This is a genomic window from Brevibacillus fortis (genome assembly GCF_046196545.1).
Lineage (GTDB): Bacteria > Bacillota > Bacilli > Brevibacillales > Brevibacillaceae > Brevibacillus > Brevibacillus fortis_A.
In genome coordinates this window covers 2,783,061-3,244,433 of record NZ_CP176370.1, presented here as the reverse complement: position 1 = coordinate 3,244,433, position 461,373 = coordinate 2,783,061, and the positions used below count along the sequence as shown (strand labels likewise).

At 46.7% G+C, this 461,373-nt stretch carries 323 protein-coding genes, 10 pseudogenes, 1 riboswitch and 1 other annotated feature (2 of these 335 running past the window's edge); of the genes and pseudogenes, 61 read left to right on the top strand and 272 right to left on the bottom strand.

What is annotated here, in order from left to right; genetic code table 11:
* Positions 1 to 394: the 5' portion of an agmatine/peptidylarginine deiminase gene (locus ACKKE8_RS16115; RefSeq protein ID WP_409179137.1), read on the bottom strand. It extends 623 nt beyond the left edge of the window; 394 of the gene's 1,017 nt are visible here — the first part of the coding sequence; its start codon is at positions 392 to 394; its stop codon lies beyond the left edge, outside the window.
* A 206-nt stretch (positions 395 to 600) separates the two neighbouring features.
* Between ACKKE8_RS16115 and ACKKE8_RS16110 the strand changes: the two genes are divergently transcribed.
* Both ACKKE8_RS16110 and ACKKE8_RS16105 read left to right on the top strand, forming a co-directional pair.
* Positions 601 to 921, top strand: a complete 321-nt coding sequence (locus tag ACKKE8_RS16110) for a MerR family transcriptional regulator (protein WP_409179023.1) — start codon at positions 601 to 603, stop codon at positions 919 to 921.
* A 354-nt stretch (positions 922 to 1,275) separates the two neighbouring features.
* Positions 1,276 to 1,902 carry a GNAT family N-acetyltransferase gene (locus ACKKE8_RS16105; protein ID WP_409179022.1) on the top strand — a complete coding sequence of 209 codons (627 nt, stop codon included), beginning with the start codon at positions 1,276 to 1,278 and terminating at the stop codon, positions 1,900 to 1,902.
* Between the two features lie 750 nt (positions 1,903 to 2,652).
* Here ACKKE8_RS16105 and ACKKE8_RS16100 read toward each other — a convergent pair.
* The 4 genes from ACKKE8_RS16100 to ACKKE8_RS16085 all read right to left on the bottom strand — a co-directional run bounded on the left by ACKKE8_RS16100 (position 2,653) and on the right by ACKKE8_RS16085 (position 6,584).
* Complete coding sequence (locus ACKKE8_RS16100) at positions 2,653 to 3,171, bottom strand: GrpB family protein (RefSeq protein WP_409179021.1); 519 nt, start codon at positions 3,169 to 3,171, stop codon at positions 2,653 to 2,655.
* A gap of 607 nt (positions 3,172 to 3,778) precedes the next feature.
* Positions 3,779 to 4,759, bottom strand: a complete 981-nt coding sequence (locus ACKKE8_RS16095) for an NADPH:quinone reductase (protein WP_409179020.1) — start codon at positions 4,757 to 4,759, stop codon at positions 3,779 to 3,781.
* Between the two features lie 290 nt (positions 4,760 to 5,049).
* Positions 5,050 to 5,985, bottom strand: coding sequence for a GNAT family N-acetyltransferase (locus ACKKE8_RS16090; protein WP_409179019.1), 936 nt, complete (start codon positions 5,983 to 5,985; stop codon positions 5,050 to 5,052).
* Between the two features lie 128 nt (positions 5,986 to 6,113).
* Positions 6,114 to 6,584, bottom strand: a complete 471-nt coding sequence (locus ACKKE8_RS16085; RefSeq protein ID WP_409179018.1) for a hypothetical protein — start codon at positions 6,582 to 6,584, stop codon at positions 6,114 to 6,116.
* A gap of 1,796 nt (positions 6,585 to 8,380) precedes the next feature.
* Here ACKKE8_RS16085 and ACKKE8_RS16080 point away from each other — a divergent pair.
* A protein-coding gene (locus ACKKE8_RS16080; protein WP_409174429.1) for an IS3 family transposase occupies positions 8,381 to 9,570 on the top strand; the annotation gives its coding sequence in 2 pieces (ribosomal slippage) (positions 8,381 to 8,669 and positions 8,669 to 9,570; 1,191 coding nt in all).
* A gap of 112 nt (positions 9,571 to 9,682) precedes the next feature.
* On the opposite strand, the gene sigJ is transcribed toward ACKKE8_RS16080, so the two are convergent.
* The 4 genes from sigJ to ACKKE8_RS16060 all read right to left on the bottom strand — a co-directional run bounded on the left by sigJ (position 9,683) and on the right by ACKKE8_RS16060 (position 13,139).
* Complete coding sequence (sigJ, locus tag ACKKE8_RS16075; RefSeq protein ID WP_409179017.1) at positions 9,683 to 10,564, bottom strand: RNA polymerase sigma factor SigJ; 882 nt, start codon at positions 10,562 to 10,564, stop codon at positions 9,683 to 9,685.
* A gap of 1 nt (position 10,565) precedes the next feature.
* The gene (locus tag ACKKE8_RS16070) at positions 10,566 to 11,867 is read right to left on the bottom strand and encodes a phytoene desaturase family protein (protein WP_409179016.1); all 1,302 of its coding nucleotides are present in this window, start codon (positions 11,865 to 11,867) and stop codon (positions 10,566 to 10,568) included.
* Between the two features lie 104 nt (positions 11,868 to 11,971).
* On the bottom strand, positions 11,972 to 12,355 hold the full coding sequence (locus ACKKE8_RS16065) for a hypothetical protein (RefSeq protein WP_409179015.1): 384 nt from the start codon (positions 12,353 to 12,355) through the stop codon (positions 11,972 to 11,974).
* A 580-nt stretch (positions 12,356 to 12,935) separates the two neighbouring features.
* Positions 12,936 to 13,139: a hypothetical protein gene (locus tag ACKKE8_RS16060; RefSeq protein WP_409179014.1), complete on the bottom strand. Its 204-nt coding sequence runs from the start codon at positions 13,137 to 13,139 to the stop codon at positions 12,936 to 12,938.
* A 311-nt stretch (positions 13,140 to 13,450) separates the two neighbouring features.
* Here ACKKE8_RS16060 and ACKKE8_RS16055 point away from each other — a divergent pair, with 311 nt between their 5' ends.
* Both ACKKE8_RS16055 and ACKKE8_RS16050 read left to right on the top strand, forming a co-directional pair.
* A complete protein-coding gene (locus ACKKE8_RS16055; protein WP_409179013.1) occupies positions 13,451 to 13,594 on the top strand; it encodes a hypothetical protein in 144 nt (47 codons plus the stop codon).
* A gap of 126 nt (positions 13,595 to 13,720) precedes the next feature.
* Entirely contained in the window at positions 13,721 to 13,930 is a 210-nt protein-coding gene (locus ACKKE8_RS16050) for a hypothetical protein (RefSeq protein WP_409179012.1), read from the top strand.
* Positions 13,931 to 14,358: 428 nt separating this feature from the next.
* Here ACKKE8_RS16050 and ACKKE8_RS16045 read toward each other — a convergent pair whose 3' ends face one another.
* The 10 genes from ACKKE8_RS16045 to ACKKE8_RS16000 all read right to left on the bottom strand — a co-directional run bounded on the left by ACKKE8_RS16045 (position 14,359) and on the right by ACKKE8_RS16000 (position 23,102).
* Positions 14,359 to 14,460 carry an acyl-CoA dehydrogenase family protein gene (locus ACKKE8_RS16045; protein WP_409179011.1) on the bottom strand — a complete coding sequence of 34 codons (102 nt, stop codon included), beginning with the start codon at positions 14,458 to 14,460 and terminating at the stop codon, positions 14,359 to 14,361.
* Between the two features lie 65 nt (positions 14,461 to 14,525).
* Positions 14,526 to 15,314: a 2-keto-4-pentenoate hydratase gene (locus ACKKE8_RS16040; RefSeq protein ID WP_409179010.1), complete on the bottom strand. Its 789-nt coding sequence runs from the start codon at positions 15,312 to 15,314 to the stop codon at positions 14,526 to 14,528.
* Between the two features lie 12 nt (positions 15,315 to 15,326).
* Positions 15,327 to 16,349 carry a 4-hydroxy-2-oxovalerate aldolase gene (gene dmpG / locus ACKKE8_RS16035; protein ID WP_409179009.1) on the bottom strand — a complete coding sequence of 341 codons (1,023 nt, stop codon included), beginning with the start codon at positions 16,347 to 16,349 and terminating at the stop codon, positions 15,327 to 15,329.
* A gap of 25 nt (positions 16,350 to 16,374) precedes the next feature.
* A complete protein-coding gene (locus ACKKE8_RS16030) occupies positions 16,375 to 17,262 on the bottom strand; it encodes an acetaldehyde dehydrogenase (acetylating) (protein WP_409179008.1) in 888 nt (295 codons plus the stop codon).
* A gap of 22 nt (positions 17,263 to 17,284) precedes the next feature.
* Positions 17,285 to 18,070: a 2-keto-4-pentenoate hydratase gene (locus ACKKE8_RS16025; RefSeq protein WP_409179007.1), complete on the bottom strand. Its 786-nt coding sequence runs from the start codon at positions 18,068 to 18,070 to the stop codon at positions 17,285 to 17,287.
* A gap of 32 nt (positions 18,071 to 18,102) precedes the next feature.
* On the bottom strand, positions 18,103 to 19,569 hold the full coding sequence (locus tag ACKKE8_RS16020; protein WP_409179006.1) for an aldehyde dehydrogenase: 1,467 nt from the start codon (positions 19,567 to 19,569) through the stop codon (positions 18,103 to 18,105).
* Positions 19,570 to 19,579: 10 nt separating this feature from the next.
* Positions 19,580 to 20,041 (bottom strand): RidA family protein, encoded by a 462-nt coding sequence (locus ACKKE8_RS16015; protein ID WP_409179005.1) that lies wholly within the window; start codon positions 20,039 to 20,041, stop codon positions 19,580 to 19,582.
* On the bottom strand, positions 20,038 to 21,042 hold the full coding sequence (locus ACKKE8_RS16010) for an amidohydrolase family protein (protein ID WP_409179136.1): 1,005 nt from the start codon (positions 21,040 to 21,042) through the stop codon (positions 20,038 to 20,040). Before ACKKE8_RS16010 ends, ACKKE8_RS16015 begins: the two co-directional genes overlap by 4 nt.
* A complete protein-coding gene (locus ACKKE8_RS16005; protein ID WP_409179004.1) occupies positions 21,033 to 21,569 on the bottom strand; it encodes a 3-hydroxyanthranilate 3,4-dioxygenase in 537 nt (178 codons plus the stop codon). Before ACKKE8_RS16005 ends, ACKKE8_RS16010 begins: the two co-directional genes overlap by 10 nt.
* A 45-nt stretch (positions 21,570 to 21,614) precedes the next feature.
* A complete protein-coding gene (locus ACKKE8_RS16000; RefSeq protein WP_409179003.1) occupies positions 21,615 to 23,102 on the bottom strand; it encodes a 4-hydroxyphenylacetate 3-hydroxylase family protein in 1,488 nt (495 codons plus the stop codon).
* 331 nt (positions 23,103 to 23,433) lie between these two features.
* Here ACKKE8_RS16000 and ACKKE8_RS15995 point away from each other — a divergent pair, with 331 nt between their 5' ends.
* Complete coding sequence (locus ACKKE8_RS15995) at positions 23,434 to 24,081, top strand: Crp/Fnr family transcriptional regulator (protein WP_409179135.1); 648 nt, start codon at positions 23,434 to 23,436, stop codon at positions 24,079 to 24,081.
* A 26-nt stretch (positions 24,082 to 24,107) separates the two neighbouring features.
* Positions 24,108 to 24,740: a Crp/Fnr family transcriptional regulator gene (locus ACKKE8_RS15990; protein WP_409179002.1), complete on the top strand. Its 633-nt coding sequence runs from the start codon at positions 24,108 to 24,110 to the stop codon at positions 24,738 to 24,740.
* A 63-nt stretch (positions 24,741 to 24,803) separates the two neighbouring features.
* Here the strand turns inward: ACKKE8_RS15990 and ACKKE8_RS15985 are convergent, their stop codons facing one another.
* The 17 genes from ACKKE8_RS15985 to ACKKE8_RS15905 all read right to left on the bottom strand — a co-directional run bounded on the left by ACKKE8_RS15985 (position 24,804) and on the right by ACKKE8_RS15905 (position 105,827).
* Positions 24,804 to 26,759: a GTP-binding protein gene (locus ACKKE8_RS15985; protein ID WP_409179001.1), complete on the bottom strand. Its 1,956-nt coding sequence runs from the start codon at positions 26,757 to 26,759 to the stop codon at positions 24,804 to 24,806.
* Between the two features lie 512 nt (positions 26,760 to 27,271).
* Positions 27,272 to 27,739 carry a DUF4358 domain-containing protein gene (locus tag ACKKE8_RS15980; protein ID WP_409179000.1) on the bottom strand — a complete coding sequence of 156 codons (468 nt, stop codon included), beginning with the start codon at positions 27,737 to 27,739 and terminating at the stop codon, positions 27,272 to 27,274.
* A 5-nt stretch (positions 27,740 to 27,744) separates the two neighbouring features.
* On the bottom strand, positions 27,745 to 28,884 hold the full coding sequence (locus ACKKE8_RS15975) for a DHHW family protein (protein ID WP_409178999.1): 1,140 nt from the start codon (positions 28,882 to 28,884) through the stop codon (positions 27,745 to 27,747).
* Between the two features lie 14 nt (positions 28,885 to 28,898).
* On the bottom strand, positions 28,899 to 30,305 hold the full coding sequence (locus ACKKE8_RS15970) for an MBOAT family O-acyltransferase (protein ID WP_409178998.1): 1,407 nt from the start codon (positions 30,303 to 30,305) through the stop codon (positions 28,899 to 28,901).
* Between the two features lie 21 nt (positions 30,306 to 30,326).
* A complete protein-coding gene (locus ACKKE8_RS15965; RefSeq protein ID WP_409178997.1) occupies positions 30,327 to 31,019 on the bottom strand; it encodes a GDSL-type esterase/lipase family protein in 693 nt (230 codons plus the stop codon).
* A gap of 113 nt (positions 31,020 to 31,132) precedes the next feature.
* Complete coding sequence (locus ACKKE8_RS15960) at positions 31,133 to 32,953, bottom strand: sensor histidine kinase (protein WP_409178996.1); 1,821 nt, start codon at positions 32,951 to 32,953, stop codon at positions 31,133 to 31,135.
* A complete protein-coding gene (locus ACKKE8_RS15955) occupies positions 32,950 to 33,624 on the bottom strand; it encodes a response regulator transcription factor (RefSeq protein WP_409178995.1) in 675 nt (224 codons plus the stop codon). Before ACKKE8_RS15955 ends, ACKKE8_RS15960 begins: the two co-directional genes overlap by 4 nt.
* A gap of 226 nt (positions 33,625 to 33,850) precedes the next feature.
* Entirely contained in the window at positions 33,851 to 34,075 is a 225-nt protein-coding gene (locus tag ACKKE8_RS15950; protein WP_409178994.1) for a hypothetical protein, read from the bottom strand.
* Between the two features lie 3 nt (positions 34,076 to 34,078).
* Complete coding sequence (locus ACKKE8_RS15945) at positions 34,079 to 34,396, bottom strand: heavy metal-binding domain-containing protein (RefSeq protein ID WP_007729137.1); 318 nt, start codon at positions 34,394 to 34,396, stop codon at positions 34,079 to 34,081.
* A gap of 9 nt (positions 34,397 to 34,405) precedes the next feature.
* A complete protein-coding gene (locus ACKKE8_RS15940; protein ID WP_409178993.1) occupies positions 34,406 to 35,173 on the bottom strand; it encodes a type II CAAX prenyl endopeptidase Rce1 family protein in 768 nt (255 codons plus the stop codon).
* Positions 35,174 to 35,188: 15 nt separating this feature from the next.
* On the bottom strand, positions 35,189 to 35,974 hold the full coding sequence (locus ACKKE8_RS15935) for an ABC transporter permease (RefSeq protein ID WP_409178992.1): 786 nt from the start codon (positions 35,972 to 35,974) through the stop codon (positions 35,189 to 35,191).
* On the bottom strand, positions 35,974 to 36,891 hold the full coding sequence (locus ACKKE8_RS15930; RefSeq protein ID WP_409178991.1) for an ATP-binding cassette domain-containing protein: 918 nt from the start codon (positions 36,889 to 36,891) through the stop codon (positions 35,974 to 35,976). Before ACKKE8_RS15930 ends, ACKKE8_RS15935 begins: the two co-directional genes overlap by 1 nt.
* A gap of 32 nt (positions 36,892 to 36,923) precedes the next feature.
* Positions 36,924 to 37,118: a PLD nuclease N-terminal domain-containing protein gene (locus ACKKE8_RS15925; protein WP_409178990.1), complete on the bottom strand. Its 195-nt coding sequence runs from the start codon at positions 37,116 to 37,118 to the stop codon at positions 36,924 to 36,926.
* A gap of 104 nt (positions 37,119 to 37,222) precedes the next feature.
* Positions 37,223 to 52,477, bottom strand: coding sequence for a linear gramicidin non-ribosomal peptide synthetase LgrD (gene lgrD / locus ACKKE8_RS15920; RefSeq protein ID WP_409178989.1), 15,255 nt, complete (start codon positions 52,475 to 52,477; stop codon positions 37,223 to 37,225).
* A gap of 74 nt (positions 52,478 to 52,551) precedes the next feature.
* Positions 52,552 to 75,759, bottom strand: a complete 23,208-nt coding sequence (gene lgrC / locus ACKKE8_RS15915; protein ID WP_409178988.1) for a linear gramicidin non-ribosomal peptide synthetase LgrC — start codon at positions 75,757 to 75,759, stop codon at positions 52,552 to 52,554.
* A gap of 4 nt (positions 75,760 to 75,763) precedes the next feature.
* Positions 75,764 to 98,995, bottom strand: a complete 23,232-nt coding sequence (gene lgrB / locus ACKKE8_RS15910) for a linear gramicidin non-ribosomal peptide synthetase LgrB (protein WP_409178987.1) — start codon at positions 98,993 to 98,995, stop codon at positions 75,764 to 75,766.
* A gap of 4 nt (positions 98,996 to 98,999) precedes the next feature.
* Positions 99,000 to 105,827: an amino acid adenylation domain-containing protein gene (locus ACKKE8_RS15905; protein ID WP_409178986.1), complete on the bottom strand. Its 6,828-nt coding sequence runs from the start codon at positions 105,825 to 105,827 to the stop codon at positions 99,000 to 99,002.
* A gap of 448 nt (positions 105,828 to 106,275) precedes the next feature.
* Between ACKKE8_RS15905 and ACKKE8_RS15900 the strand changes: the two genes are divergently transcribed.
* Positions 106,276 to 107,211, top strand: a complete 936-nt coding sequence (locus tag ACKKE8_RS15900; RefSeq protein ID WP_409178985.1) for an ABC transporter ATP-binding protein — start codon at positions 106,276 to 106,278, stop codon at positions 107,209 to 107,211.
* Position 107,212: 1 nt separating this feature from the next.
* A complete protein-coding gene (locus tag ACKKE8_RS15895) occupies positions 107,213 to 107,977 on the top strand; it encodes an ABC transporter permease (RefSeq protein WP_409178984.1) in 765 nt (254 codons plus the stop codon).
* A gap of 84 nt (positions 107,978 to 108,061) precedes the next feature.
* On the opposite strand, the gene ACKKE8_RS15890 is transcribed toward ACKKE8_RS15895, so the two are convergent.
* From ACKKE8_RS15890 to ACKKE8_RS15750, 29 genes and pseudogenes are all read right to left on the bottom strand, one after another.
* Positions 108,062 to 109,606: an aldo/keto reductase gene (locus ACKKE8_RS15890; RefSeq protein ID WP_409178983.1), complete on the bottom strand. Its 1,545-nt coding sequence runs from the start codon at positions 109,604 to 109,606 to the stop codon at positions 108,062 to 108,064.
* On the bottom strand, positions 109,603 to 110,385 hold the full coding sequence (lgrE, locus tag ACKKE8_RS15885; RefSeq protein WP_409178982.1) for a linear gramicidin aldoreductase LgrE: 783 nt from the start codon (positions 110,383 to 110,385) through the stop codon (positions 109,603 to 109,605). The genes ACKKE8_RS15890 and lgrE overlap by 4 nt, the downstream gene beginning before the upstream one ends.
* 21 nt (positions 110,386 to 110,406) lie before the next feature.
* Positions 110,407 to 111,741 carry an efflux RND transporter periplasmic adaptor subunit gene (locus ACKKE8_RS15880; RefSeq protein ID WP_409178981.1) on the bottom strand — a complete coding sequence of 445 codons (1,335 nt, stop codon included), beginning with the start codon at positions 111,739 to 111,741 and terminating at the stop codon, positions 110,407 to 110,409.
* 24 nt (positions 111,742 to 111,765) lie between these two features.
* Positions 111,766 to 114,885: an efflux RND transporter permease subunit gene (locus ACKKE8_RS15875; RefSeq protein ID WP_409178980.1), complete on the bottom strand. Its 3,120-nt coding sequence runs from the start codon at positions 114,883 to 114,885 to the stop codon at positions 111,766 to 111,768.
* A gap of 238 nt (positions 114,886 to 115,123) precedes the next feature.
* Positions 115,124 to 115,879, bottom strand: coding sequence for a CPBP family intramembrane glutamic endopeptidase (locus ACKKE8_RS15870; protein ID WP_409178979.1), 756 nt, complete (start codon positions 115,877 to 115,879; stop codon positions 115,124 to 115,126).
* A 1-nt stretch (position 115,880) separates the two neighbouring features.
* Entirely contained in the window at positions 115,881 to 116,504 is a 624-nt protein-coding gene (locus ACKKE8_RS15865; protein WP_409178978.1) for an SdpI family protein, read from the bottom strand.
* Between the two features lie 16 nt (positions 116,505 to 116,520).
* Positions 116,521 to 116,778, bottom strand: coding sequence for an autorepressor SdpR family transcription factor (locus ACKKE8_RS15860; protein WP_007729097.1), 258 nt, complete (start codon positions 116,776 to 116,778; stop codon positions 116,521 to 116,523).
* A 509-nt stretch (positions 116,779 to 117,287) separates the two neighbouring features.
* Positions 117,288 to 117,758 carry a hypothetical protein gene (locus tag ACKKE8_RS15855; protein WP_409178977.1) on the bottom strand — a complete coding sequence of 157 codons (471 nt, stop codon included), beginning with the start codon at positions 117,756 to 117,758 and terminating at the stop codon, positions 117,288 to 117,290.
* Between the two features lie 179 nt (positions 117,759 to 117,937).
* Positions 117,938 to 118,549, bottom strand: a complete 612-nt coding sequence (locus ACKKE8_RS15850) for a DUF4304 domain-containing protein (RefSeq protein ID WP_409179134.1) — start codon at positions 118,547 to 118,549, stop codon at positions 117,938 to 117,940.
* A gap of 50 nt (positions 118,550 to 118,599) precedes the next feature.
* Positions 118,600 to 118,989, bottom strand: a pseudogene (locus ACKKE8_RS15845) (iron chaperone).
* Positions 118,990 to 119,168: 179 nt separating this feature from the next.
* The gene (locus tag ACKKE8_RS15840; protein WP_409178976.1) at positions 119,169 to 119,567 is read right to left on the bottom strand and encodes an SRPBCC family protein; all 399 of its coding nucleotides are present in this window, start codon (positions 119,565 to 119,567) and stop codon (positions 119,169 to 119,171) included.
* On the bottom strand, positions 119,564 to 119,893 hold the full coding sequence (locus ACKKE8_RS15835; protein WP_409178975.1) for an ArsR/SmtB family transcription factor: 330 nt from the start codon (positions 119,891 to 119,893) through the stop codon (positions 119,564 to 119,566). The genes ACKKE8_RS15840 and ACKKE8_RS15835 overlap by 4 nt, the downstream gene beginning before the upstream one ends.
* 955 nt (positions 119,894 to 120,848) lie before the next feature.
* A complete protein-coding gene (locus ACKKE8_RS15830; RefSeq protein WP_409178974.1) occupies positions 120,849 to 122,285 on the bottom strand; it encodes a sensor histidine kinase in 1,437 nt (478 codons plus the stop codon).
* Entirely contained in the window at positions 122,286 to 122,939 is a 654-nt protein-coding gene (locus ACKKE8_RS15825; protein WP_409178973.1) for a response regulator transcription factor, read from the bottom strand.
* Between the two features lie 87 nt (positions 122,940 to 123,026).
* Positions 123,027 to 123,821 (bottom strand): hypothetical protein, encoded by a 795-nt coding sequence (locus tag ACKKE8_RS15820; protein WP_409178972.1) that lies wholly within the window; start codon positions 123,819 to 123,821, stop codon positions 123,027 to 123,029.
* A 367-nt stretch (positions 123,822 to 124,188) separates the two neighbouring features.
* Positions 124,189 to 126,372, bottom strand: a complete 2,184-nt coding sequence (katG, locus tag ACKKE8_RS15815; protein ID WP_409178971.1) for a catalase/peroxidase HPI — start codon at positions 126,370 to 126,372, stop codon at positions 124,189 to 124,191.
* A 313-nt stretch (positions 126,373 to 126,685) separates the two neighbouring features.
* Positions 126,686 to 127,438: a GNAT family N-acetyltransferase gene (locus ACKKE8_RS15810; protein ID WP_409178970.1), complete on the bottom strand. Its 753-nt coding sequence runs from the start codon at positions 127,436 to 127,438 to the stop codon at positions 126,686 to 126,688.
* Positions 127,439 to 127,464: 26 nt separating this feature from the next.
* The gene (locus ACKKE8_RS15805; protein ID WP_409179133.1) at positions 127,465 to 127,800 is read right to left on the bottom strand and encodes a MerR family transcriptional regulator; all 336 of its coding nucleotides are present in this window, start codon (positions 127,798 to 127,800) and stop codon (positions 127,465 to 127,467) included.
* Positions 127,800 to 128,396, bottom strand: a complete 597-nt coding sequence (locus ACKKE8_RS15800) for a class I SAM-dependent methyltransferase (RefSeq protein ID WP_409178969.1) — start codon at positions 128,394 to 128,396, stop codon at positions 127,800 to 127,802. Before ACKKE8_RS15800 ends, ACKKE8_RS15805 begins: the two co-directional genes overlap by 1 nt.
* A gap of 136 nt (positions 128,397 to 128,532) precedes the next feature.
* Positions 128,533 to 129,360 (bottom strand): annotated as a pseudogene (locus tag ACKKE8_RS15795) (agmatine/peptidylarginine deiminase).
* Positions 129,361 to 129,529: 169 nt separating this feature from the next.
* Positions 129,530 to 129,646, bottom strand: a pseudogene (locus ACKKE8_RS15790) (GrpB family protein); the annotation flags it as partial.
* A gap of 7 nt (positions 129,647 to 129,653) precedes the next feature.
* Complete coding sequence (locus ACKKE8_RS15785; protein ID WP_409178968.1) at positions 129,654 to 130,712, bottom strand: NAD(P)/FAD-dependent oxidoreductase; 1,059 nt, start codon at positions 130,710 to 130,712, stop codon at positions 129,654 to 129,656.
* A gap of 69 nt (positions 130,713 to 130,781) precedes the next feature.
* Complete coding sequence (gene pepT, locus ACKKE8_RS15780) at positions 130,782 to 132,014, bottom strand: peptidase T (RefSeq protein WP_409178967.1); 1,233 nt, start codon at positions 132,012 to 132,014, stop codon at positions 130,782 to 130,784.
* Positions 132,015 to 132,303: 289 nt separating this feature from the next.
* The gene (locus tag ACKKE8_RS15775; RefSeq protein WP_409178966.1) at positions 132,304 to 132,858 is read right to left on the bottom strand and encodes a dihydrofolate reductase family protein; all 555 of its coding nucleotides are present in this window, start codon (positions 132,856 to 132,858) and stop codon (positions 132,304 to 132,306) included.
* Positions 132,859 to 133,072: 214 nt separating this feature from the next.
* Entirely contained in the window at positions 133,073 to 135,325 is a 2,253-nt protein-coding gene (locus ACKKE8_RS15770; RefSeq protein WP_409178965.1) for an ATP-binding cassette domain-containing protein, read from the bottom strand.
* Positions 135,326 to 135,428: 103 nt separating this feature from the next.
* The gene (gene glp / locus ACKKE8_RS15765) at positions 135,429 to 136,691 is read right to left on the bottom strand and encodes a gephyrin-like molybdotransferase Glp (RefSeq protein WP_409178964.1); all 1,263 of its coding nucleotides are present in this window, start codon (positions 136,689 to 136,691) and stop codon (positions 135,429 to 135,431) included.
* A gap of 10 nt (positions 136,692 to 136,701) precedes the next feature.
* Positions 136,702 to 137,709: a GTP 3',8-cyclase MoaA gene (moaA, locus tag ACKKE8_RS15760; RefSeq protein ID WP_409178963.1), complete on the bottom strand. Its 1,008-nt coding sequence runs from the start codon at positions 137,707 to 137,709 to the stop codon at positions 136,702 to 136,704.
* A gap of 233 nt (positions 137,710 to 137,942) precedes the next feature.
* Positions 137,943 to 140,606 (bottom strand): IPT/TIG domain-containing protein, encoded by a 2,664-nt coding sequence (locus ACKKE8_RS15755; RefSeq protein WP_409178962.1) that lies wholly within the window; start codon positions 140,604 to 140,606, stop codon positions 137,943 to 137,945.
* Between the two features lie 69 nt (positions 140,607 to 140,675).
* Positions 140,676 to 141,101, bottom strand: coding sequence for a VOC family protein (locus ACKKE8_RS15750; RefSeq protein ID WP_409178961.1), 426 nt, complete (start codon positions 141,099 to 141,101; stop codon positions 140,676 to 140,678).
* Positions 141,102 to 141,288: 187 nt separating this feature from the next.
* Here ACKKE8_RS15750 and ACKKE8_RS15745 point away from each other — a divergent pair, with 187 nt between their 5' ends.
* Positions 141,289 to 143,346 carry a LuxR C-terminal-related transcriptional regulator gene (locus tag ACKKE8_RS15745; RefSeq protein ID WP_409178960.1) on the top strand — a complete coding sequence of 686 codons (2,058 nt, stop codon included), beginning with the start codon at positions 141,289 to 141,291 and terminating at the stop codon, positions 143,344 to 143,346.
* Between the two features lie 84 nt (positions 143,347 to 143,430).
* Here ACKKE8_RS15745 and ACKKE8_RS15740 read toward each other — a convergent pair whose 3' ends face one another.
* The 6 genes from ACKKE8_RS15740 to ACKKE8_RS15715 all read right to left on the bottom strand — a co-directional run bounded on the left by ACKKE8_RS15740 (position 143,431) and on the right by ACKKE8_RS15715 (position 149,551).
* A complete protein-coding gene (locus ACKKE8_RS15740) occupies positions 143,431 to 144,516 on the bottom strand; it encodes a serine hydrolase domain-containing protein (protein WP_409178959.1) in 1,086 nt (361 codons plus the stop codon).
* Between the two features lie 23 nt (positions 144,517 to 144,539).
* Positions 144,540 to 145,970, bottom strand: a complete 1,431-nt coding sequence (locus ACKKE8_RS15735) for a serine hydrolase domain-containing protein (RefSeq protein ID WP_409178958.1) — start codon at positions 145,968 to 145,970, stop codon at positions 144,540 to 144,542.
* 28 nt (positions 145,971 to 145,998) lie between these two features.
* Positions 145,999 to 147,618 carry an ABC transporter substrate-binding protein gene (locus tag ACKKE8_RS15730; protein ID WP_409178957.1) on the bottom strand — a complete coding sequence of 540 codons (1,620 nt, stop codon included), beginning with the start codon at positions 147,616 to 147,618 and terminating at the stop codon, positions 145,999 to 146,001.
* Positions 147,619 to 147,715: 97 nt separating this feature from the next.
* Positions 147,716 to 148,732 (bottom strand): MerR family transcriptional regulator, encoded by a 1,017-nt coding sequence (locus ACKKE8_RS15725; RefSeq protein ID WP_409178956.1) that lies wholly within the window; start codon positions 148,730 to 148,732, stop codon positions 147,716 to 147,718.
* A gap of 166 nt (positions 148,733 to 148,898) precedes the next feature.
* Positions 148,899 to 149,372: a PLP-dependent cysteine synthase family protein gene (locus ACKKE8_RS15720; protein ID WP_409179132.1), complete on the bottom strand. Its 474-nt coding sequence runs from the start codon at positions 149,370 to 149,372 to the stop codon at positions 148,899 to 148,901.
* Positions 149,312 to 149,551, bottom strand: a complete 240-nt coding sequence (locus ACKKE8_RS15715; protein ID WP_409178955.1) for a pyridoxal-phosphate dependent enzyme — start codon at positions 149,549 to 149,551, stop codon at positions 149,312 to 149,314. The genes ACKKE8_RS15720 and ACKKE8_RS15715 overlap by 61 nt, the downstream gene beginning before the upstream one ends.
* Positions 149,552 to 149,678: 127 nt before the next feature.
* Here ACKKE8_RS15715 and ACKKE8_RS15710 point away from each other — a divergent pair, with 127 nt between their 5' ends.
* Complete coding sequence (locus ACKKE8_RS15710; RefSeq protein WP_409178954.1) at positions 149,679 to 150,236, top strand: helix-turn-helix domain-containing protein; 558 nt, start codon at positions 149,679 to 149,681, stop codon at positions 150,234 to 150,236.
* A gap of 64 nt (positions 150,237 to 150,300) precedes the next feature.
* On the opposite strand, the gene ACKKE8_RS15705 is transcribed toward ACKKE8_RS15710, so the two are convergent.
* The 25 genes from ACKKE8_RS15705 to ACKKE8_RS15585 all read right to left on the bottom strand — a co-directional run bounded on the left by ACKKE8_RS15705 (position 150,301) and on the right by ACKKE8_RS15585 (position 177,554).
* A protein-coding gene (locus ACKKE8_RS15705; protein WP_409174781.1) for an IS3 family transposase occupies positions 150,301 to 151,472 on the bottom strand; the annotation gives its coding sequence in 2 pieces (ribosomal slippage) (positions 150,301 to 151,199 and positions 151,199 to 151,472; 1,173 coding nt in all).
* A gap of 126 nt (positions 151,473 to 151,598) precedes the next feature.
* On the bottom strand, positions 151,599 to 152,531 hold the full coding sequence (locus ACKKE8_RS15700) for a D-alanine--D-alanine ligase (protein WP_409178953.1): 933 nt from the start codon (positions 152,529 to 152,531) through the stop codon (positions 151,599 to 151,601).
* Positions 152,532 to 152,577: 46 nt separating this feature from the next.
* Positions 152,578 to 154,068: a PLP-dependent aminotransferase family protein gene (locus ACKKE8_RS15695; RefSeq protein ID WP_409178952.1), complete on the bottom strand. Its 1,491-nt coding sequence runs from the start codon at positions 154,066 to 154,068 to the stop codon at positions 152,578 to 152,580.
* Positions 154,069 to 154,267: 199 nt separating this feature from the next.
* Complete coding sequence (locus ACKKE8_RS15690) at positions 154,268 to 154,516, bottom strand: aspartyl-phosphate phosphatase Spo0E family protein (RefSeq protein ID WP_409178951.1); 249 nt, start codon at positions 154,514 to 154,516, stop codon at positions 154,268 to 154,270.
* 196 nt (positions 154,517 to 154,712) lie between these two features.
* On the bottom strand, positions 154,713 to 155,963 hold the full coding sequence (locus ACKKE8_RS15685) for an aminopeptidase P family protein (RefSeq protein WP_409179131.1): 1,251 nt from the start codon (positions 155,961 to 155,963) through the stop codon (positions 154,713 to 154,715).
* 363 nt (positions 155,964 to 156,326) lie between these two features.
* Complete coding sequence (locus ACKKE8_RS15680) at positions 156,327 to 157,958, bottom strand: peptide ABC transporter substrate-binding protein (protein WP_409178950.1); 1,632 nt, start codon at positions 157,956 to 157,958, stop codon at positions 156,327 to 156,329.
* Between the two features lie 27 nt (positions 157,959 to 157,985).
* The gene (locus tag ACKKE8_RS15675) at positions 157,986 to 158,942 is read right to left on the bottom strand and encodes an ABC transporter ATP-binding protein (RefSeq protein WP_409178949.1); all 957 of its coding nucleotides are present in this window, start codon (positions 158,940 to 158,942) and stop codon (positions 157,986 to 157,988) included.
* Positions 158,935 to 159,957 (bottom strand): ABC transporter ATP-binding protein, encoded by a 1,023-nt coding sequence (locus tag ACKKE8_RS15670; RefSeq protein WP_409178948.1) that lies wholly within the window; start codon positions 159,955 to 159,957, stop codon positions 158,935 to 158,937. Before ACKKE8_RS15670 ends, ACKKE8_RS15675 begins: the two co-directional genes overlap by 8 nt.
* Positions 159,958 to 159,970: 13 nt before the next feature.
* Positions 159,971 to 160,918 carry an ABC transporter permease gene (locus ACKKE8_RS15665; protein WP_409178947.1) on the bottom strand — a complete coding sequence of 316 codons (948 nt, stop codon included), beginning with the start codon at positions 160,916 to 160,918 and terminating at the stop codon, positions 159,971 to 159,973.
* Positions 160,919 to 160,922: 4 nt separating this feature from the next.
* Positions 160,923 to 161,855 carry an ABC transporter permease gene (locus tag ACKKE8_RS15660; RefSeq protein WP_409178946.1) on the bottom strand — a complete coding sequence of 311 codons (933 nt, stop codon included), beginning with the start codon at positions 161,853 to 161,855 and terminating at the stop codon, positions 160,923 to 160,925.
* A gap of 109 nt (positions 161,856 to 161,964) precedes the next feature.
* Positions 161,965 to 162,069: riboswitch (SAM riboswitch) on the bottom strand.
* A 101-nt stretch (positions 162,070 to 162,170) separates the two neighbouring features.
* Positions 162,171 to 162,953 carry a sulfite exporter TauE/SafE family protein gene (locus ACKKE8_RS15655; RefSeq protein WP_409178945.1) on the bottom strand — a complete coding sequence of 261 codons (783 nt, stop codon included), beginning with the start codon at positions 162,951 to 162,953 and terminating at the stop codon, positions 162,171 to 162,173.
* Between the two features lie 31 nt (positions 162,954 to 162,984).
* Positions 162,985 to 164,403 (bottom strand): MBL fold metallo-hydrolase, encoded by a 1,419-nt coding sequence (locus ACKKE8_RS15650; RefSeq protein WP_409178944.1) that lies wholly within the window; start codon positions 164,401 to 164,403, stop codon positions 162,985 to 162,987.
* Between the two features lie 26 nt (positions 164,404 to 164,429).
* Positions 164,430 to 165,005: a DUF1641 domain-containing protein gene (locus ACKKE8_RS15645; protein ID WP_409178943.1), complete on the bottom strand. Its 576-nt coding sequence runs from the start codon at positions 165,003 to 165,005 to the stop codon at positions 164,430 to 164,432.
* A 34-nt stretch (positions 165,006 to 165,039) separates the two neighbouring features.
* Positions 165,040 to 166,239, bottom strand: coding sequence for an FAD/NAD(P)-binding oxidoreductase (locus tag ACKKE8_RS15640; RefSeq protein WP_409179130.1), 1,200 nt, complete (start codon positions 166,237 to 166,239; stop codon positions 165,040 to 165,042).
* A gap of 133 nt (positions 166,240 to 166,372) precedes the next feature.
* Complete coding sequence (locus ACKKE8_RS15635; protein ID WP_409178942.1) at positions 166,373 to 167,017, bottom strand: response regulator; 645 nt, start codon at positions 167,015 to 167,017, stop codon at positions 166,373 to 166,375.
* Positions 167,014 to 168,090 carry a PAS domain-containing sensor histidine kinase gene (locus ACKKE8_RS15630; RefSeq protein ID WP_409178941.1) on the bottom strand — a complete coding sequence of 359 codons (1,077 nt, stop codon included), beginning with the start codon at positions 168,088 to 168,090 and terminating at the stop codon, positions 167,014 to 167,016. Before ACKKE8_RS15630 ends, ACKKE8_RS15635 begins: the two co-directional genes overlap by 4 nt.
* Before the next feature lie 160 nt (positions 168,091 to 168,250).
* Positions 168,251 to 169,438: a staphylopine family metallophore export MFS transporter CntE gene (gene cntE / locus ACKKE8_RS15625; RefSeq protein ID WP_409178940.1), complete on the bottom strand. Its 1,188-nt coding sequence runs from the start codon at positions 169,436 to 169,438 to the stop codon at positions 168,251 to 168,253.
* A gap of 50 nt (positions 169,439 to 169,488) precedes the next feature.
* Positions 169,489 to 170,232: an ABC transporter ATP-binding protein gene (locus ACKKE8_RS15620; RefSeq protein WP_409178939.1), complete on the bottom strand. Its 744-nt coding sequence runs from the start codon at positions 170,230 to 170,232 to the stop codon at positions 169,489 to 169,491.
* Entirely contained in the window at positions 170,219 to 171,040 is an 822-nt protein-coding gene (cntD, locus tag ACKKE8_RS15615) for a staphylopine uptake ABC transporter ATP-binding protein CntD (protein ID WP_409179129.1), read from the bottom strand. Before cntD ends, ACKKE8_RS15620 begins: the two co-directional genes overlap by 14 nt.
* 7 nt (positions 171,041 to 171,047) lie before the next feature.
* Entirely contained in the window at positions 171,048 to 171,941 is an 894-nt protein-coding gene (cntC, locus tag ACKKE8_RS15610; protein WP_409178938.1) for a staphylopine uptake ABC transporter permease subunit CntC, read from the bottom strand.
* Entirely contained in the window at positions 171,942 to 172,874 is a 933-nt protein-coding gene (opp1B, locus tag ACKKE8_RS15605; protein ID WP_409178937.1) for a nickel/cobalt ABC transporter permease, read from the bottom strand.
* 20 nt (positions 172,875 to 172,894) lie between these two features.
* Complete coding sequence (gene cntA, locus ACKKE8_RS15600; protein ID WP_409178936.1) at positions 172,895 to 174,502, bottom strand: staphylopine-dependent metal ABC transporter substrate-binding lipoprotein; 1,608 nt, start codon at positions 174,500 to 174,502, stop codon at positions 172,895 to 172,897.
* Between the two features lie 24 nt (positions 174,503 to 174,526).
* Positions 174,527 to 175,843, bottom strand: a complete 1,317-nt coding sequence (locus ACKKE8_RS15595; RefSeq protein WP_409178935.1) for an opine metallophore biosynthesis dehydrogenase — start codon at positions 175,841 to 175,843, stop codon at positions 174,527 to 174,529.
* Between the two features lie 24 nt (positions 175,844 to 175,867).
* Entirely contained in the window at positions 175,868 to 176,674 is an 807-nt protein-coding gene (locus ACKKE8_RS15590) for a class I SAM-dependent methyltransferase (RefSeq protein ID WP_409178934.1), read from the bottom strand.
* A gap of 34 nt (positions 176,675 to 176,708) precedes the next feature.
* Complete coding sequence (locus ACKKE8_RS15585; protein ID WP_409179128.1) at positions 176,709 to 177,554, bottom strand: diaminopimelate epimerase; 846 nt, start codon at positions 177,552 to 177,554, stop codon at positions 176,709 to 176,711.
* 314 nt (positions 177,555 to 177,868) lie between these two features.
* Between ACKKE8_RS15585 and ACKKE8_RS15580 the strand changes: the two genes are divergently transcribed.
* Positions 177,869 to 179,086: an MFS transporter gene (locus ACKKE8_RS15580; RefSeq protein ID WP_409178933.1), complete on the top strand. Its 1,218-nt coding sequence runs from the start codon at positions 177,869 to 177,871 to the stop codon at positions 179,084 to 179,086.
* 25 nt (positions 179,087 to 179,111) lie between these two features.
* Here ACKKE8_RS15580 and ACKKE8_RS15575 read toward each other — a convergent pair whose 3' ends face one another.
* From ACKKE8_RS15575 to ACKKE8_RS15560, 4 genes are all read right to left on the bottom strand, one after another.
* On the bottom strand, positions 179,112 to 179,744 hold the full coding sequence (locus tag ACKKE8_RS15575; RefSeq protein WP_409179127.1) for a YczE/YyaS/YitT family protein: 633 nt from the start codon (positions 179,742 to 179,744) through the stop codon (positions 179,112 to 179,114).
* Positions 179,745 to 179,851: 107 nt separating this feature from the next.
* On the bottom strand, positions 179,852 to 181,672 hold the full coding sequence (locus ACKKE8_RS15570; protein ID WP_409178932.1) for a PAS domain S-box protein: 1,821 nt from the start codon (positions 181,670 to 181,672) through the stop codon (positions 179,852 to 179,854).
* A gap of 233 nt (positions 181,673 to 181,905) precedes the next feature.
* A complete protein-coding gene (locus ACKKE8_RS15565) occupies positions 181,906 to 182,475 on the bottom strand; it encodes a cupin domain-containing protein (RefSeq protein ID WP_409178931.1) in 570 nt (189 codons plus the stop codon).
* Positions 182,476 to 182,618: 143 nt separating this feature from the next.
* On the bottom strand, positions 182,619 to 183,305 hold the full coding sequence (locus ACKKE8_RS15560; protein ID WP_409178930.1) for an MOSC domain-containing protein: 687 nt from the start codon (positions 183,303 to 183,305) through the stop codon (positions 182,619 to 182,621).
* Positions 183,306 to 183,432: 127 nt separating this feature from the next.
* Between ACKKE8_RS15560 and ACKKE8_RS15555 the strand changes: the two genes are divergently transcribed.
* Positions 183,433 to 184,329 carry a LysR family transcriptional regulator gene (locus tag ACKKE8_RS15555; RefSeq protein ID WP_409178929.1) on the top strand — a complete coding sequence of 299 codons (897 nt, stop codon included), beginning with the start codon at positions 183,433 to 183,435 and terminating at the stop codon, positions 184,327 to 184,329.
* A gap of 88 nt (positions 184,330 to 184,417) precedes the next feature.
* Here the strand turns inward: ACKKE8_RS15555 and ACKKE8_RS15550 are convergent, their stop codons facing one another.
* From ACKKE8_RS15550 to ACKKE8_RS15530, 5 genes are all read right to left on the bottom strand, one after another.
* Positions 184,418 to 185,032 carry a MarR family winged helix-turn-helix transcriptional regulator gene (locus ACKKE8_RS15550; protein WP_409178928.1) on the bottom strand — a complete coding sequence of 205 codons (615 nt, stop codon included), beginning with the start codon at positions 185,030 to 185,032 and terminating at the stop codon, positions 184,418 to 184,420.
* 110 nt (positions 185,033 to 185,142) lie between these two features.
* Positions 185,143 to 185,382, bottom strand: a complete 240-nt coding sequence (locus ACKKE8_RS15545) for a glutaredoxin family protein (protein ID WP_409178927.1) — start codon at positions 185,380 to 185,382, stop codon at positions 185,143 to 185,145.
* 101 nt (positions 185,383 to 185,483) lie between these two features.
* Positions 185,484 to 185,927: a hypothetical protein gene (locus ACKKE8_RS15540; RefSeq protein ID WP_409178926.1), complete on the bottom strand. Its 444-nt coding sequence runs from the start codon at positions 185,925 to 185,927 to the stop codon at positions 185,484 to 185,486.
* Positions 185,928 to 186,089: 162 nt separating this feature from the next.
* Positions 186,090 to 187,454: an ATP-binding protein gene (locus ACKKE8_RS15535; protein ID WP_409178925.1), complete on the bottom strand. Its 1,365-nt coding sequence runs from the start codon at positions 187,452 to 187,454 to the stop codon at positions 186,090 to 186,092.
* 11 nt (positions 187,455 to 187,465) lie between these two features.
* Positions 187,466 to 188,152 (bottom strand): response regulator transcription factor, encoded by a 687-nt coding sequence (locus ACKKE8_RS15530; RefSeq protein ID WP_409178924.1) that lies wholly within the window; start codon positions 188,150 to 188,152, stop codon positions 187,466 to 187,468.
* A gap of 147 nt (positions 188,153 to 188,299) precedes the next feature.
* Between ACKKE8_RS15530 and ACKKE8_RS15525 the strand changes: the two genes are divergently transcribed.
* Positions 188,300 to 189,025 (top strand): C40 family peptidase, encoded by a 726-nt coding sequence (locus tag ACKKE8_RS15525; protein ID WP_409178923.1) that lies wholly within the window; start codon positions 188,300 to 188,302, stop codon positions 189,023 to 189,025.
* A gap of 26 nt (positions 189,026 to 189,051) precedes the next feature.
* Here ACKKE8_RS15525 and ACKKE8_RS15520 read toward each other — a convergent pair whose 3' ends face one another.
* Positions 189,052 to 189,192 (bottom strand): hypothetical protein, encoded by a 141-nt coding sequence (locus tag ACKKE8_RS15520; protein ID WP_409178922.1) that lies wholly within the window; start codon positions 189,190 to 189,192, stop codon positions 189,052 to 189,054.
* Positions 189,193 to 189,315: 123 nt separating this feature from the next.
* On the opposite strand from ACKKE8_RS15520, the gene ACKKE8_RS15515 reads away from it, so the two are divergent.
* Entirely contained in the window at positions 189,316 to 189,978 is a 663-nt protein-coding gene (locus tag ACKKE8_RS15515) for an S-layer homology domain-containing protein (protein ID WP_409178921.1), read from the top strand.
* Positions 189,979 to 190,032: 54 nt separating this feature from the next.
* On the opposite strand, the gene ACKKE8_RS15510 is transcribed toward ACKKE8_RS15515, so the two are convergent.
* The 15 genes from ACKKE8_RS15510 to ACKKE8_RS15440 all read right to left on the bottom strand — a co-directional run bounded on the left by ACKKE8_RS15510 (position 190,033) and on the right by ACKKE8_RS15440 (position 238,961).
* Positions 190,033 to 190,869 carry a M55 family metallopeptidase gene (locus tag ACKKE8_RS15510; protein ID WP_409178920.1) on the bottom strand — a complete coding sequence of 279 codons (837 nt, stop codon included), beginning with the start codon at positions 190,867 to 190,869 and terminating at the stop codon, positions 190,033 to 190,035.
* Positions 190,870 to 190,893: 24 nt separating this feature from the next.
* Positions 190,894 to 192,315 carry a serine hydrolase domain-containing protein gene (locus ACKKE8_RS15505; RefSeq protein WP_409178919.1) on the bottom strand — a complete coding sequence of 474 codons (1,422 nt, stop codon included), beginning with the start codon at positions 192,313 to 192,315 and terminating at the stop codon, positions 190,894 to 190,896.
* Between the two features lie 392 nt (positions 192,316 to 192,707).
* A complete protein-coding gene (locus ACKKE8_RS15500; RefSeq protein ID WP_409178918.1) occupies positions 192,708 to 193,820 on the bottom strand; it encodes an NADH:flavin oxidoreductase in 1,113 nt (370 codons plus the stop codon).
* Between the two features lie 337 nt (positions 193,821 to 194,157).
* Positions 194,158 to 194,622 carry a MarR family winged helix-turn-helix transcriptional regulator gene (locus ACKKE8_RS15495; protein ID WP_409178917.1) on the bottom strand — a complete coding sequence of 155 codons (465 nt, stop codon included), beginning with the start codon at positions 194,620 to 194,622 and terminating at the stop codon, positions 194,158 to 194,160.
* Positions 194,623 to 194,797: 175 nt separating this feature from the next.
* Positions 194,798 to 196,384, bottom strand: a complete 1,587-nt coding sequence (locus ACKKE8_RS15490) for a proprotein convertase P-domain-containing protein (protein WP_409178916.1) — start codon at positions 196,382 to 196,384, stop codon at positions 194,798 to 194,800.
* A gap of 51 nt (positions 196,385 to 196,435) precedes the next feature.
* Complete coding sequence (locus tag ACKKE8_RS15485) at positions 196,436 to 197,164, bottom strand: thioesterase II family protein (RefSeq protein WP_409178915.1); 729 nt, start codon at positions 197,162 to 197,164, stop codon at positions 196,436 to 196,438.
* Between the two features lie 30 nt (positions 197,165 to 197,194).
* Positions 197,195 to 197,902, bottom strand: coding sequence for a 4'-phosphopantetheinyl transferase family protein (locus tag ACKKE8_RS15480; protein ID WP_409178914.1), 708 nt, complete (start codon positions 197,900 to 197,902; stop codon positions 197,195 to 197,197).
* Positions 197,899 to 199,698, bottom strand: a complete 1,800-nt coding sequence (locus ACKKE8_RS15475) for an ABC transporter ATP-binding protein (RefSeq protein WP_409178913.1) — start codon at positions 199,696 to 199,698, stop codon at positions 197,899 to 197,901. The genes ACKKE8_RS15480 and ACKKE8_RS15475 overlap by 4 nt, the downstream gene beginning before the upstream one ends.
* Before the next feature lie 2 nt (positions 199,699 to 199,700).
* The gene (locus ACKKE8_RS15470; RefSeq protein ID WP_409178912.1) at positions 199,701 to 201,482 is read right to left on the bottom strand and encodes an ABC transporter ATP-binding protein; all 1,782 of its coding nucleotides are present in this window, start codon (positions 201,480 to 201,482) and stop codon (positions 199,701 to 199,703) included.
* An 83-nt stretch (positions 201,483 to 201,565) separates the two neighbouring features.
* On the bottom strand, positions 201,566 to 221,029 hold the full coding sequence (gene tycC / locus ACKKE8_RS15465; protein WP_409178911.1) for a tyrocidine non-ribosomal peptide synthetase TycC: 19,464 nt from the start codon (positions 221,027 to 221,029) through the stop codon (positions 201,566 to 201,568).
* Positions 221,030 to 221,133: 104 nt separating this feature from the next.
* On the bottom strand, positions 221,134 to 231,903 hold the full coding sequence (tycB, locus tag ACKKE8_RS15460; RefSeq protein WP_409178910.1) for a tyrocidine non-ribosomal peptide synthetase TycB: 10,770 nt from the start codon (positions 231,901 to 231,903) through the stop codon (positions 221,134 to 221,136).
* A gap of 95 nt (positions 231,904 to 231,998) precedes the next feature.
* On the bottom strand, positions 231,999 to 235,277 hold the full coding sequence (tycA, locus tag ACKKE8_RS15455; RefSeq protein WP_409178909.1) for a tyrocidine non-ribosomal peptide synthetase TycA: 3,279 nt from the start codon (positions 235,275 to 235,277) through the stop codon (positions 231,999 to 232,001).
* A 664-nt stretch (positions 235,278 to 235,941) separates the two neighbouring features.
* Positions 235,942 to 237,090, bottom strand: coding sequence for an AI-2E family transporter (locus tag ACKKE8_RS15450; RefSeq protein WP_409178908.1), 1,149 nt, complete (start codon positions 237,088 to 237,090; stop codon positions 235,942 to 235,944).
* A 260-nt stretch (positions 237,091 to 237,350) separates the two neighbouring features.
* Positions 237,351 to 238,541, bottom strand: a complete 1,191-nt coding sequence (locus ACKKE8_RS15445) for an MFS transporter (RefSeq protein ID WP_409178907.1) — start codon at positions 238,539 to 238,541, stop codon at positions 237,351 to 237,353.
* Positions 238,542 to 238,544: 3 nt separating this feature from the next.
* Positions 238,545 to 238,961 (bottom strand): MarR family winged helix-turn-helix transcriptional regulator, encoded by a 417-nt coding sequence (locus ACKKE8_RS15440; RefSeq protein WP_409178906.1) that lies wholly within the window; start codon positions 238,959 to 238,961, stop codon positions 238,545 to 238,547.
* A 74-nt stretch (positions 238,962 to 239,035) separates the two neighbouring features.
* Between ACKKE8_RS15440 and ACKKE8_RS15435 the strand changes: the two genes are divergently transcribed.
* Entirely contained in the window at positions 239,036 to 241,222 is a 2,187-nt protein-coding gene (locus ACKKE8_RS15435; protein ID WP_409178905.1) for a hypothetical protein, read from the top strand.
* Between the two features lie 72 nt (positions 241,223 to 241,294).
* Here ACKKE8_RS15435 and tyrS read toward each other — a convergent pair whose 3' ends face one another.
* The 9 genes from tyrS to ACKKE8_RS15390 form a co-directional block, all read right to left on the bottom strand.
* On the bottom strand, positions 241,295 to 242,557 hold the full coding sequence (tyrS, locus tag ACKKE8_RS15430) for a tyrosine--tRNA ligase (RefSeq protein ID WP_409179126.1): 1,263 nt from the start codon (positions 242,555 to 242,557) through the stop codon (positions 241,295 to 241,297).
* A gap of 62 nt (positions 242,558 to 242,619) precedes the next feature.
* Positions 242,620 to 242,849, bottom strand: a binding site (T-box leader).
* 167 nt (positions 242,850 to 243,016) lie between these two features.
* Complete coding sequence (locus tag ACKKE8_RS15425; RefSeq protein ID WP_409178904.1) at positions 243,017 to 243,151, bottom strand: hypothetical protein; 135 nt, start codon at positions 243,149 to 243,151, stop codon at positions 243,017 to 243,019.
* A gap of 3 nt (positions 243,152 to 243,154) precedes the next feature.
* Positions 243,155 to 243,331 (bottom strand): ATP-binding cassette domain-containing protein, encoded by a 177-nt coding sequence (locus tag ACKKE8_RS15420; protein WP_409178903.1) that lies wholly within the window; start codon positions 243,329 to 243,331, stop codon positions 243,155 to 243,157.
* Positions 243,332 to 243,645: 314 nt separating this feature from the next.
* On the bottom strand, positions 243,646 to 245,310 hold the full coding sequence (locus ACKKE8_RS15415) for a DUF6138 family protein (protein ID WP_409178902.1): 1,665 nt from the start codon (positions 245,308 to 245,310) through the stop codon (positions 243,646 to 243,648).
* 38 nt (positions 245,311 to 245,348) lie between these two features.
* Positions 245,349 to 246,410 (bottom strand): suppressor of fused domain protein, encoded by a 1,062-nt coding sequence (locus ACKKE8_RS15410; RefSeq protein WP_409179125.1) that lies wholly within the window; start codon positions 246,408 to 246,410, stop codon positions 245,349 to 245,351.
* A 150-nt stretch (positions 246,411 to 246,560) separates the two neighbouring features.
* On the bottom strand, positions 246,561 to 247,199 hold the full coding sequence (locus tag ACKKE8_RS15405; protein WP_409178901.1) for an RNA ligase family protein: 639 nt from the start codon (positions 247,197 to 247,199) through the stop codon (positions 246,561 to 246,563).
* A 14-nt stretch (positions 247,200 to 247,213) separates the two neighbouring features.
* The gene (locus ACKKE8_RS15400) at positions 247,214 to 248,176 is read right to left on the bottom strand and encodes an AAA family ATPase (protein ID WP_409178900.1); all 963 of its coding nucleotides are present in this window, start codon (positions 248,174 to 248,176) and stop codon (positions 247,214 to 247,216) included.
* A gap of 110 nt (positions 248,177 to 248,286) precedes the next feature.
* Positions 248,287 to 249,105 (bottom strand): hypothetical protein, encoded by an 819-nt coding sequence (locus ACKKE8_RS15395; protein WP_409178899.1) that lies wholly within the window; start codon positions 249,103 to 249,105, stop codon positions 248,287 to 248,289.
* 107 nt (positions 249,106 to 249,212) lie between these two features.
* Positions 249,213 to 250,688, bottom strand: coding sequence for a protein adenylyltransferase SelO (locus tag ACKKE8_RS15390; RefSeq protein ID WP_409178898.1), 1,476 nt, complete (start codon positions 250,686 to 250,688; stop codon positions 249,213 to 249,215).
* A 475-nt stretch (positions 250,689 to 251,163) separates the two neighbouring features.
* Here ACKKE8_RS15390 and ACKKE8_RS15385 point away from each other — a divergent pair, with 475 nt between their 5' ends.
* The 3 genes from ACKKE8_RS15385 (at position 251,164) to ACKKE8_RS15375 (ending at position 253,156) form a co-directional block, all read left to right on the top strand.
* Entirely contained in the window at positions 251,164 to 251,583 is a 420-nt protein-coding gene (locus ACKKE8_RS15385) for an SRPBCC family protein (protein WP_409178897.1), read from the top strand.
* Entirely contained in the window at positions 251,584 to 251,955 is a 372-nt protein-coding gene (locus ACKKE8_RS15380) for an ArsR/SmtB family transcription factor (protein WP_409178896.1), read from the top strand.
* Positions 251,956 to 252,190: 235 nt separating this feature from the next.
* The gene (locus ACKKE8_RS15375; protein WP_409178895.1) at positions 252,191 to 253,156 is read left to right on the top strand and encodes a DHH family phosphoesterase; all 966 of its coding nucleotides are present in this window, start codon (positions 252,191 to 252,193) and stop codon (positions 253,154 to 253,156) included.
* Positions 253,157 to 253,217: 61 nt separating this feature from the next.
* On the opposite strand, the gene ACKKE8_RS15370 is transcribed toward ACKKE8_RS15375, so the two are convergent.
* Positions 253,218 to 254,696, bottom strand: a complete 1,479-nt coding sequence (locus ACKKE8_RS15370) for an Lsa family ABC-F type ribosomal protection protein (protein ID WP_409178894.1) — start codon at positions 254,694 to 254,696, stop codon at positions 253,218 to 253,220.
* A 441-nt stretch (positions 254,697 to 255,137) separates the two neighbouring features.
* Here ACKKE8_RS15370 and ACKKE8_RS15365 point away from each other — a divergent pair, with 441 nt between their 5' ends.
* Positions 255,138 to 255,731 carry a hypothetical protein gene (locus tag ACKKE8_RS15365; RefSeq protein ID WP_409178893.1) on the top strand — a complete coding sequence of 198 codons (594 nt, stop codon included), beginning with the start codon at positions 255,138 to 255,140 and terminating at the stop codon, positions 255,729 to 255,731.
* Between the two features lie 112 nt (positions 255,732 to 255,843).
* On the opposite strand, the gene ACKKE8_RS15360 is transcribed toward ACKKE8_RS15365, so the two are convergent.
* Entirely contained in the window at positions 255,844 to 256,692 is an 849-nt protein-coding gene (locus ACKKE8_RS15360; RefSeq protein WP_409178892.1) for a VOC family protein, read from the bottom strand.
* A 359-nt stretch (positions 256,693 to 257,051) separates the two neighbouring features.
* On the opposite strand from ACKKE8_RS15360, the gene ACKKE8_RS15355 reads away from it, so the two are divergent.
* From ACKKE8_RS15355 to ACKKE8_RS15345, 3 genes are all read left to right on the top strand, one after another.
* On the top strand, positions 257,052 to 258,245 hold the full coding sequence (locus tag ACKKE8_RS15355; protein WP_409178891.1) for an MFS transporter: 1,194 nt from the start codon (positions 257,052 to 257,054) through the stop codon (positions 258,243 to 258,245).
* Positions 258,238 to 259,626 (top strand): M14 family zinc carboxypeptidase, encoded by a 1,389-nt coding sequence (locus ACKKE8_RS15350; protein ID WP_409178890.1) that lies wholly within the window; start codon positions 258,238 to 258,240, stop codon positions 259,624 to 259,626. Before ACKKE8_RS15355 ends, ACKKE8_RS15350 begins: the two co-directional genes overlap by 8 nt.
* Positions 259,627 to 259,757: 131 nt before the next feature.
* On the top strand, positions 259,758 to 260,228 hold the full coding sequence (locus ACKKE8_RS15345) for a GbsR/MarR family transcriptional regulator (protein WP_409178889.1): 471 nt from the start codon (positions 259,758 to 259,760) through the stop codon (positions 260,226 to 260,228).
* Positions 260,229 to 260,320: 92 nt separating this feature from the next.
* Here ACKKE8_RS15345 and ACKKE8_RS15340 read toward each other — a convergent pair whose 3' ends face one another.
* Both ACKKE8_RS15340 and ACKKE8_RS15335 read right to left on the bottom strand, forming a co-directional pair.
* Complete coding sequence (locus ACKKE8_RS15340) at positions 260,321 to 260,815, bottom strand: DUF1541 domain-containing protein (RefSeq protein WP_409178888.1); 495 nt, start codon at positions 260,813 to 260,815, stop codon at positions 260,321 to 260,323.
* Between the two features lie 87 nt (positions 260,816 to 260,902).
* Positions 260,903 to 261,181: pseudogene (locus ACKKE8_RS15335) on the bottom strand (MarR family winged helix-turn-helix transcriptional regulator); the annotation flags it as partial.
* 26 nt (positions 261,182 to 261,207) lie between these two features.
* Between ACKKE8_RS15335 and ACKKE8_RS15330 the strand changes: the two are divergent.
* Positions 261,208 to 261,749 (top strand): annotated as a pseudogene (locus ACKKE8_RS15330) (MFS transporter); the annotation flags it as partial.
* Positions 261,750 to 262,046: 297 nt separating this feature from the next.
* Here the strand turns inward: ACKKE8_RS15330 and ACKKE8_RS15325 are convergent.
* Positions 262,047 to 262,229: pseudogene (locus ACKKE8_RS15325) on the bottom strand (winged helix-turn-helix transcriptional regulator); the annotation flags it as partial.
* Here ACKKE8_RS15325 and ACKKE8_RS15320 point away from each other — a divergent pair.
* Positions 262,214 to 262,681 (top strand): annotated as a pseudogene (locus ACKKE8_RS15320) (NAD(P)H oxidoreductase); the annotation flags it as partial. The pseudogenes ACKKE8_RS15325 and ACKKE8_RS15320 sit on opposite strands and share 16 nt — an antisense overlap.
* Before the next feature lie 74 nt (positions 262,682 to 262,755).
* Here the strand turns inward: ACKKE8_RS15320 and ACKKE8_RS15315 are convergent.
* The 5 genes from ACKKE8_RS15315 to pdhA all read right to left on the bottom strand — a co-directional run bounded on the left by ACKKE8_RS15315 (position 262,756) and on the right by pdhA (position 268,020).
* Positions 262,756 to 263,106 carry a VOC family protein gene (locus ACKKE8_RS15315; protein ID WP_409178887.1) on the bottom strand — a complete coding sequence of 117 codons (351 nt, stop codon included), beginning with the start codon at positions 263,104 to 263,106 and terminating at the stop codon, positions 262,756 to 262,758.
* Positions 263,107 to 263,237: 131 nt separating this feature from the next.
* Positions 263,238 to 264,683 (bottom strand): dihydrolipoyl dehydrogenase, encoded by a 1,446-nt coding sequence (gene lpdA, locus ACKKE8_RS15310; protein WP_409178886.1) that lies wholly within the window; start codon positions 264,681 to 264,683, stop codon positions 263,238 to 263,240.
* The gene (locus ACKKE8_RS15305) at positions 264,684 to 265,955 is read right to left on the bottom strand and encodes a dihydrolipoamide acetyltransferase family protein (RefSeq protein WP_409178885.1); all 1,272 of its coding nucleotides are present in this window, start codon (positions 265,953 to 265,955) and stop codon (positions 264,684 to 264,686) included.
* A gap of 17 nt (positions 265,956 to 265,972) precedes the next feature.
* A complete protein-coding gene (locus ACKKE8_RS15300; protein ID WP_409178884.1) occupies positions 265,973 to 266,956 on the bottom strand; it encodes an alpha-ketoacid dehydrogenase subunit beta in 984 nt (327 codons plus the stop codon).
* Positions 266,953 to 268,020 carry a pyruvate dehydrogenase (acetyl-transferring) E1 component subunit alpha gene (gene pdhA / locus ACKKE8_RS15295; protein WP_409179124.1) on the bottom strand — a complete coding sequence of 356 codons (1,068 nt, stop codon included), beginning with the start codon at positions 268,018 to 268,020 and terminating at the stop codon, positions 266,953 to 266,955. Before pdhA ends, ACKKE8_RS15300 begins: the two co-directional genes overlap by 4 nt.
* A 232-nt stretch (positions 268,021 to 268,252) precedes the next feature.
* On the opposite strand from pdhA, the gene ACKKE8_RS15290 reads away from it, so the two are divergent.
* On the top strand, positions 268,253 to 269,662 hold the full coding sequence (locus ACKKE8_RS15290; protein WP_409178883.1) for a sigma-54 interaction domain-containing protein: 1,410 nt from the start codon (positions 268,253 to 268,255) through the stop codon (positions 269,660 to 269,662).
* A 79-nt stretch (positions 269,663 to 269,741) separates the two neighbouring features.
* Here ACKKE8_RS15290 and ACKKE8_RS15285 read toward each other — a convergent pair whose 3' ends face one another.
* From ACKKE8_RS15285 to ACKKE8_RS15255, 7 genes are all read right to left on the bottom strand, one after another.
* Positions 269,742 to 270,233 (bottom strand): SRPBCC family protein, encoded by a 492-nt coding sequence (locus ACKKE8_RS15285; RefSeq protein ID WP_409178882.1) that lies wholly within the window; start codon positions 270,231 to 270,233, stop codon positions 269,742 to 269,744.
* A 20-nt stretch (positions 270,234 to 270,253) separates the two neighbouring features.
* Positions 270,254 to 271,081, bottom strand: a complete 828-nt coding sequence (locus ACKKE8_RS15280; RefSeq protein ID WP_017248389.1) for a carbohydrate ABC transporter permease — start codon at positions 271,079 to 271,081, stop codon at positions 270,254 to 270,256.
* A gap of 12 nt (positions 271,082 to 271,093) precedes the next feature.
* Entirely contained in the window at positions 271,094 to 272,404 is a 1,311-nt protein-coding gene (locus ACKKE8_RS15275; protein WP_409179123.1) for a carbohydrate ABC transporter permease, read from the bottom strand.
* A gap of 108 nt (positions 272,405 to 272,512) precedes the next feature.
* Positions 272,513 to 273,856, bottom strand: a complete 1,344-nt coding sequence (locus tag ACKKE8_RS15270) for an ABC transporter substrate-binding protein (protein ID WP_409178881.1) — start codon at positions 273,854 to 273,856, stop codon at positions 272,513 to 272,515.
* A gap of 33 nt (positions 273,857 to 273,889) precedes the next feature.
* The gene (locus ACKKE8_RS15265; RefSeq protein ID WP_409178880.1) at positions 273,890 to 274,948 is read right to left on the bottom strand and encodes a Gfo/Idh/MocA family protein; all 1,059 of its coding nucleotides are present in this window, start codon (positions 274,946 to 274,948) and stop codon (positions 273,890 to 273,892) included.
* An 11-nt stretch (positions 274,949 to 274,959) separates the two neighbouring features.
* Complete coding sequence (locus ACKKE8_RS15260; protein WP_409178879.1) at positions 274,960 to 275,928, bottom strand: sugar phosphate isomerase/epimerase family protein; 969 nt, start codon at positions 275,926 to 275,928, stop codon at positions 274,960 to 274,962.
* Between the two features lie 64 nt (positions 275,929 to 275,992).
* Positions 275,993 to 276,979, bottom strand: a complete 987-nt coding sequence (locus ACKKE8_RS15255; protein WP_081603434.1) for a substrate-binding domain-containing protein — start codon at positions 276,977 to 276,979, stop codon at positions 275,993 to 275,995.
* A 201-nt stretch (positions 276,980 to 277,180) separates the two neighbouring features.
* Between ACKKE8_RS15255 and ACKKE8_RS15250 the strand changes: the two genes are divergently transcribed.
* Positions 277,181 to 278,077 (top strand): NAD-dependent epimerase/dehydratase family protein, encoded by an 897-nt coding sequence (locus ACKKE8_RS15250; protein WP_409178878.1) that lies wholly within the window; start codon positions 277,181 to 277,183, stop codon positions 278,075 to 278,077.
* Between the two features lie 12 nt (positions 278,078 to 278,089).
* On the opposite strand, the gene ACKKE8_RS15245 is transcribed toward ACKKE8_RS15250, so the two are convergent.
* The 7 genes from ACKKE8_RS15245 to ACKKE8_RS15215 form a co-directional block, all read right to left on the bottom strand.
* A complete protein-coding gene (locus tag ACKKE8_RS15245) occupies positions 278,090 to 278,578 on the bottom strand; it encodes a MarR family winged helix-turn-helix transcriptional regulator (protein ID WP_409178877.1) in 489 nt (162 codons plus the stop codon).
* 147 nt (positions 278,579 to 278,725) lie between these two features.
* The gene (glyA, locus tag ACKKE8_RS15240; RefSeq protein WP_409178876.1) at positions 278,726 to 280,063 is read right to left on the bottom strand and encodes a serine hydroxymethyltransferase; all 1,338 of its coding nucleotides are present in this window, start codon (positions 280,061 to 280,063) and stop codon (positions 278,726 to 278,728) included.
* Positions 280,064 to 280,074: 11 nt separating this feature from the next.
* Positions 280,075 to 280,737, bottom strand: a complete 663-nt coding sequence (locus ACKKE8_RS15235) for a GntR family transcriptional regulator (RefSeq protein ID WP_409178875.1) — start codon at positions 280,735 to 280,737, stop codon at positions 280,075 to 280,077.
* 172 nt (positions 280,738 to 280,909) lie between these two features.
* Positions 280,910 to 281,509 (bottom strand): TetR/AcrR family transcriptional regulator, encoded by a 600-nt coding sequence (locus ACKKE8_RS15230; protein WP_409178874.1) that lies wholly within the window; start codon positions 281,507 to 281,509, stop codon positions 280,910 to 280,912.
* An 8-nt stretch (positions 281,510 to 281,517) separates the two neighbouring features.
* Positions 281,518 to 282,270 (bottom strand): alpha/beta fold hydrolase, encoded by a 753-nt coding sequence (locus ACKKE8_RS15225; RefSeq protein WP_409178873.1) that lies wholly within the window; start codon positions 282,268 to 282,270, stop codon positions 281,518 to 281,520.
* 154 nt (positions 282,271 to 282,424) lie between these two features.
* Entirely contained in the window at positions 282,425 to 283,357 is a 933-nt protein-coding gene (locus tag ACKKE8_RS15220) for a response regulator (RefSeq protein WP_409178872.1), read from the bottom strand.
* 4 nt (positions 283,358 to 283,361) lie between these two features.
* Positions 283,362 to 284,672, bottom strand: coding sequence for an ATP-binding protein (locus ACKKE8_RS15215; RefSeq protein WP_409178871.1), 1,311 nt, complete (start codon positions 284,670 to 284,672; stop codon positions 283,362 to 283,364).
* A gap of 217 nt (positions 284,673 to 284,889) precedes the next feature.
* Here ACKKE8_RS15215 and ACKKE8_RS15210 point away from each other — a divergent pair, with 217 nt between their 5' ends.
* Complete coding sequence (locus tag ACKKE8_RS15210; RefSeq protein ID WP_409178870.1) at positions 284,890 to 285,867, top strand: glutaminase; 978 nt, start codon at positions 284,890 to 284,892, stop codon at positions 285,865 to 285,867.
* Between the two features lie 43 nt (positions 285,868 to 285,910).
* Positions 285,911 to 287,323, top strand: coding sequence for an alanine/glycine:cation symporter family protein (locus ACKKE8_RS15205; RefSeq protein ID WP_409178869.1), 1,413 nt, complete (start codon positions 285,911 to 285,913; stop codon positions 287,321 to 287,323).
* A gap of 53 nt (positions 287,324 to 287,376) precedes the next feature.
* Here the strand turns inward: ACKKE8_RS15205 and ACKKE8_RS15200 are convergent, their stop codons facing one another.
* Entirely contained in the window at positions 287,377 to 289,962 is a 2,586-nt protein-coding gene (locus tag ACKKE8_RS15200; RefSeq protein WP_409178868.1) for a metallophosphoesterase, read from the bottom strand.
* Positions 289,963 to 289,964: 2 nt separating this feature from the next.
* Positions 289,965 to 291,230, bottom strand: a complete 1,266-nt coding sequence (locus ACKKE8_RS15195; protein WP_409178867.1) for a class I SAM-dependent methyltransferase — start codon at positions 291,228 to 291,230, stop codon at positions 289,965 to 289,967.
* A 177-nt stretch (positions 291,231 to 291,407) separates the two neighbouring features.
* Here ACKKE8_RS15195 and ACKKE8_RS15190 point away from each other — a divergent pair, with 177 nt between their 5' ends.
* The gene (locus tag ACKKE8_RS15190; RefSeq protein ID WP_409178866.1) at positions 291,408 to 292,112 is read left to right on the top strand and encodes a TioE family transcriptional regulator; all 705 of its coding nucleotides are present in this window, start codon (positions 291,408 to 291,410) and stop codon (positions 292,110 to 292,112) included.
* 53 nt (positions 292,113 to 292,165) lie between these two features.
* Here ACKKE8_RS15190 and gnd read toward each other — a convergent pair whose 3' ends face one another.
* A complete protein-coding gene (gene gnd, locus ACKKE8_RS15185; protein ID WP_409178865.1) occupies positions 292,166 to 293,062 on the bottom strand; it encodes a phosphogluconate dehydrogenase (NAD(+)-dependent, decarboxylating) in 897 nt (298 codons plus the stop codon).
* A 171-nt stretch (positions 293,063 to 293,233) separates the two neighbouring features.
* Here gnd and ACKKE8_RS15180 point away from each other — a divergent pair, with 171 nt between their 5' ends.
* The gene (locus tag ACKKE8_RS15180) at positions 293,234 to 294,100 is read left to right on the top strand and encodes a MurR/RpiR family transcriptional regulator (RefSeq protein WP_409178864.1); all 867 of its coding nucleotides are present in this window, start codon (positions 293,234 to 293,236) and stop codon (positions 294,098 to 294,100) included.
* A gap of 102 nt (positions 294,101 to 294,202) precedes the next feature.
* On the opposite strand, the gene ACKKE8_RS15175 is transcribed toward ACKKE8_RS15180, so the two are convergent.
* Positions 294,203 to 294,625 (bottom strand): VOC family protein, encoded by a 423-nt coding sequence (locus tag ACKKE8_RS15175; RefSeq protein WP_409178863.1) that lies wholly within the window; start codon positions 294,623 to 294,625, stop codon positions 294,203 to 294,205.
* 183 nt (positions 294,626 to 294,808) lie between these two features.
* Here ACKKE8_RS15175 and ACKKE8_RS15170 point away from each other — a divergent pair, with 183 nt between their 5' ends.
* Positions 294,809 to 295,021, top strand: a complete 213-nt coding sequence (locus ACKKE8_RS15170) for a glycine zipper domain-containing protein (protein WP_409179122.1) — start codon at positions 294,809 to 294,811, stop codon at positions 295,019 to 295,021.
* A gap of 96 nt (positions 295,022 to 295,117) precedes the next feature.
* On the opposite strand, the gene ACKKE8_RS15165 is transcribed toward ACKKE8_RS15170, so the two are convergent.
* A complete protein-coding gene (locus ACKKE8_RS15165; RefSeq protein ID WP_409178862.1) occupies positions 295,118 to 297,076 on the bottom strand; it encodes a hypothetical protein in 1,959 nt (652 codons plus the stop codon).
* A gap of 105 nt (positions 297,077 to 297,181) precedes the next feature.
* Positions 297,182 to 301,795, bottom strand: coding sequence for a glutamate synthase large subunit (gene gltB, locus ACKKE8_RS15160; RefSeq protein WP_409178861.1), 4,614 nt, complete (start codon positions 301,793 to 301,795; stop codon positions 297,182 to 297,184).
* A gap of 124 nt (positions 301,796 to 301,919) precedes the next feature.
* Between gltB and ACKKE8_RS15155 the strand changes: the two genes are divergently transcribed.
* Together ACKKE8_RS15155 and ACKKE8_RS15150 are read left to right on the top strand one after the other, a co-directional pair.
* Positions 301,920 to 302,822: a LysR family transcriptional regulator gene (locus ACKKE8_RS15155; RefSeq protein ID WP_409178860.1), complete on the top strand. Its 903-nt coding sequence runs from the start codon at positions 301,920 to 301,922 to the stop codon at positions 302,820 to 302,822.
* A gap of 88 nt (positions 302,823 to 302,910) precedes the next feature.
* Positions 302,911 to 303,348 (top strand): VOC family protein, encoded by a 438-nt coding sequence (locus ACKKE8_RS15150; protein ID WP_409178859.1) that lies wholly within the window; start codon positions 302,911 to 302,913, stop codon positions 303,346 to 303,348.
* Positions 303,349 to 303,397: 49 nt separating this feature from the next.
* Here the strand turns inward: ACKKE8_RS15150 and ACKKE8_RS15145 are convergent.
* The 6 genes and pseudogenes from ACKKE8_RS15145 to ACKKE8_RS15120 form a co-directional block, all read right to left on the bottom strand.
* Positions 303,398 to 303,559, bottom strand: a pseudogene (locus tag ACKKE8_RS15145) (GNAT family N-acetyltransferase); the annotation flags it as partial.
* A gap of 236 nt (positions 303,560 to 303,795) precedes the next feature.
* Complete coding sequence (locus tag ACKKE8_RS15140; protein ID WP_409178858.1) at positions 303,796 to 304,254, bottom strand: VOC family protein; 459 nt, start codon at positions 304,252 to 304,254, stop codon at positions 303,796 to 303,798.
* A 77-nt stretch (positions 304,255 to 304,331) separates the two neighbouring features.
* On the bottom strand, positions 304,332 to 305,123 hold the full coding sequence (locus ACKKE8_RS15135) for an SDR family NAD(P)-dependent oxidoreductase (RefSeq protein ID WP_409178857.1): 792 nt from the start codon (positions 305,121 to 305,123) through the stop codon (positions 304,332 to 304,334).
* Positions 305,124 to 305,306: 183 nt separating this feature from the next.
* A complete protein-coding gene (locus tag ACKKE8_RS15130) occupies positions 305,307 to 306,332 on the bottom strand; it encodes an AraC family transcriptional regulator ligand-binding domain-containing protein (RefSeq protein ID WP_409178856.1) in 1,026 nt (341 codons plus the stop codon).
* A 141-nt stretch (positions 306,333 to 306,473) separates the two neighbouring features.
* Positions 306,474 to 307,454 carry an ABC transporter substrate-binding protein gene (locus tag ACKKE8_RS15125; RefSeq protein ID WP_409178855.1) on the bottom strand — a complete coding sequence of 327 codons (981 nt, stop codon included), beginning with the start codon at positions 307,452 to 307,454 and terminating at the stop codon, positions 306,474 to 306,476.
* A gap of 145 nt (positions 307,455 to 307,599) precedes the next feature.
* Positions 307,600 to 308,577 (bottom strand): helix-turn-helix transcriptional regulator, encoded by a 978-nt coding sequence (locus tag ACKKE8_RS15120; RefSeq protein ID WP_409178854.1) that lies wholly within the window; start codon positions 308,575 to 308,577, stop codon positions 307,600 to 307,602.
* 126 nt (positions 308,578 to 308,703) lie between these two features.
* Here ACKKE8_RS15120 and ACKKE8_RS15115 point away from each other — a divergent pair, with 126 nt between their 5' ends.
* Positions 308,704 to 309,534 (top strand): hypothetical protein, encoded by an 831-nt coding sequence (locus tag ACKKE8_RS15115; RefSeq protein ID WP_409178853.1) that lies wholly within the window; start codon positions 308,704 to 308,706, stop codon positions 309,532 to 309,534.
* A gap of 41 nt (positions 309,535 to 309,575) precedes the next feature.
* Here the strand turns inward: ACKKE8_RS15115 and ybaK are convergent, their stop codons facing one another.
* The 15 genes from ybaK to ACKKE8_RS15040 all read right to left on the bottom strand — a co-directional run bounded on the left by ybaK (position 309,576) and on the right by ACKKE8_RS15040 (position 328,635).
* On the bottom strand, positions 309,576 to 310,055 hold the full coding sequence (gene ybaK, locus ACKKE8_RS15110) for a Cys-tRNA(Pro) deacylase (RefSeq protein ID WP_409178852.1): 480 nt from the start codon (positions 310,053 to 310,055) through the stop codon (positions 309,576 to 309,578).
* Positions 310,056 to 310,178: 123 nt separating this feature from the next.
* Positions 310,179 to 311,756 (bottom strand): ABC transporter substrate-binding protein, encoded by a 1,578-nt coding sequence (locus ACKKE8_RS15105; RefSeq protein WP_409178851.1) that lies wholly within the window; start codon positions 311,754 to 311,756, stop codon positions 310,179 to 310,181.
* Between the two features lie 280 nt (positions 311,757 to 312,036).
* The gene (locus ACKKE8_RS15100; protein WP_409178850.1) at positions 312,037 to 312,345 is read right to left on the bottom strand and encodes a GNAT family N-acetyltransferase; all 309 of its coding nucleotides are present in this window, start codon (positions 312,343 to 312,345) and stop codon (positions 312,037 to 312,039) included.
* 75 nt (positions 312,346 to 312,420) lie between these two features.
* On the bottom strand, positions 312,421 to 312,711 hold the full coding sequence (locus ACKKE8_RS15095) for a hypothetical protein (protein ID WP_409178849.1): 291 nt from the start codon (positions 312,709 to 312,711) through the stop codon (positions 312,421 to 312,423).
* A 24-nt stretch (positions 312,712 to 312,735) separates the two neighbouring features.
* Positions 312,736 to 314,394, bottom strand: coding sequence for a hypothetical protein (locus ACKKE8_RS15090; protein ID WP_409178848.1), 1,659 nt, complete (start codon positions 314,392 to 314,394; stop codon positions 312,736 to 312,738).
* Between the two features lie 2 nt (positions 314,395 to 314,396).
* The gene (locus tag ACKKE8_RS15085; protein ID WP_409178847.1) at positions 314,397 to 317,864 is read right to left on the bottom strand and encodes a DUF4132 domain-containing protein; all 3,468 of its coding nucleotides are present in this window, start codon (positions 317,862 to 317,864) and stop codon (positions 314,397 to 314,399) included.
* Positions 317,865 to 317,883: 19 nt separating this feature from the next.
* The gene (locus ACKKE8_RS15080) at positions 317,884 to 319,023 is read right to left on the bottom strand and encodes a VWA domain-containing protein (protein ID WP_409178846.1); all 1,140 of its coding nucleotides are present in this window, start codon (positions 319,021 to 319,023) and stop codon (positions 317,884 to 317,886) included.
* The gene (locus tag ACKKE8_RS15075; protein ID WP_409178845.1) at positions 319,008 to 321,410 is read right to left on the bottom strand and encodes a DUF5682 family protein; all 2,403 of its coding nucleotides are present in this window, start codon (positions 321,408 to 321,410) and stop codon (positions 319,008 to 319,010) included. Before ACKKE8_RS15075 ends, ACKKE8_RS15080 begins: the two co-directional genes overlap by 16 nt.
* Positions 321,371 to 322,471, bottom strand: a complete 1,101-nt coding sequence (locus ACKKE8_RS15070) for an ATP-binding protein (protein ID WP_409178844.1) — start codon at positions 322,469 to 322,471, stop codon at positions 321,371 to 321,373. Before ACKKE8_RS15070 ends, ACKKE8_RS15075 begins: the two co-directional genes overlap by 40 nt.
* Positions 322,472 to 322,670: 199 nt before the next feature.
* Entirely contained in the window at positions 322,671 to 323,531 is an 861-nt protein-coding gene (gene kynA / locus ACKKE8_RS15065) for a tryptophan 2,3-dioxygenase (RefSeq protein WP_409178843.1), read from the bottom strand.
* Between the two features lie 78 nt (positions 323,532 to 323,609).
* Positions 323,610 to 324,605, bottom strand: coding sequence for an aliphatic sulfonate ABC transporter substrate-binding protein (locus ACKKE8_RS15060; protein WP_409178842.1), 996 nt, complete (start codon positions 324,603 to 324,605; stop codon positions 323,610 to 323,612).
* Between the two features lie 30 nt (positions 324,606 to 324,635).
* Positions 324,636 to 325,391, bottom strand: a complete 756-nt coding sequence (locus tag ACKKE8_RS15055) for an ABC transporter permease (RefSeq protein ID WP_020477521.1) — start codon at positions 325,389 to 325,391, stop codon at positions 324,636 to 324,638.
* Positions 325,324 to 326,166: an ABC transporter ATP-binding protein gene (locus tag ACKKE8_RS15050; RefSeq protein WP_409178841.1), complete on the bottom strand. Its 843-nt coding sequence runs from the start codon at positions 326,164 to 326,166 to the stop codon at positions 325,324 to 325,326. Before ACKKE8_RS15050 ends, ACKKE8_RS15055 begins: the two co-directional genes overlap by 68 nt.
* Before the next feature lie 188 nt (positions 326,167 to 326,354).
* Complete coding sequence (locus tag ACKKE8_RS15045; RefSeq protein ID WP_409178840.1) at positions 326,355 to 327,839, bottom strand: amidohydrolase family protein; 1,485 nt, start codon at positions 327,837 to 327,839, stop codon at positions 326,355 to 326,357.
* Between the two features lie 184 nt (positions 327,840 to 328,023).
* Entirely contained in the window at positions 328,024 to 328,635 is a 612-nt protein-coding gene (locus ACKKE8_RS15040; RefSeq protein ID WP_409178839.1) for a DedA family protein, read from the bottom strand.
* A gap of 254 nt (positions 328,636 to 328,889) precedes the next feature.
* Here ACKKE8_RS15040 and ACKKE8_RS15035 point away from each other — a divergent pair, with 254 nt between their 5' ends.
* Positions 328,890 to 329,717: a hypothetical protein gene (locus ACKKE8_RS15035; RefSeq protein WP_409178838.1), complete on the top strand. Its 828-nt coding sequence runs from the start codon at positions 328,890 to 328,892 to the stop codon at positions 329,715 to 329,717.
* Positions 329,718 to 329,784: 67 nt separating this feature from the next.
* Here the strand turns inward: ACKKE8_RS15035 and ACKKE8_RS15030 are convergent.
* Together ACKKE8_RS15030 and ACKKE8_RS15025 are read right to left on the bottom strand one after the other, a co-directional pair.
* A protein-coding gene (locus ACKKE8_RS15030; RefSeq protein ID WP_409174429.1) for an IS3 family transposase occupies positions 329,785 to 330,974 on the bottom strand; the annotation gives its coding sequence in 2 pieces (ribosomal slippage) (positions 329,785 to 330,686 and positions 330,686 to 330,974; 1,191 coding nt in all).
* 115 nt (positions 330,975 to 331,089) lie between these two features.
* Entirely contained in the window at positions 331,090 to 331,602 is a 513-nt protein-coding gene (locus tag ACKKE8_RS15025; RefSeq protein ID WP_409178837.1) for a GNAT family N-acetyltransferase, read from the bottom strand.
* A 175-nt stretch (positions 331,603 to 331,777) separates the two neighbouring features.
* On the opposite strand from ACKKE8_RS15025, the gene ACKKE8_RS15020 reads away from it, so the two are divergent.
* Positions 331,778 to 333,523, top strand: a complete 1,746-nt coding sequence (locus tag ACKKE8_RS15020) for a cysteine desulfurase-like protein (protein ID WP_409178836.1) — start codon at positions 331,778 to 331,780, stop codon at positions 333,521 to 333,523.
* A gap of 41 nt (positions 333,524 to 333,564) precedes the next feature.
* Here ACKKE8_RS15020 and ACKKE8_RS15015 read toward each other — a convergent pair whose 3' ends face one another.
* The 5 genes from ACKKE8_RS15015 to cyoE all read right to left on the bottom strand — a co-directional run bounded on the left by ACKKE8_RS15015 (position 333,565) and on the right by cyoE (position 340,588).
* Entirely contained in the window at positions 333,565 to 335,172 is a 1,608-nt protein-coding gene (locus ACKKE8_RS15015; RefSeq protein ID WP_409178835.1) for a SagB family peptide dehydrogenase, read from the bottom strand.
* 22 nt (positions 335,173 to 335,194) lie between these two features.
* Positions 335,195 to 337,135 carry a TOMM precursor leader peptide-binding protein gene (locus ACKKE8_RS15010; RefSeq protein ID WP_409178834.1) on the bottom strand — a complete coding sequence of 647 codons (1,941 nt, stop codon included), beginning with the start codon at positions 337,133 to 337,135 and terminating at the stop codon, positions 335,195 to 335,197.
* Entirely contained in the window at positions 337,125 to 339,074 is a 1,950-nt protein-coding gene (locus ACKKE8_RS15005; RefSeq protein WP_409178833.1) for a putative thiazole-containing bacteriocin maturation protein, read from the bottom strand. The genes ACKKE8_RS15010 and ACKKE8_RS15005 overlap by 11 nt, the downstream gene beginning before the upstream one ends.
* 158 nt (positions 339,075 to 339,232) lie before the next feature.
* Positions 339,233 to 339,490 carry a heterocycloanthracin/sonorensin family bacteriocin gene (locus ACKKE8_RS15000; RefSeq protein ID WP_409178832.1) on the bottom strand — a complete coding sequence of 86 codons (258 nt, stop codon included), beginning with the start codon at positions 339,488 to 339,490 and terminating at the stop codon, positions 339,233 to 339,235.
* A gap of 180 nt (positions 339,491 to 339,670) precedes the next feature.
* Positions 339,671 to 340,588: a heme o synthase gene (gene cyoE / locus ACKKE8_RS14995; protein WP_409178831.1), complete on the bottom strand. Its 918-nt coding sequence runs from the start codon at positions 340,586 to 340,588 to the stop codon at positions 339,671 to 339,673.
* Between the two features lie 179 nt (positions 340,589 to 340,767).
* Here cyoE and ACKKE8_RS14990 point away from each other — a divergent pair, with 179 nt between their 5' ends.
* Complete coding sequence (locus tag ACKKE8_RS14990) at positions 340,768 to 341,367, top strand: TetR/AcrR family transcriptional regulator (RefSeq protein ID WP_409178830.1); 600 nt, start codon at positions 340,768 to 340,770, stop codon at positions 341,365 to 341,367.
* Positions 341,368 to 341,380: 13 nt separating this feature from the next.
* Here ACKKE8_RS14990 and ACKKE8_RS14985 read toward each other — a convergent pair whose 3' ends face one another.
* From ACKKE8_RS14985 to ACKKE8_RS14970, 4 genes are read right to left on the bottom strand one after another with little or no spacing between them, the layout of a single operon-like run.
* A complete protein-coding gene (locus ACKKE8_RS14985) occupies positions 341,381 to 342,577 on the bottom strand; it encodes an MFS transporter (RefSeq protein WP_409178829.1) in 1,197 nt (398 codons plus the stop codon).
* A 23-nt stretch (positions 342,578 to 342,600) separates the two neighbouring features.
* Entirely contained in the window at positions 342,601 to 342,975 is a 375-nt protein-coding gene (locus ACKKE8_RS14980) for a hypothetical protein (RefSeq protein WP_409178828.1), read from the bottom strand.
* Between the two features lie 25 nt (positions 342,976 to 343,000).
* Complete coding sequence (locus tag ACKKE8_RS14975; protein WP_409178827.1) at positions 343,001 to 343,336, bottom strand: hypothetical protein; 336 nt, start codon at positions 343,334 to 343,336, stop codon at positions 343,001 to 343,003.
* Positions 343,337 to 343,346: 10 nt separating this feature from the next.
* Positions 343,347 to 344,291, bottom strand: coding sequence for a helix-turn-helix transcriptional regulator (locus ACKKE8_RS14970; RefSeq protein ID WP_409178826.1), 945 nt, complete (start codon positions 344,289 to 344,291; stop codon positions 343,347 to 343,349).
* Between the two features lie 114 nt (positions 344,292 to 344,405).
* On the opposite strand from ACKKE8_RS14970, the gene ACKKE8_RS14965 reads away from it, so the two are divergent.
* On the top strand, positions 344,406 to 345,221 hold the full coding sequence (locus ACKKE8_RS14965) for an alpha/beta fold hydrolase (protein ID WP_409178825.1): 816 nt from the start codon (positions 344,406 to 344,408) through the stop codon (positions 345,219 to 345,221).
* Positions 345,222 to 345,289: 68 nt separating this feature from the next.
* Here the strand turns inward: ACKKE8_RS14965 and accC are convergent, their stop codons facing one another.
* The 19 genes from accC to ACKKE8_RS14870 form a co-directional block, all read right to left on the bottom strand.
* On the bottom strand, positions 345,290 to 346,636 hold the full coding sequence (gene accC, locus ACKKE8_RS14960) for an acetyl-CoA carboxylase biotin carboxylase subunit (RefSeq protein ID WP_409178824.1): 1,347 nt from the start codon (positions 346,634 to 346,636) through the stop codon (positions 345,290 to 345,292).
* Between the two features lie 17 nt (positions 346,637 to 346,653).
* The gene (locus ACKKE8_RS14955; protein WP_409178823.1) at positions 346,654 to 347,100 is read right to left on the bottom strand and encodes an acetyl-CoA carboxylase biotin carboxyl carrier protein; all 447 of its coding nucleotides are present in this window, start codon (positions 347,098 to 347,100) and stop codon (positions 346,654 to 346,656) included.
* A gap of 145 nt (positions 347,101 to 347,245) precedes the next feature.
* The gene (locus tag ACKKE8_RS14950) at positions 347,246 to 348,811 is read right to left on the bottom strand and encodes an acyl-CoA carboxylase subunit beta (protein WP_409178822.1); all 1,566 of its coding nucleotides are present in this window, start codon (positions 348,809 to 348,811) and stop codon (positions 347,246 to 347,248) included.
* Positions 348,812 to 348,815: 4 nt separating this feature from the next.
* Positions 348,816 to 349,868, bottom strand: a complete 1,053-nt coding sequence (gene meaB, locus ACKKE8_RS14945) for a methylmalonyl Co-A mutase-associated GTPase MeaB (protein WP_409178821.1) — start codon at positions 349,866 to 349,868, stop codon at positions 348,816 to 348,818.
* Positions 349,865 to 352,036, bottom strand: coding sequence for a methylmalonyl-CoA mutase (gene scpA, locus ACKKE8_RS14940; protein WP_409178820.1), 2,172 nt, complete (start codon positions 352,034 to 352,036; stop codon positions 349,865 to 349,867). The genes meaB and scpA overlap by 4 nt, the downstream gene beginning before the upstream one ends.
* Complete coding sequence (locus tag ACKKE8_RS14935; RefSeq protein ID WP_409178819.1) at positions 352,036 to 354,159, bottom strand: methylmalonyl-CoA mutase family protein; 2,124 nt, start codon at positions 354,157 to 354,159, stop codon at positions 352,036 to 352,038. The genes scpA and ACKKE8_RS14935 overlap by 1 nt, the downstream gene beginning before the upstream one ends.
* Before the next feature lie 31 nt (positions 354,160 to 354,190).
* Positions 354,191 to 354,706 (bottom strand): acetyl-CoA carboxylase biotin carboxyl carrier protein, encoded by a 516-nt coding sequence (accB, locus tag ACKKE8_RS14930; protein WP_409178818.1) that lies wholly within the window; start codon positions 354,704 to 354,706, stop codon positions 354,191 to 354,193.
* Between the two features lie 239 nt (positions 354,707 to 354,945).
* Complete coding sequence (locus tag ACKKE8_RS14925) at positions 354,946 to 355,593, bottom strand: TetR/AcrR family transcriptional regulator (RefSeq protein WP_409178817.1); 648 nt, start codon at positions 355,591 to 355,593, stop codon at positions 354,946 to 354,948.
* 80 nt (positions 355,594 to 355,673) lie between these two features.
* Positions 355,674 to 356,573 carry a D-alanyl-D-alanine carboxypeptidase family protein gene (locus ACKKE8_RS14920; protein WP_409178816.1) on the bottom strand — a complete coding sequence of 300 codons (900 nt, stop codon included), beginning with the start codon at positions 356,571 to 356,573 and terminating at the stop codon, positions 355,674 to 355,676.
* Between the two features lie 96 nt (positions 356,574 to 356,669).
* A complete protein-coding gene (locus tag ACKKE8_RS14915; protein WP_409178815.1) occupies positions 356,670 to 358,247 on the bottom strand; it encodes a glutathione ABC transporter substrate-binding protein in 1,578 nt (525 codons plus the stop codon).
* A gap of 96 nt (positions 358,248 to 358,343) precedes the next feature.
* The gene (msrA, locus tag ACKKE8_RS14910; RefSeq protein WP_409178814.1) at positions 358,344 to 359,315 is read right to left on the bottom strand and encodes a peptide-methionine (S)-S-oxide reductase MsrA; all 972 of its coding nucleotides are present in this window, start codon (positions 359,313 to 359,315) and stop codon (positions 358,344 to 358,346) included.
* A 174-nt stretch (positions 359,316 to 359,489) separates the two neighbouring features.
* Positions 359,490 to 360,869, bottom strand: coding sequence for a M20/M25/M40 family metallo-hydrolase (locus ACKKE8_RS14905; protein ID WP_409178813.1), 1,380 nt, complete (start codon positions 360,867 to 360,869; stop codon positions 359,490 to 359,492).
* Positions 360,870 to 360,881: 12 nt separating this feature from the next.
* Positions 360,882 to 362,897, bottom strand: coding sequence for a S9 family peptidase (locus tag ACKKE8_RS14900; RefSeq protein WP_409178812.1), 2,016 nt, complete (start codon positions 362,895 to 362,897; stop codon positions 360,882 to 360,884).
* Between the two features lie 5 nt (positions 362,898 to 362,902).
* Positions 362,903 to 364,705, bottom strand: a complete 1,803-nt coding sequence (locus ACKKE8_RS14895; RefSeq protein ID WP_409178811.1) for a S9 family peptidase — start codon at positions 364,703 to 364,705, stop codon at positions 362,903 to 362,905.
* A gap of 80 nt (positions 364,706 to 364,785) precedes the next feature.
* Positions 364,786 to 366,414: a peptide ABC transporter substrate-binding protein gene (locus ACKKE8_RS14890; RefSeq protein ID WP_409178810.1), complete on the bottom strand. Its 1,629-nt coding sequence runs from the start codon at positions 366,412 to 366,414 to the stop codon at positions 364,786 to 364,788.
* A gap of 36 nt (positions 366,415 to 366,450) precedes the next feature.
* Positions 366,451 to 367,398 (bottom strand): ABC transporter ATP-binding protein, encoded by a 948-nt coding sequence (locus ACKKE8_RS14885; RefSeq protein ID WP_144615848.1) that lies wholly within the window; start codon positions 367,396 to 367,398, stop codon positions 366,451 to 366,453.
* Entirely contained in the window at positions 367,399 to 368,418 is a 1,020-nt protein-coding gene (locus ACKKE8_RS14880; RefSeq protein ID WP_409178809.1) for an ABC transporter ATP-binding protein, read from the bottom strand.
* A gap of 28 nt (positions 368,419 to 368,446) precedes the next feature.
* Positions 368,447 to 369,391, bottom strand: a complete 945-nt coding sequence (locus ACKKE8_RS14875) for an ABC transporter permease (protein ID WP_409178808.1) — start codon at positions 369,389 to 369,391, stop codon at positions 368,447 to 368,449.
* Between the two features lie 3 nt (positions 369,392 to 369,394).
* Entirely contained in the window at positions 369,395 to 370,327 is a 933-nt protein-coding gene (locus ACKKE8_RS14870; RefSeq protein ID WP_409178807.1) for an ABC transporter permease, read from the bottom strand.
* Between the two features lie 396 nt (positions 370,328 to 370,723).
* Here ACKKE8_RS14870 and ACKKE8_RS14865 point away from each other — a divergent pair, with 396 nt between their 5' ends.
* Together ACKKE8_RS14865 and ACKKE8_RS14860 are read left to right on the top strand one after the other, a co-directional pair.
* The gene (locus ACKKE8_RS14865) at positions 370,724 to 372,034 is read left to right on the top strand and encodes a hypothetical protein (protein ID WP_409178806.1); all 1,311 of its coding nucleotides are present in this window, start codon (positions 370,724 to 370,726) and stop codon (positions 372,032 to 372,034) included.
* Positions 372,035 to 372,164: 130 nt separating this feature from the next.
* Positions 372,165 to 373,112 carry an alpha/beta hydrolase gene (locus ACKKE8_RS14860; protein WP_409178805.1) on the top strand — a complete coding sequence of 316 codons (948 nt, stop codon included), beginning with the start codon at positions 372,165 to 372,167 and terminating at the stop codon, positions 373,110 to 373,112.
* A 95-nt stretch (positions 373,113 to 373,207) separates the two neighbouring features.
* On the opposite strand, the gene ACKKE8_RS14855 is transcribed toward ACKKE8_RS14860, so the two are convergent.
* The 3 genes from ACKKE8_RS14855 to ACKKE8_RS14845 all read right to left on the bottom strand — a co-directional run bounded on the left by ACKKE8_RS14855 (position 373,208) and on the right by ACKKE8_RS14845 (position 377,485).
* Positions 373,208 to 374,095: a DMT family transporter gene (locus ACKKE8_RS14855; protein WP_409178804.1), complete on the bottom strand. Its 888-nt coding sequence runs from the start codon at positions 374,093 to 374,095 to the stop codon at positions 373,208 to 373,210.
* Positions 374,096 to 374,268: 173 nt separating this feature from the next.
* Positions 374,269 to 376,338: an acyltransferase family protein gene (locus ACKKE8_RS14850; protein ID WP_409178803.1), complete on the bottom strand. Its 2,070-nt coding sequence runs from the start codon at positions 376,336 to 376,338 to the stop codon at positions 374,269 to 374,271.
* Positions 376,339 to 377,014: 676 nt separating this feature from the next.
* Complete coding sequence (locus ACKKE8_RS14845) at positions 377,015 to 377,485, bottom strand: hypothetical protein (RefSeq protein ID WP_409178802.1); 471 nt, start codon at positions 377,483 to 377,485, stop codon at positions 377,015 to 377,017.
* A 220-nt stretch (positions 377,486 to 377,705) separates the two neighbouring features.
* Between ACKKE8_RS14845 and ACKKE8_RS14840 the strand changes: the two genes are divergently transcribed.
* Positions 377,706 to 379,322: a multicopper oxidase family protein gene (locus ACKKE8_RS14840; protein WP_409178801.1), complete on the top strand. Its 1,617-nt coding sequence runs from the start codon at positions 377,706 to 377,708 to the stop codon at positions 379,320 to 379,322.
* A 43-nt stretch (positions 379,323 to 379,365) separates the two neighbouring features.
* On the opposite strand, the gene ACKKE8_RS14835 is transcribed toward ACKKE8_RS14840, so the two are convergent.
* Positions 379,366 to 381,330 carry an ATP-dependent DNA helicase gene (locus ACKKE8_RS14835; protein ID WP_409178800.1) on the bottom strand — a complete coding sequence of 655 codons (1,965 nt, stop codon included), beginning with the start codon at positions 381,328 to 381,330 and terminating at the stop codon, positions 379,366 to 379,368.
* Positions 381,331 to 381,499: 169 nt separating this feature from the next.
* On the opposite strand from ACKKE8_RS14835, the gene ACKKE8_RS14830 reads away from it, so the two are divergent.
* On the top strand, positions 381,500 to 381,859 hold the full coding sequence (locus ACKKE8_RS14830; protein WP_007726864.1) for a Lin0512 family protein: 360 nt from the start codon (positions 381,500 to 381,502) through the stop codon (positions 381,857 to 381,859).
* Here the strand turns inward: ACKKE8_RS14830 and ACKKE8_RS14825 are convergent.
* Both ACKKE8_RS14825 and pepF read right to left on the bottom strand, forming a co-directional pair.
* The gene (locus ACKKE8_RS14825) at positions 381,856 to 382,185 is read right to left on the bottom strand and encodes an MGMT family protein (protein ID WP_409178799.1); all 330 of its coding nucleotides are present in this window, start codon (positions 382,183 to 382,185) and stop codon (positions 381,856 to 381,858) included. The two genes, ACKKE8_RS14830 and ACKKE8_RS14825, sit on opposite strands and share 4 nt — an antisense overlap.
* A gap of 80 nt (positions 382,186 to 382,265) precedes the next feature.
* Complete coding sequence (pepF, locus tag ACKKE8_RS14820; protein WP_409178798.1) at positions 382,266 to 384,065, bottom strand: oligoendopeptidase F; 1,800 nt, start codon at positions 384,063 to 384,065, stop codon at positions 382,266 to 382,268.
* Positions 384,066 to 384,312: 247 nt separating this feature from the next.
* On the opposite strand from pepF, the gene ACKKE8_RS14815 reads away from it, so the two are divergent.
* Positions 384,313 to 385,539: an aminopeptidase gene (locus ACKKE8_RS14815; RefSeq protein WP_409178797.1), complete on the top strand. Its 1,227-nt coding sequence runs from the start codon at positions 384,313 to 384,315 to the stop codon at positions 385,537 to 385,539.
* A gap of 106 nt (positions 385,540 to 385,645) precedes the next feature.
* Here ACKKE8_RS14815 and cdaS read toward each other — a convergent pair whose 3' ends face one another.
* Positions 385,646 to 386,260 (bottom strand): sporulation-specific diadenylate cyclase CdaS, encoded by a 615-nt coding sequence (cdaS, locus tag ACKKE8_RS14810; RefSeq protein ID WP_007726860.1) that lies wholly within the window; start codon positions 386,258 to 386,260, stop codon positions 385,646 to 385,648.
* A gap of 154 nt (positions 386,261 to 386,414) precedes the next feature.
* On the opposite strand from cdaS, the gene ACKKE8_RS14805 reads away from it, so the two are divergent.
* The 3 genes from ACKKE8_RS14805 to ACKKE8_RS14795 all read left to right on the top strand — a co-directional run bounded on the left by ACKKE8_RS14805 (position 386,415) and on the right by ACKKE8_RS14795 (position 390,139).
* The gene (locus ACKKE8_RS14805; RefSeq protein ID WP_409178796.1) at positions 386,415 to 387,890 is read left to right on the top strand and encodes a spore germination protein; all 1,476 of its coding nucleotides are present in this window, start codon (positions 386,415 to 386,417) and stop codon (positions 387,888 to 387,890) included.
* A 23-nt stretch (positions 387,891 to 387,913) separates the two neighbouring features.
* Positions 387,914 to 388,933 carry a Ger(x)C family spore germination protein gene (locus ACKKE8_RS14800; RefSeq protein ID WP_409178795.1) on the top strand — a complete coding sequence of 340 codons (1,020 nt, stop codon included), beginning with the start codon at positions 387,914 to 387,916 and terminating at the stop codon, positions 388,931 to 388,933.
* A 72-nt stretch (positions 388,934 to 389,005) separates the two neighbouring features.
* The gene (locus ACKKE8_RS14795; RefSeq protein ID WP_409178794.1) at positions 389,006 to 390,139 is read left to right on the top strand and encodes a GerAB/ArcD/ProY family transporter; all 1,134 of its coding nucleotides are present in this window, start codon (positions 389,006 to 389,008) and stop codon (positions 390,137 to 390,139) included.
* 4 nt (positions 390,140 to 390,143) lie between these two features.
* On the opposite strand, the gene ACKKE8_RS14790 is transcribed toward ACKKE8_RS14795, so the two are convergent.
* From ACKKE8_RS14790 to ACKKE8_RS14730, 13 genes are all read right to left on the bottom strand, one after another.
* Positions 390,144 to 390,908: a LamB/YcsF family protein gene (locus ACKKE8_RS14790; protein ID WP_409178793.1), complete on the bottom strand. Its 765-nt coding sequence runs from the start codon at positions 390,906 to 390,908 to the stop codon at positions 390,144 to 390,146.
* A gap of 4 nt (positions 390,909 to 390,912) precedes the next feature.
* A complete protein-coding gene (locus ACKKE8_RS14785) occupies positions 390,913 to 391,920 on the bottom strand; it encodes a biotin-dependent carboxyltransferase family protein (protein ID WP_409178792.1) in 1,008 nt (335 codons plus the stop codon).
* Entirely contained in the window at positions 391,921 to 392,670 is a 750-nt protein-coding gene (gene pxpB / locus ACKKE8_RS14780; RefSeq protein WP_409179121.1) for a 5-oxoprolinase subunit PxpB, read from the bottom strand.
* Positions 392,671 to 392,701: 31 nt separating this feature from the next.
* Positions 392,702 to 393,349, bottom strand: a complete 648-nt coding sequence (gene pcp, locus ACKKE8_RS14775; protein ID WP_409178791.1) for a pyroglutamyl-peptidase I — start codon at positions 393,347 to 393,349, stop codon at positions 392,702 to 392,704.
* Positions 393,321 to 396,521 carry a M14 family metallopeptidase gene (locus ACKKE8_RS14770; protein ID WP_409178790.1) on the bottom strand — a complete coding sequence of 1,067 codons (3,201 nt, stop codon included), beginning with the start codon at positions 396,519 to 396,521 and terminating at the stop codon, positions 393,321 to 393,323. The genes pcp and ACKKE8_RS14770 overlap by 29 nt, the downstream gene beginning before the upstream one ends.
* 12 nt (positions 396,522 to 396,533) lie before the next feature.
* Positions 396,534 to 397,445, bottom strand: a complete 912-nt coding sequence (locus tag ACKKE8_RS14765; protein WP_409178789.1) for an ABC transporter permease — start codon at positions 397,443 to 397,445, stop codon at positions 396,534 to 396,536.
* On the bottom strand, positions 397,442 to 398,377 hold the full coding sequence (nikB, locus tag ACKKE8_RS14760) for a nickel ABC transporter permease (protein ID WP_048032782.1): 936 nt from the start codon (positions 398,375 to 398,377) through the stop codon (positions 397,442 to 397,444). The genes ACKKE8_RS14765 and nikB overlap by 4 nt, the downstream gene beginning before the upstream one ends.
* A gap of 70 nt (positions 398,378 to 398,447) precedes the next feature.
* Complete coding sequence (locus ACKKE8_RS14755; RefSeq protein WP_409178788.1) at positions 398,448 to 400,028, bottom strand: ABC transporter substrate-binding protein; 1,581 nt, start codon at positions 400,026 to 400,028, stop codon at positions 398,448 to 398,450.
* Positions 400,029 to 400,096: 68 nt separating this feature from the next.
* Positions 400,097 to 401,083 carry an ABC transporter ATP-binding protein gene (locus ACKKE8_RS14750; protein ID WP_409178787.1) on the bottom strand — a complete coding sequence of 329 codons (987 nt, stop codon included), beginning with the start codon at positions 401,081 to 401,083 and terminating at the stop codon, positions 400,097 to 400,099.
* 20 nt (positions 401,084 to 401,103) lie between these two features.
* A complete protein-coding gene (locus ACKKE8_RS14745) occupies positions 401,104 to 402,057 on the bottom strand; it encodes an ABC transporter ATP-binding protein (RefSeq protein ID WP_409178786.1) in 954 nt (317 codons plus the stop codon).
* A complete protein-coding gene (locus tag ACKKE8_RS14740; protein ID WP_409178785.1) occupies positions 402,057 to 402,848 on the bottom strand; it encodes an IclR family transcriptional regulator in 792 nt (263 codons plus the stop codon). Before ACKKE8_RS14740 ends, ACKKE8_RS14745 begins: the two co-directional genes overlap by 1 nt.
* Before the next feature lie 159 nt (positions 402,849 to 403,007).
* Entirely contained in the window at positions 403,008 to 403,892 is an 885-nt protein-coding gene (locus ACKKE8_RS14735) for a YitT family protein (protein WP_409179120.1), read from the bottom strand.
* A 101-nt stretch (positions 403,893 to 403,993) separates the two neighbouring features.
* Positions 403,994 to 404,848 (bottom strand): DMT family transporter, encoded by an 855-nt coding sequence (locus tag ACKKE8_RS14730; protein WP_409178784.1) that lies wholly within the window; start codon positions 404,846 to 404,848, stop codon positions 403,994 to 403,996.
* A gap of 205 nt (positions 404,849 to 405,053) precedes the next feature.
* Here ACKKE8_RS14730 and ACKKE8_RS14725 point away from each other — a divergent pair, with 205 nt between their 5' ends.
* From ACKKE8_RS14725 to ACKKE8_RS14715, 3 genes are read left to right on the top strand one after another with little or no spacing between them, the layout of a single operon-like run.
* Positions 405,054 to 406,658: an SWIM zinc finger domain-containing protein gene (locus tag ACKKE8_RS14725; RefSeq protein ID WP_409178783.1), complete on the top strand. Its 1,605-nt coding sequence runs from the start codon at positions 405,054 to 405,056 to the stop codon at positions 406,656 to 406,658.
* Positions 406,655 to 409,513: a DEAD/DEAH box helicase gene (locus ACKKE8_RS14720; protein ID WP_409178782.1), complete on the top strand. Its 2,859-nt coding sequence runs from the start codon at positions 406,655 to 406,657 to the stop codon at positions 409,511 to 409,513. The genes ACKKE8_RS14725 and ACKKE8_RS14720 overlap by 4 nt, the downstream gene beginning before the upstream one ends.
* 7 nt (positions 409,514 to 409,520) lie before the next feature.
* Positions 409,521 to 409,658, top strand: coding sequence for a hypothetical protein (locus ACKKE8_RS14715; protein WP_409178781.1), 138 nt, complete (start codon positions 409,521 to 409,523; stop codon positions 409,656 to 409,658).
* A 27-nt stretch (positions 409,659 to 409,685) separates the two neighbouring features.
* Here ACKKE8_RS14715 and ACKKE8_RS14710 read toward each other — a convergent pair whose 3' ends face one another.
* The 11 genes and pseudogenes from ACKKE8_RS14710 to ACKKE8_RS14660 form a co-directional block, all read right to left on the bottom strand.
* Positions 409,686 to 411,644 (bottom strand): EAL domain-containing protein, encoded by a 1,959-nt coding sequence (locus ACKKE8_RS14710; RefSeq protein WP_409178780.1) that lies wholly within the window; start codon positions 411,642 to 411,644, stop codon positions 409,686 to 409,688.
* 122 nt (positions 411,645 to 411,766) lie between these two features.
* Positions 411,767 to 412,549: a Fe-S oxidoreductase gene (locus ACKKE8_RS14705; protein WP_409179119.1), complete on the bottom strand. Its 783-nt coding sequence runs from the start codon at positions 412,547 to 412,549 to the stop codon at positions 411,767 to 411,769.
* A 24-nt stretch (positions 412,550 to 412,573) separates the two neighbouring features.
* Positions 412,574 to 414,319, bottom strand: a complete 1,746-nt coding sequence (locus ACKKE8_RS14700; RefSeq protein ID WP_409178779.1) for an ABC transporter ATP-binding protein — start codon at positions 414,317 to 414,319, stop codon at positions 412,574 to 412,576.
* Positions 414,320 to 414,514: 195 nt separating this feature from the next.
* Positions 414,515 to 414,991 (bottom strand): annotated as a pseudogene (locus ACKKE8_RS14695) (P1 family peptidase); the annotation flags it as partial.
* A 299-nt stretch (positions 414,992 to 415,290) separates the two neighbouring features.
* Positions 415,291 to 415,611, bottom strand: coding sequence for a hypothetical protein (locus ACKKE8_RS14690; RefSeq protein ID WP_409178778.1), 321 nt, complete (start codon positions 415,609 to 415,611; stop codon positions 415,291 to 415,293).
* A gap of 65 nt (positions 415,612 to 415,676) precedes the next feature.
* Positions 415,677 to 416,774, bottom strand: a complete 1,098-nt coding sequence (locus tag ACKKE8_RS14685) for a C39 family peptidase (protein WP_409178777.1) — start codon at positions 416,772 to 416,774, stop codon at positions 415,677 to 415,679.
* A gap of 286 nt (positions 416,775 to 417,060) precedes the next feature.
* The gene (locus tag ACKKE8_RS14680; RefSeq protein WP_409178776.1) at positions 417,061 to 417,414 is read right to left on the bottom strand and encodes a DUF5412 family protein; all 354 of its coding nucleotides are present in this window, start codon (positions 417,412 to 417,414) and stop codon (positions 417,061 to 417,063) included.
* Between the two features lie 672 nt (positions 417,415 to 418,086).
* Complete coding sequence (locus ACKKE8_RS14675) at positions 418,087 to 418,653, bottom strand: hypothetical protein (protein ID WP_409178775.1); 567 nt, start codon at positions 418,651 to 418,653, stop codon at positions 418,087 to 418,089.
* A 54-nt stretch (positions 418,654 to 418,707) separates the two neighbouring features.
* The gene (locus ACKKE8_RS14670) at positions 418,708 to 420,039 is read right to left on the bottom strand and encodes a S1 family peptidase (RefSeq protein ID WP_409178774.1); all 1,332 of its coding nucleotides are present in this window, start codon (positions 420,037 to 420,039) and stop codon (positions 418,708 to 418,710) included.
* Between the two features lie 279 nt (positions 420,040 to 420,318).
* Positions 420,319 to 421,332, bottom strand: a complete 1,014-nt coding sequence (locus tag ACKKE8_RS14665; protein ID WP_409178773.1) for a hypothetical protein — start codon at positions 421,330 to 421,332, stop codon at positions 420,319 to 420,321.
* Positions 421,325 to 422,677: a DNA sulfur modification protein DndB gene (locus ACKKE8_RS14660; RefSeq protein WP_409178772.1), complete on the bottom strand. Its 1,353-nt coding sequence runs from the start codon at positions 422,675 to 422,677 to the stop codon at positions 421,325 to 421,327. The genes ACKKE8_RS14665 and ACKKE8_RS14660 overlap by 8 nt, the downstream gene beginning before the upstream one ends.
* Before the next feature lie 564 nt (positions 422,678 to 423,241).
* On the opposite strand from ACKKE8_RS14660, the gene ACKKE8_RS14655 reads away from it, so the two are divergent.
* Positions 423,242 to 424,696, top strand: a complete 1,455-nt coding sequence (locus ACKKE8_RS14655; protein WP_409178771.1) for a SulP family inorganic anion transporter — start codon at positions 423,242 to 423,244, stop codon at positions 424,694 to 424,696.
* A 214-nt stretch (positions 424,697 to 424,910) separates the two neighbouring features.
* A complete protein-coding gene (locus tag ACKKE8_RS14650; RefSeq protein WP_409178770.1) occupies positions 424,911 to 426,140 on the top strand; it encodes an MFS transporter in 1,230 nt (409 codons plus the stop codon).
* 440 nt (positions 426,141 to 426,580) lie between these two features.
* On the opposite strand, the gene ACKKE8_RS14645 is transcribed toward ACKKE8_RS14650, so the two are convergent.
* The 13 genes and pseudogenes from ACKKE8_RS14645 to ACKKE8_RS14585 form a co-directional block, all read right to left on the bottom strand.
* On the bottom strand, positions 426,581 to 426,988 hold the full coding sequence (locus ACKKE8_RS14645) for an alcohol dehydrogenase catalytic domain-containing protein (RefSeq protein ID WP_409178769.1): 408 nt from the start codon (positions 426,986 to 426,988) through the stop codon (positions 426,581 to 426,583).
* A gap of 14 nt (positions 426,989 to 427,002) precedes the next feature.
* A pseudogene (locus ACKKE8_RS14640) lies at positions 427,003 to 427,143 on the bottom strand (winged helix-turn-helix transcriptional regulator); the annotation flags it as partial.
* 6 nt (positions 427,144 to 427,149) lie between these two features.
* Complete coding sequence (locus ACKKE8_RS14635) at positions 427,150 to 428,361, bottom strand: MFS transporter (protein ID WP_409178768.1); 1,212 nt, start codon at positions 428,359 to 428,361, stop codon at positions 427,150 to 427,152.
* Between the two features lie 216 nt (positions 428,362 to 428,577).
* The gene (locus ACKKE8_RS14630; protein WP_409178767.1) at positions 428,578 to 429,204 is read right to left on the bottom strand and encodes a LysE family translocator; all 627 of its coding nucleotides are present in this window, start codon (positions 429,202 to 429,204) and stop codon (positions 428,578 to 428,580) included.
* An 80-nt stretch (positions 429,205 to 429,284) separates the two neighbouring features.
* Entirely contained in the window at positions 429,285 to 430,631 is a 1,347-nt protein-coding gene (locus ACKKE8_RS14625) for a sensor histidine kinase (protein ID WP_409178766.1), read from the bottom strand.
* A gap of 7 nt (positions 430,632 to 430,638) precedes the next feature.
* Entirely contained in the window at positions 430,639 to 431,328 is a 690-nt protein-coding gene (locus ACKKE8_RS14620; protein WP_409178765.1) for a response regulator transcription factor, read from the bottom strand.
* Between the two features lie 11 nt (positions 431,329 to 431,339).
* Positions 431,340 to 431,924, bottom strand: a complete 585-nt coding sequence (locus tag ACKKE8_RS14615; protein WP_409178764.1) for a TVP38/TMEM64 family protein — start codon at positions 431,922 to 431,924, stop codon at positions 431,340 to 431,342.
* Between the two features lie 124 nt (positions 431,925 to 432,048).
* Positions 432,049 to 432,543, bottom strand: a complete 495-nt coding sequence (locus ACKKE8_RS14610; protein WP_409178763.1) for a GyrI-like domain-containing protein — start codon at positions 432,541 to 432,543, stop codon at positions 432,049 to 432,051.
* A gap of 82 nt (positions 432,544 to 432,625) precedes the next feature.
* Entirely contained in the window at positions 432,626 to 433,555 is a 930-nt protein-coding gene (locus ACKKE8_RS14605) for a helix-turn-helix transcriptional regulator (protein ID WP_409178762.1), read from the bottom strand.
* A gap of 387 nt (positions 433,556 to 433,942) precedes the next feature.
* Positions 433,943 to 434,152, bottom strand: a complete 210-nt coding sequence (locus ACKKE8_RS14600) for a hypothetical protein (RefSeq protein WP_409178761.1) — start codon at positions 434,150 to 434,152, stop codon at positions 433,943 to 433,945.
* Positions 434,153 to 434,228: 76 nt separating this feature from the next.
* Positions 434,229 to 435,062 (bottom strand): ethanolamine ammonia-lyase subunit EutC, encoded by an 834-nt coding sequence (gene eutC / locus ACKKE8_RS14595; RefSeq protein ID WP_409178760.1) that lies wholly within the window; start codon positions 435,060 to 435,062, stop codon positions 434,229 to 434,231.
* Between the two features lie 20 nt (positions 435,063 to 435,082).
* Positions 435,083 to 436,444 carry an ethanolamine ammonia-lyase subunit EutB gene (locus ACKKE8_RS14590; protein WP_409178759.1) on the bottom strand — a complete coding sequence of 454 codons (1,362 nt, stop codon included), beginning with the start codon at positions 436,442 to 436,444 and terminating at the stop codon, positions 435,083 to 435,085.
* Between the two features lie 138 nt (positions 436,445 to 436,582).
* Positions 436,583 to 436,957 (bottom strand): response regulator, encoded by a 375-nt coding sequence (locus ACKKE8_RS14585; protein ID WP_007727358.1) that lies wholly within the window; start codon positions 436,955 to 436,957, stop codon positions 436,583 to 436,585.
* 322 nt (positions 436,958 to 437,279) lie between these two features.
* Here ACKKE8_RS14585 and ACKKE8_RS14580 point away from each other — a divergent pair, with 322 nt between their 5' ends.
* Positions 437,280 to 438,347, top strand: a complete 1,068-nt coding sequence (locus ACKKE8_RS14580; RefSeq protein WP_409178758.1) for a bifunctional transcriptional activator/DNA repair enzyme AdaA — start codon at positions 437,280 to 437,282, stop codon at positions 438,345 to 438,347.
* 48 nt (positions 438,348 to 438,395) lie between these two features.
* Positions 438,396 to 439,859: an MFS transporter gene (locus ACKKE8_RS14575; RefSeq protein ID WP_409178757.1), complete on the top strand. Its 1,464-nt coding sequence runs from the start codon at positions 438,396 to 438,398 to the stop codon at positions 439,857 to 439,859.
* A gap of 113 nt (positions 439,860 to 439,972) precedes the next feature.
* Here the strand turns inward: ACKKE8_RS14575 and ACKKE8_RS14570 are convergent, their stop codons facing one another.
* Entirely contained in the window at positions 439,973 to 440,413 is a 441-nt protein-coding gene (locus ACKKE8_RS14570; protein WP_056493098.1) for an Rrf2 family transcriptional regulator, read from the bottom strand.
* 155 nt (positions 440,414 to 440,568) lie between these two features.
* Between ACKKE8_RS14570 and ACKKE8_RS14565 the strand changes: the two genes are divergently transcribed.
* Entirely contained in the window at positions 440,569 to 441,858 is a 1,290-nt protein-coding gene (locus ACKKE8_RS14565; protein ID WP_409178756.1) for an acyl-CoA thioesterase/bile acid-CoA:amino acid N-acyltransferase family protein, read from the top strand.
* Between the two features lie 71 nt (positions 441,859 to 441,929).
* Positions 441,930 to 442,268, top strand: coding sequence for a histidine triad nucleotide-binding protein (locus ACKKE8_RS14560; RefSeq protein WP_409178755.1), 339 nt, complete (start codon positions 441,930 to 441,932; stop codon positions 442,266 to 442,268).
* A 13-nt stretch (positions 442,269 to 442,281) separates the two neighbouring features.
* Here ACKKE8_RS14560 and ACKKE8_RS14555 read toward each other — a convergent pair whose 3' ends face one another.
* The gene (locus ACKKE8_RS14555) at positions 442,282 to 443,256 is read right to left on the bottom strand and encodes a YpdA family putative bacillithiol disulfide reductase (RefSeq protein WP_409178754.1); all 975 of its coding nucleotides are present in this window, start codon (positions 443,254 to 443,256) and stop codon (positions 442,282 to 442,284) included.
* 151 nt (positions 443,257 to 443,407) lie between these two features.
* Here ACKKE8_RS14555 and ACKKE8_RS14550 point away from each other — a divergent pair, with 151 nt between their 5' ends.
* Positions 443,408 to 445,009: a glycosyl hydrolase family 18 protein gene (locus tag ACKKE8_RS14550; protein ID WP_409178753.1), complete on the top strand. Its 1,602-nt coding sequence runs from the start codon at positions 443,408 to 443,410 to the stop codon at positions 445,007 to 445,009.
* A 76-nt stretch (positions 445,010 to 445,085) separates the two neighbouring features.
* On the opposite strand, the gene ACKKE8_RS14545 is transcribed toward ACKKE8_RS14550, so the two are convergent.
* The 3 genes from ACKKE8_RS14545 to ACKKE8_RS14535 form a co-directional block, all read right to left on the bottom strand.
* A complete protein-coding gene (locus ACKKE8_RS14545) occupies positions 445,086 to 445,250 on the bottom strand; it encodes a hypothetical protein (protein WP_012686282.1) in 165 nt (54 codons plus the stop codon).
* A 175-nt stretch (positions 445,251 to 445,425) separates the two neighbouring features.
* Positions 445,426 to 446,457, bottom strand: coding sequence for a Cfr family 23S rRNA (adenine(2503)-C(8))-methyltransferase (locus ACKKE8_RS14540; RefSeq protein ID WP_409178752.1), 1,032 nt, complete (start codon positions 446,455 to 446,457; stop codon positions 445,426 to 445,428).
* Between the two features lie 238 nt (positions 446,458 to 446,695).
* A complete protein-coding gene (locus ACKKE8_RS14535) occupies positions 446,696 to 448,192 on the bottom strand; it encodes an Lsa family ABC-F type ribosomal protection protein (RefSeq protein WP_409178751.1) in 1,497 nt (498 codons plus the stop codon).
* Positions 448,193 to 448,613: 421 nt separating this feature from the next.
* Between ACKKE8_RS14535 and ACKKE8_RS14530 the strand changes: the two genes are divergently transcribed.
* The 3 genes from ACKKE8_RS14530 to ACKKE8_RS14520 all read left to right on the top strand — a co-directional run bounded on the left by ACKKE8_RS14530 (position 448,614) and on the right by ACKKE8_RS14520 (position 449,911).
* On the top strand, positions 448,614 to 448,982 hold the full coding sequence (locus ACKKE8_RS14530) for a hypothetical protein (RefSeq protein ID WP_409178750.1): 369 nt from the start codon (positions 448,614 to 448,616) through the stop codon (positions 448,980 to 448,982).
* A 53-nt stretch (positions 448,983 to 449,035) separates the two neighbouring features.
* The gene (locus ACKKE8_RS14525) at positions 449,036 to 449,263 is read left to right on the top strand and encodes a YozQ family protein (protein ID WP_409178749.1); all 228 of its coding nucleotides are present in this window, start codon (positions 449,036 to 449,038) and stop codon (positions 449,261 to 449,263) included.
* Positions 449,264 to 449,356: 93 nt separating this feature from the next.
* On the top strand, positions 449,357 to 449,911 hold the full coding sequence (locus ACKKE8_RS14520) for a spore coat protein (RefSeq protein ID WP_409178748.1): 555 nt from the start codon (positions 449,357 to 449,359) through the stop codon (positions 449,909 to 449,911).
* 99 nt (positions 449,912 to 450,010) lie between these two features.
* On the opposite strand, the gene ACKKE8_RS14515 is transcribed toward ACKKE8_RS14520, so the two are convergent.
* The 5 genes from ACKKE8_RS14515 to ACKKE8_RS14495 form a co-directional block, all read right to left on the bottom strand.
* The gene (locus ACKKE8_RS14515; RefSeq protein WP_409178747.1) at positions 450,011 to 450,178 is read right to left on the bottom strand and encodes a hypothetical protein; all 168 of its coding nucleotides are present in this window, start codon (positions 450,176 to 450,178) and stop codon (positions 450,011 to 450,013) included.
* A gap of 35 nt (positions 450,179 to 450,213) precedes the next feature.
* Positions 450,214 to 450,549 (bottom strand): hypothetical protein, encoded by a 336-nt coding sequence (locus ACKKE8_RS14510; RefSeq protein WP_409178746.1) that lies wholly within the window; start codon positions 450,547 to 450,549, stop codon positions 450,214 to 450,216.
* A 133-nt stretch (positions 450,550 to 450,682) separates the two neighbouring features.
* Positions 450,683 to 451,645, bottom strand: a complete 963-nt coding sequence (locus ACKKE8_RS14505) for an L-threonine 3-dehydrogenase (RefSeq protein ID WP_409178745.1) — start codon at positions 451,643 to 451,645, stop codon at positions 450,683 to 450,685.
* Positions 451,642 to 452,835 (bottom strand): glycine C-acetyltransferase, encoded by a 1,194-nt coding sequence (locus ACKKE8_RS14500; protein WP_390296243.1) that lies wholly within the window; start codon positions 452,833 to 452,835, stop codon positions 451,642 to 451,644. The genes ACKKE8_RS14505 and ACKKE8_RS14500 overlap by 4 nt, the downstream gene beginning before the upstream one ends.
* A gap of 294 nt (positions 452,836 to 453,129) precedes the next feature.
* A complete protein-coding gene (locus ACKKE8_RS14495; protein WP_409178744.1) occupies positions 453,130 to 453,507 on the bottom strand; it encodes a (2Fe-2S) ferredoxin domain-containing protein in 378 nt (125 codons plus the stop codon).
* A gap of 146 nt (positions 453,508 to 453,653) precedes the next feature.
* On the opposite strand from ACKKE8_RS14495, the gene xerS reads away from it, so the two are divergent.
* Positions 453,654 to 454,766, top strand: coding sequence for a tyrosine recombinase XerS (xerS, locus tag ACKKE8_RS14490; RefSeq protein ID WP_409178743.1), 1,113 nt, complete (start codon positions 453,654 to 453,656; stop codon positions 454,764 to 454,766).
* Between the two features lie 144 nt (positions 454,767 to 454,910).
* On the opposite strand, the gene ACKKE8_RS14485 is transcribed toward xerS, so the two are convergent.
* From ACKKE8_RS14485 to ACKKE8_RS14455, 7 genes are all read right to left on the bottom strand, one after another.
* Positions 454,911 to 455,726 (bottom strand): transglycosylase domain-containing protein, encoded by an 816-nt coding sequence (locus tag ACKKE8_RS14485; RefSeq protein ID WP_409178742.1) that lies wholly within the window; start codon positions 455,724 to 455,726, stop codon positions 454,911 to 454,913.
* 105 nt (positions 455,727 to 455,831) lie between these two features.
* Complete coding sequence (locus ACKKE8_RS14480; protein WP_409178741.1) at positions 455,832 to 457,415, bottom strand: acyl-CoA synthetase; 1,584 nt, start codon at positions 457,413 to 457,415, stop codon at positions 455,832 to 455,834.
* A gap of 136 nt (positions 457,416 to 457,551) precedes the next feature.
* Complete coding sequence (locus ACKKE8_RS14475; RefSeq protein WP_409178740.1) at positions 457,552 to 458,550, bottom strand: branched-chain amino acid ABC transporter permease; 999 nt, start codon at positions 458,548 to 458,550, stop codon at positions 457,552 to 457,554.
* Positions 458,551 to 458,557: 7 nt separating this feature from the next.
* Positions 458,558 to 459,418, bottom strand: a complete 861-nt coding sequence (locus ACKKE8_RS14470; RefSeq protein ID WP_409178739.1) for a branched-chain amino acid ABC transporter permease — start codon at positions 459,416 to 459,418, stop codon at positions 458,558 to 458,560.
* Between the two features lie 27 nt (positions 459,419 to 459,445).
* Positions 459,446 to 460,147, bottom strand: a complete 702-nt coding sequence (locus ACKKE8_RS14465; protein WP_409178738.1) for an ABC transporter ATP-binding protein — start codon at positions 460,145 to 460,147, stop codon at positions 459,446 to 459,448.
* A complete protein-coding gene (locus ACKKE8_RS14460; RefSeq protein ID WP_409178737.1) occupies positions 460,131 to 460,901 on the bottom strand; it encodes an ABC transporter ATP-binding protein in 771 nt (256 codons plus the stop codon). The genes ACKKE8_RS14465 and ACKKE8_RS14460 overlap by 17 nt, the downstream gene beginning before the upstream one ends.
* 12 nt (positions 460,902 to 460,913) lie before the next feature.
* Positions 460,914 to 461,373, bottom strand: partial view of a substrate-binding domain-containing protein gene (locus ACKKE8_RS14455; protein ID WP_409179118.1) — the 3' end only. The gene runs 710 nt beyond the window's last position; the window shows 460 of its 1,170 coding nt (coding positions 711-1,170); its start codon lies beyond the right edge, outside the window; it ends in the stop codon at positions 460,914 to 460,916.

The window sequence follows — 461,373 nt, the reverse complement described above, 5'->3', positions numbered from 1 at the left end:
TATGGTTCTCGCTTATTTTGATGGGAACCTTCGCGTCGTTTTCAAAAGGATATTTATTTCCCCAACCATTGAAATTCCAATGGGTTAGGAAAAGATTACCTTTATCATCTTTCACAAAAATCGGACCATGATCTCTTACCCAAACGTCATCGGTTTCTTGAATCAAAAAATCAATTTTATCCATATTCACCTCTGCTTCATTCAACTTCCTTTGTACATGCTTTCTTTCTTTTTCATTACAGACAACAATATGCACATTTTCTCCATAGTGAAGCTCCTTTGCCATCGTTACCCAAATATCATCGAGTTTCGCTCTGTATCTTTCTCCTCTATTCGTTCCATCATGGGGCCATTGGAGCCACGTTCCCTCGTGTTTTTCCCATTCTGCCGGCATTAAAAAGGCAAAGTTTTCTCTACTTCCCACTAAGTTTCACTCCTCCTCCGAATGTAAAACTCATTCTAAACCTTAACAATGTGTCAAGGTCAAGGACAGATCGGCATCTTGTAAAAGAGCCTTTCTTTGAATGTACCTCTTGACCTTAGTTCTGACCAAAGGTGTATCGTTGAGATATTCCATCACATCCCTAAGGAGTAACATTTATGAAGAGTGAAATCACCATTAGCGAATTAGCTAAGCTTTTGAACGTGTCTGTTCATCAGATTCGTTATTTTGAAGAGAAAGGAGTTCTTCTACCTGCTTACGGAGATAACAATCAGTACAAGATGTACAGCATGGATCAAGTGTACCAGCTAGCACATATTCTGTTGCTTCGCAAATTGGGAGTGCCTGTCCAGTCGATTAAAGAATGCATGACTTCCTATTCTGCTGATCAATACGCGCAGCTACTCAATCATTCTCTGAGAGAAATAAATAAAGAGTTGCTTCGCTTTCAAGAGCTTCAGAAATTCATAAAAAAATGAAGCTAACCGCCAAACTGCTGGCTGTGTCCCGATTTGTCCGAATCGGACATCCATTTTATAGTGGATGGTTCTAGTACCATTACCTTGTACACGGAGTGGTAAGTGCCTGGCGATTTTTCATTGCCAAGCGTCAAATATCGTATCTTTCTACCCAGCGGTTAGTTCATAAGATGATGAGCTTGAACAAGTCATTGAACAGCTTTATGCCTATGCCGCAGCACAGTCTCATGTTATTCAGGGACTCTTGATCCTTATTGAAAGATCCTATTTATCCCTATTAAGTCAAAGGCAGCTGCACTATGAGCTACAAACTTCGATAGAATAGACCCAAAATTCTGAAAGGATGAATCAAACATGACGGAAGCCCCGCTAACGATTGAACCAATGCACGCAAAGTACAATGAACAGGTCAGCCAATTACTCGTCCATGGGTTTCGTGGGAAATTTCAAACCCTCACAAATATGAATAATGAGGAACTTGCACTCTTTTTCAAAAAGCTTTTTGACCAGTTCCCTAATGAACCGGCAACTCAAAGAATGGTAGCCATACAAGAGGGAATAGTCGTAGGAACGATGTCTATCAAATGGCAAAACGGTTCTTACCTGAAGGAACAGCGGAAGCTGCATTCGTGGACGAACTTTCGCATGTTCGGGAAGTGGAACCTCTTTATAATGGTTCTCGGATTATATTTCTTAGAGCATAAGCCACAGAAGGGAGAATGCTATATAGCAGACGTTGTTGTCCATCCAGATCATCAAGGTAAGGGAATTGGAAACTTGCTATTGGGGTGGGCACAAAATTTTGTGCAAACGGAGCCAAGTCTAGATACGTTAAGCTTGTACGTCGCTGGAAAAAACCCACGGGCAGAGCAACTTTACAAGCGATTATCGTTCCATACTCAGTTGCGAGAAAAAAGTTTTCTATCACATATTTTATTCAATGAGAAGAAATGGAGTTATATGGTGAAGAGGTTGAAGTGACTGGGCTTGCACCAAAGTGTCCTATATAGCGATGAAGTCTTTACTGTTGCTATCAACCCTGACCTGAGGGAAGTCAGTCAGGTCAGGGTGCTGGAATCCTCCGACAGAATGAGACCTGTTCACTGGCCGATAAGGTAGGTCTTTCTCAACAACAAGACTCGTCTCTGCCGACCTTTCGCCGGAAATTATATGAAGCGGGAGTCACTCTGCATGGCGCAGATTACCTTTTTTATTATTCAGAAGCCGATAAGAACGTATTACTGCAAGAAAACCTCGAAGGTGACTTGCGTTAGTTAACCGGGCAAACGAGGCGGTTTACTCCGAGTTCGAGTCCTCCGCCTCGGAACAAGACTTGGATGACGCTTATGTGGAACTGTATCACTGGGCGGACTTCGGATCTTTTGGGCAAAATCGCCTGGTCAGCGCCGCCAGTATGTATCCCTGAGAGGAGGATGCACAAATTGCGGATCTCGGCGTACTGACACTGCCGTCCTTAGTGGTATGCTCCATCTGCAAATCGCTTTTGATCAGGGATACAAACCCGAGTACAGATGTCAGCTCGATAACGGTGTGAATACTTATGCCGAATCGTATCGTGGGTCATCAAAAGCGATACAACAAAAAGCCACAAAAATCAATAGAAGCTAGTGTTATCCCATATAAAACTTTACTCGATAATGAAGTATGGGGTTCGATGATTTGTGTGAAAAATGAAAGATAAAATAAAGTAATTTTCAGTATCTTGTAATTTCAACGAATTGTCCAATGCCATTTGAGCGCTTCCTTTTCAATTCTTGTAACAAAATCGTCTTTACCGTCACCGTAGCTTTCAATGTCGTTTGGATATTCTTCAGCTAATTTGCTTTTTAATGCTCCATATTCTTTGCATATTTCCGGGTTTTCACAAAGATAATCTCTGAAAGATAAATGCCTTTCGATTTCTTGAACATAATCGTACTGGAAAGCATGAATTTGATGAGTGCGATCATCTCCACCTTTACGGAAGTACCTCCTCCCATTAATTCCGAACTCACCCATCACTTCATAGCCAAGGTTTTCAAATTGGTCAGAGTAAGTATCCAATTTACCGATATCGTTGACAACGAGTAAAATGTCAATGATCGGCTTTGCTTTTAAATTCGGAACGGAGGTACTCCCGATATGGAAGCTGTTCACCAGATCATCATGAAGAATTTCCTTAATTTCTTGTTCTTCTTTTAGATACTCGGTTTTCCAATTTGGATCGTATTCTACAACTGTGACTTTCATTTCTTTCCCTCCTCGTTTGTTTAACATTTCGACTTTATTGCGACCCTTTTAGGGTATTAGCTCATCATATGAAAGTGGGGAAATTGAGTCAATCAATTTTTACCAACCAAAAGTTAACCAATAACACTTTATAATCTCAGGAATATAGTGTCCGCAAGACCGATTGCTACCCGAACGATTGCAAAAGGCATCTTGCCAGGATGATTCAGTAGCACGTGTATAGAGATAGTAAAGTTTTAGACTGAAGAATAAAGTTTAAGACTCTTAGGCCTATTACGCTAATGGGCGGAACACTTAAGAACTCATGAATAACCAAAAAAGAGAATCCATGGAAGACGGTATTCCCTTCTTTGGTTTTTGTGTACATTCTTAAATGAACGCTGCTATTTCTTCGCTTTGTTGAATGGAAAGGTGCCAAAATGCTCTTATCTTCATCCACCTAGAAAAGAACCAATTGCTCCGCCGATTTTGATGAATGAGATATTCCCAACCACCTCATAGCATAGATGTCTCCCAGAATCGCAGAAGAAAGTGCAGCACAGCCATCCCAAACCGGGTATGGACAAGAGGCAAGGCATTATGATAAAAAGTTACTCTAACCTACTATTTAATCAATAGATAGGAGTATCTTACCATGTGCTTTCTTATTTACTATTTGCTCATGTGCTTTTCCGATATCCTCTAAGGCGAATACATCTCCGATTTCCGGATCTATAATACCGGATTCAAGGAAAGACCCAACAGCATGTAAACTCTCCTGATATTCATCAGGTGGCGCATTCCAAAGAGCCAACCCTAGTATATCTGCTTCTTTCATCATGGCCAATCTCGGATTGAATTCCAGGCTGCCTCGGCTACCAACCACAACGATACGGCCATAGGGTGCGATTACCTTCAGATCAGTTTCTAAATTCACATTTGCTAAAAACTCAATGATAGCATCAGGCCCTTTTCCATTTGTCAAAGACAGTATTGTTTGAATGGAATCCTCTGTTATGTGATCGAGTACATGTGTGGCTCCTGAAGCTTTTACCAGAGCCTTTCCCTCTTCTGTACTTGCCGTTCCAATTACCGTAGCTCCGAAACCTTTGGCCATTTGAACGGTCAACAAGCCTACACCACCACTTGCGCCGTGCACCAAAACGTTCTCACCTGGCTTGATCTTTGCCCTCTGAAACAATGCTCGATAAGCAGTTAACGCTGGAATGCCGAGAGACGCACCTTTCATATATGAGATGGAATCAGGCAATCTATGGACAGCATTCGCATCACAAACCATCTTTTGTGCATAAGTGCCGGTATTTCTCTTTGCAAGCAATGCAGCTACAAACACGCGGTCTCCTATTTTGAAATGCTTTACGCCCTCGCCTATTGAATCTATAACTCCCGCTCCATCAAAACCGGGTGTGAACGGCAATTCCGGCACATAAAAAGAATACGTACCTGTACGGATATAGGTTTCATTTGGGTTGACACCCGCAGCAAACAGTCTAACACGTACTTCGTTAGTAGCTGGGATAGGTTCGTCTACTTCAGTGCATTTCAAGACCTCAGGTCCACCGAAATTTGACATTTGAATAGCTTTCATCTGTCTTCCTCCGTTTCATTTCCTCAATCTCCTTATATAAAGGCAAATGAGTCAATTTAGTTCCTCTGTGATCGTCGTATTCAATGCAACGTTGATTTGGTAACCAGAAGTGGAAGCAAAACCTCGTTTCCGATTTTTTAACTAGTAGTTCATCAAGTGTAATACGAATGGCTTAACCCAGTACAGTGACATCAACTAAACCTCTGTCTATCACTTCTTTTGCCTTGGACTCGGACAGCAGCTTTAAATGATCTTGTCAATATTCCTTGTTCTGATAATGCTCTTCCTATTTATAATATTTGCGTTTCTTCGGACAGATCTAAGTCCCATCGTTCTTCTATTAACATGGTTCCAGTCCATTCTTCATTTGGTTTCTCAGCTGATAATGTAAAGTTGTATTTTTGGTATAGATGACGAGCTGCAACAAGTATATTTACAGTCCATAAGAAAATATGTTGATAACTCTGGTCTTTACAGAAGTTGATGGCAGTCTCTATCAGTTTTTTTCCAATGCCCATCCCTTGATATTTTTCATCTAAAACAAACCATCGCAGTTGGGCTACTGTATCAGAAAATTTAGTAATGCCAATCGAACCGATGATTTCACCATTTACTTCAGCAACCCATAGCTCCCCTCCGTCGGCATCAATCATAAATTCCGCTAAACCTTTCATAACGTAATATTCAAATATTCTGCCAAACTGATATGTCTGATGATATGACCTTCCATGAAGGTGTGCGATGTATCCTGCATCACCTGGTTGAAATGGCCGAATGGAGACTTGTGAATCTGAAGAACATTCGGTGTAAATGGATTCGATTGTTTCCATGGCTAAGACTAGTTTAAACAAATCATCTTTTGATAAATGTTTAATCATGTTATTTACTCCGCGACATGCATTTTCAACCAAGTCCTTGTAAATGTCCTCTCCATCTTTTGTTAAAAAGAGAGAATATTGGCGTTTATCCTCTGTTGACTTTTTTTTGTTAATTATTTTTTCATCCTCTAACCGTTGGACAATTCGGCTCATATAGCCTCGGTCGATCCCAAGTTTTTCTCTAACTTCAGTTGCCGTACAACCATTTCTTTGTTGGATTTCTGTTAAAACTCGTGCCTCTGTTAATGAAAAAGCTTGATTATATATCTCTTGATCAATTTTACCTAGAACATTTGCATAAAACCTATTGAATTTACGAATTTTATCAACATATTGAAACGTTTCCAAATGTAATCCTCCTGATATTCTAGAATTAATTATAGAATAATAAATTTAGTTGACTAAGTCAACTAAATACCGAGGTTTCCTAAGGTTATTTTTTGCGGAAGCTGTTAAATCGTCCTCGAACGGCAAAGCTACAGAATACTACTCTTATAACCGACAACAAAAATGACTCTTTCTAAAAAAAGGAATATCAGATTCTTTACATTGCCTATTACCCCGTCAAGCACTTCATCGATACGGTAGACTGGAAAACCTGAAATATTGTCCGCTAAATTGAACTTAAATCCGTCATTTTCTAAATGCTTATTAATGAAATCAATGTACTCATCCTGCTCTTCCTGTTGTCTCACCAATGGATGTACGACCTGTTCTAAGAATTTAATAAACACTTCATCGAGCGCAATCATTAGTTCCAAATACTTCTCGTATAAATAGACTTCATCCCAGTCAGAGTTGTTGATCATATGTTGCCATATATCACCTGATGCTGTCATAAAGCGGGAATCAGATGAAGGCATGCTGTCCAAATTCCATACCCTATTCAAGAAGTCGACTAAATCGTACTTACCTGGGATATTATTTTTAGCATGGAGTTCATCCATGATATTTCGCCTTGTTATCTCACTGATTTTATAAAGTCCAGTTGGATTAAGTTGAAGGACTACCTTTGACAATGAGTTCGCTTTTAAGCCATAGTCGTTTATTATCCGTTTGGCTAAGTCCAGGAGGAACAATTGATCCTTGCCTTTAAGTCTTTTTTGAACGTAAACCCTTCTACTGTGAAACGCCTCAGACTCATCTCCGCTTTCCAAACCGTGTGCAAACTGTCGGTATGTCGTATGCCTTTTCCTCTCGCAGTACCTGAATTATCGCATCAATAAGTTCATTAATACTCGCCATTGAATATCCCCATTTCAAATAAAACGTATCATGATAATCCGCAGGAACTGGAGAAGTTGTGCAAAGAGTACTCCGTGTTATTATCTAGTTATTCTGATATCAAATATAGGATAGTAATTCTTCAGGGAGAAACAAAACGTAACTGCCTTAGAGGAAGATTGTAAGAGCGGTCAAGTGGAATAGATAATCAAGAGTTTTTGTATAAGGAGAGTTGCTTAATTATGTTGTTCACACCTGAACATTTAGAAAGTTTACTAAGCAGTTTAAACCAAACATGGTTCCAAAACGAATTAGCTACCCTTTACAGCAACTCCCGAACTGAAATGAACATCCGAGATAAGTTTAACCTCCTCTTTGCTAAAGCCCTTGCAGACAATGAGCATTACTTTATCCAGCGTGAATGGCAAAGAAGAGACTTAGCAATAATCCGGTATTAAGATTATCAAACTGAGCCGGTTGCTTTGTTTGAGTTCAAGGCAAGGCACGCTTGGTTCATCGCCAGTAACGAGCGTGGGAAAAATAATGGTGAAAGTGGCTACGAAAAAACATTCTAAGGGGATTATGGAGTGAAAAATGGTGTATTGCAGGATATTTACAAACAGGCTCCTTATTCTAAAAAGATCCCTTGCTATAGTAATTCCTAAGGACGCAACCCATAACTCCCCCGGACGCACCAATAATTATCGGACCGATTCAATAACTCTGTTTTTCCCATTCCAGAATATATATTATGTAAACTGATAAAAAGAGCAGAAATCGTGACGCAAACAAGTACACTAAATTAAGATCTTGGTATATCTATTTTGTGTCACAGTTTAATTAATGTTTATGACACGGGCGCATTAATAATTGTCTGGCGATACAAACATACTAATCGAGTCTGATTTTAGTCGTTTATTGCGTATAAATCTCATGCAATGTCTTAAATTTACATAGACCACCAAATGTCGAGGCACACCAATCTACTTAGCATACTTTATAAGGTAATTATTCAAAAATAGCGCCTCTAGGTGCATGTTCCTTTTCTAGTGAATGATTCGTTTACATTTCAGTTCATGAAATGTATTTTCATGTACTGATTTATAAAAACGAAAGAATCCACTTTTGGTGGATTCCTCTTTTGCTAATAAAAGTTGACCATTTAGGTAGCATTTTATTTCCTGAACCAATGCTCGTTCCTTGCTACGCAAGTCCTTGACGATTTCTACTTATTCAAGTATTATGCACTCTTTCGTTTCATTGTTCGAATCTTCACTCCCTCATTTGCATGCTGAAATGGTTTTTATTTACAGATAGATTAAATCCTATTCTACTCCATGAAGGCTTGACATTTTAAGCGACGGGACCTATGACGTCGTACCACGACATCCTCTTTAGTTATTAGGAATTGGGGCGGGAGCTGGCCCCGCGCCTTGATATTATCCCCTTTGAGTAGACAGTGTAAAAAGCCCGCCCACCTAACGGTGGGTGGTACACTCTACTTGGAGGGGATTTTCTCATGGCTAAAAAAGGTCAAATATTCAAGCGTTATTCCGAGGAGTTTAAGCTGAGAGCAGTAAACATGTATCAACAGGGAGAGATGGGTTATAAAGCAATAGCTAAGGAATTAGGGATACCTAGTAAAACACAAGTTCTACAATGGGTTCGAAAGAAGAATAAAGGCGAAGGTTTTGTGGATCAAAGAGGAAAGAATGGTTCTAGTGACACCCCATTTGTTGGTCGTCCAAGAACCAAGTTTGCTACTGTGGAAGAAGAAAGGGACTATCTAAAGGCGCAGGTAGAATACCTAAAAAAGCGCAATCCCAATCTGCATCTGGGGGGAAGGTATGGAAAATAACTCGCTTTACGATCATAAACGAGCTGCGTAAAAAATATCCACTAACGTGGTTGGTAGAAATTGCGCAAGTGTCACGGTCGGGTTTTTACAAATGGCTTAGCACCAAAGGAAAGCCGTCAGCAAGAAATGAGTTAGATCAGATTCTGAAAAAGCATATGATGGCGATTCATTTGGAGCATCCATACTATGGTTATCCACGAATGCAGATAGCATTAAAGAAGAAGGGATTGAATGCGAATCATAAGCGAATATACCGCCTGATGAAAGAATTAAACCTTCAATCCATCATCAGGAGGAAGCGCCGCTATTTTGGTAAAGCACCTTCGATTGTATATCCCAACTTACTTAACCGTAAGTTTAGAGCGGACAAGCCCAATGAGGTATTTGTAACAGATATTACGTATGTTGCACTTCATAACCGTTACTATTACCTTTCGGTCATTCAGGACCTTTTTAACAACGAAGTTGTTGCCTGGAAAGTTTCCAAGCGAAATGATTTACAACTTGTGTTAGACACTGTGGGGCAGCTAAACGAAGAAAGAGACGTGCTGAAAGCAACCCTACATTCAGATCAGGGCTTCCAATACACGTCTCGACAGTACAATAAGCGAATAAAGGAACTTGGCATAAGTGGCAGCCACTCTCGCAAAGGAAACTGCCTTGATAACGCCTGCATCGAATCCTTTTTCTCGCATCTCAAAACTGAGACATTGTACTTTACTGAGTGTAAGACAGAAGAAGATCTCTTTCAAGCCATTGAAAAATACATTTGGTTTTATAACCATGAACGGTTCCAGAAAAAATTAAACCAGTGTGCCCCGGTTGAATACCGAAACACACTGGCTGCTTAGGCTTTTTTAATTGTGTCTACTTGACAGGGGTAAGACCACCTTCAGTTAGAGGAGGTTTTTTTCATTTTTTCTTTGGCTTTCTCAATATCTTCCTTCTTCAATGGTGCACCAATTAATTGCTGACAAAACGTGTGAGATTTTTTAGCTTATCGGGATTTAAAACAGCATACATGTTCACAATATGATTGTCTTGAATATCAAAAGAAATCGTAGCAAAGAGTTGCTCGCCTGCATAAAACACCAATCCGGGCTGTGTATTAATTTCGCGAAGCTTAAAAGAGAAATCGACAGGGAACTCCGGGAAAATACCGATAAAGAAACGGGCGATTCGATCATGGCCAAACAGCGGTCGCAAGGGGGCTTTCACTTTGCCTCCCCCATCCATATAGAGAATCGTGTCCGAAGTTAGGACTTCGAGCAGTATTTTCATATCCCCACTCAATAGGGCTTGTGCGAACTGTTCAATCAGATGAGTTGTATCCGGCTCCATGCCGACGTTAAATGGAGGAATGTCGCCCAAGCTCCTTTTGGCACGACGGAAAATTTGCCTGCAGTTCGTGCTGCTTTTGTCCACGATCTTCGCTATTTCCTCATATTCGTATTGAAGTACTTCGCGCAACAGGAATACAACCCGCTCGGTCCATGAAAGCTGATGGATCAAGAACAAGTATGCCATCGAAATGGTTTCTTTCCGTATATATCCTTCCAATGGGTCGATTTGTCCGTTGCCATCACTCATAATCGGTTGCGGAAGCCAAGGTCCTACGTATGCCTCACGGTGTTTGCTTTGCGCCCGTAACCGATCTATGCATCGGTTGCTTACACTCCTGAATAAATATGACTTTGCATCCTTAACCAGATCGGATGGAACCTTTTCTATCGAAAGAAACGTTTCTTGAACGATATCTTCGGCATCCATCATACTTCCCATCATACGATAGGCAAGAGAAATGAGCGAAGGTCTCAAACTTTTATACAGATCTTCCACTTCCACCCTATGCATGCCTCCTCGCCCTGTTGTATTCACGAAGGACTTCCCCGGAAGCTCGCTTTGCACTGGCAAAAACTGCATCAACTAACACTTCTCCTTGACCCGTCCAATCTCCGGAGACGTACAATCCATCCACTTCCGGGACAGAAGGACCATAGCGTTTGCCGATTCGATCAATGGAATCAAAATCATGGGTAACCGTAATTTTTGGCAAAAACTGCCTTGCAACAAGTTCCTTTTGCCAGCCCGGTTGGATGAAGTCTAAAGCCCGCTCCAAATGACTTTCATCGTTTTTGGGATTATCAGAGCCAAAGCCGATATCCTTGCACACATGAATAATCGCGGAGCCATCCTCACTTGCTTCGGAAATGACAGATGGGGTACTTATAAAAATCGGTTGGTCCAAGAAAAAGGTGAAATGGCGCTTGGGATCATCTGAGTAGGGCAGTTTGCGCAGCGCGACATCCAGGCAAGCAGCATAGATTGGTTTCGCCCGATCCCGCCACTCCTTGAGCGATGTTTGCTCCGCATTTTTAACGAGCTTGAAGGTTTCGCCCGGCCCAGCCGCGACAAGAACAAATGAGATTTCCAACGTTTCGCCATCATTGAAACGGATTTGCCTTACTCTACCGTCATGCTCAATCTCAGATGCATTTTTTCCGTAGAGAATTGTAACACCTGCTCGGATGGCCTCCTGCCGAAGACTTTCAACCAGTTGACCCCAACCTCTATCTACATAGATTACTTGATTGCCTTTAAATACAAGTTGCAGCCTTCTGACTCCAGGAGCAGCCAAGAGAAGGTCAGGATAAGGCACAAACGTATTGGTTCTACAGACGGCGTAAATGAGGTGTCGTATCATCGGATCTCTTATTTCCTTTTCCGCCCATTCCCGAAAACTAATCGGTGGTAAAGTCTTTGTATCGATTTTAGCTAGTCGTGTCACAAATTGAACGATTTCCAACTTGGCGGAAGCAGATAACAATTTGGATGTAACAATCGCGAAAGGATTTCCAGGTAGTTGGTAAAGCTTGTTATTCCACACCATGCCACCTTTTGCAGGCACGCTCGCTCCTTTGATCGGGATTCCCAGTTCGTTTAATACCTCCTCAGCAGCCCCCCCTTTATAGAGTGCATGAAGACCCAAACTTAGCATAGCACCATTCTTTTTAACCGTAACGGAACGACCGCCCAACTGATTTGATTTTTCTAACAGAACTACGGATAACCCGGCTTTTGCTAAATAAATCGAACCTGTTAATCCGGAAAGCCCTCCACCGATTACCGCTACATCATATTTTCTCATGCCCATTCTCCCCTCCTTTATTTATAAATAAGACGAATGGGAGGGATGGTTTTGTGACAAATATCGCGTTGGTCGGCGACCTTAGGGACCTGATGAAAGTCGGTTCAATCTCCGGATCCGTTGACACCGAAGGCGATTAAGCCGAGTGCAACCGCGTAGAGCATCCAGGCCGGATGACGACCGCGCGTTGCCCAAAGTGCGATAAAAGCGCCATACAGGTAAGAGCTGCCAACGAGCAGGCCAATCACGATCCTTACGTCCCGACCGAACCAGATGGAAGCTATCAAGGCGAGACCGCCGATAAACCAGTTGAACGTGCTAAACTGCAAGAGCCGCGGCATGATCCATCTGATTCCTGCGTCGGGTAATAAAGACTCCGAATTCGCCAACGGTCTGACCATGAGCCGTTGGGTCAGAATACCATGAACCAGCGCCACACCGCTTCCGATAATTCCAGCCACTACTAAGGCTACATCATGCCAATTCATGTCCATACACCTCCCTAGAAATTATGGCAAAAGGTTTGGCCGGGGTTAATTCCCCTGTGTTTGGGACGACAGTTAAAATGATTGTCTTTTTCATGAATTATGCCGCTCCTCTTCTGCAAGGATTTACCAACTCGTCTTGGCGACGCCACCTTTACCCGTGTAGATGATGATTCTCATGTCTACTCCTCCTTTAGTACGAATTCGTAGTAAATATGTAAAAAGAATGGGTCACTCCTCGATCTTGATCTTCACCGGACAGCACCGGCAGCTCCTTTTAGTATGAATTCGTAATATTCCAAACCAAATTTAATACGTTTTCGTAGTAATTGTCAAGAAGAACGAGCCGGTGTCAAATCGGAAAGGGAATTCATGTACTTCGGCTCTCTATGGTCGGGAATGTGAAAAGTACCAGATATAGAGATTTCCAGGAATATTTGTTTTAGGAAGATACATGGAATCCAACGAAGAACGGAATGAGCCATACCAGCATCATCTGCAAAGAGCTCGTGCTAATCAATTAAAAAATCCCGCTCCTGTCGAAGAAACGGGTTCATTTCTACTTTTCTTTCTCACTGAACTGTTAGTAATCAAGAAATGATTGTAAAGAGTCATCGAGCAAGCTTTCGCGTTTAGGATCTTCATTCACATCGCTATCAACCTCAAGATTGCCACTATTAATGGCTTCAGTATCCTCTGTTTGTTCGGTAATGAAGGGTGTGTCCATATTTTGTTTCGTAGTAAAGAGATTGATTTGCGAATGTTCGCTTTGTGTTCCTTTATCCATGCTCTTCTCCTTTATCCAGTTTTCTTCTGAGGAAAATTTCTCACGCTAGACACGTTAAGTTTATTTTGTCATACCTGGGACTCCGCTATTCTTACCATAATAGTGAACACTCCAGATCTGGCTGAATTATTTCCTGGCAAAAAACGGGAGCGTTATCTACATATAACCGAATTCATTTTTACTTGTTTGGGAAATGTAAGTTTGGAATGGTTGTACCTGTCTTCTCGATTCGTTTCATGAATGAAGGCATCCCTGAACATCCTATAGGACGGGGGGAAATTCCTCTACACTATGTAAAGTAGGGTGATAAGATGCTTGACAAAGATCTTCTGGTTGAAAGACTGGAAGCAGAGGGGTTTGCCAAAAGCGCAAGGAAAGTGAAGAGTGAACCCGAAAATAAAGACGTTAAGATGAAAAAGGAGATCCCTGGTGTAGGCAAAAACCCAGAAAACTAATCGACAAGAGTCGAATCAAACTACCGCTTACCTCATCATCAGGCGCTCAGAGTGAGCGCTTTTTCATTGTTACCCGGTATAAATACATAAGGAATTTACAACATTACTGATGAAGGAGGGATTGAGATGACTCAATTCGATGTTGGTTTGATTCACAGACTTGCTGACCAAATGGAGGGCCTATCTTCCAATATCAAAAAGCATGTAAACTCGCCCGATGAGCTGAGCGATGACTTACAGCAGTTGACGAGTATCCTTAACAGTTTTCAAACGCTCACCCAAGCGTCTAAAAATAGTGGGTCCTATCCAATTGCTACGGAGAACGATGTAAGATAGTGTTTTTGGTTATTGTACTAGTGCCGGTTTCACCTTTTTTCATGGTGAAAACCGGCTGTTTTGTCTGACTGGTGGTTACTGAAGGATATGTCGCTTTTGCAAGATTAAGTTTTGTCGGCGGTTCAAACGGAATCGTTTTAACCATCTGTACAAAGAAGCTCTAGCAGAAATGTATTTTTCTTATTTCATAGGATCCGCTTGAACGGTAACTTCGGTTCCTGGTTTAATCGGCTTTAGGCCTGGATTTACAAGCAGTTGTTTTCTCATGAGACTATCATTCTCCCATACATTTTTCTTGCTGAAACCTTTCTCTTTATACCTTAAAGGGGTTTTTTTGATACAATGTGCCTCCTATCCTGAAAATAAAACGGGTACTCGATTAGAGCACCCGTTTTGGATGGACCTATAATGCTAGCCTTATAAGAGCTTTACAAGCCGAGGTTTTTCGCGATAATATTTTCCATTATTTCTGTCGTACCGCCATAAATGGGCATGACCGCAACATCGCGATAACGACGGGCAATTGGCAATCGGATATTCTGGTTTTTGTTGAAAGGCTTCCAGTATCGAAGTCGGCTCAGATGCCCCTCCCTGCCTATTTCGTTTTCACCACAAACTCAATGCTTCCGAGGTCACCCCATTTGGCGCTTACGACATCCCCTTCCCGTAGCTGGTGGGAACCGGTAATGCCCCCGGACAAAATCAAATCTCCCTTGTGCAGCTTGCGCCCTTCGCGAGCAAGCATGTTCGCCAGCATCGCGACCGAGCGGGCTGGATGACCGAGAACTGCCGCACCAGCCCCCAAGTCTTTGAGCTCGCCATTGATCGAAAGAGTAACACCTACCAAATCGAGTTCAAGTTCATCAGGCTTTCTCCATGTCGATCCGATAAACACACGGGAAGACGAAGCATTGTCGGCAATGACATCCGGCAAGGTAAACTGGAACTGCGCATATCTGCTGTCGATAATCTCCAGTGCGGGAACCACATAGTCAGTGGATGCCAGGACATGAGCCTCAGTGATGCCGGGTCCTTCCAAATCCTCACGCAAAACAAAGGCGATTTCCGCTTCCACCTTGGGATGAATCAATTCATTGATCGGCAGAATGCCGTCCTCGATATTCATATAATCAAAAATGTAGCCCCGTATCGGTTCGTGCACATTCATCTGCTTCATTTTTGCCTGACTGGTCAAACCCATTTTAGCGGCAAAGATTCGATGTCCCTGCTCAAGCTTGAGGGAGACCAGCTCATTTTGAATACGATATCCATCTTCCACAGTCAGCTCGGGGTATTCAGCCGTCAGTTTCACGACCTCCTCCCCATTCAACTCCGCATCCACCAGCTTTTGAGCCAACCTTTTGTACAATAGTTCCGTTTGCACGCTGATCACCCCCTATCTGATTTTGGTAGAGCTGTTCAGTTGGGCGATTTCCGCTGCGACATCCACGATCATGTCTTCTTGTCCCCCCACGGCCTTTCGTCTTCCCAGCTCGATCAAAATATCCCGGGAGTCGATGCCGAATTTCCTGGCTGCACGCTCGGCATGAAGCCGGAAGCTGGAATAGACACCCGCGTATCCGAGAACCAGAGCGTCTCTGGTAATTTCCTGTGGTACTTGAAGAATCGGGGCCACGATTTCCTCTGCCAGATCCATCATTTTGTACAGGTCGACGCCCGTCTGAATGCCCATTCGATCCAGTACAGCAAGGAGAACCTCGGTTTGTGTATTGCCCGCACCTGCACCCAAGCACCGAACACTGCCGTCAATCCAGGTGGCACCCTCTTGAATGGCGACGAGCGTATTGGCCATGGCTAAAGACAAATTGTTGTGTGCATGGAAGCCAACAGGAATATTCAGACATTGCTTCAAGGCCCGGACTCGTTCCCCTGCTTGATCAGGTAGCAGAGCGCCAGCAGAATCGACGATGTACACGACATCAGCTCCATAGCTTTGCATGAGTCCAGCTTGCTCCGCCAGTTTTTCCGGAGCAGCCATATGCGACATCATCAAAAAGCCAACTGTCGTCAAGCCAAGCTCTTTCGCCCGATAAATATGCTGAGATGAGACGTCCGCTTCGGTCGCATGTGTGGCGATTCGTGCCATGCCTACCCCTAGCCCTGCAGCCGTCTTCAAATCTTTGATCGTGCCGATTCCCGGCAGCAAGAGCACGCCCACTTTCGCTTGTTTACAAACGGAAACGGCAGCCTCGATCAGCTCCAGTTCATGGGTCCTCGACAGACCATACTGCAGGGACGATCCGGCCAATCCATCTCCATGGGAGACTTCGATATGCGGTACGTTCGCTTCATCTAATGCGCGCGCCACCTCGACTACTTGCTCCACCGTAAACTGGTGATTGATCGCATGGCTCCCATCTCGAAGCGCTACCTCGGTAATCACAATATCACGACTCATATGCGGTTCCTCCTTTCATTCGTGGCTATATACCGGTGCCGATACCGACAGCATGCTTGGCATATTCCTCTGCTACCTTCACCGCTGTCGCCGTCATGATATCCAGATTGCCAGAATAAGCAGGGAGGTAGTCACCCGCGCCTTCCACTTCCAAACAAACGGTGATTTTGTTTTCATCAAAGATCGGTTCTGAGCGCAGGCGGTAACCAGGAACGTATGATTGAATATAGGCAACGGTTTGGTGGATAGCCTTCACGATCGCCTGTCGGTCCGCACCTTCCTCCACTATTGCATAGATTGTATCTCTCATCAGGATCGGCGGCTCCGCCGGATTCAGGATGATGATCGCCTTGCCTTTCTTCGCTCCGCCGATTGCTTCGATACCATGTGCGGTCGTCTCCGTAAATTCGTCGATGTTGGAACGTGTGCCAGGTCCTGTGCTTTTACTGGATATAGTGGCTACGATCTCTGCGTAGCTGACCGGACTCACACTCCCTATCGCATGAATGATCGGAATAGTAGCCTGGCCGCCGCATGTGATCAGATTGATGTTCTTTTCATTCAAATGCGCACCGAGATTCACAGATGGTACCACATAGGGCCCCACAGCAGCAGGCGTTAGATCGATGGCGAGCTTTCCTGCCTCCCTGAGCGCCTTGGCATGACGAATATGTGCTTTGGCTGAAGTAGCGTCAAAGACAATATCTGCAAGATTCGCACCGCTTTCCAAAAACGGTTGTAATCCGCCGTCAAATACGTAGTATCCCGCTGCCTTTGCTCTACGCAGACCATCCGAATCAGGATCGATTCCAATCATGGACGTCAGTTCAAGAATTGGCGACCTTCCAAGCTTGATCATCAGGTCTGTCCCGATGTTCCCCGAGCCCAGTATTGCTACTTTTACTTTCTTCATACATGCATTCCTTTCCTATTTTTTACCTGCCAAACCTGACTCCTACTGAACCAAGTCCAGCAATCCGTGTGTGAAATACATCGCCAGGCTTAGCTTCAACCGCTGCTGATAACGCACCAGACAAGATGATTTCTCCTGCTTTGAGTGTAATCCCTAATTCGTACAGCTTGTTCGCTAACCACGCCACACAGGATGCGGGATTGCCCATTGCGGCGGCACCAACACCGGTATTGACCAGCTCCTGATTTTTATAAAACGCCATTCCTACCAGAGGAAGGTCCAGATCTTGCGGTTTCACGGGATGTCCGCCCAGCACATAGAAGCCCGAGGATGCATTGTCCGCAACTGTGTCTTCTAGTTTGATTTGCCAGTTGGCTATACGGCTGTCCACGATTTCCAAAGCAGGCACTACATATTCCGTTGCCATCAAGACGTCATAGATTGTTACATGTGGCCCTTCCAGATCGCGCTTCAGCAGAAAGGCAATTTCTGCTTCTACCTTTGGCGAAAGGACATGCTCGAAAGGCAGTTCTCCGTTGTTTTCCACGACCATGTCGTCCAATAGATGTCCATAGTCTGGCTGTTCCACGCCAAGCAGTGTCTGCATGGCACGAGAGGTCAGGCCGATTTTCTTCCCTGTAATCCTCGCGCCTTCTTTCACTTTTCGCTCAATCGTCTTCAATTGAACATGGTATGCCTCTATTTCGCTGATTTGCGGATCCAGTAAAGTGAGTGGCGCTACTCCCACCCCTTCACGACTCGCCGCCGCTAAATGATCGGCGTATCGCGTGATTTTTTCTATGTCCACACGGCTCCCTCCCTGATTTGCTGTCCTTCTCGCTAGAATTTCATAGTGATTGTCTTGACCTCGGAGTAGAATTCGAAGCTGTGACGCCCGCCTTCGCGGCCAATCCCGCTGTCCTTGGCACCGCCAAACGGAGTTCGCAAGTCACGCACATACCAGCAATTGATCCATAAAAGACCTGACTGTACTCGATCAGCCACGCGATGCGCGCGCCGTAGGTCGTTGGTCCAAACCACTCCTGCCAAGCCGTAAGACGAATCATTGGCGATCCGAATAGCGTCCTCTTCTGTACGGAATGGAATGATCACGATGACCGGACCGAAAATCTCTTCCTGGGCCACCCTCATTTTGTTGTCTACATCATAGAGAACGGTTGGCTCTAGGAAATTGCCGTCACCCAGCCCACTGATCCGTTTTCCGCCGTAACCGAGCTTGGCTCCTTCTTCCAGTCCAATCTGGATGTAGTGCTCCACGGTCTCCAAGTGACTACGGGACACCAACGCTCCCATATCCGTTTCTGGCTCCAGAGGATTTCCCACCTTGATCCTTTGAACTGCCGCCACAAATTTATCCAGAAACTGATCATATACGCTTTCTTGCACCAACAAACGCGATCCTGCCAGACAAATCTCGCCCTGGTTGCGGAATATGGCCTCGACCGACCCTTTTACCGCTTCATCAAGATCGGCATCTTCAAACACGATATTGGCTGATTTGCCTCCCAATTCGAGCGATACTGGAATCAGATGCGAAGCGGCATTCTGCATGACGGTCTTGCCGGTGTTAGATTCTCCCACAAAAGATATCCGGCGCACATGGGGATGAGTCGTCATCGCAGTCCCGACAGTCCCGCCCGGACCAGTGATGATGTTGAGCACGCCAGGAGGTAGACCAGCTTCATTGGCAATCTCACCGAGCATCACCGCCGAGAGAGGCGTGTACGAGGCTGGCTTTACTACGACCGTATTTCCCGCCGCTAAAGCCGCCGATGCTTTCCAGGTCATCTGCATGAAGGGTAGGTTCCATGGAATAATCAGACTTGTCACACCTGCCGGAGCATATTTGACGTAGGACATAAAATGGCGCATTTCATAATGCTCATGGACCATGTATTTGGCCATTTCGGCAAAGAAACGCAAATTGGCCGCCGCCCTCGGAATATCGAAGCCCCGGCTTTCTTTGATCGGCTTGCCGACGTCGAGCGTCTCCACCAAAGCGAGTTCATCCACACGCTCCATCACAAGGTCAGCCATTTTGCAGAGAATCTTGGCGCGCTCATCTACAGACATCTCACTCCAAACGCCTGAAGCAAACGTACGCTGCGCCACGTCGATCGCCCTTTTTACATCCTGCTCACTTGCATTGGCCACAAAAGCCAGCTTGAGATTTGTCGCCGGGTTGATCGTATCGAAGGTTTCACCGGAAACAGCGTCCACGTAATCTCCGTCTATGAAAAGCTTGGCGCCTTTTAGCACCTGGTTTTCCTTGGCAGTCTGACTCATGGGAATCCTCCTAATTCTCGATTTCCAAGATCATCTCTACTTCTACGGCGTTATTTAGCGGGAGCTGGGCCATCCCTACAGCGGACCGCCCATGCCAGCCTTTCTCGCCGAATAGCTCCACTAACAAATCGGATGCCCCATTCATGACTTTCGGATGATCTATGAAAGCTGGATCGCTGTTAACGAATCCGAGTATTTTGACCACTCGTTTGACTCTCCCCAGTTCCCCTAGCTCATGCTTGGCAACAGCGAGCAGATTGAGCATACACTGCCTGGCAGCCAGGTAGCCTTCCTCTATCGTGACATCCAGTCCCAGCTTCCCTCGATATTCGTTCGTCCCTTGGCCTGCCAGAAAGAGGAGATTGCCCGCTTGGACACAACCAACATAATTACCGGCCGGCTGTCTCGGTTCGGGCAGGTCTAGGCCCATAGCCTGTAGACGTTGTTCCGGCGTTTCAGTCTGGTGCTTCACAGTCCGTTCATCTCCTTTATGTTCAGGAAGCGAAGCGCGTTTTCGCCCAGCAACGCCCGCTTCTGTCCGTCAGTCAGCTCCAACGTATGATCGATGACATCCCCGGGAGGTGTTTCACGAAGCAGGAAGGGATAATCCGATCCCATCATGATTCTGTCTTCGCCAAAGCGCTTCATCATGTATTGGATGTTCAATGGGTCGTACGTCAAGGAATCAAAGTAGAATTGTTTCGCGTACACACTAGGCGGTTGATCCGTCAGACGCAGATGCGGCCATACTTTCCAGCCTTGGTCCAGCCTGGGTAGAATATAAGGAAAAGAGCCGCCGCCATGGGCAAAGCAGATTTTCAGGCGCGGAAACTTCTCGATCACGCCTCCCAAGATAAGACTTGCTGCGGCAAGCGCTGTCTCGCTTGGCATCCCGACGGTGTACATCAGGTTGTGCCGCGGCATCCGTTCTCTGCCCAGCGTCTCCCATGGATGTACGAAGAGTGGCACATCCCATGTCTGACACATTTCAAAAAAAGGAATCAGTGCCGGGTCGTCCAGATTGTTGCCATTTACGTTGGTACCGATTTCGATCCCTCTCAGGCCGAGCTCGTGCATGCAGCGATCCATTTCCCGAATGGCTGCCTCGGTGTCTTGCAATGGAACTGTACCCAATCCGATGAAATGATTCGGATGTTGGTTGACCGTCTCCGCGATAAAATCGTTTTGAATCCGCGCCATCACTTCCGCTTCGGCTGCCGGGGCCCAGTAGGAAAACGTGACCGGAATGGGTGACAACACCTGCATATCCACGCCTTCTTGCTGCATGTCATGAATCCGTTTTTGGGGATCCCACACCTGATCCGTCACTTCGCGAAATACTTTTCCCCCGACCATGATATTTGCCCCGCATGTACAAGTGCGGTGCAGAATTGGCCAGCGTTCTCCATGAAAGCGCTCTGCCAGGTTGGGAATATCCTCTGGAATGATGTGGGTATGGAAGTCTACTCGCATTTCCACTCACTCGCTTCCGGAGACATGACGTGGCTGCATTTTTGGCATGTCCGCAGCTCCAGATTGCTATTGAATCCATCGATCGCCTCTTTTACCTGCACCTCTATGTTTGTCAGTTGAATCCGTACGCGATGCATTTCGTGGTCGCAGTTTTCGCAGAACCAAGCAAAGTCCTCCAGTTCGCCCTCATCTCTGTTGCGCTCAATCACGAGTCCGATCGTATCCGCGATCCGGTGTGGGGAATGCGGGACATTCGCAGGAAGAAGGAACATTTCGCCTTCTCTGACCGTAATGATCTCACGCTTCCCATCCTGATTCATGATCTCTACGAAGCAATCACCCTTGAGCTGATAAAAAACTTCCTCGGATGGATCAATGTGAAAATCCCGCCGCTTATTCGGCCCTCCCACTACCATGACCATTAGTTCTGCATCTTTCCAAATCACCTTGTTATTCACTGGTGGTTTGAGCTGATCAATGTGATCCTCGATAAACTTCCACAAATGGATAGGTGCCAATTTACGCATGCTCTATTCCCTCCTTTGTTTTTTTATCTCTTAGCGATTCCTTGTTTAAAGAACCTGCTCCGTCTGCGATGTCGATTTGGCAGCAAAAACGCTGAGCGCGTCATCCACCATCGTGCATGCATGAGACTTCTTATAATTGTTGTAAAAAATCGCTAATTTGCGCACTGGATCACCGGTATAGTACCGCTCGTATTGCAGCAAACGCTGTCCGAAGGCTTCCCCGCACAGATCCCAAGCGAGCTTGAACAGGCGAACCCGATCTGTACCGGAGATACCCTGGCGTCCGGCATAAAACTTATCCATATCCTCCACCAACTCGGGATGCTCCATATCACTGTCAGTCGGGGACATGAGCAATCCACCTGCTCCAATAATTTGGATGACTTCAATCGCACGCGGGTACAGCTTCGGAAGCAGTCCGCGAATGGTTTCGAGCTGAACGTAACCCGGCATGAGCTCGCCCGACGGCAAGGTCTCGTAATCCAGCTCAGCTGTCCTCAGGAGCGCTCTGACCGATTCCAGCGATTGCGCCAGTTCCCCGAGATTGTTTTGGACATTCGGATAGACGTCTACCCCGATGGAGTCTGCCAGCCGCATGGCAACTTCCGTGGCAAATTGGAGCTTCAAAAGTCCTCTCACCCCTGTCTGGTGCGCCGGCTGCTGTCCGATGCCTGTCTTTGGATAAAGCAGGTTGGCTGCTTCTACATTGTTGTACAGAAATAAGCGCTCCCAAGGTACGAGTACGTCATGAAAGACAAGCAGAGCATCCATTTCTTCGAAGCGCGATGCCAAAGGATGGTCATAAACGGAACGTTTTCCATCCTGCATGGGCTCCCTGCAAATGATACGAAGGCCAGGGGTGTCAATTGGAATGGCAAATGCCAAGGCGTAACGCTCATCTCCTGGCTTGAACCCAGGGAACGAATAAATGATGACTTCATCCGTGATCGGCGCCAGTGTTGCGAGCATTTTCGCTCCTTTGACAATCAGCCCTTCCGGCGTCTCCTCTACTGCCCCCAAATGGGTGTGCACATCGTTTTGTTCGTGCGAAGACTTGCTGCGGTCATTTTGCGGATTGATAATCGCATGCGTTAAAAACAGGTCTTGGTCGCGAACATACTTGTAATAATTTTTCACGTTTTCCGCCCACTGCGGATTGTACCTTTCCAAGAAAGATGCATTGCTGTATAGCGACGTCAAGACGATATTGAGAAAATCCGGCGTTCTTCCCATCAAGCCAAAAGTGGCTTCCGCATAAGCTTCGTACAAAGCTCGTTTCGCCTGCAATTCCTCAGGGGTCTTTGCAACGAGAAAGGCGTTGTTCACACGCTCTCCGGTCTCCTGACAAATATGGGTAATCTTCTCTTGGTACTTCTCGTCATGCTGCATATCATACAGTTTGGCTATTTCATGAATCGGCTGTCGAAAAACAGCTTCCTCACATACATTTGTCACCTTTCTGCCTTGTAGCCAAATCTCCGGTTGCCGTGATCTCAAGCCCCGAATGTATTGGTCACCTGTACGGATTCCCACCACAATTCCTCCTTGTTGTTTTTGGTTGCGTCGTTTTTGTTCTTAAACCGCATTATAATGTCTGTCTTTTCTGACAAATGTAACCTACTTAACATCACGGATGAAAAATATAAGATGCCGCTCACCTGATTCATGGGAAACGGAGGATATGTAAACGAATTAACATCCATTCTGTTTTTCTTTCAAATGCCCGTCATTTTCACGTTGAAATATTGGTAAGGAGCTTTTTATTTTCATATAATCAAGAGTAGTAAGTTCAGAAAATTGAGACTTAATCTTGGGTAAATGATTGGAAGAGGCAAGATCATTGATGAGGAAAGGAGCGGTGATGATGGTATCCCCTTTTGAAACGGATTTGAAATGGGAAACCCTTTTAGAATACGGCACCCGTCAATTCGTGAAAGGAAAAACAGCTATCTATAAGCAAGAGACGATGGGAGAAGGTTTTTATTATCTTCATAAGGGATTAGTCAAGATTGTGACCTCTACCTTCAAGGGGAAGGATCGCCTGGTGAACATCGTAGTCCCTGGTCAAATCATGGGACTTCAAACGATGGATCAACAACCTCATTTCACCACGGCTATTGCTGTAAAGAATGCAGTCGTCTACCATTTCTCCTGTTTGCAATTCCTCGAAATGCTGCAGGTACGCCCTGAACTCTTGTCTCTTTTCACCCAAACAATCAATCAAAAAATGCGGATTCTTCTAACGGCCATCAACATGAAGGCACTGACTTCAGAAGAGCAAATTGCTCGTCTCCTGCTCAACATTTGCGAAGACTTTAAAAACCACGAGGTTCCCCTCACTCAACAAGAGCTTGCTGAATGTGCTGGCCTCACCCGTATCACTGTCTACAAGATCCTGAAGGCATGGAAGGAACATGGCATCATTGAAATCAAAAACCGATCCTTTGTCGTCAAACGCCCAGATATGCTGAAGCCTCCACAACTCACGGCACACACTGCTCGCACAGTGTAAGCATATTAATGTGAAAGGTGGTCACAATGGCCTGTCTCCGCTATCAGTGGACCCCGTACCTCATGTATGGCAAGAAGATCGAAATGGGAAAACATACAACGATCTACCGTCAAGGCGATGTGGGAACTGGATTTTATTATCTAGACAAAGGGAGCGTAAAGATCACCCTCTTATCTGAGAACGGGCATGAGCGGTCTATCGATTACATTCCCACAGGTGGGTTGTTCGGGGAACACGGCGCCTATAACGGCTCATACCTGACATCAGCCATAACTACTTCTCCTTCCGTCATTTACTTTTTCTCCGACGAGGACTTATCTCGCGTATGCCAAGACCACCCACAGTCGGCGGTGATCTTCACCCATTCACAAATCTATAAGCTCCGTCTCCTGGCTGAAATCATCGCGTTCACTGACAGTCCAATTGAGCTTGCGATGGCTAATTATCTGCTCAAGCTGATAGCTGTGCACGGAAATAATCATATCCCGATCGATCAGATGTCTTTTGCACGCTATATTGATACGTCTCGCATTACGGTGAACAAAACTTTGCAAAAATGGCGACAGCAAGGCTTGATTGAGCTATCTGAGCGGAGTGCTATTCGAGTTGTGGATATAGAGGGATTGCGTGGGATTTATTCTCGCCTCCAAGGTAAATAGGGGCGAAGCCTAATCAGGCTCGCCCCTATGCATTGATATAACATTTTACCTGTTCGGTTCTGCTTAGAGCAGATGCATCTTGGCTTCTGCCTCGTCCCACGGCACCGAGTAGCCTGCCCCCTTGGCGCAAAAGATCGAGGAGGAAGTATAAGCCGGATCTGCATCCTTTTCATAGCTTTTCCTTTCCATCACTTCCTCCGCGTTATGGCAGCCGTCGTATCCGCCAAATACACAGCGGATGCTGCCTCGTCCATGTGTGAAAGAAGCGAAATCGGTGCTGTAATTCATGAATGTTGCTACGGGGACTCTTCCCGTAATGACCGCATGCGTATCCGACATTTGTGGTGGCTCGAATGAGCCTGAGGCGCGCTGAATATCGGAAAGTACCCTCCCCATCTCGTTCATTCCCACCTTTATTTTGAAGTCATAATAAGGTTCTAACAGCATATTCTCCGCTTTCTCCAACCCCTGCCGCAGAGCGCGGAAGGTGGCCTCACGAAAGTCGCCCCCATGCGTATGTTCGTTATGCGCACGGCCTCTTAGGAGCGTAATTTTCATGTCGGTGACCGGCATGCCTGTCAATAGCCCATGATGCTCCCGTTCGTAGAGATGAGACCGAACCAGATTCTGGTAGTTAAAATTCAGTTCATCAGGATGACATTCGCTAGTGAAGTGGATTCCGCTGCCTCGCTCTCCCGGTTCAAGCAGGAGGTGCACTTCCGCGTAATGCCTGAGCGGCTCGAAGTGTCCATACCCCGTTACAGCAGACTGTATCGTTTCTTTATACAAGATTTCCGGTTGGCCGAAAGAGACAACGAAACCGAAGCGTTCCTTCACAACCTGCTCCAGTACTTCTAATTGGATCAGACCCATGACGCGAATGTGAATCTCTTGCAAACTCTCTTCCCAAACCACATTCAGAGACGGGTCCTCCGCATTCAGAATGCGAAACGCACTGAGCACTTGCTGCACGTGAAGCGAACCCTCAAACTGTACTTTCGACTGTAGTGTCGGCTCAGTCTCATAAGCAAACTTGTCTGAGTAGAGCCCCACCCCTTGTCCAGCTTCGGCCTCGGACAAGCCGACGACCGCGAACAAATCACCGGCAGCTACTTGGTCTACCGATTGTGATTTCCTGCCATTAAACAGTAAGATTTGTGTAGTCTTCTCTTCGTATCGAAGTCCACCGCTCTCATAGCTAAGCAGCTCCCGTACCTTCAGCTTGCCACTCAGCGCTTTGACGAACGTTAGCCTCACCCCGTTTGCTGCGTGTCGAATTTTATAAATACGTCCTCCGAACGGAGCCGTCTCGTCATAAGACGCAATCGTCAATAAGGACAGTTGATTCAGGAATTCTACAACGCCATCATCCTGTAGTGCCGACCCGTAGGTACAAGGGAAAAGATGACCTTCTCGTATCATCTCCTGCAAGGCACCCAGCCAGAATTCTTGATCGTCCCTTTCCTCTAAAAATGCTTCCAGCAGTGAGTCGTTCCGCTCTGTCATCATTTCCCGTAGCCCTTCGCTGACAATTCCGTTGGCGAAGTTGTCCTTGATGCAACAGACATCCCCAGTCAACTGACTGCGTATCTCCTCTTCCGTCCTGCTGGCATCCGCGCCGATCCGATCTGTTTTATTGATGAAGAAAAATGTCGGTATCCGATGTTTGCGCAACAACTGCCAGACTGTCTCGGTATGACCCTGAACACCTTCTACCGCACTGACAATCACGATCGCGTAATCCATTACCCCGATCGCCCGCTCCATCTCGGTAGAAAAATCGACGTGTCCAGGCGTGTCGATCAAATAATAAACGTCGCCCTTATGGTGCATAACCGCCTGATCGGCGAACACGGTAATGCCTCTTTTCCTCTCGATATCGTGGCTGTCCAAAAAGGCATCTTGATGATCCACCCGGCCCCGCGACCGGATGCTGTTCGTATGGTATAGCAACTGTTCGGCGAAAGTAGTCTTGCCCGCATCCACATGGGCAAACAAGCCGATCGTTAGACGCTTCATGTTATCCCTCTTCCATAGCTACTCGACTGCCATTTCTTTTCTCATTAAAACATAAGAATGGAGGAGAAGAATAGTTGACTAACGCTTTCTTGTAAATTGCCGTATCCATTAGCACATTTTCAATTACTACAGGCTCGTATCAGTTGCCAAGCTTCCCCCATTTGCATGCTCTATACCATGCAGAGAGAAGCGAGGTGATTAATATGACTGACGTGGTAGTAATCCTATTCAGACGTATCAGGGTGAATGGCGTACGGAGGCGAATTATTCGCGACGTTAGCATCATTGGAAGTGCCGCACCATGCAACCAATTTTTAATGATTGGTAGACGTGTGGGTCCTGCTGCACGTTGTCTTTTGAATAACGGGTTCCAACGTGTGTTATCAAGAGATAATGTTTTGGTGTTTATCCGAGTAAGATAAATGGGTCCGTATGAAAACGGTAGCTAATAGGGTTACCGTTTTCTTTTATACTCATTTGCATACCATGCCAAACGGATTTGTTATCGTGTTTTACTTCAGAGCTTCGTCAAACACAGATTCTATTTGATCAACCTCTTTCGACACCGCAAATAAAACAAACTGCCCGTTCGTCTTCAAAACATGCTTTTCAATGAGAAAATACTCCTCTGGGCGATAGTCTTTCAATTTGATTGTTTGTGCCTCGATCCGTTGTTGTATTTTCTCTTTTACATTTTCGGTGTCGCTTGCGTCTTTGACTTTGATTACAGCCAGTTCATCCGCTTTCACATTGGATGAAGCCGTGTACAGGATGAAATTCTCCACTTTTTCTGCCTCGATCTGATACAACTTTTGCAGTTTCTCCAAGTCCCCTTGCTTCATATCCTGAAAACTTACCGTTTGCTGAATTCTTTCTCCCAGTTCTGGGGCCGAAAGTTCTTCGATAGTCCCGCCGTCACATCCGGCCAATATTCCCATTCCGATAGCAAACATAAGCAGTACAGACAAAAATCGCTTCATTACATTCACTCCATGATGTTTAGAATAGAGGTGTCTTCAAAAAACGTTTTGACATTGTAAAGGAATAGCATGTCATGAAACTGCCGATCTTGTATGAGCTTTGTTACGGATTCCTCATAATAACGAAGGTCAACGACATCAATCTCTGCGAAGTGTTCGGCCAAAAAGGGAATCAGGCTATTGGCGTACGAATCTTTTACGATCAGCAGCTTCTTCCCGTCCGGATGGTCCGTTATGATGCGGACCAGTGCATGGTTGCTGTTCAGGAATACCGCATACTTATCCTTTTTAGCCAGATTGTCCAACTGGTACAAAGAATTCGCGGTACGGCCTTCGTCCACGTACTCCACCTTCTTTTTGCTTTCTTCTTTCGGTAGATAAAGATCGATACGATCAGGTTGCAGATGACGGAAGCCGCTCTTCGAATAGAGCGATCCGTAGAATGCATCCGTCACCTGTCGGATGTTGAACGCAGCTTCGTCTTTTGGAACAATCCCCATCTGCTTGCACAACACCCGATAAGCATAATAAGCGCCTTTGCTCGTCCAATGATGATCGGTTTTATAAAAAATGGCTTCTTCGCGTCCGGCATAAAGCACGGGATAGACATCAACGAAGCGAATATCAGGTTGAAGCGATTGCCGAACTCGATTCAGAGTAGCATGTTCGTCGCCAATTGGTGCGTAGGTGGGCAGTTTATCGCGAAGCAACGCGGCGGCGGTCGGTACCAGCATGATGTACTTGCGAAGGTCGGGCGTTGTCTGGTGAATCGAATGGATGGCCTGAACTCTGTCATTCACCTCGGCGTTCAGCGGCGGCGAGAAATGTTGAATCAGGTACCCATCCTTGCCCAGATAAACACCGTTGCTGTCCTTTTTGCCCATAACACGATCCGCATCCGTTTTTAGCCCGATCCAAACGTCCCGGAAAGCAAATTGATCGGTGATATAAGTCTCGTAATCAGAAGTGAACTTCCCCGACAGTAGTGATCGCAGTGAAAAAGTCGGCCTGCTCTCGAGCACCCTGTTTTCCGATTCCGAAAATGCCTGATCAGGGGTCAGTATGTTCAATACGGCCACCATGAGGATAAACAGCAAGAACAAGAAGCCCGTCACAGCTCGCGTCCGTTTGTCATATCCGGTCAAACCGCTCCCTCCCCTCAAAACCGAAAATATAAGAATGGATTGTAATCCTCAAAGACCAAATAAGCTGACGACAAAACCAAACTGATGATAGAAAGTGCCAAAGCAGCGATCATGCCTACCGAATTCCATCGAGCTTTCATCTGCTCCAATCCTTTCCGGGGCAGCGGTGTCGCGCACAAGGCCAACAGAACGAGCAATCCCCCATACGTCGTCAGGTCGTAGAACGCCTGGCGATCCACCCATTCGTGCGCCCCGACACCAAACATCACACAGATGAACAACCACGCGGAAGGCAAATGTTCGAATTCAAAAAGGACCCACCCGACAACGACAATCAGCAGCGTGTAGAGATGTCCTGCCCAGTTCGGCCAACGATTTAGCCACTTCAGCAAAAACAGCTTCTCAAACGCAACGAAACAGCCGAAATACAAGCCCCATACGATAAAGTTCCAGCTCGCCCCATGCCACAGACCAGTTAAGAACCATACGATGAAGAGGTTACGGAACTGCTTGCCCAAGCCCATCCGATTGCCGCCGAGCGGAATATAAACGTACTCCCGGAACCAGGAACCGAGGGTAATATGCCATCTGCGCCAAAATTCCGAAACGCTTCTTGAAATATACGGATGCTTGAAGTTTTCTGGCAGGTCGAAACCGAACATTTTGCCGAGCCCGCGCGCCATATCCGAATATCCGCTGAAATCGAAATAAATTTGAAACGTAAACGCCAGGATGCCGAGCCACGCGGAAAGGACAGTCAAGTCCTCCATCGGCGTCGACTTCACGTTGGTCCATAGCAGTCCGATATTGTTGGCTAGCAGCACTTTCTTGGCCAATCCCCGGATGAACCATTCCGCCCCTTCTCCGAACCGCTCCAGCGTCACTTTACGAAAGACCAGTTGTTCCGCGATATCTCCATATTTGACGATCGGACCTGCGACCAGTTGGGGAAACATCGTGACGTAAGTGCCAAAAGCGACGAAATTTCGCTGTGCCGGCACCCTACCGAGGTATACATCCACTACATAGGACATCGTTTGGAACGTATAGAAGGAAATACCGACGGGCAGTGGCAGATCAGCCACTTGTAGATGCTGACCGAATAGCTCGTTCACATTCTGAACGACAAACCCGGCATATTTGAAGAAACAAAGAATCGCCAGACTGCCGCAGACAGAGCCGAACAACACTGCTCTGGCGATCGGCTTGCGGTGACTGTATTTGTCGATCACGAGCCCGTTGATATAATCAAATACGGTCGTAAAAATCATGATGATGATATATACCGGTTCGCCCCATGCATAAAAGATGAGGCTCGTTGCGAACAGAACAGCATTTCTAAGCTTCTTAGGCGACACATAATAAACGAGCAGCACGGCGGGCAAAAATTGAAACAGGAAAATCAGACTGCTGAATACCAACGTTCGTTTCCTCCCGCGCCGCTATTTTGCGATCTTCTGACGACCCAGCTCATCTTTTACGTAATCGAGCAGGATCGGATAAAACTCAGCTTGGAAATGAATGCCGTCCGCATCGTACATGTTAGGATGATCGGCCACAATGGACGACACATCAATGTATCCGACTTGAACCTTGCTTGCCAGCTCCTTCAGTCCCTCATTGTAGTCGCCAATATTTTGATAACGGAGCTCCGCTTTTTCTGCCTCTGCTGTAACAGGGGTAACGGATAATATCGTGATGGACGCTTCTGGAAGCCTTACTTTGATGCGATCGATCAATTGGGCGTAATACGACAACGAATATTTCTTGGGATTGTCGGTCGGCCATAAAATGTCGTCTGAACCCAGCTGGATAAAAACATGCTCGGGCTTTCGTTTGACCAATTCGTCCACATCTTGCAGCGCGAACTCAGCCGTTTTCCCTGCACCTGCCAGCACGTTCTCCTCTTTCAGCACGTCATGGTAAGACAATCCCTCCGTAATCGAATCTCCGAGAAAAACGCTTTTTTGATACAGTGATGCATTTGAGGTTTGTTCCGGAGTGGAGATGTCCCCGGCCTGACCGGAAATCTCGGAAGCGGGTGGTTGTCCAGTGGTGCCGCATGCCGCAACCGATAAGGCGACCATTACGAGTAATGTAATACCTAGTACTTTCCTCTCTCTTTTCATTTTCATCTTTCTCCTTTCTTCTTGATCAAGGTAAAGAGTAAGCGTCGGAGATCAAGATCAGATGCAGATCGTGTGCAGATTGGGTAGAAATGCAATAAAAAAAGTGCAGAACCGAAGTTCTACACTTTCTTTTTCTTTAATTCAAAAGAGAACAAGACGCCTTCCTCCGTGTTCATTACCCCATAAAACGCCCCATGCAATTTTAGTATCTGCTTGGAGATCGCCAGGCCCAATCCGGTTCCTCCGGTCGAACGGTTGCGGGAATGCTCGCCGCGGTAGAAACGATCCCATATCTTCTCCAACTGCTCGGCCGGAATATGGATGCCTATGTTTTCGATGCCAATCTTGACGGTATCCTCCCCTTCAACCATCGAGATGACAATATCCTCTCGTTCCGGCGTGTAGCGTATGGCGTTTGTCAGGAAATTCACGATCACCTGCTCGATTCGATGCTGATTGGCGATGACTTCGACTGGGACTAACCGGCTGTGCAACTGCAACTGCTTACCGGCGAGGTCCGGCTCCAACTTTACGCAGATTTGCTCCAGTAGCACATCAATCCGAAACGAATCCATTTGCATTCTATACGTACCGGATTCATATTTTGCCAATTCCAGCATATCCGCAACCAGCAGGTTCATCTTCTTCACTTCATCTTCCATCGCAGCAAAATAGTAGTCCCGCCTCGGGCTGTCCGCCTTATCCTTCAAAATGTAAAGGCAGCTTTCCATGACGCTGAGCGGAGTTTTCAGCTCATGCGACACGCCCGCTATAAATTCTTTACGCGTCTGCTCCAGCCGCTTTTCTTTCTCAATATCCTGCTCCAGCTGGACAATATGGGCATGCAGCATATCCGAAAGCCGATTAATATTTCGCGACAGGCTGCCGATTTCATCCTCTGTCTTAATCGGAATTTTTTCAGAGAAGTCCAGCTTGGCCATTTTTTGTGTCATGTCGTTCATGCGGAGCAAAGGAGCTGCTATTCTGCGGGAATAATAGAAGGAGGCGAGCAGAACGAGCAGCAAGGTACCAGCAATGATGTAGCCGTAATAACTTCTCATAACCTCCGTAGCTTCGTTTACAGGCTGGAGCGATGTCATGGCGAACAGATAGGTGGGATTCCCTGTTTGATCAATCACGCGCTCTACGAATATTTTGTAATCCATATCGTTCTCTTTGTAGTCTGTTATGGTGCTTGTTTGCTCCGCATACTCCCCGTATAGCAGATCCGCTTGAAAAGCTTTCACTCGTTCAAGAAATAAGCGGTTCGTATAGCGGGATACATCCGCGCCTTGGGGTATCCGTACCTGTGTGATGGTTCCGTGCACCAGAACGCTGGGATAACGCTCATGGTATTCGGTGGGACTCTTGAATCTCGGGACGACCTCATACTCTTTTTTGACGAGTGGCTGATTCTCCAGTCGATTTTCCTCTCTGAGATTGGAGACACTCCTCCCGATCCGCTGCGGAAACCATTGATTATCGATCATGATCCCTTCCAAGGCAATCTGTTGCCCCGGTTTAACAAAGGTTTCTAAGAAGGGGTTATCGGTGCTTACATCCTGTACATCCATGACCGTGTACAGCGGAACGACCATCGATTTGCCAGAAAGATCAGGGGTGGCGTCCGAGCGCTCCAAACGGACCTCCATCTCGAAATCGTCCGTGTATTTCAAATGGCCTCTATCATCCAATTGAGCAAACCAGGCATTCGTCTTTTGATAAAACTCCTGTTCCTTCCTGACTTCATCCTGGGAAGCCCCTGCATAAGTCAACTCGTTTTGCCGATAGGATTGAAGGGCTTCCTTCACCTTCTCTACCTTTTGATGCACATAAAACTGCTCGAAAAATACGGTTTGTCCGATAAAAATACTCGCGATCACAAACAGGCATAATCCTGTCGTGAGCAGAAACAGCTTGAGTACAATGCTTGTTCTCATGGTCGGTCCTCGAATTTATAACCGGAACGAACAATAGTGACGATATGCTTCGCATGCTCTCCCAGCTTGGAACGCAAATTCCGAATATGGCTGCTGAGCGTACGATCCTCGCCGACAAAGTCGTAACCCCAGATTTTTGTAATGAGCTGTTCTCTGGTGAGGATGATGCCTTTGTTTTTCATCAAGTAGGCCAAAATTTCGAATTCCGTGTGCGTCAGGCTATAGTTCTTTCCCTCAATCGAAACGGTTCGAGACGGCAAGTGAATCATAATCCCGCCGCCGGACAACATATCACCCGGTTCGTGTATTTGCCGGTTTTCCAGTAACCGTTTGGCGCGTGCCAGCAGGATGGGAGGACTGCACGGTTTCACCACATAATCGTCCGCCCCGAGCTCGAATCCTAGCAACGTATCATCCTCATCCCCACGAGCTGTTAACATTAGAATGGGGACGTTGGAAACTTTGCGAATGCGTCTGCATACTGACCACCCGTCCAATTCCGGCAGCATAATGTCCAAAATGATCAAATGCACTTCATGCTCTTGAAATAACGTCAGTGCCTTACTCCCGTCCCCCGCTTCCAGCACTTCGTATCCTTCGTCCATCAAGTATTCCTTCATAATCTCCCGCAAAACCTGCTGGTCTTCCACAATCAATATCGTTTTCGTCATGCTAATGACCTCTCGTCCTCTATCTCTCCAAAGATATTTTTTAGAATGTTATCATGACTTTGGGGTCGTCACAATATGCGTCAAATCGACAACCATTTCCGAGACTAAGTTTACATTCAGCCGTGTGGTTGCTGATGCTGGGCGCACAACAAAAGCCAAATCTTGTCATCTAACAAGATTTGGCTCGTTTCTACTATAAATCTACTATTACAGTCTTCCTCATCGCTTATTTTTCAACTTTGTAATAGCGATCCCCGGTCTTCGGATTGAAGTATACACGACGCTTTTCCTGCGTTACCGGATCGATCGTCACTTCATTCGTCGACTCAAATCCGGGCGGGACGATTTCTCCGTGGTCTTGGTGCAGTCGCTTGTCCTTGATTTTCGAAATGATTAGCAAGGTGATGAAAAGCAAAATCTGAAACACAATGTAATAAACGACATAAATCATTCATTACACCTTTTCAACGACAACTGCTGTACCGTACGCGACAACTTCACCCATATTTCCCATATTTCCAGAGTCATAACGGCACATTACCACAGCGTTAGCTCCCATGGCCGTTGCGTTTTTAATCATGCGGTCAAGCGCCTGTTTGCGGGCGTCCTCCAGGAGCACCGTGTATTCCTTGATTTCTCCGCCAACTACTGAACGAAGACCTGCCATGATGTCTCCCCCAATTCCGCGTGCTCGAACGATCAAGCCGAATGTCGTTCCTTTTACTTCAACGACACGATATCCTGGAATGTTTTCTGTTGTTACTACTATCATATGCTTCTCCTACTTTCTATTTCTATTTTTATTTTTGAAGATCACATGTAGCACGATGTCAGCGCTAAAATGACTAATGATCGCAGCTTCTAAACCGTATCGCCAATATAGGAAGCCAAACAAGATGCCCAAGATACCGTTTAGCAACAGCGTCCATACAGTGACCACGTTGCCTTTTCCGTACGTCATGTAATTGGTTGGGAGATGGGATACAGCGAAAACAATGGCGGCGACAAAGATGCCAAGCCAATAAGAAATTCCCATCCATCCCATCTTCTGTGCCAAAAATACGACAACAGTCATAACCCCAAGACGCATGAGCACTTCTTCGCAAACCCCTCCGTAAAAAGACGAGAGAAAGCCGAAGAACCGAGATGAAATCGGTTCTTTACCCATTATTGTGGTCATGTGTTGTTGAAAGAAAGAACGATCCACCCATTTTACCATGAGACCTACCGCAATACCTGAACCAATAGATACGGCCCAAAACGACCAGATGGAAAAAGGCAGCTCCGCTCCAGACTCCCAGTGATCGAGAATCCAGAGTCGAAGACCAGTGGAAGGCCTGAGCCATAAGCCTATCGCAGTCGCCAGAGCCAGAAATACACAACTCTGAATGATCATAATCGCAACCATGACGGAAGTAGGCGGGACTTTTTTACCAGGATAGATGGCGGCTTGCAGCTGTACATGTTGGCGAATCGTGTTGGATTGAATCGGTATAGTGCATAGCGCGCACAGTACACTAACCAACCAGATCAGCCAAAAATGTTCCATTTCTACGCCTCCTCTCTAGATTTCTGATCGTTCTAAAAAGTACCAGCCCATAAAGAAAAACACGATGTTGAGTGTAAAAACACCTGCGAGGCCCGGTAAACCTGTGATGACTGCTTGCCCCAGAGTTGAGTTTTCTTGAATGATCATCATCGCCGCATTGGACAATCCACCAGGAGATACCATATCCAAAAACTTACCGAGAAATTGTGGAACAGTAAAGATCAGGATATTGAATACCAGCGAGGCTCCACCGGCACCAACAGCATTATTAAAAAAGCTGGAGGCGCACAGAGTTGTTGTGACAACAAGGAATAGATTCGGTATGTACATCAACGTACCTATCCATACATGGGTCCAATCTAGTTGTCCGAAAAGGATCTCTGTATAGTAGGCGGTTATCCCCATCCCGATCAGCATGCTTGCAATTGTCAACGTGTAGTAGGTAATGGCTTTGGCGAGATAGTATTTGGCTCGACTGATTGGCTTGACGAAAACCATGGATGCTACCCCAGAGGCTTTCTCTCCGGCAATGGATCCCATGACGATAAGGATTAACACAAACGTACCGAGTGAGCTGAATTTGCTAATCGCCGTCGAGAGTACTTCCGGAGCAGATGGGGTTGGAATTTTGATGACTGCCCCTTCCGGCAGCCCAGTGGAATTGGCCAAAATATCCGGGAGCATTTTCATCGTAATCGGCTGTGTAATCATTAGAGCAATAAACACAATCGGGACGATGAGAATCTTGTAGGTTTTGACCAATTCATTAAATTCTTTTCTGATCATTGGGTGGGAAGTCATCAGTCATTCACAACCTTTAGGAAAATATCTTCGAGGGTCGATGCGGACAAGCGATAATACTCCAGTGTCCCGCCAGATTCCAGAAGAATGTGAGGCAGGAGTGCCTTGGCTTTTTCCATGTCATCGGTAAGAACTTTGTAAATACCGCCGTCTAGTTTCCATTCCCTGATCCAGGTTAGCCCATTCAAGACATCGGTTAAATCGATGTCTTGTTGATCAAGCTTGAACTCAATCAGTGGCTCCACATGGTCTGCTCGTAGCTGATCCAAACTTGTCGACAGCACCACCGTACCGTCCTTGATGATGACGATATGGTCTGCGATTCTTTCGATGTCATCCAAAATGTGAGTCGACATGAAGACAGTCATATGTTGCTTCAACTTTTCGATTAGCAATAAGACGTCATATCTGCCCATGGGGTCGAGCGCGGAAACTGGCTCGTCCAAGACGAGTAGCTTGGGGTTGTGGATGAGCGCCTGGGCAATCCCCAGACGCTGTTTCATCCCTCCGCTATAACCGCTTATTGGGCGGTTCCTCGCCTCATTGATTCCGCATAACTCCAAGAGTTCATCGGTCCGCTGCGTAATAGTGCGCTTGTCCAATCCATAAAGTCTACCTACCCAATGCATCCACTCTGTCGCTGTCATGTAGTTGTAAAAGGCTGGGATTTGTGGACAATACCCTACTTCACTTGTGACTTTATTGCGGTCGGTCACGACGTCGTAGCCTACTACTCTCACTTTTCCTTTGGTCGGTGCAGCCAATCCGGTAAGGATGCGGATAGTCGTCGTTTTCCCGGCACCATTCCCCCCAAGAAAACCGACACAACCGATGCCATCGACGGAAAAGGTTACGTTCTTTAACGCTTTATGGTCTTTATATTCCTTTGTGAGGCCTTCACATTCAATAACTCGCAAAGAATGTCAACCCTTTCCTCGGTTCTCTTGAGCTAGTCTTTTCTGCCTACAAAGAAATACACGATCGGACCCAAGGTGTTTATAAAGATAATGCCGAGAGCCCACGGCCATTTTTTTCCACCTGCAACTCGGTACGCTTCACGTCGAGCCAAGTCGATTAATGCAATAACTGCTAAGATCAATTGAATAGCAATAATAGGTCCAAGTAGCTGAATGTCAAATGGCATGGATAAAACCTCCAATTTTTATAGTTATTATAAAGTTTATCATTATTTTGATTATTTTCCCACCCGCCACCATGAAATGAGGTGACGGATGGGCTTTAATTTTTTTATTGTAAAGCTTGTTCCGGTAATTTTAGTTGGCCGCTTCTGATAAAGTAATCAAGGACTCTACCAAAAACATCCTCGTCGATTTCCGCGCATTCAATGTCGTTTTGGCGCAGCAAACGAGTCGTTTTATTGCCTACATAGACTACACTTCCTCTGCTAGTGTGGCCGTCTGTGAACAGGTTGCCGAGTGGAGCGGCTGAATTGGCCTCATTGCCTTTTTCTTTCGCATCTTCTTGCACCGCTTCAATCCACTCATCCATGGTGACTCGTTCCAAAACAAATCCTCTGTTTTCAATCGCTGAAATCAGGTCTTCGTAATCGGTTGCGTTCGGGTTAAGCAAGTGGAAGTTTTCGCTCAAGCTCTGCTCGGTCATGGAGAGATGAACGATTCCTTTACTTGCAAAATCAACTGGCATCATGTCCAGATCGCCGCTCATGTCAGGAGCTTTGCCCAAATCGATAATCCCTGCTGCAATTCTCCACATCAGGTCGTCCTTCTGGCATGCTCCTGTTTCGCTATCCCCAGTCATCCGTCCGCAACGGTATATCGCTGCTGGAATGCCGCGTTCGCGCGCGAGATTGACGAGATGCTCGGCTACCCACTTGCTCTGTGTATAACCGGAAGTGAGGACGCGACTGTTCTCTGGCATGTCCTCTTCGCGGAAGGCCATGGATTCTTCCGTTTCGTCGGATGCAAACGTGAAAATCGTTGAGACGAAATGCACAGGCTTGGTCTTTTTGGCTACAGCAAGGCGGAGGATTTCCTCAGTCCCTTTTACGTTTGCTTTCTTCAGAGCTGCGTACGGATAGACAAAGTTAACGAGAGCACCGTTGTGGTAGAGCACATCCACTTTTTCCGCCAGCTCGAAAAACTGATCGTCGGACAAATTGAGTCGTGGCTGTGCCAAATCACCAATTACAGGAATGATCCGATGCGCCTGCTCCTCATTCCATAACTCGTATAGCTCTAATGTTTTGCGTAGTCGTGCCATTCCTTCCTCTTCGTCAGAAGCTCGAACGAGGCAGTAAATGTCAGCGTTTGTCATCTGTAGGAGGTCACGCAACAAGAAAGCACCAAGGAAACCAGTGGCTCCTGTCAACAATGCCGCTTGGAACTGGCTTGGATCACCTACGTACGGATGTTCAGGCTGAATCGCTGGATCGAGTACGACTTCATCCTTGAGATCCTTTGCGTCGATGTCATGGGAAACAGCGGAAAGACCGTGTTTGAGAATTTCCTCGATGGTCTTGGCCATACCCGCAATCGTCGGGGTCTCGAACAGGATTCGCAGCGGTACCTCAAGCTGTAGCTCTTCGCGAATCTTGAAGATAAGCTGGGTAGCGAGCAATGAGTGACCGCCAACCTCAAAGAAGTTGTCATGCACGCCGATTTTGTCCATTTCCAGTACAGCGACCCAGTGTGTATGCAACATGATCTCGACTGGCGTTTGCGGCGCTACGTATTCGACGCCTGATTCAGAGCGGTCGTATTCCGGCTTCGGTAGCGCTTTGCGATCCAGTTTACCGTTTGGCGTCTTCGGTAAGCTCTCCATGATCATAAAGTGTTGCGGGATCATATAGGCTGGAAGCTTGTCGGTCAGGAAGTGATTCAGGTCATTAGACGTACTTGTGTGATTCTCTTCGAACACGATGTACGCTACCAGACGTTTGTCTCCTTCTCTGTCTTCACGAGCAACCAGCACGACTTCCTTGACATCAGGGTGGCGTCTCAGAACAGATTCGATTTCGCCCAGCTCGATGCGGTAGCCGCGGATTTTAACCTGGTAATCAACACGTCCCATAAACTGAAGATTCCCATCTGGCAAGTAGCGTACGAGATCTCCAGTCCGGTACATTCTCTCTCCTGGCTCACGGAACGGATTTTGCACAAAGCGTTCCATGGTCAGATCGGCGCGGTGGAGATAGCCGCGTGCTAAGCCTGATCCACTGAGGTACAATTCTCCCGGCACGCCTACCGGAACTGGTTTGCGATGGCTATCTAATACAAATACTTGTGTATTGAACTGCGGTCGTCCGATCAGTGGTTCGTTGATGGCTCCTTTTTTCACAATGGAGTGAGTAGAGTAAACGGTGTCCTCTGTCGGTCCGTAGAGATTAAAGACTTTTTCTACGTTTTCAAAGGTGTACAATTCTTGCGCCAGCTTGTTAGAAAGTGGTTCACCGCATAGGTTTATGACGCGCACCGACGCTGGAATACCGTTCATACGCACAAGCTCCATCGCTGCTGACGGTACGGTATTGATCAATGTCACCTGATTGGCTGCTGGCAAGGCTGGCAATTGTAATGCATTTTCCGCCATGATAACTTTGCCACCCATGGTCAATGTTGCGAACATTTCGTAGACAGACAAGTCAAAGCAGATTGACGTAGAGAACAGTACGCCGCTCATCTCCTCTGGAGTGAATGTGTCGTGTGCCCACGATAGGAAGTAGATGACACTACGATGTTCGAGTGCCACACCTTTTGGATTGCCTGTAGAACCTGACGTGTAGATGACATAGATCAAATTGTCGGAAGTCCCCAGCTTGGTCAGGTTCTCCTCGCTTTCGTCGGCAACTGCTTCCCAATCATTATCGAGGCAAATCACTTTGGCATGGTGCTCAGGCAGAGTTGGCAGCAGATTTTCTTGCGTTAATAGGACTGGAACCTGTGAGTGTTCGATGATGTAGGCAATGCGGTCTGCCGGATAGCTTGGGTCGATTGGCACATAGGCGCCGCCAGCTTTCATAATGGCCAAAAGTCCAATAATCATCTCGGTTGTCCGTTGTGCGCATACACCGACGAGCACTTCGGGTCCTACTCCTTGCTTGCGTAAATAATGCGCCAGCTTGTTCGCTTGTCTGTTCAACTCCCTATAGGTAATCGTTTGATCTCCTACAATGAGAGCGATGTTGTCCGGTACTTTCGCCACCATGTCCTCAATCATTTCATAAACGCATTTTTCTTTCGAGTACGGCGCTTCTGTACGATTCCATTCGGTGATGAGGCGTTGCTCTTCTTCCTCACGCATGAGCGGTAGCAAGGTGATTGGCTGATCCGGGTTGGCAATGATTTCTTCCAGAAGCTTGTGGAAATGATCAACCATTCGAACGATCGTACTGTGATCAAACAACGCCTTGTTGTACTCCAAGGTAGCGATGAGACCGTCTGATGTCTCCAGCATGGTCACCGTCAAATCGAACTTCGAGGTGACGGCCTCCGCGCCGACGTCGTAGCTGCTTATCTGAATATCAGTAACAGGATCTACCTGCATCGGGATGTTTTGCAAAATAAACATCACCTGGAATAGTGGCGAGTAGCTCATGCTACGCTCCAGCTGCAGTTCATCTAACAATTTTTCAAACGGAACGTCTTGGTGTGCATAAGCTCCCAGAGCTGTTTCACGAACGCGTGCAAGCAATTCGCGGAAACTTGGCTGACCTGACATATCTGTGCGTAAAACGAGTGTATTGATGAAGTAACCGATCAACTGCTCCGTCTCTTGTTTGTTACGTCCCGCAATCGGAGTTCCGACAAGAATATCTTCTTGATTCGTATAGCGGTACAACAGAGTTTGGAAGGCTGCAACCAATGTCATGAAGAGTGTAGTCGTTTCTTTTCCGCTCAGATTACGCAATTCTTCCAAGAGGTCGGCTCCAAACTGAATGGAGAGCTTCTCTCCTTCGTATGTCTGTACAGGTGGGCGCGGTCGATCGGTTGGCAGTTGCAGTAATGGTTCTGAGCCCTTGAGTTTTTCTCTCCAGTACTCGAGCTGTCCATCAAGAACCTCTCCACTTAACCATTCACGCTGCCAGACGGCAAAATCTGCATATTGGATCGGCAATTCCGGAAGTGGCGATGCCACTCCTTGACTAAACGCTTTGTAATTGGTCATTAATTCGCTCATCAAAATTCCCATCGACCAACCGTCTGCCGCAATGTGGTGCATCACGAACAGGAACACAAAGTCTTTTTCGTCGAGCTGAACCAGATTTGCACGGAGCAACGGACCTTTGGTCAGGTCAAATGGCTCGAGTGTGGCCTCTTCGGCAAGGCGTTTCACTTCTGCTTCCTGTTCAGCAGGGGCCATAGCCCGCAGATCGGTTTGGTTCATTACCCAATCGTCCTCTGGGTGAATCACTTGAACAGGTCGTCCGTCACGAACCTCAAAGCGAGTACGCAAGCTTTCGTGACGCTGTATGATGCCTTTCAAGCTTTCTTCCCACGCGAATATGTTGAGATCTCCTTGGATACGTAGGAAGGATGGAATATTGTTTACCGAGCTTCCTTGCGTGAACTGCTCCAGGAACCACAAACGCTGCTGGGTAAATGACAATGGGAGCGGTTCTTTGCGAGATACTTTCACAATCGGTGGAGCCATCTTGATGGATGTTTGCTTGGTGAGCAAAACCAGCTGTTCACTTAGCCCTTCGACTGTTGGGTATTCAAACAACGTACGAATTTGCAGCTCTACCCCAAAGATTTCCCGCAGGCGAGAAACTGTCTGCGTTGCGAGCAGGGAGTGTCCGCCTAATTCGAAAAAGTTGTCATGTACGCCCACTTTCTCTATGGAGAGGATTTCAGCAAAGACGTTGGCGACCATTTCTTCCACTGGGGTACGTGGAGCGACATATACGGCTGTAAGCTGGCCCCAATCTGGCGTAGGTAATGCTTTGCGGTCAATTTTTCCGTTGACCGTAAGTCGAATTTCCGGAAGCCACATGAAATGCGTCGGGATCATGTACTCGGGAAGTTTCTCTTTGAGCCAGAGCTTGATTTCGTCTATAGACGTCTCCTGCTCCAAAGCATTGGTCAGATACGCTACCAATCGTTTGTCACCAGGTCTAGCTTCTCGCGCAATGACGACTGCTTCTTTGATTGCTGCATGTTGTCTCAATGCCTCTGCAATTTCGCCTAACTCGATACGGAACCCACGGATTTTAACCTGATCGTCGACACGGCCGATGTAGTCCACGTTGCCATCTGGCAAATAACGAACGAGGTCGCCTGTTCGATAGAGTCGTTCTCCCGGTTGACCGAATGGATTCGGAATAAAACGCTCTGCTGTAAGCTCTGGACGATTCCAATAACCACGCGAAAGACTCTCGCCACCAATGTACAGCTCTCCTGGAACACCGATAGGGACTGGCTGAAGGTTTCGATCTAACACGTACAGCTTGGTATTCGGGAATGGACGACCAATAGTCAGCGCATTGTCAGCATCCGTTAAAAGAGCGATGACCGTACCAACTGTTGCTTCCGTCGGTCCGTAGCAGTTATAAAATTTTCGTCCTTTTGCATAGTGGGCAACCAATTCACGGCTGCATGCGTCTCCTCCCACCTCAAGGCAGACCAGATCCGGGTACTCTTCAACAGGTAATGATGCGAGTACCGAAGATGCCATCGATACCTTGCTGATGCGACGTTCACGAAGGGTGCGAACGAGGTCTGGGCCTGGTAACAAAGACTCACGATCTTCGATGACTAACGTTCCTCCAGAGAGCAGAGCCTGTAGAATCTCGGAAATGGAAACGTCGAAGCCAAATGACGTAAATTGCAGGACACGGCTGGATTCGTTTATGTCGAAGTAATTCATGTAAGCCTGCACCATATTCATCACACTGCGATGCTCAACCGCTACCCCTTTCGGCAATCCAGTGGTACCGGATGTGTAGATGAGATAGGCGAGATTGGTTGATACTGCACCGCTTTGTGCGTTTTCTACGGACATCTGCTCGTAGCACAGAGCTTCATCCAGGCAGATGACGCTCGCTTTCGACTTTGTGAATGGCTCTGCAAGTCTCGCTTGTGTCAGTACGACAGTTGCTTGTGAATCTTCCAGCATGAAGGCCATTCTTTCTTCGGGATGAGCTGGATCAACCGGTACATAGGCTGCTCCCGCTTTTAACACACCAAGAATGCCAATGATCATTTCCATGGAGCGCTCCACGCAGATGGCAACAGTCGTATCAGGCTGCACTCCTTTTCCGAGAAGCAGATGCGCTAACTGGTTGGCTCTTTGGTTCAGTTCCGCATAAGTCAAGGCTTGTTGTTTATACTCAAGTGCAATATTTTCAGGAGTTTTCGCGACTTGTTGTTCAAATGCCTGATGGATGCAAAGATCTCGTGGATACTCCTTCTCCGTGCGATTCCAATCGATGAGTACCTGCTCGCGCTCGATCTCATCAATCAACGTCACGTCACTCAGATGCATTTCCGGAGACTTGCTCATAGTGAACATGAGTTGGGTAATTTGGTTCAAGACCCGGTCGATCATCGTGTCATCAAAACGGTTTTGTTCATACTTGAGCTTGATTGCCACTTGTTTGCCTGGTGCTGCCACCAAGGTAAGTGGATAATTCGTTTGTTCGACAGCTGCTACGTCGTGAATTTCCAAAGAAACACTGGACGAAGCTGTATTGGACTCGTCTGTTTCTTGCCCTGCTGCTTGTACAGCCGGATAGTTCTCAAATACGAGTATCGATTCAAACAGGGCAGATCCACGCGGCAGTTCGCTCCATCCTTGGATGTCGAACAGCGGGGTGTATTCATATTGGCGTATCTCTAACTGTTTGTGCTGCAAGTCTCTCAGCCACTCTAGCACGGTGCCGTTTGTCTGCAATGATATCCGAACAGGTAAGGTATTGATGAAGGAGCCTACGATCGTCTCAACATTGGAGAGGTCTGCCGGACGACCTGAGCCTGTCGCACCAAAAATGACTTCCTCTTCCCCGCTGTAGCTTCCCAGAATCCAGCCCCACGCCGCTTGTACCAAGGTATTGAGTGTTAACTGGTGTTCGCGTACGAATTTTTGCAAGTGCTCGCTTGTTTCCTCTGATAGGAGGATGCTCTTCTCTTCGTACTGCTTCGGTCCCGCGGCGACTACTGTTTTGCTCATTCCCAAGGTGGTTGGTTCGTGGAAGCCTTTTAGCTGGTTGACCCAGAATCGCTTGGCTTCCTGCATATCCTGACGTTTCAACCAAGCAATGTACTGGGAAAACGGCTGAGGATGTCCAAGCTTGACTTCTTGTCCTTCGCTGATCGAGGCATAATAGGCAAACAGTTCATTCAGTACCAAAGGAACGCTCCAACCATCAAGTAGAACGTGATGGAAGCTCCACACGAAGCGATACGTTTCTTCTCCTGTTCGGAAGACAACCCATCGTGACAAAGGTACATGTGTAATATCGAAGCTTCGTCTACGGTCTTCCTCTAGAAAAGCGGTAAACATCTCATCCTGTACATCCGAATGCAAATGGCGCCAATCTTCCTGACGGAGAGTTACGTTCACCTCTTTGCGAACAATTTGGTGTGATTGATTCAAACCTTCCCAGACGAAGTGCGTTCTTAGAATGGAATGGCGGTCCATCACTTTTTGCCATGCTTGCTCGAATACCGGTACATTCAGGTTCTTAAAATGAATGGCAAATTGTACGACGTAATCCCCGCTGTCGCTCGCATACAGTGAGTGGAACAGCATTCCCTGTTGGAGCGGAGAAAGTGTATAGATATCCTCGATATGTCGGTCAGAACCGATGTGTTTGTCGATGTTCTTCTGATCCAATTCTGCCAGAGGAAAATCGGATGGTGAGTAACCGCCAGCTTCCTCTGTCGCACAATGGGCAATAATCTCACGAAGCGCATCCATAAAGTCCTTCGCGACTGCTGTAATCGTGCTCTCTAGATGAATCTTCTCACTGTATCGCCAGGTCACATGCAGTTGTTCCCCTGCAACGACACTATTTACATCGATCAGGTGGTGTCGCCCAGCGGCCGGGCTAAGGTTGGAACCGCTGGACTCAGGTGCCCAGCCAAATAAGGAATCGCCATCGACAATCTGATCGATTTTGCCCATGTAGTTGAACAGCACTTGTGCTTGAATGTGGGAAATTTCATCGACAATATTCTGATCCGCATTCAGGTAACGAAGAACGCCGTAACCAAGCCCTTTGTTTGGGATCGCACGCAGTTCTTCTTTGGTCGTCAAAAGTGCTTTTCCTACGGAGAATGTTTCGTCCCACTGAAGGTGCACTGGATACATGCTGGTGAACCAGCCGATGGTACGGGACAGATCGATTCTCTCTGACAATTCTTCACGGCCATGCCCTTCTACGTTTACGAACACAGATCGATTACCCGTCCACCGACTAAGTGACTTCGCCAAAGCGGTCAGCAGGACGTCATTGATCTGAGTGCGGTATGCCTGCGGTACGTTTTGCAAGAGTGCTTTGGTTTCTTCGCTGGTCAATGTAAAGCTCACGGACTTTGTCGTTGCTTCTGTGTTTTCCCCATCATCTGTCACGTCCACAGGTAGTTGGGCTGAATCGACAGAGGATTTGGTCATCCAGTATCTTTTTTCGTTTTCCAAAGCATCTGAATTCGCGTAGCGCTCCAGTTCATCCGCCCATTCTTTGTAGGATGTCGTTTTCGCTGGTAGTTTCACCTCTTGCCCTGCGGCAATTTGTTGGTATGCGTTTTGCAAGTCCTCGAGAATGATGCGCCACGATACCCCGTCTATGACTAAGTGATGGGCGACGATCAACAGACGATTGGGTTGGTCTTGACCCAAATCGAAATAAATGGACTGAACCACATGCCCTTCAAACAAATTCAGACTTGCCTGCGTCTCATCTGCAATCTTTTCGATGGTCTTGAATTGTTCATCCGGTGTAAGGTGGGACAGATTTTCAATCCGGAACGGAATCGTATCCCTTGGCGCATCCATCTCTTGCTTCCAGCCGAACTCTGTCTGTGTATAGCGCATGCGTAAAGCATCATGCTGAATGAGTAAGTGCCCTACCGCTTGTTTCAGTGCTTCCTGATCAATGCCCGCCTGGATGGAGAGCAGCACGGATTGATTCCAGTGATGTCTGTTCTTCAACGGAAGCTGGAAGAACCACTTTTGAATCGGCAAGAGTGGCAATTCGCCGATAATAGGACCTTGCTCAGCAAGGATCGCTTCTTTTTCCTCTACGACCTCTGCTAATTCAGCGATGGTTTGGTACTCGAATAATTGCTTCGGAGTGAGCCTTAGACCTGATTGATTGGCCCGTGACACAATCTGGATACTGAGAATCGAATCACCGCCAAGCTCGAAGAAATTATCGTGTATGCCAATTTGGTCAATACCGAGAACTTCCTTCCATATAGCGGCAAGCTGTTGCTCCTTCTCCGTAGTTGGTGTGACAAATTTTCCTTCCAACTCAGGACGATTGAAATCAGGTGCAGGCAAATTTTTACGATCTACCTTTCCGTTTGGTGTGAGCGGCAGATAATCTAACGGGATGAAAAATGCAGGAACCATGTAATCAGGCAGTACTTCCTTTAGCGCTTTGCGGATGTCACTTGTGACAATCTCCGTGTCCTCTTCTAAAACCAGGTAGGAAGTAAGACGCTTCGTTCCTTGTTGATCCGTGCAGACAGTGACCACTGCTTCTTTTACCGCAGGGTGAGCGAGAATGGCTGTTTCTACTTCCCCCAGTTCGACGCGGAATCCGCGTATACTCGTCTGATCATCTGCACGACCGATGAACTCAATGTTACTGTCCGGCAGGTAGCGCACCAAGTCCCCTGTACGGTAGAGGCGTGCTCCTTCTATTTCGCTAAAAGGATGGGTGACAAAGCGCTCTTGTGTCAGTTCGGGACGGTTCAGATAGCCGCGCGCCAAGGAACTTCCACCAATGTATAGCTCACCAGTGACTCCTACGGGAACAGGCTGCATACGAGCATCGAGAATATAGACTTGCACGTTGTCAATAGGACGTCCAATGGATGGTGCAAAGCTTTGTCCTACCCCTACCGGAACGATACCCGCTGTTGCAACTACTGCGTTTTCGGTTGGACCGTATTGGTTCACCAGCGTAAACGGCAGATTCGCACTTGGATAGTGATGGAGCTTGTCTCCTCCTGTCAGCATGTAACGAAGCTTGGTATGGCTCGGCCAATCCAGAGCAAGTAAGCTCTCTGTTAAAGGCGTCGGCAAAAAGCTGATGGTGATCTCAGAATGGATAAGCCAATCACGGAGTTTTTCCGGTACGAGACGGATTTCCTCTTCTGGCAAATAAAGTGTGGCTCCTTTTGTTAAATAAGGCCAAATTTCCCATACAGATGCGTCAAATGCCGTCCCGGAGATCTGCGATGCTCGATCAGCGGACGTGACATCATATACTCGTTGATGCCAAGAAATTAGATTGAGAAGCGCGGCGTGCTCGATCTCAACCCCTTTTGGCGTACCTGTCGAACCAGATGTGTAGATGACGTAAGCAAGCTGGTTCGTTGTAGTCAAGTTCATGGGAGTCGTCGTACTTTCTTGGGCGATCGACTCCCAGTCTGAATCTAGGCAAATCAATTGGCTCGTACCCGCAGGGAGTTTTTCTGCGAGTCTGGCTTGTGTAAGTACAATCGACATGCCTGCATCCTGCATCATGAAGGCGAGACGATCCTTGGGATACGCTGGGTCCATTGGTACGTATGCACCGCCAGCTTTCATGATAGCCAGTTGACCAATTAGCATCTCGACAGAGCGTTCAACGCAGATCCCTACCAGATTTTCCTGGCCGATTCCCTGTTTCTGCAGATAATGCGCCAGTTGATTCGCTTTGGCATTCAATTTCGCATAGGTAATGGATTGGTCGCGTGTGAGAACAGCCGGCTGGTTAGGCATTTCATGAGCGACCTGATCCACCAGTTCATGCACGCAATGATCCTTGGAGTAGGCAACTACGGTGTTGTTCCATTCAGATACGACCTGCTGCTGCTCCGTTTCTCCCATCAGTTGTAGAGCGGTGATGGCTTGATTTGCGTTGGCAGCAACGGCTTTGAGCAGCTGGGTAAAGTGTTCGATCATTCGTTCTACTGTGTTCTCATTAAATAGAGATGTGTTGTACTCAAATGTAGCGGACAGGCCGTCTACCGTCTCTGCCATCGTCAAAGTGAGATCAAACTTGGTTGTCTCTACCTGTTGACTACCTTTTGGTGGCAAAATGCGAATCCCGTCAAGTGCTTCTACCTGAACCGGAATATTTTGCAGAACGAACATCACTTGGAACAAGGGTGAGTAGCTGAGACTGCGCTCTAATTGCAACTCGTCTACGAGCTTTTCAAAAGGTAGATCTTGATGGGAATAGGCTCCCAAGGCTGTTTCTCGGACACGGCTAAGTACCTCTCTGAAGCTAGGATCGCCTGCCAAATCCGTTCGCATCGCCAATGTGTTGATGAAAAATCCAATTAATCCTTCTGTCTCTTGGTGACCGCGTCCTGCTACAGGAGTACCGACGAGGATGTCGTCTTGTCCTGTATATCGATACAGAAATACTTGGAATGCGGCGAGCAACGTCATAAACAGCGTCGTACCTTCGCGTTTGCTCAAGGAAAGCAGATTCGTCATCAATTCTTTGTCAAACATCAGTGTGATGCTGCTTCCTTCATAGGACTGAACAGCAGGACGGGGACGATCTGTTGGCAAGGCGAGAAGCGGTTCTGCTCCACCCAGCTTTGCACGCCAGTAGGACAGTTGTTTTTCCAATACGTCTCCTGTAAGCCATTCGCGCTGCCATGCCGCATAATCTGCGTATTGTATAGGCAGGTTGGTAAGTTGCGGTACTTCTGATTTGCTAAATGCGTGATAGCAGGTAAATAATTCGCTGAGTAAAACACCCGCTGACCAACCATCGGCGATAATATGGTGAACGTTCAGCAGGAAGATGAAATCCTGCTCTCCTGTTTGAATAATCGTCGCACGCATGAGTGGTCCTGTGACGAGGTCAAACGGCTTGTTCGCATCTTCTTTGGTCAAGCGTTGTCCTTCTTCGTCTCGTCTATCATCTAGCAGCTCTCGGATATCCATTCTGTTCAGTTTCCACTCAACCTCTGGATGAATCACCTGAACGGCTTCCCCGTTGATGTCCGAGAACGTTGTACGCAAGCTCTCGTGACGGCTGATAATCATCTGCAAACTTTGCTCGAGCGCTTCAATGTTTAGCTCTCCTTGCAAGCGAACGGCTGTTGGGATGTTGTAGAGCGCACTGTTTGGCATCAAGCGGTCAAAGAACCATAAGCGCTGCTGTGCAAAGGAAAGCGGCAAATGTCGATCACGTGAAACGGGTACGAGCGGAATGCTAGAGAGTCCAGATTGGTCCTCGTTCATGGATACAATCAATTCGCTGAGTCTATTGACTGTCGAATATTCAAATAAAGCACGGAGCGGTAAATCTATGTGAAACGCTTCTTTTAAGCGGGAGATAGTTTGCGTAGCCAAAAGAGAATGGCCTCCAAGCTCAAAGAAATCGTCGTAGCTACCGACTCGTTCTACCGAGAGAACCTGCGACCAGATGTTGGCTACCAGCTCTTCTGTAGGAGTACGGGGGGCAACATAATGACGCTGCGAGGAAAGTTGTCCCCAATCTGGTACGGGTAGTGCTCGTCGGTCTACTTTTCCATTAACCGTGAGCGGAATAGTCTCTAGCCATACAAAGCCTGCTGGTATCATGTATTCCGGCAACGATTCTTTCAGGAAAGGAACGAGCTCCTCCGCGGTTGGTTTGTCTCCCGATGCTACCAGATAAGCGGCCAAGCGTTTGCCTCCCGCTTTTTCTTCACGGACGATGACCACAGCTTCATGGACGGCAGGATGCTGTCTGAGCGAATTCTCAATCTCACCCAATTCAATGCGGTAACCGCGAATTTTGACTTGATCGTCCATACGTCCAAGGAATTCGAGGTTGCCGTCTTCCAGATAGCGAACCAGGTCGCCCGTCCGATAGAGTAGCTCTCCTTCTTTGCCGAACGGATGAGTGACAAAGCGCTCTTCTGTTTGTTCTGGACGATTCCAGTAGCCGCGAGCTAAGCCCTTTCCTCCGATATACAGTTCACCTGGTACGCCGATAGGCACAGGCTGCCTATTTGCATCCAGAACGTACATCGTCGCGTTGGCAATTGGCCGACCGATAGGCGGATTGCTCATTCCAGCCTCGCAACGCATCATCGTGGAGCAGACCGTTGCTTCCGTTGGACCATAGCAGTTGAAGAACTGGCGATTCGCCGCATAACGTGCTACAAGTTCACGGCTCGGAGCTTCTCCGCCTACAATTAAGGTTCTTAGATCAGGCAGGTCAGCTTCAGGCAGTGCTGCCAGTACGGAAGAAACCATGGATACGGTGGTAATGCGTTGTTCTTGCAAAACTTGGATCAGCTCAGGGCCTGGCAAAAGGGACTCTCGATCCTCGATCACGAGCGTCGCACCAGCGAGTAAGGCCATCACAATCTCGGATACCGATACGTCGAAGCTAAACGAGGTAAATTGCAGAACACGACTCGTTGGTTGAATATCAAACGCATTGATCAAGGCACGAGCCATGTTTATCACACTGTGGTGCTCTACCATTACCCCTTTTGGCTGTCCTGTTGAACCAGACGTATAGATTACGTAGGCAAGATTATGTTCTGTGACCTTGCACGCAACGTTGGCGATAGGCTCATTCGTTACATGATTGCTGTCTATACAAATGACATTCGCCTGTGTCGCTGGCAAGATGTCCATGAGAGACTGCTGGGTCAGCAACACATTTGTTTGTGAATCCTCGATCATATAGGCGATGCGTTCTTGCGGGTAAGCCGGGTCAATCGGTACGTAGGCAGCTCCCGATTTTAAAACGCCGAGTATACTGATGATCATCTCAGGGGAACGATGCACGCATATGCCGACGAGTGTATCCGGTTTTACCCCTTTGCTTACGAGCTGATGGGCCAGTTGGTTTGCCCGCTCGTTTAGTTCCTTGTAGGTAAGCTCTACGTTTTTATAGGTAACGGCAATCGCATCTGATGATTTCTCTACTTGTTGTTCAAACGCCTGATGAACGCACAGGCTGCTCGGGTATTCCTCCGCCGTCTGGTTCCACTGAACGAGAACCTGTTCACGCTCGTTTTCGCTGATCATAGAAAGGTCGCCAATCCGTTGCTTGGCGTTTTTCGCGATGGAGATTAGTAGAGAATGAAGCTGATCAAGAACGCGCTCAATAGATGGAAGCTCAAACTGACTTTCATCAAATTTGACTTTGATGTCGATTGTTTTGCCGGAGGCCGCAACCAGAGTAAATGGATAATTGGTTTGCTCCTCGGAATGTACATCCACTATTGAAAGCTCACTCTCTCCACTACCGCCGCTAGAATTACCGACAGGAGTATTTTCAAAGACGAGAATGCTCTCAAAAAGGGATTGTCCACGCGGTAAGCCGCTCCAGCCTTGGATTTCCACTAGTGGGGTATATTCGTACTGGCGGAAGTCAGCTTGCTGTTGTTGCAGAGATTTGAGCCAATTGATTACGCTCTCCTCCGCTTTTACCTGCACGCGGACAGGGAGTGTATTAATAAACAGACCAATCATCGTCTCGACTCCAGGCAAATCGGCAGGACGTCCGGATACAGTGGCACCGAAAATAATGTCGTCCTGTCCACTGTAGCGATTCAACAGCAGTGCCCATGCGCCTTGCACAATCGTGTTGACCGTTAGGCGATGTTGACGAGCCAATGTCTGTAATGATTTGGAGATTGCCTCGGAAACGGTCAGATCTAGCTCCCGATAATTTTTCTGATCAAGGTACGGATTTTTATAAGCTCGACCGAATGAAAGTGGCGTGGCTTCCGTAAAGCCCTGTAGATACGTGCGCCAAAACGCCTCCGCTTGCTTCAAGTCCTGCTTTTTCAGCCAGACGATGTAGTCCCGGTAAGATTTAACCAGGGGAAGTTGTACAGGCTGCCCTTTGCATAGCATGTTGTACGCCGCAAACACTTCCCCGAAGACTAGCGGCATACTCCATCCATCTATCAGCACGTGGTGCAAAGTCCACGAAAAATGAAAGGTATTGCTACTCAAACGGAACAGATTTAATCTCATCAACGGCGCTTCTTCGATATTGAAACCACGTTTTCGATCATCTTTGGTAAAGGTATGAAGAAACGCTTCTTGTTCGGAGGAGGAAAGATGAATAATGTCATGTTCCACCAGGGAAACCTTCAACTCTTTCAAGACAACCTGGACGTATTCTTTTACTTTACCGCCAATAAACTTGGTGCGAAAAATAGCGTGTCTGTCTACGAGGCATTGCCATGCCTGTTCGAATAACGGAATGTTCAAGGGACCTTGCAGCTTCAACCCCATCTGTACGATATAGGCTCCGGACTCTGGTTCCAACAAGCTGTGGAAAATGAGACCCTGCTGCAAAGGAGTAACGGGATAATACGTTTCAATGTTATTCATCTTCTCCTGCCCACTCCCATAAAAAATTTGCCATAGAGGCGCCGTGTTTGACGCCTCTATGCAGTTGGTATTCATTACTTGTCTTGGATGAGATCAAGTAAGTCGGCAATCTCTTCATCATCCCAACCGAATTCGGACAGATCACTTGTAGTTGGTGTTGCGGTCTTCTCCGTCTGACCTAGCTCGATCAATTGTCGTAGCGCGTTTACATAGTAATCCGCCAAATCTTTGACCGTTTCTTTGAGATAAATCTCTTCACAGAAGGCGATCGTGACAATCAATTGTCCCCCAACGACAGAGCTACCGAAATCCAGCAGGTGCTGACGTTCTGAGTTGCGATTGAAGTTGTCACCTCTTGCTTCGTTTGCAAAGCCAAACAGGGATTCTGTGTCATCGACTGTCTGATCAAGCTGACCGAGGTAGTTGAAGCTAATCTCTGCTTTTGGTAAAGACTTGAACTTTTCAGTCACTTCTTCGTTCAGGTAACGGAGAATTCCATAGCCGATCCCCTTGTTCGGAATGCTACGCAGCTGTTCTTTGGTTGTTTGTAGTGCTTCTTTGAGAGAGGTAGTTCCCCTCGTATCCAAGAGGATGGTATACATGCTCGTGAACCATCCCAAGGTACGGGACAGATCGACATCGTCGAATAGCTCTTCACGTCCGTGTCCTTCCAAATGGACGAGGGAGGTTTGATTTCCAGTCCAGACGAAGATGGCTTCTGCCAATGCAGTAAGCAATACGTCGTTGATCTGAGTTTGGTAGATCGAAGGCAATTCCTGTAAGAGCACTTTGGTTTCTTCCTGCGTAAGTACAACAGAAACCATCTTAGCCGTAAGCTCTCGGTTCTTTCCGTTCTCATAATCTTTTGGCAGCGCGTTTACTTCTGTATCGAGGCTGGTTAGCCAATAATCCGCTTCCTCTCGCAGGCTGTCTGATTGAGCGTACTCCGTCAATTTTTCAGCCCAATACTTGTAGGAGCTGGTCTTCGGCGGCAGTTGCACCTGCTTGCCTTGTAGCAATTGGGTGCTGGCCTTATTCAAGTCTTCCGTGATGATGCGCCAAGACACACCATCGACTGCCAAGTGGTGAATGACGATTAGCAAGCGGCCTTCCTGTTCACTGCCCAAATCGAAGTAAACGGCACGGAGCAACGGACCTTCCGAAAGATGCAGGCTTGCCTGAGCTTCCTCAGAGATTTCCCCGATTCGCTTTACTTGCTCTTCATACGGTAAATGACCCAATTCCTCTACGGTAAATGGAATGATATCTGTCCATTCATCGTTGATCTGCTTCCATTTTCCATCCTGATGGTAGAAGCGGAGACGGAGGGCATCATGATGTCCGAGCAAGTGATAGAAAGCTTGTCTCAAAATTTCTGGATCGATCGGTTTGACAGTTAAAAGTACAGATTGGTTCCAGTGGTTGCGATCTGCCAATTTTTGCTCGAAGAACCAGCGCTGAATCGGCAGGAGTGGCACTTCCCCTGTGACGATGCCTTGCTCGGCGAAAATGTTAACCGACTCCCCGAGCGCAAGTGTCAACTCGGCAATCGACTGGTTCTCGAACAAGAGCTTTGGTGACAAGCGAATTCCAGATTGGGCTGCGCGGGCTACGATCTGTATGCTTAGAATCGAATCACCACCGAGTTCGAAGAAGTTATCGTGAATGCCGACTTGCTCTACTCCTAGAACCTTTTTCCATATCTCGGCCAATACTCTCTCGACAAACGTCTCTGGAGCAACGAATTCTCCATTCCTCACCGTGTACTCCGGTACAGGTAGTGCACGACGGTCTACTTTGCCATTTGGAGTGAGTGGCAGAGCATCCATGATGACGAATGCGGCTGGTACCATGTACTCCGGCAGTATTTCTTTGAGGTAGATGTCGAAGTTGCCAGCTTGGTCCTCTACGCCTTCTTCTAGCACGACATACGCGGCCAGTCGTTTCACACCTGGCATATCTTCACGGGCAAGGACGATCGTTTCTTTGACAGAAGGGTGAGTGTACAGGGCGGTTTCAATCTCGCCCAGCTCGACGCGGAAACCACGGATACTCACCTGATCGTCGGCACGACCGATAAACTCGATGTTGCCATCCGGCAGGTAGCGGACAAGATCTCCTGTGCGGTACATTTTTGCCCCTCGAACGTGAGCGAACGGATTTTCGACGAAGCGTTCTTGTGTCAGATCAGGACGTTTTAGATACCCGCGACCCAAGCTGTTCCCTGCGATGTATAGTTCGCCTGCAACACCGATAGGCACAGGTTGCAGCTTTGCATCAAGGACGTATACTTGCACATTGTCGATTGGGCGTCCGATTGTTGGTGCAGCTATCTGACCAGCTTGTATAGGAACGATGCCTGCTGTAGCTACGACTGCATTTTCCGTTGGCCCATACTGATTTACTAATGTAAATGGCAGATGAGCCGATGGATAGTGATGCAGTTTGTCACCGCCAGTCAGCATGTAGCGCAAATCTGAATCGGTCGGCCATTCAACAGACATCAAGCTCTCTGCTAATGGCGTTGGCAGGAAGCTGATCGTGATTCCTGAGTCGACGAGCCAATCACGCAGTTTTTCCGGTACGAGACGAATCTCTTCTTGTGGCAGATACAGCGTGGCTCCTACCGTCAGATACGGCCAGATTTCCCAGACAGCGGCGTCAAAGGCTGTTCCGGCGATTTGTGATGCTTTATCTTCTGGCGTGACGTTGTAAGCGTGCTGGTGCCAATAGATGAGATTCAATAGAGCGCGTTGCTCTATTTCCACTCCTTTTGGTGTTCCAGTAGAACCGGAGGTGTAAATGACATAGGCGAGATTGTTCGTTGTCGTCGTGATTTCGGGTGATTCCGTGCTCTCATTGGCAATCAAATCCCAATCGATATCGAGACAAATAAACGCTGCATCACCTGTTGGCAATGCTTCAAGCAAGCGTTCTTGGGTCAATACGATCGGCATGTTCGTGTCATTCATCATGAAGGCAAGGCGCTCTTTTGGATAAGATGGGTCCATCGGAACAAATGCGCCGCCTGCTTTCAGAATACCTAATTGGCCGATCAGCATCTCGACGGAGCGTTCGACGCAAATGCCGACGAGAGTCTCTGTCGTAACCCCCTGTTGTTGCAAGTAGTTCGCCAGTTGATTCGCTTTAGAATCCAGCTCTGCGTAGGTGAGCGAGCCTTCCTTGGAGACGACTGCCAGTTGATTTGGCATGTTCCTTGTCATTTCGGCGACTAGCTCGTGTACGGTCTTCTCATACGTGTAATTGGCAGCTGTGTTGTTCCACGCGAGTACAAGCTGTTCCCGTTCATCCGGACGAAGCAGTGGTAACGCCATGATCGATCGATCAGGTTGGGCGACGATTCCCTCCAGTACATGATGGAAATGATTCACCATTCGCTCCATCGTTGTTTGGTCGAACAAATCTGTATTGTAATCAAACGTAGCGATCAGGCCGTTTGGCGTTTCTGCCATCGTCAAGCTGATGTCGTATTTGGACATCACTTCTTGGTTCTTGCTTTCAAACGGAGCAATCCGTATGCCCTCAAGTTCATGAGTCTGCATTTCGAAGTTTTGCAGAGCGAACATGACTTGGTAGAGCGGCGAATAGCTTAGGCTGCGTTCCAACTCCAGCTCATCTATCAACTTTTCAAAGGGCAGGTCTTGATGGGTGTATGCTTCCAGTGCAGACTCGCGCACTCTTGCAAGTAGTTCACGGAAGGTTGGAGCTCCAGACATATCGGTTCTCATCGCCAGCGTGTTGATGAAGAAGCCAATTAATGACTCCGTTTCTTGTCTATTGCGTCCAGCAACCGGACTTCCGACGATAATGTCGTCTTGACCGCTGTAGCGATGAAGCAGGATTTGGAATGCCCCGAGCAAGGTCATAAAGAGCGTGGCGCCTTCTTGCCGGCTGAGCGCGTGTAATTTTTCCACAAGCTCCGTTGGGAAACTCGTCGTGAATAAGGCTCCATGATAAGTCTGTACAGGTGGACGCGGACGATCTGTCGGCAAGGCCAATAGTGGCTCACTGCCACTCAGTTTTGCTTTCCAGTATGCGAGTTGTTGCTCCAGCGCCTCGCCTTGTAGCCATTCACGCTGCCAAGCTGCAAAGTCTGCATATTGTAGTGACATGTCGGTGAGTTGCGGCGTTTCTTCCTTGCGAAGCGCTTCATAAATCGCAACCAGCTCTCGTATGAAAATGTTCATCGACCAGCCGTCAGATACGATATGGTGCATGTTAAGCAGGAAGACGAAATTCTCTTCGCCGATCTGGATGATCGTGGCCCGCAGTAACGGTCCTGTACGTAGGTCAAATGGCTTGGTTGCCTCTTCTCTCTCCAGGCGATGTACCTCGGTGTCACGCTCTTCTTCTGGTAGCTCACGCAAATCAATCTTGCCGAGGCTCCACGCGATTTCTGGGTGAATGACTTGTATTGCTTCCCCGTTGATGTCAGTGAAGGTTGTTCGCAAGCTCTCGTGTCGCTCGATGATCATCTGCAGACTGAGTTCCCATGCATGGATGTTGAGGTGTCCTTGCATCCGCATGGCAGACGGGATGTTGTACAAGGCGCTGTCCGGCATTAAGCGATCCAAGAACCACAAGCGTTGCTGTGCAAATGAGAGCGGTAGATGCTGGTCGCGAGAAACGGGTGCGAGTGGAATGCTGGCCACACTCGATTTGGCTTCCAGTAGACCGGTTACCTTTTCGCTCATTTGTGCCACGCTTGGATTTTCGAACAAGGCACGGAGTGGTATTTCCACACCAAATGTTTCTTTCAGGCGGGAAACGGTTTGGGTAGCCAAGAGCGAATGTCCACCCAGATGAAAGAAGTCATCGTGGATTCCCATTCTCTCAACGGAAAGAACCTGCGACCAAATATGGGCGACGATTTCCTCTGTTGGTGTACGCGGTGCCACATATTCTTTCTCTGTCTCCCCTTGTCCCCAATCCGGTGCTGGAAGTGCGCGGCGATTTACTTTCCCGTTGACCGTAAGTGGAATCTCTGCCATCCATACGTAACCTGCAGGAACCATGTATTCCGGTAGGGTCTCTTTCAGGTAGTGGATAAGCTCAGCATCACCCGGTTGTTGTTCGTTTGCTGCAACGAGATAAGCTGCCAAACGCTTGTCTCCTTCCCGCTCCTCACGGGCGATAACCACGACATTCTGAACGGCTGGATGCTGTATGAGTCTATTTTCGATTTCGCCCAGCTCGATTCGATAACCGCGAATTTTGACTTGGTCGTCGATTCGTCCGAGGAATTCGAGCTGTCCGTCTTCCGTATAGCGAACCAGGTCACCAGTCCGGTAGAGGCGTTCTCCTTCCTTGCCGAACGGATGATTGATAAATCGTTCTTTTGTAAGCTCAGGACGATTCCAGTACCCTCTGGCTACTCCTTTTCCGCCGATGTACAGCTCGCCTGGTACACCGATTGCCACAGGTTGCCGGTATGCATCCATGACATACACTTCCACATTGGCAATAGGGCGGCCGATTGACGGATTTTGGCCGTTATGCTCACAACGTATGAGAGTAGCGGTGACGGTTGTTTCTGTTGGTCCGTAGCAGTTAAAGAACTGGAGATCCTTCGCATGACGGGCGACAAGTTCACGGCTTAATGCTTCCCCGCCGACAATCAGGGTCTTCAGGTCTGGCAAATCAGCTTGTGGCAAGGCAGATGCTACGGAGGCAGCCATTGTCACGATCGTGATGCGTTGTTCCCGCAGGACTTGGATCAACTCCGGACCAGGTAAAAGTAATTCGCGATCCTCCATGACTAGCGTGGCACCAGCGAGCAGGGTCATCGCGATCTCGGAGACCGAAACATCAAAGCTAAAGGATGTGAATTGCAAAACCCGGCTCGTCGCATCGATTTGGAACGATTGGATCAGGGCATGTGTCAAATTGATAACGGAGTGGTGCTCGACCATTACCCCTTTTGGCAATCCGGTTGATCCAGATGTATAGATGACGTAGGCGAGATGATGCTCATTGACGCTGCTATCCACGTTTGTGGTAGGCTCATCTGCCAGTTCATCGCTATCGAGGCAAATGACCTGTTTAGATGGTACTGGTAGCCTGTCTTTCAGCGATACTTGCGTCAACAAAATGTTCGCTTGCGAATCTTCGATCATGTAGGCAATGCGATCTTGCGGATGCGCCGGATCAATAGGCACATAAGCAGCCCCTGCTTTCATCACACCGAGGAAAGCGATGATCATCTCAAAAGAACGCTCGACACAAATGCCAACTAGCTTATCCGGTTGTACACCCGATGCAATCAGCCTGTGTGCCAGCTGGTTCGCACGTTTGTTTAGCTCGGCATAGGTCAACTCCATCTTCTTGTAGACGAGTGCAATCGCATCAGGTGTCTTTTCCGCTTGTTTCTCGAATGCCTGATGGATGCAAAGCTGTGTCGGATAATCCACGCTCGTGTCATTCCATTCGACTAGTACCTGCTGAAGCTCGCTTTCACTGATCATCGACACCTCTGCGAGGCACTGTTCAGGTTTTGCCATCATGGATTCGAGCAAGTAAGACATCTGGTGCAGTACACGTTCGATATTTTCAGACGCGAATCGGCTTTGGTCGTATTTGATCTTAAGGATGAACTCTTTACCCGGACCGCAGACGACGGTGATTGGATAATTCGTTTGTTCCATCGTCTCCACGTCAGATAATTGCAACTGATTATGTTCATCTTTTACCGCTTCACCAATCGGGTAGTTCTCAAAAACGAAGATGCTCTCGAACAGGGCAGCATTACGCGCGATTTCACTCCAGCCTTGGATGTCAACCAGCGGCGTGTACTCAAACTGGCGAAGCTCCACTTGATGTTCTTGAATCTCGCGTAGCCAATCCCGTACCGATTTGTTCGCATCTACCAAAACACGAATCGGCAGGGTGTTGATGAAGAGACCTACCATGCCCTCTACCGTAGGCAGATCAGCCGGACGACCGGAAACGGTTGCACCGAAGACGATATCATCCGTTGCGCCGTATCGGCTCAAGATGAGAGCCCATGCTCCTTGCACAAGCGTATTCAAGGTCAACTGATGTGTACGGACAAAGGCTTGCAAACGTGAAGTCATTTCCGCCGATAAGCGAATTTCTTTCTCTTCGTACACTTTTGGCATATTTTCCTGGCCGCCTGAGTGGTTACTCATCGCTAATGGTGTCGACTCGTGGAAGCCTTTCAGCTGTTCGCGCCAAAAATGTTCGGCAGCTTTCAAGTCTTGGCGCTGTACCCAATCGATGTACGCAGAGAATGGCTGGACGAAGCTGTACGAAACCTCTCTATCTTCTGCTATGGACACATAAGCACTAAACCAGTCTTTTAGTACAATCGGAACGCTCCAACCATCAAGCAATACATGGTGGAAGCTCCAAGTGAAGCGATAAATTCCCTCACGTAAGTGGAACAACGTCCAACGCATGAGTGGTGGAGAAGCAATCTCGAAATTTCGTCTACGGTCGGCTTCTAGATAGTGAGCCAATTCCGTTTTTTGCTGCTCCGTCGTCAAATGACGAAGGTCGATCTTTTCTACAGATGCTTTTACTTGTTTGCGTACAATCTGATGAGCCTCTAAACCTTCCCAAACAAAGTAGGTACGTAGAATCGGATGACGATCCACTACCTTTTGCCACGCCTGTTCAAACGCATCGACGTGTAAGCCCTCCATCGTCATGGCAAAGTGAACAATATAGTCTCCCCCCTCTTGCTCGTACAGAGAGTGGAACAGCATGCCACCTTGCAATGGACTAAGTGGATATACGTTTTCAATCAGGCGATCCTGTCCCAGATGCTTATCGATAGCCCGTTGATCCATTCGCGCTAGTGGGAAGTCAGATGGCGTATAGCCGCCTGCTTCTTCGGACTGGCAGTGCGCAATGATCTCGCGCAAAGCTTCCAGATAGTTGCAAGCAAGCTCTTGAATCGTGCTTTCCTCGTGAATGTTTTCGCTATATATCCATGTGACATGGAGTTGTTCTCCGGTTATGACACTGTTGACATCAATCAGGTGCTGGCGTATGGTGTCTTTCCCCAGATTGGAGCCTCTTGATTCTTGTGCCATGCCAAATCTCGATTCGGCTTGAACGATCTGATCAAACTGTCCGAGGTAGTTGAAGCTGATTTCTGGCTTCGGCTTTTCACCTAGGCGTTTTTTTAACTCCTCATCCTGACTGAGGTATTGGAAAATGCCGTAGCCGACACCTTTCTTTGGAATGCGACGAAGCTGTTCCTTGACTGCTTTCAAAGCGTCACCCCACGGCTTCGAAGGGTCAATCGAAAGCTGTATCGGGTACATGCTCGTAAACCAGCCAACCGTACGGGATAAGTCTGCTCCCTCGATAATTTCCTCGCGTCCGTGCCCTTCCAGATGAACGGCTACTATGTTTTTACCTGTCCAACGATTCATTGCTTTCGTTAAAGCAGTAAGCAATACATCATTGATTTGCAGACGGTAAGGCGAAAGCGTATCCTGCAACAACGCGCGAGTTTCTTCAATAGTAAGCGCAAGACTGACTTGTTTGGAGGTTGCATCTGTGTTTTGGCTTGGCTCGAAGGCACGGTCAATTGGAAGTGGACTCACTTCATCACTTTGGCCCAGCCAGAACTCTTTTTCCGGCTCGATCGCTTCGGAATTCGCATAGGATTGCAATTGCTCTGCCCATGACTTGAATGAAGTCGTTTTCGCTGGAAAATGCACCTCTTGACCGTTTAGAAGTTGCTGGTAAGCAGTTTGCAGATCCTCTAGCAAAATGCGCCAGGACACACCGTCTATCACCAGATGGTGGGCAACAATCAGCAGACGACCAGGTAGGTCCGTTCCAAGATAGAAGTAAACGGCTTGGAAAACGGGTCCCTCACTTAGATGTAGACTTGATTGCACCTCGTTTGCGATTTGCTCCAGACGATCGGCTTGTTCTTCTTCTAGAACAGCGGACAGGTCCACACTCCGGAATGGAATGGTCTCAGGAAGTCCTTCCATATGTTGGGTCCAGCCTTGCTCCGTATGGTTATAACGCATACGTAATGCGTCATGATGAGTGAGCAGACTCTCGATGACACGCTCTAGAACAGTCAGGTCAACGGGTTGTTGAACCGTCAAAAGCAAGGATTGGTTCCAATGATGGATCGACGGTTGTTCAGTCGTGAAGAACCACGATTGAATTGGCGTGAGCGGCACCTCTCCCGTCAAGATGCCTTGTTCCGCTTGGATTTTTACTGTTTGTATGCCATCAGTCGCTGTTACGACGCTTGCCAGTTCCGCGATGGTTTGATTTCTCAAGAGCTGTTTCGGTGTCAAACGAATTCCAGCCTGATTGGCTCGAGAAACAATTTGGATACTCAAGATGGAGTCTCCACCCAACTCGAAAAAGTTGTCATAAATCCCAACGCTGTCAATCCTTAGAACATTTTTCCATATATCTGCAAGCGTAGCCTCAATAGCAGTTGTCGGAGCAGCAAAACTGCCATCTGTTTCATTGTGTAAGAAATCAGGTACAGGCAATGCTTGTCGATCTACCTTCCCGTTTGGGGTCAGCGGCAGGTTACCCATGATGACAAATGCAGCTGGCACCATGTACTCAGGCAGCTTTTCCTTTAGATATCTACGGAAGTCACTTGCTTGAATCTCGTGTTTTTCTCCAAGTACAACGTAGGCAGCGAGTCGTTTTACGCCCGGAATATCCTCACGTACGAGGACAATGGTTTCTTTTACCGCCGGATGCGTGTACAGAGCCGTTTCAATTTCACCCAGTTCGACCCGGAATCCTCGAATGCTTACCTGATCGTCTGCACGACCAATGAAATCTATGTTTCCATCTGGCAGGTAACGAACCAGGTCTCCAGTTCGGTACATGCGCGCTCCCGGTTTTTGTGAGTATGGATTGGCTACGAACCGCTCTTTGGTTAGATCAGGGCGCTTCAGATAGCCCCGTGCCAAGCTGTCTCCTGAAATATAGAGCTCTCCGGCTACACCAATCGGCACAGGTTTGAGCTTTTCATCAAGGACGTATACCTGCACATTGTCTATGGGACGTCCAATTGATGGTGCGAATACATGAGTAGCTTCTGTCGGAACGGCACCTGCTGTGGCGACAACCGCGTTTTCGGTTGGACCGTATTGGTTCACAAGAGTAAACGGCATTGTGGCTGGTGGGTAATCGTGTAGCTTGTCGCCCCCTGTGAGCATATAGCGCAGCTTCGTGTCGATAGGCCATTCCAGGGTGAGCAACCTTTCCGCCAATGGCGTTGGCAAAAAGCTAATCGTGATACCCGATGCAACAAGCCAATCTCTGAGTTCCTCAGGTACGAGACGAATTTCTTCAGATGGGAGATAAAGCGTTGCTCCCTTAGTTAGGTACGGCCAGATTTCCCAAACAGATGCATCAAAGGCTGTCCCTGCGATTTGGGAAGCTCGATCATTTGAATCTACGCTGTACGACCGTTGGTGCCAGAAAATGAGATTTAACAAGGCGGCATGTTCGATCTCTACCCCTTTTGGCGTTCCAGTAGAGCCAGACGTATAGATGACATACGCCAGATTCTCTGTTGTCATTGCCATGTTCGGTGCCTCGCTGCTCTCTTCCGAAATGATATCCCAATCACGATCCAAGCAGATGAATGATGCAGTTCCTTCCGGCAATCGCGCTAACAGTCGTTCTTGGGTTAAGACAACTGGCATATGGGCGTCTTTCATCATGAAAGCCAGACGCTCTTGTGGGTACGCCGTGTCCATTGGAACATAAGCACCACCAGCTTTGAGTATACCCAGTTGACCGATGAGCATATCGATGGAACGTTCTACGCAGATGCCGACTAGTGTTTCGGCGGATACCCCCTGTTTTTGCAGGTAGTTCGCTACTTGATTCGCTTTGGCATCCAGTTCTGCATAGGTGATCTGCCCCTCTTCGGAAACAACTGCTAATTGATTTGGCAACTCTTGTGCAATCCGTGCAACCCTTTCATGCACGCATGTTTCGCGTTCAAAAGGTACATTTGTATCATTCCATCGATGGAGGAGTTGCTCCTTTTCCCTATCGCTCAAGAGAGGAATGGCTGTGACCGGTTGCATCGGATTTTCCGAAATCGCCTCTAGCAGGTTGGAGAAATGGTTCCCCATGCGCTCGATCGTTGCTGCATCAAATAGATCGGTGTTGTACTCGAATGTTGCGATAAGTCCATCAGGTGCTTCTACGGTGGTCAAGGTGATGTCAAACTTGGCGCTTACGCCCTCCTGACCTCTGTGGAAAGGCTCGATGCGAATCTGGGACAATTCTTGTACTTCCATCGGGATGTTTTGCAGTACGAACATCACTTGGAACAACGGTGAGTAGCTTAGGCTTCGTTCCAGCTCCAGTTCATCTACCAGTTTTTCAAACGGCAGGTCTTGATGCGCATAAGCTTCCAGTGCGGTCTCTCGTACTTTTGCTAGCAAGTCTCGGAAGGTTGGTTCCCCAGACATGTCCGTACGCATTACCAAGGTGTTAATGAAGAAACCAATAAGTGACTCCATTTCCTGTCTATTTCGTCCAGCGACCGGACTTCCGACGAGGATGTCTTTTTGACCACTGTAGCGATAGAGCAGGGTCTGAAAGGCAGCTAGCAAGGTCATGAATAAGGTTGATCCCTCTTCACGACTGAGCACTTTTAGATCGGCAAGCAGTTTTTCTGGGAGCCTAATCGTATGCATCGCCCCATTATGGCTCTGAACAGCAGGGCGTGGACGATCTGTCGGCAATCTCAGAAGTGGTTCTGCATCGCCTACTTGTTTTTTCCAGTACGCCAATTGTTGCTCCAATACCTCACCTTGTAACCAATTGCGTTGCCATGTGGCATAGTCAGCATATTGCAGCGGCATTTCGGCAAGCTGTGGTGTTTCTCCAGCAGATAACGCTTCGTAGATGGAGACTAACTCACCCATGAATACACTCATGGACCAGCCGTCCGCAATGATGTGGTGTAAATTGAGCAAAAATACATACGCTTGTTCATCCATACAAATCAGTTTTGCGCGCAATAACGGCCCTTGATTCAGATGAAACGATTGTTCTGCATCTTCTATGGCGAGACGCAATGCTTCCACTTCTCGCTCCTCTTCGTTCCAGTCTCTTAAGTCGATTTGTTCCAGGTTCCACTCAATCTTCGGGTGAATGACTTGAACAGCTTCTCCATTGATATCGGAGAAAGTTGTACGTAAGCTCTCGTGACGTTGGATGATCAGCTTGAGACTGCGTTCCCACGCCTCGACGTCTAGCTCACCCATCAGACGAACAGCAGATGGGATGTTGTATACGGAACTGTCTGGCAACAGCTTGTCCAAAAACCACAAACGTTGTTGCGCAAACGAGAGCGGCAAGTGTTCGTCACGCGACACGGGCACGAGCGGGATGTCAGTGTGACGCGCTTCCCCTTGTAACAATGCCGTAATTTTTTCGCTGATCGCAGCCGATGTCGGATAATCAAACAGCGTACGAAGCGGCAAGTCTACGCCAAAAGCTTGACGCATACGGGAAATGGCCTGGGTAGCTAGGAGTGAATGTCCCCCTCGTTCAAAGAAATCGTCGTGAATCCCGACTTGCTCAACGGAAAGCACCTGTGTCCAAATGTTCGCCACTATTTCTTCTGTTGGTGTGCGAGGTGCGACATACTCTTGTTGTGTGGTCAAAAGTCCCCAATCCGGTGTAGGCAGTGCCCGGTGGTCTACTTTTCCGTTGACCGTAAGTGGAATAGCCTCCATCCAGACGATGCCTGCTGGAATCATGTAATCTGGCAATGTCTCTTTTAGATAGAGAGTGAGTTCCTCTGTAGCTGGCTTCTCTTCCCCCATTGCAATCAGATAAGCAGCCAAACGATTTTCTCGTACGGTAATGACAGCTTCCCGAATCGCAGCGTGCTTTCTCATTGCGTTTTCGATTTCGCCTAATTCGATGCGGAAGCCACGAATTTTCACCTGATTATCGATACGTCCGAGGAATTCGAGGTTACCGTCTTGCAGATAGCGCACCTGATCGCCTGTCCGATAAAGACGTTCGCCTTCCGCTCCAAACGGATGAGGGATAAAGCGTTCTGCGGTAAGCTCTGGACGATTCCAGTAACCGCGTGCCAAGCCTTTTCCACCAATGTACAGCTCACCTGGTACGCCAATAGGGACAGGCTTCAGATCGGCATCTAATACGTAGATGGTCGCATTGGCGATAGGGCGGCCAATTGGTGTGTTCGTCAGATTCGTATCCATAAGCATCAGCGTAGTGCAAACGGTTGCCTCCGTTGGTCCGTAGCAATTGAAAAATTGACGATGATTTGCATAGCGAGTGATGAGCTCATAGCTCGCTGCTTCGCCACCGATCACTAATGTTTTCAGATCAGGTAAGTCAGCGTCAGGTAATGCCGCAAGTACAGCGGGCACCGTCATCACCGTTGTGATTTGTTTTTCTTGCAAAACTGAGATGAGTTCAGGGCCTGGCAAAAGCATTTCCCGATCCTCAATGACTAAGGTGGCACCCGAAATCAAAGCCATGACGATCTCAGCGACAGATACGTCGAAGCTGAACGAACATAACTGCAAGACGCGGCTAGACGGCTGGACTTGGAACAACTCGATCAAGTAATGAGCCATATTCATCGCACTATGGTGTTCGACCATTACGCCTTTGGGCAAGCCAGTGGAACCAGATGTGTAAATGACATAGGCAAGATTTTGTTCTGTAACCCCGCACATCACATCGTGAACAGGTTCATTCTCAAGAGCATGACTATCAAGGGAAATTACTTGAGCCTTCGTTGTAAGTAAATGGTTTGCCAGAGATTGCTGGGTCAAGACGATGTTTGCCTGTGAATCCTCGATCATGTAGGCAATACGCTCTAGCGGATGTGCCGGGTCGATTGGAACATAGGCGGCACCTGCTTTCATCACACCGAGAATCCCGACGATCATCTCAGGAGAGCGCTCGATGCAAATACCGACGAGCGTATCTGGTTTCACGCCTTGGGCAAGGAGATGATGCGCCAATTGGTTCGCCCGCTGGTTCAGTTCGGCATACGTCATTTCCAACTCTTTATACAGGAGTCCGATCGCATCTGGCGTCTTTTTTACTTGGTGTTCAAATGCTTGATGAATGCAAAGCCCGGTTGGATAATCCATCTTCGTTTCGTTCCACTCGACCAAAACCTGCTCTTGTTCGCTTTCGCTGATCATGCTCACATCAGCCAGAGTTTGATCAGGATTGGCTGTCATCGATTGGAGCAGAAGAGTCATTTGTTCTAGGACACGTTCGATACGTACATGATCGAATCGATTTTGATCAAAAACGATTTTGAGGACAAATTCTTTGCCAGGGCCACATACTACGGTAAGTGGGTAGTTTGTTTGCTCCGCAGTGTCTACATCAGAAATCTGAATACTGCTGTCCACTTCTTTTACAGACTCGTCGATCGGATAGTTCTCAAAGATAAAAATGCTTTCGAACAGAGATGTGTTACGCTCGAATTCGCTCCAACTCTGGATGTCAACCAGCGGCGTGTACTCATATTGGCGAATCTCCAATTGCATTTCTTGCAATTCGCGCAGCCATACCCGAACGGTTTTGCTTGGATCCAGTGTGATTCGAACCGGAAGCGTATTGATGAACAGACCAACCATTTTTTCTACGCCATGCAAATCGGCTGGACGTCCTGAACCGGTTGCCCCGAATACGACATCTGCTTCCCCACTGTAAGCTCCAAGGATCATGCCCCACGCACTTTGTATTAAGGTATTCAGCGTTACCTGATGCTGACGGGCAAAGGATTGCAGATGTTCGGTAAACTCGGTCGAGAATCGGATAAAGCGCTCGTCGTAGGTTTTGGGTTCTCCACTGGATTGGAGAGCTTGTCCGAGATTGATTTGTGTCGGCCCGTCTATCCCTTTCAAATGGTTGCGCCAGAAGCGTTCAGCAGCTTGCAAGTCTTGACGCTGGATCCACGCAACATACTTGGAAAAAGGCTGTACAGCCCCAAGCTGAATGTCTCTTCCATCTGCGAGCGCTAGATAAGCGGCAAACCAGTCTTTCAGGACGAGCGGCAAGCTCCAACCGTCCAGTAATACGTGATGGAAGCTCCAGATAAAGCGATACGCTTCGTTGCTAATCTTGAACAAAGTCAAACGCATGAGAGGTGGTTCTGCAATCGAGAAGTTCCGCTTGCGATCCTCTTCCAAAAATGCGTCTAACGTTGCTTTCTGCCTATCAGTCGGTAAATGTCGCAGATCTCTTTCATCAACTGTCATCCGTACGTGTTTGCGGACAATTTGATGCGGATTGACTATTCCATCCCAGATAAAGGAGGTACGCAGAATCGAATGACGATCGATGACTTTTTGCCATGCTTGTTGGAGTGCATCGACGTGCAAATGATGGATCGTCATCGAGAATTGAACCACATAGTCTCCGCCCTCTTGTTCGTACAGGGAATGGAAAAGCATTCCTTCCTGCAACGGCGTCAGTGGATATATGTTCTCGATGGAGTGATCTCTCCCCACATACGTGTCGAGTCCACGCTGATCCAGACGAGACAACGGGAAGTCAGAAGGAGTATAACCCCCTGCTTCTTCGGAACAGCAATGTGCCATAATCTCACGCAAAGCGTCCATATAATCACGGGCAACTGCTTCCACCGTACTTTTCTCGTGGATGTTTTCGTTGTAAAACCAAGTGACATGCAGTTGTTCTCCGGAAATGACGCTGTTTACATCAATTAAATGCGCGCGAATGGAATCAGGTGCAAGATTCGAGCCTCTCGATTCAGCAGCCATGCCAAACTTAGAGTGAGAAGAAACGACCTGATCAAACTGGCCGAGGTAGTTGAAGCTGATCTCTGGCTTCCTTCGAGACTTCAACTGCTCTTTCAGCTCGTCATCCTGACTTAAGTAGTGCAGGATACCATAGCCAACTCCATTTTGCGGAATGGCTCGAAGCTGTTCTTTGACCGCTTTCAGCAGTTCGCTCCATGGTTTCGACTGGTCAAGTGTAAGCTGTACAGGATACATACTCGTGAACCAGCCAACGGTGCGGGATAAATCTGCTCCTTCCAAAATATCCTCGCGTCCATGCCCCTCCAGATGGAACGATAATGTCTGTTGCCCTGTCCAACGGTGCATCGCTTTTGTCAAGGCAGCGAGTAATACATCGTTTATTTTTAAACGGTAAGGCGAAAGTGTTTCCTGCAACAGGGCACGGGTTTCTCCTGCGTTTAACGAGAATGTTACTTGTTTGGTTGTCGCTTCCGTGTTTTGACTCGGTTCATAAATGTGATCAATCGGGATCGGACTCGCCTCATGATCTTGTTTGAGCCAGTACTCTTTTTCATGCTGGATGGCGTCTGAATTGGCATACGCGACTAATTGCTCAGCCCACATCTTGAACGAAGTCGTCTTTGCTGGCATTTGTTCGCCTTGACCGGTCGCTATTTGATCATAGGTATTTTGCAGATCCTCCAGCAAAATACGCCACGATACACCGTCAACAACTAAGTGGTGAATGACGAGCAACAGTCGGCCAGCTTGCTCTTCGCCCATGTTAAAGTACACAGCTTGTACGACGGGACCTTCTGTGATATTTAGGCTCGCTTGTACTTCTTGAGAGATTTCCTCCAGCCTGGACTCCTGTTTAGGGAGGTTAGACAGATTCACGCTACGGAATGGAACGTTCTCTTCAAGACCTTCCATCATTTGTGTCCACATGCCGTCATGGTGTGAAAAGCGCATACGCAACGCATCATGATGGGCCAGTAGGCTCTTGATTGTTTGCTCCAATACAACAAGGTCTACTGGTTGCTGAACAGTCAGAAGCAACGACTGATTCCAGTGGTGCAGCGACGGTTGATTGGAGTCAAAGAACCAATTTTGGATTGGAGTAAGCGGGACATTTCCAGTAACAGCGCCCTGTTCATTCTTCCATTTTGTATCCGTTGCTTGGCTCATATCAGTAACAACGCGTAGCAATTCTGCAATGGTTTGATTTTCAAAAAGTTGCTTGGGTGTGAAGCGAATTCCGGAATGATTGGCTCTTGCGACAATCTGGATACTAAGAATGGAGTCGCCTCCTAATTCGAAAAAGTTATCGTAGATGCCGATGTTCGCAACACCCAGCACACTTTTCCAGATTTCGGCCAATTTCATTTCCAGTTCCGTTTCAGGTGCTACATAACCGCTATCCGCCTCATTTCGGGAATAGTCAGGGATTGGTAGTGCCCGGCGATCCACTTTTCCGTTTGGCGTCAGCGGGAAGCTGTCCAACTTCACGAAGGCGGATGGGATCATGTACTCTGGCAACTTATCCTTGAGATAGGATCGCATCTCGATGTGAGTAACCTCTTTTTCTTCTGCAAAAACGAGGTAGGCGGCTAGGCGCTTGTCTCCAGGAGTTTCCTCTCTCACCACGAGTAATGTTTCTCTTACAGCCGGGTGGCTCTGCAACACTGTCTCGATTTCGCCTAGTTCAATGCGGAAGCCGCGGATTTTTACTTGGTTGTCGATACGCCCGATAAACTCAATCGTGCCATCAGGCAAATAACGAACCAAGTCACCAGTACGGTACAGGCGTGAACCTCCTTGTGGATCAAACGGCTTCTCCACAAAACGCTCTGCGGTTAACTCCGGATTGTTCAAATAGCCAAGAGCGAGTCCATCTCCGCCTATATATAATTCACCTGCTGTACCCAGAGGGACAGGCTGTTGATGTTTGTCCAATACATACACCGTAGTATTGCTGATCGGTCTGCCGATCGGGAAGGAGCTGAGGCCTTCTGGAAGCTCCGTGACGGGATGGCAGCAAGTAAACGTCGTGTTTTCCGTCGGGCCATATCCGTTTATCACCGTGATACCGCCAAGTGAAAGTACCTTGCGCACATGTGATGTGGAGACAACATCCCCACCGACAAGTAGTTGTCGCACGCCGCTCAAGTACTCCACCTTGTGGTCAACCATGACCGTGAACAAACCAGCCGTCAGCCAAAGTGTCGTCACCTTGTGATTCTGAAGCGTCTCTCCCAGTTCATCGAGTGAAGGCTGATGGGGCGGCATCAACACCAGCTTCGCTCCGTTTAACAACGCCCCCCAAATTTCAAAGGTAGCAGCATCAAAGGATACGGTAGAGGCTTGCAAGAACACGTCCTCTTCCGAAATGGTCACGTAGTTCGTGTTTTTGATCAGGCGAACAATTCCACGATGGACGACCAGCACTCCTTTTGGTGTACCTGTTGAGCCCGATGTGTAAATGACGTAGGCGAGACTGTCCGCTGTCATATCTACTTGGGGAGCAAGTGTGCTTTCTTCTGCCCATTTTTCCCCAGCATGGTCGAGATTGAGAATAGTAAGCTCTTGTCCTTGCCACTTGTCAGACAAATGCTCCTGTGTCAATAAAATGGAAATCTGGGCATCTGCCACCATGAAAGCAAGGCGCTCTTCCGGATACGCAGGGTCGAGTGGCACATACGCTCCACCTGCTTTGAGTATCCCGAGCATCCCAACTAACATATCTAACGAGCGTTCTACGCAAAGCCCGACAAAAGTACCCGTTTCTACTCCTTGCTTTTGCAAGTAGTTGGCAAGCTGATTGGCTTTTGCCTCCAGCTCGGCGTAGGTCAACTGTTCTTCCCCCGCAACGACGGCGATACGATCTGGGTATTGGGCCGCTGTTTCGGCAAACAGTTGTTGAACGGTTTTATCCCGAGGGTAGTCGCTCGCTGTGTTGTTAAGCTCTACCACCTGTTTATTACGTTCGCTATCCCTTAAAAGATCAAGTTTTTCAATCGACTCCTCTGGTTGGGCGATGATAGCCTCAAGCAGATTTTGCAAATGTCCAGTCATTCGCTCTATCGTCGATCTGTCGAACAAATCTGTGCTGTACTCAAAGGAGGCCACAAGTCCGTCTGCCTGCTCTCTCATTGTCAATGTGAGGTCAAACTTGGAGGTCGTCAAATGTCGCTCAGAATCCAATGGTGTGAGCTGAATTCCGGACGTTACTGCTTCCTCCAGCGGGAAGTTTTGCAGGACAAACATGACCTGGAACAACTGCGAGTAGCTGAGGCTACGCTCCAGCTGTAGCTCATCGACCAATTTTTCAAAAGGTAAATCTTGATGTGCATATGCCTCCAACGCTGTTTCGCGAACGCGTGCCAGTAATTCTGTAAATGTTACATCTCCCGTTACGTTCGTTCGGAGTGCCAAAGTGTTGACGAAGAATCCGATCAAATTCTCGGTTTCTTGACGATTGCGTCCAGCTACCGGACTTCCCACAACAATGTCCTCTTGACCACTATAGCGGTATAGAAGGGTTTGGAATGCAGCCAGCAACGTCATAAACAAGGTAGAACTGGACTCCTGGCTAAGTACTTTCAATTTGGCGAGCAAGTCCGCAGAAAAGGTCTCGGTGTAAATAGCTCCTTGATAGGATTGCACAGCAGGGCGCGAACGGTCTGTCGGCAGTGCGAGAAGCGGTTCTGCTCCACTCAGTTTTTCTTTCCAATAAGTAACCTGCTGCTCTAAGATTTCGCCATCCAGCCACTCACGCTGCCATGTCGCAAAATCCGCATATTGAATCGGTAGGTCTGCTAGCTCTGGTGTTTCTTCTTTGCTGAAGGCTTCGTAATTGGCAAGCAATTCGCGATAGAATATGCCCATCGACCAACCATCAGAGATGATGTGGTGCATGTTGATCAAGAAGACATATGCGTGATCATCTGTTTGGATCATCGTCGCGCGTATCAGCGGTCCTTGTCCAAGGTCAAAAGCTCGAGCCGTTTCGGCTTCAGCCAATAGCTCTATCTTTTGCTCTTTTTTGTCAGCTGATAGGTCGCGTACGTCCAAAATGTCCATTTTCCAGTCCATATGCGGATGAATCACTTGTATGGATTGTCCGTCTATTTCGTGGAACGTGGTACGCAAGCTTTCGTGACGCAAAATGATCGCCTGTAAACTCTTCTCCCATGCCACTACGTCGAGTTCGCCTTGTAAGCGAAGGGCAGATGGGATGTTGTACATCGGACTTTCTGGCATGAATTGATCAAAGAACCACAATCGCTGTTGGGCAAAAGACAACGGCAGATTGCTCTGTCTTGACACAGGCTGAATCGATCCACCAATCGCTTCTTTTTCTCCCAAATGAAGGGCTGCTCCCTGTTCACTCCATGCTGCAATGGTCGGATGTTCAAAAATGGAGCGCACCGTTTGCTCTATTCCAAACGCCTCTCGTAGGCGTGAAATGACTCGTGTCGCCAAAAGTGAATGTCCACCGAGCTCGAAAAAGTTATCGTGAATCCCCACTTTTTCGACTCCGAGCACCTGCGACCATATGTTGGCAATCAGCTCTTCTACCTGATTGCGCGGCTCCATGTAGCCTTTGTCGGAAGCAGGATTTGTCCATTCCGGTTCCGGCAGTTGTTTGCGGTCGATTTTACCATTTGTCGTCAAAGGCATCGCATCAAGGAAAATATAAAATGATGGCCTCATGAATTCTGGCAATTTCGTTTTTGTCCATGCACGCAAATCAGAAGTTTCGAGCGTGTTGTCTCCTGAAACAGTAAGATACGCTGTTAAATGCTTCTCGCCCGGCTTAATCTCACGGACCATGACTACAACTTCGTTCACAGACGGATGCAAGCTGAGTGCTGCTTCCACCTCACCTAATTCGATGCGGAAGCCGCGGATTTTTACTTGGTTGTCGATACGCCCGATAAACTCAATCGTGCCATCAGGCAAATAACGAACCAAGTCACCAGTACGGTACAGGCGAGAACCTTCTTGTGGGTCAAATGGATTCTCCACAAAACGTTCTGCAGTTAATTCCGGATTGTTCAAATAACCAAGAGCGAGACCATCTCCGCCTATATATAATTCGCCTGCTACACCCAGAGGGACAGGTTGTTGATGTTTGTCCAATACGTACACCGTGGTATTGCTGATCGGTCTGCCGATCGGGAAGGAGTTGACGCCTTCCGGAAGCTCCGTGACGGGATGGCAGCAAGTAAACGTCGTGTTTTCCGTCGGGCCATATCCGTTTATCACCGTGATACCGTCAAGCGAAAGTACCTTGCGTACATGTGATGTGGAGACAACATCCCCACCGACAAGGAGTTGTCGCACGCCGCGCAAGTACTCTACCTTGTGGTCAACCATGACCGTGAACAGACCAGCCGTCAGCCAAAGTGTCGTCACCTTGTGATTCTGAATCGTCTCTCCCAGTTCATCGAGTGAAGGCTGATGGGGCGGCATCAACACCAGCTTCGCTCCGTTTAACAACGCCCCCCAAATTTCAAAGGTAGCTGCATCAAACGATACGGTAGAGGCTTGCAGGAACACGTCCTCTTCCGTAATGGTCACGTAGTTCGTGTTTTTGATCAGGCGAACAATCCCGCGATGGACGACCAGCACTCCTTTTGGTGTACCTGTTGAACCCGATGTGTAAATGACATAGGCAAGACTGTCGGCGGTCATATCTACTTGGGGAGCCAGTGTACTTTCTTCTGCCCATTTTTCCCCAGCATGGTCGAGATTGAGAATAGTAAGCTCTTGTCCTTGCCACTTGTCAGACAAATGCTCCTGTGTCAATAAAATGGAAATCTGGGCATCTGCCAGCATGAAAGCCAGACGTTCTTGGGGATACGCAGGGTCGAGTGGTACATACGCTCCACCTGCTTTGAGAATCCCGAGCATCCCAACTAACATATCTAACGAGCGTTCTACGCAAAGTCCGACAAAAGTACCCGTTTCTACTCCTTGCTTTTGCAAGTAGTTGGCAAGCTGATTGGCTTTTGCCTCCAGCTCGGCGTAGGTCAACTGTTCTTCCCCTGCAACGACTGCAATACGATCTGGGTATTGGGCCGCTGTTTCGGCAAACAGTTGTTGAACGGTTTTATCCCGAGGATAGTCGCTCGTAGTATCGTTTAGCCCGACCAGTAGATGCTGTCTTTCTTCTTTACTGAGAAAAGAGATAGAGGACAGACGTTGTTTCGGATTCTCGACGATGGCCACTAGAATGGATGCCATTTGGTCAAGTGTTCGTTCGATTGCCGCCTGCTCAAAGCGGTCTGTCCTGTATATCATTTTGATGCTAAACTGCTCGCCCGGAATCCCGACAATCGTGAGCGGATTATCGACTTCTTGGAAGTGCTGTACATGAGAGATGGAAAAACCGAATTCCTTCTCTTCCCCTTCTCCCAGCGGATAGTTCTCAAATACGAAAATACTTTCAAACAGTGGTAGTCCACGCGGTACATCCGTCCAGCCCTGGATATCCACCAATGGAGAGTATTCATATTGTCGGACTCTAGATTGCTGATCTTGTAAATCTTTGAACCACTGATCCAACGTTTGCTCAGGGTCGACTTTCGTTTTCATCGGCAACGTGTTGATAAACATTCCAACCATCTGCTCTACACCTGGCAGATCGCTCGGGCGCCCGGAACCGGTTACGCCGTATACCACGCTTTCTTCTCCGCTCAAACGGCTGAGGAGAATAGCCCATGCCCCTTGCACGATGGTGTTGATCGTAACCTTATACGTACGAGCTAATTTTAAGAGAGCTTTCGAGACTTCATTAGTCAAGGTTCGAGTCGATTCATGAATCCCATTTTCCTGCTCTGAATCTCTCAAGGGATAAGATTCAAAGGGAAGAGGTGTGGGACTCTCGACGGACGCTAGGAACTCGCGCCAGAACTTTTCAGACTCCGTCTTGTCCTGACGGCGAAGCCAGGAGATATAATCTTTGAATGGTTTTGGCTGTGGAAGTCTCAAGTCCTTGCCTTGGCAGTACGCCTCATAGAAATCGAGGATTTCCTGAAAAAGAATGGGGCTGCTCCATCCATCCAAGAGCAAATGGTGAAAGGTCCAGATGAACTGGTGCACATCTTTGGCCTTTTTGATGACCGTCACTCGCATGAGTGGGGCTTCGCTCAAGTCGAAGCCCACCTCTTTTTCTTTTTGCAAAACCGATGTCAGCATGCTTTCCTGCTCTTCATCGGTGTGATGTGACCAGTCTTCCTGTTGTATGGAAAAGGGAACACTTTCGAAGACCACTTGAAGCGGCTTCTCTACCTCTTCCCAAAGGAATCCAGTACGCAAAATGGAATGTCTTTGAACCACTTTATTCCAGGCTTTTTCAAAGTTGACGATGTCAAGCGCGCCTGTAAGAATGGCAATGTTCTGCACCATATAGGCTGAACCCTCAGAGTACAGCGCATGGAACAACATCCCTTCTTGCAGCGGGGATAAGGTGTATAGATCAGTAAAATCCCCCATTGGATTAATTCCCCTTTCTTTTCTTCAGCTTGGAGAGAACCTTGTTTAACGCCGTCTGACTCAAGTCTGCATCCTCGAAGTCTTCGACACTATAGCTTTGTTTCTCCGCTTGTATCAGTGATCGCAGGATTTCCGTGAAATGATGGGCGAAAGTCTCGACGCTCGCTTCGCTATGCAATGTCTCGCTGTAGAGGAAGCTTAGGTTCAGCTTGCCTCCTGTGACTGCCCCTACTACATCAATCAGATGAGCCCGTCTGTTGTCCGGACTGATGTTGGAGCCTCTTTCTCCTTCCGCAAATCCAAACAGGGAATCTCCTTCTCCCGCCTGATTGAATTGTCCCAGATAGTTGAAGCTAATCGGTGGTTGTGGAATTGCCGCTAGCTTTTCGGACACCTCGTTATCCTTCGTCAGGTAGCGTAGGATGCCGTATCCAAGGCCTTTGTTCGGAATTTGTTGGAGCTTCTCTTTGACTCTTGCCAGCGCATTTTCCTGAGACATGTTCTGATCCAGTCGAATCAGGAGTGGATACATCGACGTAAACCAGCCGACCGTGCGGGAGAGATCAACCTCCGAGAACAATTCTTCACGACCGTGACCCTCTAAATTAACTAATAGGGATTGTTCTCCAGTCCATTTGGCGTGTGCCAATGCTAACACGGTCAATAGAACATCATTGATTTGCGCGCGGTAACGGGACGGTACTTTCTGTAGCAGGGTTTCTGTCTCTTCTTCCTCCATTGCAATCGTAATCGTCCGGCAGTTTCCTTCTGTGTTCAACTCACCGTCATGGGTTGGCTTTGTAAAGGACACCATCTCGTCTGCTGCAGCTATCCAGTACTCCTTTTCAGCGACAATACGTTCAGAAGATGCGTACTCATTCATTTTTACTGCCCATGCCTTGTAGGAGGTTGTCTTTGCTGGCAATTGAATCTCTGTTCCCTCCACAGCCTGCCTATATGCCGTTTGCAAGTCTTCGATCAGGACTCGCCACGATACGCCGTCTACCGCCAAATGGTGAATCACAATCAGCAAACGGCCCGGTCGATCAAACCCGAGATCGAAATAGACGATCTTCATGAGCGGTCCGTTATCCAAATCTAGGCTCGCTTGTGCTTGTTGTGAAAGTTTTTCGATTCTTCTCATGTGTTGAGCTGGCGAGATCATGCTAAGATCCTCCACGATGAGCAAAACTTCCGATTCGACTTCTGCGTGTGTCTGCTTCCACTGTCCATCTGTGCAGGTATAACGCAGGCGGAGCGCGTCGTGGTGAGTGAGCAGGTGGGTAATGGCTTGCTCCAGATGCTCTTCGTCCAATTGTTCGTTCACTTGCAGGAGCATCGATTGGTTCCAGTGATGTGGTGTTGGCTGCTCCTGCTCGAAGAACCATTTTTGGATCGGCAATAGTGGAGCTTCACCCGTTACCATTCCTTGCTCTGCTTCCATTTTCGTGCTTTGGCCTGCAACCTTTGCCAACTCTGCAATCGTTTGATGGTCAAAAAGATTCTTCGGGGTTAGATGGATGCCATCTTTGTTTGCACGCGCGACGATTTGAATGCTGAGGATGGAGTCGCCCCCTAGCTCAAAAAAGTTATCGTGAATGCCGATGCGATCCATTCGCAGAACAGCGCACCAGATTTCCGTCAGTCTTTGTTCGATTAGGTTGGTAGCCTCTGTATACGAGTCAACATCTTGGCTGCGATCATAGACAGGGACAGGAAGTGCTTTTCTGTCTACTTTCCCGTTTGGTGTAAGTGGCATTTCGTCCAGCATGACGAAAGCAGATGGCACCATATAATCCGGAACATGTGCTTTGAAGTGTTGGCGCAATTCGGCTGTGTCAACCTCTTGCTCGGCTTGCTTGACCGCGTAAGCTACGAGCTGTTTCTTGCCCGGTTCATCTTCGCGGACAATGACTACGGATGCGGCAAGAGCAGTGTGTTTGGCTAAAACAGACTCTACTTCACTCAGCTCGATGCGGAATCCGCGGATTTTTACCTGATTGTCGATTCGACCGATGAATTCGATAAGACCATCTGGCAGGTAGCGAACCAAATCACCAGTCCGATAGAGTCGTGCCTGCGGATCGGTTGAATACGGGTTTGGTACAAAGCGTTCTTCCGTCAAATCAGGACGATTCCAATATCCTTTCGCCAGACCATCTCCACCGATGTACAGTTCACCTGTTACGCCAATCGGGACGGGCTGCATTTTGCTATCCAGTACATACACAGTCGTATTCTTGATGGGACGGCCAATCGGGAAAGAACTGATCGTCTCTGGCAACTCCATGACCGGATAGCAGCAAGTGAATGTCGTGTTCTCCGTTGGACCGTATCCGTTGATAATCGTGACCCCTTCGATTTCCAACGCTTTTCTTACGTGAGGAACTGAGACGACATCGCCACCAACGAGCAGTTGCCGAACCCCCGTCAGGTACTCTTTATGATGATCAACCATCAGGGTGAACAATCCAGCCGTCAGCCAAAGCGTCGTAACCTTGTGAGTCTGAATGGCTTGTCCCAGTTCTTCCAGGGAAGGCAGATCAGGCGGCATCAGCACCAGCTTTGCCCCATTCAGCAAGCTACCCCAAATCTCAAAGGTCGCCGCATCGAACGATACCGTGGAGGCTTGTAGGAAAACGTCCTGCTCGGTGATCGTCACGTAGTCGGTTTCTTTAACGAGACGGACAATGCCTCGATGGATGACAAGCGTTCCTTTTGGCAATCCGGTAGAACCAGAGGTGTAGATCACGTAAGCGAGACTTTCCGCTGTGGTGTCAATGTCAGGTGCACGTTCACTTTCATTGGCAATCATCGCCCAGTCGCGATCCACACAAATCACCGTATTCTCGCCAGATGGGAGTGACGGTAGAAGCTGCTCCTGCGTGAGTAAAACAGTGACGTGAGCGTCGTCCATCATGTATGTCAGACGTTCTTTTGGATAATCCGAATCGAGCGGTACATAAGCCCCACCAGCTTTGAGAATCCCAAGCACTCCGATCAGCATTTCGAGCGAACGCTTCACGCAGATACCGACGAGTGAACCGGAGCGAACGCCTTGTTTTTGCAGATAGTTGGCTACTTGGTTGGCTCGTGTCTCTAACTGCGAGTATGTGAGCCTCTGGTCTCCCGATACCACTGCAATGCGATCCGGGTAAAGCATCGCGGTCTGCTGGAACAATTGATCCACGCGTTGATCCCGTGGGTAAGCCGTCGTGGTGTCGTTCCATTCCACCAGTAGTTGCTCGCGTTCTGCCTGAGGCAAAAGCTGCAAGTGGGTAATGGTCTGCTCCGGCATCTGAACGATCGCTTCGAGTAAGTGATGGAAGTGCTGTGACATACGCACAATCGTCGTTTCATCAAACAACGCTGTATTGTACTCAAACGTTGCGATCAGTTCGTCTTGTTTTTCTGCCATGGTCAATGTCAGGTCGAACTTGGCGGTGACGAGGTGTTTGTCCATATCAAATTCCGATACGCGAATGCCAGCCTTTTCGTCTATATCTAGCTGGAAGTTTTGGAGGACAAACATCACTTGGAACAGCGGCGAGTAGCTGAGACTACGCTCTAGCGCCAGTTCATCTACCAATTTTTCAAACGGAAGATCCTGATGGGCATAGGCTTCTAGCGCCGTCTCCTTCACTCTTGCCAGCAGGTCTCGGAATGTCGGCTCCCCTGACATATCCGTACGGAGCACCAATGTATTAATGAAGAATCCAATCAATTGTTCCGTCTCTTGTCTATTGCGTCCTGCGACAGGGCTTCCGACGAGGATGTCTTCCTGTCCACTGTAGCGGTAGAGCAGAGTTTGGAAGGCAGCCAGCAAGGTCATGAACAGCGTCGATTCTTCTTGACGGCTAAGTGTTTGTAATTTGTCGAGAAGTTCACCAGCGAGCGTCGTTGAGTAAATCGCTCCCTCGTACGTTTGTACAGCAGGACGTGAACGGTCTGTCGGCAAGATGAGGAGTGGTTCAGCACCACTTAATTTTTCACTCCAGTAAGAAAGCTGCTCGTCTAATACCGAACCTTGGAGCCACTCGCGTTGCCAAGCTGCGTAGTCAGCGTACTGCACAGGTAAATCAACCAAATCTGGTATGTCGTTTTGGCTAATCGCTTCGTAGGAGATGAACCATTCGCGAATGAATATGCCCATCGACCAACCGTCAGAGATGATGTGATGCATGTTCATAAGGAAGACCGTTTCTTGCTCGCTTATGCGGATCAGGGTCGTACGGAACAACGGACCTTCGCTCAGGTTGAATGGCGTAGCTGCCTCTCTTCCTGCCAAACGCTGTATTTCTGATTCGCACTCGTCCGCTGGCAACTCCCGCAAGTCGATGACGCGTACCGACTGCTCTTGGTAAGGGTGAATGATTTGCACAGCTTGCCCATCTACGTGGTCAAAGGTTGTCCGCAAGCTTTCGTGGCGCTGGATCAGTACCTGCAAGCTCTTGTTCCAAGCATCTATATTCAGGTCTCCGTGCAATCGCATCGCTGACGGGATGTTGTACAAGGCGCTGTCTGGCATCAGACGATCCAGGAACCACAGGCGCTGTTGGGCAAAGGACAATGGCAGATGACCTTCCCGTGAAACAGGTACGATCGAAGCTCCTGTTGCTTCTTGCAAAAAGCTTCCGAGTGCTTCGGACAGTTCTGCAATAGTTGGGTTTTCAAAGAGAGTACGGATAGGCACTTCTCCTGCAAACATGTCACGAAGACGGGAAATGACCCGTGTCGCCAAGAGAGAATGCCCGCCCAGCTCGAAGAAATTGTCATGAATCCCGACTTTTTCGATACCGAGCACTTGCGACCAGATTGTAGCGAGCAGCTCCTCCATTTGGTTGCGTGGCGCTACATAATCTTGTGTAGAAGCCATCTGCCCCCACTCCGGCTCTGGCAGTTGCTTCCGGTCGATCTTGCCGTTCGGCGTGAGCGGCATAGCGTCCAGCCAGACAAAGACTGATGGAACCATAAACTCTGGCAATTTTGCTTTTGCCCAGACCGCTAAGTCAGTGATCTCTTCGCTACTTTCCTCTTTTGTCGTCACATACGCCGCCAGACGTTTGTCACCCAGCTTGTCTTCTCTAGACATCACCACAGCTTCCTTGACAGCCGGATGAGTGCGAAGGACAGCCTCCAACTCTCCCAACTCGATTCGATAGCCGCGAATCTTCACCTGATGGTCGATCCGTCCCAAATACTCGATTTGTCCATCTGGGAGATAACGGACCAAGTCACCGGTGCTGTACATCCGTGCATGCGGGTCAGCGTGGAATGGATTGGGCAAGAATCGTTCTGCTGTTAGCTCAGGGCGATTCAGATACCCGCGAGCCAATCCTTCCCCGCCAAGATACAATTCCCCAGGCAACCCCAACGGTACAGGTTGCAGGTTGGTATCGAGAATATACGCTTGTGTGTTGGACAAAGGACGGCCAATCGTCGGTTCTGACGTCGCGCCTTTAGTGACCTGTACATACGTAGAGTAAGTCGTATCTTCAGACGGACCATAAAGATTAAAGACTTTTTCCACATGCCCCAGTGCATATAGACTTTGCGCCAAGGTGTTTGGCAGTGGCTCTCCCGCTAGGTTGACCACTCGTACTGTCGACGGGATCGCGTTCATCCGAACCAGTTCTTTTGCCGCAGATGGAACGGTATTGATTAGGGTCACTTCGTTGACTGCTGGCAGGCTCGGTAAATGCAAGGCGTTGTCAGCCAAGATGACTTTCCCGCCGTAGCTCAAGGTCACGAATATTTCATAGACAGACAGATCGAAGCAGATGGAAGTGGAGGCGAGCACCCCACTCATTTCTTCCGCCGAAAAGACGGTTTTCGCCCAAGCGATGAAGGCAATGACACTACTGTGCTGAATCGCTACCCCTTTAGGCATACCTGTTGAGCCCGACGTGTAAATGACATAGGAAAGGTTAGTTGGTAACGCAAAGTTTGGTAGGTTCTCTTCGCTTTGCTCTGCGATAGGCTCCCAGTCACGATCCAGGCAGATCACTTGTGCTGTATGTTCAGGCAGCATGGATAACAGGCTTCCTTGGGTCAACAGAATCGCCGCTTGCGAATCCCCCAATGTATAGCCGATTCTCTCTTGGGGGTAAGCCGGATCAATCGGTACATACGCGCCGCCAGCTTTGAGAATACCCATCATCGCCACGATCATCTCGGTCGTACGTTCCATGAGAACAGCGACCAGGACCTCTGGGCCGATCCCTTGCGCACGCAGATAGTGAGCCAACTGGTTTGCTCGTCGGTTTAGCTCCGCGTATGTCAGTCTTTCTTCTCCGACGATTAAAGCCTCTGCATCCGGTGTAGCGACTACTTGATCTTCAAATAGCTGGTGCATCACCGCGTCGCGCGCATATTCCGTTTCCGTTGCGTTCCATTCCACTAACAGCTTGTGGCGTTCTTCGTCTGTGATGAATGTAAGTGTAGTCAACGGCTGTTCCGCTTGAGCAGTTAGGGCGTGTAGAACCTGAGACATCTGTTCCAATACTTTCACAATCACTTCCGGATCAAAACGTCCTTGCTCATAGATCAATTTGAGAGCAAGTTCATCTCCAGGAGCCGCCACCAATGTCAATGGGTAATTGGTTTGCTCCACTGCTTGGACTTCACTCAGCGACACTCCGTAATCTGACTCCTCACTTGTGCTATTCAAGTAGTTCTCAAAAACGAGAATACTATCGAACAACGATTGTCCGTGTGGAACCTCACTCCAGCCTTGGACGTCTACAAGTGGTGTGTATTCGTACTGGCGGATGTCTAATTGTGTCTTTTGTAAGTGTTGTAACCATTCCTGTATCGTTTGGCTAGGGTCAAACATGACGCGGACAGGTAGCGTATTAATAAAGAGTCCTACCATGTTTTCCACTCCTGGCAGCTCTGCTGGACGACCAGAAACTGTCGTTCCAAAGACAACATCGTCTGATCCGCTGTAACCGCTCAGGATGAGTGCCCATGCCCCTTGCACCAACGTATTTAGTGTCAACTGCTGCTTGCGGGCAAAAGCTTGCAGGTGGGCCGTTACCTGCTTGGATAAGTAAACGGTTCGATCTCTGTAGGCTTTAGGCTGTATGGCATGACTGCCTGCTTTTCCCATAGCGAGTGGTGTTGACTCGTAGAAGCCTTTTAACTGCTCGCGCCAATAGCGCTCCGCAACTTGTTTATCTTGCTTATTGAGCCATGCGATATAGCGACTGAATGGTTGGACTGCTTCTAATTTTTCTTCTTCGCCTTTATAGATCGCTTGGTAACTTGCCTGCCAATCTTGCAAGACAAGTGGCATACTCCAGCCATCTAGCAAGATATGATGGAAGCTCCATAAGAAGCGATACGTATTGTCGTTCGTGCAAAACAATGTCCAACGCATCAATGGCGCCTGATTAAACTGGAAGTTTCGCACTCGGTCTTTTTCCATGTACGATTGGATTTCAGCTTCCTGCTTATCGACATCCACATGGCGTAGGTCGATTTTTTCTACGCTTACTTTTACTTGTTTTCGGACGATTTGATGCGGTTGTTCCAAGCTTTCCCAGATAAAGGATGTACGAAGAATCGAATGGCGGTCGACTGTTTTCTGCCATGCTTGCTCGAATGCTTCCAAGCTAATATCTCGCACTGTCATGAGGAACTGTACAACATAATCGCCGCCCTCTTGTTCATACAGGGAGTGGAACAGCATCCCCTCTTGCAGTGGTGTCAGCGAGTATACACTTTCAATCTGACGATCCGAAGCGATGTATTTGTCGATAGACTGCTGATTTAGATTAGCCAGCGGGAAGTCTGACGGTGTGTAGCCGATTTCTTCGGCCGATTGAGTGTAAGACATAATTTCCCGCAGTGCTTCCATGTAATCATCAGCAACCGCCGCAATCGTCTGTTCGTCATGGATGTTTTCGTTGTACAACCAGGTGACGTGTAGCTGATCTCCTGTCACCGCACTAATGATATCTAGCAAGTTCTCTCGAATCGAATCAGGTGCAAGATTGGCTCCACTGCATTCAGACGCTATGCCAAACCTAGAGGAATCCGCCACCGTCTGATCAAATTGCCCGAGGTAGTTGAAACTGACTTGCGGTTTCGGTTGGGCGTTCAGTTGGTGTTGTAGTTCCAAATCATCACTTAGATAGCGCAAAATTCCATAGCCAACACCCTTATTTGGAATCTGGCGGAGCTGTTCCTTGATTGTCTTCAGCGTATGCCCCCAAGGTTCTTCTTGCTGGATAGAAATCTGTATCGGGTACATACTTGTGAACCAGCCAACCGTATGGGATAAATCTGCCCCTTCGATAATCTCCTCGCGTCCATGTCCTTCCAGAAGTACGGCCATCGTCTCTTTTCCTGTCCATCGATTCAGCGCTTTTGCTAAGGAAGCAAGCAATACGTCATTGATTTGCAGACGGTAGGAAGAGAGTGTTTCGTGAAGCAAGTTGCGCGTCTCTTCGGCGGTTAGCGTAAGGGTGATCTGTTTCGTAAATGCCTCAGTGTTTTGAGCTGGCTCATACGTACGGTCGACAGGAAGTGGATCCACTTCATACGCTTGATTTGCCCAAAAGGCTTTTTCCTTTTCAAGTGAATCAGACTGGGCATAAGCGTGTAACTGTTCAGCCCATGCCTTAAACGAGGTCGTTTTTGACGGGAATTGCACCGCCTGACCATTTACAGCTTGCTCATAGGCAAACTGCAAGTCTTCCAGTAAAATGCGCCAGGATACCCCATCGACTACCAAGTGATGAACAACGAGCAGGAGTCGTCCCGCGCGTTCTTTTCCAAGGTGGAAGTACACAGCACGTAACACAGGGCCATCAGTGATGTTCAGACTCGCTTGTATCTCGCTTGCAATTTCCTCCAGTCGCGCGAATTGTTCCTCTGACGAGAGGTCAGACAAATCAGCTAACTGGAAAGGTACAGGTTCGCCTAAGCCAACGATGTGCTGTGACCATATACCGTCGTTGTTGGTATAACGCATGCGCAAAGCATCGTGGTGTGCAAGCAACTCGGTAATGGCACGCTCCAATGCGTTCGTATCAACCGGTTCGTCGACTGTCAACAAGAAGGATTGATTCCAGTGATGGATAGACGGTTGATTTGCAGCAAAGAACCACTTCTGGATTGGCGTAAGCAATACATTTCCGGTCACGAGGCCTTGTTCCGCCAGTTGAATAGCGTTTTCCACGTTTCCAGTTGTTGAAACGAGAGCTGCCAATTCAGCGATTGTTTGGTTTTCAAAGATCTGTTTAGGTGTAAGACGAATCCCTGCTTGGTTAGCCCGAGAGACGATTTGGATACTCAGGATCGAGTCTCCTCCGAGTTCGAAGAAGTTAGAGTTGATACTGATTTCTTTGATTCTGAGAACATCTTGCCAAATCTCAGACAGTTTGCGCTCGATAAAGGTATGTGGTGCAACGTAGTCCTCATCACTTGTGTTCGCATAGTCAGGTTTTGGCAGGGCCCGACGGTCTACTTTCCCGTTTGGTGTAAGTGGCAATTCATCCAGCATGACGAAAGCGGATGGCACCATATAATCCGGAACATGTGCTTTGAAGTGTTGGCGCAGTTCGGCTGTGTCTATTTCTTGCTCGGCTTGCTTGACCGCGTAAGCTACGAGCTGTTTCTTGCCCGGTTCATCTTCGCGGACAATGACTACGGATGCGGCAAGAGCAGCGTGTTTGGCTAAAACAGACTCTACTTCACTCAGCTCGATGCGGAATCCGCGGATTTTTACCTGATTGTCGATTCGACCGATAAACTCAATCGTGCCATCAGGTAAATAACGAACCAAGTCACCAGTCCGATAGAGTCGTGCCTGCGGATCGGTTGAGAACGGGTTTGGTACAAAGCGTTCTTCCGTCAAATCAGTTCGATTCCAATATCCTTTCGCCAGACCATCTCCACCGATGTACAGTTCACCTGTTACGCCAATCGGGACGGGCTGCATTTTGCTATCCAGTACGTAAACCGTCGTATTCTTGATGGGACGGCCAATCGGGAAAGAACTGATCGTCTCTGGCAACTCCGTGACCGGATAGCAGCAGGTGAATGTTGTGTTCTCCGTTGGACCGTATCCGTTGATAATCGTTACCCCTTCGATTTCCAACGCTTTTCTTACGTGAGGAAGCGAGACGACATCTCCACCAACGAGCAGTTGTCGAACCCCCGTCAGGTACTCTTTGTGATGATCAACCATCAGGGTGAACAGTCCCGCCGTCAGCCAAAGCGTCGTAACCTTGTGAGTCTGAATGGCTTGTCCCAATTCTTCCAGAGAAGGCAGATCAGGCGGCATCAGCACCAGCTTTGCCCCATTCAGCAAGCTGCCCCAAATCTCAAAGGTCGCCGCATCAAACGATACTGTCGATGCTTGCAGGAAAACGTCCTGCTCGGTGATCGCCACGTAATCGGTTTCTTTGACGAGACGGACAATGCCTCGATGGATGACAAGCGTTCCTTTTGGCAACCCGGTAGAACCAGAAGTGTAGATCACGTAAGCGAGACTTTCCGCTGTGGTGTCAATGTCAGGTGCACGTTCACTTTCATTGGCAATCATCGCCCAGTCGCGATCCAGACAAATCAGCGTATGCTCTCCAGATGGGAGTGACGGTAGAAGTTGCTCCTGCGTGAGCAAAACCGTGACGTGAGCGTCGTCCATCATGTAGGCCAGACGTTCTTTCGGATAATCCGAATCGAGCGGTACATAAGCCCCACCAGCTTTGAGAATCCCGAGCACCCCTATAAGCATTTCGGGAGAACGCTTCACGCAGATACCGACGAGTGAACCGGAGCGAACGCCTTGTTTTTGCAGATAGTTGGCTACTTGGTTGGCTCGTGCCTCTAACTGGGAGTAGGTGAGCCTCTGGTCTCCCGATACGACTGCAATGCGATTCGGGTAGGTCATCGCGGTCTGCTGGAACAATTGATCCACGCGTTGATCCCGTGGGTAAGCAGTTGTGGTGTCGTTCCATTCCACCAGCAGTTGCTCCCGTTCTGCCTGAGGTAAAAGCTGCAAGTGGGTAATGGTCTGCTCCGGCATCTGAACGATCGCTTCGAGTAAGTGATGGAAGTGCTGTGACATGCGCACAATCGTCGTTTCATCAAACAGCGCTGTATTGTACTCAAACGTTGCGATCAATCCGTTTGGTCTTTCAGCCATCGTCAACGTCAGGTCAAATTTGGCCGTGACGAGGTGCTTGTCCATATCGAATTCCGACACGCGAATGCCAGCCTTTTCGTCTAAGTCTAGCTGGAAGTTTTGGAGGACAAACATCACTTGGAACAGCGGCGAGTAGCTGAGACTACGCTCTAGCGCCAGTTCATCGACCAATTTTTCAAACGGAAGATCTTGATGGGCATAGGCTTCTAGCGCCGTCTCCTTCACTCTTGCCAGCAAGTCACGGAATGTCGGTTCGCCTGACATATCCGTACGGAGCACCAATGTATTAATGAAGAAGCCAATGAGCGACTCAGTCTCCTCCCGATTTCGTCCTGCAACCGGACTTCCGACGAGGATGTCTTCCTGTCCGCTGTAGCGGTAGAGCAAAGTTTGGAACGCTGCCAGCAAGGTCATGAACAGCGTTGATCCTTCTTCACGGCTGAGCATACTCAACTTTGCTAACAGTTCAGCTGAAAGCGTAAAGGTATACATCGCGCCAACGTGGCTTTGAACGGCCGGACGCGGACGATCTGTCGGCAGAGCCAATAGTGGTTCGGCATCGACTAGCTTTTCTTTCCAGTACGCTAGCTGTTGCGTAAGCACATCTTCTTCCATCCACTTCCGTTGCCATACAGCGTAATCGGCGTACTGCAATGTCAGATCGGCTAATACAGGTTCTTTGCCGTGAACAAATGCTTCGTACAGTGCTCTCATTTCTTTGATGAAAATACCGATAGACCAGCCATCGAAAATAATATGGTGCATGTTAAATAAGAAGACGGCCTCTTGCTCGCTTATGCGAATCAGGGTGGTACGGAACAACGGACCTTCGCTCAGGTTGAATGGCGTAGCTGCCTCTCTTCCTGCCAAACGCTGTATTTCTGCTTCGCACTCGTCCGCTGGCAGCTCCCGCAAGTCGATGACACGTACCGACTGCTCTTGGTAAGGATGAATGATTTGCACAGCTTGCCCATCCACGTGGCCAAAGGTTGTCCGCAAGCTTTCGTGGCGCTGGATCAGTACCTGCAAGCTTTTGTTCCAAGCCTCTATATTCAGGTCTCCGTGCAATCGCATCGCTGATGGGATGTTGTACAAGGCGCTGTCTGGCATCAGACGATCCAGGAACCACAGGCGCTGTTGGGCAAAGGACAATGGCAGATGACTTTCCCTTGAAACAGGTGCGATCGAAGCTCTTGTTGTTTCTTGCAAAAAGCTTCCGAGTGCTTTGGTCAGTTCTGCAACGGTTGGATTTTCGAAAAGAGTACGGATAGGGACTTCTCCTGCAAACATGTCACGAAGACGGGAAATGACCCGTGTCGCCAAGAGAGAATGCCCGCCCAGCTCGAAGAAATTGTCATGAATCCCGACTTTTTCGATACCGAGCACTTGCGACCAGATCGTGGCGACCAGCTCCTCCGTTTGGTTGCGTGGCGCTACATACTCTTGTGTAGAAGCCATCTGCCCCCACTCCGGCTCTGGCAGTTGCTTCCGGTCGATCTTGCCGTTCGGTGTGAGCGGCATAGCGTCCAGCCAGACAAAGGCTGATGGAACCATAAACTCTGGCAATTTTGCTTTTGCCCAGACCGCTAAGTCAGTGACCTCTTCGCTACTTTCCTCTTTTGTCGTCACATACGCCGCCAGACGTTTGTCACCCAGCTTGTCTTCTCTAGACATCACCACAGCTTCCTTGACAGCCGGATGGGTGCGAAGAACAGCCTCCAACTCTCCCAACTCGATCCGATAGCCACGAATCTTCACCTGATGGTCGATCCGTCCCAAATACTCGATTTGTCCATCTGGGAGATAACGGACCAAGTCGCCGGTGCTGTACATCCGTGCATGCGGGTCAGCGTGGAATGGATTGGGCAAGAATCGTTCTGCTGTCAGCTCTGGGCGATTCAGGTACCCACGAGCCAATCCTTCCCCGCCAAGATACAGTTCTCCAGGTAAGCCTAACGGTACAGGTTGCAGGTTGGCATCGAGAATATACGCTTGTGTGTTGGATAAAGGACGGCCAATTGTCGGTTCTGACGTCGTGCCTTTAGTGACCTGTACATACGTGGAGTAGGTCGTATCTTCAGACGGACCATAAAGATTAAAGACTTTTTCCACATGTTCCAGGGCATATAGACTTTGCGCCAAGGTATTTGGCAGTGGCTCTCCCGCTAGGTTGACCACTCGTACCGTCGACGGGATCGCGTTCATCCGAACCAGTTCTTTTGCCGCAGATGGAACGGTATTGATTAGGGTCACTTCGTTGACTGCTGGCAGGCTCGGCAAATGCAAGGCGTTGTCAGCCAAAATGACTTTCCCGCCGTAGACTAAGGTTACGAATATTTCATAGACAGACAGATCAAAGCAGATAGAAGTGGAGGCGAGTACCCCACTCATTTCTTCCGCCGAAAAGACGGTTTTCGCCCAAGCGATAAAGGCAATGACACTACTGTGCTGAATCGCTACCCCTTTAGGCAGACCTGTTGAGCCCGAGGTGTAAATGACATACGAAAGGTTCGTTGGCTCTACCAGATTAAGCAGGTTCTCTTCGCTTTGCTCCGCGATAGACTCCCAGTCACGATCCAGGCAGATCACTTGTGCTGTATGTTCAGGCAGCATGGATAGCAAGTTTCCTTGGGTCAACAGGATCGCCGCTTGGGAATCCTCCAACGTATAGCCGATTCTCTCTTGTGGATAGGCGGGATCAATTGGTACATACGCGCCGCCAGCTTTGAGAATTCCCATCATCGCCACGATCATCTCAGTCGTACGTTCCATGAGAACAGCGACCAAGACCTCAGGGCCGATTCCTTGCGCCCGCAGATAGTGAGCCAACTGGTTTGCTCGTCGGTTTAGCTCCGCGTACGTCAGTCTTTCTTCTCCGACGATTAGAGCCTCTGCATCCGGTGTAGCGACTACTTGATCTTCAAACAGCTGGTGCATCACCGCGTCACGCGCATAATCCGTTTCCGTTGCGTTCCATTCCACTAACAGCTTGTGGCGTTCCTCGTCTGTGATGAATGAAATGGCAGAGAGCTGGTCCGTAGCCTGAGTCATCATTGACCCTAATACTTTGATCAATTGAGCCAATACCTTATCCATGGTGTTCTGCTCGAAGCGATTTGTTTCATAAATTAGCTTGAGCAACAGCTCTTCGCCGGGCGCCGCCACTAATGTCAATGGATAGTTCGTCTGCTCAACTGCTTTGATTGCGTTTAACGACATGTCTGTATTATCCTGTGTTTTTGCACCAGACATGTAGTTCTCGAAAACGAGTATGCTGTCAAACAACGCCTGTCCAAGCGGCACTTCACTCCAGCTTTGAATGTCAACGAGCGGCGTGAACTCGTACTGACGTATCTCACTCTGTTCCTGTTGGATGTTCTGCAGCCAGTCGATCACCGTCATTTGTTCCGAGAAAAGCACGCGAACAGGCAGAGTGTTGATAAACAGACCCACCATGGAGTCCACTCCACGCAAATCTGTAGGACGTCCCAGGTTGGTTGTCCCAAATACCACTTCCGACTCACCTGCGTAACGACTTAAAATCAACGCCCACGCACCTTGAACCAGAGTATTCGTCGTCAGTTGATGCCTTCGGGCAAAAGCTTGCAGACTCGCAGTAGTTTCCTTCGATAAAAGAATCATTTGATCTGCGTATTCTTTTTGTTGTACAACCGTTCCACCCGGTTTCCCCATGCTAAGGGGAGTTGGTATCCGGAAGCCCCGCAGATGATTTCGCCAATACTGCTCTGATGCCTCAAGACTCTGCTGCTTTAACCAGGCAATATAAGAGGAAAACGGAGGAGCGACAGGCAGTGTTGCTTCGATACCATCAATGGCTGCCTGATAAAATGCCAGCCAATCGTTTAACACGATCGGTGTACTCCAACCATCCAACAACAGATGGTGAAAGCTCCAAACGAGCTGGCTAGTTTTCGAATCTAGACGAATCAACGACCAACGCATCAATGGCGGGTGAGCGAGATCAAAGCCTAGCTTCCGATCTTGTTCGAGATAGGTTTGTAAGTTCGCTTCTTTCTTTTCTTTCGTTAAGTGACTCCAGTCCAGTTGCTCGATATGTGCTTTTACTTTGGTATGAACGACCTGATGCGATTTCTCTAATCCGCTCCATAAGAAGGAGGTTCGGAGGATGGCATGTCGCTCGACAACTTTTTGCCATGCTTCTGAAAACATCGCCACATTCAAGTGATCCAAATTCACGACCAGTTGAACAACGTAGTCACCGCCTGCTTGCTCATAAAGAGAGTGGAACAGCATCCCCTCTTGTAACGGGGTGAGCGTGTAAATGTTCTCGATCAGACGATTGTCTCCGATGAACTTGTCGAGGCTCTTTTGATCCAGCTCCGCCAACGGGAAATCGGAAGGTGTATAGCCACCTGCCTCTTCAGAGCGGCAATGGATAATGATCGCTTGCAATGATTGCACATAGTCACGAGCAAGCTGTTCAATCGTTTGTTGTTCGTACATATCGCCGCTGTACGTCCAGGTCATTTCTAACTGATCTCCCGCCACCATGCTCAGGAAATCAAGTTTATGAAGTCGGGCTTCATCCTTGCTCAGATTGGATGCTGACCAGTTCGGAATGATCTGGAACAAGGTAGCATCAGCCGTTTGATCCTGGTCAAATTGTCCTAAATAATTGAAGCTGATCTCAGGTTGCGGATAAGCTTTTAGGGTATTTACCGTTTGTTCATCTTTGCTTAAATAACGATGAATGCCGTAGCCAATCCCTTTGTCAGGAATCGAGCGCAATTGTTCTTTGACTGATTTTATCAGGGAACCCCAAGGCGTCTTTGGCTCCATCTCCAGCAAGACTGGGTACATGCTTGTGAACCAGCCTACTGTACGAGAAATGTCCACGCCATCAATGATCTCTTCACGCCCGTGTCCCTCAACTGAAACATAGAGTGTCTTTTGCCCCGTCCAGTTGTTGTATGCTCGGATCAAAGCACTGAGTAACACATCGTTAATCTGAGTACGGTAAGCGGCTGGTACCTCCTGCAACAAGGCACGCGTCTCGTCAACGCCCAGCTTCACCTTTATTTGAGCGGCCAGACATTCTGTGTTCTTTCCATTAGGATGGTCAACAGGCAAGTTGATTACATGACTTGTATCCAGATTCGCCCAGTATTCGTCGACTACGCATTGCTGAGCGTACTGTGTCAACTGTTCCGACCATCGCTTGAAAGAAGTCGTCTTCTGAGGCAAGTTCAGCTGTTGCAATCCTGTCAATTGTTGATAGGCCGTTTGCAAGTCTTCCAGAATAATTCGCCAAGAAACACCATCGACAGCGAGATGATGAATCGCAATGAACAAACGCTGTTTGTCCCCGCATTGGAAGTATGCAGCACGAAGCAACGGTCCTTTTTCGATATCCAGACTTTCTTGTAGCCCGTCTGCAATGGCTTGCATTTGTTCTTCTATTTCCGTTTCAAGTACAGCCGTCAAATCTACTACCTGAAAGACGTCCTCATCCGAAACGACATCATGATATTGCTCCCATTTTCCGTTGACGTTCCGAAAACGCAGGCGCAAGGCATCATGGTGAGCAAGAATAGCCGCAAAAGCTTTTCCCAATAAACTGGCATCCATTTCTTCACGTACACCAAGCATGACTGATTGATTCCAGTAGTTGACGTGGCGAATTTCTTGCTCAAAGAACCACGTCTGAATGGGTGTCAGAGGCAATTCGCCTGAAACAACACCCTGCTCCATATGCACTTGTGGTGCATCCTCAAGAACAACGACACTTGCGGCCAATTCTGCCAATGTTTGAGAGTCAAACAGGTGTTTTGGTGTAAATCGGATACCCGCCTGATTTGCACGCGACACAATTTGAATAGTCAGAATCGAGTCGCCACCCAGTTCGAAAAAGTTATCGTGAATCCCGATTGACTCTACACCTAGAACTCCTTGCCATATTTCGGCCAGCTTGTGTTCTATTTCCGTTTGTGGGGCAACAAAGCAGTCTTCCCACTGAGCTCGCAAGGCATCGGGTACCGGCAAAGCACGGCGATCTACTTTTCCGTTCGGAGTGAGAGGCAGGGCATCCATCAGGATGATGACAGATGGGACCATGTAGTCTGGAAGTCTATCTTTCAAAGACTGACGCAATTCATTCGTCTGTACCTCTTCTCCCTCATGAAGCACGGCATAAGCCACCAGTCGTTTCACACCAGGCGTCAAATCTTCTCTGACGATCACCACTGCTTCCGAAACAGCTGCATGTGCATACAATGCGGACTCTATTTCCCCCAGCTCAACCCTGAATCCGCGAATGCTTACTTGATCATCGGCGCGTCCAATAAACTCCAAATTGCCATCCACCAAATATCGAACCAAGTCGCCTGTGCGATACATCCGTGCCCCAACATCTGTAGAGAACGGGTTGGGTACAAAACTGGCTTCCGTCAGGTCTGGACGGTTCAGATAGCCGCGTGCCAAGCTTTTCCCCGCGATGTAAAGCTCCCCGACAACTCCTACAGGCACAGGCCTTCTGTTAGCGTCGAGTACATAGACAGATACGTTGTCAATGGGACGTCCAATGGAAGGAGCCGCTTCTCGTGCTCCCTGCACGGGCACGATGCCAGCAGTAGCAACGACAGTGTTTTCTGTTGGGCCATACTGGTTTACCAGCGTAAACGGTACATTCGCAGACGGATACTGGTGCAAAGTATCACCACCCGTCAACATGTAGCGCAATGCTGATTCGGCTGGCCAATTCAAAGTAAGCAGGCCCTCTGCCAAAGGAGTTGGTAAAAAGCTTATCGTGATGCCTGATTCGACTAACCAATTACGCAGTTTTTCCGGTACAAGACGAATCTCTTCCGGTGGCAGGCAAATCGTAGCACCCGCCGTCAAATACGGCCAAATCTCCCACACGGAAGCATCAAAAGCTGTACCAGCTATTTGCGATGCACGGTCCGTAGCGATTACGTCGTACGCTCGCTGATGCCAATTGACGAGATTCAAGAGTGATCCGTGCTCGATCTCCACTCCCTTTGGCGTTCCTGTAGAACCTGATGTATAGATGACATAGGCGAGTTGTTCTGCTTTGGTCGTAACCGCTGGCGCAACTGAACTCATCTCAGCCATTACATGCCAATCTCGATCCAAGCAAAGGAACGTAGCAGCGCCTTCTGGCAATGCACCTACCAACCGCTCTTGGGTTAAGACCAAAGACATCTGTGCGTTCTTGATCATAAATGCGAGTCGTTCTTGCGGGTATGCAGGGTCCATCGGCACATAAGCGGCACCTGCTTTGAGAATCGCGAGTTGACCGATCAACATCTCGATGGAACGCTCCACGCAGATTCCTACCAAGTCTTCCGAGCCAATCCCTTGTCTTAGCAAGATATGAGCGAGCTGATTAGCCTTCGCATCCAGTTCTGCATAGGTGATTGCACCTTGCTCACCTGAAACTGCAATCTGATCAGGCAACTTTTGTGCGATCTGGGCAACACGTTCGTGCACGCAAAGATCGCGGGAATAATCAACCTCAGTATCATTCCAACCGACGAGTAGCTGATCTCGTTCCACATCGTCTAGCAGTTCAACTTCCGTTATTTTCTGCGCTGGATTGGTCGCAATAGCTTGCAATAAATTGCGGAAATGCTCTGCCATGCGCTCAATCGTCGTACGATCAAATAGATCTGTACTATATTCAAACACACCCTTGAATCCGTAATCTTCGTCCTCAATCATGGTAAGAGTCAAATCAAATTTGGTCGTCTTGTTGAGATTGACTTCATTAGGTGTAATGGATATCGTCTCGCCTTTACGTACACCCGTTGACATTCCCTGTACGGAGAAAAGTACCTGGAATAACGGCGAGTAGCTGAGACTGCGCTCAATTTGTAATTCATCGACCAATTTTTCAAAAGGAATATCCTGATTGGCAAAAGCATCAAATGCCGTCTCACGAACACGTCGTAACAGCTCAACGAATGTAGGGTCGTTCGACAGGTCAGTACGAAGAACCAGCATGTTGACAAAGAATCCGATTAGGTTTTCTATTTCCTGACGATTCCGTCCCGCAACAGGTGTCCCTATCAAAATATCTGTGGTATGCGTATAGCGGTACATGAAGTGCTTGAATGCCGCTAAGAGCGTCATGAACATTGTCGCGCCTTCTTGTCGTCCAAGCTCGCGTAGCTTTTGCCCCACTTCACTCGGCACGTAGAAAGAATAATTGTCACCGCGATAGCTTTGCACGACTGTCCGTGGACGATCGGTCGGAAGTGGCAAAAGTGGCTCACTCTGGCCCAGCTTCTTTTTCCAATAGCTGAGCTGCTGTTCCCATACATTGTCTTGCCAGTTCTCCCGTTGCCAGATTGCGTAATCTCGATATTGAATGGGTAAATCGGCAAGCGGTACTTCTGCTTCTTTGACGAATGCTTCATACACTGCGCTTAGCTCGTTCACCAATACATCCATGGACCAACCGTCTGAGATGATGTGATGCATATTCATCCAGAGAATGGACTCTTCTTCCTTCAGTCGGATCAACGCTGCCCGCATCAACGGCCATTGATCCAGTTGGAATGGAGTCGCGCCATCTTCTTCCACCATACTCATCCATATAGCTTCTTTTTCCGCTGCTGGCATGTCGCGAAGGTCAGTAACAGGAAGTGACAAATGTACATTTGTATGAATCACTTGAACCGCTCGTCCTTCTATGTCCATAACCGTTGTTCGAAGGGATTCATGCCGTTTGATGATTTCATTCAAAGCACGTTCCATTGCATTCGTATCGACTGCTCCACGCAGATGGAATCCGACCGGAATGTTGTACATGGCGCTATTCGGGATCAGTCTATCAAGGAACCATAGACGTTGTTGTGCGTAAGACAGCGGTAACTCTTGAGTACTGTCCAATGAAAGCGGTTTGATCGGGCTGTGCTTTATCGGCTCCGCACCTTGGCGAGTGAATTGAATACGTTCAGCCAATTCTACTACCGTCTGATAGGTAAAAATCTCACGCATCTGAAGCTGGGTCTGAAATACTTTCGATGTACGGGAAAGCAATTGTGTCGCTAAAAGCGAATGCCCTCCCAATTCGAAAAAGTTATCGTGAATCCCGACTTGTGATACACCAAGAACCTCCTCCCAAATCCGGGCGAGCAATTCCTCAATCGGATTGCGCGGCGCACTGTACGGGTTGCCTGTTTGCACATTGCCATCTGGGAGTGGCAAAGCTTTGCGATCAATTTTGCCGCTAGAGGTCAGCGGAAACTCTTCCATTTGAATGAAATGAGACGGAACCATGTAATCTGGCAGCGTTTGGCGAAGCAGTGTACGTAAGGCGGCAACCGTCCACACCTGATCGGCGATGATATAGGCGCATAGATACGCTTGTTGGTTATGATCTGTGTGTGCCACTACCACTGCATCGCGAATTGATTCTTCTTCGATCAACCGGCTACGAATTTCGTTCAACTCAATCCGATAGCCACGAATTTTCACTTGATGGTCGATGCGTCCGAGGTATTCGATGTTTCCATCCTTGCGATAACGAGCCAGGTCGCCTGTACGGTACATGCGTTTGCCTGCTTCAAACGGATGGGGAACAAACTTCTCGTTCGTCAATTCTTCATTATTTAAATATCCCCTCGCCAATCCAGCTCCGGCAATGCATAATTCACCCGGAACTCCGATTGGCTGTAACTGACCATATTGATTGACGATATGCATTTGATAGTTGGCCAACGGCTTTCCGATCGGCACAGGATTTTCTATCATGTCTACCGTGAGTGAGTAGCAGGAAGCATAAATGGTAGCTTCTGTCGGACCATAGATGTTCTCGACTTTCACTTCTGGCAATACGTTATATACTTTTGGCGCAAGATCATTCGGCATTGCTTCCCCGGCAGCCATGATGTATCGCAGTCGGTTTTCCTCTGTTCGCCCCTCGAGATACTCGACAAACGGAATGAGCATAGATGGAACAAAATTGACATGCGTTACGTCATAATTAACAACAGCTTCCCAAATTTTGGAAGGTTCTTTCTCCGCGCCAGGTTCGAGAATCACCAGTCTGCCGTTGCCGAGAATCCAGCCGAAGATTTCTGCGACAGATACGTCAAAGGTATAGGTCGTTTTTAACAAATACGCATCTTTTTCTTGTAGCGGATATTTCTCTTGCAATGCGAAGATTTGATTCAATAGACTCGCATGCTCGATCATGACGCCTTTCGGTTTGCCTGTCGAACCCGATGTATAAATGACGTATGCAAGATTACTCGTTTGGGCTACATTTGCAAGATTACCCGGTGCTCCCTGATAAAGCTCATCCGCCTCTAGATCAAAGATCCGATCAGCAAAATCAATTGTCTCTAAAAAGCGTTTTTTTGTAAGAAGCAGCACACTGCCGCTATCCTGTAAAATGTATTCGATACGTTCCTTCGGATGAGCCGGGTCGATTGGTAAATATGCGCCGCCTGCTTTAAAGATCGCAAGAATGGCAATGATCATTTCCGCTGAGCGTTCTGTTAGCAAGCTGACAATACTTTCTGGTCCGACCCCTTTTGTACGTAAAAATGTAGCAAGTTGATTTGCCTTTTCGTTTAGCTCACGATACGTAAGCTTTTGCTCTCCCATGACCAGCGCGATGAGGTGTGGTTGTTTCTCTGCACGCTCTTCAAAAATCTGATGAATTAGATAATCAACAGGATAATTGCGATATGTATCATTAAAAGTATGGAGTTGAAGGTGCTTCTCTTCGGAATTTACCACTTCTAGATTGTTCAGAAGGATATCCGGTGTATTTGTCACTTGCGTCATGATAGTAGTGAGTTGTTGGTTGAGGTGTTGGAGTTGCTCTTCCGTAAATACAGATGCATTGTATAGATACGTAACAGTGAGGGTATCGTCTGAGGTGACCATTATGTTTAGGTCGTAGTTGGTTTGTTCAAAAGCATTTAGATTTGTGAGAGTGAATTCTTGGTTATATTGGTTCAGACGGGTCAAAAGCGCTTCGCCCATCGGATAGTTTTGGAACAGAATAATATGATCGATCAGTTGTTGATTTTTCTGAATGTCCGCGAGGGAAAGATAATGATATTTTTCCAGCGAGCTCGACTCTTCTTGTACTTGTTTAACCAGATCAGAAAACGTTTGATTGTCTCTCATCTGAACACGGATAGGTACGGTATTAATGAAAAGTCCAACCATTTGCTCGACGTTCGGGATATCGATTGGACGGCCAGAGACAACCGATCCGAATACAACGTCATCGATATTGCTTTGGCGCTGCAACATGAGACCCCAGATTGTACGAAAGAGATTGTTTACAGTTACTTGCAATTGTCTTGCGATTTTATTCAAGTGGCTCGTCAATGTCTGATCAATTGTGAAGACCAGTTCTGCTTGTTTGTATTTGATTCCGGTACCCTGCTTTTGAATAAATGAGCTCGGCTCATAGCCACTTAAATACCGTGACCAGTTGACTTTTGCCTCTTCGGCATCCTGTTCCCCTAACCAGCTTATGTACTTGCTGTACGGATAAACTTGGCCGAGATCTACTGGTCGTCCGTCTTTTAATTGTTGATAGATTTGGAAAAAATCATGTAACACAATCGGAATGCACCAGCCGTCGAGCAAAATGTGATGGTGACTCCAGATCAGTGTATAGGCATCAGAAGCGGTTTGAACAAGAGTGAGGCGAATGAGCACATCTTTTGCCAAATCAAAGTTTCTCTGACGCTCTCTTTTAGCAAAGTCCTCCAAAAAGACGGCTTGCTCGCCTTCAGAGAGGTGTGTGATATCTATCACCTGAACGTTTGTCTTTCTTTCCTTGAGTACAATTTGTCGCGGCTTTTGAACCTTCTCAAGGATAAAGACAGTTCGGAGAATATCGTGTCGCTCGATCAGCGCGTTTAAGCTTTGTTCGAGAATAGCTGGATCGATGAATCCTCTAATGGTAAAGCGCAATTGTTCAAAATAGGACTCTGTTCCTTCGTCCAGGAGGGAATGAAATAACATTCCCTCTTGCATGGGAGATAACGGATATATATTGGCGATCTTTTTACTTGACACGTCTACTCTCCTCCTGAGGTACATTTACTTACAAATCGCCTATCAAGTCCATAATGTCATCGAGTTCTTCCAGAGAGAGCTTCTTGTCCACAAAATCACTCGGTGTTAACTCAGAATCTTTCTTTTGTATACAATGTACAATAATAGCGTTCAAATGAAATTGATAGAGTCCCATGAGCTTGTCTATCGTCGTTTTGTGATACTCATGGCGATTGTAATTCATATAGATAACCAGCTCTCCACCGATAATCTTGGCATAGATATCTAACGGGTGCATGCGTTCGGCATGTGGTCCTAGCACTCTACCCTCTGGTAGATTCGATGGCGTGAACAGATCATTGTCCAGATCGGCATCGAACTGTCCCAAATAATTGAACACAACCTCGGGCTGGAGTGTGAAATCGATGTCTCGTTTGTGCTCGGTCTCTGTGAGATGCTTTAAGATGGAATACCCGATTCCTTTAGAAGGAATAGCACGAATCATTTCTTTGACCAGCTTGATCTGCTCCGCCAATTGGCCCGATTTGGTAGCAGGCAGGACGACTGGGAAAAGGGTAGTGAACCAACCTACCGTACGGGAGACATTCAAGCCTTTGACAATCTCTTCTCGTCCATGTCCTTCCAAAAAGACCCTCACATCGTTTGCCCCTGCCCATTCCTGCATCGCCATTCCCAAGGCAGTCAACAGAATCTCTTGTGTTTCCGTTTGGTAGGCGTGATTTGTATGGCGCAGTAATTGTTCAGTCTCCATTTTGGATAAACGAACCGACGCTGTTATCGTCTCCATTTCGGTCTGATAAATGGTCTCCTGATCCTTTGGCAATGGACGAGTCGGAATGGATTCGACTTTTTTCCAATAAGCTAGTTCGTTTACAAGCTTCTTGCTATTGGCTACGTTTTTTAGCTCTTTCGCCCATTTTTGATAGGAATGTGTTTTTTCCGGTAAAGCAATTGGATTACCTGAAGCTACTTGTTGATAGGCGGTTCGGAAGTCTTCCAGAATGATGCGCCAGGAAACACCGTCAACAACCAGATGGTGAATCGCAAAAAGCAGATGGTCACCTACTCTTGTCTGGAAGAGCGCTACTTGAACCAGCGGTCCCTCCTGAAAATTCATGCTGGCTTGCAGGCGGTTTGCTTCTTCTTCCACTTTGTTTCGAGCGTCCAGCTCTTCTGTAAAATCAAACACATGGAATTCGAACAGATTACCATCGTCGCCCCGGTTAAACTGGACAAATCCCTCATCCGATTCGGTAAAACTCATGCGCAGGGCATCATGATGAAGCACAAGCGCATGTAGAGACTCCATCACTAGTTCGCTATGGAAGCCCTCTTGGCTGAAAATCATCATTGCTTGATTCCAGTGATGTCTGCTTAATGTAATCCGTTCAAAGAAGTAGTGCTGGATTGGGGTAAGTAAGACAGGCCCTGTTACCAGTCCCTGATCGATTGTGATACTCTCGGAAATGACAAACGGTGCCATTCGTTCGATCGTCGGATATTTAAACAGATGATTGACTTCCATCATGAGATTCATCCGTTGCAGACGAGACGCGATCTGCAAACCCTTGATCGAATCTCCACCAAGCTCGAAAAAGCTGTCTTGAATCCCTACCCTCTCGATGCCAAGTACTTCTCCCCAAATTCCGGCAAGAATCTCTTCCATTTCGGAGCGTGGCGCTACGTATTCCACTTCGCTTCCCACACTTCCATCCGGTTCGGGCAGGGCCTTGCGATCCAGCTTACCGTTGGATGTAAGCGGAAACTCCTTCATGAGAACGAAGTGGGCAGGTATCATATATTCTGGCAATTCACGGCGAAGCAGGTCGCGCAATTGACTGACTGTCCATTCCTTCACAGAAAGCAGATAGGCGCACAAGTATGCCTGATTGTTCTGGTCGGTTCGGGCCATAACCACCACATCATGAATGGACTCTTCCTGAATCAGTTTGCTACGAATTTCATCCAACTCGATGCGGTATCCACGAATTTTTACCTGATGGTCCATCCGTCCGAGATACTCGATATTGCCATCCTCACGATAGCGTGCCAGGTCGCCTGTTCGATAGATACGCTTACCAGCCTCTAACGGATGGGCAACAAATTTTTCCGCTGTCAGCTCTTCGTTATTCAAATATCCTCTCGCCAAGCTGATTCCGGCAATACAGAGTTCGCCCGGAACGCCTATTGGCTGCAATTGTCCGTACTGATTGACGATATGCATTCGATAGTTGGGCAGCGGCTTTCCGATGGGCACAGGACTCTCCAGTGAGTCTTTTTCGAGCGAATAGCGGGACGTATATATGGTCGCTTCTGTTGGCCCGTAAATGTTTTCCAATTTCACATTCGGCAGTACCTCATATACTTTTGGCACAAGATCATCTGGCATCGCTTCCCCGCAAGCAAGGATGTACCGCAATCGGTTGGCTTCGTTTCGCCCCTCCAGATATTCGACGAATGGAATCAACATGGATGGCACGAAATTGATGTGAGTGATCCCTTCTTGGAGTACCGCTTGCCATATTTCTTTGGGATTCTTCTCCGCCTCTGGTTCGAGAATCACCAATCTGCCATTCCCAGGAATCCACCCAAAAATTTCCGCTACAGAGATATCAAAAATGTAGGTCGTCTTCAGCAGGAATGCATCTTCACACATGAGCGGATATTCATCCTGCATGGCATGGAGGACATTGAGCAGCCCCTCGTGTTCAATCATCACGCCTTTTGGCTTCCCGGTTGAGCCCGATGTGTACATGACATACACGAGGTCCTTCGGCTTGTTAACCAGCGGTAGATTGCTTGTATCTGGGGAAAAGCTACTCTCGCTGTTCAAATCAATAACATCCGCTGAAAAGCTTGCTTTTTCAACAAAACGGGACTGTGCTACCACCATCTTGGCGCCGCTATCTGTGAAAATGTAGGAAATGCGGTCAGCTGGACTGTTCGGATCGATCGGCAGATAGGCTCCACCTGCTTTCAACACGGCGAAAATGGCCACTATCATCTCGAAGGATCGTTCCGATATAAGCATCACCAGATCGTCTGGTTTCACCCCTTTTGTACGGAGGGTATGTGCCAGTTGATTTGCTCGTTCGTTCAGCTCTCGATACGTCATGCGCTGTTCGCGGAGTACCAATGCGATCTTGTCAGGTGTAGCAGTAGCCCATTCTTCTAACAACTGCATGATCAATTTGCTGGGATATGTTTTGAATGTATCGTTTACCCCTAGAAACAAATCGAGGCGTTGCGCTTGGGTCATGAGTTCAAAAGCTTTAACGTGCTCCTCCAAACCGTGAACAGCTTGCAAAAGGAGATGTTCAAACTGCGCAATCATACGGTGGATCATGCTTTCATCAAACAACCGTGTGTTGTATTCAAAAACAATGTGCAGCTCGTTCTCCCGCTCCACTGTTTCAAGTGTCAGGTCGAACTTGCTAATCCTGTTGTTGATATGACGCGTGTTGTTTTCCAACCCTGTTTCCGGTGAGCTTTGCATCATGAACATCACATCAAACAGGGGATGACGATTCCCTTCGCGTTTTGCGCCAGAGCCTTCGAGAATTTTATCAAAAGGAACGTACTGGTTTTGCAAAGCAGACAAAAGCTCTTGCTTTACCTGTTGCAGGTTATGTAAAAAGCTTGCTTCATGGTCAATCGAGAGAAGAAGTGGCAAGGTATTAACGAACATTCCAAGTATCTCTCGCGTATCTGGATGCTGTCTGCCATCTGTTACGGTACCTAGTATGACTTGCTTGCTGTCGTTATTCATTTTGGATAGCCAGACAGATACGATCGTGAGCATCAGCATATAGAGGGTTACATCATGTTTTGTTGCCGTGGTCTTGAGCTTTCTAGTGAGTTCTTTGTTTGCGCGATACGTGATAGTAGCTCCATCAAATGTCAGTTGCGGCGGACGTTTTCGTGTAGGAAGTTGGACTACGGGAAGATCGCCCTCTAGAAGGCTTTTCCAGTAAGCAGCTTGCTGTTTGAATTCCTCACTTGAATGCCAGTCGTTTTGCCATCGCGCAAATGATTTATAGGTATTTTTTAAAGGGAGAAGCTGCTGTCCTTCGAGTAAAGTCTGTAATTCCCGTAACAAAATCGACTTGGATAAGCCATCCATGAGGATGTGATGAGAGTCGAGCCAGAGAACCTGTTTGTCAGGAGTTTCAATGATTCCAGCCCGGAGTAATGGCGCTTTCGCCAGATCGAATGGCTTAATGTGCTCTGCAAGTAGGCTGTGTAGCCCCTCTTCTGTACCCGTTTGACGGACAAATGATAGCTCGGAGAATGTGACAATTCGTTTTACAATTTCGTCTTGATACATGTGATACGTGCTTCGTAATCCTTCGTGGCGCATCACCAGCTGCTGCAAGGTCATCTGGATATGCTCCACATCTACGGATTTGGGAAAGTCAACCGTGAATGTCACATTGTATGCGATCGACTCGACATCCTGCTGCTGGATGATGTACATTCGTTTCTCCACCGCGGATGTTTCGTATTCTTGTTGTTCGATCAGCTCCTGCAATGGTTGTATGTTCGTCTGCTCTTGCTCTGTGAGCAAACGTTTCAATTGGCGAATGGTTGGATGCTTAAAAAGCTGGTCATATCTCAAGTCGAATCCGATATTCTTGAACTGGGAAATGAGCTGCATGGCCTTGATCGAGTCCCCACCGCATTCAAGAAAATGGTCGTCGATTCCCACCTGCAAAATTCCGAGCACGTTGCTCCATACCTGAGCCAATTGTTGTTCAAGCTCATCAGTAGGCGCGACATAATAGTCCCTCAGCAGTTCCTCATCTTCGCGTACATCTGGCAATGCCCGCCTGTCTACCTTTCCATTCGTGGTGAGCGGTAGAGTCTCCATGTGAACAAAGTGCGTCGGGATCATGTAATCAGGAAGATCATTTCTGAGCCATTCCCTCAGCTCGTGAAAAGGGATTTCATCAGGAGCAACATAATAGCCAACTAAGTATTTGCGGCCATCCTCCCGTTCTTTGGCGATAACTGTTGCCATTTCGACCAATGGATGATTCATGAGGAAAGGCTCAATTTCTCCTGGCTCGATCCGATATCCGCGAATTTTTACCAAATTGTCGAGGCGGCCCAAAAACTCGATGTTCCCGTCAGGCAACCAGCGTGCTCTGTCTCCCGTACGGTACATGCGCTCGCCCGTCTGCGGATGAATGATGTATTTCTCAGCGGTCAAATCTGGTCGGTTCACATATCCTCGTCCCAACCCTTCACCGAGGATAAATACCTCGCCTGCTACCCCAATCGGTTGTAATGCCAGCTTTTCGTCCAAAATGAAGAGGTAGGTATGAGCGATAGGCTTGCCAATCGGAATGCTCTGGTATTGCTTGTCCACCTCAAAAATAGTAGCAGCAATCGTGCACTCTGTCGGTCCATACATGTTGTGAAGCTTGTAAGCACCGCGCCGATCAACCTTTTTTAGCACATCCCCGCCTGTGAGCATCGCTCGAAAAGAACGGTTATCCATCTGCATGAACTGTTCAGCTGCTCCTGTCGGAAAAAAGCTGATTGTAATGCCTTCTTGGTTGCAATAATCATTCAAGGCAATCAGATCATACTTCAGTGCAGTTGGCACGATGTTTAATGAAGCGCCCGTGAGTAAATAGGGAAATATTTCCAATACAGACCCATCAAATGAAAAACTGGAATAGACAAGTGCTTTATCTTCAGGGTTTACTTCGAAGTACTGGCGATGCCATTCGCAAAAATTTACTAGGTTGCGATGCTCGATCATCACGCCCTTGGCCAAACCTGTTGATCCCGATGTATACATGACATAGACGAGATCTGTTGATCGATTGACGTGCGGTAGATTTTCTTTTCTGTCGCTGAAACTACCAGGGTCACACACGTCGATCACTTTTATTTCGCAGATACTTTTCGCCTTCTCGACAAGGGGAGTCTGTGTCAATAAAACGGGTGCGTTACTGTCGTTTAGCATGTAAGCAATTCGTTCATCCGGATAATCCAGATCGATAGGGAGATAAGCTGCTCCTGCTTTTAGAACGGCGAGAATACTTACAAGCATGTCCAGTGATCTGTCCATCATGAGCGCCACTTGATCATCAGGCTTAATTCCTTTGGCACAAAGGTAATGGGCTAACTGATTGGCTCGCTCATTAAGCTGTCTGTATGTCAGGGACTGGTCTTGGTATATCGCTGCTAGACTATCCGGTGACACTTCGACTTGTCGTTCAAACAACTGGTGGTAGGTTTTATCGCTCTGCATCTCTACTTGTGCTCGTTCTCCACAAAAACGCTTTAATGCCAGCAGCTCTTTTACGGTGGTCATATTCAGGTTTTTGTAGAAATCTCGGTCTTTTTTGTAGTGAATCGATCCACCAGATGGTTGCGGAAATGGTGTGATCCGCCCACTTACAATATTCTCCCACTCTCGGATGAACAGGTCTTCAATCACCTGATTCGCTTTGTTGTAACAATCGATCAGGGTATCTTCGTCATCAAAAGCAATCTCTTCCTGAACAAGGATATTTCCGGTATCTACGTTCTCGTCTATGAGGTGTAGCGTAACCCCTTTTGGTGTCTCATCCCAAATACTCCAGAAAACAGGGTCTCTCCCCTTGTTCCAGGGCAAGAGGGATGTATGTAGATTGATAATGCGCCCTTTGAAACGGGATACGATTTCCTTACCCAGAATATAACCGTACGCGTAACTGACAATATAATCGATTTCTTCAAAATATTCGGTTTGTTGCTCCCATTTTTTTTGGCACACGATGACTTCGTGGTTTCTTGACTCCAAAAACTGCACAATCCTGTTTTCTTTGCTCATGAATGTTGTTAGGAATAGTATTCTCAAAAAAACATCACCAGCATTTCTCATAATTTCGTTGACAAAAAGTTGACTTCGATTGAAAATCGTTTTAGATGGAAGTTGTTCCACATTTTTACTTTTTGTTACATGATTTTACATATAACTCAAAAATATGGTCTTTTGCAAGAGGTTGTATGTAAATTTTTAAATTTTTTTGTGCCCAACAATTAGAGGAAAGTGTGCCAAAAGGCATTACTCTGCTAGTTTTGGGGGATGAAAGGAGGTAAGTTTACCACTGGTAAAAAATGACATTTTCTGACAACTCCCATTTTCAATGCTGCACTTCGTTCAACATGACATTTCACTCTGATATGAAATTGTCTAGACAAGGAATTTCCAAGCCATCAATATTCTGAATTGGATAAAAAGTTAATAGGCGGGAGCTGCACACCCAATCGGATCACAGAAAAGTCTAGAAAAGGGGATTTTTTTTATGGAGCCTGCAATCGTAATTAAGGATCTCAAAAAATCGTTCGGAGACAAAAAAGTTCTCGATGGCATTTCCCTCTCGATTCCCAAAGGTACAATTTTTGGTCTACTCGGACCTAATGGAGCTGGAAAAACAACCTCCCTACGAATCCTGTCCTGCCTCATTGAGCCTACGTCAGGAGAAGTCACCATTCTCGGTCATCAAATCAGCAAGAACAAAGAAGAGATTCGCAAAAAAATTGGTTGTGTAACAGAATCTCCCGGGGTGTACGACAAGCTTACTCTGTTGGACAACCTGGAATTCTTCGCCTCCTGCTACCAGATTCCCAAAGCCAAGCGTGCTTCACGCATCGAATATTTGCTTCGCCAGTTCGATTTATGGGACAGAAGAAACGATCCTGCTGGCAGATTGTCAAAAGGAATGAAACAAAAACTTTCGATTGTTTGCGCGATTTTACACGACCCAGAAGTGCTTTTCTTAGACGAGGTCACAGCCAATCTCGATCCTGTAAGCACTCGGAAGCTGAAAGATTTGATTCGCGAGTGGGCTGCATCTGGAAAAACGATCATCTTTTGTTCACACATCCTGGCAGAAATTGATGAGTTATGTCATGAATTCGCCATCATTAAGGGCGAGGTGATTCGTTTAACTACCCCACAGAAGTTCCGCGAAGAGTGGACCACCTACAATGTGCTTCTTGACGTAGGATCGGATTCTCAAAAGTCGGAACAGATTATTAAAGCCGCTGAGGAAGTTGAGACGTATAAGCGCACTGAAGATCACTTCCACCTGAGGGTAGCCAATCCGAAGGCCTCGAACCCACAGCTGATCAAAAAGCTGGTCGCAGCGGATATTACCGTCAATTACATAGCACCCATCTCCGTGTCACTGGAGGACTCCTATCTCAGCTTGTTGAATCAAGAAAAGGAGGCGATTTAGGATGCCGGGATTTGTTATTCTCCGGGAATGGAAAGAGCTTTTCGCTGCCCGCTCTGTATTGATTACGAATCTAGCTGCACCATTCGTTATATTAGTTGTCGCTCTGATCACAACTGTATTTGCCCAAAACGGTAAGATGGAGTTCATCCTTAACCTGATGAAATTGACCAATCCCCTCCTTAACATGGCAGGTGCAGATGGTCATATTGCCATTGCCCGCTTCTATTTCCTCTTATTCCTGATCGTACCGGCGATGATCCCCTTAACATTTGCCACGACGAGCATCATCATGGAAAAAATGACAGGAACATTGGAAAGCGTGCTGGTCACCCCGATTTCCACCAAGGAGTTTTTGCTTGGGAAGGTTCTAGCGTACTCCTTACCTTCCATCGCTCTGACCTGGGTGGTCCAGCTAATCTTTCTGGGGTTCATCTTTGCAACCTTTGACAATGCTAGCGAGTATTTTTCCATCGTATTTATTCTCGCGATGCTCCTGCTGGTCCCATTTATTTCAATCATCAGCGTATCCATGAGCGTCATTGTTTCCTCCAAAGTTGACAACGTTGCAGCAGCCCAACAATTTGGTGCCATCCTGGTTCTGCCGATCATCGGACTTGCTGTCAGTCAGGTCATCTTCCTTTCAATGATGAGCAATCCGGTAATCTATCTGGGAATGGTCACGCTTGGTGCGGTGGTTGCCCTGATCTTGTTCCAGATAAGTATTAAGGTGTTTGATCGCGAGCATATCATCAGCAAGTGGAAATAACTGAAAGTATGAAAAATAACCACCTTATGAAATCGTTGTTGTCACACGATTCCATAAGGTGGTTTTACTATTTGCGAAGTGTTTTTAGCCAATTACCGCTTTTAGGGTTTGGGTCATTGTGTGCCAGTCTTCTTCTTGCATGATCGTATCCAAAGGTCTTTTCAATTCCATTAGTACATCATCTACATAATGCTCGCGTCTCATTCCCACGAGGACGCTGTGTACCTCTGGAGTGGCGCGCATCGTTCTAATCGCTGCTTGGCTGAGGTTATCTGTTGTCATTAAATGCGGTTTCACCCTCGTCAGCTCTTTCGAGATATCCAGTGAACGCTGGTAGTCTTTGGGGGCGTAATAGCTCTTCAAAGCTTCAGCTGTCTCCATGAGAGTTGCCTTGTAGGTATCCAGCCATTGTTGTGTCTGGTCGTCCAAGCCCCCATGTTTTTTAATCGTATTGCGAATATCTTCGATGACCGGCTCAAACATGAAGCTTCTCACATTTTGCACATTTGTGGCAGAGTATAGCTTTTTCCAGTATTTTCGGAGTGTAGCGCCAGATGATATTTTTTTCTTCAGCTCTTTCACATCTTCTTTCTCCATGTTAAGCAATGGCAAGACGCGATAGACGATCTGATCCTCTACATCATCTACACGATTCAGACAATCCTTGATTTGACGGAGGGCTTCTTTTTCGTCAATGACTGTGCTCTGATCTAGTTGGATGTTCGTCAGGCGGAAGATTTTTTCCTTCGCTGTCACATCTAGCGTCCGGTTGGTCATGACACCAAGTCCTTTTTCCTTGGCAAATAACAAGGCACTCTTGCCTTGCGCATGGCTTTTTTCGAGCATGGCACCGGATTCGTACATGTTCATTGGAAACTGGATGACGCGAAAATGGTGATTCGGCGTAATCTTTTCTGCAATCTCCCAGAGGGTATCCAGCGCAACAAAATCAAATTCCTTGACATTGCTGACAAACGAATTGGCACTGACTCCATAGCATTGAATCCGACCTGATTCTACTTCTTTCTCCAGATGTCGAAAAGCCTTCTCCATTCGCTCTAATAATTCATCATACGCTTCCTGTTGTTTGATCTTTTTCATCTTTGCCCATAGCAAATACCACTCTGGATTGTGGAGCATGTAGCAATCAATCGTGTCCACCTGTAACCGCTGCAGGCTGCGCGTCAGCTGGTCTTGAAGGTATTCTGGGTGAATACATATCGACAATCCATCATGTACCGTCGTGAAGTCTTGATACGGTTTGCCTTCCTCTGTCCTCTTCAACGTCTCTTCGGAATCTTCGCCTTGAACGATACCGGCCTTGGACACGATGACAAGCTCTTCCCGCTTTATTCTTTCTTCACTGATCAGCTGCTTCAGCACACGACCGATGACTTTCTCAGCGCTACCATTTGTATACATACTACTCGTGTCAATCAGGTTAATTCCTTCGAGCAGTGCCTTACGGAGTGCCTGCTGGTACTGTTCATCTTGTTCATCAATCCGGTACGTTCCGAATCCAACCTGACTGATCCAAACATCGAAGCTGCCAAATTGCTTATAGAAAAGATGGGGATTGGCCTGTGCTAGGCGCTGTGTCCCCTCTCGTGTTGCTTTTCCTGTCATCATCCTATCCCCCTGTACCCTGCAAGATAATTTTGAAGAGTTGACCCGACAATAGTAAGGACTTGGTCCTGCTGAGAATGGATGAAAAAATGGTCCCCTTCCAATATGTGCGTTTGAAAAGAACCGTTCGTGTGATCTCTCCAGGCTTCGATATGGGGTACGGAAAAATCCGGGTCCTGCCAACCGCCAATGGCCGTCAGTCCGAACTCCAGCGGTTCCTCGTCCTGATAGCGATACGTCTCGCATATCGTGAAATCGGCCCGAAGCGTAGGGAGAAGCATGTCGAGAATCTCCTTGTCCTCAAAAATTTCCTTTGGCGTGCCATTCATCGTTCGTACGCCCTCCAGAAACTCTTGATCTGGGAGGTGATGGATGGCTTCACCCGGATCTGGCAGATGCGGGGCATGGTATCCGGATGCAAACAAGTGTTGCGGCTTGAGGTTGTAATGTTTGCGTAAATATCTAGCCAGCTCAAAGCTGACCAGTGTTCCCATGCTATGTCCAAAAAAGGCAAACGGTCGATTCAGATAGGGAAGTAGCGCTTCTGCCAGATCACGAATCATTACAGACAAATCCGTGTAGCAAGGCTCTAAAAAGCGATTACTTCTGCCTGGCAGCTGCACAGGACAAACGCCAATCTGAACGGGCAGCTTTTTTTGCCAATCCCGATAAATACCAGCATGACCACCAGCATAGTGAAAGCAAAATAATAGCACTTCTGCCTCCGCCGTCATTTTTGCAGAGAGTAGCCATCGGTTCTGGGAAACGTACATCTTTTGCATAGGTATCCTCCTCGATATTACTTAGGGAACAATGCGTATTTTTGCACCATCTTTTAATTGTGATTGTCCTTTGATAACTACCTGCTCTCCTGGTTTCACTCCAGAGCCGATAAGCGTCTTCTCCGTTCCTTTCGAAGCGATTGAGATTTCCTTCTCCGCTACTCTTTCTCCATCCACGACGTAGGCTACCGATTTCCCATTTCGCTCAAGGATGGCATCGGTCGGTATGAGAATACCTGCTTGTCCTTTGAGTGAAGACACTTCCGCCTTCATTCCGGGAAGTAGCGTACCTTTTGGATTTGGGACTTCTATTTCCACGGGGAAAAGCTTAGATTGCTCAGAAGCCTTTAGTCCCACGTAGGCAATACTGCCTTTGACCTTGATATTTTGAGAGGGAACCTGCAATTCTAGTTGTGTTCCTTTTTGGAAGCTCGCCAACGCTTTTTCTGACACATTCACCTTCACAATCATCGGGTCAAGGTTAATGACCGTTGCAATAGGCTTCTGCGGGTTGATCGTGTCACCTTCTTGAACTTGGATATCGGTGACAATGCCGTCTACTGTTGATTTGATCAGTGTGTTATCCAGCGCATTTCTGGAAATATCCACTTCAACCTTTCCTTGTTGCACGTTCGCTTGTGTGACTCGTCCATTTTTATCGGCTGTATTCACTTGCGTCCGAGCATTAATTAAAGCGATTTGGGCCTGATCTAGCTGGCTTTGATACTGGTTTTTTGCTTGCAGAAATGCGTTTTGTGCATTCTCCAGCTCACTTTTGGACAAAGCTTTCTCTTCAAACAGCTTTTTAGCGCGGTCGTAATTTGCTTGCGCCAGCGTCAAACCTTGTGCAATCGTACGCTGGGCATTCGCATAGGTTTGCTCCGCCTGCTTCAGTTGACTGTTTGCCAATTCGCTCGACGTCCCCATTTTGTTGGAATGCTCTAGATTTGCGTTGGCGACCGCTAATGCCGCCTCAGCATGACGCAGTTTCAATTGCGCTTCGGTTTGATCCAGCTTTCCGATGACTTGTCCTTTTTTTACTGTGTCCCCTTTTTTCACTAGGATTTGCGAAACGGTCCCGGTAGTTTTGCCGTAAATACTCACGTCCGTGTTCGCGAATACCTCCGCCAGCAACCTATCAGATTCTTTGAGTTCTCCTTCCGTTACTTCCTCTACTTGAACATCAACGGAATTCTCCACTTTAATGGTTTCAACCTCAGGACTGGACTGGCTTTCGATTTGTGTTCTTCCTTGATTCGAATTGGTCTTTTCTGCGGATTGAGAATTGCATCCAGAGATGATCGTCAGGCCTATAAGGCATGCCACACCTGAGCTGATTAGCTTCGTCTTCTGCATTTTTAGTAAACTCCTCCCTCTGCCTTACCCAGACTTTTTCATATCGCGTAAACTTTTCAGCACAGAAATAAACATATCCTCACTTGGCTCGATCTCCGCTTCTTTGGTATCAGGGGCAAAAAAATCTTTTTTGATCCGATACAGTAATTCATACCCGATAGGAACCACGATTAAGGTCAGGATCGTTGAAGTAACGAGTCCACCAATGACCACGATCGCCAAGCTTTTGGTCATCAAGGCTCCTTCAGAAAAGCCGAGGTAAAGCGGCAAGAGCGCGCTAACTGTCGCAACTGCCGTCATAATAATGGGGCGTAATCGGGTCACGCCAGCTTCGACAACTGCCTCACGCATAGAAGTCCCTTCCAGTCTTCGATGCTGGATATTGTCCACATATACGATTGCATTGGTAACAACAATTCCTACCAGCATCAAAAAGCCGATAAGTGCCGTTATATCGAGAACGGTATCCGAAATGAACAGACCAAATAATCCGCCGATCACAGCAAGTGGCAGGGACAGTAGAATCGCGAGCGGAGCCGTCGCATTGCCAAAAGTGATGAGCATGACAATGTAGACGATAAAAATCGCTGCACCAATGGCTAAGAGCATATCTTTAAAGCTTTTTTCCATGTCGCTTGAGACACCTTCTGATGACAATGTAACTCCAGCAGGCAATTTTTCCGCTTGCAACATCGCAAACAGGAAATTACTCGCTCCTCCTTTGTTGTCGCTCGTGATATCTGCTGTAATTTGTACGAACTGTTTTTCGTCCTTGCGCATGATTTGTGATTGAACTTTTTCTTGGTCAATCTCGGCAAAGTCCACCAAACGCACTTGTTGCTTGCTTGGCGTTTGAATGTAGATATTGTTCAGTTCCTCTAGCGATTTTGCATGGCTTTCACCGAGTCCAAAGAAAAGACTATAGTCTTTGTCGTCGACTTTGATCTTGCCAATTTGGGTATCCGAGACCAGGAGGTTGATCTCTTGAGCCACTTGTACAGGGGAAACTCCCAATTCCGAGGCTTTGTCTCTATCGACTTTAATGACAACTTCATTTTTGAAATCGTTCAAATTGTCCTTCACATTTGTCAACAGAGGACTTACTTTCAAGTTTGATTTGACAATTTCGCTGGCCTCTTTCAAACGATCCAGATCTGGCCCGTACAGGATCACCTTGAACTTGTTGGTATCGCTGCTACCAGGTTTAGTCAAGGCCATTTCAGATCCTAGTGGAATCATTGGTTTGACGATTCCCTCAAATTTCTTGATGGTTTGGTCGAGATTCACATCTGGCCCTGTTTTGATTATTAAGAGGGCTTGGTTGGATTGGCGTATTTCCGCTTCATTTTCGGAGCCAAGATTGATTTCTATGTACTCTACTTCTGGCTGCTCCAGCAATTTACTTTCGACCTGGGCAACCGTTTGATCGAGACCATCTAGTTGTGTACCTTTTGGCATCGTTACTTGCGCGAATATGTACTTCGCTTCCGGATCAGGAAACAATCCGTATTTCATATACGGGAGAAGCGCTAGACTAGCGACAAATAGAACGAGTGACAGAAATCCGATAGCGGGCTTGCGGTTGAGTGACCAGTGTAGTAACTTCCTGTACGTGTCAGATCCTTTCCCATGTTCATATTCCTTGATATTGCGGTCTTTTAGGATCATCAGCTTGGCTAACAGTGGAACAATCGTCACGGCGACTAATAGTGAGGCAAACAAAGAGCAAACGACGGTTAGTGCAAATGGTCGGAATACTTCTCCAATCATCCCTCCAACAAACACAATGGGTAAAAATACGGCAGTTGTTGTAAAAGTCGATGAGGTAATGGCATGTAGCATTTCGTGGGTGGCAATTTGAATCAAGTTTTCCTTGCGTTCTTTGTTCAATTGCAAATGGCGGAAAATGTTCTCGATGACGACGATACTGTCATCCACAACTCGTCCTACAGCCACTGCCATCCCGAAAAGTGTGATCATATTGAGAGTGATGCCCATAAAGGACATGAAGATCAGACTTACAAGGATGGATGTTGGGATTGAAACTAGGACGATGAGGGTTGCTTTTACATGACGCAAAAACAGCAAGATGACTACAGAAGCCATAATAGCTCCGAGCAAGCCTTCCTTGAGCATGCCGTTAATCGAATTCTTGATATCAACAGAGGTGTCATAAATCGTGGTAAAGGTTAAGTCCGGGTACTCTTCTTTTAAAAGGGATAGTTTTTCATTGATGGCATCGCCGGTTTCTACTGCATTGGCATCACGTGTTTTGTAAATATTGATGTTAATTCCATTCTGGCCGTTAAAGCGGCTGATCGAATTAATGACCTGATCAAAATTGACTTCTGCGATGTCCCCAAGTCTGACGTAGGTAAGCCCATTTTTGGGGTCACTTGGGAGGAATATCTTGGTGTTACGAATATCTTCCACATTGAGGTAACGGCTCACCACGCGAATGATGCGCTCTTCCCCATCCTCGGTGATCGCACCAATTGGCAGAGCTACGTGATTGTCAAGTAAAAGCTGTTTCAACTGCAACGGAGAGATTCCGTAGTAGTTTAGCGAATCTATATTCGGCAGGATTTTCATTTCTTTGAATTGCCCGCCTATTGTCGATACTTTATCAACACTTTCAATACCTTCTAACTCTTTGATCACGCTTTCTTTCACATCGTTGTCAAAATGATCGAGTCCACTCTCCTTATCCTGTCCTGTCACAAACAGATAATAGACGGGTTGATTGCTGAATCCCTGAATCATCACTTGCGGTCTGCTTACTTTGCTAGGAAGCGCGATACTGGAGATTTTTCTTTCCAGCTCGTCCCTGACAGCTTGTACATCTGAACCAGTCTCCAAGTAGACCTGTAGCGTGGAACTATTGTTGCTTGAGTATGACTCCACTGCTTTAACGCCTGTTACATGCCCAATTTCACGTTCCAATGGCTTCGTTACATCATCGAGAACATCTTCTGGTGATGCATCCGGATAAGTAGTATTGACTAGAAGCACAGGGAAAGTGATATCCGGCATGTTCTCTACCTTGAGAGACATGGCGGCAATGATTCCACTGACTACGACAAGCAGGCTCATAATAATAATAGCGGTTGAGTTTCTGAGAGAAAAATTCGTTAGAAAACGCAAGGCATGCCCCCCTCATTCCTAGTAAATTCCATTCTCTATATTACCCCTCATTTTTTCCGTATTCAATAAATTTCCATAAAAATTAAATTTTGTTTTTCATTTCGCTTTTTTACAAAACAGTAAAGAAGACCAAAAACCACCTTACGACGGAGTTTTTGATCTACTTACTCGAAAAATCTCTCGAAATGTCGAACACTTGTATGTTTCTACACACAACGGATTCGTGTGGGAAGCTTTCTTATTTAATGAAACCATGAAGGATGATATCCCCTATCGCGTGAGCAATCATTGCGTACTCCAGCCCACGCTTCCAGTAGAGGTAACCGAATAATATACCTGCCACCCCGTTAAGAGCGATCGTGCGAATGAACAACAGCGGGGTAATCTCACCAAAATAGACATTTGCCGCAGGGAGATGACCAAGCCCGAATATAAGGGCTGCCCCAAAGATGCCTGCCCAGTACATCCAGGGCTTAGGGGAGGATTTACGTCCGAATAGCTTGCTCAAAATCCACACGATCATTGTCATCATGAACAAACGAACCATGACTTCCTCGTATACTCCGCCTTGAATGGCTGTCAGCATACCTGCCCAAACCGACACTTCTAAGTCTTGGGCCTTTTCCGCCAAGATTGGCAGTAATGGTTGGAAAACGGCGAGTTCCAGTAGGAGGAGAAGAGCTGTTGCTGCAAATCCAAAGATGACTGCTTGAATGATCCCCTTTTTGTTGAAGGATTCTCCACCCTTTTTATATAACCACTTCCGAAGGACAGGAGCATCCAGCCCAACCTTGACTGCGAAAGTCAATCCAATCCACGAAAACAGAAATGCCATGATGCTTCCCTGCAAGACGAAAATTGCCATTGCAACCGGTATCGGGAGAGGAATCATGGATAATGCATCCCCGCTAATTGCCAGCATATAGGGAATAGCTGAGATAAAGCCGATAGCGCTCACCACTGATAACAGAATTGCTATTTTCAAGTTTTTCATTCTACTTTCCCCTTCCTATTTTTTTGTAATAGTAGTGGCTACTTGCGATAGAAATCAGAATTGTCACCAACACAATGATCAACATTAGGATGTAATGAATGGTTGTTGGTAAAAATGAGGTGAGCATGATGAGGATTCCTCCGATGAAGAACACACGGGAACTCAATAGGTGAGTATTTTTCCAGACCTCTTCACTCGCGAGGGACCATGGCGTGCGTATCCCAATCAGATAGTTATGTCGAAAACGAGGCATAAAGTTCCCAATTGTTACAAAGAGAATTCCTAAAATAAGCGTGACGAATATCCCAATATTTAACATATACCCATATCCATATGCGATTATCACGCCATGGATGACGAGAAGTACGATCATTAATGTATTCAAGATTGTATCGTGACTGCTTTGGAACTTTTGGTAATACTGTTTTTGACTGCGAACAGCCACGAAAATAAACAGCATCACAACCGGAATAAAGGATACACCCACAAGCTTAGGCGCAAAACCATTCGGTTCGCCATTTGGTCCCCAATGAATTGCCATCTGATCAGGCATTGAGGGATAACAAATGACACCCAATACAACACTGATGACAAAAAATAAAATAGACAAATTGGATTTATTCATGTGACTACCTCCCTTTCTAATGGAATTGGATAAACCATTTTAATAAGTCTTGAAAAACGGTCGTATTAAGTGAGTAGTAGATGTTTTGTCCTTTTCGTTCGTCGTAAACCATTTGTGCCTGTTTCAACAAACTGAGGTGGTGGGAGATGCTGGGCTTTGTCATTTGAAAATGGTCGGCTATTTCCCCAGCCGTCATATCTTTCTCCCTCAACAGGTCAAGAATCTTTCTTCTTGTGGGATCAGAGAGTGCCTTAAATGCGTAATTCATTGACATAATCAATCGATCCTACTTTCATACTTCATTGTTAGATATTTAGAAATTCATCTAAATATTGTGTTGAAAAATGCCTTGTGCCAGCTCGTAAGAAACTACTGAATGGAGGGAGTTTGGTTTGTGAATCGTTCATCCGTATATTGATTCTACCATAAATACAAAATTTATCCAATAACTTTACAAATGGTACGTAATTCGTCAATGAAATCGAACATAAGCAGCCATCCCCTATTCCCTTGATCACAAAATCAATGAGTTCCTCTATTTCGTGAAGAAAGGGGCGCTGCATGAGGACTTTTTATAGGCTAATTTTCTCAACTAGCAAAATGACATCGGTTTGCTTACATAGCACTTTCCGAAGTATGTATAATGTCGAGTGACATATGCATTTTCTGGCAACTCGCAGTCAGTATCCTTGGTTATATCACTCGACAAGTCGACAAGAATCAATCTAAGCGAGCAATCTCTTTATTTAATTGCCACTAACTTTCATGAGCATAACTTGTCAATTACGATTCGATACGTGAATATCTAAATGTATGCCAAATTTCATTATCATCCTTAATGGTAAGATAGATTTGCCCCGCTCCATAATCCGCCATGGCTGGATATACTTTTCCAGGGGTATATTCCCCTACATATTTACCATAATAATCGCTATCAAATGTTAATCTTCTTTCCGATATCTCAAAGGTTACCGATGTCCCTGTCGCTGCTATACATTTGACATTTACTTTATCTACTCCTGGCTGTTGATAGGTTTGATCATTTTGAGTCTGCACTGGGCTTTGCTGTCTAACAACTTCTAAATCCTTTTTTAATCCGTCATTCTTTTTCGTACATGCTGACAAGGCTTCTTGTACTTCCGCCAAGCGTCGCTCTAATCTGGCAATGTGTCTCAGTAATTCGTAATCGTTGTAGTGTCTGCCTTCTCCCGCTGAAATTGGATAATAACCCTCTTGTGGATACCACCCGTACATAAATTCCCTCCTCTATTGGCTTGATACACTTTACGTTATGGATTTTCCGCCTATTCGTTCGCCTATTTTACCAAAAATTGGTTTTAGGCTGACTCCACAAAATGAAACAGCGGCCACCTAAGACCTAAAAATAAAGTCTTAGACTGTCCGCTGTTTTTATTGAATGAACGTTCGCTGACTTATCGCTTATCAAATTCTACTCCGTATTTATTGAAGATAGCCCTGTATTTATTCTCGAATATGCTCCATCGCTTTTCTGTTCCGTACGTTTCCTGCAAAGCCTCCCAATAATGTTTAGCCGCTACTACATCATTGGATTGTAAGAGCAAATGAAAGCTCTCTTCGCTCAGATGTAAAAATGGACCTGAAGTGTAATAATCAACAATGGATCTGGCACTGGTCATCGTATCATAGAAATGAATAACCTCTTCTAATCCACTTAGCAGTGTTTTTCTTACATCATCCATATTCGTATCAGGAGTGATTGAAAATCGATCTGGAACAGACTCAACAATTTCCCCAATTCTTGCTCTGAAGTGACACTCCGCTTCTTGAGGTGCTGTTAGAATCTCTCTCGATTGTATTTGTGCCAACTCCGCTGCATAAATACCGCAGTTCACATAAAACATGACATTGTCCGCTAAATTACCAGCAGATTTTTGGAAGTTGAACATGTAGATGAGGTTTTCAGTACTCTTGTTAAAATTCAAACTCTTCTTTGCGAAGCCTTGCTTGGAAAGGAACGGCTTTACGTCCTGTTTAATCATATCGTTGAAGTGCTGCTGCAACATGATCCCTCCTAGAACTTTACGATAGATTTTTTGTTTCAAATATGTATTGGTTAAAGCATTCTGCTGGCGTTTTTCCGCCAAAAAGTTGAACAGTCTGCCTTATCCAAGATATTAAACTCGATCATTTTCTCAAGTAATGAGAAATCAACTGGAATATCCCAACGGATACGTACCAACTCTTTCGTGTGATCATAGCCAGCCTCTACAATTTCATCAGAAAAACGAGTAATCCCTACCCTTTCTGGGGAAACAGCCAAATGATGTTTGGCTACGCTAAAGCCAATAATAAATGTACCGTGATCAGTAAACATAGGCTGATTCCACGCAATTTTGGGTATTAAATTAGGGAATTTCTTGGTTACCCACCCCATAACCTCTTCCGTTCGGGCACGATGTTACGGGTTATCAATACGCGCTAAATATTCTTCAAAAACTTCCATGTTGTTCCCTCCTAAGATAACTATATAACTATGTCATTCAGAGAAGTTCCACAAACCGATTCGTCGTTGTAACTACTCACAGAACTGATTGTCAGAAGAAGATATAAACCGGCTGCAAGCATGCGGCCGGTTTATGTTGATTCGGGTCAAGCAGGGTTTAGTTTTCGTAGCGAATGCGGTTATTGTTCCAACACCGTTTCAAACTTGCCGAACCATGCACTCCAGCCATACTTGGCGCCTTCGAGTCCGTGAACATTAGAGAATCCAGTTTGTTCGAGATGAAGATTAACCTTTCCGTCCCCTAAATCCTGCAGCGTCCAGGTGACCGTATGCCGCTCGTCTCCGGTAGCCCAAGAATAGGACAATCGGTGTGGTGCTTCCACGACAAGCACTTCGCCTTCAACGATCCCATCCCAATATTCGGACGGCTGATGGCGAAACTGAAAGCAATGCCCCACGACGGGTTTAAAATCATTTTCCGCGATCCACTTTGCTAACTTGCTTGAATCGGTCAGTGCGGACCAAGCCTTCTCAATCGATGTCGTGTACTGAAAATCCAAGGATAATGCTAAACTCATTCTTCTTCCTCCTTTAATAGTTGGTTCAAGCGCAACATATTCATACTCCAATACTTGCTGTAGAAAGCCACCCAATCTTGAATTTCTTTGAGTGGAGAGGCGTTGAGCCTAAAGCGCGTTTCTCTGCCGACTTTTCGATCAAGTACCAGTCCGGCCTCTTTGAGAATCGTCAAATGCTTGGATACCGCTGTACGGCCCATTGGAAACTGTGACGTCAACTCGTGAAGCGGTAACTCCTCTGCCTCTGCTAACAAACGAATCAGTTGACGCCTAGTTGGATCTGCAATAGCTGCGAACACATCCCGCAACTGGTTGTTCTCGCTCACAACACCCGCTCCTAAATATTTTTACCAAGGGACAGTCGTTAATGTTTCCGGATCTAGCCCCTACGAGGCGATGCCCCCTAAATGGACGACTATTCGTGTCTCATTGATTATAGGACACCATTTGGTGTTGTGTAAACTTATACTGGCATTTCAGCTTTCCATTGACTTCGGTCCTACAATAAAGGATTTACCATTGTTTTTATATAGTTGTAAAACTTATCCATTTCCTGATGTAAGTGATCCCTTGAATCAAGATAAGCTACGCTTATTGAAGTATTGTTAGCAATTTCATCAAGTTCGTCTTTGTAAATATATGACTTTTTGCTATCCATATAGAGTAGTTTTCGTTGTTTCTCGTCTCCGTTCCCTTCTGCCTCTATCTGTTTTAGAATCGACCGAAAATCACTTGGGTCATCACTGATACGTGTTGTTATTTTAACAATATTCTCTGTAGGAGCAGATGCCAAAGTGAATGGTTTCTGCTTTCCAGGTTAAATCCTTCTCTTATTCAAATAGAAAAGAAAATACATCTTCTCCCCCTTTCCCAAAATGATTAGCTGCTAATTGGACACCATTTGGTGACGTTTTAATTTTATGACACCATTTAGTGTCGTGTCAACAGCATTTTAAACTTCATATGAAAACTGTCAATGGAAGGGTACGCGCTGCTTCTACAAATCGTTTTACTCCGAATCCAATCCCTGCAAAGATGACAATAACCAACAAGAAAGGTTATAGACGAGACTTTCATGTAATTGAATGACTCTTGTCTAACGATTTTGACCTTCTTTCTTACAATTTAATAAGAATGGAGAGGATGGCATGCTTATTCGACCCAGAAAATAAAAAGGCTGTCCCGCAGTCATTATTCATGACTTTTGGGAAAGCCCTCTCTACATTTTTAGATTATACTTCCTTACTTTCGGTTTTACGATCACGGCAAAGCTTTCTTCATCTAATAGTTAAAAACCAATTGGATAGTTGTACCTTCACCCAGCTTACTTTCTATTCTTATTTCAGCGTCATGAATTTTAGCTATCTCCTTGCATAATGAAAGCCCGAGCCCGAGGCCTCCTCCATTCGCTCTCGATCTCGATTTGTCGGACATAAAGAATGGCTCAAAAACTTTTGTTATGTCGTCATCAGGAATGCCGATCCCTGTATCTTTCACTTCCAGAATCATTTTTGACTCAGTATCTCTGTATGAAGATAAAAGTATTTTATCGTTGTTCTTCGATGCTTTAATCGCATTGTCTATCAGGTTTGCAAGTAAAATTTTCATCAAATCCTTATCCATTAAAACACTAAGAGGCTCCGTCGATATTTCCAGATCAATATTCTTTATGTTCAGCTTTGGAATAAAAGAATTTTTGATTTCCACAAAAAGTTCTTCAAGTTTTCCCTTTTTCAACTCAAAATCTTCTTTGCGCAAAACAATGAGCTCCATAAGCTTAAATGTCAGTTTCTCTAGCCGCTTTCCTTCTTCATAAATAAAGCTTAATGAGTTGATATAAGTCTCTTCATCATATTTATTCGTTCTTAAAAAATCCGCATAGCCTATGATTGAAGTTAACGGAGTCCTTAGTTCATGTACCAGGTTATCGATAAACCTTTGCTTGTCTTCTGAAGTTTTTTTAAGCTGGTTTACTTTATCTTCTACATCAACAGCCATCAAATTGAAATTTTCCGCTAACAACCCAATTTCATCATTCGATTTTACCTTTACTCTTTCACTGAAATTCCCGCCTGCAATTATTCTTGTAGATTTGATAAGTTTATTAATCGGTTTTACTATAAACATGCTCATAATTATGGTAACAATAACCAAAATTGCTGAAATAAGAGTATTTAACTTTATTAAAAGGCTTAATAAGTCTTTTCTATTTTCATAAACACTCGAAATATCTTTCACGTAAGAAACCTTATAGTGATTATTTTCCAAATAAATATTCTTAGCTATAAATAAGTAAGTCTTATTCCCTAAATCCCGTATGATGTAGTTTACTTTATCTGATGGTATGTTTAATTCTTCTCGATAAGTAAGAGTTATCTTGTTGTTTTTAAAATGACTGAAAATAACCTTATTAGCTTCATCTATTACATCCAAATATACATCCTGTTCTCCGAGGTTGTCCAAGTAAGTACGAATCATTGAATCTATGTTTTGTTTGCCAACTCCTTCAGCATCCGGGTTTGCAGATTTTTGAACTTTAAGTAGATATAAATTAGATTCTAAAGAGTTAGCAAATCGATCCTGTTCACTTATCCCGGAACGGATCTCCATATTGAGATTTAGTTCAAAGCTGCTATTAATAAGGTATATGGATGCTGGTACAAAAAAGATTTCAAATATGATTAATGTACATAAAAATATCCTCTGCCAAAATTTCATTTATTCCTCCAGCCTATATCCCAACTTAAATACTGTTTTAATTTCATCTTTCCATTCCAGCTTTTTTCTTAGCTTTTGTATATGGTTGTCTATCGTCCGAGTCTCGCCAATGTAGTCATATCCCCAAATTTTTTCTATGATTTTTTCCCTCGTTAATACGATGTTTTTATTTTGTACTAAAAACACCAATAATTCGTACTCTTTCAAGGTAAGCTCAATAATTTGACCGTTCTTTTTAACCTTCATTTCTTGCAGGTATACTTCTGTGTCTTTAAAATTTATGATGTTGCTTTTTTTATTGTAATGCCTTAATACATTTTCAATTCTGGCCAACAATTCAATTCCTTCAAAGGGTTTCGTAATATAGTCATCTACTCCCGCTTTTAATCCATACACCTTATCTGCAACTGAACTTTTCGCAGTTAAAAAAATGACAGGTATCCCTAAAGGTTTAATTTTCTCGAATAAAGTAAATCCATCAACTTTTGGAAGCATAACATCCAAAAGTATTAGATCAAAATGATCTTTTTCAATTACACTCAGGGCTTCCTCTCCATTAAAAACGATTACACTCTCATAATTTGCCGTATTTAAATTCAATTTAATTAAATTTGCTACTGCGATATCATCTTCAACAACTAAAATTTTTATCATTCTGTTTTTACCTCATTCCTTTTGCAACGGTTAGATGGAGTAAGTACCATTTCGGGCACTTACTCCATCTTATCAGTCCTACAATTTTTAATTCGCTTTCAGTTCTCTGAAATTCTCACGGTAGTCTTTTTCTACGGAAGGTAGAGTAATTAGTCTATCATAATTAATATCATAACTTGATACTGAATAATTCTTCAGACTAATTGTCATCTCTACATCCCTTCCATCTTCCAGATTGCAAAGAACACGTATGGTTCCGGAACTAGCAGTCTTACTAACCTTCATCGTATTTTCGTTAACATTTTTCTGTTGTTGATCAAAAAAGTTGATAACCGCAGTTTTAACTTTAGCATCATCGATTGTTGTCTCAGAGCTTGAATTTTCATTAGTCCAAGCAGTTAAAGAAACAATTTCCCCTGTTTTTTCATTTATGACAATGCGATTAGAAGCGGCCATTGTCTGATTTAAGTCTTCAGCACGAACAAACTGTACCACGATAACATTTGCAGTATCTTTTTTGGCGTTTTCTTTTAATACAGCTGCATCTTCTTTTGAATATAAATCCATAAAGAACTTAAATTCTTCTTGCGCGTTCGTTCGATTAACACGCGCCTCACCAAATGATTTCGCGTCAAGCCCCATATAGTCTTTTAGAGCTTTGGTTGCCATTTTTACCGCTTCTTCATCACTAATCTTTCCATTTGCTGCTTTGACTACAAGATTTGTGTTGGTTTGATTTGTGCCATTTCCTGCTTTGCTTGACACTGTTACGACCTTGTTTTTAGTAGAATTAACCGCGTTTTCGCTTGCAAATACAGCTGCTGTAGCACCGCCTACAATTGTTAGTGCCATTGAAAAAACGAGAATATTTTTTTTGTTCATCGTAATGCCTCCTGAAATTTTTTGTTTTTGGTTTGTGCAAACCCTTGTTACAGTTAATAGAATATAGCGGTAATATGTAAAAAGTATCTTTCAGTTGTCTCTAAGTTGTAAATTCTATAAAGAAAAGACAGATATTGCATTTGCAGCCGTCTTTGGATGAATAGTGGTTTTTTCTGCTGCTTTAATCTCACTATCGCTACAGTAGCATAATAAACCGAAAAGAAGCTTAGGAAAAGAAAACAGAAACGAATTGAAAAAATAGGCAAGATTGAAAAAACCACCTGGAGGCTTGCTTCAGGTGGTTCGCTACTATTATAAGTGTTTCCATGCGCGTGAGTCGAATTTCAATCATTTTCAGATTGCGCTTTTAGTGGAGATCGAAACGATCTGCATTCATTACCTTCACCCATGCAGCTATGAAGTCACGTACAAACTTTTCTTTGTTATCGTCTTGCGCATATACTTCCGCAATGGCACGCAGTACAGAGTTTGAACCGAACACGAGATCAACAGCAGTTGCTGTACGCAAGACTTCACCTGTTTTGCCATCACGTCCTTCAAATACGCCTCCATCTACAGGCTTCCACTTTACTCCCATGTCTAGCAAGTTAACAAAGAAGTCGTTCGTCAGTGTGCCTACTCGATCCGTGAATACACCGTGTTGTGTGCCACCGTGATTTGTACCAATAACACGCATCCCGCCAACGAGTGCAGTCATTTCTGGAGCAGTAAGGTTTAGTAGTTGTGCCTTGTCTACCAGGAGCTCTGCAGGACTTACACGATACTGCTTCTTCTGATAGTTCCGGAAACCATCAGCGATTGGCTCGAGCACGGCAAAGCTTTCTTCATCTGTCTGCTCTTGTGTTGCATCGCCACGTCCAGGAGCAAAAGGAACGGCTACATCAAAGCCAGCATCTTGTGCAGCTTTTTCGACTGCGGCACTGCCGCCGAGTACAATCAAATCAGCCATGCTGACTTTTTTACCAAAGTCCTCTTGAATGACTCCCAGGATCGTAAGCACTTTTTCAAGTTTTTTAGGCTCATTCACTTCCCACTCGTTCTGCGGAGCAAGACGGATGCGAGCACCATTTGCGCCACCACGCATATCCGAGCCACGGAAGGTACAAGCGGAAGCCCAAGCCGTTGTTACCAGCTCGCTGACGGTAAGGCCCGAGTCTAAGATTCGTGTTTTCAGTTCTGCTACATCGGCATCTGTTAGTTCATAATCAGCAGCGGGTACAGGATCTTGCCAGATAAAATCTTCTGCTGGAACTTCTGGGCCTAGATATCTTGAGCGAGGTCCCATGTCGCGGTGAGTAAGTTTGAACCATGCACTTGCAAATGCATCTGCAAACTCCTCTGGATTCTCATAGTAACGACGAGAAATCTTTTCGTATGCTGGGTCCATACGCAAGGCCATATCCGCAGTGGTCATCATCGTTGGAACGCGAACGGATGCATCTTCTGCATCTGGTGCAAGATGCTCATCAGCAGGATTTACAGCAACCCATTGGTGTGCACCTGCAGGGCTCTTGGTCAGCTCCCATTCATAGCCGAACAATAATTCAAAGAAACCATTATCCCATTGTGTCGGATTCGCAGTCCAGGCACCTTCAATACCGCTGCTGATGGCGTCGCGACCTTTACCGGAACCGTGTGTGCTCTGCCATCCTAAGCCCATTGCTTCCAAGGGAGCGGCTTCTGGCTCTGGGCCTACAAGAGCAGCATCTCCTGCGCCGTGAGCCTTACCAAATGTATGGCCACCTGCCACGAGTGCAACGGTTTCTTCATCGTTCATTCCCATGCGTTTGAAGGTTTCGCGAATGTCACGAGCACTTGCAAGCGGGTCTGGATTCCCGTTCGGACCTTCGGGGTTCACATAAATCAGACCCATCTGAACAGCAGCAAGCGGATTCTCGAGCTCACGATCGCCGGTGTAGCGCTTATCGCCTAGCCATTCCTTTTCAGCACCCCAGTAAATATCTTCTTCTGGATGCCAAACGTCCGCGCGTCCGCCTCCAAAACCGCTTGTCTTCCCACCCATGGATTCAATAGCAGCATTACCTGCTAGAATGTACAAGTCGGCCCAAGAGATCTTGTTGCCATATTTTTGCTTGATCGGCCATAGCAATCGACGAGCTTTATCAAGGTTGGCATTGTCTGGCCAGCTGTTAAGTGGAGCAAAACGCTGTGTGCCGGTTCCAGCACCTCCACGGCCGTCTCCTGTACGATATGTACCAGCGGAGTGCCAAGCCATACGGATAAATAATGGCCCGTAATGTCCGTAATCGGCAGGCCACCAATCTTGGCTGTTTGTCATTAGATCATAAAGATCCTGTTTTAGAGCCTGGTAGTCCAACTTTTTGAACTCTTCTGCATAATTGAAGTCTTCGCCCATAGGGTTAGATTTTTTGTCATGCTGATGCAGGATGTTCAAGTTCAACTGGTTGGGCCACCAGTGTTTATTCGACGTAGCACTAGGGTTGTGGTTCGTAGTGCTACCGTGCGAAAACGGGCACTTTCCAGTGTTAGCAGTTGCCATAGAGTCCATTTGTCCCTCTCCCGTCATTTAAATTAAGTATTAAATAATAATACTTCTAATTAAGTTATATAGCAGTTAACAAGAGAAATCAACATCTTTTTGCTCTTTTCATCTTCACGATAAAATATATGAACTCTTTCATTTCCGATTTTATGCTGTTTCTAACGTATGCATGGACCATGTAGATTATGATTTTGTCATCAGTTTGTTAGCCTCTTTTGCATCACAAAAAACCCACAATTCTCCTCGTAACGGAATTTGTGGGCTTTTTATGCGTAATCGTTTCAACTTCGCATCCTTGTTTATGTTGATCATCAGATTCTCAGTCAGTAGAGTCCGGAGAAATCACTTCCCATTTTCCAAACAGTGTGAGTCCTGCTGCTTTCGCCAAGGCCGTTGACGCATGGTTATCGAGTTGACATCGGTACTGCGGTTCGTATCCTTGACCATAGGCGTATTTGCAGATGGAACGCACCACTTTGCGGGCGTGACCTTTTCCTCTAAAGGACGTCAGCGTCAGTACGCCAAGATCCGCAATTTGCGCATCATCCTCCCATGGATACATACTGGCAGCGCTAACCAGGCGATTTTGCTCAAAAGAGCCGAACACCGCCCAGTGATCCAATTCCACATAAGCGTCATCCAAGTCTTGTTCCGAGGCGGAGGATACGAATTCGGAGAAAAACGCCTCATCTTGCTCGGTTAACCGGCGCAAGTCACCTTCGAGGTTTTCTTGCAGCAATACGTTCTTATCGGCTTTTGAAAAATAAAAAAGATAATCTGCGCCATGCAGCGTGACGCCCGCTTCATTCAATTTCTGGCGAAAGATCGACTCAGACAAGGTTTGTTGTTGTGAGAGGCCTATCTTATCGGCCAGCGCAGGCGTCAAGACAGCCATAACACGTCCGTCGGAGGTTTCCAGCACCATGACCCGACTATCTTCGTCAAGTGCAGGGTTTATAGCAACAGTAAAAGATTCATCGCTATAGAGGACGTCACCGTTCAAAAATTGCTCCCGCCAAAAGTCAGTGATCATTTGTGAAAATACAGGTGCACTTCTTACTGGATTGGTCATTATGTTCACTTCCTTATACGTTAGACTTATGTGAAACACATTCTATACCTTGACATAGTGTCAAGGTCAACAACAAAACTCCATTTCTCTAAAGCGCAAATCGTAACATGATTTCTATCTACACCACCTCTAGTGACTTGCAATCGGAATACATATTTCCGTGATGTATTCAGAATGGTTATCTGTTTCTCTACCATAATCTGATGTTCTGTTGTAGACTGTTGCAGGTCATTTTTAGATAGGACCGACTTGATCTCTTCTAATGAGAATCCATATCTTCTGAATTGCTTGATCATCGAAATTTTATACATTTCCTCATCGCTGTAATACCTGTACCCGTTTTGCTCTATAAGATTCCCCATCATTTTCGTAATACAAGTTGAATGACATGGGCTAATCCTGTGTGCGCCTTTCCTGCCACACGCTCTTGTTCCCCATAGAAGAAATGGATCACTTCATGACCTTTGCACCAAGCAAGAATATCTTTTGGATCATAAAGCATTTCAAGTTCCTTGGGGCCGCCCGTACCATACTTTAATTGTTCCTCTGAGAATACCTCAAGCATGAGAATCCCTTTAGGCTTTATTGCCTTTTTCATTTTATTCAGAACCATGGTCTGAGCATTTTTATGAAAATGTCCATATACCATAATGGCGGCATCATATTCTTCGCTCGGCACATCCTCTTGCAAGAGGTCCATTTTTCGAGTGTGTACGTCAACCGAATGCTTCTGCGCCAGTTTTTTCGTTTTTTGCAATCCGCTCTCCGCATAGTCAATGGCTGTCACTTCATGATTTCTTTTTGCTAGAAAAACTGCATTCCGGCCTTCACCCTCTGCAAACGCGATCACTTTTTGACCTTGTTCTAACCGAAAAGCTTGTTGTTGAATAAAAACGTTAGGTTCTTCTCCATAATAATATTCTTCCGAATGAAAGCGTTCATTCCAAATATTCCTCATACTATCCGCCTCCTGTCATTAAAATCTATTGTAGATTTATTATATCTACAATATCTCCAAAGATGAGAATTTGTCAATATCTCGTGGTAACGAGAGCATGACGATTTACCCCTGTAAAGGCCGGACCGAGTGTTTTTTATTTTGGTTGCTGTTGCGTTACGCAGTGAATCATGCCACCGTACGCATACAACTTCCTTACGTCTATGCCGACAATTCTTCTACTCGGGAATTGCCCTTCCAGGATTCGCAGTCCCAACCCGTCATGTTCATCACCATATATCGGAACCAATACCACTTCGTTTCCTATATAAAAATTTAAATACGACCCTCTACAGCCAGCTTCTTTTACTACTTTTCCTTGTAACAGGCATTGGTATGAGTTGAAATGGCTTTCCATCCGTATTTCTTGCATGTCGTAATTCCTGATAATGTTTTTCGTAAGCATCTAGAAGGCGAGCTTCACTTTCACCAAAAGGGTCATACTCATAGAGGATGGTTTTTTCATTAACGAAGCGTGCTGTCCCATCGATATGGAAGTCTGTTACTTCATCGTGGTTATCCTCTCCACAAAGACCGGTTATCCAGATAAAGTTCGTTACACCCAGATACTTGGTTAACGCACTTTCGATTTCTTCTTGACGAAGCGCAGGATTTCGATTCTCATTCATGATGGAGGATTTTGCTGCCAACAAAGTACCTGTATCAAGAAATCAATTTTACCCATATTCACTTTTGCTTCATTCAACTTTGTTTGCACATGCTTTCTTTCGTTTTCATTACAAACAACAACATGGACATTTTCACCATAGTGAAGCTCCTTGGCCATCGTTACCCAAATATCATCGAGTTTCGCTCTGTATCTTTCGCCTTTATTGGTTCCATCATAGGGCCATTGGAGCCACGTTCCCTCATGCTTTTCCCATTCCGCCGGCATAAAAAAGGCAATGTTATCTCTACTTCCCACCAAGTTTCACTCCTCCTTACGAGTAAAACTCATTCTAAACCTTCACAATGTGTCAAGGTCAAGGACAGATCAGCATTACCTACAAAAGAGTCCATCCGGATCATCATGACAAAGGGCGAATCGTCTCTACTAGACATCCGCCCTTTGCTATTTATATCGTTTTCACTTCATGGTGGCGAAGGTAATCTCGGAACGAAAGGTGTCTTTCAATTTCTTGAATATGATCGTACTTGAAAGCATGAATTTGATGAGTACGATTGTCTCCACCCTTACGGAAGTATCGCCTTTACCCCCTAATCTACTTCACATGAAAATCTGATTAGTCGGCAGCTCTCTAATTCTTTCATTTGTACGTTGTTTATTATCTCATTCGTAGCTAAGCGGCTAATAATGGGAGCTAGGGTAACAGCTGAATGCATAACGGTCAGATAAAGACCCTTTATTTTGTCATGAAATCCAACAATGGGGTAACCATCTTCAGGCATGGGTCTCAAGCCTACCTTGATGCTTTCCAGCTCCAACTTCTCTCCTCCTTTTAAATTGTGCTGTAGAATTTCAAACGCCCGCTTTCCAACTGCCTCGGGTCCATTTTGTTCAGACTCATCGATATAATCTTCCGCTGCTAGTAACGTCTCATCGGTTAGTTGTCTCGCTTCAAACTTAGAATTTGAAACTAAGGTGTGGATCAACTTTTCTTTCGATTTCATTCGGATGAGTATAGAAGGCGAAGGAGCGACAGGAACATCGAAGCCTAATGGCTTACAGAGTTCGGGTATAGCTACCCCAGTCGCTAATACAACAACATCTGATTCTATAAAACCATTGGAGGTGTTAACCCCAATAACCTTAGAGCCCTCTGTGATTATTTGCATCACTTCTGTATCAAACAGTATGTTCGCTCCATTTTCTTCTGCTTTTTTCACGAAAAGTTTTGCAGTCAAAATTGGATCTAGTGCGCCTTCTTCGTGCGCATAATAAGCTTCCTCGGGATATTCCTTTAGATTCGGTTCTAATTCTATGATTTGCTGCTTTTTTAATGGTTGTTTACGAGACTCCTCAAGCTCTGTAGGGACTCCCCAAGTCAGTGCTCCATCCCATTTTATTTCTAGTTCAGGTATCTCTTTTTCTAATTCATGATATTCGGCTATCGATGCATCATACAAATGTCGAAAATTTTCTAATACCCGGTCCGATGGATGAATCCAAGCGAAAGACTTATTCGTGGCTTCACATGCAGCAGTTGAATTCGTCTCTATTAAAGTGACATTCTGATTCTGCATTGATAAATAATAGACCATGGATGCACCAACAATACCTGCACCAACCACTACAATTTTTTGATTCTTCATCATGAGCGCTCCCTCCTGTGAAACTCAAGTCTTTTTGATAGAAAGATGAGTTTTAATAAGGATACCCCGCCATCAAGATCTTTGCTCATACAGCTTAACGATTTCGATGATGGTGTTTACAGCGTGCATCATGTTGTCAACGGAGACATACTCGAACCGCCCGTGGTAGTTTTCTCCTCCAGTGAAAATATTCGGTGTTGGCAACCCCATGTAGGATAGCTGGGAGCCATCTGTACCACCGCGTATCGGCTGAATAATCGGCACGATTCCGAGGTTTTCTAGTGCTTGTGTAGCGATGTCCACTACTTCCATTACAGGCTCAATTTTTTCCCGCATGTTGAAGTATTCATCTTTGATTTCGAGCTCAATTCGCTTCTCTCCGTATTTTTTCTGTAAGTCTTCTACGATACGAGCCATTTCGGACTTTCTCTCCTGAAACCGATTACGATCGTGATCCCGGATCAAATAACGAAGCTGAGTTTGTTCGACGTCACCTTGAATGGAAGACAGATGATAGAAGCCTTCGTAGCCTTCCGTCTTCTCAGGAGTTTCATCCGCTGGCAACCTTCCATGCAGCTCCATGGCTATTTTAGCAGCGTTGACCATTTTACCTTTGGCCGAGCCAGGGTGAACGTTCTTCCCTTTACAAGTAACGATGGCTGATGCAGCGTTAAAGCTCTCGTACTCGATCCCGCCAAGAGCACCGCCATCCATCGTATAGGCATATACTGCGTCGAAGGCGGACACATCAAACTTGTCTGGACCTCTGCCGATTTCTTCATCCGGGGTGAAAGCTACTCTCACTTTCCCGTGTTTTCGTTCTGGATGTCGAATCAGATAAGCCATAGCGGTCATGATTTCGGCAATACCAGCTTTATCATCAGCGCCAAGTAATGTGGTACCGTCTGTCGTAATTAAGGTATGCCCTTTGTAGCCAGCCAGCTCTGGAAACTCGTGTGGCGAAAGGACAATATTCAGTGCTTCATTCAAAACAATGTCTTGTCCGTTATAATTTTCGATAACTTGCGGCTTCACGCCAGCGCCGGTAAAATCGGTGGCGGTATCCATATGAGCAAGAAAACCGATTGTTGGAACTTCTTTGTCTGTATTGGACGGTAGGGTTGCCATTACATAACCGTTCGCATCCATCGTAACTTCCTGCATACCTATGGCTTTCAGCTCGTCTACGAGCATTTGGGCCAGCACTAGCTGCCCTGGTGTAGAGGGGCAAGTTTCGCTGTTCTCATCGGATTGTGTATCAACTTGTGCGTAAGAGATGAATCTATTCATCATTTCCGTTTTCATGGACTTATCTCAACTCCAGTACAAATAGTCAAACCTATTCAAGAAAGAGGCAATCTCGTGACAAATTCTACCACGATCTCCGTCGATTCTTCAATCACTACACCATATTGACGTGCTGTCTCCGCATGTTTATTCTTCCTTATGGTCAAGAAATTCCTCAAGCTCATCCAGCTTGCTCGACCAGAAGTGACGATATGACTGACTCTGAAAAATAAAACAGCGACGACCCAGACCCGAAAATACAGTCTTAGGCTCACCGCTGTTTTGATTGAAATATCTATCCAGTATATTATTTCCCATTCAAATGATAGATGTGTTGTACAACGCCAGAGGAGAACGTTTGTGTATTCACCAAGCTCAAATTCAACCTCTGTTTTATATCCATAAACAACGGTTTTCCTTCCCCCAAAATAACAGGGTGAACAGATAATCGAAATTCATCTACAAGCTCTAAATTGATAAAAGTTGTAATAAGACTTGCTCCACCATATAGCCAGATGTCTTTGCCAGGCTTCTTCTTTAATTGATTGACTACTTCAGGAATATTATCGTTGATAAATATTGCTTTATTATCAGTCCCTTTTTGTGTCTTGGAAAACACATATTTTTCTTTGCTATGAACCAATCCCCAAATCTCTTTTTCCGTATCCGTATGTTCCATTTCTGGCGAAAATTGTCCCCATAAATCATAACTTTTTCTTCCATATAAAATAGTGTCAATTTGATGTAAGAAATGAACAAACCCCATTTCAGAGTCCATTATGCACCAATCAACTTCCCCATTTTTCCCTTCAATGAAACCATCTAAAGTAACGGCTAAATCTAAAATGATTCTTCGTTTCATGAATAGTTACTCCTTTCGTTGATCTACCACCTATTTTAGACCTTTAAATATGTCACCTTGTGTCTTATTTGTAATAGAAGGGTTTATCATTTTTCAGCTGACATATGTTTAAAAACAGCTCACTTCATTGGCGATAGATACCATTGAGTGAGCTGTTTTATGACGTGAGGCTATTTTATTCTCGTTCTCCATGCAACGATAGTGATGTGATGGATTACTTCAAATATCTTCCCGTGATCGACTGTTCCGCATGGATGATCTGCGGAGGTGTGCCCTCGAAGACCACCTGACCGCCATTGCTGCCCCCGTCTGGTCCCATATCGATAATCCAATCCGCTTGGCTGATCACATCAAGGTTGTGCTCGATAACGATTACCGTATTGCCGGCATCCACGAGGCGGTTCATGATCTCGAGAAGGTGACCGATATCTGACATATGTAAGCCAGTTGTCGGCTCGTCCATCACGTAGATGCTGCCCTTCTTATGCAGCTCGCTTGCCAGCTTGATACGCTGGCATTCCCCTCCTGAGAGCGTGCTGAGTGGCTGGCCGAGTGTAATATAGTTCAGCCCCACATCACTCATCGCCTGGAGCTTGCGCACAACCTCTTTTAGCTCAAAAAATTCCAATGCCTGCTCCACAGTCATTTCCAGCACTTCTGCAATTGACTTGCCGTTTAGCTTGTATGCAAGTACCTCTTCCTTGAACCGTCTACCTCCGCAGACTTCGCATGGCAGCTTCACGCTTTCAAGGAATGCAAGGTCTGTATACACAACACCTAGTCCTTGGCAGTTCTCGCAAGCCCCCTTGGAATTGAAGCTGAACAAGCCTTGGTTGACCTTGTTCGCGGATGCAAACGCCTTGCGCACATCATCCATAATCCCTGTATAGGTCGCGGGATTCGAGCGCGTTGACACGCCTACCGCCGATTGGTCGATGACGATCGCATCCGGATGGTTGCTGAGGAATACATCGTTAATCAACGTACTCTTACCTGAGCCGGCGACACCCGTAACTACTGTCAGCACTCCGGTTGGAATATCAACACTCACGTTCCGCAGGTTGTGCAGTGTGGCATCCTCGATAGACAACTTGCCGGACGGCTGCCGGGAATCGTGCTTCAATTGAAGCGGCCGATTCATATGGGTGCCAGTCAGTGTACCTGATTCCAGCAGGCCTTGGAAGTTTCCTTCATACACGATAGTACCCCCGTGGCTGCCAGCGTGAGGCCCGACGTCGACGATATGATCTGCCACCTTGATCACATCGGGATCATGCTCGACGACAATGACGGTATTGCCCTTGTCGCGCAGCTTCTGAAGCAATTCATTTAACCGGTGTACATCACGGGGGTGTAAACCAACGCTGGGCTCATCAAAAATGTAAGTAACATCAACCAGACTGCCGCTCAGATGCTTCACCATCTTGACACGCTGTGACTCGCCGCCGGACAAGGTATCCGTCTCACGATCCAGCGTCAAGTAGTCTAGTCCGATATCCACTAGATGCTGCAACCGTTCCGTCAACGACTTGACCATCGGTGCGGCGACCGAATCGTCAATCTCCTGAATGACGCGGATGAGCCGACCGACTTCCATGGAGGACATCTCTGCAATGTTGTGGCCATTGATTTTGCAGTTGAGTGCGGCCTGATTGAGTCTCGCACCATGACAGCTGTAGCAAGAACCTTCGATGATGAACGGCGCAACTGCTTTTTGTGTACGCTCAGATTTCGTCTTTAGATCCTGCTTGATGTATTTGTTGATGAACTTCTCAATGACGCCTTCTACTGTAATATTCACGGCTTTCCCGGCGAATTGCATCTCTACTTTCCTAGCCTTGGCGTACAACAGCTGCTCAAGCTCCTCATCCGAATAATCGCTCAGCTTCTTTTCAGGATCGAAGCCCGTCTGCACGAGCATATTCCATTCCATGCCGTCTACCTTATAGTCCGGCAGCATGATTGCTCCTTCATTCAACGACTTTGACATGTCCAGCGCCTTGCTCATGTCGACGCTCAGACTGCGACCGATCCCGTTGCATTCGGGACACATGCCTTGGGGGTCATTAAAGGAGAACATATGCGCTTGTCCAACATTGGGCTGACCTATCCGGGAGAAGAGTAGGCGGAGAATGGGAGAAATATCGGTAATTGTCCCCATAGTGGAATGGGAACCGCCGCCCAGCCGCTTCTGGTCCACGATAACCGCCATGCTCAGGTTCTCGATCGCGTCCGTATCCGGCTGCGGATAGCGGGGCAGGAAATTGCGCACGAACATGCTGAAGTTCTCATTCAGCAAACGCGTGGATTCTGCGGCGATCGTATCGAAGACAATCGATGACTTGCCGGAGCCAGATACACCGGTGAAGATTGTAATCTTCCGCTTGGGAATGCGCAAGGATACGTTCTTGAGATTGTTTTCCCTCGCACCGGAGATTACGATAAACTCCTGATTAGATTCGCTCATGCCAAACATCCTTCCGATAGTATTCATTTCTACTTATGTTAACATTGTACCATTCAGAAGGAGATCTTCGCTTACTTTCACCAAAGCGCCCGCAAGGTGAGTATTATCCTCTAAGCATCAAGGCGGAGACAAGCTCACCTTGCTGCATTCCCTTTCCACCAGGTGGAATCTTGATCAAGCAATCGGAATCTTTAATGGATACGGTAACGCTTGATTGATCCATCCCGACAGGTTTTACGAATACCTTGCCATCGATTACAAACGACTTTCCGCGAACATACCGGGGATACGCATTTACCTTTGTAAAGTCTTCGCCTAGAAAAGCGGTAAAGTCCCGCATGTATCTATTTTGAATCCCCTGCATACCCAAAATCACAGGACGAACGAAGAGCTCAAAACCAACAAAGCATGCTCCCGGATTGCCTGACAAAGCAAACAAAAATTGATCATTCCAAACCCCTGCGGACGTAGGACTTCCGGGGCGCATTGCTACTTTGTTAAACAGGACCTTCCCTTTCCATTTTTCAAAAATATCTACGAGAATGTCGTAGTCGCCTACCGATACTCCACCTGATGTGATCACGAAGTCCGCAACGGAAAATGCTTCAAAAATAAGAGCTTGAGCTTGGTCTGCCTCGTCAGGGATGGAACCCATCAGTAACGGAATTCCTCCTGCCCCCCGAATAAGTGCCGCCAGCATGTAAGAGTTACTGTTTCGAATTTTACCTGCGCAAAGTGACGCATCTACAGGTAAAAGCTCTGAACCTGTTGCAAATATCGCGATGGTTGGGCGCTTATATACTTTGACGCGGGAGAAACCAAATGTAGCCAACAATGCGGTCTCACCAGCGAGGATTTCTGTACCTTTTTGCAGGACACAATCCCCCATTGGGATTTCGTGACCTATCGGAGTCAGGTTCTTCCCAGGATGGACTTCTTTTTTTATCGAAATGTATGTTTTGCCCTGCTCCTCAAAATCGTCTGTCATTTCCAGCATGATGACTGCGTCTGCATTTTCAGGTACCATGGCTCCCGTCATGATTCGGGAAGCGGTTCTTTGCGATACTTCTTTTGTAGGAAGGGCTCCACAAGGAATATTGTCGATCACTTCCAAAAGGACAGGAGATTCAGGTGATGCCCCGTGAGTTGAACTGGACATGATCGCAAAGCCATCCATCCCGGAACGCCGGAAATGAGGCATATTATCTGGCGCAATGATATCCTCCGCCAACGTACGACTGTAGGCATTTTCCAATGAGACTTCTTCTACACCGAGATGGTTCAGATGTTGCTCAATTCTGCGTTGTGCTTCCACGACTTGAACCGCATTTCGGTGAAATCGATTCACGCTTTCTACTCTATCCATGTCGTCTACACTACCCTCCAATTTGAGACATGCGCCTGACTGTTGGTACATGCGACTGACTCTCATCGACTAAAGCTTTGGCCATTTCGTGATTCAGTGGTTTGATATGCAATGCTCGGAAAAAGAGTTCGCGTACCGCTTCATCATTTCCAATGCACTTACGAACGTTAAACTCATCCGACCAATATAGGCATGGCTTTATATTTCCATCCGCCGTCAAACGAAGCCGGTTACAAGTTTCGCAGAAATGATCGCTCACGGGATGAATCAGCCCAAAACTCCCCTTGGCGCCTTCTATCCGAAACGTTTGTGCAGGTCCGTTACCTTGCACTTCATGACTCTCAGCCACTTTCCAGCCTAATTGATGACAGCGTTCCAATACCGTGGACAATGGCAGATAGGATTGCTTCCATCTCGTGTTGTTGTGTCCGATGGGCATGTATTCAATAAATCGAACTTGTAAATGACTATTAATCGTGAGCTGAAGAAAATCTTCTATTTCGTCATCGTTAATCCCCTTCATAAGAACGACGTTCAACTTAATCGGTTCTATCCCTACCTGTTGGCATGCAGCTATACTATCCAGAACTCGCTGGACATCTCCGCCGCGAGTAATCAACGAAAAACGATCCGCTTTCAATGTATCCAGACTGATATTCACACGGTTCAAGCCTGCTTCTTTTAATTTTTGGGCCTTTCTAGCCAAGAAAATGCCATTGGTAGTCATAGAGATATCTTCGATTCCTGGAATTCCTGCTATCGCGGATACCAAATGTTCAATGCCTTTGCGGACCAATGGTTCTCCACCTGTCAGCCTTACTTTTTTGACCCCCATTTCGGCCAAAACCCTTACAACCTCGGTGATTTCGTCCAAAGACAGGATATTTTCATCAGGTTCAAATTCCATTCCATCAGCAGGCATGCAGTAAACACACCGCAAGTTGCAACGATCCGTTACCGAAATGCGTAGATAGTCATGGACACGACCATAAGCATCCACCAATTCACTTGGAATCACTGGTCTTCCCCCTTTCAACTTCTGCAAATTCGTTTTCCTTCAAAGTACCATATTCATAATGCAGGACATGTGATAAAACGCACACCGTTTGAATCACGTGCGTCTATTGCTTCTGCCTGTGCACCTTTTGCCCGTTCGGAGGATGGAAGGATTGGGACATGAAAAAGCTGTCAGGGAACATCAGTTCCTCGACAGCTTATCTGTGTAAATCATCCTATGATACTATTGCTTGCTTACAGAAGAGGCAAGATTGCGTTTGCGTACGCCTGGGCTCCCTTTTGATTAGGATGACCGATGGAGGCACGCTTGCAAATCTCGAAATCCAAGCCCGTGCACCCTGCTTCTGTGCAGGAGACGAGTCGCTCGGCTGCGATCAGGTCTTGTGGAGTCAGGTCCAAATTGATGCCGAACACATAAGGGTCATCCGTCAGCGCCGCGTGCTCCGGACCAAAATTCGGATCAGCGAAAAAGATACGCTGTTTACCGAGCTCTGCATTTCTCTCATCGATGGCTTTTAGCAGGTATAGCTTTGATTCCGCTTCGAGTTGGGCAGAGCGCTTGTATACCTTTTCCAGCTCAGCCGCACCCAGAATCCCTCCGGCTGCACCGCCGCCGACTCCTCCGACAATGGCCCCTACGCCGATCAACAATGCTTCCACCGCAGTCATATCACTCTTTTCAGACACTGGTGGATAATAACCGGTAACGATGACTTTGGCTTGTGTAAATTTATTCGTCACCTCGACCAGCAATTGCTTCATGCTCCCATAGAAATAGTCGTAATGTAATTGCGCCAAATCGGCTGGATGGAAAGGATTCAGAACTGTCCGAACATCGACATCATTCATGCCTCCATCCAAAAGAATCAGATCCACCAATTCAGCCTCGCCTTTGAAGAACGCACATTGCTGCAGAATCGTTGGAAAAGAGGTAGGTACCTCACCGTCTACGGGTGCCACTACGTCATGCTTTCCCTCTCCAATAATGGCGCCAGAATGAGCGAGTACTTGTGTATATTGCTTGATATCTCCTTCTCTGGCCTGAACGGCTGCACCCACGATGGAATAAAACTTCTCATGCTCTTGCAAGCCTTGCCCCCAGCTCACGGAATCGCCCATCACGAGCATATGGAAGGTTTCTAGGGTCAGTGGAATTTCATTGGAAGGTGTGCCATCAGAAAGGCGCACCTTCATGGTCACCTGCTCACCTGCTGGATTGCTCTCTACATCGGCCGGGCGAATCAAGGTAAATTCCAATTGAGTCGAACTTAACATCCGTACATCGGGCATTTCTTGGTTATTTACCAAGACGAGTGTCCCTTCGGAGAAGCCGCTTCCGTTCACGATCACTTTTTGTCCGGGTCTCAGCCTCGTTTTCACTTGATTTTCCTGTTGGGCGGAAATGACTTGTGGCTTCACGTAGATGGATGCCTTGCTGGAGAGAGTCATATCTGATTGTCGTACCTGGAGCGTATGGGAGCCTCCTGTCACGTTAGGTATGACAAAGTTAAGCATGGTATCACTTACTACCTGGGTTTTCGTTTCAGTGCCATCGATCAGCACGACATCTGTTTTCGTGTAGCGCTTCCCTTCCAGCGTCACTGTATCACCTGCGAATGCATACTCCGGAGATACATGGCTGATAGACGGCTCCAAGAGCTTGCGTCTGAAGTCATCTTCGTCGATGGCTCGGAAGCTCACAGGTTCAGACAATCTACCTCCGGCATATCCGACACGACCGGCATCGGCGAATGAACCTTGGGCCCCCGGTTGACCTGCCGTTCTTGGCCCGGGACCGCATGCCGTACCGAATTTTGCATTCTTGCTGTCACCCACAGCTCCACCTGGTCCGCCCGCTCCAGGATTGCCAGGGATTCCGCCTGCCCCCGGGCTGCCTCCTTCAATCGTGATCGCAAAGCCTTGCGAATAATTTTGGATGATCGTTTGTGGTGCGTACAAGGTCAGCCGACCGCCAGCTCCCCCATTGCCTCCCTGGCCTCCGTAGCCAGCTGCTCCGCCACGTCCTCCGTTTCCACCTGCTCCTGCTCCGGCTTTGCAGAAACCTGCCCAATCCAATTCGGCTGGCTTGCCTTTTCCTCCCCGGCCACCATCTCCTCCGTCTTGCCCAGGTCCACCTTGTGTACCATCTTGCCCTTTCAAGTCAAAATGAGGACGTCCCGCCATATCGAGGACCCACAATTCAAGTTCAGGAGCCGCAGCCCCGTCGAATCCACGGTCTCCGGGCAATCCTGCTGTTCCAGGTGTCCCCGGAATGCCTGAGAGCGTCGATGACATTGGTGCATCTGGCGGTGTTGCTGGTTTTTTGCGTTTGGCTGGAACATAGCGGTAAGGACGCTCCCATGTAAACGTAACATTCTGTCCAACCGTCAACTTTTCGGCGATGATGATCAAGTAGCGCTGCGGATATTTCAAAATGACATTGGTTCCATCCTCGATAGTAATTTCCGACGCGGCCCAATAGGCAGTGTCCACCGATATATTCAAGGCCGAAGCAGGGGACGGAACAGCTAATGTAGCCGTCATTTTTTTAGGAAACGGGATTGCTTGCAACAGTTCCGCTTTTCCACTCAGCATTTGCAACGTTGGTGTAGTTTTGGCTGAGTCGATCCGATACGCAGACTGAATCATGGTATTCCCACTGACGAGCGTGGGGGTTGGTTTCGTCAATCCCGACTGAGGTACAATCGTTCCGCGGATCTTGAGCGCCCCCAGACTGGACAGGGACGTAATCCCGAATGACTCCAGCACCGCTTTGTGATACATCATTCGATCCTGAACCATTTGGGGTGCTGCTTGGAAGGATGCCGGATTCACAGCCATGGTCGTGATCCCGAGCGTATTTCCACCTGCATTGAAAGTGTTTGTAGAAGTTGACATTCTTTTTTCCTCTCCCTTATCACAATGAATGAAATAGTATGTGCGAGCCAGTCTCCATTGCACGGACGATCATTCTTGGCTAACGCCGAATTCCTCTAATTCCCGAAAGCTGATTTTTCTTCTCTGTGGATGTGGTTTTCCGCCTCGATGCGCCCATATGATCTCCACCTGATTGCCTTCCGGATCAAGAAAAGAAAAACATGCATATTCGCTCTCCACATACGGACCATGTGCCAAAATTCCGTGATCCGTCAGCCTCCTCCACACTTCCTTGAAGTGATCCAACGTATCCACCCAAAATGCGAGATGCACATGATGCGGATTGTTCAGGATGAGCAAATCGTGCCTGCCCGATTGTGGATCAATCGCCAAGCATGCCGTTTCGTCACCAGGGTTCATCATTGCCAGTTCAAGTGCGGTTTCATAAAAAGAGGCCAATCTGCGAACATCATGCGCATATAAGGAAATGTGACCCAAGCGGCTTAGCTTTGACATGTTCCCTCCATCCTTTCGTACTGACTCGCCTGTTTCATCCTAACACCGAGAATACCGACCTCGATATTACTCGAAAGGATGCATCCAAAAGGATACCCTTGCGATAAATATGAGTACCAAGTATAAAAGAAGCGTAGTAAAATCGTAGGAAGAAAAAGGAAAACCTTGTGATGGAGCAGGTGATGCTATGAATTATCAGGAGAGCCTTGAAGAGCTGGAAAGTCGTCTGTTGGTAGGGCGAACCGAGGAAGTCCTTCATTTTTTGAAGTTGCTTGCGGATGAGCGGCGCTCCAAAAAAATCATGAATCTCTTCGGGACCGCAGGCGTGGGAAAAAGCTATTTGCTCGACGAGCTTAAGCGGCAAGCTCATCTGCGTCAAGCAGCTACTCTCTCTTTGGACAGCGAGCAATTTTGGCACACGCCCTCTGATTTTTGCCTACATATTTTGCAGGCATTGCATGTCTATCATAAGGGAGAAGAGCAGTATCCTTCCCAATTGTTGGAGGAATCCGTTTCGAAGCTGAATGAAAAAGCGGCCGATCAAAGACTCGTCCTCTTTCTCGACATTTACGAGAACTTAGACGGATTGGACCATTGGTTGCGCGAATATTTTTTCAAACGATTAAGCGCGAATATCCTAATCGTGATCGCAGGGCGGCATCCGCTGTCTGAAGCTTGGCTTCTTTCGCCTGGTTGGCGGCACTTCATCAGTAGGGTTCCGTTGTCCCATCTTCCTTACGATGCTGTCGAGCGGTATGCGCATTACTGTCACATTTTTGAACCGCTTATCATCCAAGAAATGTGGCGGCGCTCCAATGGGCATCCCCTTACCCTGTCACTGCTGTCCTTTAACTTGCAGCTGAGAGATCAGGAAGGAAACGGTGATTTTCATGAGGAAATGGACACGCTGCCGTTTGTCGTCAGCCAATGGCTGCGCGAAGTTCCTGGCGAGCATTTGCGTCCTCTCGTGGAAGCAGCAGCCATATTGCGGCACTTCAATCAGGATAATCTGTCCTTTTTATTGAAAAGAGAAATCACGGCGTCAGAGTTTTTCCAATTGATCCGATTTTCGTTTGTACGAAAAGTGGACAGCGGCTGGACGATACATTCCTTGATGAGAGAATCCATTGCCCAGGATATGCGGGCACGGACGCCGCTTCATTTTGCAGATTTGCAGAAGCGGGCTGTTCATTACTATTATGAGAAGTTTACCAAGTCAACTCATTCGGTCCGCACACCAGAAGCTTTAGAGCTTACCTTCTTTTTAGGTGACGCACTCATCCGCGCCTTTTTAAATTGGTTCGACCCATTACCCAAACCGTTCGAATCCATCCACACTGGTCATCGGGAAGAACTACTGGAGTATATCCGCAATCAGCGGCACTGTCCCTCCCCCAAAACGATCAAGCTGTTTGATCCGCACACGAACCGACATTTTGATTTTCACCTGACAGCGGAGCAAACCTTGTACCCATTGAATTGGCTTGATCATGACCGTTTATTCTCGCTGGGATATGACGTGCTTCGCGTTTTGCGTAATGAAAACGGCGCGATCTCGGCACTCGCCGCAGTTGTTCCCATCAACGAAAAAACCCTTCCTTACCTGATGGAACATTCCGGTTCTCGTTCCTATTTCACTGCTCTATCCAAACAAGAGCTAGAACGGTTCAGCGTGCCAGAACACACACGGGCAGGTTGGTTCATTCACACCATTCATCAAGATGATTACGAGGATGTTTCCCAACATACAGCCATTGGCCATATGCTGCACGGTTTAATGTTCACCGGAGAATTTTTGTTGTGTTCACCTGCACCATTTCCTTTTTTCAAAGCCGCCCACGAAAGTTTGGGATTTGATATAGCCGAATTTGCCACCCACACCAACTATGACGGTGTAACACCCACGCTCGTATTTTTCCGTGATACGCAAGGCGAGCATCTCCCTGCTTATTTGCAAAAGCTGCTGAAACGATCCGGATTGGATGCGGATTTGCGCCTGGAGGAAGAAGTGGTTCCATCTCCTGCTCCCCCGGCATCACCGGGCATAGTCACAACACTGGACATGAGTATATTGACGGCTCGAGAACAGGAGGTAGCCGCCCTTGTGCTTGAGGGATTGACGAACGCAGAAATCGCTGCCCGCTTGTATGTAAGCGAAGTTACAGTGAAAAAGCATTTGAAGTCGATTTTTGAAAAGATGGATGTCAGCAACCGGACACAGTTGGTGAAAAAAATGCTTGTGTAGAACGAAAAAAGAGGAACCGTAGATGGCGGCTCCTCTTTTTAAATGCTCGATTACTAGCATTGCTTTTCTGCTATCTGCTAATGGCTACGGTTTGACATACGGTTGTTCAAATAAAATATTCTCGACTGCCTCTACTACTTTTTCCGTCCACTCACGTTCCTGATCTACGTTTGTGAGATAAATAATCGTTTTATCGGTTTCAATGTATCTTCTTAGCCAGCTTCGATACCCCGGCCAGCTTCCGCCGTGATGCACGACTTTTCCTATCACTCGATCTTCACGCAGCCGCCAGCCATATCCATAATAAGATAAACTGTTGTCAGTAAGCTGCACAGGGGAAAATGCTCTCTTTAGCGTTGCTTTTTTTACCAGCTTTTCTGTGTAGAGAGCTCTGTCCCACTTACGCAAGTCATCCAGTGTTGAACTGACCGCGCCGTCTCCCTGAATACCATCCAGATAAATGACAAAATCGTTCTCACTTGATTCATCCGGTAACACTAATGCTTCAGATTGAGCAGAATACACGTATCCATAGGCGTAATGCTGGATCAACTCAGGCGAATATCTTCGGTTGTACACCTTCGTATGCTGCATACCTAGTGGTTGAAAAATGTGTTGCTGCAAGAAATCGGCAAATCGTGTATCAGCTGCGTGTTCTACGATAGAAGCCAATAAAGCATAGCCGGTATTACTGTACTCATACTTTTCATTGGGTTGAAACAAGAGGTTGGGTCGATGTTTGATTAGCTGTTCGAGTATGTCTTGATTCGTAGCCACTCGCGTTTTATCCCAATATTGCGAAAACAACTCCATGTAATCAGGCAAACCGGATGTGTGCACTAATAGATTCTCTACTGTAATATCGGCATAAGAGAACTCTGGAAAGAACTTGTCAACTTTGTCTGTATAGTCGAGCTTACCTTGCTCTTGCAAGATCATGATGCCCATTGCTGTAAACGCCTTGGAAACCGATGCAAGTTCAAATACGGAATACGGTGACAATCTCTCAGCCGTTTCTAGACTGGCCATTCCTATGGAATTTTGATAAAAAGGGGTCCCTTCTTCCAAAATCAAGATGTTGCCGCTCCAATTGTTTTGTTCGCCAATCGTAGAAAAAAGCTCATCAAGCTGACGGTATCTCTCATCATTTACTTTGGCTCCCTGTGTCATTTTTCGTATCCCCCACTCGTTTTTTAATATGTAGCTACCTCTTTTGAAAATTGTCTTCCAGCAAAAGCCATTCTAACAATCTCATTTTTTGCCCCTCTGATAAACCGTGCGGAGCAATCTGTTCCAAAGGCCCGGACTACAAAAATATCTTCTGCAAATGGTCTCAATACGTAGTTTTCTCCTAAAAAGCAGAGCACCAGTTGACCATTTTCCAATCGGAGCGGCAATGTCCCAAACTCACTCGATTGATAATCCCCCACGAATTGATGCATAGCTTCCTCGGATAGGAAATCAATCTTGCTAATCAGATGAGAGGATTCAGGAGGGCGGTTTTCCAGACTATTTAGCGCACCCGTCATAACCGCCAAAACCGGTGACAATTCTAGATTGGACAGTGCCACTCCGGCCAGTCCTGTTTCGGGAAAGAAGCACATTTGAGCCGCAATCCCTTTTAAACCACCACTATGTTCAACTAACTTTTTTCCGTGGTAGTCAGGAGTTATTACCAATCCGTACCCGTAAAATTGACCGGGTACCATATCAGTCGGAAAATAAGGGGTTATCATTTGTTGTACACTTTCAGGTGTTAGAATTCGTTTCCCTCCTGTTGTAAGCCCACCTTTGCAGAACATGTCCGTATATCGCAGCATATCCCGCACCGTTGATTTTATAAATCCTGCCGCTCGAAAAGAGGAAGTATCCCACCAATTTGGAGATGGAATCACTTCTTTGTGATCGCCTTTGTCTCGCATGATATACAGATTTGTAATATTCTCATACCTATTCAGCTCTTCCATAAAAAAGCTCGTGTGCTCCATCCCGATTGGAGCTATGATATGCTCCTTGACATAAGCCTCATACGACTTCCCGCTGACGCGTTCAATGATCGCTCCCAGCAAGGCGAAACAATCATTGGAATAACTGAACTCTGTACCTGGTGGCCCTAAAAGCTCTAAATCTAACGTAGAGATAACACTCATCAGATCTTCGTACGTATCGATTGGTACCGTATCATCTGTCTGGTTCTGCAAAAATGGATGGTCATCTACCTCATTCTCTTCCAAGCTTCGCATCACACTTGCAAAAAATGTTGGCAAGGGAGGAATTCCACTCGTATTCGTCATAAAATGATGAATCGTAATTTGCCCTACATCAAGATTTTTCAGACGAAATTCCGGAAGGTATTTGACAACAGGGTCATGTACGGATAACTTACCCGCTTCCTGTAATTGCATGACCGCCACGCAGGTAAAGGATTTTGTTATCGATCCAATTCCAAATACCGTATCGATCGTAACTCCTAACTGCCGTTCCACATTACGGAAGCCAAATCCGTTTTTATAGAAGATTTGACCATTTTTTGCTATTCCCAAGCAAACACCAGGAACCTGACCTTTTGTTATCCATTTTTGAGCATATTTTTCAAAAGAATCAATCCATTCGTTATTTTGCATGCGCTTCTCTCCTTTGGTTGACATGTAGTTAGTTCTCGATCCAGCTATCATTATATGTCGGCATGACAGATGTCCACTTTACTCCTTTTACCCGAGAATTTATGACAGTAAAGGCCTTATCGTAATAGATAGGGACAACATACGCTTGCTCAATCAGTCGCTTCTGTGCATCCATGTACACTTGCTTTCTGGCATCAGTCTGCATGGTAGTACGCCCTTTCAAAAGGAGGGCATCCAGCTTGTCATCTTTTACACCAGACAGGTTGTAGGCACCGCTCGAATGAAAATAAAAGTATAAAATATCAGGGTCATCATAGGCGCCCGATATCAGCGTTACATCAAAATTTCCTTTGACGACTTCCTGCAAGTACCCTGCTATTTCTAAATTCTGAATCTTCATGTTGATACCCGCTTCTCCCAGCATGGCTTGAAGCAATTGGGCTTCTTTGTCAAGATCTGCTGTACTCAGCAAATTCAGACTAAGAGTTTTTCCGTCCTTTTCTCTCACACCACTTCCGTTTACTTTCCAACCAGCGTCGTCCAACAGTTTCTTTGCTTCGTCCACATTATACTGGTACCCGTACTTCTCTAAGGATTTGTCATACCCTAGCGTAGATGGAGATAACGGCGTATGGGCTACTGCGCCTTCTCCCTGCGTAACAGCTTGGACAATGGCTTCTTTATTGACTAGCATATTAAATGCTTTACGTACCTGAATATCCTGGAACTCTGGTCTCGTCAGATTCATCTCCAACATGAAACCCACTCCAGGACGTAAGTATTCCATAATTCGATATTTGGGATTATTCCGATAACGTTTCGCGTCTTTTACAGGTACTTCCGTTGCTACATCGATAGCACCACTCTCTAGCGCTGACAATCTGAGCTGGCTGTCAGCAATTGCTTTTATGATAAGTTTGTCTGCTTTAGGAGGACCTTGATTTTCATAATATGGCTCTCCCCACTGAAAGGCTTCATTTCTCACATAGGTCACATCTTCGCCTGTTTTCCAGCTCTCAAGCTTCCAAGGCCCTACTCCCACAGGATTCCGGCCATAGCTTTCTCCAGCCTTTTCAATCGCTTTCAACGATAACGGCTGCGTTAAATAATTCCCTAGCGCTTCGCGAAAGGCAGCATAGGGTTCATGTAGTTCCAGAACGAGAGTCTGATCGTCTAGCGCTTTCACACTTTTTATTGGAGCAATTAATTCAGCAGCTGTTTTTGCTTTTGTCTGCGGATTGAGAGCACGATCGAAGGTTTCCTTAAAACTTTTTGCAGTCAGAGGTGTCCCATCGTGAAAGGTAATCCCGGAACGAATGGTGAAAGTCCACGTTTTGCCATCCTCAGAAATTTTATAGTCACTAGCCAGAGAAGGCTTGTATTCGTTTGTGGCAGGATCCTTATATAGCAGTGATCCACCGAGCAGCCAGGTATAAACCCCAGCAGATCCAGCAGACATGTGAGCATCTAACGTATCCGGTTCATAAGGGTACGCTACTGTAATGGTTCCGCCCATTTTTGGTTTGGCACTCTCCTGTTGCTCGGTTGGCACAGATGTTTGCGTGCTGCAACCAACCACCAGGAACATACATAGAATGACAAATCCCCCCCGATAAACACTGTACGTTTTTTGCTTGTTTTTCTTCATGTATCAGCATGCCACCGCCTTCCCTTTTCTTTTTGAAAGAACTTCCGATGATGACAGATGATTTCACCTCCTTCGCAAGCTGTAACAAAGAGTACAATTACTCTTTATCCAGTTGTTGAAGCTTCCACTGTAATGCTTGGTAGAACAATTCATTGGTTTTCATATACGATTGCAGACTAGGGTACATGATTGAACAAATTCTTCTGAAACGTTCGAGATGTTCTGATTGGCTTGAAAGCATCCTTTCAGCAAACCGACGGAAAAATGAATGCGAGACAGGGAGTTCGTCAACATCGGCAAACATTAAGACATACTCTTGAATATTCGCCTGTATGACAGGACTATCTGGCGTTGCATGTTGCTCCGCCGCCTTCAACAACTGTTTATGGTTGTTAAGCATTCTGGCGGTCCACGTCTCAACACTGATTTTAGGCAGGTGAACTACTTCTAGGAAGGACATAACATCTTGCTTCATCTCCAGGACAATCTGTGGATCATTAAACATTTCCTCCAACTCATCTAATGCAGCCGTTTGTGCTGCCGAAAGCTTGCCTTCCAGCAATGAAGATACGTTAACCCCTAGCAAAAATATCTCTCGCCATTCAACCGGGAACTGTTCAGGAAAAACGGACGAAACCATTTTTTCCAAAATAAACTTTTCTCGTTCCAATGCATCTGTAGAAATTGATTCAATTAGCTCGTGCATGTAGCTCAAAGAATCACTGCCACCCTTACTCTGCTTTGTTTGTTCCAAAATGGATTTCATGCTGGCAAGCGTACGCATTTGGATATCCAAAGCTTCGATTTGCCATTCTATCGCCATATCAACAGGTATATCCCCAGCTAACATTCTCTTAATATCATCAATACCAAAGTTTAAATATCGAAGGGTTAGGATCAGTTTTAACCGCCATATTTCCTCTGCCGTATACATACGATGACCTCCGGGAGTTATCTCAGCAGGTGAAAGCAGGCCAATCCCGTCATAGTAACGAACAGTGGGTACAGAACATCCTGTCATTTTTGCCACTTGTCCTATGAAGAACTTCATTGTTGTTCGATCAGTCTGTTGATTTTGTGTGGTGTCTAATCTGTTCCTCGCCTTTCCCTGCACGATACAACACCTCCTAACCAATTATAAAACCTCAAGTAACTTGAGTTTCAAGGGGCAATATGAATAAAAGGAGACATAAAAAAGCCAGGTGGTTGTTGTCACCTGGCTTCGTAAACTCGTAAGGTTGAATGCCCTCATGCAAACTCGCTTGATCGGACGGTTGAAATTATTCATAGAGATCTGTGCTTACATATTTTAGCCCTGAATCATTAATCGTTACCACAATATTGGCCCCCTTTTCTTTCCCTTTCAAAAGCTGTAAGGCAGCCGCAACATTTGCTCCTGAAGAAAATCCTGAGAATATTCCCTCTTTTCTTGCTAATTCTCTAGCAACTTGTGTCGCTTCTTCATCTGTAACATGGATGTAGTCTGTAACGAAGTTCTTATCCAGAAGAGGTAAATCCATGGAATATCCCCCACCTTGGATCTTGTGATTAAGGTTAGTAGCAGCTTTACCAGAGTAGAACGGTGCCGTGCAAGGTTCAATTAAATAACACCGAATGTTGGGATTATACTTTTTTAACGTTTTTGCACAACCTGTAAAAGTGCCACCAGAACCAGCAAAATCAAGGAAAACGTCTACTTTTCCATTCGTTTGTTTCCAAATTTCTTCCCCCGTGTGAAATTCATGAGCATGAATATTGCCAATGTGATGAAATTGGTCTGCAAAGCGATTCTATCCTTTTTGCTAAAGCCCGGATTTAAATATTCCAGTTTGGCGAAAATATTTCCGTCGAGATTTTCTGTTAGCCTAGATAGATGAACCATTGGCGTGTTACCAATCGCTTGATGAACGCCTGATAAAATCGTGTTCTCCATAGACATAGCGGCTCTTTTCGTATATTTTGGACTATATAATGTCTGCTTCAAACTATATATAGCTCGATTGTAAAGTATAACGTACATACGTACAATATAACGTCCGAACTCTATGGAGGGCATTTTGATGGAAGAATTCCACACAAATATTGGAGAGAACATAAAGCGTATTCGGAAAGAAAGAAACTTGAGCTTGGATAAAACTTCTGAAATAACAGGAGTTAGCAAAACGATGTTAGGACAAATTGAAAGAGGAAAGTCTGCTCCAACAATCACAACCCTTTGGAAAATAGCTAGTGGGTTGCGCTTATCCTTTTCTTCACTCGTTAGTCAATACAAGCCGAATGTTACGATCGTAAAAAAGAAGGAAGTAAATCCCATTATTGAAAATAACGGACAATATCGTGTGTATCCACTTGTCCCGTATAATCCAGAACAACAGTTTGAGATCTTTTCAGTAACCCTTGAACCAGGATGCGAGCATATAGCAGAACCGCATACAACTGGGGTTGAGGAATTTATTCTCGTAAATGAAGGCACGCTAGAGGTTGTTGTCAACGAAGAAGTTTATATAGTTGAGCCTGAGGATACTCTCATTTTTAAAGCAGACAGGCCTCACATTTATCGAAATAACGGGGATCGTATCGTAAAGTGTTCCCTAGTCATTCACTACTCAAGTCAGTGAAAACAAAGAGAAACCCCACTACATGGTCATAACCCTGTCAAGTAGACTGCCTAAAAACCCATAGTTACGCGGCGATCGCTTTCCGATACTCAATCGGGGAACGGTCGCCTAGTTTTTTCTGAAAACGACTCTGATTATAAAATGCAATGTATGTTTCAACAGATTGATTTAATTCCTCAAATGATTTTGCCGAGCATCGATACATCATTTCTGTCTTCAGATGAGAAAAGAATGACTCGATACAGGCATTATCCAGGCAATTTCCCCGTCTCGAATGACTTCCTAGTACTCCGTACTCATCCAAACGTTTATTGTAGTGTCTGGAAGTGTATTGAAAACCTTGGTCCGAATGTAGGACGGAACCGTTCATCTCTCTTCCCTTACAAAGACTATCTACGGTGCTCATCACGAGTGACAAATCGTTTTGGGAAGAGACATGCCAAGCAACGATTTCGTTATTAAACAGATCCTGCACAGCAGATAGATAAAAAAATCGTTCTCCGACTCGTAGATAGGTGATGTCGGTTACCAGCTTCTTTAGAGGTGCTTCTGCTTTAAACTGTCTTTCCAGACGATCCGGGTTTACAACTGATGCCTGTCTGCCGAAGAATCGTCTTTTTTTACGAATTACTGAGCGGATGCCTAATTCCTTCATCATTCGATAGACACGTTTGTGATTGATTTGTAAACCTTCTTTGCGAAGGGCAACTGTCACTCGTAAGTAACCATAATAAGGATGCAAGCGATGGATACTTAGGATATGTTCTTTTAGGTTGGCTTCCTTTTCGCTACGTCGAACAGATGCCTCTCTGGACTTTCTCCATTTGTAATATCCCGCACGGGATACTTTTGCAAAACTGAGCAGCCATGATAATCGATATTTGGTTTGCATTTGTTCAATAATTGAGAACCTTGCTTTCTTCGAAGTCACTCCCCGTTTAGATTTGGATATCGCTTTTTTAGATATTCATTCTCCGCTTTTATGTATGCTAACTCTTCCTCAACGCTTGTGAATTTGGTTTTTGGACGCCCTTTTCGCCATGCCTGATTTGATCGAGAAGCTGTTAGTGCCTCCCCATTACGAACCTTATTAACCCAGTCCAACACCTGTCTTTTTTCTGGAATGCCTAATCTTCTGGCGACTTCTCTAGAAGATACTCCGGACTCGTAAAGACGTACGGCTTCCATTTTTTCCTCTTCCGTATAAACTCTAAATGTTTGTCCTTTTTTAGCCATAAAAAAATCCCCTCTGATCAATTGTGTCTTACCCAATTGTAACAGTGGGGTTTTAAACACAGTCAACCATGAGGGGATATTACCAACATGTAGGGTTTCTCTTCCGTTAGATGACTAGCATATTTGCTATCCGTTAGCAGTGTTCCCCCATTCCTGTTTCCGCTCATGGAGCGAGCTCGCAATAATACGGTCCAGCAGCTGTGTAAAGGTCATACCTGCTGCAGCTGCACTCTTTGGAAACAGGCTGTTGGCGGTCATCCCCGGTAAGGTGTTCACTTCTAGTACGTAAGGCTTATCCTGACACAAAATCATATCGACCCTTGCATAGACCTTGCACTGCAACAGTTGGTAGCTAGCAAGCGCCGCCTCGCGCACACGCTGCTGGGTAACAGGAGGAAGCTCGATCACCTTTTCCTCCGCGCCGCCGTCCTCATATTTCGCTTGGTAGTCAAACCATTCTGAATGAGCGGAGCGAATGCCGATAATCGGTAGTACCTCGCCATCCAGAATTGCGCAGGTAATCTCCGTCCCTTTCAAATAAGGCTCAATCAAGATCCCCTGATCCAAATGGCTGGCTTCCTGAACAGCCGTCAGCAGCTCACCCTCATTATGCACGAGCTGGACACCAATGCTGGAGCCTCCCATATTCGGCTTCACAATCACCGGGTAACCCAATTGCTCCACCGCCTGTGGATCATAAACGTCCTTCCAGTAAAGTCCTGCTGGTGTTTGAATGCCTGCCTCCTTCAGCAGCATTTTGGACAGTTGCTTATTCATACATAGGCTGCTTGCCAGGACACCGCTTCCGGTATATGGAATACCCAGCGTCTCCAGCGCCCCCTGCACCGTGCCATCCTCCCCATATTGCCCATGCAGCGCCAGTAGCGCGAAATCGATGCCTGCCTGCTGAACCTGTGTGATTAAATCCACTCGCTGCGTAACGACAATGGGAACTGCCTCATAGCGACTGCGATCCAAATGATTGATCATTTCTTGACCAGTCTTCAGAGAAACCTCACGCTCAGAAGAAATACCACCCATAATAACGCCTATCTTCATGATGACACCTCATCTATCTTCAAAATGGTTGTGCGGTTTGTAATCGTTAAGCCTCAAGAAAGCGCCGTGCCTGTTTGCCGATTATCTGAATACCGCGCTCGATATTTTCATCCGTTACTCGTGAAAAACCAAGCCGCAAAGTATTCGTCCCTGTTCCTTCTTGAATAAAAAATTTGTCCCCCGGTGTAAAAATGACACCGTGTTCTGTGCAAGCTTCTAACAGCTCTCGTGTATTTACGCCTGAAGGAAAGGTAAGAAACAAATGCAAGCCCCCATCGCCTGACAGCTGCGCCAGTGGGAGATGTGCTTCACAGCAAGCCTTCGTCAGCTCATATTTGCGCTTATATTCCATGCGGGCTTTTTTTACATATTTATCGAAATTTCCATTCAGCAAATATTGATATAGGATCGATTGATCGATGGTAGATGTATGAATGGTGCGTGCACGCTTAATGCTTTCCAGGTTGTCGATCAGTGCCCTGTCTCCAAGCACCCAGCCCACTCGCAATCCAGGGAATAGTACCTTGGAGAAGCTACCAATATAGATGACTCCGTTCCCTTTCCCTGCTGTCGCGATTAATGGCGCAACATGCGCTCCCGAGTAGCGCAGTTCTTCATTGAATCCATCCTCGATCACCGGAATCTGATAGCGCATAAGTAATTTCATAATGGCACTGCGCTTCGCTGGCGACATGACTATGCCTGTCGGATTGTGATAGGAAGGGGTCAAATAGGCCAGATCGAAGCTGTTTGTCTGCTTCTGCAATACAGCCTCAAGCTGCTCCACATCAATACCATCACTCTCCATCGCAATGCCGGTAATCTCAAATCCTTGCAGCTTCAAATTCTTGATCGCAGTATGATGAGTCGGGTTTTCACAAATGGCTGCCCCACGGCGAGCAGAAGGACGTAGTGCCGACAGTACTATGTCGAAACCTTCTGTAAACCCGCTTGTAATCAGCATATCCTTCCCGCTTAAATCGACGCCCTTATTCTCCATATAACGCATCAAGTAATCGATCAATGGCTTATAGCCCTTGGCATAGCCGTAGTTGAGCAGCACCTGTCCTTCGATTGCCATCCGATCCATAAAGGCTCGCCTTACATCCCCCAGATCAAACAACTGCTCATCCGGCGCGATGCTTGTGAACGAAATGGTTCCTTTTTTGGAGCGAATGCCCTGCTTCATCATGTCCAGCTCTGCAGCGGATACAGCATATTCGTTCATTCGTGCCTTCCAGTCGATCTGCCAGGTGGCGGAGCTGTCAGCACTACCGTTATCCGCAGCCAAATGGCCCACCATAGCGGTAACATAGCTGCCTTTGCCTGGAATCGCATACGTAAATCCGTCATCCTCTAGGCCTTCGTAGGCTGCGATGACTGTATTGCGGCTCACCTTAAGCAAGCTGCTCATTTCTCGTGTGGAGGGCAGCTTTTGATCCGCCTGAAGCGCGCCTTTGATTATTAAACGTTTGACGTATTCTTTCACTTGTATCGCGACTGGACGGTCACCAACAAGCTTGAAATCCTGGAACATCCTTCATCGCCCCCGTCTATAATGATGGCATGGGAGACGAGAGAAAAAAAGAACCACCGCACAGGATTTTTCATCCTTCGGTGGTTCCTCTGTAGCAGTCAGCTTCCACGCAACGGTAAAAATGCAAGTAAAAAAGAACCCATTTTTCCTAAGGGTTCCTCTTTTACAATCCTATTTTAGTTAGCCTATCGTGAGTCCTTCACCAGATACTATCCGTTTTATGATTGTTTTGCGCCATCATAATATATTTGTCCAATTGCTGGCTCACACCCAAAACGGCGTCACTTGTAAGACCATGTTTTCCTGCCAATTCAATCATTTGTTGTCGTAGTTGTTCGATGCTTGTTTCTAAATCTAAATGATGGCGACTCACTTCTTTTCCCTCGCCCCAGATCGTGCTTGTAGGGGCACCTTCTTCTTCTCTTTTCGGGAATGTTCCTAGGTGCACAGGGACTTCCCTTTCTAATGAACATGCGATAGCTTTTATGTTAAGCACCTCCTATAATTTACAAATCATTACATTAATAACTATAAATCAATATGCAAGAATTTACCAACTAAGAAAAAATTGAATAGAAAAAAACATCCTATCGAAAGGATGTTTTTTTCTATAATGGATAAATCCAATCGCACGTAAGCGTTCACTACTCCTTTTTCCCGATCAACAATTCCACTTCTTCGATTTCCTTCGGGATCTGCGATGAGAGCACCTCGCAGCCGTCTTCTGTTACTAACACATTATCTTCAATCCGAATGCCAATCGCTTCTTCCTCTATGTACAGACCAGGTTCAATCGTGATCACCATACCAGGTTGCAAAGTAACATTGTAATCCGGGATATCGTGTGTATCCAGTCCAAGGTGATGAGACACAGGATGATAGTAGTATTTGGACAGCTCACTGCTTTCTTGGATGAGACCGAGTCGTAGTAGGCCGTCTGTCAAGACTTGTTTCGTGACGTCATTTAGTTGTGGAAGTGTGACACCAGGCTTCACTGCTTCGATGGTCTTGATTTCTGCCTCGAGCACGAGTTGATAGATCGCTTTCTGACGATCTGTAAATCGACCATTCACGGGAAACGTTCGCGAAATATCAGCCGCATAGTAGTTCGATGTTGCACCGAGGTCGAGGAGGACCAAGTCACCATCTTCCGCAGGCTGATTATTTGCTTCATAGTGTAAGATAGTAGCATTGATCCCACTAGCAATAATGGGCAAATAAGGAATTTCGCGAACACCATGCGATTTCAACGTGAAATCATAGTGCGCCTCTAGCTCATATTCCATGATTCCAGGACGTGCATGCAACCACATGCGCCGGATTGCTTCATCTGTAATCGCAATCGCACGTCTGATTTCTTCGATCTCAGCCTGACTCTTTACCATGCGCAGTTCTTTCAGCCACGGGCCTGCATCGTGAATCTGCAGAGTTCGGTATTTCTTCTGTGCCTCTTCGGCAAAAGTGTCTGCAGGGGTCCGCTCATCGCTCCACAGATAGCGATACAAGTCTAGATAAAGTGAGTACTTGCCTTCGCAGCGCCTCATAAAGGTTCCAAATGACTCTAGCCACTCATCGAGATAGTCGAAGTGTTCGATACCTGACTGCTCTTTCGCCTCTTGATCAGATAAGACGGCCCCTGTCCATTTCGCTTCCAGTTCATTAGGGCGCTGAAGAAATAACGTTTCGACCACGATGCCAGCGCGTTTCGTGATCATGAGAATGAGGTTGCTGCGCGCAATGCCGGTTAGATAATAGAAGTTGCGGTTCGGTGAAAACGGATATTTATCGTCATGGCTGCGTTTCTTGACAACCCCTGAAAATAGGACGAGTGCGCTATGGTCAGGCATTTTTTCTGCGAGTCTTTGACGGCGATTGATAAACTCTTTTGAATCTATGGTTATTGTCATTTGTTTTATACCCCTTCGTTCGTGAGTTTCTTCATGACTTAATCCAGCATGGGAAAGGCGGTCTTGATCGCTTATAGTTCAGTATAGTCTGACAATTATCTGCCGTTTTCACGTTGAAAAACAATCTATTTTCGGATATAACCGATGAAATCCGGAAAGACCAGTAATCGCCCCTAACATACTCTGGCTAGATCGTCATGCATCCTCCTTTCTTCTATATTTTAGGATACTTTCATCAAATGGGAAACGAGTTTCGCAATAAACCTTTTATTGAGTCCATAAAACAAAGAGCAGTTGCTTTAGGCAAGCTGCTCCTTGTTTTAGTAGATGTCGATCGCATTTTATTTAACGTTACTCTACCACCCTTTTCGCCCAGCGCAGGTCCGGTGTACCGGTTACACTAAAGCGGATGCCTTCGATTTTTTTGCTGTTGAGGTAGTTTTCGTTATTGAAATAAACCGGGATGACGGGCATGTCCTGCATCAAAATGGTTTCAGCGTCGTGCAGAAGCTTCATGCGTGCTTCCTCGTTTTGTTCGACCTTCGCTTTTTCGATCAGCTCGTCAAACTGCGGATTGGCCCAGTTGGTGAAGTTGCGGGAGCTTTTCCCTGTGTACAGCTCCAGCATCGCGAGCGGATCGAGGTAATCCCCGCCCCAACCCATGCGGGCAATCTGGAAGTTTTTTTGCTTGAACGTATCGATGTACGTTTTCCACTCCTGATTTTCCAGCTTCACTTGCACGCCTAGATTTTGCTTGAACATTTCTTGCAGCGCTTCGGCAATCTTCTTGTGGTTTTCTGCGGTGCTGTATTTCAGTGTAATAGGAGGAAGCTCTGTCCAGCCTTCTTCCTTCAAGCCTTCAGCCAGGAGCTGCTTCGCCTTGGCTGGATCAAACTGATAGTAAGGCGCTACTTCTTCTCGGAAGTCCTTGCCTGAAGGAGTTTTCACCCCAAATGGCGTATATCCGTACGCCGGGAGCTGGCCTCCCTTGGTCACGTTTTTCGTCAGGATATCCCGGTCGATCGCGTAGGAAAAGGCCTGACGAATTTTCGCATTAGTAAACGGCTTCTCCTCTACGTTGAACGTGTACGTATAAATGCTGTAGTCCGGGAATGATTTGTACTCTTCTTTTTCTTTTTCCTGCTCTATCACGTCGATCGGCAGGGAATCAATGAGATCAAGCGCTCCAGTTTTAAACATCTGGTAGTAGGTGGTTGCTTCGTTTACCATCTTGAAGTGGACGGTGTCCATCGTTACCTTTTCTTTCTCCCAATAGCTCTGGCTTTTCGCGATTGTCAGCTGACTGTTGTGGTCCCAGCTCTCCACGGTGTACGGGCCATTGGTCACGATGCCTTTCGCATCGGCCGCCCAGTTTTTGTCTGCATCCGCGACTTTTTTGTTCACCGGCAGATAGGCGCGACTCATCATGATTTTCGGGAAATAGGTGATCGGGTCTTTCAGTCCGACGATGAGTGTTCGGTCATCCTTTGCCTTGATCTGAACGTCATCCACGCTGCCTTTGCCCGTGTTGAATGCCTCAGCGCCTTGTATGTAGTAGAGTGCGGATGGTTCATAGGCGGCGGTCTCTGGATTCAGCACGCGCTTCCAGGAGTATTCGTAGTCATGCGCCGTCAACGAATCGCCGTTCGACCATTTCATTTCGGAGCGCAGGGTAAACGTATAGGTTTTGCCGTCCGGTGAGACTTCCACCTTTTCTGCTGCACCTTCGCTGATGTCTCCATTCTGGCTGTATCGGTACAATCCTTCATACAGATGGTCGATGACCCAGTACGAGGTGGTATCGGAAGCGAATGCCGGATCTAATGTGTACGGTTCGCCCCGCAGGTTAGCGGTCATGACTTGTTTGACGGCTGCTCCCGTCTGTTGATTTGAAGACGCATCCGGTTTATCGCTACCGCACGCTGAAAGTGCAGGTACAGCAAGCGCCAGCAATGCGGCAAAAGCGAGCAATCCCTTTTTCATGATGATTTCCTCCTTGTTCTCCTCTATTTACTGTACAAGATGGCATGCGATCCAGTGTCCGTGCCTCACCTCCTTCCAATCCGGCGCTGTTTCGGCACAAACGCCTTGGGCAACCGGACATCTGGTGCGAAACGGGCAACCGCTAGGCGGATGAATCGGGCTGGGTGGTTCTCCGGTCAGTACGATCTGCTCTCGCTCTTTGCGCTGGGCTGGATGAGAGACCGGCATAGCCGAGATCAAGGCCTGCGTGTACGGATGTAGCGGTGTGGCAAACAACTCCTCGCTCGGCGCCAGTTCCATCATCTGCCCGAGGTACATCACGCCAATCCGGTCGCTGATGTGCTTCACCATCGACAGGTCATGGGCGATAAACAGATAAGTGATGGACCGCTCTGCCTGAAGATCGGCTAAAAGATTGACGATTTGCGCCTGAATGGACACATCCAGTGCGGAGATAGACTCGTCTGCCACGATAAAGCTGGGCTCCAATGCAAGCGCGCGGGCGATGCCGATACGTTGTCGCTGTCCACCGCTGAATTCATGCGGAAAACGTTTTGCGTGGCTTGGGTGCAATCCTACTAGCTCCAGCAGCCGATAGATACGTTCTTCTCGCGCTTTTCCTTTTGCCAAGCCATAGGAGTCAATTCCTTCAGCGATGATGTCGCCCACTCGTAAACGCGGATTGAGTGAAGCCTGCGGATCTTGGAAAATCAGCTGCATGTGGCGGTTTGCTTCCCGTCGCTCACGTCTATCCATCCTGGCGATGTCTTTGCCTTGAAACAGGATGCGCCCCGCAGTAGCCGAGTACAGGCCCACGATCGTCCTGCCCAGCGTAGACTTGCCGCAGCCGCTTTCCCCCACGATTCCGAGCGTCTCCCCTCGTCTGATTTCAAAAGAGACTCGGTCAACAGCTCTAACCCGTTGGCCTCCGCCAATCTCAAACGATTTAGCGAGATTCTCCACCCCTACAATGTTGTCAACCATGTGTCTCCCTCCCTGCTACCATCCACGCTTCTGCACTCCGGGCACGCGGGTCGTTCAACCAGCAGCTCGCCTCATGCTGATTGAAAAAAGAATTCGATTGCGGCATATGCTCCAGGCAAATTTCCATGGCAAACCGGCAACGGGCAGCGAACGGGCAACCTGCAGGCGGACGAAACAGATCCGGCGGTGTCCCTTCGATGGGGATCAGCCGCTCTTTTTTACCTGCATCGAGACGTGGCACAGACTGCAACAGCCCTTGTGTGTATGGATGGCGTGGTTTGTCAAAAATCTCTCCTACCGGGCCGCTTTCCACCACTACGCCTGCGTACATTACCGCGACATGGTCGGCCACCTCTGCGACGACGCCCAGATCGTGGGTGATCATTATGATCGACGTGTTCAACTGCTCCTGCAACTCTTTCATCAGACGAAGGATCTGTGCCTGAATGGTCACGTCAAGCGCTGTCGTCGGTTCATCTGCGATAACCAACTGAGGTTGGCAGGCAAGCGCCATGGCGATTCCGACACGCTGCCGCATGCCTCCGCTTAGCTCGTGCGGATACTGCTCAAATCGCCTCGCCGCCTCCGGAATGCCTACCCTCGCCAGCAGTTTCAGCGTCTCTTCCTTTGCTTCCGTCTTCGTCTGCTTTCGATGTTTGATCAGCCCTTCCGCTATCTGCTGGCCGATTTTCATCGTGGGGTTTAGCGAAGTCATCGGGTCCTGGAAGATCATACCGATCTGCGAGCCGCGAACCTGCTGCCATTCCAGCTTCGTCAGCCCAGTCAGTTCACGCTCGCGAAATCGAATGCTGCCGCCTTTTACCTGACCGGATCGCGGTGGAATCATTCCCATCAATGCCCGGGCGGTCACACTTTTTCCGCAACCGCTTTCCCCGACAATTGCCAGCGTCTCTCCCTCCTTCACAGAGAAGGAAACCCCTCTTACTGCTTGCACCTCTCCACCGTACGTGCGAAAGGAGACGCGCAACTGATCTACTTCCAACAATGGCTTCACGATGTACTCCCCCTCATTTCCTGATCCACGGGTCCAGTGCGTCCTGCAAACCATCCCCGAGCGCGTTACACGCGAACATGGTAAGCGAAATCATGAATCCCGGAAAAAACAGTCGCCACCACTGTCCGCTCAGCATAACCGCCAGTGCGTCATTGGCCATGGTTCCCCAGCTAGCCGTTGGCGCTTGCACACCCAGCCCAAGAAAGCTGAGAAACGATTCGGCGAAAATCGCGTGCGGTATCGTAAAGGTCAGGTTGACGATGATGACGCCGATCGTATTCGGCAGCAGATGTTTGATGATGATTTTGGCGTGAGAGGTACCCAGCTTTTCTGCAGCCAGCACAAACTCCTGCCGCTTGATCTGCATGATTTGTCCTCTGACCAAGCGGGCCATACCGACCCAACCGGTTAGTGAAAGGGCAATGATGATCGTTGCGAGTCCAGGCTCCAGAACCACCATCAGCAGGATTACTACCAGGAGGTACGGAATGCTGTACAGAATTTCAGCCAATCGCATCAGAATGTTGTCCACACGGTCGCCCAGCTTGTTCCTCCCTGCCATGTAACCGGATATCCCGCCGATGCATACACCGATCACTAGGTCGATGGCAGCTGCCGCCACACCAATAAACAAAGAGATTTGACCGCCTACCCAGGTACGTGCCCACATGTCCCGCCCCAAATCATCCGTGCCAAACCAATGCTCGCCCGACAGTGGCAGATTTCCCTTCGTCAATGACTGTTCATGCGGGCTGTGGGGAACGAGCATCGGTCCGATGATCGAGAGGGTCACCACTGTTGCGAGCAGGAAGACCCCGAGCATTGCCAGCTTGTTGCGGAATACTCGTTGCAATACCTCCTGCCAATACCCAAGACTGGGGCGTTCCCGAATTTCTTCCGATAGGCGGGTTCGGTCTACTGGTCGAAACAGCGAATCCAGTTGTGTTGCCTGATTGGCCATAACGCTACTTCCCTCCACTCGTCAATCTGATGCGCGGGTCAATCACCCGATACAGCAGGTCGATGATGTACAAAGTAAATACGAGCACAAAGCTGTAAAACACTGTCGTTCCCAAAATAACGGGATAATCGCGGTTAAAAATACTTTCCACGAAGTATTTGCCGAGCCCCGGAATGGCGAAAATCTTTTCCACCACAAAGGTTCCGGTCATCAGGTTGGCAAACAGCGGACCGATAAAGGTAAGAACCGGCAGTATGGCATTGCGCATCCCGTGTCTAACGACAATGGAAAAGGTGCCAAGCCCTTTCGCCTCCGCCGTGCTTATGTATTCCTGTTGCCAAACCTCAAGCATGCTGGCTCGTACGAAACGGGCGATAATGGCGAGCGGGCCGATAGCGAGCGCAAGCGTTGGAAGAATCGAGTGTTCCCAGCTTCCCCACGCAGCAACGGGAAAAAGCTCCCATTTGACCGCCAAGTACTTGATCAACAGTGGCGCCAGAATAAAACTTGGGACGGAGATCCCGATGATGGCTGCAAACATAGACAAGAAATCGAGCGTTCGATTGTGATAGAGTGCTGCTACGATTCCCAGTGTCATTCCACCTGCCAGCGCGACAATAAACGCCTGAAGTCCCAGAACGGCCGATGCGGGAAATCCCTCTGCAATCAGCGTGTTCACATCCCTCGTCTTTGACTGGATAGAAGGCCCCAAGTCAAAATGCAGCAATCCTTTCAGATAGAGCAGGTACTGTACCGTGATTGGCTGATCCAGGTTGTACTCCGCCCGCATGTTCTTAACCACTTCTTCTGGAAGCATTTTGGCGTCAGACGCGAACGGGTCACCCGGAATCAGGTGCATGGTCACAAACGTTATCGTGACAATCATCCACAGTGTAACGATCATGAGAAAGCCACGCTTGACCGCATAATGAAGCACATTGTTTCCTCCTTTGTGTATTACTAAGTAAATAGATATAAATACTACGAATTAAAAATATAAAAAACCCCTCTCCGAAAAGAAGAGGGGCAATTACACGGTTCCCACCTTCTTATCTCGCAGAATAAATCCGCAGGAATTGGCACCGTAAGGTCAATCAGACCAAGGTTGCCGGGTTTCATCGGGCCAGTCCCTCCACCACTCTCGATAAGAATATTCTATGAAATTTAATTTCATTGTAAAATTCTTTTTTATCTTATCATTTTACTCGGATATGTCAATCCTGTTCAATGACAATTGATTTTTCTTTATTTTTTATGGGAAAAGTAAATCTGCCCAAATCTTAATCGTGGTGGCTAGGATCAACAAGGCAAGAATGCTTTGGAGTATCCGGGTGCCTAAGCGTTTGCTGACCTTTGTACCGAGCGGCGCTGCCATGATGCTGGCGATTACCATGATCACGGATGGCCATAGCAATATTTCCCCCGCCATCCATTTTCCTACCGTCGAACCGATAGAAGAAAGAAAGGTGATGGCAAGAGATGAAGCAATCGCAACTCTTGTCGGAATCTTGAGGATGATCAACATGATGGGAACCAAAATAAAAGCGCCAGCTGCCCCGACAATTCCGGAGGCACCCCCGACAATCAAAGCGGATAATACAGCTGTTGGTTTATGAAAGATAATCTCCGTCTGTTCACGTTCGTCCATCCGTTTTTTTGGCAGGAGCATCAAGATTACAGCAATCGTGGCCAGAATGGCGTAAACGATATTGACAGCATCTGCCGAAAGTAATTTTCCTCCATACCCTCCAAGCAAGCTCCCTACAATAATGGCACTTCCCATGTACACAACGAGCTGGTAATGAATAAGCTTATCTTTGCGCAGAGTCCAAACAGCAGCTAGGGTGGCAAAAAATACTTGGACGGCACTTATTCCGGATACTTCGTGAGCTGTGTAAGCAACGAATCCAAGGGCGGGCGGAATGTACAGAAGCATCGGATACTTGATGATGGAGCCCCCGATTCCGACGAGACCAGAGATAAACGATCCCGCGAAACCGATAACAAAAAGTGTGATCACAAGGTCGATAGTCATAGGCTCACCCTTTGCAACACCTCGCTTCGTTTTATCCTCGTTCTACAACTGCTAAGCCGTCTATTTGCCATTTCAAGATTCCGCCGCTCAAATTCATGACATCCTTGAATCCGTTTGCTTTCAGAATGCTTGCGCCAATCGCGGATCGGGCACCGGAACGGCACTGTACAAGAAGCGGCTTATCGTGAGGAATCTCATCCAGCCGCGTGGCGAGTGTACCGAGCATGATGTGTTGTGCGTCCGGAATGTGTCCTTCCTTCCACTCAGCCAGATTACGTACATCTACTACGTGAACCTCTCCCTTTCTCACCCGTTCTGCAATCTCCAACGGTGTTACCTCTTCGATTGTCTCGAGCGAAGACGCTTCACTTTCCATTAGCATGCCGCTGTCGATAAAGCCCGTGACATGATCAATCCCTACGGAATGCAAGGCTTGCAAAATCTCGTTCAGCTCATCCGGGGCGGCCAGGATATGTACCGGCCGATTATAATCGACGATCCAGCCCGCCCAGTTGGCAAATGACTTGTTAAAAGGAATGTGAAGGGTTCCCGCCAGATGCCCCTTCGCAAATTTCTGAAAAGGACGCGTATCGACAATCTGTCCGTTTTCCAGCGATTTCTTTACCGTTTCAAGAGAGTTGAACTCTTGGACAACAGGGAGCTCCTTGAGCAACGCAGGGCCTTCCTTATTAACGCGTTTCATCACGGCAAAATACGTTGGCGGCTCTGGTTGTCCATCCAGGAGTGCCTTGACGAATTCCTCTTCACTGGAGTGTGACATCGCCCAGTTAAAGAGCTTTTCATAACCGACGGTAGAAGACGGCACGGCCCCCAGTGCTTTCCCGCAAGCACTTCCAGCGCCATGAGCTGGCCATACCTGCATATAATCCGGCAGTTGCTTGAATTTTTGGAGAGACTGGAACATGGCTCTTGCACCTGACTCGGATGTACCCTTCATTCCCGCCGCTTTTTCGAGCAAGTCCGGTCTGCCGATATCTCCAACAAAGACGAAATCTCCCGTGAAGATCCCGATGGGGCGATCTGCATTCCCTCCGAGGTCGGTCAAAAGGAAGGAGATGCTCTCAGGGGTATGGCCAGGGGTATGCATGACTTCAAATAGCAGGTTCCCGATAAAAAAGCGATCCCCATCGTGCAGAAGCTGGTGGTTCACCCCTTCCAAGTATTGATATTTCCATTCTTCATCGCCCTCATTGGATAAAAACAGCTTCGCCTGATAAGCTGCGCCCAGTTCCCTGGCACCAGATACAAAATCAGCGTGAATGTGGGTTTCGGTGGCGGCTACAATGGAAACCCCCTCTGCTTTGGCAACTTGAAAATAAGGCGCTAGATTGCGGGCCGGATCGATCACAATCGCCTCACCAGTTTTTTGGCAGCCGACCAGATAAGATGCATGGGCCAGTTTTTCATCATAAAAGTAACGCAACAACATGGTGCATTCCTCCTTTAACACGTCTATTATTTGTTTGATTTTTCCGCGAGTACTTCGAGCAGCGATTGGGTAAAGCGAAGTGTCTTTTGGACGGTGGGATCCTTCATGAGCTTGTAAAGCGTGAAAATGGAAACGGGTTCGCTTTTACTTTCGGCTCTTACTTTTGCTTCCTGGAAGACAGCCACTCCATGCTCCACTTGCGCGGACACGGGAGCGATGTACGCTTTCATGCTGTTGAGTAGATATTGCTGCGATTGCTTATCCTTCCCAAGGCTTTCCAAAAAATCAGCAGCTTGTTCGAGAACAGTGACATACTTAACGAGCTTTGGCATCTTATCAAGCAAAGTGAACAGGGCGTCTATCGATTCTTTTTCCACAAAGAAACGGGACAGTTGACCATCTACTCTTTCAAACAAATACCGTAGTGATTCCTGATCGCGCAAGATCGATGTGGCTACTTCAAGTCCCTCTTCGGCTGCCAGGACGGTATCTTTTATCTTCGGGAGCTTTCGGATTAATATGGTGATCGCTTCCTGAACTTTTGGATCAGATAAATCCTCTAAAAACATGTCAGAGCTTCTCTGTTCCTTCCTGTCCTTCAAAATGTTGCTCTCCCCCTCTCTTTTAAAGACTGCCTTACATCAATCCTTTTAGCATGCCATTCCAATAAAGGATGGGGAGCAGCTCTCTTTTCATCAGGTACATACTGAATCTCTCTTCAGATTGGTCAAAAGGAAAGGTTTCACAAGGCATCAAGTTGTAATCAAATTCGGCCAGCACCAGTTTGTTGTACCCCGTTACGAGCGGGCAAGATGTATACCCGTCGTACTTGGCAGCCAGTGGAGTACCATTGATCAGTGCGAGCAGGTTTTTCTCGACGACTGGCGCTTGTTTGCGAATAGCAGCTCCGGTTTTGGACGTGGGAAGATTCGTGCAATCGCCTATGCCGAAAATCGTGGGATATCTTTTGTGTGCAAGCGTAAATGGATCGACATCCACCCAGCCTCCTGTGTCTGCTAATGCGCTGTTTGCAATGAAATCGGGCGCTTTCATGGGAGGGGTCACATGAAGCATGTCATACTTCCATACTTCCTGCTCTTTGGTGTCTAGATTCTCGAATACGGCTTCTTTGGTATCCGCCCGCACTTCCATTAGGTTATGCTTGTATCTGGTTTCGATGCTCTTGCGACGAATGACTTTATTGAGAGTATTGGCATACGTGGGAACGTCAAAAATACTTCCCTTCGCCGATGCAAAAATGATCTCTGACTGGTTGCGAACATGTAACTTACGAAAGTAATCATCGGCCAGATACATGATTTTCTGAGGGGCTCCGCCGCATTTTACGGGTGAGTTCGGGTGGGTAAAAATGGCAGTGCCGCCTTGAAAACTCCGGATAGCTTCCCATGTACTATCTACCGTTTGGTAAGCGTAGTTACTGCAAACACCGTTCTTGCCGACGGCATCTTTTAAGCCCCTTACCCCCTCCCAATCTATTTGCAGACCAGCAGCAACAACGAGATAGTCATAGGAGAGGATGGTTCCCTGTTTCGTACGAAGCGTGTGTTGTTCCGGTTGAAACATGGTGACCGCATCGCAAATCCAGTCGACGCCTGCGGGAATCAGAGAGGAGAGTTCACGCTCGGATTCCTCCTTTTTCGCGGCACCCCCTCCGACTAATGTCCACAAAGGCTGATAATAATGCTTGGACGCGGGATCGATGATGGCGACTTGTCCCATGAGCCTTTTGGAAGCCCGGACGATACGGGCAGCAACAGAGATACCGGCTGAGCCTGCTCCCACGATGACAACCGTATAATGAACTTGTTTTGCCATAGTTCCTCCTTCGACGACGATATCGTTTCCAATCGTACGATGATGGTTCATGAGGTGAAGTCTCTCTATTCAGTTTATTCCTCTGTCATTTTTTCCATATAGGGGAAGTCCCCTACTTTTTTGATCTCTGCAATTAAAACGCCAGATCGAGATATCTGTTTTTAATGGCATATTGGATCAATTGATGCTTGGAATCCAGTCCTAGTTTCTGCATGATATTCGTTTTGTGGTTCTCTACGGTTTTGACGCTGATCAACAGCTTATCTGCCATTTCCTTATTGGTATAGCCAAGCACAATGAGTCTGACAAGCTCCTTTTCACGTAGCGTTAAAACAGAAGGCAACGTCTTGGCATCCGATTTCAGCCATGTATGGATGATCTCTTGCGATACGGAAGTCTTGTAAAAGCGCTTTCCTCTGTAGACCTCCACAATGGCTTGAAACAGCAGCTCGCCATGGCTGTTTTTTAAAATGTACCCATGGGCTCCGACGGTAATAGCCTTTTGGACAAAAATCTCCTCGTCATGCATGGTCAATATGACGATTTTCACGAAAGGATTCGACTTGCGAATCTCATTGCTCGCTGTAAACCCATCCAGCCCATTCGGCAATGACAAATCCATCAGCACCACATCGGGTTCCAGCTGACTGGCTTTAAGGATGGCATCGTTCCCTGTATGACTCTCTCCCACAATTTTAATTTGAGAGTAACTTTCGAGAAGCACACGCAATCCCTTCCGAATCATCGTGTGATCATCAACCAAAAGCACTCGTATCACTCTGCTCTCCCTCCTTGTCCTGCTACCGTTACCTTGATCGATGTACCTTCGTGTAGCACGGATTGAATTTGAAGAGTCCCCTCCATCTGATCTACTCGTTCTTCCATATGTTTGAGACCCAGACCGACCTGAACCTGATCGCGAATAAATCCGATTCCGTTGTCCTGAATCAGCAAAGTCAGTTGGTCGTCTTCCTTGTACAAGATGACTTCAATGAGTGTCGCTTTCGCGTATTTCAGTGCATTATGTAAGGCTTCTTGGATCACACGGTACAAATTGATTTCCAAGATTGGCTGAAAATAATCACTAACATTGCTGTAGGAAAAGGTAATGGAAACATCCTGATGTGCTTTGTTCAAGCTAGAAACAAGATGCCGTACGGTAGGAATCAGTCCCAGTTGATCGAGACTATGCGGACGCAGCTGTAGAGAATACAGCTTGACGTCTTGTATCGCTTTTTCCAGCTCATTCACGATCTCTTGCATGAATTCCCGGAATTGTCCTTCCTGGTTGAGGCGCGCTTGAATCGCCTGAATGCCTACCGAAACGGAATACAAGGATTGTCCTACGCCGTCGTGCAGCTCCTGGGCAAGGCGCTTGTGTTCGTTTTCCTGTGCTTCTAGTGTTTTTTGCAAAACCTGCTTGGAGATTCTGACCTCCTCTTCTTTTTTCTTGACCGTCATATCTTTCAAGACTAAAAGGACATCCTGCATGTTTTGTTCACCATTTTCATAGATGACAGCCGTGCTCATCTCCATGTCGACGTACCGCCCTTCATACGTAGGCATCGCAGAAAGAAAATAGGGAATCTCCCGTTTGGCGAGCAAATAACACCGTTCTTCTCCCGGTTCCAGCTCTCTGTTTTGGCAATAGGAGCAGAACGGCACCTTTTCTCCTCGTTTCCAACCGGTCATTTTTTCTGCAGATGGATTCATCACCATAATTTTTCGTTCCTGATCCATGAGAATGATCCCGTCCTGCAAGTGGTCGAAGATTTGCTTCAGATAACCGTTATCCATCGTCTTCCCTTCATCGCGATAGCGCTCAAAAAAAGTGGGACATTGATCCATCATAGGTCCTCCATACTGATCGTATTTCTTATATGATCCAATCGTAAAAGACGGCGAGCACCTTTCAAATAGGTACCTTCCCCTATCTTATGTGACGCAAAAAAACGTTACTGACACCAACATGTCAGTAACGTCTTAACATTTTCCTAGAAAATCGTCTCTCTTATTGTAACCCAACAGAAGTTTTGCCTCGTTCATAGGCAAAAATGATCATCGTCACGCCCAAGATTGCGCAAATCATATACATCAAGGAATAGGAGAAATAATCCGCCACTGGCCCCATGATGACTCCTCCCAGAGAAACCCCCAAATCAGCCATCGCTATGAATAACCCGATTAACACGTTGCGATCCGTCTTCGGCAGAACAAAGGTTAAATACGTTGTTAACGTAGGATAAAGAAGCGCTTGAGCAATTCCCATTAATATGGCGCCTACGTATAAAAAGGCTGCCCCACCCAGGATAGAAAAGCTTACACTTAACGCCGCTGCTGCAAGAATGAGCATAATTCCCATCATAAAGGATGAACGCCACTTGCCGTCTGACGGGATTTTCTTTCTCAACACAAACCGCGATAATACGACGGTGCCTGCCTGAAGCATGAGATAAATTCCTGCATTTCCATATTTGATTTGTACAGCGTACAGCGGGATAAAGGTAGTCACTGCTCCAAATATAATGGATGCCGCCAGCATCAAGACACTGCATTTACATAAATGCGGGTTTTTGACTAATTGGCTTACAGAACCAAACATGGTTGCTCCCTTTTCTGTCTGACCCTGAACTGGCTCGGCCACTTTTTTGTCCATTTTGGCACTATAGCCCACCACTCCTGTAAGGATCGCAATGGTGACCATGGCAATTGTAAAAGAATAGCTATCCCCCGCTTGCCAGATGCCTAAAGCGAGCAGTGGACCAAGAATACCAGGCAAGTAAGCACATAAGGAATACATGGAAATCCCTTGTGAACGATCCTTGTCCGGCAACGCATCAATAATCCCTAACTGTAATGCCATGGAGAAAAAAGCGGTACACACCCCTTGTAGAATACGGGCAACGATAAAGCCCTCTAATTCAGTAAACGTATATAAAATGAGAGCCGCTCCATTGAAGATAAGAATCGTGCGGAGCACTTTGATTGGTCCATGTTTTTGGATGATATGGCCTGCCCATGGCCGAAAAAACATGGTTGTAAACAGATAAGCTCCCATAACGACTCCGATTGTTGTATTGGTCGCACCCAACTCTGCACCCTTCAAGGGAATGATGACATTCAGAATGGAGTTCGCGCTAAAATACAAAAGAGTCAAGATGTACAATCGCAAAAATGGCCAAGACAGAGCCCCTCTCATAGCCCTTGCTCCTTCCTCTGATCCTCTGCACAATCTCATTGCCAATTGCTTTAAGCAATAATCATCTGCAGCAGTTTCTTCGTATAGGTGGACTGAACATCTTTTAATTGTTCAACCTCCACGATCTCTTCGATTTCACCATTTCGTAAGACCATGATTCTGTCGCAAATATAGGCCGCAGCCTGTATATCATGGGTAATGAAGATATAGCCCATGTCGTAACGTTTTCTCAAGTTCTTCAGTAATTCAAGTACTTGCATTTGCACCGAGCCGTCCAAGGAACTGATTGCTTCATCGAAGAGGATGCATTTTGGTTCGGTTGAAACGGCTCTCGCTATGCATACCCGCTGAACCTCTCCCCCTGATAGCTCATGCGGATATTTTTTTCGATAGGAAGCATCCAGCCCCACTTGATCTAATAAATGGTCAATCTCGCTTAGAGCATCTTCCCGTGCCTTTCTTTTCATTTGTAAAGGCTCCCGAATGGCCTCCTCAACCGTATAAAATGGATTGATAGAGGAAGTGTAATCTTGAAACACAGCGCTTAGGTTCCCTGTTCTCACTTTACGGTCCTCTACTTTTTTGCCCTCAAACAAGATGCTACCTCGATCAGGCTTTTCAATCCCCAATAGCAATCGTCCTAGCGTTGATTTACCACTTCCACTTTCTCCGATGATGCCAAGACACTCCCCAGGCTTGCATTCGAAGTTAATGTTTTTCAACACATACTCTTTTTCCCTTGAGAACAATCCGCCTTTTCGATATGATTTCTCCACGCTCTCAACGCTCAGCAACACTAACTCCCCCCATGACTCTCTTAAAATGTTGATTCATCGCCAGCTTCGTGGAGAGTAAGTAACGGGTATATGTATGCTTCGGTTCAGAGAAGATGGCCTGGGTCGTCCCGTTTTCAACGATTTCTCCTTCTTTCATGACGAGGACTTCATCTGCTATTAATTTGACAATCCCTAAATCATGAGAAATGAAGATCATGGAGCAGCCCATTCGTTCACGCATTTGCAGGAACTGTTCTATGACTTCGAACTGCGAGATGGTATCGAGTGCTGTCGTGGGTTCATCAGCAATTAGAATGTCAGGCTCCAATACGATGGCGAGCGCAATCATGACTCGCTGCAGCGTTCCACCCGACAACTGGTGGGGATACTTATTCATCACCTCTATCGGGTTTTTCAGCATGACGCTTTCCATGGCATTTTTCATTTTGGTTATGATTTCGTCACGGCTCCATCCAAAATGTTCCATAAGCGTCTCCTTTAGATGAACGCCCACTACGCATGAGGGATCAAAGGCACGCATGCCATTCTGCAAAATCATGCAAAGCTGTTTCCCCCTCTTTTTCCTCATCCTCTGTTCTGAGAGCTCCATGAGGTTTTCTCCTCGTAACAGAATGTCTCCCGATTGGCGAACCCCGGCTTTATTCAATCTCATGATGGCCTTGCAAGTCACCGACTTCCCGCTTCCGCTTTCTCCTACAATGGCCAGGCAGCTTCCCTGTTTCACATAGAATGAACTATTTGGAACAATCACTCGATCATTGCGACTGTCCCAGATTTTCAGGTTTTTTACTTCTAAAATGTTCATCATCCGCTTATGCCACCCCCTTTCCTTCGAGCTTAACAGCAGAGGTTGCTTCTAATCCTTGGTGCTTATATGTAGAAGTCATTAATTTGGGATCTAAAGCCACTTGAAGTGCATCAGACAAGTAGTTAATGGCCGATACAACGATCACGATGGTCAAACCGGGAGCTAGCATGAATTCCGGGCGTGAAAACATGACGTCTCTCGCTTCATTCAACATCATGCCCCACTCTGCTTCCGGTGCTTGAATACCTAAACCAAGGAAGGAAAAACCCGATATTTGCAAAATCATCGAACCGAAGGAGCTGCTTGAAATGACGGCAATATCGGGCAATGCAACCGGAACAATGTGTCTGATTATGATTGCCATATTGCTTGCACCGATTGCCTTTGCGAATTTCACATAATCGGTTACCGCATATTGCAAGACTGACGATCTGATGATTCGAGCAAACCACGCCCACTTCATCAATACAAAGGCGATGATCAAATTTTCAAAACCTACGCCCAAAATGCCGATGATCGCCAGGGTCATGACATATCCCGGAAAAGAAAGGATCACATCGCAAACGCGCATCAAGAAAGCATCTGTTTTTCCACGAAAGTACCCCGCAAGAAAGCCTACAATCGATCCAATCGATACGGATAGGAGCAGCGCAACGAAGACCCAGAGCATGCTGGGACGAATACCGTAAATGAGTCTGGATAAAACGCATCGCCCGAGGTGGTCGTTGCCCAAAAGATATTCCCATGATGCAAAAGCAAATCGAAGCTCCATATGTACTTCTTCGGGATCATTCGGTGCAACGAAAGGAGCAAATATCCCAGCCACCGTTGTGACCGTGATAATCGATAAGGATAGGACAGCGACCTTGTCTTTCCACACATTTTGTAATCGCTTCATCTAGAGACCATCCCTTAGTTTGGGGTTCAATGCCACATTGATGATGTCGGAAACAGTGTTGAACAGAATAAAGACGATTGCCAACACAAGGACATAGGCTTGGATGATCGGGAAATCCCTACTTAAAATGGATTTAACGCTTAGCGTTCCGAGTCCCGGCCAAGCGAAGATGTTTTCCACGACGACTGTGCTTCCCAAAATAATGGGAATCGCCATGCAAAATACGGAAATCGCCACTTGCAATGAATTTCTGAGAATGTGCATCGTGATCTTTTTTTCCGGTAAGCCGCATGCCCTTGCATAGAGAACATAGTCTTCATTCATGTTGCTTAACATGGAACTTCTGATGATTCGAAAATAGATGCCAGCATAGCTGATTGTGATCACAGCAACGGGCAAGATATAGCTTTTGTATGACTCCATTCCGCTTGTCGGAAGCAAATCCAGCTTTACGGAAAAATACCAGATCAGCAGAGCTGCGAGCCAATAGGACGGCATCGACGTCAGGAAAAACGAAACACCTCTGACTGATTTGTCCACCCATTTGCCCGCTTTCCATGCGCATGCCACCCCCAATGCGATGGACAGTACAACAATGGCAAATGTCGAAACCAACGTCAGCTTTACAGTATGGAGAAAGGCTGGTCCTAGCATAGACCACACAGGTTTTCCCGTTATATATGAATCTCCAAAATCTAGCTGCAAGCATGAGACAACCCAGTTTAGGTAACGAGTCAGAAAGGGTTGGTCCATTCCCAGTTTCGCTCTTGTTTGCGCAAGTAACTCATCCGTTATTTGGGGTATGCCTTGCGAATGCAGCACCACTTCAGCGGGGTCTAAAGGAGATAGATGAATGAAGGCAAACGTTACAAACGATATGATTAGGACCAAAGGAATCGATAGGAGTAACCTTTTGGTGATATAACTGCCCATAGCAAGCTCCTTTTGTGTATTTATTCAAAGTACATCCGCTCAAATGGAAGCTCGAATTGCGTTTGCTTAAAAGAGATGCCCTGCAGGTTTTTGGGAGCCAAGATCGTGACTCTTCCATTCGTAATCGGAATAAATACGGCTTCCTCATGGACAATGGTCAAAATATCGGTATATAACGATTTTCTATATTCCTCATCATTCGACACCATGACTTCTTCAATTTTTTTATAGAGCTCATCAGCTTGCGCGATGCCTCTTGTCGTATGGTAATAGGAAGACTTGGAAGTAAAAGCAGCGATTGTGCTCTGCGGATCATACGCGAGTCCCCACGTTTGATTGAAAAGCAGGTCATAGTCACCTGTAGATCTTCTGTTCGCAATCGAAGAAGACTCCTCGCCAATAATCTCCAGATGAACGCCAATCGTTTTTACGGTATTTTGAATCAATTCAGCCTGCGTTTTTTGAGTGGACGAATTTACATCATAATAAAGCTTCATGGCTAATGGCTTTCCGTTTTTCGTTCTGATTTCGCCCGCATTCCCGATGCCCCAGCCTGCCTCCTCCAAAATCTTTTTCGCTTTTTCCAAATCGTATCCCCGCTTCTCTACTTCAACGTTGGCGTAATTCACATTCGAAGAGAAAAGCGTATCCGCTGGTTGTTCAGTGCCTTCAAATATTTGTTTACTAATTGTCTCTCTGTCAATCGCATGCCAAAACGCTTTGCGCACAGCCCTTTCATGTACAGGGCTCTCGGTTTTACTACTATTGGCGACAATTATGCCTGTGTTCATTGGTTGACTGCGAATCATTTGGTGTTTACCTGATTCAACGAATTGATTCATGGCGTTTACATCGAGACTATTCGCGCCTCGATCATCCGTAAATACAAAGTTGACTTCTCCCTTTTGCAGTGCCAAGAAAGTAGTTTCACCTGCTGGAAGTACTTTGGCTGTGATTTTTTTCATTTTTGGCGCGCCGCCCCAGTAATTTTCATTTGCTTCAAATACGGCATACTGATCGACTTTATGCTCAGTGAGCTTATAGGGGCCCGTTCCGCTATAACCACTTACGCCATCTTTGGTTCCCCCGTTCACAAAATTTTTAGGCGAGATGAATACATAAGGTCTCGTCATCGACAATTCGAGCAGCGTCGGGTAATACGGTTCGGATAAGACCAGTTCAACCGTATACTCATCGCGTACATGGCAATCCACGATCTTTGTGGATAGCTTGATCCATGAATGTTTGCTTGCATTGCTTTGCACCGCTTCTATATTCTTTTTCACTGCTTCCGCATGAAAAGGCTCTCCATCATGGAACGTCACGTTTTTTCTCAAGTGAAACGTGTACACTTTTCCATCGGCGGAAACTTCCCAAGATTCAGCTAATAATGGTTTGATCCCATCCTCCGTATTTTCTACTAACGATTCGTACACCATCCCTTGTGCCGGCATGGAGCCGGAATAAAAATGAGGGTTCATATCGTTAATATCTTTCGAAGTGGCATACACGATCTTTTTCTCTGTATCGGTTGACTCCGTTTTTGCTGTATCACCGTTACTGCAGCCAACCAGCAGTAAGATTGAGACCATGAAAGTCCTTACTAAAAATCCCATTCTTTTTGTCATACCCATTCCTCCTGAAAATACGTGCTAGTACGTTTTCTTTGATTCCGTACCCTTGCCGAGCTCACTGCATATCCTCTTCAAATCTTCCTCGAAGCTTTGAACCACGAATGCATCCGATAACCTTTCGCCCTTACGTGTTAGCGCAACTTTCGCAATTTTACGCTCGTACGTTTCAATGAATGTATCGATGGTAGGGCAACTGATATCTATGTATCTTGCAATACCCTGAATGATTTTTATCCGATAGTAATCTTCCTTTGGCATGCGCGGAATATCCCAATGCCCTTCCCTATTGATAAACATTTTCCGGATGGGGACAGCGGAGAAATCGAAGTATCTTCCCTCTGAATCTGGCTCCGAAAAAGGATCGATCAACAGGGAGGTATACCGAATGAACAATAAATACTCTTGATGAATCGTTTCAAAATGAACGAAGTTTTCGATATCATCACGTGATAGACACTCCAGCCTCACCGGATAGTTGTCATCCGTCATGAACTTCAGCAAATTGACCCCTTTCATATTGAGCTTTTCCACCACATTTGTGATCTCTTTCCATTGGTTCAGCATATTGCGAATGAGAGATTGCGTGATGGGACCCTCTGGAAACATTTTGTATACGTACTTTTTGATTGGTTCCTCTCCAAATATCACACGAAGGGAGAACTCATTCATAAACAGTGGCGGATGCACATAGAGGGATATATTTCTCGTTTCCGCCTCAATCGGAGAGTCCATGACGTCCAAATCGATACCTACTTGCTCATATAACTCACAAAGTCTTTTTACATTCTGGGATGGAGAGTGCGTCGAGCCAATGTAAACTTTTTTCTTAACTCCTGTCGTAATTACACGATTGGAAGGCTTATCGTGGAACCAGCGTGTATCGCCAAGGTATGTAGAAAAACTGATAATCTCCGCATCGGAATGAATACTGTTTAGATAATGGCGTAGTAAACTGTTGGAACCAAAGGTCGGAGAAACTAAAACCATGCACTTTATTTGCTGTAAAACCTGATCATTGATTTGTTGTAAAACTTCTATATAAGCATCTGTTGTGACAGATAATAGGAAGGTATCCCATTTCCCTGTAACGGTCTCATATCCATGGAATACCTGATCGATATGGCATTCGCCTTCCATCTTTTTATGCTTTTCATTTTGAACATCTACGCGAATTTGCTGGCTATTTTGCTTAAGTTCAGTAAAGAATGATTCGGAACGAACAGACTCACGCCCAACGATCCCAATGTAGCAATCCCATTGTTTTTTAAGCATGACAGCCATTTGAATGGAAGCAGGACCTGTTCCCAATAGCAAGATTCGTTTCAAAGCACCCATAGAAATAAAAACCTCCTTTTACGATCAGCATGTAGCCGATGCTTTTTTATACAAAGCGATATCAAACACATGATCGGGACGCAAGATGGTCTCAATCAGCGTCCATTTCCGCTCATCTACCTCTCTCATTGGGTAGTTAAAAAGGGACTTCAATTGATTACCGTATCGGATCGCCACGATCACTTGTTCATTTGTCAATGGATGCAATTGTTCCAGTAGGTCATATTTATTTGCAACCGTCGAACTAAAGATGATATGGGTTGCATCCTTCGTCATATCAAGGCGTTCCACAAACTCATTCTCCAAGCGGATAGGCAATCCACTTCCCAGCCTTTCAACAACACTCTGCCCTAGCTTGATGGCCTCCTCATCAATGTCGATACCAACCACTTCCGCTCCAGTTCGCTTCGCAATCAACAATGGCGTCATGGGAAATGAGCCTGAGCCAACCATTAACACCTTTGAATCAACAGTCACTTGGAAACTCCCAAATTCTTCTTCAATACATGATTCAATGTTTTGAAAGTAGTCGGTCTTATCGGCAATCCCATCCAGCAGCTTCAGCGCACGATATTTCTCCATGATGGCAACGCAAATCGCCGACGATTTTCTTACATCCTCCACAAGCTGATTCAACTGGCTTTCGATTGACGGTTCTAGTTGCTCCCAGGCTTCTTTGTTTCTTTCATCCGTTATGAATGTAGAATACTGATCTATGATCTTTTCTAACTCCGAACTGTGATGGATGGTGCCGTCATATCGATTGGCTAAATGGGTGAACCTTTCGAGAAACGCTGTCAAATGTTGTTGCAACTGTTCTGGTCTATTCATTCAGTTCTCCCCTTGCTAAATAAAATGGGAAACCTCAAACGGTATCTGGTATCTTGATGAATGCTTTGCCTCGTGCCACGATTCCGACTGCCCCTTCAATTTTCAGGCTGGTTACTTCTTCACTTTGCCAATTGGCCGTTACATGAATCGTGCCTCCCGGTTGCCTGATCGGAGTAGCGACATCGCCTTTCTTTTTCCAAGCCAGATAGGCTCCCAGTGAAGCAGTACCTGATCCACAGCCTCTTTCCCAGATCATGCTATCTAATGGCGGAACAAAGATAAGTGGAGCCAATTCATTCGAAGCTGGCTGATACAATAGCACACCGATCAAATTCGCCCCTACAGTGACTCCAAGGAGCTTGGCTAAAGACTGAGCACGTTTTCTTACCGCCTCATTGAACTGGTCCACTTCAATCACGATGTGAAAGAAATCAGGATACCGTACAATCACCATGTTTATTTCGTCGCCATCATAGCTGATTGATTTCTGCTCGATCTTTTTAGGAAGAGGCATTGAAACTTGGCAGTAATATTCGTCTTCGATTCTTTTTACTCGACAAGCAACGGAGTGAACTGTACCCGAGGATTCCAAAACAATTTCGGTCCAATCATGATGCTGTAGACCATTTTCATGGGCAATGAACGTCGCTAATGCCATGCATGCATTGCCGCAAAACTCGCCCCCGGCCATTTGTAGATGGGCTGCCGCTCCAACATTCATTGATTTTTCGATAAAGCCCACTTGTTCTGCATGGACACTATCGTAGGACATCATTTTTGAGGCGATGAGCGGATACTCTTCCGCTGGATGATTATTTTTTACAAGAATGGTCATATTTTGTGTGGGATTAAACTTTATAAAATCGATTTCCCGTTTCATCACAACCTACCCTCTTACCATATTTTTGATGAACAGCTAATTGTTTCGCACTAAACGTAATCATTACGATTTAAAAGAGAAAAAAATAAACCGTAATGATTACGATTAATGACGAGTACATCATAACCACAATTTGGTTATCTGTCAACTGCACACTTGGAGTTCTTCCTTTTCTCATTGTTCATCACCACGCGGAGTTGCTTACAGGGTAAAAATGCCTTGACTTAACAAAGTAGAACAGGTAATCTTTACCCGCTACTATAAAACGACAGTTCAAACGGGATTTTATACTGTAGAAAGGTTGTATTGACTTCATGGCGTTATCTCACACTACTACTAGGAAACAGGTCAACAAGGAAAAGTCTTCTATCTCTTTGCTATCTCTTACCGTAGGCTCTTTTGCCATTGGGATGACGGAATTTGTCATTATGGGTCTGCTGCCGAATGTTGCAGAGGATTTGGATGTTAGTATCTCATCTGCGGGTCAACTCATTACCATGTATGCGCTAGGAGTAGCCATCGGTGCACCGATACTGACAGTCCTCACCCACCGAATTCCCCAAAAGAAGCTACTCTGTCTACTAATGGTTCTGTTTATTCTCGGGAACGGAATCTCTGTTTTTGCTCCCAACTACGCTATATTGATGGGAGCACGCCTGATCACCGCTTTGACACATGGGACATTCTTTGGAGTTGGGGCTGTTGTAGCTTCCAGTCTTGTAAGTCCTGACAAACGTGCCGCAGCCGTTTCCATTATGATGGCCGGTCTGACGATCGCCAATATTATTGGTGTGCCTCTCGGGACTTTCATCGGTCAACATATGGGGTGGCGAGCTTCATTTGGCTCTATTGCGATCATGGGAATCATAGCACTGATCGGAATACTCGTTTTCATCCCAAAAATGCGGCAAGAAAACACCGAGAGTATCACTGGGCAAATTACCGCTCTTCTCAAGCCCAAGCTCCTTTTGTACCTCCTTATTGGAGCACTAGGGAACGCTGGTCTATTCACCGTGTTTACGTATATTACGCCTCTGCTGACGCAAATAACCGGTTTTGCTGAGTATCATGTAACGTGGATTCTTGTCCTCTTCGGCTGTGGAGTGACCATCGGCAATATCGTGGGCGGAAAGCTTGCGGATTGGAAGCTGATGCCCTCTATACTCGGACTTTACTTTACGATATGCATCATTCTCACGCTGTTTACGTTTACCGTATATAGTCCTATTGCTGCCGTATTGACCATTTTTCTATGGGGCGCTGCTTCTTTTGCAGTATTTCCAGGGCTACAAGTACGTGTAATGAACCTCGCACAGAATGCACCAGCTCTTGCTTCTACCTCCAGTCATTCTGCCGGAAATCTAGGAAATGCAGCTGGTGCTTTCATTGGTGGATGGGTTATTACTCATCTGGATATAACCTCCCTCCCATGGGTCGGTGCTGTGCTCGTAGGACTTGGTCTGATTTTAGGAATCGCTTCCTATATGGCTGAACGCAAGCTGCAACAAAGTGAAAAAGGGTACTCCATTTGAGCACCCTTTTTTCTTTTGCTCTGGTCTAAGCCGTTCCGTACGGTTTTGCCAGAATTCGCTCCCACATCGGAATAAACTGCTTGATCAGCGGTCCGATCGCAAGTGCCGTCACAAAGGTTCCCACCGAAACGGGCCCACCAAGCAACAAGCCCAACACCATGACCGTGCACTCTATACCGATTCTGACTTTACCGATGCCCCATCCCATTCGCTCATGTAAAGCCAACATAAAGCTGTCACGTGGACCGGCTCCCAATCGCGGTGAAATATACATGCCTGTGCCGACCGTATAGATGAGTAGGCCGACAACGAACAAAATGGCTCGTTCTATTACGGTCTCTCCTGTAGGAATCCAGTTCAGCCACATGAATAAGTCAATAAACAGCCCGAAGAAAAACATGTTTAAAAACATACCCATGTTAGGCCGGATCTTGCCAATGATGTAGGAAGCGAGAATGATCATGGCTCCCACGATTTGCGACCATATGCCGATGGTTAGTCCAAATGTCTTCTGTAATCCGATATGCAGCGTATCCCACGGTGCAACACCTAAATGCGCCTCAATCATCATGCCAATACCAAACGCCATGACCGCCAGTCCGATCATAAACACACTGTATCGAACTGCAAGCGGATGAAGCAGTAACTTCCTCCACATCATTTTCTCCCCCTCTAAAAAATCTGGCTTTTTCAGCACACGCAGGTGGGGATTTGGTGAATGTTACCTTATTGCCAACGATTTGAATACTCATTAGGATCACCTTCCTATTTCGAAATTGGCAACATGATTTCCACGATGGTACCCTTGTTGATCTCACTTGAGATGCTGATAGTGCCTTTATGATCTTTCATTATTTTATTGCTGACAAGTAACCCTAAGCCTGTTCCTTTTTCTTTCGTGGTGTAAAAAGGCTCGCCGAGTCTAGGTAGCAGCTCTTGGGAAATGCCACATCCATTGTCGGTAAAGCGAATCAGCACATGATTATCAAGTAGGCATGTGGTTTCTATGCTGATTTCGCCATTCGCCGTGATAGCATCCAGGGAATTCTTTAAAATATTGATAAAGACTTGTTTTACTAGATTTTCTTCTCCATTAATCGCGATCGGAATATAGCTGAATATTGTGTTGATCGTAATGTTGTTTAGATTCGCTTCTGATTCGAGAAACTTTACTACACTTTCAATGAGAGGGTGTAAAAGAATCCGCTTGACATTCAGAGTTTGCGGTTTGGCCAATACGAGCAGCTCACTTACGATAAAGTTGATGCGATCTAGCTCGGCCAACATAATGTCAGTATAAGTGGCGCCCTCTGATAGTGTTGGTCGTAAGTACTGAATAAAGCCTTTTAATGACGTAAGAGGATTTCTTATTTCGTGCGCGATACTTGCAGCCAATTCACCGATTACGGACAGCTTCTCTGTTCTCCTGAGAAGTTCTTCGTTTTGCTTCCTCTCCGTAATATCACGTGTAACGTTGATGAAATATTGACTTTCACCATCCGAGCTGAAAAAAGGCATTCCTTTTGATTCGAGGTAGATCCATTTCTCGTTTTCCACTTTGTATCGATACTCACATGTAATAGGTATATCGAATTGCAGCATCGTGGAAAATCGCTCAAAGACGAGTGATGCATCTTCTGGATGTATGTTTTCAATGATAATTTGGCTCGTACCTAATTTCTTCAGATGTGAAGGTGAACTATACGATACGTGACCGACCTTATCAATCACGGATATGAAGTCTGCTGTATGTTCGGCAATGAATCGATACTGTTCCTCGCTCTTGCGCAAAGCTTCTTCAGACTGTTTTCGCTCGGTGATATTGCGTGAAACGAAAAGAAAGCTATCAATCTCTTTGTTCTCAGACATGATGGGTACACAACGCGACTCCCAGTACACCCACGATCCATTTTTATGGCGTATTCTGATCTCCATTTGTACATTTTGGGGATTCGTGGAGTTTAAGTAACGGAGGTCTTTCACGATTTTCACATCATCGGGGTGAATGAGATCAAAACTATTCGTTTGCAGAAATTCATCCGGAGTGTATCCCAAATGGTGCTCGATAGAAGGAGATACAAAAAGATTATTCATGTGTACATCATGTTGACAAATAACATCGCTTGTATTTTCTACGAGGATACGGTACTTTGCCTCGCTTGTCACGAGAGCCTCTTCCGCCATTTTGCGGTCCGTAATATCCCTTGCGATGACGGAAGTGCCTACGATCGTTCCTTCTGTATCCCTAATAGGGGAAGCAGTTAGACCAACCTGCACGATCTGGCCATTTTTTCGTTGACGCACGGTCTCATAGCCCGTAATATTTTTCCCTTCATATTTAACCTCGTGGAAAATTTCCTTTGTCTCGTTAATGAGATTTTCAGGTACAAGACAGTATGGGTCGTCCAAAAGGTCTTGATATGTCCAACCATAGATTTTTTCAAAAGCACTATTCACAAAAAGTATATTACCCTGCATGTCCCTAATTGAAATCGCGTCTGTAGTCGTTTCAACCAGTGACTGAAGCAGCTCTTTCATGTTGAACTGTTCTTGTCTAAGGTCGATTCGCTGAGCTTCTTTATCCATAGGTTTATACCTTCCTTAAACGAAGATTGTGAATAATGATAATATTCTATGCTTGTTGAAAATATCCTTGAGAAAATATCTATCCCACTAAAAAAAATACCGCCCTTTAAATAGTGGCGGCATTGATCATTACATCGGGTTAACCTTTCCCGGGTATCAAACAGAAAAACCACCGGACCATTTTTAAAGGTGGTTTCCGTGATGTCTAGTACCATTTCCTATCGACTCGATTCTTATTGAGGGCTTTGCTCAGAAGCCATGGCACTGGCTTTCGTCTCATGTACGGTGCCAAATGGATGATGAGGTGGCGCGTAGATGGAATATACTTTAAGCGGCGTATTACCCGTATTGATAATATTGTGCCATATGCCCGCAGGGATCATGATAGCATCGTTATCGTTGACACTTTGTTCAAAATCTAAATGATCTTTGCGATCCCCCATCCGAACAAGTCCTTGACCTTCTTCCACTCGGATGAATTGATCCGTATTCGGATGATTTTCTAAACCGATGTCGTCTCCAACATTTAAACTCATCAGGGTCACCTGCAAGTGCTTCCCTGTCCATAATGTCGTACGGAATGTGTTGTTTTGCTTTGTGGCTTGCTCAATATTCACGACAAAAGGCTTTGGTCCATAATCTCTCAATTCGATGGTATGCTGATAACGGTCCCAGTATCTATTCCCATTCGCATGGCTCCAGTTGTAATAATGAGGACTCCAACCATAGTGAAAATGGTTGTTATTCCAACCGGCAAGCACGGGATAATACCATTGATAGTAATGGTAAGAGTTGTTGTACATCTCAATCTCCTCTCCAGTGTAAAGGATTTTACCCTTTAGCCTATGTAACTACCTGATGACAGGTAACTATCCTGAAGAGCAATTTCAGTTGGCGAATGCTCTGGACCCGAGGGCAACGGGCTCGCCATAATATCTTACTTTGTTTATTGCGATGGGTTGCCGGTCAACCTTTCCCGGGTATCAATTTCCATACCAGAAAGTCGTTTGATAAAGGTCGCTCGCCAATTTGAGGACAGTTCCTCTACTTCCAACAGCTTTTTCATGCCAGCGATATTGTCTTTCTCTTGATGCATGATTCGGTTTGCATACGATACCGTTATTGCCTTTGGATGACACGAAAGCCTTGTCAAACCATCTGAATGAGATACTAGCCCTTCTTTCAACACGCGAAAATAGAAGCCAGTATAACCTGTCTCCTGTACCTTTAGCAGCATTTCAGGCACACCGTATCGCACAGACAATTTGTAACAAGGCTGTCTCGGTTGACTAACTTGTACGACCGCTTCCCCAAGCTGAAAAGTATCACCGATACAAACATCCGTTTCTACTAAGCCACGGATCGTCAGATTTTCTCCGAATGCACCGATTGCCAACTCTCTCTGTAATTCAGCCTCCCAAAATGGGTAGTGTTCATAGGGATAGACGCATACGGCCTTCTCCTTCCCACCATGGTGGACAAGATCTGCCTGTCCATCTCCCTCGAAGTTCAAAAAGGATAAATAAAGTGCTTTTGTAGTCGGCGTTTTGTAAATGCCGGTAGAAACCTCTTTGTTTTGATACTGTACCTGTTTGGGTTTTCCTACATTTATGGAAAGGATTTCGAAATTCACAAGAGATCACCTCATTCTTTCATGGAAATGCGCATTGTGTACTACAATCATATAAATGCATAATGGTTTATTCTATAATGATAGGAAAATCCTATTATTAGATCATAAATCGCCGGAGGGATGGTTGTTGGAGCTCAAGCAATTAGAGTACTTTATGGCACTGTGCCAAGAGTTGAATTTTACTCGCGCTGCCGAGAAATTGGGCATTGCGCAGCCTTCACTCAGTCAGCAAATCCGTCTGCTTGAGCATGAAATCGGCATGCCCTTGTTTGATCGCGTCGGCAAACGAACGATTATGACGGAAGCAGGCAAAACATTGCTTCACCATAGCTATAATGTGTTTCATGAGTTGTCACAGGCACGTGCAGCGATTAGTGAGCTGCAAGGCTTAAGCAGAGGCGCTTTAAAAATCGGTGTACTGCTGACGGTTGTCAATTACTTGCTCCCGCCTACTGTTATCGAGTTTCACCAGCGCTATCCGAAGGTTGAATTGTCTATTTTCGGATTAAGAACCGGTGATATTTATGAAGGACTTCTGAAAAACGAACTCGATCTCGGCATTGTTTTTTTGCCTATGGAGCATGACGATCTGGAAACCATTCCGCTCTATACAGAAAATCTGGCCCTAGGAGTACCTGTGGATCATCCGATTGCGAAGGAACCATTTGTTTCGCTTGCGATTTTGAAAGAAACCTCCTCCATTTTATTGCCCAACACGTACTTTTTGCGTCAGTTGATTGATGAAAAGTGTCAGGAGCTGGGCTTCTCGCCACAGCCTGTTTTGGAGATGACCACAATGGAATCGATTACGAATATGGTCGGGCAAGGTGTCGGTGTCACGGTACTTTCGAAAGGCTACCTCGACTATATCGATGATAAACGGATTCGCACGATTCCGATCCAACAGCCTAATATCACGGCGCAAATCGGTATCGTTTACCGGAAAAACAAGTATTTGTGTGCAGCAAGCCGAGTTTTTATGGAGAAGTTGATTGCCACGGTAAAACGCGATGATGTTCGATGATGCGAGAGTCAAGATCAGTTTATGACGAGGCAAATCATTGTTCAATAGTATAGTTGTTATCATTTCGATAGGTATTTCCTATCATTATTTAGTTATTCCCAGAGGAAAGATGTTCAGGGCATTCTTTCAAGGATGCTTCGTGCGTGAGATACTTTTCCATGAACGCGCAATAATGGGGTGCATTGGAATCGCCTGTATTCGGCCGAAAATGCATGCAGCCTAAGCACGGCTCCGCTACAACGAGATAGCCACGTCTTTGCATCGCTGTTATCACGGAGCCGAGCCCGATCTCGAAATCTTCCAGTATCTCATCTGGTATAGAATGAAGGGCTTCCTCCAGTGTATGCCCCCATTTTTCAAGGCTTGATGCAACTTCTTTTCCCTTTGCAGTCAGTTGAAGCAGGGTCACTCGACGATCTTCTTTTTTAGCTACTTTCGTTATGTGTCCTTTCGTTACGAGTCCATTGATAATCTTTACGGCTGTTACATGCGACGTCCCGATTGCTTTGGCAAAGTTACCAATGGAAGACGCGTCGCTCCTCGTATACAAGGTGAACAATAACGCCTGAATTTGTACGGGAGACAATCCCTGTTCATCACTCTCTGCCTGTGTCACCTTTTTTATCGCCTGAGACATTCGAAATAGCGCCATCATGATACGGGCTGAGCGATTTTCCTTACGTTGTTGTGGATCAAACATCATGAGCTTATCTTACCTTCCATGTTTCATTCTTCTATCCATTGTAAATGCCATACATGGTCGTGTAAAAGCATAGGAAAAGGAGGCGCCTCAAAAGCACCTCCATTCCTCATTTAGCCGTTTTTCACATCTTTCAAGCTTGCCCCAAAGTTAATGTGGTAGACATTTCCACCAATCACGAGAGCAGGTACTGATTGAATACCAGCCTCCTCTGCTTCCTCAATGCGATTCCGCTCTGTACCAAGGTGGACAATTTCGATATCGATTTTTGTTTGATCCAGGTAATCAAGGACGACTTGCTCCGCATCTACACATACTGGGCAACCTGCATGATAAAAAATGGCTTTTAACATTTGGAATCAGCTCCTATCAATTTTATGTAGCATTGCTACGTATTTGATTATAGGAGTGATCAACTTTCGGAACAAATTCCCTATCGTTATCATAGGGAGTATCAATGATTGGAATGAATGAAGTCTTTGAACGCTTCAACAAATTCTCTATACTGGTTTTTTTCGAAAGCTAATGGCGGAACATGGATCGGTTTTGACATGTCCACACCATATCCGAACGCTTTCCAAATGATGCAGTCCTTCATCTCCTCTACATTCGTGGTGACAACAGTACATGAGAAATCCATGTCATCTGAACAAACCAAAATAGGAAGAGCTACATTTGTATAAGACAGCAGTTCAAGGACTTTTTGCTGATCGCGATTATCAAACAGTCCGATAGGTGGAACTAATAAATCAAAAGAACGACTCTGAGTATTTTGATTCAAATAGTCATTCAAAGTAATGTCATTGATAGAAATGACATACTGGGGATGCTGAAAACCCTCCATCTGATCTTGGCGTATATCGATTTTGCTACGTATGTATTTATGGGCCTTACGCACTTTTAACACCTCCGTCCAGGATTTCTCTTAGCATGACTTCCTTTCATTTTACAGGTTCATAAACGGGAACACTATGAGAAACGAGGGCTCTGGAATACACGCCTGATCTAACCTGTTTCTTGGAAAACGCGCACAGAGCCTCATCGTTATTCATTCGTATCGTCAGTCCATTCCCGCTTTTTTCAACAAAACATGAACAATCAAGCCTCTCTCCGCGGATGGAGCAATAGAGATGCTTCCCTCGTGATCTGCAACAATCGCTTGGGCGATGGCCAGACCGATTCCGCTTCCTCCCCTTTTTCGCGTACGGGATTTGTCTACACGATAAAATCGCTTAAAAAGGTGGGGAATTTCTTTTGCTTGAATACCGATCCCTGTATCCTCTACCACAATGTGCACGGCCTCTTCATCCCCATATGCTCGTACCTTCACTTGTCCTTCATCTGTGTATTTCCGTGCATTGTCCAAAAGGATGTCCAATAACTGTCTAACCCGCTCTCGATCCATCAAAAGGACAAGAGCTTCTTCCCATTCAAAAATCAGCTTAATTTGTGGAGGAAAAATGGGTACCCACGCTTGCTTTACTTCAAGTAGCAGAGGGGTTAATGGCTGCACGACTTTCGGTGAGCCTAGTTGTGAGGTATGCTGCAATTTGGCTAGCGATAACAGGTCATCAATGAGTTTGAAAAGTCTTTTACACTCCTGCTGAACAGCAGCGAGCGCTTCGTCCCTTACTTCAGGTTTGTGTTGCCCCCATCTTTGCAGAAGACTTACATACCCTTCAATAATCGAGAGCGGTGTACGCAACTCGTGGGATGCATCTGTGACGAATCGCTGCTGATAGACCATTGCTTCTTCCATACGATCTAACAATAGATTAAAGGCATGGATCAGCTCGTAGATTTCAGTCTCTACGTGATGATGGTGAATTCGTTGGGAGAGACGTTGAGGGAAAATGGAATGGATTTGCTGGATAAGATGATCGAGGGGCTTAAGTCCCCAGTTACTCAACCAATAGCCTCCAATCGCCGAAAGTAGCAAGGTAAAAAAGGAAGAGAGAAAAAGAATCGTGAGCAAGATGGAAAAGTACCATTCAAGCGCTTCTGTCGTAGTCGAAATTTGCACAAACAAAAGCTCCGATGTGAACGGCAGCTGTACAGGTTCTTTTGCGACCAAGGTCCTTTCATAATAGTCTTCCGGCTCGTTTCTCCAATTGGCTCCCTTTATCGAAGCGATTTCCTTGCCGTTTTGGTCGCTAATGTTTATGGATTGATTGACGTCAGCGTAATTGGTTAACAAACGAGTCAAATAGGTAATCGTCAGCGATGCTTCTTCGGTGATTTCTGTTTTCAAATCGGCTGCTATGGCCGTTGCTTTCTGATTGAGCAATTTTTGTTCGTGTTCATGGACGAGATTAGAGGTGCTGAAAAAAATAAAAATGGACAAAAAGAGAAGCAAAACCAGCATACCAGAGCTAAATAACAGCGTGAGTCTCCATTTGAGTGAGTATCTGCGATGTATAAGCATGCGTTCTCCTTTTAATCTCGTAGTGTATATCCAATTCCTCGCACGGTATGAATCAGCTTGACGGATGGATCACTTTCAATTTTGTTCCGCAAATACCGGATATACACATCCACGATGTTGGTATTCCCCATAAAGTCAAAACCCCAAACGGCTGTGAGAATTTGCTCTCGTGAGACCGCTTGCTCCTTGTTTTGAACCAGATAATGAAGCAAATCAAATTCGCGTGGTGTCAACATGATTTCCTCTTCATCGAGAAACACTCGCCGCGCGTTGGGCTGGATACGCAAGCGGCCAACGACTATCTCCTGGTTCGCTTTTGATTCCCGCTGACGCAATAAGGCCCGAATCCGGGCAAACAACTCCTCGATTGCAAACGGCTTCGCCAGGTAGTCGTTGGCTCCACTGTCTAATCCCGTCACGATATCCGGAACCTCTCCACGAGCCGTGATCATGATAATAGGGACATCTTTGGTTTCCCGAATTCGTCGGCATAATTCTATCCCCGATAATTCGGGTAGCATGACATCCAGCAGGATGAGGTCGTACTCAATCGTCAGTGCCTTTTCTAGTCCGGAAAGCCCGTCGTATTCCATATCCGTCGAAAATCCTTCATTCTCTAATTCCAACTGTAAATATCTTGCCAAGTTATGCTCATCTTCCACGAGCAGCAAATAGCCTTTTCCATCTGGCGTAGGCATGCATATCATCTCCGTTTGAATATCTTACCAACAGTTTTCTCAGGAAACTCTCATGAAATTCTACCGGGAATCTTAGTTTTGTTCTGTACGATAAGAGCGTGGATAAGAAACACACAACAAGATTAACCATTCAGAAGGAGGAACATCATGACAAAGCGAAACTGGAAAGGTAACACTACTACGGTCGTAGCTATTCTAATGGGAACTTCTCTTCTCATGAACGGACAAGCCTACGCGGCTTCTGAGACAAGTCTCACCTCCACAACTACACATAATCAGGATATACAGCAGGATCAACATACGAATGACCAGAAACTTCAACAGAATATCGAAGAAAATGAGCAGATTGATCAGCTGGTGCAGGATGCTACGAATAACGACCTGACAGCCATTGAGGAAAGTACTACTGATAATAGCCAGAATAAACAGACAGACGATATCACTGCTCCATCCGATCAAAATGCAACAGATTCAACTTCTGCTTCCCCTTCCGACATCGCCGATCAGGTCATTTCAGAAGGATTGAAGTATAAAGGCGTACCTTATAAATTTGGTTCTAGCAAAAAAACAACGCGTACATTTGATTGCTCTTCCTTTACACAGCGAGTGTTTAAAGAGGCCGGAGTAAGTCTGCCGCGAGACTCACGTCAACAGTCCAAAGTCGGTCAAAAAGTCTCGAAGAATCAGCTGCAAAAAGGAGATCTCGTTTTCTTCCGCAGCTATGGCAGCTCGTCTTCTCGCATTACGCATGTTGCCATCTACGCCGGGGACAATAAGCTGCTGCATACGTACGGGAAGCCGGGAGTTACGACAACCAAATTCAAAGGGACTTCTTGGGAAAAACGCTTTGAGCTTGGAAGACGTGTGATTTAACCATACAAAAAAGGCTGCTGAGAGCTTCAGCAGTCTTTTTTAATGCACTCCATTCGTCCGACATCTGGAATGACCGCCTCCCCGTTCATTGACCATCTCTGTAGCATCCGGCTGTTTTTGTTGCCATACGTCCTCCACAAGAGGTTGCAAAGAAATTGCTTTTTCATTTCCATTTCCTCCATGGTTCCAACACACCTAATTCTTTTTCAATATGATAATAAAAGCTGAAACGTTGTCACTCGTTCCTCGTCAAATGGAGTGAAACTTCAAAAATTGACGAGGTGGCTATCATGAATATCAGACAAAATATGATGTCTCTTTCCATCCTTGCTTTATTAACCGTGTCATTCGCCCAACCAAGCTTTGCTGCAACGACTCCTTTTACTGATCTTGCCCACTCGGGAGCGAAAGATAAAATTCTTGCTTTACAGCAACAAGGCGTGATAAAAGGCGTAGATGATAGCAAATTTGCACCCAACGAAACGATAACGGCTGCGCAAGGTATTCAACTGATTGTAAATGCCTTTGATTTGAGTCTGGCAGCGATCCGTTTTGTAAAGGCTCCACAAGCCACTGACTTTTTTTCCAAAGGAGATAACGATGCTTGGTATGCAGAGAGTCTGATCATAGCGGCTGCGAACGGATTGGAGTTACCAGCTGATCTCGATCCGAATGCAGAATGGACCAAAGAGCAGTTCATTCACCAGCTAATGAGAGTCATGGAGACCAAGGGTAATCTGCCCATGATCAAACTAGTACCGGTAGAAATCAAAGATAATCATGAACTCACCGTGGATTACCAAGGCTCCATTCAACGAGCTCTTGCAAGAGATATTATCGAATTGGATAAAGAAAACAAGCTTCATCCACAAAAAGCCATCACGCGTGAAGAGGCAGCCGAAATGATCTATAATGCCCTTGCGTATTTGAAAAGCCATAAGCCTCTGAACTAAAACGAAAAAAATGCAGCGAGTCCTCGTAATGAGGGGCTGCATTTTTTTGTTTACTTAACCAGTAATCATCCGATTCACTTGCCCGGTTATCAACAGCATCGCTTGCAAGACGGGCATCATGCTAACAAGATCAGGCGAATGGAAGCGTACCGTTCGTCCTTCGATGAGTTCAATTCCTGGCATCCAGCTGACTGCTGTGGCAAATTGTGATTTCGTAAACTCGACTTCTATCGTATTCTCTACTCTTTGCTCGAGCGGTTTAACTGTACTGCGATGGAGCAATGCTTCTTTTGCTTGCTGGCGGATCAGCTCTCTCGCACGAACGGGATGCATCGCTTGCGACGAGAGTCCCGTTATCCCTGTTTTCACGGCGACCGTAAATACTCCAGGGATATCTTCTTCCACCTCTTTGGCCGTTTGGGAATCTCCGGTAACGAGTACGACAGGAACACCAAAGGCCCCCGCGATTGTTGCATTTAAACCCGCTTCGCCCACCTCTTTACCATTCAAGATTAGCCGATGGATAGCAAGGCCAGACAATGTATGATTGAGTACCGCATCTCCTGTTCCCGCTTTTCCATGATAACCGATGAAAAATGCGGCATCGCAGCTACTGTCGATCCCCTGCATCATACAGAGAGGCTTGAAAAAACCACGAATGACATCTGCCTGAGGATGCAATTCTTCTAGAATGATATTGTTCATCGGTCCATGAGATTCATTGACGATAATTTGGGTAGCTCCTGCTTCCAGTGCACCCTCAATTGCCGCATTAACATCTTGGGTCAGCAGTCTTCTCCCCGCTTCGTAATGTCTGCGACCGGGGATAACATCCTCCCATTCGCTTAGCCCAGAGATCCCTTCCATGTCCAACGAAATAAACACCTTCATGTGAAATAGCCTCCCTATCTTTGATTAGATTGCTTTCGGCATTTGGCGCGAACCAAACGCCAAGCGCTTGATCTCACCGTCTGGATGGCGAACAAAGCGGATGAGTGAATCGATGTTGTGCCGCGTGAATAGAAACGTATCTTCGCCAACGGAACGCAGTGGGAACACATCACTGCCTAGAGCGAGCACGAGCTGTTTCTGTGCTTCGTCAAATCTAATCTCTACTACGTCACCTTCTCCGGATTTGTATGTACCGGGACATTGCTGCAAGTACGCAAGCGTCACTTCACATTCGGAAAACGTGACGAACTGCGTCTCGAGCGGGCGACCGAACATGCTATTCAACAAACCTAATGTCAGATTCGTAATGGGGGCATCATCCATGTTGGTCAAAAGAATGCCGGTTACACCCGCCTCTGGAACGATGAACATTTGCGCGGTTATCCCTTTTAAGCCGCCGGTATGGGTAAGTAAGGTGTAATCTTCGGAAAATGGAAACACGCCGAGTCCGTAACCATAGCTGCGGCTCAAATCGATACGGACATGAGGGGCAGTCATTTGTGACGCGCTATCGTCCGAGATGATTCTCTTACCATTTGAAAGCCCGCCTGTCCGATAGACATCCGCATACCGAAGCATGTCACACGCGGACGATTTGAGGAAGCCTGCTGCACGCATGGAGGGAGCATCCCACCAACCGGGGGCACGTACTACTTCACGAACGCCATCATTCATGCGACGTGTGTACAGCATGGTAGTATTGTCGTCCTCGCCTAATTCTTCCACATGAAAAACCGTGCGCTCCATGCCAAGTGGCTGTAAAATATGCTCTTGGACATAGGCTTCGTATGATTTGCCGCTGACACGCTCAATAATCGCCCCAAGCAAGCCAAAAGCTTCGTTCGAATAGCTGAATTCTGTCCCAGCAGGCCCCAACAATTCAAAGGGCAGCTTCTCTATATATGCCATGAGGTCTTCGAAGGTATCGATTGGGTGTTTACATTGCGCTTCAAGATGGTGAAGTAATTCTTCTGCTGTCGGGTCGGCTTGTAAGCTGGGTAGCATTGCGGGAATGAGTGATGGAAGTGGTGGAAATCCGAGGGTATGTGTCATGAAATGATGAATCGTAATGCTTTTCGTTTGGGCTACATCCGGTGTGCGAAACTCAGGCAAATAGGTGATAACCGGATCATGCACGGAAAGCTTTCCTTCTTCCTGAAGCTGCATGATCGCCATGCATGTAAACGACTTCGTAATCGATCCGATGCCAAATACCGTATCCAGATCGATGGGAGCTTTCTTTTCGCGGTCCCGATAACCAAACGCTTTTTCATAAGTGAGTTCCCCGTCTTTGGCTACGGCAATGATCGCACCGGGAACTTGAAAATCATCCATCAGCTTTTGGACGTATGCTTCTAACGACGCTTCCCACTCATTCATCTTCATGTCATGCCTCCTTAGGTTCATTACATACAAATAGGAAAGCAATTTCAATTTTAATTCCGAAGTATATACTTCAAAAAAATGAGGTTTTGAAGTTCATGCACTAGTAGAATTATAAGCGGCAGATGAAAAAACGACAATATATAATTCTGAAAATATAAAATATTAATAATATGAATGTAAATCTTGTTTAATTTTGATACACTTTCTAAGTCCTTCTCCCAACAAAAAACCGCCTAGGCCCTTCATCAGCTCATTCAATGAGTTTGTTTATTTAGCTCAAAAATGGTTGGCCTGCAGCAACAACACAACAGGCAGCTTCTCCTTACAGAAGCTGCCTGTTATTTATCGCAATGAATACATCTATCATTGAAACCGGGAGTACGCTTGGTTGATTAACTCAATGTTTTCAATGCTTCTCGCGTAAATGGTTGTAGCTCTTCGGTGTTGCCCTTACGAATTTTTGATACCCAAGCTGGATCGCTCAGTAGCGCACGTCCAACTGCCACAAGATCAAACTCTTCTTGCTCGATACGCTCAATCAGATTATCGATGTTAGCCGGCTGACCACCCTTGCCTTCGGTGAATAGACTCAGGAACTCAGAGTCCAATCCAACAGATCCGACGGTGATGGTTGGTTTTCCCGTCAGTTTACGAGTCCAGCCTGCCAGGTTTAGATCTGAGCCTTCAAACTCCGGCTCCCAGAAGCGTCGAGTGGAAGCATGGAAGATATCGACACCAGCTTCGGTCAGAGGAGTAAGGAAAAGCTTCAATTCTTCAGGTGACTTTGCCAGTTTGGATTGATAATCGCTCGGTTTCCATTGGGAAAAACGGAAAATAATCGGGAAGTCTGGACCGACTGCGTCCCGTACAGCCTTAATCACCTCTACAGCAAATTTGGTGCGGCCTACGAGATCACCACCATATTCATCCGCACGCTTGTTGGTGACTTCCCAGAAGAACTGATCAATCAGGTAGCCATGTGCTCCGTGAATTTCCACTGCGTCAAAACCAATTTTCTTAGCTTGAGACGCGGCTTGTGCGTAAGCCCGAATGAGACCTTTGATTTCTTCGATGCTGAGTGGTTCTGATACCCTTTCACCAGTAAGACTTAGACCAGAAGGACCGATTGGTTCGGCATCTGATTCTGGGAAATTCTCCTTTTGGCGCGCCATGCCGGTATGCCAAATCTGCGGAGCAATTTTTCCGCCCGCCTCATGTACTTCTCGAACAACACGTGCCCATCCGTCCAGTGCTTCCTCTCCATAGAAATGCGGGATATTCTGATCTGCACCCGCAGCTGGATGTTCGATAAGCGTTCCTTCGGTGATGATTAAGCCGACCTCGTTCTCTGCGCGTCGACGGTAATATTCAGCTACATTGGGCCCTGGAATCCCTTTTGGTGAAAAACTGCGGGTCATGGGTGCCATAACAAACCGATTTTCAAGTTTCAGTCCTTTGTATTCAAACGGGGAGAATAATGCTGCTACAGATTTTGATGAATTCATGTGATTCCCTCTTTCTTTTCCCTATTTTTTCATTCTAATTTTTCTTTACCACTCTTGAGCGGTAGGTGTAACAATCTCATCGTTTATGAGTCACATCATACATATGATGCCATTCAGTAGCAATTTCGTCTTTGTTCTCGACTGCATACATGCACATAGGATACTTCATCATACGATTTTTTAACTCTAAACCTTTGAAACCCCCACTCCTTTACTGATTTTGTGAGTAGAGCTTTATATTATTCTTAAATGCATGCGCACGCATATAATTTATCATCATCCTTTTTCACCTGTCAACCGATAAGTGTAATGGCGATCCTTACACGAAAAAAAGCCGCTATTCCCGTTGGTTTGGAAATGGTGGCTTTTTGCAATTACTTCTTTTCACTAACAATTGTAATGCTTCATCAAATTTTCCGTCTGAAAAAGCAGATTGAAGAATTTCATTCATGGTCACGAGGTATCTCTGGAGTTTTTCTTCACCTAATTCGGTTAACTGAGTATAAACGCCTCTACGGTCGTCTTCACATACATTCCTTTGTAAAGCTCTGCAGTTTTTTGCCTCAAGTCTTCCAACCAGCCTTGATATAGCACTTTGACTTAATCCAACCCGTTCCTGTAATTGTTGTAACCTCAGTGTTTTATTACCTTCTTTCGATAAAAAGTAAAGGACGTAAAACTCTTTTAAAGAAAGATTGTAATTTTCTTGTAAAACTTTTTCAAGCGTATTGGAAATACTATCCGTAATGTGGGTAAGAGACAACCAATCGTTTATAAGTTCATTAGTTGGGTCGGTTTTCATAGTAAATTCCACCTGTTCTAGACTATATATCATGCTAATCCGTTTCATTATAATACATAAAGGTATCACGCACAAAAAAGCCCTCACTTTTTCGCGAGGGCTGTGAAAATATGAAAGCGAAATCGAGACTCGGTTCACTCGTCCAAGTATCGCCACTTGCTGAAGAGAATGCTTCTTATTGGTTTTCGATTTCTCCATCACGATCTGTTACCGCAAAGTTGTAATTAATAGAGCGTGTAAATGGTTCGCCATCCTCATTGATGCCGGTTACGTCAAAGGAGAGATTATAAACGCCTGGCTTGGTCGGCACGGTAAAATTGCCAGTAAGCTCATCTTCTTTTACGGCAAACTTCACTTCATCAAGAACGCTTGCTTTTTCGCCGTTCAGTGAACGAGTCAGGTTTGCTTTTTCCAGTAACGATTGATCAATTTCGTTTTTGCCCATGTCGACGGAAATCTTCGCTTTGTCGCCTTTCTTGAATACCTTTTTGCTCGCCTTTACTTTCGCTTCTTCTCCGCCTTTCACAGAACCAACCATGAAAAAGGCGTCGTCAGAGCCCTCCACTTCAAGCGTCCATTCGCCTGCTTCAGGCTCCTCTACTTCAATGAAGTGATGAACAGCATCTTTGAATATCTCGGATTCATCCTCCGATTTGCTTTTTTCACTGCGGTCCGCTTCATACACTTTGCCAGACGGACTGATCAGGGTCACAACAGTGTCTTCCGACGAGGTCATCGTATCAAGATTGAACTGATCGATTCCGCTCTCCAGGAAAAATGTTTCCGAGACGTTGTCTTCCACTTCACCCCCACGGAGAATGACGGAGCTCTCTTCCACAGTGCTTGATTTTGATTTATCTTCGCTTACTTTATTTGCACGTTCGCGAATGGATGCCTTTTGCAATTTCGGTTCGACCAGATCCCATGTATTCGAGGCTTTCACTATTTGACCGTGGGAAATGTCTTTTGTAAAGCTCTTAATCCCATAAGTCAAACCGAAGGCAGACTCTATGGAAACAGCGCCATCATCTTCACCGGGAAGAACCGCATGAGCAAACCAGGTAGGACTAAACATGCCATCATCCCCTGTTCCAGCAGCCATGTATGTCTTGGTTGAATGAATTTCGGTACGGTTGTCAGTCTGGGAACGGTAGTTGGCCATGTATGATGTTTGCAGGGAATACACCGCATCGTCTTTTTTGCCAAGAATGTCAGCAAGCCATCCTGCCCAATTACTGTAAGCCAAGTCAGCCAATTCTGAACCCTTGTTTGGCGTAGCAATCTGGTGAACAACGTTGACATACGGATGTGCGCCATAGTGGACGAGTGCTGTCTGTGTATCGATGCCACCTTTGGAATGTGCAATGATATTGATTTTGGAAACACCGTAATAATCCGCGACTTTTTTAATGACTTCAGCGAGCTTGGCTCCGTTTGTCCACATGTTGCCACCTGTACCATCCGCGTCCTTCAACTGCACAAAGGCGGTACGATACCCAGCGTTATACGCTGCATCATAAAATCCGTCTGTTGTATACCAGGTTTTGTAGGTGGAGTGCAGACCTTGGACAAACAGGATCACGGGCTTGTCGTCGGATGCATTGGGAGGAACCGCACCTGTGTACCAGTCACCAAAATGACCACTTGGATTGTCGTCATGCAAAGTCGGAGCTGGAGCCGCTGCGCTTGCAGCTTGCGGATAGACCAGCGCCGTTGATAATGTAACGGCCGCCAGCAAACGAGAGAGTGCTTTCTGATTCATGAAAAGAACACCAACCTTCACCTTAGGATTTATTGTTGCCGTACACAATCGCTAGAATTGGGCACGGATTGCAACTGCCTGTTCTACCTTCAATGTGTCTTGAATGATCACTAGGATCGTATTCATTTGCTGATGAATAAAGAAATGCCCACCAGGCATGGGGTAAAATTTGCATTCTCGCCCGCAATAGTCTCGCCACGCCACAATATCTTGGATTTCAATAGAATCTTCTTTTCCAAACAAAACCGTCATGTTGACAGGGATTTGCTTTGGAAGCTCGTTATTCATTTCATAAGTTTGCACGGCCTGGAAATCAGCGCGAATCGTAGGCAAAAATAGCTCCAAGAGCTCGTGATTGTCCAAAACCTCATTGGGAGTACCCCCAAGTGTACGTAGCGATTCGATGAACTCGTTATGCGGCAGGTTGTATGTTTTCACCAGCTTGTGATATGCATGTGGCACACGGGATGCAGACAGGAACAAGTGCTGGGGCAGTGGCTTTCCATTCTGTAACAGCTTTCGCGTCAGTTCAAACGCGATTAATCCGCCCATGCTGTGGCCAAAAAAAGCAAAAGGTTCTTCCCCCAGCTCTGGTGTGATCCGTTTGTATACATCCTCCAAGACCTCATAAAACGAAGTGGAAAGAACCATGCTATCGCTCTGTAATGCAGGCCGTACCTCAAATGGATCAATTTCTAATAACGCTGGCGACAATACCCGCTTCCAACCGTAATAGATGCTGGGAAGTCCACCTGCGTACGGAAAGCAGAACAATTTCATCTCTTTCCCCGCCCTTTCCTCATTCCGTAATTACCTCAACATCTTTCTATGAAAAATGGCCTGATGCAAATCTTGTAAATCCCTCATGACTACTTGAGTAGCAAACTGATTGGTAGTCGCGCATACTGACAATTTGTAGTCTGGATCGATTTCATACTGATGAAATGACCAAGCATCGCGCGAATCATTTTGCGAGACTGTAATCGATTGATCTAGATGTTTTCGAATGGCGAATGATTGCAACGGGATGGAGAGCCCCATGCCTCTCGCTTTTATATAACTCTCCTTCAAGGTCCAAAGGTCGTAGAAATACGAAACCTGTTCAGCCGGATGTTTTGCCAAGAGATCTACTACTTCGGCTGGTGCAAAATAATGAGTGGCAATATCCAATTCAATCGGACATATTTGCTCCACATCAATCCCCACCTGCGAGTCATGCGTGGCGCAGACCACCCATTCTCCAGAATGCGAGACGTTAAAGCAGAAGTTGGGAAATGATTTCAAAGAAGGTTTTCCATATGCATTGTAGTCATACTCGATTTCGTCATTGGAAATCTCGTAGGCTTCACAAATGAGAGAGCGTACGAGCACATCCGCGAGCAACGCCCGATTGGAATCAGCCGGATTTCTGAAACGGTTGACCCGTTCCCGCTTTTCTTCGGGTAGTGCTTGCAAAAATCGGTTGAACAACTCTTTCTCCATGACAGCAGGACATTTCAAAGCGTAAATGGCGATCATGTGGCACTCACTCTTCTTTCTGTCAATTCAAGATTACTGACTTGTTCTGCTCGATCCTTTCGCTGCTGCACTTCATACAAGTTGGCATACGTTCCATTGTGTTCCATTAACTCAACATGGCGACCTTGCTCGATGACTTTTCCTTGATCCATCACGTAAATCACATCGGCATCCTCTACAGTCGACAGGCGATGAGCGATGACGAGTACCGTTTTATCTTTCATGAGTGCGGTTAATGCTTGCTGTACCCAATACTCCGATTCTGCATCCAAAGCGGAGGTTGCTTCATCTAGTAGAAGAATTGGTGCATTTTTCAGGATGGCTCTGGCAATGGCAATTCGCTGACGCTGTCCGCCAGATAGCTTGGCACCGCGTTCTCCTGTTTTGGTCTGGTAGCCATCTGACAGTTCCATAATAAAATCATGCGCATATGCTGCTTTGCTTGCATTGACGACATCCTCTTCCGAAGCATCCAGGCATCCGTAACGGATATTGTCTTCGATGGTTCCTTCGAATAAAAAGGCATCCTGAGGCACGTACGAGATCAAGCTTCTAATTTCTGCTAGAGAATAAGCTCCCATGGGCTTGCCCAGTAAATACAGAGAGCCGCTCGCAGGTGGGTAATAGCCTAACAGAAGTTTCATGACGGTGCTTTTTCCACTTCCACTCGTTCCGACTAGCCCAGCCATTTGGCCTTGCTCGACTCGTAACGAAACACCATTCAGCACGTTTGTGGCTTCGTTGTATCCGAAAACGACCTGCTCCAACTTCAGCATGCTTTCGCATGGCTGGTGATTGTCGGAGCTGTTCTGATACTCTTCGGGTTCGAGAGGTTCATTTAGAAAATCGACGACCCGAGAAGCGCCTGCAAGCGAGCTCTGCAACGCTGTAATGACTTGGCCAAGCTGGAGAAATGCCAGAGTAACAAGCATCTGTTGCTGAACCAAAGCGACCAGCACGCCCAACCCGATCATTTGTTTGGATACCATCATGATTCCAAAAACAAGCATTCCCCCGAAGCTTAAGAATTGGATGAAAAAATTGGTCCCTTCCAATAATCCGTGTTTATGCCCTTGCTTGATGGCAGACGAAGCAACTTCTTCGTTTGCTTCCGTGTAACGTGCGGTCACAACGTTATGTAAATGGAACATTTTAATGATGGGCAACCCAGACAAAAAATCGTTTAATCTTTCTGTCCCTATCCCCATCTGCTGCTGCATTCGGTCTCCAATGCGCCGGACTGACTTGGCAAACAGCGTATTCACATAAAGAGTCAATGTGCTTACGAGCAACAGGACGACGGCAATTTTCCAATCCATGGCAAACATCCCTATGATCGAGCCGATCAGCGACAGCAGGATGATGCTTAATGTTTTCAATTGCTCAGCGTACGCGTTTTCCATAAGGACAACGTCGTTGCCCAGTCTCGACATCGTATCTCCTGAATGGTGTTGCTCATAATAATCGAAAGGCAGCTTGCTCAAGCGTTGATAGACATGCAGCCGAATGTTGGCAATGAGCTCGCGGACGCATCGTCGATAGATGTAGCTGAAAAAAGGCGACAAGATACTCAGCAAGAGGAACATCACAGCCATGGTGACAATCGCTCTGGTTAATAAAGCAGGGTCTTTTGTGTTCGCAAAATCCGTCAGATCCTTGAACACGAAAGGTAAAGATACCAATACAGCTGCTTGACCGATTCCGTCACCCACGAGTCCCAAGATATACGCTCGCTTTTTCGATTTCATAAACGACAGCAGTTGAAGTAGTTCCCGCATCAAATTCTGGATGAACATGCCTATACCCCCCCTGCAGCCAGCGAGCTGTTCATCTCTGTGGCAAACTGTTTTTGATACAATCTGGTGTAAACGCCGCCTTGAGCAAGCAAATCGTAGTGTGTACCTCGTTCAACAATTTGTCCTTGCTCCAAAACAAGCACTTCATCCGCGTCTTTTATCGTAGACAGTCGATGAGCAATGACGAGAACAGTCCGATTTTTCATCACATTTTCCAACGCTTCCTGGACCAAAGCTTCCGATTCTGTATCTAAGGCAGACGTTGGTTCATCCAGCAGCAGAATTGGGGCGTCCTTCAAAATCGCTCGGGCAATCGCGATGCGCTGTTTCTGTCCTCCAGATAAACGAGAGCCTCGTTCTCCCACTTTTGTTTGATATCCTTGAGGCAGCTCCATGATGAAGTCATGCGCATTGGCCGCTTTTGCCGCTGCGATGATCTCGCCTTGTGTCGCATGAATGCGTCCATACGAGATATTTTCTGCTATAGACACGGGGAAGAGCATCGTATCCTGAGAAACCATGGAAAGATTGCTCCGCATGTCCGTCATATTCCAATCCGTCATGGAATGCCCGAAAACATTCAGTCTTCCGTTGCCCTGCTCCATTGGATAAAACCCGCACAGCAACTTCATGATGGTACTCTTTCCACTCCCGCTGGCACCTACTAACGCAACGGTCTTGTTCGGATGTAACGTAAAGCTAACGTTATCAAGAATCCTTGCCTGATCGTAGGCAAACGTAACGTTCTCAAACTGTACAGGAATCGCCTCTCGATTAACAGGAATCACAGGCTGATCATTTTGTTCGACTGGCTGTGAAAAAATTTCTTGCAGTCGCTTTGCCGCACCTGATGTCTCTTGTACTTGGGCAAACAACACGGGTGCGAGTGAAAGTGGTTCGATAATAAAGTGAAGCAAATAGCTGAAGATGACCAAGCTGCCCAGATCCAATTCTCCCGCCTGAATCAAGTACCCGCCATAAGCGACAAAAAACAGGATAGGGGAAGAAAACAATAAAATGCCTGGTGCTGTCATCCACGCGCGTTTCTTCTCTGCCTGGAACGCATTTTTCAATACCTGCTTCATCCCCGCATGGTATTTACGATACAGGACGCCTTCCAATTGAAAAGCTTTGACCATGTGAATCCCGGAAAGAGTATCCTGAGCGATGGCGTTCGTTTGACCCAGATGCTCCTGCATTTGCTCCGAATATTTTTGAAGCGGTCTGCTCATCCACCCTGTGATAGCGATGGCGACGGGAAGGATTGCGACGCTGAAGATGATTAACTTCCAATTAATCGTCAACAACAGTCCAAGAGCTCCGACAAAAACAACGGGCAAATAAAAAAGCTGGAAGAAATGCTTTTGCAAAAAGCTTTGCAAGATTTGGGCATCCGTTGTTAAGCGAGAAACGAGATCGCCGGAATGATATTTATCCATGGTGGACATGGGGACTTTTTCGAGATGAGAAGCCAAGCTGTTTTTCAAATCTCTCATGGCTCTTGAACTGAATCTAGCTGCCGAATAGGTAATGAAATATTTCGAGAGAAAACCGACGATGGTCAGACAAAAAATGATGAGAGCCATACTGACCAGCTTGTCGAAGTTGTTCGTATGTTCGACCATGGTTTTGATCAGGATTCCCATCCAAATGTTTGCCACAGCCACAAGAAGCGAGGCAATGATACAGATCATGACCCAACCTCGATAAGGCTTTACATATGAGAGTACCCAGCCAAACACGGGCTCTTTCTTTCTGTGGTGAGCTTGCTTGGTAAAAATCATTTGCTGCTCCTCTCCAAGGATGTAATGGATGAGCTCCCCTTGGAAAACGTGTTCCCAAGGGGAATCATCACAAAGCCGCGATCTTATTTCAGAATGAACAGCTCTTGCAGGATGTCTCGGAGGATGGAGGCATTCATCGTCACGTAATTTCCTCCCAACATTCTGGAGTGGATTCCGTACCCTTCGTACGTCATCAGTCGTTTCGTAGCCTGTGCCCAAGCGGCTTCATTCCATTTGACTGCGACTAGATCTTCCTCGCCCGATTCCAGCTCTGATTGAATGAGGTGAATCGCTGCGTTTGTTGTACCCGAATTGATCAGTTGATTGTGGTGCATGACGTAGCTGACCGTTTTTCGCATGAAGCTTTGCTTGACGAATTCATTGGAAGCATACAAATGGAAGTCTTCTTGTGTCATGTTGAACATCTCGATGTTTTCTCCAATTTCAGCAAATAACTGGGCAATGTCACTCTCTGTTTCCGCCAGAGTTCTTTCCATCACCTTGTCTTTCCAGTACGAATCGAACAAGATGAGGTCGGTCACGACATATCCTTGGTTCTCCAGTTCTTTTGCAACATCAAACGCCAGATTGCCTCCCGATGAATATCCCATGAGCGTATAGGGTCCTTTTGGATCAATCGCGACGATGGCTTCAATGTACTGCTCAAGTCGATTGTCTTCTTCGATGAAATCAAAGCTATACAGAGAAACGCCCTTGATTTCATCAGCAAGCTTCTGGTAATAGACACTCTGGGCACCAATTGGCGTAAAGCAGAATACCTTTCTCGCCGTCTCTTCATTTAAGAGAATGGCTCTTCCGGAGTTGCCCTCGAAGTTCTTGTGCGTGATGAAATCCGCTACCTTCTCAATGGTTGGATGCTGGAAGATGAGGTTCAATGGCAGTTCAATCTGCATGTACTCATACATCTTTGCAACGAGCAGCGTTGCTTTCAATGAATGTCCACCCAGTTCAAAGAAATGGTCAGTGATGCCGATCGGTTCGATCCCCAAAACTTCCTGCCAAATGGATGCCAATTGATGCTCAGTCGCAGTTCTTGGTGCCACGAACTCACGAGTGGTCGCATCTGATGACTGTGGCTTCGGTAACGCTTTGCGATCCACTTTTCCATTGGCCGAAAGTGGCAGTTGATCCAACTGGACAAAATAGCTTGGAACCATGTAAGCAGGCAGTTCCTTCGCCAAATGCCTTCTCAGCTCAGAAACGGATACCTCTGCTGCTGTGACCAGATAGGCGCAAAGATACTGTCCGGCAGTTAACTCATCTTCTTGCACAACTACCACTGCTTGATCGATGCCATCGTAAGCGAGTATGGTGCTCTCGATTTCCCCGATCTCGATGCGGTACCCTCTCACCTTCACCTGTTCGTCAGCCCGACCGATGTAATCGATCGTGCCATCTGTCCGCCATTTCACCAAGTCACCCGTTTTATACATGAGCTCTCCTGGCACAAACGGATTCGGAACGAACTTTTCTTGTGTGAGCTCTGGTTTATTCAAATAACCTCTTGCAAGTCCGGGTCCTCCGATGCATAGCTCTCCCACTACGCCGATCGGTTGCAAGTGATGTTGTGTATCTACGATGTAAACCTGGACATTGGCTAGCGGTCGCCCAATCGTGATGTCTTGCCCTGCTTCGATTGAACGAGAGATGGTGGTGACGACACTGTTTTCAGTCGGACCGTATTCATTGTTGATCTCGATTGCTGGATGCTTTTCTTTCGTTTTTTGCACAAGCTGCGCAGGTAGTTTCTCGCCTCCCAATGTTACGCAACGCAGAGGAGTGAAATCTGCAGCAGTTGAGCAATCCAGAATCGCTTGGAATAAACTCGGTACACCGTAATAATGTGTGACTCCCGTTGAGGCAATCAGCTTTTTCAGCGCTACCGGATCTTTGGCTTCTTCCTCTCTCGGCAAGACGCAAGTAGCACCTCCGAGAAGCGGAGCGAACAAGCTGGCTACAAACCCATCGAAGGCAAAAGAGAATACCTGCAACGCCTTGTCTCCCGGTCCGAATCCATACTCATCTCTTCTCCACTGCAAGCAATTGACGATTCCCTGATGTGGTATCATGACGCCCTTCGGCTTACCGGTCGTCCCCGATGTATAGATCACATAGGCGAGATCGGTCTGTTGATTGAGTGATGCGAGATTGGAGCCATCCATCTCGACGTCATGCTCTGCATCCAGATCAAGCCAGTCAAGTCCGCTCGACACACGAGACAATAGTTCTGACAGATGAGACTGGCAGAGAAGCAGTGCTGCGTCGCTGTCCGCAAGCAAGTACTGAATGCGTTCTTGCGGATACGCCGGATCGATCGGAACATACGCACCGCCTGCCTTTAAAATACCGAGGATGCCAATGATCATCTCTGGTGAGCGCTCTGCCATAACTGCCACAAGACGATCAGGTCCAATTCCTTTGGTGCGCAGAACTCTTGCCAGTCTGTTGGCTCGCTCATTGAGCTCGCTGAACGTCAGTGACTGACCATTAAAGAGAATCGCTTCCTGATCTGGCGTCTTCGCGACTTGCTCTTCGAATAATTGATGCAACGTTTTGTCTTGTAAATATTTTACAGATGTATCATTGAAATTCTCGAAAATTTGCTGCTTCTCCTCCTTTGTGAGCATGTCGATCTCACTCAAGCGGATATGCGGATTTTGCACAACGCTTTGTGCAATTGCCATGAAGTGGTTGCTTAACCGTTCAATGGTTTCTCTTGTAAACAAGCTTGTGCTGTACTCCACGCCGATGCTAATCTCTTCACGCTCTTCTGTGGCAATCAACGTCAAATCAAATTTGGAATGGCTGCCAGCCTGATCAGTCATGAAAGGAGCAAGTGTCAAGCCAAGCAGGTCGATGGAATCATCCATGTTGTTCTGCACAGTAAACATAGTGTCGAAGAGCGGGTTTCTGCTCAAGTCTCGCGGTATGTCCAGTTTTTCCACCAGCTCTTCAAACGGATAATCCTGATGAGCGTAAGCGTCCAGTGCATTCTGCTTGACTTCCAGCAACAACTCGGAGAATGTTTTTCCAGCATGCGGCTTGTTTCTCATCGCCAATGTGTTGACAAACATACCGACAATCGGTTCCAGTTCAGCATGGGATCTGCCTGTAATCGGTGTGCCGACGATAATATCCTCTTGCCCGGAATACTTGGAAAGCAATACGTTGTACGTTGCGAGGAGCACCATGTACAGCGTCGTTCCCGTTTCTCGGGCCAGCTGGTTCAAGCCTTCCATGAGTTGTTTACCGGTTCCGATGGTATACTGATCCCCTGCGAAATTTTGAATGCTTGGTCGGGTGAAATCCGTTTGCAGGTTTAGCACTGGAATTTCGTCTGCAAACACTTGAGCCCAGTACTCTTCTTGCTTGTTGAAGGCATCGGATTGGAAAAGCTCCTGTTGCCATACAGAGAAGTCCTTGTACTGGATTCGCAGCTCTGGCAAAACATCCCCTTGATACAGCTGCACTAAGTCTGTCAGGAGAATACCAGACGATACACCGTCGGAAATGCTATGATGCATGTCGGTAAAGAGCACATGACGATCTTCTCCGATATGCAGAAGACGTACGCGAATGAGCGGCGCTACTCCCAGATCGAATGGCTGAACGAGGGAGGAAAGAACCTCTTGTGCCTGGTCTTCTGTGATCGTTGTATACGAAAGTTCAAAAGAAACTTCCTCGTGAATCTTCTGAACAGGTTCTCCATTTACAACGGCAAAAGACGTACGTAGACTTTCATGTCGCGCAATCAGCTGCTTGAACGCTGTCTCTAATCGTTCCGGTTCCAGCTTCCCTTCGATCAGCATGGTTGAAGGCATATTGTAGCTGATGCCGACTCCCTCGAACTGATGGAGGATATACATGCGCTTTTGAGCCGATGAAACTGGGTAATACTCTTGTGCAGGTGCTGGTTGAATCGAAATGACATACCCTCTAGCTGTCTCTTCGAGGTGTGCAGCCAATTGCTGAATCGTCGGTTTTTCGAACAAAACACGAAGCGGAATATCGACTTGATATTCGTTATGCATGCTCGAAATCACACGCATTGCACGCAGGGAGTGACCGCCAATTGCAAAGAAATCATCCTGAATCCCTAATTGTTCCATATTCAGCACTTGCTCCCATACGCGGGCCAATTGTGCTTCCAATTCTGTACGAGGTGCTACGTACTCCGTCGTTCTCAGCAAAGATACATCTGGCGCCGGCAAGGAACGTCTGTCGATTTTCCCATTTGCGGTAAGCGGCAGTGCTTCAAGTGATACGAAATACGATGGAATCATCGCTTGAGGCAATTCCTTTAGCAATTCCTGGCGTACTTGTGCCGTGTCGATCTCGTGCTCTGCCACCATGTACGCGCATAAATACTTTTCTTGTCTGTGATCCTCTCTTGCGATGATAACTGCTTCCAAAATTCCGTCCAGCTTGCGCAGCTGTGTCTCGATTTCGCCCAGCTCGATACGGACACCCCTGATTTTCACTTGATGATCGTTACGACCCAGGAATTCCACATTGCCATCCGCACGCCACTTCGCCAAATCACCCGTACGATACAGCAGTTCACCTGGCGCGAAAGGATTCGGTACGAACTTCTCCAGTGTCAGCTCAGGTCTGTTCAAATAACCGCGAGCGACCCCTGCTCCACCGATGCACAACTCACCCACGACTCCAACAGGCTGAAGATTCAATTGTTGATCCATGACATACATCTGCATGTTCGGCAGCGGTTTTCCGATCGGTACCGTTCCAAAGCGGATCGATGAGACATCCGTTTCTTCATAATAGCTGGAATCGATGCACGCCTCTGTTACCCCATAACTGTTAACAATGCGCAACGTCTGGCTGAATCTCGCGAGCAGGGTCTTGAAGTCTTCTGCTGGACAACTGTCCGCTCCGAGAATCAGGAGCTTCATCTGACTGATGTCGAGCTTGTTTTCGTAAATGTAATGCATCAACGGCATGATCAAAGCTGGTGTCGCTTCGAAAATAGTGATTTCATACCGCTTGATGATTTCGTACAAGGAAGCAGGATCCATTTTGACCTCATTCGGGCAAATGACCAGCTGCCCTCCTGTGAGCAATGCTCTAGCAAAATCGCCAGTCGAAACGTCAAAGGCGAAGCTCGCCATTTGCAGCAAGCGAACCGGGAAGGTGTCCAAGTGATACTCATCCTGCCAAGCAAACGCGACATTCGCATAGCTCCGGTGCTCGATCACGACCCCTTTTGGCTTGCCAGTCGTACCGGAAGTATAAATGATGTAAGCGGCGTGTTCCGGCAGTGCCACAGGCTCCAGATTGCTCGCTTCCCCCTGATACAGCCCCTCTGCATCCAGATAGAGAGTTTCGTGAGGGAATGCGAGCTGCGTATTCAGCTTTTGCAAAGTAAGGAATAGTTTCGCATCGCTATCTTCCAAAATGAATGCTTGACGCTCCAATGGGTACTCTGGATCAATTGGGACGTAGGCGCCACCGGCTTTCAAAATACCGAGCGTCCCTACCACCATGTGCAAGGAGCGGTCTACCATGATGCCGACCGTGCTCTCTGGCTTGACTCCCTTTTGGCGTAATACACGTGCGAGCTGGTTTGCTTTTTCATTTAATTCGCGATACGTTAACTGTTCATCCTCGAAGATGACAGCTATCTGGTTCGGTGTTTTTTCGACCTGCTCTTCGAATAGCTCCTGGAACGTTTTGTTCGTTGGATAAGCGGCTTTTGTTGCATTGAAATCATGCAGCATTTGCTCCATCTCATCTTTTGACAAGACACTGATCTCTGCCAGCTTGCTATCTGGATTGGCAATGATCGACTTTAGAAGATTGACGTAATGCGTTGCCATGCGATCGATCGATTCTTTTGCAAACAACTTCGTGCAATAGCTGAACTGAACGAGAAGCTCATCCTGTTGTTCCATCGCATCCAGAGCGATATCGAATTTCGCGATCTTGCCATCTACCGGGTAAGGAGACATGTTGAGTCCTGCAATTTCTAATGCAGATGAGTCCGCAAGCCCCAGACTGAACATCGTATCGAACAGAGGATTTCGGCTTAGATCGCGCCGCACTTGCAGCTTATCTACGAGATGTTCAAACGGATAATCCTGATGTTCAAACGCATGTAGCGCATTTTGTCTCACGTCACCCAAAAACTCGCGGAAGGTCAGGTTGCCTCCTGCTACATTTTTCAAGGCAAGCGTGTTGACGAACATGCCGACGATTCGTTCCACATCTGCGTGGGATCGACCTGCAATCGGTGTGCCGACTACGATTTCTTCCTGTCCTGCGTATTTGGACAGCAGTACATTGTAGGCTGCCAAAAGCACCATGAACAGTGTTGAGCCCGTATTTGCAGCGAGTTGCCGCAACTCCCCAAGCAATTGATTTCCTGTACCGATTGCTACTGTGTCGCCTTCGAAGCTTTGTACAGTAGGTCTTGGGAAATCATTTGGCAGGTTGAGTAACGGGATCTCCCCTGCAAAGACATTCGTCCAATAATCCTCCTGTTTTTGAAAACGCTCAGACTGGGACAGCTTCGTTTGCCAAGCAGCAAAATCTTTGTACTGAATGCGCATGTCAGGAAGCTGCTTTTCTTCGTACAAGCTCGCAAACTCCTTGGCGATGACTGCAAGCGATACGCCATCCGAGATAATGTGGTGCATATCCATGAAGAACAAATGTCGTTCTGCTCCCAGTTTGATCAAGTCAACCCGGAACAACGGAGCCACTTCCAGATCAAACGGCTGGACCAACTCCTGAATCCGTTGCTCTACTTGGTCTTCTGTCGCCTCAGAAATACCGATTTGCAGGGTGACATGCTCATGGACTCGTTGTACGGGTTCCCCGTTTTTCGAATGGAAGGATGTTCGCAAGGATTCATGTCGTTTTACCAGTGTTCGGATCGCATGTTCAAAACGTTCGTAATCCAGATGGCCATCTATTATCAGCACATTTGGCACGTTGTAGCTGATCCCGCTTCCTTCAAACTCATGCAGGATGTACATTCTTTTTTGAGCGAACGAGACTGGGTAAAAGTCTGCTTGCTCTACTGGTTGAATGGTTTCGAACTGTTCTATTTCACTCGCGGTGATATAGGCAGCCAGTTCATGAATCGTAGGAGATTCAAACAGTGCTTTTAACGGAAGCTCAACCTGAAATGCTTTGTGCACCTGCGTGATCACATTCATGGCCTTCAGGGAATGTCCGCCCAGTTCAAAGAAGTTGTCGTGAATGCCTATCGCATGAATACCGAGTACCCCTTGCCAAATCTCAGCCAGCTTCGTCTCCGTTGCGTTTTGTGGAGCGACATATGTGGAGCTTTGAACCCGATCACCAGTTGGTTCAGGCAATGCTCTGCGATCGAGCTTTCCGTTTGCAGTCAAAGGCAGTTTATCCATTTGGACATAGAACGCTGGCACCATGTAGCTAGGCAATTCTTTGGAAATTGCTTCTCTCAACTCTGCTACGTCGATTTCCGTTTCTGGAACAAAATAAGCGCAGAGAGCTTTCTGGCCGTTCGTATCATCCATTACCGTAACGACAGCTTCTTTTACCTTTGCCAGATTGGTGATAACGGTCTCGATTTCCCCAAGCTCGATCCGATAGCCTCTGATCTTTACCTGTTGGTCGATACGTCCCAAATACTCAATTGTTCCATCCGCCTTCCATCTCGCCAAATCCCCTGTGCGGTACATGTTTTCACCAGAAACAAATGGATTCGGAACAAACTTCTCGGCAGTCAATTCTGGCTTGTTCAAATAACCTCTGGCTACCCCGTCTCCACCTACGCACAATTCACCCGGCACCCCAATTGGCTGCGGCTGATTGTAGCGATCCACGATATAAGCAGTGGAGTTCGTGATCGGCTTCCCAATCGGAATATTGTCTTCGAATTCCTTCTCAATCAAATAGCATGTAGAGAAAGTTGTGTTCTCTGTCGGTCCGTATCCATTCCAAATTTCCAGAGCGGGATGGGCGCTGTTCACTTTGTTGATGTGTCTCGGAGACAGTGCTTCGCCACCGACGATTAACGCACGTAAGCCATCAAACATCGCCGGGTTGTCTTGCGAAAGCTGGTTAAACAGTGGTGAAGTTAACCACATCGTTGTAATCCGATTCTCTCGCAGGAAGCTGCCCAGCTTCTCCGCATCCAACAGAACATCTTTGCTCACGAGGAACAAGCTAGCACCATGCAACAGAGCTCCGAAAATCTCAAACGTCATGGCGTCGAAACCAATAGCGCCTGTTTGAATCATGCGATCTTCTTCGCGTACTTGAACGTAATTCGTATTTTTCACCAATCGGGTGACATTGCGATGCTCGACCATGACTCCTTTTGGTTTGCCCGTTGATCCCGACGTGTACATCACATAGGCCAAGTCTTTGGCGTCATTGAAATCGGTCAGATTGCTGTCATCTTCTTGCTCCAGGCTCTCGTCTTCCAAAATGATTGGAATGAGACCTTCTTCGACGAGATGCAACAGATGTCTTTGAACAAGGACAACCTTCACGCCGCCATCTTCTAGCATGTAAGAAATGCGCTCGGATGGATGCTCTGGATCAATCCCCAGGTAGGCGCCTCCCGCTTTGATGATCCCCATAATGCCTGTGATCATCTCGAGAGAACGATCTGCGATCAGTCCCACCACGGAATCCTTCCCAATTTCCTCCCGGCGAAGAGCATTTGCAATCTGATTCGCTTTTTGGTTCAGCTCCCGATACGTCAGCAACTGTTCGTTCATCACAACTGCAGTATGCTCTGGTGTTCTTTCCACTTGCTCCTCGAACAGCTCCTGAATCGCGCTTTCGCGTGGATACGCGGCAAACGTGTTGTTGAGTGCAACAGTTACAAGGTGTTTTTCTTCCTCGCCGAGCAAGTTGATTTCACGCAACGCCGCTGTTTGGTCTGCAATGACTCCTCGAAGCACCTGGAGGAAATGATCTGCCATTCTTTCCATCGTGTCTCTTTGGAACAATTTCGTGGAGTACACGAGACCAAAATGAATTCCAGTCTCATCTTCATGCGCTTCCAGTGTGAGATCGAATTTGGCGTTGCCTTGCTGCCCATCTCCGGAGTAGGCTTCAAATTTAAGCCCATCCAGCTCATAAGCTTTTTTGTCCAGATTTTGCAAAATAAACATGGTGTCAAACAGCGGGTTTCTGCTGAGATCCCGCTGGATTTCCAGTTTTTCGACCAGCGCTTCAAACGGATAATCCTGGTGGGCGTATGCTTGCAGCGTATTCTGTTTGACATCTTCCAAAAATGCCTGGAACGATTTCGTTCCGTCAGGGTAGTTTCGCAAAGCCAATGTATTGACAAACATCCCCAAGACTTTTTCTACATCCGCATGAGATCTGCCAGCAATCGGCGTTCCCACTACGATGTCTTCTTGGCCGCTGTATTTGGAAAGGAGCACATTGTAAGCCGCCAGCAAGACCATAAACAGCGTGGTTTGGTTCTCATGGGCGAGCTTGTATAAATCGTCCATCAACGTTTTGTCTGTCTGGAACGTAATGCAATCTCCCTCAAAGCTTTGAACCAACGGGCGAGAATAATCGGCGGGCAGATTCAGTACCGGAATGTCACCCGCGAAGGACTTCAACCAGTAGTTCTCGTGCTTTGTATAGATGTCTGTTTGGAACAGATCTGTCTGCCAGACAGCAAAATCTTTGTATTGAACAGTTAGTTCTGGCAAAAATTCGTTTCGATACAGCTTCGAGAATTCTTCCATGATGATTCCGACAGAGACGCCATCCGAAATGATGTGATGCATATCCATCAGGAAGAGATGTCGCTTCTCTCCCAATCTGAAGAGTCCGACCCTCAACAACGGAGCCTTCTGTAGATCAAATTCCTGCACAAATGATTCGATGGTTTGCTCGAATTGGTCTTCCGTCAAATCCTCATAGCGCACATCGAGTTCTACTACTTCATGTACACGCTGAACAGGCTCGCCATTCACTGTGTGGAAGGATGTCCGTAACGATTCGTGTCGCTTGACTAGACCCTGTATCGCGGTTTCAAAGCGTGCATGATCCAGATCGCCTTCAATAAACATCACGCTTGGCATGTTATAGACTGTGCCTGTGCCTTCAAACTGGCGCAGGACAAACATCCTCTTTTGTGCAGAAGAAACCGGATAATACGCTTGCCGCGGTACAGCCTGAATCGGTATATGTGTGTCTTTTCCACTTGTCTCGATATACTGTGCCAATGCTTGGATCGTAGGTGTCGCAAAGAGCACTCTGAGTGGAAGCTCGACTTGATACTCTCGATGGATCTGTGCGGCGAGCGACATGGCTTTCAAGGAATGCCCGCCTAACTGGAAGAAGTTGTCGAGAACACCGATTTCGCTTAGTCCAAGCACCTGTTCCCAAATCTCCACCAGCCTGCTTTCCACAGGACTTGCTGGCGCCACATATTCTGCTCCCGTTACAGGTCTGCCTTCTGGTTTCGGCAAGGCTTTCCTGTCAATCTTTCCATTTGGGGTAAGCGGGAGATGATCGAGCTGGATCAAGTACGCAGGAATCATGTAAGACGGCAAGCTTTGTGACAGATACGTCCACAGATTCGAGACTTCAAGCTTTTCTTCCGCCGTGTAATAAGCCGCAAGCGACGATTGGCCCTGTTGGTCTTCATGGACAATCACGACAGCCGAAGTCAGCTTTTCAAAGGAGAGCATAACCGACTCAATCTCGCCGATTTCAATCCGATAGCCCCTTACTTTTACCTGTTCATCCAACCGACCGATAAATTCAATCGTTCCGTCAGGGAGCCACTTTCCTAGATCGCCCGTCTTGTACATGCGCTCGCTTTCCGAATACGGATGAGAAACAAACTTCTCTGCTGTGAGTTCCGGCTTGTTCCAATATCCACGTGCCAAACCTTGGCCACCGATGCAAATTTCCCCGACGACGCCGATTGGCTGTAGCTGATGGAAATTGTCCACGATATAGATGCTGGTGTTGGCAATGGGACGTCCGATCGTTATCGCAGAATCCAGTTGCGAAATTCGCTGCCACGTGGCGATGACACTGCTTTCTGTCGGACCGTATTCATTGACGATAACCAGGTGCGGATTCTGCTGATTGCTCTTCTCAACGAGCTGAGCAGATACTTTTTCGCCCCCTAGTGTGACGGTTTGCAGGGAGCTGATATCCGCAGCAGAACCGCATTCCAATATCGCTTGGAATAAACTTGGCACGCATGTCATTTGGGTGCATCTCGCAGCTGCAATGAGGTTTCTGAGAGATACAGGGTCTTTGGCTTCTTCATCCTCCGCCAAGACGACGGTTGAACCGGAAAGGATCGGTGTAAAGAAGGAAAGCACAAAGGCATCAAACGCAAAGGATAGTGGCACCAGATTTCTATCATGGACACTAAACTGATACTCCTCTTTCTTCCACAACACACTGTTGACAATGCCACGATGCTCGATCATTACTCCTTTTGGCTTGCCTGTTGTCCCTGATGTGTAGATGACATAAGCCAAATCGGAAGCAGCTTGAATCGGCTCGAGGTTCAAACGGTTGGGAGAATAGCTCTTCTCCTCCTCCAGATACAGGCATTCCACGCTCACACTGGAAGCCAGCTTAGCTCCAAGATGTTTTTGGGTAAGCACCAGACGGGCTTCGCAATCCTCCAGCATGAAGGCCACACGATCTTCCGGATATTCGGGATCGATAGGCACGTAGGCTCCACCTGCTTTCAAAATGGCCATGATTCCCACAACCATTTCCACAGAACGGTTTGCCATGATTCCTACGAATTGGTTGGCCTTTACTCCCCGTTCACGCAAGGTAACGGCAAGCTGGTTTGCTCGCTCATTCAGTTCGTGATAGGACATCTGCTTATCGCCGATTTCAACCGCAGCAACCTGAGGTGTTTTTTCCACTTGCTCCTCAAACAGCTCATGTAGTGTCTTGTTCTGCGGATATTCCTTATGCGTTTGGTTGAATTCCACTAACAAGCGATGCTTTTCTTCATCAGAAAGCATCGTGATTTCGGACAATGTAATGGCTTGTTGCTCAATAACGGCATGAAGGATTCGGATGAAATGTGCCGCTATTTTTTCAATTGTTTTTCGTGTAAACAATTTGGTGCAGTAATCAAGGCTAAAGATGATCTCCTCATCTTCTTCGTACGCCTCTAATGACAGATCAAACTTGGCCTGATTCACTTCTGCTATATAGGGTGTAAACGTCAGTTGCTCCATTTCGAACGGCTTCTGATCCATATTTTGCAAGATAAATACGGTGTCAAACAAAGGATTGCGGCTCAGATCCCGTTGAATGTTCAGCTTATCGATCAGCTCATCCAGTGGATAATCCTGATTCTCAAATGCTTTCAGCGTATTGTTTTTTACTTCGTCCAAAAAGCTAAGGAAGGTCTTGGCTCCCACAGGCTCGTTTCGCAGCGCCAGTGTATTGACAAACATACCGATGATCGAATCCGTTTCTGCATGGGACCTGCCGGCAGTAGGCGCACCAACAATAATGTCCTCTTGTCCAGAGTATTTGGAGAGAAGTACATTGTAGGCAGCCAGCAGAACCATGTAGAGCGTAGCTCCTGTACCTTGGGCAAGTCGATTCAATTCTTTTTTCAAAAGGGCACCGGAGCTGAAAACAAATCGTTCACCCTCGAAGCTTTTCACAGAAGGTCTCGGATAATCCGTTGCAAGATTCAATACAGGAATTTCTCCCGTAAAGGTATCGATCCAATAGGCTTCCTGTGCAGCAAACTCTTCCGTCTCGAACCATTGATTCTGCCAATGGGCAAAGTCTTTGTACTGAATGCTCAGTTCTGGCAGCTCTTCCCCGTGGTAAAGCTGCGCAAGCTCTTGAACAAGAATGCCAATCGATACACCATCTACGACAATATGGTGCAAATCCAGCATGAAAAGATGGCGTTCCGCAGCCAGTTTGACCAGTCCAGCGCGAATCAGTGGAGCTTTTTCCAAATCGAACGGTTGAATAAATTGCTCGACGATTTGTTTGAGCTCTCCCTCTGTTGACTCCATCAACGAGATTTCCAGCTCGACATCTTCACGTACGCGCGCTACAGTCTCTCCTTTCATGGAGTGGAACGAGGTACGCAGAGATTCATGGCGCCTCACCAGACTCTTGAGCGCTTGCTGCAAACGCTCTGTATCCAGCTTGCCATCGATGTACAGGATGCCCGGCATGTTGTAGCTGATGTCTGCACCTTCCATTTGTCGGAGAATAAACATTCTCTTTTGTGCAGAAGACACCACGTAATACTCCTGCTTCTCGACAGGTTCAATCGTCGTATACTTGCCCTTGCCAGCAGTAGCGATGTATGCCGACAAGTCAGCGATCGTAGGCGATTCAAACAGTGTTTTCAACGGCACATCTACTTGAAGGATGCGATGAATTAAAGAGATGACGTTCATCGCCTTCAAGGAGTGTCCGCCCAACTCGAAGAAATGATCGTGTACCCCGATTTGGTTCACACCAAGTACACTTTGCCAAATGTCTGCGAGCGTGGCTTCCACTTCATTGCGCGGCGCTACATACACGGTTTCAGATGAGGATGCTCCCTCAGGTTGAGGTAATGCTTTGCGATCTACCTTGCCATTTGCCGTGAGCGGCAGCTTCTCCAAATAAACAAAATAAGAAGGAACCATATAAGATGGCAAATGGGAAGCCATATAAGCTCTCAGGTCGGCTGTCTTGATTTCCCGATCGGAAACGATATAGGCGTACAAGTTGTTTTGCCCTTCTTCATCTGTACGTGCAAGGACAATAGCCGTTTTTATCCATTCATGCTGCAAAAGCCTTGCTTCGATCTCACCCAGTTCGATCCGGTGGCCTCTGATTTTGACCTGATGGTCGATGCGTCCGAGGTATTCCACGTTGCCGCAGGCTAGGTACCTTACCATGTCTCCAGTACGGTACATCCTGCTACCTGGTTCAAACGGATTGTCCATGAAGCTCGCTGTTGTCAGTTCTTCACGATTCCAGTAGCCGCGGGCCAAACCATCGCCAGCAATGCACAGTTCTCCTGCAACCCCTACAGGCTGGAGCTGGTTGCTCGCATTTACGACGTACAAACGGACGTTATCAATCGGTTTGCCAATGGGAATCACGCCATACTCCGGCAAACGAGGGCAAATCCAGTATGTTGCATCAATCGTGGATTCTGTCGGGCCATAAAGATTTATCAACTGTGCCGTTTGCGTCTGGTAAAAGCGTGAAACAAGTGCAGGTGTCAATGCTTCTCCACCGCAGAAAACACGTTGCAAGCTCATGCAAGAGCTCCATCCCGGTTCGGTCATGATCAGGTCCAGCAAGGAAGGAACCATCTGTAAAGTGGTGATCTTCTCCGCTCTGATCATGCGAGTCATGTACTCGATGTCGCGATGTCCGTCTGGCTTTGCCAGTACCAGGCGTCCCCCCGTAATCAGTGGCAAATAAAATTCCCATACGGAAGCATCGAAGGAAAACGGCGTTTTTTGCAAGACAGCATCCTCTGTAGTCAGTGGGAAGGCATTCTTCATCCAAAGCATGTGATTGCAAATCGCTTGATGCCCGATCATAACCCCTTTGGGATTTCCGGTCGATCCAGATGTATAGATGACATAGGCCAAGTTATCCCTGCCAGCAACATTGTCAAGATTGGTGTCGTCACCCGCATAAATCGCTTCATCGTCTACGTCGATGATTTCTCCTGCATACTCTACTGTCTCTTTCAAATGACGCTGTGTCAGTAGAATGGGAGCTTTGCTGTCGCTGAGCATGTATTGGATTCTTTCTGCCGGGTAGGTAGGATCGATTGGCGTATACGCACCACCTGCTTTTAACACGGCTAACATGCTCACGACCATCCCGATAGAACGGTCTACCATAATTCCGATCAACGTATCTCGTTGCGTTCCTTTGCTCCGTAGCAAACGAGCTACTTGATTGGCCCGGGCGTTCAACTGGTGATAGGTCAAGGTGTATCCTTCATAGGTTACAGCTGCTTGATCTGGTGTAAGCAATACTTGCTCTTCAAACAATTGGTGCAAAACCTGATCAGCGGAGCGTTCGACAAAAGTATCGTTGACGTTCAGAATAAGAGCACGTTTTTCTGCTTCTGTCATCATGTCGATTTCTGCTAACTTGGCATTCGGTTGTGCACTAATGGTACGCAGAATTCCCAGATAATGGTGGGCCATTCTTTGGATGGTTTCTTTCTTAAATAACTTCGTTCCAAATGCGAATTGGAATTGAATGTCAGACTGCGATTCACTCGCATTCAAAGCAAGATCGAACTTTGAAATTTTGTTAAACAGATCATACGGAGCTGCTGTAAGCTGCTCGATTTCCAGCGACTGCTGATTCGCATTTTCCAAAGAAAACATGGTATCAAACAAAGGATTTCGGCTGATGTCACGTTGAATCGCCAGCTTTTCCACCAGCTCTTCAAATGGATAATCCTGATTGTCATAGGCCGCCAGCGCATTTTGTTTCACTTCTTGCAAGAAGTGGGTAAAGGCTTTGTCGCTCACAGGATGATTTCTCATCGCCAACGTATTCACAAAGATCCCCATGATGTTTTCCACATCGGCATGGGAACGACCAGCGACTGGCGTACCCACAATGATATCCTCTTGGCCGGAATACTTGGACAGCAGTACATGGTAAGCCGCGAGCAAGACCATATACAGGGTTGTTCCCGTATCTGCTGCTACCTTACGCAAACGCTCGGTCAATTCTTTTCCTGTGTCAAAAAGGACAAGATCCCCTTCAAAGCTTTGAATGGTTGGGCGCGGATAATCAGTCGGCAGATTGAGCAAAGGTATTTCATCAGCGAACGTATTTAACCAATGGAGCTCCTGCTTCTTGTACACGTCCGTCTGGAACAGCTCATTTTGCCAGGCAGCAAAATCCTTGTATTGGAGAGAAAGAGGCTGCAAGGGTTCTCCCTGGTACAACTTGGCAAATTCACTCAGCAAAATTTGGGACGAAACACCGTCTGAGATGATATGGTGCATGTCGAGCAGGAACAAATGACGGTCTTTGCCCAACTTGACCAAACCTGTTCGAATCAACGGAGCGATTCCGAGGTCAAAAGGACGGACAAAATCGCGCATGATCTGCTCCGCCTTGTCTTCCGTAGACTTCAGCATCAGGATTGGTACTTCTACCTCATCATGCACTTTCTGTACAGGCTCACCATCGATACGGTGGAAGGAGGTGCGCAAGGCTTCGTGGCGCTCCGCCAGTCGTTGGACCGTGCTCGCAAAACGATTGTAATCCAGCTTTCCTTCCAGCAACATTGCTCCTGAAATGTTATAGCTGATGCCACTTCCTTCCAATTGCTGAAGGATGTACATTCTCTTTTGAGCAGAAGATACGGGATAAAATTCTTTTGCCTCAACCGGTTGAATGGCTGTGTACTTGCTTTTCCCTGAGTTCGAGATAAAAGCAGCGAGCTGGGATACGGTTGGATTCTCGAACAGTGCCTTTACTGGCAAATCCACTTCCAACGCTTTAGAGACTTGAAAGATGACTGTCATAGCCTTCAGTGAATGTCCGCCCAAATCAAAGAAATGATCGTGAACGCCTACACGGCTAACCCCCAGGATCTGCTGCCAAATCTCAGCCAATTTTGTTTCCGTTTCATTCTGGGGAGCGACGTACGCTGTTCCCGTTACAACTGCACCGTCAGGCTTCGGCAATTTCTTCCGCTCTACTTTTCCATTGGCTGTCAGCGGAATTTCCTCCAAACGAACAAAGAAGGACGGGATCATGTAGGAAGGAAGTGTACTTCCCAGAAGCTCTCTCAATTCCGATACGGTCAACTCCTGCTCGGAAACAATGTAGGCATAGAGCACATTTTGACCACTGTCATCCTTTTCAGCGATGACGACGGCTTCCTTGATCCATTCATGCTGGGTCAAACGTGTCTCAATTTCGCCCATCTCAATCCGATGCCCGCGAATTTTGACTTGATGGTCGATTCTTCCCAAGTATTCCATATTGCCGTCCGGCAGCCATTTCGCCAGATCGCCTGTTCGATACATTTTGGTCCCAGGTCGGAACGGATTATCGATGAACTTTTCCTCGGTCAGCTCTGGTCTATTGAAATATCCTTTGGCTACGCCATCTCCAGCTATGTACATTTCGCCGATGGAGCCAACGGGTATCGGCTGCATAGAGGAATCGAGCAAATAAAGCTGGACGTTGTCTGCAGGGACTCCGATTGGTACCGATTCTTGGATGGTTTTTTTAGGGTCATACAAATAAATCATGCAGCCCACAACTGTTTCGGTAGGTCCATACTCATTGAAAATCTTGACATTCTGTCCAAAGTTCTCATAGATTCTCTTCGCCAATTGGGTTGGCAAGTTCTCACCACCGACAATAAACCGTCGGATGCTGCTGTTTGTTCCATCTATTTCTTCAATCAGTTTCAAATGTGTTGGCGTCAGCTTGATGATTCCCACTTGATTATCTTGGATGATGTCTAAAATGACCTGTACCTTATCTGTTCCTCGGTAGACATAGATCGTATTGCCTGACAGAAGCGGCGTGAAGATCGAGGTCACAGTCAAATCAAACGAAATGGAAGAGTATAGCGGAAAGTCTACTGCTTCCCCTTGGACATACTCCTTGTTCGCCCACCAAATGTAATTGACTAGACCTCGGTGGGTAATCATCGCACCTTTCGGATTCCCCGTGGACCCGGAAGTATAGATCATGTACGCCAAATCGTCCGGTGTGCATGAATTGTCAAGATCCGTACTGTCTCCTTCAAACAAGGAAGGATGGTCTAGGTAGAGGATGTCACCTTCAAATTCGACTTTTTCCTGAAGATGAGACTGTGTCAAGAGAATCGTCGTCTGACTGTCATCCAGTAAATACTGAATTCTCTCTATCGGATACTCAGGATCAATCGGCAAATAGGCGCCGCCTGATTTTAGAACTGCCATAATAGCCACGATCAGCTCAAGTGAATGCTCCGCCATAATGGAGACGATACTGCCTTGGGTAATTCCTTTCCCACGCAGAGCTCTTGCCAACTGGTTGGAGCGCTCCTGAAGCTCCTGGTAAGTAAGTCGATCTTCCCCGCAAACAACCGCAACTTTTGAAGGCGTCTGTCTTGCTTGCTCCGCGATCAGCTCGAAAATCATTTTGTCGCGTGGATAATCGGCGGTCGTGTCGTTATAAGCTACCAGTAATTGCTGTTTTTCCTCATCCGTGATGATTCCCATATCTTCAAGCAGTACATTCGGATTATGAATGACCTGTTCAATGATCGTTTTCAAGTGCCCTTCTACTCGGTTCATGAATGACTCCTCATAAACCGATGCATTATAGCTCAACTTCACATACATCTCATTCGAAGGTGTGACCGCTACCACAACGTTAAAATCATAGGAAGTTTGTTCTTCCCCATTTTCCACGTTGAATTGAAAGCCTAAGGAGTCCTCCAGATCATTCAAACCACTATCCGGGTAGTTTTCATACGTTACCAAATGATCGATTAACTCCTGTTTCAGTACCGTCTTGCTCTGAATTTCGTACAGCGGAGCGAAATCATAAGAAGCAGAAGCCAAGGCTTGCTTCTGAACTGTTTTTAGCAGCCCACTGAAAGTTTGTTTTCTGTTCGTTTGCACACGGGTTGGGATCGTGTTAATGAACAATCCAACCATGCTCTCAATCCCCTGGATCCCTGGCGGACGACCTGACACAACAGAACCGAATACCACATCGTCGGAATTTTTGTACTTGCTCGCCAAAATACCCCAAAGAGATTGAAACACGCTGCTCATCGTAGCCTGATTCTGATTGGCAATCTGCATCAGCTGCTGAGTCTGCTCAGGTGCGACGGTGAAAAGATTCTCCACATGTACATAATGGCCATCTTCCGCAACATTCTTCTTTTTAGGGAAATCAGCCTGATGGTCATAGCCTTCCAGGTAGTTCTGCCAGTAAGTAAGTGCTTCTTCTTTGTTTTGCTTATCCAGCCATTTGATATATTCGCTGTATGGTTTGGTCGCTTCCCGCGGAACCGCTTCGCCCTTACGAATGGCGGCATAGTACGCGAGCAGCTTATGTAGCAATACGCCCAAAGACCAACCGTCGACAATGATATGGTGGAATGCCCAAACGAACTGATACTGGTTCTCCCTCGTTTGGAAAATAGCTGCTTTCATCAAGACGTCTTTCGTCAGCTCAAACGTATGATGCTGGCTGGTATACGCTTTTATGTAATCGTTCTGATCATCTATTGGCAAATGAGCAATGTCTTCGAAATGAACGGTAACTTTTCTCTCTTTAAAAACAACCTGTCGAGGTCGCTGCAGGTTTTGATAAACAAACACAGTGCGCAAAACTTCATAGTTCTCTACGAGCTTGTTCATGCTCTCTTCAAATATTGGCAGGTGAAAATCACCTTGGAGTTTTGCGGACATCTGGAGGCAGTAGGCGCTACTGTCCGTATCTTTGACAGCATGAAACAACATACCCTCTTGCAATGGGGTTAACGGGTAAATTTTTGCAATATTCTCCTGCTTATTCATTCTGCACCTCAACTCTGTGATTTATCGATTTAAAGAGGGTTCCTCCAATAAAAGCGAAATGTCCCAACTTTTATTGGAGGAATAGCATTTCTCATGTCGCCTGATTAGATTAATTCCAGGATGTTCTCCAGTTCTTCCATGGAAAGGTCATCATCCCCCAGATCGCTCGGGGTCAATTCTCCATTTTCTTTTGATAGGCAATGCTCAATAATGCTGAGCAAGTGATTCCGATAGCTGTCTGCCAATTTCGCAATGGTTTCTTCCTTATACTGGAGACTGCTGTAGCCAAAGCTGATTTGGAGCTTTCCATCCTCGATCATGCCGGAAATATCCAACAAGAATACTCTCTCCGATTCTGGACTGAAAAGCTGACCCGTACCGAGTGGCGAGAAAGTAAATCCGCCAGATTTTACATCCGAATCAAATTGCCCGAGGTAGTTAAAGCTGATTTCTGGTTGCAGGCTAAATTGCAAGGATGGACGCAGTTGCTCCGCCGTCATCGTGCGCAAAATCTCGTAGCCAATTCCTTTTTTCGGAATATGGCGCAAGCTTTCTTTGATTTGCTTGATTTGGTATGACAAGTCCTTTGATTTTTCCATATCAAGCACAACAGGAAACTGGGATGTGAACCACCCAATCGTTCTAGTCACATTCATGTCATTCTGAATATCTTCGCGACCGTGACCTTCCAGGTTGATGACAGCGTAGTTCGTATTCACCCACTCTTTCACGGTTAATCCCAACGCAGTCAGCAACAGGTCATTCATTTCTGTGTGATAGGCATGATGAACGTGACGTAACAGGTTTTCTGTCTCTTGAGCTGTCAACTCGACCTTCGCTGTGCGGGTGTGCTTTTGTTTACGATCTGCTGTAACAAAATCGGTTGGCAACTTTTCTGCCGTGGTCGTGCTCTCGAGGTTGTGCCAATACGCAACTTCACGTAAAAGCTCGTCACTCTTCGCATAGTTTTGCAATTGAGCCGACCAATCCTTGAATGAGTCTGTCTTTTTCGGCAAGACGATCTCCTGATTGTGGAGAGCCTGCGAATAGGCAGATGAAAAATCTTCAAACAAGATGCGCCATGAGACGCCATCCACGACCAGATGATGGATCGCGATCAGTAAATGGTCCCCTTCCGTTGTGGAGAAGAGTGCCAAGTGGACGAGTGGTCCCTGTTCCAAATCGATACTGCTTTGGATGTGATCAGACAACTCTAAAATATGAGCTGCGCTATTTGCATGGTCTTTCAAGTCATACGAATGGAAGCGGAAGCGCTCACCTGCCAGAGCTCGATTGATTTGCGTGATAGTTTCATTTTCCTGTTTGTATATCATGCGCAACGCATCGTGGTGCTCGACGATTTTATAGAACGCTTGCTGAACAAGTCCCGGATCAAAGCCATCCTCTCGGAACAGCATGACAGCTTGATTCCAGTGGTGACGGTCAGTGAAATTGCACGCGAAGAACCACTTCTGGATGGGCGTCAAGCCAATCTCGCCTTCTACGACTCCCTGATCGCTCTCTCTGTTGTTCGGTATGACATGAGGAGCAACTTGTTCAATGGTCGGATATTGGAACAGTTCCTTCATCGCCAGCGTCCAGCCTGATGCGTGCAAACGCGTGGATACCTGAATGGCTTTGATGGAGTCTCCGCCCAATTCAAAGAAGTTGTCTTTCATTCCCACTTGCCCAATTCCCAATACCTCTGCCCAAGTCGTTGCAAGTAAGTGTTCCAGTTCGTTTTGCGGTGCTTCATATTCTCTGCCCGATTTCTCTTCGTGGCTTGGCTTCGGCAATGCTTTGCGGTCAATTTTGTCATTTGGTGTCAACGGCATCTTATCCAACTGAACAAAGAAGGAGGGAACCATATAATTTGGCAATTCTTTTCCCATAAATTCTCGCAGTTGAGCCGGACTTGCTTCCCCATCGGCTACGTAGTATGCGCACAGATAAGGTTGCCCCTGGTCATCCAAATGTGTGATAGCTGCTGCCTCAATAATCGTCTCATATCGCAACAGAGCACTCTCGACTTCGCCCAGCTCTACCCGATGACCGCGTACCTTCACCTGATGATCGATTCTGCCGAGATACTCGATATTTCCGTCCGGAAGCCATTTAGCCAGATCTCCGGTACGATACATCTTCTCTCCTGGCACAAACGGATTGTCGACGAATTTTTCAGCCGTCAATTCTGGCCGATTCCAATATCCTCTGGCTAGCGCCACCCCGCTGATGCACAATTCACCTATTTGACCGACTGTCTTCAATTGCATTTGTTCATCCACGATGAACAGCTTCGTATTCTGAATTGGTTTGCCAATCGTAATGGTCTGACCAACTGGTTCATGCGGCAAAGCCTTCCAGAGTGTCGCGCAAATCGTGCTCTCTGTGGGGCCGTAGCCATTGATATAGGTCACTTTCTCTTTCCATTGCTCTACCAACGCGGTAGATGCTGCCGATCCAGCAGTAATCAGGATACGCAATGACGGCATACGATCAGGCTCAAGATAAATGGCATACGTCGGCGGCAACGTGAGAATGGTAATTCCGTTTTTGTGGACGTATTCCTCAAATTTGCGGAAATCGTTGATTGTATCGCGGGAGATAATATACAAGGTCGCTCCTGTCAATAGAGCCATAAACATATCCCACACCGATGCGTCAAAAGAGATACTCGCAAAATGCCCTGGCCGATCTTGTGGTGTTACACCGAGTTGATTCCTGAACATCGCTTGCAGATTGGCTGCTCCTTTGTGTTCCAGCATGACGCCCTTTGGATTGCCAGTGGTACCGGACGTGTAAATGATATAGGCAAGATCGGACGGCTTGTTGATGCAAAGCAGATTGTCTGTATGCGACGAATAGCTCCCTGCGTCGTCCAAATCAATAATTTCTGCCTGACTGGACACCTTGTGGGTCAGGTGATTATGAGTGAGCACGAGCTTCGCTTGACTGTCCTCAATCATGTAACGGATTCTTTCTTCGGGATAATCCGGGTCGACCGGCAAAAATGCGCCGCCAGCTTTTAAAATGGCGAGTGTGGCAATGACCATTTCCAAGGAACGTTCTACCATCATGACGACGATTTGCGATGGTCCTACTCCTCTTTCACGCAATACGGTGGCTAGCTGGTTCGCTCTTTCATTGAGCTCTTGGTACGTCATCTGATTCTCTTCAAATACAATGGCTGTTTGATCAGGCGTGTTCGCTGCCAGTTCCTCAAAGAGCTGTTGTATGGTCTGGTCTTCCGCATACTCTCTGTCTGTATGATTGAACTCCACCATCAACAACTGCTTTTCTTCTGCCGTCAGCATCTCAATCGCTTGAAGCTGCCTATCAGGTTCTGCCGTAACATTGCGTAGAATTTGCATGAAATGACGCGACATTCTGTCTACGGTGTCTCTTCTAAACAGCTTGGTGCTGTACTCCAGTCGCAGCAACAGGTCTGTTTCCCGTTCAGTCAGGTGAAAAGACAGGTCGAACTTTGAAATGGCAAGCGCGCTCGTCGATTCATAGGGATGATAGGTCAGTTGACCCAGTGCTTTTTGGTACAGTTCGTCGGCTTGCAGAATGAACATGGTATCAAAAAGTGGATTGCGTCCCGGATCACGTTGAATGCCAAGCTTTTCAACCAGACTTTCCAACGGATAATCCTGATGATCATAGGCATCCAGTGCATTCTGCTTGACTTCCATCAGGAACTCCTTGAAGGTCTTCTCTGCTGTCGGTTTGTTTCTGATTGCCAGCGTATTGACGAACATACCGACAATCGGTTCAAGCTCAGCGCGTGTCTTGCCGGAGATTGGCGTGCCGACAACGATATCCTCCTGCCCCGTATACTTCGATAGCAGCAAATTGTAGGCGGCTAGCAAGACCATAAACAAGGTCGTTTTCGTTTCTGCAGCCAACGCGTGTAAAGCTTCCAGCAGAGGTCTATCGGTAGCCAGTACGATTTGATCACCCTCAAAGCTTTTCACAGCTGGGCGTGGAAAATCTGTCGGGATCTCCAAGACAGTCTTATGTCCCTCAAACGCATGGCTCCAATAGTCTTCCTGCTTCTTAAAATCATCTGACTCGTTAAAGCGTTTTTGCCAGACAGAAAAATCTTTGTATTGGATACGCAGCTCCGGTAATTGTTTGCCTTGGTACAATTCCGCCAGTTCATTGAAGATAATCGTGACGGACGAGGCATCCGAAGCAATATGATGCATGTCATACAAGAGCAGATGACGTTCATCCGAGATTTGCACGAGACCCATGCGTAGCAGTGGCGGAACAGTCAGATCAAATGGACGGACAAACGCATGGAAAATTTCATCGATCTGATGTTCTTCTGCACTCTGATACTCCATTTCCACTTCCACGTGGTCATGAATTTTTTGGACCAGCTGATCTCCTACCATCTCAAAGGAGGTTCTCCAGATTTCGTGACGATCTACCAATGCTTGCAGCGCATGCACCAATTGATCGCGATCCAGTTGACCCTCTAGCATGATCATCCCAGGCGTATTGTAGCTGATGCCCGCGCCTTCCAACTGATGGAGCACGTACATCCGCTGCTGGGCAGATGATACCGGGTAGTAATCTTGCGGTTCTGCTGGTTGAATCGATGCATCTGGCGCATTCTCACTGTTTGCAATCAGCTTGGACAAGGCTCGGACGGTAGGCTGTTCAAAGAAATGCTTCAAAGGAAGATCGGTTTGAAACTCCCGATGCACATGCGCTACTACCGTCATCGCTTTCAAGGAATGTCCACCCAGCTCAAAAAAGTTATCCATCACTCCGATACCGGAGATGCCAAGGACGTTTTCCCAAATCTTTGCCAATGTTGCCTCTACTTCATTAGCAGGCGCGACATACTCCACTCCTGTTGCAGGCTTTCCTTCAGGCTTCGGTAGCGCTTTGCGATCGATCTTGCCGTTTGGCGTGAGCGGGAAAGCATCCAGTTGAACCAGATAGGTTGGAACCATATACGCTGGCAGTTCTTGTGATAGATGTGTTCGAAGCGCCGCTTCCGAGATGTTGTCTTTACCGGTGAAATAGGCAGCCAGATACGCGTCCCCGCTTCCATCCTGATACGCAACGACTATCGCTTCATTTGTCGTTTCATAGCTGAGAAGAACCGATTCTATCTCCCCGATCTCAATCCGGTATCCTCTCACTTTTACTTGTTCATCCAGGCGTCCTGCGAATTCAATCGTGCCGTCAGGGAGCCATCTGCCAAGGTCGCCCGTCTTGTACATGCGTTCACCGGGCTCAAATGGATTGGAAACAAACTTCTCCTCGGTAAGTTCTGGTTTGTTCCAATATCCACGTGCCAAACCGAGTCCGCCTATGCATATCTCTCCCACTACACCGATTGGTAGCAGCTGATGCGAATGGTCCACGATGTATATGCTTGTATTTGCTATTGGACGTCCAATGGTGATCGGAGCATCCGGGAGCGTATCGCATAGATAGGTGGCGATAACGCTGCTTTCTGTCGGACCGTACGCATTGACAGCAATCATCTGCGGATTCATCTCTTTGCACATCTCAACTAACTTCGGCGATAGCTTTTCTCCCCCGAGCACTGCCATTTTCATCGGACTGATCTCGTCGGTGGTGCTGCATTCCAAAATCGCCTGGAACAAACTCGGTACGCATAACGTGTAGCTGCAACTCCATGTTGAGATTAGGTTTTTGAGCGCTATCGGATCTTTGGCTTCTTCATCCTTCGTCAAGACAACGGTTGAACCGGATAGAATCAATGCAAAGAAGGTAAGGACAAAACCATCAAAGGCAAAGGATAGAGCCAACAAACCTCTGTCATGGACAGATAAGGCAAACTCTTCTTTGTTCCACGTCACACTGTTGACAATACCTCGGTGCTCCACCATGACCCCTTTTGGCCTGCCTGTCGTACCCGATGTGTAAATGATATAAGCCAGATTGGTAGCCGTATGAATCGGGTCAAGGTTTGTGGTGATACGAGAATAGTTGCTCTTATCCTCCAGATACAAGCATTCCACTCCAGAAGCAGCCTTTGTTCCAAGATGCTCATGGGTAAGCACCAGACGAGCTTCGCAATCTTCGAGCATGTAAGCAATGCGATCATTCGGATATTCTGGATCGATAGGCACGTACGCTCCACCAGCCTTGAGAATGGCAAGGATTCCAATCACCATCTCCAAGGAGCGATTTGCCATAATCCCCACTCGCTGGTCAGCCTTTACTCCTTTTTTCCGTAATGTACGAGCAAGCTGATTGGCTTTCTTATTGAGCTCCTGATATGTCAACTGTTTGTCCCCGCAAACCAGCGCGATTTGATCAGGGGTTTTCAGTACTTGTTCTTCAAATAGCTGTGGGAGTGTGCTTTCCAACTGAACAGGCTTGAATGTGTCATTGAAATGGACCAGCAATTCCTGCTTTTCTTGCTCGGTGAGCATTTCCATCTGAGAGAGAGCCAAGTCCGTGTTCCGGATGACTTGTTGCAAGATTTGGATGTAATGACGCGACATGCGTTCGATGGTCTCCTGCTTGAACAGCTTGGTGCAAAATTCGAAGCAGAATAGGAGACCCGCGTGGTTTTGGGTTGCTTCGAGCGACAAATCGAATTTCGCCATTTTGCCCTCTGGCACGTAAGGCGTCACAGTCATGCCTTCGATCTTGATCGGTTCGGCATCCATGTTTTGCAAAATGAACAAGGTGTCAAACAATGGATTGCGGCTTCGATTTCGATTGACCGCCAACTTGTCAACGAGCTCCTCAAACGGGTACTCCCCATGCTCAAAGGCAGCGAGTGTATTGTCTTTCACTTCTCGTAAAAATTGCTTGAAGCTTTTGGTTGCCACCGGCTGATTTCTCATTGCCAGCGTGTTGACGAACATACCCGTGATGCTTTCTGTGTCAGGGTGTGTTCTTCCAGCTGTCACGGTTCCGACCACCATGTCTTCTTGCCCGGAGTATTTTGCGAGCAAAACATGATAGGCTGCCATGAGCACCATGTAGAGCGTAGTACCAGTATCTGCCGCCACTCGTTGCAAGCCATCCAGCAGCTGTTTTTCTGTGCGGAATAGATAACGTTCACCCTCAAAGCTTTGAACAGACGGTCGAGAGTAGTCCAAAGGCAGGTTCAAGACAGGAATTTCACCAGCGAATCGCTCGGTCCAATACGCTTCCTGCTTTCTGTATTCGTCTGTCTGTGCCAGCCCTTTTTCCCAAACCGCGTAGTCTTTATATTGAATGCGTTGCTCTGGCAAGGATTTGTCTTGATAGAGCTGTGCGAGATCATTCAGGATGATTTGCGAAGACACTCCATCCGAGATGATATGGTGCATATCGATGATCATGACATGGCGCCGCTCTCCCAGTTTGACCAGTCCAACCCGACTTAATGGAGCCTTTTCCAAATCAAACGGACGCATGAAATCCGTGATGACTTGATTCAAATGTTCTTCTGTCGCTTCCATGTAGGCGATTGGCAGTTTGCATTCCTGATGGATGCGTTGAGCCGGCTCACCGTTGATGGTATGGAAGGAGGTTCGCAGCGATTCATGACGACTCACCAGATTGGAAATGGCATGCTCCAGCTGCTGCACATTCAATTCCCCATCGAGTACCGTCACAACGGGCAGATTGTACACCGTACTAGTTGGATCAAGCTGGTTCAAAATGAGCATGCGTTTTTGCGCAGAGGATACAGGGTAATGCTCTTGCATGACGACCCGCGGAATAGCGAGATACGTTCCTTCCTCTTCACCTTCCACATACTTGGCGATTTCTTGAATGGTTGGTCTATCAAACAACACGCGAAGCGGAACATCTGCTTGGCAGTCTTTTTGCATCCGGGAAATGAGATGAATCGCCTTTAGCGAATGACCCCCCAGTGTGAAAAAATTATCCTGAATGCCAATCGGAGACACGCCGAGTACGTTTTCCCATATGGCTGCCATTTTCTGTTCCAGTTCAGTTGTCGGAGCGAGGTAATCCGCTCCCGTAAAAGCATTCCCCTCAGGTACGGGCAAGGCTCTTCTGTCTGTTTTTCCATTAGGTGTGACCGGAATCCGCTCCAAGTTCATAAAGAAGGAGGGAATCATATACTCCGGCAGCGTTCGTGATAAGTACGCACGCAGCTCTTCGTTGCTGACCTCGTCTGTCAAAACGATATAGGCGCACAAATACTTTCCGCCTGTCTCATCCGTTCTGTCGATGACCACGGCTTCCTTGATGGAGGCGTGGTTGAGCAAGTGCGATTCGATCTCTCCCAGCTCGATACGATGACCCCTGATTTTTACCTGATGGTCGATCCGCCCTAAAAATTCGATATTGCCATCCGGCAACCAACGGGCCAGGTCACCCGTTCGGTACATTCTTTCGCCTGATTGATACGGGTTCTCGAGAAACTTCTCCGCAGTCAGCTCCGGATTGTGCAAATACCCTCTTCCTACGTTCGCACCAGAGATATACAACTCCCCAACAATGCCCTCTGGCTTCATCTGCAGCTTTTCATCCAGGATATAAATGCCTGTGTTGCTGATCGGTTTTCCGATGGGTGGCAGCTCTGGTATATACATGCTTGGGTCCATCGTGTAGGTGGTTACCACATGTGTCTCCGACGGCCCATAATGATTGTGTAAAAATACATGTTGGTTCCGTAGATATTTCTGTAGCTCATGAGTGACGACGAGCTGTTCTCCGGCTGTGATAATGTGCTTGACGCAACGCGGGAAGCTTTGCGCATAATCTTTTTCGTTAAAGATAAATTTCAAGAAGGACACAGGGAGGGACAAAATGCTGATCTGTTTTTCCTGGATAAAGGCAAACAGTTTTTCTACATGACGTCTCATCTCATTCGTGATGAGATAGAGCTGTCCCCCGGAAAGCAGCGTGGAGAAAATCTCCTGGTAGCAAACATCAAAGCTGCATGTGGTATACTGCAATACTTTTTCATGAAAATCGATGTTCGTCTTCGTAAACGTAAAGTGCATCAGATTTGCCATGTTTTTATGTTCAAGCATGACGCCTTTTGGTTTCCCTGTTGTTCCTGAAGTGTAGATAATATAAAACAAGTCATCTGGATGATTGATCGTTTCGACAGATGCACTGCTCTCTTCCCAAATGGCTGGAGCGCTGATATCTATTTTTTCAGTAGAAGTAGAAACTTTTTCTAGTAGATGACGCTGGGTCACTACCAATTGAATCCCGCTATGCTCGAGCATGTAGGCAATTCGTTCTTCTGGCAGCTCTGGATCAATCGGCACAAACGCACCACCGGCTTTCAAAATCCCAAGAATTCCTACAATCATCTCGATGGAGCGATCCATCATCGTACCAACTAGACTGTCTGCTGCAATCCCTTTTCCTCTCAAAAATCTGGCGAGCTGATTGGACTTTTCATCTAGCTCCCCATACGTCAACTGCTGTTCTCCGAATACGACAGCAACGTCATCAGGTGTCCTTTCCACCTGTTCCATAAAGAGCTCATGCATGGTTTTCGTAGGATAGGCAGCCGAAGTATCAAGGTTTCTAGCCATTAGCTGTTGCTTTTCAGTTTCTGTCAGCAAGGTAACCTGCTGAAGGGTGACCTTCGGATTGTTTGCCACGCAAGCCGCAATCTGCTTGAGATGTCCAGCCATTTTTTGGATAAAGGCTTCATCGAACACAGCAGCATTATAATCAAACCGCACCGCAATTTCTTCTTTGGGCATTACCATGACAGTCATGTCATAATTGGTAGGCTCAAACATCTCGACATCAGAAATGGCAAAGCCTACTTGCTGTGTCGAGGCCTTTTTCTGTAAGGCCTCGACTAACGGATAGTTTTCGATGACCATCAGGTGATCGATCAAATCTTGCTTCAATACGGAATCGTTTTGAATATCGTACAAAGGCACATGCTCATATGACTGGGATTGCCGTGTTCTTTGATGCACATCCTGTATCAAGTCGACAAAGGTTTGATCGTTTTTCGCTTGAATGCGCAATGGAATGGTATTGATGAACAACCCAACCATTTTGTCGATTCCGACGATTTCAGTTGGTCGCCCGGATACAACAGAGCCGAATAGCACATCATTCGTAGCGTTATAGGATTGAAGCAGAATCCCCCATAAGGTTTGAATCACAGTCGGCAATGTCACTTGATTTTGACTTGCGATCGCAGAAAGTTGCTGCGTCAACATGCGGTCCAGCACAAAACGATATTGTGCTGGTAGAAAGGCTTTGTTAGAAGTCTTCCCAAATTTCGGCAAGGAAGTTTGTTGTTCAAATTGCTCCAGATAGTCTCTCCAATATGCGAGAGCAGCCTCTTTATCTTGCTTTTCCAGCCATTGAATAAATTGGCTGTATGGCTGCACCGGATCAAGGGAAATCGGAGCCCCGTTCTTTAAGGATAAATAGACAGAAAGCAAGTCATCAAAAATAATGCTAAAGCACCAACCGTCCATGAGTATGTGATGAAAACTCCAGATGATTTGGTATTCGCTCTCCGTCATTTGGAAAATAGCCACTCTCATCAACGAATCTTTCGCCAAATGAAAGGTTTTCTCTTGGTCATTCCTTTTGTACTGTGTGTAGCGCTGCTGCTTTTCTTGCTCGTCGTATGCTGTTAAATCGCAAAATAGGATGGGAATGGGCCGTTCCTTCAAGACAACCTGCAAAGGCTGCTTTAATTTTTCATAGAGAAATAGCGTGCGGAACACATCATATCTCTCTACCAGCACATGCAAGCTATTGGTAAACAAACCAACATCAAGATCGCCCTGAATCGAAATGGACATCTGTACAAGATGAGAGTTATGTTCTTCATCTAGCAAGGCGTGAAATAACATTCCCTCTTGCATGGGCGTCAATAAATACATATCTTGTACTTGTTCTTTGCTAAAAACACTCATTCCCGGCACCTCGATATCGACATAATTTGTAATATTTGTTTAAAAATGTAATCTGAGAGCATGATTATCCCCACAAAATAATAGCAAGTGCTTATTTATTTAAGCGTATTGGCAAGTAATTCGAAGATGTCGTCCATTTCTTCCATTTGAAGTCCGTTTAGACTAAAGTCACTGGGAGTCCGTTCGACTCCTTTTTTCTGCGAGCAATGAGTGATGATCGCCCGAAGATGTTTTCGATAGTTCTCACTCAATTGATGAATGGACTCTTCTCTAAACTGCTCCTCGCTGTAAGTAAACGTGATGAGAAGCTCTCCACCTTCAATTCTTCCTGTAATATTCAAGGCGGTATAAATCTCGGAATCGGGACTCAGATTGTTCTTTCCATCCGCACCAAGCGTGTTACCTGAACTATACGGAGAACGGGTAAACAATTCGTTGGTAAGGCCTGCGTCAAATTGACCCAAGTAGTTAAACGTCACCTCAGGATGCAAGGACAAGGACAAGGAACGGCGTTTTTCCGGTTCTGTCATATATTTTAAAATTTCATAGCCAATGCCTTTATTGGGGATCTTCCTCAGGTTTTCTTTCGTGCATTTGATATGGTCAGGCAAGTGATTCATTTGACTCAAATCTAGTAAAACTGGATATTGGGATGTAAACCATCCGATTGTTCTTGTCACGTTAGCGTGTTCGATCACATCCTCACGCCCGTGCCCTTCCAGATTAATCACGATTTGGTCAAGCCTGCTCCACTCTGCAACGGCCAGCCCCAACGCTGCCAGTAACAAATCATTGATTTCTGTTTGATAAGCAGAATTGGCCTGCTTCAACAATTGTTCGGTTTCCTCTGCTAGCAATCCGACCTGTATGTTGCGGATACTCATCTGTTTGCTACCCACCGTCTCATAGTCTTTCGGAAGGGAAGCATGCCTAGCTCCTGATTCAAGATTCTCCCAATACGGGATTTCTCTCAGCAACTCATCACTATTCGCATACTCGTTTAGCCATACTGCCCAATTTTTAAAAGAATCCGTTTTTTCTGGGAGAACGATTTCTTTTCCTGCTAGAACCTGATTGTAGGCAGTTGCTAGATCCTCAAACAGAATGCGCCAAGAGATTCCATCCACGACTAAATGATGGATGGCCAAAAACAAATGATCGCCTTGGCGTGTATGAAACAGGGCTGCCTTTACCAACTGTCCCTCTTGTAAATTCATGCTGCTATGCAAACGTTTCGTCTCTTCTTCGATTGCTTGCTGGACATCCGCATGCGAGGTCAGATCATAGTGAAGCAAATCGTATAATTCGCTACCCAATCCACGATTCTGTTGAACGATTCTCCCATTCTCGTTCCGATAGACCATGCGTAGCGCGTCATGATGCGAAAGGATTTTATCCAAGGCCTTTCGGATGGCTTCAGGATCAAATCCCTGTTCGCGATACAACACATACGATTGATTCCAATGGAACATATTCGTAAAGTTCTTTTCAAAGAACCATTGTTGAATGGGTGTTAAGGTAACAGGGCCCTCGATGATTCCCTGCTCGCTTCTCCTCGTCGTACTTTTGACATAGAGAGCAACCTGCGAAATTGTCGGGTAATTCAGCAAATCTTTCGTGTCTAGCTTTAGTTGATAGGCATGCAGACGAGCAGCGACCTGGATCGCTTGAATGGAATCCCCACCGAGCGAGTAAAAATTATCGCGAATTCCAATTCTCTCAATTCCCAATACCTCTTGCCACACGGTTGCGAGAATCGCTTCTGTCTGATTTCTGGGAGGTTCGTAAGCAGGATTTGTCTCAGCAGTAACATCAGGTTCTGGCAATGCTTTGCGATCAATTTTGTCATTCGGCGTGAGCGGCATTTTATCCAGCTTCACGAAATAAGAAGGAAGCATGTACGCAGGAAGCTTTTGAGCGGCAAATTCTCTGATCTGCGCAGGAGTTACTTCCAGTGGCGAAATAAAGTAAGCGCACAAATAGGGTTGAGCGTGTTGGTCTTCTCTAGCGATTACCACTGCCTCTTTTATTTGTTCATGTTTCAGAATAACGGACTCGATTTCTCCCAACTCAATCCGATGACCCCTGATTTTCACCTGATGGTCGATTCTGCCGAGAAACTCGATATCTCCATTCGGCAACCATTTGGCCAGGTCTCCTGTCCTGTACATCTTCTCTCCTGGTACGAACGGATTATCCACAAATTTTTCGGCGGTCAAATCTGGGCGATTCCAATATCCTCTGGCTAAGCCTACTCCACCTATGCACAATTCGCCTTCACTGCCAATTGGCTGCAATTGTAGCTCTTCATTGACAATATAAGCGTACGTATTTTGAATCGGTTTACCGATTGGGATCGTTTGGTTGAGAAGCGAATTGGAAGGTGCCTCCCATATGGTCGCGCAAATGCTTGTTTCCGTAGGTCCGTATGCATTCACGTACCTGACTTTGTTTTTCCATCTATTCACTAAAGGGAAGTTGGCAGCTGAACCTGCCGTAATCATGATGCGAAGTGTAGTAAAATGATCTGGGTTGAGGTGAGTCAAATAAGTGGGTGGCAACGTGATGATGGTCAATTCATTTTCATTCAGATAGTTTTCAAAACGGATGAAATCATGAATCGTCTGTTTGGAAAGGATGTAGAGGCTGGCACCGGTTAGTAAAGCCATGAACATTTCCCATACCGATGCGTCAAAAGACATGCTGGCAAACTGTCCAATCCTGTCTGCAGGTGTTACACCAAACGTATTTTGAAAGAATGATTGCAAATTAGCGATCCCTTTATGCTCCAGCATGGTTCCTTTCGGCTTGCCGGTTGTGCCTGAGGTATAGATGACATACGCCATGTCAGTAGGTTTGCTTGGCAAGTGAAGATTGGAATCCGAGTGAGAATCCAGCTGTTCTTCCTCGAGTACGACTACAGGACCACGGTATCCGACGTCATAAACAAGGTGGCTGACGTTTTTCTGGGTGATGACGATTTTGGTTTGACTGTCTTGCAAGATATATTGAATCCGATCTCGGGGATACTCGATATCGATGGGAACATACGCTCCGCCAGCCTTGAGGATGGCCAAAATAGCTGTAACATTTTCAATGGATTTCTCCATCATCACACCGACGATGCTGTCTGTTGTAATCCCTTTTTCGATCAGTGCTCTTGCTAATTCGTTAGCCTTCTTGTTGAGCTCCTCGTAAGTTAAACGCTCATTTTCATAAACGATGGCAACCCGGTGTGGCACAGCCTCTGCCTGTTCCTCGAACAACTGATGAATCGACTTATCCCGTGGATATTCCGCCTTTGTATCATTAAATTTAGCTACCTGTTCTTTTTCCCACTCCAAGTCGATAAGATTGGCCTGATTTGCTAACATATGTCCCCTCCGATAATTGGCAAACTTTTGTCTATCATGAAGTATGACAATACGATGTGATGGCCAAACAAGTAAACGAAACTACAAGGAAATGGTCCGCTAAAACTGAAGATGGAGCCACAGTGACGAATGGATCATATTGGAAATTCCCTCATCAACACCATTTAATATAATGGCCAAATGTAACAAAATATGTGGGTTTTTGTATCTTTTTTGTAAGTATTAACCATCTTCATATTACTATGGTCATGAACCAATTTTCACCTACAAATTCTCCACGATTTTACATTTTTTCACAATGGGAATAATTCCCTGTTTACTCAAAACAGTTTTCAGGACAAAAGTCACTTTCCATTTTTTGCTGGAAACAGATACGCTAGTTCTGCCCCTTTTCGAACGGCAAAATACAAATGTGCTGGCCTGCCCCCCTCCTTACAATCCAGCAGAATAACGTATTCATATGCACCTGTTTGAGAAACTGTTATTCATTATAACAGAGAGCGTTTTGGAAATCAGTTAAAAAATAGTCATTTTTTGTAAATTATGTTACTTTTCTCCCAAACCATTCTTCCATCCCTACAAAAAAGGCTCACACTTTCTGCTTCATTCGAAAGTGTGAGCCTTTTGATTAACGATTTCATTGCGGAATCGAAACAGTGGACACCTATTCTTTCAGGATAATATTCTTGTCCTTCAGTCTCTTGTTGGTCGTGCTTCTGACCAGGGTATATACGACGGCAAAAGCAGGGATTCCAAGCAGCATTCCCATCAACCCGAACAATGCTCCCCCAACCAATAAGGCTACTATCACCCATAAGCCATCCAATCCGATTGAATTACCTACCACTCTTGGATAAATAAAATTACCTTCGATTTGCTGCAAGACAAGTATAAAGACAATGAACCAAATAGCCTTCACTGGATCAACCATTAAAATAATAAAGGCGCTCGGAATCGTCCCGATATAAGCACCAAAAATCGGAATGATGCTCGTTACACCAATGATCACACTCACAAGCAATGCATACGGCATGTTAAACGCCCACATACCTACAAAACAAAGCCCGCCAAGAATGAGAGCCTCTGTTAGCTGGCCTGAGATAAAGCCACTAAATGCTCGATTGGTGATTTGTCCAATTTCTACAGCCCGATCCGCCCTTGCTTTTGACGAATAGGCATAAACGAGTTTTTTCGCAATGAGCGTCAACTTTTCCTTATAGAGGAGCAAATAGACGGACAACATCAGCCCCATGATGACATCGATAAAGCTAACGGTAAACATTTTCGTGTACGTCAGTAATACAGGGATAGAAGTCAGGAAAAAATGGCCTAACTTATTTACAATTTCATTCCACTTCTCCATAAGTGTATTCCATAAATCGCCGGACAAGTTAAACCTCTCTGCAAAACCATCGACGAAAGCCTTTAATGATTGCATGTCATTCGGAATACTTGCCGCAAGCATGGAAATACTCGTGAGAAGCTGAGGGACAATAAACCACATGAGAAATGTAAAAAATACCAGGACGGTCCCCAGTGTTAACAGGATTGAAAAAGGACGTCTTACTTTTGACCAGATTCGATTGTTACCGCGGTTAAGGGGTGAGAAAAGTCTTTCTTCATAAAATCTCATTAAAATATTCAAGATGTAAGCAATGGCAATCCCATAAATCACAGGATCTAATAAGTCAAATATTTCATAGATAAATGACTTTACAGAAGGAAAATTCCATACCACGGCAAACAGCAATACGGTGTAAGTCGCGATCATTATGTATTTCTTTATATCTCGCCAGTGTACTTTCTCCATCATTTTCTAGCTGACTCCTAACCTTTGTGAGTTCTAAGTTGACCGGTTTGTTCATAAACTTTTCCATTAATATGTCCACCCAAAAGTATACTATGTTTTTCAATCGGGCGTTATCATTTTTCTACTTTCACTAAAACTTCCCTCGAGCTTTCCACAATCATGCGTATCAAAAAGACTGCTGGAAAAGATAACAGGCTACCGACTAAGGGCAGCCTGCATATCTTCTATAGGGGGCCTAACTCCCCCTTTTTTACTTGGATGAGTTAGGCAGTACGCATCAATTCTCGATCGCGTTTGCCGTGGAGCCAGTGATAAAGCGGGATACTGAAAAGGATGAAGGCAACCATCCCGACGAAAATCGTACGATATCCTGTATGCGGTACGATAAATCCGAGCAGATAGGGCCCGATTCCTAATCCTAGATCATACAAAATGTAGTAAGTAGAAGTCGCTAATCCAAAGCGATGCGGAGCTGTCACCTTCACAGCTACCGTTTGGGCAATGGAGTTAAAGTTACCGAAGCCTACTCCAATCAATGCAGCAGATAGCAGAAGCATCCAGGAAGTTGAGGCTTGACTGAATAGAAGCATCCCTAGCGCAAATATGACCAGGCTTGGGTATGTCACGATGTTCGCCCCTCTTGCGTCCATTAGCTTTCCTGAGAATGGTCGCGAGAGGATAATGACAATGGCATACACCAAGAAGAAATAACTGGAAGCTGAGGAGAGATTAATTTCTTCCGCATAAAACGATAAAAATGACAAGACACCCGAATAGCTGAAGCCAATTAATAAGGCGATGAATGAAATCGGCAAGGCTTTCGGCTCGATGAATTTCGAAAGCAGAGAACCGTTTGCTTCCTCTTTCCCACTTGCGGAAGGAAGCGGAACATTGATTTTTGCCATGGCATAAAACAGCAAACAAATCAGGGAAAACACAACATTCATCGTAAAGATCCAGGTGAAACCATTTTCAAGCCGCAATAAGATCATGCCGAGAAAAGGACCAATTGCAGTGGCTAAAATCGCACTTAAACTGTAATAGCCAATCCCCTCACCCTTGCGAGATGCTGGCAAGATTTGAGCAATAATGGTACCTGTAGCTGTACTGGCAATACCAACGGCAATCCCTTGCAGCAATCGATTTACCAGTAAAAGGCTGATATGGACAGCAAAAAAGTAAAGCAACGAGGTGACAGCAAAAAATCCTAACCCAATCCAAAGCGTTTTTTTCGTACCTATATGACTAATGGCTCTACCAGTGAGTAATCGGCCAATCAAAGCACCAATGATAAAGATACTGGAAACCAATCCTGCTAAACTGGTTGAAGCGTGAAATTCTGTTTTGGCATACGAAGCAATCGTAACCATTAGTAAGAAAAACATAAGTGTCAAAAGAAAATTGATGAAAGAAACAATAACGAACTCTTTCGTCCAAAGCCTATCCTTTTCCACTGCTTACCCTCTTCTCTTTAAGTTCATGACTATTTTTTCGAGTATTGTGGCTGCTGCGTCTCTTTCTTCTGGTGAGATGCCCTCCAATATTTCTTCTAAGAACGGATCAGTCGCTTCCATAATCGTCTTATGGAGCGCTTCACCTTTCTCCGACAGATACATAATTTTTTGCCGTTTGTCGGATCCAGATGAAATCAAAATGATTTCACGCGCAGCTAATTTTTGCGCAATGGGTGTAATGGCCGGCTTCTCTACCTGCCAATAATCGGCGACGTCGCTAAAAGTAGCAGAACCATTATTTTTCAGATAACGAATTAACGCCCATTGCGTGACGGATATACCGAATGGAAGTAACTCCTCTTGCAATTGGTTATTGTACATACGATGTGTGAATGCGATTTTTGAAAAGAAAGGGTACATGTTAGCTCCTTTGTATTAGTTAATTAATTTAATTAATTATATATCTTTTCTTGCTGTTTGAGAAGGTCTAAATCATGATAGGTTACCTTGTGGCTTTTTCGGTGCACATTCGTCTAACCTATATCATCATACAAAAGGAGAAAATCATGCTGGCAAAAAGGTTTTCCGCCGTTCCCTTCTTATTATTGCTTTTCTTGGTACTTTCTTTTCCAATACCTACGCTTGCGAAGGAATCCTCCTTTCAAAATCCGTATTATGTGTTTAGCTGGGATGATGCAGGTAATGTCCGTATTACCGATCTGGCGAAAAATGAAATCCTCTCTTCCATTCAGTACCAAGCCGAATATGGCACGATTTACAATGCAATGACTCCTTCCCTTCCGAAAGGAGCCAATCAACTAACGATGGATCAAAGTCCACCATTTCTACCAGGGGCGGCCATCGAAATTCGCTCCGAATCGTTTGGCGGCAGAATGAATGCTCCGCTTGTCCATCAGGCTAAAGTGACTGCCGTCCGTGGAAATGACGTGTATTTCACACCACCTACGACGAAAGTTATCGACCGGAACATATTTATCAAACGGGGCAGCCAATGGGTTCGTAAATGGGATGACGTAAAGGTGGAACAACAGGAGACGGCTACTGGTAACACAGTCATCGTCACAGGTCAGACTCCGATTTCAGTGGTTACAACAAAATATGAATTGCAAAAAAATAGCCCTGCCATCCATGTCACCGTAAAAACCAGCTACAAGCGAGTGGCAAAGGTTTTTCGAGAGGCGTTCGCCCTGCAATTCAAGCCAAAAGTAACAGAGGTATACCGCAAGAACCGGAAAGTGGACACACAAAAATTCCAAGCTTCTTACTGGCTGGATCGCCAAGGTGCGAAATTTGGTCATGGGAAGCAATCAGCTTTTTTGTACCATGCTCCCAACGTGTCGTCACTTGAATTGAATGCAACGCAAAAACAGCTCATCGTCAATCTGGATCACATGAATGATCACAGATACGTACAGCAAGGCTCTACGAATCAAGTCGGAAAAGTCCGCCACGCTTCCGAATATCGTGCAAACGATGAACGGACGAATTCATTCTCGCTGGTAGTTGGGTATCAACCGAAGCTCATGCCGCGATTTATGAGTCAACCTTCTGGTTTTTTAGCGACACACGTATGGACAGAGCATGCTGACGAGCAAACGCTGCAAACGAATCGGGCTGTCTATTTCGGCTCCGAGAAGATTACATCGTCGGCGCAAGCGATAGGCGGTTTTGTCAAACACCGGATTCCGGTTACGAAAAGCGTGTTCTACTCGAATCCGTATTTTCAAGCGAAATCGCCTGTCAATGTCGCCATTGCGCAATGCCCTGAATTTTTGCAGTTTCTGGATGATCTGAATCGGAACGGTAATGATATTGGTCTGCATACCCTCTATCCTTACGAAATAAGGCACTATCAAAAGACTACGGAAGATGCATTGCAAATAATGAAAGATCACTTCCAAAGCAGTACATGGATTGACCATGGGTATTTAAAGTCCAGCTTTGCGTTTAACGCGCTCGACAACCAAACTGCGAATTTCTTGGCGCATCAGTGGGAAAAATACGGCACCTCGTATTTTTGGCACTACAGCTCAGAAGATATCGCCAATCCCAATAATGGTCTTGATCTGTACCAACCCCAAAGAGGCGACGCCCTGCGCACCCCTCTCTATTGGTCGCATCCGACAGTCACTGGCCCGTTTTATTCATGGTCGGCTGCCACCATTCCGGAAGATACACTGTATCTGTATCGGGAGCAAAATCTCCAGCAACTCATTCAAAATCGTGGGTTTTTTATCAATCATACTTACTTGGCAAGAATTCCGTCCAAAAAGCAAGGCGGGAAATTTGTCATTCGTGATGCCAAAGGAAACTGGATCATTCATCCCGATTTTGACCGCTTATTGAAACGAATGGGTACCCTGCGCGATCAAGGCAAATTGCATTTGACGACCGTACGTGAAATCATGGATTATTGGCTCGCCCTCTCTCAAGTCAGAATGGAATATGCACCAAATGGCTCTATTGTTCTGCACAATGATGGCATGCGCAAGATTTTTGGTCTTTCCATGGCGACAAAAGCTTCGGAAGTCTTTGTAAACGGGATGAAGCCGTCGCAGAAGAAAGCGGATGGCGATCTTATCTTTTGGTTCGATCTGGAGCCGAATGCAGTTGCTGTTATTGCTGCGAACAAAATGGATAGTATGGCACTCCCGAAATAAAAGTAAAATCAGTGACCATACATACAAAAAAAGCTTCCCTGGCGGTTCCAGGGAAGCTTCTTATTCCTTCATCTATTGAGACAATTTTACCAAGCTGTAGTTTTTCTTGCCTTTGCGGATAATGATGAAACGGCCGCCGATAGCGAGACTTGGCGTTACTTCCAGTTCCAGATCGGTAACGCGCTCGCCATTCATGGAGATAGCGCCTTTTGTAATATCCTCGCGTGCTTGACGCTTGGATGGCTCAATGCCCACCTCAACGAGCCAGTCGACAATGTTCTTTGTTTCGAGGGTAGATTCGTACGTCGGCATTTCTTTGAAGCCTTGCTCGATCTCATCTGCCGATAGCGATTTAATATCACCAGTAAACAAAGCTGCTGTAATGCGCTTCGCCTGCTCCAGCAATTCTTCGCCGTGCACAAATCTCGTCATTTCCTCAGCCAGCGCTTTTTGCGCCTCGCGTTTATGTGGCTCGGTCTGTACTTTTTCAGCCAACTCTTCAATTTCCTCTTTGGAGAGGAACGTGAAGTATTTCAAGTATTTCACAACATCGCGGTCATCGGTATTCGCCCAGAATTGGTAGAATTCGAATGGTGTTGTTTTGTTTGGATCGAGCCAGATGGCTCCTCCCGCTGTCTTCCCGAATTTCGTACCATCTGCCTTCAACATCAGAGGAATGGTGAGACCGAATGCTTTTGCTTCTGGTCCTTCTTTTTTGCGAATCAGATCGAGACCGCTAGTAATGTTGCCCCATTGGTCGGAACCGCCGATTTGCAGCTGAACATCTTCATGTTTGTACAGATGCAGGTAATCCAGCGATTGCAGAATTTGGTAGGAAAACTCCGTAAACGAAATGCCGCTTTCCAGTCTGCTCGACACAACATCCTTTGCAAGCATCGTATTGATGCTGAAGTTTTTACCGTAATCCCGCAAAAATTCAATAACATTGATTTTGTGTGTCCAGTCGTAGTTGTTCACCAAACGAATTTGGTTGTCACCATCTGTAATAAACAGCTTTTTCATCTGTGCGGTGAGTTTGTCGACGTTTTCCTGAATTTGTTCCAGTGTTTGCAAAGAGCGCTCGGATTGACGGCCGCTCGGATCGCCAATCGTACCTGTTGCACCACCGATCAAAATGACCGGACGATGACCAGCGAGCTGAAAGCGTTTCAGTACCATGAAAGGAATCAAGTGACCGATATGCATACTGTCACCTGTTGGATCGACACCACAATATAACGAGACTGCTTTTTCATTCGTTAATTCTCGCAGCCCTTCTGCATCTGTTTGCTGATTGATGGCTTCGCGCCATTCGAGTTCGTCGATAATATTCACTGCCATACACTCCTTCAATCTCCTATGGTAAAAATAAAAAATCGCCCCTTGTCTATTGTAGACATAGGGACGATTGAATAACCGTGTTACCACCCATCTTGCACGAATGGACCAAAGCGTTAACGCAGGTCATTCATGCCACTCGTAGCGAGTTATCGTTCGCGATTCCGCTCGGCATTACCCGAGATACTCCAGAGTGTAATTCGCTCGCTTATTGTGTACCGGGTTCCATCAACCCCCGGCTTTCTAGAACAGGGAACAAGCTGCTACTGGGCTCTTTCAACGTATGTTTCATATGAAATTAAAGTCAGTATATTGAATTCAAATAGCAATGTCAACCATGTAGCAATGATTCCGCCACTATCCCTTATTTTATTTTCGTGAGACCGTCAGAAGTTAGTTCATAGACAGTTGTTGCGACTTCATGTAAATACCGTCGATCATGCGAAATACTGATAATTACCCCGGGTATTTGAAACGCTCACCACCGGACAGAACACCCATCTTTTTGTCTGAATCCAATGCATGAATGCCGAGATCATTCATCGCTCTCACCAGTTCTTTGCTTTTGATTTTCGGTAAAAAAGTCGGCAATGGTCAATACTCGGCAATCATTTGTTCCGCGTAAATGAATTTTAATAGGCTGCTTTTTCCATTTCCCTCTTCCCCGATGATGGCAATCTTGTCTCCGAGTTGCAGGGTCAGATGCAAATTATGAATGAGAGACCTGCTGTCTTTTTTGGTGGTAATCGTGATATTATGCAGTTCAACCATTTGGATTCCCCATTTCGTTTTTACGTTTCTCGTCCTTTACTCTTTGTTCATCTGTATCACCCCCTTTTTTTGACAACAAAAAAAGATGCTTCTGTCCAATAAACAGAAGCATCTTGCTCTCGTACTAGAAATCGCTATATGGAAAATAGACCATACAGGAATTCAAGATATAAATTTGCTGGTGAATCTGGCTTCTTGTTTATTTATTATAGGATTGGCTTTTCCAATAAATAAACAATTGCGCAAATGATTCACCCTCCGTTCCACGTAGTTGACTTCAAGATAGCATGGCCTTCTAAATATTGTCAATGAAGCTATTCGACCAAGGCTAGCAATTGTGCAAGCTTGTCCTTGATGGGGGAAGATTCCTTTTTTACCGCCTGTGCGAGCTTCTTATTCCCGCCGAAAAGACGATAAATAACGGTTTCCCGCTGGTAATCTTCCATCGCTGCAAGCTCCCCTATGAGTGCATCCACCAGTTCTACACGATCGATGGGGATATTTTTCAAAGGTTTCACCCCTTCGCTACTACCAAGCACCAGAGAGACAAGTACAGGCATATTCTCTACAGTTACACCATGCGCCTCCATAAAAGCGATGACAAAATCGTCCTGGGCAGACTGATGCTCCGTGTCGACTAGCTCCATATAGCGACGAACGAGGGGAAAATAATCGTTGCTAGACAAGCCGAGAGCCAATACCGCATAGGTGCCAGGCATGACGGATTTCTCACTAGGCTCTACATCCCCGTACCACGCAAACTCCTCCATCGCAAGCTCAGCATATTCTGCGATTTTCGGGTATAAAACAGGATAACGGGACGCATTGGCAAAAAACTGGTGGAGACCTGACTTCGCCAGCTTTTTTACTGGCAGGTAGTGCTTTTCGCTGCTCTTCAGCTTGAGCTTGTACCCTTTGGGAAAGCCTTCACGCAAAAGGCCGTTGATAAAATCTAAGGCTTCACCGTAGGCGGCTTCTTCCTCAGATACGATACGAATGTCGATCGCTTGCAAAACGTCATTGGCGCTTGCTTGAATCAGGCTGCTTTTATACTCGTTTTCAAAGCGACCGCTGCCCCGTTTTACATAGTCCGCAGCCCGCTTGGAACCAAGCTGAGCAGCGAGGTCAAGGAACTTCTTGCGGGTGTCCGGTTCCTTGTTACCCATTACTAGAGCGACGTACAGGAAAAAGTCCAGCTCCTCTGTTTTTGGTTCCTGACGCTCCTGCTCAGGTTTCAAAACCCAATCCATGCCATAGTGCCCGGTACGATCAAAATAGTTGACTAAAAAACGCTCCTCTGCCCAGCCTCTTAAAGCCAAAGTAGCGTGGTATGTCCACGAATCACTGCGTTCTTTATTGGAGCGCAGCTTTTCGCTAAGACGCTGGATGAGCGGTTCGATAACCTCTTGTTTTTGTTCCATCAAATCGGGATTGACGAGACAATAGGCGAAGAAAAAATCGTCTTTATCTTTCGGACGTACAGGAAGCTCCGACTTCACTTTTGTCTCGATAAATTGATCCAGTGCTTGTTTTAGACTCTCGCGTTTTCGCTCGTTTACGAAATGGCGAGAATGGCATTGCACCGATTGTTTCCACTCGAATTCGAAAACAAGCTCGAAGCGGTAATTAAAAAAGTGAGAATTATAGTCGGTGGAATGAAAAAGGGATTCCATTCGTTCACACAGTGCGGGAAAAAACTCTTGCGTGAGAATTTCCTCTGTAAGCTCCTCTATGTAAGAGCCCGCGTCGTATTTGTACGAGTCGTCACTCCAATTGAAAGGTTCATGGACATCCACGTGGATTTTGCCATTGGCCCAATTGAGTTTTCCTTTTCTCCATGCCACTCTCAGGTAGTCTTTGATCCCCACCTGCAGTCGACTCCAGTCTTTGATCTCGCTGATCCGCTGGTTCTCTTTTTTATAAATTTCTTGAATGGAAGTCCATACCTCGTTTAGAAATGCTTCTGCTGCCTGATTCATTGACTGACTCTCCTCCCCGCCAAAACAGCGCTACCGTCTTAACCGATGACCTTGACGACATTGCCCTCGCTATCGGTAATATTGGTTTTCACAATATTTATGGCAATTCCTTTCAAGGAAGAGATCTCAAAGCTACTTTCCTTTGGAAGCAACTGCTTGGTAAGCGCAATCGTTGTCTCATCATCGAGGACAAAGCGAATAACGTCCTCTGCCGGAATACATTCAGGCCTTTCTCCTGCCTCAAATACAACTCGGACATCAGGTCCCAGCAGGCTCAGGCTTTCCCCTTTTCGCATACGTCCGCGGAGAATTTTTCCGATGACTTCCGCTTGCTTAGCTCCCAGCCTGAGGGTCGAAGGCGTTTTTTTCAATAAGCCTTTTTTACCTGGTTCCCAGCCTAGCTGACTGACAAACAAAAAGGCAGTGTTGGAGCCTTCTTGTTCCATTCCTTTTTGAACATCATCTGAAACTGTAGAGTGGCGCAGGAGAGAATCCCGCTCGAGATCGGTTATGTAGGATGGCATGTACGGCAAGCCAGATTGGAGTACGCCACGTGTATTCCAAGCCATCATCGCATCGAGTTCATCACCTGTGATCCCAACCATTTGCAAGAATTGCACCCGACCATTGGGCGTATCAATTTCGGCAAGCTGTGGGTCCGTGACAAAAGCGAGCGCAGTCAGTTGGGTATCGGCGCCCAAGCATATCGGACCGTTTGCATCCAAATGATCTCCTGCTTGAAAAACATTGCCGGTGTTGAATACGTAACGCGCCATGTTTTGAAGCAGGTTCAGTGCCCAAGCAGGCGGTTCTTCCTCGTCGTCCCCTCGCGCTAGTCGAAACGTCAATTCAAATCCAAAGCCGCTTTCCTCTTCATTTTCGGATTCCTTTTCATACAACTCGGTAAATCCATAGGTCACAAAATGCCAATGCGGGTAAGGCTCGTCCGCTTTGTAGGCGCTTATTCCATCCAATGGATCGTGGCCACCCAGTGCATACGAGATGAGCGTCCCGTAATGCTTAGGCTCCTGCTCTCCATAAATCTTTCTCATTTCCTGATCAATGGCATCCCAGCCTGCTGATGTCATTTCTTCGTTCATTTCTTCATTCATTTCTTCGTTCATCTCTCTCGCCCTCCTATGTAATGACTGTCTTAACAATAGCCAAATTGAAATTTGGATACTCTATTAGACGGTCAATACCCATTTAGCAAATTACATCGTTCTCATTCCCTTCTACCTCAAAAGTCTTTAATTGGTTTGTGCTATCCCATTCGGAACGACTGGCTTCGATAACCAGTGCTGGTCGGTTTGCACATGATTTTTGCGCACAAACTTGGCGGCAGATTGTTTAAAATCTTCGTACGGAAACCTCTCCGCTACACGTACCACGTACCCCTCTTGTTCCTCGCCGAAGACAGATTGTTTGGTGTAACAACTTTTTACGGTCTCTTCCTTCCAAATCCCTCTGTATAAGACAGGTGCTGTTTCTAAGCCAAGCAGTTTGGCCCATTCAACCGTTTCATCCCACGACAAGCATTCATTGTTTTCATTCCAGATCGAGAAAACGTAGAAATAGCTCGTTAGGTGTTCGTAATAGATGGAGTGCAGCGCAAATACATTCTCCCCGCAAATTCTCCAGCCTTCTGGGATATGAAACGAAATCGTCCCGTGCAGCATTTTTACCCAATGTCTAGATGCGTGGTCTTTGCTATCCAGTGACCTTGCGTGGATATGATTTCGGTAAAGAGTTGTATTTTCGCCATCGAGCTTTTCTGTCACGACTACTTCTTTTCCCTCGAAGTGACCAACCGTTCGCAAGATTTTATCATCGTCGGTTCTACTTCTTGACCAGGGTAAATGAAAGGTTCTCGGGTATTTTTTCAACATCGTTATTCACCTCCTTATTTGGCATAGGCATCACCTTCCTTGAAAAAGTACAGCTTCCATAGGTACTCTTCGCCCAATAAATGATAAATCTCGGAAATATCTTGCTGCGTTCCGTAGTTAATCTTCATGTGCATTTGAATCAGGTTGACGACTTCGAAGATAAAATCATCGTCGAATCCTAATTCTTTTAAGAAATGGCAAGCAATTTGTGCAGAAACATGCTCATGTCCGTAGTAGGAGTAATGGCCTTTCATCGGCTTGTAGGTTTTGCAAAATGGTTTGCCCGTATCGTGAAACAAGGCGACCACTTGCATGAGAAATTTGTCTTCTTCCGTGTAAAAGGCGTTTACATAATCGAAAACATGATACGTATGCTTGCACAAAGGGTACTGATGATAAGGGTTTTCCTGATTAAATTGATACATCTCTTGGAAGATCGGAATGGCATTCAACTTGGCAAACAGCTCTTCATAGGAGGGTTCATTTTGAAGCAATTGAACGAACTCTTCTTTTCCAATGGCATATGGAACTGATTCGTGCAAGAGATGAATGTGATCCCAGCCTTCATTCTTAATAGGAAAATGGAAGTTCTTCCGCATCTTCGCCAAGATGTATTCGTCTACGGTTCTCTTTCGGGATCGATTGCGCTCCAGGCAAACAGAATAAGGAACATCGACGTAATAGCATTCCTTTTGGACATCGGGAAATTTGGCAAGGACTTTCATTCTTTTCTCTCTGTCAATATTGGTTGCATCTAAGATGACATTCTTTCCATTCGCCAGCTCCGTTGCTATTTTCGAATAAACCTCAAAAAATACTTGCGCTGACTTTTTTTGTTTTCGCTCATCACCGAATAAGTTTTGGCGAATTTCATCCGTAGACACGATAGTTGCCCGTTCCTTTTTGGCAATTTCTTGTGCCCACTTGCTTTTGCCACTACCCGCAATGCCTGACAGGACGATTAATTTCTTTTTCACTTATATCTCACCTCCTTTCAATAGAAACTAACTTTTCGACTTACTTTTCCAATATTATACACACTTCGCGCATAGATGGCACCCTTCTTTGTTCCTAGATTTTCCGTTCATTACAGCCACGGACCAAAGAAGTTCTGGACAGCTTGCTCGGAATAGCTATCTTCCCCCCGCCAATTCACGACGGCGAAAAAGTCGTTCTTCCCGCCACGCCCTGGTCTGTCCTTGCTTGGAGCCAAGATCCCAACGGATGCAAGAATTTCCATAAAGACATCCCGCTCGTTCTTGCTGGACGGAAAGGCTCCAGTAAGGCGCTTCTCCAATTGACGAGCGGCATCGTTTGGTTCACTGCTGGCGATGATATCTAGCACCTGACGGAGGATGGCTACATCTTCTTCCTGTACCGAAAGATTTTCTTCCTTGCTTAACAGCTCCAGATCAAGCATGAGGTACGGTAGATAGTTCAGACGGATACCTCCCCACTTGATTCTTTCAAAATTCAGGACATTCAAATCTTCATCGGTATATAGCTCTCGTCCAGCGATATAGTAACGGTCGCATTTATGGCAGTCTCCGTACATGGCAAAGTAGGTGCCGTTTTCTGGATTTGTATACTTCCCTGCATTACTTTCGAACGTATGAGCTGTCAAAGACTCTGTCAAAGCCCAGCTAGACAAGGCGCTACGCAGGTACACCTTTCGCGTCGAGAGACTGTGCAAAAATGCTGCGGCGACTTGTTCTTTGGTCACTTTTTTATGCAGAGCAATGATTTTATCTATGCACTCCTCGTGACTAATTGTCTGCGGATCGAACATGAGCCCTTTGCTTTTTGCGTATTCAAAATCTTCTCCCGAAAAATCGTATGGGCGACTCTTCCACCCGTTGCTGCTCCAAAATGTTTTCATCAAGATTTGCTTTGCTTTTTTATCCATAAAACGATTGCTCCTTTTTTCTTTGCTTTCCATATTTTAGCGCGGATCGTACGTATGAAAGAAGAGTCCAACGTGTGAAAGATCGTTGGACTCTGATTGCGTTGCTACTACGTTCCGCAAAACGTTTGGTAACGACATGCTGATTCCGCTGGTAAAGTCGTATATTCTACCTGTTCAGGCGTGTACGCATATGGATCAGAAAGGACTGCCAAAAGCCGTTCCATCACAGTGTAGTCGCCCTCTTTCCATGCTGCTTCCAACGCTTCTTCTACACGATGGTTGCGAGGGATGACTGCTGGATTACTCTTTTTCATCAACTGTTGTACCGCAGCGGTGTCTTCTGGCTGTCTCGTTAGTCGCGCTTCCCACTGATCACGCCACTCCGTGAATTCTGTCGTGCCAAACAGCACGGTATCTTCTGGTTGATTAAGAGTGAGCGCACGGAATGTATTCGTATAGTCTGCACGGTGCTCCTTCATCATGTTGAGCAGACCTTCGATCAACGCTTCGTCTTGCTCCTCTTCGTTAAACAATCCGAGCTTTGCCCGCATACCTGAAAGCCAATTGCTGTGATACAGCTTGCTAAATTCGGCAAGAGCATCTTCGGCAATTTTCACAGCCTGCTCTTCATTTTCATGCAGCAACGGCAATAAGCTTTCCGCAAAACGAGAAAGATTCCACACGGCAATGTACGGCTGATTTCCATAAGCGTAGCGGCCTTGAACGTCAATGGAGCTAAATACCGTTGCAGGATCATACGTGTCCATGAAAGCACAAGGACCGTAATCAATGGTTTCTCCGCTGATCGCCATGTTGTCCGTGTTCATTACTCCGTGAATGAAGCCAACGAGCTGCCACTTGGCAATCAACGAAGCTTGACGCTTAATGACTTCCTTCAGTAGGAGGAGATAGCGGTTCTCTTCTGCTTCGATCTCTGGAAAATGTCTTTGCACAGTGTAATCTGCCAAAGCCCGGAGATCTTCTATCGAGCACCATCTTGCCGCGAATTGGAACGTGCCTACTCGGATATGACTGGCAGCGACACGCGTCAAAATGGCACCTGGCAGCTCGGTTTCGCGATAGATAGACTCGCCGGTTGTCACTACTGCAAGGCTGCGAGTAGTAGGAATACCGAGTCCATACATCGCTTCGCTAATGATGTATTCGCGCAGCATCGGACCCAGCGCTGCTCTCCCATCTCCGCCGCGGGAATAAGGCGTTCTGCCTGATCCTTTTAGTTGAATATCAAAGCGCTCTCCGGAGGGTGTAATTTGCTCGCCAAGCAGGAGTGCCCGTCCGTCGCCCAGCATGGTAAAGTGACCGAATTGATGTCCGGCATAGGCTTGTGCGAGAGGCATTGCCCCTTCTGGTGCCTCGTTTCCCGCGAGCATGGCTACAGCATCGGCGCTTTGGAGAGCTTCTGCGTTCAGCCCGAGCGACTTTGCCAATGACTCGTTCAGAATCGCGAGCTTCGGTGCAGGCACAGGTGGTGGGCTCAGTCTGGAATAAAATGATTTCGGCAGCGTTGTATAGCTGTTGTCGAAGTTCCATCCCGGTTCGATTGTTGTTTTTTTGTCTGTCATTGTATCTCCTTTTATCGATTGGTGTATTTGAAAGGGAGTAACCGTACTCTTGATACATTTTGCCAATTTATTATACCCTTTTCATACAAGATTAGAGCACATCGGTCAGGTAAAAAAGTAAAAAAACGCTTGTACGAATCCTGGCACCAGTTGGTCCAATGGAGATCAGCGTAGACAAGTTCAGAAAAACATACGCTCTCCTGCCAATGGAAAAGCGCATGTCGGTATCATCTATTTATTTGGCCTTCTCCAAGATTTCAGCGATGATGTCCAAGGTTTTGACGAGGTCTTCTGCTTCCGTTGCAGACAAGGCGTTTTTAAAAGAACTTCAAGCCCAAGCAAATCAAATTAAATAATGAATAGGCAACGCCAATTGGAGGGAAATTACCATTTACATGATACCAAAAGGTGTTATATCATCATGAAGTAAAACCAAAAGGTGTTATATTTGCAAAAAAGAAACGGAGAGATTTTTGTGGAACAAGTGCAAGATATTAAACAAACGATCGTTTTCGAGGCGCCTATCGAAAAAGTATGGGAAAAAGTATCCACTGCTGAAGCGATTTCTACATGGTTTATGCCCAACGATTTTCAACCAGTCGTAGGTCATGAGTTTCATATCCAATCCCCTTTTGGGCCTTCGCCATGCAAAGTGTTGGAGGTAGAAGCTCCTCATCGCCTTTCTTTTGCTTGGGATACGGACGGTTGGGTAGTCTCGTTTCTGTTGAAAGACTTGGGTGATAAAACGGAGTTTACCCTGATTCATGGTGGTTGGAAAGCAGCGGATGAGATCATCGGAAAAGCAAACGAGAAGAGCGCAGTGATCCGAGACAGAATGAATCAAGGTTGGGTTGGTATTGTTCACGAGCGTCTGAAAAAGGTTGTGGAAGGCTAAATGTCTGCTTCAGCAGAAAAAGTTGATGTATTTCAAGCGATCGCTGACCCTACTCGTCGAGAAGTACTTCGCTTGCTCGCTGAAAAAGAATTGCCGATCTCAGCGATTACCTCTCATTTTCCCATAAGCAGAACTGCTGTGGTCAAGCATCTCCACATTCTAGCCGATGCAGATTTGGTTAAGGGACATAAGGTGGGGCGGGAGAAAATCTATCGGTTGCATCCTGGCCCCTTGACCGAAGTAAAACAGTGGCTCTCTTTTTACGAACAGTTTTGGAACAACAAGCTGTCCATGCTCAAACATTTGGTGGAGACGGATGGACAGACGGTGCTTACGATCTTGCAAACAGAGCCGGATCAACAAAGGAAATAGGTATGTCTTGCTCTTCCCCCTTGATTGTTTTACGCAAATCAAGGGGATTTTTGATCCATCGAAATGATGTTTGTTGTTACTTCAGCGTAGTTGAATTCAACAGCCAATGCCTATTTCATAAGCAGCCAGTTGAAGTCTTCCGGCAAATATTCCTTATCGATGATGGACAGAATGGGAAAAATATTTCGTGGTAGTAAAATAGAAATGACGGACTCGTGTCATAAGGAGATGCCAAATGAATCATCAAAAAGTTGTTCATTTCAGTGATAAGGACTTGGATGGCGAGTCGTGTGCGATCCTGAGTTATCTTGCTTTTTCCAATCAAGAAGTCGTTTCCCGCGGAGTGACTCCGTACACGGTCAATCAAGAAGTACAAAAGTTTATGGAAGAAGAGCTTACCCGCGATATGTATGTTGTGATTACCGATGTGAGTGTCAGTGACGAGGTGGGTTCACTGATTCAGAAAAAAGTCGATGACGGGCATGCTTTTGTCTTGATTGATCATCACCCTACCGCATTGCCATTGGCTTCCAAGTACGAATGGGCAAACGTTATCACGGAAGAAGCGGGAAAAAAGACCTCGGCAACCAGCCTTTATTATGATTACCTGGTAAACCAGGGGCATCTGACCCCTACAGGTATTCTCTCTAACTATGTGGAGCTGGTTCGTTCTTTTGATACGTGGGACTGGGATGCGACTGGGCTTGTTCAAGCAAACCAGCTCAACATTTTATTCTATATGGTCGAACGGGATACATTTGTGCAAAACGTGCTCGGACGCTTGCGTGGTGATGATGTACATACGGATCAGTTCGTTTTTAACGAAATAGAATCGATTCTCATCTACACAGAAGAAAAACGAATCGATGAATTTGAGCAAAAAAAGCTGAAGCAAATGAAGGTGATCCCCGTAGAAATCGATTTAGAAGAGCCAAAAACGTACCAAGTGGGCGTTGTGTTCCTCGAACAATATCACTCCACAACAGGAAATTTCCTATGCAAAAATGCCGAGATGATCGATTTCGTCGCGATGCTCGATCCCGGGAAAGGCAGAATCAGTTTTCGTACCATCCGAGATGATGTGGATCTGTCCGTGATCGCACAGCATTATGGGGGCGGCGGTCATCCAAAAGCTTCAGGCTGCTCCTTTACGGGCGTTACGTTAAAAGCCTTCGTGTACCCAGCTCTGAAAACGAACTAGAACAAGACAAAGAGCCAAGCATTTGCTTTGGCTCTTCTTGTTTCCGGTTGCTTGCTGTACGTTACAGTTCAACAATCTTCGTAGCAATGTTATTGCAAAACTCCCTGTCATGCTCCACAAAAAGGATTGTTGGCGGGTGTTCGAGAAGCAGCTCTTCAATTTGCATGCGCGAAATGACATCAATAAAGTTTAGCGGCTCATCCCAAATATGGAGATGGGCTTTCTCGCAAAGACTTTTCGCAATCAATACTTTCTTCTTCTGACCGCCGCTAAAAGCGGAGATGTCCTTCTCAAATTGCACCCGAGAAAAGTCCAGCTTTCGCAAAATCGATTTAAACAGGCTTTCATCAATCCCGTTGTCTCGCGCAAAGTCCGTTAGATTTCCCTTTAGATGGGAAGTGTCTTGAGATACATACGAGATTTTCAGTTGGCTCCCCTTTCGGAAGGTGCCAGAATGGTCGATGTTTTCCCCGCAAATGAGCTTGAGAATACTGGATTTTCCAGAGCCATTCTTTCCTGCCAGCGCAATACGCTCCCCCTGTTCAATCTTAAAATTGATATCTGAGCAAACCAGCTTCTCTCCGTAATAAATCGAAACCTTCTCCAGTTCGACCAGTTGATTTTTATGATAAGCAAGCTGTGAAATCTTTAAGCTATCCTGGTTTTCAATGTTTTTCAGGAGCTTCGATTTTTCATCGATTGCGGATTGCTGTCTTTGCTCAATCGATTTGGAGCGTTGCATCATTTTCGCTGCCTTATGTCCAATATATCCTTTATCTACCTTGGAACCGGAATTTAAGGTACCATTTTTCGTTTTTTCCACGGCGTGCGACCAGTTGCTTGTTCGTTTTGCTGCATCCGATAAGCGTTTAATGTCTTTTTTCAGCTTCTCGTTCTCAGCGAGTTCATAGTTATCCTGACGCTGTTTATTTTCCCACCAATCGGAGAAATTACCTTTTTGAACTTCGATGTTGGTCTTATTGATGGAAAGGATGTGATCGACGCAGTTATCAAGAAATGCTCGGTCATGCGACACCAGAATATATCCGCTTTTACTATTGAGGTAATCACTGACGAGCTGTCTTGCATGCATATCTAGGTGATTGGTTGGTTCATCAATTAACAGAAAGCTATTTTCCTTAAGAAATAAGGCTGCTAACATTACTTTCGTTTGCTCACCGTTGGACAAGGATTCGAAGGGGCGATACAGGACATCCTCCGAAACCTTGAGGAGCGAGAACTCACGCATTAATTCCCATAGCTGATAGTCTGGGATAATGTCTTCGATAATATCAAGCGTAAGATATTCCTTGTGCTCGACTTGGAAAGGAAAGTATTCAAAGCTGACATGCGCGGTGATCTTTCCGCTGTAATCATATTTACCAAGCAACAGATTGAGGAAGGTCGTCTTCCCTCTTCCGTTTCTTCCTGTAAAGCCCAATTTCCAATCTGTATCGAGTTGGAAGCTCACGTTTTCAAAGATATTATCAAAACTGCCCTCATAGGCGAACGTCAGGTTCGTCACATTGATTAATGACATACAATCATCCTCCTGTATAAAAAATCAAAAAGCTACAAGAAAGTTACCCTCTCTTGTAGCTCAAATAAATACAGCAAATCCAACTCAAAAAGGAGTTAGATAAGGATATATTGATTGAGTGAAAAGATAATGTAACTTTCTTGCGTAGAAAGAATAAAACATGCGATGAGTATCGCTTTTCTGTTTTATTTTTTAAGCAAGAAAAGAATCCATTATACCTTTCAGCTCCTGTCATTAATTTAACTGGATTTTATCATAACCATAATTTAGTTGCAACTTAATTTTACTTAAGCTTACCCGGTGCTGTATAGGAGTTCCATCAACCATCGTGGTATTATATAATTTTCTCCAACAAAAGAAGAAATTTACAAAAGTATTTTGAATTTATCTAATCGTAATTGAATTCATTTTATTTCTTGCATAAGTTTGGGTATTCTCGTTTTGGCATCATCATTCCTGATCGTCCCGACTCAAGCAGCAGATGCGGGAGCAAAAGGAAAAGAGTCTATCGTCCGTCCACAAAAAAATATCTTTGAAGGAAACTGGCGGTACGGTGATACGTTAGTAGTGGCATACGATACGTTCTTTCCGAATGGATGGGTTTCGATTGAAAAAGAGCCACATCGTAATGGTCAGCTTGGCTATGAAGTTGCAAAATATATTATTGGCGCTAATTATGGTCAGGTGGAAAGAATCTACAGCTTTAACATCCCTTCTGGCTGGGTAGAAATCGGTCGAGGTTATAACAGCAAGCGACAGGCTTATTTGGATATCAGAAATGAGACGAAAAAACGATACCAACCTCAAGAGCTGGAGAATAAATGGGTCGCTACCAGCCAGCCTGTACCATATGGCTGGGTCGTAGTAAATCTAAATCTCTTTGAAAAACATATCGTAAATATCACCAGTATCCCTACTGAATCCAGCATTGAAGCGATCAAGCATCCTTCTCCATCCTTTGCTTATGAAATACCAAGAGGCTGGGAGATTACTGTAGACGGACAGAATTCTCGAATCCTCACGAGAAAGTACTAAGAAAAACGGATATAATAAATAAACGACCTGTAGGTAGCACGATGGAAAACCATTCATGCAACCCACAGGTCGTTTTCGTTATGCGAAATGAAGTCTCTCCTTCGGCTTCCAATTAGATGTACAATTGAATCCGATTGCCAGAAGGATCCTCCGTAACAAAATGACCGCTCTCCTCCCGAACGGACGCACCGATTTCTCTTAACTGAGTGATTACACGATTTCTCGCTTCCTCATTCGGGAGCATCATGACAAACGAATCGAGTCCTGGACTTTTAGGATGTGGCGATGGAGCGCCGACACCCGCCCACGTATTCAACCCGATATGATGATGGTACTTTCCAGTGGAGATGAACAGTGCTTGTGCTCCATACCGGTTCACTACCTCAAAGCCAAGTCCTTTTGTATAAAAATGTTCAGCTTCGTTCAATTTCGATACATGCAGATGAATATGTCCCATGATGGTACCAGCAGGCAACCCCTCCCACGCGGTTTGTTCCCCATTGGACAACAAATCTGTAAAATTCAGTGGATCCGTTGCCATGTCTACGGTGCCTTCATGCCAGCTCCATTGATCAGGATTACGATCGACGTAAATTTCTATCCCATTCCCATCCGGGTCCGATAAGTATAACGCTTCACTAACGAGATGATCTGAAGACCCGATACGCAAATTCAACGCAGAGAAGTGTCGGACAACGCTAGCCAAATCAGAGCGTTTTGGCAACAATAGCGCAAAATGATACAAGCCTGTCGTATGATTTTGTTTCGGTAATGCGTCATGGAGTTGTTCGATGGATAGCAGCACTGTTTTGCCGTCAGCAGTCAGTTCCGCCTTTGTGGCAGATTGGTTCAAGATTTTGAATCCGATCACTTCCTGATAATAAGCCAGGGAGCGATCCAGGCTTTGCACCTTGAGATTGACTTGTCGGGCAAATGTATTCGGGCTTTGATGAAAGTTCATGGGAGTGTTCCTCCTCGTTTTTATAAAATGTTGTTTTTCGTATTACAGTCAAGCTGACCATAAACGGTTGTCTCTATTCAGTGATGAACTTGCGTTTCTTACACTTACTATTCGTAATAAAGTTACTATAATATGTTATTTGCGGAATGTCACGAAAAAAAGAGCAATACGTTTTATTCGTTCCTCGTTCTGTCAGTTCGCTTTCTTCACAAGGAAGGCATCCATGCCGTACGCGACGTATATGGCCCAACATGTATTTGGGCTGAAACAACTCCATTCATTTCAGTAATTTCAGTATTGACTAAAATAACTGAAAATATTTAAGATAGTACACATACACATCTTAGGAGGTGATGCATATGAAAAAGGCTGCTTCGATCAGTGCTATGCTCTTGTTTGTCACTACGCTCGTAGGGGTTCTTGGCTCGTACAGCATCATTATGGCACTACCACTTATTGGAGAGGAATTTCATCTGAACCCAGTGGAGCAAGGTGCGATCGTGAGTACTTATTTTTTGGGCTTCGCGATTTTTACCATTCCAGGAGGGATCATTGCTGATAAACGAGGATCGAAGCAGATTATTGTGATCAGCTTGATACTGTGGGCAATATTGACTGCGCTTACAGGGGCGGTCACAGGTTTTGCAGCCTTACTCGTTGTCCGTTTTTTGTTGGGGTTTATCGATGCACCACTAATGCCTGCTATGTTAAAAGCAATTGCCGAACGAACACCTGCAAACATCCGTACCACCACATTATCCATCGTCTCATCAGCCGAACCAATTGGGACTGGACTGGCCCCTTTTCTGGTAGCACCATTGATTGCGATACTGGGATGGCAGGAAACTGCTTTTGTTACAGCAGCAATCGGCCTGATCTTGGCCCCCATTCTCTGGATATTCCTTCCCCGTCCTTTCGTAATTGAACAACCTTCATGCTCAGCATCAAAGTCGAAACCTATCCCTTTCAAGTCTCTTTTCCGTAACGGGCATTTGTGGAAACTAACAAGCATGCTCTGCGGCGTACAAATCGTGATGGTTGGATGCTTGACATGGGTACCTACTTACCTAACAACTGAAAAACATCTCTCTATTACCCAATCAGGCTTTTACGCATCGCTACCTCTTCTCATTTCCATGCTAGGCAATTTGGCTGGAGGTTGGTTGTTTGACCGTTATTTTCATCAAAAGTTTCGAACGATGGTCGTTCCGTCCCTTCTGTTCGCAGCGATTTTCCTTATGCTCATGATACTATCTGAAAATGTCAACCAGTTTCTATTGTTTGAGTCGATCTCTTTGTTTTTTCTCTCCCTTACGACTCAACCCATTCTTGGACTTACCATGCGTATCATTCCCTCAGACGCTTTGGGCACTGCTAGTGGCATTCTGTTAACCGGAGGAAAACTGGCAAGTATTCTTACACCAATCGCGATGGGGGCATTCATTCAGGCGTACTCCTTTCAAGCCGGTTTTGCCTTGTTGCTAGTAGGTGCAGGAATCGCTTTTGTTTCTTCCTTTCTTATCCATCTCAAAAGGAGTGAGGAGCTTGACTGATTTCATACAAAAACTGCTGCAAGACATGCCTGATTTCTCACATTTTCTAACCATTGAGGAATTGGACACCTCTTCTCGTGAATTAGCAGCCGCCTATCCACATCTCGTTACCCTCAGTACCGTTGGTCACTCTACTGACGGACACCCAATCCTCATGCTGCGGATTGGAAATGGTCAGCATCGCGCGCTGTTCGTCGGTTGTCCGCATCCGAATGAGCCGATTGGAGCTCTATCGCTAGAGTATCTCAGCAAAAAGCTATGTGAAGACACTGCCCTATTAGAGCAAATGGATTATACCTTTTATATCGTCAAGGAAATCGATATAGATGGTTGCCGATTGAATGAAGGCTGGTACGGCGGCCCCTTTTCTCCAGACCGTTACATCCGCAGCTACTATCGTCCCAGTATACTCGAACAAGTTGAATGGACATTCCCATATGCGTATAAAACGTTCAGCTTCAGTGAGCCCATTCCTGAAACGGTAGCATTTATGCGAGCGATTGATGAAGCCAAGCCGCATTTCCTCAACAGCTTGCACAGCTCCGATCAAACTGGAACGTTTTATTATGTATCGACTCCTCTTCCTGACGCTGTGTGCCAACAGATCATAAAACTGACCCATGATCACCAATTACCGCTGATGATCGGCGAGCCGGAAGCGCCATTCATGCCACCTATCCAAGATGGTTTTTATCAGCTGCCTGAGCTGTCTACTATGTATGATTACTACGAAAGTATCGTGCCCACGGGAGAAGACCCTGCGAAAGCAATGCTCATGGGGGGCTCTTCCCGCGATTATGCCGGGGGGCGTTACCATACCTTTTGCCTTGTTTCGGAATTATCTTTGTTTACGGATCCAAGGATGGGAGATAAGTCTGAAACCAATCATAGCTACAAGGATGCTACGCTGGACATTGCTAAACTGGAAGGTGAACAAATTGCTTTTTTATCCAAACAGTACCAAAACGCACAGGCATTCATAACGGTACCAACCAGATTTCAGCGATCTGTAGAGGATTTTCTAATCGGTATAGAGGAAGTTCGATCCCATCATTTAAAATCAGCGGAAAGTGATCCCGCTTTGTCGCGCTTCGCAACAGTAGCTGAAATGTTTGACTTAAGACTACGCCCTTTATGGAGCGCTCTATGCTGCTGCAGCATGCTTATTCGCATGCTGGATGCCCAGCCCGAGAACGTCACCCTTTCAGAGATTCGAGCAGAGTCAGAAAAATGGCTGGATCAGGGCTTACAAGAACTCCTCTCCTTTTTTAATTGGTCGATGCGTCCGCTGCGCGAATTGTGTGGTGTCCAGCTAGGTTCTGCCTTGATAATCATGGAGTACCTTCGTAAAAATCACGAAAGCGCTGCTACGCCACAATAATAATCAATGACGTGAGCGCCTGTCAGCAGAGCAGGCGCATTTTCTTTTGGTATTTTCTGAAGAAAGCGATGACTAATGATAGTATAATAGACAAAAGCATGAATATCGGGAAAAACGAGGAAAAAGGAGTCATGAAGTTGGACAAATTAACGCCGGAAACGATGCAATTGATTGAAGAAATGGCTCTCCATCACGAAAATCAAGGATTATCCAGAATTGCTGGCCGGATTATTGGACTGTTGATGGTCTCACAGGAACCCCTTTCATCCGAGCAGATTGCCACTACCTTGCAGGTCAGTCTAGGAAGTGTGTCTACCAATCTGCGCATTCTTCTAAAATTTGGATTCGCGGAAAAAAAGAGTGTGACTGGCGACCGTGTGAGCTATTACATCATGGCACCAGACTCAATTGAGGAAGAGTTTATACAGGGTTTAGAGAGAATCCTATCATTAAAGAATGTCATAGAAAAAGGAATGCAAATTGAAAATTTGAAGCAAAGTGAGCTAGTTATGCAGCGATTCCATGAGACGCTGGAAGCAATTGACCTATACAGGGAATCACTCAACCGAATGCTCGCTGAATGGAAGTCTCGTCGCACGTAACATCAAACACCTTGTATCAATGGAAAAGCAGAAAGGCAGCTTTGGCTCTGAAAAAGCCACGGCTGCCTTTTTTCATAATAGGATCGCATCGATCATTTGACTGGTGATAGCTCGTCTTCCGTCACCCATTTATAATTCTTGACCTCTCCTCCACCTGTTGTAGGCGTGTAATCGATCATATAGACAGTCGTTGCATTTGCCGTATCAAGCTTGGCTGATGCATCGAGCATCCCTTTCACATGATCCGCCTTCAAGACGACTTCCGTTCCCGGATTATACGGTTGCTTGATATGGTTCTTGATTTCCTCTTGAATGATCCATTTATAACCCTTCACAGCGGGCTCACCCGTTGTAGGCGTATAGGTCACTGAATAGGCCGTTGTGTCGTAAGCCCCCACAATTTTTGCTTTCGCCCCTTGCATCCCCGGTTGGTGACTTGCTTTCAAGATGACTTCACTCCCTACTGTATACGTAGGTTTCGGTATAACCTCTACTTGCTCCAGTACATCCGGTGCAGCAGGACCGCCACATGCACTTAACCCCATCGCGGTAACCATCATGAGCGATAACAGTTTCCATTTTTTCATTCTAAACACCCCGAATTCTTAGTTGTCTGTCAAAAGTATTATGGGTACACAAAACCTTCCTTATCCACTTTCATCCTGCTCGTCGCTTTACTTGAATGCATCCTTGGACGGAATTGACAAATCCTTGTTTTCAATCAACTGTATAAGCAGAGCATAGAATTGCTTCCGCTGCTCACTTGGTAGATCCTCGAGTATACTTTCGGCAATATCAGTTTGCAGTGCCAAAACTTGATCAATGCTGGATTGGGCTAATTCCGTGAGCTGGATCAAGGTAGCACGGCGATCAGTCGGATCGGGGATCCGGACCAGCAGCTTGTCACGCTCCAAGGCATCAATAAAATCTGTGACGGTGCGCGGTTTTACACCAGCTCCTTCGAGTCCTTGTCGTCACCTTGATTTTTTCGGTCATGAATGGAACGATGTTGAATGTTGCTTTACCGGAAATTGCACAGGAATTCATCTGATGCCTTCGCAAGTCAGTTGGATAATGACGGGATACATGGTCGTCTATGCCATCGGATCGGTTGTTTTTGGCAAGCTGGCTGACCAATATAGGCTTAAGGACCTTCTGACATACGGTCTCCTTATTTTCGCAGTTGGTTCCATTGTAGGGATGATCGCCACGGAATATTGGATGATCGTTCTTGGACGCATCTTGCAAGCCTCTGGTGCATCAGTTCTGCCAGCGACCGCCATGATTATTCCGATTCGCTATTTCGCTCCTAAACAACGAGGACGAGCTCTTGGTCTTGTACTGTTCCCTGCCGCAATTGCCTCTGCACTCATGGGACGTAAAGGCGGTCTGCTCGCAGATGAACACGGGAACTTCTTTGTTGTCTCGCTTGCTGCTTTCTTTATGCTTGTATGCTTCAGCCTGCTCTCGACCTTCGTTGGCACTTCGCCAATCGCCGTTGCTGTCATTCTCATCGTGGGAGTTTGGATGTTGTATCGCCTGCAATTCCATGCCAGTAAAACTCTTGTCCATAAAGACGAATCATTCAAGTAAAATGTTTCATGTAAAAAGAAACCAGTTCTAAGGACCTGCTCGTATCCTGAACTGGTTTTCGTTCTATTCCGCGGCAAGGGCTGGAAAAGATGCTGCGACCTTTTCTTTTCTGATCTTTCTGTCAAATCCATTGAAAAGCTCTGTATCTAATCACGTTTTTGCAGGGTCTGCAAATGGAACAAAGGGTGTATGCACGTGATTGTTCCTCCTTCGACCGATTGGCATTTAAGACTCTTTCCCCGGTAATTCCCCCCGAAGGTAACGTTCGCCCCACTCACACATGAGATCCATGATTGGTTTGAGCGTTTCACCCAATTCACTCAATTCATACTCGACTTTTGGGGGTACTTGGCTGTACACCGTCCTGATGACGATTCCATCCTCTTCTAGCTCACGTAGCTGCTTTCGATCCAGTTTTATGGAAGGCTGATGAGCCAGATTGGAACAATGGCGATAAGAAATATTCCGAAGAGGTCGAGGTTGAAATGGAGCGCATGAAAAAACACGACGCACTTGCGTTCATTTTTCCGATCTGGTGGTTCAGTATTCCAGCCATGTTAAAAGGATATATCGATCGTGTCTGGAATAATGGGTTTGCCTATGGCTCAAGCAGGCTGCATCATAAACACGCATTATGGATCGGCCTTGCAGCAGCAACGGAAGAGCAATTTGCCAAAAGGAATTATGACGAAATGATGCGTCATCACCTTAATGTCGGAATTGCCGATTATGTCGGACTCCACGATTCAAAAGTCGAGTTCTTGTATGATACCTTGGCAAATGATCCTGGGCATATTGGTCGGCTATTCAACCACGCTTACGAACTGGGCTTCCATTATGGGAAATCAAAAAGTGAATAAGTTTCTGACAGGAAATAAGAAAGCCTTCTTTCTCTTTAATAGAAAAGGAAGGCTTTCTACCACTCTACATCTTATTAAGCTAAAACCTCAACGGTAAACCCACCTGGGGCTTTTACATAAAACGTCCAGCCATGTGACCGTACCGGTGGAGCAACGTTGTAGCCATCTTCTTTCAGGCGTTGATTGATTTCATTTACTTTCTCTTCGCTCTCCTGGATGAAGCCGATATGAAAGGTCTTGGGATATTGGACTTCGGCACCCTTCATCAAGGTAAACACCAGGCCGTTATCGTCAAATAGGACCCCGAAATTATCGCCACGGGCATCATCCGACGTATCTAACTTTTTCAGGCCAAAATATTTCTCCAAGAAATTAGAAGCAGCTGGAACATCCGTAACGGTAAGATTGACGTGATTTAATTTCATAATGACCACACATCCTTTGCACGAGATTACTTCAAGCGTAGCACATTCATGCAAATGCTAAGCTTAATAAGCTCCGAGGCTGATCATTGTCATGATTATCCGTCACTTATCTTTAAGGTTTCACGATAAATCTATTTGCTCGCCCCTACTTTTGATTTGTTTACGATATGAATGGCATGACCTAACACCGCTTCGGCAGCCTCCAGCCATACCTCGCTTAAGGTGGGATGCGGATGCATGGTTAACGCCACATCTTCTACACGTGCAGCAAGCTCCAGTGCCAGCACACCCTCCCCGATCAGGTTCGATGCATCCGCACCTACAACGTGCATTCCCAACAATAAATGGCTTTCCTGATCCACTATCACTTCTGCAAAACCTTCTCCTTCATCCATGACGAGTGCTCTCCCATTAGCCCGATAAGGGAACGCCGCTGTCTTGACTTTGTACCCTTGAAGCTCTGCCTCTTCTCGTGTCATCCCCACACCAGCAACTTGCGGCTCGGTAAAAATCACATAAGGGACATAAGGGGAATCTACACTGCTAGGCAGTCCTGCGATTACCTCGGCTGTCACAATCCCTTGCTTCGTCGCACGATGGGCTAACGCAGGGCCAGGTGTTACATCGCCGATGGCATAAATATGCGCCTTGTTCGTACTGCCAGTCGATGTCACGGGAATATAGCCGCGCTCGTCCATTTCTACTCCCGCCTGGGCAAGTCCGAGTTCACCTGTATTAGGCACTCGCCCTATAGTAACGAGCGTTTTATGTGCGGTGATACTTTCGGAACCGTTCTTTTCCGAAGCGAGTGCGAGCGTGACTCTTCCACCTGCTACCTCAGCCTTCTCTACTTTTGTCGCGATCTTTACCGTCATCCCGAGCTGTTTCGCCTGCTTGAGCACTTCCAAAGAGAGATGGGCAGCTGTTTGCGGCAAGATGCGCTCGGCTGCCTCAATGACAGTCACCTGCGATCCAAGCTTGGCGAACGCCATCCCGAGCTCCATTCCAATATAGCCCCCGCCGATAATGGCCAGTGTTTCCGGTACTTCCTCCAATGCCAGCATATCAGTAGAATCCAGAATATATTCTCCATCTGTTTTCAAAAACGGTGGAATGAATGGACGTGATCCTGTCGCGATGATTGCTTGTTTGAATTTGTACGTTTCAAAATCGCCACCCGTCTCTACGCCAATCCGAACACTCGAGAGAAATGTCGCTGTCCCCTTCACGACAGTAACCCCATTGGCCTGACAGAGATAATCTACCCCTTTGTTCAGTTGAGCAACGATAGAAGACTTCCACGACTGCCAGCTCGGCATATGGAACGTCGCTTTCCCTGTAGGCAGTTGGATTCCAAGCTTATTCAGATTACTTAGCTTGTGATATTCGCCTGCTGTATGAATCAACGCTTTCGACGGGATGCATCCGCGATTCAAGCAGACCCCACCCAGTACTTCTTTTTCAATCAGAACGACCGATTTCCCCAGCTGTCCGAGACGAATAGCGGCTGCATAACCTCCTGGCCCACCACCTATGACAACCACATCTGTTTCGACTGCTACTTCGCCGACTACCATCTATACCATCTCCGCAAACAATAGATTCGGATCTTCCAGCAGCTCCTTGATCCGGTTGGTAAAACGTACTGCCGTCACGCCATCGATCAGGCGGTGATCAAACGAAAGCGACAGGTTCATCATCCAGCGAATGACGCCCTCATCCTCACGCACGACCCATCGTTTCTCCATTTTATGCAAACTGATAATAGCCACTTCCGGGTGATTAATGATGGGAGTTGCTTGCAGTCCCCCGATTGGACCTACATTGCTAATCGTGAAGGTGCCACCTGTTATGTGTTCCATGGTCAATTTACCTTCGCGAGCCAAGCGTGCCAGTTGATCGATTTCTTCTGCGAGTTGAAAAATCGATTTGTGGTCTGCATCCTTGATGACTGGTACGATCAAGCCCTCAGACGTATCTGTGGCAATGCCGATATTGTAAAAGCGCTTCAGTAGAATTTCATTGGTGCTATCATCAATCGATGCATTCAGCATCGGGAATTCCTTCAGTGCAATGACCAGCGCCTTGATAAAGAACGGCAGGAAGGTCAACTTGATATTGCGCTTATCCGCATGTGGCTTTAACTTTTCGCGCAAAGCACGCAGCTGATCCATTTCCAGCTCATCGACAGAAGTCACATGCGGAATGATCGTGACTGATTTCACCATATGCTCGGCAATCTTTTTCCGGATGCCTTTTAACGGTAGCCGTTCGATATCCCCCTGCGACGAAGTGGCTACACGAGTAGCGGTCCCTGTTTTCGGCTGAACAACCGCTTCAGTCTCAACCGCCACTGTACTTGCCTCCAACAGACGCTCATTGCCAGTAGCCGTCGTCGGAAACTTAGCTGGTGCTGATTTTTGCAGTCGATTGGCGAATTGGCGCAAATCTTCTTCCGTCACACGCCCCGCTGCTCCTGTACCCGTGACCAACTCGATATCCAGCTTCATCTCCCGTGCCAGCTGCCGAACGTATGGCGTGGCCAATGAGCGTCGGTGGTCAGCACGAGCTGGTGCAAAATTGACTGTCTTTGTCTCTTCCTTCTTTGCTTCCGTACCTGCATCGATCACGAGAAGGGTAGTTCCGACCTCTACTGTTTCCCCTTCCGATATGAAGATTTCACGAATGATGCCAGTCACTGGCGCAGACAACTCGGCATTCACCTTGTCTGTCTGCACCTCAAGCAGTGGCTGATCCTGTTGAACGGATTCACCCGTTCGTACCAGCACTTTTACGATTTCTCCTTCATGCATACCTTCTCCCACATCAGGAAGCTTGAACTCAACCATATGATTCGCTCCTTCTCTTAAAACGTAGCCGTTTCGATAATTCCGTCCTTCACGCGGTCAGCCGTTGGCAAATAGTCATCCTCGATGCTAAATTGAGGGACGGGTACGTCATATCCGGTAATCCGTTTCACGGGAGCCTTCATGTAGATCAATGCTTCATCATTGATTATGGAGATGATCTCTGCACCCAAGCCAGCAGTCTTATGCGCTTCGTGTACGACAACGGCACGTCCAGTCTTTTTGACCGAGGCGATGATCGTATCCCGATCCAATGGATAGAGCGTGCGCAGATCAATAACTTCACAACTCAAGCCGTTTTCGCGCTCGATCTGTTTCGCAGCATCCTCTGCGACACAAAGCATCGCTCCCCAAGCAAAAATGGATACATCCGAGCCTTCCTGAACGACCTTCGCTTTTCCGATGGGCACGCGATACATTTCTTCCGGAACCTCTTGTTTAAATGCGCGATACAGCTTGGTCGGCTCCAAAAAAATGACCGGATCAGGATCTTCCATTGCTGCAATCAGCAAGCCTTTCGCATCATACGGTGTGCTTGGTGCCACAACTTTTAAGCCAGGGACATGGGCAAAAAACGTTTCGACACTCTCCGAATGAAGCTCAGGACCGCGAATCCCTGCCCCGTACGGCGTGCGTATGACCATCGGTACATGGTACTGTCCGCGAGTCCGATAGCGCATGCGTGCAGCATGAGAAACAATTTGTTCAAAGCCCGGATAAATAAAGGCAAGGAATTGAATCTCGACCACAGGAATTTTCCCGTTCATGGCAAGACCGATTGCCGCCCCGATTATTCCCGCCTCAGCTAGCGGCGTATCCACTACACGGTCCGGACCGTACTTGTGAATCAAATCTTCGGTCGCCCGGAACACGCCACCATTCACGCCGATATCCTCGCCGAGCAGCATCATGCGTGAATCATCTGCCAATTTTTGATCCATGGCCTCCGTGATTGCTTGAATCATCGTCAGTTTGCGTTTCATGCTGGGATTCCCTCCTGCTTCGATGGCTTGACGAGCTCGCTCTCCTGTTCCGTTGCCATCCACGATGGTTCAGCGTAGACGTGCTTGAACATGTCTTCCGGCTTGGACTTCGGATAGCTCTCTGCTTCGACTAGAGCTGCATCGATTTGTTCATTCACCCGTGCAATCAGCTCTGCTTCCTTCGTTTCATTCCACAACTCTTGATTCTCCAGATATACACGCAGACGTTGGAGTGGGTCGCGTTCTTGACGCCATTCCTCGGACAAACTCTCTTGATCGCGGTATTTCTTCGGATCATCTGCGGTTGTGTGCGCTCCATAGCGGAATGTCACCGCTTCGATCAATGTCGGTCCTTTGCCATCTAACGCACGTTGCATGGCTTCTTTCATGGTCAGCCAAACCGCGAAGATATCATTGCCGTCGATCCGAACCCCAGGGATGTCATAGGCGGCCGAACGCTGTGCAATCGTTTTCGATGCAGACTGCTGTGAAAACGGAACGCTGATCGCGAAGCCGTTGTTTTGACAGAAGAAGATAGTCGGTGTTTGAAAGACACCTGCAAAATTCAATGCCTCATGAAAATCGCCTTCTGAGCTTGCCCCGTCACCGAAATAGGCGATGCTGACATGCTTTTCGTTTTGCAGCTTGCTCGCCCAGGCAGTCCCTACCGCATGAACCATTTGAGTCGCGATTGGTACACATGGCGGCATGATGTGTAAATGTTTTGGACTGATACTCCCTTCCATATGACCCATCCAATAAAGAAACACCCGTGCCATGGTTTGACCATGGACGATCGCTGCCGCATGGTCTCGGTAGGTAGGGAAAAGCCAATCTCCAGGTGTCAATGCCATTGCGCTGCCTACTTGTGAAGCTTCCTGCCCTTCAAAGGGAGCATACGTGCCCATTCTGCCTTGTCGTTGCAGGTTAATCGACTTGCGGTCAAACTGGCGAACCAGCGCCATATTTTCATACATCTTGATCATCGTCGCCTCGTCTAATTGCCCCTTGAGATCGCCTACCAGCTCACCCGCTGGACTCAATACCTGATATAATGAAGACATGGAAACATCCCTCTCTTTTTCGCTGAAAAACACCGCGGTGTCTTTCAATAATGTGATTCTGCTCGTCATGCTTCTGCTTTCCTCCCTATTAGAAGAGCAAGTAGCATGCCAAACATTTGAAAGCGATTTCACAACAAACCGATTCGAAAATAATCATTTTTGCATATGCGAAATTGCACATGGATGATTAATTCTGATTATTCCGTTTACAAGCCTACTTAGGAGGACTTCGATGTATCAAACCAAGTATTTCCAGGCCAGTGACAATCATGAGCTCGCAAAATTGCTGACGACCATCTTCAGTACATCCCACGATGGATTGGCGATCTGTGACCGTAACGGCTACGTCCTGCTCTACAATGAGGCGTACTTAAACATTACGGGAGTTCCCGCCGACATCTTGAATAATTTTAGCTTTATGGAGCAAAAGGAAATGCATCTTGTTCCGGACTCCTCTGCTGTGCGGACGATTTTGACAAAACAAACGCATAGTGTCGTGATCGATTATGCGAACGGTCGGCAAGCGATCAATACGGCTACCCCGCTGCTCGATACAAACAAGGAGTTATTGTTTGTCGTAGGAAATGTGCGTGACGTCACAGAGCTGAATCAGCTTCAAAAGGAGCTGGAGGAAACACGTCAAATCAGTTCCGCGTATCAAAGGGCGCTGGAGCATATCCAAACCGATGGTGACTTTGACGAGCAGATCATTTATCGCAGTGGGCTCATGCATCGAATAGCTTCACTCGCCAAACGCTTTGCGACCAACGACTCCCCCGTCCTTTTGCTAGGTGAGTCTGGTGTCGGTAAGGATGTCATGGCGAACTACATTCACGCCCAAAGCGGACGAACTGGCGATTTCATTAAGATAAACTGTGGGGCCATTCCCGAGCATTTGCTCGAGTCCGAATTGTTTGGATATGAGAAAGGCGCCTTTACGGGGGCAAGTCAATCGAAGGAGGGATTGTTTGAGTTGGCGGATCGAGGAACCATTTTTCTCGATGAGATAGGAGACCTCCCTTTTCCTTTACAGGTGAAGCTCTTGAATGTCTTGCAGGATGGACGGATTCGCAGACTCGGTGGAAAAACATCGCGTCAGGTTAACATGCGAATCATCGCTGCCACGAATAGTGACTTGGAAACGATGGTCGAACAAAAGCGTTTTCGACAGGATTTGTTCTACCGGCTAAACGTACTTGCCCTCACCATTCCACCCTTGCGTGAGCGCCGCGAGGATATTCCGGCTCTCATTTTCTACTCTTTGAAAAAGCTCGAATGGAAGTACCAGCAAGAAATGCGCATCGAAACAGATGCGTTGGAGGCGCTGATGGATTATGATTGGCCAGGGAATATACGCGAGCTGAAAAATGTGGTGGAACGTTCCTTCCACATGTGTGAAAATGGGCGAATTACATTTGATCAGTTGCCTACGTCCATTCGCAATACCCAGCAGACAGCCATGCCGCTCCATCTCGCCAAAATGGATGAGCTGGTGCCGCTAAAAGAAGCGGTCGAACGGTTTGAAAGAGCGTATATCCAACGACTCTTGAAAGAGACAGACACCATGCAGCAGTGTGCGGATAAGCTGCAAGTAAACATATCCACGCTCGTGCGAAAAAAACGCAGCCTCGGAATTAAATAGTGCAAAAGGAAAAGCCCGATACACATAGGTTCGGGCTTTCTCGTTATTTCAGAGCCTGTTCTAGCAAAACATCTGGGCGCTATTTCACAAGTCCTTCTCTTAAAGTATATATCCCATGCTCCAGATACCCCTTCAAACAGCTTAAGACGAACACCCAGCCTTCTTTATTGTCGACTATTTTTTGAAGGAGCGCAGGATCATTTTCTTGAAAGCCCTCTTCGTTCACTTCAATGATCGTCGTAGCTTCATCCAACGCGTTTAACGTAATCGTTACCGTATTTTCTTCCCCAGCCCACTGGAAAAGGATTCTTTTATTCACTTCGATTTCGTGAATGGTAATCCCTACTTCTGCGTTGTAAATATCGTAGAATAACGTAATGTCCTTCCCTTCCTCCCACCTTGCCGAGCTGGAAGAGAACCAGAAGTTGCCGATTTTCTCAGGGTCCACGAATGCTTCGAACACTTCATGCGCAGGCTTGTTAATCTGAAATTTTGTAAGATTATTCATGCGTTCGTCAACTCTCTTTCTGATTGCTGCTTCCACCGTATCATAATCACATATGCGAGACAAACGATAGAAGGACTCCCCTTTTATTCTTTTACTGCCCCAGAAGTAAGGCCAGAGATAATCCGCCTCTGGAAAATCAACACCATCACTACGAGTGGGATCGTCACAATGATGGAGGCCGCAGATATTTCTCCCCATGGAATTGTAAACATACCCTGAAACATGACGATTCCCACAGGTACAGTCTTCATCGCTTCCTGCGTATTCAACGTCAAGGCGAACAAAAATTCATTCCATGCTGCTATAAAAACGAGGATGGCGGTTGTAAAAACTCCAGGCATGGCGAGTGGGAAAAACACTTTCGTCATCGTCTGCCAAATGCTCGCGCCGTCTACTTTGGCTGCTTCACCCAAATCACTCGGTATTTTGCGGAAAAAGATGGTCAAATTCCAGATTGCGAGCGGCAGCGCGAAAGTCGTATAAGGAATGATCAGACCTATGTAGCTGTTCGTTAAGCCCATCGATTGCATGAACATAAAAATAGGTGAAATGGTAGCGATCTGCGGAAACATGGACACAGCCAGTACGACACCCAATATAATCGTCTTTCCCCGAAAGGACAGCCAGGCAATCGCATATGCAGCAAAAGAAGCGATCGTAATGGAGTAGAGTGTGGTTAACGTCGCCACGACAGTCGAATTCCACAAGTAACGGGCAAACGGTCTTTCCGTGAAGACGCGGACAAAGTTGTCAAACGAAGGATTTTGGATGATAAAATGAAAGGCTCGCTCTCCAAACAGCTCCGCTGGTGGCTTCAATGCTGCGAGGAGAATCCATAAAAACGGGAACATCACTAGAAAAACGAATAGCAGTAGACCCACGTAAAACAAGGGACCCGTATGTTTGCGCATCCAATCACCTCCTTATTTGCCACTGCCATCACTCAGCAGATCAGCTCCCAATATTTTGACATAGCCGATGGAAATCAACGCCACACACAAAAAGACAATGACTGCGAGCGCCGAGCCTTCCCCAAAGCTCATTTGAGCAAACATCGTTTTGTACGCGTAGATGGAAATCGTCTCGGTCGAGTTCCCGGGTGCCCCACCAGTAAGCGTGTAAATCAGGTCAAATACGCGGAACGCATCAAGTGTGCGGAACAATAACGCCACCAGAATGGTTGATTTCAGCATCGGAAGCGTAATACGAAAAAATTGCTGGGTACGGGTGGCACCGTCGACAGAAGCTGCTTCATACAAGCTTTGTGGGATCGTTTGCAGTCCTGCAAATAAGAGCAAGGCCATGAATGGTGTGGTCTTCCACACATCTGCCAAAATGACGGAAAACATGGCTCCAGCCTTTGTCGTCAGAAGCATCCCCATATCTGAGATCAGCCCTGTCTGCTCAAAAAGATAGGCGACGATGCCATTTTGCCCGTCGTATAAAAACTTCCACATCATAGCGGAGATGACAGTCGGAATCGCCCACGGTATTAACACCGTTGCTCGTACAAGACTCCTTCCACGAAAAGGTCGATTGATCAACAGTGCAATCAATATGCCCAGCACCAATTCAATGGCAACGGAGATAACGGTAAAAAACGCCGTATTGTACAGAGCCCCCCACATCCGAGTGTCCGTTAAAAACTTCTTGTAGTAGGCAAAGCCTACAAAGTTGGGCTCGATAATCGAAGCTTCAATGCCTTGGATCACACCAAGAGCACCCTCTGGCTTTGCAAGCAGCTTTTGTTCACTCATTTGCAAAAGAACCGCTCTGACTTCTGCCAAGCTGGTTTTGATCGCGTCTGTTTGTTCGTTCGAGAGGCTCACATATTTGAGATCTGTGGGGACTGGTTTAAAGTCCAATAATAGCTGATCGATCATTTGGTATCGGCTCGCGATCTCGCCTGTTTGGTTGAGGGAAGTGTTCATTTGCTCGATATGCGCTTGGAGCGCGTTCAGTTTTTCCTTTGATGACCCCTCTGCAGAGTCCGCCTCCCTCTTCACATACCGGAGCAGATTGGGTAACGTGCTGACGTAGCGCTCCATATCTAGTCCGTATGAAGAGTGAATCTCTGATTTCGTCGGGTCGTTCAACCGGATGTCGTGCAGACTGATCCAAAAGGACCGCATGACAGGCCAAATCGCGATAACAAGTATGATGAGCAGTGCAGGAAAAATCAGCAAATACCCCATCTGTTTTTCTGAAAGAGACATTTTGGTTGATCGATTCATCCGTTCACCACCTTCCTTCCCGCTAGAAGCTTGCTTGTGCTTGCCAGATCGTTTTGCAACTTCCAAGGAAGCCGGTTAGACCCCCTTGGAAGCCCCACATGTTGCACCTTATTTTTTCATCAAATCGTTCATCTGCGTTTCCATGTTTTGCACCGCTTGCTCGGCTGTTTGCTGCCCTGCGAGCGCTTTGGACACTTCGATCTGGATCACTTCCGAAATTTTTGGATAGATCGGAGTCGTTGGACGAGATACAGCAGCGCTTACGCCATCGACGAAATCTTTGTTGGCAAACAACGGACTGGCTTTTTGAACATCGGCATCATCGTAGGCAGGCAGGTAGGTTGGTGCGAGCCCACCTTCTACTGCGGATATTTTTTGACCCTCTGGACCTGTCATGAATTTGAGGAATTCCCATGCTTCTTTCGGGTGCTTCGAGAACTTGTTGATTCCGCCCATCCAACCCCCGAGTGCTGCTGCGGAGCCTGCATCTCCTGCTGGCAGTGGAGCGATCCCGACTTGATCGACGATTTTGGACTGAGCCTGATCCTGCGCCAACGCGAACTGATACGGCCAGTTGCGGATAAAAGGTGCCTGCCCCTCGAGGAATGCGGTATGTGATTCCGGCTCCATGAATGTAGTGATATTGGTTGGGACGAAATCGGATTTGACGACCTCGATCATTTTTTTCAACCCTTTGATCGTAGCTGGATTGTTGACCGCTACTTTACCTTGTTCATCCAAAATTTTTCCACCGTACGATGCATTAAACTCGACAAAGTTACAAACCAATCCTTCATATTGCTTGGCTTGCATCAAGTAGCCGAACTTCGTGCCGCCCTTGCCCTTCGCGGCTTTTGCTTGGGCAATCAGGTCATCCCACGTCTTTGGAGCTACGGTTACGAGATCTTTGCGGTAGAACAAGAGACCCGCGTCGATAAACTTGGGCATGGTCCATTGCTGGCCGCCAAAGTTCCCGGCATCCATGGCCCCTTTGATATATTTTCCGGTTTCAATCCCGTCCTGTTCCATCAGGCGATCGAGCGGCAGGAGATAACCCGCTTGTGCAAATTCAGCCGGCCAGATGACGTCTAGGTCAAATACATCGATCTCGGAGGATTGGGCACTGAACATGGTGACGTATTGATCATGACTCTGCCCGGAATCGGCAGGCATCTCACGGATTTCTACTTCGATATTCGGATGGGCTTTTTGGAAAGCTTCAACGAGCTTTTTGGTGGAATCCGTTGCGTCTTTTCCGCGTGCGTAGACAAGCTTTATTTTTTCGGCTGCTGGTTGGGCTGGCTCCGTCTTGGGTGCCTCTGTCGTGGAAGGAGTCGCTGGCTGTGGGGGCGTATCCTTAGAAGCTTGCTGAGGTGTGGAAGAACATGCTGCCAATGAGAAGGCCATGAATAAGGTAAGTCCAACGGATGTAAGTCTTTTCGCAACTTTCATCTAAGTAACCCCCTATGCTTATGGTAAGAAAACCTAAAAACGCACTGCTTCACCTTTTTGTGCGGATGCGTAGATGGCTTCAATCAATCTGTTGATGTACAAGGCTTGTTCCGGTGTGCAGAGAACCTCTGCTTTCCCTTCGATGGCGTCGATAAAATTACGAAATAAGAGTACGCGTTCTTTTTGAGGCTTCGGTTTTATTTCTGTCGAGGCAGTTACGCCGTTCCACTCGTGGTAAAGCGAGAACTGGTTATCCAATAAACGCAGGGATGCCCCTCCCTCTTGTCCATATAGTTGTAGGAAAACGTTTTCCTCCTCGATGTGAGAAGCCCAGCTTGCATCGAGCGTAAGCGACAATCCGTTTTCAAAGGTGATCATCGCCACTGCCATATCTTCCACGTCAAACTTCCCGCTATTATCGATCCTTCCCCATTCCGACAAGCCGCGTTTGTGAGGTCCGAATTGCGCGTACGTTTGCCCGAGGACGGATACAGGCTTTGGATGATCCAAGAGCCATAAGGTCAAATCGAGCATATGTACGCCGATATCAATCAACGGACCGCCGCCTGCCCATTCTTTTTGTGTAAACCAGCTTCCCCATCCTGGAATCCCATTTCGTCTGACCCAACCGGTCTTGGCGTGATAAATGTTTCCCAGCTTTCCTTCCTTCAGCCACGTTTTGACTTGCAGGGAATCGCTTCGGAATCGGTTGTTTTGTGCTACCATGAGGATTTTGTCTGCTTTCTTCGCGGCTTCGATCATTTCTTCTGCTTCCTGGGCATTCATCGCCATCGGCTTTTCGCACAGTAAGTGTTTCCCTGCTGCAAGCGCACTTTTAGTTGCTTCAGAATGCAAGTAATTCGGGACACAAACAATGATCGCGTCTATATCAGACACTTGTAGCATGGTCTCGTATTCGGTGAAAACCTGTGGAATTTCATGCCGCTTCGCACGATAGGAAGCCATTTCTGCGGAAATATCTGCAATGGCAACTACCTCAGCTCGCGGCTCTTCCTTGATCGCCTCCAAGTGTGCTTCTGTAATCCCCCCTGCACCGATGATTCCGATTTTCCATTTGCGTCGATTCGTCATTTTCTCCCCTCCTAAACCCACCATAGATTCTGAACTGGTTCTCGCAAGATGACTTGCTGCAGATTTTGAACAGCGCGCTGAAAGCCTTCCTCAATCGACATGATGGCATCCTCGTGCTCGATACTCACGACATAATCGTATCCATTCATGCGCAATGCACTCATCATATCCGCCCACGTTTGCTGCGAATGCCCATAGCCTACGGTTCGGAAATACCAAGCGCGTTCATGTAGATTGGCGTAGGAATTCATATCCGTCAGCCCGTACATATTCACTTTTTCCTGGTCAATATACGTGTCTTTGGCATGGAAATGAAAGATGGCTTTTTCTTTGCCCAAGATTTTGATCGCAGCTACCGGATCAATCCCTTGCCACCACATATGACTTGGATCGAAGTTTGCCCCAATCCCCTCGCCAACCTGTTCCCGCAGCTTCAGCAGTGTCCCTGGCGTGTGGACGAGAAAGCCGCCATGTAGTTCCAACGCAACCTTGACATAATGCTCAGTCGCATAAGCAGTCCATTCGCGCCAGTACGGGATGAGCTTTTCGTTCCATTGCCATTGGAGCACGTCTCGATACTCGTTGGGCCAAGGAGCAACGGGCCAGCTCGGGTACTTTGCTCCTTCGTGGTCGCCTGCTGTGCCAGAAAAGCAATTGACCACAGGTACTTCCAGCATCTCGGCTAGCTGTACCGTTTTCACAAACGTATCGTGGGACTGCTGCGCAAAGCTTTTATCTGGTGTCAACGGGTTGCCGTGACAACTAAGTGCGCTGATTATCAACCCCCGATCCTCTACTGCTTTTTTGTACGCTCGTCTTTTTTCCGGACTTTCCAACAGCTCATCCAGATTGCAGTGTGCATTGCCCGGATAGCAGCCTGTGCCGATCTCCACCGCCTCTAAACCTGCTGCCTTCACATGATCCAGCATTTCTTCGAACGACTTCTCGCTAAAAAGAACGGTAAATACGCCAAGCTTCATATCTCTTCACCCCTTTTGAATGCGTAAACTCTCTTCATTCATCTATTTGGTAAGTCTTGTTGCCTCACTCCAGTAAAGCGCTTACAGTTTGGCGGATCACGAGATGGTGTGGGACGGTGCTCATTCTCTCTACGGGTTCATTGCGGATTTGTCTGAGTAACTGCTCTGCTGCGGCTTTTCCGTACATGAACGGGTCATTGTGCACGGTGGTGAGCATCGGGCGGGAAAGTGAGGCGAGCTCCAAATTGTCGAAGCCCATGACGGAGATGTCTTCTGGTACACGAATGCCATGGTCGTACAAGTAATTGAGGACGCCCACCGCCATCAAGTCTGTGGCAACAAAAACAGCTGTGGGACGAATTTTTTCCTCACAAATACGGCGCATGGCTTCGTAACCGCTCTTGGCTGTGAATTCTCCTTCCACGACGAATCCTTCATGGATGGGCAAATCATGTGCCCGCATGGCTTTTCGGTAACCTCCCATGCGATCCAGACCGCACGGCGGGTCCCACAATGGACCAGATATACACGCGATCTTTGTATGGCCTTGCGAGATGAGATAGGCGGTAGCATCATAGGAGGCTTGCACATTGTTGACGTTGACAGTCGGAATCTGATAGCCGGGCAAATCGTGGCCGGTAACAACAAGGGGAACCTGAATCTCTTGCAGCGTCTGAATGTTGCCCTCCAGGAAATGAATACTCGCGATAATGACACCATCGATTTGTTTTTCTTTGAACAGGCGCAAGTATTTCAGCTCTTTGTCCACCACTTCGTCGGATATCGCCAAAAACATGCTGTAGTCGTACTCGCTAATGACACTGTCAATTCCGTAAATGAGATTGGAGTAAAAATTGTTGGAGATATCGGGAATCATTACCCCGATGATGCGGGTTTCCTTGCTAACCAAGCTCCTGGCAATCGCATTCGGCTGAAAGCCCGTCTCTTGCACGATTTTCAAGACTCTTTCTCGCAGCTCTGGACGGACTGGCTTGGAATTGTTCAGCACGCGCGAAACAGTCGCGATGGAAACGTTGGCGAGTTGTGCGATGTCTTTAATGGTTACAGTAATGGTTCTTCACTCACTTTCTATGTAACGGGTAAACGTTTTCCTAATCAGAAAATAACACCCAATTTTTGTTTTGTCAATATTCAGTTAATTATAAATGCTGTTGACCTTGCGAGAACGTTACTAAATAATTTATTATATAATTTAGTTACTAAATTAATTATAAATCAAGGAGGTTTTGTCATGAATGTTTTCCTTACAGGAATAACAGGTTATGTCGGGTCTGTAGTCGCCGAGCATTTTCAGTCCCAGGGGTATCAGGTTGCAGGACTTGTTCGATCGGAAGAGAAAGCGGAGCTGTTACTCTCACAAGGTTTTACCCCTATTATTGGCGATCTTGCGGATACCACACTGCTAACAGAAAGTGTTAAAAAATTCGATGGTGTTATTCATATGGCGATCTCGCACACACCTGATATGGAAAAACTCGATGTAGCAGCGGTACAGGCAATGCTGGATGGTTTGGAAGGCACAGGGAAGCCATTTATTTATACGAGCGGAACGCTGATCTATAACGATACGTACGACAATGTCGTGGATGAGGACTCCCCTCTCCATCCCTTGCCTTTTCTCCAATGGAAAGCGAATCAGGAGCAGGAGGTGTTAGGAGCAGCCGAGCGTAATATTCGTCCGATCGTCATACGTCCAACTCTTGTGTATGGTCGTGGCGGTGGACTTGTCCAAGCAACGATTCAGAGGACGAAGCTCTCTCAATCAGCCAACTATATCGATGACGGGCAAACGGCATGGTCTACTATCGATGTTGATGATTTGGCGAGACTTTATGAATGCGCTTATTTACGAGCACAGCCAGGTTCATTATTCAATGCAACTTCCAAGGAAATGATCACGACGAAAGAGCTCATGACTTCGATTGCAAAAGTAGCTGGGATAGAAAAAGTAGAATCATGGAGCTACGAGGATGCGGCCAAAGCGTTAGGACCAGCCGTTTGGGGGGCGAGCATCAACCAGAGAGTATCTGGATTGCGCGCGGAACAGCAGCTGCAATGGAGCCCCTCTGGTAACTCGCTCCGTAAAGAGCTGGATGAAGGTTCTTATCAAAACAAGAAAAAACCATAGTCCATCATCGAACTATGGTCGTGCTTCATCGCTATCCTGATAGGTATGCAGGAATTTGATTGATTTCGTTAATATGCGTATGAGTGCCTGTGCATCATCCGTACCAAGATGTTCATGCAATTGCTGAAAACGATTAAACAGCTCTTGCTCTCTCGCTGCCACAAAATCAAAGCCCTCTTTCGTAGGGGCTACGAGAATGGAGCGTCGGTCCTTGGGTCCCACGGTACGGGTGATAAACCCAAGCTGTTCGAGTGATTGAATGACATGCGTCACAGCTGCTGACGTTATTTTCAACTGCTTGCCTAGCTCGGAAACTCTGATGCCGTTCGTGCCTGGTGGACTTACGTAGGTCAAGTGAACGAGCAAATTCAATTCGCTCTGACGGAGGTCTTTTGAAGGACTGAAAACATGTCCGATCCGCTTTAACTGACCAAATACGAGAGCCAGCTCTTTCGTCGTCTGATCAATGGTAACATCCGAGTTTGTATGGTCTGTACTCATCCGTTTAGACTCCCATTCTTTGATGGTATCAATCGATTATTTACGAAATGAAATGACATTGTCAAGAATGAGAGTCCATTTACCTCTTGAAAAAGCACCGTATGCCAAGGTCTGAACACTGGCATACGGTATTTTATCCTACCTACTCTATTCTGGGAAGCAGAACTGTATTTTGCTAAACGATCTGCGCAATTCGATCACCTTAGACTGGACAACCTCGGGCTTTTCCCTGCCTGACAACACACTTACAATCAGCTCTGCAATCGTGTCCATCTCTTGTTCCTTCATTCCAAAGCGAGTGACTTCTGTCGTCCCGATACGCAGACCGCTTGGGAAGTCCCAATCCTCTGGTCCGTCGCCTGGAATCAAATTTTTGTTCGTGATGATATTCGCTTCTGCCAACCGCTTGCCTACCTCGTACCCACCGCCAAACTCTTTTACGTCCAGAATGACTTGGTGTGTACGTGTATAGCCTTTGTGTGCGCAAAGCACACGAATTCCCCGTTCATCAAATGCTTTTCCCAGCGCTTGTGCATTCGTCACAATTTGTGTCATGTATTCCTTTCCAAACGCCAAAAACTCTGCCGCCGCCGCTGCTAGTGCCGCTACCCGGTTGACTTGATGTGTCGCGGCAAGGGCTGGGAAAATAGCATCTGTAATCGGTACCGATAGTTCCGGGTCATTCCAGACGATGATGCCGCTTTGTGGGCCGCTAAACGTTTTCCCGGCCGAGCCAGTCATCACACATGCCCCTTCTCGCAACGGGTCCTGAAATTGACCGCCACCGATCAACCCCAACTGGTGTGCGCCATCAAAATAAATGCGCCCGCCCCATTCTTTCACGATCTCAGCCATCTCCTTCAATGGAAATGGAAATAAAGTCATCGACGCACCCAGGGTAACGAGCTTCGGCCTCACTTGTCTTGCGACTTTGGCGAACTCGTCCAGATCAACGGTAAGCTCAACGGGGTCCATTGGCACATCGACTATTTGCAAACCGCGAATGCCCGCAGGCCCGTCTACCCGATTGCTGGAATGCCCCCCAAACGGTTGCGCGATCGTCATAATCGTATCGCCCGGTTGCGTTAACGCCGCGTAGACTGTCATGTTCCCGATCATGCTCGCTACCAATCGATGGTCAGCAAAATTGGCTTGGAATACTTTTTTCAACAGCTCCACACATAACGCTTCGATTTCATCGATATATTTCGTGCCAGCGAACCATCTCTGCGTGCTGCCGATATGTCCTTCCGCAGCGCGAGTACCAACCTCAGAAGCGAGCAGTTGACGTACGATGGGCGTGGTGGGTGCTTCTGGTGCGAGCAAATTCAGGCATTCCTCGCCTCGCCAAATCGCATTGCGGTTGACAGCATTCACGATCTCTTGCTGGATCAGACGGTGTGACGGGCTCTCATCGATAATCGAACGCGCCCATTGCAAAACACGTGAATCATGTACTTCCCCCTTCATTTCAACCGTACTCATGCCATTACCCCCTATTCATCATTGGAATGGTCCGTAAGCAATCTGCCAAGGTTGATCCAGTTTTCTTCCATCAAGGAAGAGGCAAGCTGACTGTTGTTGTCTCGAATCGCTTCGATGATTCTGCGGTGCTGCTCTACTGATTTCCCCCCTTCTAAGGAACCGAACCGAGCAAATTCCAAACGCCGAATTTTCGGCACAACTCGCTCAAGTGCCAGGTAGATTTCACGATTCCCTGCAGCCTCGAGGATCACGTCGTGAAAGCCGTCATCTGCTTCGATCGCTTTGATCACATCTTGCTGGTCGAGTGCGACTAGTAGCTTTTCATTCCACTGCTCTAGACTACGGATGACCTCTGATTCAAATGGCATCGCCAATCGTGCTGCCAACCCGTGCAAGGCCGCAACAACAGGAAAAGCGTGCTTCGCCTCCTTTTCAAGTAAGGGTGTCACCCGTGTTAGAGAGCCCGGAACGGATTCAATAAGCCCTTCGTCCTCCAACCGTTTGAGCGCTTCTCTCACAGGTGTTCGACTCACGCCAAATAAAGCCGCCAGCTCGTTGTCGTTGACTCGTTCTCCTGGCTTTAGCTCCAGCATGATGATCGCTTTCTTCAAGCCTTGGTATACTTGTTCGCGTAAAGTGGGGCGTTCGATTTGTTTGATTATGTTCGTGTCCATAAAACCAATATATTGGTTTTATTTATTTCTGTCAATTTTAAATATTTTGATATATCAAGGTGGTGGTTGTGGTTTGAATGGAATGTTCAGTTAAACCAAAGGTACAGAAAAAGAGGCCGACCCATGAGTAGAATTTGCTAATGGGATAGCCTCTTCATTATTGAGCGTCACTCTACGATTCTGTCGATCCGCTACAATACTCCCGAATCATCTGCTCTTTCATCTCATCAACCGGAAACCCTTCCGGATAAGTCGTCATCATCAGCATTGCGCCTTGGAGCGCCGAAGAAAAATAGAGCGATCTCAATCTGGGCTGCTTTACGCCTAACTGTTGGAAGATCTCGCATTGAACTTCAAACTGCCTGCGTGACTCCTCATTTAATTGCTCTCTGTAAGAAGCAAGTACCCGATCATCTTCGGGCTGCGTCTGCAAATTTAAGTAAAAACGATAGACATCTGGTCGCTGGTAGACGTTATCAAGCGCCCCGTCGACAATATGGCGCAACTGTTCGTGCGGCGTTGCAAGCTTCGTAGCAGCCTCCATCACTTCTTTTACTTCCTCGATCCGTACCTGAACCATCGCGGCGAGAAGCTCTTCCTTGCCTCTGTAATAATTGTAAAGCAGTCCCTTCGATATCTGGGCCTGTTTGGCTACATCTTCGATTGAGGTCGCGTGGTAGCCTTTTTTTATGAAGAGCGTCATCGCGGCTGCATGGATTTTGTCTTTTGCGGCTTGGCGAATGCGCTCATTTTCAGCTGGGGTACGCGGCACGGTTTACGTCAATCCTCCAAAAATTCAGTGATAGCGCGAGCGATTTCTTCTGGATGCGTTAACGTTGGTTTATGATCGGCACCAGTAATCTCGATAACCCTGTGCTTTGGCAAAACTTGTTGAAAATGTTCGGCGATACGGTGCAGATCAGGCGCATCTTCCTCGCCGAGGAGAAAACATGTTTTATCAGCCAGATATCCCAGACGCTCAATCGCGGGTAGCTGCGGCCATATAGACTCCCATGTGGCCCACTCGAACATTTTCGCTATATTATTCTTCGTCATCTCTACCATGAGGTCCTTCTGGGGACTTGCCATCACGATCCGGTACGAGCACGAGGACAGAGAAAGCTCCAACATACGGTCAACATCCGGTGCTGCCGCTTGAATCGTCTGCATCCATTCTGTGAAAGGCTTGCTGTACGTATACCCTGACAAATCTGGAGCGATCAGTACAAGCTTACTCACTCGCTGCGGATAAGCCAAGGCAAAATCCGTTGCAATTCGTCCGCCTATCGAGTGCCCTACGAGTGTGGCTTCGTCCAGCTGAAAGTGGTCCATGACGGCAAGCAAATCATCGACGTAGTTAGCTGTCTCTGTTGGAGACGGCGATTTCCCACATCCGCGTCCGTCGAAAGCGATGACCTGATAATGCTTTGCTAGAATCGGCGCGACAAATGTCCAATCTCGCAAATCAGCACCGCCACTATGCAATAGAATGACTGGTTTTCCTTCCCCTGAAACCTCATAGTACAAATCCATCGGTGATCCCTCCGTGAATTGTAGATTTGGTATATGATCCCAGCTTATTATTGAATGAACGTTTAGTCAATAAAAACAAATGCATTCCCATACAAAACAAAAAGTCCTAATCATCATGATCAGGACTTACCTCTACACGTCAAACACAGAGCAATCACGCTTCCGACTGAATGCGCTTCGCTTCTGCATACAGTACTTGAATGAACTTTTTCATATTGATCCGAATATCTGAACTCGGTGATCCGGCATTGCTCTTTAACTCCGCCATCTTTTTCCACACGTAAGTAAAATCAAAAAACTGCGAAGCGTAATTCTCGAACTTCCAATTCGAGAGATCCGCAAGCCCAAGAGACGCCAAATGATTCAACGACTGATAGATCGCTCGGCGGACTCTCTGCTCAGAAGCTTTGACAACCTTGGCGAAGTGAGGATCGTCCACAGCTACTTCGAGCCTGTCCTGTGCTACTGCAACAAAAATCTCCTTTAGGGCTGGAAATCCATTTTTAAACGTATGCGTCTGTTCGTATCCATGCAAGAAGTCCAAAATATCTAGCAAGTCATTGCTTCCATTGTCTCCCGCGATACCCAACTCCGTTAACAGAAACTGACCCGCCTCTCGAAGTGGTTTGCCCTGTGATGGACGGGGTTGTCCGGAAGTCTGCTGGTCCACTTGCATGACGGCATTCAGCGATTTGTGAATGTCCCGTATCGAACGCTCTAGGCGAATTTTCTCGATCACTTTTTGGAGGATGGTTACGACTTCGATCTTGTTTACGGGCTTGATAATGTAGTATTCGCTTCCAAGGGCGTAAGCTTGGGCGATCAAATCTTTCGTTTCTGCCTGAGAAATCATGACGATCTTTCCTGTGAATGTCGGCTTCACTTGGCGAATTGTCTCAATCCCATCCCGGTTGGGCATGAACAAATCGATCAGCAAAATATCTACGTTGCGTGCGGTTAACGTATGACCGTCTACCATCGAGCCGTCAGATGCTTCCCCCACGACTTCGCCCAGATTCTCGTCTTCTATGATTTCCGTCAACATGAGACGTACAGCATCATCGTCATCAACTAAATAAAACAGCATCTTCTCACTCTTTCTTCGTTATCGGATCAATTGGTACTCGCATGAGAAATGTTGTCCCCTTCCCATCTACTCCATCCTGTAAGGAGATTTCCCCTTGCCATTGTTCCACCAATTGTTGTACATAAGACAGTCCGATCCCTGTAGAGGGGTTGCCGGTTCGATCGTATTTCGTAGTAAAGCCAGGCCTGAACAGCAAAGCCTTTCGCCGTGGAGGTACCCCCGGTCCGTCATCGTTGATTCTGATTTCCACAAGATCGCCTTTCCGATCAATTTCAATGGAAATCGCTCCTGCTTGATGGATCGCTTCCACTGCATTTGCCACCAGATTATTGATCAGGGAAAGCATCATGAAAACATGGTAGAGCGGATGTGTCCCCGAAATGGAAGCTGTGATTTGTATGTCCTTCTCCAACAAAAGTGCATACTTCATATTGCTTCGTTTGATAATGTCCACGAGCTGATGGATGTCCATGTAATCCGTAATGCTTTCATCGGATATCAGCTTGTGAAGCCCTGCAAAAATGCGTTGGTTGTCCTTTTTAATCTCGTGAACCTCGCCTGCGACAATCAATGCTTGCTTGGCAAATCTCTCTACATTTGATGGTACTACCTGTTCCTTATGAAGCTCATGCAAGCCCTGGTATAGCTCGAAAGACTTCATACTGATACTCTCGGCATTTTGCAGTGTTTTTTTCAGATGAACCGATTCCTCATACAGGTTTGAAATCAGCATCAGCATATGCTCGTTCTGTTTTCTTGTCTGTTGCTCCCGCGACTGTGCTTCGTACAGCTTCATCATATTGAGAAAACTAATCACAATAAAGCTGTGGGAAAGCGCGATGACGAGCATCTCTTGCACCGCTCCCCAAGTGAGGACAGTATCCAACAGTACATATTGGGATAGAACCTCCACCAGGTCAGACAATACCTCGATGACCATTCCCATCAATCCAACTAGAATCGTCCTGTTGTGAAAACGACGCATTCCGGTTAGATAAAACAGAACAGAATAAGCGAAATAAAAGAAAAAGCTAGAATAATGCGCTTGGAGGGAAGCCTCCCATGCTGTATGATTCCCGGCGATGAGGTCGATCACAATCCGAAAGCATACGACCGTCATCCCCGTCAAAAAGCCAGCGAGCACAGATGGAATTCTTTGAAACAGTAATAAAAAGAAGAAAAAGGTAGGAGCTCCAAAGCTAATTCGAAAGGTCTCATTGACGGGATAAAATTTCAACTCTCCTGCCAATGGGACCGTAATAAGCATGAGCGCCAATATATACCAATCTCGTTTTACTTGTGTCTGAACACGCATGCCTCTCACTTCCCATGTTGTTTCTTGATGCCCCTATCTATTTTTATCGAGAATGCGTAAAAAGCACAAGTCTCAAAAAAAATGTGAAACTCACATGAAACAATCTGTGAGTTTTTGTTTTATTTTGTAGGGTGGTTGTAAAGTGTTCATTATATGTATTTCGCGAAGCATGGAAGCGCTTTCTATACACTTCGCGTAAGAGCAATGTATTCGATTTTTGGGGGGAAAGGCGTTGATTCAACAGGTTTTACTCGTGGATGAATTACAACAATGGGTGGAACAATATCGTTCCAAGGCATCTGAAGGAAAATGTGCCAGTTATATCCCTGCTTTGTACAGAACGGATCCGAATCAGTTAGGTATTTGTATCATCGAGCCTACAGGAAAAATGCTCACGGCGGGTGACTGGGATGTTCCTTTCACAATGCAAAGTATTTCCAAAGTAATCAGTTTTATTGCTGTTTGCTGCTACCATGGTATCCCTTACGTGTTGGATCGGGTAGATGTAGAACCGACTGGAGATGCATTCAACTCTATCATCCGTTTGGAAATGAACAAGCCAGGCAAGCCTTTTAATCCCATGATCAATGCGGGAGCGATTACGACATCTTCACTTCTCCCTGGTCAAACACCGGATCATAAACTGCGTTACTTGTATGCATTTTTCAGTAAAATTACCGGTGTTACGCCAATGGTGAACGAGGAAGTGTTTCTTTCCGAATGGGAAAACTCTCACAGAAACCGGGCACTCGCCCACTATTTAAAGGATACCGGCTATTTGGCGTGCGAAGTGGAAGAGGCTTTGGAGGTCTATCTCACCCAATGTTCGATTGAAGTAACAACCGAGCAGATTGCCTTGATCGGTCTCCTTTTGGCACTCGATGGCTACCATCCGATGCGCAACGAACAAGTTCTCCCGAAAGATGTCGTCCGTTTAGCCAAAGCACTGATGCTCACCTGCGGCATGTACGATGCATCGGGCAAATTCGCCGCGAATGTTGGGTTGCCAGCAAAAAGTGGCGTCTCAGGCGGTATCATGACACTGGTTCCTCCTAACCGCAAATCACATTCACCGTTTCAAGATGGTTGTGGAATCGGTATTTTTGGACCTTCCATTGACGGTTGTGGAAACAGTGTAGCGGGCGTTTCTTTGTTAAAACATATGGCTCAGGAATGGGATGTAACAATCTTTTAGAGAATACTAAGGAAAAATTCATAACTAAATTCGAGGTGACACAATGCAACAATTCCTACTAGATGTAACAGCTTCCATAAACGATTTTTTGTGGTCCTATATTATCATTGTCATGCTAATCGCGTTAGGCTTGTTCTTTACCTTCAAGGGTAATTTTTTGCAAGTACGCATGTTGCCGGACATGCTCCGTTCCATTAAAGAAGGAAGAGCGAAAGACGATGGCGGCATCTCCCCTTTTCAAGCTTTCGCTATTAGTATGGCCGCGCGTGTCGGCACAGGGAACATTACGGGAATTGCCATTGCGATCGCATTAGGTGGTCCTGGCGCCGTATTCTGGATGTGGGTCATTGCGATTATTGGTTCTGCATCCAGCTTTGTTGAGAGTACGCTCGCTCAGATTTATAAAATCAAGGATAAAAACGGTTTTCGTGGCGGTCCGGCCTATTACATGGAAAAAGGGTTGAACAAACGTTGGATGGGCGCTCTTTTTGCCATCCTCATCACGTTGTCCTTTGGTCTTGTTTTTAACGCGGTCCAATCCAACACGATTACCATCGCCTTTGAAAATTCGTTCGGTACCGACCGATTGACAATTGGAATTATCATGACGATCGCTTTTGCCTTGATTATTTTCGGTGGTGTGAAACGCATCGCGAAAATGTCGGAGTACATCGTAATTGTATTGGCTGTATTGTACATCGGGATGGCCCTGTTTATTGTGATGATGAACATCTCTGAGATGCCTGCCCTCATCGCGTTGATTGTGAAAAACGCGTTTGGCATCGAACAATTCGCTGGTGGAACCCTGGGTGCAGCACTGATGCATGGAATCAAGCGTGGTTTGTTCTCAAACGAAGCTGGTATGGGTAGCGCGCCGAACGCTGCGGCAACGGCAACGACAAGCCATCCAGTGAAGCAAGGGCTGATTCAAGCATTCGGTGTTCTATTCGATACCCTCGTGATTTGTACAAGCACAGCTTTCATCATTTTGCTGTCCGGCGCGTACACGCAACAAGGATTGAGTGGCATTGAGCTGTCCCAAGCAGCACTGAGCATTCATATCGGTTCTTGGGCTTCTGGCTTCCTTGCCATTATGGTTTTCCTGTTCGCCTTCAGTACATTGATCGGGAACTACTATTACGGTGAGACCAACATCGAGTTTTTAAAGACAAGCAAAGCATGGCTATTGCTGTATCGTTTAAGTGTACTCGCCATGGTGTTGTTCGGATCAGTGGCAAAGGTACAGCTCGTATGGGATTTGGCCGATTTGTTCATGGGCTTAATGGTCATTGTCAACCTGATTGCGATCGCCATGTTATCGAAAATCGCCTATGCTGCGCTGCATGATTACATGAAACAGAAAAAGGCAGGAAAAGATCCTGTGTTCTACAAGGACAGTATTGAAGGCGTCGAAAATATCGAAGCATGGGATGCTGCTCCATCGTCCAACAAATAGCTCTGCAAATCAAAACGAGAAGCCTGCTCAGTCAGCAGCTTCTCGTTTTTCATTTACAATCGCGGATCGATCTCTTTTTCCTTCGCCACTTCAAAGAGCATCCTGGCGACTACTTTTTGATACTCCGTATTTTCTGGAGAAATGTCGTCGAATTTGAAACCAAGCATCCTTTCACCCAGCCTGTGTTCCTGCATCGAAGTCTTGAGCTTTTTCGTAATATTTTTCTGATTGAAAAGCTTTCGGTACTTGTGTGGAAAACGGTAGTCGTAGCCATAAATAATCGCCAAGTACTCCGGATTGCGAACCTTCATGGCAGGCACGACCTTCTGATCGATGAGCTCTGGCTTGATCACGATGCCTTCCATCTTGTTTTCCAGTGTAATCGTGGAAAAGTAACATGCCGCTTGTTCATACGCATTCGGCTCAGACAAATCGATGGCGAGAAAATGATCGTCATTTACGAAGCGATACATATCGGATGTTTTCCAATTCGGCAATTGCTCGTCCCCATTCAAATAGACGGCCTTTAGAATAGAAAAAGGCTTGTAGTCAAGCTCCCCTTCTCCTGCATAGAGCTCCAGCTGTTTTTGGTAAATATGATAGGCCTCCAAATGCTTGTCGACCGGAACGTAGCTCTCTTTGATTTCTCGCACATACTTGTAGTTTTGATACAAGCTCGAACCGAATTTTTCCGTGAGCGCACTCTTGGATAGGTGGAACTGGTCTTTTTCGAATCCGCTCTCGTCATAGTTGTGAATGAGTTGGTGAAGCGCCTCTTCAAAACCGTTTTCCTGCAAAAATGCAAATTCACTGCGCAGCGCGGATTCGATTGGTTTGAACTGCTTTTCGATCAAACCCTTTCCTATTGCACTCCACGGCAACAATTCGCCATCCAAGATGAGCATCGCCATTTCATTCTGCTTCATGTATTCGCGGAACCTTACATGTAGCTTGTCATAAATGGGTGTCAAATCAACCTGATTGACGGCATAACCGTTTCTGCTGATCGCAAAGCACTTGTCTCGATCATGATGGAGATAGAGATTGCATCTCGAACCCATGTATTTCGGCTGCAACACGACTTGATGAATGCCTCGATTCGCGAAATAATCCAGCCCCGCCTTCAACGATTCCAATTCCTGAGTCGCCTCATCCTTATCCGCTGGAGGCATCGTTCCGGAAATAAAATTGACCTTATTTTGCGAGCAGTAACGGAGTCGACGGAGTTCTTCCTCTTCCAAATCTCCCATGGATACTTGTTTTTCTGCATGGAACAAGATCGGCAACTCCTCTGTCATCACCCGATGCACAGACTGAAACGATTTGAAAAACGGCTTGTGTGCGATCACGACTGACGTCAAAGCATTTCCGTGCACACATCCGGTATCGAGATGGAGCTTGTTCTTCAGGCGAAACGCTTTTTGTGCCGCGATATGTCCAAAAATATGATACGGATGGTTACTGACTGCTTCAACCGTCAAAAATGCGAGTTGCTCTTCCAATGAAGCTGTTCGGTCTATCCGGAAATTGCGTTGGCGCCGTATCGAATTCGCATCAAGCTTTCCCATATATTTCTTTTTGCAGGGAGCGTGTGTTACATAATAGGACGGGCCAGTCAGTGCGTTCGATCGATAAAACGGCTGAGCGAGCGTACACAGGTGATTGAACATCTCTATTAATTCAGCGTCTTTTTCCAAGACGTGTATGGAATCAAAATAAGTATCCAGTAGCTGTGGGTCTACCCCTTTTAGTTCCTTTCGCAAGTACTTGTAGACAAAATTTTCGTGGTTCCCGAGAACAAACAAGAAATGCTGCTGATTTTCGAATAGAAACTCGATGATCTCCCTAGTTTGCGCTCCTTTGTCGATCCAGTCCCCTGCTACGATGATTTTGGTATGCTGTACCTTGTCAGTCGTGATGAGACGATTGTCCTCGAGCTTGAATCCGTAGTTTTGCAGGAGACCTTTTAATTCGTGGACACATTCGTGAATGTCTCCGATGATGATGTACTTTTGATCTTTAGGAAGGATCGTAGCCAAATACGCTTCCTTATTTTCGATCACAACCTCATAACGAGAATTAGCCACCCCATCTGCTAGTGCGTAAAAATCTTTGTGCCGTATCCGGTGAATGTTGTGGTACCCTTCCTTGGATAATGCCCGGAGCACTTCTTGCTTCAACCGGAGAATATGGTTGGTAATCAGTTTTTTTGACCGCTCGGATGCGTAGTAATCTTCCCGATTGCGATAATCAAAGAGGATCACTTCCAAGCGGTAATTGTTCTCGGCCGCAATTTCGCGGACTTTCGAGCGGAAGTCTTCTGCTAGTCCTGTTGTATCGACGACCACGAATTCGGCGTTGATCGGAAACGAAGTCACCAAGCGCAGCTTTTCAAACAGGAGCCCAAATGCCTGCTCGCTCGCTTCCAGCATCACCTGATCATACTTGTCGTAATCATAGCCCAGCAGTTCCTGACGAATGCTGTCCGAGGAAATGTATTGGACGTTTGCTTTTACGTTTTTTTGTTCATCTTCAAATGAAAGCCTCGGCATGAGTACTTCCTTAGCAAAAGTCGTTTTCCCACATTCGGTTGGACCAACGAGCATAAAAATCGTGTGAACCTGCGTCTGTAACAGCATCGTTACGCCCCCTTTCTCTGGACAATGACGCCTTGTGTGGTGTGGATGTCATTCACGCCGTCACCAATGGATACAAATTGCCCCTGCACCCCGGCTTCTTCCATGATCTCGGTCATCCATGCCTGGAACTCATCTTGTCCCATTTCCCATTTATGATCGTCGTGGCGATAGCCTTCCAGCTCATAGAACGGATTAAAATCCAAGTTCGGTGTCGTAATGATAAAATGGTCAAAATCCAATCGACTGCAGATTTGCTTGATGAGGTCTCTCGCTTCCTCTTTGCTCATATGCTCAATGACCTCAGTCAAAATGACATCTACTTGTTCACCGTTGTAATCCTGTAAAAACTGATCCAGCGAGCGAAACAAAATCAGATTCGAGATTTCTTTTTCCTCGGCCCTGCGTCTGACTAATTCCAGCGATTGTTCATCGATATCGATGGCATAGTAATACTGCGGCAGCTTAGTAGCGAACGGAATCGCATAAAAACCTTCTCCGCATCCGATATCTACGATGGATTTGGTAAAAGGAAGCTTACTCGCGATGTAGTTCCGTCTCTGCAAACCCGTGCTTCCGTACTCCAATTGAATGGGGTAGCGGTTCGTCTTCTCGATCTCGGTCTTGTACTTGCGATAGCGCTCTCTGGTTGTCAGGAAGTTGCGAGCGAACAGGCTTCGTATGTAAAAAGGTGCATCGATGACATGAATACTTTTGATGTATTTATCCAGGATGTTATCGGATATGTCGATGTACTCTTTTCCAAACATACTCAAGAATAGACAGAGCACGCTCACGACGTGGAGAAGCTGATGTAGACTCGTTCTCGTTGTGATGGTCAGAGCGTAGCTTTTATCGGCGTGGTGCTTGAGTTCAAAGGTGAAATCCTTGAGATGCTTCTCAAAAAATGTCAGATACAGCAGGCGTTCGATGTGGATCATGTTGATGAAAAAAACATGCTCATACCCTTCTGCATCCCGCTCGTCGTGTTGCTTCATCGGAGTGGAAAAAAATTCATTGATCGCATTTAACGGAAACAGGGGTGTATTGTACCGGGAGACATTCAAATATTCAAAATGCTCCTGCTCGGATTGTTTGTAGGAGACCTCATTTTCTGCATCTTTAAAGTAAACGTTATATGTATCCGTCTTGGAAAACCACCCGTATGCGATTCCTTTTCGAATGGATCGTAAACTCAGTCCGGAATTCGGATTTTTCTTGATCATGTACGAAAAATCCGGGTTCTCTGATCGTAGCTGAACAATGGCCATACGTTGTCTCACCTCTGGAAAAGAAGAATGAATACCTACTGACAATATTCGCCTTTTCATCCCATGCTGAACAGGGTAAAAGTATTACGACTTACCAATTAACAGAAGCATTTGATTCAACATGCTGTTCTTGGTATAGTGAAATCCGCGATAACAAACCAGCGGGAGGTGCGTCAGATGCCTTATTACAAGCCGATTGAGATCGCTCGCGAGCTACATATTAGCACGAGTGCTTTGCGCCATTATGAATCATGGGGAGTCGTTCCTGCTCCTGATCGTGCAGATAATGGCTATCGACTTTATACAGAAATCCATCTTGCCTATTTTCGTTGCCTACGCGCCATGTTTCCCGGCTTTGGGGTCGCCGTCACCTGTGAAGTCCTTCGATCTCTTCAAAAAGCGGATATGGATGCTGCCTTTTGGCTCGTGAATAAAGAACAGGCCAACCTCCAACAAGAGAAGGTCGCAGCAGACCAAACACTCGAACTTTTGGAAAATCTCGATCTCCCCTTGCATCCAGACAAAAAGTGGCGAAACCGCATGACGATTGGTGAAGTCGCTGCTTACACAGGAGTCACAACGTCTGCGATTCGCCATTGGGAAAAAGAAGGCTTGCTCGTACTGCCACGAGATCCTGAGAATGGCTACCGCCAATTCACTCCCATGGATATACGGAAGATTTTGCTTATCCGCACATTGCGCAATACGGTGTATTTTTTAACGAACATGAAAGAAATTGTACAAGCAGTAGAGAATCAAAGTATTGAGCAGGCCAAGAAAGTGACAGCGGATGCGATCAGAAGCATTCACGATCGCAATCGCCATCAGATGTACGGAGTTAGGCGGTTGGTTGAATTGTGTGAGGTACTGAAGCTCGTTTGACAACGAGCAATAAAAAAGGACGAGCTAAGATCGCTCATCCTCTGTTCCATCTTCTATTTCTTTTCTACGGCATGTCCGCCAAATTCATTGCGCAAGGCTGCAACCACTTTTCCGTGGAACGTATCCTCGTCCAACGAACGGTAACGCATCATCAAGGACATGGCAATCACGGGTGTGGCTGCCTGTAGATCCAGCGCGGTTTCCAGCGTCCATTTGCCTTCCCCGGAAGAATGCATGACTCCACGGATTTCATCGAGCTTGGCGTCTTTTCGAAAAGCTCGCTCTGTTAAGTCCATCAGCCAGCCTCGAATGACGGAACCATTTGCCCACACGCGTGCGACCTCGGCAAAATCGTAGTTATACTGGCTTTTCGCAAGTACCTCAAAGCCTTCCCCAATCGCCTGCATCATGCCGTATTCAATCCCGTTATGAATCATTTTCAAGAAGTGGCCGCTGCCCGCTTCCCCAGCGTACAAATATCCGTTTGCAACGTTAATGTCGCGAATCATCGGCTCAATATGAGTGAATGCTTCCCGATCTCCACCAATCATCATACATGCTCCGTGGCGTGCTCCCTCCATGCCTCCGCTCGTACCTGCATCCATGAAGTGAATGCCCTTTTCCTTTAAGCGAGCATAGCGATCTAATGATTGCTTGTAATGAGAGTTGCCTCCGTCAATGACGATATCCCCTTCAGCCAGCAAGATAGAGAGTTGATCAACCAATTGATCCACAATCTCTCCCGCCGGTACCATCAGCCATATTACGCGAGGTGTCGGCAGCTTCGCCACAGCGTCTACCACCGAAAATGCTGGAATCGCGCCTTCATGACTCAACTCTTCTGCACGCGTAGAATCTACATCATAGGCTACGACCTCATGCTGATGCGAGAGCAAATTAAGCGTGAGATTGTACCCCATTTTTCCTAATCCGAGGATCGCAAGTTTCATATCGTGTACGTCACTCCTTTTTGGATCATATCCGTTACCACGTATTATAAGACAAAAATTTTCATCTTTCATCAAAAATGAAGAAAATTTTTTCGAACCTATGAAAAGGAGTCTGATTTTCCTTATACTATCAGTACAGATTCACAATGGAACGTTAGGAGGTACCTATTGATGAACGCTTCCAACTCGCATGCTCCTCGTGTGCTCACGCAATTACGCGCCATCTATACGCAATTAAGCGGGAAAGAACAACAGATCGCCGACTATATTTTGGAGCATGCCAGTGAAATTATTCACTTCTCTATCACGGAGCTAGCCGACCAATGCCAGTGTGCAGATGCTACCGTGTTTCGTCTGTGTCGCAGACTTGGATTTCGCGGCTACCAAGCATTCAAGATCGCCTTGGCGAGTGAAGTCACGAATCCGAAGCAAACGATTCACCAAGAAATCAATCTCGACGACGATGACGTCAGTGCGATTGCTGAAAAAATTTTCACAGCGAATATCGAGACGATTCGGGACACACAGCAGATTATCAATAAAGATGAGTTAATGAAAATCGTCTCCTGTTTGGAAAACGCAAGCCGGATCGAGTTTTATGGCTCGGGAGGCTCAGCCGTCATCGCACAGGATGCGTACCACAAATTTATGCGGACAGGCATCCCTTGTCTCTATCATTCTGATGCGCACTATCAAGTGATGTCCGCCTCTCTGCTTACCGAGGGCGCTGTCGTCGTAGGCATCTCCCACTCTGGCTCCAATAAAGATATTTTGGCAGCCCTCCAGGTTGCCAAGGACGCCGGAGCAAAAACAATCGGCATCACCAGCTATGGAAAATCTCCTCTCGTGCGTCTCGCAGACATGTGCTTGTACACGACTTCACGCGAAACGGTATTTCGTACAGAAGCTCTGTCGTCCAGGCTTGCTCAGCTCAGCTTAATTGATCTGCTCTATGTAGCCGTATCCTTACGGCGGCAGGATGATACGATCGCCAATATCCAGCACATCCGCAAAGCCATCTCACTCAAACGCCTGTAAATCAGGCGTTTTTTCTTTTGCTTACCTCCTCTTGCAATTTGCAGGAGAAAAATGCAAATCAAACAAGCATCGTGTACCTGTTTTTTCTGGCTGGGTAACTCCCTACTTCATTCGTTTGGCAATCGGATGATCTTCATTCAGCTCTAGCAAATCCCACAGGTTGCCATATAAATCCTGAAAGACCGCCACCATTCCATACGGCTGTTCTTTTGGCTCTCTCACAAATTGGATTCCTCTTGCGACCATCTCATGATAATCTCTCCAAAAATCATCTGTGTTTAAAAAGAGAAAAACTCTCCCGCCAGCCTGATTCCCGATAAATTGCTCTTGCTCAGGTTTGGATGCTTTTGCAAGCAAGATCGTAGTACCAACAGAACCAGGCGGAGATACGACAACCCATCGCTTATCCTGTTCTGGCTGATAGGTATCTTCCACTAAGGTAAAATGGAGCTTCTTGGTATAAAACTCAATGGCTTCATCATAATCTTTGACCACTAGCGCGATATGGACGATGGATTGAATCATGATCTCGTTACCTCCAGCATTAAGGTTTTTTTTGGAATGAAATGAAAGGATTGGGGCACCCTATGCCTTGGGGCTGCACGTTTGATATAGCAGAACTTCCCAACACTAATCGAGGGAGTGACAATCTTGGCTACTAACAACGAACGCAATCACAACGATGCTGTTGACAAAGTAGAAGCGAACATGACAGGCAGTGGAGCTGCTGAAGCTGCAGGAACAGTTGGTGGTGCGGCAGTAGGTGCTGCCGTAGGTTCTATTTTAGGGCCACTTGGTACCATTGCAGGTGCGGTTGCCGGGGGTGCACTTGGCAACGAAATGGGAGAAAATGTGGCGGCTGACGGCAATGACACATGGGATGTTGCGAATAATAATGCCGATAGAGACCGTGCAGAATAAAGCAAGCTTCATCTATGTATGACAAAACGAGGTGCGGGGCAAAAACCTGCACCTCGTTCCATTACTTACCGCACATGCCCATTGCTTTACTCCGCATTACTTCTTATTCAAATAATCTTCTACTGATTTTCGCTTATACTTGCTTGTCGCTTTTTCGATCATCTTTTCATATTCTTCTTGTTGTTCCTTATCATCTTTTCTTTTTTTGCGCTTATCTTCCCTAGCCTCCAGTGTTCTTTTCCCATTCCTATTCGTTTTGTTTTTACTATCTGATTTTTTGCCACCATTATAGTATTCGATGTCAGAATCATAACCAGTTATCGCTCGTAATACTTGTAAGCTACGCAATATTTTCTCTTTATATTGCGGATAGATCTCTTCTACTGTTTCCTGGTATAAATTCCTTCCTATTCGATGGTTTTTTAACCGTGTCAGAGTTAGGGTCTGTGCCTCTAGTATTTTGCTATACTGGGCCATTTTTTGCTGAATACTTTTAATCTCATCCTCTTCTATATTGTCTAATTGTTCCATCCATGTAGCGAACTCATTTTCTATGATATCGAAGTTCTCTTTTTCTTTCTCAAACGTTTCCTCTTCTTCTTGTTGTACATCAAAAAATGGGTAGTAATCTGCCTCTATTTTCTTAAGTATCATGTATTCGTTTCGAATTTTGTTTTTCTCTAATTGATAAATAAATACACATTTTTTATCGTCACGTTCCTCTAACTGGGAAATCCCTTCTGGAATAAACCTCATTTTTTCTGGCTTCTTTACATCGTCAATTTCTTCAATCTCATCGATAAGAATTTTGTTTCGCTTCAGTTTAGCTGACACGATTTCTAAAATATTGGTAGACGAAGCTTTCCCCTTTGTAACCTCACCAAAATGAGCAACTTTATTTGCTTCGTTCCCCACCCAATCTGCCGGATTTTGATTTTTCAAAAAGTCTGTAGGTAAAGATTGATGCATGGAGTAGCGAATCCCTTTCACTCTCTTTGCATCGAAATTATTGGAATCAATGTCATAGAGCTCCTCATTTCCGTCCTTATCGGAAAATGCGAGGTTGAATCTTGCTGTGTGGCTTTTTCTCGTAAAATCCAAATTCCCTTCATCCATTGTTTGCGAAAACTGTTCGAAAGAAGATTCTCCCTTTGTTGGACTACCAAATTTCCATTTCTTTTCGTCAGTCTTCGTCATATCCGCTTTCGCATCCCATTTAAACGGAATTCTGACTGGTAGCTGAATTTCCCATGGCTTCATTGAATCAACCTGTTTCAAAGCACCTAGCTTTACCAATTGTTCTTGATCCACACTAAAGTTCCATTGATCGTATTTCACCTCAACAGAGTACGTATACTCTGTACCTTTACCCGCTCCCCGTAGCATTTTTTCAATCGTATTATTATAGGAATGCTCGTTGTTTTTCACATCTTGCGGGGCTATATTCCACGCTTGGTTCGCTTCGATTCCTCTGACAATCTGATAACCGACCAAGTGCCCCCCATCGTATGCGGTTTTGGCTGCATCATTTTTTCCATCCCGTATCAATCGCTCTTCTGTACCCAAATTACCGATCGCACTGACAACAGGATCTCCTTTACGATCCTTTCTCGATGTGCCTTTTTTTACGATAGCAGAAACGGAATGAGGACGATCACATGTATCTCCTAATTCATCTGTCTTGGAAAAAAAGCTTTTATTTACATTGTCTTCGCCAAATGTATCTTTCAACACACCAAAATAGGTGGGGAGACCTTTATCTGCTCGCACAGCAGTAAATTGACCTTCATTATCCGGATCGTTATCATACTCATTTGTTGCGTAATTGGTTGGTTCAATACCCTTGAATTTGCCTTGTATGACTGGTTGGTTATTACTTTGCTTTTGGAGTAAATGGATCATGGCTTTGTTTCCGATTTTTTTGGCGAGCTGCAAAACATGTGGCGTTGAGTTTTTAGCGCTTGGGGATAGAGTAGAATTTTCAGGGGTTTGACGATAACTTGATTGCGAATCCTGATTTTGGGAAAACATCACATCACCTGCCAGTACGATCATTTATCGAATCTTTTCTTATCATATCAAATTCTGTCTTTTTTCCCAATCAGTGATCGGCAAAAGAAAAAGCCGACGACTCACAAATTAAGTCATCGGCTTTCCTCCTTATTTGCCCACAGAGACAAAGGATTGCTCGGGCGCTTTCTTTTTCGGTGCTTTGGCATCGCCTTTCTTCTGGCTCATTTCAAAAGCGGCCAATATCGCCTCTTGGCGCTTCATACCGGATTTCTCCAACTCCTCCATCGTGGAGACGATTTGCTTGTAATCTTTTGGAATGACTTTGACAAACTGTTGGACGGTACGTTCCCACTCATCGAGCAAAGCTTGTGCATGACGGCTGCCTGTGTAGCTGACGTGGTTTTCCAGCAAGCGCTTGACTCGAGCGATCTCCCGTTGATCTTCCAGTGTCTCCAGGAGTACCATCTCCTGATTGCACATGGAGGCGAACTTCTCTTTATCCTCCGCCAGAACGTAGGCAGTACCTCCTGACATGCCTGCTGCAAAGTTTTTGCCGACGGGGCCGAGAACGACGACGCGTCCTCCTGTCATGTACTCGCAGCCATGGTCGCCTACTCCTTCAACGACTGCAGTCACTCCGCTGTTGCGAACGCAGAATCGCTCACCAGCCATCCCGTTGATATACGCCTCTCCAGAGGTCGCTCCGTAGAACGCAACGTTTCCGATAATCATGTTGTGCTCTGGAGCGAATTTGCTTTTTTTCGATGGTGCGACCGTAATTTTGCCGCCCGACAACCCTTTTCCTACGTAGTCATTCGCATCTCCCTCGAGATGAAGCGTGATCCCTCGAGGAACAAACGCCCCGAAGCTTTGACCTGCCGAGCCAGTAAAATGCAGGCGGATTGTATCCTCCGGCAGACCGTGCTCGCCAAAGCGTTTGGTTACCTCGCTGCCCAGGATCGTACCGACCACGCGATTCGTATTGGTGATGGCGAGCTTTGCCTCTACCTGCTGCTGTTTATTCAATGCTGGCTTGCACAACTTGAGCAGTTTTTGACGATCCAGCGTTTCTTCCAGCTTGTGATCCTGGTTGCGCTGATGATAGCGGCCCACTTCCTCGGAGACATCCGGTTGGAACAAGAGCGCTGACAAATCAATGTGCTTGGCTTTCCAGTGTTCTTTTGCCTTGTCGCTCATCTTCAGAACATGGCTCTGACCGACCATCGACTCGAGGGAGCGATAACCCAGCTCCGCCATGATCTCACGAACTTCACGGGCAACGAGACGCATGAAGTTCACAGCGTGCTGCGGATCGCCTTTAAACCGTTTGCGCAGCTCGGGATTTTGTGTCGCCACACCCACTGGGCATGTATCGAGGTGGCATACGCGAGCCATGACACACCCTATGGAAACAAGTGGTGCTGTAGCGAAGCCGAATTCCTCCGCACCGAGCAAAGCTGCAATGACGACATCGCGTCCCGTCATCAGTTTGCCGTCCGTTTCCAGAACCACACGGTCGCGCAATTGGTTCAGCAATAGCGTCTGATGTGTCTCAGCAAGACCGAGTTCCCATGGCAGTCCTGCGTGCTTGATGCTTGATTTTGGGGAAGCGCCTGTGCCGCCATCGTGTCCACTAACCACAATGACATCTGCAAGACCTTTTGCCACACCAGCCGCAATCGTTCCGACTCCAGCCTTGGATACGAGCTTCACGCTGATTCGCGCACGCGGATTCGCATTTTTCAAGTCAAAAATCAGCTGTGCCAAATCCTCGATTGAATAAATATCGTGATGGGGCGGCGGCGAAATGAGTCCAACTCCTGGTGTCGATCCGCGCACTTCGGCAATCCATGGGTAGACTTTGCTTCCTGGCAATTGACCGCCTTCGCCCGGCTTTGCTCCTTGTGCCATCTTAATTTGGATCTCAGAGGCATTGACCAAATAATGACTGGATACTCCAAAGCGTCCTGATGCGACCTGCTTGATGGCACTGCGTCGCAAATCTCCGTTTTCATCCATGATGTAACGTGCTGAATCTTCGCCGCCTTCCCCGCTATTGCTTTTCGCACCCAAACGGTTCATGGCGATCGCTAAGGTCTCATGCGCTTCCTTGCTGAGAGAGCCGTATGACATCGCCCCCGTTTTAAAACGATGAACAATGGAGTCAACAGATTCTACCTCGTTCAGCGGGATCGGCTGTCGATTGGACTTGAAATCGAGCAAATGCCGCAGGGCTACGAATTGCTGTGCTGTCGCTTGCTCCGCATAGATTTTGTACTGCTCATAGCTGCCTTCCCGACAAGCTTTTTGCAGGGCATGAACCGTCTTCGGATTGAACAGGTGGAACTCACCGTCACGGCGGAACTGAAAATCGCTGCCCGCCTCCAATGCTTCCTCGGAGTGCTCTGGCAAAAATGCTTTCGCATGGCGAAGCAAAGTCTCTTGTGCAATCACATCTAGTCCGATCCCCGAAATCTGAGAAGGGGTACGGCTAAAATAGCGAGCTATGACGGCAGAATGGATGCCCACCGCTTCAAAAATTTGTGCGCCGCGGTAGCTCTGAATAGTCGAAATGCCCATCTTGGACATGACTTTTACGACACCTTCTACAGCTGTTTGCAGGTACATTTCGACTGCTTCGTCGTTAGTAATATCCTTCAGCTTAGTCGATACAACCAACTGGTTTACCGTTGAGATGGCGACGTATGGGTTGATCGCGTCAACACCGTAACCAATCAGCATGGCGAACTGGTGTACGTCACGCGGTTCTCCGGATTCTATAATGATGCTCGCTTTGGTACGTGTCCCTGCGCGGACGAGATGATGATGAAGTCCACTTCCAGCGAGCAAAGCAGGCATCGCAGCCAAATCTTGATTCATTCCGCGATCTGATAAAATAAGCAAGGTGTAGCCAGTAGCAATCGCTTCATCCGCCGCAGCGAACATTTGATCAAGTGCCAGCTCTAGCCCCTTTTCGCCCCCTTGCGCCGGGAAGAGTATCGATAATGTTTTCGCCTTGAACTCTTGGTATGGGTTCGCGCGAAGCTTCGCCAGCTCTTGATTGGAGATCAAAGGATTGGTCAAACGAATTCTGCGGCAATTGCTCTCATCCGGTGCCAAGAGGTTTCCTTCCGCGCCAAGCACAGTATGAGTCGATGTTACGCACGCCTCCCGTAGCGCATCAATCGGCGGATTCGTAACTTGGGCGAAAGACTGTTTGAAATAGTGGTACAAAAGCTGTGCGCGATCAGACAAAACCGCGAGTGGTGTGTCTACGCCCATCGAACCAATGGGGTCTTTTTGTTCAGCCACCATCGGGGCTAGTACCTTGTCGACTTCCTCCTGTGTATAGCCAAACGCTTTTTGGTGCGCAAGCAGGCTATCTCCTTGCAGCTCCTCCGTGCGACCTGCTGCCGGCAAATCCTCGATAGCATGCAGGTTGTTTTTCACCCATTCCCGATATGGCTGTTCACTTGCGATTTTTTGCTTGATTTCCTCGTCAGATACGATTCTGCCTTCTTCGAGGTCGACAAGCAGCATTCGTCCAGGGCTAAGCCGACCTTTTTGTACGATTGTTTCATCTGGTACTTCGAGAACTCCAACCTCCGATGAGAAAATGATGGTATCATCGGATGTTACATAGTACCTCGCTGGACGCAATCCGTTTCGGTCGAGAATCGCGCCGATGTGTCTGCCATCCGTGAAAGAAATAGCTGTTGGACCGTCCCACGGCTCCATGAGGCAGCTATGATACTGGTAAAAAGCTTTCTTATTTTCGTCGATTCGCTCATCCTGATCCCACGGTTCAGGAATCATCATCATCGCGACATGCGGCAAGGAGCGACCTGCCAGCGAGAAAAACTCCACACAGTTATCCAAAATCGCTGAATCACTGCCCGCCATATCAATGATCGGCACCACTTTAGCCAAATCAGCACCAAAAGCCTCGGACTGGAACATTTTTTCACGAGCCATCATCCAGTTCATGTTTCCTTGCAAGGTGTTGATTTCCCCGTTGTGAATCAAATAACGATTCGGGTGCGCCCTCTCCCATGTAGGGAATGTATTCGTGCTGAAACGCGAGTGAACGACCGAGAAAACAGAAGTGTATGAATTATCTTTCAAATCTAGGTAAAAAGCATCCAGTTGCCCTGGTGTGAGCAATCCTTTATAGACAATCGTACGCGAAGACATGGAAGCGGCGTAAAAATCAGCACCTGCTGCCCGTTCCACCTGCTTGCGAATGACGTACAGCTTCCGTTCAAATGCCATTTGGTCCTGTATATTCGAGCTGGCTCCGATGAATACTTGGCGGACATAAGGCTGACTCGCTACAGCCGTTTTGCCAATTTTCGTCGCATCGACAGGAACTGTTCTCCAGCCGAGCAGTTTTTGTCCCTCAGCTGCGACAATCGCCTCCAGCTGATCTTCATACTTTTGCCGCTTCGCCTCATCCATCGGAAGAAACAGCATACCTACACCGTATTTGCCTGGCACTGGCAGCGTGATATTCAGCTCTTTACAGGTCTTTTTGAAAAAGGCGTGTGGAATTTGCGTTAAAATCCCTGCACCGTCTCCCGTTTCCGGATCACTGCCTTGACCGCCGCGGTGTTCCAGTTGGCACAGAATTTTCAGACCCTTTTGCACCATATCATGCGTCGATTTCGATTTCAAATTTGCAATAAAACCAATTCCGCAAGCGTCATGTTCGAAAATCGGATCGTACAGACCTTGCTTAGCAGGCATTCCTTGTGTCGTCATGTATCTCCACTCTCCTTGCTCTCTCTGGTATGTACATTTTAGATTGAGTGAAACGATACAAACAATATATAATTTATGCAAAATCTATCTCAAATCGAGATAAATAGGTAAGGTGGGGGTATTCATGGAGCTACGACAGATTCAATACTTCATCGAGGTTGCCAAACGAGAGCACTTCACCGAAGCCTCACATCATTTGCACGTCGCCCAATCTGCCCTAAGTCGGCAAATCGCCAATCTGGAGGAGGAGCTCGGTGTGTCACTGTTCCTCCGCGAAGGTCGCAATATCAAGCTGACGGCAGTTGGAAAAATCTTTTTGCAGCACGTCGAAATGGCGATGAACGAAATCGAGAAGGCAAAAGAGAAGATTGAGGAGTTCCTCGACCCTTCACGTGGCACGATTCGGGTAGGCTTTACGAGCAGCCTCGCCGCCAATCCCCTGCCGACGGTCATCTCCGGTTTTCGAGCCCGGTATCCGGATATCGGTTTTCAATTAAAGCAAGGCTCTTATCAGGGGTTGATCGACTCGGTCATCAATGGAGAAATCGACTTGGCTTTTCTTGGACCTGTTCCCACTCAGGAAAAAAATGTGCGTAGCTACATCTTCTTCGCTGAAAACATCGTGGCCCTACTGCCCGCCAAGCACCCGCTGTCCAAGCAGCCGAGCTTGCGTCTCAGTCAATTGCAGGAAGATACTTTTGTGTTGTTCCCACCCGGTTTCGTCCTCCGCAATATCGCAGTCAATGCTTGCTCACAAATGGGCTTTTCTCCTCAAGTTGCTTTTGAAGGGGAAGATATCGATGCGATTAAAGGGTTGGTGGCGGCAGGCTTGGGCGTCACTTTGTTGCCAGAGCTTACGTTAACGGATAACGTTCCTCGTGAGACAGTGAAAATTCCGATAAGTGAACCATTGGTGACGCGAACAGTGGGCATTATCATCCCCAACAACCGTGAGCTTCCCCCTTCTGAAAAGCTTTTTTATCATTTTCTGAAAGAGTTTTTTGATGTGCTGAGTAAGTACAGTTAAGGGGAAAAAATTTCAAACTACTGACAGACAGTTGTCAGTAGTTGGTCCTTATAATCGGAAGTACCATCCATTTGAAGGAGGAATTTCAATGAAGAATCTCACACAAACCTTGCGGGGCTTTGCTACGATCAGTTATTGGGCGGATGATATGCAGGCGGCAAAAAAGTGGTACTCGGAACTACTGGGCATTGAGCCTTACTTCGAACGGTCTGGACCGGATGGACAACTCGCGTATGTCGAGTTCCGCATTGGAGACTACAAGCACGAACTAGGCCTCATTGATCGCCGTTTCGCACCTGCTGCTGCGGTACCTGGTCCGGGTGGCGCTGTGATGTACTGGCACGTCGACGATATCAAATCCGTTCTGGATAAGTTGTTATCCATGGGAGCAAGAGAGTACGAACCACTGATCCAACGAGGTGACGGATTCATAACGGCTTCTGTCCTTGATCCGTTTGGGAATGTCCTCGGCATCATGTACAATGCTCACTACCTGGAAATTCTCGGTTCGTTCCAAACAGAGTAAGCGAAAAAAAAGTCCTGATGAACAGATGCATCAGGACTTTTGTGTATCTTCATTCCAGTCGCAGCCAGTAGCTTTTCACAAGTGTCTCCCCGTTTGAAAAGTCTTTGTCTATGGCTCGCGTAAATCCCAGGCGTTCATACAATTTGATTGCGGATGCCATCATGTCAGTTGTATGGAGATAAAGCGTCGTTGCTCCTAGTCTCTGCGTGCGATGGATAGTCGCCAATATCCATTTGCAAAGGGGAAAAACTGTCAGCGTCACCAGTCTGAAAAAGGCGGAAGAATTCAGGCTTCAATCCGTCGAGCCGTATAGATTTAGGTAAAGGAAGCGAATGTCATTCACGGAACGAAAGACACGGTATGGGAAAAGCTCATCGCCAGACAGATACCAAGATGAATTTATCGAGGCTGACCCGCTTGTGAGGATATAACGGGTCAGCTTTTTTCCTATCCTTCCCTTTTATCCCAATCCTCTAGCGTCATCATTTTGAAGGCTTCCTCAAAATCAATACGTAAGGGTGCGATGAATTCCAATAAGTTGCCATCAGGATCTTCGAAGTAAATAGCAGCGTGAGCTTGGGGGTTATTCGGCAATACAAGCGGCTGTTTTTCTGGTGGGAAACCGAAGCTAGTTGTTACCTCTATCCCCTTCTGTTCCAACCACTTCTTCGCTTCATCCATATCTTTACGATCAATTTGAAAGGCTACATGACGTAACGAAACGTGATAAGGAGTATCTACCCGGTCTGTCTCCCATAATCCTAACCAGCTGCGCCCTTTTTCAATCCAAAAGAAAGCGATTGTATCAGTCTGATGTGCGAGCTCCATATCGAGCTGTTTGTAAAACTCAATGGATCTCAAGAGATTTTTGACAGGTAAATGTGCTTCGTATAATCCTTTAATCATACTGGACATCCTCCCTTGTCTTTTTCAACATTATCGTATCATATGTATGATAATATTGGCAATTGTGATCGCAGCTGTTAAAAAATAGTTGGCACCATGCCCCCGTCCATACGGATTGGTGAACCTTTAAATGCGGTTGCATATGGGCTGGATACGAATGCTACCAGCCTGCCTATTTCAAAAGGCTTGATAAACCGCTGTAATTCGGATTGGGGCAGGTTTGCTGCCATAAATTGCTTCTCTTTTTCCGAAAATGGCATATCATCAGGAAACAAACGATCAATGATTTGATAGACATTTTCGGAAAGCGTTGGTCCTGGCATGATTGTATTGGATGTGACTTCTGTTCCTACCGTCAGTTTAGATAAACTTTTTGACAGTGATAATAGCATAGATTTCGTCATGCAATACTGAGGCATTTGCCCTGAAGGCATGATCGCTTCTTCACTTGCTATAAAGATGATTCGTCCAAAATTGTTCTTCAACATGTTAGGCAAGTAAAATTTAGATAATCCATTAGCAGCAAGGACATTTGTTCGGAAGTATTTTTCCCATACTTCATCGTCAACGTCTTCATAGGACATGATCTCATAAATACCCATATTATTAACGAGAATATCCACGTGGGGATATTTCTCAAATAAAGCTTCTCTTTGCTGCCTATCCACAATATCAGCTGTAGCATTCTGAGGAGAAGTATCCGGGAATTCCGACTTCAATTCATGTACGATTCGTTCTACCTCTTCATCATTCCGTCCATTTACGAGGACATTGACGCCTTCTCTGGCAAGCTCAATGGCAATTGCTTTCCCTATACCTTTTGTCGATCCAGTTACGAGAGCAGTTTTGTTCCTTAATCCCATATCCATAACAATTGTCTCCTTTGTAGTCACGCCAAGCTGACTAGAAGTTAATCTTGGAACACCCTTGTGCTCCGGATAGAGATATCCTACTTTGTCTGGATCGTTCGGTAACTAGCGTACAACGCCAAATTTCTTGCTTCACCCGCCAATTATTGAAACTGGGAGAATGATAGCACTGCTTGGAACTGGTTAGGTTAAGGATTCTATGACGGCTGGATTGACCCGAAAGTATTCGGAACGCCAATTGGAAGGTGTATCGCCTTCCCAAAGGCGAAAGGCCCGGTAAAAGGAGTTCTGATCTTCATATCCAATTAAGAAAGCCACTTCTTTTATATCGAGCTTGGGGTCAGCCAAGTATTCTCGTGCCTGTTCATGTCGTGCCTGTGTCAACAGTTGCTTGAACGATGTGCATTCATCCGTAAGACGGCGCTGCAAGGTACGATCGCTCATTCCCAACTCGCTGGCAACAGCTCGAATATCAAGGCGGCCTCCGGTTAGACTTCGCTTCAAGATCCACTTGACCATCTCAGCAATCGAATGACTGCCCTGTTCATCCAATGATCGATCCAATACAGGTGTCAATATCTCCAACAATTCTTTGTTATACGAAAGAAAGCGGCGGTCCAGATCCCGCCGATGGAGTGTTAATCGGCTATGGGTGGCACCAATCCGTATCGGGCAACCGAAGTAAGCTTCAAGAGCAGTTACATCCCCCATCAAGTTAGAAAATTCCACGGACTGTGCAGTTATACGCTTGCCCGTGCCTCGTCGCCCAAGTTCTAGAAGAAAGGCTAGCGTGGTTCCAACCAGGACTGGTGGTCCGGGTTGCTCGCTGTGCATCCACTCCAATTCGATTGTACAGCGCTCGCCTTCCTCTGTTATACGCAACCTTTCCGGAGGGCACAGTTGTTTGTACCGGGCCATTCGATTAAGCGCGTCGCGATAGTCACGAGCATGGTAGGTCGCTAAAACAGTCGGTGGGTATTGTGCCGTTTCAAAGTTGGTGGAAAGCTTGATGATTCCGCTAGCAGTGTCACCAACTAGATCCGCGTACGCTTGCCAGATTCGGAAATATTGGGCAGTGGTGACTTCAGCTGGTTCTGTAAAAATGGTGAGCGGTAGGCTCGCTTTGCGAGCTAGGTCGTGGGGGGCGATCCCTAGTCGTTGTAATCCCGCCCAAAACCCTGCCGGGAATTTTATACGATCTGATTTCATTACGTATGGATCTCCTTTAGTTGCTTACCGATTCGTTCCGATTATGATTAAGTATACAGGAAGGCACCCCTAATTTTTCTTCACAAAAATTAGGGGTGCCTTTCGAGTAACTGGTACCAAAAACCTTTGCTATGGTACCCGTTATTTATGCTTTCCCATTGCTTTCATGATTTCTTCAATCCCGTCTATTTTCGCTAGAGCCATCGGTCCTGGTAACGAAGGGTCTGCCAATTCATAGATCCGGTTGTTTTTGACGGCGTTCAAGCTATTCCAGACATTGCTTCCTTTCAATGCCTTTTTCACTCCACCTTGGATCGGCGCTTGCCAATTATTGATGACGAACAGATGGTCTGGATTTAATTGAGCGAGGCCCTCAAGTGAGAGCTGCCCATTTTCATTAGCCCCTTCCGTTCTCTTTAATCCAAGTCCGTTGTAAAATGGATCGAATCGTCCATCGGTCCAAGTAATGAACTGTTCTTTCCCTCTGTACATGACGAACATGACTGACTCCTGATTGCGAAAGGCGAGTTGTTCTTTGTATGCCGCCGATTTTCGATCAAACTCGGCTAGCACATTCGCAGCCTTCTCCTCTTTTCCAATAATAGCTGCTATTTGTTGAAGGGTTTCACGCCAATCCCCAGCCTGTGGCAAGATGACAGTGGGTGCAATTTGCGATAATTTTTCGTATTGGTCGCGCATGTCATCAGCGGCAATGATGACATCAGGCTGAACAGCCAGCAGCTTCTCCAGATCAACCTCCATCCCCAGGTCGATGATATTTTTATCTACCACTCGTTTACTTAGACTGGGAAAATTCGTTGTAATCGTCGATACACCTTGGGCAGCAATTGGGTACTCATCCAAAACAGCCAAGTAGTCAACAAAAGCAATGTACGGCGTCGCGATTTTTATTGGTTTTTCTTGAATGACCGTTTCACCTGATAGATGCGAGATCGTCCGTGGAAAAGCACTCTCGCTCTTTACAGGCGTTGGGCCTTGGTGTCCCTCTTGTTTGTTCGTAGTTGGTGCAGTTGTTTGTTGGCTCGATCCTTCACCGCATCCTGTTATCATCAGAACGAAAATGATAACAAGGGCCATAAAAATAGTACCCTGTCGCTGCATACTCCGTCTTCTCTCCTTTTTGAGGCTCTCCTACATAAAACCATATGTAAATGAGATTCGTTATCAACGCCCCAAATAATACTACTGGTCGGCAATCCATACTACCTGTAGACGGAATAGTTTGCTGGTTATCGGGATACTGAGCTTACCTGTTAGAGGAACTTCTCACGAATGCGCTTGGGTTGACACCATATTTCTCCCGGAATGCTTCGGCAAAGTAGCTCGTATTCGTATATCCGATGGCACTCGAGGTTTCCGTCACATTCATTTCGCCTTGTTGAAGTAAAAACAAGGCTTTTTCCAACCTCTTTTCTCGCAAGTAGCCAAAAACGGTTGTGCCAAACATTGCTTTAAAACCTGTCTTCAGCTTGAAGTCGTTTAAACCTATCATCCGGGACAGCATAGGTAATGAAGGCGGGTCTGCCATGCATTCCAACATGATCTCTCTTGCTTGTGCGATCTTTTCTTTGTCGCTTTTCGATAAGGGAACAGACGCAGTGTCTCTATCCAGTAGAAAGGATTGAAACGCCATCGAAAGCAGTCCCAATACGCCAGTTTCCATCTCTATCTTTTTCGTTCCGGGTTTGGCGACGTACTGCATCACACGCTGGAGTACAACAGAAGCAGCAGGAGACAACTTTTCCTGAAAGATACGGAACGATTGTTTTCCAAGAACTTGCCTGAAATCAATGGAACGCTCACTATTCGACTCCTCCATGAAATGATGGAAGGTCGACACCGGAATACCGATACCAAGCATATGGAACGGCTCATTTCCACCGTATTCAAACCGCGCTTCCACTTCTGACATGAATTGAAGCGAGCAAATTCCTGGCAGTAATTGGTGCTCTTTGCCTTGCACGCTTATGCCTCTTTCCCCTTTTAAACAAAAATTAAGCTCTACCATCGGGCTTTTCGTAGAAAGAGGGATGCTCTGTTGTCGGTAAAATGTATAGTCGGATACAACCACTTCCATATCATACCGAGGAAGAAACCGACGAACATACCCCTCACCCATCTCTGGATGAAGGGTCAAATGTGTGTTCTGATCCACATTTTGCTGTTCCAGATTCATTTGATCGAAAAAAAGATGAAAGTTTTCTTGAATGTCTGTAGAATTCAACTCTGTCCACCCCACCAGTTGTGTAAAAAGCAGATGATAATCATTCTCAAATTATAGCGGTTCGAGGAAAATTTTACTATGATAATGGGAATAGTGGCACATTTCAGCAAGAGAGGTGATATTCCAATGCTAGATTTAGCGAGTCCTGTATGGGGAACGCTACAAGGTCCTTATGGTTTTTCTGATCGCGTCCCAGCGCTCATCCAGCATATTCAGCACGACTATTTTTCCGAGGAAAAAGAAGAGTTGTATTGGGAGCTTCTGTATCATCAAAATACGATTTATCCATGCACATATGCCGCTGTTCCCTATTTAGTAGAGATTGCTCTAAAAACAGAGAGCCCTGATATTCTGTTGGACATCTTTATAACCTGCGGCATTTTCGAAGCCAGTAGCGAAAATGCGCCTCATATGGATGTGCCATCGGAGTTTTTACGCGATCAGACACCATTATTGGATGAAGAGACCATCAGAGAGATCTATCGTGAATACCGCCGTGCCATTCTATCGCTGACAGAGCAAACAGAATCAATCCTTCACTTAGTACGGATGGGAGAGCATGACACAGACAAACGCTACATACTAGCTGCGGACGCTGCCTTTCGTGGGGATAAAGACATTGCCAACATGCTTCTCACCTTTTCTGAGGGAGAAGAATATGTGACAGTGTGTCCGACGTGCGATCAGTCTATCTATTTATGGCCGGATGAGGATGAGGATGAGGAAAGCTTGTTCGCCTACGAAGAAGACCCCGTTTTTCATGGTACAGCGAAACGATTTTCGATCATCGCCAAAAGACCGGATATGACAAATGACAGTGGACTTCAGGCATTATACCAACGTGCATTTGCGATTGAGGATAAAAAACTACTTGCCCAACTTCCTTATCTTGGTGGTGAATTGAACTGTTGCTCATGCGACACCCGTTTCCAAGTATGGAAGGGACTCTTTCTATAAACAAAACAAAAGGCCCAAGCTAATGCCTTGGCCTTTTGTCTTTATGATACGGTTACATCCGCTAAAGTGCCTTTTGTTGCTTGTAACAAGCACTCTACTTTCATCTCGATTTGCACGCCAATGTTTCCGCCACTGACGATGATCGTCTCTAGCGATTGTGCCCGTTGATCGATCACCGTCGGAAACAATTTCTTCATCCCCACTGGCGAACATCCACCACGAATATACCCAGATACTTTGGTAATCTCTTTCACGGGAATCATCTCGATCTTCTTCTCGCCAACTGCTTTCGCCGCTTTTTTGAGATCAAGCTCGGCTTCAACGGGAATGACAAACACATAATACGCTTTGCTCGTCCCTTGCGAAATCAATGTTTTATAGACAACGTTCTCTTCACGACCGATCTTTTGGGCGACAGCGATGCCGTCGATTTTTCCATCATCCGTTGCATATGTAAGCATGGTGTATGCGATTTTTTCTTTATCCAATATCCGCATCGCATTCGTTTTACCTTGCTTCACGCCATTTCACCTCCGCTACACGCTGGTCAACAAAATATAATCTATCTTAGGGGATGACGTTCTACTTTTCAATAGAAAAACGCCACTGACACAAGCATGTCAGCGGCGTGCTATTGGTTACTCTTATTGAATCGTTACCTCGTCAATCTCGATATGGCCTGCAGGGCTAATCCATACACCCTGTACGTTCTTTTGAATCGCCGCCAAGTTCTCGGAGAATCGGAACGGAATAAGCGGTGCTTCGTTCATTTCGATTTGTTGTGCTTTTTCATAGATTTGTTTGCGTTTTTCTGCGTCTGGTTCTCTGCGTCCTTCGTCAATCAGCTTGTCCACTTCCGGATTGTTGTAGAAGGAATGGTTACCAGGTGCGCCATGTGCTTTCGAGTGATACAGGTTCGCTTGGTTGTAATCGGGATCGCCCGTAGCATTCCCCCATCCACTCATGAACAGGTCTGTCTCCCCTTTGGATGCTGCTTCGATATAAGCCCCGAATTCCATAACGTCCAGTTGCAAGTCAATGCCGATTGGCTTCAGTTGTTGTTGCAGTACTTCGGCTACGCTAATGCGGGCCTTGTTGTCATTCAACGCGATTTTTGCTTTGAAGCCGTTTGGATATCCAGCCTCTGCGAGCAATTGCTTCGCTTTCTCGACGTCATACGGAATGTCTTTTACATTCGGACTGTACCCAACCATCGCTGGTGTAATGGAGGAGTGAGCTGGTGTTCCCACGCTGTTGTAAACGCCTTCAATAATGGTCTTCTTGTCGATTGCGTGGGCAATGGCTTGACGAACACGCACATCATCAAAAGGCTTTTTCTTTGTATTCAACCCAATGTGATCGACCGAGAACCCAGGGTATCGACCCAATTGCATCGATGGAGAATTTTGTACGCGATCGATGTCTGTCACAGGCAGGTTTTCTGCCACGTGAACTTCTCCTGTCTCAACCATGGCTAGGCGAGTCGTGTCTTCTGGTACAGTTTTGAAAACGACTTTATCCAGGTTTGGTGTACCACCATAGTAGCTATCGTTTCTCACGAGAACCACTTCTTGGCCAGGCGTCCATTTTTCGAATTTGTACGGGCCTGTACCGGTTGGATGTTTGCTCAAATCTTTTCCATATTGTTCAATGGCTTTCGGGCTAATGATGCTTCCCTCTGCACTCGCCAAAACAGACAAGAGCGGTGCGTACGGGTAATTCAGAAGAAACTGTACGGTGTACTCATCTACTACTTTCACTTCTTTGATGGCTTCAAACATATTAATCCGGCTGGAGCCAACGGCAGGGTCCTGAACGCGAGCGATCGTTGCCATTACCGCTTCTGCATTGAAAGGTGCACCATCATGGAACGTCACGCCTTGACGCAGCTTGAACTCCCATGTCAAGTCATCGAGCTGCTTCCACTCACTTGCCAGGGATGGGACGTATTTGCTTTCTTTATCCATCCGGACAAGCCCTTCGTATACTTTGTGATGAACGATTGCTGCTGAAGGGATTTGGGACAGGAAATGCGGATCGAGGTTGTTCGCATCGGACAGACGAGCGATGACGAGGGTTCCTCCTGTTTTGCCAGCTTCCGCAGTACCCCCTGCTTGTCCAGCGTTAGTGGACGCATCCTGCCCCGACGAACACCCTGCCAAAGCCGCAGATACCGCGATTGTCATAGCAATCAGCGTGTGATAAAAGCTCTTCTTTTTCATCTGTGTTCCCCCAATTCTTGTTGCCAATGTTTTAGCATTCAAACATGTTTTATTTTAAATAATATTCTGTCATTATGTTTTCACTTTATTTACCTTTATTTTCAGTTTCTTTACAACTTTATATATAAACAAAAAACTCTCCCCTATGGCAGCGATAGAGTTGTTCAGAGATTATCTGACAAATTCACTTTTTAACAGGCCGTATATGTATTCATCATAATGTTGGCCGTTCGTATAGATCATATTCCGAGGCGTACCCTCCAGTTGAAAACCGAGGTGTTCATGCAATCGTTGCGGCTTCCGAAGCATACCCTCTGCGATGATAGTCGCGGAAAATGGCCACCCCATATTGAAAATTTCCATTCCGGGGATCACAGTGATGCGAATTGATCGTCCCTACCAATTCTCCATCCAAGGTTTCAATTGCAAGCCGCATATTGTCTCCGTCAGGGACTCTGGCTGCTTGCTGCTCTGTCCACAATCTCGCTCCCGCTTCAGATCTAGGAAAATAAATGGCATCAGATGCTCTTGCTATATCCGAATCGTGGTCATTTTCGTGAAACTTCTCCCAATCCTCGGGAACGACCAACCATTCTCATCCACAAAATACGCCATAAAAAAAAGAGAGACTCCTCAAGAATCTCTCTTTCTTCCCTAGCTTCTATTACGATGATCGAGTCAAAGGATTTTTCATCATATTGACGTACTGCACCACATACAAATACTGCTGCGTTAACAACTCCGCATCCGCTTTTACTTCCTGCAAATAGCGATTGCCTTCCACATGTAGGTCTTCTATCAATGCGGCGAGGAAGCTCATATCGTATTCGGTCGCGAGCTCTTGCAGCTTTTTCAGCTCCTGCAAATCTTGCCTGTCAAGTTTATGGATTCCTTTGAGTAACAAGCGTTCCTGCCAATCCATTAGCTTTTCGGTAAAGGAATATAACTCCTCCATGATTTTACGTCCACTCCCTCACCGTTATAGGTCTAACTTAAAGCTCGTCAGCGATTTGCCTTGCATGATGCTGATCGGATAAAGCCCATCTCCTATTTTTTGCACAAGCAAATACACATCACGCAACTCTAGCAGCCGTTTGTTTTGCTCAAGATGACGTATATTGCGGGCGAATTTCCCCTGATAGGAGATGCTCAATTGGAGGGAATGACATTGCTCGTCTTCGATCGTCAGAATCAACTGCTGTGTCTTCTGATCGAATTCGACTTGATTGAACTTGTTCGCTTTTAATATAAAAACCGAGTCCAACGCAGTCTCAAACATATCGCCTGCCGCGTTCTTCCCGTCACTTGACCAGTCGCGAACGAACACCTTGCCGAGATCCAGCTCTTCGATATTGTCCCTGGGCACGATGCTTAGCCGCGTCTCTTCACTGGAAGACAAGCGCTGCTCCCGATTCGTCTTTGCCTGTGTCAGGATGACCTGTGAATGAGAGAGCTCCTCCATGGAGATCAACTCGCCCCAGGGTACCTTGCCTTTATAGCTGTCCTTAAACGAAAAAGATATGCCTTCATAATATACGGGGCGCGCTTCTGTATATGTGTAGATGCGCTGATCAGAAAGCGAATAAAAGTAATACGTAATCCCCTTGTACCCTGACCGCGTCTCCCATGGATTTGCTCCCAATGCATACAGACTTAACTGCGGAACCATATGGTACTTACTCTTGAAGCTGCCGAGCAGCTGCTTTTTCGCTTCGGTGTGATCGGTCTTCTCTAAGGCGAGCAAACTGAGATACACCCGGGAAAGCCGGTCGAGCAACGCTTCCGTTGAAAACTTGACATGACGCTGAAAAAATAAGTTCAGCTCCCCATGAATACCCCGAATGTCCTTTTCCACGCGGGGAAGATTGCCGTTATGCGCAGCAATAGCAAGCAGCTCCAGCCGTGTACAAATCGTCTGGGATAGCTTCGCCAAGCCGATGCCAAGAATCTCTGCGATTAGCGATTTGGCTTCCGCTACGACATCCGGTTCGTAGCTGACATCGGTTACGGACGCTTGTAACTGCTCACGATCCTGTAGCTGATGCATGGCCCGATATCGCAAAATGACCTCCAGCTTGTGCAAGCAATTTCCTTTCGCCTTGCAGGTGCACATGCTCTTCCCGATCTCCGATTCACTGTCAAAAGATACGGATATATCTTGGGTGCGCAATGTCATGGTTAAAAAGGATGTTTCAACGATCTCCATTTCCTCGAAATAGTCGAGGCGAAACAACACTTCTTCCAGCTGCGCTGGGGTAAAAGCCTTGCTAATGTGAGTCGGCTGCAATTGCAAGAGCCAGCTAAAGTCAGGCTTGTAAGTCTCCAGCTCTTCCGCGGTCTCTGCTCCTGCTTGCAAATGGTTTTGAGCATAGTAGACGATGGCGATGATGACATGCTTGCATATCTTGTCAGATGGACATGAGCAGGAAAAGCGAATAATATCTGCATGAAGTCGGCATACGCTGTCATCTGACAGCGCACACTCGACGTAATCGTCCCCGAACTCGTAGGAAACGGTCATTCCTTTTTCCATTTCCTTGATGGAACGATTGTAAATTCCTTTGTTCGCGTATTTAATCAGATACTCTTCGTTGCACAGCGCGATAAACCGATGAAATTCTGATGTGAAATCCGCCATCGTTATTTTCCTGCTGCTCGCATGACATCATAGAAGGTTTCGCTGAAAATGCGTGTTGGAATATCGGTGAGCTTCAGCCGATCCACTGGTTTGAAGTAAAAATGCTTGTACTCGGCATCTTTATTTGGAAAGAAAGCCAACGCTTCCAGCTTCACATCCTCCATGCCCTCCCAATATGAAATACTCGCCCCGCTGATTTTCAACTCAGCCACAATTCCGTCATATAGTTTGTAAAACTCATAATAATAACCGGCATCGAGCGGCGTTCCTTTGACCCAGCCGAATTTCTCCATCATTTTCGCAAAAGCGGTAGGTGAATACGATTCAACAGGCAGGCGGAGCAATTCATTGGCTTTTATTTCTTCTTCCGTAGGCAGGAACGCTTCACGATTCATCTGCTCGAATGGCTGAGTAATCTCGTAATCTTCCAGCTGAGTACGCCAGCCGTTCAACGTCTCTTCGTCCAGTTCCAGTGGGTGAATCAAACCAATGAGCTGCTCATCTGCCAACTCATACTCATCCTCGTCCACGGTGTTAAATGTTCCATCGTCCATATAGCGGAATGTATCTACGAGCTTTCCGTCCTCGTATACACCCCAGATCAGTCCGATCGCGAATTTTTGCATCAACACGTTCTCCACAAAGAGACGTTTCCATGCTGCCGTTGACCAATATCGTGATTTGGACAGGGACTCCTCCAGACGAAGAGATTGTACTTTCACCATATTTTTCAGGTCTTTTTTCAATTGAGCAAAAGTCAATCGCGCTTGTTCTGCCTTCTCCTGATCGTCTTTCGCGGACGGTGCAGGCAGATTTTTGACCGCTTTTCCTGTGCTGTCGTTCGTGACTTCCAGCTCCAGCTCGTTGCTGACTTTGACCGTGAAGGTGCGGTCGCCGTAGTCAAACACTTGCTTGCCGGCCGCATCAAAGCCAAGCGTGGTAACCAGTCGGTCTTCCAGTTCCATCGCGGAAATGTTTTGATTCGCAGCCGCCATGGACAGCGCCTCTTCTGCTGCTGATTTGACTTGCCTGTTTTTGATCGTACGCTTGATCTGGTCGATGAGACGCAGCGCAGTCAAATCATTCGAGAACGATAGAGCACGCACGCCATCCGCAGCCAAAGCACCACGAGAGTGATCTGTCCACTCCTTAATCATCTGACCAATCGTATCGACTATACGTCGATCTCCGAAAGCGACGCAGAGCGGCATGACCCATTTTTCTTTGGCAACTGCTCCATTATCGAGCCATGTGCGCAAAACCTCTACGGTAAATTCAGCAACAGATGCCGCTTGCAGAGACGGTTTCAAGTCAAGTACCAACTGGTTTGGCGCTGTCGGGAAATCGATCGAAGCGGTTAGCATGTACTCCATTACTTCCTGACCCAGCTCGTTGCCGTCTTGGTCGAGAAGGACTGGCATGCGCTCCAGTGGCATCCATTTAATTCGTGTGAGCTTGCGCTTGTCAGTCAGGTTGCCCAAATGGGTCAAGCTCGCATCTGGCCCTTTCTCCTCGGCGTCGATAAATGTTTGTAGCAGCGTTTTAAATTTGCTGCTCTTTTCTGTTGTCAACAGCTCTTGGAAAATCTCCTTGTTATTGTCCAGGGAGCGAATTGCATCAAGCGCCATTTCCTTGACCTTTGCTTTTTTCTCGGTTTGATAGACGTGCAGATAAAGCTCCTTGTCTTTGGCCTGAAGAAACGCTGCACCTGCGAGGCTGCTCACTTTCTTCGAGCTGTCAGCCACCCCGAGCAGAATCGCTTGGTTGCGCAATTCCTCTGACAGCGTCTCCTTTGCCGCTAATAGGGTTTGCATCACAAACACGCGAAGCTCTGTATCCAGCTTGTCAAATTGAGCCAGACTCATTTCTGGATTCGCTACGACCAACGAACGATAAACCTCTTCATTGACGTCTGTGTAATAATAGTGCGTCTCCTTGATCGACAAAATCTGGTAGAAAAGTGTCTGGATATCTACAGCCTCGTCCTTCTGGTAATGATCGATGATGGCGGTCAATCGATCCTGGAACGCATGAGCGAAGCACATATGGCCTACTCTGCGATTGGACTTGTCTTTGTATTGGCACATGAACGGAATCAGACGCGCAATAAACAGATGATCCACAGGCAAGAAGCTCAGCAGGATCATTTGCTGTCTTACGAGTTGTACGTCCTCCAGATGAACATGCTCAAGTACATCCTCTAGTACAGCTTTTTCATCCAAATAGTTCGCCAGCTTTGTCGAGCCCTTTGCACGGCGCAACGCGTCTTGAACAATCCCTTCCAAAGACGGCTGGAATTCGGAGAGATCCACACCATTTACCGCCAACGTTTTGTGCAAAAATCCTTTGACTATCGGGATCGAAGCAAGCTCAAGCGCTCGTCTTGATTTCGTTACGTCGTCAAGCACCAGCTGCTTCACCTGTTCCCAATTCGTTGGCGGGGATAGCAAATGCTCGCGCAGTCCCAGCAGTAGATCGTAAGGTTCATCCATTTGCACGAGGTCAGTCAGTCTCTTATCTTCGGACAAGATATCAAGCGGGAACATGTCAAAAAGGATTTGCAAGGTGTTGTGCAGCTCCTGATCGATCTCCTCTTCCTTCTTCAGGAATGTACTGATCCCGCCTTTGACGTGAATGCGGAAATACAGCAAGCTGATGACCAGCTCCATATAACGCTTCAAATGCTTCTGGTTCAATAGGGAGCCTTCCTTAACCTGCTCTCCTGGATAATACTTTTCTCGCAACGCAGCCTTTTTCTCCTTGACGTATGAAGGGTACAACGACTCGTTGGTCAGCAAATTGTTGCTCGAAAACTGCATGGTCACCACTTCTTTTGCAATGGTATGCAGCTCTTTTATATATTCGCGCGTATCACCTGTAACTAGGTAATAGTAGCTCGGCATAAGCTTTTCTTTTGCTTCTTCCAATAAGCTCGGAGAAATCGTGTACGCATACGAAATGAATAGCAAAAATTCGGCCCGATCAAATGTCGAGGAGTAATCACGGCTGATGCTTACGCGATAATCCTCCGCGGCTTTTAACAAAAATTCGGCAAACAACGCATGTCCGAAATGCTCGATCGTTTTTTTCATGGCCTCCAATGCTTTCTGATCTTTTGCTCGGATATCAGCATCACCCATGTTCTTCATACCCTGAAGTTCGATCTGATCCAAAAAGCACTCATCCATCACGTTTTTCTTATCGTAAAAACGGTTGCTTGCCTTGTAGATCAGTACAGCTGCTCGATAGAAGGCCAGCTCCTCGCCGCGTTTTTTCAGCTTGTCAAATTCGGATCGAACCGTATAGCTGTAAAAGCGCGGGTCCTCTGCGATTGCCGGGCATTCGTCTGTGTCACCTGCAACGTAATCAGCGATTTGATCGTACAAATGCTTGTTTCGATCACTTGCACTGATAAACTCCTCCACAAATTTCTTCGTAACCGGATTCAGATCTGTCTTTCGTAAAACCATTCCTTACTCCTCCTTCTCTCTATTTGATAACCTTACCAATCCATTGCGCGAGCTCATCGGGCGTGATCGCGGCGACGTTTGCCCCCATATCGCTCAATACCCTTGCAGCATGCTGGTTGTACGTAGCGTTGCCATTGAAATCTAAAGCCGTCAGCACTAAAAACTTGCAGCCCGCGTCGATAATCTCCTTGCTTTCACGATACATTTCCTTGATCGGATAGCCTTCTTCCAAATCGCTGACGAGGATAAATATCGTCTTCGATGGATTTTCCAGCAGTGTTCTTCCGTATTTGAGCGCTTGGGCAATATGAGTCCCCCCACCAAGCTGCACACTCATCAGCACATCGACCGGATCATCCAGTCTATCGCTCAAATCAACGACCTTCGTATCAAAAATAACCAAATGCGTCTTCAAGGCAGCGAGCTTGTAAAAAATACTTGCCATAACGGAGCTGTAAATCACAGAGTCCATCATACTGCCGCTCTCGTCCACGACAATGACGATGTTCCATTTGTTGTGATGCTGGATATTGCTGTGGAAATACAGCTCATCGATGATAAAACGGCTTTTTTTGCGATCGTAGTTTTTCAAATTTTTGCGGATCGTTTTATGCACATCCAGATTTTTCATCGACTTCGTATAGCCGCGTTTGTGACGATTGCGTTTGCCGACGATGCTGGTCTGCACTTCATTTTCAAGCTGACGCCGCAAATCGTCTACGACCTTGCGTACAATTTCCTTTGCACTTTTCACGACCTCTCCTTTCATCCTGCCTTTGAATTGCAGGATGTTTTTCAAGAGGGTCATGTTGGGCTCCATACTTTCCAACACTTTCTTGTCTGTCAACAGCTCTGTCATGTTATAGCGGTCCAGAGCTTGCCGCTCGAGGATTTCTACCGTCTTTTTGGGAAACAGCTTGCGGATTTTATGCAGCCAGGCGGGAACCGTCAATGCCGAATCTCCCCGACCACCTTCTTTTCGATACCCTTGCTCTTCTCCGTATTCACGGTTGTATAAAAATTCAAGAATCGAGTCCAGTTCCTGATAGGAAAACTCGGATGATTGATAGACCCCGCTGCCTTCCAATGATTCCTCGGCATGAGAGCCTAATAACAACCGCCAGCGGTTCAAGGCTTCGCGGCTCAAATCAGGTTCCATTTGGCAAACTCCTCCTTGATCGCTTGATCGAGCATGCGGGCATCACGCAAGGTACGCTCATCGATGACTGGATTCGTGACTTGTTCCACCGTCGTTTGGAAGAGAGTTGCCACTTTTTCCGAGAGCATACTAATTTCCATTGGGCTAAAATATGTAAACGCCAATCGCAATTCAGGCACCACTTGCAAAAAGTCGTCGTAGGCCAAGGATGTAATCATCTGATGTAGATCGCGCAAGATTTCTTCTTGATGAAAGAGGTAGTCACGAGCCACGATAAAAACGCCATGTAAATACGCGGCGGTATGCAGCATTTGCTCAGGCGAGCCGAACATATAAGCACGCGCACGTCTGGAGATTTCTGCGCGTTCTATCACTTCGAGATTGCACAAGATTGCGACCACTACCCCCTCCAGTTTCGCGGGGAGCTTGTCGTTACGCAGCAATTCCAGCAGTTGATCACTGAAAATCTCTCGGGAATCATCCGCCTGTCTCTTCTCACTCAGCATGTAGAGAAATTTGAGTTGATCAGCCAACTCATCCAGTTCGTTGGGGTTCGGGTTTCCCTGCTCGACGATTTTGGTCACAGCCTGGTAATATACTTCTTCCACCAAGTTCTCCAGCCGTTCTGTCTCAATAAGACCGAACAACCGTTTCTGCTCCAAAAGAATCGTGAGTGTCTTCAACGTTTTGCAAAGAGAGAGAAAATGTCCATCCTGCCTAACGGACTCTTCTACAGATTCAAAGAGCCTTTCGGATAACTCTTCCAATCCCATAACAACCGCCATCATAAGCCATTTTGCCAGCTCATGGCTCTGGTGCTGCGGCAGTTCTTTTACCATATCGGCTAGCTTTTGCGCAGCTGCCTCTTTCACCGTCCCACCGTAGACCGAGCTCTCGATCAGACGGGCTTCGACGAAGGAGGAATAGCTGTAGCGCCATGTTTCTCGGACAAGATTGACATTTCGGTTGTTCATCCAGTCCGGTCCTGCTTCTTTGGCGCAAAATTCAGTACCCAAGAACTGCATGCAGTGAAAAAACTGGCTGGCTTCGCGATGCGACTTCTTGGCATACAGCTCTAGCACCTTCTGATTGCGCCCTGTTGTGGTTATCGCCAGCTTTAGCGATTTACATCTGTCTTTGCAATCGCGAGCGATGGGCACATCCAGTGAATTTGGGGCAACCTCACCGATTCCATCTCCGGTCAACAGCTCTCGCAATGTCTCGATCGGCTGTGAGGTTGCAATCGAGCGTTCGCCTTTTGTAAAAGCAGAGAGAACGGAATCGATCAACTCATAAGCACCGCCCTCGGCCTTTTCCCGCATGACTGCCAAGCCGTTCATGAGGCTGTACGCTTCGATCGCATCCGCAGTCGATGTCGTTTCTCCCTTGCCACGCAATCTTTTGAGCAGTTGCGGGAGGTACACCAAGGCGCTTTTCGAGAAAGGAGCACGCTCCTTCTTCTCCAGTGCCTGCCACACACTCTCGTAGTAGTGAACGTACGGCATCCCGCTTGCGTATCCATTCAACTGATCTGCTTCCTGGTACGTGTACACCATCGGATATATTTTTTCTTCCCGCACCTTTTGTATCTTGTAGGAAGTCTTGCGTTCCTCGATGAGTCCGTATGTATGAAATCCCCCGGTAACCACGAGAATTCTCGCATGTTTTTGCTTCGCCTCTGCAATTTTTTGACGCATGTGTGCCTCGCGAATCAAATCGCCTTCCGCTTCCAAAGCTGCGTCATCATAGCATTTTCGAGACAGGTAGCAGTAGGCAAAGACATCCTTGACGAAATCCTGCGTCTTTTTGCGGATACCATCAATCTCAAAAACCTTTTCCCATAGCTCATCGAAGTTCCGGCATTTCATCGTCTGGCACAATCGCTGAATAAACTGCGAGCCTGCCAGCATGCGCTCATCGTGATAGGACAGCTTTTCATTCTTCTTTTTCAAATCATGACCGTCTTCCAAGCTTTCCAGGCGACTTCCGTAGCTTAGATCAATGAAAGCAGCAGGAATCTGCCGGCGTTTTGCTTCGACCAAGGCTACATATTCTGGCGAATACAGAAGAAACGGAAAGTAACAGACGTATTTTTGCTCCCCTGTGGCGTACGCGTAATAAATGCTCACAGGAGGCTTCGTCCGTTCATCCGTCAAGATCGGAATGATATGATTGCTATGGTCCGGGCCTTCAATCAGAATGATTTCCGGTTGATACTCTTCGATCGTTTTTTTCAAATGAAACGAGCAGGCAGGACTATGATGACGAACCGGGAAATAGACGACCTGTTTGCTGAGGTTGTAGACCTCTTCTTCGACGAATGATTTGATGAAGCGGTCTTGACCGTTTATTTGATCCATTTCTTCTCGTTGTAATAAGTTCCCCATAGACCCTCTTCCTTTGCCCGTTCTTTGACCACTTTGGTAAAGTAGGTTTTCAGGATATTTGCGTCCTTTTGGTTTTCCTTGACGACCGCTCCCAGCATGTTCTGTACGAGTCGATCCATGGAAATTGGCCTGCCATCATAGTAATGGGAGGTCATTGCACTTTGGACATAGACGGATACGGCTTCGGCTGTACTCATCACGGATTGAGGGGAATCGATTTTGAACCCTTCCTTGGTCTCGCCCATACGCAGTTCCATGAAGGTCGTCGCCAATATCTCAACCACATCCCGATCGATTTCGATGTTTACGCCACTTTGTTCCAGAATCACTTTTGCTTGGGATTCGATAATTTGTGCTTCCATTTTCACATGATTAATCGGCGCGATTGTCTCGAAGTTAAAGCGGCGTTTGAGCGCGCTGCTCATTTCATTGACGCCTTTGTCCCGCAGGTTCGCTGTTGCAATGATATTAAAACCGGGCTTGGCAAACAGGATGCCGTCTGACAGCTCGGGAATGTTCATTACCTTGTCGCTCAAAATACTAATCAACACGTCTTGAACCTCAAACGGACAACGGGTAATTTCTTCGAATCGCGTAATAATCCCCTTGCTCATACCGGTGTATAGCGGCGAAGGAACCAGCGCTTGCAGCGATGGACCTTTGTCCAGCAGCATCGCGTAGTTCCAGGAGTATTTGATCATATCCTCTGTCGTTCCTGCGGTGCCTTGGATCGTATTCGTGCTCGTACCGGAGATGGCCGCAGACAGCAGCTCTGACAGCATCGTCTTTGCCGTTCCAGGTTCACCGACGAGCATCAAGCCGCGATTGCCTGCCAATGTGACGATCGCACGCTCAATAAGCACATCGTCTCCATAGAACTTCTTCGTAATCGGTATACTTTCGCCCTCATAAGAGAGGGGGTCATCCGTTCCTAAAATAAAATCGCGCACAGCTCTGGGCGACATCAGCCAATTGGGAGGTTTTGTCCCTGTATCATGGGATCGCAGCGCATTCAGCTGTTTTGCATATAACACTTCCATAGGTGGCTTCATTGTTTCCATCCAAATGCCCACTCCATTTCTGGTTGTTCTTGAAAAATATGTATACCACTAAAAATGAAAACATATGTTTGTCAGGAAAAGAAGGGTATTTGTGCCCAATATTAGGAAAGATATGTGAAAAGATGTGAAATGAGTACTACACGAAAAAAAAGCGCCCTGGGTCCCCAAGACGCTTTTCCCGCTTTTTTTGTAGAGTTTTTTACAACAGCGTCCGTAAGCTCCAAAGCTCCGGGAAAAAACGGTGATCGAGTGCTCTGCGTAAGTACATAACGCCTGATGACCCTCCTGTTCCCGACTTTTGGCCTATGATGCGTTCGACTGTCGTCATATGATTAAAGCGCCATTGTTGTTGCTGGCTGGCGATATCCACAAGCTTTTCTGCCAACTCGTACAAATCCCAATACTGGTTCACATTTCGATACACGGTCAACCAGGCTTGCTCTACACTCTGATTTGGTTGATATGGCTGTGACCAATCGCGATTCAAACATTCCGGATCAATCGGCAAGCCACGAGCAGCCATCTCCCTGATCGCCGCATCGTAAATGCTTGGCTCTTGCAAGGCCGCACTCATTTGGGCGTGAAGCTCAGGTTGATGCGCATACACTGCTAGGACATGCTGGTTCTTATATCCTAGCGTAAATTCGATGAATCGGTTTTGATAGGATTGAAATCCGGACGAATGACCCAGCTTGTCACGGAACTGGAGGTAATCGGCTGGCGTCAGTGTAGACAGGACATCCCACGATTTAATCAATTGCTGTTGGATACGCGAGACTCGCGCGAACATTTTGAAAGCAGGCTCCAGATCGTGATTGCAGATGCATTCATTTGCTGCCGACAGTTCGTGCAAAATTTGTTTCATCCATAGCTCACTCACCTGATGAATGATAATAAACAGCATTTCATCATGATGCGTGGATTGACATTGTTGACTCGACAAGATTTTATCGAGCTGTAAATAATCGCCGTACGTCATTTCTTTTTGGAAATCAGTGTGAATCTGTGTCTCCAATGAGGTGTCGTTCGGCTGATTACTTCCTTGTTCATGTGGTCTCATCGCGGCATGACCTCCTTTCCCATCTAATTCCTTTCCACCCCTCGTTCCTCCTGCTGAATCCCCTCCTTCTCACCGATATTATTTCGCTGCTTCCAAATATTTCAAATCAATCAAGCCATCGATCTTATTACTGGAAATATAGCCGGCTTCCTGACTGATATCTGCCATTTCCTGAATGACTTTTTCATTAACCGCCGTTGTTACTTCCAAACGGGAAAAGGCTGCCTGCACTTCTTTTTTGCTCAGCTCTTTGCCGGTCAGATTTTTCAAATGCTTGATGATCAGGTCTTGGCTTTCTTCGGGGTTTTCCTGAATGAATTTGACTGCCTTTTTATGTGCTTGCAGGTAGGCGGTTGCCAATCCTTCTCGTTTCAAAAATTCATCGCTGGCTGCTACCACAGTATTCGTTGATTCTTTCCCCCAAGCGAATTGATCCCAGTCCAGAAGCAATTTTCCTTTTGCCTGATTTTCCAGTACATATCCCCACGGCTCCTGAGTTGCTGCACCGTCAACCGATTTTTGCACGAATAATGCTGCCGTATCTGCTGGAGCCGCCGCATACAGTTCCACATCTCCACCATTTGTCGTCGGTTTCAGACCAACCTCATTCAGTGCTTTTCTGAGCATGACATCCTGTGTGCTGCCGATAACCGGAATCGCGATTTTTTTGCCTTTTAAATCTTTTAGTTCCGTAATATTGGTTGAACCATTAATGACGAGTACAGCTCCGCCATTAACCGCACCAGAAATCAAACGATACCCGGGATGTTTGACATAAAAGTTCAACAGCGGTCCTGGTCCGACTGTCCCTACATCGATTGCTTTGGTTGCCATTGCTTCCATAAACAATCCGCCATTGGCGACCGTTTTTGTTTGAATCGTCATATCAGCACCGAAGGCTTCCTTAAAATAGCCTTTTTCCAGTGCAATGATCGTTGCGCTATGGGTCAGATTTGGGAAATAGCCGATCCTTACTTCCTTCTCAGAGGATTTTGCTCCGCCAGTAGAGCACCCGCTCGCAATCCCCATTAATAATAGGGATGCGACAACGGTACTGAACACTTTTTTAAGCATGTGACGACACACTCCTTAGCCATTTTTCTTTTATGAATGGACTCCCCACTTCATCTGAACATTGCGTTCGATGCGTGAAAAGACAACATTATCGACGATGGTACCAATGATCGCAATAATGATCATGACTGATATCACCAAATCCATTTGTCCAAGTGAACGTCCCATCTCGAGCAGTTGCCCAAGCCCACCGCCGCCCCCGAGCAATTCACCAGCCATGAGTGCCCGCCAGGAAAATGCCCAAGCGATTCGAAGCCCAGAGATGATCTGCGGTACGGATGCAGGAAGAATCACTGTTCGTACAAAGTGAAAGCCAGACGAACCGTAAGTCTTGGCTACCCGTTGATATAACGGCGGGACATTTTTGAAACCGCTGGTCGCGTTGACTGTCATCGTCCAGGTCGCCCCGATCGTCACGATGAACAAAATGGAGAAGTCATTTAAGCCAAACCAGATAATCGCAAGCGGGAACCAGACGATGCTCGGGATAGACTGAAGCGCAGTCACCACAAAACCAAGCGTATCTTCTACGAGTTTGTACCTCCAAATGAAGTAACCCAATATCAGTCCGACAATAATGGCAATGAGAAAGCCCAACAGGATTCGTCCCATGCTTTTTCCAATCGCGGCGGTAATTTGTCCGCTAATCAATCCATTTACGAGTGTTTCGAAAACCTGGGTCAAGCTGGGAAACATGAACGATGGCAGCCCAGATAACCTAGATGTGACTTCCCATATCGCCGCTATCATAGCGATGAAGATGACCCGTCTTAAAGCTGTAGTCATTGCCCATTTCCTCCTTCAGCACCTTTTCTATCTCTTCTTGCAGGATCGACAGCACCTTCTGCTCCGTGTTTAATGTCACACTGTCCGGCATGACTCCATCGCGCATGGCAGGAACCGCAATGATCTCCTTGATTTTTCCGGGGCGTGTGGCAAAAACAACAATTCTCTCCGCAAGCTGAACGGCCTCCCGGATATTATGGGTGACGAAAAAAATCGTGACCTTGGTCGTCCGCCAAATCTCAAGCAACTCCTTATGAAGAACCATCCGCGTCTGCTCATCCAGCGCTGAGAACGGTTCATCCATCAGCAAAATGTCGGGTTCCATGACAAGTGCCCGAGCTATGGCTACACGTTGCTTCATTCCGCCTGAGAGTTGATGGGGATAGGAATGAACATACTTGCTTAAATGGACCATTTTGAGCACTTCCAGCGCCTTTTCGTCGGCTTTCGCTGCTGACATTTTTTTCAGCTTCAGCCCGTATGTAACATTTTCCAAAACCGTCAGCCATGGAAATAATCCCGCTTCTTGAAAAACGACGACTCTGTCGGGGCCAGGCTTATTCACTTTGTTGCCAGCAACGTGTATGTCACCGCTGTCCGGTCGATCCAATCCGGCTATTAAGTAGAGCAGCGTCGATTTTCCACAGCCAGAGGGGCCGACAATGGAAACGAAGCTGCCCTTTTCCACTTCTAGATTGATATCATCCAGCACCTTTACTTTTTGTTTCTGCTCATTCATGAAATGTTTCGTAACATTATCAATAGTCAGATACATGGCTGCACCTCTTTTTATTCCAACTTTATCGATGGGGATTATGAATAAATAATGATTAATCCTATCGTTTTTGTCAACTATAATCCAATAAAAAAGGGAAGGCGGTGGGCACCTTCTCCTATTCAATGCGATATCCAAGTTTTGTGTGCAGCATTAGATGTCGTCTTCTTCAACTACTCTTTTTTCCCCTACAACTTCGTCGGATCGAATCTTCTCTCATCCAAATAAGCTCGCGCATGTCCCCAGAAATACTTGCTTGGCTGCATGTAGATTTCCAGACCTGCCCGCTCGATTGTGCGATTCACCTCCTCATTGGCTTCTTTGAGGATTTGCTTTTCGTCCACAGTCAAGACACGGCGCTCGTCCATAATCAGTTCACCATCGACAATGACATGGTTCACATCTCCACCGACTGCCTGATAGACGACACGATGGACGTGCATGTTCTCTGGATTCAAGTGGGCCTGATGCATATTTACGGTAATGACATCCGCTTTTTTACCAGCCTCAAGGGACCCCAGCTCGTCATCCCATCCGACACAGCGCGCCGCATCAATCGTTACCATTTCCAGCAGTTTGCCTGGCGGGAGGTAATAATAATCACGCAGCGCCGCTTGTTGCAGTAGCTGCATTCTGCGCATGGCCTGGAACATGTCAAAAGGTGTCATCGGCGAGGTGCCGTCTGTCGTGATCGCAACGGTCGCTCCCATCTCCAGCAATTCCGTAATAGGGGTGCGTGCATTGATTTGACCAAAACCAGGAGAAGCACTCACATTCGTTCCTGTTTCGGCCAAAATTTTCGCCTCATCAAAAGAAATTCCCCGACAATGCTGCAAGTGTACGTCTGGACCGAGCAGCGCGTACTCTTTGTCTTGAATCGCGAGGTGAATCATGCCTCCAAAAGCATCGGAATGGATGCGCGTGTCGTACTTTTTCGCAATCTCCCTGATTTTCCGCGCTTGGTAACGGTCGAAATCGGTTAAACCAAACAATTGGTCAGCTGGCGTCGGATAGGATGGATTGACAGAGGTCACGATGACAAATGGAGTTATGTATGCTCTGGTTTTATCGTTATTCGCGTGATTCAGGGCTTCGATCACTGCTTCTGCTCCAGCGAGAACCTGCTCATAGGTGACTTCCTTCGTTACTTTCTGTCCATCGACCCAGCGGCTAAATGGATGCGGCCACGGTGGATTGCATGGACCTGTCGCTACGATTTCGCGAACACCGACCTCGTTGTACGCTTTGGCGTGATTCAAGGCAAAGATCGGATCATCTGAGCGCGGCATCGAGCCCAGGACTCTAACACCTGTCGTAATCCCAGCTTTAAGCCGCTCCAGTGCTGACAGCTTTCCCTCGTAGTACCAGAAATCGTCTGTTACGTAGTGCTTGTAAGTGTTAGTCATAATTGGCATCCAGTCGTTGATATTGTCCGTCGCAATCGTTTTGAACAACGAATGTCCGCCATGACCATGTGCGTCAACGAAGCCTGGCAGTATACAATGATGCGCGCAGTCGACTACCTTTTGCGCGGGATACTTGTCTTTTAGAAGTTGGGTGTCGCCTACCTCCAAAATTCTTCCTTTATCGATGGCGACTGCCCCGTCCTGTAATACCCGACGGTCTTTGTCCATGGTAATGACTACGCCGTTTACGAGTAACAAATCGATCAAGTTGCATCTCCCCCAGCCTCAAGAATAAGGGCGGTGCCCATGTCACCTACTCCCCCTCCCTACACCTTACCGCAATTTCGACACCTTGTATTTGCAAGAAAATTACAACTTTTTATAATTTGTTTACCTCTTGATTCCAAATGAAAAAACCACCTTCCCTTGAAGGAAAGATGGTTTGAAGGTTTTAGGCATCCACTTTTCGTTTGCGGAGGAAAAAAATGAGAAAGGCAATCCCCGCAAAAGCGAGTACAACATAAACGACATTGGAATAGAGATCGAAATAGTACAGAATGTCTTCCCATGATTCCCCCAACAAGTGACCAGCCATCACTAGGACGATGTTCCAAATAAACGTACCAAGTGTTGTAAACAGCAAAAACAGCGGGAAATTCATTTTGGTCATACCAGCTGGAATGGAAATCAAGCTTCTGATTAATGGGATCATGCGGCAAAAAAAGATCGTCCAGTACCCGTATCGGTCGAACCATTCATTTGCTTTATGGATATCTGCCGTTTTAATGCGCAGAAGATGCCCCCATCTCTCTACGATCTTCTCTATTTTTTTGACGTCTAGGTAAAAACCGATTCCATAGAGCATGATTGCCCCGATCACCGAACCGATTGTAGCTGCCAAGATTACGCCAAAAACCGTTAAGGATGATTGCGTCGTCATAAATCCACCAAAGGTCAAGATCACCTCAGAAGGTATGGGTGGAAAGATGTTTTCTAGCGCCATCATAAGTAAGATACCGAAGTAACTATATTGTTCAATAATTTGGGTCATCCAGTTCTGCATGCTATCCCTCACAATTATTTACCAATGCTTATCTCTCCAGTATAGAGACACGCGTTGCATAGTTCAATGAAAAGCGATAATCTTTTCCTTTATTTCAATACGAAAGAAGGAACTCTTGGGTTACCTTTCCTTCGAAAATTTTCATTTCGACTATTCCCGAGCAAAAAATATTGCAAAGAAAGTTAATATATGGAATATTAAGAAGGTGCCTCCATGCACATTTTTCAAGAACGAATCGTTAGGAGGTGAACAGTGTGCTTCGTAAGATTGTCCAATCACTCGTATGTCTTTTACTGGTTATGACTGCTGGTGCCGTTCAAGTAAAGGTGGCCGAAGCAAAAGAAACCGGCATGTTATTCATTGAGCAGCCATTCAAGAAAGAAGGACTTCGCTTTCAAGTAACCGTTACCGAAATCGACAACCCTAAATTCGACTCCCCAGAGTACCACGTAAATACGATTGTTACGAATATTTCGAGAAAACCGATCACATACACGACTGCTCAATGCTATGACGTAACAACACGAATCGAAGCGTATGCTTCCGGAGACTCTTGGGAGCTTCCTTACCGTGAAAACGAACCTGCCTGTACCCAGGACATCAAGGAGAAAACCTTAAAACCTGGGCGAACGATTGAGCAAGATGAATATTTTCGAACAGACGAACTGCCGAGTGATCTCACACCAGACTATTTTCAGTTAAACGCTTCCGTACACATCCTCGTTGGACCCGAAGATAAGGAACGCGAAGAGGAAATCGTAAAGATGCAGACGAAATTTCTTCCAGGGCTAGCCCTCAATCCAGATGAGATTGAGATCCAGTCTGAATCGAGCGAGCTCCCTAAATCGTATTACGAACTCAAAGCAACAGGAAAAGTCTCTAATAAGGAAATCAAGCGCGTAACGATTCAGGTCTTCAATTCGATCATTACGTTGCGAATCGACTCGAAGTCAGGAGAGTTTTCCACAAAGAAAAAAGTAAAAGCAAAAGGCCCGTCCCTTCAATCAGGTATACTCGAAGTGACGTATAAAGATGGAACGAAACACATCTACAATATTCCCATAAAAAATTCCAGCAACTGATGTTTTCCATGAAAAAAAGGACTGCCATGTGGTCTTACCCCTGTCAAGTAGACACAATTAAAAAAGCCTAAGCAGCCAGTGTGTTTCGGTATTCAACCGGGGCACACTGGTTTAATTTTTTCTGGAACCGTTCATGGTTATAAAACCAAATGTATTTTTCAATGGCTTGAAAGAGATCTTCTTCTGTCTTACACTCAGTAAAGTACAATGTCTCAGTTTTGAGATGCGAGAAAAAGGATTCGATGCAGGCGTTATCAAGGCAGTTTCCTTTGCGAGAGTGGCTGCCACTTATGCCAAGTTCCTTTATTCGCTTATTGTACTGTCGAGACGTGTATTGGAAGCCCTGATCTGAATGTAGGGTTGCTTTCAGCACGTCTCTTTCTTCGTTTAGCTGCCCCACAGTGTCTAACACAAGTTGTAAATCATTTCGCTTGGAAACTTTCCAGGCAACAACTTCGTTGTTAAAAAGGTCCTGAATGACCGAAAGGTAATAGTAACGGTTATGAAGTGCAACATACGTAATATCTGTTACAAATACCTCATTGGGCTTGTCCGCTCTAAACTTACGGTTAAGTAAGTTGGGATATACAATCGAAGGTGCTTTACCAAAATAGCGGCGCTTCCTCCTGATGATGGATTGAAGGTTTAATTCTTTCATCAGGCGGTATATTCGCTTATGATTCGCATTCAATCCCTTCTTCTTTAATGCTATCTGCATTCGTGGATAACCATAGTATGGATGCTCCAAATGAATCGCCATCATATGCTTTTTCAGAATCTGATCTAACTCATTTCTTGCTGACGGCTTTCCTTTGGTGCTAAGCCATTTGTAAAAACCCGACCGTGACACTTGCGCAATTTCTACCAACCACGTTAGTGGATATTTTTTACGCAGCTCGTTTATGATCGTAAAGCGAGTTATTTTCCATACCTTCCCCCCAGATGCAGATTGGGATTGCGCTTTTTTAGGTATTCTACCTGCGCCTTTAGATAGTCCCTTTCTTCTTCCACAGTAGCAAACTTGGTTCTTGGACGACCAACAAATGGGGTGTCACTAGAACCATTCTTTCCTCTTTGATCCACAAAACCTTCGCCTTTATTCTTCTTTCGAACCCATTGTAGAACTTGTGTTTTACTAGGTATCCCTAATTCCTTAGCTATTGCTTTATAACCCATCTCTCCCTGTTGATACATGTTTACTGCTCTCAGCTTAAACTCCTCGGAATAACGCTTGAATATTTGACCTTTTTTAGCCATGAGAAAATCCCCTCCAAGTAGAGTGTACCACCCACCGTTAGGTGGGCGGGCTTTTTACACTGTCTACTCAAAGGGGATAATATCAATGTGTGCGTCCTTTTTTTCATGTTTCATGCTATTCCTTCTGCTTATACCAGTAAATCATAGTATCGTCTCTCTTTATTTCTGTAAAGCCCATTTTGACTAATAATTTTGCGGAATCTATGTTATCTAGCAAGCACTTCGCCGTAATCTTTTTCACAGCGGGCTGCAACAACGCCCAATTCGCCAGGCCTTCAGCCGCCTCGTACGCGTAGCCTTTTTTTCGCTCGGCTTCAATTATTCCATAGCCGATGTCCACTTCTCCCTCTGTATTCGGTCCTCCCTTGAACCCTACATCACCGATGATCTTCATGCCATCCTTGGTAATGATCATCCAAGATTCAAATCCTGTCGGTTCCCCTGTGAGTTCGAGTGCTTTGATGATTTTGGGTATCGTTTCCATCGCATCTTCATCAGGCCAGCCTTTGCCTAATGTAAGCCCCATATTCAATAACTCTTCGTAATTTTCTTGCAAAATATTCGTCGATATTCTATGTGTAAATGGAATCAATATGAGTCGTTGTGTATGAATTCTTTTTTCATTCATGGACAGGTACCCCTTCCCTCAGTGAATATCTCGGGCATCTAACATTATAGCATGATTTTCCACCCCTTTTTCTCGAAACGAATTGAAGATTGATTAATTGGAATCTTTTCCGAATAATGAGAGATAACGAATGATGATGGACACCACGGAAATCCAGTTGATAAGGAGTGAGACCATGTCCACAACGCTAAACACTGAGCTTGTCCGCATTCAGCCCTGGGTGGATCACGATCTTCCCTTGCTGCGTCTTTTGAATGAGCCTGCTATGATGGAGCATCTTGGAGGCCCGGAGACGGAAGAGCAGCTCCTTGCTCGGCACGAACGATACGTCAATAAGGACGGACAGCTTACGAGCAGAATGTTCAGCATCGTACTGCTGCCAGATCACACCCCTGTCGGAAGCATCGGCTATTGGGACCACATCTGGCAAGGAGAAAACGTATACGAAGTAGGCTGGAGCGTCCTTCCCCCCTTTCAAGGGAAAGGAATCGCCTCTGCGGCTTTAGCCTCACTCATCACACGCATCAACCAAGAACGAAGACACAAGTTTATTCACGCCTATCCCTCCGTGGACAACCCTGCCTCCAATGCCATTTGCCGTAAGCTCGGTTTCACTCTGCAGTCAGAATGCGTCTTTGAATACCCTCCTGGAAGTTTTATGCGTTCCAATGATTGGAGATTGGAAGTTGCATCGGAACATTTCCCAATAGAAAAAGTCCGCGAGCAATTCCCCGCACTACAACGAACTTACAAAGGCAAACCAGTTGTTTATCTGGATGGCCCAGGCGGCTCGCAAGTCGTAAAATCCTCCATGGATGCGATCTATCACTATATGGCGAACGGTGGAGCGAATTTACACGGCTCCTTTCCAACGAGTAAGGAGACAGAAGATATCCTTGCAGATGCCAAGGAAGCCGTAGCAGACCTATTCCACGTAAGGCCTCAGGAGGTAGCTTTCGGTGCGAATATGACCACCCTGACCTTTGCGATTGCGCGAGCATTAGGTCGACATTGGAAAGAAGGGGATGAGATCATCGTCTCCGAGATGGATCACCGTGCCAATGTAGACCCGTGGCTGACTGTTGCCGCTGATCGCGGAATGACCGTTCGGTGGTTAAAGGTGAATAAAGAGACACTTACTTTACAACTAGATGAGCTCGATTCCCTCCTTACTTCCAGAACCAGACTTGTGGCAGTCGGGCTTGCTTCCAATGCTGTCGGAACGATCCATGATCTCGCTGCCATTTCCCAAAGAGCACGTGCAAAAGGAGTCATTGTCGCCGTCGACGCCGTTCATGCAGTCCCTCACTTCTCTATCCATCGGGACGAGATTGGAGCCGATATCCTGCTCTGTTCCGCTTACAAGTTTTTTGGCCCTCATGTGGGAATCGCTGTCATCCGCAAAGAAATTTTTGAAGCACTCGATGTTTACAAATTGGTTCCTGCCCCCTCTTCTTATCCAGATAAGCTGGAGACCGGAACACAAAATCATGAAGGAATCGCAGGAATCAGACCCGCTATCGAATTTGTTGCGTCGCTTGGTCTCGGTCATAGCTTCGCTGAAAAAATCCGCTCTGGTTACGAGGTGATCGAAGCCTATGAAAATCGGCTGGCAGAAAAGCTGCGAAAAGAACTAGGCGCAATGAAGGGTGTCACACTCTATCAAGCGGATGAAGATGTTCCGAAAACACCGACGATCGCTTTTCGGATCGAAGGGTTTACACCTCGAGAAATATGTGAGCGATTGTGCGAGGAGCATAGCATATTCGTTGCGGATGGGGACTTCTATGCGACAACACTCGCAAATTGTTTGGGAATCAATGAAAGTGGCGGCTGGATACGCGCGGGGCTGGCACCGTACAATACCCACGAGGAAATTGACCGTTTCATTCAAGGTATCAAAGCCATTATAAAAGCATAATACAAGACCCGGGTCAACTTCGACTCGGGTCTTCCACGTTTTTATCCATGAAGCCCGCCCTGAAATCTGGCGCGGGGGCGATAGTGCCCGACCGGAATTTGAATCAAGCAGGTTTTTTCTTCGGTCTTAAGCTTGTAAAGATCGTCGCAATTCTCCACGTCAAATCCGAGTAGCGGATGACCGCCCATTCCACACGTGAACGCTGCCAAAAGCAATTGATTCACGACGATTCCCGCCTCCATCTGCTGGATGCGATACCCTCTAAACCCTAGCTGATTGATCAAATGATCGCGTGTACCTGCCACATGAAAGCAGAGCGGCACTTGATACAGATTCACGTTGTCCAGGGTCATTCCGTCTTGAAGGCGTGCTCGAAAATCTCCATAAACAATCGGATAAAGAGCGTGCTCTAGCGGTTCGTAAGCGTATGCGCCATCTTGCATCCCTTCTACCTGATGAATGCTGACAAAGAGAGAAAGCCTTCTCCACGCTACCTCCTGATTTTCCCCCAAATCATTGCCATACGATAGAGCGCTCATCGTCATTTCCATGATACGCGCTACCTGATTCTGGTCTGTTTTCCTCCTGATAAAGTCCATTTCCGGCGAAAAACGCTCCCGGCAATATTGCGCCAGATCATAGCTTGGTTTCTGTAAACGCGGGAGAAGGATTCGCTCATCGGAACGACGAGGCCACTTGCTTTCCAACTGATCCGAATAACGTGTAAACGAATGGGTAGATTCCTGCATGGCAGCCTCATTCATTTGCAGGAGCGCAGGATATTGTCTCATTCTTTTTGAGCGCATCACATGCACATGCTTTTGTTCAGGCAGTTCTCTGATTAGCTCGCTTGCCGTCTCCTCTCCTCGCTCTGTCCATTGTGCCTGTGAGTGCGAATGCCCCTCCCCTTCTGTTTGAAACGATAAGGGAACTACCGCGTATACACTCTCTTGATCGGCAGACAATCCTAGCAGTGCATTCATGGCTCTATCTAGGAACTGGTAATGTACCGCTGTCGTCACACCGAGCTGGTTTGCCATTTCCTGTAATTGTCCTAGCAGTACACCAGCATCGAGGCCCTGCAATCGATAGGAAAACGCATCATACTTAAAAAAGTTCTTCCAAAAATAGATGGATATGAACGCAAATCCAAAGCATGCATGTACCGGACAACTGCCACCAAGCGCTCGGCTAAGGACGTGATCAAAATTCCCTTCGCGCAATTGTACGAGTCTGTGATGAGCCACATCGTAATGGTAAAGACCTGTAGGAATACTCGATAGCTTCAAATACACGTACAGCTCACTCGGATAGAGCCCTCCCCCAGACGGAACCGGTCTTCGATTCGTTACAAGCGGCAAAAACGACTCAGATCCTGCATCTGCCGAAGTCGTGGTTAACAACGATTGGCTGATTTGGATGAGTCCGTAGCTATACCATAGCCAGGTGCCCAATTCAGGAAGAGATATCTCTTGTGAAACCGTTTGATCTACGAGCGATAGTGGAACGTCTTCTGGCAGTGGAATGACAGGTAGCCCCCTGTACAGCTTGTATGTCAGCGGTGCATCCCCCCAATCCACTTCAAGGTCACTTGGTCGGGAGTTGTCTGTATCAAAATGAAGGCGGTACAAGAAATTTTCGAGACTCATCCGGCTCACTCCCAGATGCATGTTATGGAAACGGATGCGGAAAAGGATTCAACTCGTCTACACGCAGTGGCTGTTTCGCGTAACCCAGCTTCACAGGGACCTCCAATACTCGTTTCAATCCCGTTACTCGCGTGAGATGATGGCCAAAAGTCATCGGGAGCATGCCAGGAATCAATACGCGTACGCAAGATAAACCGTGACGCCCTACCTCTGGTGTCGTTTGATCTACCACAATGACATCGAGATCTAACTTTTGGAACACGCCGAGCAACTCCCGCAAATCGTCTGTTAGATCACGATGTTGGCTTCTTCTAGGAAATTGTTCAGCGAAAGAGACCATCGGACGTGAATTATCCATAAGAAAGGATAAGCGCTCCGCTGCTTCCGGCAAGCTGTAAAGCATCGCATGATCGTCCATCTTTTTCACCAAGGACGAATCATGGAGCATGCGCAAATATTTGTCTCGATTCGCTTCGTACTTGTCTGTCAACGTCATGAGCATGGCAGCCGTTTCGTAAATGGAGCTTTTTACAGCGCGGATGGGGTCTGGATGCGCTCCTGCTGCACAAACGAGGTGCAAGCCTTCCGCTCTGCGGTTTTTCGCAATCGTCCATACAGCGGGGATTCCATTTTCCATTGTCGCATCGAACAAGTACAAATCATAATTGGTAACGGTCTGCATCCGATCGATCAACAGAAGTAATTCCCGATCGTTGACCGAAGCGGGATCGAGGCGTGGCAATGGTAATTTCGCATACCAGGTCAACAAGAAAGCATCTCGCTCCACCACTTCGAGGATGCCGTAAAAGATCGCCTCCTCCAAACTGCCACCTAACGCACAGCCATTGGAGGTCTCAAATACAACTCCCTCCCCGAATCCCATACTGTAGTAGGCCATGAGCTCTGGTACAAGAATGGGACGCTCTTCTTTAAAGGAATATCCCCATACCCAGTTCATTTCTCGCTTGGGATCAAAAGGCTGAAACGGAAAATCTGGAAGGGCATACTGCTCTTCTGAATGGGTTCCTGCCGTCGTCGGATCAAGGGCATGCCGCGCAAGGTTTGCATAGCAGTCGCGCACCATCGTCCTCTTGCCACGTGGCATCAGCCCGCAATATCTTTCCATCCCTTCTAAAATCGCCGTTATTTCACTATCCGCGTATGAAACAGACCTGCCGGCCGTGCCCTCGTCATGTGAAAATAACGGCAGATTGACACTTACATCTGCGAACACAGAGACAAGATCACGTACTTTCCCATTCAAAAATCCTGTCCGTGAATCCAAAAATTCGGTGGGGAGAGCTTGTTTCAAATCGGCTATGGGTTTGGTCCGGTAGCTGTCCGGCTTTTGCTTTGCGATAGGCTTCAAGCGTATTCTTGCCTGCGCTTCAGAATCCTCAGGCAGCTGACTGCATACTGGACATAATGGATTCGGCAAAAAGAAATGACGCGTGCTTGTAAAAGTTTGTAAATCAATGAACTGGATATGCTCTAATAACTTGGCTTGCCTGCTCTCTACTATACGTTCTACCTCTGCGCAGACATGGTATGCCACCTGTAACAATCCAGAGCGGGATGACCACGGGTCACGCGGTATGCCGCCTTTTTCACTCAACATGTGTTGTACCTTCCACATCGCTTTGCGATCGCGGCCCGCCATCAGTCGCCGCATATCTGCACACTGGGAGCACCCTGTTTGACCTGGATGAACCAACGGACCTACGATGGCCTCCCCAAAGGAAACAAAGCCGCGCAGCCATGGGATATTTGCTTGGCGAAAATGTTTTTCTGCCTGCAAATGCAAAGCGGGATGATACATATCATGCAACAGGAGAGCCAAATCTGCTCCGCTTGTCGCAGACTCCATGTTTTCACTGTGACACACGCGATAGTTCTTCTTCAAACGTTCTGAAACCAACTCTGCCAGTACTCCGTCTCCCATGATAAGAATCTCAGCGTTCATCGAGCACCTCCCGCGAGAGCAGCAAGGCGAATACGCCACCAAGGTCTTCTTCTAGGAAAGGCTCCATCGCGGCATTCATGACCCGCGGAGAAAGGTGATGGAGGGCTAGCACCTGAACTGCTTGTTTCCAGACTTCTTTTTCCGATTCTTCCTGAACGCCGTTGCGTGCAAGTTCGATGGCTTCGCCCGTCAATCCAACAGATTGCGCAGTCAGTACATACTTGGATACTTGATTGGTTGGGGTCTGAATCTGTTGCAAGGCATACATCAGCGCTGATCGTAATGCATCTCGCTCCTGCAAGCCAATACTGCCGTACCATCCCGTGCGCGTTCCCACCCAATACACCGGAAATCCGCACACCTCATGCCCCTTTGCTATCGTTGGTTTTTCACCCAACGTAGTAAATGACCGGATATACAATTGGCATGGATCATCAGCAATCGTGTCAGCACGGACAGGTCTCGCTGTTGGTTGTCTCCCTTTCCTTTCTGCTACATACGTGAGCGTCAAGCAATGCCGCAGCGCACGATTTAGTCCTTCTGCAGGCGTTTCCCCTGCTCCGACTCCGATATTGCCATTTCCAACAGCTCGAAAAGCAGAATCTATGGCTGCGAGGTGGTTCACCATTCTCTCAACGTACATTTCTGCCCCAAGAAGCCCCGCTTCTCTTCGTGCCTCCTCATGGGTATAACCAGGGCAGACGACTTGCGGCAAAAGCTCTGCTGGACCTTCTGAGACTGGATCTACTGCTGTAACCCTGCACTGTGTGAGCGGTAATTGCGTGAGCTCGCCCTCATCCCAGCTGTGAAAAATTCCGGTATCCGAAGAGGTCCACGACTGAAACAGAGACTGTAGTCCTTCTTTTGGTTCTGTCTTATCGGATAGCCAAGATTCAAGCTCCTTTCCATCCAATACCTCCAGGCTCATTTCTTTCTTCACCATCGGATGCGGAAGGAATGATCGCCAGCCTCCTTCCAAGGTCTCCAGATTCAGTACATACACTTTGTTTTCAGCCTCAGCTTCATTGACACCAGTAACATGTTTGAACCATTCGAACACTGCAATATTCGCCAGCATGGCTGCTGCCGTCATTGAAAATGGATGTTGATCGGGATCCGCATCTAAAGTCTGTCGGTGCAAACGACGCCAAGCCGAATCTAAGCAAGCTGCTGATTCGGGATGAATCAAAGGTCCAGCTATTCCTTTTTGCAACAGACAAACGGCAGGAACAAATACTTTCTTCCTCTCTCTGCACGCGGACAGAATGACGCTCATTTCATCCTTGTTCACTTGCGCTGAGGTGTACAAAACAGCAGCGAAAGGCTCAACGGCCTCCAACCACTCTGCAATCCCCCACGCCGCTGGTTTTAGCTCCTCCAGCTTGACGTGCGGGTCTTTTCTGCGAGCATGCTCGATGATTGCGTCTAATCGCTCCCGATTCGTAGGAGCTTCATTCGTGATGATGTAATGGAATTGAACGCAGCCTGACTCTAGCAAGGCGTGGACAACAGAAAGAAGAAAGGAACCTGCGCCAACTATCAATACTTTTTTCGTACGATATTTTTGAAATAGATATCCTCCCGATCCGCCAAACTGGTCCAAAAATTCAATCTGCTCCGCATAGGCCGACATGATTTCAGGCGATAGTTGATGTGGCTTCTCTAGACTGATGTCTTGAAGAAATCCATTTTGTAAAAGCGTATCCGCCACCTGGTAAATTTGCTGTTGATATTCTTCCGGCAAATCTTCGGTCAATTGTGCCAGCGTATACTCCCCATTAAACATCGGCATGAGCTGGTCAACCCATCGTTCAATCATATCCCCCTTCATTCGAAATGTTCCGATGTTGTTCCGAAAGTATACACTCCCATCTGAATCAGGCAGATAAACCGTATCCCGCTTCACTTTTATGCGCATCGAAGGATTCAGCCTAACCATTCTCCTCCCCCTTATTGTGCGAGATCAGCCCTTTTGCGACATGATGTGTTACAGTCATTTTATGTAGAACACTTTGTCTCACATGCCAGCAGGAAAAACAAAGCCCCTGTCAAGACGTCATCTTGACAGGGCGCTCATTCGGATATAGAGATCGCCATTCATACGATAAAGCATGGGAAGAAGCAAGTGCAGCTGCACGTGCAGAAGCAGGAACAGCTACAAGAGCAGGAGCAAGAACAAGAGCAACTGCAACGTCCACACCCACATCTGTGGCAGCCACCACACCTTCCACATCCGCCACACCGGCTTCGAACTAGCGTCGCTTCATTCATTTTTTGTTTATCCCAGCGCTGCACTTTATCCGCTTTTATTTCAGAAGCCTTCAGTTTTTTTAGCTCTTTTTTGAAATCATCCATTCATCCTCACCTCCGCCACTTCATGGAGCTACTCTAGATTTATGAAGCGAGGCTGGGTATTTGTTCCATGATCATGCGCCCATTTTTGGTTAAACATGAGAAGAACCCGCTATGCTGCAAGGTTCCCTGACAAAAAAAGAAGCCGCCCTCAAAGTGAAGGCAGCTTGGATGATCACTGATTTACAGTTTGAAGATAATGCCCATCAGCGAGTAAATAATCACCGTCGAGAACAGCACCGTCATATGAATCAGTGAATAAATAAACATCGTTTTTGACCATTTCTGCGAATCCATTTTCCGGTATCCAAAAACACTCAGAACCAGCCATAAAATATTCAGGAGCAGGGCCATAAATGTAAGCCCAGCGCTTAATGACCAAAATAGAAAACTGCTAGCAATTAAAATAACCAAATAAACATTTGTTTGAATGTAGGTACGTCTCGCACCTTTGACCACGGGCAACATAGGAACCCCAGCCGCCTTGTACTCATCATGCTTGCGAATCGCAATCGCATAGAAGTGAGGCATTTGCCAAATGACCATGATGATAAAGAGACCAAGGATAGCAGGATGCGTGATATCCGGGTGAATGGCAGCCCAACCGATGAGCAGCGGCATTGCGCCAGAAATACTCCCTACCTCCGTATTGTAAACCGTTCTTCTTTTGGTCCACATCGTATAAGGCACGACATAAAAAAACAGTCCGAGAAAACCCATAATAGCAGCCAACGGTGTTGCCAAGATAAGAGCCACCAAGCCCAAAATCGTCATCAGGGATGCTAGCCATAAAACTGTCTTCGTTGATATTTCTCCTGTCACCGTAGGTCTGTTTTTCGTCCGCTCCATGACAGAATCGATATCGCGATCATACACGTTATTAAATGCACCCGCTGCGCCCATGATTAAAATAGAGCCAATCGTAGCAAATAAGATTTCTGGCAGCTTATCTATTAGACTGAACTGATACGTATATAAAGCCAATGTTAATCCGGCAAACATCGGAATCAAATTCGATTTGATAATCCCCGTCTTAACCGTTTGTGCCAAAATATTGGACATAGGCCGATTCCGCGTTGCAACGCTTTCTTCCCTCTGCATTCGTACACTGTCCCCTCTTACTAGATGATCTATTCTATCGTACTCCAAAATAGCATGACATAGTAGACGGTTAAATCCTACAAAACTGCCATTTGTATCTTACATACCAATAAGGATTTAAATACTATATGGAATGTTAATTCTATATGGTATGATTGTCAAGAGAAGGAGGCGGACAAATGAACAGACGCAGATTAACCCAAGCAGAGCGCAAACAGGAAACACGGCAATTGCTCATTGACGCAGCCATTGAGACCTTTGCTCAGTTAGGCTTCCACGGGGCTTCCGTTGATAAAATCGCAGACCAAGCTGGTTTTACCAAAGGAGCTGTTTATGCTCATTTTCAGTCCAAAGAAGATCTCTTTCTCGCTATTTTGGAAGGTCAGATGCAATTACATGTGTCCAATATCCATCACGTAATTGATCACCAGCCATCATTATCGCATTTTATCGAAGCCATGGACGCCTATTTTATGTCCGTTCAGCAACAAAATCGTACGTGGAGCATGCTAAACCTGGAATTCTTGCTTTATGCCATGCGCGAAGAGTCTGTCCGAAAGCGATGGTCGAACATGATCATAGAGTCCGTACAGCATCTATCCAAGGCGATACGAACATTGATGCCAAAAGATAGTGGCTCTACTCTATCTGCGGATGAAATGGCATGGACGATTCTTGCTTTAGAGAATGGGATGACCATCTTTTATTACATGAGTGGCGACCAGGTACCCCTTTCTTTATACGGAAAAGCTTTGCAAAACATGCTATCGTCAAAATAGCGAGTGCCTCATGCTAGATCGATTCTGACTGGGTAGCCCGTCGCATCATGATTCGATTGACTCTCTCAGAACCATAAAGCATGAACGCAATGTAGAAAGCTATAAAAAACGGTAAAATTGAAACTGTCGTCTGAGCAGCAAGCCACCCCAGCAACGGAGGCAAAAGTGTGGCACCCGTGTACGCAACCGCCATCTGATAGCCCATCAGCTTTTGTGTTTGCTCTTTCCCAAAGCGTTCAGGGGTATCATGCAGCATACAGGGATAAATCGGTGCGAAGCCTAACCCGAGTAATAGAAAACCGATTAACGAACAGTAGGTTGGTAATGGCAAAATCAACAGCGCTGCCCCAGCGAATGATACGAGAAGTCCACTGCGAATCAGGACGCGGTTGTTCACTTTGAAGGTTACAAAGCCCGTGATCAATCGCCCCACGGTAATGCCACCGTAATACATGGCTACCCACTCCGCCGCTACAGCCGCAGGTAGCTCTTTTACATTTACCAAAAAGCTGCTCCCCCATAATCCCACCGATGCTTCAGCCCCACAATAGAAGAGAAAGGTCAACAAAGTCAGCTTGACGCCTTTTGTCCGCAAAGGTTGTTCGCTCTGCCCACGAAACGGCTGACCCTGTGACTCTTTGATAGTATGGCTCTGCATGTTCTCCATTCGTTTCCACAAAGGAAGTGTAAACGCTAGAAGTACGACTAACGCAAATTGAATGAGCGAAATGGTCAGGTATCCATTCCGCCATAAACCATGATCGCTCATAAAGCCCGACATAATAATGGGGCCAAGCGTAGCACCCACACCCCAGAAACAATGCAGCCAGCTCATATGATGGGCTTGATAATGCGTGGCGACATAATGATTGAGTGCAGCATCCACAGAGCCAGCTCCTAGTCCCAGAGGCAATGCCAATACCATCAACCATAAAATCGAAGGGGCAAAAGAAAATCCAAGCAAGGCTACCGCCGTCATCAAACAACTGATCAGCGTGATCCGTCCTGTTCCCAAACGTTTTAATAATGCACCGCTCATCAAGCTAGATACAATCGTTCCAGACGCAATCGCAATGTTGATCACACCTGCCATACCAAATGCCGCACCATATTCTGCTTGCATGACCGGCCAAGCTGCCCCCAGTAACGAATCAGGAAGACCCAAGCTGATAAACGACAAATAAATCATGATCAAAAAGAATGTTGCCACTATCCCCAGCCCCCTGCTCGTTATTACATTCTTACTGTGAGTCTATTCAGCAATTTCTCTCCCTCTGTTTTGAACCGCTTGTTCTTTTCGAGAAATTCGTTCACTTCATTTAATTGGGCTGGTCGGTAGCCTGGTCCACCACAACCACAGGAATGATAGGTAAACCCATGCTGATAGAGGATTTCAACCTTTTTCCACTGCTTCACATCAGCTTGCTTCGGAGCCTTGAAATCATGCCCCATATCCTTCATTTCCTCACCACATTGCGGACAACGATGCTTGATCTTGTTCCATTCTTCCTCCGTCAACTCATACTTGGAGGTTTGCTTGAACACTTTTCGGCAAGGGAAACAGGCGTATATTTGTTTATACGGACCATACATCCCATATCGACACATGATGATCAACCCCTATCCGATATTGCTAGGTATCCCCTTTTTTGACGAGCGTACTACCGATGAAGTCAAAGCTCAAAGGCGCCCCCTTTTTGTCAGGCTGCCACCCCAGCCTGATCGCCTCTTCAATGATAGCCGCAACGTCAGCTGGCTTTATCGCTCTCATGTCCAAATGCTGCACATGTGGAAACTCCGCCCAAAAGTCATTCACATCTGATTTTACATACACGCGAATCAATTGCCCTATGCCTTCATTGTGCTGAATCGTCAACGCGAGCAGACCCTTCGCTGCTGGGCTAATAACCCAACGATATCGCTGCTCTCCTACCGTTATACCCCGCGTTCCTTTTTTGGGTAAGGCCATAGCTACCTCCTCATTGCGAGTAAATGTTTATCAGTTCTGCCAAATACGTTTTTATGCCGTTCACTATTTCGGGTGAATGCTGCACATTCACTTCTTTCCCCAACCCAATCAAAAACTTTGCAAAAAATAAGATGTCACTTCTCGCTACATTTCCTTCCAACCAACCACTTCCATCCTGCCGCACATGCAGCATGGATGCAAGCCAAAGTTCAGCCTCACAAGCCTGCACACCTACAATAGTCAGCTCGGCAAATAAGGCGACCGTGTCCTGATCCTCAACTGTTTTGATCTGTCGATTTTCCAAGTGAATGTCTCGAAGGTCCAACGGCTTCGTTGCCGAGTGTTCGGCGGAATGGATACGGTCACAACGAAACACGCGAATATCTTGATTTTGATAGCAATAAGCCGGGCTGTACCATAAACCGTTTTTTGTATAAATCCCAATCGGCTGCATCTCCCGCTTGGATGGTTGTCCACGCGTTTCATAAGTGATAAGGAGTACTTTTTGTTGGACGGCAGCATCCAGCAATATGGATAAATGCGGAGAGCTGGCTTGCCGCTTCGGGGTCACAAAATCAACACGGCGTTTCATCTGATCAATGCGATCGCGAATATCCGGCGGCATGAACTGATAAAATTTGTTCAGCGCCGAAGAGGATACTGTCTCAAATGGCAGCGAGGTATGGTGTCGAAGTGCATGGATCGCGAAAAAGATGGCGACCGCTTCCTCCTCTGAGAATGCAATAGGCGGCAAAATCCTTTCCTTTAAAACATGGTATCCGCCATGCGGTCCAACCTCAGAGTACAAAGGTACCCCTAACTCACTCAGCTCTTGCAGGTCCCTTAGGATCGTGCGCCCTGAAACGCCAAATTCGTCAGCGAGCTCACTCACAGTAAACTTTCGCTTCCAGTTGACAGTCATCATCATTTCCAGCAGTCTTTTTGATTTTGGCATGGCATAACTCTCCAAAAGTTTTTATTATGACAATTCCTGTCACTATTATCTGTTATTGTGTAGGAGAAGTCGAGTTGGACATGATGCTGATTATTAATAAGGAGGAATTGCTGTATGCTTCAGCCACAAGAAAAAGGGACGATTACGAGAAAATTTTTCCAATCAGGTAACGTAAAACTATCTTACCTCGATTTTGGCGGGGAAAGTCAAAGAGTTTTACTCCTGCTGCATGGTCATATGAATGATGCACGAACGTTTACAGAGTTTGCTTCCAGACTCACAGATTGGCGCGTAATTGGATTGGATCAACGAGGCCACGGCTGGAGTGAGCATGCCCCAGATACGGATTATTCACGTGAAGGTTACCTCAACGACATTCTCGCCTTTGTTAAAACCGTTTTGGATGGAGCACCTGTTACGATCGTTGGGCATTCTTTAGGAGGCGTCAACGCTTATCAATTTGCAGCCCGTTATCCTGAGCTTGTGGACGCAGTCATTGTGGAAGATATCGGGGCAGAAATTAAGGCCGACTTATCCTTTGCAGAAAAACTCCCACATCGCTCCCCTTCTTTACACGATCTAAGGAATTCACTTGAAGCACTCGGCATTGGGGCCGTCGATTATTTTTCGGAAAGCGTGTTCGAGGATGAGCAAGGCTGGGGATTCCGTTCTGATTTAAAAGGCATGCCTATTTCCCAACGACACATTAACGGGGAATGGTGGAGTGACTGGCTTGCGTCTTCTTGCCCAATCTTGCTGATTCATGGCAAAAAAAGCTTTGTCTTGGATGAAAATCAAGCCGAACGCATGGTTACTCAAAGGCCAAACACAAAGCTTGCAAGTTTTGCTGAGTGCGGGCATGATATCCATTCTACAGACCCTGACGGATACTATAGAACAGTAAGAAGCTTTCTTGACGAGTTGAAATAATAGCTGATGCACGCAATAAAGAAAAACAAGCCACGATAACCCCGCGGCTTGTTCCTTCTTTTCTTTCTTTACAATTCCAGCGTATGTTTCTCCAAGAAGTTCGTAGCAAAATTTCCTGAGACAAAGTCAGGGTGCTCCAGCAGCTTCTCATGGAAGGGAACCGTCGTATGCACGCCCTCGATGACAAACTCACCTAGCGCCCGCTTCATACGAGCCAATGCTTCGTTGCGATCGGTTCCCCAAACGATCAGCTTGGCGACCATCGAATCATAGAAGGGAGAAATTTCGTAGCCGGGATAAACCGCACTGTCCACGCGCACACCGTAACCGCCAGGCGGCAAGTAATTGATGACCTTGCCTGGTGATGGCATAAAGTTTTTCGCAGGATTCTCCGCATTAATTCGGCACTCGATCGCCCATCCGTTGATTTTCACGTCTTCTTGTGAGAAGGATAACGGATTGCCTGCTGCAACAGATATTTGTTCTTTGATCAAGTCGATTCCTGTGATCATCTCTGTCACGGGATGCTCTACCTGAATCCGTGTATTCATTTCCATGAAGTAAAATTGGCCATGCTTGTCGAGCAAAAATTCAACAGTACCCGCTCCGTGGTACGAAACCGCTTTGGCTGCCGCCACCGCAGCTTGCCCCATTTGCTCGCGCAGCGCTTGGTCTAGCGCAGGAGATGGCGCTTCTTCTACCAGCTTTTGATGACGACGCTGAATGGAGCAATCCCGCTCTCCCAAGTACACAACGTTGCCGTGCTTGTCGCCCATGATTTGAATCTCCACATGCCGTGGCTCTTCCACGTATTTTTCCAAGTACACGCCAGCGTTACCGAATGCCGTCTCCGCTTCTTTCTGGGCTTGCCGAATCGCCTTGGACAACTCATCGGGGTCAAAAGCGACACGCATGCCTCTGCCGCCGCCACCAGCCGTTGCTTTTACGATGACAGGATAGCCGATTTTCTCCGCCACCTGCAATGCCTCATCGATGTCATCAATCAAGCCGTCTGTGCCCGGAACCAATGGAACATTCGCTTGACTCATCGTTGCTTTTGCTACGGCTTTGTCGCCCATTTTTGTGATCGCTTCAGGATCGGGACCGATAAAGGTAATCGAGCAATCTTGGCAAAGCTGGGCAAACGAAGCGTTTTCCGCCAAGAAGCCATAGCCCGGATGGATAGCGTCTGCCTTCGTGTAAAGAGCGACCGTCATAATCCGTGCCATGTTCAAATAGCTGTCCTTGGACGCTGTAGGTCCGATGCAATACGCTTCATCCGCCAATTCTACGTGCAATGCTTCCCGATCCGCCTCAGAAAAGACAGCGACTGTACGTATCCCTAGTTCCTGACAAGCGCGAATAATGCGGACAGCGATTTCGCCGCGATTGGCAATCAATACTTTCGTAAACATAGGCGCACTCCTTCCTACTAAGTTTTGACAACGAGCAATGCTTTTCCGTAATCGACAAACTGACCATCCACGACGAGAATTTCCGTGATGATGCCGCTAACGGGGGTCGTAATGTCGGCAGAAAGCTGAAGAGCATCTGCCGTGCAGCACCCAACTTTTTCACCTACTTGAACAGTCTGCCCTACTGTCACTTCCGCATGAAACAGTCCTACTCCCGGAGACATGACTTGCTGTGTCACTTCCTTGGGTACCTCAGCAACGACATCGACGGACTCAGTAGTGGCGGCTGCTTCCTGATAGCCATGCTCGACTTCTCCCACCTGTACAGGCGCATTCACAGCCACGACTTCGACTGGTGCGCTTTTCTTGATCACGATGCGGGTCTTGCCCTTCTCCCATTCCAGCTCCTCAATGGAAGACTGATTCACCAGCTTGATGAATTCACGCAGTTCATGCAGCTTCATAGCACAATCAGAGCTCCTTTCTTTCGTGTAAGAAAGCTTAAGTACACCGTGTCAAAGCGACTTTGCTTAAGCTTTCTGGAGCGGAAAAAAACTTTCCGCTAAAACGCGGTCGCTCAACCATGAGAAGACCTCGAAAATAGTTTTTTTATAATGGGATGTTCCCGTGCTTTTTGTACGGACGATCTTCCTGTTTGTTTCTGAGCATTTCCAAGGCTTGCGCCACCTTTTGGCGGGTTTCGCGCGGGTCGATGACGTCATCCACCATGCCGAGACTTGCCGCGACATATGGATTGGCGAACTTTTCTCGGTAGAGGGCAATTTTCTCTGCGCGAGTCGCAGCCGGGTCCTCACTTTGTTCAATTTCCTTTGCAAAAATGACGTTGGCAGCCCCCTCAGGACCCATAACGGCAATTTCTGCATTCGGCCAAGCATACACGATATCTGCACCAATGGATTTGGAGTTGAGCGCCACATAAGCGCCTCCGTAAGCTTTGCGCAGAATCACGGTAATTTTGGGAACCGTTGCTTCTGAGTATGCATACAAGATTTTCGCCCCATGACGGATAATCCCTCCGTGCTCCTGATTGATCCCCGGGAAAAAGCCAGAGACATCTTCAAAGGTTAAGAGCGGAATGTTGAAGCAGTCGCAAAAACGGATGAACCGTGCCAGCTTATCCGATGAATGAATGTCCAGTCCGCCTGCCATGACCTTCGGCTGGTTGGCGATAATGCCGACACTGTGTCCATCGATACGTGCCAGACCGATCACGATATTGCGGGCAAAGTTCGGCTGTACTTCCATGAAATCACCGTGATCCACGATTTTTTCGATGACCTTGCGCACATCGTATACTTTCGTGCTTTCAGCAGGTACCAGCTCCAAGAGCTCCTCTTGCCAACCATGAATCTCCTCTGCTTTTATCACAGGTGCGCGATCACGATTGTTTTGTGGCAGGAAGCTGAGCAGCCTGCGCACTCCTTCCAATACTTCCTGTTCGGTCTCTGCCGTAAAATGGGCATTGCCGCTCACCGTGGAATGGACTTTAGCTCCGCCTAGATCCTCCGCGGATATTTTTTCACCTGTAACGGTTTCGATTACTTTTGGACCTGTGATGAACATTTGGCTCGTCTTCTCTACCATGAATACGAAATCCGTAATCGCTGGAGAGTAAACCGCCCCTCCCGCACACGGCCCGAGGATGACAGAGATTTGCGGAATCACACCGGAGTAAATGGCATTGCGGTAAAAAATTGTACCGTAGCCATCCAGCGAGCTTACCCCTTCTTGAATGCGTGCGCCGCCAGAGTCGTTCAGACCGATAAAGGGAGCGCCGTTTTTCGCTGCCAAGTCCATCACCTTGGCGATTTTCATCGCGTGCATCTCACCCAGAGCACCACCAAACACCGTGAAATCCTGCGCGAACAAATAGACAGGGCGACCATTGATTTTTCCGTAGCCCGTCACTACACCTTCGCCCGGTGCCTCCATCTGGTCGAGACCAAAATGTGTAGCACGATGCTCAACAAACGGGTTCAGCTCCATAAAGGTGTCTGGGTCAAGCAGTAGCTCGATCCGCTCGCGTGCAGTCAACTTGCCGCGATTATGCTGCGCATCGATTCGAGCATCTCCTCCACCAAGCTGGATTTTATATTTGCGTTCCATCAATTCATCAATTTTTTCGTACATATTATTGCTCATAAGGGCCACCATCTCTCTATTCCTTTTTCATGATCGCATTCTCATAGATCGCCACTAGTTGCTGTACGGCGCTCGTCGGTGAAATCTCGCCACTCGCAACGGCTCCTTCAATGACGGGAAGCAGCTCGGCTACTTGCTGGTTGCCGAAAAAGGTTGCGAGCAAGTAGTCCTGAGCCATACTGTGCATCCAATCGAGTAGCTGCGCTTTGCGCCTTGCCTCGAAGCCACCTGATTGGATGGTGGTTTCACGAAATTGACCGATGACCTCCCAAATATCTTCAATGCCTTCCCCTGTCAGCGAAGAACACATGTATGCCTTCGTCTCCCAGCCAGTGGTTGCCGGCTGCAAGTAATGCAGAACACGATTGTATTCACCTTTGGCGATCAAGGCACGCGTGCGATTTTCCCCATCGGCTTTGTTGATCAGTAGCGCATCCGCAATTTCCATGATGCCTTTTTTGATTCCTTGCAGTTCATCGCCCGCCCCTGTCAGCATCAGCAGTAAAAAGAAATCGACCATAGACCTGACTGTCGTCTCACTCTGTCCGACCCCGACCGTCTCGACCAAAATCACATCATAGCCTGCTGCCTCGCAAATCAGCATCGTTTCCCGGGTCTTCCGATTGACCCCGCCTAGCGTGCCGCCCGTGGCAGACGGTCGGATGAACGCCTGTGGATTGCGTGACAACAGCTCCATCCGCGTCTTGTCGCCGAGAATGCTCCCGCGAGTAACGGTACTGCTCGGATCAACGGCCAAAACAGCGACACGATGACCTTTTTCACAAAGCATACTGCCAAATGCTTCAATGAACGTGCTCTTGCCCGCGCCTGGCACACCGGATATTCCTATGCGTACGGATTGACCTGTATGAGGAAGCAGCTGTTTAATCACCTCTTGAGCCATATCCATATGAGCGGGAGCATTGCTCTCAACCAGCGTGATTGCCTGCGCCAAAACCGTTCGGTTATTATCTCGTACGCCTGTGACGTATTGATCCACCGTTAAGCGTGGGAGACGTGCCTTGGAGGAAACGTTCAAGAAATTCTTGTCAGTCTTGCCCACGGTCATTGTCCAGCAGCCTCCAGGCGATACACGATCTCTTGCAGAACGTGCTGGGCTGCTACAGGAATGACGGTTCCCGGCCCAAAGATAGCTGCGGCACCATGCTCTCGCAAAAAGGCGTAATCCTGCGCCGGTATAACACCACCTATGACGACGACAATATCCTCGCGCCCCAGCTTCTTGAGCTCTTCGACCAGTTGTGGCAGCAATGTTTTATGTCCTGCCGCAAGCGAGCTGAAGCCGATGACGTGCACGTCATTTTCTATCGCCTGTTTCGCTGTTTCCTCAGGTGTCTGGAACAACGGACCGATATCGACGTCAAAGCCTAAATCCGCAAAAGCAGTAGCAATCACTTTCGCGCCCCTGTCATGTCCGTCTTGACCCATTTTCGCGATCATTATACGGGGACGTCTGCCTTCCCACTGCTCGAATTCGTCTGCCATCTTGCGCACAGCCGCTACCTCATCGGCATCTGCGTATTCGGAACTGTAGACACCGCTAATGGAGCGAATGACTGCCTTGTGTCTACCCACAACCTTTTCATAGGCATCCGATATTTCGCCCAAAGAAGCTCTTGCTCGCGCCGCTTCAATGGCCAGCTCCAACAGATTGCCTTCGCCCGTTTTCGCGCATTCCGTAATGGCTTGAAGAGTTGCTTGCACTCTTGCCTCATCTCGGTTATTGCGCAGCTCCTGCAAACGTCTGATTTGCGCTTCCCGGACCGCTGTATTGTCGACTTCGAGAATTTCCAGCGGATCTTCTTTGTCCAGACGGTATTTGTTCACGCCAATTATGGCTTCCTTCGCCGAATCGATATGTGCCTGACGGCGTGCAGCCGCTTCCTCGATCTTCATTTTCGGCAATCCCGTCTCAATTGCTTTTGCCATACCGCCAAGTGCTTCGATTTCGTCGATGTGCGCCCACGCTTTTTCCACGAGCTGCGCAGTCAAGGACTCGACATAATAGGAGCCTGCCCACGGATCGACAACCTTGGTTATCTCTGTTTCGTCCTGCAAAAACAACTGTGTATTTCGCGCGATCCGTGCCGAAAAGTCTGTCGGCAACGCAATCGCTTCATCCAGTGCGTTCGTATGCAGAGATTGGGTATGTCCCAGAGCCGCGGCCATGGCTTCAATGCACGTCCGCACCACGTTGTTATACGGGTCCTGCTCCGTCAAACTCCATCCAGAAGTTTGTGAGTGTGTCCGCAGTGCCATCGACTTTTCGTTTTTCGGATGAAACTGCTTGATCAGATTGGCCCAAATTAAGCGGCCTGCACGCATTTTTGCTACTTCCATGAAGTAGTTCATGCCAATCGCCCAGAAAAATGACAGTCGTGGCGCAAACGCATCGATGTCGATGCCTGCTGCAAGGCCAGTACGAACGTATTCCAAGCCATCTGCCAACGTGTAGGCCAATTCAATATCCGCGGTCGCACCCGCTTCTTGCAGGTGGTAGCCTGAAATACTGATGCTGTTGAATTTGGGCATGTGCTTGGAGGTGTAGGCAAAAATGTCGGAAATGATCTTCATCGACGCTTCTGGCGGATAAATGTAAGTATTCCGAACCATGTATTCCTTCAAAATGTCATTCTGGATCGTACCAGTAAGCTCCGACTGTGATACTCCTTGCTCTTCTGCTGCCACGATATAGAACGCCATGATAGGCAAAACCGCTCCGTTCATCGTCATCGAGACGGACATTTTATCGAGGGGGATGCCGTCGAACAAGATTTTCATATCGAGAATGGAGTCAACTGCCACGCCTGCTTTCCCGACATCACCGACTACCCGGGGATGATCCGAGTCATAGCCGCGATGCGTCGCGAGGTCGAAGGCAATCGACAGCCCTTTTTGTCCCGCAGCCAAATTCCGTCGGTAAAAAGCGTTACTCTCTTCCGCCGTAGAGAATCCAGCATATTGGCGAACCGTCCATGGCTGAGTCACGTACATCGTCGGATACGGTCCGCGCGTATACGGTGGCAAACCAGGCATGTAGCCGAGGTGATCCATGCCCTCCACATCTTCCATGGTGTAAAGAGGTTTTACAGGGATTTGCTCCAGCGTCTGCCACATTTGCTCCTTTCCTTGTGGGTTTGCACCCAGTTGGGGAAACAAATCAGATACATCTCGTTTGGACTGATAAGCCATTTTTGAAAAATCAGGTCGCTTCATTATGAGCTCACTCCTATCCGCTCCTGAAGTTCTCGCAGCATCTCATAGCAATTGGAACGCATGTGGATGCACTCATCTACACCGGCCATCTTATAAGTAGCCAGCTGCTCCGCGTCAGGCAAGCCAGCCAACAGAACCGTCATCTGAGGTACACGCTGCTTGATTGCTTGAGCCAAAGGTGGAACCTGCTCTGGATAACTCGCATCGTCCGAACAAATGACCGTGATCAACGCACCCGATGCCACCGCAGCTTCAACCGCCTCTACAGTGGTAGAAAAAGCTTGCTGACGCAATACGTCAAAGCCGCCAACCGCAAAAAACTCTGATGCGAAATCTGCCCGGGCCTTATGCTTTGCCACTGGACCCATCGTCGCCAAGAACACGGTCGGTCTTTTGCCTATTGTTTTTAAGAAATCATCTGCCTGTATCCGCAAGGCTTCGAAGCGTTCGGATGCCCGGTGAATACGAAGTGGCTGGATGATTGTCTCCACCGAATCTTCACGCCTCATAGCTTTGGAAATATCGCCCACAGTCGCCCCATGAAGGACTGCTTTTATTGCACGTGCCACGAGCTCATCAGTATGTTTCGCCAACTCATCTAGCGCTGCGGAGACGAGAGTCGCGTTTTGTTTCAGCCGAAGGGATCGTGCTTCCGCTGCTCGCTCTTCGTGAATGCTCGGAAGACTCTCGGCCTGCAGTGGCTGCTCAGCCGTATTGGCATACATGTTGGTTCCAACCAAACGCTTTTTACGCGTATCGATGCTCGCTGCTTTTTGATCCGCGACCTGGGCGATCAAGTCTTGTGGGAAGCCTGCTTCTAATGCGCTCAGCATGCCTCCGTGCTCTTCTACCTTCTGGAACAGCTCCCATGCTTTTTTCGCTAATGCATCTGTGAGCCATTCTACGTACCAAGAACCTCCCGCAGGGTCGATCACTTTTGCCAAATGCGCTTCTTCTTGCAAAATGATTTGCGTATTTCTGGCAATTCTTCTTGAAAACTCATTGGCAGGGCGTATCGCTTCGTCAAATGTGGATACATGCAGACTGTCTGCTCCGCCAATAACGGCTGAGAACGCTTCTGTCGTGGAACGCAGCATGTTGACATACGGATCGTAAATCGTCTTCGTCCAGGCCGAAGTTCTGGTGTGAATCGTCATCTTTTGAGTTTCTGTTGACCCGCCGTAGGCCGCCACGATGTTTGACCAGAGCATTCTTGCAGCACGCAACTTCGCGATTTCCATGAAGACGTCTGAGCCAATCGAATACGAGAACTGCATCCGTGGTGCGATATCCTCTATGGAAAGCCCCCGCTCAAGCATCGCTTGCAAATAGTCGACCCCTGTGGCCAGTGAAAAAGCCAGTTCTGTTACTGCGTTTCCGCCGCCGTCCTGATAAGGATTGCTTTGAACCAGGATCGTTTTCAGTGCAGGCGCATGATCTTTTGCCCATTTCGTCATGCTTGCCATGGCGTGATAAGCTGTCTGCAAGGAACAAAGGAGCTTTCCCTCTGTGAGCAGAACCGCTACAGGGTCTGGCCCGATGCAGCCGCGAAGTTCGGAGAATTGCTGGCCTGTCGCTTCAACATGTGCCAGAATGAGCGAAAGAATGGGCAAGCCAAGCGCTCCCGTGTTCACGTAAAGAGGCACCTCTGAAAGCTTCACCCCTTGAAACGCCTGCTCTACATCCTCTCGGCAAAAAACAGATACGCCTTTGTGACCAATCGTATCTGGCAATGCTTCGTCAGGATCAAGTCCAGCCAATGTCGCTTGATCCACCAGCAGATGCAGCATCGTTTGCCCGCGTTCCAAATCGCCTACGGCTGCCTGATTGAACCCCTGGGCATTCGCTGCGATGATTTCCTGACAAACATGCCATTTGTGTTCCTTTTGTTCGCCAGGCTGCTGATTCCCTCTATGAAAAGGCGCCTCTCCTGGTAGCGCTTCCAGATGCGGCAATGTTTTGACATCTTCGTACCGATAGATCGGCTGGCGAATAATCCCCTCGTACGAATGCGTCAGTAGCTTGGCATCAAAAGATGCACCCTTTAGCGATTTCTCTGCCGCTTCCCGCCATTGCTCGTACGTGGGAACGGAGAATTCCTTGAACCATGTATGTTTGCTCACTCTTCCAGTCCTCCCCTTAAAAGCTGCTCCATTACGCTTGCTTCACCAGGAATAACGGCTGTCCATGCTCGACCAACTGACCGTTTTCCACCAAGACTTGGACAATCTCTCCTTTTACTTCTGCTTCAATCTCGTTAAACAGCTTCATGGCTTCGACAATACAGACAATGGTAGTTGGCTCTACCCGATCATTTACAGACACATATGGTGCTGCGTCAACTGCAGGTGCTGCATAGAAGGTTCCGACCATGGGAGAAGTGATTTTGTACAAGTTTTCCGTCACTTCCGCCGATTTCTGAGGCGCTTCCACCTGGACTTTTTCGACCGGGCGCTCAATCGTTTCTTTTTTAGACAGAGGTACAACGGGTGCCGCCGTCACGATTGGTACGCTTTTGGCTTGTACGGGGGGCTGATGTATGGCTGTGACTTGATTCCCATTTCTTCGTTTGATTCGCAAAGAAGAATCTTCATCGTTTACCTCAAAAGATTCTATGTCCGTCTGCTCCAATAGCTTCACAAGTTCTCGTAATTCGTAAATGGTAAGCACGAATTTTCCTCCCCTATTCCGAATCTGACTGGCACAATCTCACGAACCGACTAGTTGGTCTGAAGTGATTGTGCAAGACCGACCAGTTGGTCTTTTCGATATTATAACAAATGTCAGAATACTAGTACAGACCAACTAGTTGGTCTGATTGAGGTAATTTATAAGGGACCATCAAGCGACTATGCCCCTGTCTCCTATCGAAAAGCTTGAGTGTAGCCGCATGATCCTTGTTTGCACCCCTACAATGGATTGAAGGGATTTTCTTGTGATTGCAGGAAAAAACGTTGAAATGCCGGGTTTTCCATCGATTCTGATTTCAAAACGGAATGAAGAACCATATCTGCATAAATATCCGCGATTTGCTCGATCGAGTACGTCCCTGACTTTTGATACCATTTGTAAATCCAGTTCACCATGCCAAAGATAGCCATGGACACAATCGGCACAGGCAGCTCCGGGCGGAACTCATCCGATTCGATCCCGTCCGAAATGACGGTGAACATGATTTTTTTATAGCGATCTCGTTTCGTTTCAATATCAGTGTAGTACTCCGGAGCTAAAAACAAGCTTTCCTGATAAAAGATCGTAACCTGCGAGCGGTACAGATCAATCATCATGACGAAGGATTTTACGATGGCTTGGAGTCGCTCCGTCGGGGTATCCCACTTCTCGTAAGCTTCCTCTGCTTTCTCCAGCACATACGTAATAAATTGATCATGAATGATGTAGAGGAGTTCATCTTTTGATTTGAAGTTGTGATAAAATCCTCCCTTTGACGTTCCGCTTTCTTTCACAATTTGATCCACCGTCACTTTGTGGTAGCCATTTGCTTCAAACAAGCGCATGGATGTTTCAATAATACGTTCTCTAATTGATTTTTCGGCCATTATCTTCACCCGTGAACATTATAGCATAACTACATAGCAAAAACGCCGATTCTCTTCGGTGAGAGATCGGCGTTTCTTCCTTAATTCGTTGGTGTGGAAACAGGCACGGCACCTGAATATTCTTCAAGCGTAATCCCTTTTTCTCCGATTTCTTGGGCAATCTCGACACCTACATAACGCAAATGCCACGGCTCATAAATATAGCCAGTAATCGCGTCTTTTCCCTCTGGGTAGCGAATGATAAATCCAAACTTCTCGACGTTTTCATCCAGCCACTTCGCCTCTTTGGTTCCGGCAAAGCAGCTCGTTGCTGCGCATTTGCCATCCTTACCGGAGACATCAATCGCGAGTCCCGTCTCATGCTCACTCGTACCTGGAACCGCGCTGTACGTCCGCGCCTTCTCTACGCCGTCTTTTTTTACATAGCGATTAAACAGTGCTTTCTGATAGGCGTGGGAACGATACGCAGATACGCCAGCCAACTGGACACCGTCAGCCTGAGCTGCTGAAAATAACTGCTCAAGCGCACCAGCTGCTTCTTTGCGCAATTTGCGTTTCTCGCTCTTTTCAGGGAGCAAGTAAGGAACGTTTGGAAACACTAAATCATTTGGCTGATAGTTCTCCGGAAGCTTGCGTTGTTTGTTCACCAGTACAGCAACGCTCTCAGGCTCACCCACGACCTCGATGTCCGGGAACGACAGCTCAGGTGGCTGACCCGCTGGTGGCTTTTCTGCCGGCTTCGTTTCGGTTGGTTTCGCTTTCTGGGGTTGCTCTGGTTGTTCTTGCTTTGGTGTTTCAGTCGGTGGAGGCGTGGTCTCCTCCTTTGGCTTCTCTTCTTTCTTTGGAGGAGCTGGCGTCTCCACGGATGGTGGTGTCTGTGGTTCTTGTGGAGCAGCTGTACTGTTACATCCAGACAACACAAATGTCATTGCCGTTACGAGTACGAGCGGATGCAAAAGCCGGTGGCGAAAACTTCTCATTGTAACGTTCCTTTCGTTTTGGAGCTGATCCAATTATGTAGGTAATAAAAGTACGTACCTATTATGACATAATTGACCGGCGTTTCGTTACATGTTTTATCGAGAAATCACGACCTGATCGATATTCAGGTAACCCGCTGGACTGATGGAGAAGCCCTGAATCTGGTTGCTAATCACAGCCAAATTCTCCAGATTGCGAATCGGCACGACCAAAGCATCTTGCAGCTCCACTTCTTGTGCTTTTGCGTAGATGGCAAGTCTTTTCGCAGGATTTGTTTCGATACGACCAGCCTCGATGAGACGATCCAGCTCGGGATTGCTGTATTGAAAACTGTTGCCAGCCCCGCCACCCGATGTATGAAACAAATTATACTGATTGTAATCGGCATCCCCGGTTGCATTTGCCCAGCCACTGACAAAAATCTCATGATCCTTCGTTTGCTCAATGGTTCGGACAAACTCATCATAGCTGACGATTTTTAGCTCCGCGTCGATGCCGATCCCTTTTAATTGCGACCGGATCACTTGGGCAACCAAGATTCGATCCTGTCTGTTGTAGGTAATCATTTGAATCGGAAAACCATCTGGATAGCCCGCCTCTGCGAGCAAACGACGAGCTTGGTTGATGTCGTACGGGTAGCTTTTCACAGTCGGACTGTAGCCGAACACATGCGGTCCAATCGGTGAGTTCGCCTTTGTTCCCACATTGTTATACACCCCTTTAATGATCGCTCCCGTCTCGATCGCCATACTGATGGCTTTCCTCACACGGATATCATTCAGTGGTGGACGTGCTACATTAAAACCGATAAACTCCGTCCCAAGCGCATCACTGCGGTACACACGCATTTGGTTGGACGCTTGAATCTGACCCAGCTCCATGACAGGGATGGACTCTGCAATATGTGCTTCTCCATTCTCGACCATCGCAATGCGAGCTGCATCATCGGGAACAACCTTGAAGCCGATTTGATCAAGTGTAGCAGCCTCGCCCCAATAGGCCTGGTGTTTGCTCAGCGTGATTTGACTGCCAGGCTCCCATGATTGGAACTGATAAGGGCCAGTACCAACCGGGTGATGCGATAATTCCCGTCCGTATTTATCGATCGCAGTGGGGCTGATGATGCTCCCCTCGTGACTGGCCAATATAGAAAGCAAAGGCGCAAATGGCTTATGAAGAATGAATTGCACTCTGTAAGGATCGATGACCCTTACCTGTTTTACTTTTTCGAACATGGCTGCCCGAGGAGAAGCCACCCCTGGATCTAATACGCGATCAAATGTTTTCTTGACTGCCTGTGCAGCAAAGGGCGTCCCATCGTGAAAAACAACACCTTGTCGGAGAGTAAACTCCCAAGTAAGATCATCGATTTGTTCCCATGACGTTGCCAGCTGTGGCTGAATGTTCATGTTCCGATCTCGTTTGACGAGCCCCTCATATACTTTACCTTGGACGACACTCGCCTCATTGATCGTCAAAATAAAATGGGGATCGAGATTTGCGGCATCCGACATACGTGCAATGATTAACGTCCCACCCTCAGCAACGTTTTGGGGTGTCGGTACGATTTGATTGTTGTGAGGCGGCTCCTGACCGAAAGAACAGCCTGCTATAACCATGATTGCTGCGAGTAACAGTCCAATTCGTCTGTGAAAGGATGTCTGTGTGTACATTGGACCCTCCCTGCATGCTCTTAAGTTTCCCTAGTTGTAGGTTTAGCAAAAAGACCGCCCTTCTCCCATGTTTCCCAGAGAGTAGCGGTCCACACTCTATTCTTTTGCAAATAATCGCTTAAACTCCCCGAAGCCTTCTTCCTCCAAGCGATCCTTTGGAATGAAGCGCAATGCAGCTGAATTGATGCAGTAGCGCAATCCATTCTCTCCAGGACCGTCCTCGAAAACGTGACCGAGATGAGAATCTGCATCTTTGCTGCGAACCTCTGTACGAATCATATTATGTGTCAAATCCACATGCTCGGTTACGTTTTCCTCTTGCAATGGCTTGGTAAAGGATGGCCACCCGCAGCCGGAATCGAACTTGTCCAAGGAACTGAACAAAGGCTCGTTGGAGACGATGTCTACGTAGATGCCCTCTTCCTTGTGATCCCAGAATTCGTTCGTAAATGGACGTTCTGTCCCGTTATTTTGCGTCACCTCGTACTGGAGCGGGGTCAAGATTTTTTTCAATCCTTCTTGCTTCGCACGGTCGCGCCATGCTTCCTTGGTGAATTTCGCTCTGCCTGATGCCGCGCGGTAGTATTGGTAGCGGACCGGATTTTTCTTATAGTAGTCCTGATGATATTCCTCCGCCGGATAGAACGGCTTGGCTGGCAAAATCAGCGTTGCAATGGGCTTTTGGAAACGACCGCTAGCATCCAGATCTTGCTTGGATTTTTGCGCAAGCCTTTCTTGCTCTTCATTATGATAGAAGATCGCTGGCGCATACGATTGACCTCGATCACCGAATTGACCACCAGCGTCAGTCGGATCGATTTGTCTCCAAAACATTTGTAGCAATTCCTCGTATGAGATGAGCGACGGATCATATGTGATTTGGACCGCTTCATAGTGTCCCGTCGTATCAGAGCATACCTGTTCATAGGTTGGGTATTCGACATGACCGCCTGTATAGCCGGAGACGACTTTTTCAATGCCTGGCATCTTGTCAAACGGACTGACCATGCACCAGAAGCATCCGCCTGCAAAGGTTGCGATTTCGAATGGATGTGTATCGCTGTTCACGCATTTCGCCTCCTGTAAATGTATGTACACTATCATTTACGATTGTACATGGTTTGCAAAAGCAAAGTCCACTCTGGAAGTGCTGCGAGGAGGTTCCAAATAGAAAAGGAGACCTTTTTACACGTAAGGTCCCCTTTTCCCTATAGGATTGCATGATCCTTCACTCGTACGTTGCTACTCTGACAGCGCTTTGGCAAATCCAGAGAGCATGACAACCATATGGGCAATGCCTTCCTCGAAGTCTTTCAAACGGATGGATTCGTTCGGCGCATGTACTTTGCAGCCAACCCAGCCTACCCCTGTACTGACAACAGGAAGCTTCAGCTGTTCCCCGAAAATATACATCGGACCCGTGCCTGCCGCGTTTGGAGAAAGCACTGGTTCATGATCGTAAATGACGCGAGCAGAATCCAGCACATGAGCAACAAATGGATGGTGGAAATCGGAGCGATACGCTTTTTGTCCGTTGATCATGGTGACGGTAATATCCGTAAAACCATGCTTCTCCAAATGATTCTCGATGCAATTCATGATGTGCTGTGGATCTTGTCCTGGGACAAGGCGGCAATCCAACTTGGCCTTCGCGCTTTTCGGCAGCACTGTCTTCGCGCCCTCTCCTGTATAGCCGCTATCCAGACCGCAAATGGTCATCGTCGGGTGGAAAACCATGGCTTCTCTTGGGTCCACATTATTTACCGCCGTAATTAATGGGCGTTTCAAACCGTATAGCGCTGCTGTCGCCTCTTCACTGAACGGCAATTCGGAAACGACTTTCTTTTCATCTACTGTCGGTTCCTCGATCCCATCGAAGAAACCTTCGACCAAAATCTCGTTTTGTTGATTTTTCATCGTAGCCAATGCCTGTACCAAGCGCCATGCTGCATTGTCTACATACGCACCGACAGAGGAGTGCATGTCGATCTCTGCCCCAACGCATGTCAGCTCAAGGTACGCCATTCCTTTGATTCCGGCAACCATGCTGATTCGCTCATTTTCGTCCTTTCCACCGAATTCCCAAATGCAGGCATCCGCCTGGAAAAGATCCTTGTACTCTCGAAGATATGGCTCCAGATTCGGGCTGCCGATCTCTTCTTCTCCTTCGATCAGGAACTTGATGTTGCAAGGCAAACCGCCCTTTTGCTGCTGCAAAATGTGAATCGCCGTCAGACGCGCAACGAGATCACCTTTATTGTCGGCAGCACCACGCGCATACAGCTTTCCATCGATTATCGTAGGATCGAACGGCTCCGTGTTCCACTCATGAAACGGTTCAGGTGGTTGCACATCGTAGTGATCGTAAAACAAGATTGTTTTGCTGGCGTCTCCCTCACTGCCTGCTGCAAAAAACGCATACACGACTGGATTGCCGCCAAGCTTGTCGAGTACCTTTGTCTCTCCGCCGACCTCATGAATCATCTTTACCACGTATTCAACCGTCTCTGGGATGGCCTTATGCTGTGCGGATACGGTTGGAAAACGCAAATATTGCTTCAGCTTCTCGATTGCATGTGGCAAGTTTTCTTGCACAATGCCTACGACTTGTTCTTTATTCACAAAGGGTACCTCCTATTCGACTTTCGCTTTTTGGTGTGCAACCAAATAAGTGTCAAACCAATCCGTCGTATATTGCAGTCTCAACACGCGTTGCTCAGGATCACCACTGCGGGAAAGCTCATGACTGGCACCCGGGAAACGGACAAACGACACCGGAGCCTTGCCTTGATGCTTCAATGTTACATATAGCTGCTCGGCCTGCTCGATTGGGCAACGGTAGTCGTGTTCTCCATGCATGATCAGCAGAGGTGTCTCGATGTTCTCTACCAAGCGAATCGGTGAATGCTGCCACATTTTTTCCGGATTCGTGAATGGATTTGCCTGAATCTCTTCGGCACTGAAGTAGTAACCGATATCGCTGACACCGTAAAAGCTTACCCAGTTGCAAATACTACGGTCTGTTACACCTGCTTTGAATCGATTGGTTTTACCGACGATCCAGTTCGTCATGAAGCCACCGTAGCTACCGCCTGCGACACCCAAACGGTCCTCATCGACAAAATCGAAATGATCGCATGCATATTGCACGGCCGTCATCAAATCGCGATAATCGTCTCCTCCATAGTCTCCGCAGCACGCCTGAACAAAACGCTCTCCATAGCCAAAGCTCCCTCTCGGATTCGTATAGAGTACGGCGTAGCCTTTTGCAGCGAGCAGCTGGAACTCGTGGAAAAACGTATTTCCGTACATGGAGTGAGGCCCGCCATGAATTTGCAGAACCATCGGATATTTTTTTCCTTCTTCAAAACCGACAGGCTTGAGCATCCAACCGTGCAACTTCCAGCCATCCTTCGCGACAAACTCCATTTCTTCTGGAACAGGGAGCTCAATGCCCGCAAATAGCTCTTCGTTCAGCGCTGTTAGACGTTTTTCTTCTCCGTCTTTCAGACTTACTTGATATAAGTCGCCCGGCGTAAACGGATCACTGATAGCAGCAACCACCGTTTGTTCGTTTTCATGCAGCGAAAAGCCGTAAATATTCCGATTTCCCGCTACAACATTCGTGATTTGTCCGTCCAGCGTTACGTGATAAATACCGGAATTTCCTCGTTCGCTGGCGATGAAATACATGCCTGCTCCGTCCGCTGTCCATACTGCGCCCGGATTGGGGTGACCTGGCGAACGCATGTCTCCGATGGTGGAATCGCCAACCTGAACGTCCCAATCCGCTGTGATGCAAGTATAGTCGCCCTTTTCAAAATCATACACCCAGATGCGCTTCTGCGCTGCGTACAAATGCGTGTCCAATTCACTTCCGATATACGCTAGCTTCTTACCATCATGTGACCAGGTTGGATAGGCAAAGGTCCCCTTGCTGTTGGTCAGCTTTTTCCATTCTCCCCCTTCAGAAGGGATGAGAAAAACGTCAACACTATGCTGAAAATCAGGGTCTTCTGCTCGGTTCGCCGTAATCGCGAGCCATTTTCCATCCGGTGACCAGGAGCCAATCGTATGATTGTACGGGCCATCGCTGAGTGCTGTAACCTCGCCTGTTTCTACATGAACGATGGCCAGCTGCTTGTTTTTCTCGTAAATGAACCCGAGATCATCGGATTTGTACTTCAATCTTCCGACATGAATGGCTTTGGCATTTTCTTTCTCCTCGGTTCCCTCAAGGTCCGCGAATGTTTCACCCTCATCCAGGAGCGACGCGAAGACAATGTATGTGCCATCAGGTGACCAAGTCGGATTGCTGACGCCGTTTTTGCAACGCGTGAGCTGCCTTGCTTCTCCTCCGCTTGCATCGATCAGCCAAATCTGTGGTTTTCCAGATCGATTCGAAACAAAGCTAATCTTTGAACCATCCGGCGACCAGCGTGGAAAGGTGTCGCGGGAGCCAGACGTCAATGGCTGTGGATCATTTGCATCCAATTTGCGTAAATACAAGTGATTTTGGTAAGCATGGGACTCATCGACTTGATTTTCCACATATGCAAGCGTTTTTCCGTCTGGTGACAGCTGCGGATCGCTCGCGTACCGCATTTGATACAAATCTTCAGCCGTTATGCCTCTTTTTGTTTGCGTCATGCTAATCACTCCTCGATTTTATTGGTGGATGCAAGTTGCTCCAAAAAGAACTGGGAAATTTTTTGATTCAACGTGATGTGATTGTCCAGCTTTTCTGTAAAGTGGCCTTCATCCTCAAAAATGTGCAAATCGACTTCTTGTCCTCTGCCCCTCATGTCTGCTACGAGCTGTTCTGCTTCACTGACAGGAACACGCGTATCATTGCGCCCGTGGAATACGAGAAGCGGAGCCGTGATCTTATGGGAATGATTCAAAGGAGCAATGTCTTCAAAAAAGTCATCGTCTTCGCCGAGGAACCCGTACTCCACCTCACGCAATCTCCGTCTCCATGCCCCGGTGTTCTCCAGAAAGGTTTTGAAGTGGGAAATCCCCACAATATCAACACCTGCGGCCCACAGATCAGGGTAATGCGTAAGCGCAGCCAGTGTCATGAAGCCTCCGTAACTGCGACCCATGATGCCGATCGCATTCGGGTCAACGCTTGGACGGTTGCCTAAATCTTTGACCAGCCAAGCCAAATCTGCTACAGAATCCATCCGCTTGCGACGATCATCGAGCTGGACATATTCCCGACCGTATCCCATGCTGCCGCGAACATTCGGCGCTACCACCGTAAAGCCTTCGTTCGCCAAAAATTGAAAAACAGGATGATACTCCGGACGAATTTGGCTCTCTGGCCCGCCATGGACGTAGACGACAACTGGTTTTTTCTCGGCATGTTCAGATGTATTTTTGGCGTAGAGGAAATACGGCACTTCCAAGCCATCAAAAGAGGGAAAGGTGCACAATTCCGGCTCGATGAGTTTGTCTTCCAGAGCATTGGATTGACCGATGTTCGTTACACGTCTGCTGGTTTGCTCCGAAATGGTATACGTCCAGATGTCACCTGGAAGCGTAGGACTTTTCAGTGTAAAAGCGAGCTGATCATCACTCACCCACGCCAAGGAAGAGATCACTCCACGGGGCGCTTCCTCCACCCGCTCCCAGCGTTGCTCTGTCAAGGAATAAAGAGCAAGAACGGAGTAGCCTCCTTCATTGATCGTGAAGGCAAGAAGCGTCTCGTCGGGGGATAATTTGGCCTCCTCCATGTCCCATTTCGGGTCGTGCACCAGTTTGTCCAGCTCTCCTGTACGCAGTGAAAAGCGGCACAACGCTTTCGTGTTTTCATCGCGGTCGGTTACGAGATATCCCGTATGGCCGTCTTTAGACAGTACCAAGGAATGATAGCGCGCATGTTTGCTGCAAATGGCGAGCTTTTGTGCTTTCTTTGTTTGCAGATTCAACAAATACAGACAATTGTCAATGTTGGTCTCCTGCACGCTGAAAATGAGTCCTGTCCCGTCTGGCAGCCAGCCGATTGGATCTGTGCGCCCATCATAGCGGAAGACTTCCTCATACGCACCACTCTCGACATCCTGTACAAAAATATCAAAGCAGCGTGGATTGCGACGATTGCTGGACCACGCGATCTTTTGCCCACACGGAGACCAGCCTCCCAAATAGTGAAAGTAATCGGGAGCGTCTGTCAGCGGCTTCACGACTGCACCATTTTCCGTTAGCAAAAAGAACTGCTGTCGCTCGTCTCCCTTGTTGTCCATACCGACAATCGTTTTCGTTCCGCATGGGGAATGGTCAACTTCTACCACACGATCAGGCAAAAAGGTCACTTGCTCCGAGTGGTTGGACTCTTCATTCCAGCGCCACAACTGCGCAATACCTGTCAGCTTCGTTAAAAAGGTAATCTCTCTACGCTGCGGTACCACCTTCAATTGATACGCGGATTTCACTTGCAGATAGTCCAAAATCACGAGAAATCATCCTTTCCTCTTTTGCTAGATGAACGTTGGAGTATGTAAAGAGAAAAAAGAGGAGAAGCTCCTCTTTTTTTCTATTTTTTGGTTGCCCAGCGAGCGCTTGGGAACGCGTTGACTGGGAAAGTGAGACCTTCCAGATTCGGTTTCACCAAATAGTTTTGTTGGTAGTGGTAGACTGGAATGAACGGCATTTCATCCATCAAAATGGCTTCTGCCTGGTGAAGCAGTTCCATACGCTTGTTCGGGTCTTGCTCAACTTTTGCCGCCATATTCAACTGATCATACTCTTTGTTCACCCAACCAGTACGGTTGTTCGGGCTTTCACCCAAATAGTAGTCAAGGTTAAATGCAGGGTCGTTGATTTGACCTACCCAGCCCATACGGCCCATCTGATAGTTCTTTTGTTTCGTTGTATCCAGATACACTTTCCACTCTTGGTTTGTCATTTTCACTTCTACGCCCAAGTTTTTCTTGAGCATTTCTTGGATCGCTTGCGCTATTTTCTTGTGGCTTTCATCGGTGTTGTACATGAGTGTAACTTCTGGCAGTGTGGACCAGCCTTCTTCTTGCATACCTTCAGCCAGCAGCTTCTTCGCTGCTTCGTAATCTTCTTTGAAGTAGTCTCCGCCCTCTTCGCGGAAGTCTTTTCCGTTTGGTTGCATCGCTCCGCGAGGTACCATGGAGTAGGCTGGTGTCTCTCCACCTTGGCTTACCATTTCGGACAGCGCTTTACGGTCGAGCGACATGGCGAAAGCTTTGCGAACCTTTTTATTCGTAAACGGTTCTTTCGTTACGTTAAACATGTACATGTACGTTCCATAGTAAGGAACGGATTTGAAATCTGGGCTCGATTTTTCTTGCGCTAGGATGTCAGATGGCATCTCTTTATTGAAGTCGAGCTCACCACTCTTGTACATCTGATAAGCAGTCGTGGCGTCATTCACCATTTTCCAGGTGATCTTATCCATTTTTACGTCAGCTTTGTTCCAATAATGCTCGTTCTTTTCAATCACGAGCTCGGAGTCATGCTTCCAGGAAACGAGCTTGTAAGCGCCGTTGGAGATGTAGCTGTCCGAATTTGCTGCCCATTTTGGATTCGCTTCTGCTTGCTTCTTGTTAATTGGGTGCCAGTAACGGGTAGCCAGCATTTTGTCAAAGTACGAGGTAGGTGCGACCAGCTCGATTTCGAGCGTTTTTGCATCGACTGCCTTGATGCCTACATCTTCTGCTTTTCCAGTACCCTTATTGTACGCTTCTCCACCTTTGATGTAGTAGAGCAGATAAGCAGAGGTAGAAGCTGTTGCCGGATCAAGATGCTTCATATACGTGTAGGCAAAATCCTCTGCGGTAACCGGCTCACCATTGGTCCACTTCGCATCATCTCGCAATATGAACGTGTACTTCAGCTTGTCGTCCGACAGCTTCACTTCCTTGGCTACTCCCAAGATTGGATTGCCATCCTTGTCCTTGGTGTACAAACCTTCCCCCAAGTGATCCATGATCCAGAAGGACGTCGTATCCGTTGACGTGAGTGGGTTCAAATCTGGTGGCTCGGACTTAGCATTGAACACGACTTCTTGTTTGGCAGCAGCGCCTGGGGTAGTGGTACCTCCAGTCGATGCTGACTCGCCACTACCGCCGCAACCAGCCAGAGCCGGAATGACGAGCGAGAGTGACAGGGCAAAGGCAGCTAATTTCTTCACGTTGTTTCCCCCTATATTTTAAGATAGAAAATCGAACTACTGATAGAGATGACAAGCAACCCAATGGTTCGGTGCGGCTTCCTGCCATTCAGGAATCTGTGCCGCGCATTGCTCCATGGCCTTTGGACATCTTGTTCGGAAAACACAACCGCTTGGAGCGTTGGCAGGACTCGGCAAATCGCCCTGCAAAATGATGCGCTCCCGCTTGATCGTCGGATCAGGAATCGGAATCGAGGACAGCAACGCTTGTGTATATGGATGAAGTGGCTTTGCATACAGCTCGAAGCTGTTTGCCATTTCTACCATTTTGCCGAGGTACATCACTCCGATTCGAGTGGAAATGTGCTTCACCATGGACAGATCGTGGGCGATAAACAAGTAAGTCAGCCCTCTGTCCTGCTGCAAGTCTTCTAATAGATTCACGACCTGCGCTTGAATCGACACATCAAGCGCCGAAATCGGTTCATCCGCGATGATAAATTCCGGTTCAACCGCAAGTGCCCGGGCAATCCCGATCCGCTGTCTTTGGCCTCCGCTGAATTCATGAGGGAATCGGTTCGCATGTTCCTTAGACAAACCAACCAGCTCCAGCAATTCTTTGACCCGATCCGCTCTTGCACCACGAGACAAGCCGTGAATATCCAAGCCCTCCGCAATGATGTCCATGACGGTCATGCGCGGATTCAGACTTGCTTGTGGGTCTTGAAAAATCATTTGGACGTCGCGGTGGAACTGCTCTGCATCTTTCCCTTTTAGGCGGTGTGCATTTTTACCTTTGAACAAAACTTCTCCATCTGTATTTTCATAGAGGCGAATCATCGTTCTGCCCAACGTCGACTTACCGCAGCCGCTCTCTCCGACAAGCCCGAGCGTCTCGCCACGATTAATGGTGAAGGTCACGCCGTCGACTGCCTTTAGCGTAATCCCATTGCCGATCTCAAAATGCTTTTTTAGATTTTTGACTTCAACCAACGCTTGGCTCATCTACGTCTGCCTCCCTGCTGCCACCAGTTCTTCCAGCTTCGGTGCCCGTGGATCATGTAGCCAGCATGCTGCTTGGTGACCCTCGGTGAATGTGGAAGCGTCCGGCATTTGCTGCTCGCATAATTCCATCGCAAACTGACAACGCGGAGCGAACGGACAACCTTTTGGTGGGTGGAATAAATCTGGCGGCGTTCCCTCAATCGGTACCAGTCGTTCCTTTTCCACGCCATCGATCCGCGGCAGAGAGCGCATCAAGCCCCATGTGTACGGATGCTTCGGATTTGCGAAAATATCCTCTACCTTGCCTGTTTCCACAACAATTCCTGCATACATAACTACGGCCCGGTGCGCGATTTCGGCTACGACACCCAAGTCATGTGTAATCATCACGATGGACAGCTGCTGATGCTCCTGCAATTCTCGGAGCAAGTCCAAGATTTGTGCTTGAATCGTTACATCCAATGCTGTCGTCGGTTCATCAGCAATCACGAGTTTGGGGTTATTGGCGAGTGCAATCGCGATGACAACACGTTGCCGCATTCCCCCGGAGAACTCATGCGGATATTGATCGACCCTTTTTTCCGGATCGGGGATACCGACCAGTCGAAGCATCTCCATCGCTTTTTTACGTGCCTCTTCTTTGCTGACCTGATGGGTACGAACAAAGCCCTCGACGATCTGGGCGCCGACCTTCATCGTCGGGTTCAGTGCCGTCATTGGGTCCTGGAAGACCATCCCGATCTCAGCTCCACGAACCGAAAGCAATTCCTTCTTGCTCATCCCGGTGATGACTTTTCCGTCAAAACGAATTTGACCATCCACGATTCTTCCCGGCGGGTTCGGGATCAAGCCCATGATCGCTTGGGCGGTTACACTCTTCCCACAACCGCTCTCTCCTACTACCGCAAGCGTCTCGCCACGATCAACATGAAAGGTAACTCCCCGTACAGCCTGTACCTCTCCACCGTACGTTTTGAAATGTACGCGGAGGTTTTCTACTTGTAGCAAATGATCCGCCATGTCTGATCCTCCTATCTGCGTGGCGAGGTTACTCGCGAATTCTTGGGTCCAATGCGTCCTGCAAGCCATCACCGAAGACGTTGAAGGCAAACATCGTCAAAGAAATCATCAGGGCCGGGAAGAAAAGTCTCCACCAATCCCCTGTCAAAATGACGCCGAGTGCATCGTTCGTCATCGTGCCCCAGCTAGCGATTGGCGCTTGCACACCCAATCCCAAAAAACTGAGGAAAGATTCAGCAAATATCGCAGACGGAATGGTAAACGTCAGGTTCACGATGATGACTCCGATGGTGTTTGGAATCAGGTGGCGTAACAGAATGCGAGGGAATTTGGCACCCAGCACTTGCGCAGCCATGATGAACTCCTGGTTTTTCAATTGCAGGATTTGTCCCCGAACCAGACGAGCCATCCCTACCCAACCGGTTGCGGACAACGCGATAATGATGGTAACAATTCCAGGCTCCATGACAACCATCAGCATGATCACCACGAGCAGGTACGGCAGTCCGTACAATACCTCGATCAATCGCATGATGATGGTATCGATTCGGTCTCCCTTTTTACCTCGACCGGCCATGTATCCGGCAATACCGCCGACAGTCACTCCGATGACCAAGTCAATTAACGCTGCCGATATTCCGATAATCAGTGAAATCTGCGCTCCGTACCATGTTCGTGAAAACATGTCTCGACCCAGCTCATCTGTCCCAAACCAATGCTCGCTCGAAATTTCCTGATTCGCATTCAAGAGACTCTGATCGGAATAGCTGTACGGAACGAGATGTGGTCCAATGATCGCCATGGCAATCAGCAAAACAATCAGGGTCAAACCCACCATTGCCAGCTTGTTTCTGACGAGCTTTCTCGTTACTTGTTGAAAATGAGTCAGGCTCGGTCGCATCTGGGCGATCTGTCCATCTGCTTTTTGAGCTCTAGGTCGAAACAACTCATTTACTGATTGATCTACCGCCATTGGCTACCTCCCCCTACTCGATAGTTTGATTCGTGGATCGATGAACATATAGGCCAGATCAATCAAGAAGATAATGAGCACCAGGATGGCACTGTAGAATACTGTCGTTCCCAGAATAACGGGATAATCTCGATTGAAAATGCCATCGACGAAGTACTTGCCGATCCCCGGTACCGCAAAAATCTTTTCGACGACGAACGTTCCGGTTAACAACCCCGCGATAAGCGGTCCCATAAACGTGACGATCGGCAAAATAGCGTTGCGGATTCCATGCTTGATCACTATCAGAAAAGTCGGAATTCCTTTCGCCTCAGCGGTCCGTATGTAATTCTGGTTCATCACGTCGATCATGCTCGTGCGCATATAGCGCGTAATGATGGCTAATGGTCCAAAAGCAAGTGCGAGTGAAGGCAGAACCGAGTGTTTCCAGCTGGTTAGCGTAGCTACTGGGAACAACGGCCATTTGATTGCCAAGTAATTAATGAGCAATGGCGCCATGATGAAGCTGGGTACAGCAATTCCTAATACGGCCAAGACCATTGCCGCATAATCAATCCAGGTATTTCGGTTTAATGCCGCAATGGTTCCGAATATAAGTCCGAAAAAAAGGGCAACCGCTATCGCCTGCAAACCGATCAGTGCAGATGCTCCGAAGCCATCTTTGATCATATCATTGACACCGCGTGTCTCCGACTTAATAGAAGGTCCTAAATCGAGCATGACCAAACTTTTTAGATAAAGTAAATACTGCATCGGCAGCGGTTCATCCAGATTGTATTTCGCACGCAGATTCAACAAAATTTGCTCGGGCAACTGATCTGACTCTGACGCGAATGGATCACCAGGGATCATATGCATCAAGCTAAAAGTCAACGTTACAATGATCCACAAGGTGAGTACCATCATCAGAATTCTTTTAAGTAAATAACGCGACATCTATACGAGCCCCCCAGTCCAGACTTGCAAAAAGATTAAGAAAATTCAACGCACCCTCCTTTTGAGAAACCTTTAACGGAAATTGACCTAAAACATTCCTTAATTCAACAATATAGTGCCGTGATTATTTAATGTCAATTCTGATTTTTTTATTTTTTACATCGATTCATAAAGGAATTTGCTGAAAGTTGTCAAATATACAACGATTAATACGGAATTTTTCCCTAAAGCATCCCTATTTAATGCTTCGTGGTCGCTACAGCTCGCTTGCCCATCCGATGGGTTATATTCTATATATATAAGAAAGACTGGCATACTAAAATGCCGAAAAAAGGATGGTTCTCCTTCCTAACGAATTGTTTATCCCGTAGTTTAACTTTTTTGGAGGACATTTTGATGATAAAAGTTGGCATAGTCGGTCCAAAAGATTCAGTAGATGCAATGGTAGCTGTGGGACGTGAGTTTTCCGATCACATCCTGCTCACCTCCTTTATTTATCAAGGAGTGGAACAAGTACCTGCCTATGTAGCCGAAAATGATATGGAAACAGACATCTGGTTCTTCTCTGGAGTCGCCCCCTACTCGATGGCAAAAACGCATATTGGCAAGAAAAAAGCCTTTTATCCGCAAGTCAATTCAAGTGTCCTGACCAAAGTATTGCTCGAATTGGTATACCGCGATGGCTTTTCTTTAGATCGCGTGAGCTTCGATACCATTTCGGAAGCGCATTTTCGTGAGACTTTAGAGGAATTGGGCTTGCATTGTGAGAATCCATACCTAAAGCCGTATAAAGAATTCAGAAAGAGATCTGAGTTGGTAGCCTATCACACCCGCCTTATCCAGGAAGGCAAGGTAGACGCTTGTGTCACGGGAACGCTTTTCGTCACCGAAGAATTAAAACGACAAGGAATCAGAGTATACCGAATGGGCTTCACGCGCTTCATATTTCGAGAGATTTTCAAGCAAATTCTACAGGAGGGCGAAACGCTCCATTTCAAGCGCTCCCAAATTGCTGTTCAATTGATTGAGGTAACTGACATGGAAAAGCTCGTAAATGAGCCTGCAAACGCGTACGAGCTACGCCGCCTCGACCTGAAACTGCAAGAGCTCGTGCTCGATTACACGGAGTCGATTTCCGGTAGCTTCGTCGCGGTCGGCAATTCCAAGTTCATTATTTTTTCCACCCGCGGATCGTATGAAGACAATCCAGATTTTCACCCCACGATCCTTTTGGAAAAAATCAAGCTGCTCACCCATTCGCATGCGAATATGGGAATCGGTTTTGGTGTCACAGCATTGTCTGCGGAGCGCAATGCACAGCTCGCTCTCGGCCACGCCAAAAACCATAAGGATGCCGTGATCCTCGTTGACTATGACGGTTCGATTGAAGGACCGCTACGTCAAACGAACAGCATCAGCTATGAATATTGGACACAGGACAAAGAAATCAGCGAAAATCTGAAAAAAGCCGGTGTCAGTATCACGACGTTTAACAAAATCATTTCCGTCCAAAAAGCGCTGGGGCAAAAATACATCAGCGCATCAATGATCGCGGAATGGATGGGAATGACCCCTCGCAATGCGCGAAGAATACTAAGTGATTTAGCAGAGCACAACATCATCGAGCTCATTGGGGAAGAAACGCCAACGAACCGAGGGCGTCCACGGAAGATTTATCGTATACTCCCCTCCCCACAAACCACCTAATTGTTTCTCCCATGAGAAAGGCGTAAGCTTGTGATTTCCAGAAAACTTCTTTTGTGGATCAATGCTTGCGCTTTTTCTCGTCCTATTTTAGTAAGCTATCCAAATATCATACGAATTGGGGGTCATACACATGCCGGTTCATCCACAGATTCAACAAATATTAGACGTCTTCAACCGCTCACGCCATGATGTTGATTTCAACCAATTGACACCACAGATGATGCGAATGGCGACTGATCAAAATCGAGATTCAGGCGTGGAACGTGAGCAGGTAAAAAAGGTTGAGAATCTATCGCTTCCCTTAGAAGGTCGTTCTATTCCGATTCGCATATACACACCAGAAGGACATGCACCCTTCCCTGCACTCGTGTACTATCATGGAGGCGGATTCGTGATCGGCAATCTCGAAACGGTAGATTCGGTATGTCGCAACTTCGCAAATAACGCAAAATGTGTGGTCATTTCTATCGATTATCGGCTCGCTCCTGAGCATCCTTTTCCTGCAGGCTTGGAAGATGCCTATGATTCTCTCCTCTATATTTCAAACCATGCGAATCAGTTTGGCATTAACCCATCGCAGATAGCAGTAGGCGGAGATAGTGCCGGGGCTAATTTTGCAGCAGTAGTGAGTCTCATGGCTAAAGAACGACAGGCACCGTCTATCGTTTTTCAATTATTAATAAATCCAGCCGTAGGAATTGTGGACACCGATCTCTATCCGTCCATGCAGGAAAATGCGAGCGGCTATTTGCTGGATGTGAAATTGTTGAATTGGTTCCTCGGTCACTATATACCTCCGGCTGCCGATCGACAAAATCCATATCTTGATCCGATCAACGGAGCCGATCTCACTGGTCTGCCTCCTGCCATGGTGATTACAGCTACAGCCGAATACGACCCTTTGCGAGATGGCGGAAAAACGTATGCAGACAAGCTACGTGAAAGCGGTGTAGATGTCATCTATCGAAATGAAAAAGGCATGATCCATTCCTACACTGGATTCCATACGTTTATCAAGCAAGCTCAGGAATCGCTGGATGAGATGTCGGCTCAATTGCGAAAAGCTTTCAAAATGTAGGCCGTATTGGATAAAAAAAGCGTAAGCATTGATTCGGGCAATTCTCACTTCCGAATCGAAGCCTACGCTTTCCTTTTCACCTTTTACAGCATACCCTATACCGATTTAGATGGCTGAACAGATTGTTTCTTTTGAACACTGGCAACAATCACACCTACGACGATCAACAAGGAGCCTCCCACTTGAATCGATGTCACCTGGGAACCAAGCAGTAAAAACCCGACCAGCATCGCCACAAAGGGCTGCAAGTTAAGAAAAATAGCTGCTTTGCCCGTCCCTACCACTTTTAATTGTTGATTCCAGACGATTCCACATATTCCTTGCATGAGAATCGCGGTCAAAATGAGCATCGCCCATGCCCACACTTCGTGGCTGATCTGCGCCCCAGGCTCAATCGTCAACAGCGCCGCAGGAGTCAAAAACAGGGTACCGACCGTTGTCGAGTACACTGTTGCAATAAACGGCTGCATCGTTTGCGTCAGTTTGCGAATGATGATCATGGAAGACGAGAATGTGACCATGGCAATCACAATGAGTAAGACTCCCTTGGAAATGGAGAGTCCAGCCCCAACACCGACTACGAAGAATGTTCCCAGAAGAGCCAAGCCAGACCCAATCTTCATACGCAAGGTAAACTGTTCCTTCAAAAACAAAGAGGCCAGCACTGCAGTGACAATCGGCGACAAGGAAAGAATCAACGATGCCGTTGTCGCGTCTGTCGTCAAGAGCCCGTTGAAATACGCCGTTTGATTCGCCAGCGTCCCGATCAATCCGAGCAAGACAAGAAGTCCTAGCTCACGAGCGGTGATTTTTACGAATTTTTTGGTCAGCCACGCGTAAATGATCAGAAACATAGACGTGAAAAGCAAGCGTACATCTGCCAAAAACAACGGAGGAAACTCTTTGACCAGCATGCTTCCAAACACAAAATTACTGCCCCACAGCGTCACACAAAAAAGCAACAGCAAGTACGACCGAATCATGAATGTTCCTTCTTTCGCCCGATGCATTATTCTTCCGTTAGCTATCGTACAGGAGAGTGCGAAAAAAGTCCATGAGCTGATCTGCAATAGTTTGATGGAAATTATGTTTGGTTGTACACACTGTCACACAAAAAAGACCAGCGAACGACTCGGTTCACTGGTCTTCCCTTGTTTTATTGTACCATTTCTTCCATCGGGGTTTCCTCAGTTGCTTCCAGTGCCCCTTCCATCTGCCCTGTCTCTTCTACTGCCGACTCTGCCGCTTTCTCTTCCTCTTTCACTTCCGGCTTCTTCTCTGGCTCCGTCGGCGCGATTGCACTCGCCACGAGTGCCGCGTATTTTTGCGAGCCTTCCTTATTCGGGTGAACACCGTCTTTGTAAAAGTAAGAGCTTTGCCCTTCACTTGCCCCATACCAATCCACAAGAACGACATGCGGATGGGCTGCAGCAGTTTCCGCCAGCATCTTATTCACGACGGCCTCCCACGGTTTAGGTACGCGAGAATTGACCAGAATGATTTGCTCTACACCATCCAGCGATTGCAGCAGCTTATCGAGCTGCCCTTTACTAAATGCGCCGTTCGAGCCTAATTCAATCACAACGCGATTCCCCAATTGCCCTTTTGCCTTGAGCTGCGCAATCACGTCAGGAGCTTGCGACATTTGCCTTCCGATTTTGGCATCCACGACGATTCCTGGCAAAAGTTTCTCCAGATAAGGAGCCACATCAAGCATGACAGAGTCACCAACCACCGTGATTCCTTTACCGGAGCCTATCGCTTTGATCGGTTCCTGTTTTTGGTCAGGCTGTTTGGAAGCATTCGAATCTTTCTGCTTCTCCGCAGGCTTCTGCTTTTGTGCGTTGTTATTTGGCTTCTGCTCGTTTTTCGGCTTGGTTGGTGGAGTAGCTGGTTTTTGAACCGTTTCCGGTTTCTTTTCTACGATTGGCACCTCAGGACCATGTGGCTTGTCGGGGACCTTTGTCTCGGTGACCGTCTGCGTAGGCTGCGGCACATTGCCAGCGGTCGCATCTGACGTGAGCGAAGCGATCCCATAATACGTGACACATAGAGCGATCGCGCAACCAGTTGCCAATACACGGTTTAACCGTTTTGTTTTCTGCCCTGCCTTATTGGAACGATGCCAGATTCTGCCTAATGCACCGTAACGAATAGGCTCTTCGAGATATTTAAATGACAACGATGCCAGCAAAATGCTTGCGAGGAGCTGTAGAACTGCTCCAGGTACCGCCATCCACTCCCTTTCCGCTAAAAACGGATTCGTCCAAACGATAACAGGGTAATGCCACAAATAAATACCGTAAGATCGAACGCCGATCCAACGCAATGGCGTGCAGCCCATCCATTTCGCCAAGCTGCTTGCCGGATGTGCGAGTACTGCGACCAGCACGGCACTGACAACCGATAAGAGGACTAGCCCGCCCTCGTACAAATAATCATCATATTGATTCGTGTTCCAAATGCTGTACAACAGAATCCCTAAGCTCAAGAAACCGCTCAGATCAAGCGTAATTCGCGCTTTTTGTGAAATGTTCGTCGTAAGCATGCGACTCGGCCACATCATGGCGAGTGCGGCACCAATCAGCAACCCGAATACCCGTGTGTCCGTTCCGTAATAAACACGACTCGGATCAAGACCTGGCTCATACAAAACGGCCATGGAGATGGCGGATAGTGCAGCCAGCGCCAAAGTAATGATCATGATTGGCCCTCTGCGCTTCAGGAAGTGGAGTCCCAGAGCGAGTACCAGCGGCCAAATCACATAAAACTGTTCTTCTACTGCCAATGACCACAAATGGCCTAATGGTGAAGGCGGACCGAATTTTTCAAAATAAGATACGTCATGAAAGACTAGCCACCAGTTACTCACGTACAAAACGGCTGCTCCAACATCTCCACGGATGGTCTCTAACTGGGCTGGCGAAAAGATAGCCACCCCTACCATCACCACAAACAGCATGAGGAAAAGCGCTGGGAGCAGTCTTCTGGCACGGCGCAACCAAAAGTCTTTCATGTCGAGTCTGCCATTTCGATTCCATTCTGCAATTAATAAGTCTGTAATTAAATATCCCGATAAAACGAAGAAAATACCGACACCCAACAATCCCCCGGGTGCCCAGTCGTAATTCAAGTGATAAATAATGACTGCGAGTACCGCCAGCGCACGAAGCCCGTCGATCCCAGCCATGTATCGGCTGCTTACGCCTTTGATCGGTTCAGGCATGCTGGTGGCCTCCTGTCGTTGCATGTTGGCGAGTGATTAATTCGTTCTGATTATTGATTCTTTTCGTACCCATCGTCCTTTTCATTTTTTTATGGTGATTCTTCGTGCTCGCCATGCAAAACATCTGCATTCTCCCCTTTTGCTTCCGTTCTGTTTTCATCATTTGTTGTTGGGGGCAGTCATTACACATCGGGAATTGCGTGCTCTATGAATGCAAAAACCCCTGTTTCTGGAATCGTGCGAAAACGGGGGTTGGTCTCGTTCATTATCTTTATGGAAAATGAATTCTTCCCATCATCGTTGCCCGTATTCAGGATGTGATGAACTACTCACTATCTCGTTGTTTTCTGGTCTCTTACTCCCTTATATATGCATCACGCCTTCCTTATAATGGATGGACTCACAAGGAAATTACCCGGTCCTTGTCTTACGTTTGACTTTTGCTGAATAGTTGTTTGTAACCTGATTATATGACGGTTTCGGGGGATAACTCGTTACAAACTGTTTACATTCTGACAATGTTTTTTTCCCGGTAAAAACGCGGAACAAAAAAGAAGCTGCTGGTATACTTTTCCCCATCAGCTTCACGATTGTAGATCATCGCAGACCACCACTGTCAGATGCAAAATGCAACATGTTTACTTGTCACAAAAGATTTACGGATCAACAGCCTGCATCAGTTCGTAATTTTTTGCGAGTTGTATTGACATTCCTGATTGTCATTTGTTGATAAACCTTTGAGCCAATAAGTTTCTGCTTGATGTAATGCCAAATCCAAAAGCTTGTATGTATCGTCTCTTCCAATTTGTGAGGAATAGTTGCTTTGAAATCGGTATCCCCCGAAGGAAAGCGACATCAACCCGGTTATTCCCCTATCACTTCCATTTTCGCCAATCGAAACGGGAAACACAAGACAAAAATAAAATCCCCATCGATTACCAGCACCGACGAGGATTTTCGCTTGATTATCCCAATTTAAATGTGATGAGTAAACAAATAATTCAAGAAGAAACCACCACTGACTACCGCAATCACCATGCATACGATGCCACTTTTCACCCGTTCGGAAAGCAATCGCATAAATCCAAGACAGAAAAAGACTCCTGTGACCAAAAAATAAGCGACTCCAACCCAAAAAATATTCCAAGGCAAGCTCGCAAAATCTACGTTACCCAAACGTGAACACCATCCCTGTCCGATTCTACTGATTACTTGTATGTACGATACTCCATTATAGCATTTGTTCACGCTTACTTTCCCATTTTTGCACAATGCGTAACAGAAGTGTCATACATCTTTGTCTTCATGTTTTCTACACAATCGTTTGGTACGCTTTCTCCAACAGCTCAAAGGAGGAAAAAGTGCATATGAACAAACGGAAAGTACGCCCATGGGCTTATCCCTTGGTTCTAGGTGGCGTTTTGCTGTTATCCGCCTGCTCCACTGCCACTGATAATACTACGATGGATCATAATGGACACAACATGAATCCTTCACCCGAAACATCCGGACAAACTCAACCCCAACAGATGTCTGCTTACAGCGACTCGTCGATGGAGGTGCTTACAGGCAATACGTTTACCCTCACAGCAAAAGAAAACATGCTCCACCTCGATGACAAGACCATGAAAAACGCATGGACGTACAATGGAACCGTTCCAGGTCCACAGCTTCGTGTCAAACAAGGGGAAACCATCAGCGTGACGTTGAAAAACGAATTGCCCGAGCCAGTCACCATCCACTGGCATGGCTTGCCCGTCCCGAATAACATGGACGGAATCCCTGGTGTGACCCAAAATGCCGTTAGACCAAACGAAAGCTTCACCTACACATTCAAGGTGGACGTTGCCGGGACATACTGGTACCATTCGCATCAAAACAGCGCCAAGCAAGTAGACAAAGGCTTGTATGGTTCACTTGTGGTAGAACCGGCTACACCAGAGCCAGCTGACAAGGACTTTACCCTCGTTCTGGATGAATGGATGCAGGACGATAGCATGGCGGAAATGCACGGAAGTGGCATGAGCCACGGCATGAGTGCCCCTTCTTCCGATAGCTCGTCCGCTGGTGGTCACAGCATGGCCAGTATGGAGATGCCTATGAGTGACGCTGAGATGATGCCGTTGATGTATACGATCTTTTCCGTGAACGGAAAAACAGGCCCGGCAATCCAGCCGCTATCTGTTAAAGAAGGAGAGAAAGTCAGAATCCGACTAATCAACGCCGGATACTTGAACCACAAGCTGAACCTGCAAGGTCATGAATTTAAAATCGTAGCAACAGACGGGCAACCCATCAATAATCCGCCCCTTGTAGGAGGCCAGCTCCTCAATATCGGACCAGGAGAACGATATGATCTCGAATTTGTCGCAAACAATCCTGGCAAATGGTTATTAGAGGAGCGCAGCACTAATCCAGGCGCCAAGTCCCTTGTCGTACCTATCGTCTACGAAGGCTCAGAAACAAAAACAGCCAAATCAGAAGCTGGCGACATGCCAACGATAGACATCACGAAATACGGTGAGGCGGCAAAAAGCAACTTTACGCTGGAGCAGAAGTATGACATCACGTATCAAATGGATCTGAACACGGAAACGGCAGATGGAAAAATGGCCTTTACCATCAATGGAAAAACGTTCCCAGATGTCCCTCCGCTCAACGTCAAAAAAGGCAATCTGGTCAAAGTCACGATGGTGAACAAATCACCAAAAGATATCCACCCGATGCATTTGCACGGACATTTCTTCCAAGTATTGAGCAAAAACGGACAGCCTATCTCAGGCTCCCCTCTGGTCAAAGATACGCTGAACATTTTACCGGGTGAATCTTATGTAGTCGCCTTCGAAGCTGACAATCCAGGTGATTGGATGTTCCACTGCCACGATTTGGGCCATGCTGCGCAAGGAATGGTATCCGAAGTAAAATATGAAGGCTTCAAGCCAGATTTTGTCGTTGATCCTACCGTCGGCAACATGCCGGAATAACCATAGAAAAAAGCAGGAAGCCACGCAGGCTCCTGCTTTTTCATTACGCCAATACACCGTCCAAAGACGTTTTCCACTCTACCCCTGCTGGGAAAACATCCTGTACTTGCTGTCTCAGCTGATCATTTTGGCTCAATTGTGGACTCAAGATCGATACCAGACCGCTATCCTCTCTCGAACGGATCAAACGCCCGATGCCTTGACGTAGTCTCAGCAGCATGTAAGGCATATCTACCTCGTCGAACGGATACGCTGCACTTTTTCGTTTTGCTGTAAACACCGGATCATTCGGCGGGAATGGCAGTGACCAAATAATCACATTGGACAGCGAAGGCCCCGGAACATCTAACCCTTCCCACAGGCTCACCGCACAGAGGCTGCTTTTCTCGTCGTTTTGGAATTGAGAGATCAGATGGCTGATTTCCGCATCTCCTTCAAACAAGAATCGCAGATCCGTACAGGCTGGCTCGTTTTTGATGACGGCCTTGAATTGCTGTAATTCCTCCATGGAGGAAAACAACAGCAACGCACTACCCGCTGATTTTTGCAGCAATTGGGAAGCCTGTCTCATTTTTTCCGCAAAAGAGTCGGTCGCAGAAAGTGTCGGTACGTATACCTCCATTTGCTTGTCGTATTCGTATGGAGAAGCCACCGAGAACGACAGGTATTGCTCTATGCCCAAGCTGTCCGCCACATACTTGAACGATCCATCAACAGATAGAGTCGCTGACGAAAAGACAATCGGCATCTTTTGTGAGAATACGCGCTCTTCCAGTACTTCCTGCACCTTTTTTGGCATGACGACCAAGGTTGGCCCTGTAATCTCTTCACTCATCCAGGAAATGACGTGATCCGGGTCTTGGAAAAGTCCCAGTGCCAGCTGCATCATTTCCAGATGCTCTTCGACAATACGCAGCTGGAACTCGTCCAACGTATACAGACCACCCTCTAGCGCCAGCTCTTCTTCAATCCAACTGACGAGATTCGTAAAACGGTGGATGGTTGCAATCAGTTCCGGATGGAAGTGAATCTCTTTGCGGTTGGAGCCCTTCACAGCCTTGCTCTCTTCGTTCAATCGGGAGAACATCTCCTCGCTCTGAGCAATGGCTTCTTCAATGGCAATGGCGAGCTCTTCCCTGATCTCACCCTTCAAGACACGCGTAATCGTTTCTTCGAAGACAGAGTGATTCAGCTTGTACGTCAATGCTTTTTGGGCAGCAGGCTCCAGCAGATGACCCTCGTCAAAAATGACCGAGCTATGCGGTGGCAGCAACGGTAGCTGACCTCCGCGCTTGCGGATTTCATAGGTCCACACATGCTCCATATAAAAGTCATGGGAGCAAATGATCAAATCCGCTGACTTACGGTAATGATTTCTGGAAAGGGTCTGCCCACAGCGGTGCTGTCTGTCACACACAAAGCAATCCTGAAACGTATCCCAGTTCATCTGCGCCCATTCTTGATCATCCAGGTCAGGATATGTGCTGCGATCCCCGTACGGATAAAACGACTGCAAGGCCTCATGTGTATGAATAAAGGAAGGCAGCTCTTGATAAATATGCTGGAAAGCTTCGCCTGTCTCAGGCTGGAATCTCGCCTCATCCAGCTTGCGCAAACAGAGATATTGGTCCGGAGATTTTCCGAGTCTCGCGTCAATCGTCAGGTTGAGATGACGAGCCAGCTTGGCAATATCGCCTTCCGGTTTTACGAGCTGCTCAATCAACGACTCATTCGCACAGGCAATGATGGCGGGTTTTCTGGTATATCGTGCATAGCAGATGGCATACAGCAAGTAAGCCAAGGTTTTTCCCGTGCCTACTCCCGCCTCTGCAAAAATCGTTTGCTTCTCTATAAAAGCCCGTTCAAGCTGAAAGGCCATGTAGATTTGCTCATCACGCACCTCGAATCCAGCCTCAGGCAATACTTCATAAAAAACGTCCGCTACCCAATCACTCACCTGAGAGATGAACGGCTGGGACGGATCGTAGGCAAAAGGATAACGTTCCAATTGTGACCTGCCTCCAATAATAAAAAGAATCGTCAAGCATAGAATTGCCAACATGTTATGATGACATGTCTTGACGATAAACACAATACAGATGAGAGAAAAAACCACTCCATTTCGTGGTAAGATAAGGATGGTAGAAAAGTAGAATGAAACAGGAGTGAACAAACAAATGGAAAAAGTAATGTTCATTGAAATAGGAATTGGCATCGACATGCATGGACAAAACGTCACCAAAGCCGCAGTCCGCGCTGTTCAAAATGCCATCCATCACAATTCGATGCCTGGGTTGCGTTCTGTCTTGCCAGGAAACGATATCCATAACATGAAAGTAAATGTGAGACTTGCCGTTCCTGCTGACAAGGACAAGCTCGACTTAGAAACGGTTCGAAAAGCACTGCCTTACGGAGAAGTCTCCTTCGAAATCGTCGATGGTGGCATGCTGACGAGCAGTGGGGTCGTGATCGCTGAAAAAGAGGACAAGAACGACCTTGCCTATATCGTCATTGCTTCGGTAGAGGTAGGATACTAGAATACGGGCTCATCCACTACATGTGGGTGAAACTGATAACGCTCCAACTCTATTTCTCCTGCTGCTGATACGACTATCCCTTCGCTTTCCAAGGCCATTTTTTGCAGCGTGAACGAATCCAAATCTTGCAATCCGATCTTTCCTTGGGCGTTGATGACCCGATGCCAAGGAAGCTTGTGCTTTTTGGACATGGAATGAAGGATGCGAACGATTTGTCTGGCGGCCCTTGGACTCCCGGCCAACGCAGCAATTTGCCCATACGTCATGACATGGCCCGCTGGAATCCCGGCAATAATTTTTAGTGCGCGCTGCGTAAATTCGGTCATGATGACTACTCCTTCTTGCTTGATCAAATCAAAAGGCTTGTGATTCCTTGCGATCACAAGCCTTTTCTACTTTTATCAGGTTAAAACAGTCTTTCCAGCTCGTCAACCAGACTGCCGACGTATGCGACAGCCTCGCGGATTGGCTGCGGATCTGACATATCTACGCCAGCTTTTTTCATCAGTTCCAGCGGCGTTAGTGTTCCCCCTGCTTTGAGCACCTCGATCCAACGATCAACGGCAGGCTGTCCCTCTTGCTTGATGCTCGCTGCCATCGCTGTAGAAGCGGTCAAACCAGCAGCGTAAGTGTACGGATACAGCCCCATGTAATAGTGCGGTTGGCGCATCCATGTAAGACTCGCTGCAGCGTCGAGATCAACTGCATCACCCCAGAAGTCTGCGAGCACTTGCCCTTTCCATTCGGAGAGCTGTTTGGCGGTCAATGGTACGTCTTTTTGCGCTGCTTCGTATACTTTTCGTTGCATTCTCGCTTCTAGCAGATGCGTGACAAAGTTGTGATAGTACGTATTCATCAATTGCAAGATGACCCAACGCTTCAAACGAGGATCGTCGGATTGCTCCACGATGTGCTGCGCGAGCAAAAGCTCGTTGAGTGTGGAAGGCGCTTCGATAAAGTACAGGGATGGACGAGAGTTCGTAAAGCTTTGCTCCCTTGTCGCCAGCATAAAGTGTCCGCAATGCCCCAGCTCATGAGCCAGCGTGAAAGCACTGCGCATATTTCCCGACCACGTAATGAGAATGTAAGAGTGCTTGCTATATGTCGTTGAGCAGAACGCACCTGTCGATTTGCCCACGTTGTCTACGTAATCGATCCAGCGTTCATTCAGCGCTTTTTCCATAATGGCTGTATATTCAGGACCCATTACTTGCAAGGAAGCCAGTATCTTTTGCCCAGCTTCTTCAATCGTAATCGGCGGGCTGAATTCTGGGTCAAGCGGTGTCTTCAAATCGCAAAAGGCCAACTTCTCAAGACCGAGTTCTTTTGCCTTGAGCTTCGCATAGCGTCGCATGTGCGGAGCGAGTTCATTCCCGATAATATCCAGAATGTTGTGGTACATATCCAATGTAACCTGCTGTGGCTTAAGCAGCATGTCCGTTACGGTCTCATAGCCACGCAGACGAGACATGACGGTTTGTTTTTTCACCTCTGTTGCGTATCCCGCAGCGAAGGAGTTTTGGTAGGATGCGAGCGTCTTCGAGAAAGATTCGTACGAAGCACGACGCAGCGTCGTATCGGACGACATTTCATAATCGGTCTCAAACAGCGCGAAGGATACTGGACGCTCATTTCCTTCGCTATCATTGACGGGTGCAAATGACATGTCCGACAGCTTTCCGCGCGCATATATGTTGTACGGCGCAGAGAAAACCTCGCCCATAGCCGCAAACGCTTCCTCGGTCTCTGCCGACAGTCGGTACGGTTTTGTTTCCAGCAAATCATTCAGACTTTTGCGGAATACTTCGAGTCCTGGTTCTTCCGCCAAGAAGCTCTCGATTTTTCCTTCAGGCAAAGCCAAAATCTCGGAAGGTATAAAAGAAAGCGCAGCGTTCAGCTGGGACATGACATCCCCTACCCGTGCAGAATTCGCTTGGTTTTGTGGATTCGTCCCGTCTTCAGACGACCGCAGTCTAGCATACGTCGCTGCGATATTTGTCCGAACATTGATCGCCTCGTTTGCCTCCAAGCATGCCAACAACGTCTCTCCACTCGTATGTAGCTGACCTTTGAATGCAGTGACCACAGGCAGATGCTGTACAATTTCTGCTAATTCTTGCTCCCACGCTTCCTGGCTCTCAAACAGATCGTTCAGGTTCCACGTATACTCGACAGCGACTTGATCACGTGTCTGTCTTGTCTTCACTCTGACTGCCTCCTTTGGTTCTGCCAATAAAATATTTTTTATGTAATAAAATTGCCTTTTCATTTGAATTTTCCTACAATTAACCAAAATAAACAAGTGGATAACTTGCTCGAATTAGGCCGTAATCTGTCTTTTTCTGCGCTTTCCTAGGAAATTCTTTCAAATCATAAGCAGGTGATTTCGGAGGGGAAGGTAAAATAGATAGAATGCAAGTAAGCCTTTTGTTCTTAAAAGGAGGAACTGAACCATGTCTTTTGAAACCTTGTTTGACCGTTACGCTGATCTCGCTGTGAAAGTCGGCGTGAACGTACAGCCTATGCAAACGTTAGTAGTAACCGCTCCGCTATCTACTGCTCCATTTGTAAGGAAAGTAGCCAAAAAAGCGTACGAAGCAGGTGCCAAGAACGTACATATTGATTGGACCGACGATGAACTCACACGGATGAAATATGATTTGGCTCCTGATGAAGCGTTTCGCGAATACCCGCAATGGAAGGTACAGGGATTAGAGGAAATGGCGGAAAATGGCGCGGCGTTTCTCTACATTTCTGCAGCGAATCCCGATTTGCTGAAAGGGGTAAATCTTGACCGCATCTCTACTGCCAACAAAGCAGCTGGTCAAGCTCTCCACAAATTCCGCAGCTATACCATGTCAGATAAAGTGAGCTGGTGCGTACTTGCGGTACCATCACCTGCATGGGCCGCCATGGTCTTCCCGCATTTGCCACAAGAGGAACAGGAGCCTGCCCTGTGGGATGCAATCTTCCGCGCCACTCGCGCAGATATGGATGACCCGGTCCAAGCTTGGCATGACCATCATGCGACACTGAACAGCAAGGTGGATCAGCTCAACGCCAAACAATACCGCTACCTTCATTACGAAGCTCCCGGCACCAATTTGACGATTGAGCTGCCTGCCAACCACATTTGGATTGGCGGCGGTAGCGTAAATAAAGACGGTGCCTCCTTCATGGCCAATATGCCGACAGAAGAAGTATTCACCGCGCCATTAAAAGAAGGGGTCAACGGAACCGTTCGCAGCACCAAGCCTTTGAGCTATCATGGGAATTTGATCGAGAACTTTACCCTGACTTTTGAAAAAGGAAGAATTGTCTCGGCAACTGCTGAAAAGGGAGAAGAATCCCTAAAGCAATTAATTGAAACAGATGAAGGCTCGCATTATTTGGGGGAAGTGGCCTTGGTTCCTCATTTGTCCCCCATTTCGCAATCAGATATCATTTTCTATAACACGCTCTTTGATGAGAATGCGTCCAACCACTTGGCGATCGGGAACGCTTACAGTGTGAATATTGAAGGTGGCGCTGACATGAGCAATGAGGAACTGGCTAGTCGTGGTATCAATATCAGCCTCACTCACGTCGATTTCATGATCGGCTCCGCCGAGATGAACATTGATGGAGAAACAGCTGACGGCAAGCGTGAACCACTATTCCGCAACGGAAATTGGGCTTGAATCTAACCTGAGAATGACATAGCGAGAGGCTGGATTTGTGTCATCACCATGACAAATCCAGCCTCGTTCTTTTCTCGGATACAATAGCTCTTTTTGCGGAGCGCTTTCATGAAGGGGAAATAATCGGATACAAGTGCCCCTGCATAGCAAAGGACGCTTTCCCCGTTTCCTCGGAAACAACAACAATCAGTGCATCACTTTTTTCACTCAAGCCCAACGCAGCACGATGTCTGGTTCCCAGCTTTTTTTCCCCTACCACAACCTGAGATAATGGCAGTACATTGGCCGCGGAAACGATATGATTTTCCCGAATCAGGACGGCCCCATCATGCAAAGGGCTGCCTGGATAAAAGATAGACTCCAGCAAGGAATGGCTCATCGTTGCTCCAATCGGTATGCCAGCTTGCAGCAGTAAATCAAGTGGGTCCTCGCGCTCAACGACAATCAATGCTCCTTGGCGCCTTTTGGCCAAGTGCTGCACGGCCTTGGATAAATCCAGATATTTTTCTGTATAGGGTGAGAGATAGCATTGTAAATAAAAGGAGGCTGCTACTGTTTCGAGTCGGCTAAACTTCGTCCGTATTTGATCAAACGTCCCCAGTACACATTCGTTTTCATTTTTCAAAGCATGTATGCTCTCATCTAACGTAACGGATATTCCTCTCAGCTCTTGCAGCAATTCAGCCTTCAGCGATGATGTATCACAGTTAACTTCCAGCATATGAACCCCTCAATTTCCATTTCTCTTCACGCTTCGTTCTTTGTTTGATTGTTCCCCTCCCTATAGGAAATCATTCTATTTCCTAGATGATAATTCCACTGCAATCCGGACATAGTAAAACCAAATGATCAACAGCTTATGGAGCGAAACCGACATGATAACGGAATGGAATGAGTTTCTTTCCATCGCACAAGACTCGAATGATTTTAAGCATTACCCCCTGCTGAACGAGGAAAGTCCTTTTGTTATTTCGTACTATCAAACCTTGATAAAAACAGAGCTGCTGCAAAAAAATCTCTTGCGCCCCCTTCAAGAGCGTATGGAAGCAAATGACTCGATCACGGACCTGCGCCACTTTTCCCGCTTTATCCATGTGGAGGATATTATTTATACAGACGACATACAGACAGTCGTCTCCAAAATCATGACGGGCTATGCTGCCATCCAATCGAAAGACAATCTACAGTTCTTCGCTCTCATCAATCTGTCCAATCCGACTGAAGGACTGCGAACTGACAATGACACGGAAAACGAGTTTAGTGTCGTTGGACCAAAGGTAGGCTTTGTTGAAAACATCGATATTAACCTGCATCTCATCCGTCAACAAATCAGCACACCCAAATTAATCATTCGAGAGTTAACCTTAGGTACGCTCTCTCATACGCGCATCGCCGTTGTCTATTTGTCTGGTATTACGAATCCTCAGCACATTGAAACGGTTGAACAAAGACTACAGACGATCGACTTCGATATTATTTTTGATTCATCACAGCTCGATCAAATCATGAGTGATAATTCGAATACCCCTTTCCCATTGTTTCTGTCTACAGAAAGGATTGACCGGGTCATCTATGCCTTAACTCTCGGGCAAATCGTGATTATTTCCGATGCATCTCCGTATGTCATTACCGGTCCAACCACTATTTTTGATTTCTTCATTTCTCCCGAGGATTATTATTTACCGTGGATCTTATCATCCTTGTTTCGGTTGATTCGCATTTTTGGTGTGCTTTTTTCTATTTTAATGACACCTGCCTACACGGCGGTTCTCACTTTCCATTTGGAAATGATTCCGCAAGATATGTTGGCTCCGATCATTTTATCGAGGAAATACGTTCCGTTCCCCCCCGTTTTGGAGGTGCTCTTCTTGGAGCTGACGATCGAGTTCTTGCGAGAAGCAGGTGCCCGGCTCCCAACAAAGGTCGGACAGACTCTTGGAATCGTAGGTGGAATCGTCATTGGTCAAGCATCTGTAGAAGCAGCCTTGACCAGTAATATATTGCTGATCATCGTTGCTCTGTCGGCGCTTGCCTCTTTCACTACGCCCATTTACAAAATGTCAAATACGATCCGTTTCCTGCGCTTCCCGCTCATTATTTTGTCTGGAATTTGGGGCGGGCTTGGGATTGCCATCGGTCTCATGTTCATGCTGACTCATCTTCTTCAGCTTAAATCGTTAGGAACACCTTACCTGGCTCCGCTTTACCCTTTTCGCAGACGTAGCTTCGCGGACAGCTTCATTCGCTCTTCCTACAGCAAAACGGCCAGAAGGTCTGCTGTTATGCGCGTCATCTCACAATGGAGGTACGATCCTGACAAGGCCACTCAGAAAAGAGACATTGATGAATAGATGAAGGAGCCATCGAAGAAACCATGGTAGCAAAGAGGACATGGATACTGGTGTTATTTATATGGATCATAGCTGGCTGCTCTTCGACTCGAATCGTCAGCGAAGTACAGCTGATTCATTCACTGGGGCTCGATATCGAAGATCAAAAGATAAAAGGCGCGGCTATCACCCATGTGTACGGAAAGGAAAAGACCTCGGTAGAACTGCTGGAAACAAAAAGTACGAATTTATTTTCGATCCTTCCTGATTTTAACGCCATCACCCCAGCACAAGTGGAGCTTGGGCAGCTGCGCTCCGTCGTTGTCGGGAGGAGATACGCTGAAAACGGAATAGAATCGCTGGTGCATACCCTTTGCCGCGACCCCTCTATCGGTTTTCGCCTTCAACTCGCTGTGGCGGAACCAAAGGCAATGACGATTTTGAAAGGCATCCGTCATATGCAAATCCCTTTTTTCATCTCCGATAGTGTCGCTCAAAATATCAAAACGTTGAATTTGCCCAAGACCAACCTGCATATTTTCTTATTCAATTTTTATGGCGAGGGTCGCGATCCTTACCTCCCCTATTTCGTGATGCATAATGACAGAGTGAAGCTGGATGGTCTCGCGCTTTTTCGAGATGACAAATTCGTGCATCGCATCAATTCGAAAGAGAGCTTTTTGTTAAAAATCATGGTCGAAAAAGCCAAGAGTGGTCAAATTCCATTTGAAGTGACGATAAACAATCGAAAAGAATCTGGCCTGTTGAAAAATCTTCATTCCCATGCCGCCTTCGATGTCAATACGGCAGAACCTGTTCCCAGTATCTTGGTAAAGCTCACAGTAAACGGGCAAGTCAAAGATTATTCGAAGTGGCTGCAATTATCCAATCCACAAGTCTTGCATCAAATGGAAAAAGAACTTGCCTCGTACCTGCAAAAGGAGGCGACGAGCTTTGTTAAGCATTTACAGAAGCTAGAAGTTGATCCGGTTGGATTTGGGGATTTGGTTCGTGGTCGAAGCACTTCGTGGAACTACTCGCACTTCAAAAAGATTTATCCATAGATGAAAATCGCAGTGACGGCCTCGATCAAGCTGGAGCAAACGGGTGAGTAATGAATAACCAGGAGGGATCAGGTGAGTACTTCCATTCGAGAAAGCGCTATGGTTTCACCTTTTTTTGTATTCTTTCTCGTGCATGCCAATATCGTGGGGGTCGGGATACTCGGGTTTCAACGGACTATCGTAGCCCATGCCGGCTACGATGCCTGGATCTCCCTTCTTCTTGCTGGGGCCAGCATCCATCTCATTATTTGGATGCTCTATTACATGTTGGATGCGGGTAGCCAAGATCTGTTCTCCCTTCATGAGCTTTGCTTGGGAAAATGGTTAGGCAAGTTGATGAGCTTCGTCGTATTGATCTACGTCTGGATGGCTGCTTTTCTCATCTTGCGTTCTTACGTCAGTATTGTGAAGCAGTTTATTTTCCCTCTCATGCAGACGTGGAGTACGACGCTGATTATCTTGCTCCTCATTGTGTACATTGTCGCTGGTGGTTTTCGTACGGTTACGGGCGTCTGCTTTTTCGGTGTGGTGATCCCGGCGATTTTGATGCTACCCTTGTTCCTTTTCCCTTTCGAGTACGCTCACCCGAATAACTTGTTCCCGATGTTTTCGCATAACTTCACGTCTTTATTCGCGTCTTCCAAAGAGGCTGTCATCAATTATATGGGCTTTGAATTACTGCTCTTCTACTACCCGTTTATCAAGCGAGCAGCTCACTCACAAAAATGGGCCCACGCCGGCATCCTTTTCAGCACGCTCCTGTATGTAGCCGTCGCTATCGTAACATTCCTCATGTTTAGCCAAGGTGAATTGGATATGATTATTTGGCCGACCTTGACCATGCTCAAAATCGTCGAAATTCCGATTTTGCAGCGATTGGAGTTCATTGTGATATCTCTTTGGCTGTTCGTGATTCTGCCAAACATCTGTCTCAATTTATGGGGGGTTACCCGCGGAATGAAGCAAATATTTGGCATCAGTCAATTCCGCTCCCTTTTGCTTGTCCTAGCATCTTTGCTAATTGGTTCCTATCTACTCGAAGGCACGACTCCTTTGCTCATGGCACTCGATTTTTATGGGAATGTCAGCCTCACTTTTATTTATGGCTATATCCCGCTGTTGTTCTTGCTCTTTCTCCTTTGGGGGAAAAAGCGAAGTACCGCACGATACCAGACTCCCGGAGCGGAAACAGAAAAAGCCCGATAGATGTCTATCGAGCAAATCGTGCTGCAATTGTAATGCCAGCTCCTGCCAAAGCTTCTCGGATGCTTTGTGCGAATCCCAACGCATGGGCACCGTCGCCATGAATACAAATAGAATCCGCCTGAATCGGGATATCCACGCCTTGCTGGGTCAAGACGAGTCCCTCGCTTACCATACGAATGACTTGCTGGAGGGATTGCTGTTGGTCCGTAATCATTGCATTCGGCTGACTACGCGGTGTCAGCGTTCCATCCTGCTGATATGTACGGTCTGCAAACACTTCGTGCACCGTAGCAAGACCGATTTTTTCCCCTGCACGGGTCAACTCACTTCCCGCCAAGCCATACAACACCAGTTCCGGATTGATTTTGTAGATGGCCAACGCAATAGACTCAGCCAGAGCAGGTCTTGTGGCTGCCATATTGTACAAGGCCCCGTGTGGCTTCACATGATGCATGAAGCCCCCTTCTGCCCGTACAAACGCTTGCAGGGCGCCGATTTGGTACACGACTAGATCGTACGCCTCTTCAGGGGAAATTTCCATGTTGCGGCGGCCGAAGCCGACCAAATCAGCGAATCCGGGATGGGCACCGATTGCCACACCTGCCTCTGCTGCCATTCTTACTGTTTTTCTCATCGTCGCAGGATCGCCAGCATGGAAACCACATGCCACATTTGCAGAGGTGATATAGGACAAAATTTCTTGATCGTTGCCCAACTGATAGGCGCCAAAGCTCTCTCCCATATCACAGTTTAGATCTACTGTTTTCATCTTTTTACCTCCATCCCACGGTTACTTCTATACCAAGCTTGATCGCCTTCATCAATGAATCCCTCTCGATAAGCGCCTTTTGAGCATCACGCAGAGAAATCTCTTGAAAGCGAATCTTTTCGCCTGGCCGCAACTGGGCGACGATCGGCAAATCTATAGCTGGCACATAGCCTATCTTCGGATAACCGCCAATGGTTTGTCTGTCTGCCATCAGAATTATAGGTTGACCGTTTGGCGGAACCTGTATCGTACCAATGGTGACCGCAGCCGAGATCAGTTCCATTGGCTGCGTAAGTTCGAGTGCTGGTCCTGTTAAACGATACCCCATCCTGTCTGATTGAGTAGACACTTGAAAGGTTTGTTCGAAAAAACTTTGACGACTCTCTTCCGAAAAATCTGCGAATTGCTCGCCTCGTATCACCCGTACAACCGCTTCTCCATTTTTTACAAGCGTACTAGAAGGAATAAACCAATTCGCTTGGTAGAAGGGAGCTGCTCCTGCCTTTTTTTCCAATTGGTTAGCGAGAAATTGGCTGAATGAACCTGGAGAGCTTTGAACTAGCTTGTCTCCTGCCGCAAGCATTCTACCCGCTAAGCCTCCAAAGCTTCCACGGAGATTCGTACTACGACTTCCCATCACAAGTGGCACATCCCATCCGCCTGCGACTGCGAGATAGGCGCGACAGCCTTCCTTGGCCAGACCAAACTTCAAGATGCTTCCACCCCTGATCCAGACGGCTCGATTGGGCAAGACGGCTCTATCATTGATCGTGACTTTGAAGTCACCACCACAAATAGCTATTAGCATGTCTTTATGAAACAATAAGCTTGGACCTCTCATCGTCAGCTCCAGAACAGCATCCGATTGTTGATTGCCAACTAACATGTTCGCAATCTGTAGAGCTTGCTTGTCCATCACCCCACTTACGCTGACCCCATACTGCTGAAAGCCCAATCTACCTGTATCTTGAACGGTCGTGCAAAGTCCTGGCGTAATCACCTCTATACTCACTTAGTACACCTTCTCCCCGTTATCGTATTCCCACTCGGAGATAGGACGGAAGCGAACTTTATCACCAGCGCACAAGAGACTTGGAGAACTTTCACCTGCCTGAAATAAGCTCAGTGGTGTTCTTCCGATAATTTGCCACCCACCTGGGCTCTCTATCGAATAAATACCTGTTTGCAATCCTCCAATCCCTACACTACCCATCGGAATAGATAGTCGTGGCGAGGAACGTCGCGGCGTGGCCAATCGCTCATCCATTCCACCGAGATACGGAAAACCGGGAGCAAATCCGATCATGTACACCAGGTACTCTGTTGTCGAATGGATCGAAATCACTTCCTCTATACTAAGACCATTTTGTTTGGCGACTACCTCCAGATCTGGACCAAAGCTCCCGCCATAACAAACCGGGATTTCTACCAGTCTGTACTCTGTAGAGTGAGTGTTGGAGATTTGCTGCGACATTTGCTCAAGAATAGCAACGGCACGATCGTATGGCAAAATATCATCAAGTGGATCGAAAAGAGTAATCGGATCGTAATAGACTGTAACAGTCGTAAAGCCAGGTACAGATTCGATCATCCCGGGGAACGGATGCTCCTGTAGGTATTCAGAGAATAGGATGACCTTCTTATGGGTCTGTTGATCGATAACCTCTCCTAGTTTGACCATGACACCCGAGTCCCCAAGAGGAGAGAATTCATATCCAGGCAACGTTTTTCCCTCCATTTTCGAATATCGGCACTGCCACATGGATTGACGTGAGGAGGTTTTCTCCTCCTGCTCAGCTAATTTGTCCGCCTTCCATGACAATATCCCGATCATTAGATATGGTCGTCTCGATTGCCAATCGCAAGCCTTTTACAATTGTTTCTAACGCCATGCTTGGCTGCCCTGCTTGCCTTGCTGCCTGTTCAGGCAGATAAGGGATATGGATGAACCCTCCGCGTACGGAAACTTTTTTCTCAGCAAGGTAATGCATCAATCCATAAAAAAGATGGTTGCACACATATGTACCCGCCGTCTGCGATATGGAAGTTGGAATTCCTTGTTGTTTTAACTCATGTACAATCGCTTTGATTGGCAATGTAGACCAGTAGCCAGTAGGACCGTTTTCCCTGATCGCTGTATCAATCGGCTGATTTCCTTCATTATCCGGGATTCGAGCATCATTGATGTTAATCGCTACACGCTCAACCGCAATATCTCCTCGTCCACCTGCTTGACCGATACATAACACGATGTCCGGATTTGTTTCTTCTATCGCTGCGTACAGATGTTCAATAGATTTTTCAAAAACCGTAGGAATTTGGCGCAGCTCTACTTTATACAAATCAGACTCGATTTTTCCCAGCTCTTTTACCGATTCCCAAGCAGGGTTAACCGTTTCTCCACCAAAAGGATCAAAACCTGTTACTAAAATGGTCTTCATGATTGTCTCCTCCGATCCGCATGGGTCTCATTCGTGAGAGTCGAATATGGTCTTGTCCATACTGTCGCGAAACTCGCCGTGGGCTGGATGCCACACACTCCATGACAGCACGATTGAAAACCTTATGTGTTTCTATGCAATCTCGCAATGCTCCTCCCGCGACCGTCTCATCAGCCGCTTCCGTTATTAAATCAAGCGTCACCCATTCAGGAAAACGAGAGAGTAAGGAAGGAGAGGTTCTGTTCGGCTTTGTCGACCAGCGATAAAACAAGAAATCTTGATCAGTAGGCAATGGGAAAATGGCGGGCTCCCAGTTATGTCCATACCGAATATAGCGCTCAATAAAGTGTTTATTTTTGTTCCACAGGCGTGGATTATGTCTCAGCCCATCCTCGGCTGCCTTTTGAATCGTATCAAGAGCGACAGCATGATGAGGATAGTCAGATCGCTCCATCTCGCGACCAATTCCGTAAAAGAGCGATATCGGTATCCAATAAGATACAGGGAATCTCGGCGGACTATTGTACCCTGCGAATGGTTGTGTCCATTCGTGCGAAGGGATTCCGTGATCATCGATGATCACATCCGGCAACCAGCGATAAAACAGTTGGGGAACTACCCGTGATTCGCCAAAAACACTCGGCTGAAAACGGTGATTGGTATATTCTAATCCAACGGCATTATAACGGGCAGCATGATGCTTCCAAAATGGATTATCTTTGACGAGCTCTTGATGAAGTGCGACCCCATCCGGATTGGCAAATGGAATCACGACCAGATTGAAACGAGTAAGCCAATCCATTTTTTCGGCAAGGAGCTCTGCCACCAGCTCACGTGCAGCAGGCATACTGGAAACCTCGTTTGGATGATGTCCGGTTTCGAGCAAAATGGTTGGTTTATACAGAGAGAGCTTGTGTGTTGATACGTATTTGGAAATCTGGGGTGCTGTTACCTCCACTGCAAAAATCGGCCGTCCTTCAAACGATTTCTCTACTTCCCACATATGTACAGACGGATGTGTAACGAGCTCTGCCCACTCGCCCATATCTGGATGATGGTTTCGGTGTAGATAAGGAAGCTTCCGTTCTTCGATGCTGGTACTCTTTTCGTTCGTTCTCAGGATGCGTGCTTTTACAGGAGCAGATTGCTCTGCCTCGAAGTATAAATGAGTCGTTTTGATAGAGAAAGCTTGTTCTTCTTTATATTCTTTTACGCGAATGGTTGCCACTGGAGAGCTTGCTGGTTTGACCTTTACAAATGGTCGCACCGCCCCAGGAGAATTCCACGCCACTCCCGTTTTTCTTTCACCCAAATACGCATAGTAGTCCAGCGTATAAAAATAAATATCTTCATGCAACGCTTCTAACGACGATATTGTTTCTTCGTCTATGTCTAGCCGTTCTTCCTGTTCACTCATAGTGACGGTTACCTCTATCGAATGAAAGAGCGGAATGTTTCCTTGATACGGTTCATTTTGTTTACATAACAATTCTTCCGTCAACTCAGGTAAAAATTGCTGCGTATAGAATTGCCAAAACCTCTCTCGATCCGTAGGAACCAAGAATTGTTCTTTTGTTGTTCCATAGGAGAAGAAGAGTCCTGACGTAGTTGGATAAGCTCGACTTTGCTCGTCGGCATACGGCACTGCGGATACAGGTACATCCAAATTCCATGTACCTAAGTGCTCCAGCCCGACTCCCCATGCCTCGACTTGGTAAGTAGTTGGTAGGTGCTCATCCATCACGAATGATACTTGCGACAAGGACAAGCCCAATTCTTTTTCCAACAACTGATCAACCGGGTATAATTCTTGAAGCCATCGATGAGACAGCTCCATCCCGCCTTCTCTTTCTTCTCGTTGGAAAGAGATCAAAATTCGTTCTACTCGTTCCTCTGTAAGTACAAGAGACGGCAAAATCGTTTCTTTTATCCAGCACAAACCTGGTTTAAAAGCAGAGTGAATATGTACCGTACTATCGTTATCCGGAAGCAGCTCCGTGATTGCGCTCTTCCAGCATCGCTCCAACGCACATCGAATCTCTTTTGGTTCTGACAAAAACGCCGTGACCGCAAGCGGAGAGGATAAGCACCCGGCCGTCTCCTGTTGACTAGCAATCGCGATCAACTGCTCATGAAACAACTGTTCTATCTCATTTCGTTCGCCCTGGTCTTTCCATGTTTTCTCTATAAATAGGGGGAATTCCTGCTCTTTTGGCTCGTCTGATTGTTCCCATGCACCAAAAGTCCCCCCGAGTTGGTGCGAAGTGGCAGTCCCGAAATAATCAAGCGCCGCAACAATCGCTTGTCCTCCCCCTGAAAGCTGGATGACTCTTGTTGTCTTTTCTCTAGGATCTGGGATTACTTCGACCACTACACTTGCTAGAGGTGCTTCACAATTCATGTGTAAGGAAAAAGTGAGCTCCGCAATCCGATTTGCTTCTCCAGTGAGCGGGAAATGTATCCCGGTCGAGGCTAGACCAATCCGAGCTGCAAAGCGGGCGGCAGACATAACCGCCTCTGCAGTATGGATCCCTGTAAAGAATACATCTGTCCGACTCGTTAAATCCGTACGCCCCGCTTGATAGAACCCTGCCGTTGTCCAAAGCTCTGTCAGACTATCAAGTGGAGTTGGTCTCTCTACGATAGGACTTCCCTCGTGCGAGCTCATCAGCGCATACTGGGGTATCGCAATCTGACAAACAGGTGAAGCATCCGCACAAACATATAGTTGAACTTCATGTAAAGAACAACTAATCCTTTCAATGTCGCCGAGTGAAGTCGTTGCAGGTGCTGCATCTGTCCAATATGCCGCCATCCAGCGCAGTAATCGGCTAAGACTCTCCTCGCTTCCACCAACGAAAGCAATTCGATTGTTCCCTCGATCGAGAGTACATGACGCATCATCCACGTCAAAGGATGGCTCGATACATACTGTGCAAAGCCACTCACCGCTTTTCGTGCTGTTAGCAACCATCGGTGAATCTTCCATACGAATGGAAGGCAGATCCAGCTCACTTGTTTCAAGGCCTAATCGGGCACAAAAATCAATGAATCCTTCTACGACGATTCCCTTTTGAAAACAGAAGGAAACAGACAATGCATCAGCTACACCGTCATTGTTTCGGTCCGCAACTAACCCTTTCGTTGTAAAAATATCACCTAGCCCTCTCATCGGTTAGCCCCCTTACACGCGCAGATTTGGATCTAGCTCATCACGCAGCCAATCGCCCAGCAGATTAAATCCAAACACCGTAATCATAATGGCGATGCCAGGGAAAGTAGCAACCCACCATGCCGTCTCCAGATAGTTGCGACCGTCTGCCAGCATGCCGCCCCATGTAGGAATCGAAGGGTCTACACCCAATCCAATAAACGTCAACGATGCTTCCAACAAAATGTTAGTGGCTACATTTAACGTTGCCAATACGATGATCGAAGAAGAAACGTTTGGCAGGACATGTTTTCTGATGATCCGCAAATTCGTAGCCCCGATTGCTTTGGCAGCCTGGACGTACTCCATTTCTTTTACACTCATGACCTGTCCTCGAACCAGTCGCGCAAAGCCTACCCAGTTACTGATCCCCAGAACAAGTATGAGTTTCCATAGACCTGCCCCAAAGACCGTCATGACGATAATCGCAAACAAAATGAAAGGGAATGCCAGCTGTACATCTGCCAAGCGCATTAACAGATCATCTACCCAGCGCCCGTAAAAGCCTGCGATAAGGCCCAGAATCACCCCAATAACTAAGGAAATCAGTACGGATACGACACCAACCAATAACGATATTCGCGCTCCGTAAATGATTCGGCTCAGTAAGTCACGTCCTACCTGATCCGTACCTAGCAAATACTCGGATTTCCCCGTATCGTCCATCCACGAGGGAGCAACCAACCGTGCACGCAAATCAGCTTTATCAGGAGTGGATGGCGCAATTACCGGTGCGAAAAGTGCGGATACGACGGCAAGCATAAGCAAGAACATCCCCGTCATTGCCCACGGATTTCGAACGAATCTTCTGCCCATCTTGCTCCATTTTCCGCGTTTTTTGATTGGTGGATTGGTCTGATTGTTTGTAACTGTCGCTGTCGTCATTCGCTTTTTCCTCCTCCCTGCCTAATACGTGGATCAATAAAGCCATAACTGATATCAACCAACAAGTTCACGAAGATCATCAAAAAAGACAAGATAATCACAGAGCCTTGAATCACTGGAAAGTCACGTTGCGATATCGCATCAATCAGCATACGCCCGATACCTGGCCATGAAAAAACTTGCTCAATAATCACGGTACCGCCCAACAACGTTCCAAATTGCAATCCAATAAAGGTTACCGTTGGGATTAATGCGTTTCGTAAGCCATGTTTGATGATAACAAGCCATTCCTTGATCCCTTTGGAACGGGCCGTATTGATATATTGCTGATTCATTACCTCCAGCATGGAAGAGCGAACTAATCGAGCCAAAATTCCTGACAAGATGAGTCCGAGTGCAACGGAAGGCAGAACCAAATACTCCAGACCTTCATAACCAGAAGCAGGAAACCATCCCAGCTTAACGGCAAATATGATGATTAACATAATCCCTAACCAAAAGTTAGGAAAAGAGATTCCTAGCAATGAAAAAATGCGTCCGAAAAAGTCAGCTACGCTGCCTCTGTAAACAGCGGAAATGATACCTACTGGAATCGCAATCAACAGGGCCACAAACATTCCCCCGAAGGCAAGCAGCAAAGTTGCTCCCATCTTCTCCTTCATCATGTCGATCACGCTCTCACCCGTTCGGAAAGAGGTGCCAAAGTTACCGGTAAACATATCTTTTAAATAAAGCCCGAACTGTACATGAACGGGCTCGTCCAGACCGAGATTTTTCCGAAGCTCAGTAATCGCCTCTTTGGTAGGCTCACCTGCTTGAAACATGATCGATACTGGGTCACCAGTCATTCGCACCAGGACAAAAATGACAAGAGTAATAGCAAGAACGACAAAAACACTATGTAGTAGACGTCTAATTAAAAAGGCTGCCATCCTGCTCCTCCTTTATCAAAAGTGGAGGGAATAGAAGAGACATCTTCTACTCCCCTGTTCAAAACATTCCTTATTCAACCGATACGTCGCGCAAATCGATACGTTCATCTGCCGGAGGTTGGAAACCTTTTACTCGTTTGTTTACAGCCCACAGGTTAATCGTTTGATAAAGCGGTACATCTGGGACTAACTCATACAGACGTTGATTCAGCTCTTTAAATGCTGCCAGACGCTTTTCTTGGTCAAACGTGGAGCGTTCTGCTTTCAAGAGCTCCTCTACTTTTTCGTCATAGAAATCAGGGTTCCAGAACTCGCCTTTGTGATACATCAAATAGGCAGTATTATCAAAGTCGAGCGTCCATCCACCCCAGCCATTCCGGTACATATGTCCTGCTTTTCCGTTCGGAATGAGGTCAGAAGTAAATGTGGAGCTGTCCACCAGATTCAGCTTCACCTTGAGACCGACTTGGCCTAATTGCATTTCGATCGCTTGTGCTACCTCTTTAAACGTAGCATCGGAACCAGGGAGGAAGAGATCAAGCTCAGTTCCTTCCTTCACACCTGCTTCTGCGAGCAGTTGTTTTGCTTTTTCTGGATCATAATTTCGTAATGGCAGGTTAGGATCATAGCCGAAAGACATATCGCTTTGGAATGAATTGACGCGCTTACCATATCCGCCGAGCAGCGTTTCGATAATCAAGTCTGCATCAATCGCGTAAGCAATCGCTTCACGGACTTTTACATTGTCAACTGGCTTCATCGATGTATTGAAACGAATCGAATAAACGGTTGGGGACCCGACTTGCATCAGTTCAAGATCAGACATGCCCTTGATGGAATCTGTTTGGCTAATCTCGACTTTTTTCATAACGTCGATGGCACCTGTTTGCATTTCAGCTAGACGTGTAGTCGCTTCTGGAATAAAACGGAACGTTACTTTTTCTAGCTTCGGTTGACCTTGCTTCCAATAGCTTTCATTTTTCACCAGTACAGCCTTGCTATCTTTTTCATAGCTATCCATTTTGAAAGGACCCGTACCTACTGGATGCGTGTTAAAGTGCTCGTCCCCTTTTTCCTTGTAATACTTAGGCGGAACGATCACAGCGCCATAACCTGCCAGCTTTGTAATGAGCACAGGATCTTTTTCCTTGAGAATCATGTTGACTGTAAACTCGTCTACCACTTCTACACGGTCAATCGAAGCATAGTTCGCTTGCTGTGGTCCTTTTTTCCCTTCTTCACCAAGCAGGCGATCAAATGTAAATTTCACTGCTTCCGCATTGAATGGCTCGCCGTTGTGGAAGGTAACTCCTTGACGAAGTTTAAATTGAAGTGTCTTGTCATCCTTGAACTCCCACGATTCAGCGAGTCCTGGCTGAATTTTCAAGTCAGTGCTACGCTCGACTAAGCCTTCAAATACAGATGTTGCTACAGTACTCCAATCAAGCAAAAACGTATCAATCGGATCCCAAGAGTGCGGATCTCCATTCACACCAAGTGTGAGTTCATTTTTTGCCGGAGCTTGCGCTTCTGTCTTAGGTTGCGGATTTGCCTGTGTGCTAGTGTCAGCCGGCTTACTCGAACATCCGCCCAAAGCAGCAGCTAGCACGAGTAATGCGGAGCAAGCGGTGATACCTACCTTCTTTTTCAAAACAAGTCCCCCTTTTCTTTTCGTTCTGGAATTCATGTTGAAAAAAATATGATAGCTGTCATTTGTTCCTATTGGTTATACAAATGACAGGCAACATATCGACCATCGCCCATCGATTGAAATTCGGGCTTGTCCGTTTTGCAAATTTCCATACAATCCGGACAACGCGTATGAAACGTGCAGCCACTCGGAGGATTCGCAGGACTCGGTACATCTCCAGTCAAGATGATGCGCTCACGCTTCATTTTTGGCTTGGCAATCGGAACTGCGGACAGTAATGAGCGCGTATAAGGATGCAGCGGCTCTTCATATAGCGCATTTTTGGGTGCCAGCTCAACCATCCGTCCCAAATACATCACGCCGATCCTGTCGCAAAAATGCTTCACGACGCTCAAGTTGTGAGAGATGAATATGTAAGTGAGTCCGTATTGCTTTTGCAAATCTCTCATCAGGTTCAATACCTGGGATTGAATCGATACATCGAGCGCAGATACTGGCTCATCTGCCACAATCAGCTTAGGATTAAGCGCTAGCGCTCGTGCAATGCCGATCCGCTGTCGCTGACCACCACTAAACTCATGAGGAAAACGTTCCGAATTTTCCGATTTCAGACCGACAACCTGCATCAATTCCGCTACTTTTTCCTTGCGTTCTTTTGACGTTTCATACAGTTCGAATATGATCATCGGCTCTTCAATGATCTCCCCGACCGTCATTCGCGGATTGAGGGATGCGAACGGGTCTTGGAAAATGATTTGCAAATCCTTTCGCTTCATCCTCATCTCATTTGGGGAAAGTGCCGCTAAATTCTCTCCTTGAAAAATCACTTCGCCACCCGTAGGCTCGAGCAATCGTAGAATGGCTCTGCCTGTGGTTGACTTCCCGCAACCGGATTCACCTACAATTCCGAGCGTCTCCCCCGTTGCAACGGTAAAAGAGAGATCGTCAACAGCTTTGACGTGATTCGTTACCTTCTTCAATAATCCACTGCGAATCGGAAAGTATTTTTTTAACCCTCTTACCTCAAGTAAGGGATTGCATTCTGATTTTTCCAAAAGATTCACGTCCTTTCCGCTTACTCATACAGCCAGCATCTGCTTTTTGTACCATCATTCAGATCGAATAACGGTGGAGCTTGCTCGTAGCATTTGTCAAAAGCCTTCTGGCAGCGTTCAGCAAAACGGCATCCTGCGGGCATCTGACCTGGACTCGGAACGGTCCCGCCAATCGTAAACAAGTACTCCTGCTCTGTGTCCATATCGGGGATCGAGCCCAACAAACCAACCGTGTACGGATGCTTTGGAGTAGCAAATAGCTTTTCTACCTCGGCTTCCTCGACGACTTGCCCTGCATACATGACGACCACCCGATCACACATCTCTGCTACCACACCAAGATCGTGCGTGATCAGCATGATGGTCATCTCGCTCTTCTGCTGTAGCTCTCTCATCAGGTCAAGAATCTGCGCCTGAATGGTCACGTCTAGTGCGGTCGTAGGCTCATCTGCAACCAATAGAGATGGATTACAGGACATCGCCATCGCGATCATCACACGCTGCCTCATCCCGCCAGATAGCTGATGTGGATACTCGTCAACGATTTCTTCCGCTCTCGGAATCCCGACCAGCTTCAGCATTTGGATCGCATGCTCTTTGGCTTGTTTTTTGTTCATACTTGTATGATTCAAGACAAGCTCCATGATCTGCGCCCCGATTGTATAAACCGGATTGAGTGAGGTCATCGGTTCTTGAAAAATCATCGCGATCTCTTTTCCTCGCACCTTCCTCATCTGATCCTTGGAAAAGGCAACCAGATTTTCACCGTTGTACAGGATCTCTCCTCCGGTGATTCGTGCGGTTCTCGGCAGAAGCCCCATGATGGATAGAGAGGTGACACTTTTCCCACAACCCGACTCCCCTACTACTCCAATCGTCTCACCTTTGTTGATTTGAAAACTAACTCCATCCAAAACGGTAATTTCTCCATTATCGGTTCGGAATCTCGTCTGAAGATTTTTGATTTCCAGCATCAAAGTCCCGCCTTTGCATCTGAATATCCCAGCTTGCTCATGATTTCATTCGCTACTGCTTTTGTCTCTTGTACCAAATACCCCAATCGATCTTGCTGAAAGCGTGATGTAGCTCCAGCCAAGCTGAGTCCAGCTATTACTTGTCCCGTAAAATCTCGAATCGGTACAGCAATTGCTGCGGAATCCGGCTCCAATTCACCGTAGCTTACCGTATAGCCGTTTTCACGTGCATCGTGAATCCATTGCCATAGCAGATCTTTGTCTATATTTGTGTCTGGTGAGATTTTCTTCATGTCTACCCGGTTCAACAATTCTTCGATCTCATGATCCGGCAGAAATGAGAGTAAAATGCGCGGGCATGCCCCTGCGTACAACGGTGATTTTCTACCTACCTGCGTATATACACGAACATACTGGCGGGTATCGACTTTTTCGATGTAAACCCCTTCGTCTTGATCACGAATAATCAAGTTGACTGCCTCATCCACCATATCCCGCAGCTGCTGCATATACGGGAGCGCGATTTTCCTGATCTCCAGCCGTTGGGCAACAATGTTCCCAAACTCCAGCAGCTTTAATCCCAATTGGTATTTAGGCGGATTATAAGTGGTCGTTTTGGAGACAAAGCCCCGCATTTCGAGCGTCTGAAGAATCCGAAACACCGTACTCTTCGGCATATCTGACAGCTCGACAAGCTCAGCCAGGCTTAATTCACTGTTTTGGATAAAATATTCAAGAAACTCTAGCGTTTTTAACACACTTCGGTTTGCCGTTTTTTCTGTTTTGTCCATTTTCATCACCATTTAATTGTCCCAAAATACGGAACATTATTTTGTATTTTGGCATGACACAATATTAAATGAATTCAGTTATTTTCGTCAATACATTTTTACCCCTTAGCAATCAGGTCGTTCTACCAACTGGCTCAGGGGTAATTTGTACGTAAGGTTTTAGTGAATATTCTTTTTCTTAAACCGTCCACCAGAAACATCGTGAATATGACCGATTGCCAAAAATGCTGAGGAATCGATTTCCTCCACGATGGATTTCAGCTTCGCTTCTTCCAATCGGGTGATGACACAGAAGATGACTTTTTTGACGTCTCCGGAGTAGCCACCTTCCCCATTCAAATAGGTAATTCCCCGCCCCAGTCTCGCCGTTAACGCATCGCCAATTTCGTCTGGAAAATCACTGATGATCCATACTGATCTTGATTGCTCGAGCCCGACCATGGTAATATCGATCATTTTATAAGCGATATAGTAAGCAATTAACGAGTACATAGCCCGGTCCCACCCAAAAATGAAGCCAGCACTGCCTAAAATAAAAATGTTAAAAAACATGACCATTTCGCCGACCGAAAACGGACTTTTCCTCGTCATCAGGATCGCAACAATTTCCGTTCCATCCAAGGAACCGCCCGCGCGAATGACAAGTCCCACACCGATTCCGATGATGATCCCACCAAAAACGGCAGAGAGAAGCAAATCGTCCGTCAAGCTAGGAACATGATGGAGGTAGCTCGTCCCCAACGACATCACGACGACACCGAACAGCGTAGAGATGGCAAATGTCTTGCCAATTTGCTTGTAGCCAATAAGTAAAAAGGGCAAGTTCAGCAGGAATAAAAATAATCCGAGTGGGCCTCCTGTCAGCTTTGAGGCCATAATAGATACACCCGTTACACCACCGTCAATGATGTTGTTGGGAACCAGAAAGATTTCCAGTCCGACTGCCACCAACAAAGCTCCAATGGTGATTCCGAGTGCTCTCAGTGCGATCCTTCTTTTTTTCGTCCGCTTATGAGTGATCGGAGCAATTACTTTTGCATCCATTTTGATCATCCTTAGCCGTTTTTTTCTTACCACTTCATCTTTCCCTGGTAGCAAAAAAAATAGCCAGCCAGGATTTCTCCCAGCCGACTCTTCATCATCCTTTAGCCCCAAACGGCAATGGAAATAATGCCAATCGTGATCATCAAAGACATGGACAGACGCCATACGCGTTGTCGCTCCTTTAACAAGAAGACCCCGAGCAGCGTTCCAAAAACCGTACTTACCTCACGAATGGGCGCAATAGCTGCCAGTGGTGCCAATGTCATGGCAAACAAAAACAACAAATACGAGCCTGGTGACAGAACGGCACCGAGTACAATTGTTCGCCAGTTTTTTTGCCACTCACGGCGGATGAGTCCCTTCTTCCAAACGAATCCCCCGGCGACAATCAGACAGGCAAAGTTCGTTATTTCCAATAAAGCGAATGGAGATAATTGTTGAACGATTTGCTTGTCAGTTAACGTGTACCCTGTTATGCAAAGTCCAACAGCAAATGCGTATCGCAGGGCGAGCGGATTCACTGGTTGAGCCTGACGATCTGTGCCAATCATCCCACTAATGGCGAAGACTCCGATTACGATGCAAATGACCCCCAGCCATCCCGGTACAGATAAATACTCATGAAAGAAAATGGCGCTAAAAAACGGAATGAGAAGCGTCCCCGTCCCCCTCATGATGGGGTAAACCTGTGAGATATCCCCGTACGTATACGCCTTTGAAATCAATAAGGTATAACATCCTTGAAAGAAAAAGGACATAAACAGAAAAAGAACCAAAGACCATGTTAGTTGTGCGTGCATCCATTCCCAAATGAGAACAGGCAAGAGGATCACGGTTGTTGGCAATGTAATCAACCAAAGAAATGCCATTTTGTTCTCGCTCTTTTTCGTGAACAGGTTCCAGACTGCGTGCGCAAGGCCAGACGATAGTACGAGCAGAATCGAAATCGATAGCATGTGTGCCCCTTCTCTCTCTTGTTGTGCAAATACAACTAAAGACAATAAAACACATTGTGTTTAGTTGCTTTTCATTCGACGTGTACAGTATACACCCAGTCCCCGCAAAAATTAAGCATTGTTTCCGAACACACGCATCTTTTTCCATTCTCCGCATTTTGGGTTATAATGGAGGGATGACACTTCGTTCGGAGGATCTGACTACATGCTACAAAGAGAGTTGACTCGGGAACAAGCGATACAGGTAGGCGAGCAAATCCTAATTGTCGTCGAAGGACACATCATTGAACGGGGCTATACGTACTTTTCAGATGGCGTCGTCTTCAATACACGTGTAGAACAAGGCCAATATTTAATGAGTGATGTTCAGGGTTCCGAGGTGTATCATGTTCGCCTCGATATGGAAACGGTTCAAAACAGTACCTGTACCTGCCCTTATTCGCGCATTTGCAAGCATATTGCTGCTACTTTTTTTCAGATGTACAGTGTGTTCGAGAATCCTCGTACATTTTTGACCCGATCCCAACAGCCAAGACGAGCTACTTTTTCTCCTCATCTGCTGATTCCTGCTTATAAATACAGCCATACCGCTCCTGCTCAGCAGGATACAGCGTCTGTTTCCTCTCCGCTTACCGCGGACAGCTCCGTCAAAGAATGGTGGGCATTTTTTGAGAGCTGGACACGTAACTTGTTTGCGGCCATGGAATCGTATCGAGCTTCCTCTGAGTTATTATCGAGCTATCAAAATGTGCTAAGTGTTGCTGCCTCGTGGCCGAAAGATCGGGCACAACTCTTTGTCATTCATGCCAATCTGTTTCATCTCATGAAGCTTACACAATACGTCAAAACGTACCGCCAATCCTACTGGTTTCTGGATTTGGTTCAGACAGCCGAGCGGCTATTGGATCAATTAGAAGGGACGTTGTACTTCGCAGACATCCCGGCTCTTTTGACTGACCACCAGGATGCCATCGTAGATACTCTTCAACTGACAAAGCAGTTGAAAGAAAACGAAGCCACTTCCCTCTACTGGATATTCGCCTATCAAATGTTATGGTGGATGCTATTGAAGAAGCCAGAGTGGATGCAAGAGGAGATCCATGTACTGGATCAGCTTATCAACGATGAAGAAAGTTCTGCCGCCGAAAAGGAAAAAGGGCTGCTGCTCCGAGCCCACTTTCATGTGATGGGAAAGGAAGACGAAGCTGCTCTACAAATCTGGAAAAGAATGAGCCGTTTGAGCCTCTCCTTCTACTTGTCGTATATGAAATCATTCGCTCGCAATGGGGAATGGCAACGATTTCTCGATTGGACTGCTTCTTTGACGTCCTTAATCGGTCAAGCCGAGACACAGCAATACCGACTCGTTATCGCCATTTGGCAGGAAGCGATGGAACAAGTGGGACGATCAGCCGAGTGCGGCGCCAAGCTGAAGCAGTTCTTACCGAGCAGTTATCACGAATATGCCGCCTATTTATATGAAGAAAGACAGTTTCAGCAATGGATTGATTTGCAAATGTCGTTTCAAGTGCCTATGGCAGACATCTCGATCGTGCAGGTGAAAGAAATCGAGGAAGCCGAGCCGACCCTGCTTTTCCCTTTTTATTTGCGTGAGGTGAACAGACTGATTGCGGAACGTAACCGAACGGCCTACAAAGAAGCGATCAAGCTCATGAAAAAGGTAAGGACGATTTACAACAGAGCAAACCAAGATGCGCGCTGGGAACGATACGTGGAACAATTATCTGCCAAACATAATCGGTTACGTGCTTTTCAAGAAGAGCTAAGGAGAGGAAATTTCAACTTATGAAGACCGTCACTACATTGGTTCTAGACGGAGAGCTTTTGGCAGACGGACAATTCTTGATTACTGGCAAAGACACGCATGGAGCAGTGGTCGATCCAGAAGAATTGGCAGGAACACTGTTTGCGTGGGATGAGTCATCCTATTACGGAACCTTCTTGGATAAAAACGAGCATGGTGTATTGCTCAGCCCTGCCAAGGCCCTCTCCTTTTTCGTCTCCCCCCAGTGGCTTTTGCATCGGACCTATTCATCCAGCACGCCATTTGAACAATTTACGCATGTAGCGGGAATGATCCGTGAGACGCTTGCACAAGGCTCCATTGCCCCTGATTTTTCTTCCTGGAAAAAAGGACAAATAGGCTGGAGAGCCCTGCAAACTCCCGGCGATTTTCCGGAGTTCGGACACAGGTGGCTTTCGCTCATCTTGGAGGAATCCTTGCAAGGCACCGGTGAGATTGGACGAAAGTGGGAGCAGCTATTGACGCAATACCCGGCTCTGTACGTCATGGGGGCCGAGCTTTCTCCACATCTTCAGGAACAGGAATGGTTGCAATCGATAGGCTGGTTGCCAGATACGACACCGTTTCGCACATGCTTGCAAATCGTCGAGGCCGAGGAGCATCCCAATGATTGGCAACTCCAAGTTTATTTGCAGAATCGTGAAGAGCCAGATCAGTTATTTCTCATTGAGCCACACCAGTTGACGGCTGAGGGAGTAGCCACCGCTCGCATCCCTGCGGACTGGCGTGAACACTGGAATCGTTTTCTCACGGACCTAGCCAAATGCAAAGAGATTCTCCCGTGGCAAAAAGACACCAAGGAGAATCAAAGCCGTTTTCTCACCCGACTCACGAACGAGCAAGCATGGATCTTTTTGACGTCGAGTAGTTTGCAGCTGGTGCAAGCCGGTATTCACGTCTTTCTGCCAGCTTGGTGGGAACAAGTACGCCGGGTAAAACCGAAGCTAAAAGCCAAGATTACATCCTCTGTCGGGGCTAGCAGACAGTCCTTCCTGGGTGTCTCCCAGCTCATGGATTTTGAATGGAAGCTCGCCTTGGGACCTGTGGAGCTCAGCGAAGAGGAATTTGCGGAACTCATCAAACAAAAGCAGCGCCTGCTGAAAATTCGCGGGCATTGGGTACAACTGACTCCCGATCTATTCTTACAGCTACAGGAAGCGCTCAAGAAAAACCAAGCGAAAAACGGCATGACCCTGCGTGATGTCATGAGAATGCACCTCGCCCCTACTGTGGAGGTTGAGGAGCTACCCGATGATGAATTCGATTTCGACACTTCTCTAACGGTTGAAGTTCAGCTAAACCAGCATTTGCGAGAGCTGTTGAATCAATTGCAAGAAACAAAGCGCGTCCCGATCATGGAGCAGCCTTCTACTTTTCACGGGACATTGCGAAATTATCAGCTGGAGGGCAGTTCGTGGTTGTTCTTTTTACGCCGTTTTGGATTGGGAGCTTGTCTGGCCGATGACATGGGATTGGGAAAAACGGTTCAATTTATTACGTATTTGCTTCATGTCAAGCAAAATGGCCCAGCCAGTACTCCTTCTCTCTTAATCTGCCCGACCTCCGTCATAGGCAACTGGCAAAAAGAGCTGAAGCGTTTCGCCCCCTCTCTTCAGGTGATGATTCACTACGGCAATGATCGCCAAAAGAAGGAGTCGTTCTTGCCAGCGATCAAGGGAGCGGATCTGGTGATTACCTCCTACGCCCTGTCCCATTTGGATGAGCAGGAGCTAGGAATGGTTACATGGGATACGATATGTCTCGACGAGGCGCAAAATATTAAAAACGCCTATACAAAGCAAGCGTCCGCTGTGCGCGATTTGAAAGCATGGCACCGGATCGCTCTCACAGGCACTCCGATCGAAAATCGTCTGAGTGAGCTCTGGTCCATTTTTGATTTCTTGAATCCTGGCTACTTGGGAAGTCTCGGGGAATTTACCCAGCGCTTTGTTCACCCCATCGAACGCGATCAAGACCAGCATCTCATCAATCAGGTGCAACGACTCATTCAGCCTTTCTTGCTCCGTCGTGTTAAAACCGATCCGAATATTCAGCTCGACTTGCCAGACAAGAATGAGAGTAAGGAATATGTACCGCTGACTACTGAGCAAGGCGCACTTTATGAGACAGCGATTCAAGATATGTTTGATCGTATGGAAAAAGCCTCCCCTATGGAACGGCGCGGTCTGATTCTGACGACACTGACACGTCTCAAACAATTGTGTGACCATCCTGCCCTCATTTTGAATGAAATCTCAACAACAGATGAAGCCAGTCGCTCGCACAAATTGGAAAGACTGCTGGAATTGGTGGACGATATTCGCCAAAAGAAAGAGCGTTGCCTGATTTTTACCCAATACATCGAAATGGGCAATTTGCTCCAACGGGTGCTGACGCGAGAAGGCTATGGACCTGTCTACTTCTTAAATGGGGCCACGAAGAAAGAAAAACGCGATGAGATGATCGCTCGTTTTCAAGACTCGACACTTCCAGACCATGAACGCGGTGCCATCTTCATTCTTTCCTTGCGCGCGGGTGGAACCGGCTTGAACTTGACGGAGGCCAACCACGTCATTCACGTAGATCGCTGGTGGAATCCTGCGGTAGAAAATCAGGCCACTGACCGTGCTCATCGCATAGGACAGCAGCGCAATGTTCACGTCTACAAATTCATCTCTCTCGGGACGATTGAGGAACACATTGATGAAATGATGGAAAGAAAGCTATCGTTGAGCCAGCAAATTGTCGGGACGGGCGAAAGCTGGATCACCGAGCTATCAACGGAGGAGCTGCGGGACTTGTTCACCCTGCGCCATGATTGGCTAGACACGAAAGGATAGGTGGAGAATGGAGCGAGCGAAACAAACCGACAGCAATTCTACGATGCGCCGCCCTACAGAAGAGCCCAAGCTGCCCGAGGCATGGCTGCGTTTTTTAGAAGCTGTTCAAGAACAATTTTCCGATCATCAATCAAAGAAAGAATAAATGCGAAAAACCCAAGGCCTGATCACGTTATGGATCGAGCCTTGGGTTTGATTTTCTTAGTGGAAAGGAAACCTCCACTGTCGTCCCTTTATTCGGGGTACTCGAAAAATGGATATACCCGTCGTGTGCTTGCATGATTTTATAACAAATCATAAGTCCTAACCCGGTTCCTTTTTCCTTTGTGCTATAAAAAGGCTCCCCTAATCGTTTCAGCCGTTCTTCCGCCATACCGCAGCCTTGATCAATGATTCTAATCATCACTTGCTCGCTTTCTTTACGCCTAGCCACGATGTGAATCGTCCCACCATCTTGCATCGACTCAACGGAGTTTGACAGAAGATTCATAAAAAGCTGCTGTATTTGATTCTGATCGCACCAAATCGTGGTTCCTTCCACTTCCTCGACATCTAGTACTAAATGATGACGCTCTAGCTTTACTTGCATCAATCGTGTAACCTGTCGCAGCAAATGCGCTAGATTTTTCGGTTCGTACGGCTCTGTACACTCTCTTGATAAAAAGACGTATTCTCGCAGGACACTCTCTAATTGGTGAAATTCAGCCTGCATAATATCAAAATATTCCCGCTTCCATTGGTCTCGACGAAGCAATTGTACGAAGCCTTTGATGGAAGTTACCGGGTTTCGTATTTCGTGCGCAACCCCGGCAGCCATTTGCCCGATGACGGATAGCGTGTCTATCTTTTGTAAAAACTCTTCTGTTTGTACGTGCTTCGTGTGATTTCGAATGATAAATATGACTTGGTTCGTCTCATGTTCTTCCTGAATCACCGGGGTGCCTTTTGCCTCCAGCGTGATCTTTTTGCCATTTCGATCCGGGCAAGTAAATGTAATGAGACGAGGCTGCTTCTCCAAAGTGATCTGACGAATCGTTTGCATAACAAGCCTGCCCGTTTCCAGTGGCAGTACAGCTAGCAGGTGTCGATTCACTACTTCATCAGGAGCGATCTCCAGAACGGATTGAACGGATGGTGAAATATACGTAATGATCCCCTGACTATTGATGATCACGATAATATCAGACAAGTTTTCTGCAATCATTCGATAAGGCCATTCATTCACATGTTGTTGCTTACAAGGAGCATCTCCTCGCTCATTCTGATCCACTTCGTATGTATCAAAAGCTCGGTGTCCTCCACCATTGAGTAGGAGAAATGCACTGTTCCTAAACCTTTCCTCACGCTTCAACACACGAGCCAAGTCTTCGGCAGGCATCGGCTCACTAAACCAAAATCCTTGAGCAGAATCACAACCAAGCTGCCAAAGAAAATCCAATTGCTCTTGCGTCTCTACACCTTCTGCCGTTACTTGCACGCCCAGACTTCGTGCCATCGCCATGACGGTTTTGATAACAGTGGCCTGCGTGACATCGCTCATGCATTCCTTTACACAGGATTGATCGATTTTTAGCTTGTTCATGGCGAAGCGGGATAGATGTTGAATGCTGCTATAGCCCTTCCCAAAATCATCCAAGCTGATTTTTACCCCGATCCTTTTTAAATCTGCTAAAATCTCGATGGTACGCTCTCCATCTCTGGTAGAATCCTCGGTGAATTCCAGCTCCAAATAGTGAGGCTGCAGGTTCGTTTCGTCTAAGATCGCTTGAATCATGCTACCCAACTGTTCCGATTCCAAGGTATAGGATGACAGATTCACGCATGTCACAAGAGGTGGTAGTCCAGCATCCTGCCAAGCTTTGTTCTGCTTGCAAGCCGTTCTGATCACCCATTCCTCTACCAAAAGAATCAACCCGCTCTTTTCTGCTAACCAAAATACCCAATCCGGGGGTAGTAGCCCTCTTTGATGATGGTTCCATCTAACAAGAGCTTCTGCTCCGATTATTTTGCCTGTTCTCAGGTCGTAGAGCGGTTGATAATACAGGCTCAGCTGCTGATTGACAACCGCTTGATGAAAATCTCGAACGTAGCGATCCAGTTCCTTTTGGTTCATTGTCTGTATACGAACCACGCCTTCCTGGAAATCATTCTGATTTTTTCAACTTTACCCCTGACTCTACTTTATAGGAAGAGGCTAGCCCATGTCCATACGTCTACGGTGTATAGAAAAAACCCTCCACAAAGGAGGGTCAGCTACGCGCGAATTCTCATCAGAGCGCGATCTTCTTCTTTTATCCGCGGACAGGTATAGCAATACTTTTGCTCCCCCGTCTTATAGTACAAACAGCATTGATTCTTGATCCTCACTTTCGCTTGGGGATCACGCATATCTTCGATCCAGCGCACACCCACGCGAAATGGATTTTTTTGCAATCCAAAGCTCTCGCCTTCCAGCTGATTACAGAGGACATCATAATCAGCCTTTACTTGTTGCTTGATGCGATCCTGTTCTACCAACGCCACAAAAGCATCCGTATGGTAATTGAACTTGGTCGGGAACTGTCCCCAGAGCATCGCTTCTGGGTTTCCCGTTACCTTTGCAAGAGTCGTGAGCAACGGATGCAGGAAGTCTTGGAAATACGCACGATAGCATTCCTTCAACCAGATTGCACGCTCTGCCTCGCTGGTAGGCGCTTCTACGATTTCATACGTCGGGATCACAAAGGCGAATTGCGGATAATCATCCTCGTAAAACAATTCAATCGTCATAGTATCCAGCGTCATGGTAAGTGCACGATTCCAGACAGAGATCATATACTGAAGACCGAGAGAAGGGCTCGTGAGCCAACTGCTGATGTAAGTACCAGCAGCAGTCAGCTCATGTGCCTTGATTAGCGGAGCATAGATTTTTACGAGCTCATTCATATGTGTCGGGTCTACCAAATCTCTTGCCTTCATGGAAAATAACGCATTGGGTCTCGGTTTTGAAGTAAGATCAAACCGTTGTGCTATAAAATCGTCATCCCATTCTTGCATCACGATCTCCCTCTCTATTCTATATCAAGAAAAAACGCTGTTTGACTGGTCGAGGTACGTGCCGAACTGTGCTTGATACAGTCTGCTATAGATGCCTTCACGAGCCAAGAGCTGATCATGACTTCCTTGCTCGGTAATGCCTTGTTCCGTTACAACGATGATTCGATCTGCATTTTTAATGGTAGCCAATCTGTGGGCAATCACCAATGTCGTACGGCCTTTGGACAATTCCTGCAAGGACTGCTGGATCGCGGCCTCCGTTTCGGTATCGAGTGCAGAAGTAGCTTCATCCAAAATCAGAATCGGCGGGTTTTTCAAGAACATGCGTGCAATCGCCAATCTTTGTTTTTGACCACCGGACAATTTGACTCCGCGTTCACCAATGATCGTCTCCAGACCAGCAGGTTGAGAACGGATAAACTCTTCTAGTTTAGCCAGACGCGCTGCCTCCCAGATCTCTTCCTCTGAAGCGTTTAGTTTTCCATACATAATATTTTCGCGAATCGTCCCTGAAAAGAGGAACACATCTTGCTGAACAATCCCGATTTGGCTGCGCAATGACCTTAACGTGATTTGGCGGATATCCATTCCATCAATGGTGATGCTGCCCCCGTCAATCTCATAAAATCTCGGCAAGAGACTGCACAATGTGGTTTTTCCTGCTCCAGAAGGGCCTACAAACGCAATGGTCTCGCCCGCCCGGATGTTCAAATCAATGTTTTGCAAAACAGAAGACTCTTGGTCGTAGCTAAACGAAACATTCTTGTACGAGATATCGCCCTTCAACGACTTTACCTGGATCGCATCTGGAGCATCCGCAATATCCGGTGCTGTGTCCATGATTTCGATGTATCGCTTGAAGCCGGCAATCCCTTTTGGATAGCTCTCAATAATCGCATTAATTTTCTCCAACGGACGGAAAAATACATTCGTTAACAGCAAGAAAGCGACAAATTCACCGTAGGTCAATTCACCTTGAATAACAAACCAGCTGCCGCAAATCAAGACGAACAAATTGACTATACGCATCAGGACGTAACTGACAGAAATATTTTGGGCCATGATTTTGTAGGACAACAGCTTGGTGATACGGAAACGCTGATTGTTCTCTTCGAATCTTTTGTTTTCAAATTGCTCGTTGGCAAAAGCTTGTACGACACGCATTCCGCCTACGTTGTCTTCAACACGTGCGTTGAAATCCGCCATGTCGCCGTACAGACGATGGAACGCACCCGTCATTTTACGGTTGAAGTGAACAACGAAGAAGATCAAGAGCGGAATCACCAAAAACGTAAGCAGCGCCATTTCTTCATTAATATTGAACATCAGGAGGAAAGCACCGATCAGCGTCATCACGGCGATAAACAAATCTTCCGGACCGTGGTGAGCAACCTCCCCGATCTCCATCAAGTCATTCGTTAGACGAGATAGCAGATGCCCCGTCTTGGTATTATCGAAAAAGCGGAAAGAGAGCTTTTGAATATGGTCGTATAGCTTCTTACGCATATCCGTCTCGATATTAATTCCAAGCATATGTCCCCAGTACGTGACGACATAGTTCATCCCGGAGTTAAGACCATACAACGCCAAAAGTCCAATGCACGCCCACACGATCATGTTCCAATCCTTGCTTGGAAGTAATTGATCGACAACCATGTTCACTGCAAGCGGAAATCCCAACTCCAGTAAGGCAACGAATACTGCACACGTGAAGTCGAGGATAAATAATCCACGATAAGGCCGATAGTAAGAAAAAAATCTGCGAAGCATTGAAGCAGCAACTCCTCTCTCTCAAGAACAGCATGAATCAAGTCTTTGATTTTGAAAATCATTTTCATTATATATGGATTTGACTTTTATATCGATGCTTTATTGGAATTTTTTTCTTTGCAGAGCACATTCACATTAAAAACGGTTCGAAACTCTTTATCCATCAAGGAATAAGAGGCTCGAACCGGAAAACACTCAGCGTAAATCTTGATAAGCAGGCACCCCACCCACTTCTTTGGCAGAGAGGATCGCATTGACGACCGCTTCCGCCAGCACTTCTACACTTAGCGTCCCGACGAGATTGACCGAAGCATCCACGCCCCCTGTGGCGATGGCAAAAATCGTATCTCCATCACTCATCGTGTGAACCGGATGAATCGTTTTTGCGAGTCCATTATGCGCCATTTGCGCGACTTTATTCGCTTGTACTTTATTCAAATTAGCGTTGCTAGCAACCACTGCGATGGTAGTGTTCGTCCCTGCCGGAACCGGGGGAGTTGCCGCATCGATCATCCAGGACAGGCTATCGCGGATATTGCCATCCTCTCCCCTCGCTCCAGCCAAAATTTCGCCTGTGGAGGGTAACCGCACTTCTCCGACAGCGTTCACCGCTACGATTGCACCTACGACGAGACCATTTGGCAGACGGCGAGAAGCTGTTCCAAGCCCACCTAAATCTTTGAGGCTGAGATTGTGTGCTGTAAATAGATCAACATCTTTTACAACAATTCATGATGTTAGGTACATCTCGTGTGCTCATTAACGCATGTACAGTTTGGTTGTTTTTATTGAAAAAGTTAATCGTGCATTATCTTTGTTTTTTATATTTTAAATTATTTAAGCTTGCTTATTTAACCTCTTCTTTTGCCTTAAATTGTTCTCAGTCCTTTCGAAAGGGTATTCATAGGTTACAACAGATCGAATTGTATGCGAATGAATTTATGATATTTTTTTAGTCGTTATTTTTTACATCACTCCCTTACCGGATTCTTAGAATATTCTTCAATTCTCTGCATATCTCCATTGAAAGTTATTTTAACATTGATTAGATATGATTCTTGGGCTTTTGTGTTTCTCACTTTTGTCATATATGTCCCATGTGAGAAATTGTAAGTAGGTTCATCTGCCTTTAAGCTCTCAATTGGTAAATTATACTTCTCACTTACATACTCTGTTGCATAGTTAATAGCCAATACCTTGTCTCCAGATGTTCCATAAAATATAGTATAAAGGTTCCAAACTAAAATAATACTAAGTACACTAATTACACTCCAAATCATCTTTTTTTTCATGGTAAATGCCCTCCATCTATAAGAAATGATAAGGAGCAGAAACACCTGCTCCTCATTTAAATGACTCATGAAACTTCTAAAGATACCATAGTAATAATTGGCTTGTTTGTTGTGTAGTCAATGTACAATTCTTTCGACCAATCCCAAGTCCCATCCGTGTATCCAATTCCATTGTCTTGAATATAGAGATATTTATCGGTTCCATCTTCTAGATACCCAGCACCAACAGTCCAATGGTAGTCGTAGGCGTACTCAGCATCTGGCTCGAAAAACGTGAAATACTGATCAAATTTTACTGCAAGTGGGCGACTTCTACCAATTTCATACTTGTAAGTAGAAAAACTATTAAACGAGTCTGTTGACACAGTATGAGTGTGACCTCGGTTTATATAACTTTTTAACCCACTGCGCACATTTGAAACTGACATGCCATATGACTTTCCGCCATGATACTTGTAAATAGCATTTATCATCTCAGTTCTGGTGAAATAATCTAAACCATCTATTGTGTCAAATCCTTTTTTGCTACGCCAGTACTCAGCTATTGCAGCAATTGTTGCAGGCCCACATGAGCTTGCTGGGTTATTTACTCCATCTTCCCATTGAGTGAACCTTGTTACGTTAAGATAGTCTTCGTCTACTCTTAAGGTACTTACATCACTAGCTTCTTCTGTCGTGTAACTTTCCCAAATAGACTTTGCCTCTCTGTTCTTCGGGATCGTAAATTCAATGTCTTTTTCCTTCTTCTGTAGTCCTTTGTTGATTTTTTTAACCAACCTACTGCCATCATTAGATTTTAGGATTGAAGTGCTTCCCAAAAAGTAATACTTTTCATTATCTTCTAATTCTTGTAGTTTAATCTTTCCTTTTCCAGCAGCAAACACTGGAGAGTAATCAGTGTTTGCTGAAACAATAAAGAAATAACTTTCTTCATTTTCTAATTCATAATAATATCCGATATGCTCATCGTTGGTGTCATAAAGTTCAACAACATCTTGCTTGTCCTCAAGACTCACATTAAATTTGAATTTCTTGATGTAATCTTTGACTATCTGATCTGCAACTTCTTCTGAAACGTATGTATCATCTTCATTTGCATATGCCCCAGATGAAAAAAATAGTAAAGAAACTGCAAAAAGCAACCAAGAAAATCTTTTAACCATTATCAGCCCTCCCTTTTTTTACTATATTATACAATATTCTTAATATTCTTCAATGTTCCACGATATTTGCTAGTATGATGTTGTATATTATAGAAAAGTGTCGGGAGATACATTGTTTGTATTTTATTAAAAATCCTGAATTCATTTTATGCATACAAAACGTCTATAGCCTATTAATGATTTACTATGCTTATCATATTAATTATTTTTGATTAATTAATTCAAATATAAGGAGGGGAGTTCCTCCTTATATTGAATATCCTACTGAGCATGAAAATTGCCCTAATTAATCCATTGTTCTCTTGTCATACTTCTCAGACCTAACATCTAAGATTCTTTCATTGATTTTGATATGAGTCTGGTCAAGCCATTCTACTTTTGCTTCGGTTTCTTTCCAACTCCAGTAAATAAGTCTCTCACTACCGAAAAGTCCCGTATTTACATCTACTCGTAAGCCACTTTCATCACCGACACGATATACCTTGGCAACGTACTGATTGTTTGGCGAATACACCTCATTAGTCAGTTCTCCCTGCCCGATCAATAATGTTGAATAAAATGCGTTGTAATAGAGTAAAAAGGAAAGTAGGATCAAAATAAAGAGAGCAATGAATAACTTATTATGTAGGATATTTTTCATGATACTCCGCCTTCGTGAATCAAAAATTTCTTATTTGAATCTATCATCTTCGAAGCAATCAATACCTTGATTAATTGCTGCATGATCGGATGGATCATCAAAATAACCTTACCCCATCCAATTTCTCTTTTATAATCCCAAAGCCCTCCTTCTCTTATCCTTATCGCGAAGTAAGTGCGAGTAACTTGGGATCATGCTCAACAACGCATTTCCATACCCCAAATTATAAACACCTTCTCATGATTCAACCTCTTCCACTGCATGTAACCATGCTTCACGGGAAATGGACACATCATACAGCCAGTGCGTGGAGTGAAAATTTTGAATCCAATTGATTCAAGAAATATTGCTTGGAATCGTTTACCTTTTTGAATCTGCTCGTTTAGCAGTTCATTTACATAAATCTCTAGTTCAATTAATCTTGATTAATTATTTTTAATTAAAATATCCAACTTTTTCGGATACGTTTGGATAATATTCATCTTGTACAAATCGTTATAAGGAAACTCTTCTTGTTCTACATAGTCCCAGATATCTTTTTCACGCCACCTTTGAATTAGACGCCAAACAAACAATAGTTTTATCGTTTTTTTATATATTATATTCTTATAAAATGACACTTTTATGAGTATCTTATCACCTCCTTTCTTTAGTTGCAGTAGGGTACAAATTTTAAAGCTCTTTTACTTCTCCTGTTTGTGCATTGATTTGTAGAATAGTATCTGTTTTATGATCATAGTCGGTTGCTTTTATCAGCCAATGATCTTTCTGTCCACTTGCACTTTTAATAATGATTCCATCATTATGTGTGCTCTTTAAGTAATTGATTGCGTGTTGAATCGCACTTTTTTCATCCATTTGATTAATAGGATTTTTGCTTTCTTCATTAATTACAAGTTTACTGAGTTCTGCGCCACTGGGATAAGACTGTGCTGATGGTGTTGTTGACCATGTAGATACTGTGTGACCAACTTCGATTTCTTCATAGGAGATGCTATTCCCCTTGCTATCGAGGAATACGGCTTCTTCTTTTGGGAAATACCACTCTGCTGCATAGAAATTCTCATCGCTCGTCTTGGTTTCATCATTTTCTATAACTAAGAGACCTTTTTTTTCAAAGTCTTTTTCAGTTACGTATCCTGTTAATGCTTGCTTTTCAACCTTCTTGTGATTAGTTGCACATCCAGTTATGAGTAATGCTGCAATGATTAATGTCAAAGCCTTTTTCAATGTGCTCATTTCCTTTCTTATTCCCCATGAGAAAACCTTCTCTTATGGGGAACTTTATTTCAACTAGTTACCAGTAAAAATTGAATCAATGTTAAAATAATCTTCTATTTCGCTGATATGTGTGTAAACTCCAGTATCCGCGCTATGAACTCCTATTGCTGTTCCACCATAAAATATAGGCCCACCGCTATCCCCTTGTACTTCTGAATAACTAGCTTGTCTCATGTTAGTAAAGTATTGTGTGTCTCCATTTGGGCTTTTTATATTCCCCCTCCAATTAGTTGATTTCAACGTTCCACACTTCACTCTTTTCATTTGACTTCCTGAAATGCAAACTGTATCTCCAATGGTTTCATCCCTTGTTCTCTGAACCTCTGTAATAGTATTGTATTCTGATTTATAATTTCCAAAAACATAGTAAGTAGCATCGTCCGATCCCTTTGTTAGTTCGATGAGTGCTACATCCACACTACCACCGAAATTAAAATCTGCGGTTTTACCAAACCTTGCTCCTCCTTGCTCAAATCTATCCCCAACATTTTCTGTGCAGTGTCCAGCAGTTAAAACATAAAAATCGTTATCCTTTTGCACTGAAAACGCAGAAGTGCAACTTCGGTTTTCTGTAGTATTTTTTATTCTTAAGCCAGCTTGAATTGGTCTAAATTTGTCGCTTGGCTGAGCCTGAGCTTTGCGCGCTTCTTCTTCCTTTATATTGAAAATATCAACATTTAAGCCCATTTCAGCTAATACATTCTCTTCATCTACTTCTGCCAAAAGAAGCTTTGCTGCCTTTTTTGCTGATGATTTTTCTTTTACTCCAATGTTAATTTTTTGAGTTGGCAAGTCAACATTAACAGAAACTATATCTAACCCTTTTTCCATAAGGTTTGATCTATTTTGAAAGACATTATCAGCTATTTTGTTTAGCTCATCCTCTGAGTATTCCGTAAAGAAAATTTTTAACTTGTCTTCTTCGTATAACTCTCGCAATTCATCAAGATGTTTTTCTACTGTAGTTTCAGCATTGGTTTTAAATCCAATATTAACTACTCCACCTGAACTTTGATCAATATAGATCCCAGCAAACTCCTCTTTAAGATTTTCTTCAATGAATGCTTTTATTGCTGGAATCTTTTCTTTTTGCTGATTTATTCTTTCATCAAGTTCTTGTTCTTCTTCTATAGTTAAATAAGCTCCAAACTTAGAGAGTTTATATTCGTCATTCTCTAAGTCCTTTTTTGATAATTCATCAAGACCCATTTCCTTTCGGAATCTGTTAGTGTCATCAATTTCTACTGCGGTTTCATTTTCATTTGCATTGATTGGACTTATGTTTGTTAACAACAAAGAAGTACCTAAAGCAGTTGCAGTAATAATAACTCTAATTGTATTCACGTTTCTCTCTCCTTTCTAATATCATTTTACATATTATACAGTATTTGGAGGTTAGTCAAACTGGTTGTATTTTTTAGAATGGATCTTTTATTCAAATGGTATAACGATTTCTGTCTCTTTTATTGAAAGCGCCACATAACCTTCTGACACATAAGCCTGTTCTGTTAACATATGTGTAATATCTGTTTCGTCGCCCCATCTTTGCCTACCGAGAGATAGGCACATTGACCATTTCTATTGATCTATTTTCGTTCGCCTCTAAAACAAAACAGCCTGTCATTAAGACAGACTGTCCTCTCCATATAATTGATGAATCATATCCATGTTTACGAATTGTTTGATTGGAAACCAATTATACGTTTCATAACCATTATTATTAATTTTGTTAATTCCAAATCTCTTGCAAATCTCAAAATACTGTTCCCTATCTTCAAATTTTCCATCTCGATCAAGGATTTGCTTTGCCATAAAAACCATTCCACTGCGTTGAATGTTTTTTACAGTAAAGTTGGGAATGTTTAAGGAGTCTTCATCACTAATTCCAGAAAGACGAGCATAAATTACATGTGTATTAACTTGCTCTACATGGACAACTTTAGTTTTTGCAGGTTTAATAACGTATCCAGTGTCGATAAGTTCGCTTGTTTCTTTAGTATTTCTTGCATTGGGTGATACGTGCCCATTTCGTTTATAATACTCTTGTTGACTAGAAGCTTCGTGAACAAATTGTATAGTTTGATCCTCTACTTTAACCAGTCTTTGTTCCCCATTTTCATTTGTTAAAGTAATTGACTTTTCATCGTAGTTCACATCTCTCGGGCGAAGATTCCTCAATTCTGATACTTCTTTACCTCCAGCACCCTCAAATAAGAGTGCAATAATTACAGCATCTTGTGCATTTTTACACTTTGAAATGATCTCATCTATTTCATTCTTTGAGAAGAAAAGTTTTTTAGCAGAATCCACGAACTGTTTCTCCCAGTCACTATCTACAATATCTAATGGATTAATATTATTTGATCTGTGATGAATTGCCCAATTTATATATGCCCTAACAATAGATACTGCACTTTTAACTGATGCTAATGAAGAGGCATTTATGGAGAAAAGTATTTCGCTAATTTGATTTAAGTTAAATTCATATAAATCAATTCCATACATTTTTTCAGCGGCAGCGCTGTAATAGAAAATTCGTTTATAAACATTATGAGCAGATTCTGGATACCTTGAAACAAACTCTTCTTTTAGCTTTTTATTGTATAGTTCAGTGTCATTTAGATACGCATTAGACATTTGATTTCACCTCATTTGATACCAATTCACTCATAAAAGTTCTAATTTTTCTTTTTGGGTTCGTTACAATATTGCCTACTTCATCTAATATTCCAAGTCCCTTCCACAGTTCATTTTCTCGACTAAAATTGACTTGATCTATTATATTCTTAATTTTATCAACAGATATTCCTTGCTCCTGAGCTTTTTTGGCAAATAATACGTAGCCATCAAACATATAATTTGCGTTTATAATAGATGCTTTTCTTACCGAATGAATATCAGAAACAAATGCATCTGGATAACTCATAAACAGAGAATCAAAAAACTTAGCCAAGTACTGACCAACTTGAAGAGCTTCAATTCTATTTGATGGATTAAAATGTTCATCAATGGCATCAATTAATACCTTTGAGCTTACAAGTTGATCTGCCGAGGTAAAAATCTTTTCAGATGAAGAGATTTTGCCATTTAAGAACTCACACTTATCCTTCAGTTCTTCAAATGTAACTGTTGCCAAGCTAGTTATATTTGTTTCTTTAAGTCTTGATTCAGATATAGGGTTAACTTTATTGATTTGATTGAAGTACTTAATGGCTCTTCTCGTGCTGTAGTTTAAAAGTTTAAGATCAAATACAGTATCTAATGTTTCATCTCCTTGCAGGGCTTTTAGAATACCTGAAATTCGGTGATAACCATCAAGAATATTAAGTTGTGTTCCTTTTGTTATTGTTAGTGACTTACTTTTGTGATCGTACACAAATTCTTCTCCACTGTCAGAAGTGTTAGTTAATGCATTTATTGTAATTGTCGTTGTTTCTAAATCACCAGTTTTAAGCAGTTCTGCAATTTCAGATACGCTTTTCGAATTAGTTTTAGGTTTTAGTACAATTTGATCATCATTATCGCGCTTAACCCAAGCTTCCCTTTGTGTTTCAAAATTGTATGTTAAAAGGTTTGAATCCATCAACTTCTTAATTTCTTGTGCAGTAATTGTTGTCGAATAATTAGCATCACGTACAAAAGTTACATTATTAAAAGTATGTGGCAAGGTGATTTTATTCTCATTAACTGAAATCTCAAATGTCTGGCATTGCTTTATCTCTTGAGTGCTAAAATAATTCTCGGGGTTTGCCGCTTCAAGTTCCGTAATTTTATACAATTTAGAAGACAATAAACATAAAACACTAATTGACAGTTCACTAAGTGGTGTTTTCTTTGAAACAATAAACTGAGTATCTTTAATATTTATTCCATGTTCAGTCATTTCATTTTTTAAGTCAGTAACTATTTTTCTTTTATTGCTTATTTTAGATATAACATCTGATAAATTATCCTCAATTATTGTCCGCTCTACTAGAGGCATCTAATCAACTCCTCCACCACATTCAATTCACAATTATTACCATAACAATCTATTCATTATACAGTATTTTTATAGTATATTATTTTATTTTGTAAAATACATCCTTCTGTGAAATTAGCATATGACGGAGACTTTTTGTTTTCAGGCTACAAAACCAATAGTTAAAACCATGATTGCAATAATAGCCGTTGCGATCTACTTCATACTTCCCCACTCCTTTCGAAGATAGTATTTCACACATTAACTTGTATCTATAAATTTTACTTTAATACCTACTAAATTGATATCAGGTTACGATGATATTAAACATTTTTCTTTGGTTTTCACAGTCAGTCAAGGCTTCCTCATTTTGGACTTGTCCGACTTTTACACCAGGAACATCGACGACCGTACCACTTGTTTCACTGACCTGCTCAATCCCCCCCCCTGCACTTTTGGTCGGAAAGTCCTTAAAAAAAGATGGCGAAGAGGACTCATTTTTACTATAATGAAAAACTGTGAAAAACGGCCCCGACTTTTCTGAAAGGGGAAAGTCACTATACGATACAGAAATGAGGAACATTTTTGAACCTTCAACAACTAAAAATGGAATGGTTTTCTAACGTACGTGCTGACGTGCTGGCAGGTATTACCGTAGCACTTGCCCTGATTCCGGAAGCCATCGCTTTTTCTATTATTGCCGGTGTCGATCCAATGGTTGGATTATACGCTTCCTTTTGCATCGCAGTCATCATTGCGTTTGTCGGAGGAAGACCGGGCATGATTTCCGCAGCTACTGGTGCTATGGCGTTATTAATGATCACCCTGGTCAAGGAGCATGGCATCGAGTATTTATTCGCGGCGACTGTTCTGACCGGTATTTTGCAGCTGGTACTTGGAGCCTGTAAAATCGGCAGGCTGATGACCTTTGTCCCGCATACCGTTGTAATTGGTTTCGTCAATGCGTTGGCTATTCTGATCTTTATGGCTCAGCTTCCCCATTTCATTGGGGCGTCCTGGATTATGTACGTTATGCTGGCAGGAACACTCGCGATCATTTATTTATTGCCGCGTCTCACCAAAGCAGTCCCTTCTGCTCTCGTAGCAATCATCGTCATGACTGTCATTTCCATCTGGGCAGGTCTTGATTTACGGACCGTTGGAGACATGGGTGAAATCACACGTCAACTACCAATGTTCCACTTTCCTAGTGTCCCGTTGAACTGGGAAACACTCATGATCATCCTGCCTTACTCCTTTCCGCTTGCATTGGTCGGGATTCTGGAATCATTGATGACTGCTGCCATTCTTGATGAGATGACAGATACACGCAGTAATAAAAATACGGAAGTGAAAGGCCAAGGGATCGCCAACATCATCACTGGATTCTTTGGCGGAATGGCTGGTTGTGCCATGATCGGACAGTCCGTTATCAATGTGAAATCAGGTGGGCGTGGCCGTCTGTCCACCTTGGTTGCAGGGATTTTTCTCTTGTTCCTGATACTGGTCCTTGGAGATGTCGTCAAACAAATTCCGATGGCTGCCCTCGTCGGTGTCATGGTCATGGTGTCGATCGGAACGTTTAACTGGCAGTCCATACGGGATCTGCGGAAAATTCCTTTTGGAGATGCCATTGTCATGATTACTACGGTGATCGTCGTCGTCGCTACGCACGATTTGGCAAAAGGGGTCATTTCTGGAGTGATCCTGAGTGCCGTCATTTTTGGCTGGAGGATGGCTCGCTTGCATGCTACTTCGTACGAGAGCGATACTGGCGAAAAAGTGTACGCCGTCTCGGGTCAGCTGTTCTTTGGAACCATGACGCACTTCGTCGACCAGTTTTCCTTTCAGGATGATCCCGAGCAGATTATCATTGACTTTTCCCGTTCCCACGTCTGGGATTTGTCAGCTGTCACGGCTATTTCGAAAGTCGTAGAGAAATACAGACAACTGGACAAATTCGTAGTCATCACCGGACTTAATGAGGAAAGCAAGCGATTGATTGATCGTGTGGGTATAAGCACTCCTGCCGGACATTAACCTGCCGTTAAAATGGAAATCCCCTAACGGATACAAGAGCTCCATCTCTTGTCGTTAGGGGATTTCCTTTTGTCCGAATGAAGTCAAGATTTCCTCTTATTTCATTTTTGCAATAGTCCGATCATATTTCCGAATTGGTCAGCAGTAAATTGCAGTGCTAGAATGATCAATAACAACATTCCTGCTTTTTAACTGCAAAGGTTGTGACAGAAAGATGGAATTTTCTTGGAAACGTAATTTGATTGTATTATGGATTGGGGTATTTTTCTGTAGCACTGCCTACTCCATCTCTATCCCTTTCCTGCCCATCTTCCTCCATACTTCACTGGGGGTCAATGAGCATCTGGAAGCCTGGTCCGGCATTTCGTTTGGCATCACGTTTTTAGCAAGTGCACTCATTTCGCCATATTGGGGCTCTCTTGCGGACAAATATGGACGAAAGCCTATGTTGATTCGCTCTGGATTTAGCTTGGCTTTGTTATACTTCTTGACGTACTTGATTACGGACCCTTATTTGTTTCTTGTGTTACGGATCTTCCAGGGCCTGCTTGCCGGCTACGTACCTGCCGCTATTGCGCTGGTAGCGACGAATACACCAGAAAAAAACGTCGGGTACGCACTGGGGATTATGGCGACTTCGGGTGCAACAGGAGGAATCATCGGTCCGTTGGTTGGCGGTGTCGTCAGTCATGTGTGGGGAAACGCGGAAGCTTTCATTTTTTCAGGATTTGTCGTGCTCGTAGCAGCGCTGATCGCTACTTTTTTCGTGAAGGAAACGAACTTGAACCGCTCCGGCAGTCGCTCGAGTGTACGCGAAGATTTACGCGCTGCAGTGGCAAACCGCCCGTTGATGTCCATACTGGGTATGAGCCTGATGGTCACGATTTCCGTTATGCTTCTTGAACCTTTAATAACCGTGTATGTCATGCAATTGGGCGCTTCACAGCAAGACGCTTCCCTCAGCTCCGGCATCATTTTTGCGGCAGTAGGAATCGCGACGGTCATTGCTGCTCCACAGTGGGGCAAGCTCGGGACAAAGGTCGGCTATTCCAAAATCTTGTTCATCGGCTTAATGGGTGGAGCGATCGGAAATTTACTGCAATTTTTCTTCACCAATCTATATGGATTTGGCATTTTGCGATTCGCGTACGGACTATTTTTTGCCGCTGTTTATCCGTCGATCAATGCCATGATTGTAAAAGTCACGGAACCAGAATTTCGCGGCAGAGCGTTTAGCCTGAACCAATCCTCGACGCAGCTCGCGACGATGATGGGGCCAATCATTGGCGGCTTTCTCGGAGGACTCATCCCGATTCGCTTCGTATTTATCATCAATGGCATTGCGCTGTTGATTACTGCCATCATGATTCGATCCAAACGATCACAATTGACCGCACAGCCGCTGAAGCAGCAGGCAGCTGAGCGTCAGCTAGCGACGAAGTAACGAGTGTAGCACGATCACAAGCAAAAACTCCCTCTCAAGCGCACAGGTGAACACCTGGCGATGACAGAAGGGAGTTTTTCACGTGTTCCCGCCTTTTCTTCCACGAGTGTATTCGCTACAATAGTAGGTATCCAGAAGATGAACAGAAGATTCTGACAACCACTAAGTCAAATTACATACGCCATGGAATTACCCGCATATTCCGATTTGACGAGACCACTCATTTTTTCTGAGGAAAGGGGAACACGTACATGTCGGGGAAACGGTGATTTTGCTTATTCTGATCATAATTGGGCTCATCTGTGTCAATCTGTTTGTCTCCAACGGTTTTATTCGCCTGCTTGCTATCGCAGGAATCTTAGGGATTACCTTTGTACTGCATGGGGCCGTGATTCGAAAGAGGTGAAGCTGGCGGTTACCAGCGAAGGCGATCTACACCGTCACGCTGGCTTTTTCATGAAAACAGCAGCGGGCTCGGTTGAAAAATCAAATCCTGGCCCGCCGCTTTCCCCCAACATCAGGACTTTCGCTCCCGCTTGCACCTTCCCTACCTCCACCAATGCCTGCCAAACCGTTAGCCCGACCAGCGGAAGTGAAGCCGCTTCAGCATACGACAAACCACGTGGCATCAGGGCTACGATATTCGCCGGAACGACAATTTCATCTGTGTATGTCCCTTCTCTTTCCAGTTCTGGACGAAAGAAGACATCATCGCCGATTTGAAAATCCTGCACATTCGTACCGACAGCCGTTACCGTGCTCGCCGCATCCAACCCTAAAATAAGTGGCAGTTCAATTTCTGTTAACTGTTGGATACCGCCGTATTGCTTAATGCCAATTCCTCTCATCGAACTTCCCCTTTTCATTCGACTATTTTTCGCAATTGGTTTTCGATGTGCCTCTCTCCCCATTCACACATGACATCCAGGACCTTCGACAGGGTCTTGCCATACTCAGTCAAGTCATACTCGACGCGTGGGGGAACCTGCTGATACACATTGCGGGTGGATTAACGACGAGCTTTTTCCAGCTTGCCGCTGATCACCGTGAGTAATGCTGCACCTAATACCATCACTCCACCGACCCATGGTGTATGAATCAGTCCAATGGTATCGACGATGATTCCTCCCACGAAGGCTCCAATCGCAATGCCGAGATTGAAAGCAGCAATGTTCATGGCAGAAGCTACATCAACAGCACTTGGCACGTATTTTTCAGCCAACTGCACGACATATACCTGTAAGCCCGGTACGTTCATAAAAGCCAAGAGGCCCATCAGCATAATCGTGAGCGTTCCCACCCATTTGAAAGGAGCGGTAAATGTTAAGATGATCAGAATGATCGCCTGAATGATGAACATCCAGCGCAATGCTTTTATCGGATTCTTGTCAGCTGCTTTTCCCCCGACCGTATTTCCAATCGCTACCGCAATCCCATAGACGAGAAGAATCAGACTGACGGCACTCGCCTGATAACCCGTGATTTCTTCCAGAATCGGTCCTAGGAACGTAAAGGTTACAAAGGTACCGCCGTAGCCAAGTGCCGTAATCGCAAAGACAAGCAACAGTGACAAGTTTGTGATTATTTTCACTTGGTCTTTAATAGAAGCAACCTTGGCTTTCTTCAAATTGCTTGGTACCAGAATCGCTGTCGAGATAAGTGCAATCACGCCAAGAATGGCCACTCCCCAAAAAGTCGCTCTCCATCCAAACATTTGTCCAATAAACGTTCCCAAAGGCACGCCTGTAACGGTTGCAACAGTCAGACCCGTAAACATCGTCGCAATCGCGCTGGCACGCTTGTTTTCTGGCACCAGATCGGCTGCAATCGTCGAACCGATAGAGAAAAATACCCCATGAGAAAACGCAGTAAAGAAACGGGCAATAATTAATATCGCAAAGCTACTCGACAAGGCTGCCGCACTGTTCCCGACAACAAAGACAATCATTAAAAGCATGAGCAGTGTTTTGCGTGGGATTCGACTTGTGAGTGCTGTAATAATCGGTGCTCCAATAGCTACCCCTAATGCATATCCAGAAATAAGAAGTCCGGCTAAAGTGATGGTTACTTTCAAATCCTGTGCGACTGTAGACAACAAACCGACGATAACAAATTCAGTAGTCCCGATACCAAAAGCGCTGATTGCGAGAGCAAGTAAAGCAAGAGTGGAGTTTTTCGCACCAGTTGCTTGCTGCTTCACGTTGGATGTAATTGTGCTCATCTGAGTTGTATCCTCCCTTAATTTTTCTTGCCATTCACAAAGCAGGGCCCTTACTTATCATGATTGGCGAATATGTTGGATCTGAATGCTATTATGTCTCATGCCTCACTTGATAGGAAGTACGTACTTTCAAGTATCATAGGCACTAAAAAGTACCTTACACCAGTAATCAAGCAATAAAAAAAGCCGGGAAGACTGTCTCCCCGACTCATTACCTTATCTTTCTTGAAGCGCGACTTTTAATCCCAATAAGATGTAAACAGAACCTACGATTTTGCCACTCCAGCGGCCCAGCCAGGAAATTCGTTTCACCAGATGCCCCAATGGTCTGATGCTGATCGCAATCAACGCGGTGTAAAAGAACCCCAAGATGGCGAAAATCAGTCCCAAGACAAGGAATTGGAGAATGACTCCCCCACGCTCCGGATGTACGAATTGCGGCAGAAACGCCAGAAAGAACAACGCCGTCTTCGGATTCAGAACTTCTGCGAGGATGGCTTGCCCATACGATTGCAGCGGCGGCAACGGTGTTACTTTTGGCAGCTCTGGGTCAACCGGTTTTTCAAGCATGGCCCGAACTCCTAAATAGACCAAGTAAGCCGCTCCTGCAAATTTCACGAGATTGAATGCCCATGCAGATGTCATCAAAATCGCGGATAAACCGACCGCAGCAAAAATCGTATGAATAAAGTCGCCGGTAGCAATGCCCAGCCCTGCCATAATCCCTGCTTTACGTCCTCCCTGAACGGTACGCGTCGCCGTTAACAGGACAGCGGGTCCCGGAATTAAAAAGAGGCCGATCACAACAGCCAAAAATGCTCCCATGGTAGTCCAATCAAACATGTGCTCTCCCTCTTTGTATCGAATATTCAAATTCTCTTCCTATCATAAACGATGTGCAGCGAGAACGATACGTTTTAGGCTTACTTTTCGGCTTCATGAGCTCGTAGCGGAAACAAAATCGTGATGGTCGTTCCCTCACCCACTCTGCTATCCAACGAGATGATTCCCTTGTGTGCCTCCACGATCCCTTTCACAATCGTCAACCCCAATCCTGCTCCGCCGCGTTCCCTTGCTCGCGAGCGATCTCCCCGATAAAAACGTTCAAAGACGTACGGGAGGTCCTTTTGATCGATGCCTGTGCCGCTGTCCTTCACTTGCAAACGGACCATCGCACTCGGATTGTCTACCGTGACTACGACTTCTCCACCCGCTGGCGTATGCTTGCAGGCATTCGTCAACAAATTGGCCACGATTTGCGCCAGTCTCTGCCTGTCCCCTTTTATCCAAACAGCATGATCACCTTTGAAGTGAAAATTCACTTGTGCACGGGCAAACGTAGCACTCATTGACTTAGTGACTTCCTTGACAACCTCACGCAGTTCGACTTCTTCACTGCGCATTTGCAAGGAGCCCGACTCCACCTGGATCACCTGATCTAAATCGCGGACGAGACGGCTCAAACGCAGTACCTCAGACCTTGTGCTTTCGAGATTTTTGGGAGTTGCTTCCCAAATGCCGTCGATCATCCCCTCTACTTGTGCTAGCAAGGTGTTCAATGGTGTTCGCAATTCATGGGCAATATCGGAGGTCAGTCGCTTGCGTAGTTCTTCCTGATGCTCAAGACTTTGGACCAGGTTGTTAAAAGCAGCGACCAATGACGTAACTTCATCCTTGCCACGAGGCTCCGGTACGCGTGTGGACAGATTTCCCCGCGCGACTCGTTGCGCTGCGGTGCTCACCTGAACGACTGGACGCACCATAGTCCGGGCGAGCGGTATGCTGATGATAATGACCAGGATGAGTAGCACAGCCATCGTCCACAACGTCGTGTTTTTATGCGCCCATTGGAAATGACTTTCCAACGTCATATACGCACTCCGATCATCGTGGCTAATCACCAGTTGCCCGATCATGACCCCCTTACTGACAAGGGGAATCTTGTCTACACTGTAATTGCTCGTATGGACTGGACGTTTGCCCCACTCATTTTTCACTTGTTGCTGTTGATCGAGGAGTGTGATATGCAATCCCAAGACCTCGGAAATCGCTTCAAGCTTATGATAGGCTTCCGCTCCCCAGCCTTGATTGTCCTGATACGCCTGGAGTGCGACACGCGATATTTCTTGATTATGCTGATTTCGCACTTCATTGGCATACATCGAAAAATGAACATCCATTTCCTTCACGGATAACAACGAGGAAAAAAGAACTGCGCATGCGCCGACTGTCATGATCACAAAAGCGAGCTTTACCCAAATATGCTTCATCGTGTCCTCACTTCTTCATGGGATCGTCAAAGCGATAGCCCAATCCATACACCGTCTTGATATACTCCGGTTGCTTCGGGTCTGCCTCTATCTTTTGGCGAAGATTTTTGATATGCGTATCAATGGTTCGATCGTACCCTTCGAAATCAAAGCCCATGACCTCACGCACGAGCTCCTCCCTGCCCCACGTTCTCCCCGGATGACGGACAAGCGTTGTGAGCAAGCGGTATTCATTTGGCGTAACCTCCAAAGCGACTCCATTTTTCGTGACTCTCTTCTCATTCATCGATATGGTCAAGTCTCCCACCTCGATGAAATCGGAGAGTGTTGAATAATGGCCCGCACGACGCATGACGGCTCGAACACGCGCTACGAGTTCTCTCGGGCTAAAGGGCTTGATTAAGTAGTCATCAGCGCCAATCGTAAGCCCGCGAATCCGATCCGCCTCTCCACTTTTCGCCGTTAGCATCAAGATCGGGACACGAGACTCTTTGCGAATTTGGACGCAGACTTCTTCCCCGCTCAGATCGGGAAGCATCAGGTCCAAAATGATACAGGTCAATGAAATCGTCGTGGCCATTTCGACTGCTTCCTTGCCTGTTTGGGCGGTCAAAACATGATAGCCTTCCTTTTGCAGATAGGAGGACAATATTTCTAAAATTTGCGGTTCATCATCGACTAGCAAAATGGTAGACATGTGAATCCTCCCTACTCCCCTTGTGTTTGATCCTTTCCTTTTTTCCAGAAAAGCAAAAAGACGAGAGCACCTGCAAGCAAGGCAAAGAGCAAGCGAAACTTATTTTCACTAAAAGTAATCAGATCATGACCGACGAATGTTTCAAAAACCATCGACGGCACTTTTCCAAGCAAGGTCGCTACTAAAAATTGCACGAAGGTGATATTCGTCAAAGCCGCACCTAAATTGACCACACCGGAAGGCATCATCGGATTCAATCGGAGCAAAACGATGGCAAGGCATTTGCGAAAACTCGTTGTTCCATTGATGGCATGTACCCATTTGAACGATTTCAGCTTTTCGCGCCGATCTGCTTTTTGAATCGTGTAGCGGTAAAGGAAGAAGGCAATGCAAGCGCCAACCACCTCTCCTGTTAAGGAAATCAAGAACCCTCCGTACAAGCCAAACACAACCGCATTCGCACCCGATAAAAAAATGGACGGCAATACACCTGCCACACTGATCACGATGTTCAATAAAATACTACCGATAATCCCCAGCATCCCCAAAGAGCGAATCCACTCTGCCAGGGCTTCTATATTCGTTATCCAATCCATCCGTCTGTATGACTCCCCTCTGCTACTCTCTCTAGAGTAAACGAAACTTGTGAAGAAATCATGGAAAAAAGCAAAACAGCCGTAGCCTGATCGACTACGACTGATTGTATGATTGGATGCCCCTTTATTCTTCTGAGATCGCGATGTACAAATCCACTTGCGCGTTGTTGAGATCAGCGCAGCGCACTCCGTCATATCGTTCGAAATCTCCGGTAAATGTCCGCTTGTTCCCCGGTTGATGGGACCACTCCCACACCTTCGCCCACGCTTCCATCACAACCTCTACCATCGGGCCTACGCGAGTCGTAAATACGGCATAGGTAGAAGCCGGCAGAGTCTTGACCGTGAGCTCAGCAGGAAGCTCGCCGTTCTTTTCTACAACGGTTCCTACTAACAAGGAGTACTCGCCTGTCTCATCACTATCGTAATCGGAATACACACCCAGAACAATACCCGGCTCTTTTTGATGGGGAGTTTTGGAGGGATGCTCTTCTTGATAATAGCGCTGCCACAGTTCCCCAATTTTCGCATTCGGTCCACATTCCGCCTCATTGGTTGTCCGAATTTGCAAGCCTGCTACACGCATTTCATCCAGTTTGACAATCGTAGGGTTCATCATTAACCACACTCCTGAAAGAGTTTGTTTACATGACTTAGTATAACGACCATACCCTGACACCTATCTGTCAACGTTTTAAGGTTTATTCATATCGTTTCGCCATTTTTTTAACCGTATCACCAATTCTCTGCCTCACATGCGCAGGTTCATGTACACACAAGGCATCGCCAAAGCTAAGCAGCATACCATTTAACCACTCATCGTCTGTCATCTTCGTTCGTACCAGCAACGAGCCATCCTGCATGGTCTCTATCGCTTCGGACTCAAACATATCCCGTACCCTTACATGTACACGCGGCGCAAATTCGAGGACAAGAGAAATGCGCTCCGCTGAATCCCATTCTTCGAGCCATTCCAGTTTATCTACATGATACGGGCGAGGCGAAAACTCCTCTGCCAGCACAGACATGTCTGCAATCCGTGACAAGCGAAACAGACGATCCTCCTGGCGCTGTAAACAATAGCCATACACGTACCATACATAGCCTTTGATAATCAGTGTTACAGGCTCAATGGTGCGCTCTGTCGCATCGCCTTGCATTTTCGTATAAGTGATTCGCACACGAAGTCTTTTCTCGATGGCTTCCCGTAGCTTGTTTACTTTTTCGGCGATTGCCGGTGTACTGCCCCACGGATTAAAGTCGTAAACAACGGGATGAGCATTTCCTTGCAGAGAGGTTGGTGCAGTGGTGAGCAACGCTTTTATTTTTTCCAGAAGCTGTCCGATTTGCTTATCGTCTGTGGAGGAATGAACTCCTTTTAGCGCAGCAATAACGGCAACCAGCTCGTCCAAGGATAAGTATTGCCGATCGATCGTAAAATTCTCCATGATCTCGTATCCACCGCTTGCCCCAGGGTACGCTACGATCGGAATTCCGGCTGCATTAATGGTTTCCAAATCCCGATAGACCGTACGCAAGGATACTTCAAAGTGGTCGGATAGTTCACGAGCGCTCACGCGGCGCTTATTCAACAGCATGATGACAATAGCGAGTAGCCGTTCTACCTTCATGATCGACCCCACATTTCTGATGGAAGTTTGAGTCAACATAGTGGTGGAGAAGAAAAAGCACAGTTCTCTTCGACTCTGACACGCCCACAAGAGGGATTGACTGTCCGTCTCCACTTAAAAAAGGGGACCGTCGAGCCAAAGCCACCCTACGGGCGGAAGCTTCTCGAGGAAGAAGTGTTCGACAAGCGTGGTCCCCTTTTTTAAGTTCCGACTGGGTAGGCGTTGTCAAGGTCTACGAGCCCTGTGCTTTTTCTTCTTACCAGCTCTGTTGGTTTATCGATACCTTTTAAAACTTAGAAGATTATTATGTATCAATAATCATACAAAAAAGGAATCTGCAGCCAAAAACTTGCTGCACATTCCCTTTTTGCCTTGCTACATTCGAAACTATACGCCCATACGTCTGCGTTGATTGTTTGGTTTTTTGGTGAGCTGGCTTTTCATCGATTGATTTTGCGCCTTTTGGTTCAGTGGGTTATTCGCCTGTGCTTGCGCTTGTTTCTTCTCCGCCATTTTGCGCTTCATTGCCTCTTGCAGGCTGATTTTCCCAGGCTTTTGCTCGGTGGTATCTTTTTCGTTTTGGTTTGGCTCCGTCATGCGTAGCAACTCCTCATAGAAATTGGTTATCTTCTATGTATTCTAGTGCAAGACAGGAGGAAGCGCCAGTGGGAATCTACCCGTTAATCGCCCGAAGCTGTGATAATTTTACTCCACTCGCCTGGTACTTCAAAATTTCCTCCAAAAGTTCTGCAAGGTAAGCACCCGCCTCAATCGGTAGCGTGCCACCCTTATGAATATTAGAAATAACCGTACGATCCGATTCTACCGTATTGGCATCTGGTTTGTAAATCATGTAAGCACTGAGACTTTCTGCTGTCGCTAGCCCCGGTCTTTCTCCGATCAAGGAAATGACGACCTTGCAATTGACGATGGACGCGACCTGGTCCTGAATCCAGACGCGGCCTTTGTGAATAAACACTGGTTTTCCGACACTGATGTTGCGCATGGACAATCCCTGCATCAATGAAGGCAAGAGGTCTGGAATGGTCGCCTCACATGCAGAGGTGCTCAGTCCGTCCGAGATGACGATTTGAACGTCTTTGTTTTTATCCCCATTCTGCTCCAGCCAGCGAGCGGACTCATCCGATAGCATCCGTCCGGAGTCGAGGTTCATTAAATACTCCTCCATGCTCGTCGCTCTTGATTGGAGGACAGGTAGCTGCAGACTCTCGATCAGCTGCGGACTGATGGTTTTCATGACCGCATCGCGTGCTGCTGCCTGATCAATCCGAAATTGGAGGTAGCTTCCCGTCTTCATCCGGGTACCCGCCCGCCCGATTCCGATGCGAGCCGGCGTTCGCTTCATCGCTTGCTCCAATGCTTCTGGATTGTTCGGGTTCTTGACACCGCATTGCTTTTGCTCAGGAAAATGAATAACTCCTTGACCTTTTTTGGACAGCTCATCGATTACGCGCTGGACCAGATCGTCCATATTGATCTGTTTCATTTTGCTTACCTCCCCACTCGTTAGTCAAAAATGGTTAAATCGCCTGCACGCTCTGTCAAACGACCATTTTCCATAATGCCCATTTTTTCCAACCATTTCTCGAATTCCCGGAGAGGTCGCAGTCCCAAGAGCTCGCGGTAGCTGGCGTCATCGTGGTAGCTCGTGTCTTGGTAACTGAGCATGACATCGTCCCCACCCGGTACGCCCATATAAAAATTCGCCCCTGCCAAGGTCGTCAGCATCCCTGCAATCTCCTGGTCATTCTGATCCGCATACATATGATTCGTATAAGTCGGAGCGATTCCCATCGGCAAACCATGTAGCTTGCCCATGAACAAGTCCTCCAGATCGGCACGAATCATCTGTCTGCCATCATAAAGTGTTTCTGGTCCGATAAAGCCAGAGACGTTATTGACCATAAACGGCTTCCAGTGACGGCAAAATCCGTACGTACGCGCTTCCAGCGTCTGCATATCGACGCCTTCATGGGAGTCCAGCGACACTTCAGAGCCTTGCCCTGTCTCAAAATACATGACGTTCGGTCCCGACGCTGTTCCTTTTCGGAGCATCAAATCCATGGCCTCATCCAAAATCTCCTTGTTCACGCCAAACGCATCATTCGCGCGTTGTGAACCTGCCAGACTTTGGAACATCAGAGAAATGGGCGCTCCGCCGCGAAGAGCCTGCATCTGTGTCGTGATGTGGGCCAGTACGCAGTTTTGCGTAGGGATTTCCCACTTCTGCATGAAATCATGCGTCATTTTCAAGAGTTTGGTAACGCTTTCAACGGAGTCATTATTAGGGTTAATTCCAATGACAGCGTCGCCTGATCCATATGACAAGCCTTCCTTCATCGAAGCCATAATGCCATCGGGATCATCGATAGGGTGATTCGGCTGGCAGCGGAACGCCAATCTTCCGGGCTCGCCAATCAATGTGTTGCAATAGGCTTGATGCTTCATTTTTTGTGAAGCCATGACCAAGTCGATACTGGACATCAGCTTGGCGGTAGCGGAAATCATCTCACTTGTGAGGCCACGGCTAATTCTTGTGAGCTCAGGCATTCCTGTGGAAAACGACAAGATATACTCCCGTAGCTCCCCTACTGTCCAATTTTTAATCTCATTGTAAATGGAGAGATTGATATCATCATAAATGATCCGTGTCACTTCGTCTTTTTCGTACGGAATGACTGGATTTTCATATATATCACGAAGTTGCATTTCGCTTAATACGACTTTGGCCGCCATCCGCTCCAGTGCGGAATTGGCTGCTAGTTTACTCATGTGATCGCCAGACTTTTCTTCACTCGCTTTAGCCAATACATCACGAACCGAAGTAAACTGGTAATGCTGTTTACGTACAACGCAAGCCAATTTCATCTCTAGCTTCACTCACTTTCTTTTCAACTTTCCGTAAACTCTATCTCATGGAACGTAAAAAAGCGCTTCGAAACATAAGACGAAATGCTCGCCTTGGTCCAAGCGCCGTTGCTCTTCATACGATTCACTTTTTTGCGTTCATTGTTTGCCCGTCAGCACGAACTCCACTGCCGGTAGCAGTTCTTCCTCCATGACGGGTTTGACCAGATAGGCACATATCCCTTTTGCTTTGGCTTGCATGACCATGTCCTTTTGACTGTAAGCAGTCAAGAGAAGGATAGCCGCGTCCGAATGCTCTCGGATAATCCCAGTCGCTGTCAAACCGTCCATAATTGGCATTTTGACATCCATAATAATGAGATGCGGGTTCCACATTTGCGTCAATCGAACGGCCTCTTTGCCGTTTTTTCCTTCAGCTACAACGTTATATCCCTGCTCTTGCAACATCTCGACCAGGTCCATACGCGTTATGGGGTCGTCGTCTATGATGATGACTCGATAATGCTGACGCAATACTCCACCTCCCGATCACCATTGAACGGATGTGCCAACTGCTCATCATTTCCATACGCAACCGACGCCGTTGTCGGTTTATCGCATATTTCTGAATACGTTTATTATATCTATATTTTCAGGCTAATTCCAGCTTAAATCCAGTCCATGAGCGTCAGAGATGGCATTTCCATGAACTATCCGTTTCTCCTAAAACCGCCCCTCTCACGGTACTCTTCTCGCCGAGTCTTGTCTTCGCCTAAAAAAATCAATGTACGATTTTCGGCTGCAACCATTTTGGGTGAGCGATAAAATGAAAATATAAAAATCGAGGGGGAAAAGAATGATAACGGCCGAGATGAAGTCCGAGTATTATCAGGCGTTACTGGATAAAAATTCAGAATATGAAGGTGTCTTTTTTGTTGGAGTCAAGACAACTGGCGTATTCTGTCGCCCGACATGTCCAGCAAGAAAGCCTAAGTTTATTAATTGTGAGTTTTTTGATCATGCCAAACAAGCACTTCTAGCCTCATTCCGGCCCTGCCAGCGCTGCCGTCCACTTTCACATCCCAATCATGTTCCAGAGCTTGTGCGTCTGCTAGTAAGCGCTGTAGAAGAAAACCCCGAGCAGCGCTGGACGGAAAAAGATTTTCAAAGATTATCCGTGGACGCTGCAACAGCGCGACGCCAATTCAAAAAACGTTTTGGCATGACGTTCGTCGAATATGCAAGGGCGCGACGTATGGGGATTGCACTGAAAGAAATCAGAGAAGGAAAAGCAATCATCGATGCCCAACTATCCACCGGATACGAGTCCAGCAGTGGTTTTCGAGACGCATTTTCACGAATTATGGGGGCAGCACCTACTCTTCTTGGAGATCATCATGTCTTAAAGGCATCGTGGCTGGATACGCGATTGGGTCCCATGATAGCTATCGCGGATGAAGAAACGCTACATCTACTTGAATTCGTAGATCGCCGCGGCTTGGAACGAGAAGTTGAACGTCTTAGACAAAGAACGAAGTCAGCGATTATCCCTGGCTCTACAGCGCCAATTCGTTCGATTGAACGTGAGTTAATCGAGTATTTTGACGGAAAGTTAACAGAATTTGCAACGCCTTTGTTTATGTGCGGATCGCCTTTTCAAAAAATGGTCTGGGAGCATTTACAAAAGATCCCCCCCGGTCAAACTTCATCCTATTCCGAGGTTGCAGCAGCTATTGGGAAACCAAGCGCCTTTCGTGCTGTCGCTCAAGCAAATGGTGCGAATCAGTTAGCGATTGTCATTCCTTGTCACCGTGTCATCAACTCCAATGGTGATTTGGGTGGGTACGGAGGAGGACTTTCACGCAAACGCTGGCTGCTTCATCATGAAAAAGAAACGCCCGCCCCGTTTGACTCGGATTTGTGAAAAAATAGGCAAATGGATCATGGATGAATAAGCAAAGGAGTGTACAATTTGAGAGCCTTACAATCGAATAAATGGGCTGTTTTATCTGTGGTCACGCTTGTTTCGTTCCTTACTAACTTAGACGCAACGATTGTGGTTATCGGTCTTCCTGCTATCATGGAAGATTTGCGTATTCCGATCAACATTGGTATGTGGACGATTACCGCGTTCTACATCATGAGCACATTATTTTTGCTTCCCGCTGGGCGTTGGTCGGATATGCTCGGAACCAAGCGCATTTTTTTATGGGGGCTCACCTTGTTCACGATTTCCACTGCGCTTTGCGGTCTTGCGAACTCAGGCGCAACACTGATCGGTGCACGACTCCTTCAGGGAACTGGTGCGGCAATGGCAATGGCATCAGCAACACCAATCCTCATACGGACATTCCCACCCAATCAGCTCGGAATCGCTCTCGGGATTAACAACATATCATGGGTGACTGGATCACTCATCGGTCCGGTGATCGGAGGCGCGCTTATCGGTGGTTTCGGATGGCGATCCATCTTTTTTGTAGCTGTCCCCGCTGGAGTCATTGGTTTGATCGCTGGCCTCCTGGTTCTCAAAAACACGCCCCCAATCGAAAAGGGCAAGACTGACTGGCCCGGCATTTTGACCTTTGGACCAGGTTTAGTCGCTCTGCTTGTCGCACTGTCTGAGGGGCAGTCTTGGGGTTGGACATCGGTACCCACACTTAGCCTCTTTGCAACAGCTCTACTTTTATGGATAGCATTCGTACTTATCGAGCTACGTGTTCGGCATCCACTTTTTCCTCTAAGCCTTTTCACCTATCGAAACTATTCGATTGGTCTTGGAATCACGATGAGTTATTGCATTGGTTACTTCGCTGTCACCATTCTCCTGATGCTATATCTGCAAGGGGCACATCGCTTAAGCCCTTTGGAAGCTGGATTGTTATTGATCCCATTATCGATTCCCCAACTCTTCACGGCACCCTTTGGCGGTAAACTTGCCGACCGTTTTGGCCCCGTGCGCATGATTCTGTTAGGATCATTCCTAATTGGCTTAGCCCTTCTGCTACTTGGACAACTTAGTGCTCAGTTATCGAACATGGCTGTGATTATCCCGCTTCTTATCATATCCGCCGCCACTGGTCTGTCCTGGCCTTCGCTTGCAAAAGCAGTCCTATCTGCTGCTCCGCAAGAGCGCGCTGGCTCCGCTTCAGGTATGTTCTGGACTGTCTACGAAATGTGTCGGGCAATAAGTCAAGCTCTTTCATTGGTAGTTGTACAGCTAAGCGCCAAGTCTTCATCCGTCTTGCCACTATTTTCCGAAACGCGAGCGGGAGAAATCGCTCAATCGAAGAGTGCCTTGATCTATGCAACGAACAACGGTTTCCGATTCTTCGCCATCTTCTTCGCTATCGCAATCGTGTTAGTTTTTTTTCTCATCAGGCCACAATTGAAGAAAGATAGCTGGAAGGAGAAGAAAATAGTCCGTCAGTCTGGATGAGCTGTGCAAGCATTGAGATCATCTTCCCCACCCGTCAGGTGGCGGCAATCGACACGTTGGTGGCACTCCTTCCTCGCAAAAATGCCCTCGCATACGCAAGGGCATTTTTGTTCTTACTGCGCTTTTTCTGTTATTTTTTGACGTAGGTTATCTACGAGCTCGGACATTTTCACTTCGCCCAAAATCTCCTCCATGGCATGCTGCGCACGGGTCAAAATCAACTCCAGCACAAACTGTATATTCGCTCCCACTGGACAATCGGGATTCGGTTGCTCATGGATGTGAAAAAGTTGCCCTTCTTCTACGACATCGACTGCACGGTAAATCTCTAGAAGCGTGATTTGATCCAGTTCCTTGGCGAGTGAAGCGCCGCCAGCTCCGGCACGTACGTTCACGAGCCCAGCCTTCTTCAACAGCCCCAGCACACGTCGGATCACGACCGGATTCGTATTCACACTACCTGCGATCCATTCGGAAGTGCAATGCGAATTAGAATCAATGGAAAGCAGTGATAAGATGTGGACCGCAATGGAGAAACGGCTGCTGATTTTCATACGTTGTCACCCTTTCGTTGTAATGATTATAGTTACACCTCATACGAGAAGTCAAGTTAACCATACCGTCACATTTCTTCGCGTCGAACTTTTACTCATTCTACTATAATGACTTTGTCAAGTGTTCCCGTAATCTGGAAGGAGTGTTGACAAATATGATGCTTCCACAAATTGAAGTTACGCCTGCTACAGCCTTAATAGATGTTCCCATCCACATTACACTTAGCGGGTTTGTCCCGAATCAATTAATCACCCTTCATGCCACTCTGAAAAATGGGTTGCCTGGAGGAGATTTGACTGCATCATCACACGCCATCTTTCAAGCGGACGAAAATGGCTCAGTCGATTTGGTTTCTCAAGCCCCCTTGTTTGGTACGTATGAGGGAATTGATCCGATGGGGCTGTTCTGGTCTATGAATGTCCAGACCATGCGGTTTTATCATGCTTATTCTCTGGACGACTTTCAGTTCACCCCACGCTCCACCGAGATAGAATTAACGGCAGAAGTCTACGATAAACCCGTAGCGAAAGCAGTCGTGAAACGTATTTTTGTCTCCCGTGATGTATCGATACAGAAAGTGACAGACCACGGGCTAGTCGGTCTGTATTTTTCAAAACCTCACACTGAGCAAAGACCCGCCATTGTCGTACTTGGTGGAAGCGAAGGTGGAATTGGTTCCTGCTCACAATTCGCTGCTTTGTTCGCCTCTCACGGCTATCCGGCGCTAGCACTCGCTTACTTCCAATGCAATGATCTTCCTGACGATATTCGCCAGATCCCGATCGAATATGTTCAACGAGCCATTCATTGGCTACAGCAGCAGCGCTCCGTACATCCTGATAAAATTACGTTATTCGGACGTTCAAAAGGAGCAGAATTGGCATTAGTCACAGCATCGATCGATCAACACGTACATGCTGTTATTGCTTCGAGTCCTAGCTCCACTGTTACTATCGGAACGGATAAGGCATTCGCCGGATCAGACACGTTCTCCCCGCAATCTTCTTGGTCATTTCAAGGAGAACCTCTTCCATTCGTGCCATGGACAGAGGAGCAGACAAAAGTCTCACAGGAGCGACTCGACGCAGGTCAACGGATTGATCACATCCATGCTGAAGCGTGGGCTGCTTGTGAGTGGTTAGAAGATGCCGAAATCCCGGTGGAAAAAATCAATGGCCCGATCCTCTTCCTCTCCTCGGATGACGATCACTGGTGGCCAGCAGCAGAGCATTGCGAGCAAATGGTGCAACGGCTGAAGGATTATCAGTTTGCTCATTCAGTGGTGCATTTGCGTTACGCGGATACAGGACATGGAATCCGCTTTCCTTACATACCGACTACCCGCACACAGCTCAATGGTGGTACGCCTAAAAACAACGCCTACGCTTCCGAGCACTCTTGGCGTGAGGTTCTTCAGTTTTTGGAGCGTACTTTTCCAAAGTAAAACAGGGAAAGCCTACTCGTATGACGAAGTAGGCTTTACAATCTATCATTTTAGAAAGGATGTATTGCCCTATGGACTGCCTATTTTGCAAAATTGTAAACGGAGACATTCCGTCTAAAAAAGTGTATGAGGACGAGCATGTACTGGCTTTTCACGACATTAACCCTGTTGCCCCTGTACACGTCCTGATGATTCCGAAAAAGCATATTCAATCCGTTCTGGCTATCGCGCCTGAGGACAAGGAGCTAATCGGTCACCTTCATCTATCGCTGCAAAAAGTAGCAGAAACAATGGGCGTGAACGAGGATGGCTTCCGTATCGTGACCAACATTGGCAAACACGGACAACAAACCGTTTTCCATCTGCACTACCACCTCATCGGAGGCAGACAATTGGAGTGGCAATTCTAATCGATATCAGCTACTACTCCCTTTGATAGGCAATGTGGCGGGCGATACCTTCACCGTGAAACCTTCCATTTTCGATAAAAATGGCGTTTGCGTGATGGCCCGCCGCAATGACTCCCGCTATATAGAGACCTGGAATGTTCGTCTCCATCGTCTCTGGATGATGCGCCGGGATTCCCGTTTCCACTTCAATCATAACCCCTAACGAATGAAGGAAGGTACGATCCGGACGGTATCCAATCAAAGAAAACACATGGTCATTGGCAAGCGTAATGACTTCCTCCCCTGTTTTTACCCTGATGGAACGCTCCTCAATGCTCTCGACTGTTGCACCGAACAGCATATGGATGCGTCCTTTTTTGATCAGACTCTCAAAAACAGGCCTTGTCCATGCCTTGACCTTGTCGGAAAGCTCCGTTCGGCGGCAAATCACCGTTACTTCTGCTCCTGCCCGCTCCAGCTCCATCGCCGCGTCTACGGCAGAGTTGTTACCCCCTACTACCGCTACTTTCAGCCCTGTATACGGATGTGCTTCCTTGTAGAAGGACGAAACCTTCGGCAATTCCTCACCTGGTACATCCAGCCTATTCGGATTATCAAAGTAACCTGTGGCGATCACCAAGTTTTTCGCTTCATACCTATGTGTTTTGGCGAATCGGTCCGTTGTCGTGACTTGAAAGCCAGCTGGCATTTTCTTCGCTTCTGTCACCGTTTCATATACGTTCACGCGCAATTTTTCTCGCGCTGCTACCAGTCGATAGTAATTGAGTGCCTCCTGTCTGGTAGGCTTGTCGTTCGCCGTTGCAAAAGGTACACTCCCAATCTCCAGTAAATCAGGTGTGCTATGAAAAATCATATAGGTCGGGTAGCGATAAATCGAATGGACAAGCGACCCTTTTTCAATAATGATAGGATCAAGTCCAGCTCGCTTGCAGGCAATAGCCGCTGCCAGTCCACAAGGCCCTCCGCCTACAATCAGTACGTCTTCCATTTCTCTCCGCCTCGCTTCATTCTCTCTATATTCTTATTCCTCCATCATATCATATCGTGCATCCACCAAAAGAGTTCGGGTACCCCTGCAAGGTTTCTACCAAAATCTGACCAATGAAAGATTGGTTCTTCCTCCTTATACTGGATGTATGATGAAAAAACAAAACATACATATCTGGTTAGTCTCCTTTGCTTTTCTGGTGTACGGTCTCTCTTTTGCAATGGGAGTCCCTTCATCCACCGCATCGACGAAAAATTTAAAAGATATCGCAAACAGCTATGCAAAAGAGCAAATCCGTTCGCTACATGCGGCAGGTGTCATCGCTGGGGATGAAAACGGGTATTTTCACCCTACTCGCCCGGTGACGCGTGCTGAGTTTGTCGCGATGCTCACACGAACGCTCGGTATTAAACCGGTGGCCAGCAACGTCGCAGCCTATTCGGATGTCCCGAAAAACTCTTGGGCACACGGGTATGTACAAGCTGCTGCTGGTCTTAACATCGCGAATGGCATTGGTCCTACTACTTTTGCTCCAAAGCGGACGATCTCTCGCGAAGAGGCCGCTGCGTTTCTCGTACGCGCACTGGAACAGAGCATTTCGCCTTCTTACCAGTTGTCCGTGAAGGATGCCAATGCGATTTCGAGCTGGGCACGCGCCTCAGTCAGCCACGCCATGCAGAAAAAATGGTTGGTTGGCTACAATGGCTACTTCCGCCCGACTCAAGCACTATCGAGAGAAGAAACGGCTGTTATTTTGCATCGAATTCAGGAGAATCTGAAGAAGCAAAACGTTACAGCAAAGCCGCTTGTCTCTCTCGGATGGCAATACCAATCCACGACAGAGGAGTTCATTGCCCAGGTCAAGAAAAGCGGAGTCAACACGCTGTCGCCGCGTTGGTACTTCCTGCAAAAAGACGGAACGATTAGCGACTTTTCGGATGCTTCACTCGTCCATTGGGCACATGCAAATGGAAAGCAGGTGTGGCCGCTATTCGGGAATAAATTCAATTCCGATGCCACTCACGCCATGCTGTCTGATGCCAAAAAACGAAAAGCAGCGGTTCAAAAGCTGGCTTCTTTCATTGACAAGTACCAGCTGGATGGAATCAATGTCGATTTTGAAGGGTTCTCCCCTACAGATCGAAATAACTTCACCTTGTTCATCCAGGAGCTCGCGACTACTCTTCACGCAAAAGGTGCTGTGCTGTCCATAGATATTCCGCCAGATGGTCTAGCAGACTGGAGCGCTCCATTTGACTTTGCCAAATTAGCAAAGCATGCGGATTATCTGGTAGTCATGGCCTATGATCAGCATTGGGCAGGCGGGCCAAAAGCTGGCTCCGTGTCATCCTTGCCATGGTTGAAAAAAGTCATCACCGACTTGCTCGACGACGTTCCAGCCCAAAAGCTGATTGTCGGATTGCCTCTGTACACACGAGATTGGTACCAATCCAAGGGAGTCCTGAAATCAACGGACCTCAGTATCCCTCAGTCGTACCAGCTGCTCTCTCAATATAGAGCCAGGACGGTCTGGGATGATAAAATTGGGCAATACCGGTCCACGTATCAAAAACAAGGCGTCACGCATTCCATCTGGCTGGAAGAGAGCCGCTCCATGGGGCTCAAGGTTCAGGCCAGCCTGCAATGGAATATTGGTGGACTGGCATACTGGTACGTTGGTTCAGAATCGACCGATATGTGGACAGCAATCGCCAATTCGATGACCCTGAAGCATGCACGTGAAAAACTGTAACAATCATGAACAGAAGCGCCTTCGTCCGGCTACAGCCGTGGCAGAGGCGCTTCTTTTTGTTTAAGCTAGGCAATTCCTAATAAGTCCCGGATGAGCCTGCGCCTCCAGGATGTTTGGGCGCCTCGACGACTTCATCCTTCGACGCTTTTCGAGTCTCAAATAAATCGGTGCTGCCTGCTGCGTGCGTCCCCAGTACTTTCAATTCTTTATTTTCCACTTCCTGATTGTTTTGTTCAGTCAATTGTGATCCCTCCAGAATGCAAGTTAGATGTAGTTTGTCTCCTCTTAACGATTATTAGACAATCTTGAAGGATAAATCGGGTATACCCAATAAGCTCCTATTTTGAAAGAGCGAAAAGTTCCGTATATGGAAATGCTACAGAGTCCGGCGTAATAAATTTAGTTTCCGACATCGATTATTTGGAGCGGTATAGCTGTCCGCATGCCGCGTTAATGTCCGATCCGAATTGAGTTCGGACCGTAATGCTGATACCCTTTGACTTCAATATCCGAACAAACGCTTTAATCCGATCAGGATCAGATTGCCGATAACTGTCTGGCGTAACATCGGTGGAATTGAATGGAATCAGGTTAACATGGTAGAGATGTTCCCCAGGTCCCCTTCCCCTTAACAACTCAGCAACTGCTTCCGCATGCGCCGTCGAGTCGTTGACTCCTCGAAGAAGAATATACGCAATATACACCTTTCTCCCGGTATGCCGGATATGACAATCCAATGCCTTCAGCACGTCGCGGACTGGGAATCGGTCGTTGATCGGCATCAGCTCGCTTCTCTGATCATCAAATGGCGAATGCAGCGAGAAGGTTAGATTGACCTGCGGAAATTCCCGTGTCAGCTTTTCAATCCCCGGCAACAGGCCGATGGTGGAAATCGTAATTCGTCGATGTCCTAAACCAAAGAGATGCGGGTCGGTTAAAATCGTCATTGCATCAAATATATGCGGGTTGGCAAGCGCCTCCCCCATACCCATGAATGATACGCTGTCCAAGGCGTGGCCGTTTAAGCGAAAGTGCAGTAATTGGTCGGTAATTTCGTCGGCGGTCAGATTTCGTTTCAAGCCGATGGTACCGGTGGCGCAAAACCTGCACGCGAATCCGCAACCGCACTGCGTGGAAATACAATACGATTTCCACCCCCGCTCATAAGTAAGTCGTACGGCCTCCACGCGTTCGTCGCCCGCAATGGCAAACAGCACCTTGCTGACCTGTTTCGACGTGAGTTCCTTTACCGGAACGGTGCTGCAGACGTTCGGACCAAGAATTCGGGTCAACTCATCACGCAAAAATTTGGGCAGTATGGTCATCCGTCCGTATTCGCCGATGTTTTGCTTGAAAATCGCGTCCATAATCTGAGCAGACCGATACTCGGGCTGCTTGAAGTCGGACAATATTCGCCGAATGGTTTCATATTTCGAGGATAGTCTCATGTCTTCTCCCTACCGCCGGAGAAAACGTAAAAAAGCAACCGTCAGTTGGCACTTTGACACGTCATTTTAACCAACTATACAGAAACAGCGCATACGTTTGCAGACGGATCGCTACGTGCATCTGTCGATAGATTGGTAAACCTCCGGCAACCGATTTGTTTTTTTGTGAACCGCTTCACCTAACAGGAACCGGTTCACACAATCATCTACAACCTCAATCTCCATCACTTTCATCCTCCTAAAATTGGTTTGTCTCTTTCAGTTCCACAATCTTTGTCGCGATATGCTTGCAAAACTCGCTGTCATGCTCCACAAAAAGGATGGTCGGAGAATGCTCCAGCAACAGTTCTTCGATTTGCATCCGGGAAATGACATCGACAAAATTGAGCGGTTCGTCCCAAACATGCAAATGAACCTGATCGCAGAGGCTTTTCGCGATCAGCACCTTTTTCTTCTGACCGCCGCTAAAAGAAGCGATGTCCTTTTCGAATTGCAAGCGCGAAAAATCCAATTTCCTTAATATCGATTTGAACAGGCTTTCGTCAATCCCGCTGTTTCTAGCGAATTCGGACAAATTGCCCCGCAAGTGTGAGGTGTCCTGCGAAACGTAGGATATTTTCAACTGGCTCCCTCTTCGAAACGTGCCGCAATAAGGAATTTCCTCGCCGCAAATCAGTTTGAGCAAGCTGGATTTGCCTGAGCCGTTCGGACCGGAGAGCGCAATGCGGTCCCCTTGCTCTACAGTAAAGCTGACGTCGCGGCAAACCTTCTTCTCGCCGTAATGAATCGAAACGCGGTCAAACTCAACTAATTGCTGTTTGTGATACGCCAGCTGAGATATTTTCAGGCTTTCCGAGCTTTCGATGTTTTTAAGTAGCTGGGATCTTTCCTCGATCGCGGATTGTTGCCTTTGCTCGATCGATTTGGACTTCTTCATCATTTTGGCAGCCTTGTGACCGATGTACCCTTTATCGACCTTGGAGCCGGAGTTGCGGGTGCCGTTTTTTGTTTTTTCCACTTTGTGCGACCAGTTACTCGTCCGCTTGGCTGCTTCGGACAGCCGCTTGATGTCCTTCCTCAGCTTTTCGTTCTCGGCGATCTCAAAGTTGTCCTGTCGCTGTTTGTTCTCCCACCATTCAGAAAAATTTCCTTTCTGGATTTCGATATTCGTCTTGTTGATCGAAAGAATGTGGTCCACGCTGTTGTCAAGAAACGCCCGGTCGTGCGACACCAAAATAAATCCGCTCTTGCCGTTCAAATAATCGCTGACCAGCTTCCGAGCATGAAGGTCCAGATGGTTTGTCGGCTCGTCAATGAGCAAAAAACGGTTTTCCTTCAAAAATAGGGCCGCCAGTAGCACCTTCGTTTGTTCTCCGTTGGACAACGATTCGAACGGCCGGTATAACACGTCCTCGGACACCTTCAGCAGCGAAAGCTCGCGCAGAAGCTGCCAGTACTCGTAGTCCGGATAGATGTCGGCGACGATGTCGACGGTATTGTTCTCTTTGTGTTCAACGTGGAATGGGAAATACTCGAAACTGACATTAGCCGAAATCGTTCCGCTGTATTCGTATTTGCTGAGCAGCAGATTGAGAAACGTAGTCTTATCCCGTCCGTTTCTCCCCGTAAAGCCCAATTTCCAGTCGGTATCAATTTGAAAGCTTACATTCTCAAAGATGTTGTCGTAACTGCCGTCATAGGCAAACGTTAGGTTCGTTACCTTGATCAATGACATGTCGGTAATCTCCTTTGTCAAAATAAAAAAGAGCTACAAGAAAGTTACCTTTCTTGTAGCTCAAAAAAATACGACAAATCCAGCCCGGTTTAGGGAATGAAAAGGGTATATTTTTTGAGTGAAAAGAATAAGGTAACTTTCTTGCCCATGAAGAACAAAACAAACTTTGCTTTATTCTTCAAAAAGTGGCAAAAAATATTACATTATCCTCTTCAACTCCAATCGTTAAGTGTCAGCACGATATTAACATACCCGCTTATACACTGCAACATACTAACATGACAACCCAATAAATCTAACTGCCCGTTAACATAATGAACCTGCGAGTCTACAACTGAATTTCAGCATGAGTATCTTGGTGTTCTGCATGGGATTGCCCTCCTTTCTTCATACTGAAAGGGAGCAGAAGGAGGAAAGGTTCTTGCCGGATATTTTGATGAGCCCTGAATTAAAAAGAAAAACAGAGGAAGCGATCCGAGGTCTCACATTTACGAAAAATTTCCGTTCTGCAACAGCCGAGGAATGGTATCTGTTTTTGCCGGGATACCGAGATCCGCAGACAGAAGGGGCATGCGGGAAAGTATTCATTCATTACGACTTGATCGGAAATCGGGATGTGTTCATCAACACCACCGTGATTTTCGATGACCCAAAACTGCATGACCCTGCTCTGCATCCACTGGTTTACGCAGTGGTAGATGAGGCCGTCAATCGTTTGGTGGGCTATGCAAATACGTTGCTTTCGGTACATGCAGGCTCCAATTCGTACTCGGCTGAATACGTGAGTTAGCACCACTTTACAAATGTCCGTTGGATAATCTTGCTACTTCAGGAGGGAACACGATGAAAAACAACGATAAAGATTTGCTTCAGGCAGTCGAGGAGGTTGCCGACAAAACGTACGACCCATCCTTTTACAAAAGTGAATCGCTAACAGAGCAAGGGCTTGCTATTACCCACGAACAAGTCAGCGACAATTACATGGAAGGAACAAATGACGGAAAAATCGATGAAAATGCTGGACAAAAAAATATCGAGATACCTCGCACCGGCTACGAAAACATGTTTTAAATCATTTCTCCATTTTTTCTTTGAATATCCATCGATTCTATACAAACACTATCAGAGGTTGACAGTAACCCAATTCGATTTCAGGAGGCTATTATGCAACGATTTGCTGCTCATGAGTTTTTGGAAACACAAGAAGCACTCCGCTCCAAACACGCCGCGATTGAAATGCACGGAGTACTTGCCGAGATGGCACAAGACCCTCAATTAACAAGCATCATTAACAGACATCAGCAAATGATCATGAACGCATACCAGCAAGGGATTAGTCTCTTGCAGGGAAAAGGCTTCAACATTGCACCAGCTCCTATTCAATTGCGTGTAGCACAACCTACAGCAGTTGGTCTTAATAACCCGCAGATGGCTGCTCCCAACCCACACCCGACACGCTTGTCAGATATGACGATTGCTACCCTGATGCTGAACTGGCATAAAGCGGGATCGGCAATTGGCATGCTCTGGGCAGCTGAGTGCGTAGATCCAAGTATCCGGCAATATCATGTAAATGGTGCAAATGCTTGCCAGCAAATGGCTTATGAAACCTGGCAATACATGAATGCCAAAGGCTACTACCAAGCTCCGCAGCTTGCCGATCATACGATGAACACAATGATTAACGCCTACCAGCCTCAACAACAAATGCTCCTGTAAGCAAAAAACCGTCCTTGTTTGGACGGTTTTCATCTTATGCTAGGCATGGCATACCGGAATAAGAAAAACCACCTTCCTGCTTCCGGAAGGTTTTGTTTGTTAGGATGGGTAGCGATCTCGTACGGTCTCGGTATTATTAGACCAGCCCCAGCTTTCTATTGGTTGTTCCTCATGACCACTGCCTTTAGTAGCTTGTAAATTCTGGATGTCTTGTCCTTCTTCGTCATGCTTCGAATGGTTATCCTGCAAGTTTTTTGGCAAATCCATAGTTCTCCCCCTCTCTTTTCCTTTCTTTTTGCTCGCTATTCTGGAGAATACCCCTCAGATTCGTTCAGCAAGCCCTCATACTGGGTAATGGCTGAAATCAAATCTGGATGGGCATCTCTGTTTACCTCAGCCAGCTTTTTCAGATCGAAATACACTCCTGATAATCGAAAGAGAGGGTCGTTGCGCTCAGAATCACCACTCGTTGCAGAATGTGTCACTACCCCATTCGTTTGCAAATAGAAGGTTTCTGCCGGGACACTTTCAATATCCTGCTTCACCTCTTTTAACACAGCCTGTAACCGTTCTGGCATCATATCGTTGTGTTTCTCGAATTTTTCAATAATCGTAAGGATGTAATCCTTTTTGCTCATCGCTCTCGATCATCCTTTCCTTCAAGCATGCTTTGTTAATGTGCCCTTAGAACAGGAAAGGCATTCAAAAAAATTACCACCTCTCTCGCATCACGCACAAGAAGAAGTGGCAGTTTTCCTTTTCCCTATTTGTTTATCCGACTTGCTGGAGCAACTTTCCCCGCAGTTTTGCAAGCATGTCCTCAGTCATTTTGTCCAGGTCGTACTCCGCTTTGAAGCCCCACTCTTGCATGGCAGCCGTAGCATCAATGGAGTTCGGCCAGCTGTCGGCAATCGCCTGACGCACAGGGTCGACTTCATAAGAGAGCGTAAACTCAGGAATGTGTTTACGGATTGCTGCTGCTACATCCTCTGGCTCAATGCTCATCGCAGTCACGTTGAACGCATTGCGGTGAATGAGCTTGGAGGCATCTGCTTCCATCAGGGAAACAATCGCATTCAGCGCATCAGGCATATACATCATATCCATATACGTGCCTTTGCCAATGTAGGACGTATACGCTCCATGCTGGATTGCTTTGTAGTAAATATCTACCGCGTAGTCCGTAGTACCACCACCCGGAGGCGCTACATACGAGATCAGACCCGGGAAGCGTACGCCGCGCGTATCTACCCCAAATTTTTGATAATAGTAATCGCAGAGCAACTCACCGGATACTTTGTTTACACCATACATGGTCGTAGGGCGTTGAATCGTGTCCTGCGGCGTGTTGTTCTTCGGTGTAGCCGGACCAAATGCACCAATCGAGCTCGGCGTAAAGAACTGGCAGTTCAACTCACGTGCTGCTTCCAGTGCGTTTACCAGCCCGCCCATGTTCAGGTTCCATGCCAAGAGAGGCTTTGCTTCAGCTGTTGCAGACAACAGGGCAGCCAAATGCATGATCGTATCCACGCCATGTTTCTTCGCCAGTTCAAACATCCGGTTCCCGTCGGTGACATCAAGAACTTCGAATGGACCCGATTGCACGACAGGATCGTCTTCGTTTTTCCGGATATCTGTGGCGATGACCTGACCCGCTCCGTAAATATCTCGTAATTTCATGATGAGCTCGGAACCAATTTGTCCTAACGCCCCGGTTACCAGAATTTTTTTCATTTCAGGATCCCCATTTCTTTCCCAACTTTTTCGTAGATGCTAAGGGCACGATCCAACATTTCTTTGCTATGTGCCGCTGTTGGCATATTCCGTACACGTCCGGTTCCTTTTGGTACAGTCGGGAATACGATCGCTTTCGCGTACACGCCCTCTTCATACAGTCGTTTGCTGAACTCCTGGGTCTGCTGCTCGTCTCCGATAATGCAAGGAGTGATAGGCGTTTCGCTCTCCCCGATATGGAAGCCGAGTTCTTTCAAGCCTTTTTTGAGGTAGTGTCCGTTATCCCACAGCTTGTCGTGCAGCTCGGTGCTGTTCATCAAAATATCGATAGCCGCAATGGAAGCAGCCACATCCGCTGGCGTCAGCGAAGTCGAGAACAGGAACGGTCTGCTGCGTACTTTGAGCCAGTCGATCAGCTCTTGGCGTCCCGCTACATAACCGCCGACTACCCCAATTGCTTTGGAAAGTGTGCCGATTTGGAAGTCGATTTTATCAGACAAACCAAAATGTTTAACAGTTCCTGCCCCTTTACCGAGAACACCAGAGCCATGGGCATCGTCTACATACGTAATCAAGTCATATTCTTCGGCTACCTCTACAATTTCCGGCAGCTTGGCAACATCGCCATCCATCGAAAATACGCCGTCAGTAATGACCATCAGCTTTTTATATTTGCCGGATTCTTTCGCTTCCTTCGCTTTCGCACGCAAGTCATCGATATCGGAGTGGTTCACACGGATAATTTGCGCACGAGACAGGCGGCATCCATCAATAATGGAAGCGTGGTTCAGCTCGTCAGAAAGAATCGCATCGTCCTTGTCCATGACAGCAGAAATCGCAGCCATGTTGCAGTTAAAGCCAGATTGGTAAGCGATTGCAGCTTCGGTATGCTTGAAGGCAGCGAGCTTTTCTTCCAGCTTCACATGCAAGTCCAAGGTACCATTAATGGTACGTACAGCCCCTGCCCCTACGCCGTATTTGCTTGCTGCTGCAATCGCAGCGTCCACAAGACGTTGATCGGTAGCCAAGCCCAGATAGTTATTAGAGGAGAGGTTAATCAGTTCTTTTCCTGCAATCGTAATGACAGGACCGTTTGCGCTTTGCAATGGGTCAATGACGTTGTACAGTCCCTTGCTCTTCAAATCTGCCAGATTTTCATGTAAAAAATGTTCAAGTGTTTTGCTCGCCAACGAGAATCCCTCCATTATTTCAGCCATCGATTAGTAAGTTCCACAAAAACAATTGTTCGCGCTGTATGGACACATCATTGTGATAAAATTCGCATAAAATCAACTTAATCTACAGACAGTTTACCACCATTTACTTAAAACGTCCACATCACAAAGACATATTGTTAACGCTTTCAATCATTTTCCTTTCGATAATGTCATCTCTCCTACTTTCTCCTTATGTCGTAATTCGTAGACTCCTGAAAATGAAAAAACCACTCTCTTGCTTCCTATGAGCAGATCGTGGCCTTTTCCTCATTTTTTTGCTTTTTGTGATTTTAAGATACCAGGCTTGGTGTCTATCGTACGCACAAAACCGTTCGTTTCGAAGCGATGCGTCATCAAGGCCTGTACTGGTCTGCCGTTTTGAAAATGCTCTTCCACCAACATCTGTGCATCTTCTGGCGTCACGTTTTCATACCAGATTCCCTCGGGGTACACGATCATCACGCATGCGTCCTCACAGCGCCCGTTGCAACGCGTGCGGGTTGTATGTACATAGTCATCCAAACCTGCGTTGGTAATCGCTTCGCGTATCGCTACCGTAACCTCTTCGCCACCCTTGCGCATACAGCTTCCGCCATTACAGATCAGCACATGATGCTTTGTCTGAGATAAGTCCCATGTTGCCACTACAAATCCTCTCCGTTCTTGTCCAACATCCATCCACACTCCCCATCATGACGGTTTCTTGTTCAATTTGCAATTCCCAGAACGTTTGGTTTTTGATAGAATATATGTTCGTATACGATTTACAAAAAGATGTTGGTGGTGAAAACATGTCCGTAACCAAACAGCGCGATGCCTTGCAGCTTTTGCAATTAGTGGGCTCCTACCCCTGGTATGTCGAGAAGTTTATTGAGCATAAAAAATCAAGAAAGAATTCACCCTCCACCTTGCTTGGATACCTCCGCGATTTCTCTTTTTTCTTTCGCTGGATGATGACAGAAGGTTTGAGTACCGTGACGGATATGAAGGACATTCCGTTAAGCGATTTGAATGACTTGAAGAAGGAAACAGTAGAAAGCTACATATTATACTTGCAGGAGTCTCATCTGTACGAGCGATCCGCTTTGCTCTCGAACCCTACCAAAAGCGCGAAGAAAGAGTACAGTGACCGCACTATCAGCAGAAAAATATCGAGCCTGAAATCGCTTTTTCATTACTTGTCTGCCCTCGCTGAGGATGAGAATGGGGAATCGTATTTGACGCGAAATGTACTCGCCAAAATCGAGCTGGAAATCACGGAGCTGACTCCCCTCGCACGCGCCCACGCCATTCGGGCAAAAATTCTGATTGACGACGAAATCTATCAGTTCGTCGATTTTGTCTACAACGGATATTTGGCCCATTGTGATACGGAAAAAAAGAAGCAATATCACATGCAAAACCGCGACCGGGATACTGCCTTGATCGCGATGATTCTCTCCGGTGGCTTCCGTGTGTCAGAGATCGTCAGTCTCGATCTATCCGACATTATTATGGAAAAAAACCAGTTGAAATTGATCCGCAAAGGAAAGAAAGAGGATGCTCCTTTTTTCAGTGACTGGGGCAAGGAGTACCTAGCCAAATACTTGCAGCTGCGTGACAAATACAATCCCGAACCGCAAGAGGACTCTGTTTTTCTCGCTGTTTCCCCTACCAATCCAAATGGGCATCGCATCGAAGTAAGGTCTGTCCAAAAGCTGGTCAAAAAGTACGCCAAAGCATTCGGCATCCCCGATTTGTCTGTCCATAAGCTTCGTCACAGCTTTGCTACACAGTTTCTCCGCTTGAACCCTGACCCCCATCAACTCCAAGCACAACTGGGGCACTCCAAAATCGAAACGACCATGCAATATGCCCATGTCCTAGAAGATGCTCTGGGCAAGGCTGTGAACCGAACGACGTAAAAATGCCTCAACAAGAACAAGTGACCAATCTGCATATCACTGCGGATTGGTCACTGTTATCATATCCCCGCGCAAATTCTTCTGGCAGTTCATCTAAGTCCGGAACAGGGCCACCATCCAGAAAGGGGATTCCATCACATTCGATTATTTCGCTGTGCGTTTGGCAGTAGGAACAACAAAAATCTGCTCGTTCGTTGCCAATGTACTTTCGCTTTGATCAATCACTTCCAATTCGTTCATCCGGTTCAGCACAACCGCTTGCCGTTGTTTGGCTCGGCTCCAGTTCTTTACCGGTGAGTAACGCTCTGGTCCTTTCGGTAAAGAAGCCAGCATGGCCGCTTCTCCCAGTGTTACCGCTCGATCCCCTGTTTCTGTTGCTTTTTTTCCGAAGTAAAAGGGAACAGCCTCGCCAATCCCATATTTTCCGTGCCCGAAATAAATGACGTTGAGGTACATTTCGAGCAGTTCCTTTTTGCTGTATCGCTGTTCCAATTGCAAAGCGATCGCAATTTCCTTCACTTTTCTGGTCATCGTTTTGTCGTTCGTGAGAAACAAGTTCCGCGCCAACTGCATGGTGATTGTACTTCCGCCCTGCACGTAGGCACCTTCCTTGATGTCCACCCAGATCGCTCGGCTCAATCCAATCGGATCCACGCCTGGATGCTGCATAAACCGATGATCCTCGATCGCAACGAACGCCTTCCAGACATGATCAGGCATTTCGTCCAGCTTTACATAGCTGTTGGATTGCTGTACAGCAGCCAGCTTTTTTTCATCTATCCATATAATTCCCGTCCACGCAAGCACGATCGGCGCTAGAATGGCTGCCATCATGATTACGAGAAAACTGATACGCAGTCGTTTTTTCCAACGAACACCGAGTTTCATGATGCTTTTGGGCATATTCGCCGCTTCATACAAGTCGGTGTTTCTTCCTAATGGGATTGGAAGGTGGTTCATGCTGCATTCCCCCTTGCCTTGCTTCTACTCACATTGTAGGGGATGCGCAAATTTCGTCCCATCGAATCCACTTACAGCAATCTTACAATTTCGTAAGACAAACTATTACGAATGCTGATTTTGCTGTGCCTCCTGCTGCCGCAGCTCGATTCGTCTGATTTTACCGGAGGTCGTCTTCGGCAGTTCCTGTACAAATTCGATTTTGCGCGGGTATTTATACGGAGCAGTTAATTGCTTCACATGGTTTTGCAATTCCACGATCAACTCTTCGGATGGCTCATTCCCTTTTTTCAGGATCACAAAGGCTTTTACCACATGACCACGCTCTGGATCTGGACTGGCAACCGCCGCACATTCCGCTACTGCGGCGTGCTTCACCAACGCATCCTCGACCTCAAACGGACCAATCGTATATCCGCCAGAGATGATAATGTCGTCCGATCGTCCTTCGAACCAGATGTAGCCATCTTCGTCCATGCGACCTTGGTCACCCGTCACGTACCAGTCGCCACGAAACGCTCTGGCAGTGCGCCCGGGATCATCCAGATAGCCTTTGAACAGCGCTACCATATGGCGATCAATGGCAATATCGCCAACCTTGCCTACTGGCAGCTCCGCTCCTTCTTCGTCAATAATAGCGATCCTTACAACAGGTGATGGCTTGCCCATTGAGCCTGGCCGTGGCTCCATGCCGACAAAGGTACCTACCAGCAAAGTGTTCTCTGTCTGTCCGTATCCATCTCGCACGGTCAACTGGAATACGCGGCGGAATGTGTCGATCACTTCCCGATTGAGCGGTTCACCGGCCGAACATGCGGAGCGCAAGGCGGACAGCTTGTATTGTTCCAAATCCGTTACTTTTGCCATGATTCTGTACTCGGTTGGCGTCGCACACAAGACAGAAACCGGATAATCTTGCAGAATCGTCAAATAATTCTCTGCAGAAAACTTTCCTTTATAAACAAACGCAGTGGCTCCCAGCCCTAACGTAGAAACAAACGGGCTCCAGATCCACTTGGCCCAACCAGGCCCAGCCGTTGCCCAAACGACGTCACCTTCGCGAACATCCAGCCACTGTGTAGCGGCCACAGCCAAATGCGCAAACGGCCAACCGTGGACGTGCATAACTCCTTTTGGTCCCCCAGTCGTTCCTGACGTATAAGACAGGAAGGCCAGCTCATCCGACTTCGTGTTGACTACCTCATATTCTGTGTCCTGCCCTTGGAGCAACCCCTCAAGCGAAATCCACCCTTCTTTCTCTTCGCCCGTCGTGATGTAGTGTTGCAGAGTAGAACAGTTGCCTCTCGTCAGATCAACCTCACTCATTGCTCCCGCGAAGCTGATCACAGCCTTGACTTTTGCATGATTGATCCGGTACTCGATATCTTTGTAGCGCAGCATCTCTGACCCCGGCAAAATCACTGCCCCCAGCTTCAGCAGTGCCAAATAGAGACCATAAGCCAATGTTCCTCGGGAAACCAGGACGAGTACCCGATCCCCATGCTCGATTCCAATGGACCCTAGTCCATTCGCAATTTTGTTTGAATATTGGCGCAAATCTTCGTACGTAAGGATATGTTCCTGACCTTGTTCATCTAACTCCCAAACGGCTCGTCTCTCCGGGTGTTTTTTCGCCCATTCGTCTACCTGGGCAGCGAAGTTATAGTTCACTGGCATGTTTAGTTCCATAGGCACATCTCCACCTTTTCTAAGATTGATGAATAATAATTCGACATAACTATAATTCTCACCTTTTTTTTCGACAAAAATGGGACAAAAAAAGGCCAACCTTTTGCATGGGTTGACCTCCCCTCTGTCATTCCTATCACTCTACTTGCTCCGTGATCGTGGCAGCCTGCACGGAACGCTGTTTTCTTTTTTCCCTCCACTCTTGAAAGCTGCCGACAATTCCGCTCGGAAAGCAGAGCACGACCAAAATATAGAGCAAACCAAGGAAGATGACCCATCTCTCGAATATGGGGTGAAGCTTCGCCAACTCAGTCAGCCCATGATGCGCCAGCTCCACGATTCCCGACCCCAAAATAGAGCCAAATATTGTTCCCAGCCCACCGATCATGCTCATCAAGAGCGCATCCAGCGTCGTTTCAATTGAAAACACTTGGGTGTTCACGAAACGCAGCATGACCGCGTACAAGCCTCCACTAATCGCAGCAACCACTCCAGCAACAATGCTGACGATTACCTTATAATGAAGAATTTGATAGCCTAATGCTTCCGCACGTTGTTCATTTTGACCGATGGCTTTCAGTACCTTGCCGAGTGGGGAGCGCGTAAACGCCCGCAAGATGACGAACAGCATGACCATTAGGATCAGGCATACATAGTAAAAGGACAAACGATCACGAAACAGCTCAGGCACCGGGAAGGTGAAGCCATCCCCACCCATCGTCAGCGAGCGCCATTTTTCTGCCAATACGAATAGCAGCTGGGAAATCGCCAAGGTCAGCATCGCATAAAAATGACTTTTCAATCGCAAGGACAGCATCCCGATTACGTAGCTGAGAATACTGGCGAGCACGATGGCAACGAGTACGCCTAGCAAGAAATAGCTGATCGTCGCATCAAAGTTTTTCAGGAATAAAGACACAGAGTACGCACCTATTCCGAAAAACATACAGTGTCCGAATGAGACGATCCCCGTATAGCCGAGCAACAAATCAAAGCTCATGGCAAAAATCGCAAAGATAAAGATTTGGGTGAACAAGATGTACATGCTTCGCGAGTCTGACAGAAACGGCAAAACCGCCAAAGACAGAAAGACAAACAAAATAAATCGATGGTTCAACAATCCGGATGTAGTCAACGCATGATCACCCCTTCGCTCCAAACAGACCGGATGGTTTGATAAGCAGCACTGCCAGCATCAGCAGCATATTCACCGCCAGTGAAAGCTCTGGAACGAAGTAAGCCATAAACGAGCCAAGCACCCCTACTAAAAGCGCCGCAATCATAGAGCCTTGAACGCTTCCCATCCCACCGACAATGACGACGATGAATGCCAGAATCGCATACTGCATACCCATTTCCGCAAAAATAACCCCTGAATACGGTGCCAGCAGACTTCCCCCGAGCGCAGCCATGCCTGCCCCCAGCAAAAAAACGAAAGTAAACACTTGTTTAATATTGATGCCGAGTGCCTGCACCATTTCCTTATCGATGACGCCCGCTCGGACGATCAAGCCTAGTCTCGTTCTCGTCAATAACAGGTGCAACCCGATGTACACAACTACTCCCACTGCGATGACAAACAAGCGATAAGTGATCAGTATGATGTCGCCAAACTCGATGCTCCCTTGCAAATAATCCGGTAATACTGCCCGAATGGGATTGGGGCTCCAAAACACCTTGAGCAATTCACTTATCACGAGCATCCCGCCCAAAGTCACGAGCAGTTGCTGAATATGATCACCGTACACAGGACGGATCAGTACGCGCTCTAAGACGAAACCGAGCAGCATCCCGATGACGACAGCACCTGCGATGGCCAACAGAAAGCTATCCGTCAAACCGAAAAGCCAAACACCAGCAAAAGCTCCCCAGGCAAACAATCCACCGTGGGCAAAGTTCAACACACTCATTAAGCCAAAGATCAACGTGAGCCCGGAAGCGAGCAGGAAAATGAGTATGCCTGTCGCCAGTCCATTTACAAGCAAATTAATCGCGACATCCATTTCATCCTCCCCCTCCCTGTTACACGCTCAGGCAATGCCCAAATATTTTTGTCGCGTATCTGCATCATCCTTCAACTCCTGCATCGCGCCACCGCGGACAATTTTCCCTTCATCCATCAAGTAGTACTGCTCGCCGATCATGCTCGCCATCATAAAGTTCTGCTCAACTAAAAGCACGGTCGTTTTCTGCTTCATCGATTCGATGTGGAACATGAGCTTTTCAACCATGATGGGCGCCAGTCCCTTGCTAGGCTCGTCAATTAACAAGAGTCCGTTGCTGTTCACATAAGCTCGTGCAATCGCCAGCATTTGCTTTTGACCTCCACTTAAGTGCCCACTTTTCTTTTTCCAGTAGTGACGCAGGTCAGGGAATAGATCCAGCATCCACGCGAGCTTTTCTTTTTGTTCGTCGTTATTTTTTTGCATGGCGAGCCGGAACGTCTCTTCTACCGTAAAATCATGAAAAATCCCTTGATTCTCCGGTACATAGCCAATCCCCTTACGCGCGATGGAATAGGTCGGCAGATGTCCGATTTCTTCTCCTAGATAGCGAATTTGGCCATGACGGATCGGGGAAAGCCCCATGATGGAACGAAGCGTCGTTGTTTTGCCCGCGCCGTTTCGTCCAAACAACACGGTAATACTGCCTGCTTGCACGGAAAGCGAGACACCCTGCAAGATGTGAAACTGGTCGAGGTACGTTTCGATGTGATCAAGTTGCAGCATCATGCTTATACAACCCTCCCAAGTAGGCAGACTGCACCTGCTCATTTCGCATCATGTCAGTCGGTGTCCCCTCAGCCAATAGCTCTCCATGAAATAGTACGACCATGTGATCGGAGAGTGATTTGACCATGTCCATCTTGTGTTCGATTAGTATGATCGTGCACGTATTGCTTTCCTTAATCGATTCGATCACCTTCAATACAGCTGGGACTTCCTCCAACGAAATTCCCGCCGTCGGTTCGTCGAGTAAGAGAACATCCGGACGCAGTCCAAGGAGCATGGCTAGCTCCAGCTTTCGTTTCTCCCCGTGCGCCAGCAGGCTCGCCAGCACATTCGCCTTTTTCTCCAGCAATACCAGATGTAGCAATCGCTCAACTTCCTCAGCCTGTCGCATTTGATCTGCCTGGGAAATCCATAAACGAAACCGGACTCCCTGTGCGGCTTGCACGGCCAGTCGAATATTTTCCCGCACCGTTAGCTTGGGAAATAAGTTTGTCAATTGAAACGATCGTCCAATCCCCAATCTCGTTCGTGCTGCGGGGGGTAAGTGTGTAATCTCTTGCCCCTTGTATTTGATCGTCCCTTGCGATGGAGTAAGCTGCCCGCTTAACAAGTTAAACAACGTCGTCTTTCCGGCTCCATTCGGTCCGATGATCGAAGTAAATCGCTGCTTCGGTATGCGTAGCGATACCTTGTTTATGACTGTTTGCTCCCCGAATGCTACGCTTAAGTCAACCGTTTCCAGCAAGTAGCTCATCACACACCTCCTCTAGTTCTGGTTCCTGACAGGTGGTGCTGTTTCTTCCATCGTCATCTCCCGGACAAGTACAGGGACCGGATGATCGACTCCGTCTTTTTTCTCCAGCTTGATCGCGTACAATGTTTGCAGTGCCTGATGGTCCTCCACCCGGAATTGCATCTGGCCCTTCGGCGTATCAAAGGTCATGCCTTCCATCGCAGCAATCAGCTTTTCCGAATCTGTGTCGGCGTTCGTCTTTTTCAGTGCTTCCGCAATTGATACAGCTGCCGTCATCCCACCTGCCGTAAATAAATCTGGAATCTCGCCATGAAAACGCTTCTTGTGCTCATCGATGAGCCAGTCGTTCATTTTCGTTTTCGGGAGCGAATGGTAATACACCGAGAAACCTTCCATTCCGATCATGGCCTCCATCGTTTTCAAGGCAGCGATATCAGGTGCTCCCGTGGACACCTTGATGCCTTTTTGCTGA

Coding starts and splice junctions, on each gene's coding strand:
- ACKKE8_RS14550 (WP_409178753.1), top strand. CDS start 443,408: ATGAAAAAACAAAACATACATATCTGGTTAGTCTCCTTTGCTTTTCTG.
- ACKKE8_RS15005 (WP_409178833.1), bottom strand. CDS start 339,074: ATGGTTAGGCTGAATCCTTCGATGCGCATAAAAGTGAAGCGGGATACG.
- ACKKE8_RS15570 (WP_409178932.1), bottom strand. CDS start 181,672: ATGGATAAAGAAGCTCAGCGAATCGACCTTAGACAAGAACAGTTCAAC.
- kynA (WP_409178843.1), bottom strand. CDS start 323,531: ATGAGACCACATGAACAAGGAAGTAATCAGCCGAACGACACCTCATTG.
- nikB (WP_048032782.1), bottom strand. CDS start 398,377: ATGGCAGCCTTTTTAATTAGACGTCTACTACATAGTGTTTTTGTCGTT.
- ACKKE8_RS15855 (WP_409178977.1), bottom strand. CDS start 117,758: ATGTACGGGTGGTATCCACAAGAGGGTTATTATCCAATTTCAGCGGGA.
- ACKKE8_RS15655 (WP_409178945.1), bottom strand. CDS start 162,953: ATGACTATCGACCTTGTGATCACACTTTTTGTTATCGGTTTCGCGGGA.
- ACKKE8_RS15305 (WP_409178885.1), bottom strand. CDS start 265,955: ATGGTTGAGTTCAAGCTTCCTGATGTGGGAGAAGGTATGCATGAAGGA.
- ACKKE8_RS14525 (WP_409178749.1), top strand. CDS start 449,036: ATGAAAAACAACGATAAAGATTTGCTTCAGGCAGTCGAGGAGGTTGCC.
- ACKKE8_RS14520 (WP_409178748.1), top strand. CDS start 449,357: ATGCAACGATTTGCTGCTCATGAGTTTTTGGAAACACAAGAAGCACTC.
- ACKKE8_RS14745 (WP_409178786.1), bottom strand. CDS start 402,057: ATGCTGGAAATCAAAAATCTTCAGACGAGATTCCGAACCGATAATGGA.
- ACKKE8_RS15370 (WP_409178894.1), bottom strand. CDS start 254,696: ATGTCATTAATCAATGTGACGAACCTGACGTTCGCCTATGAGGGCAGT.
- ACKKE8_RS14665 (WP_409178773.1), bottom strand. CDS start 421,332: ATGTCTAATGCGTATCTAAATGACACTGAACTATACAATAAAAAGCTA.
- ACKKE8_RS15105 (WP_409178851.1), bottom strand. CDS start 311,756: ATGAAAAAGAAGAGCTTTTATCACACGCTGATTGCTATGACAATCGCG.
- ACKKE8_RS14635 (WP_409178768.1), bottom strand. CDS start 428,361: ATGAGCACAATTACATCCAACGTGAAGCAGCAAGCAACTGGTGCGAAA.
- ACKKE8_RS14465 (WP_409178738.1), bottom strand. CDS start 460,147: ATGATGCTGCAACTTGATCACATCGAAACGTACCTCGACCAGTTTCAC.
- ACKKE8_RS15785 (WP_409178968.1), bottom strand. CDS start 130,712: ATGATGAAGAATCAAAAAATTGTAGTGGTTGGTGCAGGTATTGTTGGT.
- ACKKE8_RS15545 (WP_409178927.1), bottom strand. CDS start 185,382: ATGTTAAAAGCCATTTTTTATCATGCAGGTTGCCCAGTATGTGTAGAT.
- ACKKE8_RS15000 (WP_409178832.1), bottom strand. CDS start 339,490: ATGGATGATTTCAAAAAAGAGCTAAAAAAACTGAAGGCTTCTGAAATA.
- ACKKE8_RS15390 (WP_409178898.1), bottom strand. CDS start 250,688: ATGACAGACAAAAAAACAACAATCGAACCGGGATGGAACTTCGACAAC.
- ACKKE8_RS14675 (WP_409178775.1), bottom strand. CDS start 418,653: ATGAGCACATTGAAAAAGGCTTTGACATTAATCATTGCAGCATTACTC.
- ACKKE8_RS15020 (WP_409178836.1), top strand. CDS start 331,778: ATGTCCACAACGCTAAACACTGAGCTTGTCCGCATTCAGCCCTGGGTG.
- ACKKE8_RS15960 (WP_409178996.1), bottom strand. CDS start 32,953: ATGAGAACAAGCATTGTACTCAAGCTGTTTCTGCTCACGACAGGATTA.
- ACKKE8_RS16060 (WP_409179014.1), bottom strand. CDS start 13,139: ATGGATAAAGGAACACAAAGCGAACATTCGCAAATCAATCTCTTTACT.
- opp1B (WP_409178937.1), bottom strand. CDS start 172,874: ATGGGCAGTTATATCACCAAAAGGTTACTCCTATCGATTCCTTTGGTC.
- ACKKE8_RS15700 (WP_409178953.1), bottom strand. CDS start 152,531: ATGAAGATAGGCGTTATTATGGGTGGTATTTCTTCTGAGCGTGAGGTT.
- ACKKE8_RS15510 (WP_409178920.1), bottom strand. CDS start 190,869: ATGAAGGTGTTTATTTCGTTGGACATGGAAGGGATCTCTGGGCTAAGC.
- ACKKE8_RS15750 (WP_409178961.1), bottom strand. CDS start 141,101: ATGTCAAAGCTAAGCCGCTTGGGTCACATTTCCTTATATGCGCATGAT.
- ACKKE8_RS15340 (WP_409178888.1), bottom strand. CDS start 260,815: ATGAAAAAATGGAAACTGTTATCGCTCATGATGGTTACCGCGATGGGG.
- ACKKE8_RS15955 (WP_409178995.1), bottom strand. CDS start 33,624: ATGACGAAAACGATATTGATTGTGGAAGACCAGCAGGTTTTGCGGGAG.
- cntC (WP_409178938.1), bottom strand. CDS start 171,941: ATGAAGCGATTACAAAATGTGTGGAAAGACAAGGTCGCTGTCCTATCC.
- ACKKE8_RS15070 (WP_409178844.1), bottom strand. CDS start 322,471: ATGGAAACAATGAAGCCACCTATGGAAGTGTTATATGCAAAACAGCTG.
- ACKKE8_RS15010 (WP_409178834.1), bottom strand. CDS start 337,135: ATGAACGCTGAGATTCTTATCATGGGAGACGGAGTACTGGCAGAGTTG.
- ACKKE8_RS14700 (WP_409178779.1), bottom strand. CDS start 414,319: ATGCTTCGCAGATTTTTTTCTTACTATCGGCCTTATCGTGGATTATTT.
- ACKKE8_RS14970 (WP_409178826.1), bottom strand. CDS start 344,291: ATGCCAAAATCAAAAAGACTGCTGGAAATGATGATGACTGTCAACTGG.
- ACKKE8_RS15345 (WP_409178889.1), top strand. CDS start 259,758: ATGAAGTTGGACAAATTAACGCCGGAAACGATGCAATTGATTGAAGAA.
- ACKKE8_RS15475 (WP_409178913.1), bottom strand. CDS start 199,698: ATGTTCATCCAGAATTTGATGCGGGAACTACTTCAACTGCTGTCGTTT.
- ACKKE8_RS15150 (WP_409178859.1), top strand. CDS start 302,911: ATGAAGAATCTCACACAAACCTTGCGGGGCTTTGCTACGATCAGTTAT.
- ACKKE8_RS14645 (WP_409178769.1), bottom strand. CDS start 426,988: ATGAGAGGAATTGGCATTAAGCAATACGGCGGTATCCAACAGTTAACA.
- cyoE (WP_409178831.1), bottom strand. CDS start 340,588: ATGCAGAGGGAAGAAAGCGTTGCAACGCGGAATCGGCCTATGTCCAAT.
- ACKKE8_RS15520 (WP_409178922.1), bottom strand. CDS start 189,192: ATGAAAAAGCAATTTCTTTGCAACCTCTTGTGGAGGACGTATGGCAAC.
- lgrE (WP_409178982.1), bottom strand. CDS start 110,385: ATGCAAAAGATGTACGTTTCCCAGAACCGATGGCTACTCTCTGCAAAA.
- ACKKE8_RS15235 (WP_409178875.1), bottom strand. CDS start 280,737: ATGGACACGAACATAATCAAACAAATCGAACGCCCCACTTTACGCGAA.
- ACKKE8_RS15485 (WP_409178915.1), bottom strand. CDS start 197,164: ATGAAATTGTTCTGCTTTCCGTACGCAGGTGGACTTCCCAGCATCTAT.
- ACKKE8_RS15775 (WP_409178966.1), bottom strand. CDS start 132,858: ATGAAACGAAGAATCATTTTAGATTTAGCCGTTACTTTAGATGGTTTC.
- ACKKE8_RS15550 (WP_409178928.1), bottom strand. CDS start 185,032: ATGATGTTTGATCCACAACAACGTAAGGAAAATCGCTCAGCCCGTATC.
- ACKKE8_RS15200 (WP_409178868.1), bottom strand. CDS start 289,962: ATGCTGTTACAGACGCAGGTTCACACGATTTTTATGCTCGTTGGTCCA.
- ACKKE8_RS14950 (WP_409178822.1), bottom strand. CDS start 348,811: ATGGTGGCCCTTATGAGCAATAATATGTACGAAAAAATTGATGAATTG.
- ACKKE8_RS15050 (WP_409178841.1), bottom strand. CDS start 326,166: ATGTATCTGACTATTGATAATGTTACGAAACATTTCATGAATGAGCAG.
- ACKKE8_RS15250 (WP_409178878.1), top strand. CDS start 277,181: ATGAATGTTTTCCTTACAGGAATAACAGGTTATGTCGGGTCTGTAGTC.
- ACKKE8_RS15580 (WP_409178933.1), top strand. CDS start 177,869: ATGGCGTTATCTCACACTACTACTAGGAAACAGGTCAACAAGGAAAAG.
- ACKKE8_RS15315 (WP_409178887.1), bottom strand. CDS start 263,106: ATGAAATTAAATCACGTCAATCTTACCGTTACGGATGTTCCAGCTGCT.
- ACKKE8_RS14840 (WP_409178801.1), top strand. CDS start 377,706: ATGAACAAACGGAAAGTACGCCCATGGGCTTATCCCTTGGTTCTAGGT.
- ACKKE8_RS15075 (WP_409178845.1), bottom strand. CDS start 321,410: ATGGGGAACTTATTACAACGAGAAGAAATGGATCAAATAAACGGTCAA.
- ACKKE8_RS15900 (WP_409178985.1), top strand. CDS start 106,276: ATGGAGCCTGCAATCGTAATTAAGGATCTCAAAAAATCGTTCGGAGAC.
- ACKKE8_RS14590 (WP_409178759.1), bottom strand. CDS start 436,444: ATGAAATTGGCTTGCGTTGTACGTAAACAGCATTACCAGTTTACTTCG.
- ACKKE8_RS15810 (WP_409178970.1), bottom strand. CDS start 127,438: ATGACCAATCCAGTAAGAAGTGCACCTGTATTTTCACAAATGATCACT.
- ACKKE8_RS14875 (WP_409178808.1), bottom strand. CDS start 369,391: ATGGCGGTAGATCAATCAGTAAATGAGTTGTTTCGACCTAGAGCTCAA.
- ACKKE8_RS14510 (WP_409178746.1), bottom strand. CDS start 450,549: ATGAGCAAAAAGGATTACATCCTTACGATTATTGAAAAATTCGAGAAA.
- ACKKE8_RS15055 (WP_020477521.1), bottom strand. CDS start 325,391: ATGACTACAGCTTTAAGACGGGTCATCTTCATCGCTATGATAGCGGCG.
- ACKKE8_RS15095 (WP_409178849.1), bottom strand. CDS start 312,711: ATGGAGGAGTTATATTCCTTTACCGAAAAGCTAATGGATTGGCAGGAA.
- accC (WP_409178824.1), bottom strand. CDS start 346,636: ATGTTTACGAAAGTATTGATTGCCAATCGCGGCGAAATCGCTGTCCGC.
- ACKKE8_RS15380 (WP_409178896.1), top strand. CDS start 251,584: ATGTCTGCTTCAGCAGAAAAAGTTGATGTATTTCAAGCGATCGCTGAC.
- ACKKE8_RS15220 (WP_409178872.1), bottom strand. CDS start 283,357: ATGCTGTTTTATTTAGTTGATGACGATGATGCTGTACGTCTCATGTTG.
- ACKKE8_RS15965 (WP_409178997.1), bottom strand. CDS start 31,019: ATGAAAATGAAAAGAGAGAGGAAAGTACTAGGTATTACATTACTCGTA.
- ACKKE8_RS14735 (WP_409179120.1), bottom strand. CDS start 403,892: ATGGATGCAAAAGTAATTGCTCCGATCACTCATAAGCGGACGAAAAAA.
- ACKKE8_RS15505 (WP_409178919.1), bottom strand. CDS start 192,315: ATGAAGATGAATGAGTGGGAAGCGTCGTTAGAAGCATACGTCCAAAAG.
- ACKKE8_RS15535 (WP_409178925.1), bottom strand. CDS start 187,454: ATGCTTATACATCGCAGATACTCACTCAAATGGAGACTCACGCTGTTA.
- dmpG (WP_409179009.1), bottom strand. CDS start 16,349: ATGAGTCGTGATATTGTGATTACCGAGGTAGCGCTTCGAGATGGGAGC.
- ACKKE8_RS15405 (WP_409178901.1), bottom strand. CDS start 247,199: ATGTTGAAAAAATACCCGAGAACCTTTCATTTACCCTGGTCAAGAAGT.
- tycA (WP_409178909.1), bottom strand. CDS start 235,277: ATGTTAGCAAATCAGGCCAATCTTATCGACTTGGAGTGGGAAAAAGAA.
- ACKKE8_RS14825 (WP_409178799.1), bottom strand. CDS start 382,185: ATGACCGAATTTACGCAGCGCGCACTAAAAATTATTGCCGGGATTCCA.
- pxpB (WP_409179121.1), bottom strand. CDS start 392,670: ATGTGGCAGTGCCGATATTCGAAAATGGAGGGAAAAACGTTGCCTGGA.
- cntD (WP_409179129.1), bottom strand. CDS start 171,040: ATGAACATTTTAGAAGTAAAAAACCTGAAAATCTGGGACAGTCGCAAT.
- cdaS (WP_007726860.1), bottom strand. CDS start 386,260: ATGCTGGAAGTTAACTGTGATACATCATCGCTGAAGGCTGAATTGCTG.
- ACKKE8_RS15980 (WP_409179000.1), bottom strand. CDS start 27,739: ATGAAGCGATTTTTGTCTGTACTGCTTATGTTTGCTATCGGAATGGGA.
- ACKKE8_RS14980 (WP_409178828.1), bottom strand. CDS start 342,975: ATGTGTCGATATGGGATGTATGGTCCGTATAAACAAATATACGCCTGT.
- ACKKE8_RS15135 (WP_409178857.1), bottom strand. CDS start 305,123: ATGGATATGGGATTAAGGAACAAAACTGCTCTCGTAACTGGATCGACA.
- ACKKE8_RS15770 (WP_409178965.1), bottom strand. CDS start 135,325: ATGAGCGAATCTAATCAGGAGTTTATCGTAATCTCCGGTGCGAGGGAA.
- ACKKE8_RS15360 (WP_409178892.1), bottom strand. CDS start 256,692: ATGAACTTTCATCAAAGCCCGAATACATTTGCCCGACAAGTCAATCTC.
- glp (WP_409178964.1), bottom strand. CDS start 136,691: ATGGATAGAGTAGAAAGCGTGAATCGATTTCACCGAAATGCGGTTCAA.
- ACKKE8_RS15415 (WP_409178902.1), bottom strand. CDS start 245,310: ATGAATCAGGCAGCAGAAGCATTTCTAAACGAGGTATGGACTTCCATT.
- ACKKE8_RS14850 (WP_409178803.1), bottom strand. CDS start 376,338: ATGCCTGAACCGATCAAAGGCGTAAGCAGCCGATACATGGCTGGGATC.
- ACKKE8_RS15825 (WP_409178973.1), bottom strand. CDS start 122,939: ATGATAAAAATTTTAGTTGTTGAAGATGATATCGCAGTAGCAAATTTA.
- ACKKE8_RS15870 (WP_409178979.1), bottom strand. CDS start 115,879: ATGAAAAACTTGAAAATAGCAATTCTGTTATCAGTGGTGAGCGCTATC.
- ACKKE8_RS15865 (WP_409178978.1), bottom strand. CDS start 116,504: ATGAATAAATCCAATTTGTCTATTTTATTTTTTGTCATCAGTGTTGTA.
- ACKKE8_RS15355 (WP_409178891.1), top strand. CDS start 257,052: ATGAAAAAGGCTGCTTCGATCAGTGCTATGCTCTTGTTTGTCACTACG.
- ACKKE8_RS15695 (WP_409178952.1), bottom strand. CDS start 154,068: ATGTTCCAGGATTTCAAGCTTGTTGGTGACCGTCCAGTCGCGATACAA.
- ACKKE8_RS15530 (WP_409178924.1), bottom strand. CDS start 188,152: ATGCCTACGCCAGATGGAAAAGGCTATTTGCTGCTCGTGGAAGATGAG.
- ACKKE8_RS15665 (WP_409178947.1), bottom strand. CDS start 160,918: ATGGCCAATCAGGCAACACAACTGGATTCGCTGTTTCGACCAGTAGAC.
- ACKKE8_RS14720 (WP_409178782.1), top strand. CDS start 406,655: ATGAAGACCGTCACTACATTGGTTCTAGACGGAGAGCTTTTGGCAGAC.
- ACKKE8_RS14920 (WP_409178816.1), bottom strand. CDS start 356,573: ATGAGAAGTTTTCGCCACCGGCTTTTGCATCCGCTCGTACTCGTAACG.
- ACKKE8_RS15090 (WP_409178848.1), bottom strand. CDS start 314,394: ATGGCGGATTTCACATCAGAATTTCATCGGTTTATCGCGCTGTGCAAC.
- ACKKE8_RS15025 (WP_409178837.1), bottom strand. CDS start 331,602: ATGAATGAAAAAAGAATTCATACACAACGACTCATATTGATTCCATTT.
- ACKKE8_RS15060 (WP_409178842.1), bottom strand. CDS start 324,605: ATGCTTAAAAAAGTGTTCAGTACCGTTGTCGCATCCCTATTATTAATG.
- cntA (WP_409178936.1), bottom strand. CDS start 174,502: ATGACAAAAAGAATGGGATTTTTAGTAAGGACTTTCATGGTCTCAATC.
- ACKKE8_RS15935 (WP_409178992.1), bottom strand. CDS start 35,974: ATGACTTCCCACCCAATGATCAGAAAAGAATTTAATGAATTGGTCAAA.
- ACKKE8_RS14765 (WP_409178789.1), bottom strand. CDS start 397,445: ATGACGACAGCGACAGTTACAAACAATCAGACCAATCCACCAATCAAA.
- ACKKE8_RS14565 (WP_409178756.1), top strand. CDS start 440,569: ATGATGCTTCCACAAATTGAAGTTACGCCTGCTACAGCCTTAATAGAT.
- ACKKE8_RS14885 (WP_144615848.1), bottom strand. CDS start 367,398: ATGAGCCAAGCGTTGGTTGAAGTCAAAAATCTAAAAAAGCATTTTGAG.
- ACKKE8_RS14730 (WP_409178784.1), bottom strand. CDS start 404,848: ATGCTATCGATTTCGATTCTGCTCGTACTATCGTCTGGCCTTGCGCAC.
- ACKKE8_RS15640 (WP_409179130.1), bottom strand. CDS start 166,239: ATGGCAAAACAAGTTCATTATACGGTTGTCATCGTGGGAGCAGGCTCA.
- ACKKE8_RS15515 (WP_409178921.1), top strand. CDS start 189,316: ATGAATATCAGACAAAATATGATGTCTCTTTCCATCCTTGCTTTATTA.
- scpA (WP_409178820.1), bottom strand. CDS start 352,036: ATGAAGCGACCTGATTTTTCAAAAATGGCTTATCAGTCCAAACGAGAT.
- pcp (WP_409178791.1), bottom strand. CDS start 393,349: ATGAAGACCATTTTAGTAACAGGTTTTGATCCTTTTGGTGGAGAAACG.
- ACKKE8_RS15300 (WP_409178884.1), bottom strand. CDS start 266,956: ATGAAACGCAAACTGACGATGATTCAAGCAATCACGGAGGCCATGGAT.
- ACKKE8_RS15565 (WP_409178931.1), bottom strand. CDS start 182,475: ATGTACAACAACTCTTACCATTACTATCAATGGTATTATCCCGTGCTT.
- ACKKE8_RS16085 (WP_409179018.1), bottom strand. CDS start 6,584: ATGGATGAACTCCATGCTAAAAATAATATCCCAGGTAAGTACGATTTA.
- ACKKE8_RS15590 (WP_409178934.1), bottom strand. CDS start 176,674: ATGAATAGACCAGAACAGTTGCAACAACATTTGACAGCGTTTCTCGAA.
- ACKKE8_RS14815 (WP_409178797.1), top strand. CDS start 384,313: ATGTCTTTTGAAACCTTGTTTGACCGTTACGCTGATCTCGCTGTGAAA.
- ACKKE8_RS14770 (WP_409178790.1), bottom strand. CDS start 396,521: ATGAGAGGGCTAGGTGATATTTTTACAACGAAAGGGTTAGTTGCGGAC.
- ACKKE8_RS15205 (WP_409178869.1), top strand. CDS start 285,911: ATGCAACAATTCCTACTAGATGTAACAGCTTCCATAAACGATTTTTTG.
- ACKKE8_RS14855 (WP_409178804.1), bottom strand. CDS start 374,095: ATGATTCGGTCGTACTTGCTGTTGCTTTTTTGTGTGACGCTGTGGGGC.
- ACKKE8_RS15450 (WP_409178908.1), bottom strand. CDS start 237,090: ATGATGGAGAAAGTACACTGGCGAGATATAAAGAAATACATAATGATC.
- ACKKE8_RS15215 (WP_409178871.1), bottom strand. CDS start 284,672: ATGCGTGTTCAGACACAAGTAAAACGAGATTGGTATATATTGGCGCTC.
- ACKKE8_RS15730 (WP_409178957.1), bottom strand. CDS start 147,618: ATGAAGAAAAACAAGCAAAAAACGTACAGTGTTTATCGGGGGGGATTT.
- ACKKE8_RS15125 (WP_409178855.1), bottom strand. CDS start 307,454: ATGCAGCGACAGGGTACTATTTTTATGGCCCTTGTTATCATTTTCGTT.
- ACKKE8_RS15080 (WP_409178846.1), bottom strand. CDS start 319,023: ATGGAACCTGATTTGAGCCGCGAAGCCTTGAACCGCTGGCGGTTGTTA.
- ACKKE8_RS15990 (WP_409179002.1), top strand. CDS start 24,108: ATGGCCTGTCTCCGCTATCAGTGGACCCCGTACCTCATGTATGGCAAG.
- ACKKE8_RS14580 (WP_409178758.1), top strand. CDS start 437,280: ATGATAACGGCCGAGATGAAGTCCGAGTATTATCAGGCGTTACTGGAT.
- glyA (WP_409178876.1), bottom strand. CDS start 280,063: ATGAGTACGGTTGAAATGAAGGGGGAAGTACATGATTCACGTGTTTTG.
- ACKKE8_RS15085 (WP_409178847.1), bottom strand. CDS start 317,864: ATGGTTTTACGAAAGACAGATCTGAATCCGGTTACGAAGAAATTTGTG.
- ACKKE8_RS15115 (WP_409178853.1), top strand. CDS start 308,704: ATGCTAGATTTAGCGAGTCCTGTATGGGGAACGCTACAAGGTCCTTAT.
- ACKKE8_RS14705 (WP_409179119.1), bottom strand. CDS start 412,549: ATGCAAGAATGGGATGACGATTTTATAGCACAACGGTTTGATCTTACT.
- ACKKE8_RS14830 (WP_007726864.1), top strand. CDS start 381,500: ATGGAAAAAGTAATGTTCATTGAAATAGGAATTGGCATCGACATGCAT.
- ACKKE8_RS16030 (WP_409179008.1), bottom strand. CDS start 17,262: ATGAAGAAAGTAAAAGTAGCAATACTGGGCTCGGGGAACATCGGGACA.
- ACKKE8_RS15480 (WP_409178914.1), bottom strand. CDS start 197,902: ATGATCGCCATTTACGCTTTGAAATGTCCTGCTGTCATGGAGAAAGAG.
- ACKKE8_RS15225 (WP_409178873.1), bottom strand. CDS start 282,270: ATGGATTTGTACTATGAGGTTTCAGGGGAAGGAAAACCAGTCATTCTA.
- ACKKE8_RS15940 (WP_409178993.1), bottom strand. CDS start 35,173: ATGGAACATTTTTGGCTGATCTGGTTGGTTAGTGTACTGTGCGCGCTA.
- ACKKE8_RS16020 (WP_409179006.1), bottom strand. CDS start 19,569: ATGAGTCAGACTGCCAAGGAAAACCAGGTGCTAAAAGGCGCCAAGCTT.
- ACKKE8_RS15260 (WP_409178879.1), bottom strand. CDS start 275,928: ATGAAGCTTGGCGTATTTACCGTTCTTTTTAGCGAGAAGTCGTTCGAA.
- cntE (WP_409178940.1), bottom strand. CDS start 169,438: ATGAGAGGGGCTCTGTCTTGGCCATTTTTGCGATTGTACATCTTGACT.
- ACKKE8_RS15805 (WP_409179133.1), bottom strand. CDS start 127,800: ATGGGGAATCTTATAGAGCAAAACGGGTACAGGTATTACAGCGATGAG.
- ACKKE8_RS14630 (WP_409178767.1), bottom strand. CDS start 429,204: ATGTTTGATTGGACTACCATGGGAGCATTTTTGGCTGTTGTGATCGGC.
- ACKKE8_RS15820 (WP_409178972.1), bottom strand. CDS start 123,821: ATGAACAAAAAAAATATTCTCGTTTTTTCAATGGCACTAACAATTGTA.
- ACKKE8_RS14800 (WP_409178795.1), top strand. CDS start 387,914: ATGGTAGCAAAGAGGACATGGATACTGGTGTTATTTATATGGATCATA.
- ACKKE8_RS14555 (WP_409178754.1), bottom strand. CDS start 443,256: ATGGAAGACGTACTGATTGTAGGCGGAGGGCCTTGTGGACTGGCAGCG.
- ACKKE8_RS14925 (WP_409178817.1), bottom strand. CDS start 355,593: ATGGCCGAAAAATCAATTAGAGAACGTATTATTGAAACATCCATGCGC.
- ACKKE8_RS14715 (WP_409178781.1), top strand. CDS start 409,521: ATGGAGCGAGCGAAACAAACCGACAGCAATTCTACGATGCGCCGCCCT.
- ACKKE8_RS15675 (WP_409178949.1), bottom strand. CDS start 158,942: ATGGTTGACAACATTGTAGGGGTGGAGAATCTCGCTAAATCGTTTGAG.
- ACKKE8_RS15575 (WP_409179127.1), bottom strand. CDS start 179,744: ATGTGGAGGAAGTTACTGCTTCATCCGCTTGCAGTTCGATACAGTGTG.
- ACKKE8_RS15995 (WP_409179135.1), top strand. CDS start 23,434: ATGGTATCCCCTTTTGAAACGGATTTGAAATGGGAAACCCTTTTAGAA.
- ACKKE8_RS14570 (WP_056493098.1), bottom strand. CDS start 440,413: ATGAAAATCAGCAGCCGTTTCTCCATTGCGGTCCACATCTTATCACTG.
- ACKKE8_RS16100 (WP_409179021.1), bottom strand. CDS start 3,171: ATGAAAGTCACAGTTGTAGAATACGATCCAAATTGGAAAACCGAGTAT.
- ACKKE8_RS15165 (WP_409178862.1), bottom strand. CDS start 297,076: ATGATCGTACTGGCAGGTGATGTGATGTTTTCCCAAAATCAGGATTCG.
- ACKKE8_RS15630 (WP_409178941.1), bottom strand. CDS start 168,090: ATGATGGATCAATGTCCCACTTTTTTTGAGCGCTATCGCGATGAAGGG.
- gnd (WP_409178865.1), bottom strand. CDS start 293,062: ATGAAACTTGCGATCCTCGGATTAGGAAAAATGGGGTACAATCTCACG.
- ACKKE8_RS14685 (WP_409178777.1), bottom strand. CDS start 416,774: ATGGTTAAAAGATTTTCTTGGTTGCTTTTTGCAGTTTCTTTACTATTT.
- ACKKE8_RS14660 (WP_409178772.1), bottom strand. CDS start 422,677: ATGCCTCTAGTAGAGCGGACAATAATTGAGGATAATTTATCAGATGTT.
- ACKKE8_RS16010 (WP_409179136.1), bottom strand. CDS start 21,042: ATGCGAGTAGACTTCCATACCCACATCATTCCAGAGGATATTCCCAAC.
- ACKKE8_RS16095 (WP_409179020.1), bottom strand. CDS start 4,759: ATGAAAGCTATTCAAATGTCAAATTTCGGTGGACCTGAGGTCTTGAAA.
- ACKKE8_RS15435 (WP_409178905.1), top strand. CDS start 239,036: ATGATAGGTTACCTTGTGGCTTTTTCGGTGCACATTCGTCTAACCTAT.
- ACKKE8_RS14790 (WP_409178793.1), bottom strand. CDS start 390,908: ATGAAAACAGTAGATCTAAACTGTGATATGGGAGAGAGCTTTGGCGCC.
- ACKKE8_RS16050 (WP_409179012.1), top strand. CDS start 13,721: ATGACTCAATTCGATGTTGGTTTGATTCACAGACTTGCTGACCAAATG.
- ACKKE8_RS15440 (WP_409178906.1), bottom strand. CDS start 238,961: ATGTACCCTTTCTTTTCAAAAATCGCATTCACACATCGTATGTACAAT.
- ACKKE8_RS15950 (WP_409178994.1), bottom strand. CDS start 34,075: ATGATTTATGTCGTTTATTACATTGTGTTTCAGATTTTGCTTTTCATC.
- gltB (WP_409178861.1), bottom strand. CDS start 301,795: ATGACGACACAAGGAATGCCTGCTAAGCAAGGTCTGTACGATCCGATT.
- ACKKE8_RS14625 (WP_409178766.1), bottom strand. CDS start 430,631: ATGAAGCATATTTGGGTAAAGCTCGCTTTTGTGATCATGACAGTCGGC.
- ACKKE8_RS16065 (WP_409179015.1), bottom strand. CDS start 12,355: ATGAATTGGCATGATGTAGCCTTAGTAGTGGCTGGAATTATCGGAAGC.
- xerS (WP_409178743.1), top strand. CDS start 453,654: ATGTCCGTAACCAAACAGCGCGATGCCTTGCAGCTTTTGCAATTAGTG.
- ACKKE8_RS15195 (WP_409178867.1), bottom strand. CDS start 291,230: ATGGCCATTGTTCAGCTACGATCAGAGAACCCGGATTTTTCGTACATG.
- ACKKE8_RS15040 (WP_409178839.1), bottom strand. CDS start 328,635: ATGCAGAACTGGATGACCCAAATTATTGAACAATATAGTTACTTCGGT.
- ACKKE8_RS14605 (WP_409178762.1), bottom strand. CDS start 433,555: ATGAAGGTAGAACGGCTACTCGCTATTGTCATCATGCTGTTGAATAAG.
- pdhA (WP_409179124.1), bottom strand. CDS start 268,020: ATGTCTTCATTATATCAGGTATTGAGTCCAGCGGGTGAGCTGGTAGGC.
- ACKKE8_RS15710 (WP_409178954.1), top strand. CDS start 149,679: ATGGAAGAATTCCACACAAATATTGGAGAGAACATAAAGCGTATTCGG.
- ACKKE8_RS15180 (WP_409178864.1), top strand. CDS start 293,234: ATGAACGCTTCCAACTCGCATGCTCCTCGTGTGCTCACGCAATTACGC.
- ACKKE8_RS14690 (WP_409178778.1), bottom strand. CDS start 415,611: ATGAAAAAAAAGATGATTTGGAGTGTAATTAGTGTACTTAGTATTATT.
- ACKKE8_RS15680 (WP_409178950.1), bottom strand. CDS start 157,958: ATGAAAAAGGGATTGCTCGCTTTTGCCGCATTGCTGGCGCTTGCTGTA.
- ACKKE8_RS14470 (WP_409178739.1), bottom strand. CDS start 459,418: ATGGATGTCGCGATTAATTTGCTTGTAAATGGACTGGCGACAGGCATA.
- ACKKE8_RS15585 (WP_409179128.1), bottom strand. CDS start 177,554: ATGAAACGGGAAATCGATTTTATAAAGTTTAATCCCACACAAAATATG.
- ACKKE8_RS14600 (WP_409178761.1), bottom strand. CDS start 434,152: ATGACGGAGCCAAACCAAAACGAAAAAGATACCACCGAGCAAAAGCCT.
- ACKKE8_RS14865 (WP_409178806.1), top strand. CDS start 370,724: ATGATAAAAGTTGGCATAGTCGGTCCAAAAGATTCAGTAGATGCAATG.
- meaB (WP_409178821.1), bottom strand. CDS start 349,868: ATGACCGTGGGCAAGACTGACAAGAATTTCTTGAACGTTTCCTCCAAG.
- ACKKE8_RS15420 (WP_409178903.1), bottom strand. CDS start 243,331: ATGGTTGAACTGCATAATATCACGATTACCACCAAAAAAGACAGCAGG.
- ACKKE8_RS15715 (WP_409178955.1), bottom strand. CDS start 149,551: ATGGAGAACACGATTTTATCAGGCGTTCATCAAGCGATTGGTAACACG.
- ACKKE8_RS15745 (WP_409178960.1), top strand. CDS start 141,289: ATGAATTATCAGGAGAGCCTTGAAGAGCTGGAAAGTCGTCTGTTGGTA.
- ACKKE8_RS14515 (WP_409178747.1), bottom strand. CDS start 450,178: ATGGATTTGCCAAAAAACTTGCAGGATAACCATTCGAAGCATGACGAA.
- ACKKE8_RS16005 (WP_409179004.1), bottom strand. CDS start 21,569: ATGCGTAAATTGGCACCTATCCATTTGTGGAAGTTTATCGAGGATCAC.
- ACKKE8_RS15925 (WP_409178990.1), bottom strand. CDS start 37,118: ATGCCATTTGACATTCAGCTACTTGGACCTATTATTGCTATTCAATTG.
- ACKKE8_RS15470 (WP_409178912.1), bottom strand. CDS start 201,482: ATGATTTTTACCAAGCAAGCTCACCACAGAAAGAAAGAGCCCGTGTTT.
- ACKKE8_RS15840 (WP_409178976.1), bottom strand. CDS start 119,567: ATGAGTTTAGCATTATCCTTGGATTTTCAGTACACGACATCGATTGAG.
- ACKKE8_RS15155 (WP_409178860.1), top strand. CDS start 301,920: ATGGAGCTACGACAGATTCAATACTTCATCGAGGTTGCCAAACGAGAG.
- ACKKE8_RS15490 (WP_409178916.1), bottom strand. CDS start 196,384: ATGAATCAGAAAGCACTCTCTCGTTTGCTGGCGGCCGTTACATTATCA.
- ACKKE8_RS14990 (WP_409178830.1), top strand. CDS start 340,768: ATGAACAGACGCAGATTAACCCAAGCAGAGCGCAAACAGGAAACACGG.
- ACKKE8_RS15595 (WP_409178935.1), bottom strand. CDS start 175,843: ATGGGTGCTTTGAAACGAATCTTGCTATTGGGAACAGGTCCTGCTTCC.
- lgrB (WP_409178987.1), bottom strand. CDS start 98,995: ATGTACCTCAGGAGGAGAGTAGACGTGTCAAGTAAAAAGATCGCCAAT.
- ACKKE8_RS15850 (WP_409179134.1), bottom strand. CDS start 118,549: ATGTTGCAGCAGCACTTCAACGATATGATTAAACAGGACGTAAAGCCG.
- ACKKE8_RS15175 (WP_409178863.1), bottom strand. CDS start 294,625: ATGATTCAATCCATCGTCCATATCGCGCTAGTGGTCAAAGATTATGAT.
- ACKKE8_RS15495 (WP_409178917.1), bottom strand. CDS start 194,622: ATGAAAACCGACCCAACTAATGAACTTATAAACGATTGGTTGTCTCTT.
- ACKKE8_RS14965 (WP_409178825.1), top strand. CDS start 344,406: ATGCTTCAGCCACAAGAAAAAGGGACGATTACGAGAAAATTTTTCCAA.
- ACKKE8_RS14540 (WP_409178752.1), bottom strand. CDS start 446,457: ATGAGACTATCCTCGAAATATGAAACCATTCGGCGAATATTGTCCGAC.
- tycB (WP_409178910.1), bottom strand. CDS start 231,903: ATGAGTGTTTTTAGCAAAGAACAAGTACAAGATATGTATTTATTGACG.
- ACKKE8_RS15800 (WP_409178969.1), bottom strand. CDS start 128,396: ATGAGGAATATTTGGAATGAACGCTTTCATTCGGAAGAATATTATTAT.
- ACKKE8_RS15245 (WP_409178877.1), bottom strand. CDS start 278,578: ATGAGTACAGACCATACAAACTCGGATGTTACCATTGATCAGACGACG.
- eutC (WP_409178760.1), bottom strand. CDS start 435,062: ATGAAACAGATCAATATGGACGATCTGGTCCAGCGCGTAATCGATGAG.
- ACKKE8_RS15650 (WP_409178944.1), bottom strand. CDS start 164,403: ATGTTGTTGCGTTACTTTTATGATGAAAAACTGGCCCATGCATCTTAT.
- ACKKE8_RS16070 (WP_409179016.1), bottom strand. CDS start 11,867: ATGAGAAAATATGATGTAGCGGTAATCGGTGGAGGGCTTTCCGGATTA.
- ACKKE8_RS15015 (WP_409178835.1), bottom strand. CDS start 335,172: ATGAGTCTCGAAAATTTCTTGTACCGCCTTCATTTTGATACAGACAAC.
- ACKKE8_RS14870 (WP_409178807.1), bottom strand. CDS start 370,327: ATGTCGCGTTATTTACTTAAAAGAATTCTGATGATGGTACTCACCTTG.
- ACKKE8_RS14725 (WP_409178783.1), top strand. CDS start 405,054: ATGCTACAAAGAGAGTTGACTCGGGAACAAGCGATACAGGTAGGCGAG.
- ACKKE8_RS15140 (WP_409178858.1), bottom strand. CDS start 304,254: ATGATTAAAGGATTATACGAAGCACATTTACCTGTCAAAAATCTCTTG.
- ACKKE8_RS15190 (WP_409178866.1), top strand. CDS start 291,408: ATGCCTTATTACAAGCCGATTGAGATCGCTCGCGAGCTACATATTAGC.
- lgrC (WP_409178988.1), bottom strand. CDS start 75,759: ATGGGGGATTTTACTGATCTATACACCTTATCCCCGCTGCAAGAAGGG.
- ACKKE8_RS14505 (WP_409178745.1), bottom strand. CDS start 451,645: ATGAAAAAAATTCTGGTAACCGGGGCGTTAGGACAAATTGGTTCCGAG.
- ACKKE8_RS14610 (WP_409178763.1), bottom strand. CDS start 432,543: ATGATGAACCCTACGATTGTCAAACTGGATGAAATGCGTGTAGCAGGC.
- ACKKE8_RS15290 (WP_409178883.1), top strand. CDS start 268,253: ATGTATCAAACCAAGTATTTCCAGGCCAGTGACAATCATGAGCTCGCA.
- ACKKE8_RS15265 (WP_409178880.1), bottom strand. CDS start 274,948: ATGACGAATCGACGCAAATGGAAAATCGGAATCATCGGTGCAGGGGGG.
- ACKKE8_RS14680 (WP_409178776.1), bottom strand. CDS start 417,414: ATGAAAAATATCCTACATAATAAGTTATTCATTGCTCTCTTTATTTTG.
- ACKKE8_RS15130 (WP_409178856.1), bottom strand. CDS start 306,332: ATGAAATCAGATCGTATAAAATTCCCGGCAGGGTTTTGGGCGGGATTA.
- ACKKE8_RS15170 (WP_409179122.1), top strand. CDS start 294,809: ATGACAGGCAGTGGAGCTGCTGAAGCTGCAGGAACAGTTGGTGGTGCG.
- lpdA (WP_409178886.1), bottom strand. CDS start 264,683: ATGGTAGTCGGCGAAGTAGCAGTCGAAACAGATGTGGTTGTCATAGGT.
- ACKKE8_RS15525 (WP_409178923.1), top strand. CDS start 188,300: ATGACAAAGCGAAACTGGAAAGGTAACACTACTACGGTCGTAGCTATT.
- ACKKE8_RS14955 (WP_409178823.1), bottom strand. CDS start 347,100: ATGAAGCTGCATGAACTGCGTGAATTCATCAAGCTGGTGAATCAGTCT.
- ACKKE8_RS15275 (WP_409179123.1), bottom strand. CDS start 272,404: ATGAATCGATCAACCAAAATGTCTCTTTCAGAAAAACAGATGGGGTAT.
- ACKKE8_RS15945 (WP_007729137.1), bottom strand. CDS start 34,396: ATGATAGTAGTAACAACAGAAAACATTCCAGGATATCGTGTCGTTGAA.
- ACKKE8_RS14740 (WP_409178785.1), bottom strand. CDS start 402,848: ATGGACAAAACAGAAAAAACGGCAAACCGAAGTGTGTTAAAAACGCTA.
- tycC (WP_409178911.1), bottom strand. CDS start 221,029: ATGAATAAGCAGGAGAATATTGCAAAAATTTACCCGTTAACCCCATTG.
- ACKKE8_RS16055 (WP_409179013.1), top strand. CDS start 13,451: ATGCTTGACAAAGATCTTCTGGTTGAAAGACTGGAAGCAGAGGGGTTT.
- ACKKE8_RS15740 (WP_409178959.1), bottom strand. CDS start 144,516: ATGACACAGGGAGCCAAAGTAAATGATGAGAGATACCGTCAGCTTGAT.
- ACKKE8_RS15830 (WP_409178974.1), bottom strand. CDS start 122,285: ATGAAATTTTGGCAGAGGATATTTTTATGTACATTAATCATATTTGAA.
- ACKKE8_RS14460 (WP_409178737.1), bottom strand. CDS start 460,901: ATGAGCTACTTGCTGGAAACGGTTGACTTAAGCGTAGCATTCGGGGAG.
- pepT (WP_409178967.1), bottom strand. CDS start 132,014: ATGAAAACGGAAATGATGAATAGATTCATCTCTTACGCACAAGTTGAT.
- ACKKE8_RS14560 (WP_409178755.1), top strand. CDS start 441,930: ATGGACTGCCTATTTTGCAAAATTGTAAACGGAGACATTCCGTCTAAA.
- ACKKE8_RS14860 (WP_409178805.1), top strand. CDS start 372,165: ATGCCGGTTCATCCACAGATTCAACAAATATTAGACGTCTTCAACCGC.
- ACKKE8_RS15270 (WP_409178881.1), bottom strand. CDS start 273,856: ATGAAAGTTGCGAAAAGACTTACATCCGTTGGACTTACCTTATTCATG.
- ACKKE8_RS14480 (WP_409178741.1), bottom strand. CDS start 457,415: ATGGAACTAAACATGCCAGTGAACTATAACTTCGCTGCCCAGGTAGAC.
- ACKKE8_RS15410 (WP_409179125.1), bottom strand. CDS start 246,410: ATGAACGAAGAAATGACATCAGCAGGCTGGGATGCCATTGATCAGGAA.
- ACKKE8_RS15755 (WP_409178962.1), bottom strand. CDS start 140,606: ATGTCAACTTCTACAAACACTTTCAATGCAGGTGGAAATACGCTCGGG.
- ACKKE8_RS15280 (WP_017248389.1), bottom strand. CDS start 271,081: ATGCGCAAACATACGGGTCCCTTGTTTTACGTGGGTCTACTGCTATTC.
- ACKKE8_RS14880 (WP_409178809.1), bottom strand. CDS start 368,418: ATGGCGGATCATTTGCTACAAGTAGAAAACCTCCGCGTACATTTCAAA.
- ACKKE8_RS14620 (WP_409178765.1), bottom strand. CDS start 431,328: ATGTCTACCATTTTGCTAGTCGATGATGAACCGCAAATTTTAGAAATA.
- ACKKE8_RS15375 (WP_409178895.1), top strand. CDS start 252,191: ATGAATCATCAAAAAGTTGTTCATTTCAGTGATAAGGACTTGGATGGC.
- ACKKE8_RS16110 (WP_409179023.1), top strand. CDS start 601: ATGAAGAGTGAAATCACCATTAGCGAATTAGCTAAGCTTTTGAACGTG.
- ACKKE8_RS14900 (WP_409178812.1), bottom strand. CDS start 362,897: ATGACGCAAACAAAAAGAGGCATAACGGCTGAAGATTTGTATCAAATG.
- ACKKE8_RS14485 (WP_409178742.1), bottom strand. CDS start 455,726: ATGAACCACCTTCCAATCCCATTAGGAAGAAACACCGACTTGTATGAA.
- lgrD (WP_409178989.1), bottom strand. CDS start 52,477: ATGAATAACATTGAAACGTATTATCCCGTTACTCCTTTGCAGCAGGGT.
- katG (WP_409178971.1), bottom strand. CDS start 126,372: ATGGACTCTATGGCAACTGCTAACACTGGAAAGTGCCCGTTTTCGCAC.
- ACKKE8_RS15500 (WP_409178918.1), bottom strand. CDS start 193,820: ATGAATTCATCAAAATCTGTAGCAGCATTATTCTCCCCGTTTGAATAC.
- ACKKE8_RS15735 (WP_409178958.1), bottom strand. CDS start 145,970: ATGCAAAATAACGAATGGATTGATTCTTTTGAAAAATATGCTCAAAAA.
- ACKKE8_RS15395 (WP_409178899.1), bottom strand. CDS start 249,105: ATGGATAAAAAAGCAAAGCAAATCTTGATGAAAACATTTTGGAGCAGC.
- ACKKE8_RS15890 (WP_409178983.1), bottom strand. CDS start 109,606: ATGATGACAGGAAAAGCAACACGAGAGGGGACACAGCGCCTAGCACAG.
- ACKKE8_RS15860 (WP_007729097.1), bottom strand. CDS start 116,778: ATGTCAATGAATTACGCATTTAAGGCACTCTCTGATCCCACAAGAAGA.
- ACKKE8_RS14805 (WP_409178796.1), top strand. CDS start 386,415: ATGATAACGGAATGGAATGAGTTTCTTTCCATCGCACAAGACTCGAAT.
- ACKKE8_RS14650 (WP_409178770.1), top strand. CDS start 424,911: ATGGAATTTTCTTGGAAACGTAATTTGATTGTATTATGGATTGGGGTA.
- ACKKE8_RS14975 (WP_409178827.1), bottom strand. CDS start 343,336: ATGGCCTTACCCAAAAAAGGAACGCGGGGTATAACGGTAGGAGAGCAG.
- ACKKE8_RS14535 (WP_409178751.1), bottom strand. CDS start 448,192: ATGTCATTGATCAAGGTAACGAACCTAACGTTTGCCTATGACGGCAGT.
- ACKKE8_RS14615 (WP_409178764.1), bottom strand. CDS start 431,924: ATGGATTGGATAACGAATATAGAAGCCCTGGCAGAGTGGATTCGCTCT.
- ACKKE8_RS15880 (WP_409178981.1), bottom strand. CDS start 111,741: ATGCAGAAGACGAAGCTAATCAGCTCAGGTGTGGCATGCCTTATAGGC.
- ACKKE8_RS15895 (WP_409178984.1), top strand. CDS start 107,213: ATGCCGGGATTTGTTATTCTCCGGGAATGGAAAGAGCTTTTCGCTGCC.
- ACKKE8_RS14915 (WP_409178815.1), bottom strand. CDS start 358,247: ATGTACACACAGACATCCTTTCACAGACGAATTGGACTGTTACTCGCA.
- ACKKE8_RS15985 (WP_409179001.1), bottom strand. CDS start 26,759: ATGAAGCGTCTAACGATCGGCTTGTTTGCCCATGTGGATGCGGGCAAG.
- ACKKE8_RS16105 (WP_409179022.1), top strand. CDS start 1,276: ATGACGGAAGCCCCGCTAACGATTGAACCAATGCACGCAAAGTACAAT.